General features: G+C 64.7%; 462 protein-coding genes, 5 tRNA genes and 9 pseudogenes (1 of these 476 running past the window's edge). 208 read left to right on the top strand and 268 right to left on the bottom strand.

Annotation, left to right across the window (positions count from 1 at the left end; all coding sequences use genetic code 11):
- The 4 genes from DMP03_RS02330 to DMP03_RS02315 all read left to right on the top strand — a co-directional run.
- Positions 1–118, top strand: partial view of a DUF7541 family protein gene (locus tag DMP03_RS02330; RefSeq protein WP_152119111.1) — the final stretch only. The gene continues 296 nt to the left of window position 1, outside the view; only the last 118 of its 414 coding nucleotides appear in the window; its start codon lies beyond the left edge, outside the window; it ends in the stop codon at positions 116–118.
- Positions 119–157: 39 nt separating this feature from the next.
- The gene (locus DMP03_RS14475; RefSeq protein WP_193221809.1) at positions 158–562 is read left to right on the top strand and encodes a DUF6684 family protein; all 405 of its coding nucleotides are present in this window, start codon (positions 158–160) and stop codon (positions 560–562) included.
- A gap of 61 nt (positions 563–623) precedes the next feature.
- Positions 624–2,399, top strand: a complete 1,776-nt coding sequence (locus tag DMP03_RS02320; RefSeq protein WP_152119110.1) for a cbb3-type cytochrome c oxidase subunit I — start codon at positions 624–626, stop codon at positions 2,397–2,399.
- Positions 2,400–2,564: 165 nt separating this feature from the next.
- Positions 2,565–2,843, top strand: coding sequence for a DUF7520 family protein (locus DMP03_RS02315; protein ID WP_075936919.1), 279 nt, complete (start codon positions 2,565–2,567; stop codon positions 2,841–2,843).
- On the opposite strand, the gene DMP03_RS02310 is transcribed toward DMP03_RS02315, so the two are convergent.
- From DMP03_RS02310 to DMP03_RS02225, 18 genes are all read right to left on the bottom strand, one after another.
- Complete coding sequence (locus DMP03_RS02310; RefSeq protein ID WP_152119109.1) at positions 2,840–4,537, bottom strand: acyl-CoA mutase large subunit family protein; 1,698 nt, start codon at positions 4,535–4,537, stop codon at positions 2,840–2,842. The genes DMP03_RS02315 and DMP03_RS02310 overlap by 4 nt on opposite strands.
- Positions 4,538–4,598: 61 nt before the next feature.
- Positions 4,599–5,228, bottom strand: a complete 630-nt coding sequence (locus tag DMP03_RS02305) for an O-antigen ligase family protein (protein ID WP_152119108.1) — start codon at positions 5,226–5,228, stop codon at positions 4,599–4,601.
- A 70-nt stretch (positions 5,229–5,298) separates the two neighbouring features.
- The gene (locus tag DMP03_RS02300) at positions 5,299–6,108 is read right to left on the bottom strand and encodes a CBS pair associated ParBc domain-containing protein (RefSeq protein ID WP_152119107.1); all 810 of its coding nucleotides are present in this window, start codon (positions 6,106–6,108) and stop codon (positions 5,299–5,301) included.
- 39 nt (positions 6,109–6,147) lie between these two features.
- Complete coding sequence (locus tag DMP03_RS02295) at positions 6,148–7,626, bottom strand: DHH family phosphoesterase (RefSeq protein WP_152119106.1); 1,479 nt, start codon at positions 7,624–7,626, stop codon at positions 6,148–6,150.
- Positions 7,627–7,668: 42 nt separating this feature from the next.
- Positions 7,669–9,156, bottom strand: coding sequence for an NADH-quinone oxidoreductase subunit N (locus DMP03_RS02290; protein WP_152119105.1), 1,488 nt, complete (start codon positions 9,154–9,156; stop codon positions 7,669–7,671).
- Entirely contained in the window at positions 9,156–10,703 is a 1,548-nt protein-coding gene (locus DMP03_RS02285; protein ID WP_152119104.1) for a complex I subunit 4 family protein, read from the bottom strand. Before DMP03_RS02285 ends, DMP03_RS02290 begins: the two co-directional genes overlap by 1 nt.
- On the bottom strand, positions 10,700–12,757 hold the full coding sequence (nuoL, locus tag DMP03_RS02280; protein ID WP_152119103.1) for an NADH-quinone oxidoreductase subunit L: 2,058 nt from the start codon (positions 12,755–12,757) through the stop codon (positions 10,700–10,702). The genes DMP03_RS02285 and nuoL overlap by 4 nt, the downstream gene beginning before the upstream one ends.
- Before the next feature lie 4 nt (positions 12,758–12,761).
- Positions 12,762–13,067 carry an NADH-quinone oxidoreductase subunit NuoK gene (nuoK, locus tag DMP03_RS02275; RefSeq protein ID WP_075936927.1) on the bottom strand — a complete coding sequence of 102 codons (306 nt, stop codon included), beginning with the start codon at positions 13,065–13,067 and terminating at the stop codon, positions 12,762–12,764.
- Positions 13,067–13,372: a hypothetical protein gene (locus tag DMP03_RS02270; RefSeq protein WP_152119102.1), complete on the bottom strand. Its 306-nt coding sequence runs from the start codon at positions 13,370–13,372 to the stop codon at positions 13,067–13,069. Before DMP03_RS02270 ends, nuoK begins: the two co-directional genes overlap by 1 nt.
- Entirely contained in the window at positions 13,369–13,644 is a 276-nt protein-coding gene (locus DMP03_RS02265; protein ID WP_075936929.1) for an NADH-quinone oxidoreductase subunit J, read from the bottom strand. Before DMP03_RS02265 ends, DMP03_RS02270 begins: the two co-directional genes overlap by 4 nt.
- 109 nt (positions 13,645–13,753) lie before the next feature.
- The gene (locus DMP03_RS02260) at positions 13,754–14,215 is read right to left on the bottom strand and encodes a NuoI/complex I 23 kDa subunit family protein (RefSeq protein WP_075936930.1); all 462 of its coding nucleotides are present in this window, start codon (positions 14,213–14,215) and stop codon (positions 13,754–13,756) included.
- A gap of 4 nt (positions 14,216–14,219) precedes the next feature.
- Entirely contained in the window at positions 14,220–15,266 is a 1,047-nt protein-coding gene (locus DMP03_RS02255; protein WP_152119101.1) for a complex I subunit 1/NuoH family protein, read from the bottom strand.
- The gene (locus DMP03_RS02250) at positions 15,263–16,942 is read right to left on the bottom strand and encodes an NADH-quinone oxidoreductase subunit D (RefSeq protein WP_152119100.1); all 1,680 of its coding nucleotides are present in this window, start codon (positions 16,940–16,942) and stop codon (positions 15,263–15,265) included. Before DMP03_RS02250 ends, DMP03_RS02255 begins: the two co-directional genes overlap by 4 nt.
- Positions 16,939–17,628 (bottom strand): NADH-quinone oxidoreductase subunit B, encoded by a 690-nt coding sequence (locus DMP03_RS02245; protein ID WP_075936933.1) that lies wholly within the window; start codon positions 17,626–17,628, stop codon positions 16,939–16,941. The genes DMP03_RS02250 and DMP03_RS02245 overlap by 4 nt, the downstream gene beginning before the upstream one ends.
- A 5-nt stretch (positions 17,629–17,633) precedes the next feature.
- Positions 17,634–18,041 (bottom strand): NADH-quinone oxidoreductase subunit A, encoded by a 408-nt coding sequence (locus DMP03_RS02240; RefSeq protein ID WP_075936934.1) that lies wholly within the window; start codon positions 18,039–18,041, stop codon positions 17,634–17,636.
- Positions 18,042–18,113: 72 nt separating this feature from the next.
- Entirely contained in the window at positions 18,114–18,731 is a 618-nt protein-coding gene (gene purE / locus DMP03_RS02235) for a 5-(carboxyamino)imidazole ribonucleotide mutase (RefSeq protein WP_152119099.1), read from the bottom strand.
- A gap of 39 nt (positions 18,732–18,770) precedes the next feature.
- Positions 18,771–19,934 (bottom strand): 5-(carboxyamino)imidazole ribonucleotide synthase, encoded by a 1,164-nt coding sequence (locus DMP03_RS02230; protein WP_152119098.1) that lies wholly within the window; start codon positions 19,932–19,934, stop codon positions 18,771–18,773.
- A gap of 25 nt (positions 19,935–19,959) precedes the next feature.
- Complete coding sequence (locus DMP03_RS02225) at positions 19,960–21,774, bottom strand: flippase activity-associated protein Agl23 (RefSeq protein WP_152119097.1); 1,815 nt, start codon at positions 21,772–21,774, stop codon at positions 19,960–19,962.
- A gap of 84 nt (positions 21,775–21,858) precedes the next feature.
- Here DMP03_RS02225 and DMP03_RS02220 point away from each other — a divergent pair, with 84 nt between their 5' ends.
- Complete coding sequence (locus DMP03_RS02220) at positions 21,859–22,929, top strand: ATP-NAD kinase family protein (RefSeq protein WP_152119096.1); 1,071 nt, start codon at positions 21,859–21,861, stop codon at positions 22,927–22,929.
- A gap of 68 nt (positions 22,930–22,997) precedes the next feature.
- Positions 22,998–24,032 carry a phosphate signaling complex PhoU family protein gene (locus tag DMP03_RS02215; protein ID WP_152119095.1) on the top strand — a complete coding sequence of 345 codons (1,035 nt, stop codon included), beginning with the start codon at positions 22,998–23,000 and terminating at the stop codon, positions 24,030–24,032.
- Here DMP03_RS02215 and DMP03_RS14545 read toward each other — a convergent pair whose 3' ends face one another.
- On the bottom strand, positions 24,033–24,716 hold the full coding sequence (locus tag DMP03_RS14545) for an LEA type 2 family protein (RefSeq protein ID WP_235908455.1): 684 nt from the start codon (positions 24,714–24,716) through the stop codon (positions 24,033–24,035).
- Between the two features lie 69 nt (positions 24,717–24,785).
- Positions 24,786–25,145 carry a hypothetical protein gene (locus tag DMP03_RS14540; RefSeq protein WP_225870742.1) on the bottom strand — a complete coding sequence of 120 codons (360 nt, stop codon included), beginning with the start codon at positions 25,143–25,145 and terminating at the stop codon, positions 24,786–24,788.
- Between the two features lie 85 nt (positions 25,146–25,230).
- On the opposite strand from DMP03_RS14540, the gene DMP03_RS02205 reads away from it, so the two are divergent.
- The 4 genes from DMP03_RS02205 to DMP03_RS02190 are packed head-to-tail and all read left to right on the top strand — an operon-like array spanning position 25,231 to position 26,951.
- A complete protein-coding gene (locus DMP03_RS02205; protein WP_152119094.1) occupies positions 25,231–25,419 on the top strand; it encodes a DUF7525 family protein in 189 nt (62 codons plus the stop codon).
- A gap of 44 nt (positions 25,420–25,463) precedes the next feature.
- On the top strand, positions 25,464–25,703 hold the full coding sequence (locus DMP03_RS02200; RefSeq protein ID WP_075936942.1) for a DUF7123 family protein: 240 nt from the start codon (positions 25,464–25,466) through the stop codon (positions 25,701–25,703).
- A gap of 34 nt (positions 25,704–25,737) precedes the next feature.
- Positions 25,738–26,160: an SRPBCC family protein gene (locus DMP03_RS02195; RefSeq protein ID WP_152119093.1), complete on the top strand. Its 423-nt coding sequence runs from the start codon at positions 25,738–25,740 to the stop codon at positions 26,158–26,160.
- Entirely contained in the window at positions 26,157–26,951 is a 795-nt protein-coding gene (locus tag DMP03_RS02190; protein WP_152119092.1) for a carbon-nitrogen family hydrolase, read from the top strand. Before DMP03_RS02195 ends, DMP03_RS02190 begins: the two co-directional genes overlap by 4 nt.
- Positions 26,952–27,103: 152 nt before the next feature.
- Here DMP03_RS02190 and DMP03_RS02185 read toward each other — a convergent pair whose 3' ends face one another.
- Positions 27,104–28,129 carry a Gfo/Idh/MocA family protein gene (locus DMP03_RS02185; RefSeq protein WP_152119091.1) on the bottom strand — a complete coding sequence of 342 codons (1,026 nt, stop codon included), beginning with the start codon at positions 28,127–28,129 and terminating at the stop codon, positions 27,104–27,106.
- A gap of 83 nt (positions 28,130–28,212) precedes the next feature.
- Between DMP03_RS02185 and DMP03_RS02180 the strand changes: the two genes are divergently transcribed.
- Positions 28,213–28,995, top strand: a complete 783-nt coding sequence (locus DMP03_RS02180; RefSeq protein ID WP_152119090.1) for a creatininase family protein — start codon at positions 28,213–28,215, stop codon at positions 28,993–28,995.
- A gap of 5 nt (positions 28,996–29,000) precedes the next feature.
- Here DMP03_RS02180 and DMP03_RS02175 read toward each other — a convergent pair whose 3' ends face one another.
- The 3 genes from DMP03_RS02175 to DMP03_RS02165 are packed head-to-tail and all read right to left on the bottom strand — an operon-like array spanning position 29,001 to position 30,650.
- Complete coding sequence (locus DMP03_RS02175) at positions 29,001–29,225, bottom strand: H/ACA ribonucleoprotein complex subunit GAR1 (protein WP_152119089.1); 225 nt, start codon at positions 29,223–29,225, stop codon at positions 29,001–29,003.
- Positions 29,222–29,500 carry a signal recognition particle subunit SRP19 gene (gene srp19 / locus DMP03_RS02170; RefSeq protein ID WP_152119088.1) on the bottom strand — a complete coding sequence of 93 codons (279 nt, stop codon included), beginning with the start codon at positions 29,498–29,500 and terminating at the stop codon, positions 29,222–29,224. Before srp19 ends, DMP03_RS02175 begins: the two co-directional genes overlap by 4 nt.
- Before the next feature lie 43 nt (positions 29,501–29,543).
- Entirely contained in the window at positions 29,544–30,650 is a 1,107-nt protein-coding gene (locus DMP03_RS02165; protein ID WP_152119087.1) for a PGF-CTERM-anchored ABC transporter substrate-binding protein, read from the bottom strand.
- 59 nt (positions 30,651–30,709) lie between these two features.
- On the opposite strand from DMP03_RS02165, the gene btuC reads away from it, so the two are divergent.
- Both btuC and DMP03_RS02155 read left to right on the top strand, forming a co-directional pair.
- Positions 30,710–31,795 (top strand): vitamin B12 ABC transporter permease BtuC, encoded by a 1,086-nt coding sequence (btuC, locus tag DMP03_RS02160; RefSeq protein ID WP_152119086.1) that lies wholly within the window; start codon positions 30,710–30,712, stop codon positions 31,793–31,795.
- Positions 31,792–32,541, top strand: a pseudogene (locus DMP03_RS02155) (heme ABC transporter ATP-binding protein); the annotation flags it as partial. The gene btuC and the pseudogene DMP03_RS02155, both read left to right, overlap by 4 nt.
- Before the next feature lie 32 nt (positions 32,542–32,573).
- Here the strand turns inward: DMP03_RS02155 and DMP03_RS14145 are convergent.
- From DMP03_RS14145 to DMP03_RS02135, 5 genes are all read right to left on the bottom strand, one after another.
- A complete protein-coding gene (locus tag DMP03_RS14145; RefSeq protein ID WP_172967047.1) occupies positions 32,574–32,729 on the bottom strand; it encodes a DUF7563 family protein in 156 nt (51 codons plus the stop codon).
- Between the two features lie 40 nt (positions 32,730–32,769).
- On the bottom strand, positions 32,770–33,255 hold the full coding sequence (locus tag DMP03_RS02150) for a cupin domain-containing protein (RefSeq protein ID WP_152119084.1): 486 nt from the start codon (positions 33,253–33,255) through the stop codon (positions 32,770–32,772).
- Between the two features lie 39 nt (positions 33,256–33,294).
- On the bottom strand, positions 33,295–34,632 hold the full coding sequence (locus DMP03_RS02145) for an FAD-dependent oxidoreductase (protein WP_152119083.1): 1,338 nt from the start codon (positions 34,630–34,632) through the stop codon (positions 33,295–33,297).
- A 195-nt stretch (positions 34,633–34,827) separates the two neighbouring features.
- Positions 34,828–34,900: transfer RNA gene (locus tag DMP03_RS02140), tRNA-Thr, on the bottom strand.
- Positions 34,901–34,949: 49 nt separating this feature from the next.
- On the bottom strand, positions 34,950–35,930 hold the full coding sequence (locus tag DMP03_RS02135) for a class I SAM-dependent methyltransferase (RefSeq protein ID WP_152119082.1): 981 nt from the start codon (positions 35,928–35,930) through the stop codon (positions 34,950–34,952).
- Between the two features lie 88 nt (positions 35,931–36,018).
- Here DMP03_RS02135 and dph5 point away from each other — a divergent pair, with 88 nt between their 5' ends.
- Entirely contained in the window at positions 36,019–36,792 is a 774-nt protein-coding gene (gene dph5, locus DMP03_RS02130; protein ID WP_152119081.1) for a diphthine synthase, read from the top strand.
- On the opposite strand, the gene artA is transcribed toward dph5, so the two are convergent.
- From artA to DMP03_RS02095, 7 genes are all read right to left on the bottom strand, one after another.
- Complete coding sequence (gene artA / locus DMP03_RS02125; RefSeq protein WP_152119080.1) at positions 36,793–37,716, bottom strand: archaeosortase A; 924 nt, start codon at positions 37,714–37,716, stop codon at positions 36,793–36,795. It lies immediately after the preceding gene.
- 79 nt (positions 37,717–37,795) lie between these two features.
- Positions 37,796–38,059 (bottom strand): type II toxin-antitoxin system RelE family toxin, encoded by a 264-nt coding sequence (locus DMP03_RS02120; RefSeq protein WP_152119079.1) that lies wholly within the window; start codon positions 38,057–38,059, stop codon positions 37,796–37,798.
- Positions 38,052–38,327, bottom strand: a complete 276-nt coding sequence (locus tag DMP03_RS02115; RefSeq protein WP_152119078.1) for a ribbon-helix-helix domain-containing protein — start codon at positions 38,325–38,327, stop codon at positions 38,052–38,054. Before DMP03_RS02115 ends, DMP03_RS02120 begins: the two co-directional genes overlap by 8 nt.
- A 234-nt stretch (positions 38,328–38,561) precedes the next feature.
- Positions 38,562–41,204 (bottom strand): DUF7827 domain-containing protein, encoded by a 2,643-nt coding sequence (locus DMP03_RS02110; protein WP_152119510.1) that lies wholly within the window; start codon positions 41,202–41,204, stop codon positions 38,562–38,564.
- Between the two features lie 248 nt (positions 41,205–41,452).
- Positions 41,453–42,226, bottom strand: coding sequence for a VOC family protein (locus DMP03_RS02105; protein WP_152119077.1), 774 nt, complete (start codon positions 42,224–42,226; stop codon positions 41,453–41,455).
- A 113-nt stretch (positions 42,227–42,339) separates the two neighbouring features.
- Positions 42,340–42,801, bottom strand: a complete 462-nt coding sequence (locus DMP03_RS02100; protein WP_152119076.1) for a TIGR04206 family protein — start codon at positions 42,799–42,801, stop codon at positions 42,340–42,342.
- Complete coding sequence (locus DMP03_RS02095) at positions 42,801–43,913, bottom strand: OBG GTPase family GTP-binding protein (protein WP_152119075.1); 1,113 nt, start codon at positions 43,911–43,913, stop codon at positions 42,801–42,803. The genes DMP03_RS02100 and DMP03_RS02095 overlap by 1 nt, the downstream gene beginning before the upstream one ends.
- Positions 43,914–44,025: 112 nt before the next feature.
- Between DMP03_RS02095 and DMP03_RS14140 the strand changes: the two genes are divergently transcribed.
- From DMP03_RS14140 to DMP03_RS02060, 8 genes are all read left to right on the top strand, one after another.
- Positions 44,026–44,190, top strand: a complete 165-nt coding sequence (locus DMP03_RS14140) for a hypothetical protein (protein ID WP_153952611.1) — start codon at positions 44,026–44,028, stop codon at positions 44,188–44,190.
- Between the two features lie 47 nt (positions 44,191–44,237).
- The gene (locus DMP03_RS02090; RefSeq protein WP_152119074.1) at positions 44,238–44,438 is read left to right on the top strand and encodes a VNG_1110C family protein; all 201 of its coding nucleotides are present in this window, start codon (positions 44,238–44,240) and stop codon (positions 44,436–44,438) included.
- A 46-nt stretch (positions 44,439–44,484) separates the two neighbouring features.
- Complete coding sequence (locus DMP03_RS02085) at positions 44,485–44,961, top strand: 50S ribosomal protein L11 (protein ID WP_152119073.1); 477 nt, start codon at positions 44,485–44,487, stop codon at positions 44,959–44,961.
- A 43-nt stretch (positions 44,962–45,004) separates the two neighbouring features.
- Positions 45,005–46,225 carry a glycosyltransferase family 87 protein gene (locus DMP03_RS02080; protein WP_172967046.1) on the top strand — a complete coding sequence of 407 codons (1,221 nt, stop codon included), beginning with the start codon at positions 45,005–45,007 and terminating at the stop codon, positions 46,223–46,225.
- A gap of 111 nt (positions 46,226–46,336) precedes the next feature.
- Entirely contained in the window at positions 46,337–46,975 is a 639-nt protein-coding gene (locus DMP03_RS02075) for a 50S ribosomal protein L1 (RefSeq protein ID WP_152119071.1), read from the top strand.
- Position 46,976: 1 nt separating this feature from the next.
- On the top strand, positions 46,977–48,014 hold the full coding sequence (locus DMP03_RS02070; protein ID WP_152119070.1) for a 50S ribosomal protein L10: 1,038 nt from the start codon (positions 46,977–46,979) through the stop codon (positions 48,012–48,014).
- Between the two features lie 7 nt (positions 48,015–48,021).
- A complete protein-coding gene (gene rpl12p, locus DMP03_RS02065) occupies positions 48,022–48,354 on the top strand; it encodes a 50S ribosomal protein P1 (protein ID WP_152119069.1) in 333 nt (110 codons plus the stop codon).
- A gap of 75 nt (positions 48,355–48,429) precedes the next feature.
- The gene (locus DMP03_RS02060) at positions 48,430–49,665 is read left to right on the top strand and encodes a tripartite tricarboxylate transporter permease (protein ID WP_152119068.1); all 1,236 of its coding nucleotides are present in this window, start codon (positions 48,430–48,432) and stop codon (positions 49,663–49,665) included.
- A 12-nt stretch (positions 49,666–49,677) separates the two neighbouring features.
- Here the strand turns inward: DMP03_RS02060 and DMP03_RS02055 are convergent, their stop codons facing one another.
- Genes DMP03_RS02055 through DMP03_RS02045 form a run of 3 tightly spaced genes read right to left on the bottom strand, consistent with a single transcriptional unit; the run spans position 49,678 to position 52,378 of the window.
- Entirely contained in the window at positions 49,678–50,331 is a 654-nt protein-coding gene (locus tag DMP03_RS02055) for a DUF6517 family protein (protein ID WP_152119067.1), read from the bottom strand.
- A 41-nt stretch (positions 50,332–50,372) separates the two neighbouring features.
- On the bottom strand, positions 50,373–51,854 hold the full coding sequence (gene cysS, locus DMP03_RS02050) for a cysteine--tRNA ligase (RefSeq protein ID WP_152119066.1): 1,482 nt from the start codon (positions 51,852–51,854) through the stop codon (positions 50,373–50,375).
- A gap of 44 nt (positions 51,855–51,898) precedes the next feature.
- Positions 51,899–52,378, bottom strand: coding sequence for a DUF7523 family protein (locus DMP03_RS02045; protein ID WP_152119065.1), 480 nt, complete (start codon positions 52,376–52,378; stop codon positions 51,899–51,901).
- Positions 52,379–52,462: 84 nt separating this feature from the next.
- On the opposite strand from DMP03_RS02045, the gene DMP03_RS02040 reads away from it, so the two are divergent.
- Both DMP03_RS02040 and DMP03_RS02035 read left to right on the top strand, forming a co-directional pair.
- Complete coding sequence (locus DMP03_RS02040; protein ID WP_152119064.1) at positions 52,463–53,329, top strand: CbiX/SirB N-terminal domain-containing protein; 867 nt, start codon at positions 52,463–52,465, stop codon at positions 53,327–53,329.
- A 35-nt stretch (positions 53,330–53,364) separates the two neighbouring features.
- Complete coding sequence (locus tag DMP03_RS02035) at positions 53,365–54,444, top strand: DR2241 family protein (protein ID WP_152119063.1); 1,080 nt, start codon at positions 53,365–53,367, stop codon at positions 54,442–54,444.
- On the opposite strand, the gene DMP03_RS02030 is transcribed toward DMP03_RS02035, so the two are convergent.
- The 3 genes from DMP03_RS02030 to DMP03_RS02020 are packed head-to-tail and all read right to left on the bottom strand — an operon-like array spanning position 54,434 to position 56,616.
- On the bottom strand, positions 54,434–54,979 hold the full coding sequence (locus tag DMP03_RS02030; RefSeq protein ID WP_152119062.1) for a DUF7524 family protein: 546 nt from the start codon (positions 54,977–54,979) through the stop codon (positions 54,434–54,436). The genes DMP03_RS02035 and DMP03_RS02030 overlap by 11 nt on opposite strands.
- Positions 54,980–55,020: 41 nt before the next feature.
- Complete coding sequence (locus tag DMP03_RS02025) at positions 55,021–55,206, bottom strand: methytransferase partner Trm112 (protein WP_152119061.1); 186 nt, start codon at positions 55,204–55,206, stop codon at positions 55,021–55,023.
- A gap of 39 nt (positions 55,207–55,245) precedes the next feature.
- Positions 55,246–56,616 carry an adenylosuccinate synthase gene (locus DMP03_RS02020; protein WP_152119060.1) on the bottom strand — a complete coding sequence of 457 codons (1,371 nt, stop codon included), beginning with the start codon at positions 56,614–56,616 and terminating at the stop codon, positions 55,246–55,248.
- A 171-nt stretch (positions 56,617–56,787) separates the two neighbouring features.
- Here DMP03_RS02020 and DMP03_RS02015 point away from each other — a divergent pair, with 171 nt between their 5' ends.
- The gene (locus DMP03_RS02015; protein WP_075936976.1) at positions 56,788–57,093 is read left to right on the top strand and encodes a hypothetical protein; all 306 of its coding nucleotides are present in this window, start codon (positions 56,788–56,790) and stop codon (positions 57,091–57,093) included.
- Here DMP03_RS02015 and DMP03_RS02010 read toward each other — a convergent pair.
- Positions 57,090–59,315, bottom strand: a complete 2,226-nt coding sequence (locus tag DMP03_RS02010) for a DUF7527 domain-containing protein (RefSeq protein WP_152119059.1) — start codon at positions 59,313–59,315, stop codon at positions 57,090–57,092. The two genes, DMP03_RS02015 and DMP03_RS02010, sit on opposite strands and share 4 nt — an antisense overlap.
- Before the next feature lie 96 nt (positions 59,316–59,411).
- On the opposite strand from DMP03_RS02010, the gene DMP03_RS02005 reads away from it, so the two are divergent.
- Positions 59,412–60,920: a uracil-xanthine permease family protein gene (locus tag DMP03_RS02005; protein ID WP_152119058.1), complete on the top strand. Its 1,509-nt coding sequence runs from the start codon at positions 59,412–59,414 to the stop codon at positions 60,918–60,920.
- Positions 60,921–60,983: 63 nt separating this feature from the next.
- Entirely contained in the window at positions 60,984–61,166 is a 183-nt protein-coding gene (locus DMP03_RS02000; protein ID WP_152119057.1) for a hypothetical protein, read from the top strand.
- Here the strand turns inward: DMP03_RS02000 and DMP03_RS01995 are convergent, their stop codons facing one another.
- Positions 61,167–61,739, bottom strand: coding sequence for a thioredoxin family protein (locus DMP03_RS01995; protein WP_152119056.1), 573 nt, complete (start codon positions 61,737–61,739; stop codon positions 61,167–61,169).
- Between the two features lie 78 nt (positions 61,740–61,817).
- Here DMP03_RS01995 and DMP03_RS01990 point away from each other — a divergent pair, with 78 nt between their 5' ends.
- The gene (locus DMP03_RS01990) at positions 61,818–63,656 is read left to right on the top strand and encodes an LEA type 2 family protein (protein ID WP_152119055.1); all 1,839 of its coding nucleotides are present in this window, start codon (positions 61,818–61,820) and stop codon (positions 63,654–63,656) included.
- An 86-nt stretch (positions 63,657–63,742) separates the two neighbouring features.
- On the opposite strand, the gene DMP03_RS01985 is transcribed toward DMP03_RS01990, so the two are convergent.
- Positions 63,743–63,931: a hypothetical protein gene (locus DMP03_RS01985; protein ID WP_152119054.1), complete on the bottom strand. Its 189-nt coding sequence runs from the start codon at positions 63,929–63,931 to the stop codon at positions 63,743–63,745.
- Between the two features lie 159 nt (positions 63,932–64,090).
- Here DMP03_RS01985 and DMP03_RS01980 point away from each other — a divergent pair, with 159 nt between their 5' ends.
- The 5 genes from DMP03_RS01980 (at position 64,091) to DMP03_RS01960 (ending at position 68,407) form a co-directional block, all read left to right on the top strand.
- Positions 64,091–64,579 (top strand): Lrp/AsnC family transcriptional regulator, encoded by a 489-nt coding sequence (locus DMP03_RS01980; protein ID WP_152119053.1) that lies wholly within the window; start codon positions 64,091–64,093, stop codon positions 64,577–64,579.
- A complete protein-coding gene (locus DMP03_RS01975; protein WP_152119052.1) occupies positions 64,576–65,727 on the top strand; it encodes a pyridoxal phosphate-dependent aminotransferase in 1,152 nt (383 codons plus the stop codon). The genes DMP03_RS01980 and DMP03_RS01975 overlap by 4 nt, the downstream gene beginning before the upstream one ends.
- A 233-nt stretch (positions 65,728–65,960) precedes the next feature.
- Positions 65,961–66,203 carry a DUF7120 family protein gene (locus tag DMP03_RS01970; protein ID WP_152119051.1) on the top strand — a complete coding sequence of 81 codons (243 nt, stop codon included), beginning with the start codon at positions 65,961–65,963 and terminating at the stop codon, positions 66,201–66,203.
- A gap of 2 nt (positions 66,204–66,205) precedes the next feature.
- On the top strand, positions 66,206–67,009 hold the full coding sequence (locus tag DMP03_RS01965; protein ID WP_152119050.1) for an alpha/beta fold hydrolase: 804 nt from the start codon (positions 66,206–66,208) through the stop codon (positions 67,007–67,009).
- Positions 67,010–67,078: 69 nt separating this feature from the next.
- Positions 67,079–68,407, top strand: coding sequence for an aminotransferase family protein (locus DMP03_RS01960; protein ID WP_152119049.1), 1,329 nt, complete (start codon positions 67,079–67,081; stop codon positions 68,405–68,407).
- 40 nt (positions 68,408–68,447) lie between these two features.
- Here DMP03_RS01960 and DMP03_RS01955 read toward each other — a convergent pair.
- A tRNA-Ala gene (locus DMP03_RS01955) sits at positions 68,448–68,519 on the bottom strand.
- 204 nt (positions 68,520–68,723) lie between these two features.
- On the opposite strand from DMP03_RS01955, the gene DMP03_RS01950 reads away from it, so the two are divergent.
- The 4 genes from DMP03_RS01950 to DMP03_RS01935 are packed head-to-tail and all read left to right on the top strand — an operon-like array spanning position 68,724 to position 71,171.
- Positions 68,724–69,188, top strand: a complete 465-nt coding sequence (locus DMP03_RS01950; protein WP_152119048.1) for a 30S ribosomal protein S15 — start codon at positions 68,724–68,726, stop codon at positions 69,186–69,188.
- Positions 69,189–70,316, top strand: coding sequence for a hypothetical protein (locus DMP03_RS01945; RefSeq protein WP_152119047.1), 1,128 nt, complete (start codon positions 69,189–69,191; stop codon positions 70,314–70,316). It abuts the gene before it with no gap.
- Positions 70,313–70,540 (top strand): KEOPS complex subunit Pcc1, encoded by a 228-nt coding sequence (locus DMP03_RS01940; RefSeq protein WP_152119046.1) that lies wholly within the window; start codon positions 70,313–70,315, stop codon positions 70,538–70,540. Before DMP03_RS01945 ends, DMP03_RS01940 begins: the two co-directional genes overlap by 4 nt.
- Complete coding sequence (locus tag DMP03_RS01935; protein WP_152119045.1) at positions 70,533–71,171, top strand: 30S ribosomal protein S3ae; 639 nt, start codon at positions 70,533–70,535, stop codon at positions 71,169–71,171. The genes DMP03_RS01940 and DMP03_RS01935 overlap by 8 nt, the downstream gene beginning before the upstream one ends.
- 17 nt (positions 71,172–71,188) lie before the next feature.
- On the opposite strand, the gene DMP03_RS01930 is transcribed toward DMP03_RS01935, so the two are convergent.
- The gene (locus DMP03_RS01930; protein ID WP_152119044.1) at positions 71,189–71,599 is read right to left on the bottom strand and encodes a plastocyanin/azurin family copper-binding protein; all 411 of its coding nucleotides are present in this window, start codon (positions 71,597–71,599) and stop codon (positions 71,189–71,191) included.
- A gap of 89 nt (positions 71,600–71,688) precedes the next feature.
- Here DMP03_RS01930 and DMP03_RS01925 point away from each other — a divergent pair, with 89 nt between their 5' ends.
- The 3 genes from DMP03_RS01925 to DMP03_RS01915 are packed head-to-tail and all read left to right on the top strand — an operon-like array spanning position 71,689 to position 75,354.
- Positions 71,689–72,396 (top strand): protein sorting system archaetidylserine synthase, encoded by a 708-nt coding sequence (locus DMP03_RS01925; protein ID WP_152119043.1) that lies wholly within the window; start codon positions 71,689–71,691, stop codon positions 72,394–72,396.
- Positions 72,397–72,435: 39 nt separating this feature from the next.
- Positions 72,436–73,725 carry a HEAT repeat domain-containing protein gene (locus DMP03_RS01920; RefSeq protein ID WP_152119042.1) on the top strand — a complete coding sequence of 430 codons (1,290 nt, stop codon included), beginning with the start codon at positions 72,436–72,438 and terminating at the stop codon, positions 73,723–73,725.
- Positions 73,726–73,755: 30 nt separating this feature from the next.
- Positions 73,756–75,354: a phospholipase D-like domain-containing protein gene (locus DMP03_RS01915; RefSeq protein ID WP_152119041.1), complete on the top strand. Its 1,599-nt coding sequence runs from the start codon at positions 73,756–73,758 to the stop codon at positions 75,352–75,354.
- Between the two features lies 1 nt (position 75,355).
- On the opposite strand, the gene DMP03_RS01910 is transcribed toward DMP03_RS01915, so the two are convergent.
- Complete coding sequence (locus DMP03_RS01910; protein ID WP_152119040.1) at positions 75,356–75,781, bottom strand: adenylyltransferase/cytidyltransferase family protein; 426 nt, start codon at positions 75,779–75,781, stop codon at positions 75,356–75,358.
- Entirely contained in the window at positions 75,778–76,263 is a 486-nt protein-coding gene (locus DMP03_RS01905) for a Mov34/MPN/PAD-1 family protein (RefSeq protein ID WP_152119039.1), read from the bottom strand. The genes DMP03_RS01910 and DMP03_RS01905 overlap by 4 nt, the downstream gene beginning before the upstream one ends.
- Before the next feature lie 108 nt (positions 76,264–76,371).
- Here DMP03_RS01905 and DMP03_RS01900 point away from each other — a divergent pair, with 108 nt between their 5' ends.
- Together DMP03_RS01900 and DMP03_RS01895 are read left to right on the top strand one after the other, a co-directional pair.
- Positions 76,372–78,270 carry a DHH family phosphoesterase gene (locus DMP03_RS01900; RefSeq protein WP_152119038.1) on the top strand — a complete coding sequence of 633 codons (1,899 nt, stop codon included), beginning with the start codon at positions 76,372–76,374 and terminating at the stop codon, positions 78,268–78,270.
- Between the two features lie 51 nt (positions 78,271–78,321).
- On the top strand, positions 78,322–79,860 hold the full coding sequence (locus DMP03_RS01895) for a bacterio-opsin activator domain-containing protein (RefSeq protein ID WP_152119037.1): 1,539 nt from the start codon (positions 78,322–78,324) through the stop codon (positions 79,858–79,860).
- Here DMP03_RS01895 and DMP03_RS01890 read toward each other — a convergent pair.
- Entirely contained in the window at positions 79,857–81,005 is a 1,149-nt protein-coding gene (locus tag DMP03_RS01890) for a pyridoxal phosphate-dependent aminotransferase (protein ID WP_152119036.1), read from the bottom strand. The two genes, DMP03_RS01895 and DMP03_RS01890, sit on opposite strands and share 4 nt — an antisense overlap.
- Positions 81,002–81,418 (bottom strand): 6,7-dimethyl-8-ribityllumazine synthase, encoded by a 417-nt coding sequence (gene ribH, locus DMP03_RS01885; RefSeq protein ID WP_152119035.1) that lies wholly within the window; start codon positions 81,416–81,418, stop codon positions 81,002–81,004. Before ribH ends, DMP03_RS01890 begins: the two co-directional genes overlap by 4 nt.
- A 104-nt stretch (positions 81,419–81,522) precedes the next feature.
- Between ribH and DMP03_RS01880 the strand changes: the two genes are divergently transcribed.
- Complete coding sequence (locus DMP03_RS01880; RefSeq protein ID WP_152119034.1) at positions 81,523–82,038, top strand: DUF5797 family protein; 516 nt, start codon at positions 81,523–81,525, stop codon at positions 82,036–82,038.
- On the opposite strand, the gene DMP03_RS01875 is transcribed toward DMP03_RS01880, so the two are convergent.
- Together DMP03_RS01875 and DMP03_RS01870 are read right to left on the bottom strand one after the other, a co-directional pair.
- The gene (locus DMP03_RS01875; RefSeq protein ID WP_172967045.1) at positions 82,035–83,051 is read right to left on the bottom strand and encodes a DUF5787 family protein; all 1,017 of its coding nucleotides are present in this window, start codon (positions 83,049–83,051) and stop codon (positions 82,035–82,037) included. The two genes, DMP03_RS01880 and DMP03_RS01875, sit on opposite strands and share 4 nt — an antisense overlap.
- Before the next feature lie 125 nt (positions 83,052–83,176).
- Positions 83,177–83,608 (bottom strand): annotated as a pseudogene (locus DMP03_RS01870) (bis(5'-nucleosyl)-tetraphosphatase); the annotation flags it as partial.
- Positions 83,609–83,698: 90 nt separating this feature from the next.
- Between DMP03_RS01870 and DMP03_RS01865 the strand changes: the two are divergent.
- Complete coding sequence (locus DMP03_RS01865; RefSeq protein WP_152119032.1) at positions 83,699–84,157, top strand: MGMT family protein; 459 nt, start codon at positions 83,699–83,701, stop codon at positions 84,155–84,157.
- 62 nt (positions 84,158–84,219) lie between these two features.
- Here the strand turns inward: DMP03_RS01865 and DMP03_RS01860 are convergent, their stop codons facing one another.
- Positions 84,220–85,014 (bottom strand): CPBP family intramembrane glutamic endopeptidase, encoded by a 795-nt coding sequence (locus tag DMP03_RS01860; protein ID WP_152119031.1) that lies wholly within the window; start codon positions 85,012–85,014, stop codon positions 84,220–84,222.
- Between the two features lies 1 nt (position 85,015).
- Positions 85,016–87,100, bottom strand: coding sequence for an ATP-dependent protease LonB (gene lonB / locus DMP03_RS01855; RefSeq protein WP_152119030.1), 2,085 nt, complete (start codon positions 87,098–87,100; stop codon positions 85,016–85,018).
- Positions 87,101–87,266: 166 nt separating this feature from the next.
- Here lonB and DMP03_RS01850 point away from each other — a divergent pair, with 166 nt between their 5' ends.
- Positions 87,267–87,776: a nicotinamide-nucleotide adenylyltransferase gene (locus DMP03_RS01850; protein WP_152119029.1), complete on the top strand. Its 510-nt coding sequence runs from the start codon at positions 87,267–87,269 to the stop codon at positions 87,774–87,776.
- Complete coding sequence (locus DMP03_RS01845) at positions 87,773–88,531, top strand: SAM hydrolase/SAM-dependent halogenase family protein (RefSeq protein WP_152119028.1); 759 nt, start codon at positions 87,773–87,775, stop codon at positions 88,529–88,531. Before DMP03_RS01850 ends, DMP03_RS01845 begins: the two co-directional genes overlap by 4 nt.
- A gap of 11 nt (positions 88,532–88,542) precedes the next feature.
- Here the strand turns inward: DMP03_RS01845 and DMP03_RS01840 are convergent, their stop codons facing one another.
- The gene (locus DMP03_RS01840) at positions 88,543–89,580 is read right to left on the bottom strand and encodes an amino acid transporter (RefSeq protein ID WP_235908443.1); all 1,038 of its coding nucleotides are present in this window, start codon (positions 89,578–89,580) and stop codon (positions 88,543–88,545) included.
- 107 nt (positions 89,581–89,687) lie between these two features.
- Positions 89,688–90,464 carry a 5'/3'-nucleotidase SurE gene (gene surE / locus DMP03_RS01835; RefSeq protein WP_152119027.1) on the bottom strand — a complete coding sequence of 259 codons (777 nt, stop codon included), beginning with the start codon at positions 90,462–90,464 and terminating at the stop codon, positions 89,688–89,690.
- An 84-nt stretch (positions 90,465–90,548) separates the two neighbouring features.
- Between surE and DMP03_RS01830 the strand changes: the two genes are divergently transcribed.
- Together DMP03_RS01830 and mtnP are read left to right on the top strand one after the other, a co-directional pair.
- Complete coding sequence (locus DMP03_RS01830; RefSeq protein ID WP_152119026.1) at positions 90,549–91,241, top strand: phosphoribosyltransferase; 693 nt, start codon at positions 90,549–90,551, stop codon at positions 91,239–91,241.
- A 39-nt stretch (positions 91,242–91,280) separates the two neighbouring features.
- Complete coding sequence (mtnP, locus tag DMP03_RS01825) at positions 91,281–92,147, top strand: S-methyl-5'-thioadenosine phosphorylase (RefSeq protein WP_152119025.1); 867 nt, start codon at positions 91,281–91,283, stop codon at positions 92,145–92,147.
- Here the strand turns inward: mtnP and DMP03_RS01820 are convergent.
- The 10 genes from DMP03_RS01820 to DMP03_RS01775 all read right to left on the bottom strand — a co-directional run bounded on the left by DMP03_RS01820 (position 92,144) and on the right by DMP03_RS01775 (position 104,322).
- On the bottom strand, positions 92,144–92,359 hold the full coding sequence (locus DMP03_RS01820; protein WP_152119024.1) for a hypothetical protein: 216 nt from the start codon (positions 92,357–92,359) through the stop codon (positions 92,144–92,146). The two genes, mtnP and DMP03_RS01820, sit on opposite strands and share 4 nt — an antisense overlap.
- Before the next feature lie 6 nt (positions 92,360–92,365).
- Complete coding sequence (locus tag DMP03_RS01815; protein WP_152119023.1) at positions 92,366–93,244, bottom strand: segregation/condensation protein A; 879 nt, start codon at positions 93,242–93,244, stop codon at positions 92,366–92,368.
- Positions 93,244–96,819, bottom strand: a complete 3,576-nt coding sequence (gene smc, locus DMP03_RS01810; RefSeq protein ID WP_152119022.1) for a chromosome segregation protein SMC — start codon at positions 96,817–96,819, stop codon at positions 93,244–93,246. The genes DMP03_RS01815 and smc overlap by 1 nt, the downstream gene beginning before the upstream one ends.
- 18 nt (positions 96,820–96,837) lie before the next feature.
- Entirely contained in the window at positions 96,838–97,098 is a 261-nt protein-coding gene (locus tag DMP03_RS01805; RefSeq protein WP_152119021.1) for a DUF7518 family protein, read from the bottom strand.
- A gap of 48 nt (positions 97,099–97,146) precedes the next feature.
- Positions 97,147–99,423: a phosphoenolpyruvate synthase gene (gene ppsA, locus DMP03_RS01800; protein WP_152119020.1), complete on the bottom strand. Its 2,277-nt coding sequence runs from the start codon at positions 99,421–99,423 to the stop codon at positions 97,147–97,149.
- 52 nt (positions 99,424–99,475) lie between these two features.
- Positions 99,476–100,378: a PhzF family phenazine biosynthesis protein gene (locus DMP03_RS01795; RefSeq protein WP_152119019.1), complete on the bottom strand. Its 903-nt coding sequence runs from the start codon at positions 100,376–100,378 to the stop codon at positions 99,476–99,478.
- A 40-nt stretch (positions 100,379–100,418) separates the two neighbouring features.
- On the bottom strand, positions 100,419–100,880 hold the full coding sequence (locus tag DMP03_RS01790) for a nucleoside deaminase (protein WP_152119018.1): 462 nt from the start codon (positions 100,878–100,880) through the stop codon (positions 100,419–100,421).
- Positions 100,881–100,970: 90 nt separating this feature from the next.
- On the bottom strand, positions 100,971–102,530 hold the full coding sequence (thsA, locus tag DMP03_RS01785) for a thermosome subunit alpha (RefSeq protein WP_152119509.1): 1,560 nt from the start codon (positions 102,528–102,530) through the stop codon (positions 100,971–100,973).
- Positions 102,531–102,647: 117 nt separating this feature from the next.
- Complete coding sequence (locus DMP03_RS01780; RefSeq protein ID WP_152119017.1) at positions 102,648–103,565, bottom strand: glycosyltransferase family 2 protein; 918 nt, start codon at positions 103,563–103,565, stop codon at positions 102,648–102,650.
- Between the two features lie 46 nt (positions 103,566–103,611).
- On the bottom strand, positions 103,612–104,322 hold the full coding sequence (locus DMP03_RS01775) for a class I SAM-dependent methyltransferase (RefSeq protein WP_152119016.1): 711 nt from the start codon (positions 104,320–104,322) through the stop codon (positions 103,612–103,614).
- An 84-nt stretch (positions 104,323–104,406) separates the two neighbouring features.
- Between DMP03_RS01775 and DMP03_RS01770 the strand changes: the two genes are divergently transcribed.
- From DMP03_RS01770 to DMP03_RS01765, 3 genes are all read left to right on the top strand, one after another.
- Entirely contained in the window at positions 104,407–105,141 is a 735-nt protein-coding gene (locus DMP03_RS01770; RefSeq protein WP_152119015.1) for a proteasome assembly chaperone family protein, read from the top strand.
- Positions 105,141–105,284 carry a hypothetical protein gene (locus tag DMP03_RS14135; protein WP_172967044.1) on the top strand — a complete coding sequence of 48 codons (144 nt, stop codon included), beginning with the start codon at positions 105,141–105,143 and terminating at the stop codon, positions 105,282–105,284. Before DMP03_RS01770 ends, DMP03_RS14135 begins: the two co-directional genes overlap by 1 nt.
- A gap of 341 nt (positions 105,285–105,625) precedes the next feature.
- Positions 105,626–106,741 carry a pyridoxal phosphate-dependent aminotransferase gene (locus tag DMP03_RS01765; protein WP_152119014.1) on the top strand — a complete coding sequence of 372 codons (1,116 nt, stop codon included), beginning with the start codon at positions 105,626–105,628 and terminating at the stop codon, positions 106,739–106,741.
- Here DMP03_RS01765 and DMP03_RS01760 read toward each other — a convergent pair.
- Together DMP03_RS01760 and DMP03_RS01755 are read right to left on the bottom strand one after the other, a co-directional pair.
- A complete protein-coding gene (locus DMP03_RS01760; RefSeq protein ID WP_152119013.1) occupies positions 106,738–107,922 on the bottom strand; it encodes a redox-regulated ATPase YchF in 1,185 nt (394 codons plus the stop codon). The genes DMP03_RS01765 and DMP03_RS01760 overlap by 4 nt on opposite strands.
- Positions 107,923–107,952: 30 nt before the next feature.
- Positions 107,953–109,077 (bottom strand): polymer-forming cytoskeletal protein, encoded by a 1,125-nt coding sequence (locus DMP03_RS01755; RefSeq protein WP_152119012.1) that lies wholly within the window; start codon positions 109,075–109,077, stop codon positions 107,953–107,955.
- A gap of 103 nt (positions 109,078–109,180) precedes the next feature.
- On the opposite strand from DMP03_RS01755, the gene DMP03_RS01750 reads away from it, so the two are divergent.
- Both DMP03_RS01750 and DMP03_RS14130 read left to right on the top strand, forming a co-directional pair.
- Positions 109,181–109,378, top strand: a complete 198-nt coding sequence (locus DMP03_RS01750; RefSeq protein ID WP_152119011.1) for a DUF5800 family protein — start codon at positions 109,181–109,183, stop codon at positions 109,376–109,378.
- Positions 109,379–109,415: 37 nt separating this feature from the next.
- Positions 109,416–109,553, top strand: a complete 138-nt coding sequence (locus DMP03_RS14130; protein WP_172967043.1) for a hypothetical protein — start codon at positions 109,416–109,418, stop codon at positions 109,551–109,553.
- Between the two features lie 507 nt (positions 109,554–110,060).
- Here DMP03_RS14130 and pan1 read toward each other — a convergent pair.
- Positions 110,061–111,278, bottom strand: a complete 1,218-nt coding sequence (pan1, locus tag DMP03_RS01745; protein WP_152119010.1) for a proteasome-activating nucleotidase Pan1 — start codon at positions 111,276–111,278, stop codon at positions 110,061–110,063.
- Positions 111,279–111,443: 165 nt separating this feature from the next.
- Here pan1 and DMP03_RS01740 point away from each other — a divergent pair, with 165 nt between their 5' ends.
- Entirely contained in the window at positions 111,444–111,704 is a 261-nt protein-coding gene (locus DMP03_RS01740; RefSeq protein ID WP_152119009.1) for a helix-turn-helix transcriptional regulator, read from the top strand.
- On the opposite strand, the gene DMP03_RS01735 is transcribed toward DMP03_RS01740, so the two are convergent.
- The gene (locus tag DMP03_RS01735; RefSeq protein ID WP_152119008.1) at positions 111,694–112,146 is read right to left on the bottom strand and encodes a DUF7109 family protein; all 453 of its coding nucleotides are present in this window, start codon (positions 112,144–112,146) and stop codon (positions 111,694–111,696) included. The two genes, DMP03_RS01740 and DMP03_RS01735, sit on opposite strands and share 11 nt — an antisense overlap.
- Complete coding sequence (locus tag DMP03_RS01730; RefSeq protein ID WP_152119007.1) at positions 112,143–113,234, bottom strand: glycosyl transferase family 2; 1,092 nt, start codon at positions 113,232–113,234, stop codon at positions 112,143–112,145. Before DMP03_RS01730 ends, DMP03_RS01735 begins: the two co-directional genes overlap by 4 nt.
- Before the next feature lie 808 nt (positions 113,235–114,042).
- Between DMP03_RS01730 and DMP03_RS01720 the strand changes: the two genes are divergently transcribed.
- Positions 114,043–114,756: a GNAT family N-acetyltransferase gene (locus DMP03_RS01720; RefSeq protein ID WP_197739287.1), complete on the top strand. Its 714-nt coding sequence runs from the start codon at positions 114,043–114,045 to the stop codon at positions 114,754–114,756.
- A 96-nt stretch (positions 114,757–114,852) separates the two neighbouring features.
- On the opposite strand, the gene DMP03_RS01715 is transcribed toward DMP03_RS01720, so the two are convergent.
- Both DMP03_RS01715 and DMP03_RS01710 read right to left on the bottom strand, forming a co-directional pair.
- Entirely contained in the window at positions 114,853–115,446 is a 594-nt protein-coding gene (locus tag DMP03_RS01715) for a beta-class carbonic anhydrase (RefSeq protein WP_152119006.1), read from the bottom strand.
- Positions 115,447–115,809: 363 nt separating this feature from the next.
- Positions 115,810–117,000, bottom strand: coding sequence for an MFS transporter (locus DMP03_RS01710; RefSeq protein WP_394349304.1), 1,191 nt, complete (start codon positions 116,998–117,000; stop codon positions 115,810–115,812).
- A gap of 79 nt (positions 117,001–117,079) precedes the next feature.
- Between DMP03_RS01710 and DMP03_RS14125 the strand changes: the two genes are divergently transcribed.
- Together DMP03_RS14125 and DMP03_RS01705 are read left to right on the top strand one after the other, a co-directional pair.
- Positions 117,080–117,247: an HVO_0758 family zinc finger protein gene (locus DMP03_RS14125; RefSeq protein ID WP_172967042.1), complete on the top strand. Its 168-nt coding sequence runs from the start codon at positions 117,080–117,082 to the stop codon at positions 117,245–117,247.
- A gap of 84 nt (positions 117,248–117,331) precedes the next feature.
- Positions 117,332–118,234 (top strand): DMT family transporter, encoded by a 903-nt coding sequence (locus DMP03_RS01705; RefSeq protein ID WP_152119005.1) that lies wholly within the window; start codon positions 117,332–117,334, stop codon positions 118,232–118,234.
- Here the strand turns inward: DMP03_RS01705 and DMP03_RS01700 are convergent, their stop codons facing one another.
- From DMP03_RS01700 to DMP03_RS01645, 13 genes are all read right to left on the bottom strand, one after another.
- Positions 118,235–119,305, bottom strand: a complete 1,071-nt coding sequence (locus DMP03_RS01700; protein ID WP_152119004.1) for an aldo/keto reductase — start codon at positions 119,303–119,305, stop codon at positions 118,235–118,237.
- 415 nt (positions 119,306–119,720) lie between these two features.
- The gene (locus DMP03_RS01695) at positions 119,721–120,602 is read right to left on the bottom strand and encodes an SDR family oxidoreductase (protein WP_152119003.1); all 882 of its coding nucleotides are present in this window, start codon (positions 120,600–120,602) and stop codon (positions 119,721–119,723) included.
- A gap of 142 nt (positions 120,603–120,744) precedes the next feature.
- Positions 120,745–120,879, bottom strand: a complete 135-nt coding sequence (locus DMP03_RS14750) for a hypothetical protein (RefSeq protein ID WP_263969974.1) — start codon at positions 120,877–120,879, stop codon at positions 120,745–120,747.
- Positions 120,880–120,968: 89 nt separating this feature from the next.
- A complete protein-coding gene (locus tag DMP03_RS01690) occupies positions 120,969–121,394 on the bottom strand; it encodes a DUF5791 family protein (RefSeq protein ID WP_152119002.1) in 426 nt (141 codons plus the stop codon).
- A gap of 42 nt (positions 121,395–121,436) precedes the next feature.
- Positions 121,437–121,640: a hypothetical protein gene (locus DMP03_RS01685; protein WP_152119001.1), complete on the bottom strand. Its 204-nt coding sequence runs from the start codon at positions 121,638–121,640 to the stop codon at positions 121,437–121,439.
- Positions 121,641–121,670: 30 nt separating this feature from the next.
- Positions 121,671–124,631: a DUF7286 family protein gene (locus DMP03_RS01680; protein ID WP_152119000.1), complete on the bottom strand. Its 2,961-nt coding sequence runs from the start codon at positions 124,629–124,631 to the stop codon at positions 121,671–121,673.
- Positions 124,619–125,458: a DUF7284 family protein gene (locus DMP03_RS01675; RefSeq protein ID WP_152118999.1), complete on the bottom strand. Its 840-nt coding sequence runs from the start codon at positions 125,456–125,458 to the stop codon at positions 124,619–124,621. Before DMP03_RS01675 ends, DMP03_RS01680 begins: the two co-directional genes overlap by 13 nt.
- Complete coding sequence (locus DMP03_RS01670; RefSeq protein ID WP_152118998.1) at positions 125,455–125,826, bottom strand: DUF7285 family protein; 372 nt, start codon at positions 125,824–125,826, stop codon at positions 125,455–125,457. Before DMP03_RS01670 ends, DMP03_RS01675 begins: the two co-directional genes overlap by 4 nt.
- Positions 125,807–126,268, bottom strand: coding sequence for a DUF7283 family protein (locus DMP03_RS01665; protein WP_152118997.1), 462 nt, complete (start codon positions 126,266–126,268; stop codon positions 125,807–125,809). Before DMP03_RS01665 ends, DMP03_RS01670 begins: the two co-directional genes overlap by 20 nt.
- A 44-nt stretch (positions 126,269–126,312) precedes the next feature.
- The gene (locus tag DMP03_RS01660; RefSeq protein WP_152118996.1) at positions 126,313–128,010 is read right to left on the bottom strand and encodes a type II secretion system F family protein; all 1,698 of its coding nucleotides are present in this window, start codon (positions 128,008–128,010) and stop codon (positions 126,313–126,315) included.
- The gene (locus DMP03_RS01655; protein ID WP_152118995.1) at positions 128,007–129,767 is read right to left on the bottom strand and encodes an ATPase, T2SS/T4P/T4SS family; all 1,761 of its coding nucleotides are present in this window, start codon (positions 129,765–129,767) and stop codon (positions 128,007–128,009) included. The genes DMP03_RS01660 and DMP03_RS01655 overlap by 4 nt, the downstream gene beginning before the upstream one ends.
- 1 nt (position 129,768) lies before the next feature.
- On the bottom strand, positions 129,769–130,203 hold the full coding sequence (locus tag DMP03_RS01650) for a DUF7311 family protein (protein ID WP_152118994.1): 435 nt from the start codon (positions 130,201–130,203) through the stop codon (positions 129,769–129,771).
- A complete protein-coding gene (locus DMP03_RS01645; protein WP_152118993.1) occupies positions 130,200–130,553 on the bottom strand; it encodes a DUF7310 family coiled-coil domain-containing protein in 354 nt (117 codons plus the stop codon). Before DMP03_RS01645 ends, DMP03_RS01650 begins: the two co-directional genes overlap by 4 nt.
- 285 nt (positions 130,554–130,838) lie before the next feature.
- On the opposite strand from DMP03_RS01645, the pseudogene DMP03_RS01640 reads away from it, so the two are divergent.
- Positions 130,839–131,183 (top strand): annotated as a pseudogene (locus tag DMP03_RS01640) (RNA-guided endonuclease TnpB family protein); the annotation flags it as partial.
- Positions 131,184–131,457: 274 nt separating this feature from the next.
- On the opposite strand, the gene DMP03_RS01630 reads toward DMP03_RS01640, so the two are convergent.
- The 4 genes from DMP03_RS01630 to DMP03_RS01615 all read right to left on the bottom strand — a co-directional run bounded on the left by DMP03_RS01630 (position 131,458) and on the right by DMP03_RS01615 (position 135,874).
- The gene (locus tag DMP03_RS01630) at positions 131,458–132,315 is read right to left on the bottom strand and encodes a carbohydrate ABC transporter permease (protein WP_225870746.1); all 858 of its coding nucleotides are present in this window, start codon (positions 132,313–132,315) and stop codon (positions 131,458–131,460) included.
- 1 nt (position 132,316) lies between these two features.
- Positions 132,317–133,219 (bottom strand): carbohydrate ABC transporter permease, encoded by a 903-nt coding sequence (locus tag DMP03_RS01625; protein WP_152118992.1) that lies wholly within the window; start codon positions 133,217–133,219, stop codon positions 132,317–132,319.
- Positions 133,220–134,647 (bottom strand): extracellular solute-binding protein, encoded by a 1,428-nt coding sequence (locus DMP03_RS01620; RefSeq protein ID WP_207105362.1) that lies wholly within the window; start codon positions 134,645–134,647, stop codon positions 133,220–133,222.
- 99 nt (positions 134,648–134,746) lie between these two features.
- Complete coding sequence (locus tag DMP03_RS01615) at positions 134,747–135,874, bottom strand: ABC transporter ATP-binding protein (protein WP_152118990.1); 1,128 nt, start codon at positions 135,872–135,874, stop codon at positions 134,747–134,749.
- Positions 135,875–136,137: 263 nt separating this feature from the next.
- On the opposite strand from DMP03_RS01615, the gene DMP03_RS01610 reads away from it, so the two are divergent.
- Both DMP03_RS01610 and DMP03_RS01605 read left to right on the top strand, forming a co-directional pair.
- Complete coding sequence (locus DMP03_RS01610) at positions 136,138–136,818, top strand: glycerophosphodiester phosphodiesterase (RefSeq protein ID WP_152118989.1); 681 nt, start codon at positions 136,138–136,140, stop codon at positions 136,816–136,818.
- Positions 136,819–136,967: 149 nt separating this feature from the next.
- On the top strand, positions 136,968–138,041 hold the full coding sequence (locus tag DMP03_RS01605; RefSeq protein ID WP_152118988.1) for a tubulin/FtsZ family protein: 1,074 nt from the start codon (positions 136,968–136,970) through the stop codon (positions 138,039–138,041).
- Positions 138,042–138,203: 162 nt separating this feature from the next.
- Here the strand turns inward: DMP03_RS01605 and DMP03_RS01600 are convergent, their stop codons facing one another.
- Both DMP03_RS01600 and DMP03_RS14745 read right to left on the bottom strand, forming a co-directional pair.
- Positions 138,204–139,547: an alkaline phosphatase family protein gene (locus DMP03_RS01600; RefSeq protein ID WP_152118987.1), complete on the bottom strand. Its 1,344-nt coding sequence runs from the start codon at positions 139,545–139,547 to the stop codon at positions 138,204–138,206.
- Between the two features lie 114 nt (positions 139,548–139,661).
- Complete coding sequence (locus DMP03_RS14745; RefSeq protein WP_263969975.1) at positions 139,662–139,787, bottom strand: hypothetical protein; 126 nt, start codon at positions 139,785–139,787, stop codon at positions 139,662–139,664.
- A gap of 191 nt (positions 139,788–139,978) precedes the next feature.
- Between DMP03_RS14745 and DMP03_RS01595 the strand changes: the two genes are divergently transcribed.
- Entirely contained in the window at positions 139,979–140,569 is a 591-nt protein-coding gene (locus DMP03_RS01595) for a hypothetical protein (RefSeq protein WP_152118986.1), read from the top strand.
- Here DMP03_RS01595 and gatB read toward each other — a convergent pair whose 3' ends face one another.
- Together gatB and DMP03_RS01585 are read right to left on the bottom strand one after the other, a co-directional pair.
- Entirely contained in the window at positions 140,570–142,054 is a 1,485-nt protein-coding gene (gene gatB / locus DMP03_RS01590; RefSeq protein WP_152118985.1) for an Asp-tRNA(Asn)/Glu-tRNA(Gln) amidotransferase subunit GatB, read from the bottom strand.
- A gap of 150 nt (positions 142,055–142,204) precedes the next feature.
- The gene (locus tag DMP03_RS01585; protein ID WP_152118984.1) at positions 142,205–143,479 is read right to left on the bottom strand and encodes an RNA-guided endonuclease InsQ/TnpB family protein; all 1,275 of its coding nucleotides are present in this window, start codon (positions 143,477–143,479) and stop codon (positions 142,205–142,207) included.
- A gap of 174 nt (positions 143,480–143,653) precedes the next feature.
- Between DMP03_RS01585 and DMP03_RS01580 the strand changes: the two genes are divergently transcribed.
- On the top strand, positions 143,654–145,711 hold the full coding sequence (locus DMP03_RS01580; RefSeq protein ID WP_152118983.1) for an AMP-binding protein: 2,058 nt from the start codon (positions 143,654–143,656) through the stop codon (positions 145,709–145,711).
- Here the strand turns inward: DMP03_RS01580 and DMP03_RS01575 are convergent.
- From DMP03_RS01575 to dnaJ, 3 genes are all read right to left on the bottom strand, one after another.
- Positions 145,708–146,934: an MFS transporter gene (locus DMP03_RS01575; RefSeq protein ID WP_152118982.1), complete on the bottom strand. Its 1,227-nt coding sequence runs from the start codon at positions 146,932–146,934 to the stop codon at positions 145,708–145,710. The genes DMP03_RS01580 and DMP03_RS01575 overlap by 4 nt on opposite strands.
- A 39-nt stretch (positions 146,935–146,973) precedes the next feature.
- Positions 146,974–147,687, bottom strand: coding sequence for an acetyl-CoA synthetase (locus tag DMP03_RS01570; protein ID WP_152118981.1), 714 nt, complete (start codon positions 147,685–147,687; stop codon positions 146,974–146,976).
- Positions 147,688–147,919: 232 nt separating this feature from the next.
- Positions 147,920–149,077, bottom strand: a complete 1,158-nt coding sequence (gene dnaJ, locus DMP03_RS01565) for a molecular chaperone DnaJ (protein ID WP_152118980.1) — start codon at positions 149,075–149,077, stop codon at positions 147,920–147,922.
- A 91-nt stretch (positions 149,078–149,168) separates the two neighbouring features.
- On the opposite strand from dnaJ, the gene DMP03_RS14120 reads away from it, so the two are divergent.
- Positions 149,169–149,318: a DUF7557 family protein gene (locus tag DMP03_RS14120; RefSeq protein ID WP_172967041.1), complete on the top strand. Its 150-nt coding sequence runs from the start codon at positions 149,169–149,171 to the stop codon at positions 149,316–149,318.
- Positions 149,319–149,354: 36 nt separating this feature from the next.
- Here the strand turns inward: DMP03_RS14120 and DMP03_RS01560 are convergent, their stop codons facing one another.
- The 5 genes from DMP03_RS01560 to DMP03_RS01540 all read right to left on the bottom strand — a co-directional run bounded on the left by DMP03_RS01560 (position 149,355) and on the right by DMP03_RS01540 (position 153,977).
- Positions 149,355–149,672 carry a nucleoside triphosphate pyrophosphohydrolase gene (locus tag DMP03_RS01560; protein WP_152118979.1) on the bottom strand — a complete coding sequence of 106 codons (318 nt, stop codon included), beginning with the start codon at positions 149,670–149,672 and terminating at the stop codon, positions 149,355–149,357.
- A 68-nt stretch (positions 149,673–149,740) separates the two neighbouring features.
- A complete protein-coding gene (gene dnaK, locus DMP03_RS01555) occupies positions 149,741–151,633 on the bottom strand; it encodes a molecular chaperone DnaK (RefSeq protein ID WP_152118978.1) in 1,893 nt (630 codons plus the stop codon).
- Positions 151,634–151,833: 200 nt separating this feature from the next.
- Positions 151,834–152,403: a type IV pilin gene (locus DMP03_RS01550; RefSeq protein WP_152118977.1), complete on the bottom strand. Its 570-nt coding sequence runs from the start codon at positions 152,401–152,403 to the stop codon at positions 151,834–151,836.
- 88 nt (positions 152,404–152,491) lie between these two features.
- The gene (locus DMP03_RS01545) at positions 152,492–153,343 is read right to left on the bottom strand and encodes an IS5 family transposase (RefSeq protein WP_152119506.1); all 852 of its coding nucleotides are present in this window, start codon (positions 153,341–153,343) and stop codon (positions 152,492–152,494) included.
- A 73-nt stretch (positions 153,344–153,416) separates the two neighbouring features.
- Positions 153,417–153,977 (bottom strand): nucleotide exchange factor GrpE, encoded by a 561-nt coding sequence (locus tag DMP03_RS01540; RefSeq protein WP_152118976.1) that lies wholly within the window; start codon positions 153,975–153,977, stop codon positions 153,417–153,419.
- Between the two features lie 71 nt (positions 153,978–154,048).
- On the opposite strand from DMP03_RS01540, the gene DMP03_RS01535 reads away from it, so the two are divergent.
- Together DMP03_RS01535 and DMP03_RS01530 are read left to right on the top strand one after the other, a co-directional pair.
- Entirely contained in the window at positions 154,049–155,827 is a 1,779-nt protein-coding gene (locus DMP03_RS01535; protein WP_152118975.1) for a S9 family peptidase, read from the top strand.
- Positions 155,828–155,933: 106 nt separating this feature from the next.
- Entirely contained in the window at positions 155,934–156,374 is a 441-nt protein-coding gene (locus DMP03_RS01530; RefSeq protein ID WP_152118974.1) for a hypothetical protein, read from the top strand.
- Here the strand turns inward: DMP03_RS01530 and DMP03_RS01525 are convergent.
- The 11 genes from DMP03_RS01525 to DMP03_RS01480 form a co-directional block, all read right to left on the bottom strand.
- Complete coding sequence (locus DMP03_RS01525; protein WP_152118973.1) at positions 156,371–157,429, bottom strand: NAD(P)-dependent glycerol-1-phosphate dehydrogenase; 1,059 nt, start codon at positions 157,427–157,429, stop codon at positions 156,371–156,373. The two genes, DMP03_RS01530 and DMP03_RS01525, sit on opposite strands and share 4 nt — an antisense overlap.
- Before the next feature lie 47 nt (positions 157,430–157,476).
- Positions 157,477–158,469 carry an NAD-dependent epimerase/dehydratase family protein gene (locus tag DMP03_RS01520; RefSeq protein WP_152118972.1) on the bottom strand — a complete coding sequence of 331 codons (993 nt, stop codon included), beginning with the start codon at positions 158,467–158,469 and terminating at the stop codon, positions 157,477–157,479.
- Between the two features lie 35 nt (positions 158,470–158,504).
- The gene (locus DMP03_RS14115; protein ID WP_172967040.1) at positions 158,505–158,672 is read right to left on the bottom strand and encodes a hypothetical protein; all 168 of its coding nucleotides are present in this window, start codon (positions 158,670–158,672) and stop codon (positions 158,505–158,507) included.
- A 37-nt stretch (positions 158,673–158,709) separates the two neighbouring features.
- A complete protein-coding gene (gene gltB, locus DMP03_RS01515) occupies positions 158,710–163,251 on the bottom strand; it encodes a glutamate synthase large subunit (protein ID WP_152118971.1) in 4,542 nt (1,513 codons plus the stop codon).
- 105 nt (positions 163,252–163,356) lie between these two features.
- On the bottom strand, positions 163,357–163,773 hold the full coding sequence (locus DMP03_RS01510; RefSeq protein WP_152118970.1) for an NUDIX domain-containing protein: 417 nt from the start codon (positions 163,771–163,773) through the stop codon (positions 163,357–163,359).
- Positions 163,774–163,811: 38 nt separating this feature from the next.
- Entirely contained in the window at positions 163,812–164,684 is an 873-nt protein-coding gene (locus DMP03_RS01505) for a hypothetical protein (RefSeq protein ID WP_152118969.1), read from the bottom strand.
- The gene (locus DMP03_RS01500; protein ID WP_152118968.1) at positions 164,677–164,904 is read right to left on the bottom strand and encodes a hypothetical protein; all 228 of its coding nucleotides are present in this window, start codon (positions 164,902–164,904) and stop codon (positions 164,677–164,679) included. The genes DMP03_RS01505 and DMP03_RS01500 overlap by 8 nt, the downstream gene beginning before the upstream one ends.
- Before the next feature lie 333 nt (positions 164,905–165,237).
- Positions 165,238–166,710, bottom strand: a complete 1,473-nt coding sequence (proS, locus tag DMP03_RS01495; RefSeq protein WP_152118967.1) for a proline--tRNA ligase — start codon at positions 166,708–166,710, stop codon at positions 165,238–165,240.
- A 62-nt stretch (positions 166,711–166,772) separates the two neighbouring features.
- A complete protein-coding gene (locus DMP03_RS01490; RefSeq protein ID WP_152118966.1) occupies positions 166,773–167,000 on the bottom strand; it encodes a DUF2061 domain-containing protein in 228 nt (75 codons plus the stop codon).
- Positions 167,001–167,036: 36 nt separating this feature from the next.
- A complete protein-coding gene (locus DMP03_RS01485; RefSeq protein WP_152118965.1) occupies positions 167,037–167,399 on the bottom strand; it encodes an AzlD domain-containing protein in 363 nt (120 codons plus the stop codon).
- Entirely contained in the window at positions 167,396–168,085 is a 690-nt protein-coding gene (locus DMP03_RS01480) for an AzlC family ABC transporter permease (RefSeq protein ID WP_152118964.1), read from the bottom strand. Before DMP03_RS01480 ends, DMP03_RS01485 begins: the two co-directional genes overlap by 4 nt.
- A 233-nt stretch (positions 168,086–168,318) precedes the next feature.
- Here DMP03_RS01480 and DMP03_RS01475 point away from each other — a divergent pair, with 233 nt between their 5' ends.
- A complete protein-coding gene (locus DMP03_RS01475; RefSeq protein ID WP_152118963.1) occupies positions 168,319–170,235 on the top strand; it encodes a beta-CASP ribonuclease aCPSF1 in 1,917 nt (638 codons plus the stop codon).
- 201 nt (positions 170,236–170,436) lie between these two features.
- On the opposite strand, the gene DMP03_RS01470 is transcribed toward DMP03_RS01475, so the two are convergent.
- The gene (locus tag DMP03_RS01470; protein ID WP_152118962.1) at positions 170,437–170,856 is read right to left on the bottom strand and encodes a DUF371 domain-containing protein; all 420 of its coding nucleotides are present in this window, start codon (positions 170,854–170,856) and stop codon (positions 170,437–170,439) included.
- Positions 170,857–171,151: 295 nt separating this feature from the next.
- Between DMP03_RS01470 and DMP03_RS01465 the strand changes: the two genes are divergently transcribed.
- The 4 genes from DMP03_RS01465 (at position 171,152) to DMP03_RS01450 (ending at position 175,019) form a co-directional block, all read left to right on the top strand.
- Positions 171,152–172,042: a coiled-coil protein gene (locus tag DMP03_RS01465; protein ID WP_152118961.1), complete on the top strand. Its 891-nt coding sequence runs from the start codon at positions 171,152–171,154 to the stop codon at positions 172,040–172,042.
- A gap of 76 nt (positions 172,043–172,118) precedes the next feature.
- Positions 172,119–173,111 carry a signal peptide peptidase SppA gene (sppA, locus tag DMP03_RS01460; protein WP_152118960.1) on the top strand — a complete coding sequence of 331 codons (993 nt, stop codon included), beginning with the start codon at positions 172,119–172,121 and terminating at the stop codon, positions 173,109–173,111.
- A gap of 38 nt (positions 173,112–173,149) precedes the next feature.
- Positions 173,150–174,265, top strand: a complete 1,116-nt coding sequence (locus tag DMP03_RS01455) for a DUF373 family protein (RefSeq protein WP_152118959.1) — start codon at positions 173,150–173,152, stop codon at positions 174,263–174,265.
- A 31-nt stretch (positions 174,266–174,296) separates the two neighbouring features.
- Positions 174,297–175,019, top strand: coding sequence for a diphthine--ammonia ligase (locus tag DMP03_RS01450; protein WP_152118958.1), 723 nt, complete (start codon positions 174,297–174,299; stop codon positions 175,017–175,019).
- 255 nt (positions 175,020–175,274) lie between these two features.
- Here DMP03_RS01450 and DMP03_RS01445 read toward each other — a convergent pair whose 3' ends face one another.
- Positions 175,275–176,240 carry a sugar phosphate nucleotidyltransferase gene (locus tag DMP03_RS01445; RefSeq protein WP_152118957.1) on the bottom strand — a complete coding sequence of 322 codons (966 nt, stop codon included), beginning with the start codon at positions 176,238–176,240 and terminating at the stop codon, positions 175,275–175,277.
- Between the two features lie 105 nt (positions 176,241–176,345).
- On the opposite strand from DMP03_RS01445, the gene DMP03_RS01440 reads away from it, so the two are divergent.
- Positions 176,346–177,248: a DUF7139 domain-containing protein gene (locus DMP03_RS01440; RefSeq protein WP_152118956.1), complete on the top strand. Its 903-nt coding sequence runs from the start codon at positions 176,346–176,348 to the stop codon at positions 177,246–177,248.
- On the opposite strand, the gene DMP03_RS01435 is transcribed toward DMP03_RS01440, so the two are convergent.
- From DMP03_RS01435 to DMP03_RS01425, 3 genes are read right to left on the bottom strand one after another with little or no spacing between them, the layout of a single operon-like run.
- Entirely contained in the window at positions 177,245–177,703 is a 459-nt protein-coding gene (locus tag DMP03_RS01435) for a Mut7-C RNAse domain-containing protein (protein ID WP_263970159.1), read from the bottom strand. The two genes, DMP03_RS01440 and DMP03_RS01435, sit on opposite strands and share 4 nt — an antisense overlap.
- A complete protein-coding gene (locus tag DMP03_RS01430; protein WP_152118955.1) occupies positions 177,700–179,436 on the bottom strand; it encodes a helix-hairpin-helix domain-containing protein in 1,737 nt (578 codons plus the stop codon). The genes DMP03_RS01435 and DMP03_RS01430 overlap by 4 nt, the downstream gene beginning before the upstream one ends.
- Positions 179,433–179,879, bottom strand: coding sequence for a DUF5788 family protein (locus DMP03_RS01425; protein ID WP_152118954.1), 447 nt, complete (start codon positions 179,877–179,879; stop codon positions 179,433–179,435). The genes DMP03_RS01430 and DMP03_RS01425 overlap by 4 nt, the downstream gene beginning before the upstream one ends.
- A 222-nt stretch (positions 179,880–180,101) precedes the next feature.
- On the opposite strand from DMP03_RS01425, the gene DMP03_RS01420 reads away from it, so the two are divergent.
- From DMP03_RS01420 to DMP03_RS01400, 5 genes are all read left to right on the top strand, one after another.
- Positions 180,102–181,667 (top strand): hypothetical protein, encoded by a 1,566-nt coding sequence (locus DMP03_RS01420; protein ID WP_152118953.1) that lies wholly within the window; start codon positions 180,102–180,104, stop codon positions 181,665–181,667.
- A complete protein-coding gene (locus DMP03_RS01415; protein ID WP_152118952.1) occupies positions 181,664–182,347 on the top strand; it encodes an ABC transporter ATP-binding protein in 684 nt (227 codons plus the stop codon). The genes DMP03_RS01420 and DMP03_RS01415 overlap by 4 nt, the downstream gene beginning before the upstream one ends.
- Positions 182,340–183,512, top strand: coding sequence for an ABC transporter permease (locus DMP03_RS01410; protein ID WP_152118951.1), 1,173 nt, complete (start codon positions 182,340–182,342; stop codon positions 183,510–183,512). The genes DMP03_RS01415 and DMP03_RS01410 overlap by 8 nt, the downstream gene beginning before the upstream one ends.
- Before the next feature lie 100 nt (positions 183,513–183,612).
- A complete protein-coding gene (locus tag DMP03_RS01405) occupies positions 183,613–183,981 on the top strand; it encodes a hypothetical protein (protein ID WP_152118950.1) in 369 nt (122 codons plus the stop codon).
- Positions 183,982–184,086: 105 nt separating this feature from the next.
- Positions 184,087–185,409, top strand: coding sequence for a D-aminoacyl-tRNA deacylase (locus tag DMP03_RS01400; protein ID WP_152118949.1), 1,323 nt, complete (start codon positions 184,087–184,089; stop codon positions 185,407–185,409).
- Here DMP03_RS01400 and DMP03_RS01395 read toward each other — a convergent pair.
- A complete protein-coding gene (locus DMP03_RS01395) occupies positions 185,404–186,690 on the bottom strand; it encodes an MFS transporter (RefSeq protein ID WP_152118948.1) in 1,287 nt (428 codons plus the stop codon). The two genes, DMP03_RS01400 and DMP03_RS01395, sit on opposite strands and share 6 nt — an antisense overlap.
- Before the next feature lie 290 nt (positions 186,691–186,980).
- On the opposite strand from DMP03_RS01395, the gene DMP03_RS01390 reads away from it, so the two are divergent.
- The 5 genes from DMP03_RS01390 to DMP03_RS01370 all read left to right on the top strand — a co-directional run bounded on the left by DMP03_RS01390 (position 186,981) and on the right by DMP03_RS01370 (position 191,158).
- Positions 186,981–187,748 (top strand): SDR family NAD(P)-dependent oxidoreductase, encoded by a 768-nt coding sequence (locus tag DMP03_RS01390; RefSeq protein ID WP_152118947.1) that lies wholly within the window; start codon positions 186,981–186,983, stop codon positions 187,746–187,748.
- Between the two features lie 206 nt (positions 187,749–187,954).
- A complete protein-coding gene (gene ftsZ / locus DMP03_RS01385; RefSeq protein WP_152118946.1) occupies positions 187,955–189,181 on the top strand; it encodes a cell division protein FtsZ in 1,227 nt (408 codons plus the stop codon).
- Positions 189,182–189,249: 68 nt separating this feature from the next.
- Positions 189,250–189,426, top strand: a complete 177-nt coding sequence (locus tag DMP03_RS01380) for a protein translocase SEC61 complex subunit gamma (protein ID WP_075937091.1) — start codon at positions 189,250–189,252, stop codon at positions 189,424–189,426.
- Positions 189,426–189,863 carry a transcription elongation factor Spt5 gene (locus DMP03_RS01375; RefSeq protein WP_075937092.1) on the top strand — a complete coding sequence of 146 codons (438 nt, stop codon included), beginning with the start codon at positions 189,426–189,428 and terminating at the stop codon, positions 189,861–189,863. Before DMP03_RS01380 ends, DMP03_RS01375 begins: the two co-directional genes overlap by 1 nt.
- A 203-nt stretch (positions 189,864–190,066) precedes the next feature.
- Positions 190,067–191,158, top strand: coding sequence for a hypothetical protein (locus DMP03_RS01370; protein ID WP_152118945.1), 1,092 nt, complete (start codon positions 190,067–190,069; stop codon positions 191,156–191,158).
- Between the two features lie 277 nt (positions 191,159–191,435).
- On the opposite strand, the gene DMP03_RS01365 is transcribed toward DMP03_RS01370, so the two are convergent.
- Positions 191,436–191,768 carry a DUF5789 family protein gene (locus DMP03_RS01365; RefSeq protein WP_152118944.1) on the bottom strand — a complete coding sequence of 111 codons (333 nt, stop codon included), beginning with the start codon at positions 191,766–191,768 and terminating at the stop codon, positions 191,436–191,438.
- Between the two features lie 284 nt (positions 191,769–192,052).
- Between DMP03_RS01365 and DMP03_RS01360 the strand changes: the two genes are divergently transcribed.
- Positions 192,053–193,237 (top strand): MFS transporter, encoded by a 1,185-nt coding sequence (locus DMP03_RS01360; protein ID WP_235908442.1) that lies wholly within the window; start codon positions 192,053–192,055, stop codon positions 193,235–193,237.
- Positions 193,238–193,246: 9 nt separating this feature from the next.
- Here DMP03_RS01360 and DMP03_RS01355 read toward each other — a convergent pair whose 3' ends face one another.
- Positions 193,247–193,558: a DUF7565 family protein gene (locus DMP03_RS01355; RefSeq protein ID WP_152118943.1), complete on the bottom strand. Its 312-nt coding sequence runs from the start codon at positions 193,556–193,558 to the stop codon at positions 193,247–193,249.
- Positions 193,559–193,645: 87 nt separating this feature from the next.
- On the opposite strand from DMP03_RS01355, the gene DMP03_RS01350 reads away from it, so the two are divergent.
- Positions 193,646–194,395: a PHP-associated domain-containing protein gene (locus DMP03_RS01350; RefSeq protein ID WP_152118942.1), complete on the top strand. Its 750-nt coding sequence runs from the start codon at positions 193,646–193,648 to the stop codon at positions 194,393–194,395.
- Here DMP03_RS01350 and DMP03_RS01345 read toward each other — a convergent pair.
- The gene (locus tag DMP03_RS01345) at positions 194,389–194,901 is read right to left on the bottom strand and encodes a metal-dependent hydrolase (protein WP_152118941.1); all 513 of its coding nucleotides are present in this window, start codon (positions 194,899–194,901) and stop codon (positions 194,389–194,391) included. The genes DMP03_RS01350 and DMP03_RS01345 overlap by 7 nt on opposite strands.
- 461 nt (positions 194,902–195,362) lie before the next feature.
- Between DMP03_RS01345 and DMP03_RS01340 the strand changes: the two genes are divergently transcribed.
- Together DMP03_RS01340 and DMP03_RS01335 are read left to right on the top strand one after the other, a co-directional pair.
- Positions 195,363–196,421: a CNNM domain-containing protein gene (locus tag DMP03_RS01340; RefSeq protein WP_152118940.1), complete on the top strand. Its 1,059-nt coding sequence runs from the start codon at positions 195,363–195,365 to the stop codon at positions 196,419–196,421.
- Complete coding sequence (locus tag DMP03_RS01335; RefSeq protein ID WP_152118939.1) at positions 196,418–197,305, top strand: alpha/beta fold hydrolase; 888 nt, start codon at positions 196,418–196,420, stop codon at positions 197,303–197,305. The genes DMP03_RS01340 and DMP03_RS01335 overlap by 4 nt, the downstream gene beginning before the upstream one ends.
- Here the strand turns inward: DMP03_RS01335 and DMP03_RS01330 are convergent.
- Positions 197,297–198,082 (bottom strand): hypothetical protein, encoded by a 786-nt coding sequence (locus DMP03_RS01330; protein WP_152118938.1) that lies wholly within the window; start codon positions 198,080–198,082, stop codon positions 197,297–197,299. The genes DMP03_RS01335 and DMP03_RS01330 overlap by 9 nt on opposite strands.
- 73 nt (positions 198,083–198,155) lie before the next feature.
- Here DMP03_RS01330 and DMP03_RS01325 point away from each other — a divergent pair, with 73 nt between their 5' ends.
- Entirely contained in the window at positions 198,156–198,956 is an 801-nt protein-coding gene (locus DMP03_RS01325; RefSeq protein ID WP_152118937.1) for an N-acyl homoserine lactonase family protein, read from the top strand.
- A gap of 33 nt (positions 198,957–198,989) precedes the next feature.
- Here DMP03_RS01325 and DMP03_RS01320 read toward each other — a convergent pair whose 3' ends face one another.
- Complete coding sequence (locus DMP03_RS01320) at positions 198,990–199,907, bottom strand: ABC transporter permease (protein ID WP_152118936.1); 918 nt, start codon at positions 199,905–199,907, stop codon at positions 198,990–198,992.
- 91 nt (positions 199,908–199,998) lie between these two features.
- Here DMP03_RS01320 and DMP03_RS01315 point away from each other — a divergent pair, with 91 nt between their 5' ends.
- Genes DMP03_RS01315 through DMP03_RS01305 form a run of 3 tightly spaced genes read left to right on the top strand, consistent with a single transcriptional unit; the run spans position 199,999 to position 203,415 of the window.
- On the top strand, positions 199,999–201,213 hold the full coding sequence (locus DMP03_RS01315) for an ABC transporter permease (RefSeq protein ID WP_172967039.1): 1,215 nt from the start codon (positions 199,999–200,001) through the stop codon (positions 201,211–201,213).
- Positions 201,210–202,202, top strand: a complete 993-nt coding sequence (locus DMP03_RS01310; RefSeq protein ID WP_152118934.1) for an ABC transporter ATP-binding protein — start codon at positions 201,210–201,212, stop codon at positions 202,200–202,202. The genes DMP03_RS01315 and DMP03_RS01310 overlap by 4 nt, the downstream gene beginning before the upstream one ends.
- A complete protein-coding gene (locus DMP03_RS01305) occupies positions 202,195–203,415 on the top strand; it encodes an ABC transporter ATP-binding protein (protein WP_152118933.1) in 1,221 nt (406 codons plus the stop codon). The genes DMP03_RS01310 and DMP03_RS01305 overlap by 8 nt, the downstream gene beginning before the upstream one ends.
- Here DMP03_RS01305 and DMP03_RS01300 read toward each other — a convergent pair.
- From DMP03_RS01300 to DMP03_RS01280, 5 genes are all read right to left on the bottom strand, one after another.
- Positions 203,405–203,761 (bottom strand): hypothetical protein, encoded by a 357-nt coding sequence (locus DMP03_RS01300; protein WP_152118932.1) that lies wholly within the window; start codon positions 203,759–203,761, stop codon positions 203,405–203,407. The two genes, DMP03_RS01305 and DMP03_RS01300, sit on opposite strands and share 11 nt — an antisense overlap.
- 395 nt (positions 203,762–204,156) lie before the next feature.
- Positions 204,157–205,911 carry an archaeosine synthase subunit alpha gene (arcS, locus tag DMP03_RS01295; protein ID WP_152118931.1) on the bottom strand — a complete coding sequence of 585 codons (1,755 nt, stop codon included), beginning with the start codon at positions 205,909–205,911 and terminating at the stop codon, positions 204,157–204,159.
- 33 nt (positions 205,912–205,944) lie between these two features.
- Positions 205,945–207,423, bottom strand: a complete 1,479-nt coding sequence (tgtA, locus tag DMP03_RS01290) for a tRNA guanosine(15) transglycosylase TgtA (protein ID WP_152118930.1) — start codon at positions 207,421–207,423, stop codon at positions 205,945–205,947.
- A 39-nt stretch (positions 207,424–207,462) separates the two neighbouring features.
- Positions 207,463–207,795, bottom strand: coding sequence for a hypothetical protein (locus tag DMP03_RS01285; protein ID WP_152118929.1), 333 nt, complete (start codon positions 207,793–207,795; stop codon positions 207,463–207,465).
- A 38-nt stretch (positions 207,796–207,833) separates the two neighbouring features.
- A complete protein-coding gene (locus DMP03_RS01280) occupies positions 207,834–208,934 on the bottom strand; it encodes a pyridoxal phosphate-dependent aminotransferase (protein ID WP_152118928.1) in 1,101 nt (366 codons plus the stop codon).
- Between the two features lie 80 nt (positions 208,935–209,014).
- Between DMP03_RS01280 and DMP03_RS01275 the strand changes: the two genes are divergently transcribed.
- The 3 genes from DMP03_RS01275 to DMP03_RS01265 are packed head-to-tail and all read left to right on the top strand — an operon-like array spanning position 209,015 to position 210,291.
- Positions 209,015–209,371, top strand: coding sequence for a nuclear transport factor 2 family protein (locus tag DMP03_RS01275; RefSeq protein ID WP_152118927.1), 357 nt, complete (start codon positions 209,015–209,017; stop codon positions 209,369–209,371).
- A gap of 30 nt (positions 209,372–209,401) precedes the next feature.
- Positions 209,402–209,926, top strand: a complete 525-nt coding sequence (locus tag DMP03_RS01270) for a CinA family protein (RefSeq protein WP_152118926.1) — start codon at positions 209,402–209,404, stop codon at positions 209,924–209,926.
- Positions 209,923–210,291, top strand: coding sequence for a VanZ family protein (locus DMP03_RS01265; protein ID WP_152118925.1), 369 nt, complete (start codon positions 209,923–209,925; stop codon positions 210,289–210,291). Before DMP03_RS01270 ends, DMP03_RS01265 begins: the two co-directional genes overlap by 4 nt.
- On the opposite strand, the gene DMP03_RS01260 is transcribed toward DMP03_RS01265, so the two are convergent.
- Positions 210,263–210,775 (bottom strand): CoxG family protein, encoded by a 513-nt coding sequence (locus tag DMP03_RS01260; RefSeq protein WP_152118924.1) that lies wholly within the window; start codon positions 210,773–210,775, stop codon positions 210,263–210,265. The two genes, DMP03_RS01265 and DMP03_RS01260, sit on opposite strands and share 29 nt — an antisense overlap.
- A gap of 87 nt (positions 210,776–210,862) precedes the next feature.
- Between DMP03_RS01260 and DMP03_RS01255 the strand changes: the two genes are divergently transcribed.
- Complete coding sequence (locus tag DMP03_RS01255; RefSeq protein ID WP_152118923.1) at positions 210,863–211,939, top strand: archaeosine biosynthesis radical SAM protein RaSEA; 1,077 nt, start codon at positions 210,863–210,865, stop codon at positions 211,937–211,939.
- On the opposite strand, the gene DMP03_RS14110 is transcribed toward DMP03_RS01255, so the two are convergent.
- Both DMP03_RS14110 and DMP03_RS01250 read right to left on the bottom strand, forming a co-directional pair.
- Complete coding sequence (locus DMP03_RS14110) at positions 211,929–212,105, bottom strand: hypothetical protein (RefSeq protein ID WP_172967038.1); 177 nt, start codon at positions 212,103–212,105, stop codon at positions 211,929–211,931. The genes DMP03_RS01255 and DMP03_RS14110 overlap by 11 nt on opposite strands.
- Positions 212,102–213,292, bottom strand: a complete 1,191-nt coding sequence (locus DMP03_RS01250; RefSeq protein WP_152118922.1) for a threonine synthase — start codon at positions 213,290–213,292, stop codon at positions 212,102–212,104. The genes DMP03_RS14110 and DMP03_RS01250 overlap by 4 nt, the downstream gene beginning before the upstream one ends.
- Positions 213,293–213,379: 87 nt before the next feature.
- Between DMP03_RS01250 and DMP03_RS01245 the strand changes: the two genes are divergently transcribed.
- The 4 genes from DMP03_RS01245 to DMP03_RS01230 are packed head-to-tail and all read left to right on the top strand — an operon-like array spanning position 213,380 to position 217,445.
- Positions 213,380–213,838 carry a CopG family ribbon-helix-helix protein gene (locus DMP03_RS01245; protein ID WP_152118921.1) on the top strand — a complete coding sequence of 153 codons (459 nt, stop codon included), beginning with the start codon at positions 213,380–213,382 and terminating at the stop codon, positions 213,836–213,838.
- 36 nt (positions 213,839–213,874) lie between these two features.
- A complete protein-coding gene (gene aglM, locus DMP03_RS01240) occupies positions 213,875–215,158 on the top strand; it encodes a UDP-glucose 6-dehydrogenase AglM (protein ID WP_152118920.1) in 1,284 nt (427 codons plus the stop codon).
- Positions 215,155–216,246: a non-hydrolyzing UDP-N-acetylglucosamine 2-epimerase gene (gene wecB, locus DMP03_RS01235; RefSeq protein WP_197739274.1), complete on the top strand. Its 1,092-nt coding sequence runs from the start codon at positions 215,155–215,157 to the stop codon at positions 216,244–216,246. Before aglM ends, wecB begins: the two co-directional genes overlap by 4 nt.
- The gene (locus DMP03_RS01230) at positions 216,243–217,445 is read left to right on the top strand and encodes a glycosyltransferase family 4 protein (protein ID WP_152118918.1); all 1,203 of its coding nucleotides are present in this window, start codon (positions 216,243–216,245) and stop codon (positions 217,443–217,445) included. Before wecB ends, DMP03_RS01230 begins: the two co-directional genes overlap by 4 nt.
- Here the strand turns inward: DMP03_RS01230 and DMP03_RS01225 are convergent.
- Positions 217,432–219,174: a methyltransferase domain-containing protein gene (locus DMP03_RS01225; protein ID WP_152118917.1), complete on the bottom strand. Its 1,743-nt coding sequence runs from the start codon at positions 219,172–219,174 to the stop codon at positions 217,432–217,434. The genes DMP03_RS01230 and DMP03_RS01225 overlap by 14 nt on opposite strands.
- A gap of 275 nt (positions 219,175–219,449) precedes the next feature.
- Positions 219,450–221,087: an asparagine synthase C-terminal domain-containing protein gene (locus DMP03_RS01220; protein WP_172967037.1), complete on the bottom strand. Its 1,638-nt coding sequence runs from the start codon at positions 221,085–221,087 to the stop codon at positions 219,450–219,452.
- Between the two features lie 80 nt (positions 221,088–221,167).
- On the opposite strand from DMP03_RS01220, the gene DMP03_RS01215 reads away from it, so the two are divergent.
- Genes DMP03_RS01215 through DMP03_RS01210 form a run of 3 tightly spaced genes read left to right on the top strand, consistent with a single transcriptional unit; the run spans position 221,168 to position 223,275 of the window.
- Positions 221,168–221,749, top strand: a complete 582-nt coding sequence (locus tag DMP03_RS01215; RefSeq protein WP_235908434.1) for a glycosyltransferase family 2 protein — start codon at positions 221,168–221,170, stop codon at positions 221,747–221,749.
- Positions 221,749–222,060, top strand: coding sequence for a hypothetical protein (locus DMP03_RS14535; RefSeq protein WP_235908424.1), 312 nt, complete (start codon positions 221,749–221,751; stop codon positions 222,058–222,060). The genes DMP03_RS01215 and DMP03_RS14535 overlap by 1 nt, the downstream gene beginning before the upstream one ends.
- 51 nt (positions 222,061–222,111) lie before the next feature.
- Positions 222,112–223,275: a glycosyltransferase family 4 protein gene (locus tag DMP03_RS01210; RefSeq protein WP_152118915.1), complete on the top strand. Its 1,164-nt coding sequence runs from the start codon at positions 222,112–222,114 to the stop codon at positions 223,273–223,275.
- Here DMP03_RS01210 and DMP03_RS01205 read toward each other — a convergent pair.
- The 4 genes from DMP03_RS01205 to DMP03_RS01190 are packed head-to-tail and all read right to left on the bottom strand — an operon-like array spanning position 223,268 to position 227,907.
- Positions 223,268–224,713, bottom strand: a complete 1,446-nt coding sequence (locus DMP03_RS01205; protein WP_172967036.1) for a lipopolysaccharide biosynthesis protein — start codon at positions 224,711–224,713, stop codon at positions 223,268–223,270. The two genes, DMP03_RS01210 and DMP03_RS01205, sit on opposite strands and share 8 nt — an antisense overlap.
- Positions 224,706–225,716, bottom strand: a complete 1,011-nt coding sequence (locus DMP03_RS01200) for a hypothetical protein (RefSeq protein WP_152118913.1) — start codon at positions 225,714–225,716, stop codon at positions 224,706–224,708. The genes DMP03_RS01205 and DMP03_RS01200 overlap by 8 nt, the downstream gene beginning before the upstream one ends.
- A gap of 26 nt (positions 225,717–225,742) precedes the next feature.
- Entirely contained in the window at positions 225,743–226,972 is a 1,230-nt protein-coding gene (locus DMP03_RS01195; RefSeq protein WP_152118912.1) for a nucleotide sugar dehydrogenase, read from the bottom strand.
- Positions 226,969–227,907, bottom strand: coding sequence for a glycosyltransferase family 2 protein (locus tag DMP03_RS01190; protein WP_152118911.1), 939 nt, complete (start codon positions 227,905–227,907; stop codon positions 226,969–226,971). The genes DMP03_RS01195 and DMP03_RS01190 overlap by 4 nt, the downstream gene beginning before the upstream one ends.
- 82 nt (positions 227,908–227,989) lie before the next feature.
- Between DMP03_RS01190 and DMP03_RS01185 the strand changes: the two genes are divergently transcribed.
- Together DMP03_RS01185 and DMP03_RS01180 are read left to right on the top strand one after the other, a co-directional pair.
- Positions 227,990–229,102 (top strand): DegT/DnrJ/EryC1/StrS family aminotransferase, encoded by a 1,113-nt coding sequence (locus DMP03_RS01185; RefSeq protein WP_152118910.1) that lies wholly within the window; start codon positions 227,990–227,992, stop codon positions 229,100–229,102.
- Complete coding sequence (locus tag DMP03_RS01180; protein WP_152118909.1) at positions 229,099–230,100, top strand: Gfo/Idh/MocA family protein; 1,002 nt, start codon at positions 229,099–229,101, stop codon at positions 230,098–230,100. Before DMP03_RS01185 ends, DMP03_RS01180 begins: the two co-directional genes overlap by 4 nt.
- Here DMP03_RS01180 and DMP03_RS01175 read toward each other — a convergent pair.
- The 6 genes from DMP03_RS01175 to DMP03_RS01150 are packed head-to-tail and all read right to left on the bottom strand — an operon-like array spanning position 230,066 to position 235,454.
- On the bottom strand, positions 230,066–230,848 hold the full coding sequence (locus tag DMP03_RS01175) for a formyltransferase family protein (protein WP_152118908.1): 783 nt from the start codon (positions 230,846–230,848) through the stop codon (positions 230,066–230,068). The two genes, DMP03_RS01180 and DMP03_RS01175, sit on opposite strands and share 35 nt — an antisense overlap.
- Before the next feature lie 23 nt (positions 230,849–230,871).
- Positions 230,872–231,813: a glycosyltransferase family 2 protein gene (locus DMP03_RS01170; protein ID WP_172967035.1), complete on the bottom strand. Its 942-nt coding sequence runs from the start codon at positions 231,811–231,813 to the stop codon at positions 230,872–230,874.
- A 49-nt stretch (positions 231,814–231,862) separates the two neighbouring features.
- Positions 231,863–232,450 carry a tRNA (pseudouridine(54)-N(1))-methyltransferase TrmY gene (gene trmY, locus DMP03_RS01165; protein WP_152118906.1) on the bottom strand — a complete coding sequence of 196 codons (588 nt, stop codon included), beginning with the start codon at positions 232,448–232,450 and terminating at the stop codon, positions 231,863–231,865.
- A gap of 38 nt (positions 232,451–232,488) precedes the next feature.
- The gene (locus tag DMP03_RS14470) at positions 232,489–234,351 is read right to left on the bottom strand and encodes a hypothetical protein (RefSeq protein ID WP_197739273.1); all 1,863 of its coding nucleotides are present in this window, start codon (positions 234,349–234,351) and stop codon (positions 232,489–232,491) included.
- Positions 234,348–234,860, bottom strand: coding sequence for a hypothetical protein (locus DMP03_RS01155; RefSeq protein ID WP_152118905.1), 513 nt, complete (start codon positions 234,858–234,860; stop codon positions 234,348–234,350). The genes DMP03_RS14470 and DMP03_RS01155 overlap by 4 nt, the downstream gene beginning before the upstream one ends.
- A 51-nt stretch (positions 234,861–234,911) precedes the next feature.
- Positions 234,912–235,454 (bottom strand): NUDIX hydrolase, encoded by a 543-nt coding sequence (locus DMP03_RS01150; RefSeq protein ID WP_152118904.1) that lies wholly within the window; start codon positions 235,452–235,454, stop codon positions 234,912–234,914.
- 79 nt (positions 235,455–235,533) lie between these two features.
- Between DMP03_RS01150 and DMP03_RS01145 the strand changes: the two genes are divergently transcribed.
- The 5 genes from DMP03_RS01145 (at position 235,534) to DMP03_RS01130 (ending at position 237,429) form a co-directional block, all read left to right on the top strand.
- Positions 235,534–235,848, top strand: coding sequence for a hypothetical protein (locus DMP03_RS01145; protein WP_152118903.1), 315 nt, complete (start codon positions 235,534–235,536; stop codon positions 235,846–235,848).
- A gap of 3 nt (positions 235,849–235,851) precedes the next feature.
- Positions 235,852–236,331 carry a DUF3604 domain-containing protein gene (locus DMP03_RS01140; RefSeq protein ID WP_152118902.1) on the top strand — a complete coding sequence of 160 codons (480 nt, stop codon included), beginning with the start codon at positions 235,852–235,854 and terminating at the stop codon, positions 236,329–236,331.
- Positions 236,332–236,386: 55 nt separating this feature from the next.
- Positions 236,387–236,560 carry a hypothetical protein gene (locus DMP03_RS14105; RefSeq protein WP_172967034.1) on the top strand — a complete coding sequence of 58 codons (174 nt, stop codon included), beginning with the start codon at positions 236,387–236,389 and terminating at the stop codon, positions 236,558–236,560.
- A gap of 67 nt (positions 236,561–236,627) precedes the next feature.
- Entirely contained in the window at positions 236,628–236,924 is a 297-nt protein-coding gene (locus tag DMP03_RS01135; RefSeq protein ID WP_152118901.1) for a hypothetical protein, read from the top strand.
- A gap of 4 nt (positions 236,925–236,928) precedes the next feature.
- A complete protein-coding gene (locus tag DMP03_RS01130; protein ID WP_235908422.1) occupies positions 236,929–237,429 on the top strand; it encodes a DUF3368 domain-containing protein in 501 nt (166 codons plus the stop codon).
- Here the strand turns inward: DMP03_RS01130 and DMP03_RS01125 are convergent.
- The gene (locus DMP03_RS01125; RefSeq protein WP_152118899.1) at positions 237,426–238,145 is read right to left on the bottom strand and encodes a hypothetical protein; all 720 of its coding nucleotides are present in this window, start codon (positions 238,143–238,145) and stop codon (positions 237,426–237,428) included. The two genes, DMP03_RS01130 and DMP03_RS01125, sit on opposite strands and share 4 nt — an antisense overlap.
- 169 nt (positions 238,146–238,314) lie before the next feature.
- Here DMP03_RS01125 and DMP03_RS01120 point away from each other — a divergent pair, with 169 nt between their 5' ends.
- A complete protein-coding gene (locus DMP03_RS01120) occupies positions 238,315–239,679 on the top strand; it encodes an NAD(P)/FAD-dependent oxidoreductase (RefSeq protein WP_152118898.1) in 1,365 nt (454 codons plus the stop codon).
- Positions 239,680–239,703: 24 nt separating this feature from the next.
- Positions 239,704–240,228, top strand: a complete 525-nt coding sequence (locus tag DMP03_RS01115) for a carboxymuconolactone decarboxylase family protein (protein WP_152118897.1) — start codon at positions 239,704–239,706, stop codon at positions 240,226–240,228.
- A gap of 61 nt (positions 240,229–240,289) precedes the next feature.
- Here DMP03_RS01115 and DMP03_RS01110 read toward each other — a convergent pair whose 3' ends face one another.
- The 6 genes from DMP03_RS01110 to DMP03_RS01085 all read right to left on the bottom strand — a co-directional run bounded on the left by DMP03_RS01110 (position 240,290) and on the right by DMP03_RS01085 (position 244,848).
- Positions 240,290–240,649, bottom strand: a complete 360-nt coding sequence (locus DMP03_RS01110) for a type II toxin-antitoxin system PemK/MazF family toxin (RefSeq protein WP_152118896.1) — start codon at positions 240,647–240,649, stop codon at positions 240,290–240,292.
- Complete coding sequence (locus DMP03_RS01105) at positions 240,649–240,915, bottom strand: AbrB/MazE/SpoVT family DNA-binding domain-containing protein (RefSeq protein ID WP_152118895.1); 267 nt, start codon at positions 240,913–240,915, stop codon at positions 240,649–240,651. Before DMP03_RS01105 ends, DMP03_RS01110 begins: the two co-directional genes overlap by 1 nt.
- A 108-nt stretch (positions 240,916–241,023) precedes the next feature.
- On the bottom strand, positions 241,024–242,163 hold the full coding sequence (locus DMP03_RS01100; RefSeq protein ID WP_152118894.1) for a thiolase family protein: 1,140 nt from the start codon (positions 242,161–242,163) through the stop codon (positions 241,024–241,026).
- A 95-nt stretch (positions 242,164–242,258) separates the two neighbouring features.
- Positions 242,259–242,331, bottom strand: a tRNA-Pro gene (locus tag DMP03_RS01095).
- A 49-nt stretch (positions 242,332–242,380) separates the two neighbouring features.
- The gene (locus DMP03_RS01090) at positions 242,381–244,105 is read right to left on the bottom strand and encodes a hypothetical protein (protein ID WP_152118893.1); all 1,725 of its coding nucleotides are present in this window, start codon (positions 244,103–244,105) and stop codon (positions 242,381–242,383) included.
- Entirely contained in the window at positions 244,105–244,848 is a 744-nt protein-coding gene (locus DMP03_RS01085; protein WP_172967033.1) for an ABC transporter ATP-binding protein, read from the bottom strand. The genes DMP03_RS01090 and DMP03_RS01085 overlap by 1 nt, the downstream gene beginning before the upstream one ends.
- Positions 244,849–245,121: 273 nt before the next feature.
- Here DMP03_RS01085 and DMP03_RS01080 point away from each other — a divergent pair, with 273 nt between their 5' ends.
- The 3 genes from DMP03_RS01080 to DMP03_RS01070 are packed head-to-tail and all read left to right on the top strand — an operon-like array spanning position 245,122 to position 246,303.
- Positions 245,122–245,406 (top strand): AbrB/MazE/SpoVT family DNA-binding domain-containing protein, encoded by a 285-nt coding sequence (locus tag DMP03_RS01080; protein ID WP_152118891.1) that lies wholly within the window; start codon positions 245,122–245,124, stop codon positions 245,404–245,406.
- On the top strand, positions 245,399–245,866 hold the full coding sequence (locus tag DMP03_RS01075) for a hypothetical protein (RefSeq protein WP_152118890.1): 468 nt from the start codon (positions 245,399–245,401) through the stop codon (positions 245,864–245,866). Before DMP03_RS01080 ends, DMP03_RS01075 begins: the two co-directional genes overlap by 8 nt.
- A gap of 47 nt (positions 245,867–245,913) precedes the next feature.
- On the top strand, positions 245,914–246,303 hold the full coding sequence (locus DMP03_RS01070; RefSeq protein ID WP_152118889.1) for a VanZ family protein: 390 nt from the start codon (positions 245,914–245,916) through the stop codon (positions 246,301–246,303).
- On the opposite strand, the gene DMP03_RS01065 is transcribed toward DMP03_RS01070, so the two are convergent.
- Together DMP03_RS01065 and DMP03_RS01060 are read right to left on the bottom strand one after the other, a co-directional pair.
- Positions 246,300–246,860 (bottom strand): TATA-box-binding protein, encoded by a 561-nt coding sequence (locus tag DMP03_RS01065; RefSeq protein ID WP_123124372.1) that lies wholly within the window; start codon positions 246,858–246,860, stop codon positions 246,300–246,302. The genes DMP03_RS01070 and DMP03_RS01065 overlap by 4 nt on opposite strands.
- 118 nt (positions 246,861–246,978) lie before the next feature.
- Positions 246,979–247,863 (bottom strand): hypothetical protein, encoded by an 885-nt coding sequence (locus tag DMP03_RS01060; RefSeq protein WP_172967032.1) that lies wholly within the window; start codon positions 247,861–247,863, stop codon positions 246,979–246,981.
- Between the two features lie 87 nt (positions 247,864–247,950).
- Between DMP03_RS01060 and DMP03_RS01050 the strand changes: the two genes are divergently transcribed.
- Genes DMP03_RS01050 through DMP03_RS01040 form a run of 3 tightly spaced genes read left to right on the top strand, consistent with a single transcriptional unit; the run spans position 247,951 to position 251,998 of the window.
- Positions 247,951–250,206: an STT3 domain-containing protein gene (locus tag DMP03_RS01050; RefSeq protein ID WP_152118886.1), complete on the top strand. Its 2,256-nt coding sequence runs from the start codon at positions 247,951–247,953 to the stop codon at positions 250,204–250,206.
- Between the two features lie 59 nt (positions 250,207–250,265).
- Positions 250,266–251,012 carry a UTP--glucose-1-phosphate uridylyltransferase AglF gene (aglF, locus tag DMP03_RS01045; protein ID WP_152118885.1) on the top strand — a complete coding sequence of 249 codons (747 nt, stop codon included), beginning with the start codon at positions 250,266–250,268 and terminating at the stop codon, positions 251,010–251,012.
- On the top strand, positions 251,012–251,998 hold the full coding sequence (locus tag DMP03_RS01040; RefSeq protein ID WP_152118884.1) for an NAD-dependent epimerase/dehydratase family protein: 987 nt from the start codon (positions 251,012–251,014) through the stop codon (positions 251,996–251,998). Before aglF ends, DMP03_RS01040 begins: the two co-directional genes overlap by 1 nt.
- A 1,021-nt stretch (positions 251,999–253,019) precedes the next feature.
- Here the strand turns inward: DMP03_RS01040 and DMP03_RS01035 are convergent.
- Positions 253,020–254,309 carry a glycosyltransferase family 39 protein gene (locus tag DMP03_RS01035; protein WP_172967031.1) on the bottom strand — a complete coding sequence of 430 codons (1,290 nt, stop codon included), beginning with the start codon at positions 254,307–254,309 and terminating at the stop codon, positions 253,020–253,022.
- 356 nt (positions 254,310–254,665) lie between these two features.
- On the opposite strand from DMP03_RS01035, the pseudogene DMP03_RS14870 reads away from it, so the two are divergent.
- The 3 genes and pseudogenes from DMP03_RS14870 to DMP03_RS01020 all read left to right on the top strand — a co-directional run bounded on the left by DMP03_RS14870 (position 254,666) and on the right by DMP03_RS01020 (position 257,082).
- Positions 254,666–255,188, top strand: a pseudogene (locus DMP03_RS14870) (sugar transferase).
- Positions 255,189–255,291: 103 nt separating this feature from the next.
- Positions 255,292–256,425 carry a glycosyltransferase family 4 protein gene (locus tag DMP03_RS01025; RefSeq protein ID WP_152118882.1) on the top strand — a complete coding sequence of 378 codons (1,134 nt, stop codon included), beginning with the start codon at positions 255,292–255,294 and terminating at the stop codon, positions 256,423–256,425.
- A 23-nt stretch (positions 256,426–256,448) separates the two neighbouring features.
- Positions 256,449–257,082 (top strand): annotated as a pseudogene (locus tag DMP03_RS01020) (IS6 family transposase).
- Between the two features lie 191 nt (positions 257,083–257,273).
- Here the strand turns inward: DMP03_RS01020 and DMP03_RS01015 are convergent.
- The 7 genes from DMP03_RS01015 to DMP03_RS00985 form a co-directional block, all read right to left on the bottom strand.
- Entirely contained in the window at positions 257,274–258,740 is a 1,467-nt protein-coding gene (locus DMP03_RS01015) for a sulfatase (protein WP_152118881.1), read from the bottom strand.
- A gap of 2 nt (positions 258,741–258,742) precedes the next feature.
- Positions 258,743–260,353, bottom strand: a complete 1,611-nt coding sequence (locus DMP03_RS01010) for an alkaline phosphatase family protein (protein WP_152118880.1) — start codon at positions 260,351–260,353, stop codon at positions 258,743–258,745.
- 1 nt (position 260,354) lies between these two features.
- Positions 260,355–261,572, bottom strand: coding sequence for a glycosyltransferase family 4 protein (locus DMP03_RS14510; protein ID WP_152118879.1), 1,218 nt, complete (start codon positions 261,570–261,572; stop codon positions 260,355–260,357).
- Positions 261,573–261,598: 26 nt separating this feature from the next.
- A complete protein-coding gene (locus DMP03_RS01000; RefSeq protein ID WP_152118878.1) occupies positions 261,599–262,837 on the bottom strand; it encodes an O-antigen ligase family protein in 1,239 nt (412 codons plus the stop codon).
- The gene (locus DMP03_RS00995) at positions 262,838–263,830 is read right to left on the bottom strand and encodes a glycosyltransferase family 2 protein (protein WP_172967029.1); all 993 of its coding nucleotides are present in this window, start codon (positions 263,828–263,830) and stop codon (positions 262,838–262,840) included.
- Positions 263,831–263,926: 96 nt separating this feature from the next.
- Positions 263,927–265,411: a flippase gene (locus tag DMP03_RS00990; protein ID WP_152118876.1), complete on the bottom strand. Its 1,485-nt coding sequence runs from the start codon at positions 265,409–265,411 to the stop codon at positions 263,927–263,929.
- A gap of 149 nt (positions 265,412–265,560) precedes the next feature.
- Positions 265,561–267,195: an alkaline phosphatase family protein gene (locus DMP03_RS00985; RefSeq protein ID WP_152118875.1), complete on the bottom strand. Its 1,635-nt coding sequence runs from the start codon at positions 267,193–267,195 to the stop codon at positions 265,561–265,563.
- Positions 267,196–267,280: 85 nt separating this feature from the next.
- Between DMP03_RS00985 and DMP03_RS00980 the strand changes: the two genes are divergently transcribed.
- Genes DMP03_RS00980 through DMP03_RS00970 form a run of 3 tightly spaced genes read left to right on the top strand, consistent with a single transcriptional unit; the run spans position 267,281 to position 269,000 of the window.
- Positions 267,281–267,745, top strand: coding sequence for a dTDP-4-dehydrorhamnose 3,5-epimerase family protein (locus tag DMP03_RS00980; RefSeq protein ID WP_152118874.1), 465 nt, complete (start codon positions 267,281–267,283; stop codon positions 267,743–267,745).
- Positions 267,742–268,815 carry a glucose-1-phosphate thymidylyltransferase gene (locus DMP03_RS00975; protein ID WP_152118873.1) on the top strand — a complete coding sequence of 358 codons (1,074 nt, stop codon included), beginning with the start codon at positions 267,742–267,744 and terminating at the stop codon, positions 268,813–268,815. The genes DMP03_RS00980 and DMP03_RS00975 overlap by 4 nt, the downstream gene beginning before the upstream one ends.
- A gap of 2 nt (positions 268,816–268,817) precedes the next feature.
- Positions 268,818–269,000 (top strand): hypothetical protein, encoded by a 183-nt coding sequence (locus DMP03_RS00970; RefSeq protein WP_152118872.1) that lies wholly within the window; start codon positions 268,818–268,820, stop codon positions 268,998–269,000.
- Here DMP03_RS00970 and rfbD read toward each other — a convergent pair whose 3' ends face one another.
- Positions 269,001–269,879: a dTDP-4-dehydrorhamnose reductase gene (gene rfbD / locus DMP03_RS00965; RefSeq protein ID WP_152118871.1), complete on the bottom strand. Its 879-nt coding sequence runs from the start codon at positions 269,877–269,879 to the stop codon at positions 269,001–269,003.
- Between the two features lie 52 nt (positions 269,880–269,931).
- Between rfbD and rfbB the strand changes: the two genes are divergently transcribed.
- Both rfbB and DMP03_RS00955 read left to right on the top strand, forming a co-directional pair.
- Positions 269,932–270,846, top strand: coding sequence for a dTDP-glucose 4,6-dehydratase (gene rfbB / locus DMP03_RS00960; protein ID WP_152118870.1), 915 nt, complete (start codon positions 269,932–269,934; stop codon positions 270,844–270,846).
- Positions 270,839–271,297 carry a GDP-mannose mannosyl hydrolase gene (locus tag DMP03_RS00955; RefSeq protein WP_235908420.1) on the top strand — a complete coding sequence of 153 codons (459 nt, stop codon included), beginning with the start codon at positions 270,839–270,841 and terminating at the stop codon, positions 271,295–271,297. The genes rfbB and DMP03_RS00955 overlap by 8 nt, the downstream gene beginning before the upstream one ends.
- A gap of 98 nt (positions 271,298–271,395) precedes the next feature.
- Here DMP03_RS00955 and DMP03_RS00950 read toward each other — a convergent pair whose 3' ends face one another.
- The 3 genes from DMP03_RS00950 to DMP03_RS00940 all read right to left on the bottom strand — a co-directional run bounded on the left by DMP03_RS00950 (position 271,396) and on the right by DMP03_RS00940 (position 274,301).
- On the bottom strand, positions 271,396–272,817 hold the full coding sequence (locus DMP03_RS00950) for a sugar transferase (protein ID WP_152118868.1): 1,422 nt from the start codon (positions 272,815–272,817) through the stop codon (positions 271,396–271,398).
- Positions 272,818–273,396: 579 nt separating this feature from the next.
- Positions 273,397–274,005 carry a hypothetical protein gene (locus DMP03_RS00945; protein WP_152118867.1) on the bottom strand — a complete coding sequence of 203 codons (609 nt, stop codon included), beginning with the start codon at positions 274,003–274,005 and terminating at the stop codon, positions 273,397–273,399.
- Positions 274,002–274,301 carry a hypothetical protein gene (locus tag DMP03_RS00940; RefSeq protein ID WP_152118866.1) on the bottom strand — a complete coding sequence of 100 codons (300 nt, stop codon included), beginning with the start codon at positions 274,299–274,301 and terminating at the stop codon, positions 274,002–274,004. The genes DMP03_RS00945 and DMP03_RS00940 overlap by 4 nt, the downstream gene beginning before the upstream one ends.
- A 439-nt stretch (positions 274,302–274,740) precedes the next feature.
- On the opposite strand from DMP03_RS00940, the gene DMP03_RS00935 reads away from it, so the two are divergent.
- Complete coding sequence (locus tag DMP03_RS00935) at positions 274,741–274,965, top strand: helix-turn-helix domain-containing protein (RefSeq protein ID WP_152118865.1); 225 nt, start codon at positions 274,741–274,743, stop codon at positions 274,963–274,965.
- A gap of 18 nt (positions 274,966–274,983) precedes the next feature.
- Here the strand turns inward: DMP03_RS00935 and DMP03_RS00930 are convergent, their stop codons facing one another.
- Positions 274,984–276,201 carry a Cdc6/Cdc18 family protein gene (locus tag DMP03_RS00930; RefSeq protein ID WP_152118864.1) on the bottom strand — a complete coding sequence of 406 codons (1,218 nt, stop codon included), beginning with the start codon at positions 276,199–276,201 and terminating at the stop codon, positions 274,984–274,986.
- A 1,111-nt stretch (positions 276,202–277,312) separates the two neighbouring features.
- On the opposite strand from DMP03_RS00930, the pseudogene DMP03_RS14865 reads away from it, so the two are divergent.
- Both DMP03_RS14865 and DMP03_RS00925 read left to right on the top strand, forming a co-directional pair.
- Positions 277,313–277,408, top strand: a pseudogene (locus DMP03_RS14865) (surface glycoprotein); the annotation flags it as partial.
- A gap of 306 nt (positions 277,409–277,714) precedes the next feature.
- Entirely contained in the window at positions 277,715–279,994 is a 2,280-nt protein-coding gene (locus DMP03_RS00925) for a BGTF surface domain-containing protein (protein WP_207105366.1), read from the top strand.
- Positions 279,995–280,266: 272 nt separating this feature from the next.
- Here the strand turns inward: DMP03_RS00925 and DMP03_RS00920 are convergent, their stop codons facing one another.
- Positions 280,267–281,055, bottom strand: coding sequence for a hypothetical protein (locus DMP03_RS00920; RefSeq protein ID WP_152118862.1), 789 nt, complete (start codon positions 281,053–281,055; stop codon positions 280,267–280,269).
- Between the two features lie 349 nt (positions 281,056–281,404).
- On the opposite strand from DMP03_RS00920, the pseudogene DMP03_RS14530 reads away from it, so the two are divergent.
- A pseudogene (locus DMP03_RS14530) lies at positions 281,405–282,160 on the top strand (DUF955 domain-containing protein); the annotation flags it as partial.
- A 125-nt stretch (positions 282,161–282,285) separates the two neighbouring features.
- Here the strand turns inward: DMP03_RS14530 and DMP03_RS00910 are convergent.
- The 3 genes from DMP03_RS00910 to DMP03_RS00900 all read right to left on the bottom strand — a co-directional run bounded on the left by DMP03_RS00910 (position 282,286) and on the right by DMP03_RS00900 (position 285,516).
- Positions 282,286–282,981 carry a nucleotidyltransferase domain-containing protein gene (locus tag DMP03_RS00910; protein ID WP_152118861.1) on the bottom strand — a complete coding sequence of 232 codons (696 nt, stop codon included), beginning with the start codon at positions 282,979–282,981 and terminating at the stop codon, positions 282,286–282,288.
- The gene (locus DMP03_RS00905) at positions 282,978–283,649 is read right to left on the bottom strand and encodes a helix-turn-helix domain-containing protein (RefSeq protein ID WP_152118860.1); all 672 of its coding nucleotides are present in this window, start codon (positions 283,647–283,649) and stop codon (positions 282,978–282,980) included. Before DMP03_RS00905 ends, DMP03_RS00910 begins: the two co-directional genes overlap by 4 nt.
- A gap of 205 nt (positions 283,650–283,854) precedes the next feature.
- The gene (locus tag DMP03_RS00900; RefSeq protein ID WP_152118859.1) at positions 283,855–285,516 is read right to left on the bottom strand and encodes an ArsR family transcriptional regulator; all 1,662 of its coding nucleotides are present in this window, start codon (positions 285,514–285,516) and stop codon (positions 283,855–283,857) included.
- Between the two features lie 166 nt (positions 285,517–285,682).
- On the opposite strand from DMP03_RS00900, the gene DMP03_RS00895 reads away from it, so the two are divergent.
- Complete coding sequence (locus DMP03_RS00895) at positions 285,683–285,895, top strand: aldo/keto reductase (RefSeq protein WP_152118858.1); 213 nt, start codon at positions 285,683–285,685, stop codon at positions 285,893–285,895.
- A gap of 39 nt (positions 285,896–285,934) precedes the next feature.
- Positions 285,935–286,387 (top strand): hypothetical protein, encoded by a 453-nt coding sequence (locus tag DMP03_RS00890; RefSeq protein ID WP_152118857.1) that lies wholly within the window; start codon positions 285,935–285,937, stop codon positions 286,385–286,387.
- A gap of 5 nt (positions 286,388–286,392) precedes the next feature.
- Here the strand turns inward: DMP03_RS00890 and DMP03_RS00885 are convergent, their stop codons facing one another.
- A complete protein-coding gene (locus tag DMP03_RS00885; RefSeq protein WP_152118856.1) occupies positions 286,393–287,016 on the bottom strand; it encodes a hypothetical protein in 624 nt (207 codons plus the stop codon).
- 141 nt (positions 287,017–287,157) lie between these two features.
- On the opposite strand from DMP03_RS00885, the gene DMP03_RS14460 reads away from it, so the two are divergent.
- A complete protein-coding gene (locus tag DMP03_RS14460) occupies positions 287,158–287,856 on the top strand; it encodes a CAP domain-containing protein (protein WP_197739271.1) in 699 nt (232 codons plus the stop codon).
- A 40-nt stretch (positions 287,857–287,896) separates the two neighbouring features.
- Positions 287,897–288,163, top strand: coding sequence for a hypothetical protein (locus DMP03_RS00870; RefSeq protein WP_152118853.1), 267 nt, complete (start codon positions 287,897–287,899; stop codon positions 288,161–288,163).
- 9 nt (positions 288,164–288,172) lie between these two features.
- On the opposite strand, the gene DMP03_RS00865 is transcribed toward DMP03_RS00870, so the two are convergent.
- The 4 genes from DMP03_RS00865 to DMP03_RS00850 form a co-directional block, all read right to left on the bottom strand.
- Entirely contained in the window at positions 288,173–289,321 is a 1,149-nt protein-coding gene (locus DMP03_RS00865; RefSeq protein WP_152118852.1) for a DUF5305 domain-containing protein, read from the bottom strand.
- Positions 289,321–290,451 (bottom strand): S26 family signal peptidase, encoded by a 1,131-nt coding sequence (locus DMP03_RS00860; RefSeq protein WP_152118851.1) that lies wholly within the window; start codon positions 290,449–290,451, stop codon positions 289,321–289,323. The genes DMP03_RS00865 and DMP03_RS00860 overlap by 1 nt, the downstream gene beginning before the upstream one ends.
- Positions 290,452–290,780: 329 nt before the next feature.
- Positions 290,781–292,052, bottom strand: coding sequence for a PGF-pre-PGF domain-containing protein (locus DMP03_RS00855; protein WP_152118850.1), 1,272 nt, complete (start codon positions 292,050–292,052; stop codon positions 290,781–290,783).
- A 7-nt stretch (positions 292,053–292,059) separates the two neighbouring features.
- Complete coding sequence (locus tag DMP03_RS00850; RefSeq protein WP_152118849.1) at positions 292,060–294,438, bottom strand: right-handed parallel beta-helix repeat-containing protein; 2,379 nt, start codon at positions 294,436–294,438, stop codon at positions 292,060–292,062.
- Between the two features lie 245 nt (positions 294,439–294,683).
- Here DMP03_RS00850 and DMP03_RS00845 point away from each other — a divergent pair, with 245 nt between their 5' ends.
- Complete coding sequence (locus tag DMP03_RS00845; RefSeq protein ID WP_152118848.1) at positions 294,684–295,271, top strand: DUF7344 domain-containing protein; 588 nt, start codon at positions 294,684–294,686, stop codon at positions 295,269–295,271.
- A complete protein-coding gene (locus DMP03_RS00840; RefSeq protein ID WP_152118847.1) occupies positions 295,268–295,708 on the top strand; it encodes a hypothetical protein in 441 nt (146 codons plus the stop codon). The genes DMP03_RS00845 and DMP03_RS00840 overlap by 4 nt, the downstream gene beginning before the upstream one ends.
- A 64-nt stretch (positions 295,709–295,772) precedes the next feature.
- On the opposite strand, the gene DMP03_RS00835 is transcribed toward DMP03_RS00840, so the two are convergent.
- Genes DMP03_RS00835 through DMP03_RS00825 form a run of 3 tightly spaced genes read right to left on the bottom strand, consistent with a single transcriptional unit; the run spans position 295,773 to position 298,869 of the window.
- Positions 295,773–296,741 carry an NAD-dependent epimerase/dehydratase family protein gene (locus DMP03_RS00835; RefSeq protein ID WP_152118846.1) on the bottom strand — a complete coding sequence of 323 codons (969 nt, stop codon included), beginning with the start codon at positions 296,739–296,741 and terminating at the stop codon, positions 295,773–295,775.
- Positions 296,742–296,770: 29 nt separating this feature from the next.
- The gene (locus DMP03_RS00830; protein ID WP_152118845.1) at positions 296,771–297,712 is read right to left on the bottom strand and encodes an NAD-dependent epimerase/dehydratase family protein; all 942 of its coding nucleotides are present in this window, start codon (positions 297,710–297,712) and stop codon (positions 296,771–296,773) included.
- Complete coding sequence (locus DMP03_RS00825) at positions 297,709–298,869, bottom strand: NAD-dependent epimerase/dehydratase family protein (protein ID WP_152118844.1); 1,161 nt, start codon at positions 298,867–298,869, stop codon at positions 297,709–297,711. The genes DMP03_RS00830 and DMP03_RS00825 overlap by 4 nt, the downstream gene beginning before the upstream one ends.
- Before the next feature lie 88 nt (positions 298,870–298,957).
- Here DMP03_RS00825 and DMP03_RS00820 point away from each other — a divergent pair, with 88 nt between their 5' ends.
- Entirely contained in the window at positions 298,958–299,695 is a 738-nt protein-coding gene (locus DMP03_RS00820; RefSeq protein WP_152118843.1) for a DUF4330 family protein, read from the top strand.
- Positions 299,692–300,120 (top strand): hypothetical protein, encoded by a 429-nt coding sequence (locus tag DMP03_RS00815; protein ID WP_152118842.1) that lies wholly within the window; start codon positions 299,692–299,694, stop codon positions 300,118–300,120. Before DMP03_RS00820 ends, DMP03_RS00815 begins: the two co-directional genes overlap by 4 nt.
- Here the strand turns inward: DMP03_RS00815 and DMP03_RS00810 are convergent.
- Entirely contained in the window at positions 300,117–300,359 is a 243-nt protein-coding gene (locus tag DMP03_RS00810) for a hypothetical protein (protein WP_152118841.1), read from the bottom strand. The genes DMP03_RS00815 and DMP03_RS00810 overlap by 4 nt on opposite strands.
- A 289-nt stretch (positions 300,360–300,648) precedes the next feature.
- On the opposite strand from DMP03_RS00810, the gene DMP03_RS00805 reads away from it, so the two are divergent.
- Positions 300,649–300,900, top strand: coding sequence for a UPF0058 family protein (locus DMP03_RS00805; RefSeq protein ID WP_152118840.1), 252 nt, complete (start codon positions 300,649–300,651; stop codon positions 300,898–300,900).
- 44 nt (positions 300,901–300,944) lie between these two features.
- Here DMP03_RS00805 and glmS read toward each other — a convergent pair whose 3' ends face one another.
- From glmS to DMP03_RS00785, 4 genes are all read right to left on the bottom strand, one after another.
- Positions 300,945–302,729: a glutamine--fructose-6-phosphate transaminase (isomerizing) gene (glmS, locus tag DMP03_RS00800; RefSeq protein ID WP_152118839.1), complete on the bottom strand. Its 1,785-nt coding sequence runs from the start codon at positions 302,727–302,729 to the stop codon at positions 300,945–300,947.
- A complete protein-coding gene (locus DMP03_RS00795; RefSeq protein WP_152118838.1) occupies positions 302,729–303,916 on the bottom strand; it encodes a sugar phosphate nucleotidyltransferase in 1,188 nt (395 codons plus the stop codon). Before DMP03_RS00795 ends, glmS begins: the two co-directional genes overlap by 1 nt.
- Before the next feature lie 39 nt (positions 303,917–303,955).
- Positions 303,956–304,180, bottom strand: a complete 225-nt coding sequence (locus DMP03_RS00790) for a hypothetical protein (protein WP_152118837.1) — start codon at positions 304,178–304,180, stop codon at positions 303,956–303,958.
- 65 nt (positions 304,181–304,245) lie between these two features.
- Entirely contained in the window at positions 304,246–305,040 is a 795-nt protein-coding gene (locus DMP03_RS00785; protein WP_152118836.1) for an undecaprenyl-diphosphate phosphatase, read from the bottom strand.
- A gap of 88 nt (positions 305,041–305,128) precedes the next feature.
- On the opposite strand from DMP03_RS00785, the gene DMP03_RS00780 reads away from it, so the two are divergent.
- From DMP03_RS00780 to rnhB, 3 genes are all read left to right on the top strand, one after another.
- Positions 305,129–306,415 carry a tRNA pseudouridine(54/55) synthase Pus10 gene (locus DMP03_RS00780; RefSeq protein ID WP_152118835.1) on the top strand — a complete coding sequence of 429 codons (1,287 nt, stop codon included), beginning with the start codon at positions 305,129–305,131 and terminating at the stop codon, positions 306,413–306,415.
- Positions 306,416–306,473: 58 nt separating this feature from the next.
- Complete coding sequence (locus DMP03_RS00775) at positions 306,474–306,659, top strand: hypothetical protein (protein ID WP_152118834.1); 186 nt, start codon at positions 306,474–306,476, stop codon at positions 306,657–306,659.
- A gap of 172 nt (positions 306,660–306,831) precedes the next feature.
- Positions 306,832–307,461 (top strand): ribonuclease HII, encoded by a 630-nt coding sequence (gene rnhB, locus DMP03_RS00770; RefSeq protein ID WP_152118833.1) that lies wholly within the window; start codon positions 306,832–306,834, stop codon positions 307,459–307,461.
- A 74-nt stretch (positions 307,462–307,535) separates the two neighbouring features.
- Here the strand turns inward: rnhB and DMP03_RS00765 are convergent, their stop codons facing one another.
- A complete protein-coding gene (locus tag DMP03_RS00765; RefSeq protein WP_152118832.1) occupies positions 307,536–309,068 on the bottom strand; it encodes a preprotein translocase subunit SecD in 1,533 nt (510 codons plus the stop codon).
- Positions 309,065–309,925 (bottom strand): protein translocase subunit SecF, encoded by an 861-nt coding sequence (gene secF / locus DMP03_RS00760; protein ID WP_152118831.1) that lies wholly within the window; start codon positions 309,923–309,925, stop codon positions 309,065–309,067. The genes DMP03_RS00765 and secF overlap by 4 nt, the downstream gene beginning before the upstream one ends.
- A 79-nt stretch (positions 309,926–310,004) precedes the next feature.
- Between secF and DMP03_RS00755 the strand changes: the two genes are divergently transcribed.
- Positions 310,005–310,811 carry an MOSC domain-containing protein gene (locus DMP03_RS00755; protein WP_152118830.1) on the top strand — a complete coding sequence of 269 codons (807 nt, stop codon included), beginning with the start codon at positions 310,005–310,007 and terminating at the stop codon, positions 310,809–310,811.
- Here the strand turns inward: DMP03_RS00755 and DMP03_RS00750 are convergent.
- From DMP03_RS00750 to DMP03_RS00735, 4 genes are read right to left on the bottom strand one after another with little or no spacing between them, the layout of a single operon-like run.
- Entirely contained in the window at positions 310,789–311,304 is a 516-nt protein-coding gene (locus DMP03_RS00750) for a DUF5812 family protein (protein ID WP_225870753.1), read from the bottom strand. The genes DMP03_RS00755 and DMP03_RS00750 overlap by 23 nt on opposite strands.
- A 37-nt stretch (positions 311,305–311,341) precedes the next feature.
- On the bottom strand, positions 311,342–311,899 hold the full coding sequence (locus DMP03_RS00745) for a hypothetical protein (protein ID WP_152118829.1): 558 nt from the start codon (positions 311,897–311,899) through the stop codon (positions 311,342–311,344).
- Between the two features lie 38 nt (positions 311,900–311,937).
- Complete coding sequence (locus DMP03_RS00740) at positions 311,938–312,570, bottom strand: hypothetical protein (protein ID WP_152118828.1); 633 nt, start codon at positions 312,568–312,570, stop codon at positions 311,938–311,940.
- A gap of 24 nt (positions 312,571–312,594) precedes the next feature.
- Positions 312,595–313,302, bottom strand: coding sequence for an enoyl-CoA hydratase/isomerase family protein (locus tag DMP03_RS00735; RefSeq protein WP_152118827.1), 708 nt, complete (start codon positions 313,300–313,302; stop codon positions 312,595–312,597).
- Positions 313,303–313,361: 59 nt separating this feature from the next.
- On the opposite strand from DMP03_RS00735, the gene DMP03_RS00730 reads away from it, so the two are divergent.
- From DMP03_RS00730 to DMP03_RS00720, 3 genes are all read left to right on the top strand, one after another.
- Complete coding sequence (locus DMP03_RS00730) at positions 313,362–314,000, top strand: DUF7114 family protein (protein ID WP_152118826.1); 639 nt, start codon at positions 313,362–313,364, stop codon at positions 313,998–314,000.
- Between the two features lie 27 nt (positions 314,001–314,027).
- Positions 314,028–314,099: transfer RNA gene (locus DMP03_RS00725), tRNA-Thr, on the top strand.
- A gap of 154 nt (positions 314,100–314,253) precedes the next feature.
- Positions 314,254–314,646 (top strand): hypothetical protein, encoded by a 393-nt coding sequence (locus DMP03_RS00720; protein WP_197739270.1) that lies wholly within the window; start codon positions 314,254–314,256, stop codon positions 314,644–314,646.
- Between the two features lie 333 nt (positions 314,647–314,979).
- Here the strand turns inward: DMP03_RS00720 and DMP03_RS00710 are convergent, their stop codons facing one another.
- Entirely contained in the window at positions 314,980–315,858 is an 879-nt protein-coding gene (locus DMP03_RS00710; protein ID WP_152118825.1) for an NAD-dependent epimerase/dehydratase family protein, read from the bottom strand.
- A 241-nt stretch (positions 315,859–316,099) separates the two neighbouring features.
- Here DMP03_RS00710 and DMP03_RS00705 point away from each other — a divergent pair, with 241 nt between their 5' ends.
- Together DMP03_RS00705 and aceB are read left to right on the top strand one after the other, a co-directional pair.
- On the top strand, positions 316,100–317,113 hold the full coding sequence (locus DMP03_RS00705; RefSeq protein ID WP_152119502.1) for an isocitrate lyase/PEP mutase family protein: 1,014 nt from the start codon (positions 316,100–316,102) through the stop codon (positions 317,111–317,113).
- 185 nt (positions 317,114–317,298) lie between these two features.
- Positions 317,299–318,597: a malate synthase AceB gene (aceB, locus tag DMP03_RS00700; protein WP_152118824.1), complete on the top strand. Its 1,299-nt coding sequence runs from the start codon at positions 317,299–317,301 to the stop codon at positions 318,595–318,597.
- 40 nt (positions 318,598–318,637) lie between these two features.
- Here the strand turns inward: aceB and DMP03_RS00695 are convergent, their stop codons facing one another.
- Positions 318,638–318,940 carry a hypothetical protein gene (locus tag DMP03_RS00695; RefSeq protein WP_225870755.1) on the bottom strand — a complete coding sequence of 101 codons (303 nt, stop codon included), beginning with the start codon at positions 318,938–318,940 and terminating at the stop codon, positions 318,638–318,640.
- A gap of 94 nt (positions 318,941–319,034) precedes the next feature.
- Between DMP03_RS00695 and DMP03_RS00690 the strand changes: the two genes are divergently transcribed.
- Positions 319,035–319,514, top strand: a complete 480-nt coding sequence (locus DMP03_RS00690) for a pyruvoyl-dependent arginine decarboxylase (RefSeq protein WP_152118823.1) — start codon at positions 319,035–319,037, stop codon at positions 319,512–319,514.
- 55 nt (positions 319,515–319,569) lie between these two features.
- The gene (locus DMP03_RS00685) at positions 319,570–319,893 is read left to right on the top strand and encodes a DUF5811 family protein (RefSeq protein WP_152118822.1); all 324 of its coding nucleotides are present in this window, start codon (positions 319,570–319,572) and stop codon (positions 319,891–319,893) included.
- Position 319,894: 1 nt separating this feature from the next.
- On the opposite strand, the gene infB is transcribed toward DMP03_RS00685, so the two are convergent.
- Both infB and DMP03_RS00675 read right to left on the bottom strand, forming a co-directional pair.
- The gene (gene infB / locus DMP03_RS00680) at positions 319,895–321,700 is read right to left on the bottom strand and encodes a translation initiation factor IF-2 (protein WP_152118821.1); all 1,806 of its coding nucleotides are present in this window, start codon (positions 321,698–321,700) and stop codon (positions 319,895–319,897) included.
- A 54-nt stretch (positions 321,701–321,754) separates the two neighbouring features.
- Positions 321,755–322,297, bottom strand: a complete 543-nt coding sequence (locus DMP03_RS00675; RefSeq protein ID WP_152118820.1) for a plastocyanin/azurin family copper-binding protein — start codon at positions 322,295–322,297, stop codon at positions 321,755–321,757.
- 111 nt (positions 322,298–322,408) lie between these two features.
- On the opposite strand from DMP03_RS00675, the gene DMP03_RS00670 reads away from it, so the two are divergent.
- Both DMP03_RS00670 and DMP03_RS00665 read left to right on the top strand, forming a co-directional pair.
- Positions 322,409–322,645 (top strand): PRC-barrel domain-containing protein, encoded by a 237-nt coding sequence (locus DMP03_RS00670; protein ID WP_152118819.1) that lies wholly within the window; start codon positions 322,409–322,411, stop codon positions 322,643–322,645.
- Positions 322,646–323,107, top strand: coding sequence for an NOB1 family endonuclease (locus DMP03_RS00665; RefSeq protein ID WP_152118818.1), 462 nt, complete (start codon positions 322,646–322,648; stop codon positions 323,105–323,107). It begins immediately after the preceding gene.
- Here the strand turns inward: DMP03_RS00665 and DMP03_RS00660 are convergent.
- Positions 323,101–324,039 carry a lamin tail domain-containing protein gene (locus tag DMP03_RS00660; RefSeq protein WP_152118817.1) on the bottom strand — a complete coding sequence of 313 codons (939 nt, stop codon included), beginning with the start codon at positions 324,037–324,039 and terminating at the stop codon, positions 323,101–323,103. The genes DMP03_RS00665 and DMP03_RS00660 overlap by 7 nt on opposite strands.
- A gap of 118 nt (positions 324,040–324,157) precedes the next feature.
- Between DMP03_RS00660 and DMP03_RS00655 the strand changes: the two genes are divergently transcribed.
- Entirely contained in the window at positions 324,158–324,898 is a 741-nt protein-coding gene (locus tag DMP03_RS00655) for a TMEM165/GDT1 family protein (RefSeq protein ID WP_152118816.1), read from the top strand.
- 143 nt (positions 324,899–325,041) lie between these two features.
- Here DMP03_RS00655 and pan2 read toward each other — a convergent pair whose 3' ends face one another.
- From pan2 to DMP03_RS00615, 8 genes are read right to left on the bottom strand one after another with little or no spacing between them, the layout of a single operon-like run.
- Entirely contained in the window at positions 325,042–326,259 is a 1,218-nt protein-coding gene (gene pan2 / locus DMP03_RS00650) for a proteasome-activating nucleotidase Pan2 (protein ID WP_152118815.1), read from the bottom strand.
- A 59-nt stretch (positions 326,260–326,318) separates the two neighbouring features.
- Entirely contained in the window at positions 326,319–328,109 is a 1,791-nt protein-coding gene (pepF, locus tag DMP03_RS00645; protein ID WP_152118814.1) for an oligoendopeptidase F, read from the bottom strand.
- A 48-nt stretch (positions 328,110–328,157) separates the two neighbouring features.
- Positions 328,158–328,958 (bottom strand): tRNA pseudouridine(38-40) synthase TruA, encoded by an 801-nt coding sequence (gene truA, locus DMP03_RS00640; protein ID WP_152118813.1) that lies wholly within the window; start codon positions 328,956–328,958, stop codon positions 328,158–328,160.
- A complete protein-coding gene (gene hisS, locus DMP03_RS00635) occupies positions 328,959–330,233 on the bottom strand; it encodes a histidine--tRNA ligase (RefSeq protein ID WP_152118812.1) in 1,275 nt (424 codons plus the stop codon).
- A 45-nt stretch (positions 330,234–330,278) separates the two neighbouring features.
- A complete protein-coding gene (locus DMP03_RS00630) occupies positions 330,279–330,431 on the bottom strand; it encodes a CopG family transcriptional regulator (RefSeq protein ID WP_152118811.1) in 153 nt (50 codons plus the stop codon).
- Positions 330,432–330,488: 57 nt separating this feature from the next.
- Positions 330,489–331,241, bottom strand: a complete 753-nt coding sequence (locus DMP03_RS00625) for a CPBP family intramembrane glutamic endopeptidase (RefSeq protein ID WP_152156120.1) — start codon at positions 331,239–331,241, stop codon at positions 330,489–330,491.
- Positions 331,242–331,272: 31 nt separating this feature from the next.
- Positions 331,273–332,559: a glucose-6-phosphate isomerase gene (locus tag DMP03_RS00620; protein WP_152118809.1), complete on the bottom strand. Its 1,287-nt coding sequence runs from the start codon at positions 332,557–332,559 to the stop codon at positions 331,273–331,275.
- 39 nt (positions 332,560–332,598) lie between these two features.
- Entirely contained in the window at positions 332,599–333,429 is an 831-nt protein-coding gene (locus DMP03_RS00615; RefSeq protein WP_152118808.1) for an NAD+ synthase, read from the bottom strand.
- Positions 333,430–333,604: 175 nt separating this feature from the next.
- On the opposite strand from DMP03_RS00615, the gene DMP03_RS00610 reads away from it, so the two are divergent.
- Positions 333,605–333,675 (top strand) — tRNA-Gly (locus DMP03_RS00610).
- Positions 333,676–333,705: 30 nt separating this feature from the next.
- Here the strand turns inward: DMP03_RS00610 and DMP03_RS00605 are convergent.
- Genes DMP03_RS00605 through DMP03_RS00590 form a run of 4 tightly spaced genes read right to left on the bottom strand, consistent with a single transcriptional unit; the run spans position 333,706 to position 335,766 of the window.
- Entirely contained in the window at positions 333,706–334,068 is a 363-nt protein-coding gene (locus tag DMP03_RS00605) for a cupin domain-containing protein (protein ID WP_152118807.1), read from the bottom strand.
- Between the two features lie 37 nt (positions 334,069–334,105).
- A complete protein-coding gene (locus DMP03_RS00600) occupies positions 334,106–334,831 on the bottom strand; it encodes an Nmad3 family putative nucleotide modification protein (protein ID WP_152118806.1) in 726 nt (241 codons plus the stop codon).
- The gene (locus DMP03_RS00595) at positions 334,828–335,421 is read right to left on the bottom strand and encodes a DUF7411 family protein (RefSeq protein ID WP_152118805.1); all 594 of its coding nucleotides are present in this window, start codon (positions 335,419–335,421) and stop codon (positions 334,828–334,830) included. Before DMP03_RS00595 ends, DMP03_RS00600 begins: the two co-directional genes overlap by 4 nt.
- Entirely contained in the window at positions 335,422–335,766 is a 345-nt protein-coding gene (locus DMP03_RS00590; RefSeq protein WP_152118804.1) for a DNA-binding protein, read from the bottom strand.
- Positions 335,767–335,802: 36 nt separating this feature from the next.
- On the opposite strand from DMP03_RS00590, the pseudogene DMP03_RS00585 reads away from it, so the two are divergent.
- A pseudogene (locus DMP03_RS00585) lies at positions 335,803–336,708 on the top strand (RNA-guided endonuclease InsQ/TnpB family protein); the annotation flags it as partial.
- 1 nt (position 336,709) lies between these two features.
- Here DMP03_RS00585 and DMP03_RS00580 read toward each other — a convergent pair.
- Both DMP03_RS00580 and DMP03_RS00575 read right to left on the bottom strand, forming a co-directional pair.
- Complete coding sequence (locus DMP03_RS00580; protein ID WP_075937205.1) at positions 336,710–337,165, bottom strand: 30S ribosomal protein S19e; 456 nt, start codon at positions 337,163–337,165, stop codon at positions 336,710–336,712.
- Between the two features lie 88 nt (positions 337,166–337,253).
- Positions 337,254–338,279 carry a lysylphosphatidylglycerol synthase transmembrane domain-containing protein gene (locus DMP03_RS00575; RefSeq protein WP_152118803.1) on the bottom strand — a complete coding sequence of 342 codons (1,026 nt, stop codon included), beginning with the start codon at positions 338,277–338,279 and terminating at the stop codon, positions 337,254–337,256.
- A gap of 394 nt (positions 338,280–338,673) precedes the next feature.
- Between DMP03_RS00575 and DMP03_RS00570 the strand changes: the two genes are divergently transcribed.
- Together DMP03_RS00570 and thiL are read left to right on the top strand one after the other, a co-directional pair.
- On the top strand, positions 338,674–339,921 hold the full coding sequence (locus DMP03_RS00570) for an RNA-guided endonuclease InsQ/TnpB family protein (RefSeq protein ID WP_152118802.1): 1,248 nt from the start codon (positions 338,674–338,676) through the stop codon (positions 339,919–339,921).
- 59 nt (positions 339,922–339,980) lie between these two features.
- Positions 339,981–340,841 carry a thiamine-phosphate kinase gene (gene thiL / locus DMP03_RS00565; protein ID WP_152118801.1) on the top strand — a complete coding sequence of 287 codons (861 nt, stop codon included), beginning with the start codon at positions 339,981–339,983 and terminating at the stop codon, positions 340,839–340,841.
- Here the strand turns inward: thiL and DMP03_RS00560 are convergent.
- The 3 genes from DMP03_RS00560 to DMP03_RS00550 all read right to left on the bottom strand — a co-directional run bounded on the left by DMP03_RS00560 (position 340,838) and on the right by DMP03_RS00550 (position 343,378).
- On the bottom strand, positions 340,838–342,004 hold the full coding sequence (locus DMP03_RS00560; RefSeq protein ID WP_152118800.1) for a site-2 protease family protein: 1,167 nt from the start codon (positions 342,002–342,004) through the stop codon (positions 340,838–340,840). The genes thiL and DMP03_RS00560 overlap by 4 nt on opposite strands.
- Positions 342,005–342,073: 69 nt before the next feature.
- Positions 342,074–342,322 carry a DUF7123 family protein gene (locus tag DMP03_RS00555; protein ID WP_152118799.1) on the bottom strand — a complete coding sequence of 83 codons (249 nt, stop codon included), beginning with the start codon at positions 342,320–342,322 and terminating at the stop codon, positions 342,074–342,076.
- 279 nt (positions 342,323–342,601) lie between these two features.
- Positions 342,602–343,378 (bottom strand): molybdopterin synthase, encoded by a 777-nt coding sequence (locus tag DMP03_RS00550; protein ID WP_225870756.1) that lies wholly within the window; start codon positions 343,376–343,378, stop codon positions 342,602–342,604.
- Between the two features lie 91 nt (positions 343,379–343,469).
- Between DMP03_RS00550 and pyrH the strand changes: the two genes are divergently transcribed.
- Genes pyrH through DMP03_RS00535 form a run of 3 tightly spaced genes read left to right on the top strand, consistent with a single transcriptional unit; the run spans position 343,470 to position 346,889 of the window.
- A complete protein-coding gene (gene pyrH, locus DMP03_RS00545; protein WP_152118797.1) occupies positions 343,470–344,168 on the top strand; it encodes a UMP kinase in 699 nt (232 codons plus the stop codon).
- Positions 344,165–345,796: a lysine--tRNA ligase gene (gene lysS / locus DMP03_RS00540; RefSeq protein WP_152118796.1), complete on the top strand. Its 1,632-nt coding sequence runs from the start codon at positions 344,165–344,167 to the stop codon at positions 345,794–345,796. Before pyrH ends, lysS begins: the two co-directional genes overlap by 4 nt.
- A 37-nt stretch (positions 345,797–345,833) precedes the next feature.
- A complete protein-coding gene (locus DMP03_RS00535; protein WP_152118795.1) occupies positions 345,834–346,889 on the top strand; it encodes an aldo/keto reductase in 1,056 nt (351 codons plus the stop codon).
- On the opposite strand, the gene DMP03_RS00530 is transcribed toward DMP03_RS00535, so the two are convergent.
- Positions 346,886–347,098, bottom strand: a complete 213-nt coding sequence (locus DMP03_RS00530; protein WP_152118794.1) for a hypothetical protein — start codon at positions 347,096–347,098, stop codon at positions 346,886–346,888. The genes DMP03_RS00535 and DMP03_RS00530 overlap by 4 nt on opposite strands.
- Positions 347,099–347,182: 84 nt before the next feature.
- Here DMP03_RS00530 and DMP03_RS00525 point away from each other — a divergent pair, with 84 nt between their 5' ends.
- The gene (locus DMP03_RS00525) at positions 347,183–347,944 is read left to right on the top strand and encodes a glycosyltransferase family 2 protein (protein WP_172967027.1); all 762 of its coding nucleotides are present in this window, start codon (positions 347,183–347,185) and stop codon (positions 347,942–347,944) included.
- Positions 347,945–348,146: 202 nt separating this feature from the next.
- On the opposite strand, the gene DMP03_RS00520 is transcribed toward DMP03_RS00525, so the two are convergent.
- Positions 348,147–350,060, bottom strand: a complete 1,914-nt coding sequence (locus DMP03_RS00520) for a heme-binding protein (RefSeq protein WP_152118792.1) — start codon at positions 350,058–350,060, stop codon at positions 348,147–348,149.
- Between the two features lie 83 nt (positions 350,061–350,143).
- On the opposite strand from DMP03_RS00520, the gene DMP03_RS00515 reads away from it, so the two are divergent.
- The gene (locus tag DMP03_RS00515) at positions 350,144–350,671 is read left to right on the top strand and encodes a GNAT family N-acetyltransferase (RefSeq protein ID WP_152118791.1); all 528 of its coding nucleotides are present in this window, start codon (positions 350,144–350,146) and stop codon (positions 350,669–350,671) included.
- Between the two features lie 28 nt (positions 350,672–350,699).
- Here the strand turns inward: DMP03_RS00515 and DMP03_RS00510 are convergent, their stop codons facing one another.
- The gene (locus tag DMP03_RS00510) at positions 350,700–352,472 is read right to left on the bottom strand and encodes a site-2 protease family protein (RefSeq protein ID WP_152118790.1); all 1,773 of its coding nucleotides are present in this window, start codon (positions 352,470–352,472) and stop codon (positions 350,700–350,702) included.
- 151 nt (positions 352,473–352,623) lie between these two features.
- Here DMP03_RS00510 and DMP03_RS00505 point away from each other — a divergent pair, with 151 nt between their 5' ends.
- Positions 352,624–353,562: an acyltransferase gene (locus tag DMP03_RS00505; RefSeq protein ID WP_152118789.1), complete on the top strand. Its 939-nt coding sequence runs from the start codon at positions 352,624–352,626 to the stop codon at positions 353,560–353,562.
- Between the two features lie 9 nt (positions 353,563–353,571).
- Here the strand turns inward: DMP03_RS00505 and DMP03_RS00500 are convergent, their stop codons facing one another.
- Genes DMP03_RS00500 through DMP03_RS00490 form a run of 3 tightly spaced genes read right to left on the bottom strand, consistent with a single transcriptional unit; the run spans position 353,572 to position 356,542 of the window.
- Entirely contained in the window at positions 353,572–354,888 is a 1,317-nt protein-coding gene (locus tag DMP03_RS00500; protein ID WP_152118788.1) for an arylsulfotransferase family protein, read from the bottom strand.
- A 39-nt stretch (positions 354,889–354,927) separates the two neighbouring features.
- Entirely contained in the window at positions 354,928–355,605 is a 678-nt protein-coding gene (locus DMP03_RS00495; RefSeq protein ID WP_152118787.1) for a haloacid dehalogenase type II, read from the bottom strand.
- A 37-nt stretch (positions 355,606–355,642) separates the two neighbouring features.
- Entirely contained in the window at positions 355,643–356,542 is a 900-nt protein-coding gene (locus DMP03_RS00490) for a winged helix-turn-helix domain-containing protein (protein ID WP_152118786.1), read from the bottom strand.
- A 107-nt stretch (positions 356,543–356,649) separates the two neighbouring features.
- Between DMP03_RS00490 and DMP03_RS00485 the strand changes: the two genes are divergently transcribed.
- From DMP03_RS00485 to DMP03_RS00435, 11 genes are all read left to right on the top strand, one after another.
- Complete coding sequence (locus DMP03_RS00485; RefSeq protein WP_152118785.1) at positions 356,650–357,861, top strand: translation initiation factor IF-2 subunit gamma; 1,212 nt, start codon at positions 356,650–356,652, stop codon at positions 357,859–357,861.
- Positions 357,861–358,229 carry a PIN domain-containing protein gene (locus DMP03_RS00480; protein ID WP_152118784.1) on the top strand — a complete coding sequence of 123 codons (369 nt, stop codon included), beginning with the start codon at positions 357,861–357,863 and terminating at the stop codon, positions 358,227–358,229. Before DMP03_RS00485 ends, DMP03_RS00480 begins: the two co-directional genes overlap by 1 nt.
- Entirely contained in the window at positions 358,229–358,810 is a 582-nt protein-coding gene (locus tag DMP03_RS00475) for a DNA-directed RNA polymerase (RefSeq protein WP_152118783.1), read from the top strand. Before DMP03_RS00480 ends, DMP03_RS00475 begins: the two co-directional genes overlap by 1 nt.
- Positions 358,811–359,008 carry a transcription elongation factor subunit Spt4 gene (gene spt4 / locus DMP03_RS00470; RefSeq protein WP_075937225.1) on the top strand — a complete coding sequence of 66 codons (198 nt, stop codon included), beginning with the start codon at positions 358,811–358,813 and terminating at the stop codon, positions 359,006–359,008.
- On the top strand, positions 359,008–359,538 hold the full coding sequence (locus DMP03_RS00465) for a GTP-dependent dephospho-CoA kinase family protein (protein ID WP_152118782.1): 531 nt from the start codon (positions 359,008–359,010) through the stop codon (positions 359,536–359,538). Before spt4 ends, DMP03_RS00465 begins: the two co-directional genes overlap by 1 nt.
- A gap of 55 nt (positions 359,539–359,593) precedes the next feature.
- Complete coding sequence (locus tag DMP03_RS00460; protein WP_152118781.1) at positions 359,594–359,905, top strand: 30S ribosomal protein S24e; 312 nt, start codon at positions 359,594–359,596, stop codon at positions 359,903–359,905.
- Positions 359,905–360,045, top strand: coding sequence for a 30S ribosomal protein S27ae (locus DMP03_RS00455; protein ID WP_075937228.1), 141 nt, complete (start codon positions 359,905–359,907; stop codon positions 360,043–360,045). Before DMP03_RS00460 ends, DMP03_RS00455 begins: the two co-directional genes overlap by 1 nt.
- 63 nt (positions 360,046–360,108) lie before the next feature.
- Entirely contained in the window at positions 360,109–361,701 is a 1,593-nt protein-coding gene (locus tag DMP03_RS00450; protein ID WP_152118780.1) for a bifunctional N(6)-L-threonylcarbamoyladenine synthase/serine/threonine protein kinase, read from the top strand.
- A 39-nt stretch (positions 361,702–361,740) separates the two neighbouring features.
- Positions 361,741–362,007 carry a DUF5808 domain-containing protein gene (locus DMP03_RS00445; protein ID WP_152118779.1) on the top strand — a complete coding sequence of 89 codons (267 nt, stop codon included), beginning with the start codon at positions 361,741–361,743 and terminating at the stop codon, positions 362,005–362,007.
- A 43-nt stretch (positions 362,008–362,050) separates the two neighbouring features.
- A complete protein-coding gene (locus DMP03_RS00440; protein ID WP_152118778.1) occupies positions 362,051–362,698 on the top strand; it encodes a non-canonical purine NTP pyrophosphatase in 648 nt (215 codons plus the stop codon).
- Between the two features lie 56 nt (positions 362,699–362,754).
- Positions 362,755–363,210, top strand: coding sequence for a GNAT family N-acetyltransferase (locus DMP03_RS00435; protein WP_152118777.1), 456 nt, complete (start codon positions 362,755–362,757; stop codon positions 363,208–363,210).
- On the opposite strand, the gene DMP03_RS00430 is transcribed toward DMP03_RS00435, so the two are convergent.
- Positions 363,202–363,672, bottom strand: coding sequence for a DUF7384 family protein (locus DMP03_RS00430; RefSeq protein WP_152118776.1), 471 nt, complete (start codon positions 363,670–363,672; stop codon positions 363,202–363,204). The two genes, DMP03_RS00435 and DMP03_RS00430, sit on opposite strands and share 9 nt — an antisense overlap.
- A 153-nt stretch (positions 363,673–363,825) precedes the next feature.
- On the opposite strand from DMP03_RS00430, the gene DMP03_RS00425 reads away from it, so the two are divergent.
- On the top strand, positions 363,826–364,767 hold the full coding sequence (locus tag DMP03_RS00425) for a DUF5787 family protein (RefSeq protein ID WP_152118775.1): 942 nt from the start codon (positions 363,826–363,828) through the stop codon (positions 364,765–364,767).
- Here the strand turns inward: DMP03_RS00425 and DMP03_RS00420 are convergent.
- Positions 364,758–365,576: an MBL fold metallo-hydrolase gene (locus tag DMP03_RS00420; protein WP_152118774.1), complete on the bottom strand. Its 819-nt coding sequence runs from the start codon at positions 365,574–365,576 to the stop codon at positions 364,758–364,760. The two genes, DMP03_RS00425 and DMP03_RS00420, sit on opposite strands and share 10 nt — an antisense overlap.
- Complete coding sequence (locus DMP03_RS00415; RefSeq protein WP_152118773.1) at positions 365,576–366,889, bottom strand: ATP-binding protein; 1,314 nt, start codon at positions 366,887–366,889, stop codon at positions 365,576–365,578. Before DMP03_RS00415 ends, DMP03_RS00420 begins: the two co-directional genes overlap by 1 nt.
- Before the next feature lie 152 nt (positions 366,890–367,041).
- Between DMP03_RS00415 and DMP03_RS00410 the strand changes: the two genes are divergently transcribed.
- On the top strand, positions 367,042–368,181 hold the full coding sequence (locus tag DMP03_RS00410; RefSeq protein WP_152118772.1) for a thiolase family protein: 1,140 nt from the start codon (positions 367,042–367,044) through the stop codon (positions 368,179–368,181).
- A gap of 2 nt (positions 368,182–368,183) precedes the next feature.
- Here the strand turns inward: DMP03_RS00410 and DMP03_RS00405 are convergent, their stop codons facing one another.
- On the bottom strand, positions 368,184–368,543 hold the full coding sequence (locus DMP03_RS00405; protein WP_152118771.1) for a hypothetical protein: 360 nt from the start codon (positions 368,541–368,543) through the stop codon (positions 368,184–368,186).
- Positions 368,544–368,602: 59 nt separating this feature from the next.
- Positions 368,603–368,809: pseudogene (locus tag DMP03_RS00400) on the bottom strand (zinc ribbon domain-containing protein); the annotation flags it as partial.
- 35 nt (positions 368,810–368,844) lie between these two features.
- Between DMP03_RS00400 and DMP03_RS00395 the strand changes: the two are divergent.
- A complete protein-coding gene (locus DMP03_RS00395; RefSeq protein WP_152118770.1) occupies positions 368,845–369,285 on the top strand; it encodes a PaaI family thioesterase in 441 nt (146 codons plus the stop codon).
- Here the strand turns inward: DMP03_RS00395 and DMP03_RS00390 are convergent.
- Together DMP03_RS00390 and DMP03_RS00385 are read right to left on the bottom strand one after the other, a co-directional pair.
- Entirely contained in the window at positions 369,282–371,195 is a 1,914-nt protein-coding gene (locus DMP03_RS00390) for an NAD-binding protein (protein ID WP_172967068.1), read from the bottom strand. The genes DMP03_RS00395 and DMP03_RS00390 overlap by 4 nt on opposite strands.
- Positions 371,196–371,253: 58 nt before the next feature.
- Positions 371,254–372,165 (bottom strand): MBL fold metallo-hydrolase, encoded by a 912-nt coding sequence (locus DMP03_RS00385; RefSeq protein WP_152118768.1) that lies wholly within the window; start codon positions 372,163–372,165, stop codon positions 371,254–371,256.
- Positions 372,166–372,249: 84 nt separating this feature from the next.
- Between DMP03_RS00385 and serS the strand changes: the two genes are divergently transcribed.
- Positions 372,250–373,626: a serine--tRNA ligase gene (gene serS / locus DMP03_RS00380; protein ID WP_152118767.1), complete on the top strand. Its 1,377-nt coding sequence runs from the start codon at positions 372,250–372,252 to the stop codon at positions 373,624–373,626.
- 1 nt (position 373,627) lies between these two features.
- On the opposite strand, the gene DMP03_RS00375 is transcribed toward serS, so the two are convergent.
- From DMP03_RS00375 to DMP03_RS00365, 3 genes are all read right to left on the bottom strand, one after another.
- Positions 373,628–373,960 (bottom strand): nuclear transport factor 2 family protein, encoded by a 333-nt coding sequence (locus DMP03_RS00375; protein ID WP_152118766.1) that lies wholly within the window; start codon positions 373,958–373,960, stop codon positions 373,628–373,630.
- Between the two features lie 48 nt (positions 373,961–374,008).
- Positions 374,009–374,935 (bottom strand): ribonuclease Z, encoded by a 927-nt coding sequence (gene rnz / locus DMP03_RS00370; protein WP_152118765.1) that lies wholly within the window; start codon positions 374,933–374,935, stop codon positions 374,009–374,011.
- A gap of 114 nt (positions 374,936–375,049) precedes the next feature.
- Positions 375,050–376,324 (bottom strand): RNA-guided endonuclease InsQ/TnpB family protein, encoded by a 1,275-nt coding sequence (locus DMP03_RS00365; RefSeq protein WP_152118764.1) that lies wholly within the window; start codon positions 376,322–376,324, stop codon positions 375,050–375,052.
- A gap of 132 nt (positions 376,325–376,456) precedes the next feature.
- Between DMP03_RS00365 and DMP03_RS00360 the strand changes: the two genes are divergently transcribed.
- Positions 376,457–377,128, top strand: coding sequence for a DUF4382 domain-containing protein (locus tag DMP03_RS00360; RefSeq protein ID WP_152118763.1), 672 nt, complete (start codon positions 376,457–376,459; stop codon positions 377,126–377,128).
- Positions 377,129–377,149: 21 nt separating this feature from the next.
- On the opposite strand, the gene prf1 is transcribed toward DMP03_RS00360, so the two are convergent.
- A complete protein-coding gene (prf1, locus tag DMP03_RS00355) occupies positions 377,150–378,403 on the bottom strand; it encodes a peptide chain release factor aRF-1 (protein WP_152118762.1) in 1,254 nt (417 codons plus the stop codon).
- A 90-nt stretch (positions 378,404–378,493) separates the two neighbouring features.
- On the opposite strand from prf1, the gene DMP03_RS14090 reads away from it, so the two are divergent.
- Positions 378,494–378,640 carry a hypothetical protein gene (locus DMP03_RS14090; RefSeq protein ID WP_172967026.1) on the top strand — a complete coding sequence of 49 codons (147 nt, stop codon included), beginning with the start codon at positions 378,494–378,496 and terminating at the stop codon, positions 378,638–378,640.
- Here DMP03_RS14090 and argS read toward each other — a convergent pair whose 3' ends face one another.
- The gene (gene argS, locus DMP03_RS00350) at positions 378,641–380,371 is read right to left on the bottom strand and encodes an arginine--tRNA ligase (RefSeq protein WP_152118761.1); all 1,731 of its coding nucleotides are present in this window, start codon (positions 380,369–380,371) and stop codon (positions 378,641–378,643) included.
- 524 nt (positions 380,372–380,895) lie between these two features.
- On the opposite strand from argS, the gene twy1 reads away from it, so the two are divergent.
- The 5 genes from twy1 (at position 380,896) to DMP03_RS00325 (ending at position 384,662) form a co-directional block, all read left to right on the top strand.
- The gene (twy1, locus tag DMP03_RS00345) at positions 380,896–381,849 is read left to right on the top strand and encodes a 4-demethylwyosine synthase TYW1 (RefSeq protein ID WP_152118760.1); all 954 of its coding nucleotides are present in this window, start codon (positions 380,896–380,898) and stop codon (positions 381,847–381,849) included.
- A gap of 66 nt (positions 381,850–381,915) precedes the next feature.
- Entirely contained in the window at positions 381,916–382,614 is a 699-nt protein-coding gene (locus DMP03_RS00340) for a DUF120 domain-containing protein (RefSeq protein WP_152118759.1), read from the top strand.
- On the top strand, positions 382,598–383,257 hold the full coding sequence (gene ribB / locus DMP03_RS00335; RefSeq protein WP_152118758.1) for a 3,4-dihydroxy-2-butanone-4-phosphate synthase: 660 nt from the start codon (positions 382,598–382,600) through the stop codon (positions 383,255–383,257). Before DMP03_RS00340 ends, ribB begins: the two co-directional genes overlap by 17 nt.
- Positions 383,258–383,301: 44 nt before the next feature.
- Positions 383,302–384,237 (top strand): branched-chain amino acid transaminase, encoded by a 936-nt coding sequence (locus DMP03_RS00330; protein ID WP_152118757.1) that lies wholly within the window; start codon positions 383,302–383,304, stop codon positions 384,235–384,237.
- A 47-nt stretch (positions 384,238–384,284) separates the two neighbouring features.
- Positions 384,285–384,662, top strand: a complete 378-nt coding sequence (locus DMP03_RS00325; RefSeq protein WP_152118756.1) for a DUF6276 family protein — start codon at positions 384,285–384,287, stop codon at positions 384,660–384,662.
- 57 nt (positions 384,663–384,719) lie between these two features.
- Here the strand turns inward: DMP03_RS00325 and lrp are convergent, their stop codons facing one another.
- The gene (gene lrp, locus DMP03_RS00320) at positions 384,720–385,178 is read right to left on the bottom strand and encodes an HTH-type transcriptional regulator Lrp (RefSeq protein WP_152118755.1); all 459 of its coding nucleotides are present in this window, start codon (positions 385,176–385,178) and stop codon (positions 384,720–384,722) included.
- 126 nt (positions 385,179–385,304) lie between these two features.
- On the opposite strand from lrp, the gene glnA reads away from it, so the two are divergent.
- On the top strand, positions 385,305–386,666 hold the full coding sequence (glnA, locus tag DMP03_RS00315; RefSeq protein ID WP_152118754.1) for a type I glutamate--ammonia ligase: 1,362 nt from the start codon (positions 385,305–385,307) through the stop codon (positions 386,664–386,666).
- Between the two features lie 49 nt (positions 386,667–386,715).
- Here the strand turns inward: glnA and DMP03_RS00310 are convergent, their stop codons facing one another.
- Genes DMP03_RS00310 through DMP03_RS00290 form a run of 5 tightly spaced genes read right to left on the bottom strand, consistent with a single transcriptional unit; the run spans position 386,716 to position 391,469 of the window.
- Entirely contained in the window at positions 386,716–387,609 is an 894-nt protein-coding gene (locus DMP03_RS00310; RefSeq protein WP_152118753.1) for a phosphatase PAP2 family protein, read from the bottom strand.
- On the bottom strand, positions 387,606–388,880 hold the full coding sequence (locus tag DMP03_RS00305; RefSeq protein ID WP_152118752.1) for a YihY/virulence factor BrkB family protein: 1,275 nt from the start codon (positions 388,878–388,880) through the stop codon (positions 387,606–387,608). The genes DMP03_RS00310 and DMP03_RS00305 overlap by 4 nt, the downstream gene beginning before the upstream one ends.
- 23 nt (positions 388,881–388,903) lie before the next feature.
- Positions 388,904–389,671, bottom strand: coding sequence for a YihY/virulence factor BrkB family protein (locus DMP03_RS00300; RefSeq protein ID WP_152118751.1), 768 nt, complete (start codon positions 389,669–389,671; stop codon positions 388,904–388,906).
- A gap of 45 nt (positions 389,672–389,716) precedes the next feature.
- On the bottom strand, positions 389,717–390,829 hold the full coding sequence (locus DMP03_RS00295) for a tRNA (guanine(26)-N(2))-dimethyltransferase (protein WP_152118750.1): 1,113 nt from the start codon (positions 390,827–390,829) through the stop codon (positions 389,717–389,719).
- Between the two features lie 34 nt (positions 390,830–390,863).
- Positions 390,864–391,469 (bottom strand): MBL fold metallo-hydrolase, encoded by a 606-nt coding sequence (locus DMP03_RS00290; protein ID WP_152118749.1) that lies wholly within the window; start codon positions 391,467–391,469, stop codon positions 390,864–390,866.
- An 82-nt stretch (positions 391,470–391,551) separates the two neighbouring features.
- Here DMP03_RS00290 and DMP03_RS00285 point away from each other — a divergent pair, with 82 nt between their 5' ends.
- Genes DMP03_RS00285 through DMP03_RS00275 form a run of 3 tightly spaced genes read left to right on the top strand, consistent with a single transcriptional unit; the run spans position 391,552 to position 392,890 of the window.
- Complete coding sequence (locus DMP03_RS00285; protein WP_075937261.1) at positions 391,552–391,728, top strand: DUF5786 family protein; 177 nt, start codon at positions 391,552–391,554, stop codon at positions 391,726–391,728.
- Positions 391,729–392,280 (top strand): endonuclease dU, encoded by a 552-nt coding sequence (locus tag DMP03_RS00280; protein ID WP_152118748.1) that lies wholly within the window; start codon positions 391,729–391,731, stop codon positions 392,278–392,280.
- 22 nt (positions 392,281–392,302) lie between these two features.
- Positions 392,303–392,890: a uracil-DNA glycosylase gene (locus tag DMP03_RS00275; RefSeq protein WP_152118747.1), complete on the top strand. Its 588-nt coding sequence runs from the start codon at positions 392,303–392,305 to the stop codon at positions 392,888–392,890.
- Position 392,891: 1 nt separating this feature from the next.
- On the opposite strand, the gene DMP03_RS00270 is transcribed toward DMP03_RS00275, so the two are convergent.
- From DMP03_RS00270 to DMP03_RS00260, 3 genes are all read right to left on the bottom strand, one after another.
- Positions 392,892–393,902: a PhnE/PtxC family ABC transporter permease gene (locus tag DMP03_RS00270; RefSeq protein WP_152118746.1), complete on the bottom strand. Its 1,011-nt coding sequence runs from the start codon at positions 393,900–393,902 to the stop codon at positions 392,892–392,894.
- 2 nt (positions 393,903–393,904) lie between these two features.
- Positions 393,905–394,669 carry a phosphonate ABC transporter ATP-binding protein gene (locus DMP03_RS00265; RefSeq protein WP_152118745.1) on the bottom strand — a complete coding sequence of 255 codons (765 nt, stop codon included), beginning with the start codon at positions 394,667–394,669 and terminating at the stop codon, positions 393,905–393,907.
- Positions 394,670–394,741: 72 nt separating this feature from the next.
- Positions 394,742–395,680 (bottom strand): phosphate/phosphite/phosphonate ABC transporter substrate-binding protein, encoded by a 939-nt coding sequence (locus DMP03_RS00260; protein WP_152118744.1) that lies wholly within the window; start codon positions 395,678–395,680, stop codon positions 394,742–394,744.
- A 134-nt stretch (positions 395,681–395,814) separates the two neighbouring features.
- Between DMP03_RS00260 and hisH the strand changes: the two genes are divergently transcribed.
- A complete protein-coding gene (hisH, locus tag DMP03_RS00255; protein ID WP_152118743.1) occupies positions 395,815–396,456 on the top strand; it encodes an imidazole glycerol phosphate synthase subunit HisH in 642 nt (213 codons plus the stop codon).
- A gap of 157 nt (positions 396,457–396,613) precedes the next feature.
- Here the strand turns inward: hisH and DMP03_RS00250 are convergent, their stop codons facing one another.
- The gene (locus DMP03_RS00250; protein ID WP_197739269.1) at positions 396,614–396,961 is read right to left on the bottom strand and encodes a hypothetical protein; all 348 of its coding nucleotides are present in this window, start codon (positions 396,959–396,961) and stop codon (positions 396,614–396,616) included.
- An 80-nt stretch (positions 396,962–397,041) separates the two neighbouring features.
- The gene (locus DMP03_RS00245; RefSeq protein WP_075937270.1) at positions 397,042–397,191 is read right to left on the bottom strand and encodes a 50S ribosomal protein L40e; all 150 of its coding nucleotides are present in this window, start codon (positions 397,189–397,191) and stop codon (positions 397,042–397,044) included.
- A gap of 53 nt (positions 397,192–397,244) precedes the next feature.
- Between DMP03_RS00245 and DMP03_RS00240 the strand changes: the two genes are divergently transcribed.
- The gene (locus DMP03_RS00240; RefSeq protein WP_152118741.1) at positions 397,245–398,261 is read left to right on the top strand and encodes a hypothetical protein; all 1,017 of its coding nucleotides are present in this window, start codon (positions 397,245–397,247) and stop codon (positions 398,259–398,261) included.
- Here DMP03_RS00240 and DMP03_RS00235 read toward each other — a convergent pair.
- A complete protein-coding gene (locus DMP03_RS00235; RefSeq protein ID WP_152118740.1) occupies positions 398,258–398,755 on the bottom strand; it encodes a DUF367 family protein in 498 nt (165 codons plus the stop codon). The two genes, DMP03_RS00240 and DMP03_RS00235, sit on opposite strands and share 4 nt — an antisense overlap.
- Positions 398,756–398,837: 82 nt before the next feature.
- On the opposite strand from DMP03_RS00235, the gene DMP03_RS00230 reads away from it, so the two are divergent.
- Positions 398,838–400,817, top strand: a complete 1,980-nt coding sequence (locus DMP03_RS00230) for a DUF460 domain-containing protein (protein WP_152118739.1) — start codon at positions 398,838–398,840, stop codon at positions 400,815–400,817.
- Here the strand turns inward: DMP03_RS00230 and DMP03_RS00225 are convergent.
- On the bottom strand, positions 400,814–401,017 hold the full coding sequence (locus tag DMP03_RS00225; protein WP_152118738.1) for a DUF7470 family protein: 204 nt from the start codon (positions 401,015–401,017) through the stop codon (positions 400,814–400,816). The genes DMP03_RS00230 and DMP03_RS00225 overlap by 4 nt on opposite strands.
- Before the next feature lie 35 nt (positions 401,018–401,052).
- The gene (locus DMP03_RS00220; RefSeq protein ID WP_152118737.1) at positions 401,053–402,120 is read right to left on the bottom strand and encodes a zinc-dependent alcohol dehydrogenase family protein; all 1,068 of its coding nucleotides are present in this window, start codon (positions 402,118–402,120) and stop codon (positions 401,053–401,055) included.
- Positions 402,121–402,207: 87 nt separating this feature from the next.
- Between DMP03_RS00220 and eif1A the strand changes: the two genes are divergently transcribed.
- The 6 genes from eif1A to thsA (DMP03_RS00190) all read left to right on the top strand — a co-directional run bounded on the left by eif1A (position 402,208) and on the right by thsA (DMP03_RS00190) (position 407,219).
- Entirely contained in the window at positions 402,208–402,483 is a 276-nt protein-coding gene (eif1A, locus tag DMP03_RS00215) for a translation initiation factor eIF-1A (RefSeq protein WP_152118736.1), read from the top strand.
- Complete coding sequence (gene rio1, locus DMP03_RS00210; RefSeq protein ID WP_152118735.1) at positions 402,480–403,331, top strand: serine/threonine-protein kinase Rio1; 852 nt, start codon at positions 402,480–402,482, stop codon at positions 403,329–403,331. The genes eif1A and rio1 overlap by 4 nt, the downstream gene beginning before the upstream one ends.
- A gap of 34 nt (positions 403,332–403,365) precedes the next feature.
- Positions 403,366–404,208, top strand: a complete 843-nt coding sequence (locus tag DMP03_RS00205; RefSeq protein WP_152118734.1) for a DUF7351 domain-containing protein — start codon at positions 403,366–403,368, stop codon at positions 404,206–404,208.
- 26 nt (positions 404,209–404,234) lie between these two features.
- Entirely contained in the window at positions 404,235–404,732 is a 498-nt protein-coding gene (locus DMP03_RS00200; RefSeq protein WP_152118733.1) for a GNAT family N-acetyltransferase, read from the top strand.
- A 51-nt stretch (positions 404,733–404,783) separates the two neighbouring features.
- A complete protein-coding gene (locus DMP03_RS00195; RefSeq protein ID WP_152118732.1) occupies positions 404,784–405,425 on the top strand; it encodes a KH domain-containing protein in 642 nt (213 codons plus the stop codon).
- 114 nt (positions 405,426–405,539) lie between these two features.
- Complete coding sequence (gene thsA, locus DMP03_RS00190) at positions 405,540–407,219, top strand: thermosome subunit alpha (RefSeq protein ID WP_152119500.1); 1,680 nt, start codon at positions 405,540–405,542, stop codon at positions 407,217–407,219.
- Positions 407,220–407,267: 48 nt separating this feature from the next.
- Here the strand turns inward: thsA (DMP03_RS00190) and DMP03_RS00185 are convergent, their stop codons facing one another.
- The 10 genes from DMP03_RS00185 to ahaH all read right to left on the bottom strand — a co-directional run bounded on the left by DMP03_RS00185 (position 407,268) and on the right by ahaH (position 416,707).
- Positions 407,268–407,759, bottom strand: a complete 492-nt coding sequence (locus DMP03_RS00185) for a CNNM domain-containing protein (RefSeq protein ID WP_172967025.1) — start codon at positions 407,757–407,759, stop codon at positions 407,268–407,270.
- 29 nt (positions 407,760–407,788) lie between these two features.
- Entirely contained in the window at positions 407,789–408,484 is a 696-nt protein-coding gene (locus DMP03_RS00180) for a V-type ATP synthase subunit D (RefSeq protein ID WP_152118730.1), read from the bottom strand.
- Positions 408,485–408,609: 125 nt separating this feature from the next.
- On the bottom strand, positions 408,610–410,022 hold the full coding sequence (locus DMP03_RS00175; RefSeq protein WP_152118729.1) for an ATP synthase subunit B: 1,413 nt from the start codon (positions 410,020–410,022) through the stop codon (positions 408,610–408,612).
- 3 nt (positions 410,023–410,025) lie between these two features.
- Positions 410,026–411,783, bottom strand: a complete 1,758-nt coding sequence (locus DMP03_RS00170) for an ATP synthase subunit A (RefSeq protein WP_152118728.1) — start codon at positions 411,781–411,783, stop codon at positions 410,026–410,028.
- Between the two features lies 1 nt (position 411,784).
- Positions 411,785–412,114, bottom strand: a complete 330-nt coding sequence (locus tag DMP03_RS00165) for a V-type ATP synthase subunit F (RefSeq protein ID WP_152118727.1) — start codon at positions 412,112–412,114, stop codon at positions 411,785–411,787.
- Entirely contained in the window at positions 412,111–413,172 is a 1,062-nt protein-coding gene (locus DMP03_RS00160) for a V-type ATP synthase subunit C (protein WP_152118726.1), read from the bottom strand. Before DMP03_RS00160 ends, DMP03_RS00165 begins: the two co-directional genes overlap by 4 nt.
- The gene (locus DMP03_RS00155) at positions 413,169–413,753 is read right to left on the bottom strand and encodes a V-type ATP synthase subunit E (protein ID WP_152118725.1); all 585 of its coding nucleotides are present in this window, start codon (positions 413,751–413,753) and stop codon (positions 413,169–413,171) included. The genes DMP03_RS00160 and DMP03_RS00155 overlap by 4 nt, the downstream gene beginning before the upstream one ends.
- A gap of 25 nt (positions 413,754–413,778) precedes the next feature.
- Complete coding sequence (locus DMP03_RS00150; RefSeq protein ID WP_075937288.1) at positions 413,779–414,057, bottom strand: F0F1 ATP synthase subunit C; 279 nt, start codon at positions 414,055–414,057, stop codon at positions 413,779–413,781.
- Between the two features lie 126 nt (positions 414,058–414,183).
- Positions 414,184–416,370: a V-type ATP synthase subunit I gene (locus DMP03_RS00145; protein ID WP_225870828.1), complete on the bottom strand. Its 2,187-nt coding sequence runs from the start codon at positions 416,368–416,370 to the stop codon at positions 414,184–414,186.
- Positions 416,371–416,374: 4 nt separating this feature from the next.
- The gene (ahaH, locus tag DMP03_RS00140) at positions 416,375–416,707 is read right to left on the bottom strand and encodes an ATP synthase archaeal subunit H (RefSeq protein ID WP_152118723.1); all 333 of its coding nucleotides are present in this window, start codon (positions 416,705–416,707) and stop codon (positions 416,375–416,377) included.
- A gap of 111 nt (positions 416,708–416,818) precedes the next feature.
- On the opposite strand from ahaH, the gene DMP03_RS00135 reads away from it, so the two are divergent.
- Positions 416,819–417,481 carry a methyltransferase domain-containing protein gene (locus DMP03_RS00135; RefSeq protein WP_152118722.1) on the top strand — a complete coding sequence of 221 codons (663 nt, stop codon included), beginning with the start codon at positions 416,819–416,821 and terminating at the stop codon, positions 417,479–417,481.
- Between the two features lie 5 nt (positions 417,482–417,486).
- Here DMP03_RS00135 and DMP03_RS00130 read toward each other — a convergent pair whose 3' ends face one another.
- The gene (locus tag DMP03_RS00130) at positions 417,487–417,951 is read right to left on the bottom strand and encodes a type IV pilin N-terminal domain-containing protein (protein WP_152118721.1); all 465 of its coding nucleotides are present in this window, start codon (positions 417,949–417,951) and stop codon (positions 417,487–417,489) included.
- A gap of 24 nt (positions 417,952–417,975) precedes the next feature.
- Positions 417,976–419,265: a DUF7096 domain-containing protein gene (locus tag DMP03_RS00125; protein ID WP_152118720.1), complete on the bottom strand. Its 1,290-nt coding sequence runs from the start codon at positions 419,263–419,265 to the stop codon at positions 417,976–417,978.
- Between the two features lie 103 nt (positions 419,266–419,368).
- On the opposite strand from DMP03_RS00125, the gene DMP03_RS00120 reads away from it, so the two are divergent.
- The 3 genes from DMP03_RS00120 (at position 419,369) to DMP03_RS00110 (ending at position 422,407) form a co-directional block, all read left to right on the top strand.
- Positions 419,369–420,490 (top strand): helix-turn-helix transcriptional regulator, encoded by a 1,122-nt coding sequence (locus DMP03_RS00120; protein WP_152118719.1) that lies wholly within the window; start codon positions 419,369–419,371, stop codon positions 420,488–420,490.
- 101 nt (positions 420,491–420,591) lie between these two features.
- On the top strand, positions 420,592–421,386 hold the full coding sequence (locus DMP03_RS00115; RefSeq protein ID WP_152118718.1) for an electron transfer flavoprotein subunit beta/FixA family protein: 795 nt from the start codon (positions 420,592–420,594) through the stop codon (positions 421,384–421,386).
- A gap of 58 nt (positions 421,387–421,444) precedes the next feature.
- Complete coding sequence (locus DMP03_RS00110; RefSeq protein ID WP_152118717.1) at positions 421,445–422,407, top strand: electron transfer flavoprotein subunit alpha/FixB family protein; 963 nt, start codon at positions 421,445–421,447, stop codon at positions 422,405–422,407.
- 98 nt (positions 422,408–422,505) lie between these two features.
- On the opposite strand, the gene DMP03_RS00105 is transcribed toward DMP03_RS00110, so the two are convergent.
- Positions 422,506–423,063: a metallophosphoesterase family protein gene (locus DMP03_RS00105; protein ID WP_152118716.1), complete on the bottom strand. Its 558-nt coding sequence runs from the start codon at positions 423,061–423,063 to the stop codon at positions 422,506–422,508.
- A gap of 91 nt (positions 423,064–423,154) precedes the next feature.
- On the opposite strand from DMP03_RS00105, the gene DMP03_RS00100 reads away from it, so the two are divergent.
- Positions 423,155–423,997, top strand: a complete 843-nt coding sequence (locus tag DMP03_RS00100; RefSeq protein ID WP_152118715.1) for a polyprenyl synthetase family protein — start codon at positions 423,155–423,157, stop codon at positions 423,995–423,997.
- Positions 423,998–423,999: 2 nt separating this feature from the next.
- Here DMP03_RS00100 and DMP03_RS00095 read toward each other — a convergent pair whose 3' ends face one another.
- Together DMP03_RS00095 and DMP03_RS00090 are read right to left on the bottom strand one after the other, a co-directional pair.
- Complete coding sequence (locus DMP03_RS00095) at positions 424,000–424,677, bottom strand: hypothetical protein (RefSeq protein ID WP_152118714.1); 678 nt, start codon at positions 424,675–424,677, stop codon at positions 424,000–424,002.
- Between the two features lie 38 nt (positions 424,678–424,715).
- Positions 424,716–425,801, bottom strand: coding sequence for a DUF373 family protein (locus DMP03_RS00090; protein ID WP_152118713.1), 1,086 nt, complete (start codon positions 425,799–425,801; stop codon positions 424,716–424,718).
- Positions 425,802–425,893: 92 nt separating this feature from the next.
- Between DMP03_RS00090 and DMP03_RS00085 the strand changes: the two genes are divergently transcribed.
- Positions 425,894–426,886, top strand: coding sequence for a radical SAM protein (locus tag DMP03_RS00085; protein WP_152118712.1), 993 nt, complete (start codon positions 425,894–425,896; stop codon positions 426,884–426,886).
- Between the two features lie 173 nt (positions 426,887–427,059).
- Here DMP03_RS00085 and DMP03_RS00080 read toward each other — a convergent pair whose 3' ends face one another.
- Positions 427,060–427,722: a hypothetical protein gene (locus tag DMP03_RS00080; RefSeq protein WP_152118711.1), complete on the bottom strand. Its 663-nt coding sequence runs from the start codon at positions 427,720–427,722 to the stop codon at positions 427,060–427,062.
- Positions 427,723–427,809: 87 nt separating this feature from the next.
- On the opposite strand from DMP03_RS00080, the gene DMP03_RS00075 reads away from it, so the two are divergent.
- Positions 427,810–428,277, top strand: a complete 468-nt coding sequence (locus DMP03_RS00075) for a TRAM domain-containing protein (protein ID WP_152118710.1) — start codon at positions 427,810–427,812, stop codon at positions 428,275–428,277.
- Position 428,278: 1 nt separating this feature from the next.
- On the opposite strand, the gene DMP03_RS00070 is transcribed toward DMP03_RS00075, so the two are convergent.
- Entirely contained in the window at positions 428,279–428,548 is a 270-nt protein-coding gene (locus tag DMP03_RS00070; protein WP_152118709.1) for a DUF7091 family protein, read from the bottom strand.
- 96 nt (positions 428,549–428,644) lie between these two features.
- Here DMP03_RS00070 and DMP03_RS00065 point away from each other — a divergent pair, with 96 nt between their 5' ends.
- The 3 genes from DMP03_RS00065 to DMP03_RS00055 all read left to right on the top strand — a co-directional run bounded on the left by DMP03_RS00065 (position 428,645) and on the right by DMP03_RS00055 (position 430,815).
- Positions 428,645–429,193 carry a GNAT family N-acetyltransferase gene (locus DMP03_RS00065; RefSeq protein WP_152118708.1) on the top strand — a complete coding sequence of 183 codons (549 nt, stop codon included), beginning with the start codon at positions 428,645–428,647 and terminating at the stop codon, positions 429,191–429,193.
- Positions 429,194–429,285: 92 nt separating this feature from the next.
- Entirely contained in the window at positions 429,286–430,209 is a 924-nt protein-coding gene (locus DMP03_RS00060) for a replication factor A (protein ID WP_152118707.1), read from the top strand.
- On the top strand, positions 430,210–430,815 hold the full coding sequence (locus DMP03_RS00055) for an RPA family protein (RefSeq protein WP_152118706.1): 606 nt from the start codon (positions 430,210–430,212) through the stop codon (positions 430,813–430,815).
- Between the two features lie 15 nt (positions 430,816–430,830).
- On the opposite strand, the gene DMP03_RS00050 is transcribed toward DMP03_RS00055, so the two are convergent.
- The gene (locus DMP03_RS00050) at positions 430,831–431,838 is read right to left on the bottom strand and encodes an A24 family peptidase (protein ID WP_152119499.1); all 1,008 of its coding nucleotides are present in this window, start codon (positions 431,836–431,838) and stop codon (positions 430,831–430,833) included.
- 109 nt (positions 431,839–431,947) lie between these two features.
- On the opposite strand from DMP03_RS00050, the gene DMP03_RS00045 reads away from it, so the two are divergent.
- On the top strand, positions 431,948–432,931 hold the full coding sequence (locus DMP03_RS00045; protein WP_152118705.1) for a hypothetical protein: 984 nt from the start codon (positions 431,948–431,950) through the stop codon (positions 432,929–432,931).
- Positions 432,932–432,994: 63 nt separating this feature from the next.
- Here the strand turns inward: DMP03_RS00045 and DMP03_RS00040 are convergent, their stop codons facing one another.
- From DMP03_RS00040 to DMP03_RS00015, 6 genes are all read right to left on the bottom strand, one after another.
- Entirely contained in the window at positions 432,995–433,750 is a 756-nt protein-coding gene (locus DMP03_RS00040) for a TrmB family transcriptional regulator (RefSeq protein ID WP_152118704.1), read from the bottom strand.
- A 1-nt stretch (position 433,751) separates the two neighbouring features.
- On the bottom strand, positions 433,752–437,207 hold the full coding sequence (locus DMP03_RS00035; protein ID WP_152118703.1) for an MMPL family transporter: 3,456 nt from the start codon (positions 437,205–437,207) through the stop codon (positions 433,752–433,754).
- 100 nt (positions 437,208–437,307) lie between these two features.
- Positions 437,308–438,768 carry an MATE family efflux transporter gene (locus tag DMP03_RS00030; protein WP_152118702.1) on the bottom strand — a complete coding sequence of 487 codons (1,461 nt, stop codon included), beginning with the start codon at positions 438,766–438,768 and terminating at the stop codon, positions 437,308–437,310.
- Positions 438,761–439,351: a TetR/AcrR family transcriptional regulator gene (locus DMP03_RS00025; protein WP_152118701.1), complete on the bottom strand. Its 591-nt coding sequence runs from the start codon at positions 439,349–439,351 to the stop codon at positions 438,761–438,763. Before DMP03_RS00025 ends, DMP03_RS00030 begins: the two co-directional genes overlap by 8 nt.
- A gap of 116 nt (positions 439,352–439,467) precedes the next feature.
- On the bottom strand, positions 439,468–440,676 hold the full coding sequence (locus tag DMP03_RS00020) for an MFS transporter (protein ID WP_152118700.1): 1,209 nt from the start codon (positions 440,674–440,676) through the stop codon (positions 439,468–439,470).
- 253 nt (positions 440,677–440,929) lie between these two features.
- On the bottom strand, positions 440,930–442,036 hold the full coding sequence (locus DMP03_RS00015; protein ID WP_152118699.1) for a LeuA family protein: 1,107 nt from the start codon (positions 442,034–442,036) through the stop codon (positions 440,930–440,932).
- Positions 442,037–442,598: 562 nt separating this feature from the next.
- Here DMP03_RS00015 and DMP03_RS00010 point away from each other — a divergent pair.
- Together DMP03_RS00010 and DMP03_RS00005 are read left to right on the top strand one after the other, a co-directional pair.
- Positions 442,599–442,880 (top strand): DUF433 domain-containing protein, encoded by a 282-nt coding sequence (locus DMP03_RS00010; RefSeq protein WP_152118698.1) that lies wholly within the window; start codon positions 442,599–442,601, stop codon positions 442,878–442,880.
- Positions 442,880–443,221, top strand: coding sequence for a DUF5615 family PIN-like protein (locus DMP03_RS00005; protein ID WP_152118697.1), 342 nt, complete (start codon positions 442,880–442,882; stop codon positions 443,219–443,221). Before DMP03_RS00010 ends, DMP03_RS00005 begins: the two co-directional genes overlap by 1 nt.
- Positions 443,222–443,498 lie beyond the last annotated feature (277 nt).

Genomic DNA, 443,498 nt, shown 5'->3' with positions numbered 1-443,498 from the left:
ACTCGCCTCGACCGACACCATCGTCCTGCGCGGCTTCTCCATCGTCGGGGCGGGAATCGTCGCGCTCGCGGCGAGTATCGCAGGCGGCTCAGTGACTGACGCCGGTCCCGCGGCGTGAACCCGTAACCTCTTAGACGCACAGGAGCAAGCAACAGGTATGTCATCACGGACGTTCGACCGCGAGACGCTCCTCGATCTCATCGTCAACGCCATCCCGTTGGTGATGATGGCCTTCTTTATCGGTGTCTTCGTACTGTACAACCCGTTCGGAACCGACCTCGCCAACCAGGCGATTCAGCTCAGCATTGTCGTCATCACGTTCGGCGCACTGTTCGTGTTAACGTACTTCTCGGGGCGTGCCATCTCGAAGGCCGAGGCCGAACTGGAAGAGAACCCGGAGGAGTTTGCGGAGCCGCAGGCCGCCGCCGCGGACCCGAGCGAGGCGACCACGCCGGACTACGACGAGGAGGAGTTCGGCGAGGTCACGTCCGACGAGCCACCTGAAGATGCAGCCGCCATCGCGGCAGACGACGCCGACGACGAGTCAGCAGATGACGAGTAAGCCGCCCGCGTAGACGCCTGGGAACACAACCTTTCTTATCGCCCGGTCCTCAAGCTATAGCATGGCAGGAGAGCAACTCGCGTTAACCGTTCTCATGGGGGTCTTCCTGGTAGGGGTCGCCACCCTCGTCTCCCGCATGGAGAACCTCCGCGCGTACACACCGCTTGTCAGCGGCGACGCTGGCTACGGCGACAGTACGGCCACGAGTCACAAACCGTCCGGGCTGATTCGCTGGCTGACGACAGTCGATCACAAGGATATCGGGATTCTGTACGGCATCTACGCCACCATCGCGTTCGTGTGGGGCGGCCTCGCCGTCATGCTAATGCGCGTCGAGTTGACGACGCCGGCACTCAACGTGCTCGGCGGCACGGGCACGTACAACGGACTCCTCACGAGCCACGGCATCACGATGCTGTTCCTCTTCGGGACACCCATCATCGCCGCGTTCTCGAACTACTTCATCCCGCTGTTGATTGGCGCGGACGACATGGCGTTCCCGCGCATCAACGGCATCGCGTTCTGGCTGTTGCCGCCGGCCGCGCTGCTCATCTGGGCTGGCTTCTTCCTCGACCCACTGACGGGCGGGGCGGTCGGAGCCGCCGAGACCTCGTGGACGATGTACACGCCGCTGTCGGCAGAACAGGCGAACCCCGGCGTCGACCTGATGTTACTCGGGCTTCACCTCTCGGGAATTTCGGCGACGATGGGCGCGATTAACTTCATCGTCACCATCTTCACCGAGCGCTCGCCGGACGTGAACTGGGCCAACCTCGATATCTTCTCGTGGACCATCCTCACCCAGTCGGCGCTCATCCTCTTCGCGTTCCCGCTGCTGGGCAGCGCACTCATCATGCTTCTGCTCGACCGGAACTTCCAGACCGCTTTCTTCGCGGTCGACGGTGGCTCGCCGATTCTCTGGCAGCACCTGTTCTGGTTCTTCGGTCACCCCGAGGTGTACATCCTCGTGTTGCCGCCGATGGGGCTGGTGTCGTGGATTCTGCCGAAGTTCTCGGGCCGGAAGCTGTTCGGCTACAAGTTCGTCATCTACTCCACGCTCGCCATCGGTGTGCTCTCTTTCGGTGTGTGGGCCCACCACATGTTCTCCTCCGGTATCGACCCGCGTATCCGGGCGAGCTTCATGGCGGTGTCACTCGCGATTGCGATACCATCCGCGGTGAAGACGTTCAACTGGATCGCGACGATGTGGAACGGTAACATCCGGCTCACAGCGCCGATGTTGTTCTGTATCGGGTTCGTCGCGAACTTCGTCATCGGCGGAATCACCGGCGTCTTCCTCGCCGCGATTCCGGTCAACCTCGTCTTGCACGACACCTACTACGTCGTGGGCCACTTCCACTGGATCGTCATGGGGATGATTGCCTTCGCCGGCTTCGGGGCTATCTACTATTGGTTCCCCATCGTCACCGGGAAGATGTACCAGAAGCGGCTCGCGAAGATGCACTTCTGGATCTCCGAGATTGGCGTCGCGGTGACGTTCTTCGCCATGCTGCTGCTCGGCTACCTCGGCATGCCGCGCCGCTACGCAACCTACGAGTTCAACGGGCTCATCGCGCCGCTCGCACAGGTGACGACGCTCCACCAGGTCGCGACGATTGGTGCGTTCATCATCATGCTCGGACAGCTCATCTGGGTGTGGAACCTCACCCAGTCGTACCTCGAAGGGCCGGTCGTCGAGGACGAGGACCCGTGGAACCTCAAGGAGACGGGACAGTACTCCCGCGAGTTCGAGTGGTTCGGCGAGCAGCTCGACACGACCGACGAGGACACGCCCACGCTGGCCGCCGACGGCTCCGGCGAGCCGAGCGACGACTGACGTTCGTTTTTAATTCAAGCTCGTAAATACGAGCACGATTCCGGTGATAAACATCATCCCGGCGACTCCTGCGAGCACACCGAATAACGCTTCCTTCTCAGACATACGCTCCGTAGGTGGGTCGTGGACAAAAGGCTAATCTTCACCAGCCCCCGAGTACACCGTGTGTCCACGCGCGAATCACCGACGAACGGGCGGCGGCTCGTCCTCATCATCTACGTCTCCATCGTCCTGCTGACGGCCGTCGTCGGGTTCGTCATCGGCGCAATCGGTCCGCAGGGACTCGACCCAGAGCTGTACGGCGTCATCGACCTGCCCCCGACGCCGTTCGGCACTGCCTTCTACGGCGCAGCGACCATCGCCAGCATTCTCGGGGTCCTGCTGGTCGCGATTATTTACGTCTCCGACCGATACGACGACGCCGAGCCGGGCCAGCAGCCTTAGGCCAGCCCGATTTTCTCCGAGTACGTGCCGTACTGCTGTTCGAACGTCTCCATGATCTCCCCCATCGTCGCGTACACCTTCACCGCGTCGACGATGTACGGCATCACGTTCGCGTCACCGTTGATAGCCTCGGCGAGGTCATCGAGACACTGCCGGACGGCATCGTCGTTGCGCTCGCGCTTGACACGCTCTAGTCGCTCAATTTGCGTCTCTTGGACGCCCTCGTCGACGTGGAGGATGTCGATGTCGGGGTCGTCGTCGGTGACGTAGTCGTTGACGCCGACGACGGTCTCTTCGCCGGCATCGACCCGCTTTTGATACTCGTAGCTGGCCTCCTGAATCTCGCGGTGGAAGTAGCCGTTGTCGATACCCTCGAGCACGCCGTCGCGGACGGAACCGTCGCCGAGGTCGCGGATCTCCTCGAGATACTCCATAATATCGGCTTCCATCTCGTCGGTGAGCGACTCGACCGCGAAGCTCCCACCCAGCGGGTCGACCGTGTCGCCGACGCCGGACTCCTCTGCGAGGATCTGTTGGGTCCGGAGCGCAACGCGGACGGCCCGCTCGCTCGGGAGCGCGAGCGCCTCGTCGTAGCTGTTGGTGTGAAGCGATTGAGTACCGCCGAGGACGGCCGCCATCGCCTGTACCGTCGTCCGGACGATGTTGTTGAGCGGCTGTTGGGCAGTGAGCGACTGCCCGGCGGTCTGAGTGTGGAACTTCAGTCGCTTCGACTCCGGCGCGTCGGCGTCGTACCACTCGTCCATGACGCGCGCGTAGATGCGACGCGACGCGCGGAACTTCGCGACCTCCTCGAACATGGAGTTGTGCGAGTTGAAGAAGAACGAAAGCAGCGGGCCGACCTCGTCCACGTCCAGCCCGCGGTCGAGTGCGTCCTCGACGTAGGCGAAGCCGTCGGCCAAGGTAAACGCGGCCTCCTGTGTGGCTGTCGAGCCGGCCTCCCGGATGTGGTAGCCCGACACCGAGACGGGGTGGAACTTCGGCGTCTCCGTGACCGCGTACTCGACGGTGTCGGTGACCACGTCGAGTGAGGGCTCGGGCGGAATTACCCACTCTTTCTGGGCCATGAACTCCTTGAGCATGTCATTCTGGAGGGTGCCGCGAACCTGGTCGCGGGCGACGTCCTGCTGGTCTGCGAGCGCGATGTACATCGCGTAGACGACCGCGGCGCTCGGATTGATAGTAAACGAGGTGGAGACCTCGCCGATGTCGATGCCGTCGAACAGAATCTCCATGTCGGCGAGCGTGTCGACCGCGACGCCTTCCTTCCCGACCTCGCCGTCCGCCATCGGATGGTCGGAGTCGAGTCCCATCAGCGACGGCATGTCGAAGGCGACCGACAGGCCGGTCTGGCCTTCGTCGATGAGGTAGTGGAACCGCTCGTTGGTCTCCTCGGCCGTGCCGAAGCCGGCGAACTGCCGCATCGTCCACGTCCGGCCGCGGTACATCGTCGGATACGCCCCCCGCGTGTACGGCTCCTCTCCTGGAAACCCGAGGTCCTCGTCGTAGTCGATGTCAGCGACGTCTTCCGGCGTGTACAGCCGGTCGATTTCGTGGTTCGACACCGTCGCGAACCGATCGTTGCGCTCGCCGTACTCCAGGTACTCGGCGAGCGTCTCGTCTTCCCACGACTCGCGGCCGTCACGAATCTCCGCGAGGTCGTCATCGTCGAACATACCACCGGCTACGCGAACTGCAGTAAAGAATCTTTAGCAATCTTTGCCGGAATTGCCCTGATTATTTTTCCTCGTCGTCCTCGTCGTCGTGTTCCTCGATGCGGTCGTTGACCTCTTCTAGCTGTGTAATGATGGAGTCCAGTTCGGTTGTTAGCGTCGCCTGCATGTTCTCGGTCACCTTCTGTGTCACCGACTCCTCGACGCTTTCGGTCACCTCCTCGGTGACGGTTTCTTCGACGTTCTTCGACACTTCCTCGGCGACGTTTTCCGTTACCTCCTCCGTAACGGTCTCCTCGACGCTCTCGCTGACGGTTTCTTCGACGTTCTTCGAGACCTCTTCCGCAACGCTCTCTTCGACGTTCTTCGAGACCTCTTCCGCAACGCTCTCTTCGACGTTCTTCGAGACCTCTTCCGCAACGCTCTCTTCGACGTTCTTCGACACTTCCTCGGTCACACTCTCGGACACCTCCTCTGCGACGCTCTCTTCGAGGTTTTCGGTCACCTCCTTTGTCATCCAGTCGGGGTCAAATCGAGCCATCTTCCAGCCGACGTGAACGACGTACGAGACGAGGCCACCGAGTCCGAACGCGATACCCGCAGCTCTGCTCCCAGTTGCGATGAGTACGACAGCGGCGAACAGAAGCAGACCGTACGCGAGGTCAGTGAGGAAATCTATCTGGTTCGAATTCATCTGCCACCTACTGTAGACGTGTTAGACATACCGAGTGGTACAGCCTGAAGCCGAATAACTCACACGCAACTCAGTTCTCGTCCATGAGCCGGTGGGTGGTCTCGACCAGTGGATGGTGACCGTAGTCGACCTCGGTGATGTCCTCGACCGACTCTAGTCCTTCCTTGCGTGCGGTCTCTGCCATTCCCAACTCGACGCGCTCGTCGAGGACGATGACGTACGCGTCCATCTCCTCGATGCCGAGCCGGTGGGCCGCCTTCACCCGATGGTGACCGTCGGCGAGCAGCAGTTGGCCGTAGTTGTCGATGACGACGAGCGGTTCAGCGAGACCGTTCTCCAGCTCGTAGCTGCGTCCCTGTAGCTCGTCGGTGTACACCTTGCTCTGGGTTGGTGTCAGCTCGGCGAGACGGACCGTCCGGGGTTCCTCGGTGGTCTCGACGCCGTGGATGTTAGTCAACGTCGTCATTAGCTTTCGGACCTTGCTCGGCGTCGCTCGCTCGATCTGTGACCGAACGACGTCCGAGTTCGAGATGATGCCGACGAGATTCCCCGCGTCGTCGACCACCGGTAGCCGCTGGATGCCGGACCGGAGGATGACGCGTCCGGCGTCGTGAATCTTCATCTCCGGGTGAGCGACGACGAGGTCGTCCGTCATCACGGTGAATATCGGCGCGACTTCGTCGGCGAGCAGCAGGTCACGCGCCGTGATGAACCCCTCTACCTGTCTCCCGTTCGTCACCGGAAACCCGGAGTGTGTTTCGTCGCTCTCGGCGATGCGCTTTGCGACGTTCGAAACGGTGTCGTCGGGACTCACCGTGGCAACGTCGCGTGTCATATAGTCGCGGACTCTCGGCTTCTCGTCGAGCGCGCCCTCTTCCATCGTGTCATACGTCGCCAGCACCGGTCAAAAGGGTGGCTGTCACGCCGCGTCGTCGGGGTCGTCGTGCTCGGGGAGCGCCTCCGCCAGCCCGAGGTGCGTGTCCTTCGCGTAGACGGCCGCTGGGGACGCATCCGTACCGACGCCGACCGTCTCGAAGAACCGTTCTGAAATCACGTCTCGAATCGCCGTGTCGGCCTCGTCTTCCGCACCGAGTCCGCCGACCGGTATCTGTGCGCCGGCCATGTCGGCGTGTCCGCCCGCGGAGCCAATCTGGTCGAACGCCTCACGCAGCGCCTCGCCCAAGTCGAGCTCGGAGCCGCGAGCGCGAGCGGAAGCGAAGACGGTGTCGTCGATGGTGCCGAAGATGAGGGTGGTCGATACGCCGTCCATCATGAGGAGTTGGTCCGCCGCCTGTGCCAGGGCATCGCGGTCGGAGATCACACCGACGTACGAGGCTAACACGCCGTCGCGGATGTCTCGGTTCACGATAGCGCTGGCGAGAATCTCCACCGTCTCGGCGCTCACGCTCGGCGATTCGATGCGTTCGAGCTTTGCGGCATCGACGAAGGAGACGAGATACGCGGCCGCGTCGAAGTCTTCGCCCGCAACCTCACGAGAGAAGTCGTCGGTGTCGACCTGAATGCCGAACAGGAGCGCCGTCGCGAGTTCCGGCGTCGGGTCGATGCCGAGTTTGCGGAGGTAATCGGCGAACAGAGTGGAGGTGGAGCCAATGTTCGACCGAAGGTCGACGAACGACGCCTCGACCGGAGCCCGCGGTGGGTGGTGGTCGACGACGATGTCGATATCGGTCTCCGGAGGGAGCTGGTCGTTGATGCCCGGACGCGAGTGGTCGACGAGCGCAATCGAGCCGAACTCGGGGAGTTCCTGGTTGGTGGAGAACGTCTGAAGCTCCAAATCGAGGAGGTTCACGAGCGCGCGGTTCTCCTGGTGACTGATGTCGCCGAAGTAACACGCCTGTGCTTCGATGCCGGCACGCTCTGCGATGCGAACGAGCGCGAGCGCACTCGCGATGGCGTCCGGGTCGGGGTTGTCGTGTGCAAACACCGCAAGCGGCGGCTCTGCGGTGCGTAACACGCGCATGAGTCGCCGGGTCTGAAGTCCGTCGTCACCGACCCGGTCAAGCATGAACGACGACAGTGCATCCGCGGGGTCGTGTACGTCGTCGGCGAGCTGGTGGAGTCGCTCGCGTTGTGCGTCCGTCGGCTCGTTGCCGGTGAATGCGAACAGTCGGGCGTCGGGAAACGCGTCCACAGCGAAGTCGGCAATCGCGCAGTTTTTTGCTGGGTCGTCGCTCCCGACGACGACCGTATCCGGGTCGAAGGAAACCGTCGCAACGGTCGCCGGGTCCGCCGGGTCACCGAGCGTCGCAGCGATACCGTCCGACCGGAGGGTCTCGACCCGGTGTTCGTCCTCGGTCACAACGTGTGTGCGGCTACTCTCGGCGACGGCGAGCTGTCTACCGACCGACCCGCAGCCCAAGACGAGTCGGGATGCCATACTACGAGGTGGAGAGCGAGTGGGTAAAATCCACTGTTCGGACTAGCCGAACAGCACTGCGGCCGCATCAAATGCCACGTTGTCAAACAGGACGAGCCCGGGGAGCAGTCCCACGGTCACGACCGCGGCGACGATGACAGCACCGTACAGCGCCGACGGATACGACTCGATGACGTGCGGCTCGTCCGGCTCGTCGATCCACAGCGCCTTCACGACGCGGCTGTAGTAGAACAGCGACAGTGCGCTGTTGACGGCACCGACGAGCGCGAGCCACCACAGTCCACCGTTGACAGCGCCGGCAAAGAGGTAGTACTTCGAGAGGAAGCCTGCCCCGACCGGAAGCCCGGCCAACGAGAACATGAACACGGTCATGGCGACGCTGACGAGCGGTGCCTGCTTCGCCAGCCCGCGGTAATCCTGGAAGGTACGGCCCACGTCCCAGTACTCCGCGAGCGCGACGAACAGGAACGCACCGGTGTTCATGAAGCCGTAAACGAGCAGGTGAATCATCCCTGCACCGAGGATGAGACTCTGTTCGCCCGTTCCGGTAAGCGCCGCGAGCGCGATGAGCACGTAACCGGCGTGGCCGATGGAAGAGTACGCCAACATCCGCTTGACGTTCTCCTGTGTCGCAGCGGCGAAGTTACCGAGCGTCATCGTGGCGACAGCGAGCACCGTCACGACAACCGTCCAGTCGAGCGCGTTCTGCACGCCGGAACTGGCAATCGGAAAGGCCACGACGAGCACGCGGAAGGCGAGCGCGAAGCCGGCCGCCTTCGACGCCGACGAGATGAACGCCGACACCGGTGCGGGTGCACCCTCGTACGCCTCGGGGGCCCAGAAGTGGAAGGGGACGCTCGCGGTCTTGTACGCGAATCCGCCGATAATCATCAACAGCCCGACACCGAGTACGCCCGGTAGCTCGGTTCCCTCGACGAGCTGTTCCGCGATGCCGTCAAGCAGCAGCGTCCCGGTGGCCGCGTACACCAGCGAGATGCCGAACGCGAACACGGCAGACGAGAGCGCGCCGATGAGGAAGTACTTGAGTCCCGCCTCGACGCTTCCCTTGTTCTGTTTCATGAACGCGACGAGCGCGTACGACGGGAGCGACGCGAGTTCGAGTGCGACGAACGCGACGGCGAGCGAGCCCGCAGCAGCCATCACTGTCATCCCGGTCACGGCGAGCATGATGAGCGTGTAGTACTCCGCCTGATACCGATGGCTGTTGAGGTAATCGTGGCTGCCGAGCACGACGACGGCCGTCACGCTGGTGACGATAACCTGGAAGAACAGCGACATCTGGTCGACGACGAGTTGGTCACCGTACAGCGAAATCGGTTCCGTGCCGACGCCGGTGAGGAGATAGACGAGCGAGACGCCCATCGCGGCGAGCGCACCGACGAAGGCCACGCCCGAAAGCAGTCGCGGGCGGTTCGACTCGGGGTCGATACTGTCCACGAGGAACAAAGCGAGCGCCGTCGACGCGAGGACGAGGACGGGCGCGGTCGCCGCCCATGCTGGCTCGACCATCAGAGCCCACCTCCGAAGTTCGCGGCAGTGGTTTCGAGAATCGGTTCAGTTGCGTCGAGCACGCGCTCGAACGCGAGGTCGTACGGGAACGTCCCGAGGGCGATGATGAACACGATGAGCACGAGGAGCGGAACCACATCGTGAAGCGATGCGGTCGTGACTTCGTAGTCGGTCTCGGAGCGGAACGGACCGAACAACGTCCGCTGCATCGACCACAGCAGGTAGCCGGCCACAATGACGATACCGAACATCGCGAGCGCAGTAAGCAGGGTGGAGTAGGCGAAGTGGGCATCGAAGCTCCCGACGAAGACGAAGAACTCCGCCGCGAAGCCGGCCATCAGTGGTAGCCCCATGTACGCGAACGCGCCGGCGACGAACGCGCCGGCTGTCACGGGCATCTTGTCCGCGAGCCCGGACATGTCACCGACCATGCGCGTGTGCGTGGTGTTGTAGATTACACCGACGCACGCGAACAGGAGCCCGGAGATGAGTCCGTGGCTCACCATCTGGAAGGTCGCGCCGCCGGTCCCGTACATCGTGTAGGCGACGAGTCCCAGCGTGACGTAGCCCATCGACGACACGGACGAGTAGGCGACGATGCGCTTCAGGTCCGACTGAGCCAGCGCCAACATCGCGCCGTACAGGATGGACACGACACCAAGCACCGCAATCGGGACCGCGAGGTCACGGGCGATGCTCGGAAGCATCGTGAAGTTGAATCGCAACAGTGCGTACGTCCCCATCTTCAGGAGGACGCCGGCCAGCATCACCGACGCAGGCGTCGGCGCCTCGACGTGGGCGTCCGGGAGCCACGTGTGGAACGGCACGACCGGCACCTTCACCGCGAACCCGATGAACATCGCCACGAAGGCAAGCAGCGCGAGTTGGTCGGCACCGAACGCGCCCAGCGAGCCGAGTGCTCCGTCCGTGCGCAGCGCCTGCGCGATTTCGGGCAGCGCGAGCGAGGAGATGGAGTCACCCAGCCCGAACACCAGCCCGAAGAAGCCGACGAACATCACGATCGAAGCGATGTTCGTGTAGACGAAGAACTTAATCGCGGCGTACTTCCGGCGTGCGCCGCCCCAGATGCCGATGAGGAAGTACATCGGGACGAGGACGGCCTCCCAGAAGACGAACCAGATGAGGAAATCGAGCGCGCCAAAGACACCGACGAGCGACGCCTCCATGAACAGCATGAGCCCGTAGAACTGGCTCTGACGCATATCGATTGGCGTCCACGACGCGAGAATCGCGAGCGTCGTGAGCAGCGTCGCGAGCACGACCAGCGGCATCGAGATGCCGTCGAGTCCCATGAACCACGACACGTCGTAGCTCCCGAGGGTGAGCCACTGATACTGGCTCTCGAAGGCGATATCGCCGCCCAGCAGTGCGTTGCCCGTCCCGTCGAACGTGAGGTACATGTACAACGAGAGGGCAAGCGGCACGAGCGAGATGCCGAAGGCCGCCTTCGGTGCGTACTCGTCCGGGAGGACGAACACCGCGAACGCGCCGAGCAGACACAGCGCGATGAGCAGTTCGATCATCATGCGAACCACCCCTGCATGACGCCGAAGGCGACAAGCAGTAGCGTCAGCCCCAGCGTCAACAGCGCCGCGTAGTTCGTAACGATACCCGTCTGGAGCCGGCGGAGCCGGTCACCGCTGAAGAGGCTCAGATCGGAGACGAAGTTGACCGCGCCGTCGATGACGCCCTGGTCGAACCGGTCGGCGACGCGTGCGGCGCGCACCGTCAACCCCTCCGCGAGCCAGACCTGATACTCGTCCTGGTAGTAGTTGTTGAATAACACTGTCTTGAGAGAGCCGAGTTTGTCCGTGTGTTCGACCGGGTCGGGACCACGGTACAGCACGAGGGCCACGGCAGAGCCGGCGAGTGCAACGGTCAGCGAGATGCCGGCAGAGGCGAACAGCGTTCCGACCTCACCGAGACCGAACAGCTCACCGGCGCTGTAGCCGGCGAACTCTGCGTTCGTGATGAGCTCGTGGTAATGCTCGCCGTTCAGCCCCTCCGGCCCGTAGTAGAGCCAGTCGTGGAGGATCTCCGGTACTGCGCTGACGACGGCGTGGACCGGTACGAGGTTGATGACGCCGACGACGGCCGCGAGCACGCCGAGAATGCCGAGTGGCACCTTGACGTTCCAGCGGACCGGTTCGGGGTCTTCTGCTGTCTCGGAACGTGGCTCACCGTGGAAGGTGAGAAGCACCATCCGGAAGGTGTAGAAGCCGGTGAAGAACACCGCGATTATACCCATCGCGTACGCGGCCAGCAGAATCGGCGAGCCGCCGAGCCCGTGGACCAGCGTCTCGTACAGCACCTCGTCTTTCGACCAGAAGCCGGAGAACGGAACGATGCCCGCGAGCGCGAGCGATCCGGAGAGGAACGCGTAGTAGGTGACGGGCATCTTCTCTTTCAGCCCGCCCATGTCCCACATGTTCTCGTTGTGGTGCATGGCGATGATGACCGAACCCGCACCGAGGAATAGCAGCGCCTTGAAGAAGGCGTGCGTGGTGAGATGGAAGACGCCGGCCACGTAGCCACCACCACCCAGCGCGAGCATGATGTAGCCGTACTGGGAGATGGTCGAGTACGCGAGCACCTGCTTGATTTCCTTCTTGACGACGCCCATCGTCGCGGCGAACAGCGCCGTGAAGCCGCCGACCAGCGCGATAATCGCGAGGGCGGTCGGGGACAGCGCGTAGAAGCCGTACATTCGGGCGACGAGATACACACCGGCGGCGACCATCGTCGCTGCGTGGATCAGCGCGGAGACGGGCGTCGGACCTTCCATCGCGTCCGGCAGCCACGTGTGGAAGGGGAACTGCGCCGACTTCCCCATCACGCCGCCGAGGACGAGTAGGCCGAGAATCGTGAACCACGTCTGCGGCGCGAAGCCGAACGTGTTGACGCTCGCCTCGCCGTTGAGCACCTGCTCTGCGATGTGCGCGAAGGAGTTCTCCACGCCGGGACCGCCGAACATGCTCGTGCCGAACGTCGCGAAGATGGCGACGACGCCGATGAGGAAGAAGTAGTCACCAAAGCGGGTGACGAGGAACGCCTTCTTCGCCGCCGACGGCGGACCGGCCTCACGGAACCAGAAGCCGATGAGGAGATACGAGCAGAGACCGACCAGTTCGAAGAACATGAACGCCATCAGGAGATTGTCCGCGAAGACGAACCCGAGCATGCTCGCCGTGAACAAGCCGAGTTCGGCGTAGTACCGTGGCAGCCCCGTCTGGCCGTCGTCGTTCATGTATCCAAGCGAGAACATGTGGACGAGGAAGGCGATGGTCGAGACGATGACCAGCATCAGCGTCGAGAGCTGGTCGAGCAGGATGCCGAAGGTCAGCTCGAAGCCGACCATCTCGCCGCCGACCCACGTGTACAGCGTGTGCTGGTAGGCTCCGCCGGTGTGGACGGCGAAGAGCGCCCACAGCGAGAACAGCAGTGAGCCACCCGTCGCGACCATCCCGGCGACCGCTCCCTTCTTCGGGAGGTACTTGCCGGCAAAGAGTGCGACGAGGAACGATACGAACGGGAGCACCGCGATAGCGGGTGCAAACTCGAATGCGAGTGATTCTGCCATACTGTTACCACCTCAGAGTTGTCGCGCGGGTCACGTCCACGTCCGCGAAGTTGCGGTAGAGGACGAGGATGATGCCGATGCCGATGGCGACCTCGGCTGCGGCCAGCGCCATCGTGAACAAACTGAACACCTGTCCGGTGAGGTTCCCGTGATAGAAGGAGAACGCGACGAGGTTGATGTTCGCCGCGTTCAACATCAGCTCGACGGACATCAGGAAGAACAGCGCGTTCCGCCGGGTCAGGATACCGAACAGGCCGATACAGAAGATGAGCGTCGAGAAAACGAGATAATACTCGACGGGGACAGCCATCAGCTGTCACCTCCGTCGTCGTCACGTGTCCCGAGCATCACTGCACCGACGAGGGCAGCGAGGAGTGCCATCCCGAGCAGTTCGAAGGTGATGAGGAACCCGTCCGTGGTCTCCGCGAACGGTCCGGCATCGAGGTTGAGCATCGCGTAGCCGATCCCCTCGATGACGCTGTCGGCGTTACCGGAGAAGGTCGCCGCGTCGGCGAAATCAGCAGTCAGAAACACCGCCGCGAGCACGCCGAACAGCACGAACGCGACGAGCCCGACCGCCTGACTGGAACTCGTGTGGAGTCGCGGGCGCGTCATGTCGTTACCTCGATTGTGCCGTCTTCGGTTCTGCGGACGAGCATTACGGCGAACACGATCAGGACGAGGACCCCGCCGATGTAGACGAGTATCTGCATCGTTGCGAGGAACTCGGCGCGTAACATCACGTAGTGGATCGCGACCGACGTGAGTGCCACCCCCAACAGGAGCGCACTGTGCCAGACGTCACGAACCAGCACGACGCCGAGGCTGCTCGCTGCTGTCAACAGCGCGAACAACAGAAACGCCACTAGTTCGAGTGTTACAGCCATTAGGTGAGTCTCAATCGCTTCGGGTTTGAACCTTTCTTTGTACGCCTACGCGCGCGGGCGCAGTCGCACGGCTCTCGGTGGGCGAAACCGCGAGAAGAAGTCGCCGGGGTTACTGGTAGTCGACTTCGCCTTCGCCTTCGCCGACCCAACCGCTGCGGTCGGGTTCACGAGACGCGAGCGGGTCGATGTCCTTGTACCACGGCACGTTCTTCAGCTGTTCCATGTTGTACGCGAGGTCGTCTTTCGTGTCGCCGGTGAACTCAAAGTTCTGCGTGAGCAGGATGGCGTCGACGGGACAGACCTCCTCGCACAGCCGACAGTAGATGCACTGTCCGATGTGGAGGTTATACTGTTCACCGTTGCGCTGGTCGTCCGTAACGATCTGAATCGTGTCGTTCGGGCAGACGTTCTCACACTGGCGACACCAGATGCACCGCTCCTGTGAGAACTTGTGGACGCCGCGGAACCGCGGTGACACCTCCGGCGTCTCCTCGGGGTACTCGACGGTGAACGTCTCGCCGCCGAGGGCGTGTTTCATCGTCGTTCCCATCGATTTGAGTAGTCCGATCATAGTGTTAGAGCAGCCCCACGATTACGGCCGTGAGCACGAGGTTGGCGAACGATAGCTCCAGCAGTCCCTTCCAGCCGATCTCGATGAGCTGGTCGATCCGAACGCGCGGAATCGCAGACCGGCACCACTGCGTGAACAGGTAGACGCCGAGAATCTTGATGACCATCCAGACGAAGCCCGGCAGGAACGGTCCCGCGGGTCCGCCGAGGAAGATGGTCGCGATGATGGCACCGCCCAGGAAGATATGGATGAACTCCGAGAGGTAACACAGCACGAAGTACACCGACGAGTACTCCGTCTGCCACCCGGCCACAATTTCGGTCGGTGCCTCGGGCACGTCGAACGGATTCCGACCGACCTCCGCGAGGTTCGCGATCATGAACAGGATGAACGCGAACGGGTTCACGAAGGCGTACCACGACGGAATCGCAACGCCGCCAAGCGAGACGAGCGTCTCGCCCTGGGCGGCGACGATCTCGCTCAACTGGAGCGAGCCGGCAAACAGCACGACGGAGACGCCGGTCACGACGAGCGGAATCTCGTAGGCGAGATTCTGTGCGACCGCACGCAGTCCGCCGAGCATCGAGTACTTGTTGTTCGACGAGTAGCCGGCCATCACCAGCCCGACCGACGCGATGGAGGCCGTCGCGAACACGTACGCAAGTCCGGCCTGCGGGTCGGCAATCTGGAGATTCAGCCCGAACAAGTCACCCATCGGGATGACGGCGAAGCCGAGCAGCGCCGACGAGGTCATCACGAGCGGGCCGAGGTCCCACGCCGGTCGGTCAACGCCGTCCGGAACGATGAGCTCCTTCGAGAGCAGCCGGACGGCGTCGGCCACGATGATGAGCAGTCCGAACGGACCGTGTCGGTTCACCGCGATACGGTCGGTGAAGGCGGCCGTGATCTTTCGTTTCCCCCAGATGCCCGAAACGGCGACGAGCGACATGAGAAACGAAATGATGAGCAGCGACGCGACTGCACCGCCGATGAAATCGGCAATCGGACCCGAAATCGGAAGTAAACTGCTGATCGTCTCCGTGAACGTCATCGGTCGACCTCTCCAAGCACGATGTCGAGACTACCCAGCGAGGCGATTAGGTCAGGGATGTACTCACCCTGTGACATTTCGGGGAGCGTCTGGAGGTTCGAGAAGCACGGCGAGCGGATCTTGAACCGCGCCGGCTTGTCTGTGCCGTCCGCGCGCATGTAGATACCGAGTTCGCCCTTCGCGCCCTCGACCGAGCGGTAGATCTCGGTGTCCGCGTCCGGCTTCAGGGTGCGCGGCACGTTCGACTGAATGTTCCGCTCGTCTTCCGGCCACTCCTCGAGTAAGTCGACACACTGCTCGATGATTTTGGCCGACTCCTCGACCTCGCGCATGCGGACGAGCACGCGCGAGTAGTTGTCACAGCCGTCTTCGGTGACGACGTCCCAGTCGAGTTCGTCGTAGTAGCCGTACGGGTCGTCGCGGCGGATGTCGTAGTCGACGCCCGAGCCGCGGGCGACCGGGCCGGTCGCGCCGTAGCTCTTTGCCGTCTCGGGGTCAAGCACGCCCGTGTTGACACACCGGAGCTGGAAGATCTCGTTCGAGGTGATCATATCGTGGAACTCCTCCAGCTTCCCCGGCAGCTCGTCGAGGAAGTCCCGCGTCTGTTCGAAGAACTCCTCGCGTGGCTCCGGCAGGTCCCACGCGACGCCGCCCAAACGGAGATAGTTGAACATCAGCCGCTGGCCGGTGAGGTCTTCGAGCAGGTTCTGCATGACCTCGCGGTCACGCATCGCGTACATGAAGATGGCCGTGAAGTCACCGTAGATGTCGAGCGCGAACGTGGCGACCGCGAGCATGTGGCTCGCGATACGACACATCTCCGCGGACATCGTCCGGATGACCTGTGCGTACTCCGGCACGTCGATGTCGGCCATGTCTTCCGCCGCGCGCGCGTACGCCCACTCGTTGAGGATGCCTGCCGAGATGTAGTCCCAGCGGTCGGGGTACGGCATGATCTGGTGGCGGTAGGTACCGTTCTGACAGATCTGCTCCTCACAGCGGTGGAGGTAGCCGATGTCGCTTTCCACGTCGGCGACCGTCTCGCCGTCGAGTGTCGTCTTCAGGTGGAGCACACCGTGGGTCGCCGGGTGGTGCGGTCCGATGTTGAGGAACATCGTGTCCGACTGAGCGTCGGCGGCGTGGTCCTCCCGCAGCGGGTTCGCGTGCTCCGCGAACTCGACGACCTGCGGCTGTTCCTGGTCGTAATCGAGCGAGAGCGGGTGTCCCTGCCACGTCTCCGGGAGGAGGATGCGACGCAGGTCCGGGTGGTCGTCGTACTCGATGCCGACGAGGTCGTACGCCTCACGCTCGTGCCAGTCCGCGGTCCGGTACACCTCGTTTGCCGACTCGGAGACGGGGTCGTCCTTCGTCGTCGGGACGACGACGCCGACCTCCTGTGTCGGGTCGTCGTACTTGCGGAGGTGATAGATTGACTCGTAGCGGTCCTCGTACTCTTGGGCCGTGACGCACGAACAGTGGTCGAAGCCGGCCTCGTCGCGGAGCAGTTCGAGCGCCGCCTGCACCTCGTCGGGCCGGACGACGAACGCCTCGGCGTTGACGTGGGACTCGCGGCCGATGGCGTATTCGCCCAAGAGCGATTCGAGCGCGTCGTAGTCGACGCCCTCGAGCGTTTCGCCGGTGTCGAGTTCCGGGGTGGATGGTTCTTCGAGACTCATTGTGATGGAGACTCCGCCCAGTCGTACCGCATCACGAGTTCGTCCTCGTCGATCTGGTCTGCGAGATGCTGGACCAGCTCGTCGTCGTCAAGGTCGCCGAACTGTTCGAGCTCGTACGGTGAGACCGTCACGGGCGCGGACTCGCCGTTCGCAATTCGCTCTTGCAGCTTGGCGACGCCGTAGACGAGTGCCTCCGGGCGCGGCGGACAGCCGGGCACGTGGATGTCGACCGGAATGACCTCCTCTGCGCCCTTGATGACGTTGTACCCCTCCTGGAACGGCCCGCCGGAGATGGTACACGAGCCCATGCCGACGACAAACTTCGGCTCCGGCATCTGGTCGTAGACGCGCTTCATCCGCGGGGCGAACTTCGAGACAATCGTTCCCGGAACGATAATCACGTCCGCCTGTCGCGGCGAGGCGCGTGGCACACCGGCACCGAAGCGGTCGAGGTCGTGTTTGACCCCGTAGGTGTGCATCATCTCGATGCTGCAGCAGGCGATCCCGAACTGCAGCATGAACATCGAGGAGCCGCGGACCCAGTTCATGAACTTATCGAACTTCGTGAGGATGAACGGCGACGAGCCGAACGCCTCGCGAAGCGTAGAGTTGAACCGGGAGTCGACGCCCTCGCCCATCCGCGCTTCCTGTGTCGTCTGTGGTGTGTTGGTGTTGTCGCTGCTCATGATTGTTATGCGCCTCCAGTCGTCTCACGCGCGCGGTCGGAGCCGATCCACCGGACCGCGCCGTTGCGCCATGCCCACACGAGTCCGATACCGAGCACACCGATGAAGATCAACATCGGCAGGAGGGCGCTCCCCATGCCGAACTGACTGACCGCATCGCTGTAGATGACCGTCCACGGGAAGATGAGGACGGTCTCGATGTCGAAGATGACGAACAACAGCGCAATCATGTAGTACTGGATGTTGAACCTGATGCGCGTGTCGCCAGTCGGAATTTCACCGGACTCGTAGACGGCGGTTTTTCCTTGCTCTGGCACACTCGGTCGGATAAGCGACGAGACGACTATCATCGAGACGGGGATGACGATAGCCACCACGGCGAGCGCGCCAATAGCGATCCACGGATTACTCATCTGTCTGTATCATATTCTCCTTAGGCAAGGGCGTACATAAGGATTCATTCTCACGTGTTCGCCGGATTCGTGTCACTCCCGCCTCCGACCGAACAGGTCGTGTCCGCTCTCGTGGAGGTCGCGTGACACGTCACCGACCGACTGCTGGAGTTGCTCGTGATACTCGCGCAGTCGGTGGGCCAGTTCGTCGTGTTCGCGCGCGAGTATCTGGACCGCAGAGAGCGCGGCGTTGAACGATTTGCCAGCGTCGACAGCCACCAGCGGCGCACCGGTCGGCATCCCGATGACCGAGTCGACCGACTTCTCCTGCACTGGTACGCCGATGACGGGAAGCGGGTAGGCGATGCTCGCAGTCATGTTCGGGAGGTCGGCCGACTTCCCGCCCGCGCCGGCGATGAGCACGTCAAGCCCGCGGGCCTCAGCGGTCTCGGCGTAGGCGTACATCAGGTCCGGCGTCCGGTGGGCAGAGACCACGTACGTCTCGAAGGAGAACTGCGATTCGGGCGGCTCGGCCGGGTCGGTCTGTTCCTCGAAGCCGAGTTCGGTGAGCGCGTCGAAGGCCCCCGACATCACGTCGAAGTCGGAGTCCGACCCCATCACGACACCCACGTCCGGGGTCGCCTCGGGCGAGCGGTCGGCGTCGGCTTCCGCGCGAAGGTCACGAATCAGGGAGTCGACTGCGTCTACCATACGCGTACCCCCATCGGCGACCACCTTCGCCGTTGTGGTCTACCCGAACTGCAGCGTCTCGACCACGTCGCGAACAGGAGACAGAGGTGGCTCTGACTCCCCGACGATTGTGACGTGGCCCATCTTCCGGAGCGGTCTGACCTCCCGTTTTCCGTACCAGTGGAGGTGGGTGTCAGCCAGCGCGAGCGCCTCTTCGACACCCGCGAGTCGGGCGCGTGCCGGCTCCGAGACGGTTCCGAGAATATTTGCACTCGCGGTCGGCCCGTGGCGTCGCGTCGGTCCGAGCGGAAGTCCGACGACCCCGCGGACGTGCTGTTCAAACTGCGAGGTGACACACCCTTCGATGGTCCAGTGACCCGAGTTGTGTGGCCGAGGCGCGACTTCGTTCAGCAGTATCTCGTTTTCCCCGTCGGCTCGCTCCCGTTCGAACAGTTCGATACCGAAGACGCCGCGACCGTCAAGTTCCGCGAGCACCGAGCGAGCGACCTCGTGGGCGCGTTCGCGGGTCGCCTCATCGGTGCGTGCCGGCGACAGCGACTCGCGGAGAATCTCCTCGCGCTGGACGGTCTCGGTGACGGGGAACGTTGCGGTCTCGTCCACGCCCCGTGCGCCGATGACGGCGAGTTCACGCTCGAAATCGACCAGCTCTTCGGCGACCGCGCCGCCCTCGCCAGCGCCGACCTCCGCGAGCGCGTCGGCCGCGTCGTCGGGCGATTCGACGGGGACGTTCCCTCGGCCGTCGTAGCCCCCGGTCCGGGCCTTCACCATCACCGGCCAGCCGAGTTCGTCGCCCGCGGCCCGGAGGTCGTCGGCGTCGTCCACGCGTCGGAAATCCGGGAGGGGAACGCCGGCCTCGGCGAAGGTCTCGTTCTGGACGAGTTTGTCCTGTATCGTGCGGAGCGTCTCAGGGGCAGGGTGGACCGGCGTGCCGGTCTCCTCGCTCACCGCGTCGAGCGTGTCGGGGTCTGCAAGCTCGATTTCGTAGGTGAGCACGTCGACCTGCTCGGCGAGCGAGCGGAGCGTGTCGTAGTCGTCGAACTCGCCGACCAGCTGCTCGCGGGCGACGTGGTTCGCAGGGCAGTTCGGCATCGGGTCGGAGACGACGAGTTGGACGCCGAGCGGGCTGGCTGCCTCAGCGAGCATCCGTCCGAGTTGGCCGCCGCCGACGACGCCGACAGTCGGTGAATCCGCGGAGAGGTGCATACGCGAGTCAACCGACGGCGCTCGCTCAAGCGTTACGGTTGTCGACGTAGACGATCATGCCGTCGAAGTCGTTCCCCCCCGTTGACCGGTGGAGGAAGGGGTAGCGCTCGTACCCGTCGAGTCGTGACTCGATACTTTCGGGAGGCACCATCGCCGAGTCGTCCTCGCGGCAGTCGACCGTCCGGTCGAGCGTGCAGTCGCCAGGGACGACGACCACGGACGGCAGCTCGTCGGGGAGGTCCCCGGGCTGGCTGGCGCAGTTGGTCGCTACGTCGTGGGCGGAGAGATACCACCCCAGCGGGAGCGTGCTGAACCAGCCGAGACAGGCGGGCTCGCGCGGTGCGCTCTCGGCCCCGTCGACGAAGTTGCTGTTCCCGCCGCTGTACGCGAGCAGGTCCGTCTCCTCCGTCTGGGCGGCCGATTCGAGCGCGGCGCTCACGGCGGGACGCATGTCTTGGCTCGGCTGTGCGAACTGGACGAGGCTGTTGTCCGGCTCGGTCGCGCCGGTGTAGACGCCGGTCGCGACCCCGGTCCCGACGGACGCGAGCAGGACAAGGATGACGACTCCGACGATAGCGAGGCTGGTGTCGTCACCGCGGTCGAGGGCTTCGACCCCGGCGTCGATGAACACGCCTACACCTACGGCGGCCGGAATCGCGAGCGGAACGAGCGCGTTCACGACGATCCACGCGTTGTTGATGTCGGTGCCAATTGCGTAGCCGGGGATCGAGACCAGCCCCCAGTAGAGACACGCGAGCACGAGCAGTCGCGGCCGCCCGCTGCCGTAGCGCTCGCGCGCAAAGCCCGCCAGCGCCAGCACGAACAAGGGCCCGGCGTACCCGACGACGACCTGCATTGACAGTTCCAGTTGGCCGCCGACAGCGACCAGCGACCGAGGGTCCGAGCCGCCGCTCTTCGAGAGCCACGAGCCGAATCCCTCTTGTACGGTGAGCCACGTGCACCGGAGCGTCGTCCCCGGGCTGCTGCTGTAGAGTCCCGCCGTGCGACACTGCTCGACGACGGCGTCGTAGTTCGGATTCGCGGGCGTAATCGCGAGGTCGCTGGCCGCAGTTACGCCCTCACGCGGAGCGAAGAAGAAGACCATCACGGCGACGAACGCGAGCGTCGCGCCGACGAGGTGGCCGACGTGGCCGGCGAGACGCGGCCCCCACGTCCGCTGGAGCCACGAGCGGAGACCGAACAGTCGGTCGGCGACCCACGCGGTCCCGGAGTCGCGGCCGCGGTGGGCGGCGAGTTTGTGGTGGACGACGAGCGCGCCGGCACCGAGCCAACAGAGCACGTAGACGAGGGCGTTCTCCTTCGAGGCGAAGCCGAGCGCGAGCGCGACCGACCCGAGGTACAGATACTCGACGCCGAAGTCGTCGTACCACCGGACGAACGCGACGAACGCGAGCAGACAGAAGCCGGCAACCAGCAGCGTCGAGCGCATGAATCGCCCGTAGTAGAGGAGGACGGGATTGGCTGCGAGGAAGAAGGCGAGCGCGACGGTCTCGCTGCCGGTGAGTCGGTGGCGGAGCCACAGCGCACACAGCGGAAGGAGTCCGCTGACGACGGCGACGGGGAGGCGGGCGGTGAAATCGGAGTATCCGAGCAGGCCGAACAGCGCCGCGTCGATGTGCTGGATGAAGGGACCGTGGATGATCGAGCGGTAGTGGAACTGGCCGGTCTCGGCGTAGTTGTACACCCAGTAGGCGACCCGCGCCTCGTCGAAGTGCATGATGCGGTGACCCAGGAGGGCAAACCGGGCGACGAGCGCGAGCGCCGTGAGCGCGAGGACGGCCACGACGACGCGGCCGTCGGAGAGCGAACGGTCGGGCATATCCGTGCCTCAAGCGAGGCGATAAGAAACTTTCTGGTCGCCCGTGACCAGCGGGCTTTAGCCGCCGACACCAGTGTATCCGGTATGCGACGTATCGGCTTCGTGGTGAATCCAATCGCCGGCATGGGCGGCCGTGTGGGGCTGAAGGGGACGGACGGCAAGCTCGCCGAGGCCCGCGAACGCGGCGCGGAGCCGCGTGCACCGGACCGCGCGCGCGAATCGCTCGCCACACTCGCGGAGTACGACGACATCGAACTGGTGACCTACGGCGGACAGATGGGCGAGACGGAGGCCCGCGAGACCGGCTTCGACCCGACGGTCGTCGGTGCGCCCGAGGGCGACGAGACGACGAGCGCCGACACCCGCGCGGCCGTCGAAGCGTTCGTCGCCGAAGGTGTCGACCTCGTCTTCTTCGTCGGCGGCGACGGCACCGCGGTGGACGTGGCGGAGACGCTCGCCGGCGTCGATATCGATGTGCCGATGCTCGGCGTTCCGGCCGGGGTGAAGGTGTACTCGTCGGTGTTCGGCGTCTCTCCCAGTGCGGCCGCCCGGCTCGCCGCTACCTTCGACCGGACGGAGACGCGCGAGGTGAACGACATCGACGAGGACGCCTACCGCGGCGGCGAGGTGGAGACGGAACTCCGGGCGCTCGCGACCGTCCCGGTGGGCGACGACCTCCAGTCCTCGAAACAGATCGGCGGGGGCACCGTCGAGGGAGTGGCCGAGGGGATTGCACAGGACGCCCGCGGCGAGTCCGGCGTGACCTACGTCCTCGGCCCGGGGTCGACGCTTGCGGCCGTCAAGCGCGAGTTCGGCTTCGACGGCTCGCCGCTGGGCGTGGACGTGTGGCGCGACGGCGAAGTGCTCGTCCGCGACGGCACCGAATCCGAGATACTGGCCGCGCTGGGCGACGAGAATCGTATCGTCGTCTCCCCCATCGGCGGACAGGGGTTCGTCTTCGGGCGCGGAAACCTCCAGATATCCCCCGCGGTCATTCGTCGGTCCGAGACGACGGTCGTCGCCTCGAAACGGAAGCTGGAGGAGACGGGCGTGCTCCGGGTCGATACCGGCGACAGCGATCTCGACGAGGAGCTTCGCGGCTGGACTCGGGTCCGCGTCGGTCGCTACGAACACCGGCTCGTGAAGATGGTCTGAGACGACGCAGGGGTAGTATATAACCTCCATTAGTCAACATTAAGGCGACTGGAACCCGGAGAGAATATATGGAGACACGCAAGGTGCAACGGCTCGGCCCGTCGACGCTGGCGATGACACTGCCGGCGGAGTGGGCGAAGGCACAGAACGTCGAGAAGGGTGATGAGGTCTCGCTCCGGACAGGCGGGAAGGGGACGCTGACGGTCCTCCCGGAGTCGGTCCAACAGGAGGAGTCGGAGGCGATCATCCACGCCGACGAACTAGAGGCCGACGCTATCGAGCGAGCGATTCTCGCACAGTACGTGCTCGGCCGCCGGGTCATTCAGGTCGAGGTCAAGGACGGCGGCACCCTCAATTCGGGCGTCATCAACGCGGTGTACAACGCCGAGACGCAGCTGATGGGACTGGGCGTCATCGAGGAGACGCCGGAACGTATCGCCATCCGCTGTAGCGTCGATCCCGAGGACTTCACCCTCGACAATCTGCTCGAACGGCTGGAGTCGACCGGCTCGACGATGCGAAACGAGGCGGTGAAGGCGCTCGCACACGGAAATCCGGACCTGGCACAGCGCGCACTCAACCGTGAGCGGCAGGCGAACAAGATTTTCGTGCTGCTGCTCCGGCTCATCTTCACGGCCTACCAGAACCCGAACCTCGCACGCGCCGTTGGACTCGATTCCGGCTTCCCGCTCATCGGCTACCGGACCGTCGCGAAGAACCTCGAGCTCACCGCCGACAACGCCGAGGACATCGCCGAAATCGTCATCGACGCCGGCGAGAACACCCTCGACGTGGACGACGCGACGCTGCGTGAGATCCGTGAGTTCACGGACACGGTCAACGAGATGACCGAACTCGGCGTCCGGTCCGTCGTCGAGCGCGACTACGACCTCGCCTTGCAGACGAAGAAGCTGTTTCGCGACGTGGAGGACAGCCAGACTGAGATTCTGACCTCTCTCCCGGAGATGGACAACGACAAGCTCCTGCAGGTGCGTGAGGTGCTGGTCGCGCTCCAGCAGACCGCACAGTACGCGGTCAGAAACGCGGAAATCGCGACGAACCTCGCGCTCGACACCAACTCCGAGTACGTCACGATTACGTGATCAGAGCAGTCCGCCGTCGTCGGTCGATGTGGCAGTCGGGGTCGGCGTCGGCGTGTCGGTGTCACCCGACGAATCGGTCGGCGTTGGGGTCGAATTGCCTCCGTTCGTCGGAGTTGGCGTCGGTGTTCCCTCGCCCGTAGTCGTCTCGTTCGTGGACTCTTTCGTTCCGAAGATGTCCGTCTCTATCGTGCGTTCGTACGTCAGTTCATCGAGCGGGACGCGAATCGTGTTCCCCGTTGGGAGTTCGACGCGGGCGTAGAAGTCGATGCGGAGGTCGGTCACCTGCTCGTTTTCGAGGTGCGACACCCACCAGTCGTCGAGGCGACTGTTGTCGATTGTCGGCGTCGTCGCGATGGTCTCCGTCGTCTCGCCCTCGATGACGTACGGACGCTCGGTGACGCCGTCACCGACCGGAATCCCGTTCATGGTGACGTTGTAGCCGACGCTGGTGATCGTGTACGGCTGTATCTGTGGGTTGTACGCGTCGGACTCCATGGCAATCGGCGTCTCGGCGTCCGTAACGGTGCCCCACTCGGCACGGGTAGCGTTCACGTAGAGGAGGGGATTCTCGATAACGGGATTTGCAGGTCCGGAGACGGGCCGCGTCTCGTCGGAGTTGAACTGCCCGATGAGGTCGGTCTGAATCTCACGCTCCTGTGTAATCTGTGTCGAGCGCTGGCCCAACAGTGAGGCGGAGACGTTCGCGTCGATGGTGACGACGGTCGTCTCGTTGTTCCGGACGTGGCTCGCCCACTAGGGCGGAATCTGGCTGTTGTCCATCCGAGTCGAGAAGGCGAGGGTCGTGTTGCCCGACCCGATTTGGAGGCCGGATTTGTTGCCGCTCGCCATCGGCACGTCGTTCATCCGGACGGTGTAGTCGATGCGGCTGTCGCCGAGTCTGAGACCGATTGGATTCGGGTTCACCACGACGAGGTCGGTGTCGATGACGGTCGTCTCGTCGTCGACGGGACCGAAGCTGTTGTCGACGGTGCCGACGCTGGGCACGCCGATGACACCGAGGGCGAACGCGCCGCCGACGCTTCCGGCCACGAGCGCGAGGGCCGTCACCACGACCTTCAGCTTGCTCCCGAGAAGCAGCGTCTTCGGGTCCATACCCGTGACGGACGCCGGTGGAACACAAAACGCTTCGTCCCGCCGCGAACGTCGGGATTAAGTCACCCACCTCGTATTGTGTGGTATGGATACCGCAGACGCCTCGGACCGTCGGCTCGGCTTCAGCCTCCTGTTCGTCATCGTCGCACTCGTCGGCGCGGCCGTGATGCTCGTCGCCTCGATGAACGACCAGCTCGCCCTCTCGGGGTGGGGCTTTGCCGCTGCGATGCTCGGTGGCGCACTTTCGATTGCCGCGCTCCAGTTGTACGAGTAGCCGAGAGCGACGATATGTTAAGGCTGCGTACCGTATAGGCCGGTATGTCAGGGACGAGCGAGGACGAATCGGTGGACGAGAACGAGCGCATCCTCTCGTATCTCCGCGAGCGCGCCGCAGACGGTGAGCGCTACTTCCGCGCGAAACACGTCGCGGACGCCATCGGACTGACCGCAAAACAGGTCGGTGCCCGGCTTCCCCGACTCGCTGAACGCTCCGAGGACGTGGACATCGAGAAGTGGGGACGCGCCCGGTCGACCACGTGGCGAGTGACACCGGAGTAGCGACGTTTTTCAGCCTACCGCGTTGAGTGGTGGCATGACCGTTCGTGTCGAGGAGAGCTTCGAGTTCGACGCACCGCCGGCCACCATTTGGGGGTTCATCGCAGACCCGGAGTGGCGCGCCGAGCCTATAAGCGTCGTGGACGAGTACGAGTCCACCGGCGAACGGACCGCGACATGGCACCTGAAGCTCCCGATTCCGCTCATCCGCCGCACCATCGCCGTCGAGACCGAAGACGTGGAGCGTCGCGAGAACGAGTACGTCAGGTTCATCGGCGAGTCACGCGTGATGCGCGTCCAGGGCGAACACGAAATCGAAGAGACCGAGACGGGCTGTCGGCTCCACAACCGATTCGTCGTCGACGGGAAGGTGCCCGGCGTTGAGCGCTTCTTCAAGAAGAACTTCACCGATGAACTCGACAACATCGAGCGAGCGATTCGAGACAGCATTCAGGAATGAGAGTTACCTGCGCCCAACTCCACATCGAGAACGCCGACGTGGTCGGCAACACCGAACGCGCCGTGGCCGCCATCGAGCGCGCCGCGAGCGAGGGGAGCGACCTCGTCGTCTTGCCGGAGATTTTCAACGTCGGCTACTTCGCGTTCGACTCCTACGCGCGGGCGGCCGAACCCCTCGACGGCGAGACCCTCACCACCATTCGAGAGACGGCACGCGACTGCGGGGTCGGGGTACTCGCCGGCTCTATCGTCGAGGACCTGACTGCAAGCGAGGACGCCCCCCAAGGCGAGTTTGCGAACACCTCCGTCCTGTTCGACCGCGACGGCGAGCGACTCGCCGTCTACCGGAAACACCACCTGTTCGGCTACGAGTCCGCGGAGACGGAGCTACTCACGCCCGGCGACGAGCTGTCGGTCGCGGAGTTCGAGGACCACACGGTCGGGATGAGCACCTGCTATGACCTCCGCTTTCCCGAACTGTACCGCGAGCTCGCGGAGTTGGGTGCGACGCTCGTCTGCGTCCCGAGCGCGTGGCCGTATCCCCGCGTCGAACACTGGCAGTTGCTGCCGCGCGCCCGGGCCGTCGAGAATCAACTGTACGTCGCAACGGCAAACGGGAGCGGGCAGTTCGAGGAGGCCGAGCTACTGGGTCGGTCTGCCGTCTATGACCCGTGGGGGACGACGCTCGCCGCCTCCGACGACGACCCGACGCTCGTCCATACGACCGTCGACCCCGACACCGTAGCCGCGACCCGCGAGGAGTTTCCCGCGTGGCGCGACCGCCGCCGGTGAGACGTGAATACGAGGCTTTATCAGTGAGAACACAGTAGATAAAACTGCCAGACGCGACGCTTTTCTCGTCGCCAACGGCAACCAAATCGCCGCATCCGCGCCCACACGGCGGGTCTGCTCGGCACCCGTCGTATCCCGCCTCCCCCTCCCGTTCACGCCGACTCGTACACTTGCTCCAGTAGCCGCACGTCCGCCAGTCCGTCTCTTCCGTCCGGCTCGATGTCCCGTCCGGTGAGCACGGCATGTGCAAAGTAGTCGAACTCCTCGCGGAGTTCACCGCCGCCTGCACCCTCGATTTCGTAGCGTTTGTCGCCCGTCTCGACGACGAGCCGTCGGCCGCGGTTCGGCTGGAAGGCGTCGTACACGCGGACGGTTCCCTCGGTGCCGTAGACGGTGTAATCAGCGGTCGGGTGGCCCGAAAAGGAGGCGCTGAAGTTCCCGACCGCGTCAGGGAAGACAACCCGGAAGTCGACGTGTTCGTCCACGTCGCTGAACGGGCCGCTCGTCCGGGTGTGTCCCGACACTGATTCGGGTTCCTCACCGAGCAGGAACCGCGTCGTGTTGAGGAGGTAGACGCCCACGTCGACGAGGGCCCCGCCGCCAGCGAGTTCCTGGTCGAGTCGCCACTGCTCTGGACCCCGCGAACCGGCGAGCACGGGGAAGGTGAAATCACCGCCGAACCGCGTCACGTCGCCGATGCCGCCGTCGTCGAGGAACTCGCGAAGTCGCCGGAACAGCGGGTCCGTCTGCATCCGGTAGGCGGTCATCAGCGGGACGCCCGCCTGCTCGCAGGTCTCGACTGCCTGCTCGGCGCGCTCGCTCGTCGCGTCGAGCGGTTTCTCCGAGATGACCGCCTTCCCCTGGGCTGTGGCCGTCTCGATATGCGGGAGGTGGAGTCGGTTCGGCGTGGCGACGTAGACGGCGTCGTAGCTGTCGGCCAGGTCGCCGTCGGCGTAGCCGTCGTAGTCCGTCGTTTCGAGCCCGTACTCCGCGGCGGCCTCGCGGTTCGACTCGCTGCCGCTCACGCCGACCGTCGGCGTCAGATACTCGCAGTCCTCGACACTCGGAAGGACGACACCTCGAGCGAAGCCGCCACAGCCGACGACCGCGAGTCGAACCTCGCCGTCGGCGTCGGTGTCCCAGTCGCGCTCACGGATGTCGGTGAATCTCTCGTGCATGCCGGAGCGTCGTCGGGCGGTCACAAAAGGGTGGGGTCGAGACCGGGCGTAGCTATTTGACGCCCGCCCCGCTGGAGTCAAGTATGTATCTCGCAGACGAGGCGTGGCCGGACCTCCAGCGCTACTTCCGACAGGAGTCGCTGGCGCTGATACCGCTCGGCTCGACAGAACAGCACGGCCCACATCTCCCCGAATCGACCGACCACGTCATCGCGGAGTCGCTCGCGCGCGAGGCGGCCGCCCGCACCGGCTATCTGTGTACCCCGACGGTCAACGTCGGCGTCTCCAGACACCACCGGCAGTTTCCCGGGACGATGTGGGTGAGTCCCGACGCCTTCCGGACGTACGTGCGCGAGCTGACGGAGAACCTCACCTACCACGGCATCGACCGCGTCGTCTACGTGAACGCCCACGGCGGGAACGTCGACGCGCTCCGGGAGGTGGCGAAGGACCTCCACGCCGACGGCACCTGTTACGCGCTGGAGTGGATGTGGGACGAGTCGATTCCCGGGCTCGTGGACGAGCTGTTCGAGCACAACGGTCCCCACGGCGGCCCGAAGGAGACGGCGATGCTCCAGCATCTCACCGACCGCGTCCACGAGGACCGACTGGCCGAGGCGCGCGACGGCGGGACCCGCGACATATGGAACGCATCGGGAACGTCACAAAACGGCGCGGCGACCTACTTCGACGCGCGAGACAACAGCGAGAACGGCGTCTTCGGCGACCAGACGGACGCGACCGCCGAGAAGGGCGAACAGCTGTTCGAGGCGGCGACCGAACAGCTGGTTGAACTGTCGGAGTGGCTGGCGGCGCGTGAGGAGACTGCGTTGACCCCGGCCGACCGCGTCGGCTCGGCGCGCTAACTCGACTACTTGGCGTAGAGTTTCGTGCCGAGCAGCACGTCCGAGTTACCACCGTCGGGGGTGACGGCGACGTAGGGGTGGTCGACGGGACCGAACACGTCGACCACGCGCCCGACCGTGTCGAGCGACTCGTCGAGGGCCGTCGTGCCGATATCCACCTCGGTGCCGACCGGCGGCCGGAGGACGAGCAGTCCCTGTGCCGTGGAGACGACCTCACCGAGTCGGTTCACGCGCGGATGGCTCCGAGATACGCCGCGACAGCGCCGAGCAAGTCGCCCTTGCTGGCATCGTCCGCGTCCTTGACGAGCACGCGACCACGGGCCTCGTACTCGCGTGGATACTGTACGTCGCGCTCGATGACGGCGTCGTACCCCACCTGTTGGACTGCCTTGGCGATCTCGTCGACGGTGGGGGAAGCAACCGCGAGGTCCTGTGGCACGCGCCGGCCCTCGGAGCGCGTCAGGTCGGCGTCGAACTGCGCTGGCCACAACACGTTCTCAACCATACCGATTCGAGTCGTGTCTCCCTTATACGTCTTGTCGAATTGCTCACTCCCGTCGCGCGAGGACGAGCGCGCCGACGGCAAGGAGTGCGGCGACGACACCGAATCCGGGCTGTTCACCCGTCGTCGTCGCGGTCGTCTCACTCGACGTGGTCGGCTCCGACACATCGGTCGCGGTCGCCGTCGGCGTCGGAGTGGCCGTCGCGACGGTCACCTCGCTGCGGGCGACGAAGGAGGTCTCAACGTCGGGGTGGAACCCTTCGGTCATGTTCCGGACCGCGAAGACCACGGAGCGGGGGGCCGGCTGATTCAGGTAGTCGGTGTTGATCACGACGGTCGCGTTGTTCTGTCCCGCGGTCGTCGAGGCGTACGGCTCCTGGGTCTGGAGACCGCTGCCACGGGAGTTCACGAGCAACACCTCCGGATTCGCCTGCAGGATGATTTCGTCGCTCACCTGCGGGTAGCCGATCTCGTAGTCGAACTCGCCCAGGACGTTCGTTCCGCCGCTGGCTTCGATCATGGCGGAGATGAACGTGTTCGTGTTGGCGACGTAGCCGCTGCCGATCGGGTAGAGGACGCTCGGGCGCTCAACGTCGGCAGTCGCGGTGCGGGCGGCCTCGACGTTGGCCTCCATCCACGCGTTCACCTCGACGGCGGCCTCGCAGTGGCCGGTGAGCCGGGCAATCTGTGTCGTCTTCTCGGTCACGTCCTCGAGCGTCTCGGCGGCGGCGAGCTGATACACCGTGATGCCGGCATCACGGAGCGCACGCACCGTCTCGGTCCGGGAAGCGTTCGGCGCGAGCACGAGGTCGGGTTCGGTGCCGACGACGCGCTCGACGGAGATTCCGAAGCCGTCGCTCGCGGTGACGCTCGTCTTCGCGTCGAAGCCGTCGAGGTAGTCGGCGTTGACAGTCACGCCGACCACCTGTTCGCTGCCGCCGAGTTCCCATACGGTCTGTGCGGCCGAGGGATTCAGCGTCGTGATCCGGTCGGGCCGCTCGTCGAGGGTAATCTCTGTCCCGCTGGCGTCAGTCACCGTGTACGGGAACGAACAGTCCTCCTGTTGTGTCTGTGCCGTCGCACCGGCCACGCCAGTCGGTATCGCGGCCGCGAGGACGAGCATCGCGACCAGTAGCGTGAGTCGTTGTTGCATCATCTCTACGAGCGGGCTAACCCAATAAGTATTTGTCTAACCAAACTGGAGTTGTCCACGTGCGACACCGTAGCCGAACAGCGAGTGCAGTCTCCGCGCTGTCGGTGCTACTCGTGGGCGTCGTCGTGGTGTCGGCCGGCATCGGCCCGGTCCACGTCGGACCGATAGCCGTCGCGAAAGTGTTCGCGAACGCAATCGCGGTGCCGGCGGGCGTCAGGATGGAGGCGACTGCACTGGCCGCGCCGTGGCACGCGGTCGAGTGGTACGCCCCGTTCGGCTACGACGTGGACCCGCTGTACTCGACCATCGTCCTGCAGGTACGACTGCCACGCATCGCTGCGGGGGCGAGCGTCGGCTTCGCGCTCGCGGCCGCCGGCACCGTGATGCAGGGGCTGTTTCGGAATCCGATGGCGGACCCCTCCATCATCGGCGTCTCATCCGGAGCGTCCGTCGGTGCTGTCGCAGCCATCGTCGCGCCGGTCGCGCTCCCCTTCGGACTCGGTCTCCGGGCGTCGGCGTTCGTCGGCGCGCTGGTCGCGGCGGTCGTCGTGTACGCCATCGCGACAGAGGGCGGTCGGACGCCGGTAGCCACCCTGTTGTTGGCCGGCGTGGCCGTCCAGACGTTTCTCGGCTCGGTCACATCGTATCTCATCCTCCGGAGCGGCGACTCCATCGAGGAAGTCACCTACTGGCTGATGGGCCATCTCGACGCATCACGCATCGAGGAGGCACTCATCACCGGCGGCATCAGCTTCGCGCTCGTCGTCGTCTTGTATCTGTACGCCGAGGACCTGAACGCGCTCCTGTTGGGGGAAACCGATGCCCGGTCTGTCGGCGTCGAAGTCGAGTGGACGAAACGCATCCTGCTTGCCGCCTCGAGTATCATCACGGGCGCGGCAGTCGCTATTTCGGGAGTCATCGGCTTCGTCGGGCTCATCGTTCCGCACGCGCTCCGGCTCATCGTCGGTCCCGACCACCGGATACTGCTGCCGACGAGTGCGCTCGCGGGAGCCTCGTTTCTCGTCGCGGCCGACACGCTGGCGCGGTCTGGCCCCGCAGAGCTTCCGGTCGGTATCGTGACTGCCGCCGTCGGTGCCCCCTTCTTCCTGTACCTGCTCCGCAAGCGCGAGGTGAGCGAACTGTGATTGACATCGACGGACTGTGTGTCGACCGCAGCGGCGTGCGCGTGCTTGCGGACGTGTCGCTGTCCGTGGCGGACGGCGAGTTCGTCGCGCTCGTCGGCCCGAACGGTGCGGGGAAGTCGACGCTGCTCGGTGCCGTCGGCGGGCATCTCTCGCGAGCAGCGGGGTCGGTTGCGGTCGACGGGGACGAAGTCGGGTCACTGTCGGCGCGAGCGCTCGCCCGCCGGGTCGCGACCGTGCCACAGGAGACGAACTTCGGCTTCGACTTCTCGGTGCGTGACGTGGTGGAGATGGGTCGCCACCCCTACCGGTCGCGATTCAGCGGCGACGACCCGGACGGAGCCGCTGCCGTGGAACGCGCACTCGACCGGACACGGACCACGCAGTTTGCCGACCGGTCGGTGGCGTCGCTGTCGGGCGGAGAGAAACAGCGCGTCCTACTGGCGCGTGCGCTCGCGCAGTCTGTCCCCACGCTCCTGCTGGATGAGCCGACCGCGAGTCTCGACATCAACCATCAGGTCCGGACGCTCGATCTCGTGGCCGGATTAGAAGAGACGGTCGTCGCGGCCATCCACGACCTCGACTTGGCGGCACGCTACTGCGACCGCGTCGTGTTGCTCGCGGACGGGTCGGTACAGGCGGTCGGCACGCCGCGAGCAGTGTTCACGGCCGACCGGCTGGAGCGCGTCTTTGGCGTCGACGTGACCGTCGGTGAGAATCCCGCGACGGGGACGGTGACGGTGACACCGACTGCGGGCGTCTCGCTCGGGAGCGAGTCGGATTAGCCGCGCGTCGAACGCGCCTCGCGTATCTCGGCTCCGTCGCGGAGTTTGTCCTCGCAGTTCGGACACACCCGAACGGATTCCAGTTCGTCGGGCGCGAACACCCGGACGTACGCCTCGGTGACGAAAGACTCGCAGTTGGCACAGTTTGGCATACGGACGGGGACGGCGGGACGGACTTGTAGGTTTCCCCGCCTACGAGGTGAAACTGTTGTCACACTCCATGCAGGTGAGTTCGAACCGCCCCGCGTCGGTCAGCGAGAGTCCGTGGCCCGTTTCCTCCTCGCACTCCTGACAGTAGACGATTGACTCGATTTCGTCCCAGTCGTGTTTCGACTTCGGTGCGCCCAACGCCCAGCCGACGAGTTCGTCGTCGCCCGTGTTGGTTCCCTGCTGGAACTCTCCCGGCTCGAACCGGATGAGTTCGCCGCCACTGACGACGGCTTCGGTGTCGCCGTCACGGCCGACGGTGAACGTCGCCTCGCCCTCCTCGACGTAGAACACCTCTTCCTGGTCGTGGTGAGTGTGGAGACCACCGGAGAAGGACTCGCCGGGCTGGAGTCGAAAGAAGTTCATCGCGAAGTCACTAGTGTCGAGCGCATCGGAGACGGGACGACGCTCGCTGTGGACGCCGAGCGGGTTGTTCTGTATCCCGACGTCGTCGATGGAAGTGTGGTCCATACCCGACCGTGTTGGGCCGGTCGCTTGAATCTTGCCGGCTTACGCGCGCGGGAACTGGTCGATAGTGTCGGCCTCGAAGGCCTCCTCGTCGAACTCGTACTCGTCGCCGAGGAAGGAGAGCACCTCCTTCACGTCGCGCTGGGCGTTCTTCAGACAGGTCGATGCACCCGGCGAGGGCGTGATGTTGAAGATAATGTCCTCACCGACGATCTTGGCCTCGCCCATGTCGAGGGATTTCTCCGAGGTGTCGACGATCTGTGGGCGAACGCCCCCGTACCCCTTCGCGCGCTCGATGTCGCCCTCCTCGACGCTCGGGACGACCTTCTGGACGTGCGGCAGGAACTGGTCGGTGCCGACCTTCGGCACGTCGTAGATGAGGTTCCGGACGACGTACGGCAGGAGGATGCGGTCAGAGAGCACGTTCGCGTAGCTGAGGAACGCCGACGGCGAGAAGCCGAACACGTCGAGGAAATCACTCACCGTCGAGAGCCGACCGCGTTCGAGCGCGGGAACGAGCTTCGCCGTCGGCCCGAATCGCGTGATGGAGTCGTCGTGCACGTCGGCGTCCCCGTGGACGGCTGCGAACGGGAGTTTCTTCATCTGGAGCGTGTACACCTTCCCGTTCAGCAGGTCGTCGGCGAGGAAGAAGCTCCCCGCAATCGGGAGCAGGACCTTGTCCTCACCGTAGCCGAGGTCCTTCGCCATCTGGAGGCTGTGCGAGCCGGCGGCGACGACGGCCGCGTCGGCGTCGAACCGGCCGTTGTCCGTCCCGATGGTGTAGCCGGTGGTCGTCGGCGTCACATCCTCGACGCGCGTGTCGGTGAACACGTCGACGCTCGTCTCCTCGTCTGCCGCCTCAACGAAGGACTGGGCGACGGCACCGTAGTCGACGACGTAGCCATCTGGCGTCTGGAGCGGCATCAGCTCGGTGTCGGGGTCCCGCCCCTCCACGACCTTCGGCTCGCGGTCTGCGATCTCCTCGCGACCGATAGGCTCGAGCTTGGGGAACAGGTCGCCGAAGCCCTCGTCGTCGTAGCGGGCCTCGAGTTCCGCGACCTCCTCGTCGCCGACCGCGAGCACCATCTTGCTCCGCTTGTCGTGCATCTCGCGGTCCTCGTCGTGGTGCTCGAGGTAGCCGGCGAGGGTCTCGGCGGCCGTCTTGACATTCGACGCCTTCTCCAGCGTGTAGTTCGTCTCGATGTCGCCGAAGTGGAGCGTCTGTGAGTTGTTCGTGTGGTTGGAGTTGATGGCCGCGATTGACGGCTCCTTCTCGATGAGCGCGATCGAGTCGATGTTGGTGAACTTTGCACTCGTGTACAGGAGCGATGCGCCACTGATACCGCCGCCGACGATGACGAGGTCGTACTGTCCAGACATAGTGAGCGTTATCCGCGGTTTACACCGAACAGGAAAACCCGTTTTGTTCGCGTTACACTGACTCCGAAGAGCACCGCCGCTCACGCCGAAGCAGTCGACACAAGAGCCGGAGGTGGGGGGTTCGAACCACGGTCTGTCGCCGTGTCCCGGTTCAGACCCCTCTATTGATGTCAGCCTCGGTTCGCTCGGGCAGAAAGCCGGAGGAGGGATTTGAACCCTCGGCCTATTCCTTACGAAGGAATCGCTCTGCCAGCTGAGCTACTCCGGCGCGCAACCGTTCATGGTACGACGGCGAGTAAAAGGGTTGCGAACCAAACTCACCGACGGCGGAGGCGAGCGTCCAGACAGACGTTCTCCTCGTGGGGGGCGTACGACCGGACGACGCGTCGCGTCTCGATATCGATGGCGTACGCCTCGCCCGCCGCCTCGCGAATCGCGCGCTCGCCCGGCCCGAACGGGTCGGAGTCGTGCTGGATGTTGTACAGGTGGAGCACACACTCGTCGCCGGCCAGTGCGACCGCGGTATCGAGAAATTCACTCGCCGTATGCGGGAGATTCATGACGACGCGGTCGGCCCACCCGTCCCAGTCGGCGGCGACCTCGCGCACGTCACCCTCGACGGCGGTGAGGTCGGCTTCGACACCGTTCCGGGCCGCGTTCTCGCGCAGGTACTCGACGGCCCGAGGGTTCAGGTCGCAGGCGACGACGGCCGCGCCCCGGGCAGCCATCGGGACGGCGAAGGGACCCACGCCGGCGAACATGTCGAACACCTGCTCGTCGGGGGTGACCTGCTCGATTACGCGGTGGCGTTCCGTCGCGAGCCGGGGCGAGAAGTACACCTCCGCGATGTCGAGCAGCAGTTCGGTGCCGTACTCCGTGTGAACGGTCTCGGTGCCGTCGCCGGCGAGCACGTCCCACTCGCGCACGCGGAGTTCCCCCCGAATCTCGGAGGCGCGGTTGACGACAGTGTCGACGGGCAGCGACGAGTCCATCACCGCGTCGGCGACACGTCGTGCGCGCTCGTCGTCGTCCTCGTCGAGGATGACGATGCGACCGAGCCGTTCCAGCGACGGCTCGAACCCGAGAATGTCCTCGGGGAGCGTCTGGGTCTCGCGGCGCGGCGCGTCGAACGAGACGACCTCGTGGTGAGCAATCGCGTCGGCGTCGGTGACGGGGATGTAGAGCCAGCCGTCGGCGACGGTGATGTCGTAGTCGTCGCGGACGAGGTTCCGGTCGGCGAGCATCGCCCGCGTCGTCTCGCCCTCCTCGGGCGGGACGCGGACGCACGGGACACTCATTGCCGGAGAGAGTGGGCCGGCGGCGGTAAGCGTGACGGACGCCGGGCGTGAACGGGGCGCTTATTCTTGTGCCACCGATGGACTGTGTATGCTCACGTTCGTCGGACTCGGCTTGTGGGACGAAGACTCGATCACCGTCGACGGCCAGCGCGCGCTCCGGGCGGCAGACGAGGTGTTCGCCGAGTTCTACACGTCGCGGCTGATGGGTACGGACCCCGAGTCGCTCGCCACACACCACGGCGTCGATATCGACGTGCGCGACCGCGCCGGCACCGAACAGGAGCCGGAGCCGATTCTCGACGCTGCCGAGTCGGGAGACGCCGTCTTCCTCACCGCCGGCGACACCATGATTTCGACGACGCACGTCGACCTCCGGCTGCGCGCCCACGACCGCGGCATCGAGACGCGCGTAATTCACGGAACGACCGCCTCGGCAGCGGCCGCGTCGCTGACTGGCCTGCAGAACTACCGCTTCGGGAAGGCGACGACGCTTCCGTTCCCGTACGCACACGGCGGCGACGGCGTCCCAAACTCCGTGTGTGACACGCTGGACGCGAACCGAGAGCGCGGCCTCCACACGCTCGTCTATCTCGATATCAAGCAGGAGCGCGGCGAGTACATGACCGGTGACGTGGCCGCCGACCTGCTCGCCGACGGCTACGAGGACGTGCTCGGTGTCGTGGTCTGTCGGGCGGGGTCGCCCGAGCCGCGCGTCGAGGCCGGACGGCTGAGCGACCTCGCGAACCGTGACTTCGGCGACCCGCTCCATCTACTCATCATCCCAGGAGAACTCCACTACATCGAGTCGGACGCGCTCCGCGAGTTGGCTGGTGCACCCGAAGAACTGTCCGAACCGGTCTGATTACTCCTCGCGGCCGCCGTCGGCGCGGACGCCGCCGCGTCCCGGCGGGTCGCCGAAGTCGAACTCGTGTTCGTCGCCGGTGACGAGATACAGCAGGTCGGCGACGACGGTCTTGAGCTCCGGAAGATAGCGCAGCGTCGCGAACATGATGGCGACGAGCGCGACGACCGACGCCGACTGGCTCAGAATCTTATCGGCCACGAGGAACGAGACGTAGTAGGGGTCGCTCTGGCCGAACAGCGCGAGCACCTGCGGAACGAACACCCGGAACCACTGTTCGCCGAACGCGACGGCGATGAACACGTTCCGGACGAGGTTCAGCCCCCAGATGACGGGAATCGAGACGAGGAACGCCTTCGCCTTCCGGTCGAGTGGCGCATCGACCGCGGTGATGAGACCGGCGAAGATGGCCATGCTTCCCAGTCCGGTACACGCGAGTTCGATCTCCGTGAGGATGCGGTGGCCGTTGGGCCGGACGAACAGGAAGACGCTCTGGAGTCCGTTGTCGTTGGCGACCAGCTCGGGGTGGTAGCCGAGCGCGTTCATCGCCCACTGGGTCTGGAGCGTTACCGTCCGAATCATCGGCTCGTAGATGGCGTCGATGGTCGTCGCCGGGAGGTAGATGACGCCCATCACGGCGACGGCCCGCGAGATGACGAACAGGGAGTCGCGGCCGTCGAGCAGCAGATAGCCGGTGTAGAAACACAGCGGGACGGCGACGAGCGCAAGCGCCGCCTCGATGAAGCTCGACCCGACGAACCAGAACTGCGGGACGAGCGTGCCCCAGAAGATACCGAAGACGCCCCACGTCGTCGCCGTCAGCAGTCGGCCCGCCCGCTCGTGGTAGTACATCGCGAGCGCGCCGGCGACGAAGCCGCCGACGGAGAGCCACGCGAGGGTCGCGGTCAGCAGTGAACTCGCCATTGTCTGCTTGTCGGCTTTCAGCGGTAAATCCTTGCTGGTCGGAGAGTTAGTGTTGAGACCGTCACCCTCCGACGAGACGCTACGGCGGGAGGTGCCGGTCGTACACGTTTCGCCGGTGGCCGACGGCCTCGACGCGGAGGAGGTTAGTCTCGCGGTCCCAGGTGATAATAACGCGGTAATCGCCGGCTCGTAGCTTGTAATACGGAAACCCGGAGAGTGGCTCCAAGCGGTGTTCGGTCCATTCGGTCGCCTCGTCGACTTTGTTCATCACGCGGTCGGCGGCCTGCGGGTCGAGACCGTCCAGATGGTCGAGGGCCTGTTCTGTGTACTCGACGTCAGTCATCCAGCCCCAGCCGCTCACGCGCCTCTTCGGCGGACACTGTCTCGTCTCGGTCCGCCTGCTCCCGGCTTTCCTCCAGATCGGCGAGCGTCTCTTCGGACAGCGTCACCGGCGGGTTCACCCAGTCACGCAGCGCGTCGCGGATAGCCTCGGACTTGCTGGAGTACCCGCGGCGCTCCCACTCCTCGTCGATACGCTGCAGCAGGCTCTCGGGGACGCGAACGTTGATTTTCTCCATCCGGTCGTCGCCGGTGTCCGTATCGGTGCTCATAGCTGTGATACAACGGTACTACAGATAAGCGTTCGGCATACTTCCAGAGCCGGGCCTACTCTGGAATGGGTTCAAAGTAGCAGCTTGGTCGTCGCTTGTGGCGCTACCATTCGAGCGCCCCGGTTTACGAACAGTAAACACTGCATCCGTACCACGGCGCTGTCGCTGTCCGGGTAGCGCGCGAAAGAAAAATCCAGTTTGGTAAACCGGGGAGGTCCGGTTAGTCAGCTATCGTTAGTTGCCGCGGCGGAGCGCGATGAGCGCTGCGCCAGCGAGGGCAACAATCGCGACTGCGCCACCGAAGCCAGGCTGGCTTCCGGAGGTCTCAGTCGGGGTTGCACCGCCCTCGGTCGGCGTTTCAGTTGCCGGCTCCGGCGTCGGGGTCGGCGTTTCAGTTGCCGGCTCCGGCGTCGGGGTCGGCGTCGGCGTCTCCGTTGCCGGCTCCGGCGTCGGAGTCGGCGTCGGCGTCTCCGTGTCAGTCTCGTTAGTCACAACGCCGTCCGTCTCAGCGTTGTTCACGAGACCCTGCGATGGAACAGTCACGGTGAACGTCGTGTTCTCGGAGACACCCGAGAAGTCGAACGCGCTCGAGAAGTCACCTTCGCTGCCAACAACGGCGTCGCCCGTCTTGAGGAACGGACTCGAGCCGGAGGCACGGGCGCGAACGGTGAATTCTGTTCCGGGCGCCATCGTCGTCTCGCCCGAGATTGTTGCGTCGCTGGTTGCAGCAACCGAGATCTCATCGTCTGCGTTCGTGTCGAAGGACACTGTACGCTCCTCGATCATGTACGAGGACGAGACGGTCTCGGTCTCACCGGTTGCGACGTACGGGTTGTTGTCGCCGTCGATGACGAATTCAGCGGTGTACTCCTCGCCTGCCGAGAAGTCAACCGACTGGCTGTTTCGCATGGCACCGTCGTTCGTGTCGTAGACAACCAAGAAGGTGTCATTCGTCGAGTCGAAGTACACTTCCGTGTTCCCAACTGGCACGGTCTTCGGTGCCTGGTTGGTGAGGTCACCGGTCTGTTCAACGGACAGGGAGACACCGTTACCAGATCCAGCCTGCAGGTCACTGGCACTGTCAACGTATCCGTAAAGACCGTTGGCGTTCACTTGGAAGATCATCTGGTCGCCCATGGCGACCGTGCTACGCTGGGTTGCGGCGTCAACGACGCCGGCAGCATCTTCGTAGTCAGCGGCGGTGCTTGCCGTTGCGTCACCAGGGGCGGTGTGCGAGACAGCGCCGGTGGTGGAGCGCGGCTGAAGCGAGAACACTGCGACGTCCTCTTCGTTGCCGCTGATGGAGACCGTCAGGTCGTAATCAGCAGCAGCGAGTGGCGAGTCGAGCTCCGAGGTGGAGCGTCGGACCTTCGTGACGCTGTCACCGCTGTCAGCGGCGGAGAAGGCCTGTGCCTCGTTATTGGTCGTTCCTGCGAGGAACGTGTTCATCTGAACGGTAACGGAACCGTCGTCGTTGCCGTCAGTGATCGTCGCGGTTCCGACGTAGTTGACAGTTTCCGAACCGACGGTGATGTCGGCGGTCTGGGTGTTCGACATGTCGACAGTGAACTCGACCACGTCACCGCGCTCCTGCGAGAATGCCGAGGAGGCGAAGGACGCGCTCGTGTCAGATGGCGACTGAATCATGATGGAGCCACTCGCGCTGTTCGTGGTGTCTGCGACCTCGAAGGTGAACGAGTAGTTTCCAGTCGTGAAGTCAGATGGGACGCTGTACGTCTGCGTCTGGTCGTTACCAGTGACCGTGATCTGGACACCGTCCGAAAGGTCGGAGTCACTTGCACCGAACAGCGTCTTAATCTCCTCGTTGGAGAGGTCGTCGGAGTCAACCGTGACGTCGTAGCCTGCACGGTTACTCGTGTAGGTCACATCGAAGTCGCCGCCCTGGGTCGCACTGCTAGCTTCGAACACCGCGTCGAAGTTCTGCGTGATGACAGTGACTTCTTCGCCGTCATCGTAGTCACCGTTCATCTGGGCAGTATTACCACCGGTAATCTCCACACCACTGTTATCGGTGGCAATGACGTCGCCGTTCTCGTCAACCATCACGTACGGGCCCTGAAGGTTCGACGTGTCGATGAGGGCTGCACCGTTGCTGTTCAGAGCAACTTCAGTGACGAGAGTACCGACCTTATCTGTGCTACCCGAGGTGTCTACCTCGTGAAGTTCGTAGGTGTCAGGGCCGTCAGATCCACTGTCAGCAACATCTGCCTGGAAGTAGAGGCTCTGGCCGATCCAGGCGTTGGATCCGGAGTCAAACTTGGCGTCACCGGTGAGAGTGGTCGAGCCACCGCCACCGCTGGTGCTGGTCTCCGTGACGTCGTAGTTGGTCGGGCCGAAGCTCTCGTCAACGACGTTGGAGCTATCGACACCAGCCGTGTCGTAGTACGTAGTCTCGACGGAGTATTCCTTCGTGCCACTGACACTCGGTGTCAGGACATCGTTGACGGTGATATCGAGCGTGTCACCACCGACGACGTTGATGGAGTTAGCCATCTTGATCGTGATGGTGCCAGGGTCCTGGGAGTTCTTCTGGAATTCACTGAATCCATCCGTGTACTCCACACCGTTCTTCGTAATCTGAACGTCAGATGCGGTAACCGCACTGAGGTCCGGTTCGTTCAAACCGGAGTCAGCGGCGGTTAGGTCGATTACGACATACTGTACTGTATCATCAACACTCTGGAACGTACCAGTGTGAGACGGAGCAACGACCGTATCCTCGTCAAAGGGGCCGTTGACGCTCACTTCGTTGGCCGCAGCGGCGGATCCGGCGAACGCGATGGTGCCTCCGAAAACGGAGACGACCATCAGCGCCGTCAGGATCAGGCTGCGAACCTTTGTATTTGTATCTGTCATGTTTAGTCTAGTACCGAACGGCAACGAGACGTTTCACGACCGCCGGGGAAGCCCCGTGACCGATACTTCGTGCTGTTACCATAGGTAGGGGTACACCCGAACAGAACACTCATTAATATAAATACTTTGTGTCCAAAACGGCCGTGTGTTATAGCGTAACAAGGCCGTCTGCGGGCGGTACGGGCCGTCTCGTGGAGGTGAGCGTCTGACGGACGTGCGACGAAAAAGCAGGCCGTTCGCAGGGGAATTCAGTTCGTGACATGCTCTTCGAGCAGTTCGATTTGGTGGCCTTCGTCGTCGGCGGTGAACGCGTAGAGGTTGTCACACTCCTCGGGCGAGCGGTCGGCGGCCGACTCCCGGGTTGTGAGTTCGTCCCACGCGTTCGCGAGGTCGTCCACCTGCACGGCGAGGTGGCCCCACGCGTCGCCGAGCGTGTACGTGCGGCCGTCGTAGTTGTAGGTCAACTCGACGCTCATCGCCTCCTGTGGTGCGTCCGACGGTCGCAGGAAGTAGTTCGCGAACGTGTCGGCCTCCCAGCGGCCCGACAGCTCGTACTCGAAGACTCGGCTCCAGTAGCCGATGGCGCGGGTCACGTCCTCGACGCGAATCATCGTGTGGTCCAGCGAGTACAGCGGGCCGAAGTCGCGTTTCACGATCTCGATTTCGTGGCCGTCGGGGTCCGTCACGAACGCGTAGCGGTTGCCACAGGACTCGGGGTCGCGGTAGTCCTCGACGCCCTCGTCCATGAGTTCGTCGTAGCGCTGCTGGAGTTCGTCTTCCGGGACGCGGACGGCGATGTGCCCCCACCCGTCGCCCATCTCGTCGGGTTCGGAGTCGTGGTTCGAGGTGAGTTCGAGCACGGCACCGGTCTCGTGAGCGTTCTCAGGCCCGAGATAGACGTTGGTGAAGGTGTCCGCCTCCCAGCGACCCTTCTCCTCGTAGTTGAGGTGCGTCTGGTACCAGTCGAGGGACGTTTCGAGGTCGGCGACGCGCATCATCACGTGGTCGAGTGGTGCGTCCATACCCGGCGTTCGGTCGGTGTGATTGAAAAGCTACGTGTGGCGGAATCCGACCCGCCAACCACTGCGAGTCAGTGGGAATCCGACCCGCCAACGACTGCGGTCGGTCGAACAGACTACTCTCGTTTGGCCTGGAAGGCGGGCCAGTAGTACCACCACGCGAGCGCGCACGCGAGGAGCGACCCGACGGGAAGCGGCGTATATCGGAGCCGGTGGGCGAAGCTGAACGCGACACCGATGCCGGCGAGACCGGCAAGCAGGAGCGTTCCGCCGGTGAACCGCGGGTCCCCGCGGTCGAACGCCGCGCGGACGCTCGCACTCGCGAGCGCGAGTAGGTACAGGAGGATACTCGCGGGCCACAGCTCGGGGTTGCGCGGGATGCCGCCACCGGAGAGGAAGAATCGCCACGTCGGAATCGCCCGAACCGCCTGCGTTAACCCGGGATTGTAATCGAGAACGAAGAGCGGGAACAGCCCGTTGAGCACCGTCACGCCGCGGTCGATAACGAGGACGGTCCACGGGACGAACGCGAGCAAGAGGAGAGCGAGAAATCTGCGGCGGGGCGTGCCGGGCAGCATCACTTGCGGGCGACGATGCGGAGCACGTCCTCGTCGGCGAGTTCGTGGGTCCGACCCACCTGTTGTTCGTCGTGTTTCGCGCTCTCGCCGCTGACGCGGCCGAACCGGAACCGCTCGTCGAAGTCGCCGCCGAGCTTGTCGAGTACGTCCTCGACGGTGTTCTCGTCCTCGGTGATGACGAGCGGCTCGTCGTAGTCGACGCCGCGGCCCGGCTTGTCCATGTAGATGCGGATCAGGCCCAGCGAGTCGAATATCTTCTCCTTGAGCGCATCGAGTCCCTTCTCCTCTTCGGCGGAGATGAAGACGGCGTCGTCGGGGTCGATACCGCGGTCGCGGAGGTCGGCGTTGACCGTATCGAGGTAGTCGGGTTCGATGAGATCGGCCTTGTTAACCGCGACGGCAGAGGGGAGATAGACGCGATTGTCCATCAGCGCGTCCACCAGCTCGTCGATGTCGAGATTCTGCTGGATGGTGATGTCGGCGTTGACGTAGCCGTACTCGCGACACACCTCCTTGATGGTCGCCTCGTCGAGGTCGACGCCCTTGGCGGTCGTCACTTTCAGCCCGCCGGTGTGGCGTTTCGTCACCGAGATGCTCGGCGGCTCCGTGTCGAGTCGAATCTTGTTGTTGTACAGCTCCTCGGCGAGCCGGTCGTACTGGTCGATTTCGAACACCGAGAGCACGAACAGGACGAGGTCTGCCGTCCGGACGACAGACAGAACTTCCTGACCGCCACCGCGGCCGTGGGCTGCTCCTTCGATGAGCCCGGGCACGTCCATCAGTTGGATGTTCGCGCCGCGATATTGCAACATCCCGGGGTTCACGTCGAGGGTCGTGAACTCGTAGGAGCCGACTTCGCTTTCGGCGTTGGTGAGCGCGTTCAACAGCGTCGACTTCCCCACGGAGGGAAACCCGACGAGCGCGACCGTGGCGTCGCCCGTCTTCTCGACGGCGTAGCCACCGCCGCCACCGGAGCCGGACTGCTGTTCGAGCTTCTCCTTCTTCTCCGCGAGTTTGGCCTTCAGCCGGCCGATGTGTGCCTCGGTCGATTTGTTGTAGGGCGTCTCCGCGATTTCGTCTTCAATCGCCTCGATTTCTTCTTCGAGCCCCATCTATCCGTAGTCGGCTGGTGGCGGGCAAAAGCCTGTTCGTTGTGGTCGTGGCGAACGGTTTGCTCGCGGGTGTGGCGAACGGTTTACGCCACTCGCGCGCGTCCGTCGGTGTATGGAACAGCGTCGGCTGGTCGGGAATCTACTCGTCGGTGCGTTGTTGTTCGTCGCGGTGGCACACACGCTGCTCGCGACGTTCGCCTTCGAGACGGGACTGCGCGACGTGGGACTGTTCGCCATCGGTATCCTCGCACTCCTGCTCGTCGTCGTGAATCTATAGCGACGTTTTCGGTGGCTTAATACATCCGAATCAACTAATAAAACATAATGGCAGACCCGCAGACCCTTCGGGACAGCACGCAGATCTGTCTCCCGTGGGAGCAGTTCGACCCGGTACACGAGGACGTGGAGTCGAACTTCACCGTCACCGTCGTTGATGCCGGCGACGACGCCCGGATTATCGGCAGCCCGGTCGAGATCAAAGACGTGAACGCGTTCCTCACGCGACACGGTATCAGCGTGGCGTAGCCGCTGAAAAACAATCCTTAAACGCGCGGGCCTGATTCTGTTCGGTATGGCTGGAAACATCGAAGTACTCGTTCCCGGTGGCCAGGCCAACCCAGGCCCGCCGCTCGGTCCCGAGCTTGGTCCGACCCCCGTCGACGTGCAGGCTGTTGTGCAGGAGATCAACGACCAGACTGCCGCCTTCGACGGCACCGAAGTGCCCGTCACCGTCTCCTACGAGGACGACGGCTCCTTCGACATCGAAGTCGGCGTCCCGCCGACGGCCGCACTCATCAAGGACGAGCTCGGCTTCGAAACCGGCTCCGGCGAGCCACAGGAGGACTTCGTCGCCGACATGTCCGTCGAACAACTGAAGACCATCGCCGAGCAGAAGCTCCCGGACCTGCTCGCGTACGATGCCAAGAACGCCTCGAAGGAGGTCGCCGGCACCTGTGTCTCGCTCGGCGTCACCATCGAGGGCGAGGATGCCCGCACCTACGACGAGCGAGTCGACAGCGGCGAGTACGACGACACCTTCGACGCGTAACGCTCACAGAAGATATTTGTCGCGAAACGGCCCCCACCGCATGATGGCCCTCCGCGACCGCCTCCGTTCTTACTACGACCAGCATCCGCTGTTCGCCGCTCTCGCGGCGCTGCTCGTCGGTTTCCACCTCGCGTACCCGTTCATCAACTGGTGGCTCCGCAGCGCCGGAATCGCACCCCCGTTCAGCTTCTGGGACTTCGGCGTCTACGACCAGGCGGTCGACGCGTGGCAGACGAACGACCACATCTACACCCGCAACGAGGACGGCGGCTACCACGGGAGCTACCTCTATCCGCCCATCGTGCTGGTCCTCTTTCGACCGTTCGCGGCGCTCGGCCGTGGCACCGGCGACCCGCTGTGGGTCGCCTGCAGTCTTCTCTTGTTGTGGGGCGGGATGGTGCTCGTCGTTGAGCGACTCGCCGGGCGGCGCTCGTGGGCGGAGCGGCTGCTCCTGTTGTGGCTGCTCGTCGGCTACCAGCCGCTTCTGCTCGCGATGAAGATGGGCCAGACCGCGGCGTTCACGGCTGGGCTGCTCTGTTTCGCGTTCGTCGGACTCGACCGCGGGATGGAGTCGCGACCAGCCCGCGTCGCCAGCGGTGCGCTGACCGGCGTCGTCGGGGTCGTCAAGTTCGCCTACGCACCGGTCGGAACACATCTGCTCGCGAACCGCAACCGGTTCGTCGGGGCGGTGGCGGCCGGACTGGGACTGGTCGCCCTCTCGCTGCTCCTGTTCGGTGTTGAGGTACACCGGACGTATCTCGAGGTGTTAGCGTGGGGGTTCAATCGGAGCGGCCCCTCGCGGTCGCCGGCGCTGTGGCTCGCACCGTACTTCAAGCCGCTCGGCTGGCTGGCGAGTTCGCTGTGGGTTCGACTGCCGGCCGTCCTCGTCGTCGTCGCGGCCGCACTGCTCGCGCGCGACCGCGACCGCGAGACGTTCGCGCTCGGACTCGCGGTGTTCCCGCTGCTCACGACGCTCGCGTACACGTACTACCTGGTCGCCCTGCTGCCGGCGGCGGCGATACTGATTCACGGCGAAATCGACCGCGGCGGACGACCGGTGGTCCCCACGCTCGGGGTCGGACTCGCGGCCGTTCACGCCTACGGACTGCTCGCGGTTACGACGGTCGTCCCCGTCGTCGCTCCCGCGCTCGACCACGCACTCGTCTACTTCCTCGCACAGCCGGGGACGTGGGGGTGTCTCCTGCTCGCCGGGACGGCCCTCGCCCGCGTCGTCGACGGCATCGAGCGGCCGCTGTCGTGGTGAGCTACGGCGCTTCGACGGACTTATGAGTCTCATGGGCCTCTCACGACGTGAGACAGGCACCGCCTGTTTCACACCGTAGTAGCCGAACGGCTACGACTACGGAGGTGAAAGATGGCAGAATCAATACAAGACGCAGTCTCTCGCGCACTTGAGGAGGCACCTGAGCGGAACTTCCGCGAAACGGTCGACCTCGCTATCAATCTGCGCGACCTAGACCTAAACGACCCTAACAACCGTGTGGACGAATCGATCGTTCTCCCACGGGGCACGGGACAGGAGACTCGTATCGTTGTGTTCGCAGAGGGTGAAACAGCCCTCCGCGCGGAAGACGTCGCTGACGACGTGCTCGACGGGGACGCCCTCGAAGAGCTCGGTGGCGACGACGACGACGCGAAAGACCTCGCCGATGAGACGGACTTCTTCATCGCCGAGGCGAACATGATGCAAGACATCGGTCGATATCTCGGGACCGTTCTCGGTCCACGCGGGAAGATGCCGACCCCACTCCAGCCGGACGACGACGTCGTCGAAACCATCGAACGGATGAAAAACACCGTTCAGGTGCGGAGTGGCGACCGGCGGACCTTCCACACGCGCGTGGGCGCAGAGAACATGGACATCGACGATATCGTCGACAACATCGACGTCATCATCCGTCGACTGGAGGCAGACCTCGAGAAGGGCCCCCAGAACATCGACGGCGTCTACGTGAAGACGACGATGGGACCGGCATCGGAGGTGCCAACGTAACATGAGCGCCGAGCGAAAGACCAAGACAATTCCGGACTGGAAGCGCGAGGAGGTCGACGACATCGTCGAGATGCTCGACTCCTACGAGTCCGTCGGCATCGTCAACATCGCCGGGATTCCGTCCCGCCAGCTACAGGACATGCGCCGCGAGCTTCACGGCTCCGCGGAGCTGCGTGTCTCCCGGAACACGCTCTTAGAGCGTGCGCTGGCGGAGGCTGACCTCGACGTGCTCTCCGAGCACATCCACGGACAGGTCGGCATCATCGGGACGAACGACAACCCGTTCGGCCTGTTCAAGACGCTGGAGGCGTCGAAGACGCCCGCGCCGATTGGCGCAGGCGAAGTCGCGCCGAACGACATCGTCATCCCCGAGGGTGACACCGGGGTCGACCCCGGTCCGTTCGTGGGCGATCTCCAGCAGGCCGGCGCGGCCGCCCGAATCATGGATGGCTCCATCCAGGTGACCGAGGACTCCACCGTCCTCGAAGCCGGAGAGGAAGTCAGCCAGGTTCTGGCGAACGTGTTGACCGAGCTCGGCATCGAGCCGAAGGAGGTCGGTCTCGACCTGCGCGGCGTCTACTCGGACGGCGTCGTGTTCTCGCCCGAGGAGCTGGAGATCGACGTGGACGAGTACCGCGCGGACATCGAGTCCGCCGTCGCTGGTGCACGCAATCTCTCGGTCAACGCCGTCTACCCGACGGACCAGACCGCCGGCATCATGCTGGGCAAGGCGAGCGGCGAGGCGAAGGCGCTGGGTATCCACGCGGCTATCGAGTCGCCGGACCTCGCGGACGATCTCGTCGCGAAGGCCGACGCACAGCTTCGTGCGCTGGCCGTCGCCATCGACGACGAGGAGGCCTTACCCGAGGAGCTTCGTGACATCGAGGTTCCCGAGGAGACGGACGAGACGGAGACGGACGACGCGGACGAACAGAGTGGTGACCAAGACGCGGACGCGGATGCCGACGCCGACGACGCCGAGGATGACGACGACGACGATTCCGACGGCGGCGAGGGCCTCGGCGCGATGTTCGGGTGATTAATCCATGGAATACGTTTACGCAGCACTCATCCTGCACGAGACTGGCGAAGAGCTCAACGAAGACAACCTGACGGCCGTGCTCGAATCGGCCGGCGCAGACGTCGAGGAGTCGCGAGTGAAGGCACTCGTCGCGGCCCTCGAGGACGTCGACATCGAGGAGGCAGTCGAAGAAGCGGCTGCCGTCCCGGCTGGCGGCGCATCCGGCGGTAGCGCCGGCGGCGACGAGACCGAGGACGACTCCGAGGAGGAGACCGAGGAGACCGAGGCCGAGGAAGAAGAGGAAGACGAGGACGACGGCGACGACGGCGGTGAGGGTCTCGGCGAACTCTTCGGCTAGGATTCCGATTCACTTCCCTTTGTTTTCAGCCGGCGAGTGGCGACGCTCAAGTAGGAAGCCGCGGCCACCCTCGCTGTGCTCACCGACGCGTTCGCGTGGAGTCCGACGGTCACGGCCACAGCACTCGGCTTCACGCTCGCCGGAATCGCGCTCGGCACGGTCTCAGGGCTGGTTCCCGGTCTCCACGCGAACACGATGGCACTCGTCCTCGCCGGGGTCGCGCCGTCGCTTCCGGGACCGCCGCGGTACGTCGTCTGTGCGATGCTCGCGGCCGGCGTCGTCCACACTTTTCTGGACGTGGTCCCGACGCTGGCTCTCGGAGTGCCGGACCCGGCGATGGCCGTCGGTGCGCTCCCCGGCCATCGGCTCGTGATACAGGGTCGCGGCCACGAGACGCTCCGCCTGTCGGCACTCGGCTCGGGGCTGGCTATCGTGTTCGCCGTCCCGCTCGCGGTTCCGGTGACGCGCGTGATGGTCGCTGCGTACCCGATTATCGAGCGACACCTCGGCGTATTGCTGCTCGCGACCGCAACACTGCTCGTCGTGACCGAGTCGAGCTATCAGGCCGCTGTCGCCGGGGTTGGCTGTTTCTGTGCGGCCACCGCACTCGGCGCGGTGACGCTCGATATCCAGCCGCAGGCACCGCTCGCGAGTGGAAGTATCCTGATGCCGCTGTTCACCGGGCTGTTCGGCTCTCCTGTCCTCCTCGATGCACTTGCCGGCGACGGCGTTCCCGAGCAGGGGGACGCCACGCTCGCGGTCGCACCCCGGGTGACGGGAGCCGTCGCCGGCGTCGGGACGCTCGCGGGAGCGGCCGTCGGCTACGTGCCGGGTGTCTCCTCGGCGGTTGCGGCGACCGTTGCCCTACTTGGCGTACCAGCGCGACTCGGTGCGCGAGGCTTCGTCATCGCCGTCTCGGCCGTCAACACGGCGAATACGATTTTCGCTCTATTTGCACTCGTCGCCCTCGGCTCGCCCCGAACGGGCGTGCTCGTCGCCGCCGATTCGCTGAACGCGCCGGTGTCGCTCGGACTGTGGCTGCCGGCCGTCGCCATCGCGGCCGGCGTCGGCGCGCTCGCCGTCCCGGTGCTCGGTGACCGGTATCTCACCGTCGTCGGCCGGCTCGACTACGCCCGGCTGTCGGTCGCGACGCTCGCGGGTTTGGTCGTGTTGACGGCACTGCTGACGGGGCTCGTCGGCGTCGGTGTCTTCCTCGTCGCAACGCTGCTCGGTCTCGTGCCGCCGCGGTACGGTGCGCGCCGCGTTCACCTGATGGGCGTGCTCACCGGACCGCTGACGCTCGGGATGTGAAAACGGAGAACGCTACTCGGACGGCTCCGCTGCCGGGTGGACGATACCCCCGAACATCGTGTCGACGTTCGACTCCTCGTCGATCTGCTGTGGGTGGACCGCGACGGCGACGATGAAGTCGTCACCGTCCTCGAACTTCGAGATGTGGACGTTCACGTCCACGGACGTGCCGCCGTTCATCTGTGCCTGTGCGGTGAACTTCGAGACGGTTCGCTCGCTGCCGAGGATGCTCGCCGTCCGGTTGGACTGGAACTGGAGGTCGTCGAGCGAGCCGTACTGCTCCTGGAATCGCTGTGCGAGCTGTCGGTCGCTGAGGTCGCCCAACGGGTTGAACGACTCGCCGAGCACCTGCACTTTCGGCGAAGAGAGCACAGTCACGCGGGCGACCTGCTGGTCGGAAAACAGCGTCTCAGCCGTGCGACCGTACTCCGCGAGGTAGTTCGTCACCGAGACGTTTCGGGTCTGTCCCGCGACCTGGAAAGAGCGTTCGACCGCTTGGGAACTGCGGCGCGTCTCCTCGTACCCGGTGTCGCTCTGTGCGGTGTCGTCCACGGCGACGGGGCTGGCGTTGAACTCCAGCGCCTCGTTGCCCAGCAGGAAGCCACAGCCACTCATCGTGACGAGTGCGGCCACCGCGACAACTGCGATAATGCGTCGTGTATCCATCGGGGGATGCATACTCGCGAAGAGGGTATAAATACGGGGAGCTACAGCCGGTACTCCGTTCCGTCGTCGGTGTCCTGAATCTCGATGCCGAGCGCGCCGAGTTCATCGCGGAGCTGGTCGGCGCGCTCGTAGTTGCCGGCGCTCCGCTCGTCTTCCCGCACGTCGAGCACCAGCGAGACGAGTTCGTCTGCGAGCGTCGCCGTCCCCTCGCTCGTCCCGGTGAAGTCGAGACCGAACACGTCCTCACCGAACGTCTCGAACGTCTCGATGGCTCGACGCAGCCCGCGGTAATCGTACTCGTCGTAGCCGTCGAGGTGAGTGTTGACGGCTGACGCCAGGGAAGAGAGCGCAGTCAGTGCCTCTCGAGTGTTGAAGTCCTCGTTCATCGCTGCGGTGAACGACTCGTCGGCGTCGTCGACGGCCGCGTGGAAGTCCTCGTCAGTGACAGTGGTGTGAGCGGCCGCCGAGTCGGCGGCCTCGCTCGCCCGTCGGTAGGCGCTGTGGAGTCGCTCCCAGCGCTCTTCCGCCTCGTGGATGGCCGCCTCCGAGTACGTCTGCGTTGAGTTGTACGACGCGGAGAGGAAGAACACGCGGAGGGGATTGACCCCGAACTGCGGGACCGCATCCTTGACCGGAACGAAGTTCCCCAGCGAGGAGGACATCTTCTCGTCGCCCATCTGGAACAGGTCGGCGTGGAGCCAGTAGCGGGCGAACTGTTCGCCCGTCGCCGCTTCTGACTGGGCGATCTCGTTTTCGTGGTGTGGGAAGACGAGGTCGCGACCGCCCATGTGGATGTCGATGGAGCTGTCGAGGTGGGTCATGCTCATCGCCGAGCACTCGATGTGCCAGCCGGGACGGCCCTCACCCCACGGTGAGTCCCACGTTTCGCCGTCAGGGGTGGTCACGTCGTACTCGCGGTCGGGGTGGCGGTGGTCGGTGACGGCATCCGTATCGACGCCGCCGGCCTTCCAGAGCGCGAAGTCGGCCGGATTGCGCTTCTCGCTCCGGTCGCCGTCCTCCTGTGGCTCGACGGCGTCGAGCGTCTGATTCGAGAGCTTGCCGTAGTCCTCGAAGCTGTGCACGTCGAAGTAGACGGAGCCGTCGGTCTCGTAGGCGTAGCCCGCCTCGATGAGCGTCTCCACGAGGTCGATGATTTCCGTGACGTGCTCGGTGACGCGGGGGTACACCTCGGCGCGCTTGAGGTTGAGCGCGCGCATGTCCGCGAGCAGCTGGTCGGTGAACGTCGTCGCGACGGCGCGCTCGCTGTCGCCGAGGTCACCCTCGCCGACTCTGGCGACGATCTTCTCGTTCACGTCGGTGATGTTCTCGACGTGGCGCACGTCGTATCCCGCGTGGTCGAGCCACCGGTGGACCACGTCGACGTGGACCCACGTCCGCGCGTGCCCGAGGTGAGCGAAGTCCGAGACGGTCAGCCCACAGTAGTAGAGAAGCACGTCGTCGGGGTCGGCTGGCTCGAACGGTTCTAGCTCACCGGAGAGCGTGTTCAGCACGCGCAGCGTCATACCGGCGGCTACCGGGGGTAGCGGTTTGAGTGCGTCGCTTCGGGTCAGATGTCGAGCGTCTCCTCGATGGCCCGCAACGCATCGACGCCGTCGGACTCGTCGATGAGACAGACGAGGTGCCCGTCGCTGCCGCCGGTCGCCTCAACGTCGATCCGCTCGACGCCGAGTCGCGCGAGCACCGGCCCGAGGTCGGTCGCCGACACGTCACCGGAGATCGTGATCGCGGTGAGCGACCCGTCGACGGGTCCGAACGCGACGTCGCCGACGGTGAGGAGCGCGTCGGCCACATCCACCGGTCCGAGTCCGCTCTGCATATCGACGCGAGGCGGCGAGCGTTCGGGGGGAGCAGGCGGAGAGAGGTCGGCGGCGTACCGGCGGAGCGCGGCGGCGACGGTTTCCTCGTCCTCGTCGCCGATGTCGAGATACCGGGCGGCGGCGGTGTAGTTGACGACTCCGGCGGCTAGTGCAGCATGGAGGAACGGTTCGCGCCGAACCGCGGCGCGCGTCTCGCTGGCGAGCGTCATGCGATGCTGTTCTCGCAAGGGCAAATAAAACGTATCGGCACGCCGCGGCGACACGCTGAAGCGCGTGCCGCCCGTAGGATAAGTATGCAGGCTCTCGTCGTTGTTGCACACGGGTCGCATCTGAATCCCGACTCATCGACACCGACGTATCGCCACGCGGATACCGTCAGAGAGACGGGCGTCTTCGACGAGGTCGCGACCGCCTTCTGGAAGGAGGAGCCGTCGTTCCGCGAGGTGCTTCGCACCCTCAACTCCGAGGAGGTGTACGTCGTCCCGCTGTTCATCTCCGAGGGGTACTTCACCGAGCAGGTGATTCCCCGCGAGCTCAGATTAGCGGAGTTCGACGTAGACCAGTGGGACTCCGACGGGACGAGCGCCTCCTCCACGACACTGCGCGCCACTGACGTAGACAAGACCGTTCACTACTGCGGGCCGGCCGGCACGCACGACGCCATGACCGACGTTATCGTTCGTCGCGCGGAGTCGGTCACCGGTGACGACGAGGTGGGTGAGGGGTTCGGACTCGCCGTCGTCGGCCACGGCACCGAGCGCAACGAGAACTCTGCGAAGGCGATCCGGTATCACGCCGACCGCATCCGCGAGTCGGGCCGGTTCGACGAGGTACACGACCTCTACATGGACGAAGAGCCGGAGGTGGACGACGTGAGCGACCACTTCGACACCGACGACGTGGTCGTGGTCCCCCTCTTTATCGCCGACGGCTATCACACGCAAGAGGACATCCCCGAGGACATGGGACTGACCGACGACTACCGGACGGGGTGGGACACTCCGACCGAGGTCGACGGCGTGAACATCTGGTATGCCGGTGCAGTCGGGACGGAGCCGCTGATGGCGGACGTACTCCTCGAACGTGCTCGCGACGCCGGCGCGGCTGTCGGAACCGCGGTGGAGGAGGTCAGAGAGCAGACCCGCGCGGGTGCCGACTAGAGAGGATTCTTGACCGCCCCGGTACAACGACACCTATGACCGCGCCAGCAGTCGCACGGCTGTCCAGTGCCGTCCGAGAGGAACCGGTCGCGTGTGACGGGCTTCACGCCGAGTACGACGACAACTACCAGTTCTCGATTCCCGACGCCGACATCGAGGAGTCGGGCCTGAGCGAGGACGAATTCGAGACGCTCGCCGCCGACCACGAGCCGTACGTCACGAACTGGGCCTACTGGAACGAGGACCGCGCCGACGCCGACGACGCCTTCCTGCGTTGGCTCGAAGCCGCCGACGAGACCACCGTCCCCGAGCGTTACGAGTCGCTACGAGCGGGGATGAGCCGTTCGTGGGGCGAACTCCGAATCGAGGTGCGACTCGACGACGGAGCGCGCCGCTACGAGATTCGCCACTCAGACGACGTCGGAGAGGACGGTCTCGAGCCACACGACGAGCCGCTGGACGCCCGCTCGCTCGTCACCTACGACGACGACGGCCGTTACCGCCCGCTGAAGACCGCGCCGTCGCTGCCCCACGGCTGGGTCTTTGCCGACCAGACCGGCCGCGAGTGCGTCGAGACCGTCGAGTACATCTACCCCGCGACGGTCGCGAACTGGTATCTCGAGCGACAGGGCGAACTCGACATCGACCACTGGGAGCCGACTATCGGCCGCCAGAGCGGAATATACGGCGTCGTCCAGACGTGGAACCGCGGCGACAGCCACGAGCACGTCAACTGGGTCGCGGAGGCGTGTTGTGACGACTCCCAGTGTGTCAAGCGCCGCGAGTGGCAGTACGACGAGGAAACCGACCTCGACGTGCCGGGCGGCGACGGCGAGTTCCCGTGTCGTGAGCCGTGTTCGCTCGTCATCGCGGCCGCGCGGAAGTGGACCCGCCTAGAGGGCGAGCAGGAACAGGCCTACGAGTTCACACTCACGCCGAGCGAGAAGGAGCAGGTCGAGGAGATCATCGACGCCGTCGCCGACGGGCGGGCCGACGAGATTCGCGAGGCGGACACCTCGGACCCGGCCAACCGCTACCGGGCGCGGTATCTCCGGGCGAAGCGGTTCGACGAAGACGGGAACCTGAGCGGAACAGCGACCGAGTCTAGCGAATAGCGAACAGCCCGGCCCCGAGTAGTCCCGCGAGAACCGCGAAGACCGCGAAGACGACGTTTGCCGACGGGGCGGCGAGCGCAGCGAGGAGCAGGAGGAGACACAGCGTTCCGGACGCGACTGCGCCGACGGCGAGCGGGTCGAGCCCGCCGAAGACGGTGTCCGGTTGGGACCGCGAGGGCGTCGAGAGGTCCGGGTCGACACGGACCGTGTTGTCCGCGGCGTCGACGACGACGGAGACGAACCGGGTTTCTGCGCCGTGGCCGACGACGACTTTGAGCCGACCGCGGTGTCTGGTTCCCGGCTCCGCGTCGATGTCGACGCTCACCTGTCTCGTTGTTCCGCCGTCGAGATAGTGGTTCGTGGCGTCGAGTCGACCGACTCCCGAAAGCTGGTCGCCGAGGTGGAGATGTGCGTGTGTCGACTCGCCGTGGTTGCGGAGCACGACGACGAAGGAGCCGTCCGTCTCGAACGTCTCGGGCACGTCGAGCGAGTGGACGCCAGTTCGGTTGATCTGAACGACGAGTCGGTCGGTCACGGTCGCGGAATGACGCGCTCGTTACAAAAGTGTCTCGCCGCTCAGGCCTCGCGCATGTCCGGCGGCAGGAGGTTCGGAATGCCGTCCTCGATGGGATACTCCTCGCTGCACTCGGTACAGACGAGTCGTCCTTCCAACACCTCGTCGTCGTCGCGGCGAATCGCCTCCAGGTCGAGTTCGGACTTATCCAGCGGGCAGCAGACGATGTCCAGCAGGGACTCTTGCATACGTGAACCGAGTGGTGTCGACACAAAAAGCGTGCCGGGTTACCAGACGTCCTCGGCGACGACCGTCTCCTCGCGACCGGGACCGACGCCGACGCAGTAGATCGGCGTGTCGAGTTCCTCGCTCACGTACTCGAGATACGCGCGGGCGTTGTCAGGGATCGCCTCGTATCCGTCTTCGGCGACGGCGGCGGAGTCGAACGCCGCCCAGCCGTCGAAGCTACGGAGGTTCGCCTCACACCGACTCCACTCCTCGGTCGTGGCGGGCATCGTCATCGTCTCCTCGCCGTCGAGGGTGTAGCTGTGGCCGACCTTCACCTCGTCAAGCCCGGCGAGCACGTCGATGTGATTGATTGCGAGCCCGGTGAAGCCATTGACGCGGGCGGAGTGGCGAAGCATCGGCATATCGAGCCACGCGACGCGGCGCGGCCGGCCGGTGACGGTGCCGTACTCGCCACCCTCCTCGCGGATGTAGGTCGCAATCTCCTCGTTCTCGCCGCTGCCCTGCTCGCCGTAGCCGGGGGTGTCCCCCTCGACGCCGCCGAGTTCAGTCGGCATCGGGCCGGAGCCGACGCGAGTCAGATACCCCTTTATGATGCCGAGCACCTCACCCTGTCCGACGACGCCGGGACTGGTACCGGAGCCGACGGCCGCACCGCCCGCGGTGGGGTTCGAGGAGGTGACGAACGGGTAGTTCCCGTGGTCGATGTCGATGATGGTGCCTTGTGCCCCCTCGAACATCACCCGCTTGCCCTCGCTGCGGGCGTCGGCGATGAACTGGCCGGCGTTGACCGTCTGGCCGGCCAACCGCTCGCCGTACGTTCGGGCGTGGTCGTACATCGCGTCCACGTCGAGCGCGTCGGGGTTGTCGAGGTCCTCGACGGGGACGCCGAACACGTCCTCGACGATGGCGCGCTTTTCGGGGACGACGCGTTCGAGGCGGTCACGGAGCACGTCGGGCGCGAGCAGGTCGCCGACGCGGATGCCGCGGCGGCCGGCTTTGTCCTCGTAGGTCGGGCCGATACCGCGGCCCGTCGTGCCAATTTCGTCGTCGCTCTCGCTCTTCGCCTTCTCCTCGATACCGTCGAGGGCGCGGTGGTACGGCATGATGACGTGGGCGCGGCGGGCGACGCGCACGTCGGGGTCGAGCCCGCGCTCGCGCAGGCCGGACAGTTCATTGAACAACGTCTCGGGGTTGACGACACAGCCGTTCCCGAGGATGCCGACCTTGCCGCGGACCGCGCCGGAGGGGACGAGCGAGAGCTTGTACTCGTCGCCCTCGTGGACGACCGTGTGACCAGCGTTGTCGCCGCCCTGGTACCGGACGACGATATCGGCCGCATCGCCGTACACGTCCACGATGCCGCCTTTCCCTTCGTCGCCGAGCTGAGCGCCGACGATTGTGACAGTCATTACGGTCACAACTCTGAATCGCCGACTAAACCGGTTTCGGTACGCCCCGTGACCGTTGGCACGCCACAGATTCACAAGCGATATAACCACGACGGGCAAAGAAGTCGTGTCGAGTCGGTTGCGGTTGGTAGGGTAATGTTTAAAAGCCGTAAACACAAGTTAACAAATGCCATGATAGACCGACTTGAGAAGGAAGTCGATATGTTGGAGCGCCATTTGCAGGTGCTCAAGATGGTCATCGAGAACGAGCCCATCGGCATCGTGAAGATGTCGAACGAGACCGGCTACCCACACCACAAGGTTCGATACTCCCTGCGCGTGCTCGAAGAGGAGAACCTCATCGAGCCGTCGAGCCAGGGCGCGATTACCACCGAGACCACCTACGAGTTCGTCGACGACCTCGACGGCAAGGTCGACGAAATCGTCGACAAGCTCGAAGGAATGAAGATCGACGACACGCCGGAAATCGAATCCTAGAGGTCCGGTACCGAGAGATGGAACCCGTCGTCGCGTGATTCGACGAGCGCGAGGTGGTAGCCGCGTTTTCGCGACTGCTTCACGTAGCTGAGCCGCGAGTCGCGACTGAGCAGACTCCCGCTCGTCGCGTCGCGTGCCGTCTCCAGTGCACCCGGCTCGAAGAAGGCCGCCGAGACGAAGAATGCGCCCGCGAACGTCGATTCCGATTCACACACCAGCCCGGAATCCTGCACGAGCGACGCCATCTGTCCGTCGGAGACCGGTTGCCGGGAGGCGTCGAGGTCCGCGACGAACAGCGGGTCGCCCATCCGGTCGCGACAGACGATATCGAAGCCGATATCCATCTCCTCGTCTCCCTCCGGAACGGCGACCGACCCCGAGAGTTCGATTCGGTCGATACCCGGGAGCGCGTCGTACAGCTCCGAGAGCTCGCTCGTCGCGTCGGTTTCCCGAATCTCGAAGACGAGCTGGCCGACGAGCCACTCGGCAAACCGGTACTGTTGGGTGCCGTAGAGCCACTGCCCGAACGGCTCGCCTTCGACCGTTGCTCCCTCGGTCTCGAACTGCGTGTGGTGGACGATTCGGAGGTTCTCCGCGAGTTCCGCGGGCGAGCCGTCGCCGTCGTGAGCGGTTTCGACGGTCGTCTTCCCCTTCGACTCGTAGCGGACGAAGAGGTTCGTCCCGTCGAACGCTTCGGGGGCTGACAGCGATGCCCCGTCGGTCGCCACGTCGCCGAGTTGTGATTCGAGCTCCTCGACTCGCGTGCGGAGCGACTCGACCTCTCGCTTGAGGTCGTCGCGCTCGGCTTCGAGTTCCTCGCGGGCCGTCTCTGCCGTCTCCAGCTCCTCGCGAGCCGTCTCAAGTTGTGCGTGCGCCTCGTCGCGCTCGGTCTCTACTGTCTCCAGTGACTCCTGGACGGTCTCCAACTCCGCACGCACGGCATCGAGCTCCTCGGAGTCGGGCTGAGACGGCTCCTGTTGGCGCGTCGGCTGCTGTGTGGGCGGCTGGTCGCGCTGAGTCCGCTGTCGGGGCATACGCGAACTACGGGGGGACTGGGTCGAGGAGCCGCCACCGGTTCGCTCGGGGTCGACGGACGGAATCGACCGGGCGGCCAGCTGTTCGGTCGCCGACGCACGTTCTGTCGGTGACCCGCGCTCCGTTGTCGAGACAGACGACGACGGTGCGTTCGGAACCTCCACGTCCTCACTCGGCGGCGCGGCGTCGTCACCGCCCGGCTCCTCGTCAGATTCGGTGACGCGGGAGGTTGCGCTCGTCGGGGGCGTCTCCTCTCCGGGCGTCTCGTCCGTCGGTGATTCGTCCGTCGGCGATTCGTCGGCCGGGTCGACCGGGTCGGCAGGCTCCGGCTCGGTGACGGCGTCCGCCTCGACACCGGTCGTCTGCTCGGTGTCGTCGTCCGTACTCGCCTCGCTTGGATCGGGAGTGGTCGACGTCGCGTCGTGGTCTGCGTCCGCGGTGGCAGAGCCGGCATCCGGGTCGGTGTACACTTCGGTCCTGGTGTCGCCCGTGACAGACGCCTCCATCGGAGAGTCGTCTGAACGGTCGGGCGACGGCTCTGATTCGGTAAAGTTCTCTCCGACCGACTCGACGTCGTCCCTCTTGTCGGAGGAAGGCGTCCCGGCCGTCGTCGGCTCCGGTCCTGGCTCCGCATCGGGAATCTCGACCACGTCGATGGATGCGGCGACGACCTCGTAGAGACCGACCTCGCCGTGGGCAGCCTCGCGGGCGTCGTCGTCGGTGCGCAGCGACTCGCTGCTGCCGACGAAGGCGGCGTGCATCGACCGACCGGCCTGGTACACGGTGTAGTAGTCGCCCGAGAGCACGTTCTCCGAGAGTTCGACGTAGCCGATGAAACCGCCGTCTTCGAGTGTGTTCTCCACCTCCGAGAGGGGAGTCTCTTCCGTGTAGTACGTCCCTCGCTCCTCGGTGTCTCCGAACTGCATCGCAGCCAACAGCGGGAGCGAGGGATGGGGAGACTCGTAGGCCGTGAGCGCCGCGTCGTCGAAGCGCTCGATATCGGCCGGCGTCGGGCTACCGTCGCCGTGGTCGGTGACGGAGACGGCGGTGCCGTTGACGAAGAGGAGCCACGAGTCGCCCGTCGAGACACCACCGGAGAAACCGGCGTCGGCGAGGTCGTGGAGGCCGGCGTAGCCGTCGTCGACACGGCTGGTCTGCCAGTCAGTGATCGTATCGACCCAGTTCATACCCGAACCAGCGCAACCACGCGCAAATACGTTCCGGCTACCGCTCTGGGGTCGACCGGGAATTTTAACACCGCCGTCTGGCACACCCCGGACGAGATGGGCACCACCGGTGACGAGACGGACGACCGCGACGCGCTCGTCGAGTACGGTATCGACGACAAGCCGCCACTCGACAGGGCGCTGCTGTTGGGCGCACAACACTACCTGACGATGATCGGGGCCAACATCGCTGTTCCCCTCCTGCTCGCGAACGCGATGGGGATGCCACAGCAGTTTCGCGCGAAGTTCATCGGGACCTTCTTCGTCGTCTCCGGCATCGCGACGCTGGCACAGACGACCATCGGAAACCGGTACCCCATCGTGCAGGGTGCACCGTTCTCGATGCTCGGGCCGGGACTCGCCATCGTCTCCTCGAACGCCTTCGTCTCCGGCGTCGGCTGGGAGACCAAGCTCCTGTTCTTGCAAGGAGCGATTGTCGCCGCAGGGGTCGCCGAGGTGTTCATCGGCTATCTCGGACTCGTCGGCCGACTCCGGGAGTATCTCTCCCCGGTCGTCGTCACGCCGGTCGTCACCCTCATCGGTCTCTCGCTGTTCGACGCCCCGCAGGTGACGGCGGCGGCGAACAACTGGTATCTCCTCGTTTTGACGCTGGGGCTTATCGTGTTGTTCTCCCAGTATCTCGACAAGGAGTCGCGCGTCTTCGGGCTGTTCCCGATTCTACTCGGTATCGTCGGCGCGTGGGTCGTGGCCGCGGTCGGCTCCGTGACCGGCGTCATCCCCTCGGGTGACCCCGGGTACATCGATCTCGGTCTCACCGCGAGCGCAGACCCCGTCCACGTCGTCTACCCGCTCCAGTGGGGCGTTCCCGAGTTCGGCGTCTCCTTCGCCATCGGCATGTTCGCCGGGGTGCTCGCGTCGATCATCGAGTCGTTCGCCGATTACCACGCCGTCGCCCGGATGTCGGGCGTCGGTGCGCCCTCGGCCAAGCGAATCAATCACGGCATCGGGATGGAGGGACTGGCCAACATCTTCTCGGGGCTGATGGGGACCGGCGGGTCGACCTCCTACTCCGAGAACGTGGGCGCGATCGGGCTGACGGGCGTTGCCTCCCGGTACGTCGTCCAGATCGGCGCAGTGTTGATGCTCGTGGCCGGCTTCGTGGGCTACTTCGGCCAGTTGGTGGCGACGATTCCCGACCCCATCGTCGGGGGGCTTTACATCGCCATGTTCGGCCAAATCGTCGCGGTCGGTCTCTCGAATCTGAAGTACGTCGATTTGGACTCCTCGCGCAACCTCTTCATCATCGGGATGGCCATCTTCGCCGGGATGGCGGTCCCACAGTACATGGGCGGATTGTCCGGATACGCGGCGCTCCAGTCGGGATTCGCGTCGGTCCCCGTGCTCGGCTCCGTGCTCGGGACGGAAGTCGTCGCCCGGACCGTCTACATCGTCGGGGGCGTCCAGATGGCCGTCGGCGGTGCAATCGCGTTCGTCCTCGACAACACCGTGGCGGGGACGCGGGAGGAACGCGGGCTACTCGACTGGGAACGCATCGCCGAGGGCGACGACGAGTTCCAGACGTTCCTCGAACGGCTCCGACCATGATAGCCGCTCACACGGCGTGTTCGAGACGTATTATTTACGTACAACAACGCGACAGTACCAGTAGTGACGACGCTCGCCCCCCTGTTCGGTGTCTCCGCGGCCGGTGCGACACTCGCCGCGGTCGGTGGAACCATGAACAGCCCGCTGATTACCGGTATCGGCGTGCTCTCGGTCACACTGCTCGCCGGGGCGATACTGCTTGCCGCACGGACGAACGAACTACCGGCCGACGCGTCGCTGAAGTAGCTACGCCGACGGCCACTTTATCGAACAGCCCCGCGAGGGGTTATCCTCGAGCCGCACATCCTCGCCCGAAAGCGCTGCGTCGATGGCTCGTCGCATCTCGAACCCCGGCTCGCCCGACGGCTCGTCGTCGGGATTGAGTGCGTCGTCAAGCCGGCCGTGGTAGGCGAGTCGCCACTCCTCGTCGTCTCGTCGGAACAGGAACGGGTCGGGGGTACAGACGGCTCCGTACGCGTCAGCGACGGTCCCGTCGTCGTCACGGAGGTAGGCGTCGTAGTCGATACTCCCGTCGTCGACGAGTTCACACATCCGCTCGTAGGAGTCGTCGGGATACTCGTCGGCGTCGTTCGGATTGATACCGACGACGGCACAGTCGTCGTACTCCTCGGCAATCGCGTTGAGCGGAGCGAACTTCGCCTTCGCGTACGGGCAGTGGTTACAGGTGAAGACGACGAGCATGGCGTCGTTGTCGCCGAACGAGTCGGGCGTGTAGTGTGCGCCCTCGGTGTCGACGAGCCGGAAGTCGGAAGCGAGGTCACCACGCTGTAGCTGCGAGTCGGAGTCGGTCTGAACCATACCCGCCCGTTGTAGCGGCGCGGGCAAAACTGCTGGTGTGGCCGGCGGCTTTACCATCGATGCCGGCGTAGCACGCGCATGGTAAATCGCCGGAAAGTGCTTCTCGTGGGAGGCGTCGCCCTGCTCGTGGTGGCGGCCGGGCTGGGAGTGTACGTCTTTCAGTTCGCCCAGAACTTCGAGAGCCCGACCGTCGAATCGGTCGACTCCTCGTTCGGTGACGTAACGAACGAGACCACGACGATTCGCAACGACATTACGATACAGAACCCGAACGACCGGTCGATTCCCGGAGCCGCGACGCTGGGATTCACCGTCCGGATGAACGACGTGACCGTCGCCGAAGGCTCGCAGGGCGGGGTGGGCTTACCCACGGGAGAGAGTACACTCTCCGTCAACGTGCCGCTCCGGAACGACAAGATTCCCGAGTGGTGGGTCACCCACATCAACAACGGCGAGACGACGACGCAGGTGACGGAGCCGCGTGTCTCGCTGCCGGCCATTCCACAAAGTGTGGAGCTGTCGGCGACCGAACAACAGCTCACGACGGACCTGCTCTCGTCGGTGACGAGCGACGAGTCGCGTGAGGTCGGCGTCGGCAACGACACCTTGCTTCGCGTCTCGAACCAGCGCGCGAGTTGGGGTGAAGCAACCGCCGAGTCGACCCCGCTGCAGGTCCAGACGGACATCGAGAACATCCACGACTACCCCATCCAACTCGACGGGACGGCGTACACCGTCGAGATGAACGGCGTCACCGTCGGCGAGGGGACGACGGAAGACTCCTTCAGTCTCGTTCCCGGCGAGTCGGGGACGTTCACGGCGAATCCGGCTATAGACACGCCGAAGATGGCCGAGTGGTGGCAAAGCCACATCCGCGCGAACCAGACGACCGACCTCTCGGTCCGCGTCTACGGGCTCGTCGAACGTGACGGCGAACTAGAGCGCGTCCCGCTGACCATCTTCGAGCGCAACGCTCGACTCCAGACCGACCTGCTGGGTGCCGGCACCACCGAGGTGTCGACGATTCCGGGCGCGGGCGAGGAGACGAGCTTCGACCGGCCGGAACTCGTCGACCGGTCGAGCGAGTGGGGTGACGTGACGGACGCGACGACCGACATCGAGACCGAACTCCTCGTCTCGAACCCGAACGACGGCGCAGTCGGGGATATCGTCGCGCTGAACGTCGGCGAACGGACGAGCATCAACGGTATCGACGCGGCCAGCGGACAGGCGACGTTCGACGGACTGGAGCCGGGCAACAACACGTTCACGATGACGAGCGAATTCCGCCACGACAGCGTGCCCGCGTGGTGGGCGCGCCATCTCAACCGCGGCGAGCAGTCGACGGTCGTCACGCGGGCGAACACGACCGCAGACATCGGCGTGACCCGAATCGACGCGCCAGAACCGGAAGAGGAGCGCACGATCGGGACGGACCTGCTGTCGAGCTTCGAGAGCAGCGAGCCGCGGACCATCGAACAGCAGGGCCAGACCGTCGCGACCATCGAGCGGACGAGCGCGCAGTGGGGAACGGCGACGGAAGCCGTCGCCCCCCTGCAGGCGGAAGCCGAGATTCGCAACGAGCAGTCACAGCCGATTACCATCACGGACGTGACCTACACCGTCCGGTTGAACGACGTGGTGTTGGCAGACGAGAAGGTGGTGCGCGACGAGAACGGCAATCCAGAGGAGTATCTCGTCGGAACGGTCGGCACGACGACCATCGACCCGACGATGGAGTTGGACAACGCGAAGATGGCCGAGTGGTGGCCGACCCACGTACGGAACGGCGAGACCTCCACCCTGACGACGGACGTGTACGTCACCGTGGAGACGGCCTTCGGGTCGAAGCGCGTCCGGCTCGACTCGTTCAGCCAGGACCAGACGGTCGAGACGGACTTCTTCGGCGAGAACTGAGCGGCACAGACGGCGGTGTTTTTCGACAGAGAGGGCTGGACCGGCGAGCGGGAGCTGGCGGCGGAGGGGCCGGAGCGTCAGCGGCGTCAGTCTGCGGCTGCGCGGCCGGCGGCCTTGACGTCCTCGGGGACAGCGCCGGTGGTGTCGATGCCACGGCGGGCGAGACAGTCCACGAGCCGGGACTCCTCGACGCCGGCCTGTTGTGCAGCCATTGACAGCGTGTACGTGTCACTCTCGTAGAGCGTCACCGCGGTCTCCAGCGCATGCGTGTGCATACCTGCTGGGATACGGGGGACCATAATAAGAATATCGTGAGATAATATAACACTGTATGGTATTTATTGACATAAGCCCAACAGCGGGGATGTGGAAAGACGCGGGGTAACGCCTGTCGGCGACGCAAGGGTTAACCGGACGCTGGTCCGCGTCGGCGTATGGACGAGCGTGCCGCAGTACTCGATCTCTTGCGGGAGAACGCCCGCTACACGACCGCCGACCTCGCGCGGATGACTGGTCTCGATGAGTCCGTCGTCGAGGAGACGATTGCCGCGCTGGAAGCCGACGGCGTCGTCGCCGGCTACACGGCCGTCGTCGACCCGGCGAAGCTCGACGACGAGCCGGTACGCGCACACGTGGAGTGTAACGTCACCCTCGACCGCGAGACCTCCTACGGCGACATCGCCAAGCGGCTCGCGGGCTTTCCCGAGGTCGCCTCGCTCCGGCTCATGTCCGGCGACTACGACTTCGCGCTCGACGTCGAGGCCGACTCCATGGGCGAGGTGTCGCGGTTCGTCTCGGAAAAAGTCGCCCCGCTACCCGAGATCACACAGACGGTTACCCACTACGTGATGGAGACGTACAAGGAGTCGAACCACCGGTTCGACGCCGAGGAGGGTGATGAGCGCATCAGCTACTCCCCATGAGCGAGACACCCCTCCAACCGTCAGACCGGGTCGCGTCGGTTCCCGAGTCGGGGATTCGTCGCTTCTTCGAGGTGGCCGCCGAGATGGACGACGTCGTCTCGCTGGGCGTCGGCGAGCCGGACTTCGCGACGCCGTACCGGGCGCGCGAGGCCGCTATCGACTCGCTCCAGCGCGGGCAGACCTCGTACACCGCCAACAAGGGGATGGTCGAACTCCGCGAGCGCATCGCCGACCACGTCACCCGGTACGGCCTCGAGTACGACCCCGGCGAGGAGATTATCGTCACGGCGGGGGCGAGTGAGGCAATCGACGCCACCTTCCGTGCGCTCGTGAATCCGGGCGATAGCGTCGCCATCGCACAGCCGGCGTACGTCTCCTACGAGCCGGGCGTCCGGTTTGCCGGCGGCGAACCGCTCCCGGTGGAGACCCGTGCCGAAGACGAGTTCGTCCTCACGCGCGAGCGGCTGGAGGCCGCGGGCGCACAGGACGCCGAACTCTTAATCTACTGTTATCCGAACAACCCGACCGGCGCGACCATGACGGAAGACGAGCTCCGAGAGGTGGCGGCGTTCTGTCGCGAGCACGACATCGCCGTCATGGCTGACGAGATATACGCCGCGCTCACCTACGAGGGGGACCACACCTCCATCGCGACCCTGCCGGGGATGCGCGAGCGGACCGTCGTCTTCAACGGCTTCTCGAAGGCGTACGCGATGACGGGGCTGCGGCTCGGCTACGCGCTCGCGCCGCCACACGTCATCGACTCTATCAACCGCATCCACCAGTACTCGATGCTGTCGGCTCCGACGACCGCCCAGCACGCGGCCATCGAGGCGCTCGACAACTGCGGCTCCGACGTGGAGGAGATGTGCACGCAGTACGACCGCCGGCGCAACTTCGTGCTCGCCCGCCTCGACGAGATGGGCATCGACTGCTTCGAGGCGACGGGCGCGTTCTACGTCTTCCCCGAGTCGCCGTGGCCCGACGCCGGCGAGTTCGCCGAGACGCTCCTGCAAGAAGAGCAGGTCGCCGTCGTGCCGGGCGACGCCTTCGGCACCGGCGGGGAGGGCCACCTCCGGATGTCGTACGCGTCCTCGATGGACGACCTTCGCACGGCCATGGACCGCATCGAGCGATTTCTCGAGTGACCTTATATTCTTAGAATGGTATAAATAGTAATACCAGAATTGTACGAACGTTCAAGTAGATACGGCGGGTCACAGTGTAACACGATGAACGACCAGGAACGGAAGAGCCTGAAGGAGATCAGCCACACAGCACCGAATGGAGACAGCGTCGAGAGCGTCTGGGAGCGCGGCAACGAACGCGACGAGTAGAGTCCTCGCGGTAGATTCAAAAGGTCGACACACCGAGTAGAGATATGTCCGAAGTCCGTATCGACCTCCCCGACCGCATCGACTCGGAAATCGACCGATTCGTCAATCAAGGCGAGTTCATCAACCGCGACGAGGCAATCGAGGAACTGCTCACCCTCGGGCTGACGGCCTTCGACGTGGACGAAGACACCGGTCGCGAACCGGGCGAAGACCTGTTCACACAGGCGACCGACGACCAACACGACCCCGCCGCCGACACCGACCCGGAAGACGAGTACACCCTCTGAGGGTGCGCCGTCCGCTCCGACTCCCCGACGGCTGGACCACCGACACCGTCCGGGCGAACGGTATCACCGTCCGCACCTACCGGACGGGCACCGGCCTGCCGCTGCTTTTCGCTCACGGCTTCTACGAGAGCGCCCGCTGTCGGCGACCTGTCGTCGACGCACTCGCCGAGCAGTTCACTGTTCACGCGTACGACGCCCGCGGGCACGGCCACACCGACGCCCCCGCGACGGGCTATGGGATGACCGACCGCGTCGCCGACATGCGCGGTGTCATCGCCGCGCTCGGACTCGACTCTCCGGCCGTCTACGGCCACTCGATGGGAGCCGCGACCGCCGCGTGGCTCGCGACCGGGACCGACCTCGACGCGCTCGTACTGGAGGACCCTGCGCGCTTTGCTGACTCGGAGCCGCCGATGGCCGCCGACGAGCGACGGCGGTTTGTCCGCGAGCGCGTCTACGAGTGGCGCGGACAGTCGCTCGCTGAACGGAGTGGCGCGCTTGACGGCGAGGGCGAACAGGCCCGCCGCTGTGCGGTCGCACAGGGGGAGTGTGACCCGCGCATCGAACACCTCGCACGCGCCGGCTACCCCGTCACCTCGGAGGCGTTTTCCGATATCGACTGTCCGACGCTCGTCCTGAAGGCAGACGCGGACGACAGCGTGCGTCAGACGGAGCGCCGCCGTGCCGAGCCGCTGGACGGCAGTCTCGTCCACGTCGACGGTGCGGGCCACACCGTCGTCCGTGACAAGTTCGACGCCGCCGTCGGCGAGATTCGCGCGTTCATCGAGCAACGGGGAGTAGCGTAGACCGCTCCACCGACCGACGAATACGTCCCGTGCCAGCACTTATCACACGAGACTGCATAGCTCGTGTACATGTCCCAACCGAACCGAACCCCCGTCTCGCCCGGCCCCAAGGACCGAACGATACCACACTGGCACTCGCCGGACGCCGAGACGTTGGACGTGACCGGCGGCGACGGCGCGTACATCGAGACGGCAGACGGCGAGGAGTATCTCGACTTCATCTCCCAGCTCTACTGCGTGAACGCCGGCCACGGCAACGAGCGAATCAACGCCGCCATCCGCGACCAGCTCGACCGCATAGCGTACGTCTCCTCCTCGAAACACAACGACGCGCGCTCGGAGTTGGCCGGGCGACTCGCCTCGGTCGCACCAGTCGATGACGCCAGCGTCTTCTTTTCCGTCTCCGGCAGCGAGGCGAATGAGGCGGCGATGCAGCTCGCGCGCTCGTATCAGGACGCCCCGAAGGTGCTCACCCGGTGGCGCTCGTACCACGGCGGCACCTACGGCGCGGCGAGTCTCACGGGCGACCCCTCGACGCGGGCGACCGTCGAACGGTACGCCGCGACTTCCGGGACGGCCCGGTTCATGCCACCGCTCGCCGACTGCTTCGACGCCGACTCTCCGGAGGCGTTGGCCGAACAGGCGGCCGACCATCTGGAGTGGGTCATCCGGAACGAGGGACCAGACAGCATCGCTGCGCTCCTTACCGAGCCAATCGGTGGGACAAGCGGTGCGTACCCGGCCCCGCCGGGCTACTTCGAGCGCGTCCGCGAGCTCTGTGACGAGTACGACATCCTGCTCGTGGCCGACGAAGTCATCACGGGGTTCGGGCGGTGTGGCGACTGGTTCGGCATCGGCACCGAGGGCGTCCGCCCGGACATGATTACCTTCGCAAAGGGCATCACGAGCGCGTACGTCCCGCTGGCCGGCGTCGTGGCCACCGGCGCGCTGGGCGACCACTTCCGCGAGGAGGGCATTGCCGTCGGGCAGACGTTCGCCGGCCACCCGCTCGGCTGTGCGGCGGGACTCGCTGCGATGGACGAGTACGAGAACGGACTCCTCGACAACGTCCGAGAGCTGGCTCCCGTGCTCGAAGACCAGCTCCGTGGCCTCGAATCGAAGTACGACGTCGTCGCCGACGTACACGGGCGCGGCTTCCACTGGGGCGTCGAGTTTCGTGATCCCGACACCGGCAAGCCGTTCGTCGACCCGCTGGTCGAGGAGGGAGACAACCCCGTCACCGAGACCCGCGAGTACGCCCGCGAACACGGGGTCCTGTTCGGTGGCGGTCGGCCGGACATCCAGAACATCATCTCGCCGCCGCTGTGTATCGACGAGTCCGATATCGACCGGGCGGTATCCGTGCTCGGTGACGCTATCGTGGCGACGTTCGAGTGAGGAAGCTACGGCTACGCGGACGAAGACGGAGCGAAGGAAGTGGACTTGCAGGGATTTGAACCCTGGGCCTTTCCCCTGCCAAGGGAACGATCTACCACTGATCTACAAGCCCGCGTGCACTCCACCGTATCCCGCTTTCGAGTATAAACCCATCGAACCGGAGAGACGGGAGTGACAACCCATAAGTACGCGAGCGGGAGAATACGTAGTAGGAACGGCACAGCCGCAAATCCGACCTGCCACCGATTGTGTGGCTTGGGATTGCGGACGTGCGAGTAGACCTCGCTGTAGCGGCTCGTGTTCGTTCAATCAATCTATGGCACGAATGCATACCCGCCGTCGTGGCTCATCCGGCTCGGACAAGCCCACGGCAGACGAGAACCCGGAGTGGAGTGACGTAGACGCAGACGCCGTCGAGGAGCGTGTCGTCGAACTCGCCCAGCAGGGCGACGACCCCTCCCAGATTGGCATGAAGCTGCGCGACGAGGGTGTCCAGGGCGTTCCCGTCCCGGACGTGAAGCTCGTCACCGGCAAGAAGGTCGGCGAGATTCTCGACGAGCACGACGCCGCTCCCGAGGTCCCCGAGGACCTCCGGAATCTGCTGGCGCGTGCGGTCCGGCTGCGCGACCACATGGACGAGAACCAGACCGACTACCAGAACAAGCGCGCGCTCCAGAACACGGAGTCGAAGATCCGACGCCTCATCGACTACTACCGCGGCGACGAAATCGACGAGGAGTTCACGTACTCGTATGAAGCCGCCGTCGAAATCATCGAATAGATGACAGCATCCGGTCGTCCAGCACAGTCCGCCCCGGCCGAGAGCCTCGCGGCCGCCTGTCGCGACGCCGACTTCGTTCGGCTGCAGGCGACCGCCGACGGCGACGCCCTCGCGGCGCTCGGTCAGCTGGCGGCTGCGCTCCGCGCGACCGACACCCCGTTTCACGCCTCTGTCAGGACGGTTCCGGACATCACGGTCACGGAGGGTGACCTCACTGTGTGTCTGGGAGCCGACGCCGACGCCGACATCACGCTCACCGACGAGCCGCTGTCGGCGACGGCCTACACTGCCGCGGGCGACATCGGGACCGACGCCGACGCCATCCTCGCGCTCGCAGGAGCCGTCGCGGCCGGCTACACGCCCGGCGAGAACACGCCGCTGTACGAGCCGGCGACGGCAAAGCTCGACCGCAGGCCCGGTCTCGCGGTGCCGGTCGACGGCGACACGGAGACGCTCGTCGATGGGCTCGTCCACTCGACGCTCGTCCACGCCGACTTCTCGGCCGCACGTGACACCGCGGCGGCACTGGTCGGTAGTCTCGACGCCGAGACGCTCGACTCGGAGACCCACCGGCGAATCGCCTCGGCGGTCGCGCTCCGCGCAATCGAGGACGCACCCGCCCACGCCGCAGAGCGTGTCGAACGCGTCCTGCGTCCACACGTCGGTGGCCCGTTCACAACGGTGGGCGGCTACGCCGACGTGCTCGACGCCTGCGCTCGACGCCGGCCCGGACTCGGCGTGGCGCTGGCTATCGACGCCGCGCGCACCGACGAGGAACCGAGCCACGCCGACGAGGCGCTCGCCACCTGGCGCGACCACGCGACGGCGGCTCACACCGGCCTGCGAGCCGGCGAGACCGCCCGCCACAGTGGCCTGTTCGTGGTTCGCGTCGAGGGCACGGCCCCGCTGGGGACCGTCGCCAGACTCGCACAGGCGTTTCAATCACCGGAGTCGCTCGCGCTCGCCGTCGATGGCGAGCGGGCGGCGCTGTCGGGTGAGCACGCAGGCGAGCACGCACGGCGCGTGGGCGAGCAGGTGGAGGCGACCGCGACGGGACGGACGACGACCGGCTACATCGAGGGAATCGACGCCGCCACCGCCGAGACGGAGGTGCGTCGCGCAGTATGAAACGCGCGACAATCCGGACGACACACGAGCGTGCGGCCGCGGTGGCCGCGGCGCTGGACCCGGACAACACCACCGAGATGGAGACGACGGTCGACGGCGAGGTAGTCGAGACGACTATCGCTCGCGAGACGACCGGCGGCCTTCGCACGTCGGCGGACGACTACGTGCGGAATCTGATAGTAGCAGACCAGACGATTACAGACACAATATCCAACAATGAGTGACCGAAGCGTATCCAAGCAGAGTCAGGAAAAGAAGTGGTACACCGTCATCGCCCCCGAGCAGTTCGACCGGGCGGAACTCGGTGAGACCACCGCAGACGAACCAGAACAGCTCTACAACCGAACCATCGAGACGACCCTCGGCGAACTGCAGGACAACGCCAGCGAGAACAACACGAAGCTGACGTTCCGCATCACCGACGTCGGCTCGGACGCCGTCTACACGGAGTTCGTCGAACACGAGCTTACGCGGGATTACCTGCGCTCGCTCGTCCGTCACGGCTCCTCGAAGATCGAGTCGTTCGAGACGATTCTCACGAGCGACGACTACCGCATCCAGATCCAGCCCGTCGCCTTCACTACCAAGAAGGCGGACCACAGCCAGGAGCGTGCCATCCGCCGCACGATGACCGACATCGTCCGCGAAACGGCACAGGAACACACGTTCAACGAGGTTATCGACAGCATCGTCGAGGGGCGACTCTCCTCGGCCATCTATGCGGAGGCCAAGACCATCTACCCGCTTCGCCGCGTCGAGATTCAGAAGCTCACGCTCGAAGCACGCCCGGACGAGGTCGCAGAGGAGGAAGACACCTCGGTCGACGTGGCCGAAGACGACGTCGACGTCGAGTAACCCCGAACTCTCCCCGTTTATTCGACGACGACAGTGGCAACCATGCCGCCGTCCTCGTGAGGAACACAGAAGTACGGGTACTCGCCGGCGACCTCGAAGGTGTGTTCATAGAGGTCGCCGGAGGCGAGCCGTCCCTGACTGCTCCCCCAGAAGCCGTCTCTGGCGGCCGACTCGGTGTCGGCCCCGCCGGAGGCGAAGAAGTCGGCACCCTCAGGGAGTCCGTCCTCGTAGGCAGTGACCGAGTGGCCGCGTGAACTCGGATTTCCCCACACGACCGTCTCGCCGACGCTTGCCGTGTAGCTGGCCGGGCGGAACTGATTTGCCGTCATCCCGATGTCGTAGTCGTCTTCCGAAAGGCCGCTAGAACAGCCCGCGAGAGTCGCGGTCGCGACCGTTCCCACCGTGGCGAGAAGAGTCCGGCGCTTCATTACCGTTCGGTTGGGGACACGGGGATAAACGTTCCGTGGTTCGACCGTCGAAGCGAACCGCATAAGGGAGCGACCGGCGACCCAGAGGTATGAAGCCACGGTTCGTCGGCAGGGTGTCAGCGGCCGACATCGTGACCGTCACCAACGCGGCAATCGGCTTCGTCGCCGCCGCCGTCGCAACCGTGGAGCCGACGCTCGCGGCACGGCTCATCCTGTTGGGCGCGATTGCCGACGGGCTGGACGGCGTGGTCGCCCGCCGCTACGGCTCCTCGGACGCGGGTGCGTTCCTCGATGCACTCGCCGACGTGTCGACGTTCGTCGTCGCGCCGGCGGTGCTCGTGTTCAGTCTCGCCGGCGTGGAGTCCGGCTTCGGTCTCACGGTTGCGACGGCGACGACGCTCACCGCAGGCGGGCTGTTCGTCGCGGCCGGCGTCCTCAGGCTCGGGATGTACGCTGCCTACGACGAGGACGACACCACGACGGAGGGCGTCCAGACGACGCTCGCCGCGACGCTACTCGCTGCGCTACAGGTGGCCGGCGTCACCGCGACCGGGAGCGTCATCTACGGCGTCGCCGGTCCAGCGCTTGCCGTCGGCGCGGCGGTCATCCTCGCGGTCGCGATGCTCGCGCCCATCACGTATCCGGACCTGTTGGCCGGTGACGCGCTGATTCTCGGCGCGGTACAGGCGTGTACTGTGCTGTTTCCATCCGCGCTCCGGCGTGCGTTCCCCATCGCGCTGCTCATCTGTGCGCTGGCGTACGTCACGCTGTCGCCGCGGTTTTACTGGCGTGAGTGAAGGGAAACGCTCTTTTCTGCAACTCACGGAGACAACGGTATGAGCGACGGGAGCGACGAGACCGACGAGACCGACGCGCCGGCCGACGAGGAGACGGCCGTCGACGTCACGCCCGAGACAGTGGACGAACGACTCGACGAGGCCGAGACGGCACTGGAGGCCGCCGAGACCGAGACCGACCTCGACGACGTCGAGGCGACGCTCGACGCGGCCGAGACGCAAATCGAGAACGCGTCGTTTCCCGAGCCGGACGACGAGGACGAAGAGCCGCCCGCAGAGCGACTCACCGGCCGACTGGAGGAGCTTCGCGACCAGCTCGAACAACAGCGTGGACCCTACGGGAGCGACGTAATCGACGCTATCGAGGCGGGTAGTGGGACGGTCACCGACACACGCTGGACCGAGGACGGTGAACCCGAGGTGGTCACGGCGACTGAGACACTCACCGAGAGCGTTGGCGACACGCTCGACACGAGCTTCGAGTACGGCTCCGACTTCCCGGAGGATTACACCGACGCCCTCGATAGCGTGGCTACGGCCGTCACCGACGCCGGTCTCGATGCTGACGACGACACGGACACCATCGCCGCGCTGCTCGCGGCCACGGACGCGTTCGCGGACGCGCTGGAGGCCGCAGAGGAGTGGGACGATCTCACCGTCGTCGAACAGCTCACCGTCGAGGGATTTTACGACCGGCTCGACTCGGACAACCGCAAGGACTTCCCCCCGGAGTTGGGCGTCGTCCGCATCGCCGAACACGAGAACGACCCCGAGCGCATCCTGACCGCCTTCGAGACGTTCGACTCGGAGTTCATGCAGGACAACTGCGTCGAGGCGTTCCGCCGGCTCGGCGCGCCGGAGGCGTACGACGCGATGGAAGGGCTCGCACAGCGGCGCGACCGACCCGCAATCGAGGTGCTCGGAAAGATTGGCGACGACGCTGCCTGCGAGATGCTCCACGACTACATCAGCGACGAGTCGAATCCGCCGCTCCAGAAGACCGTGTTGAAGACGCTCGGCGAAATCGGCTCGCCGGAGTCGACACAGCCGGTCGCGAACCGCCTCGTCGCCGAGGATTACGAGGTTCGGTCACAGGCCGCTCGCGCGCTCGGCCGCATCGGCGACACCCGCGCGGTGGAGCCGCTGGCCGACGTGCTCGCCGAGGAGGAACGAGACGGCGTCCGCGCCGCGGCCGCGTGGGCCCTCGTCCAAATCGGGACGGAGCGTGCCCTCGAAGAGGCCGCCCAATACGTCGACGACCGCTCGTTCCTCGTGCAGTCGGAAGCCGAGAAGGCCGAAGATCACCTCGGCGCGACCGCCGCCGCGTAGCTTTATTACCGGGGACGCGCCACCCGTCGCGTGGCTCACCTTCGCGTGCTCCTCGCGTGTCTGCTCCTTCTCGCCTCGGGCGCCGGAGCTGTGCCGGTCGGTGCCAGTGAGTCGGGTTCGGCGAACGGCCCACATCCGGCGTTCGCGTCGGTCGTCGCGAACCCGCTGGCGGAGAACGACCGCGGCGAGTACGTCGCGCTGTCGGTCACCAGCGACGCGAACCTCTCGACGTACACGCTCGACGACGGGGAGGAACGGCTTCAGCTCCCGGCGGTGAACGCGACTGGGACCGTCGTCCTGACCAGACGGCCAGCGGCGGTTCGGCGATCGTGTAATAGAACCGTCGTCGCCGTCTCGCTGCCGCGGCTCTCGAACAGCGGCGAACGACTCCGGCTGCGGCGCGACGGCGAGACGGTCGCGTCGCTGGCGTACGAGAACGCGCCGGAAGCCGAGGTGTACGTCGACGGGAAGTGGCGACCGGTCGGTGCGACCGACTACCCGGTCGCCGGCGGCGGTAGCGGCGAGGCGCGCGGCTTCCTCTTGCCCGACGCACCCGCGGCCGCGGTCGCGCCAATCGAACAGGCCGACGAGCGCGTCCTGCTGGCCGGCTACACGCTCACCTCACGGCGCGTGACCGAGACACTCCTTCAAGCACACGACCGCGGCGTGCGGGTCAGGGTCTTAGTTGAGGGCGGCCCGGTTGGCGGCACCACGAGTGAACAGGCAGCGCGACTGGATCAACTCACGGCGGCGGGTATCGACGTTCGGGTCGTCGACGGACCGGCGACGCGTTACCGCTACCACCACGCGAAGTACGTCGTCGCCGACGATCGGGCGACCGTCCTGACTGAAAACTGGAAGCCGTCCGGAGTCGGAGGGGCCTCGTCTCGCGGGTGGGGCGCGACCGTCGCCGACGAGACGGTCGTCAGCCGACTCGCGGCGACGTTCATCGGAGATTTCACGTACCGGGCAGCGACCCCGTGGAGACAGTTCCGCGAGGGGGAGACGTTCACGAGTGAGCCGCCGGCCTCGGGGTCGTTCCGGAGTCGGACGGAGCCAGCGAGCCTCAACTACGAGTCCGTCTCGCTGCTCACCGCGCCTGACAACGCCGAGACAGCGGTGGTTCGCCGTATCGAGCGGGCGGAGTCGTCGGTCCGCGTCCTCCAAGTGAGCGTCGGTGGCGTCGACCAGTCGCTCGTCGCGGCGACTGTCGAGGCGGCTCGCCGTGGCGTCGAGGTCCGGATACTGCTGTCGAGTGCGTGGTACGTCGAAGAGGAGAATCAGCGCGTCGTGGACCGGCTGAACCGCATTGCCGAGCGCGAGGAGCTCTCGCTTACGGCGCGGCTCGCCCGCCCCCGAGGGTACGAGAAGGTGCACGCGAAGGGAGTGGTCGTCGACGAGACGGTCGTGCTCGGGAGCATGAACTGGAACGATAACGCCGCACGCGAGAACCGCGAGGTGCTGCTCGCGCTGTCGGGGGGTGAGGTACCAGGCTACTACCGAGACGCCTTCGACCGCGACTGGCAGGCCAGCGGCGACGGTGGCGAGCGCCCCATGGGGTTAGTCGCGGTGCTCGGCGCGCTCGCGGTCGGCTGTCTGCTCGCGGCGCGTCGCCTCCAGTTCGAGTGAGCTATCCGCACCGCTGTTTGCAGATGCGGTCGATGATACGACCGGTCGAGAGCACTTCGTCGTCGGTCTCGTGGGGCGTGGCGCGGACGACCTCACAATCGATGCCGCGGTCGGCGAGCGCGCGGCGGATAGCGTCGTCGTCGTGGTGTTGGTCGTGACCGAGTACGATGACATCTGGGTCGATGCGCTCGATTGGAACGAAGATGTCCGACTCGTGGCCGAGGTGCGCCTCGGTGACGGGGTCGAGCGCGTCGACCATCTCGCGGCGCTGCGTGTCGGGGAGAATCGGTGGCTCCTTGTGGGTGACGTTGGACCGGCGCGCGAGGATGACGTGGAGCTCGTTGCCCATCGAGCGAGCCTCACGCAGGTAATGGAGGTGTCCGGGATGGAGAAGGTCGAAGGTCCCCTGTGCGACGACCGTCGTCATCGTCCCTCCAGCTCGGCGTCGATATCGGCCTGCGTGAAATCGAAGAAGTCGTCGTCGGGAAGCTCAACGTCAACTACGTCCAACTCGCGGGGATCGCCGGTACGGTCGAACGCGCGCCAGTCGTCGGGACCGTAGGGCGCACCGAGGATGATGTGGACGGAACCGTTGCCGAACGTCTGGATGTCCTGCTCAGAGGGGTGAAGCACGCCGTTCGGGTGCGAGTGGAGCGAGCCGACGGAGCGTGCGCCGGTCGGAATCATGTCCGAGCGAACGGTGGCGCTGACGGGCGAGAAAGTCGTTCCGGGGATGATGAGCACGTCGGTGACGACGGTGCCGTCACGGTCGAGTCCGAGGTCGCGGGCGTCCTCGCCGCGGAGCAGCCCCATGTACTCGTCGGGGTGAGTGTCCTCCGCGGCGGAGCGGGCAAACGAGAGGGCGCCCTCGGCGATACCGAGCACCGTACTCGACCGGAACAGACGCATACCCAGACTCGGGTCGGCGCGAAACTAAGGGTTCCGATAGGGGGGCGTCTCGGTCGGCGCTGGCGGGAAGTGAAACGCTTAACGGGAGAAAGACCGCAATACTCACTAATGGATTCATCTGTTGATGCTGGAGAAAGTCCCAGCACGGGGGCTGCCGGCCCCACCGTCTACGCGCTCGCCGACAGCTGTACCTTCGCCGACGTGGAGGAGGGCGCACTGTACCACGCGACCGTCAACGGCGTCGTCGAGTACGGCGTCTTCGTCGACGTCTCCGAGCACGTCTCCGGGCTCGTCCACGACTCCGTCCTCGACGGCGAGTACGATGTCGGCGACGAGTTCGTCGTCGAACTCGCCGAGATTCGCGAGGACGGCGACCTCTCGTTCCACGAGACCGACCCGGCCGACCCGGTCACCGTCGAGGTGCGCCACGGGGAGAACGTCGGCGTCTCGGATCTCGCCGACTCGGTCGGACAGACGGTCCACGTTGAGGGCGAAGTCGTCGGCATCAAACAGACCGGCGGGCCGACGCTGTTTCAACTGCGCGACGGCTCCGGGGTCGTCCCGGCCGCAGCCTTCGAGGAGGCCGGCGTCCGTGCGTACCCGGACGTCGAAATCGGCGACGTCGTCCGCGTGACCGGCGACGTAGAGACGCGTGAGGGGGCGGTTCAGGTCGAGGTCGACGAACTCGCGCGACTCGACGACGAGGAGAGCGCCGAGGTCCGCGAGCGACTCGAAGCGCAACTGGACGAGACGGCCGCGCCAGCCGAGGTCGAGCCGCTCATCGAGTGGGAGGCATTCGAGCCGATCCGCGAGGAGCTTCGCGGCGTCGCGAAACGGCTCCGCCGAGCGGTGCTCGACGGCCGACCGATTCGGATGCGCCATCACGCCGACGGCGACGGCATGTGCGCGTCCGTCCCGGTCCAACTCGCGCTCCAGAACTTCATCGGTGAGGTCCACGAGGACAGTCAGGCCCCGCAACACCTGTTCCGCCGGCTCCCCTCGAAGGCTCCGTACTACGAGATGGAGGATATGACGCGGGACCTGAACTACGCGCTCGAAGACCAGGAGCGACACGGCCAGAAGCTCCCGCTCCTGTTGATGCTCGACAACGGCTCGACGGAGGAAGATACCCCTGCCTACCGCGCGCTCGCACAGTACGACATCCCAATCGTCGTCGTCGACCACCACCATCCCGACCCGGAGGCCGTCGAGCCGCTGCTCGACGCCCACGTCAATCCGTACCTCCACGACGAGGACTACCGCATCACGACCGGGATGATGAGCGTCGAGCTCGCGCGGATGATCGACCCGTCGCTCTCGAGTGACCTCGAACACATCCCGGCGGTGGCCGGACTCGCGGACCGCTCGCAGGCCGACGCGATGGACGACTACCTCGCGCTCGCGAACGAGGCCGGCTACGAGGAACCGGACCTCCACGACATCAGCGAGGCGCTCGATTACGCCGCCCACTGGCTCCGCTACAACTCCGGTGACGCCGTCATCGAGGACGTGTTGAACCTCGGCGGCGACACGGAGCGCCACCACGACCTCGTGGAGTTCCTTGCCGGACGCGCCGAGCGCGACGTGGAAAAGCAGATCGAGGACGCGCTCCCGCACATCGACCACGAGATGCTGTCGAACGACGCACATCTCTACCGGGTCGACGTTGACGAGTTCGCCCACCGCTTCATCTACCCTGCGCCGGGGAAGACGACCGGCGAGATCCACGACCGCAAGGTGCAGGAGACCGGTGACCCGGTCATCACCATCGGCTTCGGTCCGGACTTCGCCGTCCTCCGGTCCGACGGCGTTCGCCTCGACATCCCGCAGATGGTGTCTGAGCTGACCGAGGAGCTTCCGGGTGCAGGCGTCAGCGGCGGCGGCCACCTCGTCGTCGGCTCTATCAAGTTCGTGCCCGGCGCACGCGAGGAGGTCCTCGCCGCGTTGGTCGAGAAGATGAGCGATGCGGAACTCGACGACGACCTTCGCTCGACGCTCGTCGAGTAGCTGACGCGCCGGGTGGGCTTTTACGCCTCGGCCACGTTATGTTCACATAGAATGAAGCCTGAGCACGTCGTATCGGCCGAGTCGGGGGGCGATTCGGTTGCTGCCGTGCTCGGCGAGACCACACAGCCGGCGTATCAGCTTTCTGCCGACGGTGACATCGCGTGGTGGAACGAGCAGTTCGCCTCGGTCGTCGGCTACACCGACGAGGAGCTCTCGCAGTTGGACGCGCCGGACCTGTTTTCGACCGACGCCTGGGACCGGTTCGAAGCGCGACTCACCGGGTCGGACGAGACGACCTACTGGACCGACAAGATCGACATGGTCCGCAAGGACGGCGAGCAGTGCACCCACCACCACACCACGAGCCTCTCGCGGAACGGCGACGGTGAGACTCTCACCGGAATCGTCTCCGTCGCCGACGAGGATCTGCCACGCGCGGAGCTGCTCAAGACAGTACAGCTTGCGACCGACCGGGTCATCGCCGCAAAGACGCGCGAGGAAATCGAGCACGCGCTGTGTGAGACACTCGGCAACGCCGGTCTCTACCGGGCCGTCTGGGTCGGCGAGGAGCGCGACGGACGGCTCGAAGCGGTTGCAGCGGCGGGCCCGGAGACGGTGTCGGTCGATGCGTTCGCCGGTGAGTGGACGAGCGCCGACGAGGCGCGACCGGCGCTGGTGACGGCACAGACCGGACGGATATCGACTATCAGAGATATTCCCAACTCCGAGCATCCCGACGGCCCTCGCGAGTTCACTGCCGACCACGGGTTTCACGCCGGCTGTTCCGTCCCGTTGGTCGCCGACGGAACGATATACGGGGTCCTCACCAGCTACACCGATACACCCGACCGGTACGGGCAACTCGAGGAGACGCTGTTGACACAGCTTGGGCGGGTCGCCGGGCTGGCCATCGGTTCGGTCCAGACGGAGCGGCTCATGCTGTCACAGCCTCGCATCGAACTCGAGCTTCGGATCAAGAGCGACACCGTCCCGGTAGTGAGGTTCGCGAAGGAGACGGGCGCGACCGGCGAGCGCGAGTGGATGACACAGGAGGAAGACGGCACCACCGTGCAGTACTACACCATCGAGGGAGCCGCCCCCGAGCGCATCGTGACCGAGATGGAGAACACGGACAACGTTCGGTCGGCGCGTGTCGTCGACGCCGACGCGAACCTGTATGAGGTGCGCTTCGCCGAGTCGGCCGCCGGCATGTTGCTCGCGGCAGGCGCCGAGACGCGTCGCATCGAACTCGACCCCGACAGCGTGACCATCGTCGCAACCGCGCCAGAGGGAACTGACGTGCGGGAGATACTCGACCGGATACGCGAGATCTATCCCGAGACGGAGCTGCGCGCGAAACGGACGCTTTCCGAGCGGGGACGCCGCGACCAGCCGGCGTGGCCCGATTCGACGGAGCTCACGGACAAACAAACAGAGATGGTCGAAGCCGCGTTCGAGGCGGGCTACTTCGAGTGGCCACGGGACGTGACCGCGGAGGACCTCGCCGAGCGTCTCGACATCTCGGCGGCGACGCTCCACTACCATCTCCGGCGGGCACAGCGGCAACTGGTCGAGGCGTATCTCGACTAGATGTAGTCGTTGTCGGCGAGTCGCTCGACCGCCTCGCGGAGTCGACCTTCGCTCGCGGCGTAGGACAATCGCGCGTAGCCGGGCGTCCCGAACGCGCTGCCGGGCACCGTGGCGACGTGGGCGTCCTCGATCGCACCCTCACACCAGGCTTGGTCGTCGTCATCGACCGGGAGCATCATGTAGAATGCACCCTCGGGCGTGGCCACGTCCTTGTCGTGTTCTTCGAACAGCTCGAGCAGCATGTCGCGGCGCTCGTGGAACGCATCGCGCATCTCCGCGACGGCCTCGTCGGTGTTGGTCAGGGCTTCGAGTCCGGCGTACTGGACGAAGTGGGTCGCACAGGTGACCGAGTGGCTCTGTATCTTCGCGGCTTGCTCGTGGAGGTCGACCGGAAGGCCGACGTAGCCGAGCCGCCACCCCGTCATCGAGTAGGCCTTCGAGAAGCCGTTGAGCGTAATCGTCCGCCCCTCCATCCCGTCGAGACTGCCGAGCGAGGTCATATCCGTCCCGTAGGTGATTTCCTGATAGATTTCGTCCGACAGCGCCATCACGTCGTGTTCGACGGCGAGGTCGCGGACGCCCTCAAGCGCGGCATCGGAGAAGACAGCACCCGTCGGGTTCGACGGACTGTTGACGACGATGAGCGAGGTGTCGTCGGTGACGACCTCGGCCAGCTCATCGAGCGCGGGTTCAAGCTGGAAGTCGTACGGCGAGAGGTCGACGCGCTCGATGGACGCGCCGGCCATCTTCGCCATCGCCTCGTAGCTCACCCACGCCGGGTCGAAGAGGACGACCTCGTCGTCCTCGTCGAGCAGGGCCATGAACACCTCGAAGAGGGCCTGTTTCCCGCCCGGGGTGACGATGAGTTCGTCGGTGCCGTAGGAGAGTCCGTCGGCCTCGAACTTCTCGACGATGGCCTCCCGGAGCTGTGGAATCCCGTTTGAGGGCGCGTAGCCGGTGTGGCCGTCGTCGATGGCCTGTTTGCCCGCCTCGACGACGTTCTGGGGCGTCGGGAAGTCGGGTTCGCCGACGGACAAGTCGACGACATCGACGCCGTCGGCCTCGAGTTCGCTGGCGAGGTTAGAGATAGCGATGGTGGCGCTCGGTTCGACACGGGTGACGCGGTCTGCGAATGTCTGGGTCATAGGTCTTGGAGTTCTACTGCAAGGTCGATCGCGCTGTCGACGACATCGCCGCCTTTCGGGATACGCGCCTCGGCGTCGGCAACACTCATCCCCGGGCCGGTGACACCGTAGGTGACCGGCGTGTCGCGGTCGAGTGACACCTCGGTGAGTCCCTGTGCGGCAGCGTCGGCGATGACGCGGTCGTGGTCGGTGTCGCCGGTGATGATAGCACCGATGACGGCGACGGCGTCGATGTCGTCGCGGCGTGCGAGCCGGTCGGCGGCAAGCGGCGCGTCGTAGGCACCTGGTACCGGAATCGTCTCGGCGATAGTGGCGTCGCGCTCGGCGGCGGCGTCGCGCGCGGCGGCTTCCATCTCGTGGGTGATGGGCCGTTCCTTGTTGAACTGCGCCACCACGAGTCCGAGCGTGACCATACGCTCGCTTCCGCCGGGGAGATGAAAGGCCTGCCGCTCGACGCAGAGCGCTCGGCGGACAGGAACCGCTAGTGCGAAATACACCCCACCCATAGCCGCCGGGTATGAGCGAGAGCGAGCAGGAACTGGACGAGACAGCCAGCGGGCGGCTCGCGGACATCGTCGCGCTCCAGCCGACCAAGAACGGCGAGCTACAGGACCGGTGGGGGATGGAGTCGGGCAGCGAGGTCCACCAGTATCTCGAAGGCGAATTAAAACGGTTCTACTACCGCGACGACAACAGCCTCATCCGCGCGACCGACGAGGCGGCCGAACTCGTCGACGTGGAGCCGGGAATCGAGGGCGACGGCGACACGGGGGGTCCCCGAATCGTCCGCGTACCCGCCCTGCAGGTCGGTATCATCGAGGTGCTCGCCGGGCGAGACGAGGAGCCACAGAGCGTCGTCAGCGTGCTCCACGGCCTGCGTGGTGCCGGCTATGACCCGGAGGTTGGCGAGGTGCGCTCGGGGCTCCGCTCGCTTGAGAGTAAGGGCGTCGTCACCTCCATCAAGAAGACGGTGCCCACGTTCCGGCTCGCCGTCGATCGCGACGAACTCGAAGTCGAAGAGCGCGACGACTAACGACGGCGGTCGCGCTGGCGGGCCAACAGTCGTTTGTACCCCTTTCCAGGTCCGCCCTCGATTGGCCACCCCTTCGACCGCCACGCCGGCGGTTCCGGCGTGAACGACCCGCACGCGTGGCGACACTCCGCACTCGTCACGTAGCGACCTTTTGCCCGACAGTACGGGAGCGGGAGGTCGGGGTCGCGAAGCTCGAACTCGCGACAGTCGGGCCGCATCGTATCGACGTACGACCGCCAGCCGCGCTCGTAAGCGCGCTCGGCGATTTGACGCCGTTTCTCTCGTTTCCACGCGACACTGGCGTACTCGAATCGGGCCGCGCTCAGGTCGTGTTCGCCACCGTCGGGGCGGTCGAGGATGCGCGTTCCCGGCTCGTCGGTCGCGAGCGCGGTCGCGTTCCACGCCACGTCGACCGTCTCACCGACAGCGAGGATACCGGCCTCGACGGGGAGCCGCTCGTACAGCGCCGGAGTGACGTCGTCGTCGGTCGCCTCGGTCGCGACCCACACCTCGTCTGCCAGCCCGAGCGCCACGTCACGCTCGATTTGGTCGGCAAGCGCCGCGGCGGCACTCGCCGAGAGGTCCGGCTTGTTCTCGATTGCGACGACGCGATTCACCCAGTCGGGATAGCGGTAACGGCGGCGAATCTCGATGCGGTTGCTGTCACGGCGCGTGTCGATGAGACCCCGGTCGTCCGCGGCATGAATCGTCTCGCGGACGTGGTTCCAACTATAGCCGGGGTCCGGGAGCACGTCGCGGTAGTAGCCGTAGCTCGTCGGTGCGTTCGTGAGCACGTGGAGCATGTCCGACTCGAGTCGGTCGTCGCCGAAGACACCGCGTGCATCCAGCGCCGCCGGGTCACACTCGAAAACGAGCGTGTCGTACCGGCGCGAGCGAATCCCGAGCTGGCGGGCGACGAGGACTGCGAGGTCGCGCCCCTCACCGGTCGGTGGCCACTGCCGTTCGGCCCACCGACAGACGCGAAGTTCGAAGATGAACTCCGGGTCGTCCACTACTCGTCGTCCGATTCACCGACGCGCTGTCCGACCGACTCGATGTCGTCGCTGGTTCGTGACTCGTCATCGGGTGCGGTCGGCTCGTCGCTCAAGCTCTCAGTGTCGCCGTCCGCCGTCTCACCGTCCTCGCCCTCGTCGAAGTGCTCGTCGAGGAACTCGTGGGCGTCGCGGAGAATCTCGCGGGGACCGTCCTGCGTGATGGTGTTGATGGCCTGTTCGTAGTCGCGCCACTGCATGTCGCGGTGTTCCTTCGAGAGTTCCGCAGAGGCCTCGAAGGATTTCGCGACGAACAGGTGGACCGTCTTGTGGATGGTGTTGCCGTTCGCTTCGAACACGTAGTCGTAGTCCTGGCGGAAGCCGTCTAAGAGCCGGAAGTCTTCGATACCGGCCTCTTCCGTCACCTCGCGGATGGCAGTCTGCTGTAGCTCTTCTTCCCCCTCGATACCGCCCTTGGGGAACTCCCAGTCACCGGGTCGCGACTTCAACAGCAGATACTCGCGCCGGCCACGGGTATCCCGAAAGAGGATGGCTCCCGCACTCGTGGCCTCTATCATTACCAACGATACTCCACCGTACGTTAAAGGGGTGTCGGACGGCCGAACAGTAGGGCCGAGGCTTATCACCGGGCGCGCCGACGAGGGAGTATGGACACCGCCGGAATCTACGCCCACGAGAGCGACCGATTAGGTCGCTATGTGCAGTTCGGCTATGCATCCGAGCGACTGCTTTCGGTCTCATTTCCCGAGACGCCCGACGGCGACGCGAGCGACGAGCATCCGCTCTTGGACCGCATCGGACGATATCTCGAAGGGGAGCCGGACGACTTCGAGGACGTAGCCGTCGCACTCACGCTCCCGACGGACCAGCGGTCGGTTCTCGAATCACTCCGGGGCGTCGGCTACGGCGAGAACACCAACGTCGCGGCGCTCGCACGGCTGACGCCGGACCTGAACGACGACGATGACGACGATCTGCGTGCCGTTCGAGAGGCCCTCGCCGCGAACCCCGCACCCCTCGTCGTCGGCGACCACCGGGTTCGCGACGGCCCGAGCGCTGCCCCGCCGGAGGTCGTCCAGCAGCTCCGGGCGCTCGAAGGCTTATAACGGAAGCCGCACCACCGGCCACGTGTGGTGAGTTGCCCACACCGGGGTCGCGGTTGCGGGGGTCACCGGTGTGGCGTCGCCCGACCCCCCTGTTTGCCCCCCACACCGAACCCCTCGAAGACGACGAGTTCGACGGCGTTGACCAGGTAGTGCGCGACGACCACGACGACGAGACTCTCGGTGAGGACGTAGCCGATCGCGAGTAACAGCCCAAGTACCCCCGTCACGACGACTCCGACCCGGCCTTGTGACTCGTGTGCGAGTGCGAAGGCAATCGAGGAGACTACCGCGAGTGCCCACGGTGACGCGTCGAAGCCGGCCGCGAACACCCCGACGAGGACGCCACGGAACAGGAACTCTTCGAAGCCGGCGACGAGTGGGAGCGTTCCACCGAGCAACAGCAGCCATCCGCGGAGCGTCTCCGGCGTGAGCATCCCACGAAGCTGTTCGCTGGGCGCGTAGCCGTATCGCTCGGCGAGTAGCCCGGCCACGGTGTTCACCGCCGAGAGCACCAGTCCGAAGCCGACGCCGATTGCGACCGGCTCAACCGAGATAGCCAGTCCGAACGCCGACACCGGAATCGCCGCAGAGAACGCGGCGACGACGAGCAGACACGAGAGCAGCCCGTGAGTGACAAGCACGTTCACGAACAGCGCTGTGGCCGACAGCGACGGTCCCGGGCCGGGCTGCGCGTTGCGGTCGGGAGCGAGGTGGTCGCTCCCGTCGGGGAGCGAGTCGAGCCACTCCACCTCGGCGCGGGTCGGAAAGTTCGCGCTCACGCTCGTCGCGTGAGTGAGCGTTAACAGAAGCAGCGTGACCGCGGTCGCGACGCCGGCGAACGCGGCCCAGTTCGGCACGCTACTGCGGGCTGGGCGAGCCGCTCGGCTGCGTCTCGCCAGACTCTAAGGCCTTGCCGGTAATCGAGCGGAGCCGGTCGACGAGCGAATCCTTCTCGGGTTCGCCGGCGAGTGCGACCTCAAGAACCTCGGAGATGTGCGAGACGGGCACGATCTCTACTTGTTCTTTGAACTCGTCTTCGATCATCACGTCCTGCTCGTTCGCCTTCGGGATGATGACCGTGTCGACCCCGGTTTTCGCGGCGGCCTCAATCTTGTGCGTGACACCGCCGACCGGCAGCACGTCGCCGCGAACCGACAGCGAGCCGGTCATGGCGACGTTCTGCTCGATGGGGATGTTCTCCAGCGCGGAGATGACGGCCGTCGCGACCGTCACCGACGCGGAATCACCCTCGACTCCCTCGTGGGCCTGCACGAACTGGATGTGGATGTCCTTGTTCGAGATGTCCTCGTCGGAGAACTTCTTGATGATGGCCGAGACGTTCTGGACCGACTCCTGGGCAATCTCCTGCAGCTTCCCGGTGGCGATAACCTCGCCCGGACCCTGCGACGGCGCGACCTCTGCCATGACGGGCATGACGATACCGGAGTCGTCGCCCATGACGGCGAGCCCGTTGACGCGGCCGACCACGTCGCCCTGGTTCACCGTCATGTCGTAGTCGTTGCGGCGCTCGATGTAGTTGTCCGCGAGCTGCTGTTCGATGGACCGCGAGCGGTCCTTCGCCTCCAGCACTTCCGCGCGGTCGGTGAACTCCTTGTCTTCGGCGCGGGCGATGTCGCCCGCGACGCGGACCAAGCCACCGAGGTTACGCAGCTCAAGCGTGAGGTGGTCCTTCCGGCCGGCACGGCGCTGTGCCTCGAGGATGACCTCCTGCATCGCCTCGCGGGTGAACGCCGGCAGCCGACCGTCCTTCTGGACCTCCTGGGCGATAAAGCGCGCGAGCTTGCGGCGCATCTCCGGAGTGTCTTCGATGGTGTCGTCCATGTACACCTCGTACCCGTACCCCTTAATTCGCGAGCGGAGCGCCGGATGCATGTTCTCCATCGCGTCGAGGTTCCCGGCCGCGACCATCACGAAGTCACACGGCACGGGTTCCGTCTGGACCATCGCGCCCGAGGAGCGCTCGGACTGGCCCGTGATGGAGAACTTCCCCTCTTGAATGGCCGTCATCAGCTTCTGCTGTGAGCGGATATCGAGGGTGTTGATCTCGTCCACGAACAGGACGCCCTTGTTGGCCTTGTGAATCGCGCCGGCTTCGACGCGGTCGTGGCTGGGCGTCTCCATCCCGCCCGACTGGAACGGGTCGTGGCGAACGTCACCGAGCAGCGCACCGGCGTGGGCACCGGTCGCGTCCTCGAAGGGCGCGGTCTGCTGGTCGGCGTTGTTGATGAGGAGGTTCGGAATCATCGCGTCGCTGCCGCGTGAGGTGTACTTGAACGCGATGTACACCAGCGCGGCCGCGATGATACCCATCACCGGGTTCTGGAGGATCAACAGCGTGTAGCCGAAGATGACCGCGATGATGATCCACATGAGGAACGAGCGCATCTGGTTGCGCTTTTGTGCCTCCTCCTTGTGGGCGTCGACGATCTGCTCGCCCTTCCCCGCCGGTACCGTCCGGACCTTCGGCTCGTTGCCGTCGTCCGGATTGTGGTAGACGAGGATGTCCTGTAGCTCCTCCCGGGGGAGCAGTTGGCTCATCGCCTTCGCGAGCATCGACTTCCCCGTCCCGGGAGAGCCGATCATCATGACGTGGCGGCGCTGTTTGGCCGCCTTCAGGATGATGTCGCGGGCGTGGTCCTGTCCGATGACCTGATCGACGAGCCGGTCGGGGACGCTGATATCGGCCGACGTGTCGAGTTGAAGCCCGCCGAGGAGGTTGTCCTCCTCGTCGTCGGCGATTTCGACGCCGGCGTCGGCACCGACGTCGCTCCCGAGTTCGTCTCGATCCTCGACCGGGGCAACGTTCCCGTTCGGGTCGTTCGTGTTGTCTCGGCCCGTCGGCGTGCTGTCGTCCTCCCCGAACGAGTCCTCGTCGATATCGAGGTCGTCGAACGGGTCGTCCGTGTCGGTATCGTCGCTCATACAATTATTTCGTTACTATATGACACGGCCCGTCGACTGATATACTTTCTCCCGGCGGGGACACCCTCAGCGGCGAAAACCGCGACACTGAACAGGGATACGTCCGTCCAAGTAGGAGCGGCGCGCGACACGCCGTACTTATACTGGTGCCGTTCGACCCCCGGGTATGAACCGCGGGTTCTACATCGGCCGATTCCAGCCCTACCACGAGGGCCACCACGCGATGGTGGAGCGCATCGCCGGCGAAGTTGACGAACTCGTCTTGGGTATCGGGAGCGCGGACCAGTCACACACCGCTCGAAACCCCTTCACCGCCGGCGAGCGCATCATGATGCTCACGAAGGCGACGGCCGACCTCGATTTATTCACCTACGCCGTTCCGATCGAAGATCTCAACCGGAACGCCGTCTGGGTGAGCCACGTCCAGTCGATGTCGCCGAACTTCGACGTGGCCTACTCCAACAATCCGCTCGTCGTCCGCCTGTTCGAGGAGGCCGGCGTGGAAGTGCGCTCCTCGCCGATGTTTCGCCGCGAGGAGTTCGAGGGGACCGAGGTCCGCGACCGCATCGCCAACGGCGGCGAGTGGGAGGAACTCGTCCCCGAGTCGGTCGTCGAGACCATCCACGAGATTGACGGCGTCAACCGCCTCCACGAGATTCTGGATTCCGACACGTGATCACCCTCGCAACCGACTTCGGCGAGCCGTATCCCGCTGCGATGAAGGGCGTCATTGCGCGCCGCAGTGACGCCGACACGGTCGACATCGGCCACGACTTCTCCCGGCAGGCACCCCGCGAGGCGGCCTTCTGGCTCCGGTTCGTCCTGCCGGAGTTTCCCCCCGCGGTCCACTGTGCGGTCATCGACCCCGGCGTTGGCACCGACAGACAGGCGCTCGTCGTCCGTGCGGGCGGCCACGCGCTCGTCGGCCCGGACAACGGTCTCCTCCTTCCGCCGGCACGGTCCCTCGCCGACGGCGACGACGTCGAGGTGTTCTCCGTCCGCGTCGAGGACCCGGCGAGCGACACCTTTCACGGCCGGGACGTGTTCGCTCCCGTCGCTGCCGACTGCCACGAGGTCGGCGTCGCTGACCTCGACCGCCTCCCCGCGCTCGTCCGCACCCGGGAGTACGAGGACCTGCGACTGCCGGAGCCAACGGTTCGGGACGGCGGCGCGACGGGCGAGGTGCTCGCGGTCGACGGCTTCGGCAACGCCGTGACGAATCTGTCCAGCGACCTCCTCGACGGACACGACCGGGTCCGGGTCGACGGTCAAGAGTACCCCGTGGTCCCCGCCTACGCCCACACGGAGGTCGGGACCGCCCTCGTTACGGTCGGCAGCCACGAGCGGGTAGAGCTGGCAGTGAATCAGGGACGAGGCGACGAGCAGTTCGGCGTCACGACTGGCGAGAAAGTCACGCTCGCGTGGGATTAAGACTCGAGTCGCTACTCGACGGCGTGGAATCCGTCACGGATAGTGTCACGCTCGAAGTAGAGTAGCTCTATCGACACCACAGCGACGGCGACGACCGTCGTGAACGTCTCCGGCTCGTTCGTCGCGAGGTGATACAGGAGCACGGGAAAGAGGATGCTCGTCCCGACGACACCGAATGCCGGCACGACCGTCGAGACGACCCCGTCGCGCTCGCGGAAGGCGAGATAGCTCATCGCACCGAAGACGGCGATGAACGCCAGCGAGCCGAACGAAGTGATACCCTGAAGCGAGCCGACGGCAGCAAAGCCCGCAGCGACGGTGCCCAACACGAGGACAGTGCGCGTTGGCACGCCGTCGGTCCCGGCCCGGCCGACCGCGTCCGGAAACAGCCCGTCGCCAACCATCCCCTTCGTGAAGTAGGCCGCCGAGAACAGCGTCCCGTTGACGGCAGAGCCGGTCGAGAAGATGGCCGCCGCGGAGACGAGCGTAAACCCGACCTGTCCCATGAACGGCTCCGCGGCGAGTGCGCTCTCCGGATTCTGGAAGATTACCTCCGTCGGGGCGAGCGACGTAACGACGATGGCGATGAGTCCGTCCACCACGACCGTGACCCCGATGGAGAGGTAGAACTCCCAGCAGCCGAAGACGGGCAACACGAGCAGTTTCACGGCGACGAGTGCCGTCTCCGAGATACCGGAGGCGCGCGTCCCGAGGACGTTCAGCCCGACGAACAGGCCGATGCCCGCGACGGAGGCGACGGGGCGCGCGAGCGGGTGTGTCGTGCCCAGCAGTTCGACGGCGAAGCTCCCGAAGGCGAAGGCATACATGGCAATCGCGCCCAGATAGCCAAAGAGGAGCGTCCAGCCGACCACCCCCGCGACGGCCGCGTTGCCGGTAAACGCTTGAATCTGCGTGACGGAGCCGCCGCGGCGGTCGCTCAGGTCGTTGAGCCGGAGATACGAGTACGCCGCCGCCGCAGAGACGAGACAGGCACCCGAAAAGGAGAGCCAGGCGGCCGCGCCGGCAATCTGTGCCACGACGCCGAGCACAGCAAAGGCACCACCTCAAATCATCCCGCCGAGGGCAATCGAGGCGGCACCCACCAGGCCGAGTCGTCCGTCGTCGCTCATATCTCCGCCGTCGAAAGCAATCTACATTATGCTGGGTGGTGGTCGAACCCGGAGAAATCCGCGTCGGTCTCAACGGCCCGCGGGAGCCGCATCGGCGTCACGCTCACGTTGCCGTTGAGGACGGCGTGGCGGTCGGTCTCGGGCGCGTCGATGGACTCGCCAGTGAGGAACTGCTGCCAGCCGGGGTCGCGAAGCGCGACCCCGTCCTCGTCGGTCGGGTCGTGTTCGACGGCATACTCGCGGGTGGGCCGGGTTCGGTGAATCTCGGGGTCGTCGGGGAACGCCGGGACGTTCACGTTCAGGTACTCCGCCTCGCCGAGGCCGTCAGCGAGGACCCGCTCGGTGACGAACGCCGCGACCTCGGCCGGCGTCTCGAAGGCGTCGGGATCGGGATGTGGTGGCTCCGGACTGGTGTGGTCGGCCGTCGAGACGGCGATAGCGGGCAGCCCGAAGTGGACGGCCTCGATTGCCGCGCCGACCGTCCCCGAGCGTTCGAGGATGTGCGCAGAGAGGTTCATCCCGTCGTTGACCCCCGAGACGACGATGTCGGGGTCGACATCGAGCACGGAGACGGCGACTGCGACGGCGTCGGAGGGAGTCCCCTCGACGGCGTAGCCGCGGTCGGTCTCTTCGATACCCGTGGGACCGGCGTGCCACGTCATGTCGCGGCCGGCCCAGGATTGGTTGTCGGCTGGCGCGACGACCGTCACGTCGCCGACCGATTCGAGCGCGTCGGTCAGCGCACGGATGCCGTGTGCGTCGATACCGTCGTCGTTAGTCACGAGAATCGAGGGGTCACGCATGGAGGAATCGACGCCGCGGACGGAGATGTGGGTTTCGACCCCCGAACGTCCACATTTAACCACGGGCGCGTCTCACCTGCGGGCATGAGCGACCTTCCCGAGGACTTCGACTGTACGGTCACCAACTGGGAGTACATCTACGACCTCTGTCGGACGGTTTCGAACGAGGTGAAGCGCGCGGAGTTCGAACCGGACGTGGTGGTCGCGCTCGCGCGGGGCGGCTGGTTCGCCGGCCGCTGTCTGTGTGACTTCCTCGGGCTGGACGACCTGACGAGCCTGAAGATGGAACACTACGTCGGCACGGCACAGAAGTCCGACGGCGCGAGCGTCCGCTATCCGATGCCCGAGGGGAGCGTCGAGGGGAAGGACGTGCTCATCATCGACGACATCGCTGACACCGGGGGCAGCATCGAGCGCGCCTACGAGTACGTCACCGACCGCGACGCGGGCGAGGTCCGAACCGCCACGCTCCAGCTGCTCGACACCAGCGAGTTCCAGCCGGACTTCGTCGGCGAGAAGCTCGCCGAGTGGACGTGGGTCGTCTACCCGTGGAACTTCATCGAGGATATGGTCGACCTCGTCTCCGGCGCGCTGGAGGCGACGGAGGGAGCGACGTTCACCAAAGACGAGATTCGCGACGCGCTCGCGGAGGCCCACGACATCAAGCGCATCGAGATGGAGATTGCCCAGCCGAACCGGATGGGCGAGGTGCTCACAGAGATGGAACGCCGCGGGGAACTCGAGCGCACCGCGAGCGACGAGTGGCGACTCGCCTGAGGACAGCGCGCTTTTGTCGGTGACTGCCGAATCGCGGATATGATCGGCTTCATCGGAGGCTCTGGCATCTACGACTCGCTGCCGCTCGAAGACACCCACGAGGAGGACGTGACGACGCCGTACGGCGACCCCGCCGCACCCATCACGGTCGGGTCGATGCCCGACGGCACCGAAGTCGCCTTCCTCCCGCGTCACGGTCGCGACCACGAGTACTCGCCGACGAGCGCGCCGTACCGCGCGAACATCTACGCGCTCAAGTCACTCGGCGTGGAGCGCGTGCTCGCCTCGAACGCGGTCGGCTCGCTGCGCGAGGACCTGGAACCCCAGACCCTCGTCGTCCCGGACCAGATATTCGACCGGACGCGCAACCGCCACTACTCCTTCTTCGAGGAGGGGTGTGTCGTCCACATGGAGTTCGCACAGCCGTACTGCCCACACATGAAGTCGCATCTCGCGGAGAGTGCCCGCGACGCCTCCGACGGGTCGGCCACGGGGTTCGATGTTGTCGAGGACGGCACCTACGTCTGCATCGAGGGACCGCAGTACTCAACGAAGGCCGAGTCCGAGCACTTCCGCGCGTCCGGCTTCGAGATTATCGGGATGACGGCGATTCCGGAGGCGAAGCTGGCTCGGGAGGCCGAGCTCTGTTACGCGACCGTCGCCGGCATCACCGACTACGACGTGTGGAAAGACGACGCCGAGGTCACCCTCGAAGAGGTGCTCGACAACGCCGCCGCCAACGAGGAGTTCATCAAATCGACCATCCGGAAGGCGGTCGAGTCGATGCCCGAGGAACGCGAGTGCGACTGCGGCCGCGCCGTCGAGGGAGCCGTCAACACGCCGACGGAGGCAATCGACGCCGAGACGCGCGAGCGGGTCGACCTGCTCGTCGGCGACTACCTCTAGCACCAGTCGCCGTTCAGATACGGCAGTATCAGGTGTCGCGTGACGAGCAGCCCGGCGACCGTCCCGGCGAGAATCGACCCGACGTAGAAGAGACCACCAGCGGGGACAACAGCAATGAGGAGGTTGGCGAGGATGGTCGCGAGGACGGCCGCGATGGCGATGTCACGTCCGTTCATGACTCGCGACTCCGGGCGCTCTGCGTCTAAATCCATCGCCCGTCAGTCGTCGGCGACGGCCTCGGTACCGTCCGAGACGGCCGCAGGGTCCCGAATCCACAGGTCACCGAACAGGTCGTCCTGCTGGAGCGAGACCTGCCCGCGGTGTGCTAAAAAGAGCAGTCCGAGGAACGTGTCGACGCGACTCCCGCCCGCGTCGTCGATTTCGGCAAACAGGAGTTCGTCGCGGCCCTTGTCGTACTGTTGCTGGCAGGCGAGATACACGTCGGAGACGGTATCTTCCATGTGCTCGTCGTGGGCCGTCCCGAGGGCGTCGGCCTCCCGCGGCTCGTCGTCCATCCGGAAGTCGTCGCCGCCGTGATACGAGAGCGTCTGTGTGCCCCGCGCGTACCCGCCCGCAGAGTCTGAGGTGTCGTAGCTGCGCGACTCCTTCAGCGCCGTCTCGCGTTCGCGCTCGCGGAGTTCACGCACCAACTCGTCGAGCGTCTGTGGCGTGCCACGAGCGTGTTTGCGGTCGAGCCGGCGGTCGATTTCGCTTTCCAACGCGGCGAACGGGTCGTGGTCGTCGCCCATCGACGCGTCCCACGGTTCCTGTTCGGGTTCCGGGTCCGGGTCGTCGTCGGCCACCATCGCGTCGGACTTCATGCGCAAGAGCACCGAGGCGTAAAACAGCGCGCGACCGCCGGCGCGGAGGTCGGCATCGTCCAGCCGGTCGAGGAACTCCTCGGTGACGCGCACGATGTCGATATCCCACGGCTCGATCTCTCCGTCTTTCGCGAGCTGGACGAGCAGCTCGACCGGCTCCACCTCGTCGTCGTCCGACTCCGTTACGTCGAACTCCGAGAGGACGCCGTCGTTTTCGCGCTCTCGCTTCTCCTCGTCGTGGCCGGCGATGGTGAGCGGAATCTCGTCGTCGCCCATCAGTCGTCTGCCGGCACCCCCTGTTCGCTCAGGTCGATACCCGTGACGGCCGAGACGTTCTCGTCGAGCATCGTCACGCCGATGGCGCGCTCGGAGCGTTCGAGCAGCGCCGACCGGTGAGAGACGACGATGAACTGGGCGTCGCCCGCGAGGTCGTCCACCATCTCGCCGACCATCTCGGCGTTGGCCGCATCGAGGAACGCGTCCACCTCATCGAGCGCGTAGAAGGGCGCGGGGTTGTACCGCTGGATGGCGAAGATGAACGCCAGCGCAGTCAGTGACTTCTCGCCGCCGGACATGGCGTCGAGCCGCTGGACCGGCTTGTCGCGCGGCTGGGCCTTCATCGTCATCCCGCCGTCGAACGGGTCCTCGGGATTCTCCAGCGTGAGTTTTCCCGACCCGTCCGAGAGGCGCGCGAAGATGTCCTGAAACTCCTCGTTGATACCCTCGAAGGCGTCCATGAACGTCGCCTTCTTGCGCGTCTCGAACTCCTCGATGCGCTCGCGGATGCCGTCGGCCTCCTCCTGTAACGTGGCGCGTTGCTCTTCGAGCGTGTCGAGGTCGGCCTCGACCTCGTCGTACTCGTCGATGGCGAGCATGTTCACCGGCTCCAGCTCCTCCATCTTGTTTTCCAATTTCGTAATCTGGCCTCTCACGCTGGAGAGGTCGGGAATCTCTTCGGCGTCGTAGTCGCCGACCTCGCTTTCCAGCTCTTCGAGCTCCCATTCGAGTCGTTCGCGAGTCTCGCGCAGGTCGGCGATATCGCTCTCGATGCTCGCGACAGTCGTCTGCTGTTCGTCGCGGGCCTCTTTCGCCTCGCGAACCGTCTCGCGCAGCTGTTCGCGTTCCTCTTTCAGGTCGGCAAGTTCCTCCTCCAGTTCGGCGACGGCCTCGCGTTTCTCCGCCAGCGTCTCCTCGCGCGACTCGATTTCGGCCTCGAACTCCTCGACCTTGCCCTCGGCGTCGGCCTTCTTGTTCTGTGCCGACTCGATGGTGTCGTGGAGGTCCTCGATGGCGTCCTCGGCGTACTGTTTTTCCAGCGAGAGCTCGTTCAGGTCGCCGTCGATGGCGTCCATCCGGTCGGTGAGGTCGTCGATTTCCTCGCGAATCGCCTCGGCATGCTCGTTGAGTTCACGCACCTCGGAGTCCTCGAGTTCTGTCTGGCGCTCCTCGATTTCGGCTTCGAGCGACTCGATTTCGTCGGCCTTCTCGTCTAGCTGCGATTCGATGTCCTCCATCTCGGCCTGCGTCTCCTCGCGCGCCGACTCGATGTCCTCGAGGTCGGCTTCGAACGACTCGATTTCCGACTCGACGGACGCGAGTTCCTCGTCTTTGCGCTCGATGGACGACTCGATGTCGCGCACCTTGTCGGCGGCGTCGCTCTTGCGGTCGCGGGCGTCGTCGAGTCGGTCGTCCACGTCACGGATGTCATCGCGAATCGAACTGCGCTCGTCTTCGAGCGACTGGATCTGCTCTGCGACGCGCTGGAGTTGGCCCTCGCCGCCCTTCTCGAAGGAGTAGCGCGACCCCGAGGTGGAGCCGCCGGTCATCGCGCCGGACTTCTCCACGAGATCACCCGAGAGCGTGACGAGCCGGTACTCGCCCATCAGGTCGCGGGCCGTCTCCATGTCTTCGACGACGAGCGTGTCCCCGAGCACGTAGGAGAACACCTCGGCGTACTGCGGGTCGAAGTCGACGAGGTTGTACGCGAAGTCGACGACGCCGGGCGCGGAGGGCGTCGACCCCAAGCCGCGCGAGTGCATCTCCGTCATCGGGAGGAAGGTCGCGCGGCCGGCGTTGCGGGATTTGAGATACTCGATACACCGCTGACCGACGGAGTCATCGTCGACGACGACGTTCGCCATCCGCCCGCCTGCGGCCGTCTCACACGCCTCGGCGTACTCGGGGGAGACGGAGCCGAGTTGCGCTACCGCACCGTGGACGCCGCCGAGGTTGCCGTTGAGCACCGTCGAGACCGCACGGCCGAACGAGGAGTCGCCCGACTCTCCTGCTCGCGCCTCGATTTCGGCGTACTCCTGTTGTTTGCTCGCGATCTCGTCTTCGATTTCGTCGAGGTCATCTTGGAGGCTCGCCTTCTCGGCTTTCAGGTCGTCGACGACCTCTGAGATGGTGTCGAGATTCGCCTCGGCCTTTTCCAGTTCAGACGCTAAGTCGGACCGCTCGGCTTCGATATCGGGGATCTGTTCGCGGGCCGTCTCGATATTCGATTCGGTCTCGCGCTTCTCGCTGGAGCGACGGCGCGCGTCGTCGAGTAGGCGGTCCTGCTCGCGCTGGAGTTCGTTCTTCTCGTCGCGCAGGGCGTCGAGTCGCTCGCGTCGCTCGTCGATGGCCGCACGCAGTTCCTCGTACTCGGTGTCGAGCTCTGCAATCTCGGCTTCCACCTCATCGAGGGCAGCCTGCTTCTCCTCGCGGTCGGCCTTCAGCGACGCCTTCTGCACCTTCTTGTCGCGGATGTCGCTTTCGAGGTCCTCGACCGTCTCCTGTTTGCGGTCGATCTGGATGAACGCCTGCGAGCGACTGTTTTCCGCCTCCTCGATGCGCTCGCGTTGGGTCTCGATCTTGTCCTCGAACCGGCTGATGTCGCCTTTCAGCTCCTCGATATCGCGTTTGATTTCGAGCTGTTCATCCTCGCCCTTCTGCTCGATGTCGCGGTTCAGGTCGGCGAGGTCCTCTTCGAGACGGGTGACTTTCCCCTGTCGCTCATCGAGCTCGCGCTTCTTGGTGTCGAGGTCGTCCTCGCGAGCGTCGAGGTCGGCTTCCGTCTCGGCGAGCGCCTCGCGCTTCTCCTCGAGTTCTGCGGCCTTCAGATACCCCTCGTACTCCTGTTTCTGCTCGCGAAGCTCCTTGTACTGGAGGGCGGTTTCGCGCTCGTCGGAGAGTTGCTCGAGCCGCTCGCGTTTCTCCTCGATGCGGAGGTCGGCCTCGTCGATGCGCTCTTGGACGGTCTCGAGCTCGTCGAAGGCATCGGCCTTCTTCGCGTCGAACTCGGCGACGCCGGCGATTTCGTCGATGATGCCGCGGCGTGCGTACGGTGACATGGTGATAATCTCGGTCACGTCACCCTGCATCACGACGTTGTACCCCTCGGGCGTGACGCCGGCCTGCGCGAGCAGGTCCTGGATGTCGGAGAGGTTGACCGAGCGGTCGTTCAGATAGTAGTAGGAGTAGTAGTTGTCCGGTTCGGTCTGTTTGACACGCCGGCGAACGCGAATCTCGTCGGTGTCGCCGATATCCTCGCTGCCGGCGGCAGAGACCACCTGCTCGCGGGTGAGGGTGTCGTCCTCGTTGTCGAGGATGACCTCGACGGTCGCCTCGCGCTCGCCGGCGAAGGTGTCGTCGTCGCTGTCGCCGGGGTCGAAGATGAGGTCAGTCAGTTTCTCCGCACGGATGCCGGAGGTGCGGGCGAGACCGAGCGCGAACAGGATGGAGTCGATGATGTTCGACTTTCCGGAGCCGTTCGGCCCGCTGATGGTAGTGAAATCCTCGTAGAAGGGGATTCGGGTCTTGCGCCCGAAGCTCTTGAAATCGTCTAAGACCAGCTCTTTGATGTACATGCGGGGAGGGTGGCCGGCTTACGCGACGATGATTTCGTCGCTGCCGGCGCTTTCCTCATCATTCGACTCCGACTCCTTAGCTTCCGCGTCCGTCGACGTGCCGGTGTCGCCGTCGACGATATCGGAGCTGCCGACCACGTCGTCGAGGTCCGAGCCGAGGTGGTCCTCGACGGCGTGGAGCCGTTCTTTCGTCTCCACGAGTTCGTCGGTGAGGCCGGCGACAGTCGCCTGCAGTTCGGTGACGGTCTCTTCGAGTTCCTCCACGCGATTTCCACTCATAGCTCTATTCGCACACTACAGACGTATAAATCCGCGTCAGACAACGGGTCAGCGAACGGAGTCGAGCAGCAGTTTCTGCTCGACTCGCTTGACCTCGTGTTGGACATCGCGCACGGCGTCGATGTTCGCCGAGATAGATGAGATTCCCTCGTTGACCAGGAAGCGGACCATCTCCGGCTTGGAGCCGGCCTGTCCACAGATGCTCGTCGCCACGTCGTGTTCGCGACACGTCTGAATAACCTCACCGATAAGCGAGAGGACGGCCGGGTGGAGTTCATCGAACCGGTCGGCGACGTTCTCGTTGTTGCGGTCCACGGCCAGCGTGTACTGGGTGAGGTCGTTCGTCCCGAACGAGGCGAAGTCGATGCCGGCCTCACACATCGACTCGACGGTGAGCGCCGCCGCGGGCGTCTCGACCATCACGCCCCACTTCCGCTTGTCGAGGTCGATGCCGCTCTCTTCGAGCAGCTTGCGCGCTTTGAGCACGTCCTCGGCGTCGTTGACGAGCGGGAACATGATCTCGACGTTGTCGTACCCCATGTCGAACAGCCGGCGGAACGCCTCGAGTTCGTGCGCGAACGTGTCAGGGCGGTCGAGCGAGCGTCGAATCCCGCGGTAGCCGAGCATCGGATTGTGCTCGTGTGGCTCGTCGTCGCCGCCCTCCAACTGCCGGAACTCGTCGGTCGGCGCATCGAGCGTGCGAACGCGGACGGGCCGGGGATAAAACTCGTCCGCGACGCCGCGGACCCCCTCGACTATCTCCTCGATGTACGCTTCCTCGCCGTGGTCGGCGATGTAGCGTTCGGGCGTCTTGTTCGTCGAGAGAATCATGTGTTCCATGCGGAGCAGGCCGACGCCGTCGGCTCCGGTCTGTGCGGCGCGGTGGGCGGCCTCGGGAATCGAGACGTTCACTTTCACCTCCGTAGCCGTCATGGGCTTTACGGGATTCTGGGGGCGCACGTCGGCGTGCTCTTCAGTCTCCTCCTCGGGTTCGGCCTCGCCGGCCATCACTGTTCCTTTGTCCCCGTCCATCGTGACCGGCTGGTCGTCCGAGAGGGTCTCGGTCGCGTTGCCGGCCCCGACCACGGCCGGAACGCCGAGTTCGCGAGAGACGATGGCCGCGTGTGAGGTCATCCCGCCCTCGTCTGTGACGATGCCGGAGGCGCGTTTCATCGCCGGGACCATGTCGGGAGTGGTCATCTCGGTGACGATGATGTCACCCTCGCCGACCTTATCGAGTTGGTCGAGCTTGCGGACGATGCGGACGGGACCGGCGACGATACCCGGCGAGGCACCGAGTCCGCGGACGAGCACGTCGCCGTCGTTCTCGTCGACGGCCGGCTCCGTCGACTCGTCTGCGTCGTCGGGAATCGTCGTGATCGGTCGCGACTGGAGCATGTACACCTCGCCGTCGACGAGCGCCCATTCGACGTCCTGCGGGCTGTCGTAGTGGGCCTCGGCGCGGTTGCCGAGCTCGACCAGTCGCTCAATCTCCTCGGGTTCGAGCACCGGCGCGGTGCGTTTCTCCTCGCTCACCTCGCGCTCGACCGTCTCCCCGGTCTCGGAATCCTTCTCCATCAGGAGCTTCTTGTCGGCGACGGTGTGTTCGAGCACCTCGCCGGTGTCGCGGTCGACGACGTAGTTGTCCGGCGAGACGGAACCGGAGACGACGGCCTCGCCGAGTCCCCACGCGGCCTCGATGATGAGTTTCGGCTCGCCCGTCGACGGGTGAGACGTAAAGAGGACACCAGACTTCTCGGCGTCGACCATCCGCTGGACGACGACGGCGATGTCGACGGCCTCGTGGTCAAAGCCCTGTTCGTTTCGGTAGTAGATGGCGCGTTGGGTGAACAGCGACGCCCAACACTCCTTGACGCGCTGGATGAGTTTCTCCCCCTGTATGTTGAGGAACGTCTCCTGTTGGCCTGCGAAGGAAGCGTCGGGCAGGTCCTCCGCGGTCGCCGACGACCGAACGGCCACGAAGGCGTCACCGTCATCGAGGTCGGCGTAGGCGTCAAGCATCGCCTCGCGGATCGGTTCTGGCATCTCCGTCCCGAGAATAAGCTGTTCGGCACGCGATTCGGCCTCAGCGAGTGCCCCCGAATCATCAGAGTCGACGTCGACCGCCTCGAACAGTTCCTCGGCGATACCCGTCTCCTCGATGAACGAGCGGTAGCTCCCTGCGGTGACGACGAAGCCCGGCGGCACCGGCAGTCCGGCACTCGTCATCTCACCGAGCGACGCCCCTTTCCCACCGACGACGGCGAGGTCATCTGAGCCGAGTGCGTCGAGCCAGCGGACCACGTCCTCCGCGCCCTGTGTCATTACCCGAGCGTTCCTATCCCGCTACCTTAGGTCGTTCGAATACTGTCAACCGCTACGCCTCCAGAATCTCGTCGTCGTCGTCCACAGGGAGTCGTATCTCGCCGTCGAGGGCCGTAACAGCAGTTCCACCGACCCGAACCCGGCCCTCGGTCGTCGCCGCGCTCGCGTCCACGCGGACGAGTCCGTCGCGGTCGAGGAAGTGCCCTTGCTCGAACAGCATCTCCTCGGGCGTCGGGTCGAACGCGCCGAATCGGTCGAGATACGCTCCACACGCACCGGAGGCAGTCCCGGTCACGGGGTCCTCGGGGACGCCGGCACCCGGGACGAAACACCGGCCGTGGAGCGTCGACTCTGCTTCGAGCGTGTCGAAGGTGAACGCGTAGACGCCCCGGCAGTCGTGGTCCGCGGCAAGCGTCTCGATAGCCGCCATGTCGGGCGACATCTTGCTCAAATCAGAGAGGTATTCGACGGGCACCATCAGGAACGGGAGACCGGTCGATGCCCGCGCAAGCGGCAGGTCGGCGCCGAGCCCAGACAGCCCGGTCTCGCGAATGCCGAGCGTCTCGGCCACCTCGGCGTGGGTCGCGTCCACTTTCGCAACCTCGGGAGCGTTCTGTCGCATCCACACGGTCTCGCCGTCGAGTTCGATATCGAGGACGCCGACGTTCGTTTCGAGGGTGTGGGTACCTTCGCCGATGTCGTCGGCGAGGAAGGCGTGAGTCGCGATGGTCGCGTGGCCACAGAGGTCGACCTCTTCGGTCGGCGTGAAGTAGCGGAGCCGGCGGTCGGCCGCGTCGCTCGCGCGCACGAACGCCGTCTCGGATGCGCCCAGTTCACTCGCGATGGCCTGCATCTGTGAGTCGGAGAGGTCGTCGGCGTCCGGGACGACCCCGGCGGCGTTGCCGGCGAACGGTTCCTGCGTGAAGGCGTCGACGAGCAGGGCGCGACGGGTCATGCTCGAGTTGTCGCTCCGGCGCGGCAGAAAGCTTGCGTCTCTACCACCACTCGGTGTGAATCTGTTCGCCCGCGTCCGGGAGGACGGGACCCACGACCGGAACCGCGGCGCTGCCGCGCTCGAAGATGTCGGCCGACGGCACCACGAGGTCGTTGTTCGCCACCTCGCCGGCCCGCTCTGCAGACACGGAGTAGACAACGCCGCCGAGCTTCGCGATGTAGATTCCGCCCGAACACATCGCACACGGCTCCGTGCTCGTGTACATGACCGTCTCACGGCACTGCTCGCAGGTGAACTCACTCGCGGCCCGCCGCGCCAGGGTCAACTCCGGATGCCGACAGATGTCGTCGGCGGAGTTGACGGCGTTGCGTTCCTCCATGACGATTTCCCCGTCGCGGACGAGCACGGAGCCGAACGGCTCGTCGCCGCGCTCGCCGGCTTCCCGCGCCAGTTCGAGTGCCCGCTTCATGTGCTGTTCGTGCTCGAGGGCGTCGATGTCCATACGCGACCCTCGCGGGGGACGAACTTGAGTGTGGGCGAGCGCCGTGGCTATCGGCGATAATAGAAAAGCGAGGAGCCGGGAACTGCGTCGTTAGCTCGACGAGATGACGTCGTCGATGCGGGCGATCATCGTCGCGGCCTCGGTGGCGGACTCCGCGGCCTCGCGCTTGACGGCCGCGGGGTCGAGGACGCCGGCGTCGACGGGGTCGCCGACGTTGCCGGACTGACCCTCGGAGATGAGGCCCGCGACGCCCTCGCTGTCGTGGCGGTTGCGCAGGTCCACAAGCGCGTCGATGGGGTCGAGTCCCGTGTTCTCGGCGAGCGTGCGCGGGAGCACGTCGACCGCATCGGCGAAGGCCTCGACGGCCAGCTGCTTGCGCCCCTCGACGGAGGTCGCGCCGGAGCGGACGGCGTCGGCGATGGCGATTTCGGTCGCGCCGGCACCGGGAACGACGCCGCCCTCGGTGAGCGCCGCGATGACGACGTCGAGCGCGTCGTTGAGCGCGCGTTCGAGTTCGTCGGCGACGTGCTCGGTTCCGCCGCGCACGAACAGCGTGACGGTCTCGGCGTTCTCGCCGCCCTCGACGAACGTGAGGTCGTCGCCGCCGTAGCTCTCGACGTGGATGGAGTCGGCGTGGCCGAGGTCAGCCGATTCGAGGTCCTGCAGCGAGCCGACCGTGGTCGACCCCGTCGCGCGGGCGATAGCAGAGGCGTCGTCGTCGGAGACGCTCTCGACGGCGAGCACGTCCTCTTTGCCAAGGACGGAGGCGACGCGGTCGGCGATGTCGCCCGTGACGAACGCCACGTCGACGCCGGCGTCGACGAGCGTGTCCGCGTAGCCAGCGAGTTCCTCCTCTTCGGCGTCGAGCGCCTGCTCGAGCTGGCTCACGTCGGTGACGTTGTACTCGGCGTCGATGTTGGCCTCCTGTAAGTCGAGGTCCAGGTCGAGGACGGCGACGTTGGCGGCTTCGACAGAACGAGGCATCGCGGCGTGTGCCGGCTCCTCCTCGGTGATGACGCCCTCGACGAGTTCGGTCGCGGACGCGCCGGCACCCGTCTGGGTGCGGAGCGCGATGTCGTTGCGCGCGATGCCGTCGCCGGTCTCGGCGTGGCGGACGGCGGCGACGACGGTCTCGGCCAGCGCGCCGGCGTTGATGTCACCCGTTCCCTTGCCGGTCATGGAAGAGGCGGCGACCGACTGGAGCAGGTCGTCGTCGAGTTCCTCGTCGAGGACGAGGTCGTCGATGGCGTCGAGCGCGAGCTGGCTCGCGGCGTGGTACCCCTCGACGATTGTCGTCGGGTGTACGTCGTCGTCGAGCAGGTCTTCGGCCTGTGCGAGCAGTTGGCCGGCGAGCACGGACGCAGTCGTCGTGCCGTCGCCGACCTCTTCCTCCTGTGTAGAGGCGACCTCGACGATCATCTGAGCCGCGGGGTGCTCGATATCCATCTTCTCGAGGATGGTCGCCCCGTCGTTCGTGATGACGACGTCCCCGGAGTCGGAGACGAGCATCTTGTCCATCCCGCGGGGACCGAGCGTCGTGCGGACCGTCTCGGCGACGGCTTTTCCGGCCTGAATGTTCGACGACTGCGCGTCCTCGCCGCGGGTTCGCTCTGCGTCCTCGGAGAGAATGAACATGGGCTGTCCGCCCATCGCGCGCTGTTGCTGTTGAGCCATAATCATCTGATATGTGGTCTGCAGTTCTATATAAATACTTCGCTCCGGCGCGGAGTGAACCGCCAGACGGGAGGCGTGTGAACACGCCCCACGTCAGTCGCGTCTGTCGTGGACGGCGACGGCGCGGTCGGCACGCGCGGAGAGTCCGTTCGGGTTTCGGCGAGGCGTCCGGTCGCCCAGTCGGGCGCGAACGCCCTTCGTTAACCCGCCGAGCGTCCCGGTGAACACATCACGGCCGTTGCCGGCCCACCGCGAGGGCGTCCCTTCGCCGCCGAGCACGTCGCGTGCGGCACCGGCACCGTCTGCGACCGCGTGGCGAGCGACTCGATAGGCGACCGTCGGCCGGAGACCGTAGTTTTTGACGAGGCGGTAGGTGAGCGACCGGTAGCGCCACTGCCAGTTCGGGCCGTCGCCGCCGTCGGCGAGGACGGACGGCTGTATCGCGGTGTCGCTGCGCCTGGTCGCGGTCATCGACGGCTCCCAGTGGACGGACTCCTCGATGGCGGCGAGCCGGTGTGCGATATCGCGTGCCCCGCCTACGTCGAGCGACTCGTCGAAGCCGTCGAGTTCGGTGAGCACGTCCCGGGAGAAGGCCGCGTTCCCGCCGTCGAGGTAGGTGACCTGTCGGCCGCCGATGGTCCGAGACTCGGGACCGTCCGAAGCCGGCTCGTCGGGCGCGTGGACCGGACCGGTCGTGGCTACGGCGTCGGCGAGACCGCGCTCAACGGCGTCGGTCCAGCCGGCATCGACGGTGAGGTCGTGTGAGACGAAGGCGACGGCGTCTCCCCGGGCGAGCTGGATGCCGGCGTTGCGGGCGACGTTGACGTTCCGGGCGTCGATTTCGACGAGCACGTCTACGTCGTCGCGTTCACGACACATTCCGGAGGTGCCGTCAGCAGAGGGACCGTTGACGACGAGACACTCGGTCGGGTCGGCGGCAGAAAGCGCGCCGAGACAGGCCGCGAGCTGGTCGCGGCTGTTGAGCGTCGGCACGACGACCGAGAGCTTCATACCCGGCTTGCGAGACGAACCGACAAAAGCGCGCCGGTGTCGCCTCTCACTCCGAGACGGTGGCGTTCCAGTACGAGACGGAGGCGAGGGGACGACCGAGCGGCGTCTCGCCGACGGCCTTGTCGAGCCTGCGGACGGGCTTTGCGAGCGCGTTCGGCACCTGACGATAGAAGCCGTACGGCGCGACGAAGTCGTGTTCCGAGCCGGCGAGGCTGAGTCCCGCACCGGAGAGCAGTCGGGACACCTCCTCGTCGCTGTAGAGTCGCGACCCCATCGGGAGCAGCCAGTTGTAGATGGAGCGCGTGGAGCCGCGTTTGAACGTGTCGAAAAACACCTGCGAGTTCGAGACGCGGGCCATCTCGCCGAGGAACGACGCCGGCGTGTCCGCGAGATGGAAAAACCGCATCCCGAAGACGGCGTCGAAGTGGTCGTCGGGGAACGGGAGGCGAGCGGCGTCGCCGCGCATGAACTGGAGGTGATCTTCGACGCCGAGTTCGCGAGCGCGCTGGCGGCCCTGCTGGAGCATCGCCGCGGAAATGTCCACGCCGATGATGTCGGCTCCGGCCTCCGCGAGCATCGCAGTGAACCGACCCGTCCCGCAGGCGACTTCGAGCACCTTCTTCCCCTCAAGCGGGGCGAGCGCGCGGAGCACGGCCTCCCGCTCCCGCTCGTCGATGAGCTGTCCGCCCCGGGAGAATCGCTTGTCGTCGTACTCCTCGGCAACGTCGTCGGCCTGGTACCACTCGGCTCCCTTCACTATGCCAGACTGCTCGCGCCTGACTTATGAACGTATTGAACCGCGGTGTGGAGTATTTATACACGACCGCGCCGAACGCCGGCCATGGCAGAAGTCGAGATACACGCCGACGCGACGTTCGACGAGCCGACGCTCATCGAGGGACTTCCCGGCGCGGGGCTGGTCGGTAAGATCACCGCCGACCACCTCGTCGAGGAGCTCGACATGGAGTGGCTCGGCTCCTGTTACTGTGACGGGCTGCCGCAGGTGTCGGTCTACCGGGGCGAGTCGATGGAGACGATGCCGCCGGTACGCATCTACGGGGACGACGACCGCGACCTGCTCGTGCTCCAATCTGACGTGCCCGTCTCTCCCTCGCAGGCGTCTGCGTTCACCGGCTGTCTCGTCGGCTGGCTCGAATCCGAATCCGTCTTTCCGGTGTTCCTCTCCGGACTTCCCGAGGAGAAAGGCGAGGTGCCGGGCGTCTACGGCATCGCGACCGGCGACGGCACCGACCGGCTGGCCGACACGGACGTGACGCCGCCGGAGCAGGGTGGTCTCATCTCCGGGCCGACGGGCGCGCTCGTCCACGCCGCAAACAAGCGCGACCTCGACGGCGTCGCGCTCATCGCCCAAAGCGAGGTGCAGTTCCCCGACCCCGAGGCGGCACGCACGGTCATCACCCGCGCCATCGAGCCGCTCGTCGACATCGAAATCGAGACGGAAACGCTCGTCGAGCGGGCAGAAGAGATTCGCGCCGCCCGCGAACGGCTCGCCCAGCAGGTCCACGAGGGCGACGACGAGTCGACTAAGGCGACGGCCATCCGGGGGTTCCAGTAATGAGCGACGACGCTATCGACCAGTTCGTCCGGAAAGCCGACCGCGCCTTCGAAGAGTACGACGAGGGGTACGCCAATCCCGACGCCACACTCCGCAAACTCCGCAGCTACGTCGACGAGCTCAAGCGCGAACGCGACGACTGACGGCGACCTTACGTCCCGCACGACGCCCGAGCGGGGACACGTCGCAACGCCGCGAATCTGCCCGCCGACGAGATCCACGACGACACCGCACGGACCGCCTCCGAGAACGGTGTTCGACTGGCGCTGTGTTCGAACAGGCTCACTCGCGGATGAGCTCGCGAACTCGTCCCTGATACTCGGTGAACGCCTGGCTGGTGCGCGAGCGCGGCCGGTCGAGGTCCACCTCCACTAACTGCTTTACGGTCCTGGCGTCCTCACGACGATGCGGTCGGCGAGTTGCTTGTAGACGCCACTCGCAGGCTAACGGGAACCGTTAATCCGGTCCGGTCGCTTGCTCCGGTATGTCACGCTTTTCCGACCGGGTGGAGGCGATTTCCATCTCGGGGATTCGCGAGGTGTTCGAGGCTGCGAGCGACGACGCAATCAACCTCGGCTTGGGCCAGCCTGATTTCCCGACGCCGGCACACGCCCGCCGCGGCGCAATCGAGGCCATCGAGGCCGGGGAGGTGGACGCCTATACCTCAAACAAGGGGACCATCGGGCTGCGTGAGGCTGTCGCGCAGAAACACGCTCGCGATAACGACCTCGACGTGGACCCGAACGACGTTATCGCGACCGCCGGCGGGAGCGAGGCGCTCCACCTCGCGATGGAGGCCCACGTGAACGAGGGCGAGGAGGTCATCTTCCCGGACCCCGGCTTCGTCGCCTACGACGCTCTGGCGAAGCTCGCGGGCGGCACCCCAAAGCCCGTCGCCTTACGCGACGACCTCACCCTCGACCCCGCAGCCGTCGAGGAGGCGATTACCGACGACACGGCCGTGTTCGTCGTCAACTCACCGGCGAATCCGACGGGGACGGTCCAGTCGCCCGAAGATATGCGCGAATTCGCCCGCATCGCCGACGAACACGACGTGCTCTGTCTCTCCGACGAGGTGTACGAACGGATTATCTTCGAGGGCGAACACCGCTCGCCGATGGAGTTCGGCGAGAACGTCGCCGTCGTGAACGCCTGCTCGAAGACCTACTCGATGACCGGCTGGCGGCTCGGGTGGGTCACCTCGACCACCGATCGCATCGAGCGCATGCTCCGGGTCCACCAGTACGTGCAGGCTTGCGCGTCGGCCCCGGCACAGTACGCCGCCGAAGCCGCGCTCTCTGGCCCACAGGACGTGGTGACCGAGATGCGCGACGCCTTCCACGAGCGCCGTGACGTGTTGCTCGACGGGCTCGCCGACATGGGATTGGAGACACCGACGCCACAGGGTGCGTTCTACGCGATGCCACGCGTCCCCGAGGGGTGGGTCGACGCCGTCATCGACGAGGGCGTCGTGGTCGTCCCCGGTGAGGCGTTCGGCGACCACGGCGCTGGCCATGCGCGTATCTCGTATGCTGTCGACGTGGAGACGCTGAAAGAAGCGCTCGACGCGATGCGGGCGGCGACCGAACGCGTCAGCTAGCTCGCGGTCGAGACGATTTTCACCACGTCACCCTCGGTGAGTTCGTGGTCCTCGCCGACGCGGCGGTCCGCGCGGGCGTCGACCGCGTGGAGGTAACCGTCGCCGATATCCGAGTGAACGGCGTACGCGAGATCCTTCGGCGTCGCACCGGTATCGAGGAGGAAGGCGTCCGGGAGCGTGTTGCCCTGTCCGTCGGTCCAGCGCGTTTCGTTTTGGACGGGGTAGGCAGTAATCTGGTCGAGATGGTCATAGACTGCGGTGTCCAGGGCAGCCTGCACGCCCGTCCCACCGAACTGAGTCATCACCTCGCGAATCTGATCGAGTCCGTCGGCTTGCGCCTCGGACACGTCGCCGCGAATCTCGAAGTCGGCGTCGCCGGGGTCGTAGTCGATGACGCCAGCTTCCCCAGCGGTCCGGAGCGCGAGTTCACCCTCCGCAGTGCAGGGGACGACGGGACCGCTCGCCGCCTCGCGAAGCGCTTCGATGTTCTCCGCCGGCGCGATATCGGCCTTGTTAGCGACGACGACGATCGGCTTTGTCTCGCGGCGAAACGCCTCGGCCAACCGCTCGCGGTCATCGTCTTCCCACGCCTGCGGCGCGGCGGGGTACTCGACACTTCGGAGGACGCGGGCGACGCTCGCGGCCGTCCCGCCGACACCGGTAAGCACCTCGGTCAACGCGTCGTCGATATCGAAGTCGGGCGAACGAGATTGCCGGGTGACCGTCTCCCAGTTGTCCGTGAGGATGCCCGCAATCCAGAGGTCCATTTCGCGTTCGATGAACTCGACGTCGTTCGTGGGGTCGTAACTGCCCGTCTCGACCGGTTCACCCTCGGCGTTCGTCCCGCCCGACGCGTCCACGACGTTCAGTATCACGTCGGCGTTCGAGAGCGCGTCGAGGAACTGATTGCCGAGACCCTTCCCCTCGTGGGCCCCGGGGACGAGACCGGCCACGTCGAGCAGTTCGACCGGGACGTAGCGTTTCCCGTCGTGGCAGTTCTCGTTGCCACACCGCTTCTCGCGGTCGAGACACGGACACTCCGTCCGGACGTGCGTGACGCCGCGATTCGGGTCGATGGTCGTGAACGGGTAGTTTCCGATGTCCACGTCGGCCATCGTCGCGGCCTTGTAAAACGTCGATTTACCGGCGTTGGGCTTGCCGGCGAGCGCGACCGAGAGCATACGCCCGGTATCGGGGGGCGATAGAAGGGCCTACCGCTTTTCTGCTTCGGCGAGCGCCCCGGCGAGACCGTCGTCGCTGTGGCCCTCCTCCGAGTCCGCCGTCTCCTCGGCGTCGGGGATTGCGACCGTCTCGGTCGTCTCCCGCTCGCCAGTGTTGTCCGTCTCATCCTCCGCGACCCGTCGAACCGCCTGTTCGACCTCGACGACAGCCGACTCGACGCTGGGCTCGGCGTCGGACTCCCCGCCAGCATCGCCGTGCGTCTCCTCGTCCGTAACGCGGACGATGGCCGACTCTACGTCGGCATCGGTGTCGGTGACCGGAACGTCGCTACTGACGACCTGAATCTCGCCGCGGGCACGGAGGGTCCCGTCGATAGTGGCACGGTCGTCGAGTTCGAGGTGCTCACAGGCCACGTCGCCGCGGATGTGGACGCCGGGGCTGATGGTGACCGTGCCACCGCGAGTCGTCACGTCGCCGTGGACGGCGGTGTTCGCGCCGATAGTGATGTCGGATTTCGCGCGGAGGCTCCCGAACAGCTCGGTGTCGGCACCGATATCGAGCTCGGTCGCGCGGATATTGCCGTGGAGCCGGCAGTTCGAGCCGACGCTCGCGGGCGTGGAGACGCGCCACGCGTCGTCGGAGACGTGCGACGAGCGCGGAATGAGGACGGGGTCAGCCTCCCGTTCGGCGTCAAGCGTCTCGAACACCTCCTCGGCGGCCGCCTCTTCGCCGAGTCGCAGGAGTTGGGCGAGATAGATGAACAGGAAGACGACGGTCGGTACGGGGTTGCGGATGACGATCCAACCATTGGCTTCGAACCCCTCCTCGATATCCACGTCGTCGCCAATGTCGATATCGCCAGAGACCATCAACTGGCCGGCGATGTGGACACGCTCACCGAGGTAGGCGTCCTCGCCGACGAGAACGTTGCCGTCAACGTCACACCACATGTCGAGTCGACAGTCGCCGTCGGCCTCGATGTCGCCGCCGAACTTGACGCGCTCGCCGGCGACGACGTTCTGGCCGCGGACGCCGAACTCGACGGTCGACTGCCCGCCGACGATGATGTCGCCGTCGGCGACGAGATCGTGTTCTTCGACGTGGGTGCCGTCGGGAATCGCGAGTCGGTCCAGCGGGTCGGACCGGAGTGACATATCTGTGTCTGGATATGCCGACACATAATCCCTCCGGGGCGTCAGACGGGCGTACGACACCCCAGAGCGTGCGGCTTTTGCTCGCGCACGGAGTACGGGAGATATGACGATTCTCTCCTTCGACGAACAGGGTGTCGACGTGGTGTACGAGGGGACGGAGTTCCGATTGGAGAAGACGCTCATCGAGGACGCGACCCAGAAGGAGTATCCGGAGGTGACCGACCACGAGGTGTTGAAGCTGGTGGAGTCGGACCCGTCGCTGTCGGGTGAGCCACGCCGCGTCAGCGATATCCTCGCCTGACCGGAACCACTAAGCGAGTCGCTCCGAACACGAACGTATGGCACCCGATATCAGCGCGTACGACCACCCGTCGTGGCGAGTCATCCTGAGCACCGCCGCGAGCTACGGCATCGTGCTCGCCGTGATGACCGTCCTGCTGTTCGGTATCCCGTACGCGCTGTTCACGTTCCTGTAACGCCGGCTTGGCGAGCAGACAGCCCACGCACCGCCCGGTAGCAGGTGGGCTGTGCTCCCGCCGTGGCCCACTACCGCCCGTCTCAGGTGGTGGGTCGTCTGGTTGCGGCTTCCTACTTGAACTGTGAGCTGAGGGGCTGCGGTGGCGGTCTGCTGTAGGTAGTGTTGATATACGGTGGCGTGCGGCTTGGCGCACCTCATGTGCGCCGGCGCTCGTACGAGGGACGACGAAGCGAACGCAGTGAGCGACGGAGTCGGCTGGGGAGGCTCGTGGACGCCGAAAGCATCCGCTCGCGGAGCGAGCGGTTCACCGGCGCGAACAACTTGAGCGCCGGCTGTGGTCTTTTCATGTCCTCGTGAGCGAAGCGAACGAGGGCTGGCGAGACGCGTCGCGTCTCGCGGTGAACGTTTTGCCGCCGAGCGGATTGCCGGCTACGCCGGCAATCTATTCCGTGGCGGCGAAGCCGCCACGCGCTGCGCTACGCGCACCCGAGGCTGGAAAAGGTTCTCATGCGAAGGTCTTCGAGACCTCGCCGTCCTCCGCGTCGTCCTCGTGGTCAATCTTCTCCCACGCCTGCTCGAAGTCCTCCGTGCGGACCTCGGTCCGGTCGTCACGGATCGCGAACATGCCGGCCTCAGTACAGACGGCCTTGATTTCTGCCCCCGAGGCGGTGGTCGCGATGTCGGCGAGTTCGGCGAAGTCGACCTCGTCGGCGACGTTCATGTCGCGGGTGTGAATCTCGAAGATGAGCTCGCGACCCTCGGCGTCGGGTTTCGGCACCTCGATGAGGCGGTCGAAGCGGCCCGGTCGGAGGATGGCGCGGTCGAGCATATCGAAGCGGTTGGTCGCGGCGATGATCGAGATGTCACCGCGCTCCTCGAAGCCGTCCATCTCCGAGAGGAGCTGCATCATCGTGCGCTGGACCTCGGCGTCCCCCGACGTCTTCGAGTCGGTGCGCTTTGCCGCGATGGCGTCGATCTCGTCGATGAAGATGACCGCCGGCTGGTATTGGCGGGCGAGTTCGAACAGGTCACGGACGAGCTTCGCACCCTCACCGATGAACTTGTGGACCAACTCCGAGCCGGCCATCCGGATGAACGTGGCGTCCGTCTGGTTCGCGACGGCCTTCGCGAGCATCGTCTTGCCCGTCCCCGGCGGGCCGTGGAGCAGCACGCCGCTCGGCGCGTCGATGCCGACATCGTCGAACATCTCCGGGCTTTCAAGCGGGAGTTCGACGGTTTCCCGGACCTCCTCCATCTGGGCGTCGATGCCGCCGATGTCCTCGTACCCCACGTCCGGCTTCTGTTCGACCTCCATCACGCGGGCACGAACGTCCGTCTCGTCGTCGAGCTGCTTGACGACTGACAGGGAGTTGTTGACGGCGACGCGGTCGTCCGGCGCGAGGTCCTCGCGGAGTTCGTCGGTCACGTCCGTCAGTGCCTCCTGGTTGTTGCCGTGCTGTTTGATGACGACGCCCTCGTCGGTCAGCTCTTGGACCGTCGCGACGAACAGCGGCGACTGCTTGAGCTTCTTGTTCTCGTGGGTGAGCCGTTCGAGCTTCTGTTGATACTTGTTGTTCTCCGCGTTCGCGTCCAACAGCTTGTCGCGCATCTCCTCGTTTTGCGCCTCAATCGTCTCCAACTGCTCGCGCAGTGAGTCGAGTTTCTCCTGCTTCGAGTCCCCCTCGTCGTACGGGAGCTCAACGTTCTCGACAGTGTCAGTCATTACTCTATGTAGCGCGTGTACTTATAAGAGACTTCGGGTGACGCGAAATCCGACCGTTTCGCTCCGCCATCTCCGACTCTCATCGGAGGACGGCGTGATTGTTATATGTCCTTTGGTAATTTTTATTTGGAAAGTATTATTTTACTGCATCCGCTCGTGTGGGTAATGAGCACCACCGAGACGGAGCCGACGAACGATCCGGACGGCTGGGAGGCCGTCCGCGAACTCCCGCCGAGCGCGAAGCTCGTCGCGAAGACGTTAGAACACGACGGTCGACTCACGCAGTCGCAGCTGGCCGACGAGACGCTGTTGCCGACCCGGACGGTCCGATACGCCCTCTCCAGGCTGGAGGAGTGTGGTGCAGTCGAGTCGCGATTCTCTTTTAACGACGCCAGAAAGCGCGTCTACACGCTCGCTATCGAGTAGCCCCGTCGAGTCGGTCGCGGAGCGGTGTGAGCGACACGTCCGCCCACGCCTCGATGTCGTAGCTCACGTCTACCAGCCGCTCACACTCCACCGGGTTCCCGACACGGAGAGCGAGCAGACTCTCCTCGTTAAAGCGGTCGAGTGTGGCAGCGACGAGCGCGTCCTTCGCGGGGGCACACGACTCGATATCGAGGATGTGCGGCAGGTCCTCGCCGCCGTCGGGAACCACCGGAAACGCCGTCGGTCCGACCGCAATTCGGCGCGTTCCATCGCGGTCGTACGGGACGAGCGTGTACGCGCCGACGGCCGCCCGCACGTCGGTCTCGGGAATTTCCTCGCTCAGTCGGTAGCCGAGTTCCTCGCGGGCGCGGGCCAGCTCGGCGGGCGATAGCTCGCCGAACAGATCGACGACGCCGGCCACCTCGTCGGGCGAGAGCGTCACCGGAGCGCCTCCACGTCCCGCCGAGCGGCCTCCCGCACCTCGTCGGGCGAGACGGGTGCGTCGGTCCACGCCGGCAACCGCGTATCCTCGCCGGGCAGCTGGATCGAGTCGGCGTACTGGCCCACCTGCCGGCGCTCGTCTTCGCGGTCGTAGGACAGCCCGTTGAACGCCGCGTCCGTCGCGTACGCGCGGGTGAGTCGGGTAGCCGCCGTCTCGTAGCGGTCGGGGAGCGTCTCGTAGTCGGGGGCGACGCCGTGTTGCTCGACCACGCGCAACAGCGCGGCAGCCACCTGGTCCGCCATTGTGGTCAGGCCGGCCGGCCCGGAGACGGCGCGGTGGTCATGTTCGTGTCGGCCCAGGTCGACCTGTGTGCTCCCGTCGAAACCGGCGGTCGCGTAGGCATCCCCGAGCGTCCCCACTTCGAGCCCCCAGCCGCGCTGGACGCGCAGCGACCGCACCATCTCGCTCGTAGCGGCGAACTCACCCGCCAGCGCGTACCGGAACGACTCCAGGTAGCCGAGCACGTCGGCGTCGTTGTCGGCCGCAAGCGCCCGAACGAGGGGGCGATACAGCAGGCGGAACAAGCGCCCGTACAGTTGGCTGTTCTCGACGCGGGCGTAGTATCCCTTCGAGAACGAGTAGCCGTGGTCGAGCGGGAACAACAGTCGAGGGACGTGATTCGCCGAGTAGCTCGTCGCGTCAGCGTCGTGGACCGCGACGTACGGCGACTCGGCGGCCACCCCGAGCGCGAGCCACACGTCACGGCCCTTCCCGCGGGTGCCGTTGAGGTCCTCGTCGGCGAGCAGATCGCCGAGGCGCGGACCGTCACACCACAGCAGCTCGATATCCAGCCCGAAGTCGTCGAGCCAGTCGATGACGGCAGGCGCGGCCGCCGCGTCCGCACGCAGCGGAACGACCACCCGGTCGGGCGCGACCGATTCCAAGGCCGTGAACACCTGTTCTGCCGCCAGCGAGCCGTGTTCGCGTTCGGTCATCGGGACGACGACGGCCGCGCGGTTCGTCGGTGCGGCCGGGCGCGTGTCACCAAAGTCGTGGAGCGTCGTCACTTGCTCCTGCACGTACTCCATTACCGAACACGACGGCCGGGAGACGTTTAGAGTTTGATAGACACCAAACCCGTACTATCAACAACATCGGCTTGCGGTATCCCCGTCACGACCAAACTGGGAGCGATGGAGGCGCACCCGTAGCGTGCACATGAACAGCAGGACGGTGAACGTGAACAGAGGCTACTCTCCTGCCACTGCTCGTGGCCGGAACGGGATTTCACGCTGAATCCCACGAGTTCAGTCGTGGGGAGCTCAAGACTGATTGGGCGGGTCGCCGAACCAGCGTTACACATTGGTTTCCTGATAGTTATAGAGGTGTTACATCAGACAAGGAGCCAGTATACTGGCGAATCCTACCGACCGCGGTCTGTGACTGTCTCCACTCCGGCGTTCGGACTCGTTGCGTCATCGAGCGACAGTTGCGACGCTGCCATCGTGATGGACGGCGATGCCGCGGCTCACTCGCTCCCGACTTTTGTGGTCACACGGAACGTTTCGGGAGGGCTGAGAATGCCAGCGATAGCCCCCATCGAATGGACGATAGTGACGACTGGTGCCAGTGGGAGGGCGAGTAGCCACTGTCTGTGGTCGCCGCCGTAGTAGACGACGCCGAGTAGATCGAACCATCTCGAACGTCCGTCATCACTTCACCCACATGATTAGCGACCTCGAACCCCTCTGGGACGGCTACTCAGTTTCAGGAGGATAACTAAGTAAAGGAACTGTGTCACCATCTACTGATAAGGACCAACCGACGACTTATATCTGTTCGACGATAACTCATCGCATGTAAGCTCTTCCTGCGGACTCGGATGACTGGGGACGAATCAGAGCGATCGCACGCGACTCGCTGCAGTCGTCGTACTCGCTCAGCCCACAGCAGATCAAGACGATCCTCGAAGAGGAGTTCGACGACACGTCACTAAAGGACCTGCTCGAAGATACGGACACGATGGTGTTCGTCGTCGACGAGACGGTCGACGGCACGGAGACTGTTTATGCGTTCATCACCGTCGAAGTCGGAACACGAGCGACGATTCGGTGGCTCCACGTGGATCCGGAGGCGCGGGGCAAGGGTATTGCCACAGGACTGCTCAATCGCGTTCGCAAAGAGTTTGTTGAGACGCCAATTTCGGCGTGTGTCCTTGACGAAGCCGTCGAGGGGGGGGGGAATTTTCTCAAAGGGTTCGGCCTCAAAGAGAGCGGGCACGACCAGATACTACTCGGCGGGGAGGAGTTCGATGTCACCATGTTCTCGGAGGGACAAAAAACAGAGACCCCAAACGAACCCGCCGTTCCGATCCCCGAATCCGTTACGGTCGATGGAGCTTCCCGGTCCGTCAATCGCGATGAAAGCCTTCCCGGCAGGGAGGCCCCATTCTTCACGGTGTCTCGTGTGGATGACGAGGAGGATGCGTACGGCTACTTCTGTTCACAGTGCGGCAGTACTGACGTCTCCGCCGACGGACAAGGCAGACTCGAGTGCGGGGACTGTGGCAACTCTCACCTGGCGGATGAGTGGGGCAATGCGTATCTCTGAGAACGCCTGTTGACATCCTCCCCGCGCTGAAGCGGGAGGCTTCCTCTTCGAGGTCAAGCCTCGGGGCATCTGCCTTGCTCATCTGTGAATCTGTGTTCAGACGCGCCGTTCGCTGATTTCCTCGGCAACCCGGTCGCCTGGGTGGCGAAGTTCTCCCGATTCTACCTCGTACACGTATCCTGACACAGCCACCTCATCCGGAATAAATTCCGACCCTCTGAGATATTCAACCTGTGCAGCACAGGCTTCGTCGATATCGTCCGTCATCTTCACCCACTCCATCGCGTCTCCGTCACCAATATTCAACTCGGGCAGCGACGGGTCAATATCGGCGTTCTCAAGCCCGCCGGTCTGGTCATCTAACCCCTCTCGAATAGCCTCGTCTGGCGCACTCATCATCCCGCAGTCTGTGTGGTTGATGACGATGATTTCGTCTGTGTCGAAGAAGTTCGTCGTCAACGCTGCCGAACGAATCACGTCGTCAGTTACCTTTCCGCCGGCGTTGCGGAAAATCTGGGCATCACCTAGTTCGATACCAAGGACCTCCTCAACAGGGATGCGCTCGTCCATACAAGCAACGACGAGCAAGCTCTTGTTCGTCGGGATTCCCTTTCGCCGACGCCGCGCCCAGTCGGTTCGGTCAGTAACGGTCGCGTCGACGTACTCGTGGTGGTGCTCGTGTTCGGACATCACCGATTTCTGGGGTGGTATCCACGGAACTGTTTCGCTCAGGGCAGAACGGCACTGCTATCTATGACGGTCGTCCACGGACGTTCCCGTTCCTTGATACGTTGTTGGCGCACTTCCTATTTTTAAATACGAGAAGTGGCGTGAAGCTCGCCGGCGAAACGAACCTGTTTACATCGTCCGAGAGGATTTGATCGGTCGACGCGTGTACGTGCTTACCGAACGCCAGGCGCTTGAGTCAAGCGGAATCTCTGGATACGGGTCACCCAGTGACGTATCGGCGTTACTATTTCGCACACAACTGGAACAACGGTTGCAACAGCATCCACCCTCGCTTGAGCTCTGAGTGTAAATCAGAATGCGCGTTTAGCCGTTGGTCTCCGGCGTGAACCGTCGCGCCGGGAGCCGCCCCGCCCGATAGAGCACGAAGACGCCCGCAAAGAGGACGACCAACGCACCAGCCAGGCCGGTGAACAGCGTATCGAATGCGTATCCAGCGTCCGTCAGTCGCCCGACAACGCCGCCACCGAGGGCTTGTGGAATCATCATCGTCGCCGAGTAGGCCGTGTACGCCGACGCCCGGTGTTGGTCGGGCAGCGACCCGAGCAGATACGTGTCGACTGTCGGGAACAGCAGGTGGATGATGAAGCCGGTGACGATGGTGATCGCGACCAGCGGCCACAGCCCCGCGACGTACGGGAGCACGAACAGACAGGTGATGAAGCCAGCCGCGATGCTCAACAGGAGCGGCACGTTCGAGACGCGGTCGGCCAGTCGGCCGCCGACGAAGAACGACGGCACGCCCGCGCCGAACAACACCGACAACAGCAGACTCGCCGTCGCGGGGTCCAACTGCTTGGTCTGCATGTACGTCGGATAGAAATTGAACAGCCCGTTCCAGACGAAGCCGAGCGAGCCGGTGATGAGGATACCCGTCAACACGATGGGGAGTTGAGCGCGGGTGGCAGCGAGCAGGTCGCGGTCCTCACTGCCCGCGTCCGGCAGGTCGGTCCGGCGAGCGATGACGAACAGAATCGCCGTCACGAGCGCGGCAACGACGGCGATGGCGGCGAAGGTCGCCCGCCAGTCGCCGGTCACGGCGATAACTGCGAGCACGATGACCGACGCGAGGGCGGCGGCCATCTGTGACGCCATCCCGTGGATGCCGAGCGCGTTCCCGACTCCCTCGGGGAACAGTTCGGCCACGAGGGGATTCGCGGCGATGAAGTAGACACCCGAGGCCAACCCCATCAGGAAGGCCGCACCGGCGAGCAGCGGGACGTTCGGCGCGGAGCCGGCGACCGCCGCCGCCAGCGTCAACACGACGCCGGCACCGACGACGACCCGATGGCGGGCGACCCGAGTGAGCAGCCAGCCGGTCGGGATTCGGGGGAGCGCGCTCCCGAGCCATGCGGCGCTCGTGACGACGCCGAGAGTTCCAGGGGTGACGTTGAAATCCGCCGCTACCGGCTCGATCAGCGGCGCGAAGACGACACGCGCCAGATTGACGAGGAACACCATCGAACACAGCGAGGCGAAGAGCCGACGACGAGACACACACGGACTCAGTCGGGCCACCGTTAGAGGCTGTCGAAGCCGACCCAGCGGTTTTGACCCCTCGTCCCGAACGCCGTGTATGGATACCGTTCGACAGGGACTACGCGCCGGGGACATCGAGAAGGACACCTACGAGCGGCTGACCTGTGCCCACTGTGGGGAATCGCTCGCGACGCGCGACACCGACGACGGCGTCGGGAAGATTCGCTCGTGTCCGGACTGCGACCGCGAGTACAAGGAGCTGTAACCGGGACCGAACGGCCTTTCGCATCTGTGGACGTTGTACGGGTATGCAACTGCTGACAGTTTGCTCCCCGGCCGGTGACCGTGCGTGACCGGTCGCTACCGGAACGCCGGCTTGTTTCTCACGCTCGCGGTGCTGTTCGGTCTCTCCTTCATCGGTATCAAGACCGGACTCGACGCGCTCCCGCCGCTGTTTTTTGCCGGGCTTCGCTTCGACATCGCCGCGCCGCTGCTGCTCGTATTTGCCGCCCTCCGGTATGACGCCTGGTATCCGACCGACCCGCGTGACTTCCTCGCCGTCGGGGTCGCCGGTGTCGCGCTCATCGCCGCTAACAACGGCCTGCTATTTCTGGGCCAGCAGTCGATTACGCCCGCGACCGCCTCGGTGATGTACGCGCTCAATCCGATTCTCGCGCCCGTCTTCGCCATCAGCATCCTCGGTGAGCGACTCGATGCCCGCGACGCGGCCGGCGTGCTCATCGGTCTCGCCGGCGTCGTCGTCATCGTTCAGCCGACGCCGGAGACCCTCACCGCCGGCTCGACGGTCGCCAAGCTGTACGTGCTCGGCGCGGCGGCGGGGATTGCCGTCGGCAGCGTCCTCCTCCGACGCATCGAGCCGCCGCTCCCGAGTCTCCCGATGGCCGCGTGGTCGATGGCGCTCGGAGCCGTTATCCTCCACGCGAGCAGCCTCGCTGTGGGGGAAGTCGTCGTGACGGGCGGTTCCCGTGGCGTCGCCTTCGCCGTCTTACTGGTCGCGATTCCCTCCACCGCGTTCGCTTACCCCATCTACTACCACCTGCTCGGCGCTATCGGCCCGGTACGGACGAACCTCGTCGGCTACGTCGTCCCCATCGTCGCCGCGCTGGTCGGGCTGGTCGTGCTCCAACAACCGATCAACCTCGCCACCGTCGTCGGCTTCTTCGTCGTGCTCGCGGGCGTCTGTCTGTTAGAGCGACAGATCGTCGCCGACGAACTCGCCCGTCTCCGCTGACTACTCGAAGACGGCGTCGAAACCGTCCGCACCGAGCGGGGAGTACTCCCCGGCTGCGACGTTCTCCGCGACGTGTTCGACGGTTCCCATCCCGACGAGTGCGCTCGTCACGCCAGGGGCAGACCGAGCGAAGTTGATTGCCTTCTGGGCGGTCGTCTCGCCGTCGAGCCGTTCGGCCACCCCGTCCGGCAGTCCACCCTCGGTCGCGAGTTCACCCTGCAAAAGCGGGGCGCTCGCGAACACGTCCAGGCCGGCCTCGTGAGCGAACCAGAGGGCGCTCTGTTGGCCCTCCGGGCCGGCGTGGCTCTCGACGGTGAACGCGTCGGCCATCCGGGCGTTGAACGGGAGCTGAAGCGCTCGGAGATGCGTCGAGGTCGTCCCCGCCGCGTTCGATGCCGCCCGCGCTCTACGGACGATCTCCGGCAGCGAGAGATACGACTCGTGGGGCGCGGGGACGCGCAGTCCCTCCCACGTCGCCACGCCGTAGTGGTCGATATCGCCCGCAGCGGCCCGCTCTTCGAGTCGGGTGAACGCCGCTTCGATCATGTCGTACACCGTCTCGGAGTCGTGTTCCTCCAACTGCACCTCGGGATTGTGAAGGTAGTAGAGATCGACGGAGTCGACGCCGAGGTTCTCGAGCGAGCGGTCGAGCGACTCTCCCACGAAGCCGGGGTCGAGGCAGTTTCCTCGGACGAACTCGTAGTCCGGAAACTCTTCGCGGACGTACGCGCCGGGGTCGTCCGGATGCTCGCCGTCGAACGGGACGAATCCCCCCTTCGTCGCCAGCAGTATCGCCTCGCGGGCTACGTCGCTGTCGGCGACGGCGCGGCTGACGACGCGCTCGGAGCGCTGGTGGCGGTAGTTGATGGCCGTGTCGATGACGTTGACACCCGTCGCCAGCGCCTCGCGGATGGCGGTGTAGTAGGCGTCGTCGCGCTCGTCAGTCGCGTCGCCGAGGTAGGTACCGACGCCGACCGACGAGACGAGCCCGTCACCGAACCGGCGGAAGTAGGTGCGGGCGAATGACTCGTGGAACTCGTTGCGGTATGCCCACGACGCGTCGCGGTTCATACCCCGCGTTCGAGACGACGGAGGCTAACGGTTCCGCTCTCGCAACCGTTCGGCCGTTCGAACTGAGGCTCGTTCGATGGTCGGTCGACGGCAGATTTCATCGACATCGGGGATTCTGGGGGTATTGAGGGTCGACGGAAACACTAAGTCCCGAACACCAGTACAGCGGCGTGAGTGCCACGAATTGGGCACGGGTACAGACGAACCCTTGTGGGATTGAAGCTAACATGAGTGACTATGGCGCTGACTTTCTGACGGGGTACAGACGAACCCTTGTGGGATTGAAGCCTCGAAGGCGCGCCGATCGACGACGGCGAAGGGGCGGGTACAGACGAACCCTTGTGGGATTGAAGCGGGCCACTCATGACAATTTTGTCGACGCTGCACTTGTTACAGAAAGGAGGGCCGATAGCGACTACGTCGATTCCTGCCGGTACGCCTCTACCGCTGTGGCGTACCCCTCCCGATACGTCGGATACGTCAGTTCGTACCCCACTTCGTGGAGCAGGTCGTTGCTGACGCGCTTACTCGTGAGAATCCGGCGTTGGGCCGGCTCCGAGAGGTCGCCCGCGTCGAGTCGCTCCTGTTTCGTCCGTTTCTCGGGGCGCGATACGTCACACGCGTCGGCGAGCCAGTCGGCGAACGCGTGTTTCGAGGCCGGTTCGTCGTCGACGACGTTGACGACCGACGGTTCGACGCCGGCGAGCAGATGCGCGACCGCACCGGCTGCGTCGTCGCGGTGAACCATATTCAGATAGCCGGCTGTCACCGGCCCCTCCAGATAGCGGTCGAGGCGGTAGCGGTCCGGGCCGTACAGTCCGGCGAATCTGGCTACGGTTCCGTCGATACCGCGCTCGGCGGCGTACTCGGTCGCGATGCGTTCGGCTTCCGCGAGCACGGCCGTCTTTTCGGTCGTCGGCTCGATTGGCGTGGATTCGTCCACCCAGTCGCCGTCGTGGTCGCCGTACACGCCCGTCGAGGAGGTGTAGACGAGCTGGTCGGGGGGCGATTCGCGGTCGGCGAAGGCGTCGATAGCGGTCTCTAACCCTTCGACGTACACCTCGCGGGCGGCCTCGGCTCCCCGCCCGCCGGAGGAGGCGGCGAAGACGAGCGCGTCCACGTCCGGTAGCTCTGCGAGTGCGTCGGCGTCGGTCACGTCGGCTTCGACGGCCCGTGCGCCGGTCTCGCGCACCGCATCGAGCGTCGACCGCCGGACGCCGATGACCTCGTGGTCGGGCGTGAGTTGGCGAGCCAGTTCTAAGCCGACGTAGCCACAGCCCAAGATTGCGACTCTCATTTGCCACGTGTTCGAGCGGGCGGCCCTTAGCCGATTCGTCGCCGGCCCACGTCCCGAGTCGTGGTTCTTTTTTTCACCGGCGCGCAGGACGTGGCGTATGGACGAGCTACTGGACGTGATGGATCTCGCCGCTGACGCCGGGTTAGAGGGCGCAATCACGTGACTGTTCCGGCTCCTCGGCCTGCTCGCGGTCCTCGCGGGAATCGGGCTGTTCGCCTTCACCGACGTGACGATTCTCGTTCCGGTCGTGCTCGTAGTCGTGGGGCTTTTCCTGCACATCGTGCCGGGGACACTGGTGCAGGTGGCCGAGGTCGCCGGTTGAGCCGTCGCTCGTCGTCGAGAGGAACGAACCACAAAAATAGAGTCTCAGACCGTCTGGGCCTGAATTGTCGCGTGTAGCAGTGCGAACTCCCGGAGAGTCATCGGGAACCGACCCTCGATTTTCGACTGCACCTCGCGCGGTTCGAGTTCGCCGCCGGCGTTGGCCGCCAGCGCCTCCACGTCGAGGACGGCCTGTGACATCCCCATCATGATGGCGTCCCGCGAGAGCGCGACGATGTCGCCGGCGTGGTCGTCCTCGACGACGGCAAGGATAGCTGCCGCTTCCTCGACGGTGAGTTCGGGTTGGTCGCCAGCAACGAGGTCACGGAGCGTAGCTTCCGGCACGTCGGTCTCAGCGGCGATGGCGTCGACGCCGACCGATTCGACGCCGGCAGCGAGTTCGGCTACCATCGCGTCGTACAGTTCCGGTCCGGAGTGGTCGCCCGGGTTGGCGACGAGGTCGTGAAGCATACCCCGGCTTCGCGACCGACGGCTAAATGCCTTCGAGTTCCGTCACGACAGCAGGTACGCGGCCCAGCCGGCGAGCGAGAACGCGCCGACGCCGGCGAGCGCGTAGCTGTACACCGGGTGGCGGTCGCCGTGAATCCGATAACCACAGTAGACGGCTCCCAGTCCGGCGATTGGGATGAGCAGCAGCGAAAGCAGCGCACACACCACGCCGGCGAGTAGATACCAATCGGCAGTCTCGTCGAGCACACGCCGACTAGCCAGCCGACGGATTTGACGCTATCGCTCCCCCCACCCCGCAGAGCGTTCGTCGGCGTTACCGTCTACGTCCCCGACGCCCTGTCCACCGGGCGGAACGACGACCACGACGGCCGTTCGGTATGCGAACGTGACTGCGGTCGCGGTCCCCGCGCGTTCTAGCTCACCGTCGCCGTTCCAGTCGATGACGACGGTGCTACCGTCCCTGACGTAGGTAAGTCGCCGTCCCGGCCCGCCGTTACGGACGCTGACGGCGAAGCGATCGTAACCACCGCGCGCCTCGATATCCCAGATATTGGCCGTTGCGTACCACTGTGACGGAACTGGAGTAACGGGGATTCCGCTCGGAACAGCGGCCAGCTTACCCGTTTTCGACTCGAGTCGCTCACGGACAGCGGTCGTCGTCTGGTTGGCCGCACGACCGACGCTCTGTTTCACCAGTTTCCCGACCATCTGGCGTGCGCGTTCGACGTGTGGCGTCACGGATGACTCGGGCACGCCGCGCCCATCGGTCGCCACAGCACGGAGCGACCGTCGGAGGTCGTCGCGGTCGGCCGGCCCGTCGAACGAACCGGGCGAGCGTCGGAGCGCCACGGCGGCGACGGCGTCGGGTCCACGATTCTCGGTGACAGCGATGGCACGCTCGGCGACCGTCTCCCACGCCCCGAGCCCGGCCGCGACGATTCGGCGACGGTCGCTGCGGGAGTCACCCACGCCGGCCCGCCGGAGGACGCGACGCATCCCGCGCCGGCGTCTGCTCACAGCGGTCTCGACATCGGCTTCGAGCGTTTCGTGGGTCGCGAGTTCCTCACCGGCCGCGAGCGCGCGCGCCGCAGACCGAAGCCTGACTCGGTCGCCGCCGAACAGTTTTCCGACGATTCCGTCGGCAGCGTCGCCGTACGGCACGGTGAATATGTTCGTGTTGCGTGCGGCGAGCGGACGGACGCTTCCCTCGCGCAGCGAGTCGGTCTGCGTCCGATTCACCGACGCGAGCGTGAGATACGCCGGGACTCCCTCTACGTCGAGCGAGTAGGAGCCACCGACGCCCGAAATCGAATGGCTCGTCGGCGTCGTGACCTGCGAGCGTGCGGCCATAATCGAGCGCAGGCGGCCGAGACTCAGCCCGCGCGCTGCGAGCAGGCCGGCAAGCCGCTCTTTCACGCCGTCGCGGTCGTCGGCTCGGCGTTCTAGTTCCGTGATAACCGCATCGAGATACGCACCGCGTGCAGCGACCCGTGCCCGGTCCGCGACGCCGTCGTACTCGTCGGGACGGTCGACGAGTCGTGCGCGTCGCGCTCGGAGGGCCCCTGCGAGTTCGTCGCTCGGATTCACCTGGTACGTGCCGACTGCGCCCCGTTCGACCGCCACCGAGACGTTCGCCACTCGTTCACGCAGTCGGACAAGGTCGCGGTACACCCAGTCTCGTAGCTCGAGCGGCTGCTCGCCGCGAATCGTCGTCTGGGTGGTTCCGTCGCTCGTCGTGCGAGCCGCCAGCGCGTCGAGGTCCTGCTCGTCGCCGAGGAGCCGTGTCTTCGCTCGACGCTCGACGGCCGCGAGGTTCGGGCCGTCGATCGCGCCACCGCGCTCGTGGATGGGCGATGTCCCGACCGGCGGTGCGGCTCCACCGTCGTGGCGGCCGACGAGTCGTATCGAGACGCGCCGCGTCTGGGTAGTCGTCTCGACCGTCGTGTGCGTCGTGTGATTACGTCGCCACCGGCGCTCCGTCCGGGTCGTCTCGGCGACCCGACGGCCGGTCGTAGCGAGCGTGTGCCACGGATTCACGGGAGAGCCGACTGTCGCGTCTCCGTCTGTCACGGTCGTCTCGTCGGTCTGTTCGGTCCCGACGAGCGTCCAGTTGTCCCCGGTAGGCCGTTCGCGTCCGGCGGTCGTCGTCGCGCTGTCGGTGACGGCACGTCGGCGTTCGACCGTCACGCGGTACGGCGCAGCGAGCACGGCGTCGAGGTCGGTCGTGACGAACCGGTCGAACGCCGTCGTCGCCTGCTCGCCGACGGAGACGTTCAGCGCTGATTCCGGCGTTATCGGTGGATTTGCCGCCGCTACCGGGTCGAGGGTCGACCCCGGTGTCGCGGCGTCGACACCGGCGAGAAGTTCTTGAATCTGCTTACCAGATTGCCCGGTCGCGGCCAACAGGTCAGTTCCCGCGGCGCGGGCGGCGGCGACCCGGACCGCGCGGCGACCCGTGTCGTCTGTCGCGCCGAACGTCGCCCGCTGTTGAGCGAGGAGCGCGTGGTTCGTCGCCACGGCGACGTGTTGGTTCGAGACGACGTTGGCGATCGGGCCGCCGCCGTACTGGGTGAGTCCCCGTGCCCACGCCACCCCGTACAGGCGTGCGGTCGCCCGGCGCGCCAGTCCCGGCTCGGTCGCGCCGCTGTCGAGTCGCTGCTGGTAGGTCCTCGTTCGTTCGTGGAGCGCAAACACCGGTGTCTGGACGGTCATCGTCGGCGAAACCGCGTACCTGTCGATGACGCGCCCGTCGCGCATCGCCGTGAGCGTGACGTTCGCGACGGTGGTTCTGACGGCCGTCGCGTTCGCCCCGACCGGTTCGACTGTCGTCCGTGAGAGCGCGGCGTCGATATCCGCCGAGTCTCGCAGCGCCGGCAGTGACGGGTCGACGGTGACGCCGCGTTCGGTCGTCGCCGAGAGCCGGTCGCGAACCGCGAGATACGTCCGAAGCTCGAGCGCGGCTCGGAACGGGTCGCCGGTCGCCGCGAGCACTCGTCCGAGCGTCGTGTTCGCCGGTGCGACGACCGGGGATGCTGCCACATTCCTCGCCGCCGTCCGGGTCGCATCGTGAACGGTCCCGCCGAGCGATGTGCGCCCCTGCTCGATAGCCGCCTCGGTCGCCGGCTCGCGCGTGGGAGAGGTCCCACCGAGTCCGGCGGCGATACTCGCGCTCCCGACGAGAAGCACCACTCCGAGCAGTGCGAACGGCACGCGGGCGCGCTCGTTCACGCCGACCATCGCCGGACGACAACCGTCACTCCGGGTTGTATCGCCCGCGCTGCCTCCTCGGGAGAGTCGAACCGCTCGCGGAGCCGCAGCTCGTAGCGTCGTTGCAGTGTCTCGCGGAGCCGGCTGTGTACGCCGGTCACGTTCCGCGTCGCGAGCGCATCCTCGACTGACACGCCGAGGTGGCGACCGGCGGCTTCATACCGTGCGACTGCGAGTCGGTCGGTCGGATAGTCGGCCGCGAGCGCGTTCCGCATCCCCGTGGCAGGCCACAGTCGTTCTGTCGTCCGTGTCGCCGCGACGGCTGCGACGCCGGCGTAGCCGAAGTCCTCGGCCGCGCGAGTCGCCTGTCGTCGCGGCTCACCGGCTGTCGTAACGAGTCGGGTCTGAGTTGCGACGGCCGCGTCCGCAGGCGGGGCCGGACCAGCCACCGCCGTCCCACCGATAGCTGCGCCGGGAAACGGCTGCCAGCGGGCCACTACCTGTGTCTGCGGGCCGGTTGCGTTCACGACTGCCGCGGCGACCCGGCGCTCGAACTCGTCGCTCGCGTGCGTCAGTTGGTTGCCGTCGATCGTCGCGTTCCGGACGGCGCTGCGGGCGAGAAGCTCAGAGAGTCGACCGGTCGTCCGACGCCAAAGCATCGACGCCGGAATGTGCTCGTCGTCGGGAGCGACGAGGCGGTACTCGATATCGGTCGTCGTGCGCTCGACGACCGTCACAGCGGCGTCGGCATCCGGCGACGGCGTCGGGGCAGTCGGGAGCGCGAGCGTCGTCGCGGCCGCGGAGACGAGCACGAGACAGACGAGCACGTCGGCAACCGTAGAGAGCCCGCGACTCACCAGACCGTCACCCGGATTCGCCCCGCGTCGACGGTGCCGTTCGCCCGCCGAATCGGGAGCCGCTGGCGCGCGTGGCGGGTCCCGCCCTCCGGTGGCGTCGGCCCGACGCTCCACGAGCGACCGCGAACTGCGAGCGAGACGTGCGTCGCCTCGCCGACCGAGAGCGTGGGGAGGTGTTCCGGGTCGGCGACACCGGCTGGAGCGATATCGTCCGTCACCGAATCGAGGGTCGGCGCAGGCGAGGGAGTCGTCGGAGCGAGTGCGTCGCCGAGCAGCCCGCCGTACGCCGAGAGCGAGAGTCCGACCGCCGCGACGGCGACGAGTGCGACAAGCGGGTCGGTCTGTCCTCTATCCGACGAGCGTGACACGCGTCTCACCCCACGTTAGCTGTCTGGCCGAAAGCGAGTCCGGAGCTGGCTGCCATCTCGTCGTTCGGGAACGCGCCTGCTCGACCGCGAGGGCGAATCTCGTGGGACCCTCGAACACGCGCCGTGGGTCGGCCCCGTCGAGGACAGCCCGCAGCGGCCCGTCAGAAACGGGAACGATTGGCCCGGCGTCGAACGTCGCGTGTGCGCGTCCGTTGTCAGTGATGACCGACAGCCCGAGGGGCGTGAGCCGGAACTGCGTCGCGTAGATATCGATGGTCGCCCTGCCGGCGTAGTCGCTGTCAGCGACGCCGTCGACGGCTGTGGCCGTAGCCCGTACGTCCGGTGGCGGCGCGGTCGGAAGCCCGAACGTGACGGCCAGTAGTCCCGCCGCAGCGAGGGAGACGCCGGCCCAACTGTACCATCCCGTCGTCGCATCGAACATGCGCCGGGTGGGCCCGGCTTCGGATATAAACATCAGTGGCGGTATCAGACGAGGAGTCCGCCGGCGACGGCCGAAACGAGATACGTCGTCGTCGCGGCCACGAGGGCGAGACCGACGCGGTAGCCGACGACGGAGCGGTCGAAGCCGCGCTCCAGTCCGGTCGCGAGGGCGGTCAAGACGACCGCGAGCAGGAGGACGTAGACGCCGACGGCGAGTGCGAGACCGGCTTGAGGAATCGCCTCGCCGAGCTGTGAGCCGCTGACGCGGCCGGCGAGCGCGACCGTCACGCCGCCGACGAGGGGACCGAACAGCGCCGCCGTGTTGCCCATCGTTCCCGTGGCGTGGCGAATCGACTGTCGGGTCTCTTCTTCGACGCGGGCGAGCGTGGCGAGGTGCTCACCGGCCGCGGCGAGCGACGGACCGGCCGGCTGGCCGGCACGAGCCGCGGCGACGAACAGCCGAGCGACATCCGTGACGCGCCGACTCGGTACCGTCGCGAGGGGCGTTCGCTCGCCACACAGCGCCGTCTCGATGCCGACACCGAGGGTTGCCCCCTGTCGGTTCGCCCGCGCGAAGGTCGCACTCGCCGGCGAGTCGAGCGTCTCGTGGGTCGCGTCGATAGCCCGCTCGACTGGGTCGCCGTCCCGCACCCGGCGACCGACGCCGTAGAGCACGTCCGCAAGTCCGGCGTCGACAGCGGCAGTCTCGGCTCGAAGCTGCCGGTAGGGCCGATAGTGGACGATGAGTCCCGTCCCGAGACCGAAGCCGACGGCTGCCAGTGGCGGTGCCCACGCCGGAAGCAGAAGCGGGGCGACGACAGCAGCGGTACCAGCGACAGCGGCCCCGGTCGCGAGTGCGCACCACGGCCCACCGGGGACAGCAGGATGGGTGGCCGGTATCCGCGTCGGCGGGAAGGTGACCGGCCGCTTCGTCGTGAGCCACATTCCGGCAGCGAGCAGTCCGACTGGGAGCACGAGGTCGTAGACGACTACCACGGCGGGAAGCGAGATGGGGAGACCGGCGACGCTGGCGGCCGGAAGGGCGGCAACGAACGCCAACGGGAGGAGAACGCCGAAGGCGTAGACGGCAGTGACCGGCCCGCGGAGACCGGCAGCGTCCTCGGCAGCCTGTTCGCGCACCCCATCGAGGACGGCATCGAGCGCCCGCTCGATTGCCTGTGGTCGGTCGGCGGCGCTCGTTCGGCTCGCGTCGGCGAGCAGGCGAATCCCGCGCTGGAGTGGCAGAAATGACCCCCATCGTTCGAGAAAGTCGTCGACGCCGGCGGTACCGGTCGCGCGGCCGCGCCGGACTGAGGCCGCGAGCGCCCGGTCGAGGGTCGTCGCCGGATTCGCAGCGGCGACCGCAGTAGCTGCCTCCAGCGTCGGCTCCACGCGAAGCCGCATCGCGGCACGACACACCAGCCACGGCGCACCGCCGAAGGCTCGCCGCCTGACCACGGTCGCAACGACGGGTGGGAGCCGAGTGGCCGCCACGATGACGGTTGTGGCGAGCGCGAGAGTCACGACCAACGCGGGCGGGCGCATTCGCGACGGCACGAGCAGCGTCGCGGCGAGACCGGCGGCGAGCAGAACGAGCGCCGCACCGTCGCCGGCTCGACGCCACATCTCCGCGTCAGAATCGATGGCGAGCAGGTCGAGCGCGACCGACAGGTCGGAGTCCGAATCCGGAGTGAACGTTCGGGGTGAGAGCCTCGCCAACTGCGGGAGCACGGAAAGAGTCATCGAAACGCCGCCGCGCGGGTGTCGACCGCCTCGCGCACATCGCCGTAGGTCTCGCCCGGACGGGCGAGGGACGCGACGACGGCGCTGTTTCCGCGGTCGACACGCCCCGTTTTCGTCGGGTCGAACAGCCGGGCGAAGGCGGGCGAATCACGACCCACCACCTCGGACACGTCCGCGACGCGTCGCCCGTCGCTCCGGTCGAGTGTCACCACGAGGTCGGTGTCCGCGAAGGCGGTCGGCGCGACGCCGAGGTCAGTGGTGACGCGCTCGCGCACCGTCTCCGGACTCTCCCCGTGAATCGTTCCGAGGGTCGTCCCGTCCGCGCCGACACGCATCGCCTCATAGAGCGCGACCGCCTCTTCGCCGCGCACCTCACCGACGGCGATTGCGCCCTCGCCGAGTCGGAGCGCGGTTCGGAGTGCCTCCGTCGGTCCCACTCCCGTACCGTCGCGCTCGACGTGGAGACGCTGACAGTCACGCCCGGACGCGCGCAGCGACCCGACCGGGAGCTCGGGGGTATCCTCGACGACGACGGTCCGGGTGCCGGGGGCGAGTTCACCGAGGAGCGCGCCGAGCAGGGTCGTCTTCCCGACACCGCGCCCGCCGGCGACGAGGATGGACGCACTTCGTTCGACGGCGACGGAGAGCAGGCCGGCGACCGACGGCGTGAGGGTGTCGTTCGCGACGAGGTCGGCGAGCCGAAATCGGTCGCAGCTGTCGGCGCGGAAGGTAAAACCCGTCCCGTCGCTCACGGGGTCGGTGACGCCCGCCACCCGGACGGAACGACCGGCGACGGTGACGGAGGCATCGAGCGTCGGACTCGCGCGAGAGAACGCCCGCCCGCTCTCGCGACGGAACTGCGAGGCGAGCGCGTCGGCGGTCTGTGGCGTGAGCACGACGTTCGACCGGACGGTCCGTCCGTCGCGTTCGAGTCTCACGGGCGATTTTTCCACCGGCGCGGAGGCGAACACGTCGGAGACCGCGGCGTCGGCAAAGATGTCCGAAAGGACGCCCAGCCCTCGAGTGTGTTTGTCCAAGACGCCGGTGAGCGTCTCGACCGGCTGATCTTCGCTCGCCACGGCCCTGACGGCGCGGCCGGCGGCCCGCTGGCCGGCGAGCGCATCGCTCACGAGTCGTTCGGCGGCCGCGTCGAGGGCCGTCGTGGCGGCCTCCTCGAGCGTGAGTTCGACCGGCGTGAGATGATACGTCAGCAGGTCCGCGTCCGGGGCGTCGTACAGTCGGACGGTCGCCCCGGTGTCGAGTTCGTATCGCTCGCGGAGTCGTGCGTCGGGCGGCGGACGCGCGACGACTCGCTCGGTCGCGATTGCCGGTGCGACCTGTGGTCGGAACAGCGTCTCGTACCCCTCGGCGGCGCTCGCACACTCGGTGAAGCCGGTCTCGGCGGCGATGGTGGCGACGGGACCGGCGCGGCCGGCGGCGAGGCGCGCGGCGTCGAGTGGGTCCACGAGCGCACGGTCCGCGAGCGCCTCGTCGTGAAACCCGGCGCGGGCGACGAACCGCCCGGCAGCGACGAGCAGCGGCATCGCCGTCTCGTACCGGCGTTCGAGCCCGGCCGTACGGACGACCACGAGGTCGGCGTCGCGGTCACGGAGCGCGCCGACGGCAGTGGCCCGACAGTCGGATTCGGTAGCCAGTTCGCCGTCGCCGGGACAGTCACTCGCGTCGAGTCGGAGCGTGTCGTCCACGAACCGGCACACGCAGCCACAGCCGTCCTCGTCGTCGCCGAAGTCGAGCATATCAGCCGGTGGCCCCGGCATCCGACTTGAATCTCCGGAGCCGAATCCTGACCGCACTGTCGGCGCGAACGAGTCGCAGTCGGACGCAGTGGCGTCCTTCGGTGAGTCGGAGCGAGCCGTCGAAGGAGAGGTCGGTCTCGACGCGGCCCGCGCCGGTCCCGTGTTTCCACCGGAGCGACTCGTTTCTCGGGCCGACCCCGAGCCGGATAGTAGTCCCCGCCGGCACCCGGAACGTGTGGAGTCGCACCGCACCCGGTTGCCCGGGTCGGGTGGCGTCGTTGTGCCTCCGGAATCGGCCCGTGGCGTCTCGAAAGTCGGTGAGTTCGTCCTGTGCGAGCGTGGCTGCTCGCTCGGAGCGCGCGGTCTCGGCGGCCGGCAGCCCGACACCAAGGAGCGCAGCGGTGAGCAGGACAGCCACGACGAGTCGAACAATCACGGAGTGAGCGCCCGAAGCCGAGCGAACAGCCGCGACACTGCGGACGTAGTTCGGGTCGGCGTCGATGACGCAGGCTCGCGGGTCTGTTCGCGAGCAAGCGCAAGCGCGCGTTCGGCCACGCGTTCGGTCTCTCGGCCCACACGCTGGGCGTCGTCGACGTGTGCCCGGACGGCTGTCACTTCGCCTTCGGTGTCGGCAAGTCGCGTTTCGAGCGCGTCGAGTCGGGACTCGACGATGGTGAGTCGCTGCTGGATGTCAGCTTCCTCGGCGAGTGCGCCGGGAGCAGTCTCGGAGTCGGTGAGCGTGCGTTCAACGGCGGCGAGTCGGTCAGAGAGCATGTCGGTGGTCACGCCGTCGGTGGTCGCGCGCTGGTATTTGAATCTTGAGCAGACGAAGCGTTCCGTCCGGACGGACGGTCACACGATTGGCCGCGTTCTTCCGGCGAGGAGCGAGAACGAAGGCGAATTCCGGCTTCAGCGTAATTCAAGGTGGAGCCTCCGGCCTCAAGCAGCGACCGAAGCGTAGCGAAGGGAGCGAGTAGGCCGGAGAGGAAACCGACATGGTACGACACAAACGGCGCACTCCGACCGGCTGACTCCCGGACATTCAAGTACCGTAAAGCACTCTCTGAAGTCATGGAGGTGCGTCGAACTGCCGTCGTGAAACTCAACCTTTCCGACGAGCAACGTGATGCACTCCACCGAACCACCGACCAATACCTGTACTGCGCGAACCGAACCGCCGACTACTCTTGGTCCGACACCTCCTACACCGAGTGCAAGACCAACAAGCGAGAGGTTCGTGACGCGCTCTACTCCGAACTTCGAGAGGAGACGGACCTACAGGCACAGCTCGTCCAAGCCGCCATCAAACGCGCCGTCGAAGCCGTCAAAGGCGTTATCGAACGGTGGAAGAAGGGACAGCGAATCTCTTGCCCTACGTTCACCGCCGAGACGATGGACTACGACGCGCGGAGCGCCGAGGAAGTAGGGTGGGGTAGTTTACATATCGGGTAGCAACCGGAGATCGGTGCGTCGTCTCTCCGGGTCAGGTCACCCCAGCACGGCTCAAGCGGTTCGGGAGATACTCGCTGGAGACGGCGTTGCGGGCGGTGACGAGCGGGTCGACCACCTGACTGCTTTCGAACCCGCTGACGAGACTCGCAAAGAGCCACGAAAGGGCCGCGTAATCAGGTACACGACGAATCAGCCCAGTTGCGTCGCGGAGAAATGAAAACAGAGCGTTTCCTCGCCGTTACTCGCCACCACCCAGCGTCGAGAGGAGATATCGGCGGGCGACGAGTAACACGATGAGGGGCGGAATCAACACGAGAATGCCGGCAGCCATGACGAGGTTCCACTGGACGAAGCCCTCTGCACCGGTCCCCTGGATGTACCGCAGGCCGACCTGAGCGACCTGGTTCGTGCGGTCAATAATCGCGACAAGCGGCCACAGATACGCGTTCCACGTCGAGATGAACATGATTGCCGTGACGCCAGCAATCATCCCCTTCGACATCGGGATGAGGACGTTTATCAAGAATTGGATCGGACCGATTCCGTCCAGCTTGGCTGTCTCAACGACCGATGCAGGGATTGAGCGGAACTGCTGTCGGAATAAGAAGACGGCTGTCGCACTGGCGATGAACGGCGAGGTAAGTCCCGCAAAGGAATTGAGCCAGCCGATATCGGCCATTAGTTGATACAGCGGGACAATTCGGACGGGGAGCGGCATCAGGAGCGTAAACAGAATTGCATAGAAGATGAGCGACTGAAACCGGAAGTCGTAGTACACCAGTGCTGTCGCAGCGAGCAGCGAAAAAACAAGTTTCCCGACGATAACGACGGTCGCCATCACAAACGAGTTCCACATATACTGTCCGAAGTTGTACTCAAACAGTACCGTGGTGTAGTTCTCGACGAGTGCAGACCCCGGGAAGACGTTCGTGATTTGGTACACAGCGTTCGTTGTTTGTGTACTGTACACTGCAGCCAGTGCAATTGGCAAAATCAGTACCGAGATGATGAGCCAGAGTGCTGCGTGAGTCGCCAGTTGGCTGTCACCGGTCGTCGTCAACAGCCGCTCGTTGACGGTGTCTGGGACGATCGACACGTCAGGCACCCCCGTAGTACGCGTAGCGGTCAGTGACACGTAACTGAACGTACATCAACACGGCAACGAATCCAAACAGGACGATAGACTGTGCGGAGGCGTAGCCGAATCGCTGGTTCAGGAAGGCGTCCTGGTACAGATTGAACATCAACACGTTTGTGGCATTGCTCGGACCACCGCTTGTCATCAGGTCGATAAGGGCAAAGCCACCGAAGAACGCTCCAATCGTCTGGATAACGATCAGAAACACGAGCACAGGCGAAATGAGGGGGACGTAGATGCGAAACAGCCGCTGGAACCGTCCAATCCCATCTAGCTTGGCTGCATCCGTAATTGAGTCGGGGACTTGGTTGAATGCGGCTGTCATGAAGATGATACTGTAGCCCAACCCCTGCCAGACGGCAGCAATAATGACAGCCACTAGGGCGAGGGCCCCGTTTGTTTGCCACGCAAATTGGAAGCCGGTCAGCACTTCAATCGCCCACGTGACGACCCCAATACGAGGATTGATAAGAAAATCAAGCACGATGCCGGCGACAGCGATTGGCATCGCATATGGCCAGATTGCGGCCACTAAGTAGAGATTAGTGAACCGGTTGGCCTCGTGGATGAGAAACGAGATGATGAGAGAGAGAAACAGCGAGGCAGTTACCGTGGCTGCAGTGAACAGTACGGTGACGACCAAGCTGTTTCGGTACGCTCCGGACTCGAACAACTGTACGTAGTTTTGTAGCCCGACCCACTCACCACTACCGAGCACTCGCAGCTGATAGAAGCTCAGTTGCACCGTTTCGAGAAACGGATAATAGAGGAAGACGGCGATGAGCGCGAGGGTGGGCAGTAGCAGTGCCGCTGCCTGCCAGTTACTCGTGAACACCTGTAGTCGAGAGTGTTGCTCGGTCATCTACTCAGAACGTGGATCAGCGTCGCTTGCCCGCGCCAACACGTCGTCGACGTTCGATTTCGTCGACGACACGACATCTTCGACGCTGTTTCCGCCGTAGAGCCGATCTAATCCGTTGACAATCTCGGTCCGCACCTCACCGTGGTCGTAGGTGAATGCGCCGGCTGTTGCAGGCGTCTCCGGTCGACTCGCGAACTGCTCGAAGGCACGACGGAACTGTGGGGATTCCTCGTAGAACCCCTGCTCTTCTGCAATCGTGATCGCCTCTCGGCTCAGCGGATAGTAGCCAGTCGACATGTGCCACTCTGCTTGCTGTTCAGGCTGTGACAACCAGAGCATGAGTTCCGCGGCCGCTTTCAGCTTTGCCCCGTCGATTCCGGTTGGCACGAACAGTGCGCCGCCACCGATAATAGGCCCCTCCCGTCCATCGGTCGTCGCTGACGGCACGGTTCCGACACCGTGCTCAAAGCCGGCCTCTCGTGCGCCACCCGAGAGGGCAGCCAGTGCGGCTGATGAGTCCATCTGCACTGCCACCTGTCCGCTGAGGAATGCCTGTCTAGCCTCGCTCCAGTCAGCCGACAGCTGATACCGGTTCGACTCGTACATGCTGCTGTTCCACTCGTACATACGTCGGGCCGCGTCAGAATCGAAGTACGACGCCGTCGCAGGACTCGCTCGGCCGTTCTCATTGTTGACGACGTTCTGTCCCTGCGTCGCGAAGAACGTCTCGTAAAACCAGCCGATCTGTGGCCACGTGACACCGCTGCTCATCTCGGTCTCGGCCATCACGGCATCAGCAGCGGTCTGCCAGTCGTCAAACGTGGTTAGTTCGACATCGTCTGGGTGTGAAGCCAGCCCGGCTTGCTCAAATGCAGAGCGATTGTAACTGCACGCGACCGTCGAGACACCGAACGGAAGCCCCAACAGCGTGTCGTCGATGACGTAGTAGTTGCTAACTGCGCTGACGAAGTTGCTCCGGTCAATCTCTGGCCCGATAAGGTCCTCAGCCGGAATCACGACGTCTTCCGCCCATGCCGGGAGGGTACTCACTGCATTGAGATGGACGATTCCCGGTGGACTCCCGGCAGTCTGTGCTTGTTGCGTCTGGTTCCAGACCTCATTGTAGTTCCCCTGATTCGATACTGACACCGTAATCGAATCGCTCTGTTCGTTGAATCGGTCAACGATACCTTGGACGAGATCTTCAGCGCCGATCGAAATCCAAAACTCCAGTTCAACGTTTTCGCTCGCCTCGCGGTTGCCGAGGTTCTCGAAGTTGATTTGCTGGGCAGCGTTGCCACCGCCAGTTCCACCACCGAGGCTGGAACAACCTGCCATCCCGGCGAGACCGACTGTTGCCGCCAGTCCAGTGGTTTTCAGTACGGAGCGCCGTGACTGTTGTGCATCCATCACACTGGTGAAGAGCAATCTATCATTTAGACCGTTTATATTTTATATACTTCGTCAGAGATAGGCGTCTGATCAGTATGACGTCTCAGGACGGATATATACTACTCAATCCGTCTGTCAGACCGTCTGTACCATCTTCTCGGCCGCGTGAGCAAGTGTATCGCCGTCGCTATCAAACAGGTGCAGTCGGGTCGGGTCAACCACGACGCGGATAGTGTCGCCTGCAGTGACATTGGGCCGCTGGCTGGTGCGAATGCGAATCCGTTCGTTCGCCACGGTTCCATGCAGTACCACTGAATCACCAAGCGTCTCGTGGAGCGTCACGGTCATCTCGACTGGACCAGCGAAGGAGTCGTCTTCCGTTTCCTGTGCAAGATAGAGGTCCTCTGGGCGAACCCCGAGCACTGCGTTGTCGGTTGCTGGTAACGATGTCTCGTTCGGGGTCGGGAACGGACTGGTGAGGTGTCGTTGAAGCGTAGTCACTGTTGGGCGGCTCCGACCCTCAACGTCCACCGGTAAGAAGTTCATCTGTGGTGAGCCGATGAACTCAGCAACGAACCGGCTTGCTGGCTCGTCGTACAGTACTTGTGGTGACTCCACCTGCTCAATCTCACCGTCGTTCATCACTGCAACGCGGTCGCCGAGCGTCATCGCCTCCGTCTGGTCGTGGGTGACGTAGATGGTTGTCGTACCGATCCGCTCGTGTAACTGCGTCAGCTCTGCACGCATCTGATCGCGGAGCTTCGCGTCAAGATTCGACAATGGCTCGTCAAGCAGGAACACGTCTGGTTCACGGAGTAACGCTCGCCCCATTGCAACGCGCTGTTTCTCACCTCCGGACAGTGCATCTGGTGTCCGATCCAACAGATCGCCAATGCCCAGCGTCTCACCAACATCCTGCACGGCCTGCTCAATTTCGTCGTCACTCATTGAGACGTGTGAGTCCAGTCCGAACGTCATGTTTCGCCGTGCCGTCATATGGGGATACAGCGCGTAATCTTGGAACACCATCGCGACGCCGCGGTCTTTCGGTTCAACGTTCGTAACGCGGTTATCTCCGATACTGATGTCCCCTGACGTCTGTGATTCAAGTCCGGAAATCGTTCGCAAGAGCGTACTCTTTCCACAGCCGCTCGGTCCAACAAGGACGAGGAACTCTCCATCCGGCACCGACAGTGAAATGTCGTTTACCGCAACGGTCTCGCCGAACTCTTTCTGGAGCGACTCCAGTTCTATGCGTGCCATCACTCACCCACCCGCGCTAATTGACCCACGGTCATGTTCGAATCATAAATCGGACGTGGCATTCAGCGAATTATTTCACTGCAACTTCTAATCTGCTTATAATAGTTCTCAGTTACTCACAATACCACTCTGAGAGCTGTATATTGACGCTTACTTCCCGTCGTTAACGAACTACCACGGAACGATTCGACAGAGGGCACGGCTATATGCAATATATATCAGCTAACCGACTAATTCATATATCTGCCGCGATATTGGCTGCTATGGAGATTGTTGCCCACCGAGGCTACGGGGATGTGTATCCAGAGAACACGTTGGCGGCGTTTGAACAGGCCGCAGAGACAGCCGACTGGATTGAGTTGGACGTTCGACCGTGTCGTACCGGTGAGCTCGTCGTGTTTCACGACGAGTGGTTGGGTCGGCTAACCGATGCCACCGGTCGCGTGGTGAACGCAAGCTGGGATGAGTTGCAGACACTGGAGGTTTTAGACTCTGGAGAACGGATTCCGCGGTTAGACGAGGCACTCCAGACGATTCCAGCGGACACTGGCGTCGAAATCGAACTGAAAGAGTGGGGACTCGTCGAGGATGTGCTGGATGCTGTCGATACGATTGACAACCCAGTAACGATTATCTCGTTTAGCCCACTTGCACTCCACGCCGTCGCGGAGGCGACAACGGAGATACCGCTTGGCCATGTCCTCTATCATGGACTGTACGAAGATGCGCCAGTGCTTGGATTAGACACCGCAGCACATCTTGGCTGTAATACTGTTCACCTGTTCCACTCGATGGGAGCCGATGCAGACGTAGTCGAGACAGCGCACGACCGCGGGCTCGTTGTCCAGACAGCAACACCCGAAGAAGGGCCGACACCAGAGGTACTTGAAGAGTATCGCGATATCGGCATCGACCGAATCAGCACTGACCGACCAATCGAGTAGGAAACGACTCATCTACTCTGTATGCTTCAGTCACTCCGTTAATCATGGACTGTCGTTGGGCCAAGGAAGTGCGTCCGCTCCAAAGAAATGAGGGCAGCGTATCGGGTGACCGGGACAACACTAATTGTGCGACACGTTGAGTATATCACATGAAAGTCGCCCTTATCGGCGTGGGTCAAGCCGGCGGCAAGCTGGCCGAAGCCCTCTCGCGTGACCCGCTGGCGGCCGATTCGGTCGTCAGTTCGCTCGCGATCAACAGCGCGCGAGCGGACCTCTCCTCCATCGGTCTCGACACCCTCCTCGTCGGCGCGGAGCGCGTCAACGGCCACGGCGTCGGCGGCGACAACGACCTCGGTGCGACGGTGATGCGAGACGACACCAACGAGGTCATCGACGCCGTATCGGGCCGCGTCGGCTCCGACTGCGAGGCCATCATCATCACTGCCGGCCTCGGTGGCGGTACCGGGTCGGGCGGTGCGCCCGTGCTCGCCCACGAACTCAAGCGCGTCTACGACGTGCCCGTCTACGTGCTCGGCGTGCTCCCCGGCCGCGACGAGGGGGCGCTGTATCAGCGTAACGCCGGGCGGTCGCTGAAGACGCTAGCGCGGGAGGCCGACGCGACCATCCTCGTCGACAACGACGCGTGGCGACAGGCCGGTGAGTCGATGGACGAGGGGTACGCGGCCGTCAACGAGAAGATCGCCCAGCGCGTCGGCCTGCTGCTCGCGGCCGGCGAGTTCGACCCAGCGAACGTCGCCGCCGAGTCCGTCGTCGACAGCTCCGAAATTATCAACACGCTCCGGGAGGGGTCGCTCGCGGCCATCGGCTACGCATCTGCCGAGAGTAGCCCCGACGCCGACGCGAACCTCAACACCATCACCTCCGTCGTACGGAACGCCTTACTCACGGGAACGAGTCTCCCGGATGCGACCACGGCCGAAAGCGGGCTGCTCATCGTCGCCGGACGGGCAGACCGCATCAACCGCAAGGGCGTCGAGTCGGCCCAGACGTGGCTGGAGGACGAACTCGGGTCGATGCAGGTGCGCGGGGGTGATTATCCGCTCGACTCCGAGCGGCTGGCCGGGCTCGTCCTGCTGGGTGGCGTCGAACGGTCCGAGCGCGTGCAGGCGTTCCTCGACCAAGCCAGCGAGGCGAGCGTTGCGGAGGAGACGCCCGACGCCACGGAGTCGCTGGTGAACGATGACCTCGACGACCTGTTTTGAGCAGGCGCTGGCGGGTCGTTGACGAGCGAGTTCGACGCCCACAGGTCACCGGAGCCGACGGGGATGAAACCCATCCCCGTTCGACTCACGTCGAGGGCACCACGTCGGGAAAACCCCGACACGTCGGAGTTAGAGTAGTGTGAGTAATACTTTTCGACCGCGTTAGACGAGCGACGCGCCGTCCAGTTCCGTGCGGTCGGTCTCCATCTCCAGCAGGTCCAGGATAGTCGGCGTGATGTCGAACAGGTCCACGTCGTCGATGCGGGCGCGGTCGTCGTCGACGAACAGACAGGCGTTCTCGAAGGAGTGCATCCCGTTGCGCGGTCCGGTCGTGAACACCTCGTCGTTGCCCGCGAAGCCGGCCTTCAGGTCGTAACCGTGGGTCGGAATCACGGTCAGGTCGGGGGCGATATCGTCGTGTGGGCCACGGTAGGCGTCTTCCTTCGTGACGACACGCTGGGCGACCGGCTCGCCGGTCGGCCCCTCCAGCTCCTCGATGGCCTTTCTTAATTCCGCGCGAACGTCTTCGTACTCCGACTCGGGGACGGAGCCGCGCGGCTCGCGGCCCTCCAGGTTCAGATACAACCGCCCGGGGATGAACGAGTAGGCACGCGCCTCCTCGCTGATGTCGGCCAGCGAGTCGTGGTCGTCGGTCTGATACGAGAGCCACCCCTCGTCCTCGAGCCACGTGTTGAGGTTCACCTCGTAGCGTTCGGTGGTGAAGCCGTGGTCGCTGGCGACGAGCATCGTCACGTCCTCGGGAAGCTGCGAGCGCAGCTTGCCGAGATACTCGTCCACCTGCTCGTAGAACTCTAGGAACTCTTCTTTGTACTCGCCGTCCTGCTCGTAGTCGCCAAACAGGAAGTGGTTGACCCGGTCGGTCGTCATGAAGACGCCGAAAAAGAGGTCCCAGTCGTCCTTCTTGACGTACTTCGAGAACGCCTCGTAGCGGGCGTCGAGCGTGGCGTAGGCGTTCTCGATGAACTCCGTCTTGTCGGCTTGGTGGCCGAGCTTCGCGTTCGTGTCGATGCGGTAGTTGGAGTTCTGGAGGTCGTCCCGCAGCTCGTCGGGGTAGGCGGCCTTCTCGACACCCGGCGAGAGGAATCCCGAGACCATCCGCTGGACGTTGCGCTGTGGCGGAAACGTCACGGGGACATTCATCACGGTCGCGTCGCGGCCGGCGTCGGTCACGCGGTCCCAGACGCGGGTCGCCTGCACGTCACGCCCCATCGGGACGTAAGTGTCGTAGCTTCCCACTTCGCGGTCCTGGAAGCCGTAGACGCCCGTCGTTCCCGGATTGACGCCGGTCGTGAGCGACGGCCAGCAGGCCGACGACTCCGGCGGGACGATGGAGTCGATTGCACCGCCGGCACCGTCGTTGGCGAGGTCGGTCAGATTCGGAAACCGGCTGGGGTTATCGGCGATGAGACTGTACGGCACACCGTCGATACCGAAGAAAGCGACACGCGGACCACCGTCGCCGCGTAGTCGGTCGAACAAGCCCATACGCCCGGTGGACGCTCTACTCACAAGAAGTTTCGTTTCACGCGAAGACCGACTGGGTCTCCGCGGTCGTGGCAGACACTGCACGTACCGACAGCAGCCACCCACCCCGACCCGTCAGTCGTCGTAACAGGTCGGTCCCTGTGTGACGGACGCGTCCGGCTGTTCGTCCGGCTCTCTCGTGTCGTGTGGAACGACCGTCGGATGACGGATTCCGAACGTCGCGCCCTTCTTTGCTGCCATAGCTACCTGTGACTAGGAGCACTCACACCGATAAACCCACCCATAATCATGACAAATCCGGCGAGAGCAGGTGATTATCACGGCGCATGTCCAATACTGCCGTGCATGCTGAGCCGCCAGCAATACCTGCCGGGAATACTGACGACGCGGCCAATCGCGCCGTTCTTGGTCGTTTGCCCCGACTAGTCGGTATGAACGCGCGAACAGTCCGCGGCCTCCAGTTCGCGACGATACAACTCGTGGGAATCGTCGCGGTCATCCACATCGTCGTGGGGGTAGAGGTGCTCGTCTCGCTCGTCGCGAACGGGCTTGTCGGCCAGTATCTCGGCGAGTACGCCGTCCAGCGACCCCGGCCACTGCTGTTCGTGCCGTCGGGCCTCGCGATTCTCGCCGGCCTCGTGCTCGCCGGTCGGGGCACCGTCGACCGCCGGACGGCCTACCAGCTCGGCATCCTCGCGATGGGTGCGTACCTGCTCGGTTGGCTCGGCTGGCACACCGTGTTAAACCACGGGTTCGCGCTCACCGGCGAGGCTCCGCCGACGAGCAGCCACGACGCCGGCGGCATCGTCGCCGTCGTGCTCGCACACATCATCGACCCGGTTGCCGAGACGTTCCGGAGTGCGGCCAGCGGGCAGGGGTCGGTCCGGACGCTGTTCGGTATCGTTGCCGTCGCGCTCGAGCTGCTCGTTGTCGGGCTGCTCGCCGTGTTACTCAGATACGACCCCGGCGCACAGGAGGGTGGAATCAACTTCGGGCTGACCCTCAGCCCGCCCGACCGGTAACTACGGCAGCTCGTCTCGCAGAATCTCGTTGACTGTTCCCGGGTCCGCGGAGCCGCCCGTCTTCCCCATCACCTGGCCGACGAGGAAGTTGATTGCGCCGTCGTCGCCGGCTTCGTAGTCGGCCACGGCCTCGGGGTTCTCCTCGATTGCCGCACGGACGGCCTCGACAACGGCGTCGTCGTCGGTCTTCCCGAGGTCCTCCTCCTCGACGATTGTATCGGGGTCGAGCCCGTCATCGAGCATCCGTCGGAGCACCGTCTCCTCGGCGTTTTTCGTCGTGATTGCCTCGTCCGCGACGAGGGCGATAAGGTGTTCGAACTCGTCGATGCGGTCGCTCACGTCGGCAATCGCCATGTCGCGGTAGTTGAGTTCGCCGAGCAGATTGTCGGCCACCCACGTCGCCGCGAGGTCGGCGTCAAAGCGGTCGGCCACGTCCTCGAACAGGTCGGCGACGGCCTTCCGTGAGGTGAGCTTCGAGGCGGCCTCCGCCGAGAGGTCATACTCGCGCTGGAAGCGGTCGCGTCTCGCGTCCGGGAGTTCGGGAATCGAAATCTCGTCTTTCCAGCCGGAGACGCGCAGCGGCGGCAGGTCGGCCTCGCGGAAGTAGCGGTAATCCTTCTCTTCTTCCTTCGAGCGCATCGAGACCGTAATTCCCCGCGACTCGTCCCAGTGGCGGGTCTCCTGTTCGACCTCGCGACCGCGGCGAATCGCGTTCTTCTGGCGCGTCTCCTCGTAGGCGAGCGCCTTCTGGGCACCCTTGTGTGAGGAGATGTTCTTCACCTCGGTGCGGTTGGCGGCCTCCAGTGTCTCCTGTGGAATCGAGCCGTCGTCGTCGATTTCCTCGCGCTCGACAATCGAGAGATTCGCGTCGATACGCAGCGAGCCGTCACGCGTGGAGTCGAAGACGCCGAGATACTCGAGTACCTCCTCCAGTTTCGCGAGGAACGAGCGCACCTCCTCGGCACCGCGGAACTCCGGGGCGGTGACAATCTCCATCAGGGGCGTACCCGCGCGGTTGTAGTTGACGAGCGTGTAGTCGGCCGTGTCGATGGAGCCGCCGGCGTGTTGGAGGCTGCCGGGGTCCTCTTCGAGGTGGGCGCGGTCGATGGTGACGGCTCGCTCGTCGCCGTCGACGCGGAAGGGGAGGGTGCCGTCTGCACAGATTGGCGCGTCGTACTGCGTAATCTGGAAGTTCTTCGGCAGGTCGGGGTAGTAGTAGTTCTTCCGGTGGAAGCGGGTCTCCTCGGGGATGTCGGCGTCGATGGCCTTCCCGATTTTGACGGCGGCCTCGACGGCTCCCTCGTTGAGCACGGGCAGCGCACCGGGGAGCCCGAGACAGGTCGGGCAGGTCCGTGTGTTCGGCTCCTCGCCCTCGGCGGCGTCGGTCGAACAGCTACAGAAAATCTTCGTCGCCGTCTCCAACTGGACGTGGACCTCCAGCCCGATGACGGCCGAAAGCTCCTGCTGGGCGGTCTGTGCGGTCATTACGGTATGGTTCGGGGCCGGCGAGTAAAGCATAACGGAGCACCGTTCACGACGAGTCGCCGACTCATCGTTACCGCCCACCCGAACGCGGTTGACATCCTCCCCGCTCTGAAGCGCGAGGATTCCCGACCGCCGTTGGGATATTGTGGTTTACGACGAATCCTGTTCTCGCGATGCAAAGCATCCGCTCTCTGAATCGAACAGGTACGTCGATGGCTGTGCCAACCAGCCGTTACTCCTATCCTCTCCATCAGGACTCGGAGATACTTTCTGCCGAATGTTCTCAGCACCGTTCACGTCCGCGTTCGCTACCGTCCCGCACTCATCGCAGACGTACAGTCCACGCTCAACACGGTTTGCGTCATGCTTCCGACCACAGCACGAACACGACTTCGACGTATCCCGCTCAGATACCTGTTCGACCGTGATACCGTCCATCTCGGCCTTGTACGTGAGGAGGTCTGTGAAGCGGTCGAATGCCCACGAATGCAGGTCAAGGTTGCCGTGCTTGCCCCAGTTCTTCGACTCGTCGTTCTCCTCGTCCTCGCGGATACCGGCGAGGTCGCCAACCACAATCGTTCCAACACCCTCATTAACACACTGCTGGACGATGTGTTTGGAGAGCGTGTGGAAGTAGTGGGTGCGGCGAGCAGACTTCTTCTGATTCAGCCGCGTGGCCTGCTTGGAGTCCGGATCGTCACAGTGAGCGATTTGTTTGCTGAAGTAGTAGTCGTCCTGCTTCAAGCAATTGAGCGGGTACAACTCGCTGTGGCCGTCTTCGTAGGCGAGTGCGGCGAAGTTGTTGATGCCGAGGTCAACGCCCACGGTCTTCTCACCGGGTGCTTCAGCGACTTCTATCTCGACTTTGCAGACGAAGTGTAGTTCCCACTCGCCACCAGTCCAGACGGTTCTGACTTGTTGAACGCTCTCTACGGTGGAGAGGTCAACGTCGGGACGAGTCTGATATTCGCAGAGTACGAAATCAGACCAATACTCCTTGAGGTTCGATCCTTTCGAGAGTCGGACTCGCTCGTACTCGGTGTCGAGTTTGAAGCCTTTCTGCTTGAACGTGACCGTGCTTCGCGGGTGGTTGTCGCCGTGTTTGCGGTACGTTGGCGGGTTGGCTCGCGTGTCTCCGTTGCGTCGTTTGCCGTACCAGCCGTTGAACGCTTCAGCGAGTTCTTGCAGGACTCGCTGACTTGACTGCGAATGCAGGTCATCATACCGTTCGTGGCTCTTGAGATACGAGGTGAGTTCGTTGTGACTGGGAATGTGGCCGATTTCAGACCATACACGGTCGCAAACCCACCGTCCGACGTTCCAGAGTTTCGAGGCTGAGAACCCAAGCGAATCGAGGTCGTCAGACACCCGTTGCTGGTTCTGTATGGACGCAGTGTAGGTGCGAGTAACGACCTGTTTCGCCATACATAACCTATATCAATAATATTATTTAATGGTTCAGATTAACGTGGAATATCCTGCCGAGCGTTTGAACGGTGAGGTGTGAAGCATAGGGACGGATTCATCTCCGCCCTGAAGAGCGGAGCTTCCTCCTCAATTCTCAGTAACCATTATTCCGGGGCGGACAGATACCCGGGTATGAGCAACGACGAGACAACACTTGCAGACCTCGACACCATCGTCCACGAACCCGACGACGAATTCGTCGAGTCGACCAACGTCTACGACTTCATGCAGACGTACGGCATCGACGACTACGACGAACTCGTCGAGCGCACGACGACCGAGGTGGCGGGGGAGCCCGACAGCGGCATCGAGTGGTTCTGGGAGGAACTCCCCGACTATCTCGACATCGATTGGCAGCGCGAGCCCGACGCCACCCGCGACAACAGCGACGGCCCGCAGTTCACCGACTGGTACCCCGGCGGCAAACTCAACATCGCCCACAACACCGTCGACCGCCACGCCGCCCGCGACAGCGAGCGGCGCAACAAGGTCGCCTGCATCTGGGAGGGCGAGGACGGCGAGACGCGCGAGCTGACCTACCACGAGCTGTACCGGCGGTCGAATCAGGTGGCGAACTACCTCGACAGCGTCGGCATCGAGGGAGGCGATACTGTCGCGCTGTACATGCCGATGACGCCGGAAATCATCGCCATCCTCTACGGCTGTTTCAAGATCGGCGCGATTGCCGTCCCGATCTTCTCGGGCTTTGGCGTCGACGCGACCGCAACTCGCATCGAGGATCCCGAGGTAGACGTGCTGTTCACCGCCGACGGCTTCTCGCGGCGCGGCTCCCGCATCGGGCTGAAGGACAGCGCCGACGACGCGCTCGCACAGGCCGACACCAGCGTATCGAACGTCGTCGTCTACCGCCGGTTCGAGGACAGCGAGCCGTCGATGACCGGCGAGCGCGACCGCTTCTGGACCGAGGCCGTCGAGACGCAGGATGACGAGTTCGACACCCGGACGCTCGATGCGAGCGCGGAGTCCATGCTCCTGTATTCGTCGGGGACGACCGGCCAGCCGAAAGGCATCGTCCACACGCAGGCGGGCGCACAGCTCCAGTGTGCCAAGGAGGTGTACTTCGGCTTCGATCTGAAGCCGAGCGACCGCTTCTTCTGGGTGAGCGACATCGGCTGGATGATGGGCCCGTGGACGCTCATCGGCACCCACACCTTCGGCGGGACGATGTTCATGTACGAGGGTGCACCGGACCACCCCCAGCCGGACCGCTTCTGGGAGATGATCGACCGCCACAACCTCACGCAGTTCGGCATCTCGCCGACCGCCATTCGGGCGCTCCGCAAGCAGGGCGACGAGTGGCTCGACGGTCACGACCTCTCGTCGCTGCGCATCCTCGGCTCGACGGGCGAGCCGTGGGACCCCGAGTCGTGGCAGTGGTTCTACGAGCACGTCGGCGACGAAGAGGCCCCGATCGTCAACATCTCCGGCGGGACCGAGATCTGTGGGTCGTTCCTGATGCCGCTCCCGATTTCGGACCTCAAGCCGTGTACGCTCGGGAAACCCGGACTGGGGATGGCAATCGACATCGTGGACGCGACCGGCGCGTCGGTGGCCAACGACCACGAGCGCGGCTATCTCGTCGCGACCGACTCCTGTCCCTCGATGACCAAGTCGCTGTGGTCGGGAGACGAGCGGTATCTCGACGAGTACTGGTCCCGGTTCGGAGACATGTGGGACCACGGCGACTGGGCACAACAGGATACGGACGGCTTCTGGTTCCTCCACGGGCGGGCCGACGACGTGCTCAACGTCTCGGGCCGGAAGGTCGGGCCCGCAGAGGTCGAGGGGGCGGCTATCGATCACGAGTCCGTGAATCAGGCCGCCGCGGTCGGCGTGCCCGACGACACCACCGGGACAGCGGTCGTGCTCTACGTCATCGTCGACGGCGGGCAGGACCCGCCGTCTGCAAGCGGGACTTCGTCCCGTCCTGTCGAGGACAGCGTCGACGAGACGGACGCGCTGCGCGAGGAGATTCGGGCGCTCATCGGCGAGGAGTTGGGCAAGCCGTTCCGCCCGCGCGAGGTGTTGTTCGTCGACGAGTTCCCGAAGACGCAGTCGGGGAAGATCATCCGTCGGGCGGTGCAGGCGACCTGCACCGGCGAGGATTTGGGCGATATGTCATCTATCGAGAATCCGGAGGCGCTCGAGGGGCTGGAGAACGCGCGTTAGGCGGTCGGCCGCGGCGCGGTTCGCCCGGCAAACACGAGACAGCCCGCCCCGAGCAGGCCAGCGACACCGGTCGCAAGGAAGACGATTGGGTAGCCGTCCGACGCGGCGACGGTCGTCGCGAGCGGTGGCGCGGTGAGCCCGGCCAGCGCGAAGGCGGTCGAAGCGACGCCGTGGAGCGTCCCGATGTTCGCGACCCCGAACAGGTCGGCGACGAGCGGCGACAGGAGTGCGCCGTTGCCGCCGTAGCCGACACCGAAGACGACGGCGACCGCAATGATACCGGCCGGGCCGCGGGCCAACGGGAGCGCGAGCAGACACGCCCCCATCAGCGTCGAGCAGGCGACGAAGACCCGGACGCGGCCGAGAGTGTCGGAGCTGTAGCCGATAGCGAGCCGGGCCAGCGCCGTCGCGAACCCGAGGGCACTGATACCCGTCACGCCAGCCCACCGAATCCCGAGCCCGTCGGCGTAGGGGACGAGATGGTTGATGAGCACGAACAGCGTGGCGTAGACCCCCGCCCACCCGAGCACGACGAGGACGAAGGGGAGCGAGAGGATGGTCTCGCTGGCCGGCGGTCCGGTGTCGGTTCCACTGCTCGGCACCCCGTCGGGAAACTCGCCCGAGCGATCGGCGTCCACGTCGCTCGGCCGGGCGAGGACGAGTGTCGCAAGCAGCAAGGCCCCGCCGAGTCCGAGCGCGAGCAGGGTGAAGGCCCGTCGCCATCCAACGGTCTGAGTGAGCCGCGAAGCGGCCGGAACGACGGCAATCAGGCCGGCTCCGAGGCCGGCGGCGGCGATTCCGTTGGCGAAGCCGCGGCGTCGTCCGAACCACGAGGGGACGCTCGCGTACGCGACCACGTAACAACAGCTCATCCCGGCCCCGGTCACGACGCCGTACGCGAGCGTGAACGCGAGGATGCTGTCGACGCGGGCCGCGAGCAAGAGCCCACCGGGCAACAGGAGCGTGCCAACGCCGAGCATGGTACGCGGCCCGAATCGGTCAAGCAGTCGTCCGAGTACCGCACCCCCGAGATACAGGGTCGCCGTCTGGACACCGAAGACGAGCGAGATTCGGGCCGGCGTGACTGGAAACGTCGCCGCGAGCGCGTCGAAGAAGACGCTGAATGAGTAGGTCAGCCCGAACAGCGCGCCCGCCGCGAGGAAACACGCGCCAGTGATGACCCACCCGTAGTAGAACTCCATCGCCGCGAGTCGTGAGCGCACGAGAGCCAGTCACACACCGCGGACAAAAAGGTTGGCTCGCTACCAGATGTCGGCGGGAAGCATCGTCGCGTCGTCCGGGCCGTCACCGATACCGAGCGTGCCGGTCGTCTCGCCGTCGGGCACGACGAGCGTCGCTCCCGCGACCAGCGGGACGAGCAGGCCGACGACGGTGCCGGCGTCGGTGAGCGGCGTCCGAATCACGACCTCGTCGTCGGCGTCGAGACCGTACTCCGTCGCGACCGCAGTCGCTGCCTCAAGCAGGTCGGCGTGACCGTAGGTCACCCCGTCAGTACGGAGCAGTGGGTCCTCGGGGGCAACCCGGTCGGGGGGGAGCGTGGGGTTCTCACTCCACACGTCACGTTCCCAGTAGGAGACGGAGGGGTCGTCTGGTTCCGCGCCGTAGCCGACGAGTCGCGTGCCGGGGCCGGTGTCAAACTCCCTGATGCGGCCGGTGGGCGCGACGAGCGCCTTCGTCCCCTCGGAGAGCGTATCGGGTTCGAACTCGACGGTTGCACCCAGGAGGCCAGCACCGAGGAAAGAGAGCACGGTCTCCGGGATGGGGTCGCCGGCAATCGCGACGGCCATCCCGCCGCGGACGCCCTCGTTGCGGAAGAACAGGCCAGACTTCCACGCGGTCGTGAGAAAGCGCCGGTAGTCGTAGCTGCGCCCGGACGGCGCGTGCAGGTGTGCGAGGCGGTCGCTCCGGCGGTCACGGGCGAGCACGTCCGCGAGCGTCTGGAACTGCTCGGACATGTGCGAAGATTGGACCGGGAGCGCGAAAAGGGGTGCGTTGGCGGGCAGCGTGGCGGGCGGCGGGCCGGTAGACGGAAAACGAAAGCAAGCCAGCAGCATACGCCGAGCGAAGCGAGGCGTTTCACCGCGCCGAAGGCGCGGCTGCGGTTTTTGGTGCAGATTTTTCGACCGAGCGGTGCCCGCAGGCGCGGCGAAGCCGCGCCGAGGACACCCGAGTGTCGAAAAAGGTGCGCTAGAAGGAATTCTTGATCTTCTCGAAGAAGCCCTCGTCCACGTCGACCTCCTCGCCGCCGGCCTCGGCGAACTGTTCGAGCGCCTCCTTCTGCTCGCTGCTGAGGTCCGTCGGCGTGACGACCTGCACGGTCACATACATGTCGCCGTGGCCGCGCCCGCGAAGTCGGGGCATCCCCTTCCCCTTCAGCCGGAACCGCTCGCCCGACTGTGTGCCGGGGTCGATATCCATCTCGACCGGGCCGTCGAGGGTTGGCACCTCGACAGTCGCGCCGAAGACGGCCTTCGGGAACGAGACCGCGGCGTCGTGGTGGAGGTCGTCGCCGTCGCGCTCGAAGTCCGGATGCGGGTCGATGGCCACCTCGATGAGGAGGTCGCCTTTCCGCCCGCCGTTCTCGCCGGGTGCACCCTCGCCACTCATGCGGAGGGTCTGGCCGTCACGGATGCCGGCCGGCACGTCGACCTGGAGGGTGACCTCGCGCTGGACGCGGCCGTCTCCGCCACAGGTGGAGCAGGTCTCGGAGTAGAGCGTCCCGTCGCCATCACACTGGGGACAGGTCTGGCGCTGCTGGACGCGGCCGAGCGGCGTCTGCTGGACGCGCGTGGTCTGGCCCTGCCCGTTACACTCGGGACAGGTCTGGGCGTCGGCGTCGGGCGGGTGCCCCTCGCCGTCGCAGTCGGGACACGCCTCCGGGCGCGTGACGGTGAACTCGCGCGTGATACCCTCGTAGGCCGCCTCCATCGAGATATTCATCCGGGTGCGGAGGTCACGGCCCTGTCGTGGACCGTTCTGCTGGCCACCGCTGCCACCGCCGAAGAACTGATCGAAGATGTCGCCCATACCGCCACCGCCGCCGCCGAACGGGTTGCCCTGACCGCCCATTCCCCCCATCCCGCCCATGCCGCCACCGCCGCCTGCGCCGCCGCGCTTTTCGGCCTGCTCGAACTGTTCGTGGCCCATCTGGTCGTACATCCGGCGCTGTTCGTCGTCCGTGAGGACCTCCTTGGCCTTCTTCGCTTTCTTGAACTTCTCTTCGGCGTTTGGGTCGTCGGACACGTCGGGGTGGTACTCGCGAGCCTTCTCGCGGTACGCCTCCTTGATTTCGTCCTCGTCGGCGTCCCGTGACACCCCGAGCACGTCGTAGAAGTCCTGACTCATTACCTGCCGTAACTCGCCGAGACGTTTGAAAGGAACGGGTCCCGACGGTCGGCCCCCGACTCTTTTCTCTGATTATCGAGTAGCTTCGTGTATGTCCGAGACAGAACTCTCCGAGGAGACGCTCGAACGACTCGATGCCATCCGCGTCGAGGGGCAGAGCTACGACGACGTGGTGTCGGAACTCATCGACATCTACCACGCCGAGGAGCTAACGCTCCAGCACGGCGGCGACGCGCTCTGAATCGCGAACGTTTCTCGCCGGCGGTAGCGACAGTCGCTACTCTTCGCCGACCGACTCCAACACGGTGCGGTCGATGAATCGCCCGTTGCGTTCGGCCTTCTCCGCCCGGAGTTCCTCCAGTTCGCTCCGGGTCGCCCCTTCCGCAGCCGCGAGCGCGTAGACGAGTTCGAGCACGTCGGCCAGCTCTTCGAGCGAGCCGTCCTCGCGATACTCGGCAATCTCCTCGTCCAGCTTCGCGTCCAGTCGCTCGACGTACTCGTCGGCGGCGGCCGTGTGAGTCTCGACGCGCTTCCCGTCGCGACGCAGTAGCTCGGGAATGTCGTCGCGAACGAGCTTGTCGTACGCTCGGCTCATGTCCGGAGATGCGAGCCGCGGCAGTTCACGGTTGTGATAGCCTCAAAAATCAGCAGTCGAGCGAGGCGTTACGCCTCGTCGTCGCTCTCTTCGCCGTCGACGTCCTCGAAGTCGGCGTCGACGTACTCTCCGTCTTCACCCTCGCCCTCGGGACCCATCCCGCCGGGACCAGCACCGCCCATGCCACCGGCACCGCCGGCGGCCTGCTGGCCGGCCTGCTGCTGGTACATCTGCTTGCCAATCTCCTGGAGTTCGCTGCTGAGTTCCTCGGTCGCTTCCTCCAGTTCGTCGGTGGTGGCGTCCTCGTCGTCGAGCACGGCCTCCACGTCCTCGATGGCGTCGTGGATGTTGTCGATGACGTCGCCGTCGAGTTCCTCCTCGTTTTCTTCGAGCAGGCTCTCGGCGCGCTGGACCGCGCTCTCGGCGTCGTTGCGCGCCTCGATGCGCTCGCGACGCTGCTTGTCCTCCTCGGCGTGGGCCTCGGCCTCCTCCTGCATCTCCTCGATTTCCTCGTCCGAGAGACCGACGCCGCCCTCGATGGTGATGTCCTCCTTGTTGCCGGAGCCTTTGTCCTCGGCTTCGACGTTGACGAGCCCATTCTCGTCGATGTTGAACGTCACCTCGATCTGCGGGGTGCCGGCCGGAGCCGGCGGGATACCCGTCAGCTGGAACGCACCGAGCAGTTCGTTCTCCTCGGCGATTTCACGCTCGCCCTGGAAGACGCGAATCTGCACCTGCGTCTGGTTGTCCGCGGCCGTCGTGAAGATCTTCGACTCCTCGGTCGGGATGGTGGTGTTCTTCTCGATGAGTCGCTCGAACAGCCCACCCTTCACCTCGATACCGAGCGAGAGCGGTGTCACGTCCAGCAGGACGATGTCGTCCACGTCGCCCGAGAGCACGCCACCCTGAATGGCTGCGCCGAGCGCGACGGCCTCGTCGGGGTTGACGTTCTTCTTGGGTTCCTGACCGGTGATTTCCTCGACTTTGTCCTGAACCTGCGGCATCCGCGTGGAGCCGCCGACGAGGATGACCTCGTCGATGTCGGCCGCGTCGTAGCCGGCGTCCGAGAGTGCCTGCCGGGTCGGCTCGACGGTGCGGTCGACGAGGTCCGTCGTGAGCGACTCGAACTTTGCACGCGAAATCTTCTGTTCGAGGTCCTTCGGGCCGGAGTCGTCGGCCGCGATGAACGGCAGCGTGACGGTGGTCTCCTTCCGGCTGGAGAGTTCTACCTTCGCCTCCTCGGCTGCCTCGGTGAGCCGCTGGAGCGCCTGGCGGTCCTCGCGGAGGTCGATGCCGTGTTCGGCCTCGAACTCGTCGGCCAGATACTCGATGATGGCCTCGTCCCAGTCGTCGCCGCCGAGGTCGTTGTCGCCGTTCGTGGCGACGACCTCGTAGACCCCGCCGCCCAAATCGAGGACGGACACGTCGAACGTCCCGCCACCGAGGTCGTACACGAGGACGGACTGGTCGGTCTCGTCGTCGAGGCCGTACGCCATCGCGGCGGCGGTCGGCTCGTTGACGATGCGTTCGACCTCGAAGCCGGCGATCTCGCCGGCGTCTTTCGTCGCCTGTCGCTGGCGGTCGTTGAAGTACGCCGGCACCGTGATGACCGCCTTCTCCACGTCGTCGCCGAGATACTCCTCGGCGTCGCGCTTGATCTTCTGGAGAATCATCGCCGAAATCTGCTCGGGCGTGTACTCTTCGCCGTCGATGTCGACGGTGTAGTCCTCTTCGCCCATGTGGCGCTTGATCGAGGAGATAGTGCGCTCTGGGTTCTGGACGCCCTGATTCTTTGCCGGCTTCCCGACGAGTCGCTCCTCGTCGTCGGTGAACGCCACCACGGACGGCGTCGTCCGGTCGCCTTCCGCGTTGACGATAATCTCGGGGTCGTTACCCTCCATCACCGCGAACGCAGAGTTCGTGGTCCCGAGGTCGATACCGAGAATCTTGTTGCTCGTCATTACCCCTCGTTACCGGGCTAAACTGATTAAAAGTTGCGTGATGGGGAGACACACGGATGGACACGACGGGGCGTCTCCGTGCGATTTTCACGCATTCGGGCGCGAACGACCGATACGTATAAACGGCCTTGTTGAAACCCTCATTCGATGATAGGTTTCAGCAGTCCTGCTGAATAGAGGGCGCGAATATCGCACTGCTGCTACGGCGCGAATGTGTGTTCTGAGATAATCGCATTCGATGGAGTGTGGACGATAAGAACTTCAAGTTCGTCAGCTTCAGGAGACTCTCCTTCGCGGAAGTCAGCCTCGCCTGTGTTTATTCGAAATTCAATTGTCGTTCCAGCGGTCCACGTATTTGAGTCATCAACAACGATGATTCGAGCAGACTCGAAGCCTTGATCTATGAGATCATCGTTTCCGTCAATATTGCTGTCGGCAAGAGATCTGGTGAAAAATCCATCGCCAGGAAGATCGACCAACCGTGCCTCGGTATCTACATCAGGGCCGGATGCACGAACGATGATTTCTATATTTTCAACATCAACGCTGTCGCCAGCAATATGTGTAATTCGGACGATCTGATTGTCCTCAGCGTCCTCCTCGTCAATGACAAACTCACCAGTTGTATCCGCGACATTCGGCGCAGGTTCATTAACATCTTCTACCACACCGAGAAAAAACACAGAGACTGTCGCAGCTAAAATAACGACAATTGCGACCATAAGAATAGTCGAAATAACAGGTGTGACAGCACGATCCTGCTGATTCATTGCTATGTCTATCCGCTACCGAGTAATATAATCACCGGACTTGCTGCTGTATTCACGCTCTGTATTCAGCAGCCCCCTCCTCTCGAAATTATGGACAGTCGGACTCCTTGTGTGAAATAGCGGGGCTTCGCTCCAGATTGTGAACGATGCACTTGATAACGAGTTCGCGGAACTGCTTCCACCAGAGACGCGACCGCACGAAGGCCCCGAATTTCTGTTTGATCGCCGCGTTGACTGTCTCGTTCATGTTCCGTCTGTGGTAGAGATCGCTGTCCAACCGTGTATTCCACGCCTTGTGGAGTGAGGTGAACTCACGATGCTTGATTAGTGGTCGAATATCATGCTCACGGGCGAGCCGCCGAAGTTTCTGGTCGTCGTATCCCTTGTCACCGGTCAACACCGCGATGGACTGTCTGTTCCGTTTCACTACCTGTGGCGCGATTTGCGTATCGTGCTTCCGCGTTGTGGTCACGTGAATATCGAGAACGGCGTTGGTCTTTGTATCGACCAACAGCGTCGTTTTCAACTGCTGGATGGTGAGGTTCGTTCGCTTCGTGTAGTGAGTAGAGGCATGAGCCCGCTCGAACCCGGACGCATCGATGCCAGTGACACCGTTCAGCGGCAAGTCCGCAAGTGAAACGTTCAGCAGCACTCGCCAGACGGCCATCTCCAAGCGGTCAAACGCCTTGCAGAGTGTCGAGGGTGCAGGGATCGAATCGAGATCAAGGGCGTCACGAATGCGAGGCATCTCGATAAGTTCGTCAACAAGATCGCGGTACGTTGTTGTCTTCTTCACCTTGAGACAGAGCAGGACAACATGTTGCCGGAGCGTGAACCGCTTCCGTGAATAGCGTGTCGAGAACCGTGCCACAGCACGGCGAGCCAGCACCATAGCCCGTTCAACGAATCGAAGAAGTCGTGACTTTGGGAGAGCATCCATCTTCCTCCAGCTACTCACCAGTCATGTTTGTCAGCAAGGGTTTCAACAAGGCCGTATAAACAGAACCGCTAGCTCACTCGGCGACCGTGACCTGTGCCGCCCGGAGCACCTTGCCGGCCATCTCGTAGCCGGGCCGGTGGAGGTCGGCGACGGTGCCCTCGGGCACGTCGCTCTCGACGCGCATCAACACCTCGTGGCGCTGTGGGTCGAGTTCCGTCCCCGCGTCGGGTTCGATGGGGTCGACGTTCTCGGCGTCGAGCACCTCGTCGAACTGCCGGAGCGTCGTCTCGACGCCGTCGCGAATCTCTCCCTCCTGGTCGAGGGCGCGGACGAGATTGTCGCGCACGTCGACCAGCCGCTCCACGAGGTCCTCGGTGGCGCGCTCGCGAGCCTGCTCGGTCTTCTTCTGTTGGCGTTTCTTGAAGTTCTGGAAGTCGGCCTGCTTGCGCGTGAGCTTCGATTCGAGCTCCTCGCGCTCGTCTTCGCTGGTCTCGAGGTCGGCTTCCAGTTCCTCGACGCGCTCGCGCAGGGTCGCGATTTCCCGGGCGGTCTGTTCGGGCGACGTCTCCTCGACGCGTGCCACGAGGTCGGCGTCGGGCTCTGGAATCTCGTGTGTCGCCTGCTCGTCGCTCATGCCACCAGAGAGGAGTGGGACGCGTATAAGCGTGTAGAAACAGTGATACCCGACCGCTCACACCCGGACGTATGCGCGACATCGAACGGTATCTCAACGTCAGGAGCGCGACCGCCGCCTCCGTCTCGGCCGACGGCACGCTCGCGTTCCTGCTCGACGCGACGGGCACGAGTCAGCTCTGGACGATGGACGCCCCCGGCGAGTGGCCGGTCCAGCGCACGTTCTTCGAGGACCGCATCACCTTCGCCGACTTCGAACCCGACGGCAAGAGTATCGCCTTCGGCATGGACGAGGGCGGCAACGAACGCGCCCAACTCTACCGGCTCGACCCCGACGGCACCGTCACCGAGTGGACCGACATGCCCGAGGCGAAACACCGGTGGGGCGGCTGGAACAGCGACGGCTCGCAGTTCGCCTTCGCCTCCAACCGCCGCGACGAGGCCGTCTTCGACGTGTACGTCCAGGACCGCGACGCGACCGGCGACGCCGCCGACCGCATCTTCGAGGGCGACGGCTGGCTCTCGCTCGCCGGCTGGTCGCCCGACGACGAGACGCTCCTGTTGCACGAGGCCCACTCCTCGTTCGACCACGACGTGTACGCCCTCGACGTGGAAACGGGCGAACGCACCCACCTCACCCCACACGAGGGGTCGGTCCGCTACAGCGGTCTCGAATGGGGTCCAAACGACGACATCTACCTCGTCACCGACGAGGGGCGTGATCTGCTCGCGCTCGCGCGACTCTCGACTGCCGGGGACCTGACGTACGTGCAGACCGACGACGACTGGAACATCGACGGCGTCGCCGTCGACGAGGACAGCGGCCGAGCGGTCTACTCCCGCAACGTCGACGGCTACACGGAGTTCACCGTCGGCGATATCGAAAACGGCGGCGTCACGGAACTCGACACGATTGCCTTCGACGGGGTCGCCGGCGGCGTCTGTTTCTTCGAGGACGGGAACCGGTTTGCCGTCACGGCGACGAGCGACACCGACAACGCGAACGTCCGGGTCGCGACCGTCGGCGGCGACACCGTCCGGTGGACGAACGCCTCCACCGCGGGGCTTCCCCGCGAGGAGTTCCAGTTGTCGGAGCTGGTGCGCTACGAGACCTTCGACGACCGCGAGATTCCGGCCTACGTCACCCTCCCCGAGGGGGCCAGCGAGGAATCCCCCGCGCCCGTCATCGTAGATATCCACGGCGGGCCGGAGAGCCAGCGGCGACCCTCCTTCTCGGCCGTGAAACAGTACTTCCTCTCGCAGGGGTACGGCTACTTCGAGCCGAACGTGCGCGGCTCGACCGGCTACGGGAAGGCGTACACCCACCTCGACGACGTGGAGAAACGGATGGACTCGGTGCGCGACATCCGAGCCGGCGTCGATTGGCTCGATGCCCACGACGCCGTGGACGAGGACCGCCTCGTCGTGATGGGTGGCTCATACGGCGGCTTCATGTGTCTCGCCTGTCTCACCGAATACCCCGACCTGTGGGCCGCCGGCGTCGATATCGTCGGTATCGCCTCTTTCGTCACCTTCCTCGAAAACACGGGTGAGTGGCGGCGCAAGCTCCGCGAGGCCGAGTACGGCTCGCTGGCCGAGGACAGGGAGTTCCTCGAATCCATCTCACCGCTGAACCACGCCGACGAGATTCGCGCCCCGCTGATGGTGCTCCACGGCGCGAACGACCCGCGCGTCCCGGTCGGGGAGGCCGAACAGATCGTCGAGAAGGCCAGCGAGCACGTCCCCGTCGAGAAGCTCATCTTCGAGGATGAGGGCCACGGCTTCGCCAAGCGGGAAAATCGCGTCGAGGCGTACGCCGGCATCGCCGAATTCCTCGCCGAACACGTCTGAGTCGGCTGTTTCTCAGCACGCGAGAGTGCGGGTAGTTGGCCACTACGCGCCGGGTCGCTCGTGAAGAGTCAGCGGGATTTATCCGGCTTGCGCGACTGGCTGAGGTATGGCAGGGGCGACCGCGCGCGAGCGAGTGACTGCTCGGCTCGTGCAACTTCGTGGGAGCTACGAGAACTTCGACATCCAGCAGACCACGGTCAGCGTCTCGCCCGAGACGTTCGCCGACATCACCGGCGACGAGGAGACCGTCCTCGCAGAGGTGCATGTCGAGAACGGCGACGGCGACCGGCTCCTCATCGACGGGCCGACCGGCTGGCACGCGCCGAGCACAACCGTCTCGACGGGCCAGTCGCTCGGCGAGACCGTCCGTGACACCGTCGCCAGACAGACCGGCGTCGTCCCCGACATTCAGGCGTTAGAACGGGCAGCCATCGTCGCACTCGGCTGTGAGGCCAGCGACGACGAGGCCTACCAACTCCAACTGCAGTTCTCGGCGATTCCCGAACGCGGCGAGCCGCGCTCGCCGGCCGCGTGGCGGTCGCCCTAGAGGACGCCCGTCACCGTCGCGGCCTCGATTGCTGCGCCTTCGCTCATTCCGTCGCCCAATATCGTGTAACGGTCGCGAATCTCGTGGGCAGTCGTGACCGCCTCGATGAACGTCTCGCCGTCGATATCGAGTTCGCCCGTCGTCACGGGTGCGTCGATACTGGCGAGGGCATCCCGCACCTGCGTCCACTCCCCGTCGTTGCCCGAGTGGAGATACTCCGTGACGATGCTCGCGACGCCGACCTGGTGGCCGTGGAGCGCGGCGTCGGGCGCGAGTCGGTCGAGCTGGTGGCTGATGAGGTGCTCTGCACCCGAGGCGGGACGCGAGGAGTCAGCAATCGACATCGCCACGCCCGAGGAGACGAGTGCCTTGGTGACGAGCCACGCCGACTCCTCCAGTTCTCGCTTGACCGAGTCCGCCCGCGAGACGAGCATCTCGGCGGTCAGCTGTGAGAGCTCGCCCGCGTACTCGCTGTACTCGACGTTTTTCAGGCGGTTCGCGAGCTGCCAGTCCTTCACGGCGGTGTAGTTGGAGATGATGTCCGCACAGCCGGCCGTCGTCAGCCGCCACGGCGCATTCGCGATGAGTTCCGTGTCGGCGATGACGGCGAGTGGCGGGTCGGCGGCGACGGAGTGGCGAGTGTCGCCCTCTGGGACGGAGCCGCGTCCGGAGACGATGCCGTCGTGGCTGGCCGTCGTCGGCACGGAGACGAAGCCCACGTCGAGTTCGTCGGCGGCCATCTTCGCGATGTCGATGGGTTTCCCGCCACCCAGCCCGACGAGGTAGCCGGCCTCCTCGGCGCGGGCCGTCTCGATGACGCGCTCGACGGTCTCGAATCTGGCCTCCTTTGCGACGACCGTCTCGGCGGCGGGACCGACCCCGGCGAGCCCGTCGCGGAGCCGCTCGCCCGCGATGTCGTTGGGCGTCGGCGAGGTGACGACCAGCGGTCGCCCCGCGAGGTGGAGGTCGGCGACGGCCTCGGGCACGCGGTCGATGGTGCCGTGGCCGACGACGACGCTCCGCGGCAGTTTTATCCACGTCGATTTCTCGAACATACTCCCGACTCGCGGCCCCCGGACAAAACGGTTGTCCGAACGCGCGGCTAAAACGTCTCCAGCACGGAGAGCACGCGTTCTTCGGCCTCGCGGTCGGGACCGTTCTCGCGGCCGGTGCGGTCGGAGTCGCGGTGGGCCTTGACCGTCGCGGCGACCGTCTCCTCCAACGGCGTCGGCTCCCAGCCGAGGTCGCGGATCTTCGCCGTTTCGAGCAGGTGCGGATACTCAATGTAGAGGGGGAAATCCGTCAGTTCGAGGTCGGCCGCGCCGAGTTCCCGCGGGCCGGCGAAGACGGTCTCGACCTCGGTGTCGCAGGCGTCGGCGATGCGGTCGACCCACTCCCCGAGGATGGGCGCGTGGCCGTCGCCGACGTTGTACGCCTCGCCCGCCTCACCCTCCTCGGCGACGATACGGAGGGCGCTAGCCACGTCCTCGACGTAGACGAGATGCCAGAGGTTCGTCCCGTCCCCGGGGACGACGATTTCCTCGTGGTTGTCGACGCGGTCGATCCAGTAGTCGAACCGCTCCGTGTAGTCGTGGGGACCGTAGACGACCGGCGGCCGGACGGCCATCGCGTTGACGCCCTCGTCGGCAGCCGCGAAGATAGCGCGGTCGCCCTCGGCCTTGCGCGGACCGTACGTCGCGTCGCTGTCGTCGGTCGCCTGCTCGGTCGTGCAGTCGCGGAGTCGGGTCTCGTCTTCGCGTTTCGGGACGCGCTTTGCCCCGTAGCTCGCGCCCGAAGAGATGTAGACGTACGCGTCCACGTCGGCGAAGATGTCAGTCGCGACCCGCACGTCGCGTGGGTAGTAGGCAACGCAATCGATGACGATATCCGGATCGACCCGCTCGCCCGCGAGTCGGAGTTCGCCCTCCTCGGTCCGGTCGCCCTCGACGTGGGCCACGTCCGGGTGGTCGGCGAAGGGGTTCTCGTGGTTGCCGCGATTGAATACGGTCACGTCGTAGCCGTTGTCGAGCAGTTCGCTCACGGTGTGGCGGCCGATAAAGCGCGTCCCGCCGATGACGAGTGCCGTCGCTGTCATGGCCACCACTCCGGAGGGAGGCGGGAAAACAGTTCTCAGTCGTCGCGTTCCCGCTCTGCGAGGATGGTCGGCAGAATCACGCCGACCCCGACGAGCAACCCCCACCGGAGCAGGGCACTGTCGGTTAGCCGGCCGGTGACGACCCACAGCCCCGTCGCGACGAGGGCGAACAGAATCGACCGCTGTGTGTTCTCTGAAACCACGAGCGAAAGAGTAGCGAGGGCCGGATAACCGTTCTGCTCAGTCGTCGCTGGTGACGAAGCCGGACTCCTCGTCGCCCGCACGCGCGGAGGCGTCCGGACGGACGGGCAGTTCCTCGCGCACGTCGTCGGCTCCCTCTTCGAGCACGCCGGCGTAGGCGTCGGGCATCACCTTCAGGATATTCTCCAGTTCCGACTCCCAGTTGTCAAGGATGTACTGGCCGCGGTCGGAGTCGGTGTAGGCGACGTGGTTCTCGACCAATCGGCGGAGCATCGCGCGGTCGGATTCGTCCAGTTCCGCTGTGACCGACACCATCTCCTTGTTGACCGACTGCTCGAAGTCCCTCTCCCGGTCGAGCACGTAGGCGACGCCGCCGGACATCCCGGCCGCGAAGTTCTTGCCCGTCTCGCCGAGGACGGCGACGACGCCGCCGGTCATGTACTCACAGCCGTGGTCGCCGACCGACTCAACGACCGCCTTCACGCCGGAGTTGCGGACGGCAAAGCGCTCGCCGGCCATCCCGTTGATGTACGCCTCGCCGCGGGTGCCACCGTAGAGGGCGACGTTGCCGACGAGGATGTTCTTCTCCGGCTCGTACGTCGCCACGTCGGGCGTGTTGACGATGATGCGACCGCCCGAAAGCCCCTTGCCGACGTAGTCGTTGCCGGAGCCGGTGAGCTGCATCGTCACGCCGGGCGCGAGGAACGCGCCGAAGCTCTGGCCCGCGGTGCCGGTGAAGTCGAGCCGAACCGTGCCGTCGGGTAAGCCGTCGCCGCCGTGTTTCGTCGAGATGCGGTTCGAGAGCGTCGCGCCGACCGCGCGGTGGTGATTCGAGATGTCGCGGTCGATGTGGACCGGGTCGCCGTGTTCGATGGCGGCTTCGGCCTCGTCGATTAGCTCCCAGTCGAGCGCCTCCGCGATTTCGTGGGTCTGTGGCTCCGTTTTGGTGCGCGCCTCGCCCGGCTGTTCGGCGATCATCGCCGAGAGGTCGAGCTTGCGCGCCTTCTCCTGTGTCACGTCGTCGCGTTGGCTCAGGTGCTCGGCGTGGCCGACCATCTCTTCGACCGTCTCGAAGCCCAACTCGGCCATCTGCTCGCGCAGCTCCTGTGCGATAAACGTCATGTAGTTGATGACGTGGTCGGGCTGGCCGGGGAACCGCTCGCGGAGCACGCCCCGCTGGGTGGCGACGCCGACCGGGCAGGTGTTCTCGTGACACTGGCGGGCCATCACACAGCCGGAGGTGACGAGCGGTGCGGTGCCGAAGACGTACTCTTCTGCCCCGAGCAGCGCCGCGACGGCCACGTCGCGCCCGGTCTTGAGACCGCCGTCGGTGCTGACGCGGATGCGCGAGCGCAGGTCCGTCGCCCGGAGCATCTGGTTCGCCTCCGACAGCCCGAGTTCCCACGGCAGCCCGGCGTTCTTGATTGATGTGCGCGGGGACGCGCCCGTTCCGCCCGAGTGGCCGGAGATGTGGACCGCGTCGGCGTTGGCCTTCGCGACACCGGCGGCGATGGTGCCGATGCCGGCCTCGGCGACGAGCTTCACGTTGATGTCGGCGTCGGGGTTCGCCGCCTTCAGGTCGTGAATCAGCTGTTTGAGGTCCTCGATGGAGTAGATGTCGTGCAGCGGCGGCGGCGAGATGAGACCGACACCCGGCGTCGAGAAGCGAACGTGAGCGATCATCTCGTTCACCTTCTCGCCGGGCAGATGGCCCCCTTCGCCGGGCTTTGACCCTTGTGCCATCTTGATTTGAATCTCTTCTGCGTTGGCGAGATACTCGGAGGTGACGCCGAAGCGGCCGGAGGCGACCTGCTTGACGGCACACTCCTTTTGTGTGTCGAACCGTTCCGGCGGCTCACCCCCCTCGCCGGTGCCGGATTTCGCGCCGAGTCGGTTCATCGCCATCGCGTTGTTCTCGTGGGCCTCCGGCGAGAGCGAGCCGAGCGACATCGGCGCGGTGGCGAACCGCTCGACGATGGATTCGACCGGCTCCACGTCCTCGATAGCGACCGGTGCGCGGTCGGAGTCGAGTTCGAGCAGGCCGCGCAGCGACTGGAGTTGGTCCTGCTGGTCGTTCATCTGCTCGGCGAACTTCAGATACTGCTCGTAGTCGCCCGAGCGGACGGCCTGCTGGAGGGTGCCGACGGTGGAGGGGTTCCACTCGTGGAACATCCCCGACGAGCGGTGGTCGTACTCGCCTTGGTGTTCGAGCTCCGGCTCCTCGTCGCCGAAGGCGACGGCGTGGCGCTTGCGGAGGTCGCTCTCGATGTCGTCGATGTCGATGCCCTCGGTCCGGGCGGGCGTCCCCTCGAAGTACTCGGCGACAAAATCGGAATCGAGGCCGACCGCCTCGAAAATCTGTGCCCCTTGGTAGCTCTCGACCGTCGAAATCCCCATCTTCGCCATCGTCTTGAGCACGCCGTCTTCGAGCGCGTGGACGTACGCGCCGAGGGCGGTCTCCTCGTCGGCTCCGTCCGGGCCGGCGACGATGTCGGTGACGGACTCGTAGGCGAGATACGGATTGACGGCACCGGCACCGTAGCCGATGCAGGCGGCGACGTGGTGGACCTCGCGGGGGTCGCCGGACTCGGCCACGAGTTCGACGCGGTTGCGAAGGCCGTTGCGGACGAGGTGGTGGTGGACGCCACCGACCGCAAGCAGTGCGGGAATCGGGAGGCGGTCCCTCCCGGCATCGCGGTCAGAGAGCACGAGCACGTCGTGGTGCTTCGCGGCAGCGGTCGCCTCCATCCGGAGTTCGCGGACGGCAGCTTCGAGGTCGCCGTCGGTGTCGTAGGTCGCGTCCAGCGTCACGGTCGAGAGCCCGTTCACGTCGTCGCCCCCGTCGAGTGACTGGAGCGCGTCCAGTTCTCCGTTCGTCAGGACGGGCGACTCGGCGACGACCTGTTTGGCGTGTTCCGGCGTCTCGTCGAGGAGGTTCCGTTGGTTGCCGAGCCGCGTCTCCATCGAGGTGACCATCTCCTCGCGGATGTAATCGAGCGGCGGGTTCGACACCTGCGCGAACAGCTGTTTGAAGTAGGTGAACAGCGGGCGATTGAACTCCGAGAGCACCGACAGCGGCGTGTCGTCACCCATCGAACCGACGGGGTCTTTTCCGTCGTTGGCCATGGGTTCGAGCATCTCGTCGAGCTGGTCGCGGGTGTAGCCGAACAGCGCCTGCCGCGCCCGAAGGTCGTCACCGGCGTTCGGCTCGTGGCTGTCGTGGTCGGCGAGCGAATCGAGCGAGAGCTGCTGGTCGCGGACCCATTCGCCGTACTTCTGGTCGGTGAGGGAGTCGAACACTTCGTCGTCGGGGACGACGCGACCCTCCTCTGGGTCGACGAGGAACAGCTGGCCGGGCGAGAGTCGGCCGCGCTCGCGGATGTCGGCGGGGTCGGTGTCGAGCGCGCCGGCCTCGCTGGCCATCACGAGGGTGTTGTCCTCGCGGACGTCGTAGCGACACGGGCGCAGGCCGTTGCGGTCGAGCACGGCACCGATGCGGTCGCCGTCGGTGGCACAGACGAGCGCCGGGCCGTCCCACGGCTCGACGAGCGAGGCGTGGTAGTCGTAGAACTCGCGGCGCTCCTCGGAGACCTGATTCGCCTCGCCGCGCCACGCCTCGGGGATGAGCATTCGGAGCGCGTGCGGGAGATTTCGGCCGCCCTGCATCAGCAGTTCGAGCGCGTTGTCGACGCTCGCGGTGTCTGACTGGTCGGGGTCGTCGATGATAGGCTTGACCGTGTCCACGTCGAGGTCGTCGTGTGTGATGTCGGTCTCGCGGGCCCGCATCCAGTTGACGTTCCCCTTGATGGTGTTGAACTCGCCGTTGTGGATGATGTTCCGGTACGGATGTGCGAGGTGCCACGCGCCGAGCGTGTTGGTCGAGAACCGGGCGTGGACCATCGCGAACGTGGACGCGACCCGCTCGTCGGAAAGCTCCGGGAAGTAATCGACCAGCTGTTCGGCGGTGAGCAGTCCCTTGTAGACGACGGTCTTGCGGTCGAGCGAACAGACGTAGAAGCGGCCACCGCCCGGCGGGCGGGTGTCCTCGATGCGTGTCTCGACGGCCCGGCGGGCCTCGTAGAGCAGTCGGTCGAACGACTCGCCGTCGAGGTCGGCGTCGGGCGCGACGAACACCTGTTCGATGCGTGGTTCCGATTCGAGGGCGGTCGGCCCGAGCTCGTCGTTGTTCGTCTCGACGCCGCGCCACGTCAACACGTCGAGTCCGTGTTCTGTGAACTCGTCGGCGACGATATCGCGTAGGTCGCTGGCGGCGGTCTCGTCTGGCGGGAGAAAGACGGTGCCGACGGCGTACTCGCGAGCGGGCGGCAGCGACACGTCGAGTTCCTCGCGGTAGAACCGGTCCGGAATCTGGAGAAGAATCCCCGCGCCGTCGCCGGTATTCGGGTCCGCGCCGGTGGTACCGCGGTGTTCGAGGTTACCGAGCAGTTCGATTCCCTCGGCGATGGGCTGGTGGCTCGCGTCGCCGTCGAGGTCGAATACGACTCCGACCCCGCAGTTCGCGCGCGTCTCGTCGGGGTCGGCGAGTAGCTCAGTGGCCCCCCCGTGTGCGTTGTCAGACATTACCATTGCTAGCCGACTGGACCTTATTTTTGTTCCGCTCCAAATGTAAGGGGTCATTAGACCCATATTATGTACCTTTAATAAATTCGGCTGTCTGACGGGACGTTATTCGGCCGCGAGACCGTCGTCGAGCCACCGCTGCATGTAGCCGAGATACGGGTGATTCGCGATGGGAAACAGTTCGGCGTCGGGATATGCATCGAGCGAGGCCGGCGCGTCAACCGGCAGACACCGGTAGCACGTCGTCACGTAGTGGACGAGTTCGCCCAATTCGTACTGGACGGCCTGCACGTTCGGGTTGGAGTAGACGCCGGTGAGTTCGACCGGGTCGGCCGTGAGTCCAGAGGCCGTTTCGACCTCGTGCTGGAGTGCAGTCTCCAGTGACTCACCAGGCTCGACGGCCGCCATCGGGAGCGTCCACGCGTCGAACACCTCGTTGTGGACGAAGAGCAGTCGATCGTCCGTCGTCGGGACGATACCGGCGACAGCAGGGAGAATCTCGTCGAATGCAGGCTCGGTCATCAGGGTCGGTACGGTCGGTGGTGAGGAAACGGTTCGGGTCAGGTCCCCGTTTCGACCTGCCGTGCGTTCAGAATCGAGAACTGGATATCCGTCGCCGCCGCCGGGACCAGAAGGTCCGTGTTGAGTTCGATACGCTCCTCGGTCGAGAGCCGACCGGTCGGGAGTGTCGTCTCCATAATCTTCGCTCCCGTTGGGTCGGTGAACCGAATCGACAGCTCGGCTTCGACCGCCTCGCCCTCGTTGTGGAGGGCGGCCGTGAGGTGTGCCGTCTGTCCCTGGGTCTCCATGACGGACTGTTCGGTCCCGTCGTGGGTCAGGGCCACCTCGGTGACGATGATGTTCTCCGCGGGGTTGGATTTGATGTACGCGAACAGGTCCTCGCCCATCTGTTCGAGCGAGGCTTCAAGCTCCTCGTCGTCGACCAACGCGAGGACGGGATTGAGCGCCGACCGGACGCTGCTCGCCTGTGTCTTCCGGCGCGAGCTGCTGGATCTGAGCTTCTCGTACTCGATGAAAAACGACTGTGCGGCCCGGGGCACGTCGCCGTCGAAGTACTCTTTCAGCGCCGTCACTTCCTCGTTGAAGTTGATTTGACGGGGCAGCGGCTCGTTCGACTGTGAGCGGACGCGCTGATACCGATCCGTCTCCTCGAAGGGCGTCGACTCCGTTTCGCGGGTGAGCGACGACTCGTTGCCGAAAAAGCCCAGTAGATCGAGCGTCAGCCCGACGACGAAGGTGATGAGCAACACCGCGATGGCGATACCACCGAAGTACCGGCCGATACGGCCCGGGAACGCCGTGAGGAACGCTGCGACGAAGATGGCAGACACCATCCCCGAGACGAGCGCAAAGCTGGCGAAGTTGCCGAACTCTTCACCGATTGCCTGTCCCGGTGGTGTGTCCTCAGCCATTGATTCGGGCGTCGTTTTGCACGACCGCAGTGTGTAACATCGTCAGCAGGTGTGACACCCACAGACCAATCGTAATCCCGAGAAACACCGCCGCAAAGAGGACGCTCTCTTCACGCCCCACCGGTGCGAATCCGGCCCCAATCGCGAGCAGGGCTGTCATAACCATCAACCCGTACTCGATTTTGGTGACCCGGTTCATCGTCTTGAGTCGATTCAACATACTCGTGATAAGACGCGTCAGCGGTATAAGTATTACATCGGTGTGACCTCCGTCGGAGGCCAGAAGTAGCGTGTTTCGAGGAACCAAGGAGAAAACACCACACCGATGACAGTACCGCGAATTGCTCCACCCCACGAGTATACGGCGAGCGAAGCGAGGCGTTTCACCGCGCCGACCGACGGGAGGCGCGGCTGCGTCTTTTTAGTGCAGGTTTTTGCCGCGAGCGGATTGCCGGCTCCGCCGGCAATCTATTTCGTGGCGGCTACGCCGCCACATTGCTCCCACAGGCGCGGCCTTGCCGCGCCGAGGAAGCCCGAGTCGGCAAAAAAGTGCTTAGTAGTTCTTCGCGAAGAACGCCGTCTCCGTCGCTGCCTCGCCACAGACGCCACACGTCTCGTGGACCGGTTCGGTGTCCTCCTCCAGCGGGAGCATCACGATTTCGGCCGCGATCTGGTCTTTGATCTCCGTCTCGCAGCTCTTGTCGCCACACCAGCCGGTCTTGACATAGCCACCGTGCTGGCCGAGCGTGCCGAGAATCTCGCCGCGGCCGTGCGCCTCGCGCACGTTCTCCTCCAGGTTCGCCTCGGCGTCGGCGTACAGTTTCGCGTACACCGTATCGAGGGCGTCCTCGGTCGCGTCGGTAAGGTCCGCGCGGTCCGCCGTCTCGGTCTCGCCGTCCGGGCGGTGGACGAGGGTGATTTCCTCGTCGTCGACCTCGTTCGGCCCGACCTCGATGCGGACGGGTGTCCCCTTCAGCTCCCACTCGTTGAACTTGAAGCCGGGGTTGCGCTCGTCGCGGTCGTCAAGGACGACGCGGACCCCGTCGGCGTCGAGGTCGGCGTGCAGCTGTTCGCAGTAGTCGAGCACCTCCTCGCGGGTGTCCTCCTGCCAGATGGGGACGATGACGACCTGTTCGGGCGCGACCGTCGGGGGCAAAACGAGTCCCTGGTCGTCCGAGTGAGTCATGATGAGTCCGCCGAGGGCACGCCACGACAGCCCCCACGATGTGGTGTGACACACCTGCTCGTTCTCGTCCTCGTCGCGGTACGTGAGATCGTACGCCTCGGCGAAGCCGGTGCCGAGATAGTGGCTCGTCCCCGCCTGCAGCGACTTCCCGTCGGGCATCAGCGCCTCGACGGTCGTCGTCGTCTCGCCCCCGGGGAACTTGTCGTGGTCGGGCTTGCGACCGAGCGTCGTCGGCATCGCGAGCACGTCCTCGTAGAGGCGGTTGTACTGTTCGAGTCGGGTCATCGTCTCCTCCCACGCCTCCCCTTCGCTCTCGTGGGCAGTGTGGCCCTCCTGCCAGAGGAACTCCTTGGTGCGGAAGAACGGCTTGGTGTCCGTCGCCTCCCAGCGCACGACCGAACACCACTGGTTCAATCGCAGCGGGAGGTCGCGGTGTGAACGCGTCCACTCGGCCATGTACGGCGTGATGATTGACTCGGACGTTGGACGGACGGCGAGGCGCTCTTCGAGCTCCTCGTGGCCGCCGTGGGTGACCCACGCGACTTCGGGGTCAAAGCCCTCCACGATGTCCGATTCGCGTTCGAGATACGACTCCGGAATCATCATCGGGAAGTAGGCGTTCTCGACGCCCGTGGTCTTGAACCACGAGTCGAGGTTTTCCTGGACCTGTTCCCACAGCGCGTAGCCGCGTGGTTTCACAACGATGAACCCGCCCATCGGAGCGTAGTCGGCGAGGTCGGCCTTCTGGACGACCTCCGCGTACCACTCGCCGGTCTCGTACTCCTTGCGTTTCGTGATGCCGAGAGACTGCGCGTCGGATTCGTCGCCGTCGTCGCTCATACGCTAGCCTGTCCGGGCGGTCGCTTAAACACGGTCGTTTCCGTCGGCCACCACGCCGCGTGTCAGGTTCCCCACGCGATACGGTCCCAGAGCCGCTCGTACCCGTAGTAGGTGAGCGTCTTCACGACGTTCGTGATGAGTCCGATAGAGAGCGCGTCAGTCACGTCTCCGACGACGAGGTACGCGACGACGATGGAGACGAGTATCATCACGAGTCGATAGCAGGCGGTCTTGACGACGACGCGCCGGCGCGCCTGCAGCGGAGTGCGGAGCCGCGACCGAAGTCCCATATCGGGGACGAGGCACCCGGAGTGAAGGCTGTTCTGCTACAGTGCCCCGAGAGCGAGCAGCGCGCCCATCCCGACGACGATGGTGGCGAGTACGTCCTCGGTCACGTAGGCAGCGACGGCCGCGAGCAGGCCCGCGAGCAGACGGTCGCTCGCGAGGAGTCGTACAATCGCGTCGCCCGGGGGGAGTCCCGACTGGGCGATGGGCGTCCCGTCCACCTGTGCGAGTTCGGGAACGACGAGCGCGGCGAGCACGGCCGCGGGCACGAATCGGAGCGCGTTCTCGACGCCCGCCGGGAGTTCGAGTCGGCCGTACACCGCGATGAACGAGCCACGAATCGCGTACGTACCGACCCCGCCGACGAGGATGGCGAGCCAGATGGTAGTGGTAGAGGCGGTCACGCCGGCTCACCCCCGAGGGCGGCGTCGGTCACGACGCCGGCGAGCACGCCGACCACGGCTCCGACCGGGAGCGCGAGTTCGTACGGTAGTCCGACGGCGACCGTGGTGAGCGTGCCGCCGAGGAGTGCCGCCATCCCGGTCGCCCAATCGTCGACGGCGGGGACGAGCAGCGCGAGAAAGACGAGGGGCAACGCGAAATCGAGCGGCAGCCAGGGCGGGACGCGTGCCCCGACGACGACACCGAGGACGGTACACAGCTGCCAGCACACCCACAGCGGGACGGCGGTGCCGAGATAGTAGCCGATGCCGGCGGTCTCGGCGCTGCGAAACTTCGCGAGCGAGAGGGCGTACGCCTGGTCGGTGAGGAGATACGCGCCCAGCGCCTTCCACCGGCGGCGCGCCCGGGCGACGTGTGGCGCAATCGACGCGGAGTACATCACCATCCGGAGATTGATGACGAGAATCGTGCCGACGACGACGGCCACGGGCGCACCGTCACCGAGCAGATCGATCGCGGCCAGCTGTGACGCGCCCGCGAAGACGATGACGGAGAGACCGAGGGCCTGTCCGCCGGTGAGCCCGGCCTCGACGGCTGCCGCGCCGGCGACCAGTCCGAACGGAATGATGCCGAGCACGACGGGGGCGGTGTCGCGTGTGCCCGAACGGAAGTCTGCGAGAAACGACATACCGAAGTGTGTAAGCGGTCGGTTAGAAGTGTTCCCGTCGACCGGCGTTCCCGCTTTGGGAAGCCTTTTATGCGAATAGGATCCTACACCGAGGTAAGCGGGTTTTCCGGTACAGTGTCCCGCAGTCACTGTGCGTGACTGAGAAACCGTATGACGATTACGTACACAAGCGCCGTGTCGCAGTCTGCAGCCCAGACAGCGCCGCAGCGCGTTCCGGACCCCACCTACTACCTATGAGCTCAGTAGAGCGGCAACTCGACGACCTACAAGCAGAGATCGAAGACGAGGTTCCTTCAGATATCAGTATCTCGGACGTGACCTACGAGGGACCGGAGTTGGTCGTGTACACGCGCGACCCGAAGGGGTTCGCCAGCGACGGCGACCTCGTTCGCCGGCTCGCCTCCAAACTCCGGAAACGCATCACCGTCCGACCCGACCCGGACGTGCTCTCGCACCCGCGTGAGGCCGAAGACACGGTGCGTGACATCATCCCCGAGGAGGCCGGCGTCACCGACCTCGATTTCCACACCGACACCGGCGAGATCTTCATCGAGGCGGAAAAGCCCGGGATGGTCATCGGCCGCCACGGCTCCACCCTCCGTGAAATCACCCAAGAGGTCGGCTGGACGCCCGAGGTCGTCCGGACGCCGCCGATCGAGTCCTCGACGGTCTCGAACGTCCGGAACTTCCTCAAGCAGGAACGGGAAGAGCGGCGCGACATCCTCGAACGCGTCGGCCGTCAGATCCACCGCGAGGAGATGTCCGACGACGAGTGGGTCCGGATTACGACGCTCGGCTGCTGTCGTGAGGTCGGTCGCGCGAGCTTCATCATCTCGACGCCGGAGACGCGCATCCTCGTCGACTGCGGCGACAAGCCCGGCGCGGAGGGCGAGGTGCCGTATCTGCAGGTGCCCGAGGCGCTCGGTGCCGGCGCGAACACCATTGACGCGGTCGTGTTGACCCACGCCCACCTCGACCACTCGGCGCTCATCCCGCTCCTGTTCAAGTACGGCTACGACGGCCCGATCTACTGTACGGAGCCGACGCGCGACCTGATGGGGCTGCTCACCCTCGACTACCTCGACGTGGCGGCCAAGGAGGGGCGCACGCCCCCCTACGAGTCCTCGCAGGTCCGTGAGGCAATCAAACACACCGTCCCAATCGAGTACGGCGACGTGACCGACATCGCGCCGGACGTGAAGCTCACGATGCACAACGCCGGGCACATCCTCGGCTCCGCCGTGAGCCACTTCCACATCGGCGACGGCCTGTACAACGTCGCCTTCTCCGGTGACATCCACTACGACGACACTCGGCTGTTCAACGGTGCCGTCAACGAGTTCCCGCGCGTCGAGACGCTCGTCATGGAGTCGACCTACGGCGGCCGCAACGACTACCAGACCGACCAGGCGGACTCCGAGCGCAGACTCAAGAAGGTCATCAACGAGGCGTACGAGCGCGACGGCAAGGTGGTGATTCCCGCCTTCGCGGTCGGCCGCTCACAGGAGATCATGCTCGTCTTGGAGGAGGCGATGCGGAGCGGCGACATCCCCGAGATGCCGGTCCACCTGGACGGGATGATCTGGGAGGCGACGGCGATTCACACGACGTATCCGGAGTATCTGCGCGACGACCTCCGTGACCGCATCTTCCACGAGGACGAGAATCCGTTCCTCGCCGACCAGTTCAACCACATCGACGGCGGCGAGGAGGAGCGACAGGAGGTGGCCGACGGCGACCCGTGTATCGTGCTTTCCACCTCGGGGATGGTCACCGGCGGGCCGATCATGTCGTGGCTCCACCACTTCGGTGCCGACCCGGACAACCGGCTCGTCTTCGTCGGCTATCAGGCACAGGGGACGCTCGGGCGGAGAATTCAAAACGGCTGGGACGAGATTCCGATGAACGACGGCCGTCGCTCGGGCAACCTGACCCTGAAGATGGACGTTGAGACCGTCGACGGCTTCTCCGGCCACGCCGACAGACAGGGACTGGAGAACTTCGTGAAGACGATGAATCCGCGTCCGGAGAAGGTGTTGTGTGTCCACGGCGACGAATCCTCCGTACAGGACTTCTCCAGCGCGCTGTACCACGAGTACAACATGCGCACCTTCGCCCCGAAGAATCTGGAGACGTTCCGGTTCAAGTAGTCGCTCCGTTCGGTTTGGGTTCGGTTCTGACGGCGTCACTCTGTTTGGTGTGAATTTGACAGCGACAGCACCGATCTCGTTGCTTGGCCTCGGGAAACCGCACCGCGACACGCCCGGGGCTTTCTGGCTGTTGTCCTCATCGATGTAGCCAGAGCAAGCAGAGCCAACGAACCCAAAGCCACCAATCAAGCCGTCCCCAGACTACTCGACACGGAACACACACTCGAGTGAGCCGCCCTCGGCGAGCGCATCGACCAACGCTTGGTCGACTCCCTCGGCAGCGGTGTCGGCGTTCACCATCACGGTCCGGTCGTCGACGTAGCCGCTGGTACGAGCGACGAGACTGCGGTCGCTCTCGAAAGAGAGTTCGGGGTGGCCGGCACCGACAACCGTCTGCTCGCGGTCGCCGACGCGGAGCGTCGCCTCGACGGTGGCGTCGTGGGACTGACACGCCGCGACGAACGCGGCGTCGAAGTCGGCAGGCGTGGTGTCGGCCTCGATACCCAGAATGCAGTCGCCGGCGGGGGTGAGCCAGTCGTCGCTCGTGAGCTCCCACGTGCTCGCGTGCTCGGCGGAGACGTGCTCGTGGCCGCGTGCGCGAACGGTCTCGGTTTCGGGCATACGCGGAGGTGGCGACGCGACGACTTCAGCCCGCTGACTCGCGTCGCGTTTATATATCACTCCGGAGCGTGTGGTAATGCTTCACGCAGTCGCTGTGGGGTGTGTGAGGCCGTTTCAGCCGTCGCGGGGTGGGAAATCTTTATGTACCCGTGCAAGCAACATGAAACTACCAGAACGCATCCGGCGTTCAAGCACCGCCAGCCAACCAGAATGACAGGGAATGCACTTGTCCGTGGTTGCTCGTTTTTCAGTAGCTGGCGCTGTACCCGGAGCGGTAATGGAATCGAGTACAACTATGAGTGACAGTATCGAAAGCAGCGACAACGTAGAACTCACAGACGACGAACTAGAGACGAACAACAAGGGACAGCTCATCAAGAAGGCTGGTCAACTGCGGGACCGGCGCAACGAGCTGAACCAGCTCGCGTCCGAGCGCGCGTCCAAGCGCGACGAGCTCAACGCCAAGACCCGCGAGAAGGTCGACGAGGCACAAGAGCACCGCGAGAAGCGCGACGAGCTCAACGAGCAGGTCCAAGAGCACAAGCAAAAGCGCAACGAGCTCAACGCCAAGGCCAACGAGCTGTTCGACAAGGTCGACGACCGCAAGGACGACCTCGAACTCTCGGAGGGCAAGTCCGTCGACGACCTCGAGAGCGAAATCGAGGATCTGGAGTTCAAACAGCAGACCGAGGTGCTCTCCACCGAGGACGAGCGCGAGCTCATCGAGGAGATCGAAGAAAAGCGCGAGCAGCTGGCCGAGCGAAAGGAGAAGCTCGACCAGTCCGGCGACCTCGAAGAGGTCAAGGAGAAGGCCCAGGAGGTCCGCGCCGAGGCGTCCGAACACCACCAGAAGGTGACGGAGCTCGCCGACAAGGCCCAAGAGCACCACAACCAGATGATCGAGGCCTATCGGGAGGCCGACGAGATTCGCGACGACGCCGACGAGTGGCACGAGAAGTTCGTCGAGGCACAGGAGGCCGCCGACCAGCACCACGACGACTTCGTCCGCGTCCAGAAGCGGCTCCGCGAGCTCGACAAGGAAGAAGAAAGCGAGAAGCAGGAGGCCCGCGAGGCCAAAGAGGAAGAGGCCCGCGAGGAGGCCGAGGAGATCTACGAGGCATTCCAGAACGGCGAGACCCTCGACACCGAGGACCTCATGAAGCTGCAGAAGACCGGTCTCCTGTAATCGCGATTTTTCCCTCTGTTTTTCCCCACCCGACAGCGGCGTCGGGATTTATCGCCGTGGCTCCACCACAGTCGGTATGAGTCAGGGACGAACGCTCGGTCGGCTCGTCGCGCTCACGGTGAGCGTGGCCGCGGCGGCCGTCGTGAGCTGGTATCTGTTCGTAGAGCGAGTGACCGATATCGCCGACATACTGGGGATTCTGCTCGTGCTCGTGAGTGTGCTCGCCACGCTCCAGGTTGCGAGCCGACTGCTCGACGGGAAGTATCCGGCGTACAACGTCGCGGAGGTCGCAGTCGAGGGACCAATCGTGCGCGACGGCGGGGGCGGCTCGCTCCCGAGTTCGCCGACGACGCCGGGAGCAGACGAGATCACCGAGCAGATCGACCGCGCCGACGAGGACCCCGTCGTGGAGGCGCTGCTCGTGAAGCTGAACACGCCGGGCGGGGCAGTCGTCCCGAGCGACGACATCCGGCTCGCAATCGAGCGGTTCGACGGGCCGGTGATTGCGTACACGACCGACACCTGCGCGTCGGGCGGCTACTGGATTGCGAGCGCCTGTGACGAACTGTGGGCGCGTACCGGAAGCGTCGTCGGCTCTATCGGAGTCCGCGGCTCGCGGTTCACGGCGACGGAGCTACTCGACACTGCGGGCGTCGAGTACGAGCAGTTCACCGCCGGCGAGTACAAGGAAGCCGGCGTCCCCTTCACGGAACTAGAGAAAGACGAACGCGAGTACCTCCAGGGACTCATCGACGGCTACTACGACGAGTTCGTCGACGTGGTCGCAGACGGCCGCGACCTCGACCCCGAGTTCGTCCGGTCGACGGAGGCGAAGGTGTATCTCGGGAGCGAGGCCGCCGAGCTGGGACTGGTCGACGAGTTGGGGACGCGCCGCGACGTGAAAGAGCAGCTCGAAGCCGACCTCGGCGAGGTGACGGTCCGCGAGTTCGAGCCGTCGCGGGGACCGCTGTCGGCGGTCCGAGGCGGGGCGGCGTCGATGGCGTACGCGTTCGGTCGCGGAGTAACCGACAGCGTGGACGGCGACGCGGCGTTCCGGCTCCGGCGGTAGGCTGAAGACTTTTCACCTGACGTGACATCCAACAAAACGTGACGACTCTCGTCGTGTGTGTCGATCGCGCTGGCCTGACCGACGAGCCGGTCGTCGGCTGGGAGGCCGTGCGCGCGCTCGTCACCGACATCGGCATCGAGGACCCCGGCGACTCCCGGGTGAACTCGACGCTCGAGGCGCTGAAGGTGACTCGCGACCTGCGCGACGAGAACGAAGACGCAGAGGTGGCGGTCGTGTCGGGCGGCGGTGACGCGGTGAGTGCCGACCGCGCCGTCGCGGCCGGGCTCGACACCATCATCGAGCGCGTGAATCCGGATTCGGCGGTCGTGGTCGTCGCGAGCGCCGAGGCCGAACGACTAGTCCACATCGTGGAGTCGCGGCTCCGCGTCGACGCCGTCGACCGGGTCGTCGTGCGCCAGAGCCACGACATCGAATCGACCTACTACGTCCTCAAACAGTTCCTCGCCGACGAGGAGCTTCGCTCGACCGTGCTCGTACCGCTGGGTGCGACGCTGTTGGCGTTCCCGATACTCCTCCTGCTCGCCGAGTCGGTGACGCTCGCCATTGCCATCGTCGTCGCCGCATTAGGCGTGTTCCTGCTGTACAAGGGACTGGGCGTGGACGAGCTGGCGAACGAGCTTCCCGGTCAGGTCCGCGAGGCGTTCTACTCCGGGCAGGTGTCGCTCGTCACCTACGTGGTGGCGGCGGGACTGACACTCATCGGGGCGTTCGTCGGTGCGATCCCCGCGACCGGGATGGACGACCCGTTCCTCGCGGTGATGGAGTTCGTCTACACCGCGGTGCCGTGGCTGGCGACGGCCGCACTGGCGGCCTCGGCCGGTCGGTTGGCCGACGAACTCCTCGAGGACGAGTCGGTCCGGTCTGCTTTCCTGAATCTCCCCTTCGGCGTGGTCGCGGTCGGGCTCGTCGTCCGCGGCTTCGCGGGCTACTTCCTCGAGCGCGGTGGCGTGCTCGGACCGGCACAGGTGCCGGCGCTCTCCTTCGGTCCGATTTCTGTCGCCCCCTTCGCGCTCGCGACGCTGGAGCGGCTGGCGCTGTTCGTCGCCGCCAGCCTCGCCGTCTCCGTCTGTGGTATCCTCGTCGTCAGCTATATCACCGACCGCGAGGCGGTCGGGGAGCTGTCCAGTCCGTGAGTGCTAAACCCCGAGCGCGCCGTCTCCGAGTATGAGCGACACACCGTGGGTGAGTCTGTTTTCAGGCGGAAAAGACTCCTCGTGGGCGCTGTACCGTGCACTCGAAGCCGGCCACCCGGTCGAGCGACTCGTCACCGTCCACCCGGAAGGGGATTCGTACATGTACCACACGCCGGCGACGCATCTCGCCCGCCTCGCAGCCGAGTCGGTCGGTATCGAACTGTTGGAGGTAGAGCCGTCGGATTTCGAGGCCGACAGCGCCGTCGACTCCGGTGAGCAGGGGGACGCCGAACTCGAGCCGTTGGAGCGTGCCCTCGAAACGCTGCACGGGGAGTGGGGTGGTATCGGTGGTATCACCGCCGGCGCAGTCGAGAGCGAGTACCAGACCTCACGCATTCAGGCGATGTGTGACCGCCTCGACGCCGAACTGTTCGCGCCGCTGTGGCAGAAAGACCCCCGCGACCTCGCGGACGCGATGCTCGATGCCGGCTTCGAGATTCTCATCATCCAAGTCGCGGCCTACGGGTTGGACGAGTCGTGGCTCGGTCGCGCTCTCGACCACGACGCCATCGCCGAACTCGAATCGCTCAACGAGGAGTACGGCGTCCACATCCTTGGGGAGGGCGGCGAGTTCGAGACGTTCGTTGTGGACGGGCCACACATGGACCGGCGTATCGATCTGGAGTACGAGACGGTGTGGGAAGCCGATAGAGGCCACATCAAGATTACGGACGCGTGGCTTGCTGAACAGTAACAGCTGAGAGTGTCCGTGAGCGGAGCGAACGGTTCTCCGAGCCGACCGACTGGAGGCTCGGCTGCGGCTTTTTGATGTCCTCGTGAGCGAAGCGAACGAGGTCTGCGGAAATCTCTGATTTCCGCGATGCGAGAAACGCACCGCGTTTCTCAGCAGCAGGCGAGACGCTCCGCGTCTCGCGGTGCAGATTTTTGCTGTGAGTGGCTCCCACAGCGCGCCTCCGGCGCGCGAGGAAGCCCGAACAGCAAAAAGGTGCTACTCCGTGTTGCCGAGCTGTGAGTGTGCGCCGATGAGCGCGCCAGCGAGGTCGATATCCTCGACGTTGGTCTCCTCGTCGATGATGGAGTCGTGAATCTCACAGTTGAGGACGGTGGCGTTCTCGAAGACGACGGCGTTCGAGAGCGTGGAGTCGACGATGCGGGCCCCGTCCATGACGTGGACGTTCTCGCCGATGTCAGAGTCGATGACGACGGCGTCGTCGCTGACGAGCGAGTCACCGTCGAGTGCCCACGCGACGGCCGCGAGGTACGACTCGGGCGTCCCGATGTCGAACCACGCCTCGTCGAACGGGAACGCGTACACCTCGTCGTGTTCGACGAGCCACTGGATGAACCACCCCGGCTCGTCGGGGTTGTTGCCGTCGGCGAGATACTCCTCGAATCGGAGGCTCTCTTCGGGGAACGCGTAACACGCAATCGAGACGAGCGAACTCGGCGGGTCGTCCGGCTTCTCCTCGAAGTCGACGACGCGGTCGTCCTCCACGTCGATGACGCCGTAGGAGGTCGCCTTGTCGCGGGAACCGACATCGTAGGCGGCGAGCGTGGGGGCGTCGTGTGACTCGAACGCGTCGATGAACTCGGACAAGTCGAAGCCGATGAGGTTGTCGCCGGCGATGACGACGAGGTCGTCTTCGATACCCTCGCGCTCGACGAGCTGACCGAGCGCGCCGACGACGCCGAACTTCTCCGACTCGCCGGTGGTGTCCTCGACGGAGAGGACGGGCTTCTCGAAGTCGCCCTCCGCGAGATACGTCTCGAACTCGTCGGCGAAGGCCTCGTTGGTGGAGACGAACACCTCCTCGATGCGGTCGTCGCGTTCGAGTTCGGCGAACACGCGGTCGATGACCGTCGTGTTGCCGATTGGGAGGAGCATCTTCGGGCGGTGTCTGGTGATAGGCCAGAGGCGGGTGGCGTATCCGCCGGCGAGGACGACTGCTTTCATATCCAGTAGGCTCCGAGGCCGATTATAAAGGGCTTTTTCATACGCAGTCGGTCGCATGCCACGCGTCTGACACAGTTTTTTAGTAGTCGCTGCAAAACTGACGGTATGACAAGCCTCGCTGACGTGTACGACGGTGGGGCGAGCGGACCGGGCCGACAGCGGCTCTACGCCGGACTCGGACTGTTCGCCGCCGGCGCGGTGGCCACGGTGGTCGGCATCGTGTTCGGGACCTCCTCCGGTGGCGGCGGCGTCGCAGGCTTCGACGTGACGACGACGCGGACGCTCTCGGGCGTATTCGCCGGGCTCGGCCTTCCGGCGATTTTCCTCGGTGCGATGACCGTGCTCCCGAAGGCCTCACGCGGGCTTCGCATCGCCAGTTGGGCCGGTGCAGCGGTGGCCGTCGGCGGCGTCGCCGCGTTCGTCAGCGTCTACCCGAGCAACTGGTTCGGGATGACCCCCGACTACACCCTGCCGGTGACGGCCGTCTACTTCGTCGGCGTCATCACGACGTTCTGGAGCCTCTTCGTCGCGGTCGCGAACTTCAAGGCGCGCAACGACCCCGGTGGAACCGTCAAGCTGGAGGTGACCCGCGAGGGGAAGACGCGCGTCGTGGAAGTGTCGAACGACCGCCTTCGACAAGGGCTGGGCGGTATCGGCCTGCTCGGTGAAACCCCCGACGGCGACGCCGAGACACAGACCAACGCTCCCGAGACGAGGACGCAGTCGCGCCGACGGTCGACCCCCGACACCAACGGCGCACAGGTGCTCGGCTCCGACGGCGGCGCGACGACCGAGTCGATTCAGGAGGTAGACGGCCCCTCGCAGGATTCGGGTGTCGACCAGTTCTCCACCACGCCGGACCGCGAGTCGACCGTCGGCGACCGGTACTGTGGCAACTGCAGCGAGTTCAAATACGTCCGCACCGACGACGGTCTCCAGCCGTACTGTGGTCTCCACGAGGAGGTCATGGACGACATGGACGCCTGCACGGAGTGGACGGCCGACTAGATCGCCGCGAGTCGCTGTTTCATCGACTCCCAGTGTGATCCCTTCCAGAAGTACTGCCCGCAGTCGCGACACCGCCAGATGTCGAACTCCTCGGTCGACGGCGCGTACTCCGGCGTCGGGTCGTCGTCGGGAACGGTCTCGACCGGCCCGTTACAGTCGCCACAGTAGTGCGGCTCGGAGTCGAGTGAGATGTCGAGTCCGTACGCGGCGAGTTCACGCAACTGGTCGTCGGTGTCGCGCTCGGTGAGACACCGACCCCGGTCGCCGGCTCGCTGTGCGAGTTCGACGTCGCGCGTGAGGAGCGTTCGGTCCTCCCTCCGTGCGATGTCGAGCAGTCGGTCGTCGTCCCGTGTCCCACGGTCGAGGGCGTAGGCTGCATCGTAGCCACAAAATCGGAGCATCGTCGCCAGCTTCCCACACATCACGTCGAGCAGGAACGGGCCGTGGTCGCTCACAGTCCGAGGAAGTCGGCGACGCCGTCAGCATCGCGCGTGTTGAGCACGTCGTCGGTCTCGGCCCAGCCGCGGCGGGCGGTGTGAACGCCGAAGCGGGCGAGCTCCAGACTCGACGGCTGGTGGGCATCGGTGTTGACGACGATGGTCGCGCCGGCCTCGATTGCCTGTTTCACGTAGCCGCCCCGGAGGTCAAGTCGGCTCGGATTCGCGTTGATTTCGAGGGCGGTATCGCTCACAACTGCCGCCTCGGCGATCCGTTCCATGTCGAAATCGAGTCCTTCACGACGGTTCAACAGCCGACCGGTCGGATGGCCGAGGATGTTCACTTCCGGGTGTTCGACGGCGGCGACAAGGCGGTCGGTCCCATCACCGTCGAGCGCGGCGTGGGGCGAGGCGACCACGCAGTCAAGTTCGGCGAGCACGTCGTCGGCCACGCTGACGGAGCCGTCCTCGCCGATGTTCGCCTCGACGCCCGTGAACACGCGGAGGTCGGCGTCGCTCGCGGCTTCCCGGACTGTCTCCGCGAGGTCGAGCAGGGCGTCGTCGTCGACGCCGACGCCGCCGACCATCCCCGGCCCGGTCGCGTGGTCGGTAATCGCGAGATAGTCGTAGCCGCGGTCGGCTGCTCCCTGAATCATCCCGGCGACGGAGGCCTGCCCGTCGGAGGCGTCGGTGTGGAGGTGGAGGTCGCCCCGGAGGTCACCCTCCTCGACGAGCGTCGGGAGTTCGCCGTTGGCTGCGGCGTCGATTTCGCCTCTGTCCTCGCGGAGTTCGGGTGGGATGTGGGGTAACTCGAGCGCCTCGTACATCGAGACCTCGGTGTCGCCGGCGACGCGTTCGCCGACCCGCTGGCCGGCGTCGGGATCGTCGACCTCCGATACGTCGAAGACGCCGTACTCGTTCACTTTCAGGCCCCTATCGAGCGCACGGTTTCGAACGACGATATTGTGGTCGCGGCTGCCGGTGAAATACTGGAGCGCGCTGCCCCACTCTTCGGTGACGACGACCCGGAGGTCGACGCGCAGGCCGTCGACGCGGAGACTCGCTTTCGAGGTGCCGGCTTCGATGACCTCCCCGTCGAAGTCGGTGAACGCCTCGATTACCTGCGTCCCGTCGTCGCTGGCCGCCAGCACGTCTACATCACCGACGGTCGGCCGCCAGCGGCGAAGCGACCCAGCGGTGTCGGCCGCCTCGACCGCGTCGAGTTCGCGAAGGGACGCGAGCAGCCGGTCGGCGAGCGGTCGGGCATCGCCCAGCAGTTCACGCTGGTGGCTTTCGCGGGCGAAGGGGATGCCGTCAAGGATGTTCTGCTCGGTCGTCGCGCCGAAGCCGGACACCGCCTGAATCTCGCCGGCCTCTGCGGCGGCTTCGAGGTCGTCTAAGTCCTCGACGCCGAGTGCCTCGTAGAGGTCGGCGGCTGTCTTCGGTCCGACGCCCTCGACGCGGGTGATGGCCTCGATATCAATCGGTAGCTCCTCGCGCAGTTCCGTTAGCTCCTCGATGTCTCCGGTGTCGATATACTCGATGACCTTCTGGGCGATGGCGTCGCCGATCCGGTCGATCTGTTTGACGCTCTCGACACCCTCTTGTGCGAGAGTCTCGATGGCGACGGTGTGGCCGCGGATGTTGTCGGCCGCCTGTCGGTAGGCTCGAGGCTTGTACTCGACGCCCGTCGCCTCGAGCCGGTCTGCCATCTCGTCGAGCCGGTCGGCGACGGCGGCGTTTCGGCTCACCGTCCACCCAACTGGGAGCTGTCTTCGTGGCCCAGCGCCTGCTTCAGGAAATTCAGCCAGCGTTTGGTGTCTGCCGTCTCCTGCCGTTCGCGCTCGCCCTCGATATCTGTCGGCCGGAGCGATTCGAGCGCCGCGAGCGCGCGGTCAATACCGATGATGTCCTCAGCCAACTGCTCGCCCTCGATGAACGCGAGTTCCTCGTCCGTCTCGCCCTCGATGCGCTGTTTGCGCTGGAGTCGCTCCCGCCGGAGGTTCTTTTTTGCGCGCTCGACGCGCTCGCGCTCGCCGTCCGGAATCGTGTCCCTGCGCTTGATTTCGAAGACGAACTCCTGAAGATCGACCTCCTCGCCCTGCACGTCGATCCGGTCGGGGATGGACGCGCCGACGGTGGCGCTCTCGCGCCCGATTCGTTCGAGCAGTATCTCGCGCTCGTACTCCTGCATTGTCCGATCGGACGGTCTCCGCGACCAAAATACGCCCGGCGCGGAGAGGTATAAACTACATACCGCAATAGCAAATTGAGTAGTCCGCGAGTAGCCGCGACTCTCTGTAAGCCCGACAACGTCTATCGAAGCCGCTCTGCTGTCGAATATAACTCTAGAACATCCGAATCGGAGTGTACGGGAAGGACTAATACTCGTCCAGCCCTCAATTGGGACCACTCAATGGCCCGTATTCGCGGCGCAGCCCTCATCATCGCCGTTCTTCTCGTGACCGCAACTGTTCCCGGCTTTGCCGTCGGCGCGATTCCAGACGCGCGCGTGACGATTACCGACGCGAGCGTCTCGCCGACGAACCCGACGGCCGGCGCACCGACCACCGTCTCGGCGACCGTCAGGCTCTCCGCCGGAAGCGACTCGGCCGGGACGCTCGAACGCGTCGCCGTCGTCAACGAGACGGGAGCGACGCTCGCGAGCGCGACCGGGCTTGGGTCGCTCTCGCCGGGAGAGACGCTCACGGTGCCCGTTACGGTCAGCTTCTCCGACCCGGGGGCACGCGACCTCACGGTCGTCGCGACGGTCGCTGATGCAGACGACGACCAGGCGACCGTTCGCCGACCCCTGTCTGTCGCCGTCGAGGCCGGCACACCACAGCTAACGACCAACGCGGCGGGACTCACCGCGGGAGCCGACTCGGACGCCACGGTGACTGTCTCGAACCCAACGGGCGCACCGTTGCGTGATATCACCGTCGCGTTCACCGACGTTGCGGGCGACCGGACCCGACAGACGGTAGCGACGCTTCCGGCGGGCGTGAGCCAGCCGCTGAACTTCAGTCTCGCGCCGGCGACCGCCGGTGAGCGAGACCTCACGGTCGAAGCTTCGTACACGACTGCCGCAGGCACGCGGGCGACGACCACGCAGACCCGAGCCGTATCGGTCGCGCCGCTGCGAGACGACGTGGGGCTGCGCGTCGAACGAGTGACGGCAGACCAGCAGTCGGCAGCCGCAGACGCCGGCGGAGTGGGCGGGATTGCCGGTGCACTCGGCGGCGGAAACACCCTCCAGTCCGACGACGAAGACGCCGCTAGTGGGCAGATGGGAGCCGTCAGAGTGACGGTGACGAACTTCGGGAACGCGGCCATCGAAGAGCCGGTGCTCGTCCCGCGGCTCTCGAACGGGACGACGGCGCTGAGCGTGGGGAGGACTGCCGTCGCCGGCACCATCGCGCCCGGCGCGACCGAGAGCGTGACCGTCGACCTCTCGGGGGCTGAAGCCGCGACACTCCGACTCGCGGTCGAGTACACCGTCGGCGGCGACGCGAGCACCGTCGTGCGCCCGTACGACCTCGACCGCGCGAGCGGCGCGGTGTCGGTGACCGGACTGAGTCTCAGCGCCGACGACGAGCGGCTCGAGCTGTCGGGAAACCTCGGGAACGTCGGCGACGGTGAGGTGCGCGGCGTCGTCGTCGGTGTCGGCGAGGGCGAGCACGCAGGACCGACGTATCCGAACAGAGATCAGTTCCTCGGCACCGTCGGCCCGAGCGAGTTCGCCCCGTTCGATCTGACCGCCCAAATCGACCCGGAGAATGTGACGAGCGTGCCGATAACCGTGGCCTACACGACCGCCGGTGAACGCCAGACGACGACCGTCGACGTGCCCGTCGCGACCGACGACGACGGCGACGGCGGACGGTTCCTGAGCGGTGTCGAGGGGACCGTCGTCGGGCTCGGCGTCGGCCTGTTGGTCACCCTCCCGCTGGTCGTCTTCGGCGCGCGCCGCTACCAATGAACGACGGGGACGGACACGGCTCGCCGCCGCTCCGGCTCGACGGCATCACGAAGCAGTACGACGGCGGCGGCGGGACCGTCACCGCACTCGACGACGTCGACTTCACCGTCGAGCGCGGCGAGGTGACTGCCATCATGGGACCGTCCGGCTCTGGCAAGTCGACGATGTTGAACATGCTTGGACTGCTCGATGACCCGACGACCGGCAGCGTCGAGCTACTGGGCGAGCGGGTCGCTGCGCTGTCGGCTCGCGAGCGAACGGACGTGCGCCGCAAGCGCGTCGGCTTCGTGTTCCAGGACTTCCATCTCATTCCGACGCTGTCGGCCGTCGAGAACGTCCGGCTGCCGACGCGGTTTCTCGACGCCGACTACACCGACCGCGCGGTCGATTTACTCGGTCGTGTCGGACTCGCCGACCGGCTCCGACACACGCCCGACGAGCTATCAGGGGGGCAGAAACAGCGGGTCGCCATCGCGCGCTCGCTCATCAACGAACCGGACGTACTGCTCGCCGACGAGCCGACCGGCAACCTCGACCGCGACACCGGCGAAGCGGTGTTGGGCGAGATACAGACCATCGCCGACGCGGGCGTCGGGGTCGTCGCCGTCACCCACGACAGCCTCGTGGGCGAGTACGCCGACCGGACGGTCGAGCTAGTCGACGGGGTGCTCGATGGCTGACGAACGCGCGTCGGACCAGTCTGTGGAGTCGTCGCTGGCGACGCGGCTGGCCCGACGGTTTCCCGCAGGCTCGCTCGCCGTCCGGAACCTCTCGCGCCAGCGGCTCCGGGCCGGGCTCGCGATGCTCGGTATCGTCATCGGAGTCTTCGCCGTCATCACGCTCGGGATGCTCGGGACGGCGCTCCAGACCGCCGCACTGGCCGAACTCGGTGGGCTCGGCAATCAGGTCATCATCAGTCCCGACGACGGCGAGGAGAACCTCGGGCCTCGCGAGGTGCAGGCCATCCGGCAGGCCGCCGCCGGCGGCGGAACCGTCATCCCGCTAAACTCGGGGGGTGCAAGCGTCTCGGGCCCGAACGGTCAGTCCTTTGCCCAGCTGTACGGGACGACACAGCCGGCGGCGCTGTTCGGCGTCGACAACGTGCCCGACACGCTCAGACAGGGCGTCGCCGTCGGTGATGAACTCGCCGCGGGACTCGGCGCACGCGTCGGGTCTGCCGTCGAAATCGAGGGGAACCGCTATCGCGTGCTCGCGATTATCGACTCCGAGGGCACCTTCTCCCCGATCAGGCCGGGGTCTGCGGTCGTGCTTCCACCCGACGAGTTCGTCGCCGACGACTACGCACAGGTCGTGGTACAGGCCGACTCCGCGGACGACGCACGGGCGATTGCTGACGGAGTCCGCGAGCGGCTGAACACCCGCCAGGAGCGCGTCTCGGTGCTCTCGTTGACGAGCGTGCTCTCCCGGATTACCGAGTTCTTCGCGCTGTTGAACGGGTTCTTACTCGCCGTGGCCGGCATCTCGCTCGTCGTCGCCGGCGTCTCCATCTTCAACGTGATGTTGATGACGGTCTCGGAGCGTCGGGGTGAAATCGGCGTGCTCCGGGCCGTCGGCGTCCACCGCGACGAGGTGCTCCGGACGCTGCTCGTGGAATCGACGCTGCTCGGGGTCGTTGGCGGGGCGCTCGGAGCCATTCTCGGGACGGCCGTCGTCGTGGGGGTCGCACTCGGCACCCGACTCCCGCTGTCTGCCGTGCTCGTCCCGACGAACGGGCTCGTCGTCCTCGGCGCGTTCGGGTTTGGAATGTTGATCGCGCTCGGGGGCGGACTCTATCCGGCCTACCGAGCGGCGTGGGAGCCGCCGGTCGAATCCCTGCGCGGATAGCGGTCGACGCTCCGTATGACGGGAGTGAATCGACGGTCCGGCTCCAGCTATATTGTATGTTGACTGAGGGGTTTAACCATTCAGCGAGCGTACGTGGAGCATGAATCGAGAGACGTTCGCAGGGCGGGCGACGATACACTTCGAGCTACTGGTGACCGTCGCGGCACTAGCCGGGCTAGTCGCAGTCGCAATCAGTGCGGGGACGACGAGTTCGTTCGTGCTGCCGACGGCCATCGGCATCGGGTTGATGCTCGGTGTCGCCACGGGCCGGTCGCGGACGAAAGCGGCCTCGACCCGCTCGCTGGACGCCGGAGCAGCGCTCTTCGTGGTCGCGTTCGGCTGGTGGGTCGTCGGGACGACGCCGTGGCTGGTGGCGACGATAGCGTGGGTCCTCATCGGTCGGCTAGCCGTCGCCGGACTCGGGATAGGTCGCCGGCGAAATCGCGCCGGGCATGTCGAACGGGCATGATCGACCGAACGCAGACGGAACAGGAACTCGGATAGGTGAGCTGCCCCGGACGTTATCAGCGTCCGAGAGCGGAACACAGTTACTCGGCGGCGACGGAGAGTTAGTATGCTTGCTGTCGTCGTCTCGCGTGCGGACAGGGCCTCACAACACATTGGCGAGCAGCTGCTCGCGCTCGGCTCGTGGACGGAACGCGAGGATGGGAGTCGGCCGGACGCCGAGGGAGGCGGGACGGTGTACCGGACCGACGGCATCGAACTCCGGACGTTCGACGAACTTCACATCCACGCGGAGGGACTCGCGTCGGCGTTCGACGACCCCGACCGGCTGTTCGTCGCCAGCCGACACGCCGGCGACACCGGCCCACTGCTGACGACGCACCCGACCGGGAATTCCGGCCCGGCCGAACACGGCGGCGACGACGCCAGCTTCGCCCGGGCTGACCCGGATTCGCTCGCGGCGCTTCTCGACGCCTTCGACGGGTACGCGCCCGACGGCTACGGAACGGCAATCGAGTGCACCCACCACGGACCGACCGACATCGACGTGCCCTCGCTGTTCGTGGAACTCGGGAGCGACGACCAACAGTGGGACGACCCCGCCGGCGCGCGGGCGGTCGCGCGGGCAATCTTCGACGCCCGCGAGCGTCTCGCGACACAGCGACCGTTCGTCGGCGTCGGGGGCGGCCACTACGTCCCGCGGTTCGAGCGCATCGCTCGCGAGACAGACTGGTCGCCGGGACACATGCTCGCCGACTGGTCGCTCGACGGGATGGCACACCCGCGCGAGGCCGAGGCGACGATTCGGGCGGCCTTCGAGCGGTCTGGCGCGCGCCACGCCGTCGTCGAAGGCGACCATCCCGTGTTGTGTGAGGTCATCGAATCGCTGGGCTACCGCGTCGTGAGCGAGACGTTCACGCAGACGACGAACGGGGTCCCCCTCTCGACGGTCGAGGCTGTCGAGGCGGCCGTCACGACGGTCGGTGACGGACTCCGATTCGGGGGGCCGGCGACCGGCTACGAAGGCGATGTCGTGGTCCGGTCGCTACCTGCGTCGCTGGCGAGCGAGGCGGCGAACATCGACACCGACGGCGCGCGCGAGGCCGTGGCGAACGCGGCCGTGGCGTTCGAGACCGAGGAGGGCGGGACCCGGCCGGTCGGACGGGTAGCGCTCGCCGACGAATCTTCGTTCGGGGGAATCGTCGCGGCGTTGGCAGACGTGTTGCACGAGAGCTACGAGACCGTCGAGGTGGGCGAAGGGGCCGTCGTCGCGCGCGACCAGCAGTTCAAGCCGGAGAAGGCCGCGACACTCGGAGTGGGCGAGGGACCGGCGTTCGGTGCGCTGGCCGCGGGCGAGTCGGTGGAGGTCGACGGCCGGACCATCGACCCCGAGGTCGTCCACGAGACGCGGGAAGAACGGTTCCCGCTATAGGCCGAAGTCGGCCGGCTCTGCCTCCGAGACGGACGGAAGTCCTCGGAGAGGTTTTCGCACAGCGAGATACGGCGCAGCGAGTCCAAAGCCAAGGGCCGCCAGCGCGAGCGTCACCTCGATACCGAGAAGGGTACCGACGACGCCGCCGACGAGCGAGCCGAGCGGGAGCGTCGCCCCCGAGGCGGTTCCTTTCACCGCAGAGACGCGCCCGAGTACCTCGGTCGGAAACAGTTGCTGGCGGAGCGTCGAGGAGAGCACGCCGCTGATACCGACCGGAACCCACGCGAGTCCGAACAGCCCGACCGTGAGCGCCGGTCCGGGTGCGAGAACGGACGCGAGCCACGCAACGCCGCTGACCGCGTTGCCGGCGATGGAGAAGCGTCCGTAGGGAACCGTCTCGAAGCGCGGGCCGAGCACGGAGCCGACGAGTCGGCCGATGCCGAGCGCGCCCAGCATCGCGCCGTAAATCACCGCTCCGTCGAGCGGGACGCCGAGCAGTATCGCCCCGTCGAGACTCGCGCCGAAGGCCGGGAGGATGGCCAGCGTCACGCCGGTCGTGAAGTTGGCGAACGCAGTCAGGGCGGTGAGTTCGACGAACGCCGTGCCCCGGAGCGTGTCAACGCCGACCCGAAGGTCGGCCAGATACTCGCGCAGGCGGGGAGTGTCCGCGTCGGCCGTGTCGTCCTCGTCGGCTTCCTCGGGAAGCGGGGCGACCGTGACCGTCGCGAACAGGACGGCAGCGAGGGCGAACGTACCGGCGTCGACGAGGAACAGCGTCGTCGCACCGAAGACGGCGATGAACGCCCCGCCGACCGCGTCGAACACCATGTCGAGTCCGAGCGTCACGGTCGCGAGCGCGGAGTTCGCCCGCGAGAGCTGGCTGTCGGCGACGATACGGGGAAGCAGCGCCGACTCCATCGGTGCCATCACGAGTGAGGCGACCATCAGGGTCGTCGCGACGCCGAGGATGACACCGACCGTCAGTCGGCCGGTCGCGTATGCGAGCGGGAGCGCGAGCACGACCGCCCCCTGCGTGAGTTGTGAGCCGACGAGCAGCGGACGGAGGGAGAGTCGGTCCACGAACGGGCCGGCGAGCGCCTGCAACAGCCACGGAAGCAGGAGGATGGCGTTGACCGCCCCGACGACGGCAGACGACCCCGTGAGCTGGAGGGTGAGCCACAGCAGGGCGACGGTGTAGAGGCTGTCGCCGGCGTTCGTCGCGAACTGGCCGGCGAGGAAGGCGACGAAGCTCCGATTCCGCCAGACGGAGCCGTCGCTCATCGGTCCCCCCGTAGGCGTGTGGTTATCGAGCGATGCGAGTGGTCGAGTGGCCGCGGCTGCGGCCGGTGGTGTGGCGTCATTCGCGTGCGGATAGCTGGTAACCGAAAACGAGACGAGTGCTGCAGCTATCCGGCCAGTCGGCTGGCGGGCGGCGCGAGCGGGTCGAACACGATTGCGCGCCGGCTCATGGTCGAATATTCTGAGCCGGACACTTAGCCCTAACGCGCTCGTGTCAGCCGATGGCACGCCAAACAGCAATCAGTTATATGCCAGCCCACACACGAGACGGTATGCGATTCAATGACACGACGGTGTTCGTCACCGGCGGCGGGAGCGGAATCGGGCGAGAGAGTGCACGGCGGTTCGCCCGCGAGGGAGCGACGGTCGTCGCAGCCGACATCGACGCCGACGGGGCCGCAGAGACGGTCGAGCAGATTGCCGAGTCGGACGTGGCCGGCACGGCCGAGTCGGTCGAACTCGACGTGACCGACGCCGAGGCGGTCCAAGACGCAGTCGACGCGACCGTCGAAGCCCACGGGCTCGACGTGATGGTGAACAACGCCGGCATCTCGCACACGAGCGGGCCGATGGAGGAGGTGTCGCTGACGGACCGCGACCGCGTCTTCGGCGTGAACGCGATGGGCGTCTGGAACGGCTGTCGCGCCGCGATTCCGCATCTGAAGGAACAGGGGTCGGGCAATATCGTCAACACGGCGTCGCTGGCCGGCGTCATCGGCCAGCCGTGGTCGAGCGCGTACGCGTTCACGAAAGGCGGCGTCGCGAAGTTTACGCGCTCCATCGCGGGCGAACTCGGACGCTACGGCGTCAGGGCCAACGCCGTCTGCCCCGGCTTCACCGACACCCCGATGGTGCAGGGTGGACTGGAAGACCACGAAGATCCCGAGGCGGCCCGCGACTCGCTTGAGTCGCAGTACGCGCTCAAGCGCATCGGCGAGCCTGAAGAGATCGCCGGCGCAATCGCCTTCCTCGCCAGCGACGACGCCTCGTTCGTGACGGGCCACGAGCTGGTGGTCGACGGCGGCTACTCCGCGCTGTAGGGTCTACTCGGCGATAATCGGAGTTCCTTTTTCTCCCACGACCGTCATCGGCAAGTCGCCACTGTGAGGCGGGATAACGAGTTTTATATCGCGTCATTTGATTTATCACTGCGATTCGGCTGACTTGCGTCCTCACGGCAAAATCCCGGTCTCTGTTGCCGAAACAGGGAAAGATACAATACCTGCATGGCGCAAACGGGAGCATAATGGATTCCATCATCGACGACGCCATCGACGAAGCCGAGGAGACGGCCGACGAGGAGTCGGCCCCACCTACGGAGTCGACACCGGTCGAGACAGACGAGTCCCCGAGCGCTTCGGGGACCATGACGGACGACGAACTCGCGAGCGTCGTCAAGGACTTGGAGACGAAGATTACCGTCGTCGGCTGTGGCGGCGCGGGCGGCAACACCGTCACCCGGATGTCACATGAGGGAATCCATGGCGCGAAGCTGGTCGCCGCCAACACGGACGCACAGCATCTGGCCACGGAGGTCGAAGCGGACACGAAGATTCTGATGGGCCGCCAGCGCACGGGCGGGCGCGGTGCCGGCTCAGTTCCCCGCATCGGTGAGGAAGCAGCCCAAGAGAACATCGAGGACATCCAGGCGTCCATCGACGGTTCGGATATGGTGTTCATCACGGCCGGACTCGGCGGCGGCACCGGCACCGGGAGCGCACCGGTCGTCGCACAGGCCGCACAGGAACAGGACGCCCTCACCATCTCCATCGTGACGGTCCCGTTCACGGCAGAGGGTGAACGGCGACGCGCGAACGCCGACGCCGGGCTGGAGCGTCTGCGTGCGGTCTCGGATACGGTCATCGTCATCCCGAACGACCGACTGCTGGATTACGCGCCGAACCTCCCGCTACAGGACGCATTCAAAATCTGTGACCGCGTGCTGATGCGCTCGGTCAAGGGGATGACCGAACTGATCACGAAGCCCGGGCTGGTCAACGTGGACTTCGCTGACGTGAAGACCATCATGGAAAACGGCGGCGTCGCGATGATCGGGCTCGGTGAGTCCGACTCCGAGAACAAAGCGCAGGACTCGATTCGGTCGGCGCTCCGGTCGCCACTGCTCGACGTTGAGTTCGACGGCGCGAACTCCGCGCTCGTCAACGTCGTCGGCGGTCCGGACATGTCCATCGACGAGGCGGAGGGCGTCGTCGAGGAGATCTACGACCGCATCGACCCTGACGCCCGCATCATCTGGGGTGCCTCGGTCAACAACGAGTTCGACGGGAAGATGGAGACGATGATCGTCGTCACCGGCGTCGAGTCGCCACAGATCTACGGCAAGAGCGAGGCCGAACGCGAGCAGGCCAGCCAGCGTGACGTTGGCGCGGGCGGTCGCCACGCGGGTGACCGCTCGCCGAGCGAGTCGACGGAGCGCACCACCGACAACGACGAGACGGAGTTCATCAACTAAGTATTCGTCTCGATTCGGGTGACGACGGATACCAACAGGTATAGAAAGCCAGCCGCGGAACGACCTCTATGGACGTACCTTTCGACCTGAACAGCTACGTGCGGGTGCTGAAGCTGGCGAGCACCCCGTCGTGGGAAGAGTTCTCCCGCGTCGCACTCATCGCCGGTGCCGGCGTCGCGCTCGTCGGCCTGCTCGGGTTCGTCATCTTCCTCCTGATGTCGTTCGTGCCGGGGGCTGGTCTCTGATGGGGATTTTCGCCGTCAAGACCACGGCCTCACAGGAGCGGACCGTCGCGGACATGATCATGAGCAAGGAAGAGGAGTCGATTCACGCCGCGCTCGCGCCCGACTCGCTCACTTCCTACGTCATGGTCGAGGCCGACGACAGTTCCGTCTTCGAGCGCATCCTCGACGAGATTCCCCACTCCCGCGGCGTCGTCCCCGGCGAGTCCGGCATCGCGGAGGTCGAGCACTTCCTCTCTCCGAAGCCGGACGTGGAGGGAATCGCAGAAAGCGACATCGTCGAACTCGTCGCCGGCCCGTTCAAGGGCGAGAAGGCGCAGGTCCAGCGCATCGACGAGGGAAAAGACCAGGTCACCGTCGAGCTGTACGAGGCGACCGTCCCAATTCCGGTGACGGTTCGTGGCGACCAGATTCGCGTCCTCGACTCCGAAGAGCGATAGAGGTTCTCTGACTCGTTCGCTGTGTTCTGTCTCTTCGTCTCGCCAGCGTGGCGTAGATCGCTCGGTGAACGCTGTTGAACTCTGCGGACACCCAGAGTGAGGAGCCAGTTCGACAGAGACAGCCAGTCACTCCATAAGCACAGTGTGAGATCTCTTCGATAGTTCCCTCAAGGATTTTCCATCGTGAACGGAATACGGCTGGTATGAGCGACAGTGATAAAAGTCGCCCGAGCGACACGATGCGGGAGCGCGTGCCGGAGAACAGTCGGAAGTTCTGGCTACTATTGAACGCGAACCGGTGGCTGGTCGCTGCCGGGATCTCGGGGGGCGTGTTCCTCGCGCTCGCCATCATCGGGCACCTCCACCCGACCGAGACGCCGGCGCTGTTCAGCCAGGGAGACCCGATCGAGACGCTGTTTCAGGGGCTGCTGACGTCTATTATCACGGGCGTCACGCTCGTGCTCGCGCTCAGTCAACTTGTACTCTCTCAGGAACTGGGGCCGGTCGGAGATCAGCGCGAACGCATGGAGGGCGCGATGGCGTTCCGGAAGGACGTTGAGGACGTTATCGAGGAACCCGTCAGCCCCGCCCAGCCCTCGGTGTTCCTCCGGTCGCTCGTGAAACTCACGAAGCGACGCGCCAAAGCCGTCTCGGACGCCATTCAGGATATTGACGACGAGGCCCTTAACGACCAAGTGGCCGCGTTCACAGAGAACGTGAAGGGGAACGCGGACGCCGTCGAGAACGGCCTCAAGGACGCCCAGTTCGGGGAGTTCGACGTGGTATTCTCCGCGCTGAACTACAACTACTCGTGGAAGTTGTACGCGGCGCGCCGAATCCGCGCGGAGAACGAGGACGTTCTCACCGAGGACGCCCGCGCGGCGTTCGACGAACTCATCGACGCGCTCGAGCTGTTCGGACCGGCGCGCGAGCACTTCAAGACGCTGTACTTCCAGTGGGCGCTCATCGACCTTTCCCGGACGATGCTGTACGCGTCCGTACCCGCACTCCTCACGGCGGTCGCAGGCGTCGTCTACCTCGAACCGGCGCTGTTCCCAGGGACCGTGTTCGGCGTGCGCCCGCTCGTCGTGGTGGTGAGCGCGGGCGTTGCCGTCTCCCTGCTGCCGTTCGCGTTCTTGTTGTCCTACATTCTTCGCATCGTCACCGTGACGAAGCGCACGCTCTCCATCGGGCCGTTCATCCTCCGGGAGACCGACCGATCCCGTGACCTCAACTGGGGGGAAACCGAAGCGAAGAGCGGGGAGAACGCGGGCGTCGGCAACAAGGGTGAGTAAAGCGAACGTCGGCCATTCGCTCAGCCTATCGGACGTTCTCGTAGCCGGGATAGCGTCCATCACACTGCAAACTTATCGTCAGAGATTATACAGAATCAAGGAGAATACTGGTGGCTTTAGCCACCAGATGAATCCGACATTTTAACTGACAATTGGCTGGGCTACGCATTGTGCGTGGAGAGCTGGCGGTTGACTCGGTGTTCGCCACGGTTCATAGCCGAAATCAAAAGGTAAGCCGACCACGTCGACAGTCGGTAACCAATCAGGTAACTCGAAGCTATCGGCCTATGAGTTCCAGTATCTGTCTGCGAACGTCCTCAGCTGAATTATAGGTTTGATCATCTGTTGAAGAGAGTACGTCCTCCAGGGGTTTCTTATCGTCCTGAGTTTCAAGTTCATACTCACCATAGGCCGCAACCAACTCATTTGTCGTGGTTGGATAGTCGTGCGACTTGAGCGCTTCATCAAGCTCACCAAGACGCACGCTTTCGTCATCAAACAGCGGTCTCTTTTCATCACCTCGGGCTTTAGCCTCCTCTAATTCTCGCTCACGCTGGCGATTCTCTTCACGATCCGCGTGCTCCTCTCGGCCCTGTCTATCATCTGCCATATACAGCAGTAGAATATCCAGACGGATATAATCCTCGGCGGTTGGTTCGCACGTTTATCGAACGGGTATTTCAATCACCTCAAACATCCCGCCCGACACCGGCAGCACCGCCCAGGAGCCTCCCCAGCCGATGCCACCGCTCACTCCGTTCGCGTTCGTCTCTCGTACGATACGTGGCGCGCACGACACGCACCAAGCCGCACACCACCGCACGACGGAAGAACGAATCGGGCTGAAATTCGGGCGACCACGACGTTCATATCGCCGGCGGGCGACCACCGACCGTGACCACTCGCCGCGCGTACGGGCTGACGCTGCTCGCTGCCCTGACGTACACGTCGCTGATGTTCTGTTGGTTCACGCTCCCGGCGTATCTTCCGACGATTCGACAGGAGCTCGCGCTGACCGGAACGCAGGCCGGGCTGGTCGCCGGCGCGGTCCCGCTCGTCTACATTCCCCTCGCACTCGTCTCCGGGCTGGTCGTGGACAGAGTCGGCGCGGGGCGGAGTCTCTCCGTCGGGCTGGCTATCGTCGCCGTCGCACAGATGGCCCGGAGCGTGGCGGGCGGGTTCCCGTCGCTGTTGGCCGCGACGCTTCTGCTCGGTGTCGGGGCGACGGCCATCACCTTCGGCCTCCCGAAGCTCGTTTCGACGCTGTTCCCGGCCGGCGAGACGGGCGCGGCCTCGTCGCTGTATCTGCTGTGCGCCTCGGCCGGGACCGCGGGCGCGTTCTCCGTCGGGCGACCGATACTCGGGCCCGCACTCGGTGGGTGGCGACCGCTGTTCCTCGCGAGCGGGGCCGTCGCGCTCGGATACGCCTTCGTGTGGGTGCTCGTCGCGCGGACGGCCGTTCCCGAAGCCGAGACGGACAGCGGTTTCGAGCTAGCGTCGCTCACCGCCGACCTCCGGGCGATTCTCTCGAATCCGGCGCTCCAGCTCGTCGTCGTGCTCGGCGTCGTCTATCTCTCCGTGCTCCACGGGCTACAGGGGTGGCTGCCGACGATACTCGAGTCCCGCGGGATGGCGAGCGGGACGGCCGGCCAGACCGCCACGCTGCTCGTCGTCGCGAACGCCGCCGGCATCCTGACGATACCGGTGCTCGCGGACCGCTACGACGCGCGCCGGGTAGCTGTTGTCTGTTGTGGCGCTGCCGTGGCGGTCGGCGTGGCGACCATCGCACGGACCGGCGTGGGCGTGGCGCTGCTCGCCGGTATCGTCTGTACGGGACTCGGCGTCGGTGGACTCTCGCCGTTGGTGCGGGCGATTCCACCCGAACTCGACGGCATCGGGCCGCGGCTGACGGGGGTGGCGGTCGGGTTCGTCTTCGCCGGCGGCGAGGTCGGGGGTTTCGGCGGTCCGGTCGTCATCGGCGCGCTCTACGACGCGACGGGTACCTACGCGACCGGATTGGGACTGTTGTGTCTCGGCGGGCTCGCGGCTGTCGCGGCGGGGACTCGACTTGACGTGTGACGGTGAAAATCAGGTGTGTGACTCTGCCGGTGGGCTGTCGGTGTCGAGTCGCGACAACACCTCGTCCATGTCGGCGCGAGATTCGACGGCCTCGATGACGGACTCGCGTTGACGGATGTCCTTCGGCTCGGCGTCGTAGGCTCGCATGAAGTCCGTCCGGGTGTGTTCCTCGAAGGTGTGTTTGATCGCGAAGTAGCCGTCCGGGAGCACCGTAGCACACACCGGACACTGGACGCGCTCGTGGTCTCTCGCCTGGTGGACGATGAGGTCCTCGACGCGCTCGGTTTCCGTGTCACAGCCGGCGATTGCACACGACCACATACCACAACGTGTCCACGCATCGGGTATATACGTTCGGGATGCGTCGCCGACGGAAACCGCTAAGCCGTCCTCGCCACAGTATCGGATGTGTTCCGGGTCGACCCCCACGTGAAGATTCTCGACGAACACGTCGTTCGCCGGGCGAAACAGCGCGGACTGGACGCCATCGTCTACGCCCCCCACTTCGTCCGCCTCGACGAGATTCGCGCCCGCGCTCGCCGCTTTGCCGACGATGACCTCGCCGTTGTTCCCGGTCGCGAGGTGTTCACCGGCAACTGGCGCACGCGCAAACACGTCCTCATGCTCGGGCTTTCGGACCCGGTGCCCGACTTCATAACCCTCGAGGGTGCGATGGCCGAACTCGACCGACAGGACGGCGTCGGGCTCGTCCCCCACCCGGAGTTTGCGACCGTCAGTCTCGGTCCCGAGGAGATTCGCCAGTACCGCGACACCCTCCACGCGGCCGAGGTGTACAACCCCAAACACCGGGAGTACCAGAACGAGCGCGCCCAGCACATTGCTCGCGAGACCGAGCTTCCCGGCTTCGGCTCCTCGTACGCCCACCTCCACGGCACCGTGGGCGAGGTGTGGACGGAGTTCGAAGGAGGTCTCGACGGCCCCGAATCGGTCGTCGAAGCGTTCCGCAACGAGGAGCCGCGCCGCGTCTTCCACCGCGACGGCTACGGTCACGCGCTCCGTCGCCACCTCGAATACGCCCACCTCGGCTACGAGAACACGTGGAAGAAAATCGACCGCCTATTCTTGTCGGGGACGGAGCCGACCCACCCGAAGAACGTCGCCTACGGCGGCCGGTTCGACGACGTGAGCGTCTACTGAAGCACGTTCGTCGCGTTCTCGACGGTGTACGGCAGCGACTCGATTGCCGTGTCGAGGACTCCCGGCACGACGTGGACGAAGACGGCGATAATCGCGAGTTCGATAATCGTCACGACGACCGTCGCCGCGTCGGCGTACTTCGAGGAGGTCGTCACGCCGGTCGGGAAGCCGTACTCCGTGCTCGACAGCGGGTAAAAGAGCGCGATGCCCCGGCGCGACCCCACGATGTCGAGGACGTAGTGGGTAACGACACCAATCCAGACGTACTGGAGGTTTCCGAAGTAGATTGGATACGCCGCGACCACGAGGAGCAGCGGGATGTTGTGCAGCGTCTTCCGGTGTTTCCCGAACGCGGTGTCCACGTCGGGGAGGAGTGCACCCAGCGTCACCGGAACGAGCGTCGCGGCGATGGTCCGGAACGTCTCCACGTCGCCCGCGGGTTCGAGGATGTAGCCGAGCCCGATGGCGAGGAGGATGCCGTTCAGGACGTGGCCCTTCTTGTTCATATCCGGTCGTCGGCGGGAGGGGTAACAAGCCTACTTGTCTGAATTTGGCTCTCTTGTTGTGACCAGCTTGAAATCCCCGGGCGTGTCGCGGTCTCCCCGTGACATATCGGTCGCTCACTGCGTTCGCTCCCGATAGTGGTCACGGAGCCGACCGAACACGCGCGACACGCCCGTCTCTGCAAGACGCTGCGCGTCTTGCTGACCCTGAAGTCTGCCATGGCAGACTTCAGGACCCCTTTCAGTCCCACCCAAACCGCCCACACGCCTCCCCAGCCGATTCGCTCCTTTCAGTCGCTCATCCACTGTCAGAGCACGCGCTGACAAGCCGTCGCTCGGTGCCCTCGCGACGACCTCGCGCTGACTCGCGCGCACGAGGCGCGCTCGGACCACGCCACCGCATCTGTTTGTTTTCGGGGGGCCATCGCCCGGCTTTAGTCCACCCCCGGATGTAGGTGACACAAATGGTCTCGCTCGAAACAGGGTTGCGACTACTGGGCGGTATCACCCTGATTCTCGGAAACGGTTTCTTCGTCGCCATCGAGTTCGGGCTGACCCGGACCCGCCAGTACTCGAAAGCCGAGTTCGACAAGCCGGGGCTTCGGCGCGCGTGGGAGATGACCGACGACCTCGAAATCTACCTGACGAGCTGTCAGGTCGGCATTACGGCCACGAGTATCGCGCTCGGTATCGTCGCAGAGCCGGCCGTCGCCGCGCTCGTCGAGCCGGCAATTCAGGGGACGACACTCGCCACCTACGGGCTGGGAACCGCCTTCGCCTTCCTGGTCATCAACCTCGTCCACCTCACGCACGGCGAGCAGACCCCGACGTATCTGGGCGTCGAGCGCACGAAGTTCGTCTGTCGCTACGGCGCGACCCCGCTGTACTACTTCACGAAACTGGTCAGCCCGTTCATCGCGGTCGGCGACACGGTCGCGAAGTGGACCCTCGGACTGTTCGGCATCGAGATGACGGGCGCGTGGCGCGAGACCGAAGAAGACGCAATCGAGTCGCGCGCCGACCTCCGGAACCGGCTCTCCACCACCCTCGACGAGGGCGACCTCTCGCAGGAGCGCAGAGCCGAGGTGTTGAGCGCGCTTACCGCCGGCGAGACGCCCGTCTCTTCGGTGATGGTGCCCCGGGAGGACATCGTCGCGCTCTGCGTCGGCGAGCGCAACCGGAACCTCGACACGCTCTCGACGGGCCGATTCACCCGCTACCCGCTCGTCGACGGCGACCTCGAAGCGTTCGAAGGCGTCGTCTACGTGCCTTCGGTCGTGGACCACCTCGACGCCCTCGAGTCGGGCGAGACCGACTTCACGGCCATCGCGACAGAGCCGCTCGTCTTCTCGCCCGACACCTCCGTCACTGACGCATACGACCAGTTCCAGACTCAACACCAGGAGCTCGCGCTCGTGATGGGCGACGGCGAGGTGGTGGGGCTACTTACGGCGACGGACGCACTCGAAACTGTGATGGGGGAAATCGAGGACCCGTACGATATCGAGGCGAGCGACCGATGACACGGCCGGACCCCGGTCCAGCAGAGCAGTGGGCCGCCGATGAAGGATTCGAGGTGGACTTCGCGGACTGTTCGGTCGGTCCCATCCACTACGTCGCCGCGGGTCCTGAAACCGCGCCGCTCGTGCTCTTGCTCCACGGCTTCCCCGACTTCTGGTACACGTGGCGCGACCACATCGCCCCGCTCGCCGCGGAGTACCGCGTCGTCGCGCCCGACCTCCGGGGGTACAATCGGTCGGCGCGCCCGCGCGGCGTTTCCTCGTACCGACTCGACCGCCTCCGGACCGACGTGTACGAACTCATCCAGCAGCTCGGCTACGGGACGGCGAGCGTCGTCGGTCACGACTGGGGTGGCTCGCTCGCGCTCTCGTTTGCCCGCCACCACCCCGCACACGTCGACAGATTGGTCGTCGCGAACACGCTCGACCCCGAACGGCTCGCCGCACAGCTTCGCGGTCGGCAGCTCCTCCGATCGTGGTACTCCGGGTTCTTCCAACTGCCGTGGCTCCCCGAGCGCGTCCTCGGCGCGCGCGACTACCGCGCACTGTGTGACCTGTTCCGTGACCTCTCCGGCCACGACGAGACGGACATCGAGCGGTATCTCGGCGCGTGGCGGCGCAAAGGGAGACTCACGGCGAGCGTCAACTACTACCGCGCGCTCGGTCGCCAGACGCTCAAACATCCTCTCGGCTCTCCGGCCCGCGTCGTCGTCCCGACGAAGCTGCTGTGGGGCACCGACGACGTTGCTCTGCGACCGTCGGTGCTCGACCGCCTCGCGCGCGGCATCGACGACCCGACCGTCGAGCGCTACGAGGGCGCGAGCCACTGGGTCCACGCCGACGAACCGGACCGATTCCGCGAGGATGTGCGGGCGTTCCTACCGTAGCGCGTCCGCGATACCCTCGGGGTCGTCGATGCCCCCCGTATCGCAGGTGAGCGCCGGTCGCCAGCCACGACGCTCGATGCGGAGACTGTCGCCCGTGTGGCGCACGCGCGTAATCTCACTCCGGTCGAGGATGCGGTAGGCGGTCGTGTTCCCGAAGACGAGTCCCTCGTCGGTGAGCCAGTAGTCGCGTTCGTTCTCGGCTTGGGCCCACGCGACGACGGGATAGCCGAGCAGCGAGATGTGGAAGAAGTCCCCCGTTACCGCGGCGAGCGCGACTAGCGCGACGGCCATCGCGACGGTCACACCGTACCACGCCCGCCGTCGCCGGCGGTCGGGGCGTGCACGCCACTCGGTCGGCTCAACGCCGTCAAGTCGGGCGCGCGCCTCGGCGTTCGTCGCCAACAGCGCGACGACGCCACCCGCGGCCGCGAGCAGTAATCCACCGAACAAGAGCGCGAGGAGTGACGCCGGCGGAATGGGTCCGATTTCGGTGAGCAACAGTCCGAGACTCGCGAGCACGACGCCGACTGCCATCGGCAGCAGTCGAATCCGGCCCGCGTACAGCGGACGCGGGGTCAGCGGGCGCGCAACGCCACGGAGTCCGAGCGCGGTGCCGGCGAGCGCGAGCAGCCCGGAACCGCCGAAGATAACTGCCATCGCGACCGCGTCGCCAGTTGGATTTCGCGTGAGGAACGTGGCGAGTGCGACCGCTCCGACGAGGACAGTCAGATACACCGCCCACGCGAGTCGATACGTCGGGCCGTCGCCGGTGTCCATACGGCGTGGGAGGAGGGCGGAGAGAAAACGCTACCGCCCCGACACTTTTGCTCGCGCCCCCCGCCGGAACGGTATGGCTCCGACAGTCCACCTCATCGACCGCGGCACGATGGAGATCGACGTGAACTATCCGCTCGAGGGCGCGGTGACGGCGACGGCCTCGAACCCGAACCCCGACGCCGTCCGCGCCGACGGTCCCGTGTTCAACCTCGTCATCGAAACCGACGAGCAGACCCTGCTGTGGGACACCGGCTCACACCCCGAGGCGGGCGACGGCCACTGGCCGCCCGCGCTCTACGACGAGTTCACACACCACGACGCGGACGAACACCCCCTGCCCGACGCGCTCGCCGAGGCTGGCTTCGAGCTCGCGGATATCGACGCCGTCGTCCAGTCGCACCTGCATCTCGACCACGCGGGCGGGCTCCACAACTTCGCCGGCACGGACGTGCCCGTCTACGTCCACGACGCGGAGCTGAAACACGCCTACTTCGAGGCAGTGACCAGCGACACGTCCGCGTACGTGCGCGGCGACTTCGACCACGACCTCGCGTGGGAGCCGCTGTACGGCGACGGCGGCTACCTCGCCGACGGCGTCGACTGGGTGCACCTCCCGGGCCACACGCCCGGACTCGTCGGCCTGGTCGTGGAGGGTGGTGCGGCCGACGGGCGCGACCTAATCATTGCGGGGGACTTGGCGTACTCGGCGGCCAACTACGAGGACGGCCATCCGATGGGGCGTGACTTGCTCCACTCGCGGCCCGACTGGGAGGCGAGCTGTCGGCGGGTGCGAGATATCGAAGCACGGCGGGGTGCACTCGTCGTCTACGGCCACGACCCGGGGCAGGTGGCAGCGCTTCCGGACCTGTTGTGAGCAGTCCGGACGACGGTCGTCCGCGGCTCCCGACTACTGAGTGGTGACGCGGGGGTCGAGGAGACCGTAGAGTGCGTCCTTCAGGAAGTTGCCGGTGATGCCGACGACCACGACGACCATCGTCGTCCAGATGACGAGCGCCACGTCGGATTCACGAATCGCCGTCAGACTCACCTGCGCGATTCCGTCGATGCCGAGCACCAGCTCGAGGACGTAAATCTGTAACACGAGGACGCCGACGAGTTCGGTGACCGACAGCGAGATGATGGGGAGCGCGGCGTTGCGCAACACGTGGCGCGCCAGTCGCACCCCGCCGGTCCCTTTCGCTTTGAGGAAGGTGACGAACGGCTCGCCGCTGCGTTCGAGCGCGGCGGTGCGGGCAAAGCGGAGCTGTCCGGCGACGACAGACAGCGCGACGGCCCCGACCGCGATGTACTGTGGCGTGAGCAGACCGGGGTAGATGCGAATCGCGACGAGGGCGACCGCGAACGACGGCACGCCGAAGGCGACGTACGCGCCGAACCGCGAGAGCCAGTCGGGAAGCCGGTCGTGGGTGAGCGCAGCGAGGACGCCGAGCAGGACGCCGGCGAGGACGCCGACGGCCACGCCGGGCAGGACGTACGCGAGGGTGGTCTGGACCCGGCCGTCGAGCACGGCGATGACGCTCGCGTCGTAGGAGACCGACTGGCCCCACTGGAGTGTCGTCACGTCGACGAGCCACGAGACGTAGCGTTCGTGGAGGGGCACGTCCAGCCCGCGTTCGGCCCGGAACGCCGCGCGGATTTCGGCAATCCGTTCGGGGCTCGCGCCGTTGTATCTGGCCGACGCGAGGATGCCAGAGAGGTTCTTCTGTATCATCGCCGAGCCCAGCAGGAAGGCCAGTGACACCACGGCGTAGAGGGAAAACACCGCGAACCCGAACCGACGGGCGAGATAGCGGAGATAGCTCATGGGGGACACGCCACTGGAAGCTACCAGCGAGTATAACTGTCGGGGATTCGGTGTCTTTATCCGGGCGTGCCGGTACAGAACGTTCGTTCAGATGCCCTCCAAACGGCTGGACGACGCCGCGTTCGCGAACATCGACTGGGACGAAGAAGCCGGCGGTCACAGCGTTCACTGGCCGACCGTCGGCCTGCTCGCCGGACTCGTCGGACTCGCCGCGGCCGCCGTCCACAAGCTCCGTGTCGGCGGTACCCCCTTCGGCTTCATCGGCTGGGAACCGCCGCGTATCGCGTGGCTGTTACTGCTGGCCGGGCTGTTGGGACTCCGATACGGACTGTACCCGATGGTCCGCGACCGCGACCGGACCCTCCCCGCACTCAAGCGGCTGTTCTCTCGGCCCGTCGGCGCGCTGTCTGCCGGCTTCGTCGTCCTGTCGCTGCTGTTCGCGCTCGTGGGGCCCGAGTTCATCAGCTGGGACTACGCCAAACTCGCACACGCTCACCAGCCCCCGGTGTTCACGCGGCTCCGCGTCGAGGACGTGTACGCCTACAACTGCGTCGGCGAACTCGCGAACGGCTACTGTCACGGAACGTGGCAGTACCCCCTGGGGACCAACCGCTACGGCGGGAGCGTCGTTCAGCGGCTGTTCGAGGGGAACATCGTCGCCGTGAAGCTCGCCGTCTCAACGGCCATCGTGATGGGCGTCGTCGCGATGGTGGTCGGCACGGTCGCGGGCTACGCCGGCGGCCTCACGGACACGGTCCTGATGAGCTACGTCGACATCCAGCAGACGATTCCGGCACTCGTCATCTATCTCGTCGTCGCGACCCTGTTTTTAGGAAACATCGGCGGCGTCGAGGACGGGAAGCTGTTCTCGCTCGCGCTCGTCTTCGGGCTGCTCGACTGGGGGGGAATCGCGCGTGTCGTCCGGAGTGACGTGCTGACGCGCCGGTCGGCCGGCTACATCCGCGCGGCGAAGGCCGTCGGCGCGACCGACCGCCACGTGCTCCGTCGCCACGTCGTCCCGAACGCGATGCCGACGCTGGTGACGGCGCTCACCCGTCGAATTCCCCTACTCGTGCTCATCCAAATCGCGCTGGCGTATCTCGCGTTAAACTCCGCGACCGGCGGCGGCTCGCTCGGCGAGACGCTCCGCTCGTCGTTCACCGACCCGTCGGGCGCGCTCGCGTGGACCGACCTCTGGTGGCTGACCGCGATTCCAATCCTGTTCACGGTCGTGTTCGTCCTCGCGTACAGTCTGCTCGGCGACGAACTGCGTGACGTGCTCGACCCGAAGGGGGTGAGCCGGTGACGCTACTCTCGGTCGAGGACCTGTCGGTCACCTTCGACGCCGAGACCGGCACCGTCCACGCGGTCAGCGGCATCGACTTCACCATCGAGCGGGGCGAGACGGTCTGTTTAGTTGGCGAGTCCGGCTCCGGCAAGACCGTCGCCTGCGAGTCGGTCACCCAACTGCTCCCGACCCCGCCGGGGAGCATCGACGGGACAGTCACCTTCGACGGCGAGGAGCTAACGAGCAAGTCCGAGCGCGCGCTCCGGGAGTACCGCGGCGGTCGCGTCGGCCACATCTTCCAGAACCCACAGGACGCACTCGACCCCGTTTACACCGTCGGCAGTCAGGTGGTAGAGGCGATTCGGCTCCACCGCGACGACTCGAAGGCCGAAGCGAAGTCCCGGGCAATCGACCTGCTGGACCGCGTCGGCATCGGCAACGCCGACGAGCGGTTCCACGACTACCCACACCAGTTCTCCGGCGGGATGACCCAGCGGGTCGTCATCGCGATCGCGCTGGCGTGTGATCCCGACTTACTCATCGCCGACGAGCCGACGACGGCCCTCGACGTGACCATCCAAGCGCAGGTGCTCGACCTGCTCGTGGACCTGCAGGCCGAACGCGGGATGGGGATCTTGTTCGTCACTCACGACCTCGGGGTCGTCGCCGAGATTGCAGACCGCGTCGTCGTGCTGTACGCCGGGCAGGTGATGGAAAGGGGGAGTGTCGAGCAGGTGTTCACACGCCCCTCACACCCGTACACGAAGGCGTTGCTCGACTGTCTCCCCGGCCGTGGCGCGTCGGCGACCATCGACGGGTCGCTTCCCGACCCGAAGGCACCGCCGACGGGCTGTCGGTTCCACCCGCGGTGTCCACACGCCGTGCCGGCCTGCGAGCGGGGTGACTCCCCGCCGTTCGCGACCGTCGACGGCGACCACGAGGCCGCCTGCATCCTCCACGAGGACCCCTACGAACTGCCAGCGACGTTGGGTGAGACGGATGAGTGACGACCCGCTGCTCGCGGTCGAGAACCTCGAGAAGTACTACCCGATTCGGGAGGGCTTGCTCCGGCGAACGACGGGCCAAGTGAAGGCGGTCGACGGCATCAGCTTCGAGGTCGGGGAAGGCGAGACGGTCGGACTCGTGGGCGAATCCGGCTGTGGGAAGTCGACGGCCGCCGAGGCGATTCTCCGACTGGACGAGCCGACCGGCGGCACCGTCCGGTTCGACGGCGAGCCGGTAGCCGACCACGACAGCGAGGCGCGCGAGCGGTTCCGTCGGCGGACGGGCGTCGTCTTCCAGGACCCGAACACCGCTTTCGACCCCCGGATGACGGTCGCCGAGTCGGTTGCCGAGCCGCTGGAAATCCACGGCATCGACGACGCGAGCCGGCGGCGCAACATCGTCGCCGAACTGCTGGAGGGCGTCGGGCTCGGCGCGGGCGCGCTCGACCGCTACCCCGACTCCTTTTCCGGCGGGCAGAAACAGCGCATCGCGTTGGCGCGGGCGCTCGTGTTGAATCCGGACCTGCTGGTGGCCGACGAGCCGGTGTCGGCCCTCGACGTGAGCGTGCAGGCGGACATCCTCCAGCTGCTAGGGGAGCTCTCGGCGGGGTTGGGGCTCTCCGTGCTTTTCATCAGCCACGACCTCGGCGTCGTGCGCGAGGTGTGTGACCGCGTCGTCGTCATGTATCTGGGCGAGGTGGTGGAGAACGCGCCCGTCGAAGAGCTGTTCGAGAACCCACAGCACCCGTACACGAAGGCGCTGCTCGGGTCGATTCCCGACCCCGACCCGACGGCAGCAAGCGAGCGCGCCGACCTCACCGGCGACGTGCCCGACCCCGCTGACCCGCCGTCCGGCTGTTCGTTCCACCCGCGGTGTCCGGCGGTCGTCTCGACCGAGGGGTACGAGTTCGAAGAGGGCGTGTTCCGGTCGGTGCTCGACCTCCGGCTCGCCGTTGAAGAGGGTTCTGTCGACCCCGAGGCGTTCGACGGGAAGCCGGCGGTGCGGGACGCGTACGACGTGCCCGCGACCCTGACCGACGACGAGGCGGAAGCGGAACTCGACGCGGCGCTCGAGGAACTGCTCGACGGGCACGCGGCGTCGGCCGCCGACCGGCTGGCCGAGACGTTCACCACGGTGTGTGAACGCGAGAATCCGGAGCCGACGGCCGACGACGATGGACGGGTCGCGGCCTGTCACCTACACGCTACTCGGTGAAGTGGGTACGACAGCGGTCGACGATAGCACGGACCTGAACGTCGGTGTCGGCGTCGACGCTCAGGAGGACGCCCTCGGTGTCGGCGACGAGCACGTTGATGACGATCATCTCCTCGAACTCGTGGATAGTGGCACGCAGCGTGCCGGCCTCGGGGTAGATTGATTCGAGCCCCCGCGAGCCGATTGACTCGAAAATCGTGTTCTGTTGGATTGCATCGATGTCCTCCTCAGAGAGGAGTTCTTCGAGGTCGTCGTGAACGTAGTAGTTGCCGATTTCTTCCCCATCATAGGCCGCGAAGGCGTGGAGGTCGTCGCCGAGGAACGTCTGTAGGGTGGTGATTGACATCCTCCCCGCGCTGAAGCGCGAGGATTCCCACGGCACTGTACCGCTGGGTTGGGATATTTACGGTTTGTAGTCGCCATGATGGCGGCTACTGGCTGTGCCAACCAGCCGTTACTCCTATCCCGTCGTGGGATTCGGAGGTACTTCTTACTGACTGCACCCCGAGTTCCACAGCAAAAAGGGGTGCTTTCTGTGTGGAATTGGGGAATCCCGATATTGTCCGATTAGCAGGGCGGCAGGCCGCCTCGGCTACCTGGTAGTACGAATATAAATTACTTAAAATATCCGACCGGGCCGGTGGTCGTGGTTGATGTACAAGACTGTCGGATTCATCCCCGCGCTCAAGCGCGAGGCTTTCTCCTTGCTTCTTCGTAATCAGTCGGCTTGTGGATGTGGGGTTATCGCTCCTCGCAGTGACGAACCTCGACGGCCAGCCCGCGCGTCGAATCCGTCATCTCCGGGCCGGACATCTCGGCGCGGCCGACGGCGAAGGCCTTCGGTCCCTCGATAACGACCTCGTCGCCGACGCGAATCTCGTCGCGCGCGTCCACGATGCCCGGCGCAAGCACGCTCCCCTGCGGGACGAACGCGTCGATTTCGACCGTCTTCGTCGGTACGTCCGACGCGACCCACTCGCGTGCGCCGGCGAGGGTAAACGAGAGGGTACCGTACTGCGCGACGAGAGTCGCCAGCTGCTCGCCCTCCTTGTGGACCCGGAGTTTCGGGTAGCGACCGCCCGTCTCGATGTCGTTGAACAGTTCGTCGCCGGCCCCGTGGCCGATGAGGTAGTCGGCGATTGCGCGGACGGTCGCGTGTTCTCGTTCCTGCATCCGGAAGCTGTCGTAGCCGTCGAGCGCGTCCGAAAGCGCGGCCAGCGATTCGTCGGTCGTCGGGTGGTCGGTGACGGTGTACTCGAAGGAGACGCCGAGCGACGCCTCGACGCGCTCGCAGATGGGTCGGTACTCCTCAGGCACGTGCGCGATGAGGTCGGTGTAGGCGTCGCGGTTCCGCTCGAGGTACCGTTCGAGGACGGCCGCGACGAATGCGTACTCGCCTTCGGTCCAGTCCCCGGTGACGACCGAGTCGTAGTGTTGGGCGGGGTAGGTGAGTTCGAGTTCGTTCGGCACGACGCCGATTGGCGAGGTCATCGAGACGACGTGGCCCCGATACGAGATGGCGCGGGCGAACTGCTCGTGGCTCTGTGAGTCGCTGTAGGGTTTCCGGGCCGAACACGGGACGATGACGAGCGGCCGGTCGTCGAGTCGGGGGACGTATCGAGAGGTGACGCGGTCGGCGTACCGCTGGATTTCGACGCGGTTCAGGGTGTCTTCGCTGGCCGCGAGGATGTCCTGTCTGCGCAAGAGCGGGGTTCGCTCTTCCAGATAGGCGTACTCCCCGTCGAGTCGCCGAAAGAGGGCCGTCGTCCACGCTTCGTGGCGCGCCTGCCCCTCGATGTAGTCGCGGAGTCGCCCCCGGCGGATGCGCTGACGGACGCGGGACAGTTCAGCGCGCAGGGCGTACACGTTGTGCTCGGCGCAGTCGCGGTGGTCGAACTCGCCGCGCGGCTGTTGGCAGGCCGGACAGGCACACGGGAGTTCATCGAGGTCCTCGAGGAACGACTCGCCGTCGGTGTGGAGATAAAATCCCTCCGTACCGCGGGTGTAGGCGTAGTCGCTGTCGAAGAGGTCGACGCCCGCGTACGCGAGCGTGGCGACGTTTGCAGGGGTTGCGACGCCCGAGACGTACAGCCCGGTGTCGGCCGGAATCTGCGTCTTCGTCTCGAGCAGCGCGTCGACGAACCCCTCGGCGTAGCCCGAAAGGCCCGGGCCACCCGAGAGCACGTAGGCGTCGGCTCCGAAGTCGCGGGCCGTTTCCGGTGAGACGACCGCCGCGCTCGGGAAGTCTACATCGTCGTAGGCGACCTGAAACGCCTCTTTCACGCCCTCGTCCGTCCCCGCCGGGAACGCGCGGTGGGGGAGGACAGTCAGTTCGCTCTCGTCGCCCTCGGGCGTCGGCTGCTCCTCGCGCCAGAGGCTCCCGGCGTCGTGGAGCACCTCGTCCACGAGCGTGGGCGTCCGAACCGGGTCGGTGAGTCTGAGTTCACCGAGCCGGGCCGGGCCGTCCCGGTCGTGAACCTCGAAGTAGTCGGTCATACACGCGAGAGGAGACGCGTCTTTAATTCGCTTTCAGTTCGCGTCCTCCTCGGTCAGGTCGACGAGCGGAAGCTCCGGCAGCCGGGCGAGCGCGCTCTCGGGCCAGTCGAAGTGCGCGACCGTGAACGCCGTCCCGGGGTTCGCGTCGACCAGCCGTGCGATGCCGTCGGCGGCGGCCTCGTACGCCTCCCGGGAGAGCCGGTCGGGGACCTGCGCGGTGAGCGGATACGTCTTCGAGAGGTGTCGCGGGAACGGTCCGAAGGGCGGCTTGAGCCGCCAGGTCGCGTCGAAGCCGCGGTTCTTCGCTCCTTCCGAGAGCAGAATCTCCTCGCCGTCGACGGGAAGACGGTCGAGCCGTTCGTGGTGGCGCAACACCTCGGGGCGGCGCGCACTCTCGGCGGACGTGTGGAAGAAGCTGTCCTTGCGGACGGGGTCCGTCTCCTCTAGCTGGTCGACGTACTCCAGCATGGCGCGGTAGCCGTCGAGCATCGTCGGGTGCGAGCGAGCGCGCTCGTCCACCAGATCCAGCAGCGTCCCCTCACGAATCGCCTGCTTGACGCGGCGAAGTTCCGCGTAGGTGACGTGGAGATTGTGGCGCGCGAGCAGGGTCTCGCGCTCGTCGTCGGCACGCTCGCGCACGTCGCTCGGCTCGTGGCTCGTGCAGACGGGACACGAGCAGGGGAAGTAGTCCATGTCTGGCAACTGCTTCGTGCCGCGGACGGTGAGATAGCGGTCGTCGCGCGCGTACAGCGCGTAGGCTGCCGAATCGAACAGGTCACACCCCACGGCGACGGCGAGCGCGAACATCATCGGGTGGCCCGCACCGAACAGGTGGACGGGCGCATCGGCACCGAGTCCGCGCTTGGCCGCGGCGACGACATCGACCATGTCGTCGTAGCGGTAATCGTTCAACAGGGGGACGACCGCACCCACGGGGAACACGTCGAGGTCGGTCGTGTAGGCGTGAGCCGCCGCCGCTTCCCGGAGGTCGAGATGCGTCGACCCCTGAATCGGGGCGTTGACGAGCATCTCGCCCACGTCGACCCCTTCCGCGATTTCGAGAGCGGTCTCGGTTTCGGCGAGTTCCTCGGTCGCCTGTTCGCGGCTCGCGTCCGGCGGCGTCGGGATGTCGACGGGCGTCCCGATGTCGCTCCCGATGTCGTGTTGGAACTGGAGAATCTCGGGAGTGTCCACGTCGATGTCGCCGTACTCGGCGAGCTGGAAGGAGCCGGAGTCGGTCATGATGGCTCCCGAGAAATCCAGCAGGTCGTGCAGCCCCTCGTCAAGGGCGCGCTCGCGGTAGTCGTCGGAGCCGTAGAAGATGTAGCCGTTCGTGATGAGCATCTCCGCGCCGAACTCGCGTTCGAGTTCACTCGGCGCGATGGTCTGGAGATGCGGATTGATGACGGGGAGGAGTGCGGGCGTCTCGACGGTGACTCCCGCCCGCGGGACGGTGAGTTCGCCGATGCGGCCGGCGGCGTCGTAGTCCCGGACCTCGAAGCAGTCGCGCATACCGTCGTTCGGCCGGAGCCGCCGGTAAGCGTGTCGTTTCTACTTGTCCGCGACGTTGATGTGGGTCGGCTCCTCCCCCTCGTGGGACTCGTGGGTCTCTCCCTCGCCGAGCAGGCGGTCGCGGAGGTCGTCGGCCAGCGTCTGGGCGCGATTTTTCAGCGTCGACACCTCGTCGCCGAACTCGCCGACCGACCGCTCGACGTACTGGACGCGCTCGCGGGGAATCCGCCGGACGCGGACGCCGTCGTCGTCTTCGCCGGCGTGGAGCACCCAGTGGTCCTGGAAGTAGACGAGGTGTTTGTTCGGGACGGTCTCTTCTACCACTTCCGCACCGCGTTCGTACACGATGGTCGCGTCTTGGTCTTCACTCATAGCCGGTGGAAGGAGGTCGAGACGGAAGAGTTCGCTGCTCAGGCGAAATACTCGGCGAGCCGGTCGGCGGCCTCGGTGGCGCGCGGGGAGACGAGCGCGAACCGGAGCCACTCCTCGCGGGCGCTGCCGAAGGCGTCGCCGGGCATCCCCGCGACGCCCGCCTCGTCGATGAGCCGTTTGGTGTTGTCGAGCGTTCCCGGGAAGCCGTCGAACCGCGCGAGCACGTAGAAGGCACCCTGTGGCTGGATGTACTCCGCGCCGGCCGCATCGAGCGCACCACAGAAGTGCTCGATGCGGGATTCGAGCATGGCCCGCGTCTCGGCGTAGTACTCGTCGGGCGTCTCCCGGAGCGCCTTCAGCGCGGCGTGTTGGCCGGGTGCAGTGACGGCGACGTTGGTGAGCATATGCCGGGTGCGAACCGGGTCGACGAGGTGGTCGGGGAGGATGGCGTAGCCGACCCGGAGTCCCGTCGTCGCCATCGCCTTCGAGACGGAGTTGGTGACGGCGACGTTATCGGAGTCGAACGCGAGCGCGGAGTGGAATCGGCCGGAGAAGTCGAACTCCTCGTACACCTCGTCGCTGACGTACAGTGCGTCGTTCGACTCGGCGATGTCGGTCAGCTCGCGCTTGACCGACTCGCCGTACACCGCGCCGGTCGGGTTGTTCGGCGAGCAGGCGACGATGAGGGCGGTCTCCTCGCTCGCGACCGCTCGCACGTCAGCCGGGTCGAGGGTTCCGTCGGCGGCGACTGGGACGTAAGTCACGTCGGCACCCAGTAGCTCGGCGCGGTCGGCGTAGTAGGGGTACACCGGGTCCGTGAGGATGACCTCGTTGCCCGAGTGGGCCGCCAGTCCGCAGGCCATCGCGAGGTGGTTCGCCTCGCCCCCGCCGTTCGTGACGACGAGGCGCTCGACAGGTACGTCGTGGCGGTCGGCCAGCAGGTCACGGAGGTCACCGCGTCCCTCGCTGGGCGGGTACTGGTAGTCGGCGACCGGCGCGTCGGCGAACTCGCGAATCCCCTCGCGGAGTGCGGTCGGCGGCTCCCAGTCGGGATCGCCACTCACCATGTCGATGACGTCGCGGTCGGCGTCGTCGGCGTAGGCCATGACGTGGAAGAACAGTGGCCTGTCATCGTCCATGGCCGGCGTTGGCCCCCGTCGGCTTTGGCGCTTTTGTCTGCGAGCCGAACGCTTTTGCTCGCGACCGCACACCCTCGCGTATGACCGACGTTGACGCACAACGCATCCGAAACTACTACGAGCACATCGACGCCGGCGACCTCGAGTCGGTGTTCGAGCTGTTCGCCGACGACGTGACCTACCACCGACCCGGCCAACCTTCGCTCGACGGGATGGCAGAGTTCGAGCGGTTCTACCGCGAGGACCGTCCGCTCTCGGAGGGTGAACACACCGTCGAGTCGCTCACCGTCGGCGACGACACCGTCGCCGTGCGCGGGCGCTTCGAGGGGAAACAGGGCGGCGAGACGGTCGCGTTCGGCTTCGCCGACCACCACCGGTTCGACGACGACGGACTGGTGACCGAGCGGTGGACCTACACGGACACCGGCGCGGTGTAGTTTGAAGCGTCCGGCAGACGAACCCCGGGTATGCGCGAGTTCGCCGCCGAGCCACCAATCGAGGAACGCATCGCCGAGCCGCTGTGCGCGACGGACGCCACCGTCGCCACCGCCGAATCCTGTACGGGGGGACTCATCGGCTCGTATCTGACCGACGTGCCCGGCTCCTCCGACTACTTCGACCGGACGCTCGCTACCTACAGCTACGACTCGAAGATGGACCTCGTCGGGGTGTCTCGCGAGACGCTCGATGAACACGGCGCGGTCTCGGAGCCGGTCGCTCGCCAGATGGCCCGCGGTGTGCGCGACACGGCCGGCACGACGTGGGGACTTTCGACGACCGGTATCGCCGGCCCCGACGGCGGAAGCGAGGAGACGCCCGTCGGGACGGTGTTTGTCGGCGTCGCCTACCGCGGGGAGTGGGGCACGCAGGACTCCTTCGCGCGGGTTCGCCGCTACGAGTTCGACGGCACGCGGGCGGAGGTGAAAGAGCAGATCGCCCGGCAGGCGCTCGAGGACCTGCTGACCGCGGTGCAAGGGAAACGCGGCCAGTGACCCCGCGGCGTCGCTGGCTCCTCGTCGCGCTCGTCGCCGGGGTGATTCTGGTCGCGAGTCTCCTGCCTGCCGGCGGTGGACCGACACCGACGCTGCTGGGTGTCGGTCTCGACAAGTGGCAACATCTGGGCGGGTACGCCGTGCTCGCGGTCGCGCTCGGCTACGCGCTACGTGCTGGCGACCGGCCGCGAGTCGAGGGGCTGGTCCTGGCATTCACGGTGACGGTCGGCTACGGCGTCCTCATCGAGTGTCTGCAGTTACCGCTCGCGACACGTGCGTTCTCGGTCGGAGACATGCTCGCCGACGCTCTCGGTGCGGCAGTCGGCACAGCCGTCGTCAGTCGCTTTGCTCGGTTCGGCCGGTGACGTGGTCGTCGAGCTGCTCGAAGAAGCGCTGTGCGACCTCGGCGACGACGGGCTTGAGCGCGCCCGAGAAGGTCTCGACGCGGCCGGTGACGGCGGCGGTCGCGTCCCACGTCACGTCGGTCTGCTCGCCGCCGTCGGTCGCGGCGAGGCTGAGGTCGGCCGTCGTGTCGAAGGTGGAGCCGGCGGCGCTCCCGCTGGCGGTGATGGCCATCTCCGGGTAGTCGCGCCGGAGCACCTCGACATCGGTCTCGAACGACGGTGAGATGGGACCGATACCGATAGCGATGGTCGCGGTGCCCTCGTCACCAGCCTCGACGTAATCGCGGTCGACACCGAAGTCGAGTTTCTCACACCCCGGGAGCATCGCCCGGGTCACGCTGATGTCGCCGATGGAGTCCCACACGACCTCGGGGGGAGCGTCCAGCCGTCGCTCGACGGTCACGGAGACGGTCGTGGCGTCCTGGTTCGCATCCTCACTCGCCATACGTGGTCGTACGGAGCCATCGAATGTAGAGTGACAGGGCGACCGGCACCCGACACGGCTTTCAGCGACCGCCCGCTATCCGGGATAATGAGTAAGCCGAGCCCCGAGGTCTACGAGTCGAACCGGGGAATGGACGCCCACAACGCGGCGATGCGGGAGATTCGGGCGCGAAACGACCAGACGTACGACCCGACCGAGCCGACCCGCGTCTGGCTCGACGAGGACAACACTCCGAACGGCGTGAAACAGTCGCTCACCATCATTCTCAACACCGGCGGCTGTCGGTGGGCACGCGCCGGCGGCTGTACGATGTGTGGCTACGTCGCCGAGTCCGTCGACGGCGGCAGCGTCGGCCACGAGAACCTGATGACCCAGATCGACCACTGTCTCGACCACGAGAGCGAGAATGCAGACGACCCCGCGGAACTCATCAAAATCTACACCTCCGGTTCCTTCCTCGACGAGCGCGAGGTACCGGCCGAGACGCGTGCTGCCATCGGCGAAACGTTCAGCAACCGCGAGCGCATCGTCGTCGAGTCGCTGCCCGACTTCGTGGAGCGCGAGAAGCTGACCGACTTCACCGACCGAGGGCTGGAGACGGACGTCGCGGTCGGGCTCGAAACCGCGACTGACCGGGTGCGCCACGACTGCGTGAACAAGTACTTCGACTTCGCCGACTTCGAGACAGCCTGCGCCGAGGCGCGGGCCGTCGACGCCGGCATCAAGGCGTATCTCCTCCTGAAGCCGCCGTTCCTCACGGAGCGCGAGGCGGTCGCGGACATGAAGTCCTCGGTGCGTCGGTGTGCCGACGTGGAGGGGTGTCACACCGTCTCGATGAACCCGACCAACGTTCAGCGGTACACGATGGTCGAGGAGCTGTATCACGACGGCGGCTACCGACCGCCGTGGCTGTGGTCGATTTGCGAGGTGCTCGAAGCGACCGCCGACGCCGACGCCATCGTCGTCTCCGACCCCGTCGGCCACGGCTCCGACCGCGGCCCCCACAACTGCGGGGAGTGTGACGACCGGGTCCAGACGGCCATCAAAGATTTCGACCTGCGACAGGACCCCTCGGTGTTCGAGCAGGTGTCCTGTGAGTGTGAGTTGACCCACGAGACGGTGCTCGCCCGCGAGAAGAGCTTCGGCGCGCCGCTCACGAACTGAGCCGGACGGCGAGGGCAGCGACGACCCCAGCGACGATTCCTGCCGGGATTCCGACCACGAGCGACGGCCACACGTACGGGTCGAGCAGTGCCGTCGTCGCGATACCGACGACGAGAAATCCGACGACGAACGCGCCCCCGGTTGCGACGGTCCGACGACGGCTCACCGCTCGACTCCGACCCCGCCGAGCACAGTATCGAGGCTGTCGACGGTGGCGCGGGCGGTGTCGGCCGAACCGCTCGCCTCCTTCAGTCCTGTACCGGTCATGATTGCTGCGACCTCAGCGTCGGAGTCGAGTCGCCCCGATTGGACCAACTCACGCGTGCCGGCGAGCGCGACGGCACACGAGGCTTCGACGCTGATACCGGCCCGTGCGAGAGTGTCGAGGGCCGCGCGGGTCGCGTCGTCGTCGACGCTGGTGACTGTTCCGCCGGTGTCGCGAGCCGCGGTGAGCACGCGATCTCCACTCGGTGGGTCGGCGTTGGCAATCGAGTAGGCGATTGTCTCCCCGCCATCAACGGACGCGACGGTATCATCCCCGCGGGCGAACGCCTCGTCGATTGGTGCACAGGCGCTCGCCTGCACGAAGTGGAGGTCAGGAATCTGGTCGATGCGGCCGGCGGCGTGGAGTTTACGGACTGCCTTCCACGCGCCGCTGGCGTGACCCCCGCTTGAGACCGGCATGACGATGGCGTCGGGGGCCGCGTCGAGACACACCTCGACGGCCGTGGTCTTTTGACCCTCGACGCGCAGCGGTACGTCGGAGTTGAGGAAGGCGATGTCGTGTTCGCGGCCGAGTTCGAGCGAGCGCTCATACAGCCGCCCGTAATCGCCGTCCACGCGGACGACTGTCGGGTCGTACTGCGCGATGACGCCGAGTCGCGATTCGGGAATGTCGTCGGGAACGAGCACGACACACGGGAGGTCCGCGCTCGCGGCGAAGGCGGCGGTGCTCATCGCCATGTTGCCGTGTGAGACGGTGCCGACCGCGCGAACGTCGCCCGCGTAGCCGGCCTCAACGGCAGCGACGGCGAGCGCGCTCCCCCGGTCTTTGAACGACCCGGTCGGCGCGTGGCCTTCCAGCTTGAGCGACACGTCGACGCCGGCGAAGTCGGCCACGGCGTCGGAGGCGACGAGAGGTGTGTCACCGACGGCGTCGGCCACGCCGCCGGGTGAATCGACCGGCAGTAGGCCGGCATGTCGCCACATGCCCGGCGCGTCGGTTTCGGTTGGGTCGGTGACCTCGGGGAGCCACAGCGGTTCGCCACAGTCACAGCGGACGGCGGGGGCGGTTGTTGCCGCGCCACAGGCGTAACACACCCGCGTCGCGGCGCGCACGCGTTCGGCGGACATACCGGTGGAACGCGAGCCGGGAGGAAATTCTTGTCCCTGCGTTGAGAGTAGCAATCATTAACAGCTGACCGTCCGTAAGTTCACAACATGACAGTCGTCAGCGTGTCGATGCCGGAGTCGCTGTTGAACCGCTTGGACGAGTTCGCCGACGAGCACGGCTACACGGGCCGGAGCGAGGTCGTCCGGGAGGCCTCGCGGAATCTGCTCGGCGAGTTCGAGGACAAACGGCTGGAGGACCGCCGGCTCATCGGCGTCATCACCGTGCTGTTCAACTACGAAACCTCGGCGGCCGAACAGCGCATGATGCAGTTGCGCCACGAACACGAGGGGCTGGTCACCTCGAACGTCCACAACCACGTCGGCGACCACTACTGCATGGAGCTGTTCATCGTCGAGGGGCGGCTGGACGAGATCTCCACGTTCGTCGGGAAGATTCGCGCGACGAAAGACACCCTCTCGGTCGATTACTCCGTCATCCCGGTCGACGACTTCGACGGAGCCTTGGACGGACACAGTCACGGGCACAGTCACGGCGAGGACGAGTAGCGAACCGCTGAAGTCCGGGGGTAGCAAAGCGCACGTATGCACGTCAGCGTCATCGGCTCCGGCTACGTCGGCGCGACTCTCACCGGCTGTCTGGCCGCGCTCGGCCACGAAGTGACGGCCATCGATATCGACGAATCGGTCGTCGCGAGCATCGAAGCCGGCGAGCCACCGATGGCCGAACCCAGGCTCGGTGAGCTGTACGATGAGAACGCCGACCGGATTTCCGCGACCACCGACTACGCCGCCGTCCGCGAGACGGACTGCTCGTTCATCACCGTCCAGACCCCCGCCCGCGAGGACGGCAGCATCGACCCGTCGGTCGTCCTCGCCGCTGCCGAATCGCTCGGCGAGGCACTCGCACAGAAGGAGACGTTCCACACCGTCGCCGTCAAATCCACCGCCATCCCTGGGATGGTCGAAGAGGAGGTCGTCCCGCGCATCGAGCAGGCCGCGGGTCCGGAAGGCGAGACCTTCGCGACGGCGGTCAACCCCGAGTTTCAGGCACAGGGCAGCGCCGTGGACGACTTCATGCACCCCGACAAGGTCGTCATCGGCACCGACGACGACCGCGCGCTCGACGCCCTCCGGGCGGTGTATGCACCCCTCCCGGACGAGCCGCCGGTCGTGGAGACGGGTCGCCGAGAGGCCGCGATGATGAAGTACGCCAACAACGTCTTTCTCGCCGCGAAAGTCTCGCTCATCAACGAACTCGGCAACATCTGCAAGGAGTACGGCGTCGACTCCTACGAGGTGGCCGAGGCGATGGGACTGGACGACCGCATCGGGGCGCAGTTCCTCCGGTCGGGGGTGGGATGGGGGGGTAGCTGCTTTCCCAAGGACACCGACGCGCTCCGGGCCGCCGCCCGGGACCGCGACTACGAACCCGAACTGCTCGACGCGGTCGTCGGAGTCAACGAGACGCAACCGCGTCGCCTGCTCGAACTCCTCGACCGGCACGTCGACGTGGCCGGCGAACGCGTCGCCGTGCTCGGACTCGCGTTCAAGCCCGACACCGACGACATCCGCGGCTCGCGCGCGAAGCCGGTCATCGCCGGGCTACAGGAACGAGGGGCCGAGGTGGCGGCGTACGACCCCTCGGACGCGAGCGAGACGATGGCGCGTGCGTACCCAGACGTTGAGTACACCGACAGCGCGAGCGACGCACTTTCGGGAGCCGTCGGCGCGCTCGTCGTCACCGACTGGCCCGCGTTCGGTGCCCTCGATGGCGAGTTCGACGCGATGGCGCGACAGGTCGTCGTGGACGGTCGGCGCATCATCGAGGCCCGCGAGGGGATGACCTACGAGGGATTGACGTGGTGACGGTGCTCGCCGTCGTCGGGACGCGACCCGAACTCGTGAAGATGGCTCCCGTGCTCCGCGCGCTCGATTCACAGCCGGCGACGGAGCCGCGACTGCTCCACACCGGCCAACACTACGACGCGGAGCTCAGCGGCGAGTTCTTCGACGTGCTCGGGCTGCCCGAACCGGCGGTGAATCTCGACGTTGGCAGCACCGGCGGCGCACAACAGACCGCCGACGGGCTCGTCGGTATCGACGCCGATATCGCCCAACGGGAGCCGGCAGCCGTGCTCACGCTCGGGGACACGAACGCCGTCCTCGCGGCGACGCTGGCCGGGGCGAAACGCGACACGCTCGTCGGCCACATCGAGGCCGGCCTGCGAAGCTACGACCGAACCATGCCCGAAGAAGTGAACCGCGTCGTCGCCGACCACCTCTCGGAGCTGCTGTTTGCCCCGACCGAGAGCGCCGTCGCCAACCTCGCCGGCGAGGGCATCGAGGTGGGCGTCACGCAGACCGGAAACACGGTCGTGGACGCGTGTCTCGACCACGCGCCCGTCGCGCGCGAGCAGTCCGACGCGCGCTCGCGGTTCGGCGTCGAGTCGGACGGGTACGCGCTCGCGACGATACATCGGCCGCACAACACCGAGGCTCCCGACCGGCTGCGGGCGATTCTCGGCGCACTCGACGGCGCGCCGATACCGGTCGTCCTCCCCGCCCACCCGCGCACGGAGACCACAATCGAGGCGCTCGGAGTCGAGCCGGACGGCTCGCTCCGGCTCGCGGAGCCGCAGGGGTATCTCGACTTCCTCGCCTTACTCGACGGGGCACATGTCGTCGTCACCGACTCCGGCGGGGTACAGGAGGAGGCGTCCGTCCTCGAAACCCCGTGTCTCACGGTACGGCCGAACACCGAGCGCCCGGAGACGGTCGAGGCCGGCGTGAACGAACTGGTCGAGCCGTCGAATCTCGCAACGCGACTCCGGGCGCTGGCGACCGACGCCGACGCGCGGGCCGCGATGACCGGCCATCCGGACCTCTACGGCGACGGACAGGCGGGCGAGCGTATCGTCGACGCGTTGGTCGAGACGCTGGAGGTGGACGGATGAAGGTCGGGATGCTCCTGCGAGGGAGCTACCCGGAGGATATCCGCGTCCGGAAGGAGGCGGCAGCACTCCGGGAAGCCGGCCACGAGGTGTATCTGCTCTGTCTCGCAGGCGAGGGGACCGAGCCGGCGGCCGTCGACGGCGTCGCAATCGAGCGCATCGACTGGGACGGCTACAGCGTGGCGACCCGCGCGGTGAACCGCGCGAGCTACCTGTTCGGCTCGTTCGACGCCATCTGGTTCCGGCGCGCGCGACGGTTTGCGTCGGTCCACGATATCGACGTGCTCCACGTCCACGACCTCCCGCTGGTCCGGACAGGGCTGCGGGTCGCCCGCTCGCTCGGTGACGTGTCCGTCGTCGCCGACCTCCACGAGAACTATCCGGCGGCGATGGCACAGTACCGCTCCGAGCGGTCGCTGCTCGAGCGACTGCAGGGTCGACTCCTCCGGCCGATTTCGCGCATCGAGCGCGCCGAGCGCGAGGCCGTCGGGCAGGCGGACGCGCTCGTGACGGTCGTCGAGGAGGCGCGCGACCACTACATCACAGACTGCGACGGCGACCCCGACCGCGTCCACGTCGTCTCGAACACGGTCGACCTCGACCGCATCGATACGATGGACCACACGCCGGGTCCCGATGACGTTCCCGACGGCTTCGTCGTCTCCTACGTCGGCGCGTTCGGGCCACACCGCGGGCTGGAGACGCTGATTCGGGCGCTCTCGGATACGCCGCCGGAGGTGTCGCTCCTGCTCGTCGGTTCCGGAAGCGCGGAGTCGGACCGTCGCCTTCGGGAGTTGGCCGAGTCGGAGGGTGTGGCTGACCGGGTCACGTTCACCGGGTGGGTCGACTTCGCAGACGTGCCCCGCTACATCGCGGCGAGCGACCTCGCGACGGTGCCACACCGCGAGACCGGCCACACCGCGACGACGGTGCCGCACAAGCTGTTTCAGTACATGGCGCTCGAAACGCCGGTGCTCGTCACGGACGTCGGCCCGCTCGGGCGTATCGTCCGCGAGACGGAGTCGGGGGTCGTGGTTCCGCCGGAGAATCCGACCGCGACCGCCGCGCGAATCTCGGAGTTGGTCGGAGAAGACCTCACCCACTACGGCGAGTCGGGTCGCCGCGCCGTCGAGGGGGAGTACGGTTGGGCGCGCGACGCCGAGCGACTGCGCCGGGTGTACGACGACCTCACCACGCGGTGAGTTCGGTGAGCGCGAACAGATACGCGCCGATTTCGTAGGCCCCCTTGAACTGCTCGCGGGGGGCATCGAGCCGGCCGTCGGTGGTGAGATGGCGGGCCGGCACGCCGAGTCCCGTCAGGTCGGTCAGGTCCCGCCCAAGGTCGTTGGTCCCGTGGAGCCACGCCATCGCGCGCTCGACCGGTCGGTCGAGGTTACGGTCACCGCCAGCCCGTCGGTAGTGGGCCGCCGCGATGGCGAAGAAGGACTGATGACAGGCGAACAGCAGCTTCCACTGGGGGTACTCACCGCGCCCGAGGGCGACGCTCAGCTCTTCGATGCGCCCGGGTTCGAGCCACAGGAGCGCGCCGTCATCACGGAGCCGCGTGTCGAGCGTGTAGTCGAGAACGGCCGTGGCGTTCTCCAGATAGCCGTCGCCGGCGGCTACCTCGATAGCGCGACACAGCCCCCAGAGCACGTACATCTGGTTCTGGTGGCGGTCGGTCGTCGGGTTGTCGAACGCGAACAGTCCCGTCTCGGGGTCCTGTCGGGCGGCGACGGCCTGTGCGCCCTCGCGGAGGGCGGTGGTCACCTCGATTGGGTCCTCGGTCGCGTCGTGAAGATAGCTCCAGCCGTGAAGCAGGAGACCGTCCTCGCTGTGGTCGAACGCGAAGCGGTCGCGCGACCGGGCGAACGCGTCCTCTGCGATCGAGAGCGTGTCGAAACCGGCCATCGAGAGGAGCGCAAACGCCCCGGTCAGGGGACCGAGCGCGTAGCTCGGAAGCTCGTCCCCCTCGGTCTCGACGAGCGTCTCGTAGCCGTCGGCGAGCCGGGAGATTCGGTCGTCGTAGCGGTCGTCGCCGAGCGGCGACTGTCGCCAGCGCGCCACCCCGAGCAGGGCGAGCGGGCCGTAGCGGCGCCGCGACCCCTCGCCGGCGCGCCAGCGCATCGCGCTCGTGTCCGTCAGCGAGTAGTCGAGTCGGCCGTGAAAGCGGTCGGTCTCGGGGTCGAAGAAGCCGTGGTCGTCGACCGGGCGGAGCAGGCAGTCGAGCGCGTCATCCAGTCGTGCGCGGTAGCCGGGGGCGGTCGCCCCGGTGACGACGTAGCTGGCGCGGTCACGGGAGCAGGTCTCCGTGCGGCGTTGCGCGTAGTCGGCGACCCGCTGTTCGAGGCCAGTCGGGAGGTTGCCCGCGAGCCACTGCACCTTCTCGGGCGGCTGGTAGATGTACGTCTGGTCGTCAGGGTGGAAATGCGGGGCCAACACGCTCTCGAACTCGTCGGGGGTCCGGTAGGTGAGTTCGTAGCGACCGCCGGCGTGATATGGAGATTCGGGCGTCGGAGCGGTGACGGCGAAGGTCCCCGCGCGCGTGAGGACGCGGCTCACCTCGCGGGCGAGAGCGTCGGCGTCGAGGAACCGCCAATCGAGCGGGCCGACACAAACCGCGGCGTCGAACCGCGCCCGCCCGAACGGGAGCGTCGGTGACTCGGGCGTCGTCGACGCGAAGTTCTCGATCCCATTGAGGGCGTCTCGCGCGCGGGCGCTGGCTTCGGGCGAGAAATCGAGGCGGGTGACGGTCGCGTCGTCGGGGAGCGCGCGAGTGACCCCGGTCTCGGAGGCGATGTCGAGGACGTGGGTCGGCGAACCGAGGGCATCGAGGGCGGCGCGTCGCTCGGCGTCGCGGAGATACTGCACGAGCGGGCCGGCGGGGGGTTGGGCCACCCACTCGGAGAGCAGGCGCGTCCGGTCGTCCATACCCGTTTCACCGGGAGTCGCACAATCAGCCTTCCGGCTGGCGGTCGAAAGCCATTCGCCGACGGAGGGTGAACCCCGAGTATGGCTCCGCTCGTCTCCGTCGTCATCCCGACACACTACCGCAACGGGCGACTCGCCGACGCCATCGAGAGCGTTCGGGCACTTCGAGACGATAATATGGAGAGATAGAACAGATAGCCATCGGAGCTGATCGTTTTGTTTCCAGCGCAAGAGTACTGCAATGTCGTGTATTCGATACTTTTCACGCACGCCGTTCACTCAGGGAAAATCGACAGTGACGGAGGAACGCGGTCAGCTTCGATTCGGTCCAACAACAGGAGTGCGTGAAAATACACTGATGGCGGCACGCTACGGTCTGAGAGGCGGTCAACGACATCGTCGAACGTTTTGCTATCGACCATTCCGAGCGTCGGGTCCGAGTAGTAGGACCGACCCGGTGACGCGAGTCGGTCACGAATCGCACGCGCAAGTTGACCGACGACCGGCGTCGTTCCAATCACCTGTTCGAGATGTGTCCGCATTCGACTCTTTCCTGACGAGAACGTCTCCTCGGGGGCAGACAGCGAGGACGTTCTCGTGTAGTATCGTTCGGTGTATCGGTCGTGGAAACGCTTGTTCCGTCGATGTTCGAGCGGGACCGACTGCCAGAATTCCATGATACTGGTATCCCACAACGGAAACCACCAGTCGAATCCAGCGTGCTCATACGCCGGGGTCGAACGGATGCGCTTTGCCTGTCGCTCCCGCCAGTCCCACCGTTCGTACGCACTCGCAGCTACTTCTACTGGGACACGCTCCGTGCCGTCCTCGAACGGCGCGTCTGGAACGGTCGCCAGCACGCGCTCACCGAGCGAGGCTTGATATCGGTCACGATTCCACACCCACGTGCCGTAGTTGTGGGCAAGGAGTTCATCAACGAACTGCGACCGCGAGACGCTTCCACGAAACGACGTTGGGAGGTGTTCGCCAGTCGTCTGTGGGCCGTCTCCAGTGACGACAACCGTCTCCCGTGGGATATCTCCGCGTCTTCGAAGCAGTTCCATCGCGAACGCCAACGATGGGTTGGGTACCGAAGCAATCCACCCCGAAGCACAGTCAAACGCCGGTCTGGCGAGAGAGCGATACCACGCCCGGAACGTCTCGTGATCGAAATCGACGAACGACCAGGGCAGTTCGAGATCGGCGGCGACACGTTCGGCTACCTCGCGCTCGGTGTGTGCCCCACCGTAAGTGAATGCGACGACGGGGTCGTATTCGCGGCGAGCGAGCTCAGTTGCGACGAGCCGTGAGTCGTGTCCACCGGATAACGACACTGCGATTGGTCGTCCATCGGCGTATTCGATGAGTCGGTTGAATGCAGTCTCTATCGCCTGTTCGTACCGGGCTGTGAGGTTGTCGCTGCTGGTGTTCTCGTGTGTGTACTTGACGTGTTCAACGTAGCGCGTATCGTCACCTTCGATGACAAGTTGTGTTCCCGGAGGGATAGCGACGATGTCGGGAACAAGAGTTTCGTCTCTAGAGACCCGCCCAGTCAGCAGGTACTCACCGGCCGCGAGAGGGTCATCTCCGGGGTCGCCGGCGACCGAATGGCAAGCGGTATCCACGTCGTCGGTCACGAGGGGACCCTCTGCAGACGTAGGGTTAGCAACGTAGTAGAGCGGGTGGCTCCGTAGTCGGTCAACGGTGACGACGGTCGGTTCTCCCTCGTGGATGACAGCCCAGAACCCGCCAACGTCCGCTAGTGTCTCGGATAGTTCTCCCCCATCATCGGGGAGACAACTGGCGAGTGCCGCGTCGGCGTACCCCTCGCCGTCAACGAAACCGTACCCTGCAGCGAGCGTCTCCCCGTCGCGCGCGAACGGGCCGTGAAGTTCGACTGTTGGGATAGACATACCAGACTGAGCCGCTGACACCACCTCAGTGTACTGGTCCCACCCGAAAGACATTCACGCTCAGAGCGACCAAAGCGACCGTGTCGCCGCTCGTCTCTGTCGTCGTTCCGACACACTACCGGAACGACAGATTGGAAACCGCTATCGACAGCGTACTCGACCAGACACACGAGGAGGTCGAATTGATCGTCGTCGATGACTCCGGTGAGTCACACGCACGCCCAGTCGTTGACAGCTACGCTACAAACGAGCTGACGTACATTTCATTGTCGGAGAATCGAGGAGGTAATATGGCACGGAACGCTGGAATCGAACGAGCGAACGGAGCGTTCGTTGCCCTGCTTGACGACGACGATTGGTTTCACGAGACTCGACTGGAGAGAGGTGTCGCACAACTCCAAGAGGCGGACGTAGGGGTGAGCTACTGTGGCCGAGTGTTCGAGAACGGTAGAACGCTGTGTCCGCGACCGGGTCGGACGGGGGTGGTCCTTGATAGAGCGTTAGCGTTCGATATAGCACCGTGCGTCACCTCAACGATGCTGATGAGTTCGACGGTGTTAGATAACGTCACTCCACTCGCTGATCGACCAGGGGGAGATGATCTTGGATTAATGATAGAACTTGCGTGTCGGACTCGTTTTACTGCGTCAATGAACCGTTAGTGGAGCGGGCCGTTGAGACAGATGCTCGGAGCCGGTCACCTGGTGTCATTCGGGGCCGGCGCGACATCATCGACGAGTACGCCGCCCTCTACGAGGAGTATCCGGCGGCGCGCAAACGGGCGGTCGCGGACACAGCGCGCAAGGCCGGTGAGCAGTTTCTTCAAGCGGGCGAACGCCGTGCCGCCATCGGTGAGTTCTGGCGCGCCTTTCGAACCCGGCCGACGCCCGCGCGGGCCGTCCCGCTCGCGTCGGCGCTCGGCGGGTGGCGGAGCTATCGCGCGAGTAAGCACCTGTCCGTTCGCCTGCCGTAGCCGAACGGCACCGAGCACAACTGACTTTTCCTGTCGCCGCGTTCGCCGGATATGCACGTCTGCGTCGTCTTCGGTCTCACGCTCGTACCCCCCGGCGGCGCGGAACGGCTCTGTATCGAGGAAGCGACCCACTTCGCCGGCGACCACGATGTGACGGTGTTCGCCCCGGAGTACGACGCCGGCTACGTGGCGGAGACGCTGCCCGACTCGGTTGAGACGGTCGAATACGGCCGCCCGCACAAGGGATGGCGCGGCGTTCGCCGGCTTCGTCCCCTGCTTTCCGAGCGCGACCCCGACCTCGTTCTCTCCCACTACGCCACCGAGGAAGTGAGCGTCTGTTGTGGTCTCGACGGGACGCCGTATGCACCTCACGTCCACGGCTCCGTGCTGTGGTTTGCCGACGACCCGCGGCTCGTCCCACACGTCGACACGCCGGTCTACGAACGGCTCGTTTCGGAGGTGCCGGGCCACCGGACGTTCCACGACCCGCCGGACCTCTCGGCGCGACAACGACTGTGGGCGACGATTGGCGAGCGCGTTCGCGGGCGCGGGCTCCGGAAGGCGGCGGCCGTCTTCACCGGTTCACAGCGTGTCGCCCGCGAACTCGACGGGCTGTACGACGCCGACAGCACCGTCGTCCGGCCGGGTATCGACGCGGCGTGGCTGGATGGTCACGACCCCCGAGCGCTCTCCAATCACGAGCACGACCTGCTGTCGGTGAGCAGACTCGACCCGCGCAAGCGCATCGAGACCCAGATTCGCGCCGTCGCTCAGCTCACGGAGCGTGGCTACGACGCGGGACTCACCGTCTGTGGCACCGGCCCGGACGAGGAACGCCTGCGCGAGGCGGTCGCCGACGCCGGCATCGAGCGTCGGGTGACGTTCGCCGGCTACGTCGACGACGCCGACCTGCCGGGCTACTACGCCGGCGCGGACGTGTTTGGCTGCTCGGCGTGGATGTCCTACGGGCTGTCGCCGCTGGAGGCGTACGGCGTCGGGACGCCCGTCGTGCTCGCGACGGACACCTACGCGAAGGAACTACTCGCCGCGGAGCCGGCCGTCTCGGTCGCTGACCCCGACCCCGGATCGTGGGCCGACGCTGTCGCCGCGCGACTCGACAGCGACGAGACGCCGAACCGGGATGTTGTCCCGACGTGGACCGATTTCTGTCAGGAGAAGGAGCGCCGGCTCACGGAGCAGGGGCTGCTCAGGTGAGCGCGTCGAGCAGTTCCCGAACCGGGTCGAGGGTGTCGAGCCGGGTCACGTCGAGTACGAGGATGGCCACGCCGTAGACGACGACGCCGACCCCGATACTCCCGAGCAGTCCGAGCAGCGTCGTCGGGAGGGCTGTGACCGTCGGCGCGACAGCGGCAGCCATCAACAGCGTCGCGAGTGCCGGTCCGGCGACCGGCGTTAGGAGCGAGACAATCGAGGTATCGAGCAGCCGCGCGACGAGCAGGATGCGGACCGGCGCGACGACGAAGGCGGTGACGGTGACGGCGGCCGCGGTGCCGACGACGCCGTATTCGAGGGTGGCGGGTACGGCGGTCACGGCGAGGACGACCATCGAGAGCGTCTGTGTCTTCGTCGAGAGGTCCGGGCGGTCGAGCGCCTGCCAGAGCGAGCCAGCGGTGGCCGCGACGGCGTGGCCGACGGCCGCGAGCGCGATAATCTGGAGCGGGCGAATCGTCGGCTCCCACCCCGGCCCGAGCACGACCGGGACGAACACCGGCGCGACAAGTGCGGTGCCGGCGGCGGCAGGGAAGACGGCTGTCACGGCGACCCCGAGGGTCCGCCGGTAGCCGACCAGCAGGGCGTGGGCGTCGTCCTTCACCTGTGCGTAGGTCGGGAACGCCACCTCGCTGACGACGCCCGTGAGTTCCGACTGGGGAGCCTGTCCGAACTGGAACGCGCTCCGGTAGTAGGCGAGCCCGGCGCTCCCGACGACGGCCCCGACGAGTGCGTCGTCTCCCTCGCGGTAAATCCACGAGACGATGGAACTGCCGGTGAGCCACTTGCCGTAGTCGAACAGCGTGCGCATCTGTTCGATATCGAACGAGGGAAACGGGCTGTGGTCGGTGAGGAGATGCGAGACGACGGTATGAACCGCCGCGCCGGCGATGACTCCGGCCACGAGTGCGTCGACGGACCGGAATCGGTAGGCAAGTCCAATCGAGACGGCCGCGTTCGCGAGCACGCCGGAGACTCGAAACAGCGAGCGCCGCCGGAAGTTCAGCTCCTTCTCGAAGACGACGGTCGCGGGGTTCTCCACCGTGTCGATGAGCGGGATGATGGCGATGAGCCGGACGAGTCGGACGACCGACTCGTCACCGAAGACGGCGGCCGGGATCGGCGCGGCAACGTAGAGGAGGCTGGCAAGGACGAGCGAGCGAACGATTTGGAGGCTGAAGGCGGCGTCGAGTTGGCGGTCGATGTCGCCGTCCTGTGCGATGATGGCGGCGTCGATACCCAGATTTGAGAACTGCTTGACGACCGAGAGGGTGATGATACCGAACGTGAACAGCCCGATTTGGCTCGGGACGAGCAGGCGGGCGATGGCGACGTACCGGACCAGTTCGAGCCCGCGGACGAGCGCGGTCTCGCCGGCCGCCCACAGCCCGCCGCGGGCGGCCCGCCCTTCGAGGTCAGGCATACCCGAGCGCGGAGAGTCGGTCGGAGAGTTCATTATTGTCGCGGGCGGTGCGGTCGATTGGTGGGTCGGCCGTCGTCTCCCGTCTCGGCGCGTCGGGATTGGTGACCAGCCACGGCACGTCGACCAGTTCGGGCGTCTGGTACTCCTGCGGGTGGCCCCAGACGGTTTCGGCGAACGGGGTCGCGCGCTCACCGAGCATGTTGCCGTGGTCACTGGTCACGACGGTTCGGCCGTCAAGCGCATCAAGCAGGCCGTGGACAGCAGGGAGCGCGAGTTTGAGGTTCTCGCGGTAGGCCCGCCACAGCGTCTCGACGGGAAGTTCCCCCTCCTCAACCTGCCGGCCCCACGCGCGCCACGCCCGGACCTCCGTCTTGGTCTCGCCGTCGGTGACGAACTGTCGGAGGCGCATCTCGGGGTCAAGCAGCCCGCGTTCGCGGGCGAATCGGCTAACAAACGGGTGGTGTGGCTGCATGAAGTGGACGAGCAGCCGCTTGTCGGGATATTCGTCTGCGGCCCACGCGGCTGCGGCGGCGACAGTGTACGGCATCGTGGTGCCGTCCTCGACGAACGCACCCTCGGTCAGGTCGATAACGTCGTGGAACGTCTCCGAGAGGTCCGCGCCGACCCACTCGGTCGCGCGATACATCGGATTCGCCGTCACGTAGACGGTGTCGTGGGCGTCGCGGTTGGCGAAGTGACGGCTGAGCCACTCGGCGGTCGCAGATCCCTTGGAGTGGCGCTGTTCGAGTTCGCCCGGTAGGTCATGCGTGGACGCAAAGAGGTCATACCGGCAGGCGTCGAGGATGACGAGATTGTCCCACTCGGCCTCGTAGTGGTCGAAGGCGTCGCGACGCCGGATATCCATCAGCCCGCGGAACGCAGCGTCACGGAGTCGACGGCGGAGCCACGGATATGCGTTCGTCACCCACCAGCGTGGATTTAGCCCGTTGGCACGCACCTTGCGGGCGATGATCCGGTGGAGTGGGTCGGCGTCGTCGCTCATACCCCCGTCTGCGACCCCGACCCTAACTAGCCTTGCGTCCCGTCGCCGAGCACGGACACCGAGATACCTGCCTCCCGAAGCGTATCGTGTGCGAGGATGTTCCGCGAGTCGACGACGGTCCGGGTTCGCATCCCGTCGAAGTCGGCGGGCGCGAGCTCACGGAAGGCGTCGTGGTCGGTGATGACGACCGCACAGTCTGCGCCCTCGAGTGCGGTCTCGCGGTCGACCAGCGGTTCGTCGTAGGCCTCGACGTGTGGGTCGTGGACGCGCACGTCGTAGCCGTCGTTCTCGGCCCGGCGGATGAACCGGCCGGCCGGCGTCTCGCGCGTGTCGCTGACGTTCCGCTTGTAGGCGACGCCGAGCACGGCGACCCGCGGCCGGCGAACGTGTGCCACCTGCTCGCGCACGAGTCCGAGCACGTGGTCCGGCATCCCGTCGTTGATATCGCGAGCGAGGGGGACGAGTCGGGCCTGCGCGTCGGCCCCGGTGAGGAACCACGGGTCCGTCGTGATACAGTGGCCGCCGACGCCCGGGCCGGGATTCAGGATGTCGACGCGGGGGTGTTCGTTCGCGATGTCGATTGCCTCGTGGGCGTCGACGCCGATACCCTCGGCGAGCGTCGCGAACTCGTTTGCGAGCGCGATACCCACGTCGCGAGAGGTGTTCTCGGCCAGCTTGACGAACTCGGCCGTAGTCGGGTCCGTCAGATGGAGTTCGCCGTCGGTGAACGCGTAGAGGTCCCGAATCGTCTCGGTCGCGCGCTCGTCGGTGCCGACGACGCGGTCGTTTGCTGTCATCTCTTCGAGCGTGCGCTCAGGGATAGCCCGTTCGGGACAGTGGGCGTACCGCACGTCGTCGGCGGCGTCGGCGAGAATCGGCTGAACGAGTCGCTCGGAGGTGCCGGGCGGGACGGTCGATTCGAGCACCACGAGTTCGCCCGCGGAGACCACCTCGGCGACGGATTCGACGGCCGCGCGGACGAAGCCGAGGTCGGCGACGTTCTCGCGCTGGTCGAGCGGCGTGGGCACGGTGATGACGTAGGCGTCTGCCGGCTCCGGCTCCGTCGCCGCGGTGAACCGCTCTGCTACCTCGTCGTGGAGCGAATCGAGTCCCGGTTCGTCGAGGGGTAGCTCCCCGTCGTTGAGGGTGGCGACCAGCGACTCGTCCACGTCGACGCCGACCACCTCGTGTCGCCGGGCCAGCAGGAGCGCGGTCGGCAGCCCGATGTGACCGAGTCCGACGACGGCGACCTTCATCCGAGCACCTCCGCCGGCGACGTTTCGCGGCCGGCGAGCGCGTCGTATAGCCGGGGGTGAATCGTCGCGGCCGCGAGCGAGCCGAGATGTTCGACGGAGGGGTCGAGCCACGAGGCGGCGAGGAAGTGAGCCGTCGCGCGCCGGCGGTCGCGGTCTCCGACGGCGACCCGGCCGCGGTGTTTCTCGTGGGTCGCGGCGAACCGGCGTTCCGTCTCGGGGTGGGCGCGCAGTTCCTCGCGGAACTTCCGCCAGATGCGGTCGCGGGCGGCGACCTGATACGCGGGATCGCCGGTGAGGGCACCGCCGGAGACGTTGCCGCCGTGGAACTGGCGCTCGACCAGAATCTCGTCCACGTATGCGACGCGGAACTCCCGGGCGAGCCGGATGTTCACCTCCCAGTCGACGGCCTCGGGAAAGTTGGTGTCGAAGCCGCCGACGGCCTCAAGACACGAGGCTCGGAGGAGATGACTGGAGTGGGGCGCAAGGGGGAATTCGGTGAGAATCTCGGGGTAGCAGTTCCCGTGGACGGTCGGGTGCACTTCGGTGAGCGTTTGCCCGTCGTCGTCGACGCGGACGCCACCGGCGTAGACGATGCCGTAGTCGTCGTTGAGTTGGGCAAAGCGGTCGAGCTGGCGGGCCGTCTTCTCGGGTCGCCAGCGGTCGTCGTCGCCTAAGATACCGAGATACTCGCCGTTCGCGACCTCGGCGGCGCGGTCGAAGGTGGCCGCGATGCCGCGGTTTTCCTCGTTGTGGCGGACGCGGACGCGGTCGTCGTCGGCGTACTCCGCGAGCACCGCGCGGGTGTCGTCGGTGGAGCCGTCGTTCACCACGACGACCTCCAGCTCGTCGTGGGTCTGTGCGAGGGCGCTGTCTATCGCGCCGCCGACGCGGTCCGCGCGGTTGTACGTCGGTATCAGGGCGGAGACGAGCGGCATGCCACGCAGTGGGATGGCCCGGGGCGAAAGCCTTCCGGAGCGGGGTCGGTAGAGCTACGGTCGTGGCTGCGTGAGCGAAGATATGTCAGAGTCGGTGCCGTTCACGGATATCGCGATGGACGACGCGATGGTGGAACGAGTCGAGGCGGTGTTGCGGTCCGGTCGCCACGTCAAGGGACCGGAGTGTGAGACGTTCGAAGCGAACTTCGCTGCGGCCTGTGAGACCGACCACGCAGTCGGCGTCTCGAACGGGACGGCCGCGCTCTTGCTCGCGATGAAGGTGCTCGACATCGGCCCGGGCGACGAGGTGTTCGTCCCCGCCCACACCTACTTCGCGACCGTGTCGCCGATACTCGAACTCGGCGCGACGCCGAGATTCGTCGACATCGACCCCGAGCGGTACACGATGGACCCGGACGCGCTTCGGGACGCGGCCGCAGCCAGCGAGTCGCCGGCCGCGATCGCCGTGACCCACATGCACGGCCAGCCGGCGGCGATGGACGAACTCCTCGCTATCGCCGACCGACACGACTTGCGCGTCATCGAGGACGCCGCACAGGCGCACCTCGCGACGGTCGACGGCCGACCGGTCGGGAGCCTCGGCGACATCGGCTGTTTCTCTTTTTACCCGACCAAGAACATGACCGTCGGCGGCGACGGCGGGATGGTGACGACCGACGACGAGACGCTCGCAGACCACATCCGCGCGCTCCGGAATCACGGGCGCGACGAATCGGGCGAGCACGTCTCGCTCGGGCTGAACTACCGGCTCGACGAGACGAACGCCGCGGTCGGCGACGAGCAGCTGGCCCGGCTTCCCTCGTGGATTGATGGCCGCCGCGAGGCCGCCGCGGCGTACGACGACCGGCTCAACGCCTGTTCGGCGGTCGTGACGCCGGCGACCGTCGAGGGGGCGACGCACGTCTATCACCACTATCCGGTGCAGGTGCCAGCGGGCGAGCGCGAGGCGTTCAGAGCGTTCCTCGACGAGCGGGGCGTCTCGACGGGCGTCCACTACGACCGCACCGTGCAGGCACAGCCGGCGGTGCGCGAGCGCGTCGACGCGAGCGAGACCCCGGTGGCGGCGGAGTACTGCGCTCGAACCGTGTCGCTCCCGATGCATCCGCGACTGAGCGACGACGACATCGCGACGGTGTGTGACGCCGTCGAGGCGTTCGCCGAGGGGGAGCGATGAGTACCCACGCCGTCGTCGGCACCGGTTACTGGGGGAGCAACCACGTCCGCGTCGGCGCTGAGCTGGCGGAAGCGGGCGTCATCGACGAACTCGTCGTCTGTGACGCCGACCGCGACCGGGCGGCGTCGGCAGCCAACGACTACGGGGTCGAGTACGTTACCGACCACGCCGACCTTGATGTCGACACTGCGGTCGTGGCGACACCCTCACCGACCCACCGCGAAATCGCGACGGACCTGCTCGCGTCGGGGACGGACTGTCTGGTCGAGAAGCCGCTCGCGCTGACGGCGGCCGACGCGTGGGCTATCGTCGACGCTGCCGAGGCTGCCGACGCGACGCTCGGCGTCGGGCACATCTTCCGATATCATCCGGCGTTGCGCGAACTCAAGCGCCGCGTCGACCGCGGGGAACTCGGCCGGCTGAAGTATCTCTCGACGGACCGGTACGCCTTCCGCGCGCCGCGAGCGACGGCCGGCACGCTCCACTCGCTCGCCGTCCACGACGTTGATATCTACGGGTGGCTCGTGGGCGAGCGCCCCGAGACGGTGTACTGTCAACTCGACCGCCATCTCCGCCCGGACACCGACGAGACCGCGACGGTCGTGCTCGAGTACGCGGACGCGACGGGCGTCATCAACAGTTCGTGGCAGGTGCCGACGTTCGGGAAGCGCCGGGAACTGGTCGCCGTCGGGACGGAGCGTGCGGCGTCCATCGATTATCTGGCCGATACGGAGCTGGCGCTGTTCGACGCGACGGTCGTCGAGGAGGGTGGCCAGCTCCGGGCACGCGACGAGGGGAAGACCACCTACGAGGTGGACGGCTACGAGCCGCTCCGGATGGAGGTGGAGTCGTTCATCGCGGCCGCACGCGGGGACGGGTCGTTCGACGCCTCGGGGCGAGTCGGTGCGCGCGCGGTCGAACTGCTTTCGTACGCCGAGCAGGCCGACGAGCGGGGCGAGACGGTTACCGTTGGTAGCGTCGGTAGCCGTCGCGAGTGAGGTAGATACGCTCGCCGGCGACGGTGGTCCACGCCGGCTCGTGGGGCGGGAAATCCAGCGCCCGGATGCGGTCGTAGAGTTCCGTGTCTGGGTCGGCGAGTCGCTCGGGCGGGATGGATTTCAGGTCGTCGAGGCTGTCCTTCGCGTAGAAGTAGCGCGGGCCGTCGAACTCGGACTGTGGGGTCTGGTGGTCGACGACGGTGCGGTCGGCGATGGCCGGCAGCCACGCCTCGAATAACTCGACCGACTGCTCCCTGACGCGTTCGTACAGCGACCGCGCCGTGTCCGACTGGCGGATCTCGGCGAAGCGACGGTCGATGACGGCGCCCGAATCGACCGACGGCTCCATGACGTGCAGCGTGGTGCCGTGTTGCCAGTAGTCGTCGTCGCGGGCGTTGAGGATGGAGTGGGAGAAGACGTTACTGCCACGGTAGCGGGGGAGTTCGGCCTGATGGAGATTCAGGGGGAGTTCGTTCGGGTGGTCCAGTAGCGTCTCCCCAAGGATGTCGGGGAAGTAGACGGAAAGCAGGTAGTCGACGGGCGTGTCGGTGAGTCGGTCGACATCTTCGCGTGCGAGCACGTCGTATCCGAGTTCCGTCGCGCGGTCGCGCACCGACCCCTCCCACCACGTTTCGGCGTCGGGGGCGTAGGTAACGACGGTCGTCACCTCGATGTCGGGGTGGTCGTGGAGGCGGTCGAGACAGCGAACGCCCAGCGGGTGGCTGGCGAGGAGTGCGAGCGTCGGCATACCCCTCCATCGGAAGCCGGTCCCTAAACTGGTGTGTTCCGGTCGACCAGCCGTGACGCACGACGATACGCCGACCACCCACCGACCGACAGCGGAACGAGCAGCGCGTGTCCGAGCGTCGGTTCGAGTCGGGTCGCACGGGCGAACTCCCGGAGCGCACGCCAGCGGTCGCTCGCTTCGAGCGCCGCCAGCCCGCGGTGGCGGGCGAGGCGGGCGTCGAACTGCCGACCGGTTCGGGGATTGGCGGCGAGCGCGTCGGCGTACTTCTCCCGGAGGTATTCGCGGATAGTGACCTGATACGTCGGATTGCCGGCGGTCGGGTCGCCGGAGACGTTGTCGTCGGCGAAGCGGCGCTCGACGAGGATTTCGTCGATGAAGCCGACACGGAACCGGCGCGCGAGCCGGATAGCGATATCCCAGTCGACGCCGCGCGCGAGGTCGGTGTCGTAGCCGCCGACTGCGTCGAGACACGACCGCCGAACCATGTGCGAGGAGTGTGGCCGGAAGTCGTGGCGGACGAGCACCTCGGGCCAGAGATCACCCGACGCACCTGTCCGGATGGTTTCGATACGTCGCCCGGCGGCGTCGTAGCTGACGCCCGCGGTGTAACAGCCACAGTAGTCCTCGGGAAGCGAGCGGACGTAGGAGAGCTGGCGGGCGAGCTTCTCCGGCCGGAAGCGGTCGTCGCTGTCGAGCGGGCAGACGAACTCGCCCGTCGCGGCGTCGATGCCGGTGTTGCGGGCCGCGCTGATTCCGCGGTTCTCGTCGTGATGGCGGGTGTGAATCCGCGGGTCTGTGGCGGCGTACTCGTCGATGACCTCGCCCGAGCCGTCGGTCGAGCCGTCGTTCACGAGGACGAGTTCCCAGTCGTCGAGCGTCTGGTCGCGGACACTCTCGATTGCGTCGCCGACCCTGTCGGCGCGGTCGTAGACGGGAATCACGACGCTGACGGCGGGGTCGCTCACGTCGGAAGTCGCACAGCGACGGAAAAAGGCGGTTCGGTCGGGCGGCGATTCAATACTCCGTGTACCCGTCGGTGTCGAGCCAGTTGTGCGCGACGGTGATGGTGTGGTCGGCGTGGAGCCGTTCGGGACCGACCCGGACCCTGCTGTCGGCACGCGCCGCGAGCAGGTCGCGCTCGGCGGCGGTGAAGTCGTTGTGGTCAGAGAGTACGAACGTCGGGTCCGCGGGCGGTTCCGACTCGGGAAGTGGGTCGCCGTCCTCGTGGAGGGAGACGAGTGTGCCGCCGACGCGGTCGAGGGTCTCTTCGAACCCCAGCCGCCGGAGTTCGACGCCCGGCGACGGCTCTGCGGGCATGTGACCGATGGCGTCCTCGCGTGAGTCGAGCGCGGTGCGGATGCGGGCGGCCGTGGTGCGCTCGTCCGGATGGAGGTGGCGGGCGGTCGCCCCGTCGAAGGTGACGGTGTACTCGTCGGCGAGGACGAGATGGACGCGGGAATCACGAATTCCGTGTGAAAGAAAGAGGGCGCTGTTGACACACCGACAGAGCACGTCGAGTCTGCCGGCGGCCGACGGGAGGTCATCGAGCGGGAAATCAGGTGTCGTGGGTGCGTCGTGGCCGACGACGACGAACTGGCGCATAGCCGTCGCTCGCACCGAGCGAGCAAAGCGGCGTCGAACTACAGCGGCACGAACGGGAGGAGGAACGATTCGGCGAAGAACTGAAACAGGAAGACGCCGACGACGTTACTCGCGCACGCGCCGGCCAGTCCGAACAGAACGGCCCCGGTGCGGGTGGCGCGGCGACCGAGCGCGGCGGCGACCGACCAGCCGGCGAGTAGCGCGGCGAGTCCGAGCGCGAGCAGGGCGTACGCCTGTAGCGTCTCGCTCGCGCCGTAGTCGGCGAGCACGACGACGATGACAGTGAGTTGGCCACCGATAGCGACGCCGCCGGCGTAGGTGAACGCGAGCAGGAACGACCGTTCGTTGACAACCGCCCGCGCCGCCGGGAGCCGAGCGACGGCGTACAGCGCGAGCGGGAACAGCGGGTAGACGTACCGGACGGTCAACATCGCGTGGAGGGGCAGCCGCGGGATGTAGACGAGCGTGATGAGGATGGCATAGCCGAGCGCGAAGGCGTCGGCTGTCCGGGCCGGCGTCGCGAGCGAGGCACGAAATTCGGCCAGTTCAACCGTTCGAGCGCGGCGAACCGCGAGCACCGGGAGCGCGATGAGCGTACCAGCGATGGGAAGCGCCTCGAGGAAGGCGAGGTTGATGGCGAGTCCGGTCGCACCGGTGGCCTGGGTGGCGACGTAGCCGCTCCGGAGGAAGGCGTGATACAGCTTCGCCGGCGTCGCGACGACTGCGCGGACCCCGTCGGTGAGGAAGCCGGTGAAGACGCTGAGCCGTGAGAGCGATTCGGCGAACAGACCGAAGAGAGGGGCAAGCGAGACTCCGCCGCCACCGCCTGCGCCACCGGCACCACTTCCACCGCCTCCACCAGCACCGCCACCTGCACCACTCCCACCACCCCCACCAACACTACCGCCACCGAACCGGATATCGCCGCCACCGCCCGGACCGTACGGCGGGAGCATCCGGGGCGTGGTGAGTAGGTCGCCGGCGACGAGCAAATTCGTCACGACGAGCGGGAGAAGCGAGCAGATGAACGCGCCGGCAACGACGGCGAGCCGGCGAGCATCAACTCGCGGAAGCGTCGCGAGGTCCACGACGACGAGCGCGGCGAGTAAGACCAACCCTTCGGAGGCGTTGAGCCACGCGGCCAGGCCGACGGGAACGTACGCGAGGGCGTGAAACCGGCGGGCGGACCGACCGGTCGCGCGACTCCGTACGAGCCAGTAACAGGTCGCCAGCGCGAACGCCGCGGTCAGGACGTGGCGTTTCGGTATCGTCGCCCACAGCACCCCCGGCGAGGCGATTGCGAGGGCGACACCGGCCGCAAAGCCCGTCCGGTCGTCGTGCAAGAGCGCGACGAGTCGGTAGAGGAGGGTTGCGGAGAGACCAGCGACGGCGACCGTCGTGGTTTGCATCGCGAGCAGGGCGAGATGTGGCTGGTCGATTGGGGTCGCGAGCGCGACACCGACGACGAAGGCGACGAGCGCGAGACCGGAGCCGGCGAGGCGGGCGAGACGGCCGTGCTCGAGGATGTCGCCGGCGACGACGACCGTCGCGAGCAGGAGGAGCGACCAGATACCGGCGAGAGCGACGGTGAGGTCGGCGACGGTGGCGACGGCTTGTAACAGCCACAGCGCCGGCAGCGAGAGCACGATGTGGGCGTAGTTGCGGGCGACGGGACCACCCCGTCCGCTGACCATCCCCGGCGTCTGGAGCGAGGGGCCGAACACCGCCTCGCGGACGACGACGTGGCCCTCAGAGAGCGCGACGAGACCGTTGAGCACGGTGTAGTTGTCCGTAATCGTGACGACGGTGCGCCAGCCGACGGTCGCGGCGAGAGCGGCGAGCAGGCAGACGAACAGCCCGCGGCGGTCGCCGAAGACGACCCGCCAGCGCGCGCGGCTCACGACTCCTCGACGACGACGGTGATGGTTCGCTCAGCGAGCGTGCGTTCGACCTGCCCGCCGGCGTCGGTGCCGCGATAGACGACGGAGACAGTTGCGTTGTACGCGCCCGGCCGCACCGCGTCGGGGTCGAAGGTGGAGCCGCCGACGGCGAGCGAGAGTTGGCCGGTAGTACACCGGCTCACGACGGTGCGGCTGCCGACCTGCCGACCGAGGTCGGGGATGAAGATGCGGTAGGAGAGCGCGGGCCGACCGTCCACGTCGGAGACGTTGAGCACGGCCTGTGGGACGGACAGCGACCAGACGCGTGCGCCGTAGCCGGCCTGCGTGAGCGTTGCACGCTCGGGCAGTGAGCGAACCTCGACGGTCGCGTTCCCGACCTGGGTGCGCACGTCGCTGTCACACGGATTCGTATCGGGCGTCAAATCGAGCGGGGTCGCCGGCCCGGAGACGAGCGCCGTCAGGGCGATAACGGCGACGACGGCGAGCGGGGCGGCGCGTGCGATATCCACGCCGAACCGTCCCCAGCGAGGGTGAAGTAGCTGACGGTCACACGGGTGGACTTACTCAGCGGCCGCGTACCGCAACACACCGACAGCCGCGCGTCCGTCGCGCAACTCGCCGGCGACGGCCCGGTCGTGCAGCGTCTCGAAGTCGCGTTCGGTGACGCGGATGGACTCGTTCTCGTCGAGCGACTGGTCGGCCGTCGGCTCGCAGTCGTAGGCGACGAAGTGGTGGTGGGTCGCATCGAGCAGGCCGTTCGCCGGTTCGACCGTCGCGACCGATTCGAGGCGGCCGGCCTCGTAGCCGGTCTCCTCGCGGAGTTCGCGGCGGGCGCCAGCAACGATATCGTCGTCGTCCGCTTCGAGACCACCGGCCGGCAGTCCGAGGTTCACCCGGCCGACGGCCTGCCGCCACTCCTCGATAGCGACCACGTCGCCGTCGGGCGTGAAGGGCAGGATTACGACGGCGTCGGGTTTGGTGACGCTGTGATACTCTCCGGTCGTGCCGTCGGGAAAGGTGACTGCATCTTCCCGGACCGCGAAGCCGGGGCAGTCATAGTCGATACGGGAGTCGGTCGTCTCCCACGCGAGGTCGTCGTCCATACATGGAGGTGGGCCGGTGGGACAAAGACTCCCCCGGGACGTGACCGGCGTTTATATCTCTGCCCGCGCGAGCGGTCGTATGGCTGGCCCACACGAATCGATTCGCGTCTTCGCCGCCTCCCGCCCGTCGCTGGTGGAGGTGTATTCGCAGTGGAGGTCGAGTGAACGCCCCGGCCGGGAGGGGAATCGACGACCGATTCAGATGGGCCACGGCGAGACCGACAGCCCCGGAACGTACGTGCAGGACGCGCTCGCACTCGACCACCGGGTCGGGATGCTCGGCAGTTCGGATTACCACGGCCCGTACCCGGGCCACTCGCTGATGCACGCGAAGCCGCATCTCCCGTCGCTGGCGGAGTGGCGGCGCGACGGCGTCGGCTGGGGCCACATCTAGCGGGTGTGGAACGAGCAATCCTACCCCGACGGACTGACCGCCTTTCGCGCCACGGAGCGGTCGCGCGAGGCCGTCTTCGATGCGCTCCGGTCGCGGTCGGTGTACGCGACGACCCAACCGGACCGCATCCTCGCGGAGCTATCGGTTGACGGAACCCGTGTCGGAGAGGCAGACAGCACCGTCACCGCGGACGGCGAGCGAACGATTCGCTTCGAAGTGCACGGGACCGCACCCGTGGAGTCGGTCACCGTCGTTAAGAACGGCGACCCGTTCCACGTCGCGACGGGGACAACCGACTACGACGCGCCGCTGTCGACGTTTTCACAGTCGGGGACCCTGACGGACGACGCCCCGGTGACCGGGCCGACCTACGCGGACGGTCGCGGCGGCGACGCCGACTACTACTATCTGCGTGCACAGCAGGCGACGCGGCGGGATGCAGCCTACGTCCCCGGCGGAGCCGCGTGGCTCGGTCCCGTCTAGGTCGAGCCGTAGGGCCGGCGCAAGGCTTGTACCGCCAACGAGCCACGAGACCGGTATGGTCACCGTGCGAACGCCCTTCCGGCTGGCGAGCGGCCTCCTGAACGTCGTCGCCGTCGTTTTGCTGTTGGGCGACGGGATGCCCGAGTCGACGTTCGTGGTGCGTGTCGCCGTCGGCGTGCTCGTCGCCGCTGTGTTGCAGGTGGGGTACGAAGCGACCGCAACGCGGTGAGACCGAACGTGCCGTCGGAGTCGTCGGTCGCCACAACGCTTGTATACACAGCAAACGATGTATACGCATGGGAACGGTATCAACACGATTGTCTGAGGATATGGAGGCAGAACTCGAATCGTATCTGGACGCTGAAGGCGTCGATCGGAGCACTGCAGTTCGGCAGCTACTGGCCGAACAACTGTCTACATGGCGGGAGGAGCGGGCAGTAGAGCAGGTAATCCGCGGGGAGATAACGCTGTCTGCGGCTGCCGAGATGGCTGGCGTGGACGTGTGGACGCTCGCGGCACTCGTGCGAGACCGAGAGCAGTCGTGGGTCGACAGTGAGGGTATCGAGGCGGATATCGGGTCGTTCGATGCGTGAGTGGGTGTTCGACGCGACGCCGCTGATTTACTTGGCGACAGTCGACCGGCTGGATGTCGTTGCGTCCAGCCCGCAGCCAGTGACGACGGAGCGCGTGTACGAGGAAGTGGTCACTGATGGACTCGCTGCTGGCCACGTGGATGCCCGACGGCTCGAACGGTTCGCCGAGGCATCCCTACACGTCGAATCAGTAGCGAAGACACCGCTGTTTGAGCGGCTTCAATCAATGTCTGCACTGAGCGATGCCGACGTGTCCGTTCTCATCCATGCCGCTGAGACTGACGGTATCGCTGTGATGGATGAGCGGGCAGGACGGTCGGTGGCCGACGTAGAGGACATCGAGGTACACGGGACAGCATATCTACTGCTGTCGTGTGTCGAGCGTGGCGAGCTGTCAGCCGATGAAGCAACCACGCTGCTGGATGCGTTGCTCGATGCAGGCTGGTACTGTGCACCGAATTTGTACGCGAAGCTCACGACGGCGCTTGCGCGGCTCGACGATTAGAGGTCAATCTGTTCGAGGTCGAGTTCCAACTCGGCGACGTGGTCGTTGTACGCCGCGACGAAGTCGGGAGCATCGGGAGCGAACTCGCGGACCGCTTCGGCCGACGGCGGGCCGTACTGCGAGAGGAGATACGTCCCCCCGGAGCCGCCGGCGCGGAGATACGACGTGCTCGACTCCTCGCGCTTGAGTTCCCACCGCGTCCCGTTCACGCGGGCGGTGAAGGTGCCGTAGTCGTCCATTTCATACCGATACAGCTCACCGGCCATCTGATTGCACACCTCCCGAAGTCGGGCGACAATACGGTCGCGCTCCGCGACGACATCGGCCGCGGAGGCGGGCGTCGGGAACTCCGTCGGCACGTCATCGAGCAGCCCGTCAAGTGACCGGACGTAGTCGTCGAAGGCTGCGACGAAGGCGTCGTAGTCGGCGAGTGCCTCGGCGAGCGCCGCGGGTTCCGGGGGCTGTTGGGTGGAGACGACATACGTTTCTTGTCCGCTTCGGGGTTCGAACAATAGGAACTCGATGTCCCCCTGTTCATGTTTGACGGTCCACTCGCCGTCGTCCGTCTTGAAGCTGCGGCGGCCGTAGTCACCCCCCTCAATGCGGGCGATGGCGTAGGCGATTTCGCCGGCGTGGTCGCGGATACGGGAAACGACCGCGTCGCGTTCCGCGGCGACGGCGTCGGGGTCGGCGGCGATATCGAGTCGGTCGGACATAGCCGTCCTCGGGTGTGTGGTCGTATATCGGCGTCGGTAGGAGTCCGACCTGCCAACCACTGCAGGTCGATGATACGCTGCTCCGCCAATCACGGGCCGACGACCCAACGTAAGAAAAATTTGACAACCCAGCGAGAAACATAAATTCGTGGAGTCCGAGAGGTGACACATGACGCTCGGGTCGCTTCCGTCGTACGATGCGACGGCCGTCGACACCGTTGGCGACCACGCCGTCGTCGTCGGAGCGAGCATGGCCGGACTCCTTGCAGGGCGGGTGCTTGCGGACGGCTACGACCGCGTGACGATTCTCGACCGCGACCCGCTGCCGGACGAGCCGGTGGCGCGGCGCGGCGTTCCGCAGGCGACCCACGCCCACGTGATGCTCGAACCGGCGCGGGCGATGCTGGAGACGCTGTTTCCGGGGTATCTGGACGACCTGACCGACGCCGGTGGCATCACCATCGACACCGCCCGGGAGCTGGAGTACCACCACGACGGCGGCTTCGTGGCTGATGGCTTGGACTCCGTGCCGATGTACTGTGCGAGCCGCCCGCTGTTCGAACAGCTGACCCGACGACACGCGAGCGAGACGGCGAACGTGACGCTCCGGCCCGAGACGCACGTGACGGGGCTGGTGAGCGACGAGGGCGCGGAGCGTGTGACGGGCGTCCAGTATCGTGAGGATGGTTCCGAGGCGACGCTGTCGGCCGATCTCGTGGTGGATGCACGGGGCCGAAACTCACCCGTGCCGGCGTGGCTAGAGAACCACGGCTACGCCAAACCCGAGACTGACACCGTCTCCGTCGACGTGGGCTACGCGACGACGCGCATCGAACGCCCGCCCGCGGAGACGACGACGATGCTCGTCGGCACGTCGCCGCCGACCACGCAGGGCGGGGCCGTCATCCCAATCGAGGACGACCAGTGGATGGTGACGCTGTCGGGGCTACACGGCGAGTACCCGCCGACTGACCCCGACGGGTTCATGACGTGTGCCGAATTGCTTCCCGTTTCCCACGTCGCGGACATCCTCGCCGCGAACGACCGCGTGGCGGAGATTCATCCCTTCCGGTTCCCGTCGAGCACGCGCCGGCGATACGACCAGCTCGATGCGTTCCCCGACGGCCTGCTCGTGACCGGGGACGCGCTCGCGAGCTTCAATCCCGTCTACGGACAGGGGATGTCCGTGTCGGCGCTGGACGCGCTCCAGCTCCACGCCGCGCTCGCCGCGGGGACCGACGACCTCGCTGCGCGCTTCTTCGACCGGACGGCCGATGTTATCGAGCCGGTGTGGCAACTCACCGTCGGGTCGGATTTTGCTCACGACGCGACGACCGGGCCGAAGCCCCCGGGGACGGACCTGTTCAATCGGTACATGGACCGGCTGATTCCAACGGCCCACGACAACGACTACGTCGCCGAGGAGCTGAAACGCGTCATCCGGCTCCAGCAGGACCCGACGAAGCTGCTCGCCCCGGGCGTGCTCGCGCGGGTGCTCGCGCCGAACTGGCTCACCGCACAGGGGGAAACCTAACCTCCCGCCGCCCAACGTGTGGGTATGGCACGCGTACCCTTACTCGACGCCGAGGACCTGCCAGAGGAGTATCGCTATCTGTTCGACCAGAACGACGTGGGGACCGCAGACATCTTCCGCGGGATGGCGAACGCGCCGACGCAGTTCCAGTGGTACATGCGTTACTCCAGTCGGCTGTGGGAGATTCTGCCCGCCCGCGAGCGCGAACTCGTGATTCTGGCCGCGGCGCGTGCCCTCGAACACCCGTACGAGTGGCACCAACACGTCCGACTCGGGCGGGAAGCGGGGGTATCCGACGAGGAAATCACGGCCATCAGCGAGGGACGAGGCGAGCCGTTCGACGCGCAGGATGCCGCGCTACTCACGTATGCGCGGGCGGTCGCGCTTGGCGACGTGCGGGACGGCGACCACGACCAGCTGCGCGAAGAGTACGACGACGAGATCGTCGTCGGGGTGGCGATGTTGGCGGCCCACTACGTCGCGACGGCGCGCGTGCTGGACGCGATGGGTATCGAACCCGAAGAGGAGTTCGTCGGGTGGCAGGTCTGACGCACTTCGCCAGAGAGCAGTCGTCGGCGTACACCTGTGTGTGAGCCGGGAGCCGTCTCGGTTACGTCTCGGTGAGCCCGAGACTATATTCGAGTGCACTGTCGACGTCATCCATCCGTTCATTAGGAATCGAGCCCAGATTCTCGGTGATACGGTGCTCAACCGAAACTGTCCGAATCTGGCTACAGAGGGCAACCGAGTCGTCTCGAAGCGCACATTCCTCAGCTGGAACGAACACTTCGAACGGGTAACGTTGTTCACCGAAGGACGTAGTGAATGGAACAACAACCGTCGTTGGAGCGTTCGCGTTCCCAACGTCGTTCTGTACAACGAGACATGGGCGAGTTCCTCGCTGTTCGGAGCCTTGCGTTGGGTTGAGTTCGACGATAACGATATCTCCGCGACGGACAGAGACCGCCATTACCACTCTGGGGCGTCGCCGAGGTGTTCATCAGCCTCAGTCGAAACACCCTCCAGCTCGGAAGCAAGTTCGCGAGTCTGTTCGCCACGCTGGCGGTACCCCTCGGCAACTTCCTCGCGGTTCATCGGTCGCTCAATGACGAGCCTTCCCGCTTCTTCACGAATTACGACATCATCCCCACCCTCGATTCCGAACTGCTCTCGGAGTGCCTTGGGAATCGTTACCTGACCTCGCTGTCCGACCGTCCGGCGTTCACTCTCGGCCATGCATATTCATATTGTATTCATACTTCTAAACACTTCGGGCGGAGAGCAGTCGGTGAGCGTTCGGTCGAGACCGAGTGTACTCGGTAAAATCGAGGCCGACGAGGTGGCTCAGTTCGGCAGCGAGAACTCGATAGCTGCGCCCTGTCCGAAGCCGACACACTCGGTGGCGATACCGTGCTCGACACCCTGCTTGTTCATCTCGTGGACGAGCGTGACCGGGAGCCGTGCGCCCGATGCGCCAAGCGGGTGACCCAGCGAGATTGCGCCGCCGTTCACGTTGAGCCGGTCCATATCGATACCGAGCTGCTCGGCCGAGTAGAGGCACTGGGAGGCGAACGCTTCGTTGATCTCGACGAGCCCGTACTCGTCGATGTCGCGGTCGGAGCGTTCGAGCAGGCCCTCGGTCGCGGGAATCGGCCCGACGCCCATCTCGGTGGGGTCGACGCCGGCGACGAAGTTCGTGCCGACCTCGGCCAGCACGTCGAGGTCGTGTTCGTCGGCGTAGTCGCGGCTCGTGAGCAGGACGCCGGCCGCGCCGTCGGCGATGCCGGAGGCGTTGCCCGGCGTGACCGACCCGTCTTCTTTGAATACGGTCGGCAGCGAGCCGAGCGTCTCCATGTCCGTATTACGGATGCTCTCGTCCGTGTCGAAGGTGCCCTCTTCGGTTTCGAGCGGGACGATCTCGTCGTCGAAGCGACCCGACTCGGTTGCCTTGCGGGCGCGCTCCTGACTGCGAAGCCCGTACTCGTCCTGTTCCTGGCGGGAGACGCCGTACTCCTCGGCGACCTTCTCTGCGGTCATCCCCATCGAGAGGTTCTCCATCCCGTAGCGCTCGTCGAGGTCGGGATACATCGTCCCGCTGCCACCGCCCATCTTGACGCGGGACATCGACTCAACGCCGCCGGCGAACATCACGTCACGCCGGCCGGCCGCGATGGCGTCGGAGGCGCTGATGATGGCCTGTGCAGAGGAGGCACACTGGCGGTCGATCGTGGTGCCGGGCACCGACTCGCCCAGCTCCGAGAAGATGGCAATCTGGCGGGCGATGTTGCCCGACTGCTCGTCGCGCTGTTGGGCACAGCCCCACATCACGTCGTCCACGTCGTCGGGGTTGACGCCCGACTCCGAGAGCATGGTGTTCACGAGCGGAATCGAAAGGTCCTCGCTCCGGATGTCGGCGAGCGCGCCGTCTTCTTTGCCTTGGGCGGTCCGTTTCGCACTCACCACGACCGGTGTGTTGTCCGTCATGATTGAAAATGTGCGAGCATCTATCATGAATCCTCCTGTTCGCGGCGAAAATGAGCGAGGTCGTGGCTCACCGTTGGGCGACGAGAGAACGAACATGGGCCGGCCCGGATTTGAACCGAGGTACCGAGGACCCGATCCTCGAAGGATACCAAGCTACCCCACCGGCCCGCACTCTGACGTGTGGGCAGTCGCGCTTAACGGTTGCGACTCGGTGCGATTAGAGGGTGTAGCGCTCGACGTAGCGGGCCGCAAATCGGACCGAGACGAGCGCGAACACGACGCCGAGTGCGACCGGCACGAGGAGTCCGCCCCACTGGACGACGGCGGTGTCGAGTCCGGCGATAGACTGCCCGAGCGAGCCGAGCGCCTCCGCGACGCCCGTCAGCGGACCGCCGACGTAGGCGAACGGGAAGGCGAGCAGGCCACCGACGAGCGCGGCCGCGACCGCACGTACGGCGGCGGGCGCGAGTCCGGCAGCGACGGGGAGTCCGACAGCCAGCCCGACACACGCCGAGTAAAGTACCATGGCGGTGAGCGTCGGCGGCGTGGCCTCCCGACCACGGGCGACACGCACTGCGTCCGTGCGCGGGAACAGCATGCCGATGCCGGCGGCGACAGCCGTGACGGCGGGAATCCCGAAGGCCGCAACGCCGAGCATAAGCGCCGCGTCGGCAGGCGCGTAGTCGGTCGCGAGCGCGAGTATCGGGACGGCCGGCAGCGCGAGCCACCCGATGACGACGCCGGGGCGAACGAGTCCACGGAAATACGTCCGGCCGGCGATTGGCGAGGTGAGCGTCAGCGGGAGGACACTCCCCTCGTCGCCGAGAGGGTTGAGCGTGAAGGCCGCCCCGGCGACCCAAGGAATCGCGACCGCGAGTCCGGGGGCGAACGCGGCCGTCGGAATCGTGAGGTCGCCGAACGCCGCCTGGAGCAGAAAGGAGCCGGCGACGATGAACGGGAGGATGAGATACGAGAGCTTCGCGGGGGCGCGTCGCGCGAGCAGAACCGTCCGGCGGGCGACGTGGCCCGACTGACCCGAGCCGAGGGGAAGTCGACCGAGCAGTCCGAGCCCACTCGCGAGCGGGTCGGTGCCGACACGGTCGACGGTCGCCTCCTCCGTTTCGATTTCGGGCGTGACGGAGTCGCCGAACCAGAAGGCCGTGGCGACGCGACTCGCCAGCGGGACGCCGACAGCGGCGACGGCTCCGGTCGCGGCCAGGCCGCCGAGCGCGTGTGCGGGCGAGGTGCCGACGGGAAGCGCGAGCGCCGCGAGGTCGGCAATCCAGCCGACGGGGACGACGCCGAACCCGTTCGTCCCGCCACCGGTCGACTGGATGACGGTGTAGCCGCCAAAGAGGAGGACGGCGGCGAGCGTGCCGAGCACGGTACGGTGGCGGGCGAGCACTGGAATCCGAGCGACTGCGAGCTTGATACCCAGTCCGAGCACGTGTGCAAGGACGACCCCGCTTGTGAACAGAAGGGCGACCGCGAGCGCGACGAGCGGGACGGTCGCGACGGAGCCGGTCGTGTACGCGAGCGCGAGCGTCACGACGAGCACCGGGAGCCCGACGTACGCGGCGATGCGGCCGAGTTCCGCGAGAATCAGCCCGACGACAGCCGTCGTCGGCCGGACCGTCGTGAGGAGGTGGTCGCCGGCGTCGGGGCGCGGGTTCACCGTCACGACCCGCTGGGCGATGATGGCGACGACGAACAGCCACTGGAAGGTGATGGCGCTCCGGACGCCTGCACCGATGGTGAATCCGGAGAGATCGGGCGACTGCGTGACGAGCAGATACGAGACGGCGAGTGCGCCGGCGCTGAAGATGAACAGCCCGACCCCGAGTCCGAGGATCTGCGAGAGCCGGCTGGTGGCCTTCCGGACGCTGCGGCGAAGCTCCGTCCTGGCGATTGTGAGCCCGCCCGTGAGGTGGCCGACGACCATCAGATCTCCTCGTCGGGGGCGGTCTCGGTCACGTCGAGGAACACGTCTTCGAGCGTCTTGTCGCCGGTGTCGGCGTCGACGCGGCGTTTCAGGTCGCCGGGACTTCCCTCGGCGACCAGCTGCCCGTCCGAGAGCACGCCCACCGTGTCGGCGTGTTCGTCCACGACCGGGAGGATATGCGTCGAGAGGAAGATGGTCGTCCCACCGTCAGAGAGTTCGTCGATGAACTCCCGGATGGTGCGGGCCGCCCGCGGGTCGAGTCCGGCGGTCGGTTCGTCCAAGAACAACACGTCCGGCTCGTGGAGGACGGCCTGGAGGAACGCGGTCTTCTGGCGCATTCCCGTCGAGTAGGTGTCGATGCGGGTGTCGGCGTCCTCGGCCAGCGCCACGCGTTCGAGCAGGCGTTGGATGCGCGACTGCGACTCCGACAGCTCGCGTAGCCCCGCGGCGTAGGTGAGCTGTTCGCGGGCGGTGAGCTCGTCGTGGATGGGCGGCTCCTCGGGGAGCAGCCCGATATGGTCGATGAGCTGTCCGCGGTCGGTCGTCGGGACGCCCGCGACGGTCGCCTCGCCGGAAGTCGGCATCGTGAGCCCGGTGAGCAGTCGCATCGTCGTGGATTTGCCCGCGCCGTTGGGACCTAAGAATCCGTAGACGCTCCCGTCTGGAATCGAGAGGTCGAGCGTATCGAGCGCGAGCGTCTCGTCGTAGCGTTTCGTGAGCTGCTGTGCGGTAATTGAATCCATGTTCAGGGCGTCGTCGTGATTCATGGATTGCTGGTGACAAGAATTTGGTGCACGGCAGGTGTCGACGCCGAATACACCCGGACGCTTGACTCGTACTGACGGCGATTTGGTGACGACACTGGTCGATCCCGCGTTCGGGCGTGGCTCGGAGTCCGGCCCAGTCGCGGCGACGTGTCTCGCGAGTGGCCGATGCGGTGGAATTCTTTCCCCAGAAAGCGCTGGAACCGATATCCTGAGCAGAACGATTATCAACTTCCCACACAAAGTGGGAATATGGCCAAGGTAGATTCAAAAGGACGAATCGTCCTTCCGAAAGAGGTGCGGGAGCGTCTCAGTATCACCCCTGGAACAGAGGTCGACGTCCACGAAGAAGACGGCAAAGCAGTGGTCGAGCCAGAAGACAATCCCGAACAGATTATCGAACGTATGGAGCGAATCATTACGGAAACATCACCTGAGCGAGGAGACACAATGTCGCTTGAGGAAGAACCTGACCCCGTTGCGCAAAAGCACAGGGACGCGATTCGGCGAGGGGCAGAAGATTCCAACAATGAGTGACGCGGCAGAACCGTATCTGTTCGATGTTGGCGTCATAGCCCTCGCACACACAGACGCCCCGGTTCGTGAGTCTGCACTCTCGTACGTTCGGGAGGCCATCGCTGGCGATATCGATGCAGTTGTCCCGTATCCTGCAGTGTTCGGCGCCCACACCATTCTGACGACGTACTATGGGCGTTCGAATGCAGACGCATCTCGGCTGCTCGAGAATTTCATGGACGCAAATCGAATCCATTGGTACGATGAAATGCCTGAAGCTGTGGTGCGGGGCGGGTTGTCTCAGGCGAGGGATGCAAACGTTGGTGGGTGGGACGGATACTATGCCCAGGTAGCGATAGACGAGGGAGTGAATACTGTGCTAACGATTGACGATGATTTCGACCGATTTGATGCATTCGACACCGAGATTATCCTTTCACCCACGGAGTTTCGCGAACTGAACAGCTTCCTTGGAAGCTGAGTCCATTCCCCAAGCTAAATGCAGGAACCGTACTACCGGCTACTGAGATGCATCGACTCCCAGTGCCTGCGCTCTCGCGGCGAGTCCGGTACGCCGGCGTCCTCGCCGTGGCTGTGTTCATCGCGTACTACTCGCTGACCGGCACGCCGCCGGGAGCGCGGTCTGGTGGCCCGCTGTGGGACAAGTATCTCCACTTCGTCGCCTACGCCGGCTTGGGAGCGACCATCGCGTACGCGACGCTCAACCGTCCGCTTGCGGAGCGTGTGGTGCTCGTGCTTGCAATGGCGGGACTGTACGGCGTCGCCATCGAACTGACACAGGGCGTGCTCCCGTCTCGCTACTTCAGCATCGGCGATATGACCGCGAACGTGTTGGGCGCGGCGCTGTCGCTGACGTGGCTGCTCATCGAACGGAGAATTCGGTACGTCTCCGTTTAGCCTAAGAGTCCGAGCGATTCGAGCTCTTCGGTGACGGCCGCGGCGGCCTCGGAGGCGTCGTCCGTCGTTTTCCCGCCCGTGATGACGAGCTTGCCCGACCCGAACAGCAGAACGACCACGTCCGGGTCGTCCATGCGGTAGACGAGGCCCGGGAACTGCTCCGGCTCATACTCGATGTTCTCGAGCCCGAAGCCGATGGCGATGGCGTTGAGGTTCAACGTCGCGCCGAGGTCGGCCGTGGAGACGATGTTCTGGACCGTAATCTCCGGGTCCTCGTCCACGGGGATATTCAGTTCGCGCAGGCGGTCGAAGGCGATGGACAGCGCCTCGTGCACGGCGTCGATGCTGTTCGCGCCGGTACAGACCATCTTCCCCGAGCGGAAGATGAGCATCGCTGCCTTCGGCTCCTGGAGTCGGTAGACGACGCCGGGGAAGTTCTCCGGGTCGTAGCTCGACCCAGTCAGGTCGGCAGCGAGCGTGTCCAGGTCAAGTTCCTGTCCGATGCCTGTCGAGGCGACCACGTTCTGTATCTCGATGGTGTCGGCTGGATTAGTCACTATAAGTAAAAGGACCGCCCGGGTATATAAAAGAACCGTCGAACGTCGACAAGGTGGCTAAAAGCCGTTTATGATAGCCCGGTGTGGTTCTTTTTACGCCGCTTAGGTGCTGAGACCGTCAGCCAGTCGTGTTGGTGTCACTCTTGAGTTCGGAAGGCAGCCGAAGTGTCGCCGGCAGGTCGACAGATTCGGCGGTGAACTGGTAGGCTCGCTGGCGGGTTTCTAGTGGGACTGCGTCGGTCACCACGAGGTGTTCGCGTGCCGAGTGGACAAGCCCGTCCGACCCGACGAGAAGGCGGGCCTCGTATGACTCGACGGTGTCGGGGTCGTACTGGCTCCCGGCGTACGTCTCGGTCGTCAGGCGAACCATCGACTCGCCGTCGACGGTGACCGATTCAGCGGTGAAGTCCCCGGTGGTGAGCAGTCGTTCGATAACCCGAGAGTCGGTAGCGAGTGAGCGGATCACCCTGTCGAAGGTCTCCGTGCGATTTTGATAGCTGTCGAGTTGGACCGTCTCGTTCGCCACGACGTAGTTGCGGACGGTGGTCGCGTTCGCGCTCACGAACTCCGTCGTGTCGGTCCCCTCGATGGTGGTGTAGCTGGCCACAAAGTTGACACGCGAGAGATTCGCAGTTGCGACGGCTCGCTCGCGGGTCGTGACTTGCTCACCGTCAAGCGACATGTTGGTCGCGAGCACACTCACGCCGGGTGTCGCGGCGACGCGGGCCTCGTGGGCGGCCGCGGCCGCGGAGGCGTTCACCACTCCGGCGGTCGTGATTCCCGGGGCAAGTTGTTCAGCGTCGGCCGGGTCAGGCGTGGCTGTCGGTGTCGCGGTTGGGGTCGACGTCGGCGTGGCTGTTGGTGTACCTGTCGCCGTCGGGGTCGGTGACGGGCTTGGTGTGGCCGTCGCGGACGAGCCTGTGAGCCCGCTACAGCCGGCGAGCACGAGGAGGGCGACGACGGCGAGGGTCGCGACGAGACGACGCGGGGTAGTGGCGGACACATCGGTCATGGCAGACGAAGACACAAAACCGCGTTGGGACCGGCGGAGAGTGGTTGGATTTATTCGCCCGTCTGCGTTGGAGACGGTATGGTAACGGCTCGCCGCGTCGCCGACCTCGTCGCCGACCGCCCGGCGCTCGAATCGGCGATTCAGACGACGCTCGACGCGGAGGAACCGTTCACGTTCGACGACCTCGCCATTGACTCGGGAGCGTTCGGCGAAATCGTCGGGGCGGGCATCGTCGAGGAAGTCGACGACGGCTATCGCGTCGCCGACCGCGAGGCGGTGCAGGCCGGATTGGCCGGTGAAGTTGAGCAGGAAACAGAGAGCGACCGCGAGTGGTCGCTGCCGCGCCCAAATCGACGCGTCGCGGGTGCACTCGCTGGGGCGCTCGCGCTCGTCGCGCTCTTTCGTATCGTCTTCGCGTTCGGTCCGGTGTTTCAGGAGGGCGCGGTCGTGTTGTCTGCGAACGACCCCTACTACTACCGCTACTGGGTCGAGCAGCTGCTCGCGACGCCCGACCTGACGCTGTCGACGCTCCCGCGGACGGTCTCGCTGGGTGAGCCACTCTACGTCGCGACGATGTGGCTGCTCGCCTCGCTGATGGGTGGTGGTGCAGGGGCGACCGGACAGATACTCGCGTGGTATCCGATTGTCTCGGCGGTGCTGTCGGGCCTGCTCGTGTATCTGCTCACGAAGCGTGTGACCGACGACACCCGGGTTGCGCTCGCGGCCGTCGTCTTTCTTGCCGTCCTGCCAGGCCACGCGATGCGGACGAGTCTCGGCTTCGCCGACCACCACGCCTTCGATTATCCGTGGCTCGGCGTGACGGCCCTCTCGTTGGTCACGCTCGTCACGAATGACGTGCGCTCGCGGGCGACCGCGCTCGGCGTCGTGGGGCTGGCTCTTGGCGTTGGCGGCCAGGTGCTCGCGTGGAGCGCTGGCCCACTCCTGATTGTCCCCATCGGGGGCATCGCCGTGGGACTTGCCGTCGTCTGGGTCCGCGAGGGGACCTCGCCGCTCGTCGCTGGTGGACCGATTCTCGCAGGGCTGCTCGGTGGGGCGGGGCTGGTCTGGCTCGGCCACACGACGCTCGGCTGGCATACGACCGTCGTGGCGACGGCACCCGCGCTGCTGTTTGCAGGTGTCGCGGGCGTGTTCGTCGTAACCGAGGCCGTCGCTCGTGTTCGACCGGACCCGCGGCTCGCCGTCGGAGCCGTACTCGCGAGTGGTATCACGGGGCTCGTCGGCGCAGTGGTCCTGTTCCCGGATATCTGGCAGACGCTTCGGGCGCGGGCGAGCGGGTCGCTGTTCCGGAGTGATTCGATTGCCGAGACTGCGGGGCTGTTTTCGGACGCACAGGGGTGGCTCCTGCTGCTCGGCTTCGCGCTCTTTCTCGCGCTGCCGGCGCTGGTGTGGGCGACAGTGCGAGCGCGCGAGGAGGAACGCTGGCTCGTTCCCGTCGTCTACGGGTGGAGCTTCCTCATCCTCGCGCTGATTCAGGTGCGGTTCGTCGGCGAGTTCGCCACCTTCGCCGCAATCTTCGCCGGACTGGCGTTCGTCTTCATCGTCGAGCGCGTGGACGCCGTTCGCCCGCCTGTGCCGGACATTCGCGACTCCATCGCACTCCCGAACCGCCAGCAGGCCGGTGCAATCGTTGCTGTGTTTCTGCTGGTGGGCGGGCTCGGCATGCTGCAGGTGCCGATAAAGACAAATCAACTGACGACGCCGCCCGAACGCTATGAGACCGCCGACTGGATGGCCGAGCAGGCCGCCCAGCCCGAGTGGGAGGAGCGACCGGAGTACGTGTTCAGCGCGTGGAGCTACAACCGCGTCTACAACTACTTCGTGAACGGGGATTCGCTGTCGTACGGCTACGCGCGGTCGAACTACGGCCCGTTCCTCGCGAGCAACAGTAGTGGGGATTGGTACGACCGCCTCTCCGAGCGGGCCGGCTTCGTCGTCTTCTCGCCCAGCGACGCGGCGGGGGCACCGTCGGAGTCGATTGGCGCACGCCTCGGTTCCTACGGAAGCCAGACTGACGGCGGTGACGGACTCGCGCATTTCCGCGCGGTGTATGAATCCTCGGGCGACAGATATCGCGTCTTCACGCTCGTTTCCGGGGCGACGCTGACCGGGAGCGCCGGCGCGAACGAGACGATTGAGCTCTCGGTTCCCATCTCCGGGGAAGGGTTCGAGGCGACGTACGAACGGACAGTTCAGACGAACGCGACGGGCGCATACAGCGTGACGGTCCCGTATCCGGGCACGTACACCATCGGCGGTGAGACCGTGGACGTGTCCGAGGCTGCGGTGCAGGCCGGCGAGACGATTCGGGCGTAGCGTCTGGCGACGGACGGTGAGTCGGCAAACCCTTTACTGGTGGCTCGGTGAGCACGAGTATGCAAGCAGTCGTCATCGCAGCCGGGAAGGGAACGCGGTTGCGGCCCCTCACCGACGACAAACCGAAGCCCCTCGTCGAGGTGAACGGGCAGCCGATTTTGGAGTACTGTCTCGACGAGTTGGTGGAGCTGGGTGCATCTGAGCTCTACATCGTCGTCGGCTACAAGAAAGAGCAGATTATTACTCGCTATGGGGATGCGTACGAGGGCATCCCAATTACGTACTGTCACCAGCGGGAAGCACTAGGGATTGCACACGCACTGCTGACAGTCGAGGAGCACATCGACGACGACTTCATGCTCATGCTCGGGGACAACATCTTCCAGGCGAATCTGCAGGACGTCGTCGACCGCCAGCAGGAGGACCGCGCCGATGCGGCGTTTCTGGTCGAGGAGGTGCCGTGGGAGGAAGCCTCGCGGTACGGGGTGTGTGACACGAACGACTACGGCGAGATTACGGCGGTCGTGGAGAAGCCCGACGACCCGCCGTCGAATCTCGTGATGACCGGCTTCTACACCTTCTCGCCGGCAATTTTTCATGCGTGTCATCTGGTGCAGCCGTCCGACCGCGGGGAGTACGAGATTTCGGACGCGATCGATCTGCTGATTCACTCCGGGCGGACGATCGACGCGGTTCAGCTGGACGGCTGGCGGATGGATATCGGGTATCCGGAAGACCGCGACCGAGCCGAGGAACGATTACAAGATGCAGATGGTGCAGCCGAATCGACAGAGGCCGAGAGCTGATGCAGATACTCGTCACCGGCGGCGCGGGGTTCATCGGTGGAAACATCAGCCAGCAACTTGTGGCACAGGGACACGACGTGACTGTCGTTGACATGATGCATCCCTACTACGACCTCTCGATTAAACGGCACACCATCGAGGCCTGTCGTGAGACAGCCACTGGCTCCGACGGTAGCTATGAGTTCGTCGAGGGAGACGTTCGCGACGAGGCGACCGTCGAGACACTCGTCGGGGAGGCGGAGTTCATTTATCATCAGGCCGGGCGGGCTGGCGTTCGCGACAGCGTCGCTGAGCCACGTGTCTACGACGAGGTGAACGTCGAAGGAACGTTGAATATCCTTGATACAGCCCGTGAGAATGACGTGAAGCGTATTGTCTATGCCTCGTCGTCGTCGGTGTACGGGAAGCCGGAGTATCTTCCCTACGACGAACAGCACCCGACGACGCCAGTCTCACCGTACGGTGCCTCAAAGCTTGCCGCTGAGCGATACGGTTGTTCGTACTCCGAGGTGTACGACCTCTCGTTCGTCGCACTTCGCTATTTCACCGTGTACGGCCCACGAATGCGGCCGAACATGGCTATCACGAACTTCGTCTCTCGATGTATGAACGGAGAATCGCCGGTTATCTACGGCGACGGAACACAGACTCGCGACTTCACCTACATTGATGATGTGGTCTCAGCGAACCTCGCACTGTTGGAGACGGATGTCGCAGACGGTGAAGCCGTGAACATCGGCTCTACCGACAACATCGAGATTCGCGAGTTGGCAGGAGCAATTCGTGACGAGGTTGACCCCGAACTAGAGTTCGAGTTCGACGACCGCCACGCGGCGGATGCAGAACACACCCACGCATCCGTCGACCGAGCGCGTGACCGGCTGGACTACGAACCGACGTACGACATCCGCGAGGGCGTCGCACAGTTCATCGACTGGTACCGTGCCAACCGCGAGTGGTACGAGCCGCTTGTTCGGGCGTCGTAGGGGTTGCACTTATTGGGGATAGTAACCGAGGGTCAACAATGACCGGAGGATGGCGGTATCGAATAGCTACTTGATTAGTGCGACATTCATGCTATCAGAGCGCGGCGCCCGGAAAGAGCTACAGAAATGCAAAAGGACCTGACTAAGTACGGCGTCACAGTCTCAAACTACATCTATCCCAATGGTCAGGACGGGCCCAATCAGCGGGGCCGTCATTGGGTGAGTCAGTGGTATAATGCTGCTCGGGTTGGTGGTTCTGACAATTTGAATACGACGCCAATCACAGAACTTGGGCTTTCCGGACAGAATTTCGAGAGTGACCAGGTTTTCCGAACGAATCTTCAGTCGTGGCTTGATACGATTGCCAGCAATACGGGGTTGGGAATCGTGTTCAGCCACGAGCCAGGCGATACGACCCGCGTTCGGTACTTGATTCAGGATATCAAAAGCCGTGGTATTCGGATTACAGCACTTCGAGACTCGCTCAGATCGTTCGGGAATTATATCAGAGCTGGCGACTTTGAGGTACTTCGAGATCGGACAGTCAACAGCTAGCGGTGGTGGGAGGACATCCATCTCTGCTGTTTCAGATGTCACTGCCTCAAGAAATTACAATACGTTCTATCAGAACACATCAGGCGGTCCAAAGAAAGTCCAGTTCGGATTGGAGCGACTGGCTCGGCGATAAATTCGCATATCTATATCTCTGAAACAGCCTCTAGGGAGACCACAGTAGACCAAACCAAGGATCTGTCCACTAATGACAAGGTGTCCACACTAAAGACAACCGTGCCCGATCAGCATTACTACAAGATGAGGGATTTTGAATCAGCGTCGATTGTCGCCTGGCTCGAACAGGACTTCGTGTAATGCCAAAATACACGCAGCCGCTACTCTACTTCACGCTGTCGAGACAATGGAAACTCCATCTTACTCGGATCAGAGTGCCACGGTCTTCGTACCCCCTTGTGTCATATCGGATTATATCGATATAATAACACATAAGCCCCCCAGTATGCTTCTATAACCCGACTGTTTTATAAACAACTATCTCTGAGGTTGTATACCTCTGGTTGAATTGCTCACTTTCTGACAACGACTCTCGTAAACTTTCTTCACTGACTACGATATAATCTGGTTGTAGGTTATTAGATTGCATCAGTTCTTGCAGGCAATCTGCTGTCTGGCAGGAATTTACTCTTGACCACATCTGATTTTGATTTCGGTATTCGTCAGGGCCGTCCCACTCCGCGCCCCATCTTGAGATCAGAATGGTACGTCCAGTGAATAGCGGGAACCATTCACCGGTACCTCCAGTAACTATGAATGTCGCGTCGGACTCTGTATTTTCACTTACCCACTCCATAGCCTCCATTGAGTCATCGGAGAGAGTCTCACGCATATCGACTGCTGTATTCATACTGAAAGCCGCCGTCGGAACAATAATCGAACATACGAATAGTACCAGAATGATTGACTCATATGATACCTTTCTGGATTGGAGAAATTCAGGGATACTACTGAATGCGTCAAGGAAGAATACTGCAGCAATCATCGTCTGTGCATAGAGCGCCAGATTCACTGCAGCTCCGACCACGCCGGTTAACAGGAACCAAAGTGGGAGAAATAATCGGCGCTTGGCGACAAGATGAACGCTTCCAAGTATTGTTACGTACCAAATTATCTGGCCAGTGGGTGCGCTGGTAGTTGGTTGCCCGAACGCACCCTGATAGGCTGCTACGTTATTGATGAAGGCACCTAACCCTGCTTGGCTGCTGAACTCTTGGAATGTGCCAAAGGCAGCAATAAACGGACTCCAACCATGCATTGAGATGACCGCAACTAGCCAAGGGGCGGCAATTCCAAAGCCGATTACAGCGGTGCTTATCCCCTCAACAAAACCATCAATTGACTGTTCAAAAACGGCAAACAGTAGTACATATGTTAGACCAAGACGGACCGCGTGGCTCGGATGTGTAAGTAACGTCGCTCCGAATATAATACCTGCCGGAACAAGCCATCGCCGGTCATCATTCATGAACACTTGGATTGCAGCGTAGGTTCCACATAAGAAAAATAACACAGCTGGACCACGAACGATTCCGCCCGAGCCAAGATACGTGACAAAAGTATGTGATGCTAGCGCGTAAAGTGATGCGGCAAAACCAGCATGAATTTTTGACTGCAGTAGTTCGCTAGCGATTAGATAAAATGGCACAACACAAAGTACCATGACCAGACCTGGTACAAATTGCATCAAAAAGATTTGACTAAGTCCGATATCCGTTAGCAAGGCTATAACGTAGAACATTAACGGCGGATACGCAAACGGGACGCCATCGGCGGTGTAATACGGAATCGTCTCTGGGAGCAAGTATCCGTTATTTGATATTTCTTCCGCGATAGTGAAGTATAGTCCAGCGTGCGTAGTCGGGTAACTATGTGTGATTGTATATATGGTAAAAACCAACACTGCAAAGACGAGCCCTGGAACGATTGGCAGATAGTCCGAAGGATCTCTTAACAAACTCATTCTCTTAGTCCGAACACATTCACCGAACTACTCATATCGCTATCTTATGTTATCCCTACTTCAGTATACCGAGTCTGTCAACCACAGTAAGTCCGACTTGTGTGTAAATCCGGTGCCATTCGGCTCTGGGCGTCATGCCGTGTGCTGTGTTCGCTGGGGGCGGACTACTCGTCTTGTCGCCGGTTATGCTCGTGATTACTGTCGCAATGAAACTGGAGGATTACGGAAGTATGTTCCATACACAGGAGCGGACGGCAGCGTTGGGGGACACCTTCGACGTGTACAAGTTCCGGTCAATGCGACCGACGACGAGTGACGACAGCAGGCCAAGAGTGATAACTCGAACGACCGGATCAATCGCGGGGGAGAATTCATCCGACAGACGCACCTGGACGAACTCCCACAGCTGTTGGCATCTTCCGAGGCGAGGTGAGCGTCGTCGGACCGCGGGCGGTCTGGACCGACGAGGAGTCGCACATCGAGTCGGACACCACCGACTGGCGAAAGCGGTGGTTCGTCAAGCCGGGATTGACAGGCCTCGCACAAGTGAATGGTACATCGAGTCTTGACACCGACGTGAAGCTTCGGTACGGTGTGGAGCATATCCGACGACAGTCGTTCTGGTTCGACCTGAAGCTCGTTGTGCGACAGCTGTGAGATGTTGCGGGCGATGTTGTCAAAATAGTCTGGTAGTCTGACCTGTGTGTCGTGTAAGGAAAACCGGGGCGTTGATACCGTCGGCGACGCCATACCTCTGTGAATGCGTATTCTTCGCGTCGCACAGAAGCTCTACCCTGACGTGACTGGTGGCGGTCCTTATCATGTTCACGCGATGAGCCGCGACCAAGCGGCGATGGGACATGACGTGACGGTGTTGACTGTGGGACCCCACAGCGAGGAAACTCGCGATGGGTACCGTGTCGTTCGGCGGCCGGCATCAGCGTCGCCACTCGGAAACGAGCTTTCGACCGGTGTCGGGCGCTTCCTAGTTGATGCCGTCAGCTCGGGGCAGTACGATGTTGTCCACGCCCACTCACACCTATACTTCTCGACGAATCTCGCGGCACTAGCCACCCGATTTTCCGACGTACCACTGGCCGTGACCAACCACGGACTCTACTCACAAACCGCTCCAAAGGTGGTCTTCGACGCCTACCTTCGGACGCTTGGACGCTGGACGTTTAATCGAGCGTCGGTAGCGTTTTGCTATACCGAAGCCGACCGAGACCGCCTGCGGGGGATTGGCGTCACAGCCCCAATCGAGGTTGTCCACAATGGTATCGATACAACACGATTTACCCCAGATGGTCCGGTGAGCGAGCGTCTACCAACCGGCGACGGACCGGTGATACTGTTTGTCGGACGGCTCGTTGAAGGGAAACGTCCACGCGACGCTGTTGCCGCAGTTGACCAACTCCGAGCGGATATGCCGGATGCCCATCTCGTGGTATGTGGCGATGGCCCACTGCAGGAGGGACTGGAAGATCTGGTAGCGGCCCGTGGGATGGGAGAAGCAGTTACCTTCCTCGGTCATGTCGCGTACGACGAGATGCCGGCAGTGTATCGTGGCGCAGACGCGCTTATACTACCATCCAGAGCGGAGGGTCTTCCACGAACGGTGTTGGAAGCCCTCGCTTCAGGGGTCCCGGCCGTCGTGAGCGACCTTGAACACGTCGCACCGCTCGTTGATGATGTGGGAGAGACAGTGACAGTAGGGAATATCAGCGGCTATAGTACTTCGATTAAACAAGTACTTGTCGAGACACCATCCTCTCCACGATCAGCAATTGAGGGGCATTATAATTGGGACTCTACAGTTGAACTGACGACATCGCATTTATATAGAGTTGTGGAAGAAGCTGAAGGGCGGTGTTCAGATAAGGATCAAGGATGAGGCGGTACGATTGTTGAGTGGCTATGCTCGAAACCGCCCGCCTCAACGGCGATAGCGACCGCTTCGAGTTAGAATTTGTGGAGCGAGAGGCGACACCCGAACCAGCGATGAAGTTCGTATTCGACTCCATTTGGCTGGACTATCACTTTCGAATATCATCTCGATTCTTGATAGTTTGGGTGTCGAGCGTTGTCGATCCACCGTCCACAACTGGGTACAGAAAGCCGATCTACAGCCAACAGATGGTGCCGACCCGGATCACGTTGCAGTCGACGAAACCATGATCCAGCTCAACGATGAACGATTCTGGCTGTACGCTGCAGTCGATTCCGAGACAAACCGCTTGCTACATGTGAAGCTCTCTCCGACGAGAAATCAAGCGATAACCGAGATGTTCCTTGCGGAACTCCGCGAGAAACATCTCGTCGATGATGCGCTCTTCCTCGTCGATTCTGCACCGTGGCTGCAAGCAGCACTCCATCGACACGGTCTCGATTACAGATATGAAAAACACGGTAATCGGAATGCCTCGAACGTGTCTTTCAGGAACTAAAACGCCGAACAAACCAGTTCTCAAACTGTTTCAGTCACGCCGAAGCAGACACCGTCGAAAATTGGCTTCAAGCGTTCGCCTTCGCATGGAATCAGCGTATCTGAACACTACCAGCTGAAGAAGATACACATTATTAAGTAGAAGTTTATTATTCTAGATGTAAGATGTGAGAATGTCGTATGGCCAACACAATAGCTGTGGAAACAACACACTTGGGTTTTCTGATTTCAGCTTTCGCACAATCTGATAAAATTTTTCTGGGATTCAATTGGGAGCGGCACTGACTATTTTATATTTACTGTAGATAGCCAAGTTCCTCAAGTCGGTTTCTTGTGTCCTTACTTATTCGAACAGCATCATCAGTCACATCAGCGTGTTCAAACGAGTTAAGCCACTCATCAAGTTGGTTTTCAAGATGCTCAGCTATATCTGGATATAGTTCTGATTTGTCATCAGTTTCTTCACCTTCTGTTCGGTATAGTCGGCGGGTTCCGTCTGAGCCTCGAATGAGTTTCCACTCATCAGTGCGAATTGTCCGAAGGGATCGATCGTATGTCCGGACCCCAGCGGGGAGTTTGCCAACTCGCTGCTCCAGTGCCTCCATAGATGGTTGTGGCGCGAGGTACTCGGCAAATACCCTACTTCGACGCATATCGGAATCCGGGTGGAATGATTGACCTTGTATGGATTTGTTAAATATAGACTGATCAATGCCAGCACATTCCAATAGGGTGGCAGGAATATCAACGAGTTGTACTGGGGAGTCAATCTGACCATAATTATTGAACGGTCCACCATGAATCACAAGCGGGACATGCAACAAGGTGTCTGCTAATGAATACTGATGATCCATAAGCCCAAATTCACCAATATTTTCACCATGATCACCAAGGACTACAAAGATGGTATTCTTCCACTCATTGGATTTTTGTAAAATGCTGCGTAGCTCTCTTAGGCGCTCATCTAAATAGGCGATTTCAGCGCGGTACAGTGCGCGTAGAGAGTCCAATTCATCATCTGAAAGTACAGTCTTTTTAGCAATATACCTCCATGCGTCCTGTGGGATTTCCATCGCCTCATCATAGCTTATTCCGTCAGGGAGGAACTGTTTAGCGTGTTCAGAGGGAGGACGGTACTCCAAATGGGGTTCAAGATAGTTAACGAATAAGAAGAAGGGGTCGTCATTTCGATCACTAAGCCATGATTCAATCCAGTCATTGGTCTGGATAGCGCCCTTGTCATGTTGCTTACGTAAGAACTTTCCATAAAATGCATTTAGGAGGTTCGTAAGCGGATTTCCGTCAATTAGCGCCTTGACAACGGCGCGGTATTTCGTAACTCCCTCGTTTGTACGTGCTGCTCGTCCAAGATCAGTATCGGACTGGACATACTGCCACGTTCGATGGAATGTTTCAAATCCACGCTCAAATCCGAATTCGCCACTAATCCATGTATTGTTTGAAACACCAACTGTTTCGTAATCATTAGCAGCGAAGGCCTCAGTAAGGGTTGGAATGGAGTGGTTAAGTTGTTTATGACCTGCGTGGGCACCGTGTCGTGATGGATAAGTGCCGGTGAACAGAGAGGCATGCGAGGGGAGTGTCCATGGTGCCGGACTGAATGCAGTTGTATATGTAGCTCCCTCGTTGGCGAGAGTCTGGAGGAATGGTGTCGTCTGAATATCGTTAACACAGGTCATTACCTCATCAAATCTAGCAGTGTCAAGTACGACAAGTACAATATTTGGTCTGTTAGCACTCATATTTACAGATATCCAAGATCCTCAAGTCGCTCTTGGGCCGCTTCGGAGTCTTTGCGTTGATGAGATTCAGACGTGTTAACCATAGAGGAGAGTGGCTCATATCGTTCAGACTGGTTAGACCTGAATGAGTCATGGAATGTAGACTTCAGCACGTTACCATCCATCTCCTGGGGAATGGGTTCTCCTAAAGCCCATAGAACGGTCGGAGCAATATCAATTAGCTTTGCATTATCTCCATCACCTTTTGTACTCTGAGGCCCATTAAATAGGTAAATGCCATTTCGACGGTGGCCACCACTTCTCGCGGCCATCGGTGGTCCCTCAGAGAATGTTCTACTATCGCTCACAGCTCGGGGGTCAACAGCACATCCAAACTCATTAATTGTAAACAGGATGTCAGGTGCCAATTCAATCTTAGGTCCATGATATAGTTCATCAGGCCGATATACGTCAATAGATTCGACAGTTGGTTCTGATTCTTCAAGCGATTTGAGTGAGTTAAGAACCGAATTAATATCATTCTCGTCCTCTGACAACATATATAACATTCCACATGTAAGATTTTGCTGAGGGGCGAAGGCGACGCTACGGTCCCAATCGATTGCATCGCCGGGACATCCACGAATTTTCTTCCCAAGAGAAGTAGCAATATTGTTTAATTCAGGAATCGCACTAACAATGGGTTCACCAATTCGCCGGAGGTGGGGGAAGTATTTTGTCATTATGCGCTGAAAGAAAGAATTATCAGACTCGAAAGTAAAACCCGCATCTTTTAGCCAGGTATTTGAATGGAATGTGTCATTGACTGGACCAAAGCCATGGTCCGAAATAATTAGAAGTTGTGCATCTTCATCTTTAGCAATCTCAGCAACCCGACCAACCGTCTGGTCAACTCTCTCCCAAACCTGGCCAATAGCGTCTATATCATTTCGAGGATCTGTTGGGTCATGCAGTATGTGTTCCTCATCATGATATCGCCAAAAATAGTGTTGAACCCAATCAGTAGCACTGATTACACCTGTAAACACATCAGGGTTTTTTGAGTCGAGGAGGTATTCGATGGCAGCTTCTCGTTTTTCAACTATCTCCAAGAGGTCTTCGAGTAAGGCCTCGGGACGATTACTATACTTTGGGTCCGCATATGGAACTTTAACCACATACTCATCAGAAACTTCGTCAAGTTCACTCTTTAAACTAGAAGGGTATGTAATTGTGTCGTCTTCAGGAGATCCCAAACCACTTACTGCAAAGCCATCAATATCGTACGGAGGATAGAACATTGGGTAATTAAATATACCAACGGAGTGACCACGGCTATTTAGAATGTCCCAGATAGCTTTTCCCTGGAAAGCATCTGATCCGAGAGTTTTAAACTCAAACGAGTCGGGGTCGGTGCGATTCTGAAAGTAGAAGACTCCTGTTTTGCCGGGATTCATTCCTGTAGCCATGGAAAGCCATGCAGGACCAGTGATTGGAGGAAATGTGCTCTCTAGTGTTCCATCCACTCCTTGTTTACGTAGCGACTCAATATTCGGAAGTCTGCCTGCTTCAATCAGCTCATCAACTAAATCCCACGTTGCACCATCAAGCCCAAGAATTATCAAATCAGTCATATTAGTTGTTGGTAACCGCTTGTATTTCATCGCCGCGTAAACGACCTACGATACGGTCTGCCAAAGCATCCCAGGTCCTATGATTTACGATGTATTCTCGTCCGTTAGCGCCCATATCTAGTCGTTTCTCTTTGCTGTGGTTAATTATTTTTTCCGTCGCCTGAACGACATTGTTTACCGACATTTCTGAAACAAGTGAACCCATATCTTGGGTTTCTATGAATTTCAATTCGTCAGAATTGAACGCGATAACAGGTCGCCCACAGGCTAAGTACTCATATACTTTCATAGGGCTACCCCAATGGTCGGGGTCAACCACACCGTAGAGCGCATTGCAGGCACATATGTATTGGTTTATTAATTCATGTTCGACAAATCCAGTAAATGTAACAGAATCTTTGATACCACGGTCGGCACAGCGCTTATTGATAGCATCGAGCTGCGGCCCCGTGCCTATAAACAGGAGGTGAACGGGACAACCTTTCGAACGAAGCGATGCAGCAGCATCAACGAGTAAGTCCAGACGATGGTATGATTTGAAACTCCCAACAAATCCGAGTATAAAGTGATTGGGCTGTAGGTTAACATCAATCTGATTTCTCGCATCTGATATTGACATCGAATCCATCTCATCAGTGTTAACTCCGTGGTGAAATATAGACACTTTATCCTTGGTTACAAACGGCAGAGATTGAACCCATTCCTGTGCCTCAGTATAAGCCGTGTATATGTGGTAACTTGTGCTTGCGTTAACAGTCGTTATGACGTTGGCAAGTGTGCTAGATCCCGGAAAAGGATTCATCTCTCGGATATTACGAGACATCATTCCCTCAACAAGTAATATTTGTTTGATTGAATTCTTTCGAGAAAATATTGGAGGAGTTATAAGTGAAGGTTTTAGTGTTGTGACTATGCCATCGATTTTACATTTCTGGTGTATAGCTGTGAGAGCATCATATAGTGGTTTCTGGCTTGCTGCGTGCCACCGAATTGAACGTGGTTGTTTCGTTGGTAGGAACTTAGTTGTCAGTTTTGAACTTCGCAGGGGAGGTGGCAGTTCATTCGCAGGCTTAGGGCATATCAAGCTAAGTGAAATATCATTTCGCTTTGAGAGGGCAACTGCTATTTCCCGAGAATAAATATTCTGGCCAGAAGCCCCAGTTGGATCGACAAGAGTGACAAAAACGACGTGACAAGAGTCATTTTCAGTTTGCGGCATATATGGATTTTATTTGGGAGTAATATTCAATTGGTCGCTTTGCCAATCGTATCACCAGCTACACATACAAGTAAGAGTATAGTTATAAACATAAGATGAGGGGTACGTGGGAAGTTACCTCCAATACTCTGGGTAAGAAGCCCGCAATACCAAGCAGTGGCCCCAAATGCAACAGTAGATCCTCCGGCCACGAGAGCTCGTATCCAAACCCGGAGGAAGGTACTATACATCCACACGAACAAACATAGTCCTATAAATCCAATCTCAGCTAACAGTGTCGTGTAGTGCACGTCTAGTGGACCAACTCTAGTAGGGGAAGCGTACCACCCGTGACCAAAGATGGGATACTCTCGAAAGAGCCGAATTGCTTTTTGTATCAATTCCAGTCGAATCTGAAAACTTCGTGCTGCTACAGTGTTTGTGAGTGAGAGGGTTCCGGATTCATATTCAACCCACCCCGTTAACCTCTGAACAGTGGTTTTATCAGCAATTATAAATCCTGCAAAAATTGCACCTACTGACGTTGTAGCTATCCCCATCCAATCCCGAAAGCCCAATTTATTACGGTTTAAGAATATAGAAACCAGCACAACAACAAATAAGCCAAGCAATCCAGATCGAGAGCCAGTGACCGCAATTGCGATACTGAGAGCTGCTGCAAGTGTGACAGAACCAGCCGCACGGAAGGCCCCAACATTAGCCGCTTTTGAAATCCAGATACCTGTTGGAAATAATAAAAACGCAGAGAGAGTATTTGGATTTCCAAAAAAGATCCGTGGCCGGTATGCTCCAGAGACACCGAGCACAAGTACGATTAGTCCGAGCAGCGTGCCAGCGAAGATTAGTGAATGGAGTGCAATTTTTGCACGATTTTTTGTAATAGTCTTTGATAATACAAAAAACAACATGATATCTTCTATCCACTTTAGCATCCACAGTGTGCTGCCGAGTATGGATCCTTGTGTCCGAAGAGCTGCCACAGTCACAGAGGTGATAATCCATAACGTACTGGCGAGCAAGGCGCACGCAACCTGTGGAGTCAGGATATCAATCTTATACGATCTTTCCAAGAGAGTGTAACCAGCTGTTATAGCTACTAATACCGCAATAGCAAGATCCTCTGAGTTAATCGAAACATAGGACAGGCCAGAGACGGGGATTGGAACTTCGACTGAAAAGACAAGAATAATTGGGAGCAATAAATAAATAAAATCTAGTATTTTCAGGCCCTTTATTTGATTGCTACGCGGTGTATCTATCTTCATTTATCTGAGAGACCCAAACTGTTCAACATCTTCTTTTTTCACACTTGGTGACGTGGGATTATCATCTTTAATTGCGGTATTAACTGCATTCATTACCTCCGATACGTCTGCAGATTCGTCAGATTGCTTGATGCGTTGTTTAAGCTTACGTCGGAGGAGTGTCAAACTGTATACCCGAAATATGAGATACCAAATGGCCCAATAGTACTTCGGGAGATTTCTACGTTGGAATAACAATTTGTTTCGATAGGTATTGTATATAAAACGCTGGTCAAACGTTTTGTGACTTGCTCCAACCTCGTGATCAACAACAAATCCTGGACAGCGGTAGAGATTATACTCACTCCGATTTACCTGTACTGAGTAGTCCCACTCTTCTGCGCCAAAGAAGTATTCTTCAGGTAGTAGACCAACGTCATCAACGACATCGGAAGATATGAGCATTAGAGCCCCAGAGACAAATCCCACTTGCTCAATGTTGTCGTATCTACCGGTGTCAAGTTCATCATGTCCATAGTGTATACCACGTCCACGTGTCCAATCAATTTCGCCACACGCAGACCAAATTTTCTTTGTTCTATCGTAGTAAATTTTCCCCCCTACGATTCCAGCATCTGAGCGATTTTCAGCTAAGTCAACAGCTTGTTGGAGACAATTGGCATATCTAAAATCGCAATCGTTGTTCATCAATAAAATATAATCAGATTTATCCTTAGCTGCTATTATACCCTTGTTCACACCTGCTGAGAATCCCAAGTTACTGCTATTGTGGATGAATTCACAGTCTGGATATTCCCTGGCCAGGCGGCTACCAGATCCGTCTTGTGACCCATTATCAACGATGTAAATAGTATGATTTGAGTACGACTGTTTAAAACTTGATTCTATGCAACTCTTAGTATCCTCATAGTTATTCCAATTGAGGATGATAACAGCTACCTCTGGCTGGTCAGACTGTTTTTCGTTCGAAATTGTACCCGCGTTGTTACTCACTATTGCACTTGATTTCCAGATTCGCTTATATGTTGTTTCAAAGCCCCATGCCAGACAGGACACATATAGTAGGTGAAAAGAACTCCCACCCATAGATTACTCGTCGCCTCCGCGGAGATTGCTTAGTAGAACTTTGTCTTCGTGAGTAAAGCCGGTCGTGAGGATAGTTGACAGCAAGTGTACAATCGATATCCCAACACCTAGCAAGACCAACTCGATTAGAGATGAACCACTTGTTTGGACGAGTTGAGTGAATATAATTGTGAGTATTGTAGTAGGAATCAAAGGCATCAGTAGCGAGGTATCGAGAGGGAAAATATTCGCATATTTATACACGATATATAAATCGATGCAGTTGTAAACCAAGTAACTCATTGCAGTAGCGAGTGCTGCTCCAGCGATCCCGTATCTTGGTATTAACATGAAGTTTAGGCTAATATTTGTGACAAGAGCACTGACGGAGGCTAGAAGGTCCTCACGCGTTCGGTTAATCGCCTTGATTGTCATGCCGTTCGGGCCGGTGATAACTCGAGAATACATCCCTACGGACAGAATAGCAAGTGATAGCCAAGCGACAATATATTCTGAGGAGAAAAGAACCTGTAGAAGTTCTTTCCCAAAGAATACAAAGAAAACAAGAAGTGGAAAAGTAGCAACAGTAATCCATCTTGTTGACGCTTTATATATCGTACCTATTTCTTCCAATTTCCCCTGTTCAAAATAGCGTGTTGCAATCGGTAAGTAAATAAAGGTAAGCGCCTGGAGGAAAAATATTAATATCTTTGAGATTGGCTGAATAGACCTGTAGTAACCGACCTCCGCTGAGTCAAGAAACCATCCCAGCATCAGGATATCTATACTGCCCATAAAGACAACTACAATCGTCTCAAATGCTAGTGGCCAAGCAAACGAGAAGACCTCTGAATATTTTTTTCGGGTGGGAACAGCCAGTCGAAATTGCCAGTCTCCCGAACGCTGCAGATTCAAGCTGAGTAATCCGATTCGTACTATGGGTTGTACGGTGTAGAAGACAACCGCTCCGAGCAACACATCACCGCGTTCAATCAAATAGACTATTAGAGGAAATGAGATTAGAAATGGAAGTATATCACTGCTAATTATTTTCCACTTGGTCTTCTCAAAACCTCTCACAACACCTAGGAGCACGTTAGAGAGCGGGCGGAGAGCAATCAAAGCGATAAACAGCCCAAGGAGATTTTTTACTTCTGGAGTTGAAAACAAAAGTCCAATCTCTTCGCGAAGACCCCATATTAGAAATGCGACGAGTGTGCTACTACCGAAAACCACCGAAAGTGCAATGATAATATAGTCGCTTGCCGCCTCACTCTCTGACCCGCTAATAAAACGAGCTACAGCCTGGTTCATCCCAACCACAGCAAAACTGCTCGCAATAGACACGACAGTCAGAGCCAGCGTGAGTATTCCAAATACCGAAGGAGTCAGGTTCCTAATCAGAAGCGTGTGTATCAAGAATCCTCCCCCAACCGTGACAACCTGCCCGAAGAGAACGAGCAATGAATCCCCCGCAAGCTGTTTGATGTCATCAGCATAGGTCGCCATCAGGTAATCATCTGCTGTTACTCAACATCAAATGTTGAACCCAGCGGTTTGGTATTCAGTCGTAACCCTCCCAGTCAACCGGCAAAACGCATCATTTCTTCATCGTTGATTCATCCAGAACAGACAACAACGACGACCGATTTGTGTTATCAGAGATATCCCATATCGTTCAACCGATTTTCCAGTTCCTGTTCTTCATCTGCGTTCCACTGCCGCCCCTCAGTATCCGTCCGGCCGTATTCGTCAGTGTAGTCCAAGCTCCGCTGTGAATGGGCCTCATCGGTAAATATACTGTTGATAACCTCTCCGTCAACACTACTGGGTACCGGACATTCTTGCAGATAGAGAAGCGTTGGCGCGATATCAAGCACGCTAGCCTGTTCGTAATGACCCTCCGAGAAACTCGGACCGCTGGCGACGAATATACCATCAGTCCGATGGTCGCCAGATCGGTCGTGTCCGTTCTGTGCTGAGGACCGCAGCAGCGAGTTAGATCGACCGCCACTCATCGTGTATTCTGGCTTGGAGCGAATGATGAGGTCTGGGCTGTCGTCAAGTGCCCACCCCTCAAACACCTCGTCACTCCGAATAACTTCTTCCACCAACTTCTCATTCGTCTGAGGGTGACGCATTGAGAGGAGCGAGTCCTGAAGTTCACTGACGATTTTCTCGTACTCCTCCTGAGGAACGGTACCATCAACAAACCGTTCTTCCAAATTGACAAAGATCGCTTGGCCCGATAGAGTGGTAAAAAACGCCTCAGTTTGGTCCCACTCGATATCACGGTGGGCATCATCTTGCAGTTGTTGGCCGAACTCAAACCACGCGGAGGGAAGGATGGATTTCACCTGGTTTGCGATATTCGCTTTCTCGATCGCGTCCCAGCTAGCCCTGAGGGTGAGAGCTACGATATCAGTAGCTTGCTTCTGTGGATTATCATCTGACTTTCTCGTCAAGAATCCCTCTTTTTCTAACCACTGATCAATATTAATATCATACGATAACGGCCCAAATCCGTGATCAGAGAGGACGACAACGTCACAGGGGGGATTAGCTGTCTCCAAGATTCGGCCTAACCCCTCGTCTACAGTTTGGTAGTACTCCTCTATAGCTCCTGAGAATTGTGAATTCGGTTCGTATCTTGGATGAGATTCGTCGAAGTATTTCCAGAAGAAGTGCTGGATTCGGTCCGAACCATCGTAGACGGTCATCGCCAAGTCTGTGTCGTATTCATTTAGCAGGTCAAGGAAGACCTCTGTCTGGTGGTTCGCCACCTGTATGAGGTCTTTTTTGAACGCTTCGTAGTCCCCCGCTTGTTGATAACTCCAGTCTTCAAGCAGGTCCTGCACTGGCCCCACGCGTTCGACAATTGATTCAGGCTTGGCAAAGTCATTTGCCCGACTTGGAGTGGGAAAGCCTGTTACTATAAATCCGGAAATTTGACCGGGGGGATACGTGAACGGTGTTTTGAATAGACCAGTAGAGACATCATAGTCGTTCATTACTCGCCAGAATGGTGTCGACTGGCGGTCAGACGTGTTAATTGACCGTCTCACATACTCATCATCAAATGTACTAAAGTCAAAGACGCCGTGTTTCCCAGGGTTGGTTCCTGTCTGAATTGAATTCCATGCTGGTGGGGATACAGGCGGAGTAATCGATTTAAGTGGGCCTGAGACGCCGGTGCTTATTAGTGATTCAAGATTTGGTAGCTTCCCGTCTTCAATCATAGGATTGATTACATCCCATTCTCCACCATCAAGACCGAAGACGAGCGTATCCATCTGTTCGGTGTGTCGGTTAGCCGATACAAGAGTCTTCAGATAGTCATCGAAAAGACGAATAGCACGCTTTCTGTTGAATCAAGTAATGATTGAAGATGTCGAAACACGCGACCTCCAAGTCAACGCCGACGAGCGCGGCCACCTCGTCGAGACGTTCCGTGAAGACTGGGATATCTATGACCCTGACCCGGCGATGTCGTACTACTCCCTATCGTATCCGGGCGTCGTCCGAGCGTGGCACCGACACGTCGAAGGTCAAATCGACCACTTCGTCTGTCCGAAGGGTCGCGTCAAGATCGGCATCTACGACGAACGAGAAGACTCCCCGACCGAGGGCGAACTGAACACGTTCGTCATCGGCGAGCACAAGCAGCAAGCGATTCGAATTCCGGGTGACTGCTGGCATGGCTTCAAAGTGCTCGGCGACGAGCAGGCGATGTTGTTGAACTTCCCGACGAAGCTGTACGACTACGAGGATCCTGACGAGGAGCGCATCCCATACGATACCGACCGGATTCCCCTCGATTGGGACGCTGAACCACACAAATGAAGGGACTCATACTTGCCGGCGGAACCGGCTCACGACTCCGACCGATTACCCACACCGGCCCGAAACAGCTCGTTCCAGTAGCGAATAAGCCGGTCATTCAGTACGGCATCGAGGATCTCCGCGAGGCCGGTATCACGGAAATCGGAATCGTTCTCGGCGACAAGGGTCGCGAGGAGATTCAGTCGTTCCTCGGCGACGGCTCAGAATTCGGCGTGAATATCACCTACATCATCCAAGGTGAGCCCTTGGGTCTTGCCCATGCTGCCGCCTGTGCGCGTGATTTCGTCGGCGACGACGACTTTGTGATGTATCTTGGGGACAATATCTTCAAGCGCGGACTGACGGAGATGGTCGAACGGTATGAGACGGGCGAATACGCCGCGAGTATCGCGCTCCAGCATGTCGACACGCCCCGACAGTTCGGTATCGCAAATGTGGACGGCGAGAGAACCGTCACGGAACTTATCGAGAAGCCCGACGAGCCACCAACGGACCTCGCGCTTGTCGGCGTGTATCTGTTCTCATCGGCCATCTTCGACGCAATCGACGAACTGGAGCCGTCGTGGCGCGGCGAGCTGGAAATCACCGACGCCATCCAGTCGCTCATTGAGGACGGCCACGCCATTGACTCACACGTCGTCGACGGCTGGTGGAAGGATACCGGCAAACCGGAGGACATCATCGGTGCGAATCGGCTCGTACTTGAAGATATCGAGGCGACGAACGATGGTGAGGTCCATCCGGAGGCCGACCTGACCGGTCGAGTGGATATCGGCACTGGCACGACTATCAAAGCTGGAGCCGTGATTCGCGGCCCAGTTCGACTTGGTGAGAACGTGACTGTCGGTCCAGATTCGTATATTGGGCCGTACACCGCCATCGGTGACGATTCGACCGTCGGCGGACCACACATCGAGAATAGCGTCGTCGTTGGGAAGAGCGAACTGACCGCCGACACACGACTTGTCGACTGTCTCCTCGGCCGTGGCGCGAACATCGCGAGCGCCGACGGACTCCTTCCGGAGGGGAACCGACTCGTCGTCGGCGAGAACTCCAATCTCAAACTGTAGCCATGCGCGTCGAAACACACACCTGTCCGAACTGTGGAACCGTCGTCGCGGCGAACGTACTGGAACGAGACCGTCGGCTTCGCTGTCCCGGGCTCGACTGTGGAGAGATTCTCGACTTCACTGATCTCTCCGAGGAGGTTCGCGAACACTACGAAACGAACCGCGACCGCTACCGACTGGAGTAATCAGAACAGCTTCTTCAAATCCTCGCGGAACGTCGGCTGCGGTCGACCGAGTGCTGTCTCGATTTTGGACACATCGAGACAGGTGTAGGAGGGACGTTCGGCCGTCCGGTCGATATCCTCAGCCGAGCCTTGTTTCAGCAGCGACGCGTCTGCACCCAGTTCTCGTGCGAGTCGCTCACCGAACTCGAACGGCGTTACACACGAGCGTGCAGCTACGTGGGCACGCCCGCTGAGCTTCGCGCCGAGTGCATCGAGAATCGTCGTCGCTGCCTCCCCTGCACGGGTCGGAGTCACCCACTGGTCGATGAACAGCGGCACAGACTCACCCGCCTGCAGCCGATCGCGTACCCATGCAGGAAACCCAGTTAGCTCGTCCGTTGTCCCGTGGCAACCGTAGACGAAGGACAGCCGTGGGACGAATGCCCCGGGATGAGTGTTCAGTACAGCTCGCTCTCCGGCCAACTTGGTCCGGCCGTACACCTGCACGGGCGCGGGCTCAGCGTCGGTCGTGTAGGGTGTGTCGGCCTCACCGTCAAACACGTAATCGGTCGACACGTGAACGAACTGCGCGTTCTGCTCGGAGGCGTGTTCGGCCAGCCGCTCGGGAGCGACCGCGTTCACAGCCTCCGCCTCGTCCGGTGCTGTTTCACAGCCGTCCACGTCGGTCATCGCGGCGCAGTTCACGACTGCGTCCACATCCGACTGGCCGACGATTCGTTCGACTGCTTTCTCGTTGGTAATATCCAACTGCACTTGCTCGGTCCCGATACCGGGCACGGTGGAGTGGTACGCGGCAATAGTGGAGTGGCCAGCTGTAGTTGCCTGTCGGACAAGCGTACTCCCGAGCAGGCCGTTTGCCCCGGTGACGAGCAGTCGCATACCCGCACACCGTGACCGGTAGGCATTTGCGTTGTGCTCGATAGCCGAACGTATGAACATCCTCGTCACCGGTGGCGCTGGCTTCATCGGCTCCAACTACGTCCGCCACGTGCTGGAGGCGACCGATGCACACGTCACGACGGTCGACGCGCTCACGTACGCCGGCAATCGCTCGAACTTCCCCGACCACGACCGCCACGAGTTCGTTGAGGGCGATATCACGAACCGCGAGCTCGTAAACGACCTCGTCGTCGACGCCGATCAAATCGTGAACTTCGCGGCCGAATCCCACGTCGACCGCTCTATCGACGGTGCAGCGACGTTCGTCCAGAGCAATGTCGAAGGCGTCGCCACGCTCCTCGATGCCTGTGTCGAGCACGGTATCGACCGCTTCGTCCAGATCTCGACGGACGAAGTGTACGGTGAAATCGCCGAGGGCGAATTCGTGGAGGGAGACAAACTCACGCCACGGAACCCCTACGCCGCGACGAAAGCGGGCGCTGACCTGCTCTCCCGAAGCTACCACGTCACCCACGACGTGCCGGTCGTCATTACCCGGTCCTCGAACAACTACGGACCGCGCCAACACACGGAGAAACTCATTCCGAAGCTCATTCGCCGGGCATCGAACGGCGACACACTCCCAATCTACGGCGACGGCTCAAACGTTCGCGAGTGGACGTACGTCACGGACAACTGCCGAGCCGTCGAGACCGTCCGACAGAACGGCGAGACAGGAGAAGTGTACAACATCGGCTCCGGCGATGAGCAGACGAACTTAGAGATTGCCCGGACGGTGTGTGCCGCGGTCGACGCCTCCGAGGACCTCATCGAGTTCGTCGAGGACCGTCCCGGCCACGACCAGCGCTATGCGCTCGATACGCAGCGGGTTCGCACGCTCGGCTGGGAGCCAACTGTCTCCTTCGAGGAGGGACTCGCCAAGACGGTCGCGTACTACCGTGAGTGACCCCAGCGACGACCAGCCGATTCCCGACGCCGAGTGGCGCACTATCATCGAGAACATCCCGCTCGTCTCGGTCGATCTCGTGGTCAGATACGATGGTGGTATCCTGCTGGGCAAACGCGAGAACGAACCGGCGAAAGGCGAGTGGTTCGTCCCCGGTGGAACCGTCCTGAAGAACGAGCGACTGACCGAGGCCGTCCACCGCGTTGCAGACGAAGAGTTGGGATGTACGGTTGAGATTGTCGAGTCACTCGGTGTCTTCGAGCATTTCTACGACACCTCCGAACTCTCAGGCATCGACAGCAAGCACTACGTGGCAAACGGCTTCGTCGTCAGGCCTACATCCGAGCCAACAGTGAGCGACGACCAACACGACGGACTGCGTGTCGTCTCCGAACCGTATCCTGAATTGCATCGGTATGTGGAGCGATATCTACAGATGATCGATGGGTAGTAGCTCAGCGCCTGTTGAATCCGAAATGGGTTATTGTAGTGTGACTATACTGTAGAACCACTACTACCACACATTGGCCAGTGAGTGCAATTACACAGTTAGTTGTTCACACGCTGAGCAACCGCAGAAGCAATATCGGTTGCAACCATCCACAGCTGCCGAATGACAATCTTCAGATCAAACCAGAGTGATTGACATCGAATGTACTCAGTATCGTAGCGGAGTTTTGCCTCGGGATTAGTGCTACTTGCATCATTAACCTGCGCTAACCCAGTCAACCCTGGCTTGACAAACCACCGACGCCGCCACTGGTCCGTCTCAGCTTCCAAGAGTTCTTCTTCGGTTGTCCATGCTGCTCGCGGCCCAACAACACTCATCTCACCACGGAGAATCGGCCACAACTGGGGAATCTCATCAAGATGTGTCCGCCGGAGCACCCGTCCCACCCGCGTAATGCGGTCGTTCTCGTCGTCGTCCACTGGCGCAGCGTCTTCACTTTCTGGATACATACTCCGAAACTTCGCAATCGTAAACGTATCACCAAAGGCAGCAGTCCGGGTCTGGCGATACAGCACAGGCCCAGCGCTGTCGAGTTTAATCGCAACAGCGATAGCAGCAATGAGCGGACTCAACACGAGTAACGCGGTCCCCGCGAAAACCACATCAAAGAGTCGCTTCGTGACGTGATCAAGCCAGTCCCACGGCTCAAGATCAATGTCGACCAAGGCACCATCCATCGGGCCACGGGTCAACACCACATCTGCGTGTGTTCGGTGTACCTTCGCGGCCACGCCGTGCTCGTAACACGTATCAAGCGCTCCAAAGAACTCCGCGCGGTCTGGGCGTGCAAACGCAAGGACGGCGGTTCCAACGTCGTACTCGACGAGCACATCATCAAGCCGTGAGAGTCCACCGAGATTCGGCAGGTCATCCGTCCCAATTGGCTCGCCACCATCAGTTAGTTGCGACGTCAGTGACACGGGCCAAGAGTCATCGTACGATGATGGGGGCGAAACGTACCCAAGCACGGGCCCGTCAATCGCTGTCAGCACGTCAGCGATTTTCGTAGGATCATCGCCGATAATGATCGTCCGCTCACCGTCGGTACGGGGGCGGCGGCGAATCACCACGAACCACACCGGCAGTGTAACGACGAGCAACAGGCCAGTCACGATGAGCGTCGCGCGGGGCAGTGCATACGTCGCGTCGGCATAGCCAATTGCCGCCATTGCAAGCAGGGCAACTACCACCCGCTTGAGCGCGTAAAACCACGTATCGAGAATCCGACGTGGCCGCGGCTTGTACAGGGAAAATACCGCTCCAAGCACGACAACAGTTGCAATTGCTGCCTCCCAAGCGAACTCCACGCCTACTGCACTGTCAAAAGGGAGCGGTCCAACAACTGGCAAGAGCGAGAACACCTGTTGAACTGGCTCAAGATTTGCAACGCCGACAGCACCGACGGTTAGTGCAGCGACACCGACGACACTCAGGAGTCGGTATCGCCACCCCCCATTCATTGTATAATTTCAATTCAACCAACGGCTTAACTGTGGCGTCCGCTGACCGTATTTACAACTCTAGACAGGTTGAAGACGAGTGGCAACATTTTGTGCTACGATATCGATAGATCTCTGACGGGAACGCGATAGGAGCAAAACCTAGAGCGAAATGACAGCGTGTGAGATGCCCAACCGAGTCGATGACAACCCTCCAAACTGCGTTCTCGGACTATACGCCCTGCGATAGAACGCACGCCGGTAGTACAGCTGGCGTGATAGAAGCGCTCGCAGCGAGACGACACAGACACCCCACCGTTGCATGTGAAGCGTCGATAACTGTGACAGTCCTTTAGCCGAACCGTACCTGTGGCAGACTGATCACATGATTACTCGGGTCGAATCGAATTAGCTAACCAGCGCTGCAGCACATACTGGGAGCCAACCCATCTGTGAGCTAGCTCACCACACGAAATTTGTGCGAGTGGTTACGACAGCCGACGGTGTGAAGCGTCGCCGAGCGTCGTTCCAAACAGACCCGCTAGTAACCAAGCTTTGCGTTCACACCCAATCCCCGTAATCCAAACTTCTCGACTCTGATTACTCCCGCCCTGTCGTCGTCACCTCCGCTCGTTCCCCCTCTCGACCGATTTCCCCTGTGGTGAACTGGTTCACACCACCCGTCTCCACGTGAACCTGCTCACAATCGACCAGCAGCGCCTTCTTTTTCGATGCCCCACTCGACTCCCCGCTCGTCGCGTTCCGAACACGGGCACCTGCAAGCTCTGCTGCCGCATCATCGATGAGCTCGTATGCGTACCGTCGAGAGACACCGACACAGCCACGAATCTCCGCTGCTGTCACCGCCACCGTCGAGGATTGACTGTTGTGTTTGTTCTGTGCAAAGGCACAAATCGCCGCCAACTTCTGCGCCTTCGTCGTCTTCGTGGCATCCACATCGCCGAACGCCGCCACTTGCTCTTCGACCGTCGCCAGTCGCTCTGTCTGTGTCACAACAGTCCGGTGGAACGAGCGCCCTGCGTCGGGCAACTCCCCAATCTCATCAATATCAGCATCCACTATCGCGCGAACGGTCCCTTTCAACAGCGGAATATCGCGATTCATCGCCGTGTCAAGCCGCTGTGCAAGCGCGTCCACGGTGGCTTCCAACGCATCGACGCGTTCACGAAGCGCATCTTCGTCAGTCATGGGTCGCTCCCCGCCGTCGGTGGACTGGCGTCAACAACCTCGACTTCCGTGAGACACAGCTCATGGGTTCGCGTCCGTGGCAGCGCAATGCTTCCGAGCCATGCCTGCACCAATAGTTCCGACACACCGAGCGTCGGCTCACCGATTGCCGTCGGCGCACAGTCTGTACAGTAGCACCGACGCAGATTCCACGTCTCACTGTCGGCCCCACGATAGCCGTACACCGTCACAGCCCGTCCCTCACCCAGATTAGCACCACAGCCGAGACAGACGACACGGGTACGCGAGATCCCCACTGACGCTCCTCTCAAGAGTTCGCGTGGTGCCGCCTGAACCGTCGTCGATGGTTGAGCTTGATTGTCGCCGGGTCGCTCGCGATCCCGTACCAGTTCGTCGGTCATTTACTCGCCCCCACATTGTACGTCTGGTCCGAATCGAAACACGCGAAGCACGGCAGCGTGTCACCAGTCGGGCCGTCACACCAGTCATTCTCACAGTTCTTCTGCTCAGTAGCCTTTTCAGGCAGTACGTTCGTAGTTACCATTGCTTCTCATTCCCGAGAAGCGCGGTCGGGTGCACCACCACCTGGCCACTTCTGGCCGCACGCTTCTCAAACACAGCTATGCACTCGTTTCTAATAGCTTTTACGTTGTAAATCTGTATTGAGATGCGGTCGAAAAGGCCAATATAAAAGAGGACAAATATAACGCCAGTAGACACATGACATTAGCAAAGATGGCAGACGCCGAAGATTTGGACGATCTCCACTGGTCGATTATCGAGGAGTTACGTGACGGCCGCTGCACCCCCAGTTACCTTGCGGAACAGACCGGGGAAAGCCGACAGTTAGTCTCACAGCGGTTGCGCGATCTCGTCATGGCTGGAATCGTTCAAAAGGTCCACACTGGTCTTTACGAACTCGCTGAGGATCCCCGCGACCAGACGGACTCACCAGCATAACGGCCCTCATCGCATCAGTCAGGGCTCTGTGCTTAGTCCAGGTGTTTCCTCAATGAATTGCTCGCGCACGTCTGAAACCCATTCGGGGTCAAACGTTGTTTCAATCTGTTTGACTCGCCCCTCACTACCCCGAGAGTCTATCCAGGTGTTGATGAGCCCCATCGTCTCCAAGTCAGTCAGAATCTCCCGACGTGCACGCTCGCCGACTTGCGTATCAGTGGAGGCAATTTGTGTATAGGTATCATGAAGCTGGCCACTCGTCACTGGCTGGACGAGTTCTCCTGTTCGCTGATCTCGGAGACTCGCAGCGGCGAGCAGGACTAAGAAGTGCTGTGTGGGGAGGCTGAGTAACTTCTCGCTCGTAGTGTCTTTCTCGGTGGCCTCCATACTCTCGGTAAGACATTCGATCGTCACTGCGTCAAGCCCCCGTTCGTTGGCCAACTCGCCAGCATGGCGAAACAGGGTCAGTGTCTTGCGGATATCTCCCCAGTGGTGTGCCGCTCTGCTGACACCGTTCTTGACGACATCTTCGGGACACGCGCCCTCAACGAACGCTCGCTCAAGCCGCGGGCTCAAAATCGTCAAGAGCTCAGTGTGCCCATACGGCCCGAAGAACACCGCTTCATCACTCATTGCACTCTCAACACGACTGTCCAGCCGCAGATCAACCTCCACTAACTCATTACTGATAAGCCAGGCCGACAACTGAATATCGCGTTTCAACTTCCCTTCACCACGCAACAACCGATAGAGGAAATCAGAGGGGTCGTAGTTCGCATCCTGTTTGATCTGGTCGATCTCGTCCAGAATCAGAACGGTCCACGCTGGATAGTCAGCCAACGCCTCCCAGATTCCGGTGAAGGCTCCATCCACGCCTTCGTACGCGCCGACAGACTCACCCGTCAACTCAAGATTAATCTCACGAGCGGCACTGAAAATCGACCGACACTCCTTGAGATTCACGTACTCAACGGCCACACTGTCGTGGCGAGCCGCAAACTCCTGACACACTCGGCGTGTCGTCACCGTCTTCCCGGTACCCGGTGGGCCATGAATCGTGACCGTCGGCGGGAGATACCCCTCGGTCACCCCGTTGAGCATACCCGCAATCTGGCGCTGGTGCTCGTCGCGGCCACGGATTGTATCGGGCGGTTGCAACGGGTCTAACGCCTGCTTATCCGCGAAAACACTCTCGTCAGGAGCAGTCTCCGCAAAGAGGTCGTCGTAGTCGGTCATCGGAATTTTTGTCTTGGTTCCAGCGGAACTACGAGTGTGTATGTGTACGCTGGAGGCATAAGCGGTCGGATGCCAAGGGGTACGGTCGGGAAGCCGTGTCGTCTACGTACATCCACCATCGCCGGCAGTACGACGAGAGGCGTGGCTGGCGATACCGACAGCGTAGGTGACCCACTACTGCCAAAGCACGCCCGAGACGCATGCACCGCCATGTTCATACTACCGTGGACACCCTCGATTTTCAGACCACCATCTCCTACCGGTCAGCGCAGGACAAGTGAGGCCCACATACAGCCCCACAGCCATCCTGAATCGTGACGAGAAGCCGAGAGATCAGGCCCGTCGCACAATCATCGCAAATCGACTCGTCTACTGTGAGGTGACGAGACTGAATTCATTTACTCAACAGGGGGATAAACATGACCGTAGCCGCTCGCAGCGATCACCACCGTTGGCCCACATTACCACGATACAGTGGGTTGCGGACAGCATCTCAGGTCGAGTATGCATAGGGACGTTCTAAGCCAAATCTCTTCGTAACTCACCTTCCTCCACCTCTACGCGCGTTCGCGCGTGGGAGAATGTGGATTCCAAGCGTAAGCGCCCCTATTCTCCGCATCGGGAACGCCATGCATCGTTGCACACTCAGATGATTCCGCTACGACTGGTGCCGGCAAGAGACCAGCCCGCTGGCTAGAACGCATGTTGCTGTCCAATCCGGTCGCAGCTTCGAGCTTCCAAGCTACGGAGTGTCGATATCACGGTTTGGAAGGATTAATCAACAAGAATCAGTCCTCACGCGCAAACTGGACAACGTGCGTGTGCGCGATGGATGGCCTATGCCGACACATGTGTGCCACGAAAGAACCCAGGCGAGTCGCATTGCAACCAGATCAAACACCGAGTTCGAGACAGACGACCGAATCAGAGCATGTGGAGAATTCCCGAACAACAGGCCCGCATAGCCCAATCCATGTGAACTCGTGTCAACACAAGGTATTTATCTAATACGTACCCATCTCCTCGTACCCCTACCCATGGTGGACGCTGTGTGGCGAGCGACGAACCGCGGCTCGCCGATTCAGTCTCCGCCGATTGGAATACAACAACAATGACAGACACAAACACAAAGGTTCGCAGCCTGATCCTGACGGCGCTGATGGTCGTCTCCGTCTTCGGAGGCTCCATCGCGTTTGCCGGGTCCGCTGCTGCGGCCGCCAACGGCTCCGCTTCTGTATCCGTTAACACAGAGGCAGGTGCCACTGGCACATACGAGGTATCGCTTGATGTCGGCCCCAACGAGGCCGGCTCGCTCAATGGATTTGAAGTAGACTTCAGCGCAGACGGCAACTTTGATGGCTCCGTCGCTGACGTCGGAACTAGCGACATCGAAACGTTCACTGTGGGTGGTACCACTGTCAATGACGTTTCCGGCGTTTCCAGCAGCAACAACGGTCAAACGCTGACCCTTACGGCTGGTGGAAGCTCCGCACTGAACGCTGGTGACACGATTGTGCTGAAGTTCAATGATGTGACGAACCCATCTGATGTAGAGACCTACGATGTATCCTTCGTCCAGAACCCACAGAGCTCAACGAATGCAGTAACCGGCAGCTACACAATCAGCACTTCCACGTCGCCCGTCTCTTCGGGCGACGCTGACACGACCTTCGACAGCGCTTCCATCCGCTGGCAGGGCCAGACGATGTTCGTGAAGGATAACTCCAACGCTGACCAGACGCTCGCGCTGCGACGCGTCACGGGCGACACGACGACGACCCTCGTTCGCGAGGTTACCCTTGACGGTAACGGCGAGGCTATCATCGATTCAAGTACCCTCCAGCAGGGTACCTACGTGTTCTCGGACCCGGACAGTTCGGATTTCCTCCTCTTCGGCTCCAACGGTGTCGAGACAGGTACTAACTCTGACGACGGCGTTGCTGGTGTCGAGATTGCAGAACAGAGCCTGACGATTGACCCGTCCAGTGACACGGTCACGAGCGACGGTTCCTCGGTCGACTTCGATGTTGACTCGAACCGTGGTGGTTCATACAACATCATTGTCGACTCGTCCGACTACACTGACGCTGAACTCGCATCGGTCATCACCGATGCCACGGACTACGAGTCCGATGAGAGCGGTGTCCGTGTCAGCTCGGGTCAGGGCGACACGATTACGGCAACGTTCCCATCTGACGCCAAGAACGGCGAGTTTACCCTCGACTTCAGTGTCGAAGACACGACCGCAGCTGACTCTGCAACGTTCACGGTCAGCGACCCCGCAGAGGGTCAGGTTTCCCTCGAAGAGGGTATCGTGTCCGAGGAGCGCGGTGACGTCGGTCAGATCACTGTGAACCTCGAGAACACCGACGAGGCGACGATTATCCTTGGCGGTGATAGCGTCAATTACGAAGCACAAATTGAGCTGGAAGACGGTGGCAACGGCGGTGACGCCGACGGTACAGTCACGGTCAACCTCAACACGTTCCGTGCGGACGAAGGCAGTGCAGCATTCACTCCTGCAGACACTGACGATTCGGTTACAGCATCTGCGACCAAAGATGGTCCGGGCATCATGCCTGACGGCCCGCTCGCAACCGCAGACTACGAAATCGTCCTGCAGGACTCGGCTGGTGATGACGTCGGCGTCGGCACCTTCGTGGTGACCGAACGCTCGACCGACTCGATGCAGCTCTGGACGGCAGCCGACCTGCCGACGGACGCTGATCAAGAAGCAGTCTACGATGCGCTCGAAGCGGGCGCAATCACGCAGGACTCCACCATCGCATTCCAGGACGAGCTTGTCCACCAGATCGAGGTCTCCGGCATCTACGGTGCCCTCGTTGATGAGATGGACGCCAACAACTCTGATGCCGAAGCAGCTCTTCTCGAGCTGGCTAACGGCGACGCAAGTGACCCGCTCACGCTCTCTGCAACGCAGGCAGGGAACTTCCCGAACAGTGAGCCGCTGACGGTCGACTTCAGCGAACTTGACGAGAACGGGGGCCTGAACGTTGTTGCAGACGACGCGAACAACACCGTGTTCGTTGCAGTGGACACGACGAACCTGTTCGATGACTCTGACCCGGCAGACCCAGCCCTCACCCGTGGCGGCACGGAACTGGGTGCTGGCGATGTCGAACCGGCTGACCTCCTCGGTCAGACCTTCGACGTTGAGTTCGGTGTGCTCGCACAGAGCGCGCTTGTCTCCGGTGACGAGGACGAACTCGTGACCGCTTCCTTCAGCGTGGAGGAGCGCACGGCAGAACTGAACGGTGGCGACGACATCACTGTCGAAGCCGCATCCGGTCAGGAAATCACCGGTACGACGAACGTCGCACCGGGCACGGAGATCAACATCCGCGCACGCGCGTCGGGTAGCAACCCGTTCCTGAAGACCGCCAACGGTGTCACCGTTGGTGCTGATGGAACGTTCTCCGGTACGTTCGACTTCTCGGACGTGGCCTCGGACACGACGTTCACCGTGACGGCTTCCACGAGCCAGTCCTTCGCTGAGACTGTCACTATCGACGGCACGGTTGGCGAGGCAGCGGCCACGCCGACGCCGGAGCCGGCAACGGACACGCCGACGCCGGAGCCGGCAACGGACACGCCGACTCCGACGCCGGAGCCGGCAACGGACACGCCGACGCCGGAGCCCGCGACGGACACGCCGACCGAGGGCGGTCCAACCGAGACTGAGACCTCCGGAAGCCAGCCTGGCTTCGGTGGCGCAGTCGCGATTGTTGCCCTCGCTGGCGCAGCGCTCATCGCGCTCCGCCGCGGCAACTAACGAGAGCTAACTAACCGGACCTCACCGGTTTACCAAACTGGATTTTTCTTTCGTACGCTACATCCGACAGCGATAGCACCCGCCTGTGCCCCCGATGCAGCTACTATCAGTGCTGAGTCTGCAGCGGGCGATGGTAACAACTGATACTCAGCAAACGGAGGTGGTCCTACGGCGAACCAGCAAACTGAATCTAAAGGACAGAAAGCAGCCCAACTGGCCACCGAGCTAATATCCAGCAGTGTCTAGACGAGAATTGCACATCCCGAAACCACTCACGCCAGCGTAAGTGATCGCTGAGGCAGTGGAAACGTCGCAACACTCACGTCGAGATACGACTGGTCACGCAACGACTGGAACTTCTTGCCAACCTGCCACGTGTTCTTGCGAACAGCCTCACGACTACGATTTCGAAGCGCTCCCCATTCAGTATGCGAAAACTCGTGAAACTCAGTGAAGTAGTAATCACACAGCTCAACAGGCGTCGGCTTATCGGTCGCTGGCTCATCGAAGAATTGCCGTTGGCGAGGCGTCCAACAGTCCATAATCTCGTCTTGGGCGTCGGCCGACAGCGCATCAAACTCCGCCCGTGTGTACTCCGTTGCGCGCAACGGATTCAGTGTCTCACGCGGGGGGAATGTGTTCAGCACGTGGACAATCCACTGTGCCATATGCGTGGCCGTGAGCGCCGTGAGTGTGGTCGGCGCGGCCGGATACACAGTATGTTGGAACCCAGCCACGCCATGACCACGCTCTTCGGCGAGAGTTGCTTCGGCCTGTCGACGATTCTTCCGGACGGCAGTCTTGCTTCGATCACGTAGCTGACTCCACACACGAGTTGGGACCTGTCCAAAGTTGAGCGCATAGTAATCCAGCGCTTCTGCTGGCGAGACAACGACCTCCGACGGTGCGGTGTCGGTGGCTGGTGACCCATCGGGAGTATCCACATCGGGCTGGGTCGAAAACTCGCCTGTAATCGGGCGGGGAGTCGCTACAGCCCCAGTGCGGTCAGTGTGACTGGTCGCAAAGAGTTCGAGTACCCAGCGGGCCATATGCAGTTCCATCGTGCGTAGACCGTTTTCTCACGCACACAAGAAGATGGCTACAGATGACCCAGGCGAAACGTCGCAAGCGATCGAAGCATAAGCGCGGCTAAACGAGGCCAGTCGCTTGGACTGTACAATCACATCGGTTGATCCATCAGCCGTCCCGACGTAGGACACGTCTCACACCCTACAACAACGACCGAGAGACCCGTAGAGAAACACACCTGCACCACTACAGAACAGGCAGGGAACGACGGCTCACCGGTGGAGACACCAGCAAAGAAGACTCACAGAGCAATTAGAGATGTACAATCAGTACTACGGACGATTACCCACGAGCCCGCATTTTTCGGGCTCCCTCCCAAACCACCACTCCTCTTACCGCAACACGCTCATCATCAAGCGGCAGTGTCCCGAGGCGACGCGCGTCGCGGGCTACCGAACGTGGCAGGAGGAGTTCGACCGCCACGCACAGAAGGGGAATCGGCCATTTGGATCTGTGCGCCGATCATCACGAAGCAGTGCCCGGAGTGCGAGAGCTCGCCGAGCTACCACGAAGGCAGAACGGTGAGTACGACGAGACGTCGCCCGGGGAGTGGTCCGAGGGCCTGGTCGGGTTCAAACCCGCGCCGGTGTTCGATGTCCCCCAGACTGAGGGCGAGCCGCTTCCCGAACTCGAAACCGAGGCCACTGGGGACGGCGAAGGGTTGGTGCCCGCACTCAGGGATACTGCTGATGACCTCGGCGTGATTGTGGAGACCGTCGACGCTGCCGAATGGGAGCATAGCGACGCGAAAAGATCTGTAAACATCGGAGTGGAGACAACGACCGCCCTGTCGTTGAGGCGAAAGCCGCTCGAATCAGGCCGACCTCGCAGTGACACTGATTCACGAGTACGCCCACGTGCTGTTGCATTTCGACGTCGGCGACGAACCAGAGCACGCGAAACGCGAGGTCGAAGCCGTCGCGTACATCGTCGGGCGGTATTTTCGACCTGGATACGAGCGGGTCAGCGTTCTACCTCGCCGCGTGGCAGGACGGCGATGCGGCAGGCATCCAGGAGCGTCTCGGCCGGATCAGCTCGACCGCGCAGAAGATCATCGGGACAGTCGCCGAGGGGTGAACACGCCTTCCCTGGCTGTTAACCAACGCCTGGAGGTACTTTGTCCACACTGTTCGTTAATTCGTTCGGCGTCCGACCCTGCGTGTTTCGATCGACCCCAAGACATAGTCCACCGACACTCGAGGTTATGATTCAGAATCGATTCGGCGCTGCTGGTCACGAAGGAACTTGACGACGGCATCAATATCCTGTTCGGGAACCGTTTGCTGTTCGAAGACACCTTTGAATGCGTCCGCGAAATCCTCCGACGTGAGTCGGTCGAGGACAGTCTCGATGCGACCAGCGAGCTTCTCGGACTCCCCGCGATGCAGATGAGTCGCGATCCGGTTGAAATCCGCGCCAGCAGCAAGCACCACCAGATCCCGGGAGTCTGCCTTGCGGCCACTGTGAAGTTTCACGGCAAACAGCAGCTCCCGTTCCGGAATCCTGGCTGTTACCGGGCGGCCGGTTCGTAGTTCCTCAGTGACAGAGTGCTGGGCCAGATAACGATACGACCATTCAGCTTCCGTCTGGCGACAGCCCAGCGCGTCCACCATCGCGTCGAACTGAACCGGATTCCCGATATCTTTCGTAAACCGGATAGTCCGGCCCTTGTAGAGTTCGTTTCGCTCGACATCGGCCGTTTTCTCGTAGCCGTGGTCGGTGAGAAAATCGGTGTAGTCGTCGACCGCTTGTGCCAGGATGACGACGTCGACGTCCGTGGTGAAGCGTTGATTGAACGCCGCGATTGCCCACCCACCGACGAGCACGTACGGCAGGTCAGCGTCAATGACTGCCTCCAGCGTATCCAGCAATTCATCTTCGCGTTCACCGAGGCTCATGCATTGAGACGCGGATCCTCGTGGGACGCGTCAATATCACGGTCGTACTCGTCGGCGATCATCTCCAACGCCGGCTCGTAGTTCACCCGGTACTCCAACATGTGCTCGATTGCCTCATCCAACGGAATAACCGGATTGCCGTCAACCCACTCGCGAGTGATTTCCCCACTCGTCGGGAACAACACGTACGAGACGGCCGCGTCGGAGTCGGTCGCGTCCGGCCGCTCTTCGATCCGGCTCGGAATCCCGAACTCATCGAAGAACGCCGTCCACCGTTCGACGTCCTGGTCGGCGACCTGGATAAAGATCGGATAATCGTCGTGGCCGCGGGCAATCTGATAGCCGCCGTGGGTCCAGACGTAGACGGCGTCGATTTTCGTGTACGCAAAGGGCATCCCGGCGAAGTGCGGAATGACGTAGGCGTCGTCGATCGAGGGGGGAACAGCGCGAGAGATGGCCGCGACGAGATCGTAGTAGCGATCCCTGACAGCGTACTTCTCGATGTAGATGCCGTCCTCACGCCGGATGAAGCCTGCGTCCTCCAACCGCTCGATCCAGTCGTAGACCCACGAGTAGGAGCCGTCGATCTTCTGGGCGATTCGCCGGATCGAGTCACCCGGCCGGGCCGCGACCATGATCTTCGCCGCGGTCTCGTCGACGTACTCCATCATCGTTAGTTATCGGTATCGTATCTAACAGTATTAGTCTTGTCCCCCGTATTTCCCATGACGTTATCGCTATACAGATATACTATCCTTAGCTCCGGTAGTCCGATCCGGCGCAGCATTCGAGCAGAGAGGAATTAACCAACAGAGGAGACGATTGATCGGTATTTGTTGGTTAAGTTTATCAGCGCCCGCCGAGGGGAGGGTGTCAACGGTCAGTTGAGTCAGCTCGCTGGTACGTATTGAGCCGACCGCTACGATCGACGGTGATCTGTCCTTCCTCTTCGAGCTTTCGGAGTTTGTTGTAGATCTGGTGATCGGGAAAATCCAGCTCTTCTCGGAGGTCTTCGATTGTTTTCGGGGCATCCAGCGAGACGAGGAGCGCGTTCTCGAGACAGTACGAGACGAGCCGGTCCGTGATTGGGGAGACGATATTATGCCGCTCGTCGAGGACATCGAGCGTATCGAGCACAGCAAACGAGAAGAATTGGCCAGTGCGATCTTCTTGGGTCTTGATCTCTTGGAAGATGCTCTCCCAGTCGAGGTCGGCTTGTCTGGCGATCAGTGCGGCATCTTCAAGATCGCCTTCGCGTTCCGTAATCGATTTGAACACGAAGATATCGGTCAGCGAGAGCAGATGTACGTGAAGATTGCCGTACTCGAATGACTGGTCACACCGCTCGATCATCGCCGGCGTCAGCTGGAGCTGGCCGGCGACCGCCTCCAGGAAAATATCCCAGCGCGGAAACCCTTCTTTCTCCAGCACAATACTGGGATCAAGCTGGTTGTATGCCGCTTCCAAGTCACTACGCTCCTCGTATCCCAGGTCCTGAAGCGATTCGGCGAGTGCAAAGAACGTCTGTCCGTCCTCAACGACGATGTCGACGTCTTTCGTCGAATCTTTCAACCCACGTAGAATGAGGTTGCCGCCTCCGAGAAGATACACGTCGACAGGCGTCTCCAGGTGGTCGCCAAGCTCTTCGAGCCCCCGTCGAAGGCTATCTTCTGGATGTTGGCCGCGCGGATAGACCCCATAGTCGTTCGCGAGATCGATGAATTCCTCCCACGGGAGAAAGAGCTCATCGCGGTGGACCTCCCGCTGGTCGATGTATGCAAAGAGATCTGCCCATTTTTCGACGCACTCCCACCTGTTTGCGAGCCGCCACAGGTCGCTGGCGTTGAGGGTCGCGCTGTGGGTCAGATAGAATACGCCAGCCATCGCCATCTGTTTCTTGTTCTCAGCGACGGTCACCGCATGGATCAGAACCGCCTCGAGTCCCAGCGACCGATCACCCTGATAGACGTAGGTCTTCGCTGGGTGATACTCAACACCGTAGCGAGTGAACGCCGAGAACGCAGTCGGTGTCCCATCGATGTTGGCCTTGCTCGTTGCGACCAGTCGGTCGCCGTTCGCGCGGTATTCGGTTTCGAACGGTGTCGTTCGGGTTCTCGCTTCGAGGAACGACCGAAGCGTGTCATCGGTGATAGCATACCCGTCGTCCGTGTGTGCGATCGCACCCGTCTCCTGGATCTCGTTCAAATGCTTGTAGAGCGTGGACTTGGCGAACCCCTGTGTTTGTAACTCCGAAATCGTCTTCGGACCGTCGAGCAGCGCACCCAAAATGTCCTCTTTCGTCCCGATCAGCACGTTCTCGAGTGCGTAGCGGTCGAGGAGTTCGGCAAGCAGTGATGCTTCGTATGTGGGGGCCAGTTGGACGCCGTCAGTTCGGTCTACAAGATGGGCGTTTTCGAGGTCGCCAACGACCTCCGACGTCCAGCTCTGACTCTTATCGATTGCATCGGCTAATTCGCCAACAGAGTAGGACAGATCCCGCAAACAGTCGATAACCCGTAGCTCCGCTTCTCTCATATATTCCAATTCAACCGATGTAGTTATAAATATATCGGTGAACCTGGAATACAGACACTGGACGCTCAGTGTGGGTCGTCAGGTGACATCCTCCCCGCCGTGAACGGCGGGGCTTCCCACACGGTGGGAATGCCAGTCAGTCGTCGCTGGCAGTGGGTTTCGACTCTTGGAACGTTGTGAGTGTCATCTGCGAGGGTGTCTCGCGTGGCTGGCGAGCCACGACGTGGCCGCAATTCCGAAGGCGACGAGCCGTGCCCATATCGCAGAGAACGCCCGAGCCGCTGCGCTCGATCTCGACGACGACGCCATCGAGACGTTAGATTCCATCGACCGCCGCTACCGACGCTTCGACCCCGAGGGGTCGCCGTGGACTGCGTGAGGGAGGAAGGTTTACCAGCCAGCCAGCGAATATCACGGCGTGTACCAGTCTGTCAACGAGCTGCCGGGGCGAGTCAAAAAGCGCGTGGGCTCGCTGTTGATGCCCGACGAGCAGTTCGTTACGGCAGCGACGACCACCGACGGCCTGCTCGACCGCTGGGCGACACACGTCGTCGTGACCGACCAGCGACTCCTCCTCGTGAAGGTCATCGGCCTCGAGTCGACGATTTCCGGCGTGCGATTGGACCGGCTCGACACCTACCGTGCGGCCGAGGGCGTGCTCCACCTCGAGTTCAAATACGACACCGACAGCTACGGCTTCGACGACCCCGACACGACCGAGACGCTCGTCGACGCAATCGAACAACACCGAGCCGACGGGCAGCCGGAAGAGGAAGACCCGAAACTGACGCTCCAGCCTGAGACGCAGTTGGACTCACTCGACGCAGAAACGGCCGACACCGGCATCTCGCCGGACGAGCGAACGGAGTAGCGCGGCTACGTCTCCGACCCGTTCGAGTCATCGGATGTGGACTGATTGAACTCGGTCGCCTGAAAGTTGAAATCGATACCGAGCACGTCGGAGCCGTCGGAGGCAGAGCCACCGGGGACGTTCGGCGTCTCGTTGATGTCGCGGGGGTCGCCGTTGAGCGGCTCACCGAAGCCGTCGGTCCAGTCGGTGTTGTCGACGGCGAGGTGATAGCGTCCGGCGTCGACATCTTGAAACACGTAGTCGTTGACGTTGGCGACGCCGAACAGCGAGCCGGGATTCGTGTAGCGGGCACGCCGACCCGCGAGGTAGGCTTCGAACTCTTCGTCGGACTGGAAAAACAGGAAGTCGACGCCGGGCTGGGCGTTCCCCCACCGGACGATGGCGTCATAGCGAATGGTCACCGACGTGTCGAACTCGAAATCGTACGTCTGGCGGTCGTCCCGTCGGAGTCGAAACTCGTCCTCGAAGGTTCTGACCAAACCGTCGTTGTCGTCTTGGTCCTCCTGTGACGCCGTGTGACGGAGAGCCTCCGCGAGCATCCCGGTCGCCGGGGCGACGCGGTCGGCGAGCGTGCTCCCGCCCGCGGCAACGCCAGCACTCGCGAGAAACGCGCGGCGACTGAGTGGCATACCCGAATGTCTACCCCATCGGCAATAGACGTACTGGCTACAGGAGCCGGGAGTGACGGACCCTTTAACTCGTGTGCGGGCGACCTGCGACTGTATGGCAGCGTCGCACGACCGGTCCGATCACCGCCGCGGGGGCCGCCGGTGAACAAGAATCTCCTCGCGGTCGCAGTGGTCGTGCTCGCGGTCGTCGTCGGTCTCGGCGCGACACAGCTCGGGGGTCAAGGCCCAGCTCCGTCGACGCCGGAGTCGCCGACGCCGACGGCCACACCGACTACCAACGGGACCACAACACCGACAGCGACACCGACGGACGACGGAACGGCGACACCGACGCCGACCGCGACGCCAACATCGACCCCGACGCCAGTGCCGACGCTCGATACGGTCCGTGTCGAACGAGCCGTCGAGCGGGACATCGCGGCCTTCCAGGACGACCCGACGACGGTCGGCAACGAGGCGATGAGCACCGAGGGACAGCTTCCGGCCGCGCTCTCGGCGATGGCTGAACGCCACAGCGAGCAGATGGCGACCGCCGAGCGACTCGCCCACACCATCGACGGCTCCACGACGGCCGACCGCTACGCACAGAATTCGACTATCGCGAACTGCCGGGTCGTCAACAACCAAGAGCAGTACGTCGTCGCAAAAGAGACGATGGAGGGCTTTGCCCGCGTGCCGCGTTCGGGTGCCGACCCCGCGACAGTCGGCCAGCGCCTCGTCGACCGCCTGCTCTCTGACGACCAAGCGCGTCGCACGCTGGAGTTAGAAAACGCCGAGCACATCGGCGTCGGCGTCGCCGCGAGCGGCGAGTACGTCTACGTGACGGTCGCCGTCTGTTGACCGGCACAATGCTCATTGTGAGCCACGACAACAGAGTGTCATGAGCGACGCCGACGAGCTCACCGACGCCGACGTTCGGCGAATCGTCCGCGAGGAGTTACCGAAGGCAGGCTGGTCGCTCCTCTCGACGGTGTTCTGGACGATTACAGCGCTGTTTGCTGTCCTGGTCGGGGTCCAGTTGGTCCAGATTGCACTCGCCGGTGCGGGTGTGGCAACGCTCGCGTACGGGGCCGGTGGCGTATTGGTGGTCGGGGCGAGTGTGTATCTGCTGTATCTGCTTCACTGGAAGCGGCGAGCGAGCGTCTAACGGCGCGGGTCAGGTGTCGTCGTCTGTGTCTGGCGTCTCCGTGTCGTCGGTCCCGTCGGCTCGACCCGGAACTGAAATTAGCGAACCGAGCGCCGGCGGCTGTGTCCGGGCCGGTGGCTCGTAGACGTAGTGCCGGTCGCCGTCGACGACGTGATAGCGCGTCGGTTCGGCGTCGTGGTCGGCCAACACGCCGCAGTCGCTGTCGATGGCATAATCCACCAGCGCGGCGAGCGACGACGCCGTGGATGGGGCAGACAGGTCGGCCGGCGGCGCAATCTCCGAGAGGTACTCGCGGTACTCCGCGCGGTCGCGCAGATAGGTGAGCCGGGCCGCCTCGGTCGCGGACAGCGCGAGGCGGTCGGTGTCGATCACCGAGAGCGCGACCACGCCGACCAGCCCGAACAGCAACGCTAGCGGACCGCCGACCGTCCACAGTGGCTCGTAGCTCCGCGTCACGGTTCGGGACTCGGTAATCGTCCGCTGTTGGCGACCAGTCTCCCCCTCGGAGACGGTGTACGTCGCGGTCGCGAGTCGGATGGGGAGTTCGGTCGTCCGACTCCGGCGGACCGACTGGCCCTCGATTGTTCCCTCGTAGGTCGCCGTGGTCCGAATCGCGACCGTCGTCTCGCCGGGCGTTTGCCCCACTGCGGCTTGAATCTCCTCGACGTCCTGATTGACCGCCGAGATGTTCACGCTGAACGGGAGTCGAAGGGTCTCGCCGGGAGCGACGTTCGACCGCTCGAACGAGTCGAGCGGTCGCGTTCGCTGCCAGTACGTCGTCTCGCCGTCGTCGTCAACGGCTTCGATGACGAGCGTCGAGTCGAGACTGACGGTCATCGAACCGGCCGGTGCGCCGTAGCTAAACCGGTGGCTCCCGTCGAGGACGGGCGTGATGCGCAGGAAGTACGCGTCTCGGTTCGCGAGGACGACGCCCTGCTCGAAGAGCGGGTTCTCGCGCGTGACGCTCGCCGAGTGGTCGTAGGCGGTGGTCGTCTCCCACGTGGCGACGGTGTCTTCGACCGACTCGGTCCCGGGATCGAAGTGGGCGGTGTAGGCCACGCCACCCCCGACGAGTGCGAGCACGACGACCGCCGCGAGCAGGACGGTGCTGTTGTTCACAACGGTTCGCCGGAGCGTGAGTAGAGTCTGTTCGTCCATCAGAGATACCTCCGCAGTCGACGCGCGACCGCCCCCGGTCGGTCCGCGCGTCGTCGTCGTGTTCGTCCCGTCCCCAACGTGACCCGGAAGAGACCGTAGACGACAGCCCCAATCCAGAGGTCGATAGCGATGACCGGGGCGAGGGGATGTACGACGTGCAGCCGGTCGATGACGCCGACCGGGAGTACGGCCAGATACCGCTGTTCCGACACCGTCGCTCGGTACAGCCCCGTCTCGGCCGGCGCGGACAGCGTCACGGTCGTCTGCTGTTGGCTTCGCGCCGCGGTGACGACACGCTCCGTGGCGACGCTCGCTCGCTCGCTGCCGGAGAGATAACTCACCACGGGGACGACGCCGCCGTTCGCGACCGTGTAGTTCGCCTGCTCCGAGTCCCCCTGTTCGATGACACGCGGCCCGGGGGCGTCCTGTTCGGCGCTGACGATTTCGAAGGCCGCCGCCCCGGCGGGCAGAACCATCGCGGCCGTCACGGCGACCACGACCGCGGCGGTGACGACCTGCGTAATGCGGTGGCGGTTGACGCCGACATCGCGGGCGAGGTCGCGTGCCGGAGGGCCGGTTCCCTCGGACGTGAGCGCGAGCGCTAAGCCGACGGTCAAGCCGACGGTGACGAAGCCACGGGCTGTGGCGACCGGAAGTCCGGTGGCCTGCGAGACGGGTCGGGCAGCGGTGTTGAGGACCTGCTGGGACCCGACGGCGACCGTCCCGAGTTCCGGGAGGACGAGAATCGAGCCGCCGACCTGCGGAGCGACGGCGACGATTCGCGCTCGCGTCACCGGCGGCTCGCCGCTTGCCTGGTCGGTGAACGGATTCGCGTCGCCTTTCGTCGTGAACTGCCCGCCCTGCGTCTCAACGACGCGGTGGGTCGTCAGACCGCCACCCCCGACGGTCGTCGCGCGGAACGTGACCACGTCACCCTCCTCGATTGGCCCGGCGACAGCGGCGGGTAGCGCGATGAACCCGTCACCGGGCTGGAGCGTCGGTTCCATGCTTCCGGTCTCGACGAAGCCCAAGAGCACGGGCTGGCCGAGCACCTGCCCGACGAACAGCGATGCCACCACGAGTGCGGCGAGTCCCAGACAGAGAACGCGAACGCGGTGGCCCCACGACACGGCGAACTGTTACTTGGTGTGATATTAAGCGCTGCGGAGCCACGCAGTTCGAACCCCCGGCTGCGCCACGTGGCCGGCGACGAACGAGACCGCCGCCACACCACGGCGGCGACGGCGGCCGGTTCCAGAGGCCCCGGCTCGGTCGGGGAAGCCGGGAGTGACGCGGGCGCTCGAGCACACCGATCGCGGTGTTGGCGACGTACCCAGCCGTGGCGAACCCGGCAGCGAAACGCCGCCTGACAGCGACGGACGGCGACGTGACTCGGGCGGTCAGCGGCGTCGAAAGAAGGGGTTCGGCGATTCGAGCGTTGGCTCGAATCTCGAGGTCGTCAGCTCTGTCGGCGGCGGTACGCCGCGAGCGTCCCGGCCACGACGACCAGGGCAGCGAGCACACCGAAGCCGGGCTGGCTCCCGCTCGTCTCCGTCGCGGGTGCGGTCTCGGTCGGTGCTGGCGTCGCGGACGGGGTCGCCGTTTCGGTTGGCGTCGTCGTCGGCTCCGGCGTGTCCGTCGCCGTCGGCGTCGCGGTGCCGTCGTCGGTCTCGGTCGCCGTCGCCGTCGGTGTCGCCGTCGGTGTCGCCGTCGGTGTCGGTGTCGCTGTCGGGGTGTCCGTCTCCGTCGGCGGCTCCGGCGTCGGGTCGGCGTTGACCGTGCGTTCACCGATAGCGAACTCCGAGAGTCCGGGCGAGTCGGCCCGGAACAGGAACGCGTCCGGCGACTCGCCGACTTCCGAGGTCGGCACCTCGTTCCACGTGCCGGCGTTGAACCGGTAGAGCGTCACGTCCGCCGGGTCGAGTCCCGCGTCGTCGAGTGTCGCCTTCGGCACGGAGAACTCGAAGCTCGCACCGCCGATGTCCGCGTCGACAGTGTCCGGGTGTGCGACGTCGAGATAGCCGAACGTCTCTCCGTCGATTTCGGATTCGAGCTCCGGTGCAGCCTCCGGCTCGTCGTTGGTCGACACCTCGACCGTGAGGTCGGTCTCCTCGGTCGTCGTCACCGACAGCGAGTCGAGCGTCGGGTCAGACGCCTCGGCGTCGGCGTTGACTGCCGTCGTGTCGATGACGACCGGGTCGTCGGGCGCGGCGTCGGTCGTCTCCGCCTCGACGACACCGGGTTCGGGCTGTGAGACCTCGACGACGGTCTCGCCGTTCTCGTCGACGAGCGTGCGGAGCGTCACGCGCTCGGCCGAGAGACTCCCAGCGGCGGTCGAATCGACCGTCACGCCGACGCTGAGTGACTCGCCGGGACCGAGTTCGATGGCGTTCGATTCGCCCTCGATGGAGTTCGATAACGCGGTGAACGTCACCGCGTCCGAATCGTCCGTGAGCCACACCGTCGCGGATTCTTCCCCGGTGTACGAGAGCTCGAACACGCCCGCGAACCGCGTCACACCGCGGCGATTGATTCGTTCACCGAGATCGACTGCGAGCTGGCCGTCCTCGCTGACGGTCGCGTACGCGCCGTTCGGCCCGTCGGCCGGGGTCGCGTCCAGTTCGGCCGCGACCGCGTCGGGCGACCCCGAGAACGCACCTGTGGCTGTTGCTCCCGCAGCGGCGAGCAACAGGAGCGCGGTGAGTGCGGCCAGCGTGCGTGTCTGGTTCATTTGGCGTCTACAGTTCCTCTATTGTTGAGTTGCTGGGGGTTAAATCCTCAGCTGATTCGACAAATGCCTGTGCATCTGCCTCAGACGCGAAGTAGCGGACAAACGCATCGTCGTCGGTCGAGAGCTTGTGGCTCAGCGTGCTGCCAATGGTGACGTTCGTCACGGCGGTGGCCGGATCTTGGTAGACTGGGAGCGACTCGGCGTAGCTGTTATCACCAGAGAACGTCACACCGTCCGTGTCACGCTGGTAGTTCGAATCGCCTTCACCGTATGAGTAAAGCCCGACACCGCCCCAGGTGTTACCGCTGGTCGCGATGTTCGAGATACTCACATTGGTACACTCGGTGAGGGCTAGGCCGACGCCACCCGTTCCGTTTCCGTTCAGCGTGACGTTGTCGATTGTCACATCGGAGACGTAGTTGAGGTCAAGTTCAGACCGAGCAGATCCTTCGACAGTTACGTTCTCCACAGTGACGTTGCTGAGGGCACGAGTGGGAGAGTCCGATATCTTGACACCATAGCCCGATGATTCGGGACCGTCTGGGCCGATGACGGTGAGGTTGCTAAGTGTGAAATTAGTGCCGCTGACAGAGACACCATAGTCTCGATCAGCGCTGGTGTCGATGATGGTTTCACCTTCGCCTGCCCCCTTGATACTTAGGTCGTCAACGGGAACGTCGATCGACCCATTAAATTCTTGAGGAGCCAGTTCAATCGTATCGGTCGGCTGTGCGGCGTCAACCGCTGCCTGTACACTCTGGAAGTCCGCCGAGGAGTCGGCTGCAACTGTGTGCGTCTCCGAGTAGAACGGTTCGGTAGCGAAGTTGTCGAAGTTGACTTCCGCCGTCCCGTCGTTATTCCAGTCGAGAACACGAACGCCGTCCCCGTTTGCAGTCGCGCTTCCAGCAGAGTCGACTGCCGTTGCAGTCTCGTTTTCTTGGAAGCCCGATGGCCCGGTAGGTGCGCCCCACCAGTTGTTCGTCGCATCAACCACTCCGTAGCTGGTCTTGTTAACAATCCCACCGAGTGCTTCGATGTCATTACGGTTGACATCGATGGAACGCGCCTCCGCTTCCCCTTCAACAACGACGGAGGTTCCGGGGTATGGGTCGTCAGCTGTCGCCGAGACAGCATCAAGATAGTTATCAACGATTGAGATATCACGCGGGCCGGCGGCTTGTGATCCCTTGCTCAGGTTCACGGCTGCCGCCCAATCACTACGGTCGTTGACATCATTATCCGGGTCTCCAGCGACGCCCTCAATGATGTTTCCATCAATCTCAACGTTAGAGATATCAGACTGAAGTTGGATGCCGTATGCTGCCACCTCGCTCGTCACGTCTGTGATACTGTTTCCGCGAATCGTGACATCTTGAATGGGGTTGACATTGCTGTTCGGATTGGCAGAGAGCCAAATTGCCTTGGCAGTGTATCCGTTCTCGCCAATTGATGAACTGATGCTGGTGAACTCATTTCCGACGATGCTGATTCCTTCTTGACCACCATCGCCAGCAAGTCCCTGCTGATTACCCGAAGCGCCGTCGCCGGTGCCGACGTTCTGGATAGTATTCTCAACGATAGAGACCCCGCTCACATCGTCAGCGAGGAAGATACCATGGTCACCAACTTCATTCTCAATAGTCAGACCTTCGGTAGTGATATCGTCGCCGGCAATCTCAACCGTCTGGGTTGCGCTATCCGGAGAAGAAACTACTGGGGAACCGTTCTGTGCTGCTCGAACAGTCAGACCATCATAATCAACCGTGACTTGTTCTTCGTAGGTCCCGGTTTCGACGAGCACAGCGCTTGCAGCCTGTTGAGCAGCCGCATCAACCCCTGCCTGGATCGTGTTGTGGTCCACGCCCGAGCCGCTCGGTCCGACAGTCACGACGCCGTCGTCGCCCGCAGCGAACACCTGTGATTTCGCCATGACGGTGACGGAGTCGAGCAGCGAACCGGACGCGTCTGTCGTGTCGACCTCGACATCGACAGTGACTGACTCACCGACGCCGAGTCGCACAGCGCCGTCGACTCCCTCAACGGAGCTTCCGTCGGCTTCGAACGTCACCGCATCAGACGAGTCCGTGAGATACACCGAGATGGCCTGCGTTCCCTCGTTTTGCAGGAGGAAGAGATCGTCGACAGTCGTGACAGCATTCTCGTTCAGCGAGTCAAGCGTTACTGAAAGCGTGTCAGACTGTTCGTCAACGTACTGTGCGTTCGGGCTATCAGCGGCCGTCATGCGGAGATACGCTTCCGCGTCTCCGGCGGTCGCGACCGAGAACGACCGCTCGGCTTCGACGGAGGTGAACGCTCCCGTGCCGATGGCCGTACTGATTCCAGCTCCCAATGCCCCTGCGCCGATGATGAACTTCCGTCGTTCCATGATGTGTCCCGCACGCTCACAGGGCGTGCTTACCAGACGCGTGCACCCATACACACTCTGTATTGGGGCTGTTGAAACAGTTCAACGAGCGTTTGAGTCGGCGATTTAACCTTCAACAACAGCCTGAAACGGCGAAAATCGATATTTTTAATCGGCGAGTACAATCAAACCTATCGCACCAATTTACTCACACGAAAGCCGTGATTTTATTACTCATGAACTACGATCTATATATGTGTTATCATATGGGGACGACCGAAGCTCAGCAGGTGGGGGTCCAGCATGGGGAGACAGACAAACACGTTCCCGAAGGTGAGCTGTTCGATGCGCTGTCGAACCGGCGACGGCGCTACGCGCTGGAGGCGCTGATGGGAACAGAGGGTATCGAGCTCGGTGATCTGGCAGAGCAGGTCGCGGCGTGGGAACTCGAAAAGGAGATTGCGGCCGTGGATTCGACGGAGCGCAAGCGCGTGTACACGTCACTGCAGCAGTCACATCTGCCGCGGTTGGACGACGCGGGGCTGGTGCGGTTCGACAAGCGGGCCGGATTCGTCGAGCCAACACCGGGATTAGCGGAGTGTGAAGTGTATCTGGACGTGGTCCGCGGTAACGACATCCCGTGGAGCGAATACTATCTCGGACTGGCGGCGCTCGGCGCAGCGTTGACCGCGGCCGTCGCCGTCGACGCGTACCCGTTCGTCCTGCTGCCCGATATCGCGTGGCTGGTGGCCGCAAGCGCAGTCACGCTGCTGGTCTCGGCCGTCTATCACAACTACTACGCCACCCAGTCACAACTGGGTCGCGGCGACACGCCTGTGGAGATGAATTCATGAAACGCACACACGCTGCCGTCTTCGCACTCGTCATCGCTGCGACACTCACCCTGTCAGTCGGAACGGGGAGCTTCACTGCGCTGAACGCAGATCGAAACGTCGACATCGGGACGACCGACGATGACAGCGCGTATGTCGGTATCGCATACGACGCCGCAACTGGTGATCTCCAATTGACCAACAACTTCGGGACGCTGCTGACAGTGACCGAAGTCGAGACGCCGGCGTCAATCGTGACAGACAGTGTTCCAAACGAGTTAGCAGCCGGCGCGTCGGAGACAGTCGCGCTGTCGTGTGCAGACAGCACCCAGTCCCCGGCCGGAACAGTGACTGTCACGGCCGACGGGGAGGACGTGTCGGTCGAAGTTACACGGGACGTTACGATCGACTGTGAGACGGCCACCGCGACACCAACCGAGACGGCGACGGCGAACTAATCCGATTCAATTCTACGGCGTTCTCGTCCGTTGGCCGGCTCTTGTTCTCGTCGACATCCAGAAATTACGCCTCACGAAGTTGCTCGCGAATCGTCGCCTCGACTGTGTGGTGTGGCTCCCACCCGAGCGTCTCGCGAACCGCAGTCGTCTCGACACCGAACTCGTCCACGAGCGTCTCGGCCGCACGCGGGTTCTCCACGAGTTCGACCGTCGGGTCCAGCCCCCGTTCCTCGCGAGCAATCGCGGCGACCAGCTCAGCCATCTCCATCACGCTCGGCGCTTCCTCGGTTCCGAGTTCGAAGGCCGTACTGCCGGTCTCCCCGCGCGCGTGGGCGTCGAGCAGGTGTTCCGCACTCAGACAGAACGCGTTTGCGACATCGTTCACGTGGACGAAGTTCCGCGCCTGCGTCCCCGGTTCGTACACGGTCAGCGGCTCGTCCGCCAGCGCTCGCTCGACGAAGAAGTCGATGACGACATCCTTCGAGACGGTCCGGTCACCGACCGTGTGTTGGCCGTAGAGATTCGCCACGAGAAACTGGTGGGCCGGAAAGGAGCCGTCGGCCAGCGTCTCGATGGCCTGCTCGCCCAGCACCTTCGTCTCGCCGTACCAGTTCAGCGGCTCGCGCTCCATTGCCGTCGTAATCGGGAACTCGGTTGGGTCGCCGAGCACGGCCGCCGAGAACGGAAAGACGAGGGCGATCTCCTCGCGCTTGCACGTGTACGCGACGTTCGTCGTCCCGACAACGTTCGTCTCGTACGCCAGATCTGGGTCGGCGTCACAGCTCTCGACGCCCGACAGCGCCGCCAGATGGACCACCACGTCCGCGCCCGCGAGCGCGTCGGTGAGTTGGTCGCGGTGGCGAATGTCGACGTGCTCGACCGGCACGCCTTCGACCTCCCGGATGTCGCCACGGTAGAAGTTGTCCAGCGCGGTGAGCTCCCAGTCGGGGTGGTCGCGTCGGAGTTGCCCGAGTACGCGGCTCCCGATGAACCCCGCGGCTCCGGTGACGGCGACGTGTGGCGGCTCGCTCATACCCGAACGCGGACGGCCGCGAGCAAAAGTCAGGTGGATTCCACGTCGCCACGGAACGCATCCCGGAGGTCACGCACACCCTCGCGAAGCGTCCACTCGGTCTCGTAGCCCGTCGCCCCGAGGCGATCGAAGTTCACGTGATACGACGGCCCGGGGTGCTCGTCGTCGAGATAGGAAATATCCACGGGAGCGACTTCCTCGCTTACGATATCCGCAATCGTCGCAATCCGGTAGTTCTCGTCGTTGCTCCCGACGTTGTACACGTCGTGGACCCAGTCGTCGGGCGCGAGTGCCGCGTGCTTGTAGGCCCGTGCCGCGTCACGCACGTGAATGAACGGTCGCCAGTTCGATCCGTCGCCGTACACCGTCAGCGGCCGGTCCGTGAGCGCCCGGAACACGAAGTGGTTCACGACGAGGTTGAACCGGACGCCCGGCGCGTTCCCGTAGTTCGTCGCCAGCCGCAACGCCGTCCCCTCGAAGCCGAACGCTGCCTTCGCCTCCCGGAGCAGCGACTCAGATTCAGCTTTCGTCTCCGCGTACGGATTCAGCGGCTCCGGCTCGACCGACTCGTCGATATCACGAGCCGGCGCTCGCCCATAGATGTTACACGACGAGGCGAGCACGACGTTGTCGACACCCGTCTTCCCGGCAGCGTTGAGGATATTTCGTGTGCCCTCCAGATTCGTCGCGAACGTCTCCTCCCGTCGCTCGTGGGTACTGCCAGCCCCGGTAATTGCCGCCAGATGGACGACCGTGTCGACCCCGCGACACGCCGTCTCCACGTCGCCGTACTCGCGCACGTCGCCGTTGTGAAAGGTCAGATCCGAACCGATACTGCCGAACAGCGACCGCGGCGAACTCGCCGAGAAATCATCGAGTACCGTGACCTGCTCCACACGGTCGTCACGCTGGAGCAGTGGTATCAGGACGCTCCCGATGTAGCCACACCCCCCGGTGACGAGAACGTTCATTCCTGTAGGGCATCCGGGAGGAAGCGGTCCTCGTGGCTCACGATGGTCTCTCGGTGCGCGAGCAGCGTCTCCAACACGTCGTCAATCCCGTCGGCGAACGTGGCTCGCTGCTCGTCAATTACGTCCATGTACCGGTCGTTGTCGATCTCCATCTGGTGGGTCTCGTCCTCGTCGCGAGGGTTCTCGACGTGCGTGACCTCAACATTGAGGTCGTGCTCGGCAGCAACCTCGCGAATCGTCTCGGCCATCTCGACGATGGCAATCGGCCGCGTCACCTGATTGTACACGGTATGTCCGTCGGGCGTCTCCCCAAGCGCAAGCCGTGCAAGTCCCTCGACTGCATCCTCAAGCGAGACGAACGGCTTCCGCTGCTCGCCTTTGCCGTACACCGTCAGCGGGTAGCCGGCGACGGCCTGTGCCGCGAATCGGTGGGCGACAACGCCGAAGTAGTAGTCGAAGTCGAACCGCGTCGCAAGTCGGTCGTCCGGCCGCGTCTCCTCCGTCTCCGCCCCGTAGGTAATCGCCGTCCGCACGTCCGAAATCGGCATATCGAACTGGTCGTGGGCGAGTCGGAGATTCGCCGCGTCATGTGATTTCGAAAGGTGATACCACGACCCCGCCATCGCCGGGAACGGCACCTCGTCCTGTTCGCCCGCGTGTTCCATCGTCGCCCCGCCCTCGGGAATCGGGAATTCGGGCGCACCGTAGACGCCGGTCGTCGTCGTCTCGATGAAATGCGTGTCCGTCAGCCCCTGTTCGGACAGCCCGAACAGGAGATTCCGCGTCGCTTGCATGTTGTTGTGCTGCGTGAAGTTCGCCCGCTCGCCGTTAATCTGCGAATACGGCGCAGACGGCTGGGCCGCCGTATGCACGACGACCGACGGCTCGTGCGTGTCGAGCAGGCGGAGCACGAACTCGCGGTCCGTGAGGTCGCCCTCGACGAAGGAGAGATTCGCCGCGCCGTGGACCTCACGCGCGGCCTCGATGCGGGTCTCGGGGTCGGCGACAGACGTCGCACTGGTCGCGCCGACTTCCGCGACCCACTCACGGCGGGCGCAGTTGTCCACGGCGATGACGCGCTCGTCCGTGCGGGTAGCGATGCGGAGGGCGGTCGGCCACCCGATGTAGCCGTCGCCGCCGGTGACGAGAATCGACATAATCCGACGTTGCGCCACCGGCCACAAGTAGCTTCGTATCCCGCTGGAAGACGGAAGCCGTTATGTGACCGACACCCGACCTCCGGGTATGGAACTGCTGGACGAGCACGGTCGTGTGTTCGGTATCGTCAACATCATCGATCTGCTCGTCGTGCTGTTCGTGCTCGCAGTCGCCGTCGCCGGCATCGCGCTCGTCGTCGGTTCGGACGAATCGGGCGAGCCAAGCGAACAACAAGTGACCCGGACAGTAACAGTCGAGTTAGGGACACATCCGCCGGATGGAGCAGCGCTCATCGAATCCGGTACGGTCACGTTTGCCGGGCAGAACCACACGCTGACCGGCGTGTACCGGACGCCGACAGACGATGGAATTCGCATCGTGGCCGCAGTTCGAGTCGACGGTATCGTCGAAGACGACGTGTTCACGACAGAGGGAGCGGAACTCCGGTACGGGACGGTCCGGCGGCTGACCACACCAGCTTACACTGTCGAGGCGACCGTCATCAATATTGGACAGACAGAGGGAATCGTGACGACCTCGGTCACTGCGACGTTGACGGCAAACGTTTCGACGGCGGTTGCTGATGCGGTCGGGACGGGCGACGAATACCAGCTTGCTGGACAGACGGTCGTGACAGTACAGGACGTGACTCGTGGCCAAACGATGGGAGACCGCGAACGACTCACCATCGAGATGCAGTTCGTGGCGAGAGACACGGTTGCAGGACCGATGTACGGAGGCGAACCAATTCGAATCGGCCGACAACTCACTGTCGCAACCGATGAGTACGAATTCGTGGGTGAGGTCGACAGCGTCGAACAGTGAGTCGAGACCAGCGTATCGGGACGGCCCTGAGCGAATCGGTAGTTGGACGAGTCGCAAGGACCGCTCGTGACCGACTCGCAGCAACGCTTCCCGTGACGACGGCTCAACGGCTCGAACGGGCAGTGGGTCGGCAACTCCATACCTCGCGACTCTACCAGTGGCTCACCGCGGAACCGGACCCGACGGTCGTGACCATCAACCTCCGAGAGACGTACACCATCGGACCGGTACTCGGACTCCTGGAGCGATTGGTCACACCGATGGTAACACGATGGGAGCAGTCGCGACTCAACGAGGTGGCAACAGCACTCAGCGACCGCGGCCGGCGACTCGCCGAGTCGTCGCGGGTCGTACGGTGGCTCGCCCGACTGTTCGTGCCGCCGGAACCCGAGGACCGCAGTGAGGACGCTCGCGACGACCGTTAAGCGCGGTAGTCGCTGCCGAGTGCGAACGCCGCGAGGTTGGCGACGAGGAGCGCGACCAACAGCGTCGGGTCGGTGCTCGTCACCCCGACGGCGAAGAGGGGGACCTGTGCGAACGCGAGCGTGATGCCGGTCCAGAAGGCGAGTCCGCGGGTGACGGTGCCGGCAGCTCGCGTGACCTGTGCGAGTCGCGACGGCGTCGCGTCAGGGAGGGCGTCGATGGGAGAGGACTCGGTGGACATTATCTCTCTGCTCAGGCGTTGAATGGCTACCCACATATACCGGGTCGACGCTGAGTTCGTTTTCGCGTCGATTCACCGGACAGCTGCGTCGATAGGGAGTGTATAAAACGTTTTATCCCGGGTTTTGCGGCGGCTAAACGTTTTATAGAGCCGTAAGAAGCGCTCAATTCGAATGCGGCGATGACAGTCACAGCCGAACGACCAGAGGGCAATATAGCAGAACGAGGCAGTTGGAACGAAGATGTTCGGTCCGTAATTGGTTGTCGTGTGGGACACAGTGTGGTATGCAATGCGCAAACAGGAGCTACTCCACGTTCACGCGCTGTTGGCCGCTGTCGAACAGTTCTGTGAGACGACGCTCGACACGGAGGTCGACACCGAGACCTACGAGAGGCTACGGGTACGGCCGAACTCCATTCACGCGTCGAAACGCAGCCACGAGGACGCCGTGTTCGCGTTGGCGCGAGCGCTCGACGAGTCGGTCACGGAGCCGTCGGCGAGTGAGAGTGTAGAGTCGACGACCGAACTCACGGCCGACTGAGCCGCGTTATCCGCCAGCGACCCGTGCGCCGGCGCACCCGCCCGCTACTCGACCGTGACGGATTTCGCGAGGTTGCGCGGCTTGTCGATGGAACGGCCGAGTTCGTTCGCGACGTGGTAGGCGACGAGCTGGAGCTGGACGTTCGCGAGCACGGCCGCGGTCCGGGCGTGAGTCGACGGAATCTCGAGCACGGCGTCGGCGTACCGCTCCACGTCACTCTCGCCGTCGGTGACGGCAATCACGGGGGCACCGCGTGCTTCGACTTCTTTCACGTTCCCGATGGTCTTGCGGGCAGCCTCGCCGTCGCCAGTGACGACTGCGAAGACGGGCGTGTCGGGCGTCACGAGCGCGAGCGTCCCGTGTTTGAGTTCGCCGGCAGCAAACCCCTCGGCGTGGGTGTAGGAGATCTCCTTCAGCTTGAGTGCCCCCTCCAGCGCGACGGGGTGGTGGTACCCCCGCCCGATGAAAAAGAAGCTCTCGCTGTCCACGTACTCGCGGGCCACCTCGCGGGCACCAGACGCATCGAGAATCGTCTGGATGTCCGCCGGGAGGTCGCGCAACGCGCCGATGAGGTCGCGTACGTCTTCGTCGCCGGCACCGACGGTCGCCAGCGCGAGGAGGTTTACGGCCGTCAGCTGCGCGGAGAAGGTCTTCGAGGCCGCGACGCCGATTTCCGGCCCCGAGCGGATGAACAGCGCGTCCGTACACTCACGCGCCATCGTGGAGCCGACGACGTTGGTGAGCGCGAGGGTATCGGCCCCACGACGGTCGGCTTCACGAATTGCCGCGAGCGTGTCGGCCGTCTCGCCCGACTGGGAGACGGCGACCACGAGGTCGTCCTCGACGGGCGGGGTCTGAATCGCGTACTCGTGGGCGAGGAACGCCTGTGCCGGGACGCCGGCCGCCCGGAACAGCGCGGCCCCGTAGAGGGCGGCGTGATAGGAGGTCCCGCAGGCGACGAACTGGACCCGGTCGATGTCGGGGTCGATGTCGAGCGTGACATCGCCGGCGAGTTCGTCGACCCGGCCCTGGAGACACTGTCTGAGGGCACGTGGCTGTTCGTGAATCTCTTTCAGCATGAAGTGGTCGTAGCCGGCCTTGCCGGTCGCCTCGGGGTCCCAGTCGACGGTCTCGACCGAGGGGGAGCGCGGCGTCCCGTCGAAGTCGGTGACGGTGTAGCCGTCGGCATCGAGCCGGACGAACTGTCCGTCGTCGAGATAGACGACGCGGTCGGTGTGGACGCGAAACGCGGGCACGTCGCTGGCGAGGTACGTGGCGTTGTCGTCGATACCGAGCACGAGCGGGGAATCCTGCCGGGCGGCGAAGATGGCGTCCGTGCCGGCGATGACGACGGCGATGGCGAAGCTCCCTTCGAGGCGGTCGAGGGTCGCTCGGACCGCAGCCTCGGGACCGTGGTCGGCGAGCGCGTCCTCGATGAGGTGGGGAATCACCTCGGTGTCGGTGTCGGAGACGAACTCGTGGTCGGTCGCGAGTTCGTCGCGAAGCGTCTGGTAGTTCTCGATGATGCCGTTGTGGACGACGGCAACCTCACCGGTGCAGTCGCAGTGCGGGTGGGCGTTGGCGTCCGTCGGCGGTCCGTGGGTCGACCAGCGGGTGTGGCCGATGCCGACCGTCCCCGACGGCGACCAGTCGGCGAGGTGTTCACGCAGGGCGTCGAGTTCGCCGGCCTTCTTTGCCGTCTGAACGGAGCCGTTGGCGAGGGCGACGCCCGCGGAGTCGTAGCCACGGTATTCGAGCGTGTCGAGTCCGTCGAGCAGCGTGTCGAGCGTGTCGTCGCCGCGGCCGACACAGCCGATAATCCCACACATCAGCGGACCACCTCCGCGCCGGCGGCGACGTGGTCGCGGGCGATGGCACCGACCCCGACGGTCGCGCCGACGCCGAGAAGCGTTCCGGGCCCAAGCGTCGACCCGCCGGCGAGTGTCACCCGGTCACCGACGACCGCGCCGAGCCGTTCGCGCTCGTGGATGTCGGTGCCGATTCGTACGTCGGTCTCGCCGCCGGGGACGACCACGCCGGGACCGATTTCGCCGGCCATTCCGGTGACACAGTCACAGAGCGTCGCGCCGGAGCCGACGCGTGTGTCCGCGCCGACGAGCGAGCGTTCGATCGTCGCGTTCGCCTCGACCGTGATGTTGCGCCCGACGGCGGTGTCGGGACCGACGACGACGCCCGCCGCGATTTCAGCGTCCGGACCGACCACGACGGGGCCCTGGAGGGTCGCGTCCTCGTGGACGCGGGCCGTCTCGTGGACGTAGACACCGGATTCGTGCGCCTGCTCGTCAACGAGACCCGCTCCGAGGAGTTGACGGGTCGCTTCGAGCAGGTCCCACGGGTAGGTGATATCGACCCACAACCCCTCGGTACGGACGCCGACGACGCCGCGTTCGGCGGCGAGTTCGACGATGGCGTCGGGGAGATACAGGTCGCCGCCGCGCCGCTTCGTCGCCGCGAGCCGGTCGAACCAGCCGGCCGGGAAGGCGTAGACGCCGGCGTTGATGAGCCGATAGGGACCGTCGGGCTGTTCGACGAGCTCTGTGACGCGGTCACCGTCAAGTCGAACCGCGCCGTTTGGGTATTCGTTCGCGTTCGGGTGGTCCCGGACGGCCATCGTCGGGGTGCCGTCGAAGGCATCGAGCGCGTCTCCGACTGTCTGGGGGTCGATGACGCGGTCGCCGTTGACGGTGAGGAACGGACCGTCGACCGCCTCGCGAGCCTGGAGGAGGGCGTGTCCGCTGCCCAACTGCTTTGCCTGATGGACGTAGGTGACGGGTACGCCGCGGTAGGTCGAGCCGACGTGGTTCTGGACGCGGTCGCGCTTGTAGCCGACGACGAGGACGAGATCGGAGATTCCGGCGTCGACGAGCGCGTCGAGCACGTATTCGAGAATCGGACGATTGGCGACCGGCAACATCGGCTTCGGGCGTGTGCTGGTGAGCGGGCGGAGCCGAGTCCCCTCGCCGGCCGCCAAGACGACTCCCGTCGAAACTGTCATACCGACAGTTACCGGGACGGGTGGTAAACGCTTTGTCCGTCAATCGAACATGCGCTCGTCGGCTTCGGGGAACTCGATAGAATCGTCACCGAGTCGCGCCTGGAGTCGACACCGGTAGAGCATCATCGCCATCTGGGGAATCGCACTCGCCTGCACCGCGAGCGGCTCGTCGAACGCCTCCGCAGCCCACCGATTGTAGTCGTCGGCGAGGTCCATCGCGTCTTTGAAGGAGCGGAACATCAGCTCCTTGAACGGGTCCTGCATACCACGCCGTTCGGGGGTAGGTGCCTTACGCCCGACGGTCCGTCACAACGAGGAGAGCCAGTCAGCTACAGCACCGTCGCAACTCCACCGACGATGGCCAGTCCGCCCAGCCCGAGACACACCGCCCAGAAGGCGACCCGCGAGACCACGCGCAAGAGCGCGTCGATGGTGAGATAGCCGACGACGGCCGCGACGGCCGTTGCGACCACGCCGGCCACCAGCGACAGTTCTGGCACGCCGTCGGCGAGCGTGAGCACGCCGGCACCGAGGGCGGCCGGAATCGAGAGCAGGAAGGAGAGTCGGAACGAGGCTTCCGGGTCGTAACCGCGGAACAGCAGCGCCGACACGGTCGATCCCGACCGCGAGACGCCCGGCAGGATGGCGAGTCCCTGCAGGACACCGACGAGCAGGCCGTCGAACAGCGTCGGCTCCGTGCGCGAGCCGAGGCGAGCGTTCGCGACCCGCTGGAACAGGCCCGTCGCGACGAGCAGGAGACCGACGAGGACGATGAACGCCCCGCCGGTGAGCGCCGAAAAGAGCTCTTCGATGGTTGCGTAGGCGGCGAGTCCGACAACCGCCGAGGCGACGGTCGCCACCGCGAGGAAGGAGAGTTCGCGGTCCCGCGTCGCCCGCCACTCGGGGAGCCGACGCGCGAGCGTGGCGAGCTCGCCACGGTAGTAGACGGCCGCCGAGACAGCCGTCCCGGCGTGGAGAAAGAGGGCGAAATCCGTCGCCGCCGCCGGCGTGAGACCCTCGACGGCGGTGAGATACAGCGCGATGTTCCCCTCAGAGGAGATGGGCAGCCACTCGAAGATACCCTGGAGGATACCCACGATGACGGCGATACGGAACTCCGACATACGCGAACGCGGAAAGCGGGAGGCTTCAACCCGGCGATTGGACGGGCGAGCCGACACACACTTCCCGCGAGCCATCCGAACGACGGTAATGACGATTCTCGACGACGCCGAAGGACTGGCGGCCACAGGTCCCGTGTGTGATGCCTGTCTCGGTCGCCCCTTCGCCGACCGGAGCTTCGGGCTCGGCAACGACGAGCGCGGCCGGGCGCTGCGAACGACGCTCGCGCTCGATGCCGACGAACCGTACGAATCGCCCGACATCGAGGCGTGTTGGGTCTGTGAGGGACTGTGTGGCCGGTTCGAGGAGTGCGCCGACCGCGTCGTCGAGGCGCTCGAGGGAATCGACTTCTTCACGTATCAGGTGGGGACACGCGTCCCCCCGCTGGTGGAGGAGAACGGCGAACTGCTGCGCGTGGACGCTGGGCTCGACCCCGAGGCGGGCGAACTGCTGAAATCGGAGTTCAATCGGGAGGTAGGGAAGCGCGTCGGCCAGCGGACGGGCAAGGAGGTCGGTTTCGAGCGGCCGGACGTGCAACTGCTCATCGACCTCGACACCGACGAGATCGACGTGACAATCAACTCCGTCGCCGTCTACGGGCGCTACCGGAAGGTCGAACGGGACGTGCCCCAGACGGAGTGGCCCTGCTCGAACTGCGGGGAGTCCGGACAGCTCCACGGCGGACGCGCCTGTCCGGAGTGTAACGGCACGGGCTACCGGTATCACACGAGCGTCGAACAGGAGGTCGCCCCGCCGCTCGTCACGGCGCTGCGCGGCGACGAAGGCGTCTTTCACGGTGCCGGACGCGAGGACGTGGACGCGCTGATGCTCGGTGACGGTCGCCCGTTCGTGCTGGAGGTGAAACACCCCCACCGGCGCGACGTGGACCTCGCGACTATCGAGGACGAAATCAACAAAGCCAGCGACGCGGTGAAAGTCGACGACCTCCGGTTCGCGACCCACGAGATGACCGCTCGCGTGAAAGAGCACGACGCCTCGAAGACCTACCGCGCGGAGGTCGAGTTCGATGCGTCCGTTGACGAGGCCGCGCTGGCAGACGCACTCGAAACCCTAGAGGGTGCGACCGTCGAACAGCGAACGCCCCACCGGGTCGACCACCGGCGAGCCGACCTCGTGCGCGAGCGCGAGGTGTACGAAATCGACGGCGAACTCGTCGACGACACCCACGCGACCATCGACGTACACGGTGCCGGCGGGCTGTACATCAAGGAACTCATCTCCAGTGACGAGGGGCGGACGGAGCCGTCGCTGGCGGGCTTGCTCGACACCGCAGCGACCGTCACGGCACTCGACGTGCTCTCAGTCGAGGGCGAGGACGAACCGTTCGAACACCCTGACTACTTCCGCGACGAGTAGCCGTTCGGGACGGAATTTATGTGACTCACTCACATACTAGATTCTGGTGTCGCAAGCTATGTGCCACCGACAACCAATCGGCGACCTGGAGCGGATGCGCGAACTGACCGGCGAGCACGAAGAAGAGGGCGAGGAGCCACCCGAGGAACGCCCTGCGGCCGAGCCGGTCGGGGATGGAGCCGAGCACGAACCGGAGCCTGACGCCGAGACGGAACCGGTCGCACCGACCCCAAGCGGAGACTGACAGGTCTCGCCGACCAGCGAACGCACGGCGGAGACTGACAGTTCCGCCGACTGCGAACGCACGGCGGAGACTAACAGGTCTCGCCGGCCAGCGAACGCACGGCGAGCCAGAACAGTCACCGCGAGTCGTAGCCCACCGCGAGCCTTTTTTCACCTGCACGCAACGACCAGCCATGCACTTCGGCGTCGACGAGGCAGGGAAGGGACCGGTGCTCGGGTCGATGTTCGCGGCCTGTGTGCGCGGCAATCGAGAGGACCTGCCCGACGGCGTGGCCGACTCGAAGCGGCTGTCACCCACGCGTCGTGAGGCGCTCGACACCGCGATTCGTGACGCCTGCGACGTGGGAGTCGCCGAGATTCCGGTGGCTAGCATCGACGGCGAGGAGGATATGAACACGCTGACCGTCCGCGCCCACGCCGAGGCCATCAACGCCGGCGCGAGGGACGGGGACACGGGCCTGTGTGACGCGGGCGACACCTCCGAATCGCGGTTTGCACGCCGGGTCGCCGACAGCTGTGAGCGCGCTGTCGAGGTAGACGCGCGCCACCGTGCCGATGAGGATAATTCGCTTGTCGCCGCCGGCTCAATCATCGCGAAAGTGGCCCGTGACGACCACGTCGCGTCGTTAGCCGAGACGTACGGTGCGGTGGGGAGCGGCTATCCCTCGGATTCAGCGACACGCGAGTTTCTCCGTGAGTACGTGTCCGAGCACGGCGAGCTGCCGGACTGTGCGAGAGCGTCGTGGAAAACGAGCGAGGACGTGTTGGCGGCGGCAGAACAGTCAGCGCTCGACTATTTCTGAAGGTCCGCCGACCGCGAACGCACGGCGGGGCCGGAGGGGTCCGTCGACCGCGAACGCACGGCGGAGCCTAATCCCTAATCGAGGACGACGTTCCGGAGGATGTTCCCGTACGCCGGCCGGGTGACGAGCACGCCGAGCAGGACACCGACGATGGTGACGATGGCGAACCCTTGGAGGTCACCCAACGAGAGCACGGCGAGGGGACTCATCGCGATGATGGTGGTCGCGGCTGCGGCACCGATGACCCAAAACGCCTTCCGGAACCGGGACTCGAACACCCGGCCGGTGGAGACGCGCTCGCCCTGGAGAATCTCGTCGGCGATGATGATGAGGTCGTCCACCCCCGTTCCGATGACGGCGATGAAGCCCGCGATGTGGGATAAGTCAAGCGCGAGTCCGATGAGCGACGCGAAGCCGAGGAGCAGATACACCTCGGCACCGGCGGTCAGGATCATCGGGAGGGCGACGCCCGGCTCGCGGTAGCGGATGAACACGGTGAGCGACACCGCGAGCACGGCGATGACACCGGTCACCAGCGAGAGGAACTTGAAGTCCTGTGCGAGCGACGGCTGGAGGAAGTAGTTCGTCCCGCTCTCCACGTCGAGGGCACTCGGGAGCGCGCCGGCACGGAGATTGATTTCGAGTTCGCGGGCGTCTTCCTGTGAGTTCGAGCTGATGAAGTAGCGCGGATCCTCGACGAAGTCACCGCTCTCGATAGTAGTGGCGAGGTCGCCCATACTGACTGCGTCCACGACCTCTCCGTTGCGGACGGTCAATAGACAGTAGGCGTTGTCACCGTCCGGGCCGGAGCCGATCTCGTAGTTACACTGGCCCTGATTGTCCGTGTACCCTTCTTCCTGCATGATGGTCGAGAACCGCTGGGCTGCCTCACGGGTCGCGACGGACACGTCGACGCCCCACTGACCGGTCCGTTGGTTCTGGCTGACGCCGTTGACGTTGAGCGTCTCCTGATCGAACAGCGGGACACGCTCGTAACCTCCCTCTGCGGGGTGAAGCCCGACGATCTGGACGCGCCCGGGGTCACCGACGAGTTCGAGCACCTGCGAGCGGTTTGCGTTCGGCACCTCGACGGTCAGATACGTCTGGTTCGCGCCGGTGGTGACGCTGGCGTCGCCGCCGGTCAGCCCGCCGGCGTTAATCTTGCTGTCGAGGACGCGCTCTGCCGTGTCGTACGTCGCCCGGGTGAGTCCGGCTTCGATGACCGACTCGTCGGCGTCGAGTCCGACCGCTTGGAGCGCGGCCGCGAACTCGGCTTGCGTGACCGACTCGTTGTACACCTCGACGGTGCCCTCGGTGGTCGCCTCATCCGAATCGGGATGCCGCACTTCGATAGTCGGCGGCGAAAGCCCGAGCTCTTCGGCGATGTTGCGTTCGAGGTCCTGCCCGGAGGTCCCCTCTAGGTCGACCGGGTCGGCGGTCATCCCGACGAGGGGGGCGCGGACGCTGGCTCCGCCGGAGAGTTCGAGCCCGTACTGGAGATTCGTCGGTCCTTCGCCGCCACCGGCTCCGAGGGGACCGAACAGGGCAAGCGAGCCACCGAGCACGAGCACGACCAGCAGGATGAGCCGCCAGTTTTTCCGAATCATTGTGCGACCGCCTCGTACTTGTAGTAACGGAGGAGACTCACGTTGAGCAGATAGGTGTTCATCAGGTCGGCGACGAGCCCGAACACGAGGATGATACCCACCGAGGGTAGCAGGTCGATCGCGAGGAGACTCGCCGCAATCGTCATCGCGGTCATCGCAGCGATGGAGGTGAGCGTCATCGTGACACCGGTCCGCATCGCCCGGTAGGTCGACTCGTAGAAGTCACCGCGCCGCCGGAGGATGTGGTTGTTCAACAGGAGATCCGAGTCCACGGAGTACCCGATGAGCATCAGGAGAGCGGCGACGGTCCCGAGCGTGAGCGGGATGTCGAAGATGCTCATCAGCGCGACCGGGATGACGATATCGGAGAAGGCTGACGCGACGACGGCAATCGAGGGGATGAACGTGCGGAACAGTCCGAAGACCAGCAGCGCCATCCCGAGGAAGGCGGCGCCGATTCCGAGGAACGCCTGCCGTTGGGTATCAGCGCCGAAGGAGGCGGCCCGTTCCTGACTCGATATCACTTCGTAGCCGGCGGCTTGCGCCTGCTGTTGGGGGTCCGCGTCGCTCGGCGGGAAGGTGACGATGTACTCGTTTTCCTCCGAGCGGATCGGCGCAATCGACTCGACGTCGGCGTCGAAGGTGCGCTCGATCTGTGGTTGGGTGTCGGCTGTCTGGATGCGAAGCTCTGTCCCGCCGGTGAAGGCCATGCCGAGCGAGACCGGTGACGTTCCCGTGATGAGGAAGTTGCCGAGCAGGATGACGAGCGCCAGCCCGAGTATCGCGAGGGGGATCGCGACGAGCTGACGGTTTGAGTACCGGGTGTAATCAACATCCGGTATCTCGAACTCTACCATACGGGCACTCGTGTGAGACACCCGATAAGCCTTCTCAAACAGCAGAGGGTACAAGCCGGTGGGTGCCACAGAGCAGCCAATGACAGCGACACTCGAATCGATCCACGTCTACCCGGTCAAGTCGCTTGACGGTATCGAGCCAGACCAGACGACCGTCCGCGAGGCGGGCGGCTTGGAGTTCGACCGCGAGTACGCCATCCGCGACGGGGACGGCGAATACGTCAACGGGAAGCGCGAACGGGCGGTCCACCGGCTCGCGAGCAGCTTCGACCCCGACACCGGCGCATGGACCGTCGGTCCCCGCGAAGGAGAGCGTGAAGCGTTCCAGCTTCCCGAGGAGCGCGCGGCCGCGAGCAACTATCTTAGCGACCACTTCGGCTACGCGGTGACCATCGACCGCGACCCGTCCGGTGGGTTTCCGGACGACACCCACGCGGCCGGGCCGACGCTCATCTCCCGTGGAACGCTGGAGACCGTGGCGAGCTGGTACGACGACATCGACGCCACGGAACTCCGGCGACGGCTCCGGCCGAATCTCATCGTCGGCGGCGTCGAGCCGTTCTGGGAGGACAGATTGTACGCCGACCGCGAGTCGGCGGTCGCGTTTACCATCGGCGGGACGAGCTTCGAGGGACGCAATCCCTGCCAGCGGTGCGTCGTGCCGACGCGTGACCCCGACACCGGCGCGGAGACGTCCGGGTTTCGCGAGCGATTCGTCAGCGAGCGAAAGGCGACCCTCCCCGAGTGGGCAAACGAGGACTGGTACGACCACTACTTCCGGCTGATGGTGAACACGCGCGTCCCACGCGAAACCGTGGGGGCGACGCTATCGGTAGGTGAAAAACTCGAAATCGGCGAGACGGTCAGGGCAGATACCGGACGCTGATGGTGCCGGTCTCCTCGTCGGAGCGAACCTCGACGCGGACGACGTTTTCCATTCTCCCGGCGCGTTCGAGCGTGCCCTCGTCCTCGAGCACGTCTTGGACGGCTTCGCTCGTGTCCTCGGCGGGGACGGTGATGACGTGAATTTCACCCATGCCAGCGCGTTCGTGCCGGGTGAGTTCACCGACCGCCTGGTCCGTAGCGAGGTCCCGTTCGTGGGCGGTCGGCGGCTCCTCGCTCTCGTGGCGGCGGACGTGGCGGCGCGAATCGACCTCGACGATGCGGTCGGCGATTTCGAGCGGCGGCTCGGGGGCGAGCGTCGCGTCGAGTACGTCGCCGGCCTCGACACCGGGATTGTCGGCGAGCGTGTGGACCTGACCGGAGTCGATATCGCGGAGCACGGCGGAGTCGTCCTCGGCGTGGGTGACGACGTACCGCGTCGACTCGCCGTCCACCTCCACGTCTGCGGTCTCGATGTCTGTGGTGTCGTCGCTCATACCAGCGGGACGACCGCGAGCCGTTTCACCCCGTCGGTCACCGGTAGCGCCGGTGGACGAGCCAGCCGGCGGCCGCAGCCACGACGGGAATCACGGGCGAGGCGATCGGCGGAACCGCGTACAGGCCGGAGAGGACAGGCCCGAACAGCCCAGTCGCGGGCGGACGCGGAACCGTCTCGCCGTCGAGCGTGAACGTCTCCGGGATGGAAGCGACGAGCATCAGGTACAGCGAGAGGAGATAGACGAGTCCGGCGACGGCGAGCGCGCGGTCGTACGCCGGCGTCGATTGCTCGCGGCGGTGGCGACGCGCGACCAGCAGGACGGGCGCGACCACGGGCACGACGACGATGAACCCGACGATGACGACGAACGTGCGGACGAACGCGTCGGTACCGCCGACGGCCAGGCCGGCCGACTGCGAGATGGAGATGATAGCTGCGAGCGCGAAGGCGATACCCAGGAGTAGCGCGAACAGGCCACCGACGACGGTGTACAGTCTGAACAGCCGCGAGTCGCTGTGTCGGAACGCGTACGGGAACGCGGTGAGCAGTCCGCCGTAGTCGTCGGTCGTCCCCGCCGCTGTCTCTGCACTCATTGCACGACGTTGGGTGGAGACGCCCAAAAGAGCCGCGTTCAGCTCTCGGTGACCGTGATGCTGACCTCGTCGCCGTCGCGAATCACGTAGCTGGTCGGGTCCACCGATTCGCCGTTGACCGTGATGGAGACGCTGGCGCTCTCGCCGCCGACGTAGCGGGTGCCGTCGTACCACACCCCGCCGTTCTGAACACCGATGTCGAGCGTGGACATGGCGTACTCCAGCGTGACGCCGGGCGTGTGTTTGTGCCACCGGCCGTCACCTTCGAAGTGGAAGTGGCGGTTGCGCGTCTCGCCGACCTGGTACTGGTCTTGCGTGAAATCGACCGTCGACCCCATGACCGTCATGGAGAGTTGGCCGTGCTCGTGGGTGTCACCGGCCGCGTTGTACTGTGGTTCCTGTGCGACTTGCGTGACACTCTGGGGGAGGTCACCGGAGCCGCCACCGTCGCCGCCGGCGAGGAACAGGTAGCCACCGACGACCGCCGCCAGCAGAATCGCGCCGGCGAGCGCCAGCGGGACGACGCCGACACCGGAGTCGTCCTCGTCGGTCGCGTTGGCGACCTGGCGCTGTTCGATTGCGCCGAGTTCGTCGGCGTGTTCGGCCCCGAGATGCGAGAGATACGCAGCCTCGGCGTCGAACGACTCCCCGCAGTAGTCGCAGTCGGGCATACACTCTGTCGCCACCCGAGCGCCCTACCTGTTTCGGTGCTCGGCGAGCGCGTCGGCGTGCGCTCGGAGTTGCGAGACGAACGCCTCGCGTTCGGCCCGTTCGCGGTCGGCCGTCGACCCGCGGTGGGAGCCGAGTCGGCCGAGCGCCCGGAGCGCACCCGAATCGTTGGCTGCGAGTTCGTCGGCGACCGTCCGCGGGTCGGCCACGACACGCGAGACGAGCCCCATCGACCGCGCCTCGTCGGCGTCGACGACCCGCCCGGACAGCGAGAGGTCGTTCGCGTGGGTCGTCCCGACCGCCTCGGGGAGTCGGACGGTCCCGCCCCACGCCCCGAACAGTCCGAAGGTGACCCCCGGCTCTGCGAGGGTGGCGTCAGGCGTGGCGACCCGCACGTCACAGGCGAGCGCGAGTTCGACCCCGCCGCCGCGGGCGGGGCCGTCGATACCCGCGACGACCACGGGGGCGGCCTGTTCGATGCGCGTCATCGTCTCCTGTCCCCGGTCGATGAAGGCACGAGCGCGGTCCGCGTCGGTCGCGACCTCGGCGACGGTCGCGAGGTCCGCACCGGCACAGAAGGCCTCGCCCGCACCCCGGACGAGCACGACCGATTCAGGGGACGCCTCGACAGCGGTCGCGAGGGCATCCAGTCCGTCGAGCGTGAGTGCGTTGCGCGCGTCCGGCCGCGAGAGCGTGACGACCCGGACGCCGTCGTCGTCGCGTGTGTGTATCATACGCTGCGGTGACCCCGGCTTCCAAAGGTCTTTGCCACTCGCAAGCCAATATTCACGCAATGGAAGAAATCGCCGCGGTCCGTGACGGAGCAGTATCGACCGTCGGCGATGTCGTCCCGGAGACCTTTCACGACGATATCGTGGCGTTTCTCGACGAGGGCTCGTTTGTTCCGGGCGTCTTGACCCTGCTCGCCGCCGACAGCGTCGGCCGCGACACCCCGGACGTGCTCGACCGTGCCGTCGGCGTCGAACTCATCTACGACGGCCTCCGGCTCACCCGCCGGCTCGCGGCCGACCCGCCGTGGACCGATACCGACGACCCCACGCAGGCCAACATCGACATCCTCGCGGCGGACGTACTCGTCGCCCGGGGTTTCTATCTGCTCGCCGAGACGGAAGCCGCGACGGACGCCGTCGCCGTCGTCCAGTCGTTCGGCCACGACCAGACGGTCAGCCACAAAACGGGCGTGCAGAACAACGAACTCGAAGTCGATATCCTCGAACTCGCGCTCGTAGCCGGGGCATCGACCGGCGGCGGAATGCCGCTTGAAACGGATGCCCTCGCCCGTAAGTTCGCCGAGCACTACGACGACACGGGCGGCTTTCCCGACCCCGGTATCCTGTTCGACACCGCCGCCCGCGAGCGAATCGAGGCCGTGACAGGCGGTAGCGGACGGCCCCTGAATCGAAACGACTAACAACGCAACCGCGATACGTGAAAGTGCGCCTGGGTAGCTTAGCGGTAAAGCGCGTCCTTGGTAAGGACGAGACCCCGGATTCAAATTCCGGCCTAGGCTTCCGTTGCCTTAGCGTCTCTCTCGCCTGATTTCATCCTTCTCAGGAGAGACCAACGATGTCTAAGGACACCCGAAAAAACTACAACCCGATAGCCGCGCCGTCTTGCGATTCCGGAAAGTGTCATGGCACACAAATAAAACGAGGTGTACAGGGATGACCAACCAGCCCGATCCGCTCGACAACCTCCCCGCGGGGGATGGTACTCCGCGCGAGGGCCTTCCGCCGGCTCCGGAAACGGTCGAGTTTGATTTCCCGCTCGTCAGTGGACGCTCACGCGAAGACCTCGAAGCATACGGGCTCAACATGGTCGACGATTACCGCGACTTCAAACAGGAGGTACTCTCGTGGCTCGGCTCGTACGGGAAACACCCAGAGAAAGGCCAGGGCCTCGCACAGAGTACGCTTCAGTCGACACACTACAAGCTCGAAATTGTCTTCCGGTGGCTCCGGTCGTCCTCAGTCGTACGCCACGCCATCGAGGGGACTGTTCCTCTGTCCTTTGCTGCGGGGAGTATAGTGTCTGAGATGGGTAATGGAACTCTTTGAGTCTACCTCGCTGTTATACTCCAACAGTAGAATCAGTGGGTGATGGCTGCCACACTCAAACGGCGAAGGCTTCTGGGCGGCGTTCTACTTATCCTCGGGGTGAGTATTGGCCTCGCGCAGCTTGGGACATTCCCCGGGATGCTGTTCGGTGGCTGTACGGATGTCGGGGTCCCAGCGGGATAGGGGCAAGGAGTCAGCATCCTCGGGGTTCAGGATGCAAGCCTACTGTACACACCCGATGGAGCGAATGAGTGTAGTATCCCGCTTCCGGCAGTCCTCACCCCAATCGGACTCACCGCTGTAGGGGGTAGATTGGTTCTGTCCACGAGGTAACTACGCGTTCGGCGGCTCCACCTCCTCGTCGCTCGCCTCCCGCCACGAGCGAGTCGGCTCCCAGCCGAACAGTCGCTCGGCCTTCGCGAGCGAGTAGGCCGCAGCGTCACCCTCGACAGCGCAGTCGTCGGGGAAACGACCGTACTGCTCGCGCATCAGCTCTCGGAGCGGGCGACCGAGGGCGTTGTCCGGGCCGACGCAGTTGACCGCCTCGTGGCCCGAGTGCGGGGACTCAAGCGCGGCGGCGACCAGTTCGGCTACGTCGCGGGCATCGACGTACGACCAGAAGTTGCCCGCGCCGGCGTCGAGGTTCTCGACGTACTCGGGGTCGCGACAGGGGTACGCGCCCGGCTCCTGAATCCACGAGGGGCGAATCGAAGTGACCGACACGCCGTCGCGGCGGGCGACCGTCCGTCCGATTTCTTCGGTGACGACCTTCGAAAGCCCGTACGGGTCCTCCGGGCGGAGCGGGTGAGATTCTGGAATCGGGAGCCGGTCGGGGACGGGCGTCTCCTCGGCGAAGAAGAAACCGTAGGCTCCGTCGGAGGAGGCCTGGACGACGCGAGCGCCGACGCGGCCCGCCGCGGTGAGGACGTTGTGCGCGGCGAGGGTGTTGTTCTGGTACACGTCGACGCCCGGGCGCGTGCCGGCGACGGGGATAGCCGCCCAGTGGACGACGCCGTCGGGGTCGAGGTCGGTGACGACATCGAAGACGCTGCCGGCGTCCGTCAGGTCGAGGGCGCGATACGCCACGTCTGGGTGGCCCGCGCCGGGGTCGGGGTTCGTCCGGTCGAGACAGGTCACGTCGTGGTCGGCGGCGAGTCGGTCGAGGACCCAACGGCCCGACTGTCCACGACCGCCGGTGACGAGTAGCTCCATACCGACGGGAGACGCGGGGTGGGCTAAGTCCCACCGTCCGAACCCGTTCGTCGACGACCGATTTCGTGATAACTACCCACATATTAGGTATGTGCATGCCTCGTGGTGAACAGAGGTGATTAAGAAATATTATCATTATTGTTCACAACGTTCTTATACCGCCACCCGAGACAGGGAGGTACAGATGGCACACGAGAAAGATTCGGACCCCGTTGCAGAGAACGTCCGCGACACGGACTCCATGATTCGAGACGTCGACAACCACGCGGCCCGCGAGCTGCGACAGAAGTTCGAAGAGCAGGACTACGTGTTCGCGCCGGGCCTGTACCACGCGCTGGACGCGCGGCTGGCCGAGATGGCCGGGCTCGACGCTGCGTACATGTCGGGCTACTCGACGGTGCTGGGCCAGTTCGGCTTCCCGGATCTGGAGATGGTCACGATGACCGAGATGGTCGAGAACGCAAAGCGCATCGTCGAAGCGACGAACCTCCCGGTCGTCGCCGACGCTGACACCGGCTACGGTGGCGTCCACAACGTCCGCCGCGCCGTCCGCGAGTACGAGAAGGCCGGCGTCGCCGCCATCCACATCGAGGACCAGACCTCGCCGAAGCGGTGTGGCCACATCGCGGGCAAGCAGATCGTCTCGCGAGACAAAGCGCGCTCGCGATTCGAGGCAGCCGTCGACGCCAAGCAGTCGGAAGACACCATCATCATCGCCCGCACGGACGCGTACGGCTCCGCCAACGGCGACTGGGAGGAACACCTCGAGCGCGGTCGCATCTACGCCGACGCCGGCGTCGACCTCGTGTGGCCCGAGATGCCGGACCCGTCGCGTGAGGACGCCGTCAACTACGCCGAGACCATCCACGAGACCCACCCAGACCTCGATCTCGCCTTCAACTACTCCTCGTCGTTCGCGTGGTCCGAAGAGGAGGACCCGCTCACGTTCCAGGAGCTGGGCGACCTGGGCTACGTCTACCAGTTCATCACGCTGTACGCGCTCCACTCCGGTGCGCACTCGGTGTACGAGGACATGAAGAACATCTCGGAAAACGACGAGCAGGCCCAGTGGGACCTCGAAGACCGCTACCTCGGCCACGAAACGGAGAGCCACCACCAACTCTCCTTCGTTCCGCGGTTCCAGGACGTCGAGGCGCAGTTCGACCCCGAGGCCCAGTCCCGAATGGAGGACTCCGCGGGCTTCACCGAGGAGGGCGAAGCCGTGCTGTCGAGCGAACAGGACGACGACGACTGAAGCGTCCGTCGACCGCGGACGCACGACGGAGGCTGAAGTGCTCGCCGACCGCGAACACGCGGGCGCGCTGACGCGCCCGCCGACCACGCGGACGCGGGGCGAGGGCTGACGTGTTGTGGCCGACCCGCGTTGGCCGCATCCGTCGATTATTTGTGACGAGCGGGTACCAACTGAGACACCAACATATGCAACGACGACACACACGCAAGTTCGTTCGGACGTTCTTCACGACGCCGACGGCACTGGAAGGAGAAGAGGACTCGGCGAAGATGCTCAACCGTGCGGCAGACCTCCGCGGGATGGAGGCGCCGGACGTGTGGGTCCCAGACAACGAGGACGCCACGGCCCCGTCAATGCGCGACGAGGGCGCACAGAACATCATCGACGTGCTCGCCGAGAAGGGCGACGGGTTCCCGGGTGAGGTCCACCCGCGCGTCGTCTGGCACCGCGACAGCCCGACGACCCGCCATCAGGGATTCAAACACATGCTCGAAATCGCCGACCCGGACAACGGCGCTATCGACAATCTCGACGGCTTCGTCATTCCCGAAGTCGGCGGTATCGACGACTGGAAGAAGGCAGACGAGTTCTTCACCATCGTCGAACACGAGCACGACCTCGAAGAGGGGTCGCTCGCGATGTCCGTCATCATCGAGTCGGGCGCGGCCGAGCTGGCGATGCGCAAACTTCGCGACGAGATGGGCAAGCCGGACAACAACCTCGAACGCATGTTCCTGCTCGTGGACGGTGAGGTCGACTACACGAAGGATATGCGCGCGATTACCCCGACGGGCGGGCTGCCGGAGTGGCCGGAGCTCCGTCACAACACCTCCCGCGGCGCGAGCGCGGCCGGCTGTATCGCCGTGGACGGTCCCTACGACGACATTCGCGACGTGGACGGCTACAACGAGCGCATGACCGACAATCAGGCGAAGGGGATGCTCGGCATCTGGTCGCTCACGCCGGGACAGGTCGTGGAAGCGAACACGAATCCGCTCCCGCCGGCGACCGGGAGCTGGCTCCTCGACGCCGACGGCCGCGAGGTCGAACTCACCGAGGAGGACGGCGTCTTCGTCTACAACGGCGACCGCATCAGCCTCACCGAGGAGGGCGACGAGTACACCCTCGCGGTCGGGGGCGACGAGCAGACGCTCGATGAGGACGAACTCGTCGACGAACTGCTCGGTCTCACCTCCTACGTCCCGAGCATGGACGACATCGTCGACTCGATGGAGGAGTTCGAAGCGGCCCGCGACGCCGGCACCGGCGCAATCGCCATCACCCGCTCGGCGACGCTCGACATCGACGGCGTCGAGATGGACATCGCCACCGACCGAATGTGGGACGAGGCGACGTATCAGGCCGCGAAAACGCCGATTACGCTGTTCCAGGACGTGTACGAGCACCGTCCGGACCAGCACGACGACCTCGCGGAGCTGTACAGCGAGGACGTGGTCGAGCGAGCAGCGAGCGTCGGCAACTAAGGGCTACCCGACCCTTTCTCGTTTTATCGAAGTTTCGAGGTCAATCCGCGCCGATAGACTCGTCTGCGGCGAAAGAATCGAAGCCGCCGAGTCGGAACGGCCGCGAGTCGGTGCAGTCCTCGTGGGCGGCGGCGAGTTCACCGATGGCGAGGTCGAACCGGTGGGGGAACTCGTCATACGCGTCGGCCGATTCGAGCGCGTCGAGGAACTGCTCGGTCGTGAGGTCCTCGGCGTGCGTCTCGTGGAACTCGGTGACGTTGGCGGCCGCCGTCTCGGCGGTCGCTCGGTCAGCGCCGTACTGTTCGGTGAACACCGGCGTCAGGTCGGCTTCGAAGTCGCTCATACTTGCCGGTGGACGGCGAGGATGTAGGGGATTTCGGTCGCGGGAGGCTTCGCCGAATCGTAATCGGGATACCGACGACTCCCCCACGCTCGGTATGGAGCCGATTCGCGTCGTCTGGGGGACCGGACGTGCGGCGACGGAGATGGCTGCCTACGACGCGGCGCTTGCAGCGGCCGGCATCGAGAACTACAATCTCGTCGCCGTCTCGTCGGTGATTCCCGACGGCGCGACCGTCGAGGAAACCGACACCGCACCGGACCTCGGCCCGGTCGGGAACCGACTCACGGTCGTTCAAGCACACGAAACCGTCCCCGTCGGCGACCGCGACCCTGCCTGTGCCGGGCTGGCCTGGGCGACGACCGACTCGGGGAGGGGCCTGTTCTACGAGGCGTCGGGTCGCGACGAGAGCACGGTCCGGGGCGCGGTCACAGAAGGAATCACCAGCGGGCGCTCGCTGCGTGACTGGCCGTTCACCGGCCAAACACATCAGCTCGTCGTCGCCGACCCCGACGCCGAGGCGTACACCTCGGCTGTCGTCGTCGCCGTCTACGGCGAGAGCGAGCAAATCTTGTGAAACTATATCACGGAAAGCGGTGGGTTTTTGCGAGCAAGCCGGCTAGGGGAGTCGAATGCACAGTAACCACGACGAAACGACGGAACTGACGACGGACGAGCGCCGGCAGCTTCGCGCCGGTGGGACCGCCGTCGCCGCCCGGACGCGCGAACTCCTCTCGCGGGAGTTCGTCGTCGGCACGGAGTTGGTGGACAGCCACGACGGTGTCCAGGCCGCGGTCGCGGTCCAGCCGCCGAACGGCACCGTCGTCTCGGCCGGGTTCCAACTGTCTGAACTCGCCGAAGACGGCGGAACCGACGATATCGCACAACAGATTGCAGCGGGCGCGGCACTGGAGGCGATGTCGAATCCCTCGCGCCACCAGCCGACCGGTCAGTAGCCTACTTCCCCCAGAAGGGGTCGCGGTTGCGCTTCTTCTCCAGGTACATCTGGAGGGCCTCACGCTCGTCTGTCGGCAGTTCCTCGGTCACTTCCTGTTCGAGAATCTTCGCGTGCTTTTCCGGCAGTTGTGACCACAGCGTGTCGCCCTCGTTGATTTGCCGGCCGACGGTCGGACCGTCGATGGAGGCGGCGACGCGGTCGCCGGCGCGGGCCTCGTCTACGTCCTCGCCGTCGTCCTGTAAGGATTTGAGCTGACCGACGCGGACGGCCTCGCCGTCTTCCCACTTCTCGACGCGGGAGTTGCGCTTGAGCGTGCCGGCGAGCACCTCGACGCCGACGACGGCGGGGTTCGACTGCCGGAACGTGTGGTCTTGTAAAATCTGGAAGCGACACGGCCGGGCGATTTTGTCGAGCACCTGCTCTTGTTGGGCCTCCTCGATGTCGGTGACGAACGCCTCGTACTCCTCGATGAGCTGGTAGATGACGTCGTCCTCGAAGATGCGGACGCCGTCCTGTGTGGCCTGCGCTTCGGCGTCGGGCAACACGTCGAGGTTGAACGCGAGGATCACCTCGTTGGTCTCCTCATCGGCGGTAGAGGCGACGGCCACGTCACGCGGGGCCACGTCGCCGACCTCGGCGCGGACGATAGGAATCTCCTCTTCGGCCAGCGTGTTGGCGATCGCTTCGAGCGAGCCGAGCGTGTCGGCCTTCACGACGATGCCGTTCTCCTCGGTTTCGACGCTCAAATCCGAGAGTTCGGCCTCGACCTCGGCAATCACGTCGTCAACGTCGCGGTCGCGGACGACCCGGACCGGCGCGCCGGCCATCGCGTCGTCGAGGTCGGGCGCGGCGATCTTGATGCCGGTCGCGGCTGACACCGAGTCGACCTTCTCGAAGTGTTTCTCGGTGCGAATCTCCGCGAGCGGGCGCGGGTGGAGCAGCGCCCGCACGTCGGTCACGATGGGACTGTTCTTCCCTCCGACGACGATGGTGTCCTCGCCGGTGACGGTGCCGTCATACAGCACGATATCGATAGTCGTCCCGAACCCCTGTTCGTCCTTCACTTCGAGGACGGTCCCCGCCCCGGGACCGGTCACGTCGATAGACATGTCCTCTTTCAGATACCGCTGGGACAGCCCCATCATCACGGTGAGTAGGTCGGGAATCCCCTCGCCGGTCATCGCGGAGAGGGGCACGACGCCGATGTTCGACCGGAAGTCCTGGACCCGCCAGTACATATCAGCCGAGAAGCCGTTGTCAGACATCTGACCGATGACCTCGTACAGCTTCTCGTTGAGACGGTCCTCGGCGCGGTCCGACTGGTGGTCGAGCGACTGCTGAATCGGGAGACCTTCCTGTGGTTTCCACCCCGGAATCGTGTCGACCTTGTTGGCGGCGACGACGAACGGCGTCTGGGTCCGCTTGAGGATATCGAGCGCTTCGAGCGTCTGCGGCTGGAAGCCGTCGTTCACGTCCACGACGAGGATGGCGATATCGGCGAGTGCACCGCCCCGCGAGCGCAGCGTCGAGAAGGAGTGGTGGCCGGGCGTGTCGATAAAGAGGAGTCCCGGAAGGTCGAAGTCGTCGGGGTCGACGAGTTCACCCGCCATCTCCCCGATAGTGTCGAGCGGGACGGCCGTCGCGCCGATGTGCTGGGTGATTGCACCGGCTTCCCCCTCCTGCACTGCGGACCCACGCACCTTATCCAAGAGCGTGGTCTTCCCGTGGTCGACGTGGCCGAGGACGGCGACGATGGGCGTTCGCAGCCCCGTCGCGTTGGCCACTGTGGCGTCAGAATCAGACATGAGACGTTCTTAGGTACGCTCGCCGCCGCCGACAGATAACTCTTTCAGAACGCGCTACTCGACGGTGAACGAGCCGACCATATCCGCGGTCTCGTGTGGGTCACAGTGGTATTCGTACGTTCCGGTCGTCTCGAAGGTGTGCGTGTAAGTCGTCCCCGACGGGTACACGTCGCCGTCGCGACCGTCCCACTCAGCGCCGGATGGGACCGACCCCGGCGAGACGTTGTGGCCCGACTCGTCCCACACCCAGCGGACGGTGTCGCCGGCCGCAATCGTGAACGATGCCGGGCTGAACTGGAGATTCCCGTCAGGTGCAACGGTCACGGTCTGTGGAACGTCTGTCGCTGTCGCGGTCTGGGTTGCGGTCGACGTGTCTTCGTCCCCGTAGCCGCCGTAGCCACCGCCACTGCCGTCACCGGTCGTGTCGGTGGCCGTTGGCGTCGCCGTTTGGGTCGGCGTCTCGGTCGCTGTTGCGGTCTCTGTTGCCGTCTCGGTCGCTGTCTCGGTCGCCGTATCGGCAGGCTCGTCGCTGCTACAGCCGGCGAGTGCGAGGAGTCCAACCGGTGCGATTCGTGTGAGAAACCTGCGGCGCTGCATACGTGCTATTGGTGCTCCTGCGTCATACATCTACTGCAGGGTGGATCTCTGTGGCTGACGCGCGTCCGACGCCCCCCTGTCGTTTATGTACTGGCGTGCATACGGAGAGATATGACGGAGATACTCGCGGAGAACCTCTCGGACAAGCGCGTCGTCGGAAGCGACGGCTCCGAAATCGGCACGCTGTACAACGTCACGATGAGCTTCAAGAACGGCTCGCTCCAGCATCTCCTCGTCGACCCCCTAGAGGGCGTCGGCTCCGGCCACCGCGTCAACGACCGCGGGCGCATCGAGATTCCCGTCTCCAACGTGCAGGCAGTCAAAGACCACATCGTCGTCGCCCGCTAGATGCGCGTACTCGACGCTTCAGCGTTCATCGACGACTACACCACCGACGACGAGATGGTGACGGTCCCGGCCGTGCGCGAGGAGCTCACCGACGACGCCTCCGGATATCGGTTCGACGCCCTCGAAGGCGCTGGAATGCGGCTCCACGTCCCCGGCGAGGGACCACAGACACAGGTGGAGCGGGCCGCCCGCACCACCGGCGATTTCACCGAGATATCGGACGTGGACCGCCGGCTGCTCGCGGCCGCGTTCGAACTGGACGCCGTCCTCGTCACCGACGACTACGCGATGCAAAACGTCGCCAACGAACTCGACGTGACGACGGAAAGCGTCTCGAAGGAGGGCATCGAAGAGCGACGCGACTGGGACTACCAGTGTCAGGGCTGTGGCCGCGTGTACGGCACGCACCGCGAACGGTGTGAGATCTGCGGAAGCGACCTCGAACGGAAGAACCCTCAGTAGTTCGCCTCGGCAACGACGGTGCCGTTTTCGGCGGTGACGGTCACCGTGTCGCCGCCGTTGTTCCAGATTGCACCCGATGCCTCCCAGTAGCGGTGCCCTCCGCGGTCGTCACCGCTCCCTGTGTGGAGTCGCACCGACGCACCGGGCGCGAGCGTCAGGCTCTCGAAGGTGTGCTCGTGGTCGGCCGCGTCGGCGACCGTCCAGCCGTCGAGCACGAGCGGGTCGCCGCCGGTGTTCGTGAAATCGACGTACTCGTCGTTCAGGTTCTCGTTGTCGTTGCCGGCCGCGTCGGCGTGCACCTCGATAGCGAGTGGTCCGTCGTTCGCCGCGTCAGTCTCTCCCCCCTCGCTTGCACAGGTCCACAGTCCGGTCGCTCGCGTCATCGCCTGTGACTCGGCGGCGTAGAACTCACCGCCCCGCGAGAAGTCGGAGTCGTAGACCCGGGCGTAGCCGTTGGCGACCAGCCCGTAGTTGACGTTCCGCCCGTCGTGGACTACGTAGACGAGCAGCCGGTCGTAGTAGCCCCGCGTCTCGAGGGACTCATCGAACGCGAGCCGGACGGTTTCGCCGTCGAGGCGACTCATCCGGTCGCTCGCGCGTTCACCCCACCGACGGAGACAGTCGCGGCCGACCTGCGTCTCGGGGATTCCCTCGAACTCCGCCGGGTCGTTCTCGCTGTACACCTCGGGCGTGTCGACACCGACGAGTCTGAGCGTATCTTCCGTCCCGTTGTCGTACACGATATCGAGCGTATCGCCGTCCACGACCCGGGTGACGGTGACCGTCAGAGAGGTGTCCGGCAGCGTGGGCGTCGCTGTCGTCGTCGCGTCGGGCGGCGGCGTCGACCCGACAGACTCCGTCGGTGCGTCACTCACCGGCGTCCCGACGCAGCCGGCCAGCAGGACGAGACAGACCACGGCGAACCGTCGCATACACGACGCCACGGCGACGATGGGTATAACATCTCCCGGTATCCCAGCGGTTTAGTAATTAGACGTATCTAACCTTTCGTAGTGGAATGGTGAACTCGCTTCGGGAGGTGTGGGTATCGTGACGCCGTGGGTAGAGGTCGCTATCGTCGCGTTCATCGCCCAGTTGACGGTGTTGCCCGGGGAGAAGGTGCAGTTCATTATCGCGGGGCTGTCGACGCGGTTCCACCCGCTGATGGTGGTCGCCGCCGCGGGAGCAGCCTTCGCAGGCTGGACTGCACTCGAAGTCCACCTCGGCAGCGCGTTACAGACGGCAGTTCCGGGCTACTATCTCGACGCGGCGACGGGGCTGTTGTTCCTCGGCTTCGCGCTGGCGCTATTCCGGAGCGCACCCTCCCCCGGAAGCGACCCCGACGCGATGAGCCGCGGGACGGACACGACCACAGCGGTAGACAGCGACCGGGCGAACCTCACTGACGGCGGCGACCTCGACGTGCGCGTCCCGGTCGTCGGCTGGCGCGTGCCGAACCTGTTTGGCGGCTTTCTCCCCATCTTCGCGCTGATGGCGGTCGGCGAGTTCGGCGACAAGACGCAGCTCGTCACCATCGGACTCGCGACCCAGTACGCCCACGGCACGGCCATCTGGGTCGGCGAGATGGCGGCCATCATCCCGGTGAGTCTGGTCAACGCGTTCGTCTTCTACCGATTCAGCCACCGGTTCAACGCCAGAAAGGCCCACTTCGCCGGCGCGATTCTGTTCGCCTTCTTCGGCGTCGACACGCTGCAGTCGCTCGTGACTGACGTCTCCGTCTGGGAGACCGTCGTGAACACGGTCTCGACTGCTGTCACCACCGCCCTGTAGCATCCGCTCGCGGAGCGAGCGGTTCACCGTCGCGAACGGAGTGAGCGACGGCTGTGTGTTTTTGATGCAGATTTTTGAACTGAGTGGCTCCCCGCAGGCGCGGCTCCGCCGCGCCGAGGAAGCCCGAAGTTCAAAAAGGTGCGTTAGTGGAAGGCGATCGGCGTGCCGGGGGAGTCGTCGCGGTCGATCTTCTCCAGCGCCTCCTCGAAGTCTTCCGTGTGGACCTCGGTTCGCTCGTCGCGAATCGCGAACATGCCGGCCTCGGTACACAGCGACTCCAGCTCCGCGCCGGAGAAGCCCTCGGTCTTGCCCGCGAGGTCGGCGAAGTCGACCTCGTCGGCGAGGTTCATGTCGCGAGTGTGGATGGCGAGAATCTTCTCGCGCCCCTCGACGGTCGGCTCCGGCACCTCGATGAGGCGGTCGAAGCGGCCCGGTCGGAGGATGGCGCGGTCGAGCATGTCGAAACGGTTGGTCGCGGCGATGATCGAGATGTCACCGCGAGCCTCGAAGCCGTCCATCTCCGATAGGAGCTGCATCATCGTGCGCTGGACCTCCGCATCGCCCGACGTCTTCGACTCCGTGCGCTTGGAGGCGATGGCGTCGATCTCGTCGATGAAGATGATGGCGGGTTCGTTCTCGGCGGCGAGTTCGAACAGGTCGCGCACGAGCCGTGCGCCCTCGCCGATGAACTTCTGGACCAGCTCGGAGCCGGCCATCTTGATGAACGTGGCGTCGGTCTCGTTGGCGACGGCCTTCGCGAGCATCGTCTTGCCCGTTCCCGGTGGCCCGTGGAGCAGGACGCCAGTGGGCGGCTCGATGCCGACCTCGACGAACTGTTCGGGGTTAGTGAGCGGGTCCTCGACGGCCTCGCGCACCTCCTGGACCTGCTCGTCGATGCCGCCGATATCGCCGTACTCGGCGGTCGGCTGCTCGGTGACCTGCATCGCCTGTGCGCGGGCGTCGGTCTCGTCGTCGAGCACGCGCTGGATGGTGAACGAGTCGTTGATTGCGACGCGGTCGCCGGCCTCCAGCGTCTCGGAGAGCCGCGGCGAGAGATTGGTCAAGACCTCCTGGTTGTTGCCGTGCTGCTTGAGGACGACCTCGTCGTCGTTGACCTCCTCGACGGTCGCGATGTACAGCGAGGACGTCTTCAGCGTCTCGTTCTCGCGCTGTAGCTGTTCGACCTCACCGCGGAGGTCGTCCTGTTGGCTCCGGGCGTCTTCGAGTTGGGTGGCGAGCTGGTCGTGAACGCCCATGATGTCGGCGAAGTGCTCGCGCAAGGCGGCGAGCCGCTCCTCTCGCGACATCTCGGGGTCTAAGTCCAGCGTTGGTCGTTCGGGAAGCGATGGACTGCGAGACATTTCCTGAAGATAGGTGCGAGACGTAAATGTGTCTTTGGGTCTCCGAGCTGGCGGCGGCGTCAGGACAGCTGTTCGAACTCGGCGACGTAGCCGTCGTACGCCTCGATTGCCGACTCGACGACCTCGGGCGAGCGCATATCGACGCCCGCACCGGCAAGCAACTCAAGCGGGTACTCCCGCGAGCCGAGCCGCAGGAAGTCGAGGTAATCTCGTGCCGCCGGCTCGCCTTCCTCGAGGATGCGGTCGACGATGGCGTTGGCCGCCGAGATACCGGTCGCGTACTGGTAGACGTAGTAGTTGTAGTAGAAGTGCGGGATGCGCATCCACTCGCGCTCGATGTGGTCGTCTACGTTGGCGTTCGCGTAGAACTCCCGCTTGAGGTCGCCGTACATCTCGTCCATCGCGTCGGGCGTGAGCGCGCCGCCCTCCTCCACGACGTTGTGAATCTGGTGTTCGAAGTCCGCAAACAGAGTCTGGCGGAACAGCGTCGACCGGAACCGTTCGAGATACTCATCGAGGACGTGTCGCCGGAGCGTCTCGTCCTCGACGGTGTCGAGCAGGTAGTGGGTGAGCAGTGCCTCGTTGACGGTGCTTGCGACCTCGGCCACGAAGATCTCGTAGTTGGAGTAGACGTACGGCTGTTCCTCGCTCGTCAGCTCGGAGTGCATCGAGTGGCCGAGTTCGTGTGCGAGCGTGAACATCGAGGTGGCGTCGTCCTGATAGTTCATCAGGATGTACGGCTGGCTGTCGTAGGTGCCACCGGAGTAGGCCCCCGACCGCTTCCCCTTGTTCTCGTACACGTCGACCCACCGCGAGTCGAGTCCCTCGGCCAGTCGCGACTGGTACTCCTCGCCGAGTGGAGCGACGGCCTCGATGATCCACTCCTTCGCCTGTTCGTACGGGACTTCGGGCGGCTCCTCGTCGGTCAGCGGCGTGTAGAGGTCGTACATCTCCAGCGTGTCGACGCCCAAGCGGTCGCGCTTCAGGTCGACGTGGCGCTGGAGCACGTCGACGTTGTCCCGGACCGTCTCGACGAGGTTATCGTAGACGGCCGGCGGAACGTTCGTCCCATCGAGGGCGGCCTCGCGGGCCGTCTCGTAGTTGCGGGCGCGGGCGGTCTTCACGTCGGCCGTGACGCTGTTCTTCAGCGAGGAGCCGACCGTGTTTCGGAACGCTCCCCACTCGCCCATATACCCCTCGTAGACGCGCTGTCGGAACGCGCGGTCCTCGTCCTTGAGGTGGGTGGTGAAGTTGGACTGGGTGATCTCGATCTCGTCGCCGTCGGGTCCCTCGACGACCGGGAACGACATATCCGCGTTCGCCAGCATGCCGTAGATGTCAGAAGGTGCGCCAGTCACCTCCGAGAGGTCGGCGAGCACCTCCTCGACCTCCGGCGAGCGCGTGTGCGGCTTCATCCGGAGCACGTCGTCGAGATAATGGTCGTACTGGTCGAGTGCCGGCTCGCTCTCCACGAACGCGTCCAGCTCCTTGCGGGAGGCGCGTTGCAGTTCCGGCTCGATGAACGACGCCGCGCTGGAGGCGTCACTCGCAAGCGACTGTGCGCGGGCCTTCAGGGCCTGATGCTCCTGATTCCGGGTGTCCTCGTCCGACCGCATCCGGGCGTAGGACGTGACGTTCGCGACGGTTCGCATCAGCTCCTCGCGCAGTTCCAGCACGTCGAGCAAGGTCTCGGCGTCCTCGGTGACCCGCCCCTCGTAGGCGCTCAGCTCGTCGAGCCGAGACTCGACCGTCTCGTAGGCCTCCTCCCACTCCGCGTCCGAGACGAACATCTCCTCTAGTGCCCACGTGAACTCCTCGTCGATATCGCCGCGTTCTGGGACTGAACTCATCGGCAGAAATTGCGCCCGCGAGTCGCCTAAACCCACCGGTACGCGAACTCAGTCGGTGCGGGTGAGCCGGTCCGCGACGCGGGCACCGGTCTGTCGTTCGACCCGTCGACGCCCGAACACCGACGCCAGCGACGCGACCGCCTGCTCGTCGCGCTCGAACCGAACCGGGTGGGCGACCGAATCGAGCACGAGCGGTTCGGGCGGGGCCGCGCCGAAGCTGTCGGCTCCGGTCACCGGCTCGGAGCCGAGCACGCGGCCGACGAATTCGGGGTCGCGCTCACCGCTCGCGACCCACTCGACCAGCCGGACCGCCCGCCGGACGAACGACCGTGGGAACCCGCCCGCCTCGAAGGTACACACCAGGAACTCGCCGTCGCGCTCGAACCCGGTCCGGAGGTCGCGTTCCGTGCCGGTCTCGTCGGGCGTGAGGTTGTGGAAGTCGTGACTGCCGGCAAGGCGGTCGAGCGCATCTTGGACACGGCTATCGGCAGCGTCGGGCGCGTGGAGGAAGTAGCGGTACCGGCGCGACCGGGCGTCGTACTGGGCGTGGAACGTCTCGGCCACGTCGGCGCTGGCCCACGCCCGCACGTCGGCCGGGAGTTCGCTGTTGAGCGCGACGGGCGAGAGCCACTCCGGGCAGTCGAGTGAGACGGTCTGTGCGCGGGCGGAGACGCCGGCGTCGGTCCGGCCCGCCGCCGCGTAGCCGTCCGGCGGGACCTGCGGGTCGGGGGTCACACCGAGTGCGGCAAGCGCCCGAAACAGGTCGTTCTCGACGGTTTCCGCGTGAGGCTGGCGCTGGAAGCCCCGGTAGGCGGTCCCGTCGTACGCTACCCGGAACGCGCGGCGCATCTACTCGGGAAACTCGGAGACAGGGACCGTCTCCTGGTCGCCCGTCTCCATGTCGCGCAACGTGTAGTTGCCGTCCGCGAGGTCGTTCTCGCCGACGATGACGACCGTCTCTGCGTTGATGGAGTCGGCGTAGCCGAGCTGGGCACCGAAGCTCCGGTCGGAGATGTCGGTCTCGACGACGTACCCCTGTGCTCGAAGCTCGCGGGTAACACTCGCCGCCTTGGATTCGGTGTCGCCCACCTGCAGGACGTAGTAGTCGGTCGAGAGCGACTCGTCGGGGGCGACGCCGGCGCGTTCGAGCAAGAGTGGAAGCGTCGCGTAGCCGGGCGCGAACCCGACCGCCGGCGTCGGCTCGCCGCCGAAGGACTCGATGAGGTCGTCGTAGCGCCCGCCGCCGAAGACGGAGCGTGACACCTCACCGGTCGCGTCGAAACACTCGAAGACGACGCCCGTGTAGTAGTCGAAGCCGCGGGCGGTTTCGAGCGACAGCTCACAGTACTCGCTCGCGCCGAACTCCGCGACCGCATCGAGGACGGCGACGAGATTGTCGATGGCCTCGTGTGCCTCCTCGGTGCCGGCGAAGTCGGCGAGGGCATCGAGCGTGTCGACGGTCGTCGCGGAGAGCCGCTCGTCGAAGGTCGCGGCCTGCTCGTAGCTCAGGCCCGCGTTCACGAGGAGGTCGTGATACTCGTTCTCGTCGAGCTTGTCGCTCTTGTCGACGGCGCGGACGGCCTCGGGCACGTCCACGTCGGCGTCGAAGCTCCGGAGCACGGCCCCGAGGATGTCGCGGTGTGAGACGCGGAACTCGAAGTCGTCGGCGTCGAGACCCAAGTCAACGAGGAGCTGTGCACCGAGCGCGATGACCTCGGCGTCGGCACGGGGGTCGTCCGTCCCGAAGATGTCGATGTTGGTCTGGTAGAACTCGCGGAATCGGCCCTGCTGGACCTGCTCGTACCGCCAGAACGGGCGCGTCGAGAACCACTTGATCGGCTTCGACAGCTCCTGCTGTTTGGCCGCGACCATGCGGGCGACGGTCGGGGTCAGCTCCGGCGTGAGGGTGACGTGGCGGTCACCTTTGTCCTCGAAGGCGTACAGCTCCTCGACGATGTCCTCGCCGGACTTGTCGGTCCACATCTCGGCGCGTTCGAGGTGGGGACTCGCCGTCTCGCGGAAGCCGTAGCGGCGACACGCCGCCTCGACGGTATCGATGATCTCGCGGCGAGCGGCCATCTCCTCGGGGTAGAAGTCGCGAAAGCCCTTCAGCCGGTCGTACATACGCGTCGGTTCCGCGGGCGGGCGTAAACGTCCTACGGTCGGGTGTCAGGGTTCGACGCGCCGGCCGTCCTCCAGCTCTTCGAGACCGAGCTCGACGAGCTGGTCGAGTACCTCACTCTCCGTCAGTCCGTACTCGCGAGCGAGGGCTCGTATCTCACGCGCGGTCGACTGGGAGGCCAGATACTCGAATCGCTCCATACCATGACAGTAATACACACGGTAATAAGTGTCAGTCAGACAGCCGTCAGCCGCCCGTCAGGGAGCGGTGGCGGCGGCGTACTGTGAGAGGAACGTGATGCAGTTGTACACCGCGTGGACGAAGACGACGACGAGGAGGTTCTCGCTGCGCTCGTAGAGCCACCCGAGCACGAGGCTCAACACGAACAGCTGAGCGAAGTACGGGAGCGCACGTCCGAGCGGCGTTGCGACGAGGTTGCCGACGTGGCCGAGGGTGAACACGACCGACGCGAGCACAATCGCCGCGATCGGCGGGTACGCGTCCTTCAACCGGCCTTGGATAACTCCCCGGGCGAGCAGCTCCTCGCCGGGCGCGACAAACAGGATGGTGAAGGGAATCAGATACAGGGCGGTGTCGGGTTGCCGCTCAATGACGCCCGGCAGCGTCGTCTCCGGCAGCTGCACGTCGAACTGGGTGTACAGCGCGCTGAGCACTAACACGACGGCGAGCAGTCCGAACACGCCAAACACGGCCAGTTTCACGTCGTTGCGCGTCGGGAGACGAACGTTGATGATGTCGAATCTGTCCTGTAGCTTCAAGAAGAGCAGCGAGGTGAGTCCGAAGCCGACCCCCTGGAGACCGACGGTCTGGAGCGCGTAGAGTCGCCAGTCGTCCTGAGTGAGGACGACGCCCACGCCCTGTAGCAGTCCCAGCGCGAGCACGGACGCGACGATGCCGACGAGGAAGGCGACAATCGCGAGCAACAGCCCGGTCCCGACCGCGCGGAGCCGCTGTATGGGTGACTCCGTCCCTGACGTATCGTGTGACACACCCGCGATAGCAGCCGCGGGAGGTTACCTCTTACTCAATCAGGTAGTTGTGTTTATTTCGCACGGCTGCGGCCTCGGCCGTCTCCTCGCCGCCGAGTAGCCCGCGTGCGGCGTTCTTCCCCCACTCGACTGCCGGCTGGGTGAACGTCTCGACGCCCATCAGCTCGCCGGCCATGATACAGGCGGCCTCGAACGAGACGAGCAGGTCACCGATGCCGCGTTCGTCCACGCGGTCGAGTTCGACGCGGATCGAGGGTTTGTCGGCGGCCGCGAGACTCGCCTCCGTCGCCTCGAACTCCGCATCAAGAAGGTCGCCGAGCGTCGCGTCGCCAAGGTAGGCGAGTCCCTCCACGTCGACGGCCGGAATTTCCCTGTCGTCGCGGGCGGTCGGGTGGACGAGCGTGACCATCGTGTCGTGGCGACCCGCGCGGTACAGTTGGAGTTGGGAGTGTTGGTCCGTCGCGCCGAGCGCGCGAGCGGGCGTCTGGCCCTGTCCGTCCTTTCCGAGCGACTCGGCCCACAACTGGGCGAACCACTCGGCGAAGGGTTCCAGCGCCTCGGCGTAGGGCATGAATGCGTTGGTGTGGACGCCGCGGCGCTCGAGCGCGACCGCGAGCGCGCCATACGCGTAGGCGGGACAGTCGTCGATGCTCCCGGTGAGGGAATCGCGCGCCTCGCGTCCACCGTCGAGGACGGCCTCGATGTCGTAGCCGAGGATGGCCGGCGCGACGAGACCGACAGCAGAGAGCGCAGAGAAGCGACCCGGCACGCCGTCCGGGACGGCGAGCTTCGGAAGCTCTTCTTCGGCAGCGAGGTCGGCGAGCGGGCCGGACTCGCCCGTCGTGACGACCGTGCGCTCGGTCCAGTCGACGCCGGCGGCCTCGTAGGCGTCCCGGACGACGAGGAAGTTCGCCAGCGTCTCGGCGGTCGTACCGGACTTCGAGACGACGTTGATAGCCGTCGAGTCGAAATCGAGGGCGTCGAGCAGGCGATTCGTCGCCTCGGGGTCGACGTTGTCGAGGAGGCAGTGATTTGCCTCGCCGAGCGCGGCGGTGATGGTCTTCGCGCCGAGGGCGGAGCCGCCGATGCCGACCGTGAGCACGGCGTCGGCGTCGATGGGGTCGACGGCGCGCTCGATGCCGGTAGCGCTCGTCGTCTCGGGGAGGTTCAGACTCGCGTAGCCGAAACGGGCGTTGGACATGCCCGCCGCGATAGTTTCGTGAGCGTCGGCCACCGCGTCGTCGAGGCGGTCGAGCGCGTCGGTCGAGACGCCGGGCGTGGCGGCGCTATCGAGGGCGTTCCCGATATCCAGTTGCATACGCGAACGCCCGACGGCCGGAGAGATAGGCGTTCGGTCTCAGCGGTGGAGCGTGGCCGGCGCGGGCGGCATCGACCGCTTGTGCGCGCTCTGTTCCACGAGGTCGACGACGCGGTCTATCGCGGATTCGGGGACACCGAGCGACTCGGTGGTCGCCGATTTGGAGAAGGGACCGTCGACGTGGAGCGCGAGAACCGCGTCGAGCGTGTCGTAGTCGAGACCCATCTCCTCCTCGTCGGTCTGGCCCTCCCACATCTCGGCACTCGGAGCCTTCTCCACGAGGTCGTCGGCGACGCCCATGTGGGAGGCGAGCTGGCGCACCTGTCGCTTGTAGAGGTTGCCGATTGGATTGCAGTCGACGGCCTGGTCGCCGTACTTCGTGAAGTAGCCGGTCATCGCCTCCGAACGGTTTCCGGTGCCGAGGACGACGCCCGACTCGGCGTTGGCGACGAAGTAGTTGAGGACCGCCCGGGTGCGAACGCGGACGTTACCCGCGGCCATTTGGTCGTCGACGCCCTCGGGATACGCCTCGAAGAAGGCGTCCACGATGGGGTTGATGTCGAGCACGTCGTACTCGATTTCGAGCCACTGGGCGACGCGTTCGGCGTCGCTCATGTTCTGGTCGGTGTTCACGTCCGAGGGCATCACCAGCCCGTGGACGGAGTCGGCACCGAGCGCTTCGACGGCGAGCGTGGCCGTGAGCGTCGAGTCGATGCCCCCCGACAGGCCGATGACCGCGCCGTCAGCGCCGGCGTCGTCGACGACCGCTTGGATGAAGCTCGTGATGTGGTCGCGCTGTGCGTCGAGTTCCTCGGCCGAAAGGTCGAGCGTAATCGCGTTCCCCTCCACCAACGGCACTGACTGTGACATGAAAGTGTATACGGGAGCGAGCGACAAATAGGTGCTGTGGGCGGCCCATTCGTGGACACGCGTGGAGTTCTGTGGAAACGCTACGTTCAAGTAGAGCGGTCGGGTACTCGTGAGTGATTCGGGAGTGCCGCTGGTGAGCGGGCGACGCTCGCGAGTCCCGGTGTGACCGAAGAGAGTGCCGTTGGTCCAGTGGTAGGACATTAGCTTCCCAAGCTAATAGCCCGGGTTCAATTCCCGGACGGCACATGGTCTCGAACGCTCGCAAGCGGTGACTCTCTATTCGATCCGCTTCTCTTCTCGAACGGTCTTTTCGCTCTCGACGTTCCCCGTGTTGAGCGTGTCTGCCGGCTCGAACAGCACGATTCGACACTCTTCGTCTGCGACCGGCTGGTGGTCGATTCCGGCGGGGACGACGTGGAACTGGCCGGGCGTGAGCGTCACGTCCTCGCGTTCGCGGAACCGAATCGTTAGCTCGCCCTCGTGGACGAAAAACAGCTCGTCGGCCTCCTCGTGGTGGTGCCAGTCGAACGCCCCCTCGATGCGGGCGAGCTTGACGTGTTGGTCGTTCAGTTCGCCGGCGACGTGTGGGTCCCAGTAGGAGTCGATTTGCTCGTAGGCTTCGTTCAGGTCGACGACCATACCGGAGGTAGCGCGCGGACGGGTACGGATGTGTCGGTCACAGCCACGGGGCGAACTCGCGGGAGTCGATGACCGACAGCAGGCGGTCGGTCGCGTCAGCGTCGTACCGGAGCGGGCGTCGCCACCACGGTCCCTTCCCGGAGTCTGCTGATAGTTCCGTGACGAGGGCATTCGCGTCGACACCGCCGGAGGGAGCCGACAGCGGGACCGCGCGGTCGAACAGCCCCGACGCCTCGTCACCGGCGAGGAGAACGGCCGCGTCCATCTCCGCGCGCTTGACGTGGGCGTTGTTGGCGAAGACGGCCCGCTCCGACTCGGGAATCGTCTCCCAGTCGGTGACGGGATCGCGAGCGAGTCGAAGCCCGCCGACGAGATACGCACCCCACGACGAGGGGTGCCAGTCGGGGCGGTCGTCAGCCGTGTCACTCGCGGTGTCGAGCGTGGCGTAGAAGAGCGCCCAGTCGCCCGCGGCGAGGTCAGAGAGCGGGCGCGCCTTCACGCCGTGCGGGTCGCCGTAGGTGTGGTGGTCACACTCGGGGTAGCCGGCGAACTCGGGGTCGAGATGGACGGACATGTCCCGGATCTCGTCGGGGATCGTCATCCGAAGGTCGGAGGCGAGATCGCCGTACGTCGGGACGGGCTCGCGTGTCGGTTCTGTCTCGGGAATCGGCAGGAAGTCGAACGTGCCGTCGGCATAGACGGGTGCGCGGATGCCCGGTTGGTTCGTGTTTGCGCCGACGTTGACTGCGACGGCGCGCGTCACGCCCGCCGCCCGGTGACGCGAGTCTGCATGTGTTCGGGAAAGACCTCCTCGACGGCCTCGTCGCCGCCGGCCTCGCGGACGAGTTCGCGGAGCTCACCCTCGTAATCGCCCTTTTCGAGGTCGGCGGCGGGGGCCTCCTCGACTTCGAGCGTCTCCTCGGCAAGTCGGTCGACGGCGCGGCGACCGAAGCCGGCGAGCGGCGAGAGGTAGTCGATGTCGTGGCGTTCTTCCAGCGACTGTGCCCACGCGCGGGAGACGCTCGGAACGCGGTCGTCGCGCCGAGTGCCGTCGGCGACGGCGTCGTACCCGTCCCCGGCGACGGCATCGAGCGCGCGTTCGTGGAGCATCTGGATGCCGTTGCGCTGAAAGCCGTCCTCGCGGAGTTGGGCGACCACCTCGTCGCCGACCTCGGCGTCGAGTTCGCGCTCGGCGAACGGAAATCCGAGCGCGTCGGCAGTCGCCTCGGCATGGGTGGCCGCATCGCCGACGCCGAAGCCGACGTGGACGAGTGTCACGTCGTAGAACTCACCGAGTAAGAGCGCGGCGAGCGACGAGTCCTTGCCTCCCGAGAACAGCACGCCGGCGTCCATCTACCGGCGTTTGATGTTGAACTCCTGCTTGTCGGGCTGGAGCTCCGAGAGCAGCGACTTCATCTGCTCGTCGTCGATTTTGCCGTTCACGCGACCGGACCGCGACAGCGCGACGACCTGCTGTTCGACCTGCTCTGCGAACTCGGGTTTCGACATCTTCACCGAGTTGAGTCGCTGGCGGGCGCTGTCGGTGAGCGTCTTCCGCAGTGCGGCCTTCTTCTGGGCTTCGGCCTGCTGGCGCTGTTGTTCGCGCGCCTCGCTTGCACCCTCGCCCTGCTTTTGCTCTTTCAGCTGTTCGAGCCGTTCCTGTCGAAGTTCATCAATCTCGTCGTCGTCCTGACTCATACCAGCGTGTACTTGCGCGCGATGAAAAACGGTTTCGCCGCGTTAGAGTTCGACAAGAAGAACGGTCAGACTGTACTCTCGCTGTCGAAACTTACGGATATACCGATTGAGTGCCACCGAGACATCCCAGATGAGGAGACTGTCAAGGAAGTCACGATCAAGAAAGAGCCGACTGGAGAGCGGTACGCCTCCTTCGCCGTTGACGACAAGGATGAACCTTCCAAACCGTCGCTTGAAGATGTTGACGCCGACGACATGGTTGGCATCGACGTGGGGATTCTGAAGTATGCCCACGACACTGACGGCACAGCAGTTGGTTCACTTGATCTCTCGGACGAACGCGACAGACTTGAACGAGAGCAACGGAAGCTCTCACGCAAAGAGCATGGGTCGAACAACTGGGAGAAGCAACGTCAGCATGTCGCTGAGTGCCACCAGCAAATCAAGCGCAAGCGGCGTGATTTCCTACACAAACTCTCGAACTACTACGCTCAGGAGTACGAGCTAGTCGCGGTCGAAGACCTCAACGTGAAAGGGATGATAGAATCGCCGCGTAACAGCCGCAACACGGCATCAGCGGCGTGGAATACGTTCACCGACCTACTCGAATACAAGTGCAAACGCGAGGGCGCGCACTTCGTGGAGATTGACCCTGACGGCACTACCAAAGAGTGCGCTCAGTGTGGCGTCAAAACCGAGAAACCGCTGTGGGTACGTGAACACTCCTGTCCTGCCTGTGGTTTTGAGGCTGACAGGGACGCAAACGCGGCGTGGAACGTTCTTTCTCGCGGACTCACCGACCTAGGAGTGGGTCACTCCGAATTAACGCCTGTGGAGACTGCGCTCCCTGTGGACACTGCGGTTGTGTCTGCAAAGCGCGTCGTGGAAACAGGAAGCCCCTGCCTCAAGGAGCCGCCAACGGCGGCGAGTAGGCAGGGGTAGTTCACACGTAGCGTTCGAGCTCCGGGCGGTCGAGGTCTTCGATGACCTCGGTGGCGGTCTCATCGAGCAGTTGCTTGCCGTCGCCGGTGACCTCGCGGCCGCGCTTCTCGTTCGTGTTGATGTAGCCAGCGTCGTCGAGCTGCTGGAGCAGCGTCCGGATGACGTTCTTCGAGCCGTCAGTCTTGCGGTTCGGGCGGACGCGGTAGCGGGTCGACCCCTGCTTTTTGTCGCCGTAGGCGGTGGAGAGTCGCTCGACGCCGACGGGTCCGTCGACGGCAACCTTCCGGAGGAGCGATGCGCCACGCAGCGCCCAGAAGTTCTCCTGCTGTGGGGGGAGTTCCTTCGCCACGCCGGTCTTGGTGAACTCGGCCCAGTCGGGCCGGTCGAGTTCGTCTTCGAGCTTGGCGGCGGTCGCCTCGATGAGCTCCTCGGTCGGAGCGTCGTAGAGTGTTGCCATTAGGTTCTGTTCCCGTCGGGATTGTTTAACTCTGACGTTAGACGGGAGTCAGAGCCGAGCGAAGCGAGGCTGTGACTCCGACACGGGGTCACGAGCCGGCGGCGAAGGTGTCGGAGCCGAGGACGCCGGCGATACCCCCGCCGACGACGGTCGGGAGGACGTAGGTGGCGGTGCGGTGGATGATGACGGCGGCGGCGGCGGCCCCGTTCGGGACACCAAGCGCGACGAGCAGCGTGATAAGCACGGCCTCGACGCCGCCGAGTCCACCCGGAAGCGGGGTTGCACCAGCGATTGCACCGACGGGGACGACGACGAGTGCGACGGGGTACGCGACTGTCTGGCCCAGCGCGAACAGCGAGAGCCACAGCGAGGTGGCCAAACAGAGCCAGCCGAGGAGCGCGAACCCGAAGGTGAGCGCCAGCCCGCGGCGGTTCCCGCTCACGCGCTCGATGGCGTGGAAGAACCCCTCGACGCGGGAGCGGATCGCGTCGGCGGTCGGGGGCGACCGTCGCGGAACCACGCGACCGACGAGGCTCGCGACCGGAGTGGCGACTCGCACGGCAGCCGCCTCGACGCGGTAGCGGTAGTTCCACCCAACGACGGCGAGGACGGGGACGGCGATAGCGAGGGCCGCGACGGCGTAGGAGGCAAACTGGAGCCGCGACCCGAACGAGACTTGCGTGGAGAAGTACACGATACCGACGGACGCGAGCCCGATGGAGGGAACGAAGTTGATCGAGTCGACGGAGGCGATGGCCGCCAGTCCGGTCTCGTACTCGGTGCCGGCGCTTCGGGAGATGAACAGCGCGGCGACGGGTTCACCGCCCGCCTGTCCGAACGGCGTGACGTTGTTGGCGAACGTCGCGGCGGCGAAGACGAGGATGGCGACGTGTGCGCGGATGGAGCTTCCCAGCCCCGAGAGGACGGTCCACAGCGCGAGTCCCCACGCGGAGAGCCAGCAGACGGCGACGGCGAAGACGGCAGCGAGCACCGTCGGGTCGGCACGGCGGATGGCGTCTGCCACGTCCATCGGCCCGACGGCCCACAGCAGGCCCGCGAGGACGACACCCGCCAGCGCGAAGCCGACGACCGACGCCCGCAGGTCGATATCCATGGCCGTCGGTTCACGGGCCGGCCGTTTAGCTGTTTGCAGACGCTAAGCCCCCACCCTCAACGAGCACCGCAGTCCGCGCCAGCGGACAAGGAGCGCAGTAGGGTGGAGATACAGCGTCCCCAGAAATCTTTGATTTCTGGTGTGCGAACGAGACGCGTCTCGTCTCGTCAACGCCGTCATCGTTGTTCGTACACTGTACGACTGCAAGCCTACAGGCCCACCGCAATCCCCCAATGCATTTATTACGTCCTACGTGTGTAGCGTGCATACGGTGAAACGGAAGACAATCACCATCCGCGAAGACCAAGACGAGTGGATTGAGGAAAACCATCTCAACCTTTCGTCGTTCATCCGCGACCAACTCGACCAACTCATCGAGGAGCGAGAGTAACAGATGTACTACGCCTACAAGTATCGTCTCAATCCGTCCGACGCCCACCGTGAGGAGTTGGACCGCCACCGCGATATTTGTCGGCAACTGTACAACCACACGCGCTACCGCCTCAGCGAGTACCAAGACGAACACGGCGAACTGCCGTCCATGACAACGCTTCGGTCGAACCTCCCCGACCTCAAGACGTGGTGGGATGACCTCTCGGACGTGTACTCGAAGGTTCTCCAAACCGTCGTGGAGCGCCTGTTCGACAACCTGAAAGGTCTCTCCGCGCTCAAGCAGAACGGCTACGGTGTCGGTCAACTCAAGTGGAAGCCACCACGGGAGTTCCGCAGTTTCACGTACAGTCAATCTGGCTTCAAGCTCGACAAGAAGGGCGGTCAGACTGTGCTGTCACTCTCGAAACTCGGAGACATCCCGATTCGGCTCCACCGCGCCATCCCCGACGACGCCACCGTGAAGCAGGTCACAGTTAAGAAGGAACCGACGGGCGAGTGGTTCGCCACCTTCGGCGTCGAAATGGACCGCGAACCGCCCGAACCGCCCGAGAATCCCGAGCGGTGCGTCGGCATCGATGTGGGTATTCTCAAGTACGCCCACGATACAGACGGGTTCGCCGTGGGGTCGCTTGACCTTTCAGGCGAACGCGAGCGGCTGGAATGCGAACAGCGGTCACTCTCGCAGAAGCAACGCGGGTCGAACAACTACGAGAAGCAACGCCGACGAGTCGCGGAGTGTCACGCTGACTTGAAGCGCAAACGCCGTGACTTTCTCCACCGACTCTCAGCGTACTACGCTCGGGAGTACGACCTCGTGGCCGTGGAGGACTTAGACGTGAAGGGGATGATGGAATCGCCGTCGAACAGCCGCAACACCGCATCGTCGGCGTGGCGAACGTTCATCTCGATGCTCGAATACAAGTGTGGGCGCGAAGGAACGCACTTCGTCGCAGTGAATCCGAGAGGGACGACGAAAGAATGCGCGTCATGCGGCGTCGGGACGGTGAAACCGCTGTGGGTCCGTGAACATTCCTGTCCCGCCTGCGGGTTCGAGGCAGACAGGGATGCAAACGCGGCGTGGAACGTTCTTTCTCGGGGCCTCGAAGATGTAGGAGTGGGTCACTCCGAACAAACGCCTGTGGAGACTGCACTCCCTACGGGAACCGATTCGGTTCCTGCACAGCGCGTCGTGGAAGCAGGAAGCCCCGCCCTCAAGGAGCGCCCGAAGGGCGCGAATAGGGTGGGGTAGTTCACCGCGTTCGGTCTCGCCACCGACACGGCTTTACGCCAGCCAGTTCGGGGGCGAATATGGACGAACGGGCCGCCCTCGGACTCATCGGCGACGCGCTGCCGGACGCGGGCGACGACTGTGCCGTCGTCGGGTCGACCGTCATCACGACGGATATGCTCCACGAGACGACCGATTTCCCGCCGGGGACGACCCGCTACACCGCCGGCTGGCGTAGCGTCGGCGCGTCACTATCCGACGTTGCCGCGATGGGAGCAGCGGCGACCGCCGCGGTCGCCGTCTACGGCGCACCGAGCTTCGAGGAACGGGAGCTACGTGACTTCCTCCGGGGCGCACGCGAGGTGTGTGAGACGACGGGCGCACGCTACGTCGGCGGCGACCTCGACGGCCACGAGGAGTTCACCGTCGCGACGACGGCGATGGGCGAGACCGACACCCCCGTCATGCGCGACGGCGCGACCCCCGGCGAGTCGGTCTGTGTCACCGGGCGAATCGGCCGGTCTGCTGGCGGCTTCCGGCTGTTCGAGACCGACCCCGAGCGCGCGAACGAGCTGTTTCGGTTCGAGCCGCGTGTCGCTGCCGGCCGGGCGGTCGCGCCACACGCGAGCGCGATGATGGATTCCAGCGATGGGGTGGCGCGCTCGCTCCACCAACTCGGCGAGGCATCGGACTGCGGCTTCGCCGTCGAGTACGACCGATTTCCGGTACACGAGAGCGTCGAGACGGTCGCAACGGACGGGACCGACGCACGCGAGTTAGCTGTGCACTTCGGCGAGGACTTCGAGTTAGTGTTCACGACCGACGACCCCGAACACGTTCGCGAGGTGAGTCCGGTTCCCGTGAGCGTAATTGGCGAGGTAATCGAGGCTGGTGTCGAGATGGACGGCGAACCGCTTCCGGACCGCGGCTACACACATTAACTCATCAGCTGGAACGGAACCGGAACGAAACAGAGCGCCCCGAGCAGGAAGGTGAACGCCCCGATCGCGAACCGGCCGCGGTCGAGTGGTTCATCGTAGATTGGTTCGGCGAAGCCGGCCGCGCCGGCGAGCACCGCCATCCCGCCCCAAATCCCCCAGAGGAACGCCGCACGGCCGCTGTTCGTGAAGAAGAACAGGTACGCAGCCAACCCGAACAGGAGCCCGGGGACGACGTTCGAGATGGACTCCGCGCGCTCGCCGGCCATCGCACGCAGGATGTGGCCCCCGTCGAGTTGGCCCACCGGAATCAGGTTCAGAAAGGTGATGAACATTCCCGTCCACCCGCCGAAGACGATGGGACTAACAGCGAGCGTCGGGTCGTCCGGATACTCCAGTGGTTGGCCCACCAACTCGGCGAGCAGTTGGATGAGCGGCGGGTAGCCGAACTGCACCTGGACGGTATCTGAACTCTCGATGATTCGCTGTGGCACCGTAATCGGGTCGGCCGTCAGTCCGATAATCGTCACGACGACGGTCGCGACCAGTCCGGCGAGCGGACCGGCGACGCCGATGTCGAACAGCGCCTTCCGACTCGGGAGTCGCCCCTTCATCCGGATAACCGCGCCCATCGTCCCGATGAGCGTCGGGAACGGGATGAAGTACGGGAGCGAGGCGTTCACGTCGTGATACCGGGCGAAGACGTAGTGGCCGAGTTCGTGGGTGGCGAGCACGGATAACACCGCGGCGCTGAACTTCCAGTTCTCGCCGGTGACCAACTCGACCGGTCCCCACGCGGGTTCGTGATACCAGATAGAGCCGACGAACAGCGTCGTCACGACCGTGAGCGCGAACATGATGACGTTCGTCCACGGGATACCGTCGAGACTGTTGCCCGCAGGCGTGGCGACGAGCGCGTGTCGTCGGGACCGAAGTTGGACTCCCGAGATGGGGTCTTCCTCGCTGTCGGTAATCGTCTGGAGGCGTACGTCGTAGCCAGCCTCGCGGAACAGCGGCCACAACTGCCGTTCGAGCGTCTCGGTCGGCAACAGCGGTTCGCCGACGTAGACGACGCGGTCCTCCTCGGCGCGTCGCTCCTCGACGTGGAACACGTCCGCGAGCGCTGCGGGCGTCGGGAGGGAGTCGTATCCCTCGTCGTCACTCATCACCGAATGAAGGGAGGACAGGGGGATAAACCCCCGTGTGGAGGAAGGGGACCGAAGTGCCGGTCGTCGTTACGCTGGGGTGATACGCCACGTGGTCGCGCTCGTGTACGACCACTTCTCTACGTCGATTTCGGTGGCGGTGTCTCGGAGTTTCACCATCAGCGCGCCGATCTCCTTGGAGGAGAGGCCGACCTCGTCCGCGATGAACTTCGATTTGAAGTACAGCTCGCCGTCCTCGGCCTTCTGCGCGAGGTAGTTCTTCAGTCGGCTTTCCTTGCTCTCGGCGTCGGACTCGGTTGCGGGGGTTGTTGCGCTCATAGGGTATCTCGCCTCACTTCCACAAGGAAGCCACATCGGTATATAAATACGAGACGCTTCGACTCACTTCGGCTCCGTTCGGAGAAAACCAGCACAAATCGGGGTGAAACGAACCGTTCACAAACGCCTCAAAATTGCTTAGACATTTTACGAACTGTTCTAAGACATTCAATTCGAACCCAGAAATCCGGCGAACAGACACCGGTGTTCCCGCAAAGATGCGGCGAAAACAGCCGATAGTTAGCCAGACCTCACCCGCATCTCGGTGGTGCGCGGCGGTTAGCCGTCGGCGTCCACCCAGAACTCCCCCTCGTCGGTGACTTCCTGCTTGAAGATCGGCACTTCGTCTTTTAGCCGGTCGATGCCGTCGGAGACCGCCGCGAACGCCTCCTCGCGGTGGCCCGCGAGCACGACGACGAAGACGATGTCCTCGCCGGCCTCGATGACGCCCTGCCGGTGGTGGAGGCGCACGTCGAAGACACCGTCGCGGGCTTCGAGGTCAGTCTCGATGCTCGCCATCCGGGTCTCGGCCACCTCGTCGTACATCTCGAAATCGAGGTGTGTGGTCGCCACGTCGTCGGGGGAATCGAACCGCCGGACTCTGCCGGTAAAGGTCGCGATTGCGCCCGCGCGGTCACCGTCTTGTGACCCCTTGACGGACGCGATCAGCGACCCCAGACTCTCGTACTCGGGACATTCGTGGAGAGCATCGACCACGCGGTCGGGGTGAACCGGGGGGACAGAGTCCGGTTCCGTCTCGAACAGCGGGGTCGAGACGGCGGTGTCATCGAGGACGAGATGGGGAATGTCGGCGGCTGGCATGTCGAGGACGAGCGCGTAGTCGTGACTGCACGCGAGTCGGTCCAGCGTCTCGTCGAGGGTGCAGTCGCCGTCGCTAGTTGCCTGCCATCCGTCTCCGAGGGTGGTCGTCGTCGCGACGTTCCCGGGGAGAGCGACCTCGCCGGTCCCGACGAGCGCGATTCGACCCGAGAGCGTGGCGGCGATTTCGGTCGCGGTTGCGCGGGCCGACGGGCCGACGACGCCCAGCGTGTACACGTTAGGCGGTTGTACGCGAGGGGCTTGTAGCTGTCGCGCTCGCCTACGCGCTTGATAAGTCTTAAGCGGCGAACGCGGAACATCTGGAACAATGAGAGTCGTCGTTTCTGTCGGCGGGAGCGTCCTCGTCCCCGACCCGGCCACCAACCGGGTCGACGAGTACGCGACCGTCATCGAGGGGTTGGTCGAGTCGGGCCACGAGGTCGCCGTCGTCGTCGGCGGTGGCGGCGTCGCCCGCGAGTACATCGGCGCGGCCCGCGAGGTCGGAGCCAACGAGAGCGAACTCGACCAGCTCGGTATCGCCGTCACTCGGCTGAACGCGAAGCTCCTGCTCGCCGCGATCGACGAGTCGATTACCGCGTCCGTCGTCCCCGAGAACTACGAACAGGCGCGCACCGACGTGCAGCGCGGCGACGTAACCGTCATGGGCGGTGTCGTCCCGGCACAGACAACCGACGCGGTCTCGGCCGTGCTCGCCGAGTACGTCGACGCCAACCGACTCGTCTTCGCCACCTCCGTCCCGGGCGTCTTCACCGCCGACCCGAACGAGGTCGACGACGCCGAGCGCCACGACGAACTCACGGCAAGTGAGCTGGTCGACACCGTCGCGTCGATGGAGATGACGGCCGGCGCGTCCGCACCCGTCGACCTGCTCGCGACGAAGGTCATCCAGCGCGCCGGGTTGGAGACGGTCGTGCTCGACGGCGCTGACCCGACTCGGGTGACCGACGCCGTCGAGCACGACTCCTTCGACGGGACGCGCATCGTACCCGACGAGGAGACGGCATGACCTCGCCGCACACGCTCGCCGACCGCCAGTACGACTTCTGGGCCGACGCCGCCGCCGATGCCGTCGAGGAGCGCGTCGAAGCGGGTGAAGAAATCGTCATCAAGGGCGGTATCTCGCCGTCCGGCGTCCCGCACTTCGGAAACATGAACGAACTGATGCGGGGCCACTTCGTCGCCGAGGTGCTCCGCGAGCGCGGTCACGATGTTCGACAGGTGTTCACCACCGACGACCGCGACCCGCTGCGCAAGCTCCCCCGGAAGCTCGCCGACCTCGACGGTAACATCGTCGGACTGGGCGAGGTGGACGCCTCGGCGCTCGGGACGAACCTCGGGAGACCGTACACCGACATCCCGGACCCGTTCGGCTGCTGTGACTCCTACGGCGACCACTTCTCCGAGATTATCCGCCAGTCGGCCGACCTGCTCGGTATCGACCTCGACATCCGCTCGAACACCGACCTCTACGAGTCGGGCGCGTTCGAGGACGTGACCCGCCACATCCTCGCACACGCGGACGAGGCCCGCGAGATACTGGGCGAGTATCAGGACAAGGTCGACGCGTCGTACGTTCCGTTCAACCCGATCTGTGCGGAGTGCGGGACGGTGACCGAGACCGTCACGAGCATCGACGCCGTGGCCGGCACCGTCGAGTACCGGTGTACGGACATCGAGGCCGGGGGCCAGACCATCGAGGGGTGTGGTCACGAAGGCACCGCGACGCTCCGAGAGGGGAAGCTACCGTGGCGGTTCGAGTGGCCCGCCCAGTGGCAGACCCTCGACGTGGACTTCGAGCCGTTCGGCAAGGACCACGCCGAGGGGTCCTGGCCCTCCGGCGAGCACATCGCCCGTAGCCTGCTGGGCAACGAGCCGCCCGTTCCGATGGTGTACGAGTGGTTCACCCTCGACGGAGAGGCGTTCTCCTCGTCTGCTGGTAACGTCGTCATGGTCTCGGAGGTGCTGGAACTGCTCGAACCCGAGGTGGTCCGGTACTTCTTCACGAAAGACCCCAAGCGTGCTCGTGACTTCTCCATCGAGCGGCTCGACCAGCTGGTCGACGAGTTCGACCGCTTCGAGCGGCTCTACTTCGGCGAGGAAGACGGCGGCGAGACCGAGACCGCACGCGCCGAGCGCGCGTATCCGTTCGTCACCGACCCCGACGCAGCGCGCATCCGCATCCCGTACACCTTCGCGGCCGTGCTCGGGATGACCGACGACGACGAGCTTCGGGCGACGATGGCGCGCCGGTCCGGACATCTCCCCGAGGACGCGAGCGACGAACAGGTCGAGCGTGCCCTCGGCCGCGTCGAGAAGGCCCGCGCGTGGGCCGTGCGCACGGACAACGAGTACAACTACCGGCTGGCCGAGGAGCTGCCCGAGGTCGCCTTCGACGACGCGACGACGAACGCGCTCGCGGACCTCGCCGACTACGTCGAGACCGAACGGCCCGACGGCGAGACGCTCCACGAGGAGATCTTCGAGACCGCCCGCGACCACGGCGTCGAGGTGGGCGACTTCTTCACCGCAGGCTACCGGCTCTTCCTCGATGAACAGCAGGGACCGCGTCTCGGGCCATTCCTCGCGGCGCTGGACCGGACGTTCGTCACCGAACGGCTACGGCTGCGCGAGTAACCGTTTCCGCTAAGTAGCCGAATCACCAAGCCCGAGTATGCAACATCGGGAACTTGGCGACTCTGGCATCGACGTGAGTGAGGTCGGCTTCGGTGCGTGGGTCATCGGCACCGACTGGTGGGGTGACCGCGACGAGTCCGACGCCCTGGAGATGGTCGAATACGCGCTCGACGCCGGCATTAACTACTTCGACACCAGCGACGTGTACGGCCACGGTCGCTCGGAGGAGCTACTCGGCGAGGTGCTCGACGAGCGGGGCGACGAGATGGTCGTCGCCACGAAGGTCGGCTACGACTTCTACAACAACCCACAGGCCGGCCACGGCGAGCTCCCGAAGGAGTACGACGCCGAGTATCTGCGCGATGCAGTCGAGAAGTCGCTCGACCGGCTCGGGACGGACCACGTCGAGTATCTCCAGCTCCACAACCCGGACGTGGCGGAGATGAACACGGAGGTGCTGGAGCTGCTGGATGAGCTCCGCGAGGAGGACGTGGCCGACGCCATCGGCGTCGCGCTCGGTCCCTCCATTGGCTGGCTCGCCGAGGGCGACTTCGCCATCGAACAGGAGTTCGACGGCGTCCAGTACGTCGGCAACATGCTCGAACAGGACGTCCACCGCCACTTCGTCGAGACGGTCGACCGCGAGGGCGCGAACACGTCGCTCATCCCCCGGGTCCCGCACTCCTCGGGGCTGTTGAACGAGCAGGTCACGCCCGACACCGAACTGGAAGCGGGCGACCACCGCGGCTTCCGGCCTGACGAGTGGTACGACACCGGCTTCGAGAAAGTGGAGACCCTCCGCTTCCTCGAGCGCGACGGCGAGCGCACGATGGGACAGGCGGCCATCCAGTGGCTGCTCTCGTACGATTCGGTCGCGAGCGTGACCCCGACGTTCCGGTCGAAGGCCGACATCGACGAGTGGGCGAGCGCCCCCGAGACGCCGGCGCTGTCCGACGAGGAGCGAACCAAGGTCGAAGAGCTGTACGCCAACGACTTCGGCATCGACCGCTTCGACGGGATGGAAAAAGAGGAGTACCGCACCAGCGTCGACGGCGACGACCTCCGCGCGGCCGGCATCCTCAACGCCGACTAATCGCCGATTCGCACGTCACAGCCGGTCGGAGGTAGCTCTCCGGAAGTAATCGTCTCGTTTTCGGCTCTTTCGTATCCGACGACCGTGATACCGACGAACGAGCGTGTGAACCGTTGCTCGTGGCGCTCGTCGGCCAGCCGTTCGAGGCGTCGCTCCTCTCTGTCCGCGACGTGTGAGAAGATGAGCCACACCTCCTCGTGGGCCGCCATTCGGGATTCGAGCGCCGCGACCGAAGTCCGGTCGTGTGGCGTCCCCGATTCGGGACCGACGGAGCCGACGAGGACACGTGGTGTGTGAAGGGGCGCTGTTACGGCTCGAACCCGACCGATTCGCTGCTCGCGTTACACGCCACCGTCGAACGCCACATCGCCGAACTCGCGGACCTGTTCGGCCGCGAGGTGCTCGGCGGCTTCACCATCTTCGGCGGCGGCCAGACCTTCTTCCGTCGGGAGCTGTTCGACGAACTCGGCGCGTTCGACGAGGAGATTCTCGTCGAGGACATCGACATGTCCGCACGGATTCACGCGGCGGGCAAACGCCTCCGCGTCGACCCCGATGTCGTCACTTACGAGGAGAATCCCGCGACGCTGTCTGCCTGGTGGAGCCAGCGCACTCGGTGGGCCCGCGGCTGGATGCAGGTCGCCGTCCGGTATCTGCCGCGGCTCCCGTTCGACTCGACGCTCTCGCGGCGCGCGCGCTTCGACGCCGCCTACACTTTCGTCTACGCGCTCGTCCCCGTCATCACCATCGTCGCCGCGCCGATGTTGCTGCTCGACCGGACGGTCCTCACGGGCGGGACCTTCCTTCCGTACGACTGGCTGTTGTGGAGTGCGGTCGGTGTCGCGCCCTTCATCACCTCGCTGCTCATATTCGTACGCGACCACCGCCACGGCTACGGCCACCACCCGACGGAACTGCTCGCCGCCATCACGCTGTGGGGCTACCTGTTCTGTCAGGGCGTCGTCTACGTGACGGCGTTCCTCGACGAGTTCGTCTTCGGCCGCGAGAGCGTCTACGTGACGACGACGCGCGCCGACGCGCCGGCAGACGACTGAGAGGAAATCTGATGTTCGCCCGCTCGCAGTTTACGCGAGGAACACGTGTCGCGGCCGGTCCGCGAGAATGTCGCGACCTCACATAACCCACCCTTTTCTTCTCGGGCTTCCTCGCGCTGTCGGCTCGCGATGCTCGCCGGGCGCTGTGGAGAGCCGCTCGTCGAAAAGTCTGGACCGAAAAGCTGCTCGCTGCGCTCGCAGTCTACGCGAGGAACACGTGCCGCGGCCGGTCCGCGAGAATGTCGCGACCCCATTGGACCGTGTCGCGGAACGCGTCAGAGCGGAAGAAGTCCATCGCGTCCTCTCGGTCCTCCCACTGGCTGGCGATGAACATGTCGTTCTCGTCGTCGACGTTCACCATCAGGTCCGTCTCGATGTGGCCGTCCATGTCGCCGAGCATCTCGCCGACGGTGCCGAAGTGGTCGACGAAGTCCTCGCGGTGTTCCGGCTTCACGGTGTAGAACATCCCCATCGTCCCGAACGTGGACTCCTCGCCGGCGCGCCCGACGATGTCTGGCAGGTCGGAGAGGTAATCGCCGGCCGTGTCGGCGGCGTCGCGCGTCTCCCACAGCGAGACGACGGCCGCGCGGTCGGTCGCGGTCCCCTTGTACAGCGACGTGCCGACGTGGGTGTCGTAGCGGTCGAAGCCGCCCGAGAGCGACTCGACCTCCTCGCGGAGGTCGTCGGTATCGGCCTCGGAGTAGAGCACCATCGCGTACACGTCCTCGCCGTGGGGTTTGCCGGCATAGATGTCGAGGTCAGAAAGCTCACCGCGGATGTCGTCGTCCGCTTCGTCGCCGGTCCCTTCGACCTCGGGCGGCGCGGTGTCGCCGCCGTCGTCTGCGGCCGTCGTGTCAGCACGCTCGGCGGCGTCGCGGTCTGCCAGCGGCCCGCCGATGCCGTCGCCGTCGACGCCGGCGAGGTCACCGAGGAAGCCGGAGGCCGTGTTGGCTGCGCGCTCGTTTTTCCACAGCGAGACAACCGCGGTTCGACCTGCGTGGGCGCGCACGGACGTGAGCAGGTGCGTGTCGTAGTGCTCGAAGTTGCCCCGCAGCCCGTCCACCTCGTCGACGAGCGCCTCGGCGTTCTCGTCGCTGTAGAAGACGAGACCGAAGCCGGCGTCGGGATACTCGCTCGCGTCGATGCCGAGACGGCGGAGCTCCTCCTCTAACTCCTCGGTCGTCGCGGCGTCGTGTGGCGGTGTTCCGGGGTCGGGTCGGTCGCCGGAGTCGTCCGAGTCGCCACCTTCGTCGTCCGTCTCAGCACCGCCGTCGTCGGGTTCAGATTCCTCGGCGTCGGTAGTCGCGGCCTCCACGTCGGTGGAGCCGTACGCCGGCAGCGGCTCGCCGGCGAACAGCTCGGGGAGATGTTCGGGCGCGAACCGGCGGCCGAACCGGAAGCGACCGAACTCCGCGTACCGCGAGGAGGAGGGGTCGAATCGCATGTCTGCAAGCAGATGCTTGATTTCGGTCGGGTCGTCGGCGAAGAGGGTGACCCCCCACTCGTGGTCGTCGAAGCCCATCGAGCCGGTGATAATTTGTGTCACCTTCCCGGCGTACTCGCGGCCGATGTCGCCGTGGCCGGAGATGAGGTCCGCCCGCTCGTCGAACGGGAGGTCATACCAGTTGTACTCGGGATCGCGGCGCTTGTCCATCGGGTAGAAACAGACGTGCTCGGCGTCCGGAATCGACGGGTAGAGCCGCTGGAGCATGTAGTTGCGCGTTCCGTCGTCCTCGATGTTCTCGATGCCGGCTTCGAGTTCCTCGGTGACGTAGCCCGAAATCTCGGTGACGGAGACGTACGAGTCGGTGCGCTCGGTGAAGCCGGCGAGTGCGGTGTGTTCGAAGGCGCGCTCGATGCGGTCGAGCTGTTCGGTCTGCGGGCGGAGATGCAACACCATGATGTCGGCCTCGTGGCCGGCGACGGTGAACACCGCAGAGCCGCCCTGCTCGGCGTCCGAGAGGTTCTCGCGGTCGCGCAGGAACTCGACGCCCTCGGCGAGCGCGCGGTCGCGTTCGTTGTCGGGGGCCTCGCGCCACGCATCCCAGTCGATACGGCGGAAGTCGTGGAGCGCGTACCACCCTTCCTCTGTCGCGGGAGCATCACGTCGGGTCATACCTCCAATTTGGTCTGGGGTTTCATGGGCTGTTCGGTTGGTCGTCGCGAAATCGTTTTCCACGGACCACTCCCACGAGAGATATGCCCGGTCCCGTATTCATCGACAGCGAGGACGTGACGCTCCGGACGCTCGAACGCGACGACCTCAATCTGCTCCACCGGTCGCGCAACGACCCCGCGATTCGCTCGTGGCTCACCTTCGAGACGCCGTCGACGATGGACGACATCGAGTCCTTCTACGAGTCGACGGTGCTCGGTGACGGGAACGTGAACCTCGTCGTCTGTATCGACGGCGAACCGGCGGGGACGGTCGTCCTGTTCGATATCTCCCGTCACAGCGCCGAGTTGGCGGCGTGGCTGTTCCCGGAGTACCACGGCGAGGAGTACGGCCGCGAGGCGTCGGAACTGCTCGTCGACCACGGCTTTTCGGACCTCGGACTTCACCGGATTCGCGCGAAGGCGCTGGCCGACAACGAACCGTCGCGCGGGCTGGTTCGCTCGCTGGGCTTCTCGAAGGTGGGCGTTGCGCGCGATGCGGTCTTCCAGCGGGGCGCGTATCGGGACATGGTCCGGTACGACCTGTTGAGCGACGAGTGGCGCACGTCGTAGCCGCGCCCAGACAACGGAGGAACGCTGGCTACCCAAGCAGCTGCGGGGCGAAGATGGTTGCGAGCAGCGACGCGAGCATCGCCAACCCGATGGTGATGGTGACAGCGCGGGTCGCGGCGTGTTTATCAGACAGCGGGAATCGAGAGACGACGGCCTGCGTCGAGGTTCGGAGGATGTGGCCGCCGTCGAGTGGGAACGCCGGCACGCAGTTGAACTGCCCGAGGATGACGTTGATCCACGCGACCCAGAACAACAGCGTCCCGAACAGCAGGATCGGACCGGTACCGAGGAACGCGAGCGGACCGTCACCGACGACGTAGAAGTTCTCGTAGATGCCGACGAAGCCGGGGAACGGCTGGTCGATGCTCGGGAGCGTCACGGCCGCGAAGGGGAGGCTGATGGTGAACGCCGCCCGCTGGATACCGTTGAGACCGTCGCCGCTCCCGCCACCAATCGCGGTCAAGAAGAACTCCGCCGGATACCCCTCGATACCGAAGTCGTCCACGCTCATCCCGGTGGTGCCGGGCTGGATTGTGACGCCGATGAAGCCGGTGTCCTCGCGCGGGTGGTCGGCGAGCTCTACGTCGAACGTTCGCCGCTCGCCGTCGTGATACCCGGCGACGGTGACCGACTGGCCGGCGGTCGTCTCGTCGAGAATCGCTCCGAGGGTCGCGCTGTCGAGGACGCGCTCACCGTCGATGGCGGTGACGATGAACGCCTCACCGCCGAGCCCGGACACGTCAGCAAGCGGTGACGGACCGGGGTCGCTCGGGTCGGAGACGTTCGTGTACGCGCCGATCGGCGTGGTGACGGTCTCGCCGGTCGAACTCTCCAACGTCGCGACCTCGCGGTCCCGAAGCGCCGCGTTCAGCCCCGGCTCGGTGTAGACGGCCGTCCCGTTCACCTCGGTGATGGTCGTGTTGATATCGAACGGTGCCGTGGGTGCTGCCCCGACGACGGTGAGCGAGCGGTCGACGGTCGCCGTCTCACCCGACTCGAGCGCGACGGAGACGGTGCGGCGGTCGGTCTCGTCAAGGAGGTCGTCGAACTCAGAGGAGTTTGTCACCTCTATGCCGTCGACGCCCGTAATCACGTCACCGCGGTCGACACCGCCCTGTGCGGCGGCACCACCGGGGAGTGCGCCGGCGATTGGTGCGCCCGAGACGACGGCGATGGAGCCGGCGACCGGACCGAACAGGAGTGCGAAGGCGACGATGGCGACGGCAAAGTTGTTGGTGACGCCGGCCGCGAACATCCGGGTCTGTGCGCCGCGGCTCGACTGCCGGCGCTGTTCGTCGTCCGGTTCCACGAACGCGCCGACGGGGATGAATGTGAACAGCGCCAGCCCCATCGAGTCCACCTCGATATCCTCCACACGCGAGAGCAGGCCGTGGCCGCCCTCGTGCACGACAAGCCCGACGAGGAGCGCGGCGACGATTTCGGGCGCGGCCGACAGCGGGAGGAAGTCGTTCACGCCCGGAATCGCGAGGACGTTGCGTGGCTGGGTCAGCTGTGTCGGCTGTGGGTTGTTGAGGGCCTGAATCCCGCCGAGCAAGACGAGCACGAAGGAGCCGGCCATCACGACGAGGGCGATGCCGACACCGAGATTCCCCCACGCGCGCCAGAACCGCTTCGGGCGGGCGAGCCAGTCGAGGAAGGCCTTCCCGCGCTCGGTGTGGAGCGTCACAATCGGCCCGGAGAGGCGAATCCAGTCCGGAAGCAGACCGCGTGATTTCGCGCCGAGTCCGGCCAGCATGAAGCCGACAACGGCGGCGAGCACGAGCGTCAGCGTATCCACCATTATCTGAAAAACGACCGCCCGGCGCAAGAGGGTTCCGGCTCTCCCGCCTGCGGCCCCGCGATAGCCCGGAGCAGCCCCCTGCGGGCGGTTACCGCGAGGTAACGGTTCGCCGACGGAAACGCTGATACGCACCGCGGAGATACGAGCAGGTATGACAAAGCGACACGTCCGACTCCCGCCCGACGCGGAGGCCGGACTCGAAGCGCTCGTCACAGAGGTCGACGAGCGGCTGACCGCCGCGCGCACCGAGGGCGGCGAGAGCACCTGCGAGGTCGTCCAAGACGTGCTCGTGGACCTCCACGGGGACCGCGAGGCGTACGAGCGCTGGCAGTCGGGCAAGTCGGTGTCGGCAGCAGAGCGCGTCCGCCTGCAGGGGTACGACCCGTGCAACTCCACGCTGGAGAGCGAGTACTACGCCGAGAAGGACGAAGAGCGGTTCGAGCGGTCGAAACATCTCCAGTGGCTCTGGCGGCAGTTCGACGCCACACCGATGGCCGACAACATCGCCTTCGCGCTCCGGTTCCGGGAGATGCTCGCGAACCACCTGTTCGACGAGGTGGGGGAGAACGTCCGCATCTTCAAGGGGGTCACCTTCTCGTACGGCCACAACATCACGATAGGCGACAACGTGGTCGTCCACGACGACGTCCACCTCGACGACCGCGGAAAGCTCACCGTCGGCGACCGCGTCTCCATCTCCGACCGGGCGCACGTGTACAGCCACGACCACGACATCGTCGACCAGACCGAGGTCCGAAACTACCACACCGTCATCGAGAACGACGCCCGCGTCACCTACGACGTGATGGTGACCGCCGGGGTCAGGGTTGGCGAAAACAGCGTCGCCGGCGCGCGCTCAACCGTCACGGGCGACATTCCGGCCCACCACGTCGCGGTCGGTCAGCCGGCGAAGGCCGTGCGCGTGAAGCCGGGCTTCGAGGACGACGTGACCTTCGAGGAGGGGTCGCTCACCGACAACAGCGAGGAGCGCGAACTCGATTACACCTTACCGGAGGGGTTCGTCTCCTTCGACGAGTTCGAGCGCCCGCCCGAACTGTCGAAGCCAACGCGCCGTCACCGCGAACGCTGAGTACCTCGATTATCGCCGGATTTCTCGCACGAGCAGCAGTCCTGCACCGAGATCACCGATAGCGACCAACAGCGGCAGCGGGCCGAGCCACGTCGGCAAGAAGGGGACGAAGGCGAGATACGAGTCGAGCGTCGCGTAGAGGTCGGTCAGCGGGCTGTTCGTTCGCGTGACGAGCGTCCCGTCGGTATCCGCGACGGACGGCTCCTCGGGGAGATACTCGTCGTCGAGTCGGATGCGGTCGGCCTCGTAGACGAGCGAGCGCTCCTCCTGCCGGAGGTGTGACCAGACGACCGTGCCGTTGGGCGCGACCTCGAGGATGCGGAACCGCCGCGAGTCGGTGATGAGCGTGTTCCCGTTGGGGAGGCGGTCGGCGTCGCGGGGCCACCGGAGCGACGGGTCACCGACGTTGGAGTCTGTGGGGACGGAGCCGTACTCGGAGATGACCTCTTCGGTCGTCGCGTTGATCTCGACGATGCGGTCGTTGCCCGAATCAGCGACCACGAGCGTCCCCGTGTTCTCCAGCAGGTTCGGGTTGTGCTGTTCGTTCATGATCGAGTGGTTCCCCGGTTCGCCGTACGTCTCGACGATGGTCTCGTTGCGCGCGACCTCCAGCGTCACGTCGTAGTTGCGCACCGAGAGCAGGAAGTTCCCGTTCTCCAAGTGGTCGATGTCGTTGAGGTGGGTCCAGTCGGACTCGGGACCGCTGCGGGCGAACTCCTCTTCGCTCCCTTCGGGGACGTGTTCGTCGAACCACTCCGTCCCGCGGCTGATGTGGTCGCTGGCGTTCCACTCCCAGGTGATGGTGCCGGACTGGTCGACGGTGAACGCGCGGTGGTTCCCCATGTCGGCGATGGCGGTCTCGCCGCTCTCCAGTCGGTCGGCGTCGTGCACCTCGTGGTGGTTCGGGAAGGCGTCGAACCACGAGTACTCCCAGACAACGTCTTTCGTTTCGTAATCGACCTCGACGACGCGGTTCTCGACGCACGGGCGGTCGTACTGGTCTTCCTGGTAGTGCGTGGGACACTCCGACTGCGGAACGGAGACTGCCACGCTGGTGAGGATGTTCCCGTTCTCCAACTGCTCGGTGTCGAACACTCGAGAGTTGGGAACCGACCAGTTCCAGACGGTGTTGCCGGACTCGTCCACGACGGCCGCGTAGCCGTTGTTGTAGCCGAACCAGCCGTCTGCCTGTACGCCGAAGAGGGTGTACCGTTCATCGGTCGTCGTCGTCTCTTGGACCGACCCGCTGCTGTAGGCGACGCCGGCGAGCAAGGACGTGGAGAGCAGTACCACCAACACGAGCACGGTGGCGCGTCCTGTATCCATGCCGCGATATTCGCAGAATAACGTATAGTCGTGGTGGTTCTACAGTCCGAGTTCCTCGGCCAGCGCGGTGAAGGAGTCGACCTCCAGTGACGGGTCCGGACCGACGTTCGGGTAGGGACCGTCGTCGCGGTTCACCCAGACGCCCTGCATTCCGGCCGCCTCAGCGCCCGCCACGTCGAACCAGCCGGCGGTGACGTGGGCGACCTCCTCGATTGGCGTGTCGATGCGGCCGGCGGCGTGGCGGTACAGTTCGCCGTCCGGCTTGAACGTCTCCACCTCGTCGGCGCTGACGTACCCCTCGACGCGGTCGTGGAGGTCCGCCACCTCGAACATCCGGTCGAGCATCTCGGGGTTGCCGTTCGAGACGACCCAGCAGTCGTACGCGTCGGTGAGCCGGTCGAGGCCGGCGCGCACGTCCGAGAAGACGTGGAGATCCATGTACACCGACAGAATCTCCTCGCGCTCGTCGTCGGTCACGTCCGCGCCGGCGGTCTCGAGCGCGTAGGTGAGCGCGCGGCGGTTCAGCTCGTAAAACGACTCGTAGCTGTCCACATCGTTGACGACGACCGAGTACATGAGCGACTGCGAGCGCCACCGCTCTGCCACCTGCTCGGGGTTCGGGACGTAGTCGGCGAGCGCGTCGACGGCGGAGCCGACGTCGACGATAGTGCTGTAGGAGTCGAAGGTGAGCGTCGTGATACGGTCAGTGGCGAGCATACCCCAAGGATGTCCGGCGGCGGTTTAGCCGTGGGGGTCAGACGGGGCGGCGCTCGGCGGCGAGCACGGAGAGGTCACCGTCGAGGTCTAAGACGAGCTGTTCGTCGTCGAGGGGGATCGAGAGAGTGAGCCGCCACGGGTCACTGCTCCGCTCGACGGTCGTGTGGCGGTCGGAGACGCACCAGTCGAGCGTCCAGAAGGGGACGCTGTTCAGGTCGATATCGTGGTCCTGATAGAAGGAGACGATACGGGCGTCGTCTAAGAGCACGAGTCCGACCGACGACCGGATGGAGTGGTGACACCGCTGGCACTCGTGTTCGACGCGCACGCGCTCGGGGTCGTCCGTATCGCGTACGTCGGCCAGATGCGTCTCCATGCGCCCGGAGCAGTCGGGACAGACGCCGTCGGCGGAGAGACACGAGAGATGGCGGGCGCGCTGATTGAACGCTGCCATCAGCTCCTCGCGGGTGCGGTCCTCGATACCGCCGGGCGGGAAGGCGTAGCCGCCGTGGCTGCGCTCGCAGTCACGACACCGAATCTCGATGCGTTCGTCCTCGTAGACGGCTTCGAGCGGGCCATCACACGAGAGACAGGAGCCGGCGACGGTGAACGGCTCCAGCGAGGGGTCCTGATTCAGCGTGCCCGAGAGCACGGCGGCGATGACCGACCGACCGGCGGCGCGGAACTCGTAGCCGTCGTCGGTCTTGTGGATGAACTGGCCGCGGAGCTTCGAGAGATGGTAGTTGAACTGTGCGGAGTCTGACATCCCGACCTCGCGGCGAATGTCGGAGAAGGCGGCGGGGCGGTCGAGCGTCCAGAGGGCTTCGAGGATGGAGAGGCGCGTCTCGTTGCCGACGACGGCAAAGGCCTCGGAGGGGGCGAGACACTCCTCGCAGGCGAGTAGCGACTCGGTGTCGCTCGGTGGGGCGTCACTCATACGTCTGCTTCGGGAGAGAGCCACTAAACCGTTCGCTGCGTCACGGGTGCTTTCTGCGACACGGTAGCTTTATCAGTCGCACGGAGCCAAATCTACACAATTACGCAATGACTGCAAATCATCAACAACCGGAGGTGAACATCGGACTGGTGGGTCACGTCGACCACGGGAAGACGACGCTCGTGCAGGCGCTTTCGGGCGAGTGGACCGACCAGCACTCCGAGGAGATGAAGCGCGGAATCTCCATCCGGCTCGGCTACGCGGACTCGACGTTCCGGCGACGGCCGGACGTCGACGCCCCCGACTGCTACACCGTCGCGAACGAGGTGGACGGCGTCGAGACCGAGCACGTCCGCACTGTCTCCTTCGTGGACGCGCCCGGCCACGAGACGCTGATGGCGACGATGCTCTCTGGGGCCTCGATCATGGACGGGGCCGTCCTCGTCGTGGGGGCAAACGAGGACGTGCCACAGGCACAGACGGAAGAGCACCTGATGGCACTCGATATCATCGGTATCGAGAACGTCGTCATCGCACAGAACAAGATTGACCTCGTGGACAGCGGGCAGGCCCGCGAGAACTACGAGCAGATCCAGGAGTTCGTCGAGGGCACCGTCGCCGAGGACGCGCCGGTCGTCCCGATTTCCGCAGAACAGGAGATCAATATCGACGTGCTCATCGACGCCATCGAGGAGACGATTCCGACGCCGGAACGCGACCCCGAGGCGGACCCGCGGCTGCTCGTCGCTCGCTCCTTCGACATCAACCGTCCGGGGACGACATTCGACACGCTCACCGGTGGCGTCATCGGTGGCTCGCTCACGCAGGGGACCCTCGACGTGGACACGGACATCGAGATTCGCCCCGGCCGCGAGGACGACGGCGACTACGACCCGGTCGCGACGACGGTCCGCTCGCTGCAGGCGGGTGGGTCGACCGTCGACTCCGCCACGCCCGGTGGACTCATCGGCGTCGGCACGGGACTCGACCCGTCGCTGACGAAGGGCGACGGGTTGGCCGGGCAGGTGGCCGGGCCGGGCGACTCGCTGCCGCCGGTCCACGATAGCTTCACGATGGACGTGGAGCTGTTGGACCGCGTGGTGAGCGACGACGACGAGATCGAGCCGATCTCGACGAACGAGCCGCTGATGTTGACGGTCGGGACGGCCACGACGGTCGGTTCGGTCACCTCCGCGCGCGACGAGGAGGCCGAGGTCACGCTCCAGCGACCCGTCTGTGCCGAGGCGGGCGCGAAGATTGCGATCAGTCGCCGAGTCGGCGCGCGCTGGCGACTCATCGGCGTCGGGACGCTCGAATAATGCGGGTCGCGGTAGACACGAACGCGCTGATGATGCCCGTCGAGTGTGACGTGCGACTGTTCGACGAGCTGGACCGGCTGCTCGACGACTACGAGCTGGTCGTCCCGGAGACGGTCGTCGCGGAACTCGACAAGCTGGCCGAGGGGAACGGACAGGAGGGGGTCGCCGCCTCCGTCGGCCGTGACCTCGTCGACCGGTGTACCGTCGTGGCTACCGACGAGTCGTACGCTGACGATGCGGTGCTGGCACTCGGAGAAGAGTGTGCATACGCCGTAACGAACGACAAACCACTGCGACAGCGGCTCGCGGACGCTGGCGTTCCCGTAATCTGTTTACGCGGGGAGCATAAACTCGCGATAACGAACTAATGTACAAGAAGGTCACACTCAAGGATACGGTGGAGGTGCCCCCGGAGTTTCTACCGGACCGCACCTCCCCGGACGTACCGTCGGAACTAATCAAACAGCTGCTCCAGCAGAAGCTGGAGGGGAAGATGGACGAGCAGGTCGGCTCCGTCGTCACCGTCACGAACGTGACGAACATCGGGACCGGCGCGGTCGTCCCAAACCAGCCAAGCGTCTACTACGAGGCCACCTTCGAGGCCATCACCTACGACCCGCAGATGCAGGAGGTCGTCGACGGTGAGGTCGTCGAGGCGGTCAACTTCGGCGCGTTCGTCGGCATCGGTCCGGTCGACGGACTGCTCCACGTCTCACAGATCTCCGACGAGTATCTCGCCTTCGACGGCGAGAACGAACAGCTCGCCTCCCGCGACTCCGGGCGGCTTCTCGGCGTCGGCGACGCGGTTCGGACGCGCATCGTCACGAAGAGTATCGACGAGCGCAATCCCCGCGACTCGAAGATCGGCCTGACCGCAAAGCAGGTCGGGCTCGGCAAACACGGGTGGCTCGAGGAGAACCGCAAAGAGCGGGCGAGTGGAGGCAACTAGATGGCCCAACGACTCGTCTGTCGTGACTGCCACCGCGTGCTCGATGTCGAGGACGGCGAGCAGTGTCCGGCCTGTGGCTCGAACTCCTTGACGGAAGACTGGGCGGGCTACGTCGTCATCACCCACCCGGAGGAGTCACAGATTGCGACCGAGATGGAGATTACCGAGCCGGGCAAGTACGCACTGAAAGTCCGGTAATGGGCGTCCTCCTCGAACTGCCGGCCGACCTTCGCAGCGAACTCAAAGACCCGCTGGGTCCAATCTATCAGGACGCCGACGAACTGCTTGCGGCGGCCGGCGAACCGGTCGTCGCGGTCGGCGATATCGTCACCTACCACCTGCTGGAGGCGGGCTACTACCCGGCGCTCGCGCTCGTTGACGGGAAGACGAAGCGCGAACGCGTCCGGGAGTCGGTACGAGAGGCGACGACCGGCTTCGGCGAGCGCATCGAACTCGAATCGCCCGCCGGCGCGCTGTCGGCGGCGATACTGGAGGCGCTCGTCGCGGAGCGTGGCGGCTCAACGCTGGTGGAGGTGCTCGGCGAGGAGGACCTCGCTGCCCTGCCAGCGGTGCTCGTTTTGCCCGACGGGGCGAGCGTCGTCTACGGCCAGCCAGACCAGGGGATGGTGCTGGCGACGGTGACACCGGAGCTACGCGAGCAGGTACGGGAGCTTCTCGACTCGTTCGTCGGAAACCACGAGCGAGCGTACGAGATTCTGGGCGTCTGAGTCGGCGACTCGAAATCCTTTTACGCATTTCGGCGGGATATACGGGCAACGAACCATGGAAATCGACGTTATCTCCGAAGACGAGAACCCCATGTTGCACCGGACGGACGTGCGGTTCGAGGTGACTCACGAGGAGGCAAGCCCGTCGCGGCTCTCCGTGCGTGACTCGCTCGCCGCCACGCTCAACAAGGACGCCGACGAGGTCGTCATCCACAATCTCGACACCAAATATGGGATGCGGACGACCGTCGGCTACGCGAAGGTGTACGACAACGCGGAGGTCGCCACCGAGGTTGAACAGGAGTACATGCTCGACCGCAACAAAATCGAAGACGAGGAGGAAGAGACGGAGGAGGCTGAGGCATAATGGCCCGCCACGAGTACTATAACGACGACGGCACCACGGACAAACAGCAGTGTCCGCGGTGTGGTGACACCTTCCTTGGTGACCACGGCGACCGGCTCCACTGTGGGAAGTGCGGCTACACCGAGTACACCGACGAGTAACGCCCGTCCGGGCATGACCGACGTTTCGTTTTCCTCTCGTTTGCGTCCGCGGGCGGGGAGAGCGTGAGCCGCGTCCTCGGTATCGAAGGAACCGCGTGGTGTGCAAGCGCCGCCGTCCACGACACCGCGACCGACGAGACCGTCATCGAGTCCGACGCCTACGAACCCGATAGCGGCGGTATCCACCCGCGCGAGGCCGCCGAACACATGCGCGAGACAATTCCTCGCGTCGTCCGGGCGGCACGCCAGCGGGCCGAGCGGATGGCGGGCGACGGTGAGCCTGCAATCGATGCCGTCGCCTTCTCGCGGGGACCGGGACTCGGTCCGTGTCTCCGTATCGTCGCGACCGCGGCGCGGGCGCTCTCGCTCGCGCTCGACGTGCCGCTCGTCGGCGTGAACCACATGGTCGCACATCTCGAAATCGGCCGCCATGGGTCCGGCTTCCGGTCGCCCGTCTGTCTGAACGCCAGCGGCGCGAACGCCCACCTGCTCGGCTACCGGGGCGGCCGCTACCGCATCCTCGGGGAGACGATGGACACCGGCGTCGGCAACGCAATCGACAAGTTCACGCGCCATCTCGGCTGGTCGCATCCGGGCGGGCCGAAGGTGGAACAGAGAGCCGCGTCGGGCGAGTACGTCCCGCTCCCGTACGTCGTAAAGGGGATGGACTTCTCGTTTTCCGGAATCATGAGCGCGGCAAAGCAGGCCGTCGACGACGGCGTGCCGGTCGAAGACGTGTGTTTCTCGCTCCAAGAGACGATGTTCGCGATGTTGACGGAGGTCTCCGAGCGGGCGCTGTCGCTGACCGGCGCAGAGGAACTCGTCTTGGGCGGGGGAGTCGGCCAGAACGCCCGGCTGCGTGAGATGCTCGCGACGATGTGTGAGACGCGGGGTGCAAAGTTCCACGCGCCGGAACCTCGATTCCTGCGTGACAACGCCGGGATGATTGCCGTCCTCGGCGCGCGGATGTACGAGGCCGGCGACACGATTCCCGTCTCGGCGTCGGCCATCGACTCCGACTTCCGCCCGAACCAGGTGGACGTGACGTGGGACGCCGGCGGCGACGTGTCCGTCACGCGCCCGCAGGCGAACGAGATTCGCGGCGCAGAGGCGGTCGTCACGATGGGCGAGCGCGTCAGGAAAGAACGCGTCGGCAAGGCGTACCGCCACCCGACGCTGGACGAGCGGCTCCGGAGCGAGCGAACCCGACAGGAGGCCCGGCTGACGAGTCTCGCGCGCCGGGAGGGCGTCCCGACGCCCGTCGTCTTCGACGTGGACGACACCGATTGCGTGCTCCGATTCGAGCGCGTCGGCGACCGGGATTTGCGCGAGGCGCTGACCGAGTCAAACGTGCGGGCCGTAGGTCGACACCTCGCCGCGTGTCACGGTGCGGGCTTCGTCCACGGCGACCCGACGCCGCGGAACGCGCGGGTCGGCGACGACCGCGTGTTCCTCATCGACTTCGGTCTCGGCTACCACACCGAACACGTCGAGGACTACGCGATGGACCTCCACGTCTTCGAGGGGTCACTCGCCGGGACGAGCGACGACGCCGACCGGCTGACCGAGGCCTTCGAGGCCGGATACGAGTCGCGCGGCGACGCCGAGGTCATCGCGCAGCTCCGCGAGGTGGAAGGACGCGGCCGCTACCAGTGAGACCGGTAACTCCTTTTGTCGGCGCGTCGAACTCCGCATATGAGCGACACACCTGAGTCGGGCGAACTGCTTGGAATCCCGTACAACTTCGAGCGACCGTCGCTCGGCCGGATGCTGTCGGCCTACTGGCAGCCGGGCGAGGGAATACTCGTCGAGAAGCCGTTCGGCGTCGGCTACACGCTGAATCTGGCCAACTGGCGGTCATGGCTCGTCGTCGGTCTCATCGGCGCGCTGTTTTACCAACAGGAGCGCGGCGGGAGCGACGAGACCGACGACGAGCCGGTCGAAGTGCTGGTCGACGAGTAACGGAGTTCGACGCGACTTTACTGACTTCGGCCGCAGTACGCTCGTGAGCCTCCGCTACGTCACGACGAACGAGGGGAAGACCCGGGAAGCGCTGTCGTATCTCGACGACGACGTGACCCAACTCGATTACGACTACGCCGAGCCGCAGGCCGACGAACTCGAACCCATCGCCGCGGCCGGTGCACGAGAGGCGTATCGCGTGGCCGGCGAGCCGGTCATCGTGGACGACGCCGGATTGTTCATCGAGGGACTCGACGGCTTCCCGGGACCGTACTCGGCGTACGTCGAGCACACGCTCGGCGTCGAGCGTGTCGGCGAAATCGCCCGCGACGCGGGCGCGACGCGGGCGGCGTTCCGGTGCGTGCTCGCCTACTGCGACGGCGAGCCGTTCGCCGCGACGCCGGAGCCAGTCGACCGGGGCGAGCGCCGCGGACAGGACCTCTCCGCCGACGACCGCGACCGCGCCGCGACCGACGACACCGTCGCGGAGGGTGAGCTTCCGGTCAAGCTGTTCGTCGGTTCGGTTCCGGGGCGTATCGTCGAGCCGCGGGGCGACGACGGCTTCGGCTACGACCCCATCTTCGAACACGACGGCCAGACGTTCGCGGAGATGGCCGCCGACCAGAAGAACGCCATCTCACACCGCGGGCGCGCGCTCGCGACGTTCGCCGACTGGTACGCCGACCGGTAACGCAGTCGTATCTGCGCGTTCGGGGTATCTTTGCGCTCGGCAGCCAAACACCGGGTATGCAGGTGCGTCCACCGACCCCGACAGAGCTGTCGGCGGTCGCCGAACTCCACACCGCCGCGGCCGAAGCCGGTGGCCGGCGCGCGTACGACGAGTCGACGACCGCGGCGTGGGCGAAACGCGGCGAACGAGGTCCCGACGACTACCCGGTCGACGACCCGGCGAGTCACTTCGTCGTCGCCGTCACCGACCGCGTCTGCGGCTTCAGCGAGGTCGTTCCCGACGCCGGCGAGGTTCGAGCGGTGTACGTTCACCCCGACTGTGAACGCCGCGGCGTCGGGACCGCACTGCTCGCACACGTAGAGGGATACGCACGCGGCCGGGGAGTCGAGTCACTATCTCTGCAGTCGTCGTTAAACGCTGTCGGCTTCTACGAGACCGCCTGCTACGAGGCGGACGCGGCCGAGGCGAGTCCCGGCGGCATCGAGGTCGTCAGGATGGAGAAATCACTGTAGCTCGCGGTCCGGGCCGGGGTACTCTCCCTCGCCGACTTCCGGCCACAGGACTTCGGGGTCGAACAGCCGGGCGAACGCGCTCGGCGGGCGGATGCTCACGGTGACGTGTTGTTTCAACACCGCCCCGGCCTCGACGCTCGTCAGATTGTCGTCGAAGGTGACGAGGTGCGCCGCGTTGCCGCGGTAGGCTGCCGCCAGTCCGGGGTGGTCGCCCTCGGGATGGTCGACCACCTCGGCGAGCGATTCGAGTTTCGACCGGTGGTCGGCCGCGAGGTCGGCGTCCGCGAGGCCGGCGACGAGCCGCTCGGTGTCATCGAGCAGCGGTTCGGAGACGACGAGCGTGAGCCACGAGTGGCTTCGAATCCTGTCGAGGACCAGCCGAGCGTGGCCGCCGACGAGCAGGTCGGCCGCGAGCACGTCAGCGTCGACGACGATGCGCGTCAGGTCCGGTTCGTCACTCATCGTCGCGAAGCTCGGCAAGACGCGTCTCGATGTCAGGCGCTGTCACGTCGTACTGTTCGCCGCGGGCGAACAACTCACTCCAGTCCATACCGGGGTGAGGAGCGCGGGGGGCTTAGCCGTCGGGCTTTTGCTCGCGAGCGGCCAACCTCGACCGTGCGCGAGTTCGACTTCGAGGTGGCCGTCTGTGCCGGGCTGGAGCGCGACGGCAAGCTCGTTTCTCGCCAGCTCGCCGGCAGTATCCACGGCTCGCGCGTGATAGATACGGTCGTCGTGGAGCCGGGAGCCGAGTTCGACGACCGCCGCCGGCTGACGAGCGAGACGATTCCGCCCCGGCTCCTCGAGACCGACATCGGTCCCGGGACGGCGAGACGACCCCAGAACACGGTCGGCGGGTCGGGCTACGCGCGCGGCGCAATCGAGGCGGGTATCGACTGCGGTTACCTCACCCGGGAGCGACGCGGCGGCCAGGAGTACGTTCGGGCGACGACACGCTACCCCGACCGGTGGTTCGACGGGCTCGTCGGCATCGAGAACAAGCCCGACCTCGACCGACCGGGCGAGTTGGAACTCCAACTGCGCAAAGATGTGTCGCTGTCCCTGTTTGATGAGGTGTGGCTCGCGACCGCCAGCCACGTCACGGGCGCACACCTGAACCGCATCCCCGAGGGAGTCGGCGTCTGGCGCGTCGACCCCGAGACGGGCGACCGGACGACGGTTCGGGAGGCGACGCCGCTCGACCCGAAGCGCGGGGGGATCGAGATTCTGGAGACGCATCCGGGCCACACCGAGATACGGACGGTGACCGACGAGGAGAAACGGAAGTATCGACGGCGCGTCGCAGAGCGCGCCTACGGGAAGGGGTGGCGCGTCGCCTTCCCCGACTGCCCGCACGTCGAGGAGCGAGCGGTTGCCGGCGTCGACGGGCTGGCCTACTGCACCCGCCAAGAGCAGTTCGTCCGGCCGGCGGACGCCTGCGAGAGCGAGGACGAGGGTCCCGAGGTCGATGTCGACGCGCGCCGGGCGGAACACTCCCCGTGGGTTCGCGACCCGGCAGGCGCGAGAGACAAGCAGGTCGGCTTGGACCGCTACAGCTGATACTGCTCGCCGTCGACGGCGAGCGGGTCCTCGAAGGCGCGGTCGGCCGGGGTGAAGTGTGAGACGTGGAGCACGCGGTAGCGGTCGGCGTCGAGTTCCGCTGCGAGGTCGCGTGCCCCCTCGATTGTCATGTGTTTCGTCCCGAACGTGCGAGGAACCCCATCGTCGTCGTGGTGGTCGCCGCCGAGCGGGTGGTACTGACACCGCGAGGCGGGCGTGATACCGTCCGCGAGCAGCAGGTCGGCCCCGCTGAGCGCCTCCCGTGAGGCGTCCGCGATTCCGAAGTTCGTGTCGCCGGTGATAGCCAGCGAGGCGTCGCCGTGGTCGATGCGGACGCCGTAACACACCAGTGGCGGGTGGACGACGGGGACGAACGTCACCTCGAAGCCACACACCTCGAAGGACTCGTGCGCGTCGTGACCAGTGACGGTCACCGCATCGAGGTAGTCGTAGTCGCCGGCGACGGTCTCAGCGACCGACTTCCCCGTCTCGGGGTCGGTCTCGTCCGCGGCGTGGACGGGGAGACTCGACAGGAGTCGGTAGGCGTTGCCCATCCCGTGGAGATGGTCGAAGTGGATGTGGGTGACGAGGGCAGCATCCGGCAGCGACACCTCGTGGTCGAGCATCTGGTGGCGGAAGTCGGGCGAGATATCGACCAACAGCGACTCGTCGGTCACCTCGTTGTGGATGTGTACGGAAAATCGCGTGCGCTCGACCCCCAGCTCGCGGGCGCGCTCGCAGGTGTCACAGTCACAGCCCGGGGTCGGCGTTCCCGTCGTGTCGCCCGTCCCGAGCAAGGTCACCTGCATCAGTGGTCGTGATCGTGGTCGTGGTCACCGCCGTCGCCCGCGACGGGCGCGGTCTCGTCGGACATCATGTCCATGTTCTTGAGATTGTCACGCTCCTCGAACCCTTCGACAGCCCGTTCAAGATCGTCTTGTGTGAGTGTCATGCGTTCCTCGGTAAGCGCATCGAGGACGGCCTCGCGCATCACGAGCCGGAGGTCGCTTCCCGTGAGCCCCTGTGTGATGTCGGCGATTGCCTGCGGGTCGAACTCGTCGATGTCCATGCTCCGGGTGATGAGCATGAGGATGTCCCGTCGCATCCCGGAGTCCGGCTTCGGGAAGTTGACGATTTCGTCGAAGCGTCGCCACGCCGCCGAGTCGAGTTGGTCGGGGTGGTTCGTCGCACCGATGAGCAGCACCTCGTCCTGAATCAGCGAGATCTCGTCGATGGATTTCAGCAGGGTGTTGACCGCCCGCTTGATGGCCGCGTGCTCGTCCGACGAGCGCGTCTTCGCGACGAAGTCGAACTCGTCCATGAAGAGGATACACGGCGAGAGCCGCTTTGCGACCTCGAACGTCTTGTCGACGTTTTTCGCCGTCTCGCCGAGATACTGGCTGGTAATCATCGACAGCTTCACCTCGACGAACGGGAGGTCGAGTTGGTGAGCGAGCGCGCGCGCGACGCTCGTCTTCCCGGTGCCCGGCGGGCCGACGAACAGCAGCTTCCCGATCTCGCGCAGGCCGATGCGGGCGAGGTAGTCGCGGTGTTCGATGGCCTTGACGACCTTCTCTATCTCGCCCTCCTGGTCTTCGGTGAGCACGAGGTCGTCGAGTTGCATCTCGATTTCCTCGGGCGCGCGGATGTCGACGAGGTCGAGCATCTCCTCTTCGTCCTCGTCAAACATCTCATCGAGCAGGGAGTCGATCCAGACGCGGTCGGCGTGAATCGGGCGGTTCGACTGGCGGCTCTCCTCGTACTCCACGTCGAACTGGTCGCCGAAGACGTACGCGAGCGTCGGGTTCGCGGCCACGTCCTCGGGTTCGAGGCGGTCGAGCAGCCACGTCTCGGCCATCCCCTCGTCGGTGAAGCTGATGGAGCCGGAGAAGTCGTCGCGGTCGGTGAACATCAGCCCGGAGACGACCTCCCACGGGCGGTCGACGTTGGTCGCGGCCGCGGCGTTGTTGCTCGTCGCCGACAGCGGGCGTTCGAGTTCGCCCTCCGACCAGAAGACGCGCCGGTAGCTGGGAGGAAGGTCGCGTTCGTCCAGTTCGCTGTGCTCGTTGTACAGTCGGGTCGTGAGGAGAAACTCGACGATGTCGACCTCGGGGCTGGTCATCTCACGGAACTAACGACGGGCTGGCAGTTAAGCGCATCGTCCTCGCGGCGGTGATTTGTTTCCGTTGGAAACAACAGCCGACGGCGCGCTTACAGTTGTTGTCACACGGTCGGGATAGCTTTACCACGCCAGCGACACACGGTTAGCGTACAATGAGCGACAGCGACCCGGTAATCGTGCAGGCGGTTCGAACCCCGTTCGGCAAGGAGGACGGCGTCTTCGCCGACACGCGCCCGGAGGACCTCTCCGTGGCGCTCATCGACGACATCCTCGACGAGACCGGTCTCGACGGCGAGACAATCGACGACCTGATGTGGGGCTGTGCACAGCAGCGCTCCGAGCAGGGCAACAACATGGCGCGTATCATCGCGCTGCTGTCCGAGCTGGGCGAATCGGTCCCAGCGACGACCGTCAACCGCTGGTGTGCCTCTTCGGCCCAGACGATTATCTCCGCGTCGGACGCGATTCGCGCCGGTCAACGCGACGCCATCATCGCTGGCGGCGTCGAGTCCATGTCCCGCGTCAAGATGGGCGCGAACAACGAGATGCACCCCGGTCTCAACGACGACTACAACGTCGCCGCCCTCTCGATGGGGATGACCGCCGAGGCCGTCGCCGAGCGCTACGACGTGTCCCGCGAGACGCAGGACGACTACGCGTATCGCAGCCACGTCCGCGCCAGCGAGGCGACCGAGGAAGGGCGTTTTGACGACGAAATCGTCCCCATCGAAACCGACGACGGCGTCGTCGACACCGACGAGGGGATTCGCCACGACATCAGCCGCGACAAGCTCTCAGAGCTACCGACCGTGTTCAAGTCCGAGGGGACCGTCACGCCGGGCAACGCCTCCCAGATCACGGACGGCGCGGCCGCGACGCTCGTCACCTCGCGCGCGTTCGCCGAGGAGCACGACCTCGAGATTCTCGCGGAGGTCGGCAACAACGCCGTCGCCGGCGTCGACCCCGAGGTCATGGGCATCGGCCCGATTCCGGCCTGCCAGCAACTGTTCGAGCGGTCTGGAACCTCCGCGGAGGATTACGACCTCGTCGAACTGAACGAGGCGTTCGCCTCCCAGTGTGAGTACTGCCGTCAACAGCTCGGCTTCGACGAGGACATCTACAACGTGAACGGCGGCGCAATCGCGCTCGGTCACCCGCTGGGTGCCTCGGGCGCACGGCTCCCGGTCACGCTCATCCACGAGATGCACAAGCGCAACGCGGACAACGGCATCGCGACCGAGTGTGTGGGCTTCGGGCAGGGCGCGGCCATCGAGTTCTCACTGCCGAACTAAGATTACTGTCGACCGAGGAATGTCGCCCGGCCGGAGGTTCCGTCCGGGCCGTGGTCGGTGATTTTGATGTCGATGGTGTCGTTCACCGAGACGCCGCTCGGAATATCCTCGACGAACACGTACAGCCCCTGAATCGAGACGCGCGCGGTGTCGCCGCCGTCGACGAGCTCCTGTACGACAGTCGTGTGTTCGCTGCCGACCGGGGCAACGTCGCTCGGGTCGCGTTGCTGTGCGGCTTCGTGGGCGGCCTGTGCCTCGGGGTCGTCGTACTTGTCGTCGCCGTTGCCTCGCAGCAGGGCGGCGAGACCGGCGAGCACGACCAGTCCGCCGACGGCCGCCGCAATCGTCGTGGGTTCGACCATACCGGGGCGACGAAGAGCACTGGCTTCAACACACGGGACGACACGTGAACTGCCCCACCCTACCGCTCGCCTGACGGCTCGCGCTTGAGGGTGGGGCTTCCTGTTTCGACGACGCGCTTTGCAGATACAGGTGTATCCACAGGGAGCGCAGTCTCCACAGGCGTTAATTCGGAGCGTCCCGCTCCTAACCGCTTTGTGATACCGCGAGAACGAATGTTCCACGCCGCGTTCGCGTCTCTATCTGCCTCGAACCCACACGAGGGACAGTAATCTTTCTCACACGGTGGGCCGTTCGCCGAGTATGGACGTTGCGACGCTGTTCGAGCAGATGCCCTTCGCACAACACGTCGGTATCGAGATGACGGCCGCCGAGGACGGACACGCCGCCGGCCACATCGAACTGGGGGATGAACACACCTCCTCGCCGGACAACGGTGTCGCCCACGGGGGCGTGGCCTACACGCTGGCTGACACGGTCGGTGGGGCCGCGGTCATCTCTCGGGCCGGCAAGCCGACCCCGACCATCGACATGCGAATCGACTATCTCGCGCCCGGCGATGGTGACCGGATAGAAGCGACGGCAGACCTCGTCCGGTCCGGCAGCAGCGTCGCCGTCGCCGACGTGACCGTCACGGACGGCGACGGCCGACAGATAGCCGAGGCTCGGGGGGTCTACAAAACCGGCGGCGGCGAGGGTGGAAACGCGTGGCGGGACGGCAAGGAGATTCCGTACGACGATTAACGACTACAGTACTCCATCGCCTCGCGAACGCCCTCTTTCTGCCCGATGAGCGTGATTCGGTCGCCGGCTTCGAGCACGGAGTCGGCACTCGGCACCCGCGTCTCGCCGTCGCGCGCGACGAGCGTGATGAGCGTCCCCGACGGGAGGTCCGGACCGATCTCACGTATCGGGCGTCCGATGAGCTCCTCGTTAGTCACTTCGACCTCCTGTACGTCGCCCGAACGGCCGATTTCGCCCATCCAGTCGGCCAGCGCCGGGCGCTCGATGGCGTTGTCGAGCGCCTGTGCGGTGGCGAGCGTCGAGGAGATGGTCCGGACGCCGAGGTCCTCGAACGCGTCGACGTTGTCGGGGTCGTTGGCGCGGGCGATGACCGTCTCCACGCCGAACTTCGAGGAGGCGAGCTGTGCGACAAGCAGGTTCGCGTCGTCGTCGCCGGTGGCGGCGGCGACGATTCGTGCGTTGTCCACGCCGGCGGTCTTGAGCACCTCCGTGTCGGTGCCGTCACCGATGTGGACCGTGTGGCCCTCGTTGCGAGCGGCCTCGACCTGTGTTTCGTCGTTCTCGACGATGACGACGTTCTCTCCTCTCTCTTCGAGGCGACCGGCGAGCGTCCGGCCCACCCGTCCACCTCCGATAACGAGTACACGCATTGGAATCACGTCGAGGTAGTCCGCGAGATACCGCGCGAGGCCGCCCTCGAATACGACCGTCGCGAGGATGACGAGGAAGACGACACTGACCAACAGCGTCGCGCCCTGTGCCAGTTGGTCTGCCTGAGCAATCATGCCGGCCTCTCGGAGTTCCGTCGCCCGCGTCTGCATCTCGACGGCGAACAGCGTCGCGACCGACGCCGGGATGATACCGCGGGGACCGACCAGGCTCATGAACACTTTCTCTTCAGTTGTGAACCGGTCGCCGATGGTGGAGACGAAGACGAGCACCGGTCGGATGACGAGCGCGACCGCGACGACGACGACGATACCCCGGTAGCCGAGGCTGACGAGCTGGCCGAAGTCGAGCAGCGCCGCGAGCGCGATGAAGACGAACGACAGGACGACGAGCGTCACGTCGCCTTTGAACTCGGCGATATTCTCCTCGTAGGGAATGTCCATGTTACCGAGGACGACCCCGGCGGTCGCGACCGCGGCGACGCCCGCCTCGGCGGCGAAGTAGTTCGCGACCGCGTACGCGACGAGCGCGCCCGCGAGCACGAGCAGTCGGGCGTTCTGTGGGGCGTTCCCCGGCGAGAGGTCGATGTAGCGAAGCAGATACCACAACACCGCCGCGACGGTGATGCCGACGACCACGCCGATGCCGAGCCGCTCGACGAACAGCGTGGGGAAGTTCCCCTGGTTGGGGTTCATGATGAGTTTGAACACGGCGACAGCCGCGATGGCGGCGGTCACGTCGTTGACGATACCCTCGGTTTCGAGCGCCGCTTCGACGCGGTCTCGGACGGCCACCACCTCGACGATGGGCGCGATGACGGTCGGTCCGGTCGCGACGAGCAGCGCCCCGATGAGAAAGGAGATGTCCCACGCCACGCCGAAGGTGAACTTCGTCACGGCGGCCGTCGCCAGCAGCGCGATGAGTGCACCGACGGTGACGAGTCGAACGTTCTCCGCGGGAGCCTCTCTGAGATTGTCGAGACGGAGGTGGAAGGCCCCCTCGAAGACGATAATCGCGACCGAGAGTCCGACGATGGCGGGGAGCGAACTCCCGAACGAGCCACGCGTCACGAGCGCCGACTCGAGCACGAGTCCGGAACCGGGCCCTAACGCGAGTCCGGCGGCGATGAGGAAGATGATACTCGGCAGCTGGAACCGGTCTGCGAGTATCTGTGCGCCGACTCCCAGCCCGATAATGGCTGCGACGGTCGCGATGAGCACGCTCGAACCACCAGCCATCAGAGACCCTCCATCGTCTCTTGGTTCAGGAGGCTACCTATTAATCCCCGAGATGATGCGGTCACTCCTCGCGGGCGTCGAGATACCCCAAGACGCCGCGGACGTTCATCGCCGCCTCGTTGTACACCTTCTCGTCGGGCCACGGCTCCGTCCCCTCGACGCGTGTGGCGACCGCCTCAACGACCGCCGCGTCGGTCTCGTGTTCCGTGCGCGCCTGTTCGACCCGTTCCACCCACTCCGTGAGGACGCGCTCGTAGGTATCGAGTTTCTCACCCGTGTCGGCCGGGCCGAAGTGCGGGTACAGCAGGACGGCGGGGTCGATGTCGCGGATCGTGTCGATATCGGCGAGACACTGCTCGAAGTCGAAGTTCGACGGCGGCGACGTGGGGCGAATCTCGCCCGTCTGGCGGACGTACAAGCCGGCCGCGTCGGCCGTGAAGACGGCGTCGTCGTCGGGGCTGTAGAAGAGACACTGATGGGGAGCGTGACCCGGTGCGTCGTGGACGTGGAGCGTCCGGTCGCCGATGTCGAGTTCGTCCCCGTCGTGAAGCTCCTCGATGCGCGATTCCGGAATCGGCTTCGGCTCGCGGTAGTACTGGAACTGGTCGCCGACGGCGCGGCGGGTCCCCTCCCAGAGGCGTTCGGGGTCGGCGAGGTGGTGCGCGCCGACGGCCGGACAGTGGACGGTCGCGTTCTCGCAGGCGTCAGCGAGATAGCCGGCCCCGCCCGCGTGGTCGAGATGGACGTGCGTGGGGACGATGTTCGCCACGTCGTCGTGGTCGATACCGACCTCGCCGAGGGCGGCGAGGGTCTTCTCCACGTCCGGTCCCATCCCGGTATCGACGACTGTGGGTTCGGGCGCGTCGATGATGTAGACCGCTCCGTACTCCGGGGTGTCGTACATCCCGGTGTCGAAGTAGTAGATGTCCGAAACCGACTCCTGTGTGATCTCGTGTACGTCGACGGTGACCATAGCCCGTCTCCGTCGCCGCGATAGTAAAGTGGCGGTGTCACACGCCACCGACATTCCTTTGCCGGCGAGTCGTGAATTCCGACTATGTTATCACGGCAGTTTGTCCGCGAAAACCCCGACGAGGTGCGGCGTGCCCTCGACACGAAAGGCGTCGACGTGGACCTCGCCCACGTGCTCGAAATCGACGAGGAGTGGCGCGAGCTCAAATCGAAGGGCGACGACCTCCGGAAGGAGCGCAACGAGATCTCATCGCGTATCGGCCAGCTCAAACAGGAGGGCAAAGCGGAGGAAGCACAGGACGCAATCGACCGGTCGGGCGAGCTAAAAGCCGAAATCGAGACCGTCGAGGAGCGCGCCGACGAGCTGGAGTCGGAACTCGAACACGCGCTGCTCACGCTGCCGAACGTCCCGGTCGAGGAGGCCCCCGTGGGCGACGACGAGTCGGACAACGTGGAACTCCGACGCGAGGGATTCGAGGAGCTGCGTACCCTCCCCGATGAGGTCGCTCCCCACTACGACATCGGCGAGCAGTTGGACATCCTCGATTTCGAGCGCGGCGCGAAGGTGTCGGGCGGCGGCTTCTACTTCACGAAGGGCGAGGGCGCAATGCTGGAGCACGCGCTCATCCAGTTCTTCCTCGAGACCCACCGCGAGCAGTCGTACGAGGACGTGTTCCCACCGATTCCGGTCAACTCGGCCTCGATGCGGGGGACCGGTCAGTTTCCGAAGTTCGTGGAAGACGCCTACCGGCTGGGCGGTGACAACGATGAACCGTACGACGACGACGACCTCTGGCTGCTCCCGACCGCGGAGGTGCCGGTCACGAACATGTACCGCGGCGAGATTCTGCTTGACGACGACCTCCCGTTGAAAAAGCAGGCGTACTCGCCGAACTTCCGGCGCGAGGCCGGCGAACACGGCACCGAGACGCGGGGGATGGTCCGGTCACACCAGTTCAACAAGGTCGAACTCGTCAACTTCGTCCGTCCAGAAGAGAGCGAAGACCGGTTCGAGGAGCTCGTCGCGGAGGCGTGTTCGGTGCTCGACGCGCTGGAACTCCCCTACCGCGTGCTCGAGATGTGTACCGGCGACATGGGGTTCACGCAGGCGAAGAAGTACGACATCGAGGTGTGGGCACCGGGCAACGACGACGAGGACGGCCCGGAAGAGGGGGGTCGCTGGCTCGAAGTCTCGTCGGTGTCGAACTTCCACGACTTCCAGGCACGGCGGGCGGACATCCAGTACCGACCGGAGCGCCACGAGTCGGCGGAGTATCTTCACACGCTGAACGGGTCGGGGGTCGCCGTCCCGCGGGTCGTCGTCGCGATTCTCGAATACTACCAGAACGCCGACGACACCGTCGACGTGCCCGAGGTGCTCCAGTCGTATATGGGGACCGACACCATCGAGGGGTCGGAGCCGGTCGGCGAGTCGGCGGTCGGCGCAGGCAAAAAAGAGTAGCTCACGCCGGGTGCGTGTAGGTCGTCAGCGCGTACAGCTTCTCGTTTTCGAAGCGAAACGTGTCCACGAAGGAGAACATCGGCTCACCCGAAGCGCGTCTGAGCGTCCCTTCGGCGGCGACACCGGCGTCGCTCTCGTAGATGGCCGTGAGTTCGTGGCTCGTCTCGGTGTCGGGGCGGTCGTCGCGCATGAACGCGACGAAGGCATCGGCCCCGTCGAGTCGCATGTCGCCGCGGTCGTGGACGAAATCGTCGGCCAACAGCGCGCGCAACTCCTCGTACTCGTCGGCGTCGATGGCGTGGTAGTAGCGCTCGACTGCGTCGTAGCGGTCCATACCCGAGCAACGGCGGGCAGGGAGAAAGGGGTGGCGCGGCCGAGTCGATTAGTCGTCGGGGTACGGAACCTCGATTTCGTCGCCGTCGTCGGGGAGGAAGGCCTCGCCGTCGAAGAACGCCTGGCCCTCGTCCTCGATGTCGTACTCGTGGCCGGCATACCGGGAGGAGACGTGCGTGAGTGCGAGTCGCTTCGCGTTCGCGCGGTTGGCGATTTCGGCGGCCTGAACGGCCGTCGAGTGGCCCGTCTCGCCGGCGCGCTCGCGTCGGTCGTCGAGGAAGGTCGCGTCGTGGATGAGCAGGTCGGCGTCGGCGGCCGCCTCGACGGTCGCACCGATTGGGCGGGTGTCGCCGGTGTACGCGACCGTCCGGCCGGGACGCGGGTCACCGACGACCTCGTCGGGGTGGACGACGGTGCCGTCGTCGAGTTCGACCGCGTCACCGGCGTGGAGCGTCGAGAACCTCGGCCCGACGGGAACGCCGAGTTCCTCGGCGCGCTCGCGGTCGAATCGGCCCTTGCGGTCGTCTTCGATGAGCGCGTAGCCGACGGACTTCGCGCGGTGGTCCGTCTCGAAGGCGCGAACCTCGTACTCCTCTGCGTCGAGGACGGTGTCGCCGGGACCGACCTCGTGGACGCGAACGGGGTAGGAGGGGCGCGCGCCGGTCGCGCTGGTGAGATTCCGGACGAGCTGGCGAGTGCCGTTGGGCGTGTGGATGGCGATGGCGCGGTCGCGCTCGTTGAAGTCCCACGTCTGGAGCAGGCCCGGCAGTCCGAGCACGTGGTCGCCGTGCGTGTGGCTGAGAAAGATGTGGTCGATACCGAAGCCGGTTCCAAACCGCATCATCTGTCGTTGTGTCCCCTCGCCACAGTCGAAGAGGAAACAATCCCCCTCGCGGCGGAGGAACACCGAACTCGTGTTCCGCTGGCCCGTCGGAACGGCCCCACTCGTCCCGAGGAAGGTGACGGCAAGTGTCATACGGACACCAGTGGCGGGGGCGGTAAACGGGTGTCGAAGCGCGGCGTCGACAAGTGAGTGACACGACCGTCCCGCTGTCCGGCGATTCGACTTCAGAGCGTAAACTACCCCACCCTACTCGCTCACGGCGTCGCCGTTCGCTTCGTTGAGGGTGGGGCTTTCGCGTGGACTCCCGTTCTGGCCTTCATAGGCAGGCTCGTACTCGCCGTTCACGTTCAACATCCCGCGATTCAAGCGCACGTCTACGGGTGCGCCTCCGTCCGACGACGTTTGCGCCGCGCGGAGATACTTCAGACCGATGTTCTTCGCCGCGTTATAGTCGGCGTTCACTTCGTAGCCACACTTCTGGCAACAGAACCGCTCTTGCGTCTGGCGGTTCTCGCGGAGCGTCGTCCCGCACTTGGAACACCGTTGGGAGGTGTACTCGGGATTTACCTGTCCAATCGAGATACCAACTATCTCGGCTTTGTACTCGACGTACTCGAACAGGCGTCGGAACGCCCAGGCGTGGAACTTCTTAGCGCGAGGCATCCGCTCACGAATCCCAGTCAGGTTCTCAAACGCGATCACGTCGCAATCATTCGCGATAGCTTCCGCGACGAGTTCTTTCGAGACGGTGTGTAAGAAGTGGTCGTAGCGTCCCGTCTCGGTGCGCCCGACCGACTGGATAGTTTCGTGAGCAGCTCGCGTTTCACGCTGTTGAAGCGACCCCCGTCGCTTCTCGAACTCACGATGCCAGTGGTTCACCTCCGACCCGTTCCAGAACGTTCCTGTGGACGTGACGGCGACGTTTTCGATGCCGAGGTCAACGCCGAGGACTGTGCTGTGCTCGTCGTTGCCGTCGTCGGCAGTCTCGGACTCCACGTCCGCCTTTGTTCGGACGTGAAGATAGAACTCGCCGTCTCGGTAGTGGAGTTCTGCGCCCGTCACTTCGTAGTCGTCGTTGAATAGATACTCCGAGTGGGGTGTCTCGCGGCTCTCGTCAGGAAGAACGTACTCGGCAGTGATGCGTCCTTCAACGGTTGAGAGTGTGGCGTGGTCGTCGTTGAACGTCGCACACCGCTTGTCGTAGACAAGCGTCGGCGCGGAGAAGTTCGGCTTTCCCGCATAGTCACCGTGCTTCCAACGCGCGACGACGCCTTTCACCGCTTCGGCGGCCTTGTTGCGGGCGTTCTGGACGAGGTTCGCTTGGAGCCTCGTTTCGGCCCGCACGTCGTCGTAGGTTTCGCGTTGAAGTTCGGCTTTGCTCGTCGTCTTGTACTCGCCTTGCCACGCGTGGTCTACGACGTAGTTAGCGGCCCACAGGAACTCGGAGATGGTTTCGTGGAGAAGGTCGGCGTCGCTGTCGGCCACGTCGAGTTTGACGGGGACAGTGCGACGTACCTCCATCCGTACGTCAGACGTAGGCTGCAGTCTTTATACTACTAACGGCTTGTGAGGGAGTCGGCCAGCCATCGAGCTTGGGGAGCGTAGTACCGGGTCGGTTTCCTCTCCGACCTACTCGCTCGCTACGCTCGCTCCCTGAGGTCGGAGGCTCCACCTTGCATTACGCTGAAGGGAGCGAACTCGTCGCTCGTCGATGAGTACGACGTTGCGAGCGGCGACTACACGAAGGTGTTCTTGAACGTGAGCGAGGTAGACGGGAGGCTCACATCCGGCGAATCGGCGGACGTGAAGCTTCCGTCCGGCAAGCTCCAACTGAACCAGAACTTCACCGTCGAGAGCGGCTCGTCGGTCGACTTCGTCTACGACATCAACGTCGTGGAGCGAGGGAACGGCGGCTACAATATCCGTCCGGTCGCGAGCGAGTCGGGGACCGACGTACCAATCAAGCGCGTCGACGACCCCGAGGCGTCAGAGAGCGAGGACGCGACGGGCGACGACGCGGAGACGACGACGCCGACCGCGAGCGGTGAGCTTTCGGCCACCTTCGAGGGAATCGTCATCGCCGGTGAGAACACGACCGTCCACGTCGCACGGGACGGCGAGGTCGTCGAGGGCGCGACCGTCACGTACGACGGCACCGAGTACACGACCGACGCGAACGGTGAGGTGACGTTTGCGGTGCCGAGCGACGCCGAGGAGATCGAGGTCACCGTCGACTATGAGGGAGCCGAAACCGAGCTGACGGCGACGGTGCAGTCGGGCAACGGCCCGACACCGGTACCAGAAGGAACAGCGACGAGTAACTAACGCGGCGAGCGTTTTTGACGTTTACACGCCAGTCGAGTAGCGTAAAATGCCGGCAATCCCACCGAAGGCAGTCAGCAGCTGCTCGCCCTTCTCGAAGTCCGTCGAGATGAACTTCGTCTCCGTGCCGCGCTGTTCGGCGATGTCGATGAGGTGTTCGATGACGTCCTCGCGGTTCTCGTCGTCACCCTCAACGACCTCGCCACACTCGCTGCACTCATGGTCGGAGGTGTTCTTCCGGCGGTCGATGACCTCCCGCTCCTCGTGACCGTTCGAACACTCGTAGGTGACCACGTCGTCGCGGAGGTCCTCGGAGATGAGCAGGCGGTCGACCGAGCCCATGATGAGGTTGCGACGGGTCTGCTCGAAGCCGTAGGTGGCTTTCTCCCCGTCGTGTAGCTCTTTGAAGAACTCGTTCATCTGCTCTTTGTCCTTCATCACCTCTGTCTCGGCGAGTACGTCCTCTGCGGCGTCGACGAGGTCATACAGCCCGGACTCGTCGGTGTATGACACGTCGAACTTCCCGAGGACGCTGTCCTGAAGCTCGTGGTGGAGGTAGTCGCCGTCGAGGAACTCGTCTTTCGTCGGCGAGGGACCGCCGACGATGATGCCGTCGATTTCGTGGCGTTTGGCGACGAACAGATCGTTTGCCATCTCCGCGACCTCCTGATAGAAGTTGTCGATGGCTTCCAGTCGGAGACGGGCGAATCGCTGGGCGGACTGGCCACCCTTACGCTGCTTGCCGGGGACGAGCGACGACGCCGACTTGACCGGCTCGACGCGTTTCCCCTTCAGCCAGCCGACGTTCGCCTCGCGTCGGTCCAAGACGATGAGCCCGAACAGCCCCTTGTCCGCGAGCATGTGTTCGAGCGGGTCGGTGAGGAACGCCGAGTCACAGTGATAGCGGAACGACTCGACGGGGTCGGGTGGCGATTCGAGGACGCGCGTAATCATGTCCGTCTGGCCGCCGCCGCTGTTGATCGCCCCGGAGAACATGACCATCCCGTTTTCCGGCGGGCGCACGTCGTAGTACTTGAGTCGGTCCTTCAGCGACGTGAGCGCGTCTTGGACGGCGGTGCGGGTCTGTTTCGACTTGATGTTGGACGCCTCGGAGTGTTCCTGGGTGATGTGGGCGGCCACGTCGGAGATGAGCCGGTCTTCGGGGATGTAGATGCTCACCAACTGCGTGCCGGAGCCTTCGTACTCCTGTAGCTCCTCGATGACCTTTCGGAAGTCGTACTTCTGTTTGTCCGACTTCTCCTGTTCCTGCTGGCTCATTACACGCGCTACGGTAATGCGTCGTAAGTACCTGTTGACCGCTTGCGCCGAGTCGTGAGGATTTAAGCCTCGCGTCCCCCCACCAGAGGTATGCCCGACCCAGACAACGTCGATACGAACATCCCGCTGTCGTGGATTGTCATCTTCCTGTTGCTCGCGCTCGGTCTCGGCGCGGCCGCCGTCCAGTTCGCCGGCGGGACGCTCATCAACTCCGGCGGCTTCGTTCTTCCCCTCTGATTACATCGACACCGGCGCTTCCACGCCGATGATGTCGAGTGCGTTCGCCATCGTGTGGCGAGCCGCGGCCACGAGCGCGACGCGAGCGTCGCGCACCTCCCCCTCGGCCGACAGCACCGGACACTCGCGGTAGAAGGCGTTGAACGCCTCGGCGAGGTCACGCGTGTACGTCGCAATCTGGTGTGGCTGGAGATCTGTGGCTGCCTCGTCGATGACGCCCTCGAAGCGCGCGATCTCACGCAGCAGGTCGCGGGCTTCCGGTTCGGTGAGCGCATCCACGTCGCCGTCGGGTACCTCGCCGGCGTCGTCGAGGATACCACAACAACGCGCGTGGACGTACTGGACGTACGGCGCGGACTGCGCCTCGAAGTCGAGCGCGCGCTCCCACTCGAAGGTGATGGCCTTCGTCGGCTGTTTGCTCACGATGTCGTACCGAACCGCACCGATACCGACCTGACGGGCGATGCGCTCGATGTCCGCCTCCTCGAGATCGTCGTCGCGGTCGCGCGTGTCGAGTCGCGACTCCACCTCGTCGCGGGCGCGAACGATCGCCTCATCGAGCAGGTCATCGAGGTCGATACCCGTGCCCGCACGCGTCGACATCTTCCCCTCCGGGAGGTTCACGTACGAGTAGATGACCGATTCCAGTTGGTCGGTGTCGTTGCCGAGCAGCCCGAGCGTCTCCTTCAGCTGGCCGGCCTGGAGCTTGTGGTCTTCGCCCAACACGGTCACGGCACGGTCGTAGTTGTCGAACTTCCACTCGTGGTGGGCCAAATCGCGGGTCGTGTACAGCGACGTACCGTCAGAGCGCAAGAAGACGAGGTTCTTCTCGAAGCCGTCCAAGTCGAGTTGCCACGCATCCTCCTCGTAGACGGCCTCGTCGAGGCTCTTCAGCCGGGCGACCACGTCGTCGGTGTCGCCGTTCTTCATGAATCGCGTCTCCTTGACGAACTCGTCGAACGCCGCCGGCAGGCGCGCGAGACACTCCTTCATCCCACCGAGCACCGCGTCGACAACCTCGCCCACGCGCTCGTAGGTGTCGTCGTCGCCCGCCTCCAGCCCCTGCAGAATCGATTCGATTTCGGCTTCGGCGGCCTCGACGGCGGTCTCGTCGGCGGACTCGAGAAACTCGTTGCCCGTGCGGTAGTAGCGGACCATGTCGTACTCGATGCGGTCGCGCTCCGGCTCCGGGAGGTCGGACTCGTCGAACGTCTCGTACGCCCACGTGAAGACGGCCATCTGGCGGCCGGCGTCGTTGACGTAGTAGTGGCGGTCCACGTCGTTGCCGGCGTATTCGAGCAGGTTCGCGACGGCGTCCCCGACGATGGGGTTGCGCGCACGGCCGACGTGGACCGGGCCGGTCGGGTTCGCGCTCGTGTGTTCGACGACGACGGAGTCGCCGATCGAGTCGAGGCGGCCGCTCTCCTCGCGGACGGCGAGCGCGTCGGCGAAGTAGGTCTTGCTGGGCGTGAAATTGACGTACGGACCCTGTGTCGCGACCGAGTCGACGTAGATGGTCTCGGAGAGGTCGACCGCGTCGGCGAGCTCGCCGGCGACCTGCGGTGGTGGTGCGCCGGCTTCGCTGGCGAGTCGGAAGGCGACCGAAGACGCGAGGACGGCGTCGAACTCCTCGGGCGGAACCTCGATACCGAGGTCGTCGCTCGGATAGCCGCAGTCGTCGAGCGCGTCGGCGAGGACGGCCGAGACCTCCTCGCGGAAGGCGATGAACATGGCTCCCGTTTCCTGTGAGTGATAAAGGGGCTTGCGGAGATGATCGGTGAGCGCAGCGAGCCAATCTCAACCGACGCGGGAGCGAGCAGAGCGAGCGACACGCAGAGATGAGTGGCGGACAACGCGAGCAGTAGTAACGTAGGTAGGAACGTCGAATCACCCGTGGGAGCACGGAGTGGTAATCTATTTTGTCGCAAACAACAGTGAAATTCAACATTCAGCGCCGCTAAAACTGCGTCACTCGCGAGGACGACAAGAAGCTCGTGGTGGGCAACTCCGGGTGTATCTTCGAGAAGACGCCCAGTGGACGCAACTCGACTCTCCGGTGGAAGGCAATCTGCTCGAAGCCCGATACGGTCGGCCGGCTCCCGACAGCGAGAACGTCTACCCCGACGTGGCCGTCGGCTCCTCGGGACTCGCCGTGTTCCGACTGCCGCCGGAAGTGACCCAGAATTACCCCTCTGTTCTCATCTGTTTCGCCCCGACAGCGACGGCTTTAGGCCCGCGGCCCGCGACCGTCGGGTATGAGCGACACCGGGCCGAAACAGGTGGACGACCCGGAGTACCACAGCCGGAACCACACCGCCGCACAGACCTGCGGGTGGACGGCGAACGCCCTCCGCGGCGAAGGACGCTGTTACAAGAACACCTTCTACGGCATTCAGTCACACCGCTGTATCCAGATGACGCCCGTCGTGAAGTGCAACGAGCGGTGTGTCTTCTGCTGGCGCGACCACGCGGGCCACGCGTACGAACTCGACGAGGTCGAGTGGGACGACCCCGAAGCGGTCGTCGACGCCTCCATCGAGCTGCAGCGCAAACTGCTGTCCGGCTTCGGGGGCAACGACGAGGTTCCGCGCCGCGTCTTCGACGAGGCGATGGAGCCGCGCCACGTCGCCATCTCGCTGGACGGCGAGCCGACGCTGTACCCGTATCTGCCGGAGCTCATCGAGGCGTTTCACGACCGCGACATCACGACCTTCCTCGTCTCCAACGGCACCCGGCCCGAGGTGCTCGACGCGTGTGACCCGACCCAGCTGTACGTCTCCGTCGACGCCGCGGACCGCCACACCTTCGACGAAACGGTCGCCGCGATAGAAGACGACGCCTGGGAGCGACTGCTCGACACGCTCGACGTGCTGGCAGAGAAAGACGAGACGCGGACGGTCATCCGGACGACGCTCGTCGACGGCTTCAACATGCACACCCCGGAGTGGTACGCCGTCATGTGCGAGCGCGCCGACATCGACTTCCTGGAGATGAAAGCGTACATGTACGTCGGCCACTCCCGGAGCCGACTCGGCCACGAGAACATGCCGAGCCACGAGGAGGTGAAGGCGTTCACCGAACGCGTCGGGGAGTTCCTCCCGGACCACGACACCTTCCGCGAGGTTCCCGACTCCCGTGTCACCCTGCTCTCGCGCGACGAGGACACGTGGGTGCCGAAGCTGAAGGGCGGCAGCGAGTTCTGGTCGTAGCGTTCCACTTCTGCGATGCGTGCCAGTAACGATATGCTTAACCACGCGAAGGTCCCACTTTGAGGTATGCAAGAGCAGGTCGCGTCCGTCGGTCCGGACGAACTCACGACGCTCAAGGAACTCGCGCTCGCGGGCAGCATCGACGGGCCAACCACGGTGACGTGTGCGGTCGTCGCCGAACGGCTCGACGTCTCGAACCAGACCGCCTCCCGCCGGCTCCAGCGGCTCGAATCCGCCGGACTCATCGAGCGGGAGATGCTCGGTGACGGCCAGCGCGTCACCCTCACCGACGACGGCGAACGCGTGCTCCGCAGCGAATACGAGCAGTACCGCCACATCTTCGAGCGTGACCCGTCGGTCGCCTTCGACGGCCACGTCACCAGCGGGATGGGCGAGGGCCGCCACTACATCTCCCTGCCCGGCTACATGGAGCAGTTCGAGGAGAAACTGGGCTACGAGCCGTTCCTCGGCACACTCAACGTCGAACTCAACGACGAGTCCGTCGCCGCCCGCAGCCGGATGGACAGCTTCGAGCCTGTTCAAATCGACGGCTGGGAGGGGGAAGACCGCACCTACGGCCCGGCGTTCTGCTGGCCGGCGACCGTCGAGGCCGACGAGGCGTCGTTCGAGACGGCCCACGTCATCGCGCCCGAGCGCACCCACCACGACGCCGACAAGCTGGAGATCATCGCCCCGGTCAAGCTCCGGGACGAACTCGACCTCACGGACGACCAGGAGGTGACGGTGCGTGTCACAGCAGAGTAACGCAGCTGTCGACGCGGCAATCGCAGCCTACCGCCGCGGCGAGCCGATCTTAGTCCACGACGCCGCCGACCGGGAGGGGGAGACCGACCTCATCTACCCGGCACACGCAGTCGACGCCGACGCAGTCGCGCGGCTCCGCAACGACGCGGGCGGACTCATCTGCGTCGCGCTCTCGGACGAGGTGGCAGCGGCGTGGTCGCTCCCGTTCATGCAGGAGCAACTCGACCATCCCGCGGCGGCCGACCACGAACTCGCGTACGACGAGCGCTCGTCGTTCTCGCTGACGGTGAACCACCGCGACACGTTCACGGGCATCACCGACGCCGACCGCGCGCTCACCATCTCGCGGCTGGGCGAATCGGCCCGCGCACCCGACACGCTGGAGTTCGCGGCCGACTTCCGCGCGCCGGGGCACGTCCACCTACTCCGGGCCGCCCCCGAGCTACTGGGCGACCGACAGGGCCACACCGAACTCGCGGTTGCGCTCGCCATCGCGGCCGACCGGCCGCCGGCGGCCGTGGTGTGTGAGATGTTAGACGACGAGACGGGCGAGGCGCTCTCGCCGGCTGACGCCCGGACGTACGCCGACCGCAACGGGCTCGCTTACGTAGAGGGCGCGGACCTCATCGCGCGGCTGGCGTAGGCAGTTTCTGCGACATTTAAGTTACGAGCGACCGACGAGTTCGTATGTCCGCGTTCGAAGCGATGGAAGACGACGGTGTCATCTGGCAGAACGGCGAGTTCGTCGATTGGCGTGACGCGACGACGCACGTCCTCTCACACGGGCTCCACTACGGCTCGGGCGTCTTCGAGGGCGTCCGTGCGTACGACACACAGAAGGGGACGGCGCTGTTCCGCTGGGAGGAACACCTCGACCGACTGTACGAGAGCACCAAGCCGTACGACATGGACATCGAGCACGATCGCGAGGAGCTCACCGAGGCGACCTTGGAGCTGCTCGACCGCAACGAGCTCGAGTCGGCGTACATCCGCCCGATTGCCTTCTACGGCTACGACAGTCTCGGCGTCTCGCCGAAGGACTGCCCGACCGACGTGGCCATCGCCGCGTGGGAGTGGGGCGCATATCTCGGCGAGGAGGCCCTCAAGAACGGTATCGACGTGATGGTCTCCTCGTGGCGAAAACACGCCTCCAGTCAGATTCCGACCAACGCCAAGACGACCGGGCTGTACGTCAACAGCATGCTGGCCGGCGAGGAGGCTCGACGCAACGGTTTCGTCGAGGCCATCGTCCTCAACAAGGAGGGGAACGTCGCCGAGGGACCGGGCGAGAACATCTTCCTCGTGCGCGACGACGAAATATTCACGCCCGGACTCTCGGAGTCCATCCTCGACGGCATCACCCGCGAAACCGTCATCACGCTGGCCGAGGAGCGCGGCTACACCGTCCACGACAACGTCTCCATCTCGCGTGGCGAACTCCACACCGCCGACGAGCTGTTCTTTACTGGCTCCGCCGCCGAGGTCACCCCCATCAAGCAGGTGGACAACGTCACCATCGGCTCGGGAACCCGTGGCCCGGTCACCGAGGAACTCCAGACCGCCTTCTTCGACCTCGTCGAGCGCAAGACGGACGACCACGACGAGTGGTTCACCTACGTCTGAGCCGGTCGAATAGTCACACCCTTTTCGCTCGCCGCCGTGGCCGCGGTATGGAGTGCAACCACTGTGGCGGCCCGACGACGATGTACGAGGTCCCGCTGAATCTGCGCGAGTACGTGGACAGCGAGTACGTCGCGACCTGTACGCGGTGTCTCGCCAGCCAGCCGGCGGAGTTCGGCGACGAGCCGGACTTCTCGCGCGTCTCTGACGAGTTTCCGGAAGGCACGGCCGGCGCGGCGATGGCACTGGCGCTCGGGATGATGGACTCGCTCGCGCTCAACCGCAGCGACATCGAGGGGCTGCTCGAAGCCGTCGAGAGCGAGGGTGTCGACCCGCTGCTCGTGCTCGACCGGCTGTCGAGTCAGGGGAACGTTCGACTCCACTTCGACGTGAGCCGCCGTCGCCACCAACTCGAACAGCTGTTGTAGAGCGAGCCATCGCTGACGTTGACATGTCCGCGAGAGCGGGAACTGAGTCGGCGGAGCTTACTCCTTGATATCGAGGGTGAACTGCTCGTTTTCGAGCACGGAGTTCAGAACGACGCTGGTGTTCGACTCCTTGATGTCGGGGTCGATGAGCAGTTCCTTGATCTGGGAGTTCATGTGGTCGGTGTCGGTGAACTTCCCGATGGCGATCACGTCGTGGTCGCCCGTCACCTCGTACACCGAAATCATCTGGCTGTGTTCGCGCAGTCGCTCGGTGATGTCGGGGAGCGCAGAGCCTTCGCACTTGAGCTGGATGATAGCGGTCACGTCGTAGCCGAGTTCATCGTAGCCGACGACGGGTGTGTACCCGGAGATGATCCCCGACTCTTCGAGGTCGGAGATGTGGTTGGAGACGGTGGTGACGCTCACGCCGAGTTCCTCCGCGAGCGAGCGGAGGGAGGCGCGGCCGTCTTCGAGAAGTGCGTTCACCAACCGTCGGTCGAGGTTTTCGTACGTCATTACACCTGGTAACGCATCCCCACCATTATAAGTTTACGAATATCCAGTTCCTGAGCGAGCTCGGTATGTTTTGCGAAGATAGATACTGCTTTAATACCGGGGACGTTCAGTACGTCTGTCTCGAACATGACGGAGGACACTGCACCGGACGGCGGCCTTTCGGCGGAAGCACAGCGCGTACTGGACGAAATCGACGAGAAGGACGTCGACTTCCTCAGACTCCAGTTCACGGATATCCTCGGCACAGTCAAGAACGTCGCCGTTCCCGCCGACCAGGCGGAGAAGGCGTTCACCGAGGGAATCTACTTCGACGGCTCCTCTATCGAGGGGTTCGTCCGTATTCAGGAGTCGGACATGCGGCTCAAGCCCGACGCGAGCACGTTCGCTATTTTGCCGTGGCGCGACGGCCACTCCGCGCGGCTCATCTGTGATGTCATCAACACGTCGACGGGCGAGCCGTTCGAGGGTGACCCGCGACACGTACTGAAGGGCGCACTCGACCGCGCAGCGGAGATGGGCTACGAGGTCAACGCCGCTCCCGAACCGGAGTTCTTCCTCTTCGAGGAAGACGAGGACGGGCGCGCAACGACGAAGACGAACGACGCCGGCGGCTACTTCGACCTCGCGCCGAAGGACCTCGCCTCGGACGTGCGTCGTGACATCATCTTCGGGCTCGAGGAGATGGGCTTCGACATCGAGGCCTCCCACCACGAGGTCGCACAGGGCCAACACGAGATCAACTTCGAGTACGACGACGCCCTGACGACGGCCGACAACGTCGGGACCTTCCGGACGGTCGTCCGCGCGATTGCCGCACAACACGACCTCCACGCCACGTTCATGCCGAAGCCGATTCCGCGGATCAACGGCTCGGGCATGCACACCCACATCTCGCTGTTCACCGAGGACGGCGAGAACGCCTTCCACGACGGCGACGACGAGTTCGACCTGAGCGAGACGGCAAAGCAGTTCACCGCCGGCATCCTCGAACACGCCGAGGCGCTGGCGGCCGTGACGAACCCGACCGTCAACAGCTACAAGCGACTCGTCCCCGGCTACGAGGCCCCGGTGTACGTCGCGTGGTCCGACCGCAACCGCTCCGCGCTCATCCGCAAGCCGGCCGCTCGCGTCCCGGCCGCTTCACGTATCGAGGCGCGCTTCCCGGACCCGTCGTGTAACGCGTATCTCGCCTTCGCGGCGCTCATCCACGCCGGACTCGACGGCATCGAGAACGACCTCGACTGCCCGGACCCGGTTCGCGAGAACATCTACGAGTTCGACGAGCAGAAGCGCGAGGAGCACGGCATCACCACGCTGCCGTCGAACCTCGGCGAGGCGCTCGACGCGCTCGAAGACGACGAACTCGTGATGGACGCGCTCGGCGACCACGTCGCCGAGAAGTTCCTCGAGGCCAAGAACGCCGAGTACGACGACTACCGCGTCGACGTCTCCGACTGGGAGCTCGACCGCTACCTCGAAACGTTCTAACGCGTTTCTCCTTCTCCTTCTTTCGCGCGTCGACAGCGACGGCCCACGACTACCCGAGGAGTCGCTCCGTCGCCAGCGGCGACGTGAGAATCAGCGTGATACCACCGGCGGCGGCGACGAACAGCGCGACGACGCTCGCGTCACCGACGAAGGCAGTCCCGCCCGCAAGTACCGCACCGGCGAGCGCGGCGACTGCCGTCACTACCCCCTCAGTGCGCGTCGAGAACGCCGGAAGCCGTCCACCGACGATGGTCCACGTGATGCGACCGGCGAGCGTGGCTCCGGCGATCGCGGCCGTCTCCGGGGTCAGTGTCGCGAACATCCCGACGAGCGCGACGGCGAGTGCAATCGAGAACGCGCGCTTGACTCTCCGGCCGCGAGTGGCGAACCAGACGACGGCTAGATAGCCGCCACCGACGGCGAGACCGGCGAGTACGTCACCGAGATAGTGGACGCCGATGACGACCCGCGAGAGCGCGATTAGCGCGACCAGCGCGGCTGCACCGCCGTATCGGAGCCGACGGCTCCCCCACCGGCTCACGAGCGCGATGGCCCCGTATATCGCCGCGCTCCCGGTGGCGTGTCCGGAGGGGAGACTGTAGCTGTCGCTCGTCGCGAGGGAGCGCCAGACGGGGTCGAGCGAGGGGGGAAGCCACGCGAGGTCGCGGGCGGTCTCGGCACCGGGTGGGCGCGAGTGCGTGACCGCCAGCTTCAGCAGGTAGGTAACGGCGAGCGCACCGAGCGCGACGGCGATGACAAAGGCAACGCGTTCACGGACGCGCTCGCCGCGCAGTCGCGGGTGGACACCCGCGAAGGCGTACGCGAGCGTCAGGACGGACAGATACCACCAGAAGTCACCCAGTTGGGTGAGCAGCGTGAAGACGACGATGACGACATCGGGGGCGTCACGAAGCGCGGCGACGACACCGAAGTTGTGGCTCATTTCCGCCGGTCGGCGACGGTGTCACGCAGCTTGAACGGTAGCTGTGCCGCGGAGAGTCCCCCGCTGACGATGAGCATTAGCGCGTACAGCCCGAGCGTCGACAGCCAGATGACGAGCATCGCGAGGACGGCCCACCCGCCCGAGAGCTGGGTGAACGCGCCCAGCGTCATGACCGTTCCGTACAGCAAGACGAGATACGGACCCCAGCCGCGGGCCTTCCCGGAGCGAACCTTCCGACGGACGTACCGCTTGAGGTCACGCTCCAGGTCGTCGCGTTTGACCGTTCGCTCCTCCACCTCGTCTTCGAACTCGGCGAGTCGTTCACGGAGTTCACGAATCTCCTCGTCGCGGCTGTCTCGTTCACCACGTTCGTCGGCGTCCTCGCTCACATCGAGAGTGGTCGTACCGGTGGCTGATAAGCCCCTCCCTCCTGTCCCGTGGGCGTCGGGGTCGAGGAGGTCACTCTCGTCGTCGATACGCCCGGCGAGGACGGCGTTCACGACGACACCGACGAGGAGGATGATACCGCCGATGTAGAGGAAGGTCACGAGCAGGAGCACGCCGCCGAGGACACCGTATGCCTGGTACGTCGCGGCCTGTTCGGCGTAGATTCGGAAGCCGACCTGTAGACCGGCCCAGCCGACGGCGGCGACGAGCGCCCCCGGAACCGCCTCACGGACCGTCACAACGCCACGGTCGGGAAGCACGTAGTAGAGCGGTAAGAAGACGAACAACAGTCCGAGCACGAGCAGTCCCGTCCCGGCCACGTTAGCCATGTCGACGCCGACGATGGAGCGGTCGACGCGAGCGACGACGAAGCCGACGATGACCGTCGCCGCGACGCCGAGACCGACGCCGACGAGCGCGACGAAACCGTCGCGGAGCTGGTCGAACATCGACTGCTCGTCGACGGTGCCGTAGATCGTGGTGAACGCGACCTTCAGCCCGCGGAATAGCTTCAGCGCCGACCAGACGAGAAGCGCGGTGCCGATGACGGTCGCTCCGCCCCTGCCGGCGGCGTTGACGAGCGCGCTCTCGACGAGCGCGCCGGCCTGCTGGCCGAAGGAGTTCGCGGCCGCGGTGCCGAGGGTCGCGGCCAACTCCGGCCCGCCGACGACGCTGACGGCGACGACGGTGAGCAACAACAGCGGGAGCAGCGAGATGAACGCGTAGTAGGCGAGACTCGCGGCGATGAACGTGATTTGGTCGCTCCGGACCACGGTGACGACCGTCCTCACGGTGTCGAGCGGGCCGGACTGACGGCGGTTCATACCCGGAGGTGGGCGACTCCCTACTAATAATCGCCGGGATGCCACGTCTCGTCCGGGTCGACGTGGCCCCCGAGGACAGCGTTGAGCGTCGCGCCGACGAGTACGACCAGACCGCCGACGTAGAGCCAGCCGAGCGAGAGCACGACGACCCCGAGCGCGCCGTACTGCCACGGTCCGCCGGTGGTGGCGTACCAGCGGACGACGACCGTCGCGAGAGTCCAACTCCCGGCGGACAGCGCCGCGCCCGGAAGTGCGTCACGCACCCGGACGGTCGCCGACGGGAAGACGACGAACGTCGGGACGACGGCACAGACGAGTCCGACGAACAACAGGACGGTCCCGCCGGGAGCGAGCCAACCGTCAGAGACACCGTGGACGAGGTGGGTTCCGAGCACACCGAGGACGGCGAGCGCGAAGGTGTCGGCGAGCGCGACCGTGCTCACGTCCCGGAGCGCAGTCGACCGCTCGCGGCGTTCGCCGTAGATGCTTGCGAACCCCCGTTCGAGCGTCTGGAACAGCCGGGACCCACCGAACGCGAGCGTCGCCGTCGCGAGCAGCGTCGCCTCGAACCGGCCGCGTGCGTCCCGGACGTTCGACTCGATGAGCGAGCCGACGCCGGGGTCGAGCGTCTCCGTGAGGAGAGCGAGCACCCGCGAGCCGGTCGGCTCGCCGACGAGCGCGGCGACCGCGGCGACGAACAACACGCCGAGGGGGACGAGCGCGAGGAACGCGAAGTACGCGAGTGCGCCCGCGAGCGTCGACACGTCGGCGCGGCGACCGGTGGCGTACACGTCGCGGGCGAGTCAGCGCATACCCGACGGTCGCCGCGCAGGCAGTTATAAGACGGCGTCGCGAATCTCGCCGACCGAGGCCGGCGTCTTGAACGTCGTTCCGCCGTAGTGGCTGCGGGAGGCCGGGTGGCCGGCGTCCCGGAGCGCGTCGAGAAAGTCGGCCATCCCGATGGCCGATTCACCCCAGTTGCCGTACAGTTCGTGTTGGTCGTAGTGGGTCGGGTCGTGGCGCTCGGCTTCGAGGCGGTTACAGAGCCGCCGCGCCTTCGTCGCCTCCCCCATCGCGTCGGTGACTCGGTCGCGGACTTCAGCGGCAAACGACTGGTCGTGGGTCGGGCCGAGCCACAGCGGGCCGGCGGTCTGGGTGGCGTGGTCGCAGTGTGGACACTCGTCGGTCGGGTCGGCGATGAGTCCGTACTCGTGGTCGCGCCAGTAGCAGTGGTTACACCAGTCGACGTAGCCCAGCTGGTCGATGCGGTCGTTCGCCTTGCTCGCGCCCGAATCGAGCGCGAGGTACGTCCGGACGTAGTGGCTGGTCGCGTGGGTGAAGACGGGGGTCGCGGCCACGTCGTACCGGGCCGCAGTCCGGACGGATGCCGACAGCAGGGTCCGGGTCCCCATCTCGGGGTGGAACTCCGTGTTGCGCGGGACAGCGCCGTACTTGCGGACGCCGCTCTTGAAGTGGGCACCACACAGCGGGGCGGTGTCCGTAGCCGTGATACACAGCAGTTCGCTCGCGCCGTTGAACGCCGCATCAAGGAACGGGACGACCGTTCCGAACGGATCGAGGTCCACCACGTCGTAGTGGTGTTCGTACAGGTGGGCGTTGACGTTCGTTCGCTCGGTGTCGCCCGCGAGGTCGTTGCGGTCGAGGTTCCGGGCCGCGAGGTCCGTCGCGTCGCCGTCGATGTCGGTACAGGTCACGTCCCAGCCGGCGTTTGCCGCGCGGACGCCACGGACGCCGGAGGCGCACATCGCGTCGAGATACGTGCCGGGACCGTCGCGTTCCGTCTCGGCCCACGTGTCGAGGACGGCGACGGTGAGGTCGCGGTTCAGTTCCTGTGTGGGGTTGAAGAAGACGCCCTCGCCGGTCCCCTCGCTCGCGCCGTCGCGCGTCTCGGACACCTCGATGGTGACGCCGCCTTCTGATACGTTCATACGGCGAGTCGCCGCTCGCGGGCGAAAAGGGGTTTCATTCCGGGTACTTCGGTTCTCGGCGCTGTGCGCGTTCGAGTGCCCGCTCGACGACGTCGGTTACGTCACCGGTGAACGGGTCGCCGTGGCCGGCGTACATCGCGCCGACCTCATGAAGATGGGGGAGCAGGTCCTGCAGCGATTCGATGAGTCGCTCGCGCGACTGGCCGGCCATGTCCGTGCGCCCGAAGCTGCCGTCGTCGAAGGCTCCGTCGTTGTAGACGACGACATCGCCCGAGAAGAGCGTCCCGTCGGAGACGAAAGAGACGTGGTCGTCGGCGTGGCCGGGCGTGTACACCGCGTCGAACTGCTCGTCGCCGATTGGGACGGTGTCGCCGTCGTCGATGGCGTGGGTCCGGTAGTCGTGGTCGGCGTAGGCGTACACGTCGGGGTCGAATCGGTCGACGACGGCGTCTAACTGGGCGACGTGGTCGCCGTGTTGGTGGGTGAGGACGACCGCATCGACGGTGTCGACGTGCGATTCGATGACCTCGACGACGCCGTCCATCGCGCCGGCGTCGACGAGGGTGGTCGTCTCACCGGGGACGAGATACGCGTTGCAGGTGAACACCTCTGCGTCTGCAGTGACCGGAATCGGGTCCATAGCCGGGGTACGTGAGGCGGACGCTTGAGCCTGTGGACGACCCGTGAACTTTTCCGTCCAGATTAGTAATTTACGTACACATATGGGATTTGGGAGCTACGATGAGTCCGAACAGGAGAATCAGGAGTACGACACCGACTTCGAGGACGAAGACGGCATCAACGCCGCGGAACACGACCACGACGGCGAGGTCTCCTTCGATCTGGACTCCAGTGACGAACTGCTCGACCAGTTCCAGGAGATGCAGGACGACGACTGAGTGAAGCAGGCCACCCGCGCGGTCGGTATCGCCGAGTCGGCCGGCGACGGCGAGTCCACCCTCGCCGCGGCGGTCGTCCGCGCCGACCGAACCGTCGACGGACTGGAGTACGGCCGCTGTACCGTCGGCGGACTCGACGCGACCGACACCGCCTGTTCGCTTCTCTCGCGACTCGACCGGCCCGACGCCCAGTACGTACTGCTTGCGGGCATCGCGCCCGCGTGGTTCAATCTCTTCGACCTCGACCGAATCCACGAGCGGGTCGACCGTCCCGTCGTCTCCGTCTCCTTCGAGGCGAGCGCTGGACTCGACGCCGCGCTCGCCCGCGAGTTCGACGGCGACGCACTCGTGACACGGCGTGACATCTACGAGCGCCAGCCCCCGCGGACGAACGTCACGGTCAACGACGACGAGCTGTGGGTGCGAGCCGTCGGCACCGACGATCCCGAACCAATCGTGCGAGGGTTCACGCCCGAGGGTGGCCGACCCGAACCGCTCCGCGTCGCACGCCTTGTGGCCCGCGCCGGGCGGCGGTTCCGGGCGGATTCTTAACTGCGGGTCGCGTGCAGTCGGTATGGACGGACTGGACGTGACGGCGTGTGAACGCTGTCCGGAGCTGTGTGTCTCGCGCTCGCGCATCGTCAACGGCGTCGGTCCGGCGGACGCGGACCTGCTGTTCGTCGGCGAGGGCCCGGGCGCGAACGAGGACGAGCAGGGCGAGCCGTTCGTCGGCCGCTCGGGGACGGTGCTCGACGACGCGCTCCGGGATGCGGGGCTCGCCCGCGGCGACGTGCGCATCACCAACTGCGTGCGCTGTCGCCCGCCCGAGAATCGAGACCCGACGACGGGCGAACTCAATAACTGCCGCGAGTATCTGGAGACGGAAATCGAGCGGCTCGACCCCGAACTCATCGTCACGATGGGGAAGGTGCCTTCCGAACACCTGCTCGAGCGGTCCGTCGGCGTGACCACGGAGGCCGGCGACCTGTTCGACGTGCGAGTGGGCGAGTCGTCGTACCGACTGCTCGTATCGGTACATCCGGCGGCGACGCTGTACGACCGGAGTCAACGAGAGACGTTCGAGACGGCAATCGCCCGCGCGGCCGAGGTGGCGGGCGTTGGCGACAGCGAGTCGGGACAGTCCCGACTCGGCGACTACTGAGCTAGTTCGCGTCGGTGCGGCCGAGCCACTTGTTCCCGTCGAACAGCCCGCGGACGGTCTCGACGAGGCCCTTGCCGGTGTCCTCGCCGGGTCGCAACCGGGCGCGGATGCGCGAGGAGATGAGTTCGACGCTGACGACGATGAGCATCACCATGATGAGACCCGCGGCGGCGGCAGCGTACGCCTGGTCGCTGCCGAACTGGAGTTTCAGCTTGATGTACTGACCCAGCCCGCCGGCCCCGACGACGCCGAGCGAGATGGCGATGCGGGTGTTGATCTCGAGCACGTACAGCGTCCACGCGATGAAGGAGGTGGACACCTGCGAGAGCATGCCGAAGATGACGGTCTGTGCGCGGCCGGCACCCGTCGAGGAGATGGCTTCGATCGGGCCGTCGTCGATCTCCTCGAGTTCGTCCGTGAAGAGGCGACCGAGGTTGCCGATGGTGTCGGTCGCAATCGCGATGATGGCGGACTTCTCGGAGATGCCAAACAGCGCGATGTAGATGAACACCCACACCAGCGCCGGCACCGAGCGGATGGCCGACATCGTGCCACGGAAGATGAAGTTGAACGGGAACGGCGTCACGCGCTCGGAGCCGAGCACGCCAAACAGGAGCGCGAGCGGGAAGCCGAGGACCGTTCCGGTGAAGCCGACGATAATCGTCGTGATGGCGGCCGGGACGAGCAGGCTCCCGCTGAGTTGGGTCTGACCGGCGGCCTCGACGATCGTCCACGGGTTGGTGAGCGTGTACCAGATCGCGCCGAGTCCACCAATCTCCTCTTGACGGGTCGCGAGCGTCAGGTCGATGAAGTCCGGCTGGAGGAACCGGGAGACGCTGTCGAGCCAGATGGGGAACTGCTGGATGAACTGCGCGAGCGTGAACTCGACGTACACCATCCCCAACGCGGTCAAGCCGAGAATGACGAAGAGACCGAAGAAGCCCAGAATACGACGGACGAGTTGTTGACTCTCGATTCGCTCCTTGACGTTTTGAATGTCGCTTGTTGCCATGATTACGTTTCGGCCAGGTGTTCGACGCCGGTCTCGCTCTCCGCGTCGCCGTCGCCGTAGTAGATGCGGTCGACCACGTCCATCGTCAGGTCCTCCTTCCCGCCGTCGAAGACGACCTCCCCGTCGCGGAGTCCGAGGAACCGCTCGCCGAACTCGCGGGCGATGTTGACCTGGTGGAGCGAGACGACAGAGGTCAGGTCCCGGTCGTCCGCGGCCAGCTTCAGATACCGCATGACCTCCTGTGCGGCCTTGGGGTCGAGACTCGCGACCGGTTCGTCAGCGAGCAGGAGCTCGGGGTTCTGTGTGAGCGCGCGGGCGATGCCGACGCGCTGTTGTTGGCCGCCGGACATGGAACCGGCACGCTGGTCGGCCTCGTCGAGCAGCCCGACCGTGTCGAGCGCCTCCAGCGCGAGGTCTTTGTCCTTCTCCTCGTAGTTCGAGATGACGCTGTCGACCGTCTCGGTCCGGTTCAACGCGCCCGTCAGCGAGTTGCGGTAGGCGCTCATCGACTCGACCAAATAATGCATCTGGAACACCATCGCCACGTCCGAGCGCGTGCCGGTCACCTCCGCGCCGCCGATTTCGAGCGTCCCCTCCGTCGGCTGTGTCAGTCCGTTCAAAATTCGAAGCAACGTCGACTTTCCCGCACCGGAGGGGCCCAGTAGGACGACGAACTCACCGTCCTTGAGTTCGAAGGACACGTCGTCCAACGCGACCGTGTCCTCGCCGTAGACCTTGGTGAGCCCTGATGCTGTAACTGTCGCCATTCTTGTCTCTATCGTAACGTGGTAACCTCAGTAGTCAAAATGCTGTGCTTTTTCTCCGCGCGTTTTGACGGCTCAGGACTCGAAGACGTCCTGACCGTAGCCGAGCGAGTCAGCGAGGTCGATAACAGGCTGGTAGTCGTCGACCGTCGCGGCGCGGACGCCGTCGAACCAGATGTCGTCTTCCGTCCCCTCTTCGCCGTCCTCGCCGTAGTACATCGTGTCCGGTGCGCTCGTGAACGCCTCGGTGACCGCGGTCTGCTCCTCGTCGGTAAGCTGTGGACTCACGACGATGGGGGCACGCGGAATGCCCTGTCGGTCGTCGACAAGCTGTAGCCCGTCGGCGAGACCGTCGTCGTTGTCGCCGGAGGCGATGAAGTAGCCGACACCGGCCGCGTCGGCCTGCTCGGTCTGGAGCGCTTCGAGCGCGCTCGCGTGACTCGACCACGTCGGGTTGAAGTCGGCACCCGACGGGCTACCCGGCGAGTCCGGCACAGAGAAGCCGGCCTCCTGCAGCATGAACAGCGGGTAGAGCGACCCGGACGCCGACAGCGGGTCGGCGAAGGCCACGTCACGGCCTTCGAGGTCCTCGAGCGAGGAGATGTCCGTGCCGTCGCGCGTGATGATGATGGAACGGTAGGTCCAGCCGCCGTAGGCGCGGCGCTGGAGGATGATTTCGGCCTGGTCGTTGTTCACGCCGAGGGCGGCCGCGAACGGGCCGGTCTCTGCGATATCTGCGGTCTGGGAGTCCAGCGCGTTCAGCGTCGCGGAGTAGTCAGCCGCGTAGTCGATGGTTACCTCGTCGGCCATGTCGATCGACTCGCTGAGCTGTTCTCGGACCGGCGTGTACTGTGCACGCATCTGCTCTTGCGGTTCGGTCGGCGACATGAGGAACTGGATCGCCCCGTCGTTGAACGGGTCGGAGCCGAACGACCCGATACAGCCACTGAGGCCGGTGAGTCCAACTGTGCCAGCGATGCCCGCGGATTTGAGGAAGGTGCGCCGGTTCGTCATCGGAATTCAGCTAACGGTTGGACACCACTATGTTAAATGTTGCTATTAGTCCCACATAGATACACACAATTGTGTATGATCGTCGCCGACAGGTGGAGGAAAACCGACTTCTCCCCCCGCCACCAACGGGAAGTATGAGCGTCCAAACGACGGCCGACATCGTCCTCGTCGACTACGGGCTGGGGAACCTCCGCTCTGCGACCCGCGGACTCGAACGCGCGGGCGCGAGCGTCACTATCAGCGACGACCCCGGACGGTTCCACGCCGCCGACGGCGTCGTCCTCCCGGGGGTCGGTGCCTTCGCCGAAGGGATGGAAAACGCCGCCTCAATTCGCGACGGACTCGTCGAGTACGCAAAAGAGGGGCGACCGCTCTTTGGCATCTGTCTCGGCATGCAGATGCTGCTCACGTCGAGTGAAGAGGCCGACACGGAAGGGCAGGGCGACGTGCAAGGGCTCGATTTGATTCCGGGCCGAAACCGCCGTTTTGCCGAGGGACAGAAGATTCCGCAAATGGGCTGGAACGAACTGTCGGTCGGGCGCGACCACCCTATCACGGAGGGCATCGACGGGGAGTACGCCTACTTCGTCCACTCCTACTACGCTGACCCCGACGACGAACGGGCCGTCGTCGCTGAGACCGACTACGGCATCGACTTCCCGGCCATCGTCGCCAACGAGGCAGGCAACGTCTTCGGGACGCAGTTCCACCCCGAGAAGTCCGGCGAGACCGGCCTCCGGATTCTCCGCAACTTCGTCGACTACTGCGTCGAGTAACGCAATCCAAAACTGTACATCCGGCTCGTCGGTGATGGTGTCTGCCCGGTGAGCAATCCCGCCTCCGCGAGTTCGTCGACGAGCGCGTCTCGCACCGTCTGCAGGACCTCTATAGCTCGCGGTACACGCGTGGCCGGCGAAAGTCCACGTTCCCGCGTTACAGGAACTCGCGCACGTCGGAGTACCACATGTCGTGGCGGTCGACCTCGTCCACGCGCTGGGCGATGGCGACCGCAAGCGCGTGCCAGCAGCGTTCGGTCGGGTCGTCGGGGTCGAGGTTGTACTGGGCGTCGCGACACTGACAGCCGCCGTCCTCGACGACGTGCTCCTCGGAGTGGCCGACGACGACGGTGAAGTCGTTGTACTCCTTGACGCGCGCCTCGGCGACGGCCTCGATGGCCTTCGCGCCGCGCTCGCCGTGCGTCGAGAGGATGGCATCGACTATTCCGGGAGTGAGTTCCCCCGCCGCGTCAAGCTCCGTCTGCCACTCCTCGACGGCGTTCACGCCCTGCGGTTCTCGGGGATGGCGCAAAAGGGGTTCGGTGGCGTCGCTGTCGGCCGGAAAAACGCGGAGAAGAACGCGGATTATGCGGCGCGGCGTTCCTTCGCCTTCGGGCGGAGCTTCTTGTAGCCACACTTTCGGCAGCGGTCGGCGCGCTGTGCGTTGCGCGCGTTACACCGCATACAGATCATCTTCTCCAGCGTGCGTGCTTCCGCTTCCTCGAAACTGGCCATGTCAGATATATCGGAACCGCGCGGTTAAACCTTTCCGAGTCTCCCATCCGGATATGCGCCGCTACGCGATGGTCGATTCCTTGCCCGTCACCGTTGACTCGCTCACGCTCTCGCGTCGCGAACGCGATGTATCGAGCGGCTTCACCCGCGTCACGACCACGGTCGAACTCTCCGGCGACGGCTGTGTCGGCCGCGGCGAGGACGTGTGTTATGGGGCTGAGGACCACGCCGACTACCCCCGCCCGGACCTCACCGGCGAGTGGGAGTTCGACGGTCTCTCGGACGCCATCTCGGATGCCGACCTCTGGCCGAGCGACCCGTCACAGCACCACGCCCCAGCCTTCCGACAGTGGGCGTTCGAGTCTGCGGCGCTCGATTTGGGGCTGTCGCAGGCCGAGATGACGCTCGCCGAGGCGCTCGACACCGAACCAGAGCCGGTCCGGTTCGTCGTCTCGACGCGACTCGACGGCTTCGGCCGCATCGAATCGCTGCTCGACGCGAACCCTGACGCCGAGTTCAAGCTCGACCCCACGCCCGAGTGGGACGACGCGCTGCTCGGACGGTTGACGGACCTCGACCGCGTGCGCGTGCTCGACCTGAAGGGGCTGTACGAGGGGACTGAAGTCGACACCGAACCCTCCGCCGCCTTCTACGAGCGTATCGTCGAGACGTTCCCCGACGCGATTATTGAGGACCCCGCCGTCACGGGCGAGACGATGGACGTCGTGGAGCGAGAACGCGACCGCGTCGCGTGGGATTACCCGATTACGGGCGTTCCGTCGGTGCAGGCGCTTCCCTTCGAGCCGTCGGTGTTGAACATCAAGCCATCCCGGTTCGGCACCGTCGAGTCGCTGTTCGACACCCTCGATTTGGCCGACCGACTCGACCTGCAACTGTACGGCGGCGGGCAGTTCGAGCTCGGCGTGGGCCGCGACCACATCCAGACGCTGGCCTCGGTCGCCTACCCCGACGGCCCGAACGACGTGGCCCCGAGCGCGTACAACGACCCCGAGGCGAGCAGGTCGCTGCCGCGCAGTCCACTCGACCCGCCGGAAGGGTTCGGGCATTAGTCGTCCGCGAGGTCGAGATACTCCTGTTGGACGGCGACGACCTCACCGGAATCAGCGCAGTTCGCGTACCGACGGAGCGGCTCCTCGTTCAGTTCGAGGAAGGTGTGGCCCCACCGGAACTTGCTCATGATAGCCTCTGCCTGGTTCCGCTCGCCGAGGATGTAACAGCCGGCGGCGAACGCCTCGGCGGTGTTGAGTCGGAACGGGCGGCCGTGACTGACGGGGTTGCCGGCGACGAGAAACGGGAGCGCACGGTGTGGCCCGTCGAGTTGAAACGCCTCGGCGTCGGCCGTCTCCCACGAGCAGTCGAGCGCGACGAGCACGTCCGTCTCGTCGGCGGGCGAGAGCGCCCGCTCAGCGTGCGGGTCGAGCACGACGCCCCGAGGGACGCTCTGCGGGGAGTCGTGAAGCGTCGTCATCTCGAATCGGGCGAGCTTCCGAGCCGTACACTTCTCGGGGTCGTCGTCGCCCTCGTACCGGACGTGTAACTCCACGAGCGTTCTGGGTCGCGCGCCGGCAAAAGTCGCTCGTGTGACCGGCCAAGAGATTTATTCACTCGACAGACCTACCTCGGCTGTGAGCACACGCACCACCGCGCTCGACAGCGTCATCTTCGGGGTGGACATCCAGAGTGGCGACATCCGCGGTGATGCACCCTCCTACGCGGTCGTGGCATTCGACGGCGAGCACGTCGACCGCGACGTGGTGTCGTACCGGAAGCTCCGGCGGCTCATCGACCGCGAACAGCCTGACATCGTCGCGACCGACAACGTGTACGAACTCGCGGAGGACACCGACGCGCTTGTCCGCTTCCTGCGCGACATCCCCGAGGTGACGACGCTGGTGCAGGTGACCGGCGCACAACAGCCGGAGCCGCTCTCGCGGGTAGCAAAGCGCCACGGCGTCCCCTACGGGAAACAGCCGATCAAGGAGGCCGAGGCGGCCGCACGCCTTGCGGCCGCCAACGTCGGACAGGAGGTGACCGCCTTCGCCGACCGCACCGAACTGAAGATCGCACGCGGGCGGTCGACCGGCAAGGGCGGGTGGAGTCAGGACCGCTACACCAGACGCATCCACGGCAACGTCCGCAAGCGGAGCCGCGAGGTCGAGTCCCAACTGACGGAGGCGAATCTCGACTTCGAGCAGGACGTGACCGAGAAGTACGGCGGTTACTCGCAGGCCGTCTTCACCGTCGAGGCGAAGCCGAGCGACATTCCCGTCTCCTCGTCGCGGAGCGGCGACGTGCGCGTCGAAATCGAGCGCGAACGCCGCGACGGCATCGAGTTCGAACCGCTCGTCAAGCGGCGCGACCACGTCATCGTCGGTATCGACCCCGGGACCACGACGGCCGTCGCGCTCGTCGACTTGGACGGGAACCCGCTCGACGTGCACTCGACGCGGACGGCAGACCGCGCGGCCATCACCGAGTGGCTCATCGAGCGCGGGCGGCCGCTGCTCGTCGCCGCGGACGTGGAGCCGATGCCCGAGACCGTCGAGAAGTTCCGCCGCTCGTTCGACGCGGCGGGGTGGAAGCCGGAGCGCGATTTGCCCGTCGACGAGAAGAAACACCGGACTCGGGAGGCGTCGTGGGACAACGACCACGAGCGGGACGCGCTCGCGGCGGCGCTGTTCGCCTTCGACGCCCACGCCGACCAGTTCGAGCGCATCGCGCGCAAGATTCCCCCGCAGTTCGACCGCGGCGAGGTGACCGCGACAGTCCTCCGCGAGGAGGCGTCGGTCGAGGCCGTTGTCGACCGGATGGTCATCGACGAGGAGGACGACGACGACGGCGTCGAACACCGCGCCCGCGAACTCACCGCAGAGGAACGAGAGATTCACGACCTGCGCGACCGCATCGACCGGCTCGAATCCCACGTCGAGAGCCTGAAGGAGACGGTCGAACAGAAGGACGCCGAGCTACGACAGTACGAAGAGGAGCTATCGGCCGCCCGAAGAGAGGAACGACGGGAGGCGCGTGAACGCCGCGAAGTGACGCGGCTCCGCCGCGAGAACGAGCGACTGGAGGAGGAACTCGAAGCCGAGCGCGAACAGACCGAGCAGGTCGAGACGAAGCTCGAACGGCTGAAGCGGCTCTGGAAGCTGGACCACTCCAACTTCGCCAGCGTCGCCGGCGAGGAGACCGACCTCGTACCCGTCAAGCCGATCGAACAGTTCACCGTCGGCGACATCGAGGCCGCAGACGAGTCGTTCGGACTCGCCGAAGACGACGTACTCCTCCTGCGTGACGCCTCCGGGGCGGGGCGGTCGTCGGCCGAGTTGCTGGCCGATATCGACCCGCGTATTGTCCTCAAAAACGGGACGCTCTCCGAGCAGGCGAGGGAGGTGTTACACACCGAGTCGGTCCCCTACGGCCCGGCCGAGGGCGTGACGATTCGCGAAATCGACGAACTCGCCGTCGCCGACGAGTCCGAGGTGGAGACGGTGCTCGACGGGTGGCGCGAGGACGAAGCCGAGCGGCAACAGGAACAGACCGAGTCGATGGTGGAGGAGCTCATCAGCGAACACCGGGCCGACCGACAGACCGAGCAGAGCTAGAGCGCCCCCTTCATCCCCATCTTTTCGAGGGCAGTGTCGACCAGTCCGCCGGCGATGAGACCGAGTCCGACGACGACCGTCGCGACGCCGGCGGCGATGCGTTTGTCACGCGTTGCGACGACGAGTACGCCGGCGAGGAGCGCGAGCGCGCCGTACTCGCCGCACGACCCGAGCCACTCGCGAACTGCGTCGATATCCATACGCCGACTCTCGGCGGCGTCTCGGATAAAGGTAGTTAGAACTCGTTACAGACGGGGATACCGACCGTGTCGTACTCGCCCATCGAGGCGATGGTCTCGGGAACCTCTTCGAGCGAGACGGTCTCGGAGACGATAGCGCCGGGGTCGATGGTGCCGGCGTCCATCATCCGGAAGATGTCCTCGTACTCGTGGGCGGGCATGCCGTAGGAGCCGAGAAACTCGCGCTCGTCGAAGACGACCTCATCGACCGGAAGCGACACCTCGCCTTCCTCCTCGCTGGTAGTAAGCCCAATCTGGAGGTGCTGGCCCAGCGTGGAGAGACTGCGGACGGAGTTGCGACACGTCTGGGCGATACCGAGGGCGTCGACGCTCACGTCGGCACCGCGGTTGCGTGGCGTGAATCCCTTCACCTCGCGGGGAACGTCCTCGACCTCGTCGACTTTGACCGTGTGGGTCGCGCCGAGTTCCACGGCCTTGTCGAGGGCGTCCTGTTTCAGGTCGACGGCGACGACGTTCGCACCGAGCGCATCGGCGACGTGGACGGCCGAAAGTCCGACACCGCCACAGCCGTGGACGGCGACCCAGTCGCCCGCGCCGAGGTCGGCCCGCTGGGTGATACCGTGGAACGCGGTGGCAAAGCGGCAGCCGAGTCCGGCGACCGCGACCGGGTCCACGTCGTCGGGCAGGGTGACGACGTTGGTGTCGGCCGCGTGAACGGCGTACTCCTCGGCGAAAGCGCCCTTCGAGAAGTCGACGAAGCCCATCGGGACGGACTGCTCACAGACGTTCTGGTGGCCCTGCTGGCACATCGGACAGGAGCCGTCAGCGAGGTTGAACGGGTTCGTCACGCGGTCGCCCACCTCGATGGACTCGACGTTCGGGCCGACCTCCTGGACGATGCCGACCGGTTCGTGCCCGAAGATGAGTCCGGGTTTGGATTCGACGCCGACCCACGACCAGTCGCCCTGCCAGGCGTGCCAGTCGGAGCGGCAGACCCCACAGGCTTCCGTCTCGACCACGACGCCGTCAGGTGGACACTCGGGCGTCGGTACTTCCTCGATAGACATCTCTTCGCCGGGTTCATCGAAGACAACTGCGCGCATACACGGACGGGGAGGCCCATCATGATAAATTCGCACGTTCGGGCGAGCAGTTCGAACCGTTTTACGTCTCGGTGTCCACGTTCGGGTATGGACAACGAGGAGTTGCGCCTCCCCGGCGACGACGAAGTGTTCGCCCGCGTCGAACAGATGCAAGGGGCGAACCGCGTCGCGGTGCAGTGTGCAGACGGGAAACACCGGACCGCACGCATCCCCGGTCGGATGCAAAAACGCGTCTGGATTCGCGACGACGATATCGTGCTCGTCGAGCCGTGGGACTGGCAAGACGAGAAGGCCGACGTGACGTGGCGCTACGACAACCGTGCGGCCGAGCGACTGCGAGAGGAGGGCCACGTCTCGCTGTGAGCGACTACGACCTCATCGACGCGGACGACGTCGACACGCCCGGCGACGAGTGGGAGGAACTCGACGTGTCCGACGACGAGAGCGACCGAATCGCCCGCGTGCAGGACCGCGAGTTCCAGGAGTTTCGGAAGCGCATCAAGGACGCAGACCAGTTCAAGGTCGAAGCCTCCGTGTTCGACGACGCGACGCTCGGGGCACTCTACAAGCTCGTCCAAGACGGTCACATCCGAGCTTTCGGCGGCCCGCTCTCGACCGGAAAAGAGGCGAACGTGTATCTCGCCGCCAGCGACGGCGACGACGTGGCCGTCAAAATCTACCGTATCAACGCCTCCGACTTCCGCGCGATGCGGGATTATCTCGACGGCGACCCGCGGTTTGAAGGTATCGGCTCGGACAAAAAGAAGGTCGTCGTCGCGTGGACGCGCAAGGAGTTCGCGAACCTCCGGCGCGCGCAGGCGGCGGGCGTGCGCGTTCCGAACCCGATCGCCGTCCAGCGTAACGTCCTCGTGATGGAGTTTCTCGGGAGCGACGGCGAGCGGGCCAAGCGACTCAACGAGGTGTCGGTCGAGAACCCCGAGACGGCCTTCGAGGTCGTCCGCGAGTACATGCGCCGGCTCTACCGGGCGGGACTCATCCACGGTGACCTCTCGGAGTACAACATCGTCGTCCACGACGACGAAATATACGTGCTCGATTTGGGACAGGCGGTCACCGTCCACCATCCGAACAGCCGGGAGTTTCTGGAACGCGACTGTGAGAACATTGCCGCCTTCTTCACCAGGCAGGGCCACGACGCGACGGGCGAGGATCTGCTATCGTACGTGGTAGAACCGGAGCCAGAACCATAGCCGAGGTTTTTGTACGCAGGTGCGAATGGGAGGTATGAGCGACCCCGCCATCGAACACGAGCCACCCGAGGAGGTGTTCGGCCTGCTCGGCAACCGGCTCCGGGTGGATATTCTGCGTGCGCTCGCCGACGGCGACCCGCCGGTGGTGTTCTCGACGCTTCGCGACAAGGTGGAGGAACGCGACTCCGGCCGCTTCAACTACCACCTCCGGAAGCTGGTCGGCACCTTCGTCCGAGAGACGGACGCCGGCTACGAACTCACGCTCGCCGGTCGCCGGGTCGTCGGTGCGCTCGTGGCCGGCACCTACACCGCCGACGCAACGCTCGCCGCGACCGACATCAACGACCCCTGCCCGGAGTGTGAGACCGCACCGATTACGGCCAGCTACGCCGACGACGTGGCCCGGCTCGCCTGTCCCCACTGCGAGGAGTGGCAGATTGCGTTCACCTTCCCGCCGGGGACCCTCGCTCAGTACGCAACCGACGAGCTCCCGAGCGCGCTCGACCGGTGGCTCCGAACGCTGTTCGAACAGCTGACCGCCGGCTTCTGTGACAACTGCGCCGGCCGTCTCGACAGCGAGTTCGTCGTCGAGGACACCCCGCAGCTGGTGTGGCGGTGTGACCGGTGTGGCAGCCAGTCGCGCACCGCGGCGGCGACGCCGTTCGTCTTCCACCCCGCCGTACAGGGGTTCCTGTACGACAACGGGGTCGACCCGACGACCACCTCGTCGTGGCGGCTCCTCGCGGCCGGGGACATCGACTACGACATCAGAGACGAGTGCGTGAGCGTCACCTACCGCGCCGGTGGGGCGTCGATACACGGGTACGTCAGGGCCGACGGCTCCGTCCGCGGTATCGAGCGGTCGGACCGCAAGTAGTACCCGTCGGGGTGCAAATAGCCGGTATGCCCGAGATTCGCCCGGCGACGCCCGAGGACGTGGACGCCATTCGCGATGTCGCGGACGCGGCGTGGTGGGACACCTACCCCGGCACGCTGACGCGCGACCAGATCGAGACGGCCGTCGACCGGCTGTATGACCCCGAGTTCCTGCGTGAGGTGCTGGGCGAGCGCGATGATCTGCTGTTTCTCGTCGCCGAACACGAGGGGGAGGTCGTCGGCTTCGGCTCCGCCCAGCAGACGTTCGCCGACGAGGTGGAGCTGTTCACCCTCTACGTCCACCCTGACCACCAGCGGGCGGGCGTCGGGACGGCACTGCTCGAGGAGGTTCTCGATGCGGCGCGTGCCCAGTCGGTCGACCGACTGCGCGCCGGCGTGTTATCGGGGAACAGACAGGCGCGGAGCTTCCTCGAAGGCCACGGCTTCGAACGGACCGAGACGGTGACGACCGAGGTCGGCGACGAATCACAGCCCGAAGACCTCTTCGAGCGACCGGTGGAGTGACCCGAGCGCGTCGGAACGAACGCTTATCATTCTCGGTCGGCAACGTCGGGTATGCAACACGTTCGTATTCCCGACGACCGCATCGGTGTGCTCATCGGTGCCGGTGGGGAGACGATGCGCGAAATCGAAGAGAAGGCAGAGGTCCGACTCAACATCGACTCCGAGACCGGCAGCGTCGAAATCGAGGCGGTCGGCGACCCGATTGCCGCGCTCAACGGTCCGGATATCGTGCGCGCTATCGGCCGCGGCTTCCACCCCGACGAAGCGCTCACCCTCCTCGACAACGAGATGCGGATGTTCGATTTGGTTGATATCGACGCGGTCACCCGCAACCAGAACGACCTCGAGCGAAAGAAGGGTCGACTCATCGGCGAGAACGGCCGCACCCGCGAGCTGATGGAGGAACTCTCGGGGGCGTCGGTCGTCATCTATGGGAAGACCCTCGGCATCATCGGCAGCCCGAAGGAGGTCGACGTGGTTCGCTCCGCGGTCGATATGATCATCGACGGCGCACCCCACGGCGCGGTGTACTCGTATCTCGAACGCCAGCACAACGAGATGCAACAGGAGGGAATGGGGTATCACGAGTTCAACGACGGCGGTCCCGCAACTCCGGAGGACGCGGACATCGAGTTCACCGTCGACTCCGACCCGGACAACGACGGCGTGGAGTTCGAGGAGCCGGAAACGTAATCGGCGGGTGGGTCGTGTGAACGAGTAGCGCGCTGTCGTGCGGTTTTGGGTGGCCACGTTCGAAGCACTTATATAGAATCGCGAACATTCATTCGATTGTCTATGGCTCAGCAGATGGGTAATCAGCCGCTTATCGTACTTTCCGACGACAGCCAGCGCACGTCTGGAAAGGACGCACAGTCGATGAACATCACCGCGGGGCAGGCCGTCGCCGAATCCGTTCGGACGACGCTCGGCCCGAAGGGGATGGACAAGATGCTCGTGGACGACACGGGGAACGTCGTCGTCACGAACGACGGCGTCACCATCCTCCAAGAGATGGACATCGAACATCCCGCGGCCAACATGATCGTCGAGGTCGCCGAAACACAGGAAGACGAGGTCGGCGACGGCACGACGACCTCCGTCGTCATCGCGGGCGAACTGCTCGCGAAGGCCGAGGACCTCCTCGACCAGGACATCCACGCCACCATTCTCGCACAGGGGTACCGGGAGGCCGCCTCGAAGGCGAAGGAGGTTCTCGAAGACATCGCCATCGATGTCGACGCCGACGACACCGAAGTGCTCGAACAGATCGCCGGCACCGCGATGACCGGCAAGGGCGCAGAGAACGCGAAGGACACGCTCGCGGCGCTCGTCGTCGACGCGCTGCGCGCGGTCGCAGACGGCGACGGCATCGACACAGACAATATCAACGTCCAGACGGTCGTCGGCGGCTCCGTCGGCGAGTCCAACCTCGTCGAGGGCGTCATCGTCGGCAAGGAGCGCGTCCACGAGAACATGCCGTACTTCGTCGAGGACGCGAACGTCGCCCTGCTCGACACGCCGATCGAGGTCAAGGAGACCGAGATCGACGCCGAAGTGAACGTCACGGACCCGGACCAGCTCCAGCAGTTCCTCGACCAGGAGGAACAGCAGCTGCGCGAGATGGTCGACCAGCTGAAGGCCGTCGGTGCCGACGTGGTGTTCTGTCAGAAGGGCATCGACGACATGGCCCAACACTACCTCGCCGAGGAGGGCATCCTCGCCGTGCGCCGCGCCAAGAAGTCCGACATCAAGGCGCTCTCCCGGTCGACGGGCGCACGCATCGTCTCGAATCTCGACGACATCACCGAGGACGACCTCGGCTTCGCCGGCTCCGTCGCGGAGAAGGAAATCGGCGGCGACACCAAGGTCTTCGTCGAGGACGTCGAGGAGGCCAAGTCCGTCACGCTCGTGCTCCGCGGGGGCACCGAGCACGTCGTCGACGAGATCGAGCGCGCAATCGACGACTCGCTGGGCGTCGTCCGCACGACCCTCGAAGAGGGGAAGGTGCTGCCGGGCGGTGGCGCACCCGAGACCGAGCTTGCGCTCGGTCTCCGTGAGTACGCCGACTCCGTCGGGGGCCGCGAGCAGCTGGCCGTCGAGGCCTTCGCCGACGCAATCGACGTGATTCCGCGCACGCTCGCGGAGAACGCCGGACTCGACCCCATCGACTCGCTCGTGGACCTGCGTGCCCAGCACGCCGACGGCTCCACGACCGCCGGGCTGGACGCGTACACCGGCGACGTGGTCGACATGGAGGAGGACGGCGTCGTCGAGCCGCTCCGAGTCAAGACCCAGGCGGTCGAGTCCGCCACCGAGGCGGCCGTCATGATTCTGCGCATCGACGACGTCATTGCGGCCGGTGACCTCGTCGGAGGGAAGACCGGTGAGGACGACGACGACGGACCCGCTGGCGGTCCCGGCGCAGGCGGCATGGGCGGTATGGGCGGCGGCATGGGCGGCATGGGTGGCATGGGCGGCGCGATGTGAAGTAGGCCCAACCCACACTCCCATCTCGCACCGCACGCCGACCGATTTTCACTTTGTTTCGCTGCGCTCGACCAGCCCCTGCTGTACCCGACCGTCGTCCGACAGCGACCGCACCGTCAGCCGGGCGTCCCCGATGGCGACAGAATCGCCCGCATCGAGCGATTCGCCGAGTTCACGGGCGAGCAGGTCGGCGACGGAGGCGTCGCCGTCGTCGGGAAGTCTAAGATCGAGCGCGTCGTTGACGGTCGCGACCAGCGGTCCGCGTTCCGGGCCGAACTGGCCGACCAAGGCCGCGGTCGTCACCGACGCGATGGCGACGTTGACGACGTTGTTGCCGACGAGCACCGTGATGAGCAGTCGATTTGGGCCTTCCCGCAGTCGGGCGAGGGTCCCGCCCGACCCGGTGCCGTCGCTGCCCATCGCGGCGACGCGGTGTGACTCGAGCGAGAAGATGGAGGTCTCACTCGCGGAGAAGAAGGCGCTCACGACGAGTAAGCCAGCGACGACGAGGGGGTGGTAGCAACCATACGGACCGCTCACCGCCCGAACATAAGAGAAATCTGGTCGCGTCAGTCGTCGGCGAGCGCGGCTTCCTCGGCGTCTGCCTCCTCGGCTTCGGCTTCCGCCTCCTCGCGTTCTTGTTCTTCCTTCTTGGCTTTGATCTTCTTCATGCGGAAGATCTCCTCGCGCTCCTGTTCTTCGAGCTTCTGCTCGATGTACTCCTGTGCCTCGTACAGGTCCGGCAGCAGCGTAAACTCCAGCGCGTTGACGCGGCGTTTGGTCTTCTCGATCTCTTCGAGCATCTCCTTCATCGCGGTTTCGACCTCCGCGGCGAGGATGATGGTCTCGATGAGCTCCTCGTAGGCGTCGGCGGCCTCGTCGATGCGCGCGGAGGTGCCGAGCACGCCGTAGCCACGCTCGCCGAGGCTCTTTTTCACCTTCGAGGACTCGATCTGCGGGACGACGACGCCCATGATGTTCATCGACTCCGTCGTGATCTCCGGGTGTTCGGTGAGCGCCGAGGCGGCACCGCGGACGGCCACGTCACCCTCCATCGCGCGCGCCATGTTGATGGCGCGCTGGGCGCGCTCGTACTGGTTGTCGACGTTCTCACGGACATCCTTCGCCTGGTCGAGGATATCCATGAACTCCATGATGAGTCCGTCACGCTTCTTCTCGAGCGTGTCGTGGCCCTGCTCGGAGAGTTCGATGCGATCTTCGATCGCCATCAGATTCTTCCGAGTGGGTTTGACGTCTGTCGCCATTACCGACTCATTCCGACGCGAGGGAGTTAGTCGTTTCCTTCGCCAGCGACCACCTCACGCGGGCGAGCGGTACGTTCGTCGAGCCGGCGGCTCGCGAGTGGGGGGAGACAGAAAGGAGAACGGCGTCAGTCGGCCGTGACTTCTTCGGCTTCGGTCTCGGCGCCCTCGTGGTAGTACTGCTCGATGGCCTCTTCGTCGATACGGTTGAGTTCCGTCTTCGGGAACATCGAGAGCAGCTTCCACGCGAGGTCGAGCGTCTCGTCGATGTCGCGGTTCGTCTCGAAGCCCTGGTCGATGAACTCCGTCTCGAAGCGGTCCGCAAAGTCGAGATAGCGGTTGTCACGCTCCGAGAGCGCTTCGCGACCGACGATGTTCACGAGGTCGCGCAGGTCTTCACCCTCCGCGTACGCCGCGAACATCTGGTCTTTCACGTCGGCGTGGTCGCCGCGGGTCAGCCCTTCGCCGATACCGTCGTCCATCAGCCGCGACAGGCTCGGGAGCACGTTCACCGGCGGCTCGTACCCCTGACTGTGGAGGTCGCGGTCCATCATGACCTGTCCCTCCGTGATGTAGCCCGTCAGGTCTGGAATCGGGTGCGTCTCGTCGTCGCCCGGCATCGTGAGAATCGGGATCTGCGTGACGGAGCCGTCGCGACCCTCGATTCGGCCGGCGCGCTCGTACAGCTGTGCGAGGTCGGTGTACATGTAGCCGGGATAGCCACGGCGGCCCGGCACCTCCTCGCGTGCAGCACCGATTTCGCGGAGTGCCTCACAGTAGTTGGTCATGTCTGTCAGGATGACGAGGACGTGGTAATCCTCCTCGAAGGCGAGATACTCCGCCGTCGTGAGCGCCATCCGCGGGGTGACCGTCCGCTCGACTGCGGGGTCGTCCGCGAGATTCATGAAGACGATAGAGCGTTCGAGTGCACCGGTGCGCTCGAAGTCGTCCATGAACTCGTTTGCCTCCTCCTGGGTGATACCCATCGCACCGAAGATGACTGCGAACTCCGATGCGTCCTCGCCCTCTTCCGGAACGGTCGCCTGTCGTGCAATCTGGAGTGCCAGATCGTTGTGTGGCAGTCCGGACCCCGAGAAGATGGGGAGCTTCTGACCGCGAACGAGCGTGTTCATCCCGTCGATGGAACTCACGCCCGTCTGGATGAACTCCTCCGGATACTCGCGGGCCGTCGGATTGATCGCCGCGCCGACGATCGGTCGCTCCTCGTCCGGTTCGATTTCGGGACCGCCGTCGATCGGCTCGCCCGACCCCGAGAGGACGCGCCCGAGCAGGTCCTCGGTCAACGGCATCTGGAGCGTCTCACCGAGGAACCGCACCGACGACTGCTTGTCGATACCGGAGGTCCCCTCGAACACCTGAATCGCGACGAACGTACTCGTCGATTCGAGCACCTGTCCACGGCGGGTCTCGCCGTTCGGCGTCTCGATTTCGACCATCTCGTCGTAGCCGACCGGCTCGTCCACTTCCGCGAACACGAGCGGTCCACTGATTTCCGTGATTGTCTTGTACTCTTTTTGCATGGTTCAGTACTTCTCCTGTAGCTGTGATTTGATGTCGGCTTCCAGTTCGTCGATGAACTCCTCGTAGTTCTCGGTGGTGTCCATCCGGTTCAGGCGGGGCGCGGCGTCGATCTCGGTTATTTCGTCGACCGGGACACCGGCTTCGAGCGCCTCGAATGCCGCGTCGTTGAACGCCTTGATCGCACCGAGCATCTGGTAGGTCTTCTCCGGTTCGGAGAACGTCGCCACGTCGTGGAAGGCGTTCTGCTGGAGATACGCCTCGCGCAGATAGCGGGCGACCTCGAGCGTGAGCTGCTGGTCGTCCGGCAGCGCGTCCTTGCCGACGAGTTGGACGATTTCTTCGAGTTCGCTCTCCTCGTCGAGCGTGTCGACGGCCCACTGGCGCTGTTCCGGCCAGTCTTCCGCGACGTTGTCGCGGAACCACGGGTCAAGCTGGTCTTGATACAGCGAGTAGGACTCGTTCCAGTTGATCGAAGGGAAGTGCCGACGTTCGGCGAGGTCGGCGTCCAGCGCCCAGAACGTCTTCACGATACGGAGGGTGTTCTGTGTCACCGGTTCGGAGAAGTCACCGCCCGGCGGCGACACCGCTCCGATGACCGAAATCGAGCCTTCCGTGCCGTTGATGTTGGTGAACTTCCCGGCGCGCTCGTAGAACTCCGAGAGCCGAGCGGCGAGGTACGCGGGGTACCCCTCCTCGCCCGGCATCTCCTCCAGTCGGGAGGAGATCTCACGCATTGCCTCCGCCCACCGCGAGGTGGAGTCGGCCATCAGCGCCACGTCGTACCCCATGTCGCGGTAGTACTCCGCGATGGTGATACCCGTGTACACGCAGGACTCGCGCGCGGCGACCGGCATGTTCGACGTGTTCGCGATGAGACACGTTCGGGACATGAGCGGGTTCCCCGTGACCGGATCCTCCAGTTCCGGGAAGTCCTCGATGACTTCCGTCATCTCGTTGCCGCGCTCGCCACAGCCGACGTAGACGACGATGTCCGCGTCGGCCCACTTGGCGAGCTGGTGTTGGGTGACGGTCTTCCCGGAGCCGAACGGACCCGGAATCGCCGCCGTCCCGCCCTTGGCAATCGGGAACATCCCGTCGAGGATGCGCTGGCCCGAGATGAGCGGCGTCTTCGGCGTCTCCTTTTCCTGAGTCGGGCGTGGTTCGCGGACAGGCCACTCCTGTCGCATCGCGATTTCCTCGCCGTTTTCGAGGACGACGACCGGCTCGTCGACGGTGAACTCACCCTCGTGGACCTCGGCGACGACGCCGCCGTCATACTGTGGCGGGACGAGCACCTTGTGGTCGATCTGGACCGTCTCCTCGACGACACCGACCTGGTCGCCAAAGGCGACGGAGTCGCCCTTCGAGACGGTCGGCTCGAACTCCCACTCCTTCTCCAGGTCGATACCCGGTGCGTCGACACCGCGGTCGAGGAACGCCCCCATCTGCTCTTCGAGCACGTCGAGCGGGCGCTGGACGCCGTCGTAGATGGAGTCCAGCATCCCCGGTCCCAGGTCCACGGAGAGCGGTTCGCCGGTGCTCTCAACCGGTTCGCCCGGCGCGACGTCCGAGGTTTCCTCGTACACCTGGATAGTAGTGATTTTCCCTTCGATTTCGATGACCTCGCCCATCAGACCCTCGTCGCCCACGTAGACGACATCGTTCATTCGGGCGGCGAGGTCCGTGGCGGTCACGACCGGACCGCTCACGCTCTCGATGACACCGTTTTCTGTAGTGTCGGTTTCCTGTGCTTGGCTCATGTTAGTCTTCCTCCTCGTCCATCAGGTCGATACCGATTGCTCGCTTGATCTGCTCGCGGAGACCGCCGGAGGCGGCTCCACCGCCGAGCGTGACGAGCACGGGTTCGACGCTCGTTTCGACGTCCTGTCGTACGGTTCGTGAGAGATACTCCATGTCGTCGTCGTGCATGACGACGATACCGATGTCGTCGTCGTCGAGCATCTCCTCGACTGCGCTGTCGAGCTGTTCTGCCTTCTCGTCGGCGGGGACGCTCGCGAAGCGGCGCACCCCGGCCAGTCGGAACCCGGTCGTGAACTCCGGGCTCCCGATGACTCCGATCTCTTGGCTCATACGGTGACCAGCTCCGTTTCGATCTCTTCGGGACTGAGCCCGGCTTCGCGACCGCGTGCGATGGCGCGGATATTGTCGACCTCGCGCTCCTTCGCGAGGACGTACGCGAGCACCGGACACACCGACAGCGGGTAACGGTTCGACAGCGTGTGTGAGTACTCGAGCAGCGCCGCGTCGAGCGCGTGTTCGAACCCGATGAGGTTCTGTGCGCCGTCGAGTTCGGTGAGCGCCTCGTCCAGTTCGTCACCGTACGTTGAGTCACGGACGCGAGCGACTAATTCCTCCGGGTTGTTCGCCAGCTGGCGAAGCTCGTCCTCGTCGAACAGCCGACCGCCCTCGATGTAGAACTCGACGGGGTCGATATCCGCACCCGACCGGGCGATACGCAGGGCGTTCCGGAGGTTCCGGAAGTCGACTTCCGCCTGCACGAACTCGATGTACAGCTTCTCCGCACGATTTGGGTTGCGCGGGAGATTCGACTGGAGGTTCGCGTAGTAGGCGCGGTCGACCGCGTTCTCGAGCGGAACGAGAATCCCCTCCGCCTCGTACAGCTCGTAGGCGTCTTCGAGCGCGTCGCCGAACAGCGTGCCCGAGAGCAGTTCGATGACGTTCTCGATGGAGTTAGACTCGACGAGCCGGCCGAGCAGCTCGTCGGATAGTTCGCCGGCCTCGATGAGATCGTCGTCGATCTCCGTCGAGGTCGCTCCCGAGTAGATACCGCGGATGACCGTCTTCACGTTCCACGCGTCGAACTTGCGGAGATACCGGGCGATGTAGTCGTACAGCTCCCCCTCCGCCCAGTCGAGCACGTCGTCGAAGTGCTTGACGAGGTTCTCGTTGAGGGCGTACTCGATCAAGTCGACGCCGGAAAAGCGGGTTCCGAGCGCGTTCATCTCGCGTTCGTACTCCGACTCCTCCATGAAGCGTGCGATCTCGCTTGGCCCCATCCGGACGAGCTTCCGGTAGTCGCTCTCGTCGAAGAGGCTCGAGCGGCGCGAACGAACACGTGCGGTGACGTACTCGTAGTTCGCGGTCCCGTCCTCCTGTCCGAGCTTCATCGTTCCTCGAACAGCTCCTCGGAGATCGTTTTGAGATTATCCTCCCACACGTCCTCGAGCACGGAGTCGAAGGTGTTGTTCACGCGGACTCGCGACCCCTCTGCTTCCACGACGACGCCGCCGAGACACTCCGTCTCGCCGGCCAACTCGAAGTCGTCGTAGTCCTCGAGAATCGATTCGAGCAGGTCGGCGTCTCCGTCGCGACCGTACACATCGACCGTCGCGGCGTCCTCGAACTCCGTCGCGGCAGCATCGAGCAGCGTGCGCGTCAGTTCCTCGCGCTCGTCCCCGTCGATTGCGGCGACCGCGTCCTCGGCCTGCTCGCGAACCTCCTGGAGCGCCTCTCGGCGCGCCTCCAGTCGGGCCTGTTTCGCTTCCAGTTTCGCCGACGAGAGCCGCTGTTCGCGCTCGCGTTCGATCTCCTGTTGTGCGTCCTGTTCTGCTTTCTCGATGATTTCCTCGGCGTCTGCCTCCGCCTCCGAGACGATCTCGTCGGCGCGGCGTTCACCCTCTGCGCGTATGTCGTCCGCACGCGCGCGGGCATCATCTCGAATGTCCTCTACGACCGTATCAAGGCTCATTGATTGGAAAAGTTGGCTGCGCTGTTTAGACGACGAAGACGACGACGAGTGCGAAGATGACGAGCGTCTCCGGCAGGACCGTCAGAATCAGGCCACGGCCGAACAGGCTGTCATCCTCGGCCATCGCGCCGACGGCCGCCGACCCGATACCTCGCTCCGCGTACCCCGCTGCCAGCGCCGCAAGCCCGACGGACAGCGCTGCGGCACCGGATGCCGTGAGCGCCGGGGAGGAAGAAGCCGCGTCGGAACCGCTCTGTAGTAGAGGTGCAATACTGCTGAACAGCGTGGTGGCAATCTCGAACATTGTGTTTCCGAACACGCCAAGGTCGTTGCGGCCATCAAATAAACCTTCCCAAACGCGTCGTGGAGCACCTCACGCGCCCGAATACGAAGCGCCGTGATTAAGTCAGTGGAAAGAGAAAACGCTGGGTTACTCCTCGGCCGTGTACCGTCGCTCCTGACCGAACGGGGTGTAGTTGCGGCCACCACCCTCGTAGAACTTTCCGAAGAACTCGACGTACTCCAGACGCACGGCCTGCAGCCCGGCAGAGGTCACACCGAGCACGAGTACGAGCATGTGGCCGAGCACGAGCACGAGAATCCCGGCGAGCAGGCCGAGCACCATCGCGAGTCCGCCCTCGACGTTCACCAGCCCGGAGAAGACGACGTTCTCCGCGGCGGGGGCGTGGTCGGAGAAGAAGATGAGGTGGAACTCACCGCCCTCCAGATACGCGCCGAAGACGAGCAGGTTCACCGCAAGCGCCATCCCGGCCTTCGCCAGCAGCACGGCGGCGATTCGGGCGTAGGAGATGACGTGACCGAAGCCCTGCGTGACGGACTCGACGAGCCCGATACCGCCTTCGGCCTTGACGACGAGCGCGAGTGACGCCACGACGACGAGCAGCACGGCGTCGATGGCGAAGCCGGCAACGCTGAACACGTCGATCGCCGGGAAGCCGTTGAAGCCGAGCGAGTAGACGACCTCGCCGGCCTCGATGGTCCCGCCTGTCACCGGGTTCGTCTGGCCGGCCTGCGCGAAGGAGGTGAACAGGAAGTCGGGCTTGGCGCTGAGTGCCGTGTGTGAGAGAATCCACACCCAGAGGCTGACGGTGAAGAGAATCCACGAGCCGCTCTCCATGAATGCCTCGCCGACGCCGTGTTTGAGATTGTTCACGAAGTCGAGCACGCGCCCGGTGACGAGATGGAGCACGCCGACGACGACGCTGAGCAGCATCCACGCGAGCGCGTACTCCTGGTAGTATGGTTGGAGTCCTTTGTGCATCGGCGCGCTTCCGCTCGGGTAAATCGCGTACCCGAGCTGGTGGAGTCCGAAGAACTCCCCGTACAACACACCGAAGACGGCCGTGAAGAAGCCGGAGAGCAGCCCGACAGCACCGAGTGCTCGCAGGATATCCGAGTCCAGCGAGCGCATCATCAGATAGCCGATTCCCATGTAGATGAGCCCGTAGCCGAGGTCGCCGATCATGAATCCGAAGAACACCGGGAATGTGAGGAAGAAGACGATCGTCGGGTCGAGCTCCGAGTACTTCGGCTTGTTCAACACGGCGACGAGCGACTCGAACGGCTTGACCGGGCCGGGGTTGTCCTGGACGACCGGCGGCGTCCCGTCGCTCATCGGCTGCTCTGCGTGGCCGCCGTCCGCGGCGACCTCCTCGTCTGTGTGGCTCTCTTCGGCGTGACCGTCCTCGTCGTACTCGGCCTGTTCGAGTTCCTCGACGTCTACGTGGTCGCCCACGCGGTCCTTGAGTCGCTCAGCGAGGTCGAGATACTGCTCGGAGGGGAGCCACCCTTCGGCGACGAAGGCGTTGCGCGTCGTCGCAAACGAGAGGGGGGCCTCGCGCTTCTGTACGTCGATGGTGAGCCGCTCTTCTGCGGCCAGCAGGAACTCGGCGTGCTCGTCGGCGAGGTCGGCGAGGTCGCCCTCGATGTCTTCGAGTTCGGCCTCGATCGCTGTCTTCTGCTCGCGGAGGTCCGCGACGTACCCTTCGGGGTCGGCGTCGGTTTCGGGAATCTCCAGTTGCGTGAACTCCGCGCTGACGAGCGCGTCCGAGACGGCCGCGTCGGCGGGCGTGACGAAGGCGGCCAGCGTCTCGCCGTCACCGAATATTTGGTACTGGTCGACGCCGTCGGCCTCGACGAGCGTGCGCCGGACTTCGTCGCGGTCGCCCTGGCCGACGACGACGGTGAGGGTGTCGTACCCCTGCAGCAGGTCGAGGTCGATGCCGAGTTCGACGAACGGTTCGACGCTGTTGAGCGACTCCTCGACCTCCCGGAGTTCGCTTTCGAGCTCGTCCTGTCGGTCGTCGAGGGAGTTGACCTCGGTGCGGATGGTCGCGAGTCGGTCATCGAGGTCGGCGTCGTCGAGTCGGAGCGGGTCGCCCTCGAAGTCGTCCCCCTCGATACCGAGGAGCGATTCGAGCGAACGAACGGTGACCAGCTTCTCGGAGGCGTCGTCGGCTCCCTCGACCGGGTCACCGGGCTGGAATCCGTCCCACTCGCCGTCGTAGTCGGTCATGTCGAACAGTCGGAGGTCGTGGATGGTCTCGATGACCTCGTCCATAACGCGTTTGGATCCCGTCACCGAGACCCGGCTCATCTGCTCAGGTCTGAGCATCGACCGCCTCCGTGAATCGTCCGAGGATGTCCTCGACCACCTCCTCCTCGCGGGTGGCCGCTCGGTTCTTGAGCTTCTCGCGTTCGGCCTCGCCTTTCTCGCGAATCTCGTCGGCCTCGGCCGTGATTTCCTCGCGGGCCTCGGCGAGTCGGTCCTCCTTCAGCTCTGTCGCCTCGGTTTCGGCGTGCTCGCGAATCTCCTCGGCCTCGCGGCGCGCGTCGGTGATTGTCTCTTCGCGCTCCTGTTCGGCTTGCGCGATGATTTCCTCGGCCTCCTGCTCGGCCGTCTTGACCTCTTCGAGAACATCTGGCCTCGCCATATTCGTATCGTGCGGGGATTGTACCACAGTGTATATGGGAGTTGCGGAACGCGCGCCGGCGTAACCGGGTGAATCCGCACACATTTGGTCGTCGGGACCGATACACAGATAATGGGATTCCTGGAGAACAAAGCGCGTGCCCGGGTGTTCTACCGGTACTTCTCGAACCTGTACGACACCGTCAACCCGTTCATCTGGAACGAGCAGATGCGCGACCAAGCGCTGGAGTGGTTCGACATCGAGACCGGCGACCGCGTGCTCGACGTGGGCTGTGGCACCGGCTTCGCGACCGAGGGCATCCTCCAGTACACCGACGACGTACACGGACTCGACCAGTCCGGCGGCCAGCTCTCGAAGGCGTTCGCCAAGTTCGGCCGCGACGGCGACGTGCGATTTTATCGTGGCGACGCAGAGCGGCTCCCCTTCGCCGACGACACCTTCGATAAACTGTGGTCGTCCGGCTCCATCGAGTACTGGCCCAACCCGGTCGCCGCACTCGAGGAGTTCCGCCGCGTGACCAAGCCCGGCGGCACGGTCCTCGTGGTCGGTCCCGACTACCCGGACTCGGTCGTCTTCCAGAAGCTCGCGGACGCAATCATGCTCTTTTACGACGAGGACGAGGGGGACCGCATGTTCACCGAAGCCGGCTACGAGGAGTTCGAACACCATATCCAGCAGCGCAAACCCGGAACTCCCCGCGCCATCACGACCGTCGCGACCGTCCCCGAGACGGAACCCGACGCCGAGACCGAATCGCCCGTCCCGTCGCCGTAACCTTATCACTGCGCCGTCGTCGACAGTCGCGCGACCACACCGCGCTCAGTTCGGAGGACTACCGTCACGGTCGATCCAGCGGACAGTGCGGGCGCGTTACTCGTTGCGAGCCGAAGGCTCGCCCGTTCACCGGCAGTCCAGTTGCCGTCGCCCGCGGAGTTGAACACCCCCGACGGCGAACCGACGTAGCCGCGGCTCCCGACGAACGGTATCGCGGGCTGGTGTCTCACCGGCTCCCCGTCGACGGCGATGTGAACCGAGAGCTCGTCGGTCCGGAGCCGGTCTCCGCCCGCGTGCGTCAGCGTGACGCTACCGTCGGCGGCGGCAGCGAGGTCGACCGTCGCCTGTGGCGTCGGCTCCGCCGGCGAGAACGCTATCGCGGTCGCACCGACGCCGAGGCTCGTGAGGAGAGTAACCGCGAGCAGACAGATGGCCCCGAGTGCGGGCGCGACGGCTCGTGTCCGTGACATGCGCCGTCTGGCGCGGCTCCGTATTTACGTGTCCGGCCCGACGGTCGCGGTGACGTTTCCGGTCGGCGTCATCGCGGTGACCGTGAACTGCCCGCGGGGCGTGACCGTCCAGTGGGTCGCGCCGTCGGTGACGCCCAGCGCCTCTCCGTCGAGGTAGACGCCGGATTCGACCGGCTCACCGGTCGTGGTGTTCTCGACGCGGATGCCGAGTGGACCGTCGGCGTGGGTCGTCTCGACCACGAGTCGGTACGCGTCGTTTGTCGCGGTGACCGACTCGGTCGGGACGGTGCTCACGTCCTTGCGCTGTATCTCGCGGAAGATGGCGTCGGTGTCGGCGTCGTAGTAGACGACGAGGTCGTCGGCACCGGAGCCGCCGTGGGGGTGATTGACGGCCATCCCGTAGATGCCGGCCTGCACGTAGTACGGCTCGTTCGTCAAGGCAGTGTTCGACCGGCGGTCGGAGCCGAACACCCACGGGTACAGCTCCTCCAGCCGGGGGACGAAGTCCTCAGTGATGCTGATCGGTTTGTCGGTGAACTGGTCGTCGAAGGCGGAGCCGACGAGCGACTCCCGGAGATACCGGGTCGAGAACTCGCCTTCGATTATCGTCGAGAGGACCAGCCCGTCCGCGGCCGTCGTGAGGTGGACGCGTCGGGGCGTCCCGTCTGCCATGTGCGCGGCGAGTCGGTCGCGGACCGGTCCCTGAAGGGGGATGAGTCGCCCTTTCATCCGAGCGATGTCGCGCTCGGGGACCGGCGTGCCGACCGCGCTGCCGTAGGTGTACAGTTGGTCGATGGTCTCGCCGAGCTCACTCGCCATCGTGTCGACGGCGACGAGTTCACGCACGAACGCCGAGGCCGGAATCTCGCCGCTATTGTACGCGTCGAGCGCGGCCCGCTGGCGAGTTTCGAGCGCGTCAATGTCCGCTTCGATGCGAGCGGTCGTGTTCACGATGACGCGCCGGCGGGTCTCCTCGGTTGCGGCGTTGGCGAACTGCTCTCTGAGCCGCTCGGATTCGAACTCACCGCGGAGTCGAGCCGTCGTGACGGCGCTTGCACCCGCGGGGTCGAGCCCGACAGTCACTGTCCGACTCCTCTCGATTGCTTCCGGGTCGAGGGCGAGATAGCCAGAGGTGTTCGTCTGCGGGACGACCGGCTGTGTGGCGTCGGCTGCCGCCTCGGTCGCTTGGACCGTCTCGGTCGGGGACGGTGCCCCGAAGACGGGGAGCGCGAGTCCCGAGGAGACGACGAGCGACACCGCGAGGAGGGCGACGAGGAGGCCACGACCGGACGAGACACGGCGGGGACCAGCCATACGGCTACCGTGGCTGGCCATGATAAAAATCCCGTCGCTCTCGCGAGGTGGCAGTGTCAGTAGGATGGAAAGCGTTTTGCTGGCGGCCGGCACATCCGAAGATATGCGGTCCGAGCGCCGCCCCCTCCTGTGGTTGCTTCTCGCCGTGCTCGCTCTCTCGCTGGGAGCGGGCGGCGGCGTAGCGACGGGCCACACCACACAACAGGAGCTACAGCCGGCGGCGACGACCTTCGACGTGCAGTTGACACCCAGCGGCGACGCAGACTGGACGGTGTCGACGCAGTTCCGACTGGCGACCGAAAACGAAACCGAGGCGTTCGAGCGGCTCGCGGCGCGGTTCGAGGCCGGCGAGGCTGATCTCGCGTACGACGCGGAGACGTTCAGGGAGGCGGCAGCACGCGGTGCCCCCGGTCGGGAGATGGCGATTCGTGCCGTCGAGTACGACTCGAACACGACGACGAGAGACGGCGAGCGCGTCGGGCGGCTCTCCTTGCAGTTCGAGTGGACGGACTTCGCTCAGACGACCGGAGAGAGCTACCGCCTCGGCGATGCGTTCAACACGACCGACGGGACGTGGCTGCCCGGACTCGCGAGCGACCAAGCGCTCGTGATTCGCCCGCCAGACGGGTACAGCGTCGAGACGGCTCCGGTCCCAGTCGACAACGGCGTGTTGCGCTGGGACGGGCGACAGAGCTTCACGCCCGGATATCTCGGACAGATAACGTACACGGGCGAAACGTCGACGCCGGTACCGAACGGCCCATCCCCGGCGGTACTGGGTGGCGTCGGCGCCCTCATCGTCCTCATCCTCGCTGGGGGGTATCTCTGGTGGCAGCGACAGCCCACCGCGGGCGGACCGGGGACGACCGACAGCGGGTCCGACGACGGCACGGACGGCGCGGCTGCGGGAGCTGTTGCCGGCGGGAGCACCGCATCTGACGACACCAACGAGACCACGGCCGGAGCGACAGCGGCCGGCGGCGACGGCGACGAGCCGGACCCCGAGCTGCTCTCGGACGAGGAGCGCGTCCTCCGGCTGTTGGAGGCGAACGACGGCCGGATGAAACAGGGGACCATCGTCGAGGAGACGGGCTGGTCGAACGCGAAGGTGTCACAGCTACTGTCGGCGATGGACGAGGCCGGCGAGATTGAGAAGCTCCGTATCGGTCGCGAGAATCTCATCTCGCTGCCGGGGGAAGGCGTCGGTGACATCGACGACAATTGACATCCTCCCCGCCCTGAAGGGCGGGGCTTTCTCCTCGGTTCTCCGTAAGCACGGTTCGGAAACGCTTAACCCCGAACCGACGTCAATTGTAACCGAGAACGATGAAGGTACTTGTCACTGTAAAGGAGGTGGCCGAAGTGGACGACGAGTTCGCCATCGACGGACTGGACGTCGACGAGAGCTACCTCGAGTACGACCTCAACGAGTGGGACGACTACGCGGTCGAGGAAGCCGTTCAGCTGTCGGAGGCGAACGACGACGTGGAAGTCGTCACCGTCACCGTCGGCCCGGAGCGCGCCGACGAGACCATCCGCATGGCGCTGGCGAAGGGCGCAGACCGCGCGCTGCGCGTGTGGGACGACGCCATCGCAGGCGCGGAGTTCCTCGACCCCGGCACCAAGGCCCAGCTGCTCGAGGCCGTCGTCGAGGAGGAAGAGCCCGACCTCGTCCTGACGGGCGTCCAGTCGGGCGACGACGCCTTCGGCGCGACCGGCGTCGCACTCGCCGAGCGGGTCGGCTTCGAGTGGGCCGCGGTCGTCAACGACCTCGAGCACGACGTGGAGGCAAACGACTCCTCGGTGCGCCGCGAACTCGAAGGCGGCGTCGAGGAGCTGACCGACGTGGAGGGACCGGCCGTGCTCACCATTCAGACGGGCATCAACGAGCCGCGCTACGCCTCGCTGCGCGGGATTCGACAGGCACAGCGCAAGCCGCTCGACGTGCAGACGCTCGACGACCTCGGACTGGAGGAGTCCGTGCTCGAGACGCAGGTCGAGCTGACCTCGATGTACGAACCGGAAAGCGAGAGCGACGCCGTCATCTGGGAGGGCGCTGCCGACGAGACCGCCGGGGAGCTTGCCAGCTTCCTGCGTGACTCGGGGGTGGTCGAGGGATGACTCCAGTCAGACACGTCGTGTCTGACAACGTCATGCTCTCCACCGGAGGTGTCCGAGCATGACCGTCCTCGCCGTCACCGAACAACGTCGCGGAGAGCTTCGCGACCCCTCCTTCGAGCTGATTACCGCCGGCCGCCAGCTCGCCGACGACCTCGACAGCGAACTCCACCTCGCCGTCATCGGCGGCGACGTGGACGGGTACGCCGACCAGCTGAATCGCGAGGGCGTGGACGCCATCCACACCGTCGCGGACGGGGAGGAGTTCAACCACGACATCTACACGCAGGCCGTCACCGCGATGGCCGATGCCCACGAGCCGGACGCCGTGCTCATGGCCAACACCGTGAACGGGCTGGACTTCGCGCCGGCCGTCGCCGGCCAGCTCGACGTGCCGCTCGTCACCGACGCCGTCGACTTCGACGCCTCGGGGACGCCCGAAATCACTCGCGAGCAGTACGGCGGAAAGGTCGAGACGACCGTCGACATCGAGGCCGACCAGTTCGCGCTCACCATCCGCCCGGCCGAGTGGGCGAAAGCAGAGGGCACGGGCGACGCCGATATCGCCGCCTTCGACTTCGACCTCGACGAGTCGGCCGTCCGCTCGACGGTCACCGGCTTCGAGGAAGTCGGCTCCGGCGACGTTGACATCTCCGAAGCAGACATCCTCGTGTCCGTCGGCCGCGGTATCGAGGAGGAGGACAACCTCCCGCTCGTGGAGGAACTCGCCGACGCGCTCGGCGCGACCCTCTCCTCGTCGCGGCCCATCGTCGACAACGGCTGGCTCCCGAAGAACCGACAGGTCGGCCAGTCCGGCAAGGTCGTCACGCCCGACGTGTACATCGCCATCGGTATCTCCGGTGCCGTTCAGCACGTCGCCGGCATGAAAGGCTCGGACACCATCGTCGCCATCAACACGGACCCGAACGCGCCCATCATGGACATCGCCGACTACGCCATCGTCGACGACCTCTTCGACGTAGTTCCCGAACTCATCGAGGAGTTCGGCGGCGAAGCGTCGTAAGCTCGATTCTGTCTCTTTCCTGTTTTTTCCCGTCGCGACACGCTCGAGGCTTTCGAGTTGGCCTCAGCTACGACGCAAATCAGACGGAGACACCGGGGTCAGAGTTCGTGGAGAGTTACGTCCACGTCTCCACTATCGAGTGTGAGCGTCAGCATCGTCGGCCGCTCGGCGGGGTCTGCACCCGTCACGGAACCGGGGTTCAGCACGCGAATCCCCTCGAACTCCTCGTCGACGACCTCGTGGATGTGGCCACCGATGCCGACGACGGTGTCTTCACTCGTCCACGCGCGGGCACGGACGCGGGCGGTGTCGGCAATGGCCGCACGGTACACCTCCGAGCCGCTCCCGATAGTGGTGGCGTCGGTCTGGTGGACGGCCGCTTCGACCGGATTCAGCGTACCGTGGCTGACGACGAGATGGACGCCCTCGGCGCGGAAGTCGGCAACGGCGGGCAACCCGATGTCAGCCGGGTCGATGTTGCCGTAGACGGCCGTGAGGTCCGTCGCGAGGTCACGGAGGTCATCGAGCACTGCGCGGGTCTCAAAATCGCCGGCGTGAACTGTGTGGTCGGCGGCAGCGATTCGCTCGCGGAACGGGCCGGGAATCTCGGTCTCGCGGGTCGGAATGTGCGTGTCAGAGACGACGGCGATTTCCATGGTGGAGGGTCACATGGCTGCGGTGAAAAGCTACCGTCGCTATCGTGCGGTTCCGTCACCTACTTGCACGAGACGCCCCTACAGAGACGCAATGGAGTATCTGGAGCAGCGTCGCGAGTGCGTCGAAAAACGACTCGAAGGGGTGCTCGATACGGTCGAGCCGGCGGCGCTGCGCGAACAGGTCGAACACGTCTCGCTGTCGGGGGGCAAACGCGTCCGCCCCACGCTCGCGATGCTGGTATGTGAGGCCGCGGGCGGCGACGGCAGCGAGGCGGTCAATTTTGGGGTCGGTATCGAACTCGTCCACAACGCCTCGCTCGTCGTCGACGATATCATCGACGAATCGCCCGTCCGGCGGGGCGTGACGGCTGCCCACACCGAGTACGGCCACGGCTCTGCCATCATCGCCTCGGACGGACTGCTTGGAGAGGCGTTCAGTCTCTTCTCGGAGGACGAGCGGGCGATGCGCGTCGTCTCGGAGGCGATGGTCGAACTCGGCGAAGGGGAGGCGACGGAGCTCGTCGCCCAGCCGACGACCCAAGCGGAGTACATGAACCTCGCGCGCCGGAAGACGGGGGCGCTGTTCCGTGCGGCCGCGGAGGTCGGTGCCATCGCCGCCGACGCGGACCCGGAGACGGTCACGGCCTTCGGCGACTACGCCGAGCGGGTCGGCGTCGCCTTCCAGATTCGCGACGACGTGCTCGACGCGACGGCCGACCCCGAGGAGCTGGGGAAGCCGACCGGTCAAGACGAGGAGATGGAGCGGCCGTCGCTCGTACAGGTGACCGACGTGGACCCGGAGACGGCAAACGACCTCTCGCGCGACCGGGCGGACGCGGCCCTGGAGGCGCTCGATGCGACCGGGGCAGACGAGTCACAGGCGCTCGGCTATCTGCGCGACCTCGCCGAGTTTGTCGTCGTGCGCGAGCGCTGACACTAGAAGGAGAGGGAGACGGGGCCTGTGATCGGTGCTGCGCCGCGGCGGCGCGGAACGGCGAGTTGGGCCTCGTCGTCGCGGTTGCGTTCGACCCAGCAGACGGCGTCGGCGGCCGTGATGACGGCCTCGGCGTGTGGGTGGTCCTGTGTCGGGTGGACGACGTGGAGCCACGTGAGCGACTCCGTCACCGAGCGAATCGTGTCCAACAGCGAGAGACACCGGCGCGTCCCGTCGGTGTAGTCGGTGAAGTCGTCGACGACGAGCGTCCCGGTGTCGTCACCGTCGTGGGCGAGCAGCCGAGCAGAGAGCTTCTCGAATCGGTCGTCTTCGGCCTCGCTGGCCTCCGGTGGGGTAGTGTCGGGTTCGTCGTACTGTGGCGGGTCGCCGTACTCGCGGCGGAGTCGCACGGGACCGACGCGGGGAGCGTGACAGACCCCTTCGACTCGCACGTCGAGCGGGTACTCGGTCGAGGCAGCGACTGTCTCTGCCGTCCACTTGGGGGCGCGTTTCGTCGTGTAGTAGGTGGTCGAGCGTGCGGCGGCCGCCTGCGCGAGGACGGAACCGGTCGGCGATTCGGGCGGGCCGACGAGCGCGATGACACTCCCTTTCGGAAAGGTGAGCGACCGGCTGCCGATGAGTGGGGCCAACCCGCTGTCGACGCGGGTGCTCGGTTCCATGCGTGACATGAGGGCGGTCTGTCACCTAAATCAGGGGGCTAGCTTGTGGTAGGCCGGAGCCGCGACTCCGCGACTGCGAAGGCGAGCGTGCTCGATACCGCAAGCAGCGTCCCGCCGGTGAGTGCGGCAGCCAGATACGGGAGCGTCGCGAACCCGAGCCCGAGCAGATACGCCGACAGCGCCCGGACGATGACGGCGATTGCGATGACGTAGAACGGGGCGTTCAGATATCGCCAGTGGAAGCTGTCGGCAAGATACTCGTCGGTAATCCGACCGAACGCAGCCACGAGACCCGCGGCTGCAATCCACGCGACCGCGCCGTACGCGACTGCGGCGACCGTCTCCAGTGGCGCACCGGGACCGTCCGCCGAATGGAGCGCGAGCGACGCGTCACCCCGGACGGCGGCGACGGCGACGAGCGCGAGCGCGACCACGCTCGTCACGAGCGTCACTCGACCCGTGTAGAGGGCGGTGCGGAGTCGCTCGGCGACGGCGTCGACCGACTGCTCCAGGCCGAGTCCCCGAAAGAGCACGTAGAGGCCCAACAACGCAGAGCCGAGTCCGAGCGCCGACCCCGGTAGATCGAGCACGTTCGCGATGACCGCGGCCGGATACACGAGCAGGAGGATACCGAGCGGGACGAGAATCGTCCCCCGCGTCTCGGGGTCATCCAGCACCTGCTTGAACGTGTAGTACATCGATTCGAGGTCCTGTGCCTGGCGGACGACGACTCGGCGCACGGAGTCGATGGGGACCCGCGACCGGATGACGGGGATGACGGACTCGTCTTGTGCGCCGTCGGTGACGACGACCGCGCGCACGTCCTCGCCGGTCTGGAGCGAGGCGAGGGTGCGGTCGATCTCGTTGCCGACCTTGCGGTTGGCGGCCACGTCACCAGCAGCCTCCCCGGTGACGACGGCCACCTCGACGGATTCCCCCTCGGCGACGAGTTCGTCGTAGAGGTGGACGCCCTCGAAGATGACGTTCACGTCTGAGTCCTCGGGGTCGGCGGTGGCGAGCGCGACGGCGCTCTCCTCGACGGCGTCGCGGCCGGTGACCGGCGTCTCGAAGCCGGTCTTGCGACCGAGGTCGTCGTCGAGGTCCACACACAGCACCAGCAGCATTGTCGGTGGGTACAGTCTCCCGCGTTAACTCTTTTCGGGGTAGTTCGTGAACGCACGACTTTTGCGTTTGCACGGGTAAGACGGTACAACAGATGATTTCGAAGGGCTGTGAGCAGTGTGCGAAAGGCGGCAAGATGGTGCTGTTTGTCTACGGCTACTGTGACCAGCGCGACTGCTTCTACTGCCCGCTCGGTGAGAACCGCAAGAACGTCACCCAGACGTACGCGAACGAACGCCCCGTCGAGTCCGAGGAGGACATCATCGCCGAGGCGAACCTGATGGACGCGCTCGGCACTTCCATCACGGGCGGGGAACCACAGGAAGCGATGGAGAAGACCTGCCGGTATCTCCGCCTGCTGAAAGACGAGTTCGGCGAGGACCACCATACCCACCTCTACACTGGCATTACGGGCGGCCGCGAGAACATGCGCCGACTCTCCGAGGCAGGGCTGGACGAGATTCGCTTCCACCCGCCGTACGAGCAGTGGGGTGACCTCCACGGCACCGAGTGGGAGGAGATCCTCTACGTCGCCCGCGAGGAGGGGCTTACACCGGCGTTCGAGATTCCGGGCATCCGCGCGGAACCGGAGTTTCTCGACTTTCTCGATGAGGGAGCCGCCGACTTCTGTAACATCAACGAGTTCGAGATGTCCGACGGCAACTACCGCCGGATGCAGGAGGAGGGCTTCGAGCTGAAAGACGGTCACATGAGCGCGGTGGAGGGGAGCCACGACATCCTCGAAACGATGGGCGACCACGAGAAGGTGTACTTCTGTACGAGCGTGTTCAAAGACGCCGCCCAACACCGCTCGCGGCTGAAACGGATGGCCCGCAACCTCCGGCGCGAGTTCGACGAGGTGACCGACGACGGCACGCTCGTCTACGGCAAGACGTGGGAGACCGAAGAGCGACTGGCCGATCTGGGCGTCCCCGATGAGTTCTACACCGTCAAGTCCGACCACGTCGAACTCGCGTGGTGGCTCCTCGAAGAGATGGTCGAAGAGGGCGACGTGGAGGAGGGCGAAATCGTGGAGCAGTATCCGACCTACGACGGGACGGTCGTCGAACGAACCCCGGTCGCGTAACGAGCATACGCCGAACGGAGGAACGTTTCACCGAGCCGACCGACGGGAGGCTCGGCTGCTGTTTTGTGCAGATTTTACCGGAGAGTGGTGCGCGGAGCGCACCCGAACCGGTAAAAGGTGCGATGGCACGGTCGTCGAGCGAACCCCGGTCGCGTAGCAAGTCTCTCCGCTGGCTATCGCCCGACCGCGAAGAACGCGCCCAACAGGAGACAGACGCTGCCGGCGACGAGTCCGAGCGTCGGCTCGCCGGCTCCGATACCACTGAAAATCGCCAGCATCGAGCCACCGAGCAGTCCGACGACGACGCGCGTCCGGGCCGTATCCGAGAGCGGGCCGCCCCGCTGGCGACGGTAGTCGAGGCCGGCGAGCACGAGCGCGACGGCCGTCGCCAGTCCGATTGGTCCCTCACCGGTGAACAGGCCGAGACCGGTGACGCTCGCAGCGAGTCCACCGACCGCAAGGAGCGTGAGTTCCGGGTCGAGCGGGTTCACCGGCTCACCGTAGCGGGCGTGATAGAGACCAGTCGGGACGGCAGCGACGGCCGCGACGGCGAGCGCGAGCGACGGCGACGAGGTGGCGAGTCCGTAGCCCGCGAGCGCGACAGCGAGGACGCCACCGGCGACGAGTGCGGGGGTCGGCTGGATGGCGTCGGCCGGGTCACCGGAGCGAACGATACCGACGGCGGTGAAGCCGTAGAGGACGACCAGCGCAGCGGCGACCGCGACGAGCCGCGTCTCGGCGGCTCCGAAGAGAACGCCGAAGCCGGCGATACCAAAAGCGAGGACGAGTCCGACCAACGGCGCGGCCTCGGGAACCGGCTCACCACGGCGTGACATACCGTGTGTTGGGGGGTGGCGTGCGAAAGCGTTGCGTCCCGGAGGCGACCCACAAACGTTTACTCGCACCCTGCGTAGGCACGTGGTATGTCCGGATGCCCACTCGCCGACCAGTGTCCCCAGTTTCAGGAGCGAATCGAAGGGATGGGGTGTACACACTACGGTGACCGCGGCGGGGCCGAGTGGTGCAACCACTACAATCAGCCGATCAACGAACTGAAACAACAGCCCGTCGAGCCGGGCGAGGAGGTCGTCATCACGGTCGACGACATCCACGAATCCGGGGCGGGCGTGGGCCGCACCGAGGACGGATTCATCGTCATGGTCGACGGCATTCTGCCGGAGGCACGCTCACGCGTCAAGATTACGAAAGTGCTCGACAACTTCGCGCGCGGCGAGGAACTCGAACGACTGGAACTGGAGGAAGACGACGAGGAGGACGGCGACGACGGCGAGGACGCCGACGCGAGCGACGAGGACAAAGAAAAAGACGAGACCGGAGGACGGACACAGCGCGAGCGGCTGGGCAGCCGCGAGGACTTCTGGGGCTCATAGCTCACCACGTCTCGACACAGCCCTCGCGGATGTCCGCGAGACACCCCTTGCAGTCGGGGTGGTCGGCGTCGAAACACCGCGGCACGTCGCCCTCGAGTGGGACAGCGCGTTTCTCTGCGTAGCGGCGACAGACGAGCCGTGCGTTTCCCTGCTCGTCAGTCGGCAGACTCGCCTTCCCGGCGGCGTACTCGCCTTTCGCGCGTTCGTACTGGCTCCCCGCAGCGCGGAGCTTCGACCGGAGCAGCCGCGCGAATCGCCGTCTGTTGCTCATACCGATCCATCGGACGCTGGCCAGTAGAATCCGTCGGCGCGTAACCGAGTCTCACGCTCGGTGAACGCTTTTTACTCGTCCGGCGGCAGACGACCCATGGCAGGCCCAGTGTACCTCTCCGGCGACCGCATCGACCTCCGAACCGTCGAGGACGACGACCTCGAGTTTTTCCACGAGGCGACGAACCATCCCGAGGTACGCCGCTACATCGCCGGCTTCGACGGTCCGGTCTCGAGAGCCGAGTACGAGCGCGAGGAGTTCGAGAAACACCGCACCGAAGGCGTGAGTCTCGTCGTCTGTGACGGAGAAACGCGCGTCGGAAACGTCTCGCTCGGTCCGGTCAACGACGAACACGGCTGGGCGAATCTCGGCGCGTGGCTCCACCCCGAATACCACGGCGAGGGGTACGCGATTGAGGCGTGTGCGCTGCTGCTGGACTACGCCTTCGGCGAACACGGACTCCGGCGGGTCCGCGCGCAACATCTCGGGCCGAACGACGACTCGCGGCGACTCCTCGACCGACTCGGCTTCACGCAGGAGGGTGTCGCCCGCGACCACAACCGGTTCGAGGGCGGCGTCGTCGACGACGTTCGCTACGGACTGTTGGCCGACGAGTGGCCCGGCAGCGAGCGGATCGTGGAGTAGTTTCACTTTCATCCTGGTAGGCACAATTTAAATACCATCGGGCACCAACCGTCGTACGTCTCCCACTGAAAACACGCGGAGACAGAACGCCCATGAGTGTTACACAACACGCCAAGGAGATACACGAGCAGTTTTCAGACCAACTCGACGTGAGCGTCGAGGAAATTGAGGAGCGACTCGACACCCTCGTCAACGAGTACCGCATCCCGGCCGACGAGGCGCGCCGCTCCGTCGTCTCGAACTATCTGGACGAGACGGACATGGACCGAGACGACCTCGGTGGCGGCGGCAACGAGACGGTCGAGGTCGCAACCATCGCCGAGGACGAACAGTGGGTCGACCTGCGGGTGACGGTCGCGGACCTGTGGGAGCCACGTTCAGAGAGCATCTCGCAGGTGGGCCTGCTCGGCGATGAGTCGGGCACCATCAAGTTCGTCGCCTTCGAGACGAGCGAGCTTCCCGAGCTGACGGAAGGGGAATCGTACGCGCTCGGCAACGTCGTCACCGACGAGTACAACGGGAACTACTCGGTGAAGCTGAATCGCACGACCTCCATCACTGAGCTCGACGAGGAGATAGAGGTCGGCAACGACGACGTGAGCGTCGAAGGTGCGCTCGTGGACATGCAGTCCGGCAGCGGGCTAATCAAGCGATGCCCAGAGGAAGACTGCACCCGCGTGCTCCAGAACGGCCGCTGTAGTGAACACGGCGAGGTCGAAGGCGAGTTCGACCTCCGAATCAAGGGCGTTCTCGACGACGGTGAGGAGGTCCACGAGGTCATCTTCGACAAGGAGGCGACCGAACGGCTCACCGGCACCGGCCTGGAGGAGGCCAAGCAGATGGCGATGGACGCGCTGGACACGACGGTCGTGGCCGACGAGATGGCCGCAGAGATCGTCGGGCGCTACTACCGCGTGACCGGCCCGACCTTCGGCCGGTACGTGCTAGCAAACGAGATGGAACAGCTCGGTGGCGCGGATGCCGAGGCAACACTCATCCGCGCGAGGTCGATGTAGATGTCTTCGATACCAACCCGCGAGGTCGCGCGCCGCGCGTTCGCACACGAGTACAACGACGCCAGTTACACGTTCAAAGAATCTGACGACGAGCGCGCACCGGTCTATGCGCTCCTCCCGACCGGCGAGCGCGCAAACCGCGTGTTCATCGTCGGCACCCTCACTGAGACCGAAGATATCGGCGAGGACTCCGAGTACTGGCGCGGCCGCATCGTCGACCCGACGGGGACGTTCTTCACCTACGCCGGGCAGTACCAGCCCGAGGCGGCGAGCGCCCTGCGCGACATCGAGCCGCCGGCGTACGTCGCTGTCGTCGGCAAGCCGCGGACGTTCGAGACGGACGACGGCGACGTGAACGTCTCCGTCCGCCCCGAATCGATCAACGTCGTGGACGCCGAGACGCGCGACCGCTGGGTCGTCGAGACGGCAGACCGGACGCTCGACCGCATCGAGCGGTTCGACGCCGAGGGGAACGAGTACGGCAGTATGGCCGACGAGCAGTACGACCTGCCGCTGGCGGAGTACAAGCAGGCCGCAGTCGAAGCGCTCCAGTCGCTCGAAGCCGAAGACGGAGAGAGCGACGAGCCGGCGAAAGTCGAGACCTAACGCCACGTCTCCGTTTTACGGTGCCAAGCCGACGATTGCGAGCAGTGCGTACAGCAGGTCACCGTAGAGCAGTCCGACCACCAGCCCGACCGCCATCGGGACGATGAACGGGAGACCGGGCGTGAGCCACACGGTCTCCCGTTCGGCGAGCACGTCGAGTCCGGCGCGCAACTGCTCTGGCGTCGTGCCGTAGGCGCTGGAGTCGATAGCCGCGAGGAACGCGGCAGCGCCCCACGGGTCGTCGGCGTCGATCGGTCGCACAGCCGGGGCAGGGGCGTCAGAGCCGGGAAGCGAGCCGCCGGTCACGTCCGGCCCGGCGGCGAGTGCGCCGTCCGTCGGCTCACCGGTCTCGTTCGCGAGCGAGACCGGACTCCGGTAGCGGCCGGGGTCCCGTCGAACGTCGGCGAGCGTCAGCTGCCGCCAACGGAGATACATCCGGAGGGCGTCGAGGTCGAGTCCGCGCCGCGTCAGCCCGTCCGGCGTTTCGAGCAGGCTCCCGTAGGCGCTCGCCACGTCGGGCACGTCGGCGGGCCGGCCGACGAACATCGTGAGCGAGATGCGGCCGGCGAGCAGATTTCGCGCGGCGAGCAACAGCGGCGAGACCAGTCCCACGAGCACCGTGTTCGAGAGGACGGTCATCGAGAAGACGCCGAGGGGCGTCTCCGTGAGCGGGAGACTCCCGTTCGCGAGCAGATACACCGGGAACTCGGGGAAGACGAGCGCGAGCACGATAATCGCCTTCGCGTCGGCCCCACCGAAGCCGCCGAGTCGCCAGAACACGTAGCCGAGGGGAGCGACGATACCGAGGGAGACGGCCAGGTGAATCCCGAACAGTTGGAGCCGTGGACCGCCGACGGCCACGGCCGCGAGTCCGTCGACGGCGAGCGCGACCACGCCGAGTAAGAGCAGCGGTGCCCAGAGTTCGTCCCGGACGCGACGGGTCTGGATGTCCCGGTAGGCGGCCCACAGGAAGACGGGGACGACGGAGAGCCGAAGCAGGTCCGTCGGCGGGCTGGACAGCAGCGTCTCGGCGGCGGGCACGAGCGTCACGCCGCTACTGTCTTCGGGACGGTATAAGATGCTGTGGGTCCGGAGTCACAACGGTCATACTCGCCGACTGCGAACGACCGGCGTGCGTCCGACGACGCAGGCGACGGGGACCGCGATGCTCGCGGTCGCGGCGGCCGGACTCGTCCTCGCCAGCGGTGCGACCGCCGGCCTGCTCCTCATCGGGCACGCCGGCGTCGGGTTCCTGTTCAGTCTCGTCGCCGGTGTCGCTGTTCCGTACGCGTTCGGTCGCGAACTCGCCACGCACGTCGTCGGTGAACCGCCCCTCGTGGTGACGCGGACGGACGCCGGCTTTCTCGCCTCGATACTCGTGGCCGCACCGGCGACCCGACTGGTCGCTCAGACGGGCGCGGGGGTCGTCGTCGGCTCCGGCGTCGTCGGCCTGTTCGCACACTTGTTCGTCCAGAAGTACGAGGCACCGGCCTACTGTGGCACGTTCGTTGGGATGGCGACCGCGAGCGTGCTCTCGTGGGGTGGGCTGCTGGCCGCGAGTTTCGTCGCCGGCGGCGTCTTCATCGCGGCCCAGCGCGCGTTCAACGGCTTCGGCGGGAAGCTCGGGACGACCGCGTTCGTCGGCTGTGGCGTGGTCGTCCTCGCCGGCGGTTCCGGGCCGGACGTGGGGACGGCACCGAGTACCGCCGTCGTTCTCGGCGGTATCGCGACGGCGACCGCCGGCGCGGTGGCGGCGTATCTGCTCGCGCGCCTGCGCGGACTCGGTCCCGTCTTCGGGTCGAGCGTCGTCGGTATCCTCGCGGGTGGGGTCTCGCTAGTCGTCCCCGGGACGACGCTACTCGCCGCGGCAGCCTTCTGTGGCTCGTTTACCGGGATGAGCCACTCCGGCCGGCTCCCGAGCGTGGCGAGCGTCGGGCTTGCGGGCGTCGTTACGGGGCTGCTGTTTGCCGCCGCGGTGCCCGTCGTCGCCGGCTTCGGCGGGAAGCTGGGGACGATTGCGTTTGTCGCCTGCCTAGTGACACACACCCTGCTGGCCGTCGCAGGCGGGCGACTCGGCGTGGACGAGGCGTTCGGCTTCCAGCCGCTTGAGGGGTAGCCGCCCGACTTCACGACCGAAGCACGAGACGAACGCACAGTTGGGCGCGACGGCGACCGACGGCTAGGCGTCGGCGAACTGCTCGCGCACCAGTCCGGCGATAATCATCGCGAAGCCGGTGTCGACACTCCAGAAGGCGGCCTCTCGCTCGACGTGCGGGATTTCGGCGGTCGGCAACACGCTCAACAGCACCGTCGAACCGTCGGCGACGAAGACGCGCCCGATGCTGATTTCGAGTTCGTCGTCGCGGTCGACCGCCTCGACTGAGATCCCGGTCTCGGCCACGAGCGCCCGTACCTCGTCGTCGGCACTCACGACGATGACATCGACGCCGCGGGCGTCGGCGGCGACGAGCGCGTCGAGCACGTTCCCCTCGACGAGTCGCGGCTGGCTCGTCGCGAAGAAGATGCGTCCGCCGGCGTCGTCCGCGAGCGCGGCGACGCGAGCGGCGATGCTATCGGTCCCCTCGGTCGTCCAGATTGCCTCCTGTCCGTCCGACGGCTCCTGTTCGTCCTGAATCGACTCCAGATACGAGAAGGCGCGGTCGGTCGTCGCTTCGAGCCGCGACCGGAGTATCTCGTGGGCGCGGTCGAGGTCGACCGACCGGTAGCGCTGTGGCGAGCCGGCCTGCACGTCTACGAGCCCGAGCGATTCGAGCTCGTCCGTCGCGCCGTACACCTGCGAGCGCGGCACGTCGGTGACGGCGGCGATGTCGCTCGCCGACGCCACGCCGAGCTGTTGCAGCCCGATGAAGGTGCGGGCGGCGTACGTCGACAGGCCGAGGTCGGTGAGCGCCTCGACCGCGCCGTCGGCGTTCATCTCACTGCTCCTCGGCGAGTTCGCCCCGGACCCACGCGCGGTGGATGCGATCCATCTGCGTCTCCGAGAGCTCGCCGGTCTCGTACTGGTCTGTTGCCAGCCGCAGGTCCGCGTCCGAGACCTCGCCCGCGACGGTGATGCGCTCGAAGAGGTCCGGAATCACCTGGATGGTCGCTTCGCCCTCGATTTTCGTCGCCTCATCGCCGGCGAGTACGTCGCCCTCGATGTCGAAGCTCGCGCCGTCGGTCGCGTCGGCGGGAATATCGACCGTGTACTCGACGGTCGCGGCGTCGGTCTCGAAGGCAGCGTACAGCGAGCCGTCGGCCGTCGCCGTGTCGACCGGAACCGGCGCGGCGTCGCGGAAGCTGACCGGTGCGTCGCTCGTCTCGTGGACGACGCTACGGCCGTTGAGTCCGGCCACGGAGACCGTGACGACTACGCTGTCGCCGGGGGCGGCGACGGTGCGTTCGATGTCGCGCGTCGCGACTCGCTCGCCGGTCGCGACCGCGTCGTCTACGTCGCGGTCAACGTCGGCCGGGCCGACGAACCGCGTCCAGATGGCGAGCAGGCTCGGGAGCACCAACACGCTCGCGAGGAACGCATAGAGGATGGTCATCCCGGTGATGAGACCGAACTGCTGGAGCGGCGGCAGGATGGCGAACACGAGCACGCCGAAGCCGCCGATGGTCGTCGCCGCGGAGCCGAGCAGCGCACCGCCGGTTCCGGTGACGGCCCGCTCCATCGACTCCCACACGTCACCCGTCCGGGCCAGTTCCTGATTGTACCGCTCGGAGAGGTGGATGCTGTAGGCGACCCCCAGTCCCACCGTGAGACTCGTAATCATCCCCGTGAGGACGTTGAATGAGATGTCGAGCAGATACATCGTCCCCAGAATCCACGTGACGGTGAACGCGACGGGCAACAGCGTCACCGCGCCGAGCGTCGCGCTTCCTTCCGTGATTCTGTATGCGGCCATCAGGAAGATGAACGTCGCCGCGAGCGTGATAATGAGGCTGTTGATGACCGTATCGAGCAGTTCGTCCTGGACGATTTTGTTCAGGATGGCGCTGCCGGTAGCGGTCGACTCCAGCCCGTCGCCGTCGAGTTCGGTGGCGACCTCGCCGATCTGCGTCTGGATGGCGTCACCGCCCGCGCCACCCTGCACCGATATGACGAGCCGCAGCGCCTCGTACTCGCCGTCGTCGGTCTGGTAGATGACGCTCTCCGCCTCGTCGGGGGCGGCCTCGTACAGCGCGTCGTAGACGCCCGCGACGTTGCGGTCGGGGACCTCGTCGCCGTCGGTGTCGGCACTCTCGAAGGTTTCGGCGAACGCCTCGTCGGTGGCGGCCACGTCACGCATCACGGACAGCGGCGTCGTGGCGTCGGGGTCGCCGTTCGAGAGGGTCTGTGTCACCCCCTTGTTGGCCGCAGACCGTTCGGCGGTGTCGACGCGTTCGAGAACGGTGTCCGCTGTCACGTCACCCTCGACGAGGATCTGTGCCTGCGAGTCCTCGCGGATGAAGTTCTCGTTGACATACTCCAGGTTCGACTTCGCGGTGTACTCACCGGGCGCGAACGGCTCCGGCAGGTCTTTCATCCAGTCTGCCGGCTCCTCGGCGAGGAAGTCCTCCTGTGAGAAGGAGGTGTCCACCTGCGTCGCCCCGTAGGCCCCGCCGGCGCTGACGAGTAACACGACCACGAGCACGAGATACGGCGCGCGGCGTGCGGCGGTCGCGCCGACGGAGAGGACGGAGGAGAACCGACCGCCGCCGGTTCCGAAGGCGCGTTTCCGGCGGTCGATACCGCGGGCTTCGAGCGCCTCGTCGAGTTCGGCCTTCACCGCCGGCATCAGGATGCCGAAGATAGCCAGCGCCGCCGTGATACCGAACGCGCTCACGACACCGAAGTCGCGAATCGGCGGAATTGGGCTCGTCAAGTTCGACAGGAAGCCGATGACAGTCGTCGCGGTTACGTAGACGAGCGCGATACCGACGCCGGCGAGTGCGACTCGCATCGAGCCGCGCGGCGTGTCGTCGTCACCACGCTCCTCACGGTGGCGCATGAAGATGTGGATAGCGTAGTCGATACTCAGCCCGATGAGCAACACCGGCACCGCAATCATCAGCTGGTTAAACGAGATGTCGGCCCAGCCCATGAAGCCGAACGTCCACGCCAACACCCCGCCGATGCCGAGCAGGCCGAGCAGGATGTCGAGCACGTCGCGGTAGGCAATCACGAGCGCGATGATGACGAAGATGAGCGCGAGCGGCCCGACGATGAGGAGACTGTCTGTCATCGAGCTGTTGATTTCGTCGCTGATGATGCCGGCCCCGAAGATGAGATACTCGCCGCCCTCGGCGGATTCGCCGAGGTCCTGCATCGCGAGCTGTGCGTCGATGACGGCGTCGGAAGCCGCCGCGTTGTTGCCGGCTGGCGCGTTGCTGGATTGCGTGACGAGCAGCATCGTCGCCTCCGCGCTCGTCGAGCCGGTGTCGAAGTCGGTCGGCATGAAGCCGAGCGCACGCGTGTTCGCGCCGCCCGAGCCGTCACCGTCACCGAGGACGGTCGCGACGGTTGATTCGACTTCGCTGCCGTTCATCGACTCGAGCTGCTGATACTGCTCCGCGAGCGTGGCGTTTTGTGCGTCCTGAAGCTGTTCGCGCTCGGTCTGGAGCTGCTCGCCGACGGACTCCAGCTCGGCGGCGGTCGCTTCAAGCTCCTCGCCGCGCGCGGAGAGTCGCTCGTACTGGTCGCTCAAGACGCCCTGCGTGCCGAGCGTGTACGCCTGTTGGGCTTCTTCCTGCGTCTCGGCCTGTCGAAGCTGCTGGGCGGCCTGCTCGAATGTCTGGCTGTCCTCCTCGGTGAACTCGACCGGCGTGTTCGCGCGGACCTCCTCAAAGGCCGCCGCCGGGTCGGCGTTCGGATTCTCGCGCAGGAAGGTGAGCTGTTCGCGGAGCAGCCCGGTGGTCTCGGTCAGCGTCTCGTTGCGCGCTTCGATGGCGGCGCGCTCCTCGGTGACCGTCTGATTCAGCTGTCGGAACTCGGTCGCGAGCTGCTGTACGTCCCGCCCCTCCTCCTGGCTGATTGCCGTGATGGCGACGATGTTCGAGATGCCGACCGTCGGTGTCGAGTCGGTGAGCGTCTCGTTTATCATCGCGTTGGCCCGGAGCGTCTGTTGGTACGCGATGCTCCCGAGCAGCGACTCGCGGTCCAAGACGTTGTCGTCGCGGATGATTATCTGTGCGGAGGTGGTGTTCTCGTCGCCAGTCTGGAAGTTCTCTTCCAAGTACTCCAGCTTCTCGCCCGCCTCGGAGTCCGTCTGGAACTGGTCGAGCGAGGATGTCTGTTCGACCATCGGCGCACCGGCACCGATGACCACCGTCAACAGAAGCATCACCGCGATGACCGCCCGGCTGTGATCTAAGATTCCATCGACGATACGGTCTACGGCGCTCACGCAATCTCCCCCGTGAGCTGTCCGCGCTCGGCGCTACTCATGTCTGTACTATTCTACTAACAGGACGCGTATAACGGTTCCGAAAAGTCTGAACGGTCGTTCAGTCGTCGGCGGCCGCGGCCGACGGCTCGCGGTCGAGCACGTCGTCGGCCCACGTTCCCCGGAGGTACCACGCGCCGGCGACGACGAGCGAGAGCACGTTCGAGACGGCGATGCCGTACCAGATACCGACCGCACCCATCGAGAATGCCGTCACGAGTACGTACGCGACCGGGAGCCGGAACACCCACAGCGAGAGGATGGAGAAGATCATCGCCGCGCGGGTCGACCCGCTCCCGCGGAAGGCACCCTGACACACCTGGTACACGCCGAGGAAGATGAACGTCGGGCCGATGACCTGGAGATACGAGACGCCGATATCGACGACGCTGTCGGCGTTTTCGCCGCTGATGAACACGGAGACGATTGGCTCGGCGAAGACCACCGCGACGACGGTTACCCCGGCGAGGACGGCGGCAATCATCCCGACCGCGTATCGGACGGCCTGTTTCGCCCGGTCGGGCCGGTCGTTGCCGAGGTTCTGGCCGACGACCGTCTCGATGCCCTGTGAGAGCCCGATAGCCGGGAGGAAGATCAAGGAGTTGAGCCGGTTGCCGATGCCGAACGCGGCGACGGCGTCGTCGCCGGCAATCGCGACCAGCGCCGTCAGCGCCGTGATGCCGAGTGCACGCATCGACTGCTCGATGCTTGCGGGCGCGCCGATGGAGACGATATCGCGCAGCGTGTCGGGGTCGAGCCGGAGGTCGGACAGCGAGAGGCTGATACCGACCCGCCCGGAGAAGAGCCACGCCATGCCGATGACAGCGCCGACGCCGCGGGAGAACACCGTCGCGATGGCGGCCCCCTGCACGCCGTAGCCGGTGAAGCCGGTCGCCTCGTAGGCCGTCGTTTCAAGCCCGGACAGCCCGACCATCGACAGCGGGCCGGCTTCGAAGCCGAGGATGAGGAACGGGTCGAGGACGACGTTGAGCGCGACGCCGAGAATCATCAACGCGAGTGGCGTCTTCGTGTCGCCCCACCCGCGCAAGAGCGCCTGAAAGATGAAGAAGCCGAACATGAAGACGACGCCGAGGAAGACGGTTCGGGTGTACTCGACGGCGAGCGCGTACTCGGTCGAGCCGGGTGCCGCGCCGACGAGGCCGACGAGCCACGGCGTGAGCAGATACCCGAGCGCGGCGAACGCGACCGCGAGCACGCCGACGAACGCGATGGTCTGGCCGGCGACGAAGTCGACGCGGTCTTGATTGCCCGCTCCCTTGTTCTGGGCGACGAGGACCGTCCCGGCGACGGTGAAGCCACCGGCGACCGAGATCATCAGGAAGACCAGCGGCCACGAGTACGACAGCGCCGACACCGCCTCCTGGCCGAGCTGGCCGACCCAGAAAGTGTCCGCAAGGTTATATCCCACCTGCAACAGCTGCGAGAGGACGATCGGTGCGGCGAGAACAGTGAGGGGTTTCAGGATGTCACCCTCGGTGACGTTCACGTCGCGGTTACTCATTTGGCCCCTCCGCGAGCGCGTCGATGCGGGCGTGGAGGGTCGCACGCGCCTGCTCTGTGATGTCGTGGTCGGTCGTCGCACTCTCCAACAGCGCGCCGTTCAACAGCATCGTCAGTTCGGTCGCGGCGGTCTCGGGGTCCGCGACGGCGAACTGGCCGCGCTCGACGCCGGCTTCGATCTCCGCGATGACGCGGTCGCGGAGTCGGTCGTCCATCGCCGTGAACGTCGCCCGGAAGTCCGGGTTGCCGACCGCCTCCCCTCGGAGTTCAAGGATAACCCGGCGACCGGTGAGTACGTCCTCGCCCGGGCACTCGGGGAGCAGTTGGTCGACGAACTCGCGGAGATTCGCGGCGGGGTCGTCGGTCGACTCGGCGTCGAGCGTCGCGAGAAACTGGTCGGTCGCGTAATCGAGCAGCGACCGCAGGATGTCGTCTTTTGCGTCGTAGTGGTAGTACAACAGCGACTTGCTCTTCGCGAACTCGTCGGCGATTCGCGCGACGGTCAGGTCGGCGTAGCCGTGGGTCGCGAGCGCCGCGAAGGCCGCCCGCATAATCTGTTCGCGGCTGTCGGGGCCGCCGCTCACGCGTGCACCACCCCCACAGCCCTCACCGCGGCGAGTTGGCTCGAATCGGACACGGATATACTGAACGTTCAGTCAGTAATGAGCGTTGCGGGTGCGGGCGTAGCGCACGGCGAGTGTCACCGATAGCTGGCGGCGAGCCAGCAGAGTCCGACCACGCCCGCGAGGACGCCGCCGGCGAGGAGGGTGTGTCGGTAGCCGACCCGGAGCGCGGCGACGGTACACACCGGCGGGCCGATTGTCGTCCCGAGTCGGAGCACGCTGGTCCGGACGCTCATGATGCTCCCGCGGAACTCGTCGGGGGCGAGTTCGTTGAGCGCGGTGTCGGTGATCGGTTCGGCAAAGCCCTGGCCGAAGCCGAACAGGAGAAGTCCGAAGCCGGAGACGGCGACCGACTGCGTCGTCGCGACGATACCCATCCCGACGCCGTACACCACGAAGCCGAGCGCGATGGACTGGAAGCTGGTGACTCGCGCGAGGATGCGGTCGGTCTGGGTGGCGGTCGTCCCCATCGCGACCGCCGGGATGCCGAGTAAGAGACCGATTTCCAACGACGACAGCCGGTAGGTGTTATCGAGCAAGAACGGGACCGCCGTCAGCTGTGCGCCGTAGAGGATGACGAAGATGCCGAGGATGGCGGCGTAGAGCACGGCGTACGGTCGCAGCGAGGTTGGGCCGGTGAGGAAGGCGCGGAGTCCCTCTCCGTCCTCGACTTGCTTTCGCTCCGGCTCCGAGAGCACGAACAGCCCGGGGACCGCGACGACGAGCCCGAGCCCGAAACAGAGGAACGGGACGGTCCACGCGATAGTGGCGAGGGCACCGCCGAGCAGCGGATACGCCGCCGCGCCGAACGCGAGGATGGCGGCGTTGGTCCCGATGAGCTTCCGGCGCGTGTCGCCGTCGAAGCTGTCCCCGATGAGCGTGACCGTGACCATCGCGATGGCGCTGCTCGCGGCTCCCTGGACTGCCCGGAGCGCGAGGATGACGGGGAACGCCTCGGCGAGAACGACGGGACCAAGCGAGATGGGAATCGCCGACTCCATGAAGACGATACCGCTACCACAGAGTCCAAACAGGACGAGCGACGGGACGAGAATCGGCTTGCGGCCGATGCGGTCGGCCAACATCCCGAGGGGAATCGTGAGCACGACGCCCGGGAGCGTGAACGCCGACAGGAGGAGACTCGCCTGCGACTCGGTAATGTTGAGCGCGTCTTGGACGGCGGGAAGCGCGGGGCTGATGAGCGAGACGCCCATCACAGCGATGAGCGTGCTCGCGAAAATGACGAGGACCGCGGGCGACTGCCGGACGTTTCGGGCGACAGACATCGGCGTGGCTAGCGCAGTGGGGGTAGTAAGCCGTCCGTTCTCCGGACGCGTCTCGGTCGCGCGACCTTTTTGCCCCCGTCGTGCGCCTCGTGTGTATGTCGACCCGCGCTGTCGATTATTGTACTTCCATTGATTGCGGCCGGAGAGGTGGTGTCGCGCATCATTCCGATGGTACCACGTCGACCACGTGCCACGCGATCTCGACACGGTCTTCGACTGGACGGACGGCGAGTAGCCACGACCCCTTAGGCCGTCACTCGACGTGTTCGTGGACGATTTCGCGTGCTTCCTGCTCGGCGAGCGGTTCCCCTCGGTCGGTCGCTGCCTCCTGAATCGCGTCGAGTGCGCGAGCAATGGTGTCGTCGGTCGGCTCAATGCCGGCATCTGCGAGCATTGCTCGGACGGCACCGCTCCCGGTTCCGTGGCCAAAGAGGAGGTGTCGGTCGGCCCCGTAGCGAGTCGGGTCGAACCCCTCGTACGCAGTCGGGTCGCGGAGCATCGCCGCAGTGTGGAGACCGCTCTCGTGGCGGTGGACCGCCTCCCCGATGACGGGGGTGGTGGGGTCGAGTGGAACGTCGAGTAGCTCGTGGACCCGGCGACAGACGGGCGTCAGCTGCTCGTGGTCGATGTCGAACGGGTCGCCGTGTTCCGCCAACAGGACAGCGACGGCCTCCAGAGGAGCGTTTCCCGCCCGCTCGCCGAGACCACCGACGGTGGCGTCGACGCTGTCCGCGCCGGCCTCGACGCCCGCCTTGGCGTTCGCCGCACCGACGTCCATGTCGTCGTGTGGGTGAATCGTCACGTCTACTCCGTGGCCGACGGTCTCGACCACGCCCCGAACCGTCTCGGCGACGCTGCTCGGGTCGCCCGCCCCGGTCGTGTCTGCGACAGTAACGTGGCTCGCCCCCGCCACAGCGGCGGTCTCGGCGTAGCTATCGAGAACGTCTCGGTCGGCGCGAATCGCATCCATCAGCGTAACTCCGACCCGGACGCCACCGTCGGCCGCCAGTTCGACGGCTTCGCGCATCATCGTCTCTGCCGCCTCCCGCGATTCTCCGAGCGCGTGCTCCAGTTGGACCGCGGAGGTAGTGATGATGATCTCGATTTCGTCCGGCTCGACCGCGAGGGCAGCCTCGACGTCGGCCGGAATCGACCGCGCGAGTGCCGCGGTCTCTAGCCCGTGGTGTTCGGCCGCTCGATGCCACGACTCGCGCGGCGTTGCTCTGGGAAAAGAGAGTTCGACCCGCTCGACTCCGAGGGAGGCGAGCGCCTCGATGACGGCGCGGCCCTGCTCGTCGCTGATGTCCAGCCCCGGCATCTGTGCGCCCTCACGGAGCGTTACGTCCTTGAGACCGGTCATCGCAGCCTCCGAAGTCGTCGAGTCGGACGGTTACCGGACCGTGGAGTCACGAACCAAGGTTGCATACGAGCCACCGTACACGGCATCTGCCCATAGCTCTGGCCGTCACCGCTACCTCGCCCGAGACGGACGCGGCTCACGGAAAAGCGACGGAGAAGGCGAGAAGAGACCAGATCAGCCTTCGGCTTCGGCCGGGCGGAGACTGGCCTGCCCGGTGGCGACCTGTGACCCGTACAGAATTGCGAGGACGCCGATTGCGGCGGCCTGAATCAGAAACACAGATCATCATGATGATCCCGCCGACGAAGAAGACGACGCGGAACAACCTCACCTCGTATTCCTCGCCGCGGGGTTGGTAAAACAGTCCCTATCGGGTCAGATGTTCTCACTGTGGAAGTCGCTGTTGCAGGTGCTCGAGGGAGAAAGAAAGAAGCGAGCAGAACGAAGCGTCAACTGTGCAGATCAGATGACGCGGGACTGATCGCAGTCGTGTCTCCACCCCGAGCACTAGATGATCCTTCCCGAACCGGGTGTTCAAGTACGATGGTGGCATAGAAATCGTATGAGCCAAGTGACGAGGCGAATCGTGCGGGAGCTACATGACGAGCCACATCTCGAAGGCCGACGAATCAGCGTTCAGTTCATCAAGACGCAGGTCGAGGACCGTGGCCTCGAACCGCGGACCGTCGCTGATCGTCACGACATCGACGTGGCCGATGTCTATCGAGCGCTCACGTACTACCACGATCACCCGGAAGAGATGCGCACCGTCGAACGCCAGCGCGAGTCGGTAGTCGAGGATCACAAGCACCTGACCACCGACCCTGATGACGTCCGCGACTGATGGCGTACCGAATCCTCGCCGACGAGAACGTCAAGCGAGCGACAGTTAACTACCTGCGAAAACTCGGCCACGATGTCGAGCGTCTCGACGATGTCACAGAGCTCGGACTCGGGAGTGAAGACGAGTCGATCGCCCGGTACGCCCGCGAATACGGTCGTCTGATTCTCACGCAGGACGACGATTTCTTCACCGAACTAGACGTCAAGGACACCGCCGGCGTTCTCTTTCAACGGGACCAGACCCTGTCTACGCGCGAGGTTGGAGACGCAGTTCACGAAATGGCACAGTATCTCGACCAGTCCGACATCGTCCTCGAATACGTCAGCAGGAACTGGCTGTGATTCTGTTCGCAGTCCCAATTCGGACACAGAATCGTCACTACAGCGCCTTATCGTGGAGAATATCCGGGAGACCTTGTACGACAGTACCCCGGAAGACGGTGCGTCTGTGAAACGCACGTTTCACGCCGTGAATTAGATGACGCGGTTCTCTTTACCAGAATGAGGCGAGAATGCCCCTTCCTCAAGGAGCGAGTATTGCGAGTGAGTAGGGAGGGGATGAATCGCCGCACAAGATACGAACCATTAAGTAAACATATCAACAATCAATAAACAGCGA

Source organism: Halosegnis rubeus, assembly GCF_009184545.1.
Lineage (GTDB): Archaea > Halobacteriota > Halobacteria > Halobacteriales > Haloarculaceae > Halosegnis > Halosegnis rubeus.
The sequence above is the reverse complement of the archived record's forward strand: the minus strand, read 5'-3'. Positions and strand labels throughout refer to the sequence as shown.

Bases quoted from the DNA above. Each gene is read 5' to 3' on its own strand.
- DMP03_RS00040 (WP_152118704.1), bottom strand. From the start codon at position 433,750: ATGAACGCCGACGGCGCGGTCGAGGCGCTCACCGACCTCGGCCTGTCG.
- DMP03_RS00305 (WP_152118752.1), bottom strand. From the start codon at position 388,880: ATGAACCGCCGTCAGTCCGGCCCGCTCGACACCGTGAGGACGGTCGTC.
- DMP03_RS01925 (WP_152119043.1), top strand. From the start codon at position 71,689: ATGAAGCCACGGTTCGTCGGCAGGGTGTCAGCGGCCGACATCGTGACC.
- cysS (WP_152119066.1), bottom strand. From the start codon at position 51,854: ATGACGCTGCGCGTGCTGAACACGCTCTCCGGTGAGCTAGAACCGTTC.
- DMP03_RS01715 (WP_152119006.1), bottom strand. From the start codon at position 115,446: ATGTCCGAACACGAGCACCACCACGAGTACGTCGACGCGACCGTTACT.
- DMP03_RS01655 (WP_152118995.1), bottom strand. From the start codon at position 129,767: ATGCTCGACTTCGGCGACGACGAGGACGGCTGTGGCTGCGTGTGCCGG.
- DMP03_RS02265 (WP_075936929.1), bottom strand. From the start codon at position 13,644: ATGGCTGTAACACTCGAACTAGTGGCGTTTCTGTTGTTCGCGCTGTTG.
- DMP03_RS01345 (WP_152118941.1), bottom strand. From the start codon at position 194,901: ATGAACAAGAAGGGCCACGTCCTGAACGGCATCCTCCTCGCCATCGGG.
- DMP03_RS00665 (WP_152118818.1), top strand. From the start codon at position 322,646: ATGCGCGTACTCGACGCTTCAGCGTTCATCGACGACTACACCACCGAC.
- DMP03_RS00930 (WP_152118864.1), bottom strand. From the start codon at position 276,201: ATGACCGACTACGACGACCTCTTTGCGGAGACTGCTCCTGACGAGAGT.
- smc (WP_152119022.1), bottom strand. From the start codon at position 96,819: ATGTACATCAAAGAGCTGGTCTTAGACGATTTCAAGAGCTTCGGGCGC.
- DMP03_RS01525 (WP_152118973.1), bottom strand. From the start codon at position 157,429: ATGTTCGAGAAATCGACGTGGATAAAACTGCCGCGGAGCGTCGTCGTC.
- DMP03_RS01570 (WP_152118981.1), bottom strand. From the start codon at position 147,687: ATGTCCGAGCAGTTCCAGACGCTCGCGGACGTGCTCGCCCGTGACCGC.
- DMP03_RS00495 (WP_152118787.1), bottom strand. From the start codon at position 355,605: ATGCTCGCCACTGACCGTATCACGACGCTCACCTTCGACTCCTACAGC.
- DMP03_RS02295 (WP_152119106.1), bottom strand. From the start codon at position 7,626: ATGGCATCCCGACTCGTCTTGGGCTGCGGGTCGGTCGGTAGACAGCTC.
- DMP03_RS01305 (WP_152118933.1), top strand. From the start codon at position 202,195: ATGAGTGACGACCCGCTGCTCGCGGTCGAGAACCTCGAGAAGTACTAC.
- DMP03_RS00870 (WP_152118853.1), top strand. From the start codon at position 287,897: ATGAGCGACGCCGACGAGCTCACCGACGCCGACGTTCGGCGAATCGTC.
- DMP03_RS00180 (WP_152118730.1), bottom strand. From the start codon at position 408,484: ATGGCGACAGACGTCAAACCCACTCGGAAGAATCTGATGGCGATCGAA.
- DMP03_RS00090 (WP_152118713.1), bottom strand. From the start codon at position 425,801: ATGCTGCTGGTGCTGTGTGTGGACCTCGACGACGACCTCGGTCGCAAG.
- DMP03_RS02100 (WP_152119076.1), bottom strand. From the start codon at position 42,801: ATGCTGCCCGGCACGCCCCGCCGCAGATTTCTCGCTCTCCTCTTGCTC.
- DMP03_RS01260 (WP_152118924.1), bottom strand. From the start codon at position 210,775: ATGGCGAGTGAGGATGCGAACCAGGACGCCACGACCGTCTCCGTGACC.
- hisH (WP_152118743.1), top strand. From the start codon at position 395,815: ATGAGCGTCCAAACGACGGCCGACATCGTCCTCGTCGACTACGGGCTG.
- DMP03_RS00780 (WP_152118835.1), top strand. From the start codon at position 305,129: ATGACGATTCTCGACGACGCCGAAGGACTGGCGGCCACAGGTCCCGTG.
- aglF (WP_152118885.1), top strand. From the start codon at position 250,266: ATGCAAGCAGTCGTCATCGCAGCCGGGAAGGGAACGCGGTTGCGGCCC.
- DMP03_RS02165 (WP_152119087.1), bottom strand. From the start codon at position 30,650: ATGCAACAACGACTCACGCTACTGGTCGCGATGCTCGTCCTCGCGGCC.
- DMP03_RS02270 (WP_152119102.1), bottom strand. From the start codon at position 13,372: ATGACGCGCCCGCGACTCCACACGAGTTCCAGTCAGGCGGTCGGGCTC.
- tgtA (WP_152118930.1), bottom strand. From the start codon at position 207,423: ATGCGCGACTGCTTCGAGGTCCGGGACTACGACGCCGCCGGCCGCATC.
- DMP03_RS01450 (WP_152118958.1), top strand. From the start codon at position 174,297: ATGAGCGACACACCGTGGGTGAGTCTGTTTTCAGGCGGAAAAGACTCC.
- DMP03_RS00735 (WP_152118827.1), bottom strand. From the start codon at position 313,302: ATGATACACACACGCGACGACGACGGCGTCCGGGTCGTCACGCTCTCG.
- DMP03_RS01420 (WP_152118953.1), top strand. From the start codon at position 180,102: ATGGCCCGTATTCGCGGCGCAGCCCTCATCATCGCCGTTCTTCTCGTG.
- DMP03_RS00410 (WP_152118772.1), top strand. From the start codon at position 367,042: ATGAGCGACAGCGACCCGGTAATCGTGCAGGCGGTTCGAACCCCGTTC.
- DMP03_RS00110 (WP_152118717.1), top strand. From the start codon at position 421,445: ATGACCGTCCTCGCCGTCACCGAACAACGTCGCGGAGAGCTTCGCGAC.
- DMP03_RS00620 (WP_152118809.1), bottom strand. From the start codon at position 332,559: ATGCAACTGGATATCGGGAACGCCCTCGATAGCGCCGCCACGCCCGGC.
- DMP03_RS01940 (WP_152119046.1), top strand. From the start codon at position 70,313: ATGAAACGCGCGACAATCCGGACGACACACGAGCGTGCGGCCGCGGTG.
- DMP03_RS00590 (WP_152118804.1), bottom strand. From the start codon at position 335,766: ATGAGTCAGGACGACGACGAGATTGATGAACTTCGACAGGAACGGCTC.
- DMP03_RS00765 (WP_152118832.1), bottom strand. From the start codon at position 309,068: ATGATTCGGAAAAACTGGCGGCTCATCCTGCTGGTCGTGCTCGTGCTC.
- DMP03_RS00950 (WP_152118868.1), bottom strand. From the start codon at position 272,817: ATGAATGGGGGGTGGCGATACCGACTCCTGAGTGTCGTCGGTGTCGCT.
- DMP03_RS01110 (WP_152118896.1), bottom strand. From the start codon at position 240,649: ATGGCGGTCTCTGTCCGTCGCGGAGATATCGTTATCGTCGAACTCAAC.
- DMP03_RS01070 (WP_152118889.1), top strand. From the start codon at position 245,914: ATGCATCGACTCCCAGTGCCTGCGCTCTCGCGGCGAGTCCGGTACGCC.
- DMP03_RS00270 (WP_152118746.1), bottom strand. From the start codon at position 393,902: ATGGCAACAAGCGACATTCAAAACGTCAAGGAGCGAATCGAGAGTCAA.
- DMP03_RS01080 (WP_152118891.1), top strand. From the start codon at position 245,122: ATGGCCAAGGTAGATTCAAAAGGACGAATCGTCCTTCCGAAAGAGGTG.
- DMP03_RS00695 (WP_225870755.1), bottom strand. From the start codon at position 318,940: ATGAGCGACTTCGAAGCCGACCTGACGCCGGTGTTCACCGAACAGTAC.
- pepF (WP_152118814.1), bottom strand. From the start codon at position 328,109: ATGAGTTCAGTCCCAGAACGCGGCGATATCGACGAGGAGTTCACGTGG.
- ppsA (WP_152119020.1), bottom strand. From the start codon at position 99,423: ATGACACAGGGCGCGGAGGACGTGGTCCGCTGGCTCGACGCACTCGGC.
- DMP03_RS02085 (WP_152119073.1), top strand. From the start codon at position 44,485: ATGGCTGGAAACATCGAAGTACTCGTTCCCGGTGGCCAGGCCAACCCA.
- DMP03_RS01520 (WP_152118972.1), bottom strand. From the start codon at position 158,469: ATGACAGCGACGGCACTCGTCATCGGCGGGACGCGCTTTATCGGCCGC.
- DMP03_RS00295 (WP_152118750.1), bottom strand. From the start codon at position 390,829: ATGAACGTATCAGAAGGCGGCGTCACCATCGAGGTGTCCGAGACGCGC.
- DMP03_RS00615 (WP_152118808.1), bottom strand. From the start codon at position 333,429: ATGTCACAGTCAGTGCCGTTGGTGGAGGGGAACGCGATTACGCTCGAC.
- DMP03_RS02230 (WP_152119098.1), bottom strand. From the start codon at position 19,934: ATGCACCTCTCCGCGGATTCACCGACTGTCGGCGTCGTCGGCGGCGGC.
- lrp (WP_152118755.1), bottom strand. From the start codon at position 385,178: ATGACGTACGAAAACCTCGACCGACGGTTGGTGAACGCACTTCTCGAA.
- DMP03_RS01200 (WP_152118913.1), bottom strand. From the start codon at position 225,716: ATGAGCGACGACGCCGACCCACTCCACCGGATCATCGCCCGCAAGGTG.
- aceB (WP_152118824.1), top strand. From the start codon at position 317,299: ATGCAACGACGACACACACGCAAGTTCGTTCGGACGTTCTTCACGACG.
- DMP03_RS01180 (WP_152118909.1), top strand. From the start codon at position 229,099: ATGAGTACCCACGCCGTCGTCGGCACCGGTTACTGGGGGAGCAACCAC.
- DMP03_RS01695 (WP_152119003.1), bottom strand. From the start codon at position 120,602: ATGAGAGTCGCAATCTTGGGCTGTGGCTACGTCGGCTTAGAACTGGCT.
- DMP03_RS01595 (WP_152118986.1), top strand. From the start codon at position 139,979: ATGAACGCGCGAACAGTCCGCGGCCTCCAGTTCGCGACGATACAACTC.
- DMP03_RS01850 (WP_152119029.1), top strand. From the start codon at position 87,267: ATGAACCGCGGGTTCTACATCGGCCGATTCCAGCCCTACCACGAGGGC.
- DMP03_RS02220 (WP_152119096.1), top strand. From the start codon at position 21,859: ATGCGACGTATCGGCTTCGTGGTGAATCCAATCGCCGGCATGGGCGGC.
- sppA (WP_152118960.1), top strand. From the start codon at position 172,119: ATGAGTCAGGGACGAACGCTCGGTCGGCTCGTCGCGCTCACGGTGAGC.
- DMP03_RS01545 (WP_152119506.1), bottom strand. From the start codon at position 153,343: ATGGATGCTCTCCCAAAGTCACGACTTCTTCGATTCGTTGAACGGGCT.
- DMP03_RS02080 (WP_172967046.1), top strand. From the start codon at position 45,005: ATGGCCCTCCGCGACCGCCTCCGTTCTTACTACGACCAGCATCCGCTG.
- DMP03_RS01250 (WP_152118922.1), bottom strand. From the start codon at position 213,292: ATGTCCGCCGAACGCGTGCGCGCCGCGACGCGGGTGTGTTACGCCTGT.
- DMP03_RS01600 (WP_152118987.1), bottom strand. From the start codon at position 139,547: ATGGGCTTGTTCGACCGACTACGCGGCGACGGTGGTCCGCGTGTCGCT.
- DMP03_RS02285 (WP_152119104.1), bottom strand. From the start codon at position 10,703: ATGATGATCGAACTGCTCATCGCGCTGTGTCTGCTCGGCGCGTTCGCG.
- DMP03_RS00435 (WP_152118777.1), top strand. From the start codon at position 362,755: ATGCAGGTGCGTCCACCGACCCCGACAGAGCTGTCGGCGGTCGCCGAA.
- DMP03_RS02145 (WP_152119083.1), bottom strand. From the start codon at position 34,632: ATGTCTGGACAGTACGACCTCGTCATCGTCGGCGGCGGTATCAGTGGC.
- DMP03_RS00135 (WP_152118722.1), top strand. From the start codon at position 416,819: ATGGGATTCCTGGAGAACAAAGCGCGTGCCCGGGTGTTCTACCGGTAC.
- DMP03_RS00970 (WP_152118872.1), top strand. From the start codon at position 268,818: ATGCGCGTCGAAACACACACCTGTCCGAACTGTGGAACCGTCGTCGCG.
- DMP03_RS02035 (WP_152119063.1), top strand. From the start codon at position 53,365: ATGACCGCGCCAGCAGTCGCACGGCTGTCCAGTGCCGTCCGAGAGGAA.
- hisS (WP_152118812.1), bottom strand. From the start codon at position 330,233: ATGTACGACCGGCTGAAGGGCTTTCGCGACTTCTACCCCGAGGAGATG.
- DMP03_RS00220 (WP_152118737.1), bottom strand. From the start codon at position 402,120: ATGCGCGCAGTTGTCTTCGATGAACCCGGCGAAGAGATGTCTATCGAG.
- DMP03_RS00560 (WP_152118800.1), bottom strand. From the start codon at position 342,004: ATGAGTGACGACGAGGGATACGACTCCCTCCCGACGCCCGCAGCGCTC.
- DMP03_RS02120 (WP_152119079.1), bottom strand. From the start codon at position 38,059: ATGACTGACGTCGAGTACACAGAACAGGCCCTCGACCATCTGGACGGT.
- glmS (WP_152118839.1), bottom strand. From the start codon at position 302,729: ATGTGTGGGATTATCGGCTGTGTCGGCCGCGGCGACGACACGCTCGAC.
- DMP03_RS00530 (WP_152118794.1), bottom strand. From the start codon at position 347,098: ATGGCGGCCCACGAGGAGGTGTGGCTCATCTTCTCACACGTCGCGGAC.
- DMP03_RS01890 (WP_152119036.1), bottom strand. From the start codon at position 81,005: ATGACCCAGACATTCGCAGACCGCGTCACCCGTGTCGAACCGAGCGCC.
- DMP03_RS01990 (WP_152119055.1), top strand. From the start codon at position 61,818: ATGGTAAATCGCCGGAAAGTGCTTCTCGTGGGAGGCGTCGCCCTGCTC.
- DMP03_RS01795 (WP_152119019.1), bottom strand. From the start codon at position 100,378: ATGACCCGTCGCGCCCTGCTCGTCGACGCCTTCACGCAGGAACCGTTC.
- DMP03_RS00240 (WP_152118741.1), top strand. From the start codon at position 397,245: ATGCGCCGCTACGCGATGGTCGATTCCTTGCCCGTCACCGTTGACTCG.
- DMP03_RS00575 (WP_152118803.1), bottom strand. From the start codon at position 338,279: ATGGATATCGACCTGCGGGCGTCGGTCGTCGGCTTCGCGCTGGCGGGT.
- DMP03_RS00195 (WP_152118732.1), top strand. From the start codon at position 404,784: ATGCAACACGTTCGTATTCCCGACGACCGCATCGGTGTGCTCATCGGT.
- DMP03_RS01000 (WP_152118878.1), bottom strand. From the start codon at position 262,837: ATGAAGATAGATACACCGCGTAGCAATCAAATAAAGGGCCTGAAAATA.
- DMP03_RS01255 (WP_152118923.1), top strand. From the start codon at position 210,863: ATGAGTAAGCCGAGCCCCGAGGTCTACGAGTCGAACCGGGGAATGGAC.
- DMP03_RS01510 (WP_152118970.1), bottom strand. From the start codon at position 163,773: ATGACCGAGCCTGCATTCGACGAGATTCTCCCTGCTGTCGCCGGTATC.
- DMP03_RS00905 (WP_152118860.1), bottom strand. From the start codon at position 283,649: ATGGAGTACGTCGACGAGACCGCGGCGAAGATCATGGTCGCGGCCCGG.
- DMP03_RS02245 (WP_075936933.1), bottom strand. From the start codon at position 17,628: ATGAGCAGCGACAACACCAACACACCACAGACGACACAGGAAGCGCGG.
- DMP03_RS00365 (WP_152118764.1), bottom strand. From the start codon at position 376,324: ATGGAGGTACGTCGCACTGTCCCCGTCAAACTCGACGTGGCCGACAGC.
- DMP03_RS00130 (WP_152118721.1), bottom strand. From the start codon at position 417,951: ATGTCACGGACACGAGCCGTCGCGCCCGCACTCGGGGCCATCTGTCTG.
- DMP03_RS00750 (WP_225870753.1), bottom strand. From the start codon at position 311,304: ATGAGCGACGACACCACAGACATCGAGACCGCAGACGTGGAGGTGGAC.
- DMP03_RS01975 (WP_152119052.1), top strand. From the start codon at position 64,576: ATGAGCGAGACACCCCTCCAACCGTCAGACCGGGTCGCGTCGGTTCCC.
- DMP03_RS01490 (WP_152118966.1), bottom strand. From the start codon at position 167,000: ATGGGACTTCGGTCGCGGCTCCGCACTCCGCTGCAGGCGCGCCGGCGC.
- DMP03_RS01440 (WP_152118956.1), top strand. From the start codon at position 176,346: ATGACAAGCCTCGCTGACGTGTACGACGGTGGGGCGAGCGGACCGGGC.
- DMP03_RS01480 (WP_152118964.1), bottom strand. From the start codon at position 168,085: ATGTCGTTTCTCGCAGACTTCCGTTCGGGCACACGCGACACCGCCCCC.
- DMP03_RS01145 (WP_152118903.1), top strand. From the start codon at position 235,534: ATGGCTGGCCCACACGAATCGATTCGCGTCTTCGCCGCCTCCCGCCCG.
- DMP03_RS02320 (WP_152119110.1), top strand. From the start codon at position 624: ATGGCAGGAGAGCAACTCGCGTTAACCGTTCTCATGGGGGTCTTCCTG.
- DMP03_RS02010 (WP_152119059.1), bottom strand. From the start codon at position 59,315: ATGAACTGGGTCGATACGATCACTGACTGGCAGACCAGCCGTGTCGAC.
- DMP03_RS01365 (WP_152118944.1), bottom strand. From the start codon at position 191,768: ATGGCAGATGATAGACAGGGCCGAGAGGAGCACGCGGATCGTGAAGAG.
- DMP03_RS01760 (WP_152119013.1), bottom strand. From the start codon at position 107,922: ATGCTCTCGGTCGCGCTCGCCGGCAAGCCCAACGCCGGTAAATCGACG.
- DMP03_RS00945 (WP_152118867.1), bottom strand. From the start codon at position 274,005: ATGACTGACGAAGATGCGCTTCGTGAACGCGTCGATGCGTTGGAAGCC.
- DMP03_RS01625 (WP_152118992.1), bottom strand. From the start codon at position 133,219: ATGACCGAGCAACACTCTCGACTACAGGTGTTCACGAGTAACTGGCAG.
- DMP03_RS01400 (WP_152118949.1), top strand. From the start codon at position 184,087: ATGCTTGCTGTCGTCGTCTCGCGTGCGGACAGGGCCTCACAACACATT.
- DMP03_RS00015 (WP_152118699.1), bottom strand. From the start codon at position 442,036: ATGACCGGTCTCAAGGACGTAACGCTCCGTGAGGGCGCACAGATGCCG.
- DMP03_RS01995 (WP_152119056.1), bottom strand. From the start codon at position 61,739: ATGGTTCAGACCGACTCCGACTCGCAGCTACAGCGTGGTGACCTCGCT.
- DMP03_RS00730 (WP_152118826.1), top strand. From the start codon at position 313,362: ATGGAAGAAATCGCCGCGGTCCGTGACGGAGCAGTATCGACCGTCGGC.
- DMP03_RS00555 (WP_152118799.1), bottom strand. From the start codon at position 342,322: ATGAGCGCAACAACCCCCGCAACCGAGTCCGACGCCGAGAGCAAGGAA.
- DMP03_RS01615 (WP_152118990.1), bottom strand. From the start codon at position 135,874: ATGGCACGCATAGAACTGGAGTCGCTCCAGAAAGAGTTCGGCGAGACC.
- ftsZ (WP_152118946.1), top strand. From the start codon at position 187,955: ATGGATTCCATCATCGACGACGCCATCGACGAAGCCGAGGAGACGGCC.
- DMP03_RS01325 (WP_152118937.1), top strand. From the start codon at position 198,156: ATGGCTCCGACAGTCCACCTCATCGACCGCGGCACGATGGAGATCGAC.
- DMP03_RS00055 (WP_152118706.1), top strand. From the start codon at position 430,210: ATGTCTTCGATACCAACCCGCGAGGTCGCGCGCCGCGCGTTCGCACAC.
- DMP03_RS01500 (WP_152118968.1), bottom strand. From the start codon at position 164,904: ATGTTGAATCGACTCAAGACGATGAACCGGGTCACCAAAATCGAGTAC.
- DMP03_RS01950 (WP_152119048.1), top strand. From the start codon at position 68,724: ATGGCACGAATGCATACCCGCCGTCGTGGCTCATCCGGCTCGGACAAG.
- DMP03_RS02190 (WP_152119092.1), top strand. From the start codon at position 26,157: ATGAGAGTTACCTGCGCCCAACTCCACATCGAGAACGCCGACGTGGTC.
- DMP03_RS01105 (WP_152118895.1), bottom strand. From the start codon at position 240,915: ATGGCCGAGAGTGAACGCCGGACGGTCGGACAGCGAGGTCAGGTAACG.
- pan2 (WP_152118815.1), bottom strand. From the start codon at position 326,259: ATGTCTCGCAGTCCATCGCTTCCCGAACGACCAACGCTGGACTTAGAC.
- srp19 (WP_152119088.1), bottom strand. From the start codon at position 29,500: ATGGTTGAGAACGTGTTGTGGCCAGCGCAGTTCGACGCCGACCTGACG.
- DMP03_RS00785 (WP_152118836.1), bottom strand. From the start codon at position 305,040: ATGTCGGAGTTCCGTATCGCCGTCATCGTGGGTATCCTCCAGGGTATC.
- DMP03_RS14090 (WP_172967026.1), top strand. From the start codon at position 378,494: ATGCCCGACCCAGACAACGTCGATACGAACATCCCGCTGTCGTGGATT.
- DMP03_RS01780 (WP_152119017.1), bottom strand. From the start codon at position 103,565: ATGAAGCTCTCGGTCGTCGTGCCGACGCTCAACAGCCGCGACCAGCTC.
- DMP03_RS00740 (WP_152118828.1), bottom strand. From the start codon at position 312,570: ATGCCCGACTGCGACTACTGCGGGGAGTCGTTCGACGCCGAGGCTGCG.
- rfbB (WP_152118870.1), top strand. From the start codon at position 269,932: ATGAACATCCTCGTCACCGGTGGCGCTGGCTTCATCGGCTCCAACTAC.
- DMP03_RS00120 (WP_152118719.1), top strand. From the start codon at position 419,369: ATGCGGTCCGAGCGCCGCCCCCTCCTGTGGTTGCTTCTCGCCGTGCTC.
- DMP03_RS00455 (WP_075937228.1), top strand. From the start codon at position 359,905: ATGGCCCGCCACGAGTACTATAACGACGACGGCACCACGGACAAACAG.
- DMP03_RS01605 (WP_152118988.1), top strand. From the start codon at position 136,968: ATGAAAGTCGCCCTTATCGGCGTGGGTCAAGCCGGCGGCAAGCTGGCC.
- DMP03_RS00990 (WP_152118876.1), bottom strand. From the start codon at position 265,411: ATGGCGACCTATGCTGATGACATCAAACAGCTTGCGGGGGATTCATTG.
- dph5 (WP_152119081.1), top strand. From the start codon at position 36,019: ATGCTCACGTTCGTCGGACTCGGCTTGTGGGACGAAGACTCGATCACC.
- DMP03_RS14130 (WP_172967043.1), top strand. From the start codon at position 109,416: ATGGCACCCGATATCAGCGCGTACGACCACCCGTCGTGGCGAGTCATC.
- DMP03_RS14475 (WP_193221809.1), top strand. From the start codon at position 158: ATGTCATCACGGACGTTCGACCGCGAGACGCTCCTCGATCTCATCGTC.
- DMP03_RS01700 (WP_152119004.1), bottom strand. From the start codon at position 119,305: ATGAACCGCGACGCGTCGTGGGCATACCGCAACGAGTTCCACGAGTCA.
- DMP03_RS00605 (WP_152118807.1), bottom strand. From the start codon at position 334,068: ATGGTCGTCGACCTGAACGAAGCCTACGAGCAAATCGACTCCTACTGG.
- arcS (WP_152118931.1), bottom strand. From the start codon at position 205,911: ATGACCGACTACTTCGAGGTTCACGACCGGGACGGCCCGGCCCGGCTC.
- DMP03_RS01405 (WP_152118950.1), top strand. From the start codon at position 183,613: ATGAATCGAGAGACGTTCGCAGGGCGGGCGACGATACACTTCGAGCTA.
- DMP03_RS01505 (WP_152118969.1), bottom strand. From the start codon at position 164,684: ATGGCTGAGGACACACCACCGGGACAGGCAATCGGTGAAGAGTTCGGC.
- DMP03_RS01680 (WP_152119000.1), bottom strand. From the start codon at position 124,631: ATGGTCGGCGTGAACGAGCGCGCCCGCGTGCCGTTCGCACTGCTCGGA.
- DMP03_RS02045 (WP_152119065.1), bottom strand. From the start codon at position 52,378: ATGACGCTCGCCAGCGAGACGCGCGCCGCGGTTCGGCGCGAACCGTTC.
- ahaH (WP_152118723.1), bottom strand. From the start codon at position 416,707: ATGGCGAGGCCAGATGTTCTCGAAGAGGTCAAGACGGCCGAGCAGGAG.
- DMP03_RS02255 (WP_152119101.1), bottom strand. From the start codon at position 15,266: ATGACGTTCACGGAGACGATCAGCAGTTTACTTCCGATTTCGGGTCCG.
- DMP03_RS00690 (WP_152118823.1), top strand. From the start codon at position 319,035: ATGGAGCCGATTCGCGTCGTCTGGGGGACCGGACGTGCGGCGACGGAG.
- DMP03_RS01025 (WP_152118882.1), top strand. From the start codon at position 255,292: ATGCGTATTCTTCGCGTCGCACAGAAGCTCTACCCTGACGTGACTGGT.
- DMP03_RS02095 (WP_152119075.1), bottom strand. From the start codon at position 43,913: ATGGGGCTCGAAGAAGAAATCGAGGCGATTGAAGACGAAATCGCGGAG.
- DMP03_RS02215 (WP_152119095.1), top strand. From the start codon at position 22,998: ATGGAGACACGCAAGGTGCAACGGCTCGGCCCGTCGACGCTGGCGATG.
- DMP03_RS00705 (WP_152119502.1), top strand. From the start codon at position 316,100: ATGATTCGAGACGTCGACAACCACGCGGCCCGCGAGCTGCGACAGAAG.
- DMP03_RS00480 (WP_152118784.1), top strand. From the start codon at position 357,861: ATGCGGGTCGCGGTAGACACGAACGCGCTGATGATGCCCGTCGAGTGT.
- prf1 (WP_152118762.1), bottom strand. From the start codon at position 378,403: ATGAGCCAGCAGGAACAGGAGAAGTCGGACAAACAGAAGTACGACTTC.
- DMP03_RS00840 (WP_152118847.1), top strand. From the start codon at position 295,268: ATGAAACGCACACACGCTGCCGTCTTCGCACTCGTCATCGCTGCGACA.
- DMP03_RS01115 (WP_152118897.1), top strand. From the start codon at position 239,704: ATGGCACGCGTACCCTTACTCGACGCCGAGGACCTGCCAGAGGAGTAT.
- DMP03_RS02105 (WP_152119077.1), bottom strand. From the start codon at position 42,226: ATGGACGCACCACTCGACCACGTGATGATGCGCGTCGCCGACCTCGAA.
- dnaK (WP_152118978.1), bottom strand. From the start codon at position 151,633: ATGACGAGCAACAAGATTCTCGGTATCGACCTCGGGACCACGAACTCT.
- DMP03_RS01300 (WP_152118932.1), bottom strand. From the start codon at position 203,761: ATGTCAATCACCACCCTACAGACGTTCCTCGGCGACGACCTCCACGCC.
- DMP03_RS02075 (WP_152119071.1), top strand. From the start codon at position 46,337: ATGGCAGAATCAATACAAGACGCAGTCTCTCGCGCACTTGAGGAGGCA.
- DMP03_RS02185 (WP_152119091.1), bottom strand. From the start codon at position 28,129: ATGCACGAGAGATTCACCGACATCCGTGAGCGCGACTGGGACACCGAC.
- DMP03_RS01935 (WP_152119045.1), top strand. From the start codon at position 70,533: ATGAGTGACCGAAGCGTATCCAAGCAGAGTCAGGAAAAGAAGTGGTAC.
- trmY (WP_152118906.1), bottom strand. From the start codon at position 232,450: ATGCGCCAGTTCGTCGTCGTCGGCCACGACGCACCCACGACACCTGAT.
- DMP03_RS01120 (WP_152118898.1), top strand. From the start codon at position 238,315: ATGACGCTCGGGTCGCTTCCGTCGTACGATGCGACGGCCGTCGACACC.
- DMP03_RS00005 (WP_152118697.1), top strand. From the start codon at position 442,880: ATGGCGTACCGAATCCTCGCCGACGAGAACGTCAAGCGAGCGACAGTT.
- DMP03_RS02200 (WP_075936942.1), top strand. From the start codon at position 25,464: ATGTCAGGGACGAGCGAGGACGAATCGGTGGACGAGAACGAGCGCATC.
- DMP03_RS02020 (WP_152119060.1), bottom strand. From the start codon at position 56,616: ATGACTGTCACAATCGTCGGCGCTCAGCTCGGCGACGAAGGGAAAGGC.
- DMP03_RS00060 (WP_152118707.1), top strand. From the start codon at position 429,286: ATGAGTGTTACACAACACGCCAAGGAGATACACGAGCAGTTTTCAGAC.
- DMP03_RS00325 (WP_152118756.1), top strand. From the start codon at position 384,285: ATGGAGTGCAACCACTGTGGCGGCCCGACGACGATGTACGAGGTCCCG.
- serS (WP_152118767.1), top strand. From the start codon at position 372,250: ATGTTATCACGGCAGTTTGTCCGCGAAAACCCCGACGAGGTGCGGCGT.
- DMP03_RS02250 (WP_152119100.1), bottom strand. From the start codon at position 16,942: ATGAGTCTCGAAGAACCATCCACCCCGGAACTCGACACCGGCGAAACG.
- DMP03_RS01050 (WP_152118886.1), top strand. From the start codon at position 247,951: ATGGTAACGGCTCGCCGCGTCGCCGACCTCGTCGCCGACCGCCCGGCG.
- DMP03_RS00755 (WP_152118830.1), top strand. From the start codon at position 310,005: ATGACAGCGACACTCGAATCGATCCACGTCTACCCGGTCAAGTCGCTT.
- DMP03_RS00420 (WP_152118774.1), bottom strand. From the start codon at position 365,576: ATGCAGGTGACCTTGCTCGGGACGGGCGACACGACGGGAACGCCGACC.
- DMP03_RS14745 (WP_263969975.1), bottom strand. From the start codon at position 139,787: ATGGCAGCAAAGAAGGGCGCGACGTTCGGAATCCGTCATCCGACGGTC.
- DMP03_RS01410 (WP_152118951.1), top strand. From the start codon at position 182,340: ATGGCTGACGAACGCGCGTCGGACCAGTCTGTGGAGTCGTCGCTGGCG.
- DMP03_RS01535 (WP_152118975.1), top strand. From the start codon at position 154,049: ATGCGCGACATCGAACGGTATCTCAACGTCAGGAGCGCGACCGCCGCC.
- DMP03_RS01085 (WP_172967033.1), bottom strand. From the start codon at position 244,848: ATGGATTCAATTACCGCACAGCAGCTCACGAAACGCTACGACGAGACG.
- DMP03_RS00115 (WP_152118718.1), top strand. From the start codon at position 420,592: ATGAAGGTACTTGTCACTGTAAAGGAGGTGGCCGAAGTGGACGACGAG.
- DMP03_RS00580 (WP_075937205.1), bottom strand. From the start codon at position 337,165: ATGGCAACACTCTACGACGCTCCGACCGAGGAGCTCATCGAGGCGACC.
- lysS (WP_152118796.1), top strand. From the start codon at position 344,165: ATGACCTCGCCGCACACGCTCGCCGACCGCCAGTACGACTTCTGGGCC.
- DMP03_RS14125 (WP_172967042.1), top strand. From the start codon at position 117,080: ATGGATACCGTTCGACAGGGACTACGCGCCGGGGACATCGAGAAGGAC.
- DMP03_RS01690 (WP_152119002.1), bottom strand. From the start codon at position 121,394: ATGCTTCACGACCTCGTCGCCAACCCGGGCGACCACTCCGGACCGGAA.
- DMP03_RS00265 (WP_152118745.1), bottom strand. From the start codon at position 394,669: ATGGCGACAGTTACAGCATCAGGGCTCACCAAGGTCTACGGCGAGGAC.
- DMP03_RS01090 (WP_152118893.1), bottom strand. From the start codon at position 244,105: ATGGTCGTCGGCCACCTCACGGGCGGGCTCACAATCGCCAGGACGGAG.
- DMP03_RS00980 (WP_152118874.1), top strand. From the start codon at position 267,281: ATGATTGAAGATGTCGAAACACGCGACCTCCAAGTCAACGCCGACGAG.
- DMP03_RS00900 (WP_152118859.1), bottom strand. From the start codon at position 285,516: ATGAGAGAAGCGGAGCTACGGGTTATCGACTGTTTGCGGGATCTGTCC.
- DMP03_RS14120 (WP_172967041.1), top strand. From the start codon at position 149,169: ATGTCCGAGACAGAACTCTCCGAGGAGACGCTCGAACGACTCGATGCC.
- DMP03_RS01960 (WP_152119049.1), top strand. From the start codon at position 67,079: ATGTCCCAACCGAACCGAACCCCCGTCTCGCCCGGCCCCAAGGACCGA.
- DMP03_RS00830 (WP_152118845.1), bottom strand. From the start codon at position 297,712: ATGAACGTTCTCGTCACCGGGGGGTGTGGCTACATCGGGAGCGTCCTG.
- DMP03_RS00465 (WP_152118782.1), top strand. From the start codon at position 359,008: ATGGGCGTCCTCCTCGAACTGCCGGCCGACCTTCGCAGCGAACTCAAA.
- DMP03_RS01275 (WP_152118927.1), top strand. From the start codon at position 209,015: ATGACCGACGTTGACGCACAACGCATCCGAAACTACTACGAGCACATC.
- DMP03_RS02290 (WP_152119105.1), bottom strand. From the start codon at position 9,156: ATGGTCGAGCCAGCATGGGCGGCGACCGCGCCCGTCCTCGTCCTCGCG.
- nuoK (WP_075936927.1), bottom strand. From the start codon at position 13,067: ATGGCTGTCCCCGTCGAGTATTATCTCGTTTTCTCGACGCTCATCTTC.
- DMP03_RS00795 (WP_152118838.1), bottom strand. From the start codon at position 303,916: ATGACAGTTTCGACGGGAGTCGTCTTGGCGGCCGGCGAGGGGACTCGG.
- DMP03_RS01230 (WP_152118918.1), top strand. From the start codon at position 216,243: ATGAAGGTCGGGATGCTCCTGCGAGGGAGCTACCCGGAGGATATCCGC.
- DMP03_RS14540 (WP_225870742.1), bottom strand. From the start codon at position 25,145: ATGGACCCGAAGACGCTGCTTCTCGGGAGCAAGCTGAAGGTCGTGGTG.
- DMP03_RS00160 (WP_152118726.1), bottom strand. From the start codon at position 413,172: ATGAAGCTCGGACAGGAGGACGGGACCGCGAACTACGAGTACGTCACC.
- DMP03_RS00720 (WP_197739270.1), top strand. From the start codon at position 314,254: ATGACCAACCAGCCCGATCCGCTCGACAACCTCCCCGCGGGGGATGGT.
- DMP03_RS02090 (WP_152119074.1), top strand. From the start codon at position 44,238: ATGGCAGACCCGCAGACCCTTCGGGACAGCACGCAGATCTGTCTCCCG.
- DMP03_RS00340 (WP_152118759.1), top strand. From the start codon at position 381,916: ATGCAAGAGCAGGTCGCGTCCGTCGGTCCGGACGAACTCACGACGCTC.
- DMP03_RS01205 (WP_172967036.1), bottom strand. From the start codon at position 224,713: ATGCCTGACCTCGAAGGGCGGGCCGCCCGCGGCGGGCTGTGGGCGGCC.
- DMP03_RS00275 (WP_152118747.1), top strand. From the start codon at position 392,303: ATGGACGGACTGGACGTGACGGCGTGTGAACGCTGTCCGGAGCTGTGT.
- DMP03_RS00510 (WP_152118790.1), bottom strand. From the start codon at position 352,472: ATGGTGGATACGCTGACGCTCGTGCTCGCCGCCGTTGTCGGCTTCATG.
- DMP03_RS00285 (WP_075937261.1), top strand. From the start codon at position 391,552: ATGGGATTTGGGAGCTACGATGAGTCCGAACAGGAGAATCAGGAGTAC.
- DMP03_RS01415 (WP_152118952.1), top strand. From the start codon at position 181,664: ATGAACGACGGGGACGGACACGGCTCGCCGCCGCTCCGGCTCGACGGC.
- spt4 (WP_075937225.1), top strand. From the start codon at position 358,811: ATGGCCCAACGACTCGTCTGTCGTGACTGCCACCGCGTGCTCGATGTC.
- DMP03_RS01540 (WP_152118976.1), bottom strand. From the start codon at position 153,977: ATGAGCGACGAGCAGGCGACACACGAGATTCCAGAGCCCGACGCCGAC.
- DMP03_RS00850 (WP_152118849.1), bottom strand. From the start codon at position 294,438: ATGGAACGACGGAAGTTCATCATCGGCGCAGGGGCATTGGGAGCTGGA.
- DMP03_RS01905 (WP_152119039.1), bottom strand. From the start codon at position 76,263: ATGCGTCTGTTCCGGTCGAGTACGGTGCTCGGTATCGCCGAGGGCGCC.
- DMP03_RS01815 (WP_152119023.1), bottom strand. From the start codon at position 93,244: ATGGGCGACGACGAGATTCCGCTCACCATCGCCGGCCACGACGAGGAG.
- DMP03_RS01985 (WP_152119054.1), bottom strand. From the start codon at position 63,931: ATGCACACGCATGCGCTGGAGACCGCGGTGACGCTCTACGAGAGTGAC.
- thiL (WP_152118801.1), top strand. From the start codon at position 339,981: ATGGACGAACGGGCCGCCCTCGGACTCATCGGCGACGCGCTGCCGGAC.
- DMP03_RS00385 (WP_152118768.1), bottom strand. From the start codon at position 372,165: ATGGTCACCGTCGACGTACACGAGATCACACAGGAGTCGGTTTCGGAC.
- pan1 (WP_152119010.1), bottom strand. From the start codon at position 111,278: ATGACTGACACTGTCGAGAACGTTGAGCTCCCGTACGACGAGGGGGAC.
- surE (WP_152119027.1), bottom strand. From the start codon at position 90,464: ATGCGTGACCCCTCGATTCTCGTGACTAACGACGACGGTATCGACGCA.
- DMP03_RS01245 (WP_152118921.1), top strand. From the start codon at position 213,380: ATGACAGTCGTCAGCGTGTCGATGCCGGAGTCGCTGTTGAACCGCTTG.
- DMP03_RS00745 (WP_152118829.1), bottom strand. From the start codon at position 311,899: ATGAGTGCAGAGACAGCGGCGGGGACGACCGACGACTACGGCGGACTG.
- DMP03_RS01270 (WP_152118926.1), top strand. From the start codon at position 209,402: ATGCGCGAGTTCGCCGCCGAGCCACCAATCGAGGAACGCATCGCCGAG.
- DMP03_RS01195 (WP_152118912.1), bottom strand. From the start codon at position 226,972: ATGAAGGTCGCCGTCGTCGGACTCGGTCACATCGGGCTGCCGACCGCG.
- argS (WP_152118761.1), bottom strand. From the start codon at position 380,371: ATGTTCATCGCCTTCCGCGAGGAGGTCTCGGCCGTCCTCGCCGACGCG.
- DMP03_RS01395 (WP_152118948.1), bottom strand. From the start codon at position 186,690: ATGAGCGACGGCTCCGTCTGGCGGAATCGGAGCTTCGTCGCCTTCCTC.
- DMP03_RS00790 (WP_152118837.1), bottom strand. From the start codon at position 304,180: ATGCAGGACCCGTTCAAGGAGCTGATGTTCCGCTCCTTCAAAGACGCG.
- DMP03_RS00245 (WP_075937270.1), bottom strand. From the start codon at position 397,191: ATGGCCAGTTTCGAGGAAGCGGAAGCACGCACGCTGGAGAAGATGATC.
- DMP03_RS01225 (WP_152118917.1), bottom strand. From the start codon at position 219,174: ATGGACGACCGGACGCGCCTGCTCTCCGAGTGGGTGGCCCAACCCCCC.
- DMP03_RS01190 (WP_152118911.1), bottom strand. From the start codon at position 227,907: ATGCCGCTCGTCTCCGCCCTGATACCGACGTACAACCGCGCGGACCGC.
- DMP03_RS00685 (WP_152118822.1), top strand. From the start codon at position 319,570: ATGCACAGTAACCACGACGAAACGACGGAACTGACGACGGACGAGCGC.
- DMP03_RS00095 (WP_152118714.1), bottom strand. From the start codon at position 424,677: ATGGAACCGAGCACCCGCGTCGACAGCGGGTTGGCCCCACTCATCGGC.
- DMP03_RS02025 (WP_152119061.1), bottom strand. From the start codon at position 55,206: ATGCAAGAGTCCCTGCTGGACATCGTCTGCTGCCCGCTGGATAAGTCC.
- DMP03_RS00675 (WP_152118820.1), bottom strand. From the start codon at position 322,297: ATGCAGCGCCGCAGGTTTCTCACACGAATCGCACCGGTTGGACTCCTC.
- DMP03_RS00430 (WP_152118776.1), bottom strand. From the start codon at position 363,672: ATGAGTGACGAACCGGACCTGACGCGCATCGTCGTCGACGCTGACGTG.
- DMP03_RS00855 (WP_152118850.1), bottom strand. From the start codon at position 292,052: ATGAACCAGACACGCACGCTGGCCGCACTCACCGCGCTCCTGTTGCTC.
- DMP03_RS01355 (WP_152118943.1), bottom strand. From the start codon at position 193,558: ATGTGGTCGTGTGCAATCGCCGGCTGTGACACGGAAACCGAGCGCGTC.
- dnaJ (WP_152118980.1), bottom strand. From the start codon at position 149,077: ATGAGTCAGGACTTCTACGACGTGCTCGGGGTGTCACGGGACGCCGAC.
- DMP03_RS01320 (WP_152118936.1), bottom strand. From the start codon at position 199,907: ATGAGCTATCTCCGCTATCTCGCCCGTCGGTTCGGGTTCGCGGTGTTT.
- DMP03_RS00205 (WP_152118734.1), top strand. From the start codon at position 403,366: ATGAGCGACCCCGCCATCGAACACGAGCCACCCGAGGAGGTGTTCGGC.
- DMP03_RS01370 (WP_152118945.1), top strand. From the start codon at position 190,067: ATGAGCGACAGTGATAAAAGTCGCCCGAGCGACACGATGCGGGAGCGC.
- DMP03_RS00075 (WP_152118710.1), top strand. From the start codon at position 427,810: ATGTCCGGATGCCCACTCGCCGACCAGTGTCCCCAGTTTCAGGAGCGA.
- DMP03_RS00165 (WP_152118727.1), bottom strand. From the start codon at position 412,114: ATGAGCCAAGAGATCGGAGTCATCGGGAGCCCGGAGTTCACGACCGGG.
- DMP03_RS01185 (WP_152118910.1), top strand. From the start codon at position 227,990: ATGTCAGAGTCGGTGCCGTTCACGGATATCGCGATGGACGACGCGATG.
- DMP03_RS01335 (WP_152118939.1), top strand. From the start codon at position 196,418: ATGACACGGCCGGACCCCGGTCCAGCAGAGCAGTGGGCCGCCGATGAA.
- DMP03_RS02110 (WP_152119510.1), bottom strand. From the start codon at position 41,204: ATGACAGATACAAATACAAAGGTTCGCAGCCTGATCCTGACGGCGCTG.
- DMP03_RS00630 (WP_152118811.1), bottom strand. From the start codon at position 330,431: ATGGAGCGATTCGAGTATCTGGCCTCCCAGTCGACCGCGCGTGAGATA.
- mtnP (WP_152119025.1), top strand. From the start codon at position 91,281: ATGATCGGCTTCATCGGAGGCTCTGGCATCTACGACTCGCTGCCGCTC.
- lonB (WP_152119030.1), bottom strand. From the start codon at position 87,100: ATGAGCGACGATACCGACACGGACGACCCGTTCGACGACCTCGATATC.
- rnhB (WP_152118833.1), top strand. From the start codon at position 306,832: ATGCACTTCGGCGTCGACGAGGCAGGGAAGGGACCGGTGCTCGGGTCG.
- DMP03_RS01220 (WP_172967037.1), bottom strand. From the start codon at position 221,087: ATGTCTATCCCAACAGTCGAACTTCACGGCCCGTTCGCGCGCGACGGG.
- DMP03_RS00775 (WP_152118834.1), top strand. From the start codon at position 306,474: ATGTGCCACCGACAACCAATCGGCGACCTGGAGCGGATGCGCGAACTG.
- DMP03_RS01380 (WP_075937091.1), top strand. From the start codon at position 189,250: ATGGACGTACCTTTCGACCTGAACAGCTACGTGCGGGTGCTGAAGCTG.
- DMP03_RS01125 (WP_152118899.1), bottom strand. From the start codon at position 238,145: ATGTCCGACCGACTCGATATCGCCGCCGACCCCGACGCCGTCGCCGCG.
- DMP03_RS01665 (WP_152118997.1), bottom strand. From the start codon at position 126,268: ATGTTCGATGCGACGACGGGATGGTACAGTTGGGCCGGCGTCTCCCTC.
- DMP03_RS00030 (WP_152118702.1), bottom strand. From the start codon at position 438,768: ATGAGTAACCGCGACGTGAACGTCACCGAGGGTGACATCCTGAAACCC.
- DMP03_RS00100 (WP_152118715.1), top strand. From the start codon at position 423,155: ATGGAGTATCTGGAGCAGCGTCGCGAGTGCGTCGAAAAACGACTCGAA.
- DMP03_RS01610 (WP_152118989.1), top strand. From the start codon at position 136,138: ATGGAGATTGTTGCCCACCGAGGCTACGGGGATGTGTATCCAGAGAAC.
- DMP03_RS00710 (WP_152118825.1), bottom strand. From the start codon at position 315,858: ATGGAGCTACTCGTCACCGGCGGTCGTGGACAGTCGGGCCGTTGGGTC.
- DMP03_RS01560 (WP_152118979.1), bottom strand. From the start codon at position 149,672: ATGAGCCGAGCGTACGACAAGCTCGTTCGCGACGACATTCCCGAGCTA.
- DMP03_RS00415 (WP_152118773.1), bottom strand. From the start codon at position 366,889: ATGACCAGCCCCGAGGTCGACATCGTCGAGTTTCTCCTCACGACCCGA.
- nuoL (WP_152119103.1), bottom strand. From the start codon at position 12,757: ATGGCAGAATCACTCGCATTCGAGTTTGCACCCGCTATCGCGGTGCTC.
- glnA (WP_152118754.1), top strand. From the start codon at position 385,305: ATGACGGAGGACACTGCACCGGACGGCGGCCTTTCGGCGGAAGCACAG.
- DMP03_RS01100 (WP_152118894.1), bottom strand. From the start codon at position 242,163: ATGACGGACAACACACCGGTCGTGGTGAGTGCGAAACGGACCGCCCAA.
- DMP03_RS01135 (WP_152118901.1), top strand. From the start codon at position 236,628: ATGGGAACGGTATCAACACGATTGTCTGAGGATATGGAGGCAGAACTC.
- DMP03_RS02260 (WP_075936930.1), bottom strand. From the start codon at position 14,215: ATGATCGGACTACTCAAATCGATGGGAACGACGATGAAACACGCCCTC.
- DMP03_RS00835 (WP_152118846.1), bottom strand. From the start codon at position 296,741: ATGAGCGAGCCGCCACACGTCGCCGTCACCGGAGCCGCGGGGTTCATC.
- DMP03_RS01470 (WP_152118962.1), bottom strand. From the start codon at position 170,856: ATGCCCGAAACCGAGACCGTTCGCGCACGCGGCCACGAGCACGTCTCC.
- DMP03_RS00920 (WP_152118862.1), bottom strand. From the start codon at position 281,055: ATGGAACTGCATATGGCCCGCTGGGTACTCGAACTCTTTGCGACCAGT.
- DMP03_RS00660 (WP_152118817.1), bottom strand. From the start codon at position 324,039: ATGCGACGGTTCGCCGTGGTCTGTCTCGTCCTGCTGGCCGGCTGCGTC.
- DMP03_RS01895 (WP_152119037.1), top strand. From the start codon at position 78,322: ATGAAGCCTGAGCACGTCGTATCGGCCGAGTCGGGGGGCGATTCGGTT.
- DMP03_RS01285 (WP_152118929.1), bottom strand. From the start codon at position 207,795: ATGAGTGAAGACCAAGACGCGACCATCGTGTACGAACGCGGTGCGGAA.
- DMP03_RS01390 (WP_152118947.1), top strand. From the start codon at position 186,981: ATGCGATTCAATGACACGACGGTGTTCGTCACCGGCGGCGGGAGCGGA.
- DMP03_RS01175 (WP_152118908.1), bottom strand. From the start codon at position 230,848: ATGCCGACGCTCGCACTCCTCGCCAGCCACCCGCTGGGCGTTCGCTGT.
- DMP03_RS02135 (WP_152119082.1), bottom strand. From the start codon at position 35,930: ATGAGTGTCCCGTGCGTCCGCGTCCCGCCCGAGGAGGGCGAGACGACG.
- DMP03_RS01375 (WP_075937092.1), top strand. From the start codon at position 189,426: ATGGGGATTTTCGCCGTCAAGACCACGGCCTCACAGGAGCGGACCGTC.
- DMP03_RS00885 (WP_152118856.1), bottom strand. From the start codon at position 287,016: ATGCCACTCAGTCGCCGCGCGTTTCTCGCGAGTGCTGGCGTTGCCGCG.
- DMP03_RS01740 (WP_152119009.1), top strand. From the start codon at position 111,444: ATGAGCACCACCGAGACGGAGCCGACGAACGATCCGGACGGCTGGGAG.
- DMP03_RS01280 (WP_152118928.1), bottom strand. From the start codon at position 208,934: ATGGACGATGACAGGCCACTGTTCTTCCACGTCATGGCCTACGCCGAC.
- truA (WP_152118813.1), bottom strand. From the start codon at position 328,958: ATGCGCCGCGCGTTCCGGGTAGCGTACGACGGGACCGCCTACCGGGGC.
- DMP03_RS01765 (WP_152119014.1), top strand. From the start codon at position 105,626: ATGTCACGCTTTTCCGACCGGGTGGAGGCGATTTCCATCTCGGGGATT.
- DMP03_RS00810 (WP_152118841.1), bottom strand. From the start codon at position 300,359: ATGTCCACCGAGTCCTCTCCCATCGACGCCCTCCCTGACGCGACGCCG.
- DMP03_RS00125 (WP_152118720.1), bottom strand. From the start codon at position 419,265: ATGGCTGGTCCCCGCCGTGTCTCGTCCGGTCGTGGCCTCCTCGTCGCC.
- DMP03_RS00820 (WP_152118843.1), top strand. From the start codon at position 298,958: ATGGAACTGCTGGACGAGCACGGTCGTGTGTTCGGTATCGTCAACATC.
- DMP03_RS01550 (WP_152118977.1), bottom strand. From the start codon at position 152,403: ATGAATCAGCAGGATCGTGCTGTCACACCTGTTATTTCGACTATTCTT.
- DMP03_RS01150 (WP_152118904.1), bottom strand. From the start codon at position 235,454: ATGGACGACGACCTCGCGTGGGAGACGACCGACTCCCGTATCGACTAT.
- DMP03_RS02180 (WP_152119090.1), top strand. From the start codon at position 28,213: ATGTATCTCGCAGACGAGGCGTGGCCGGACCTCCAGCGCTACTTCCGA.
- DMP03_RS01445 (WP_152118957.1), bottom strand. From the start codon at position 176,240: ATGAAAGCAGTCGTCCTCGCCGGCGGATACGCCACCCGCCTCTGGCCT.
- rfbD (WP_152118871.1), bottom strand. From the start codon at position 269,879: ATGCGACTGCTCGTCACCGGGGCAAACGGCCTGCTCGGGAGTACGCTT.
- DMP03_RS01530 (WP_152118974.1), top strand. From the start codon at position 155,934: ATGGCAGGGGCGACCGCGCGCGAGCGAGTGACTGCTCGGCTCGTGCAA.
- DMP03_RS01770 (WP_152119015.1), top strand. From the start codon at position 104,407: ATGGCAGAAGTCGAGATACACGCCGACGCGACGTTCGACGAGCCGACG.
- rnz (WP_152118765.1), bottom strand. From the start codon at position 374,935: ATGACACTTGCCGTCACCTTCCTCGGGACGAGTGGGGCCGTTCCGACG.
- infB (WP_152118821.1), bottom strand. From the start codon at position 321,700: ATGTCTGATTCTGACGCCACAGTGGCCAACGCGACGGGGCTGCGAACG.
- purE (WP_152119099.1), bottom strand. From the start codon at position 18,731: ATGGTAGACGCAGTCGACTCCCTGATTCGTGACCTTCGCGCGGAAGCC.
- DMP03_RS02195 (WP_152119093.1), top strand. From the start codon at position 25,738: ATGACCGTTCGTGTCGAGGAGAGCTTCGAGTTCGACGCACCGCCGGCC.
- DMP03_RS01040 (WP_152118884.1), top strand. From the start codon at position 251,012: ATGCAGATACTCGTCACCGGCGGCGCGGGGTTCATCGGTGGAAACATC.
- DMP03_RS01750 (WP_152119011.1), top strand. From the start codon at position 109,181: ATGACGATTCTCTCCTTCGACGAACAGGGTGTCGACGTGGTGTACGAG.
- DMP03_RS00500 (WP_152118788.1), bottom strand. From the start codon at position 354,888: ATGGATACAGGACGCGCCACCGTGCTCGTGTTGGTGGTACTGCTCTCC.
- DMP03_RS00570 (WP_152118802.1), top strand. From the start codon at position 338,674: ATGTACTACGCCTACAAGTATCGTCTCAATCCGTCCGACGCCCACCGT.
- DMP03_RS01425 (WP_152118954.1), bottom strand. From the start codon at position 179,879: ATGCAGGAGTACGAGCGCGAGATACTGCTCGAACGAATCGGGCGCGAG.
- DMP03_RS00490 (WP_152118786.1), bottom strand. From the start codon at position 356,542: ATGAGTGACGCCCCACCGAGCGACACCGAGTCGCTACTCGCCTGCGAG.
- DMP03_RS14135 (WP_172967044.1), top strand. From the start codon at position 105,141: ATGAGCGACGACGCTATCGACCAGTTCGTCCGGAAAGCCGACCGCGCC.
- DMP03_RS00310 (WP_152118753.1), bottom strand. From the start codon at position 387,609: ATGAGCCACAACTTCGGTGTCGTCGCCGCGCTTCGTGACGCCCCCGAT.
- DMP03_RS01015 (WP_152118881.1), bottom strand. From the start codon at position 258,740: ATGAGTGCTAACAGACCAAATATTGTACTTGTCGTACTTGACACTGCT.
- DMP03_RS00020 (WP_152118700.1), bottom strand. From the start codon at position 440,676: ATGTCTGTCGCCCGAAACGTCCGGCAGTCGCCCGCGGTCCTCGTCATT.
- DMP03_RS01035 (WP_172967031.1), bottom strand. From the start codon at position 254,309: ATGTTCTACGTTATAGCCTTGCTAACGGATATCGGACTTAGTCAAATC.
- gatB (WP_152118985.1), bottom strand. From the start codon at position 142,054: ATGACCGCACAGACCGCCCAGCAGGAGCTTTCGGCCGTCATCGGGCTG.
- DMP03_RS00935 (WP_152118865.1), top strand. From the start codon at position 274,741: ATGGCAGACGCCGAAGATTTGGACGATCTCCACTGGTCGATTATCGAG.
- DMP03_RS00290 (WP_152118749.1), bottom strand. From the start codon at position 391,469: ATGGACCCGATTCCGGTCACTGCAGACGCAGAGGTGTTCACCTGCAAC.
- DMP03_RS00535 (WP_152118795.1), top strand. From the start codon at position 345,834: ATGCAACATCGGGAACTTGGCGACTCTGGCATCGACGTGAGTGAGGTC.
- DMP03_RS02015 (WP_075936976.1), top strand. From the start codon at position 56,788: ATGATAGACCGACTTGAGAAGGAAGTCGATATGTTGGAGCGCCATTTG.
- DMP03_RS00085 (WP_152118712.1), top strand. From the start codon at position 425,894: ATGATTTCGAAGGGCTGTGAGCAGTGTGCGAAAGGCGGCAAGATGGTG.
- DMP03_RS01805 (WP_152119021.1), bottom strand. From the start codon at position 97,098: ATGAGTGGAAATCGCGTGGAGGAACTCGAAGAGACCGTCACCGAACTG.
- DMP03_RS00975 (WP_152118873.1), top strand. From the start codon at position 267,742: ATGAAGGGACTCATACTTGCCGGCGGAACCGGCTCACGACTCCGACCG.
- DMP03_RS00330 (WP_152118757.1), top strand. From the start codon at position 383,302: ATGTCCGCGTTCGAAGCGATGGAAGACGACGGTGTCATCTGGCAGAAC.
- pyrH (WP_152118797.1), top strand. From the start codon at position 343,470: ATGAGAGTCGTCGTTTCTGTCGGCGGGAGCGTCCTCGTCCCCGACCCG.
- DMP03_RS01910 (WP_152119040.1), bottom strand. From the start codon at position 75,781: ATGACGACGGTCGTCGCACAGGGGACCTTCGACCTTCTCCATCCCGGA.
- DMP03_RS01585 (WP_152118984.1), bottom strand. From the start codon at position 143,479: ATGGCGAAACAGGTCGTTACTCGCACCTACACTGCGTCCATACAGAAC.
- DMP03_RS01465 (WP_152118961.1), top strand. From the start codon at position 171,152: ATGAGTGACAGTATCGAAAGCAGCGACAACGTAGAACTCACAGACGAC.
- DMP03_RS00475 (WP_152118783.1), top strand. From the start codon at position 358,229: ATGTACAAGAAGGTCACACTCAAGGATACGGTGGAGGTGCCCCCGGAG.
- DMP03_RS01010 (WP_152118880.1), bottom strand. From the start codon at position 260,353: ATGACTGATTTGATAATTCTTGGGCTTGATGGTGCAACGTGGGATTTA.
- DMP03_RS00375 (WP_152118766.1), bottom strand. From the start codon at position 373,960: ATGGACCGCTACGACGCAGTCGAGCGCTACTACCACGCCATCGACGCC.
- DMP03_RS01880 (WP_152119034.1), top strand. From the start codon at position 81,523: ATGAGCGAGAGCGAGCAGGAACTGGACGAGACAGCCAGCGGGCGGCTC.
- DMP03_RS01790 (WP_152119018.1), bottom strand. From the start codon at position 100,880: ATGGACATCGACGCCCTCGAGCACGAACAGCACATGAAGCGGGCACTC.
- DMP03_RS01945 (WP_152119047.1), top strand. From the start codon at position 69,189: ATGACAGCATCCGGTCGTCCAGCACAGTCCGCCCCGGCCGAGAGCCTC.
- DMP03_RS00825 (WP_152118844.1), bottom strand. From the start codon at position 298,869: ATGTCGATTCTCGTCACCGGCGGCGACGGCTACATCGGGTGGCCGACC.
- DMP03_RS14145 (WP_172967047.1), bottom strand. From the start codon at position 32,729: ATGCCAAACTGTGCCAACTGCGAGTCTTTCGTCACCGAGGCGTACGTC.
- rpl12p (WP_152119069.1), top strand. From the start codon at position 48,022: ATGGAATACGTTTACGCAGCACTCATCCTGCACGAGACTGGCGAAGAG.
- DMP03_RS02150 (WP_152119084.1), bottom strand. From the start codon at position 33,255: ATGGACCACACTTCCATCGACGACGTCGGGATACAGAACAACCCGCTC.
- DMP03_RS00105 (WP_152118716.1), bottom strand. From the start codon at position 423,063: ATGGAAATCGCCGTCGTCTCTGACACGCACATTCCGACCCGCGAGACC.
- DMP03_RS00395 (WP_152118770.1), top strand. From the start codon at position 368,845: ATGGACGTTGCGACGCTGTTCGAGCAGATGCCCTTCGCACAACACGTC.
- DMP03_RS01970 (WP_152119051.1), top strand. From the start codon at position 65,961: ATGTCCGAAGTCCGTATCGACCTCCCCGACCGCATCGACTCGGAAATC.
- DMP03_RS00460 (WP_152118781.1), top strand. From the start codon at position 359,594: ATGGAAATCGACGTTATCTCCGAAGACGAGAACCCCATGTTGCACCGG.
- DMP03_RS02205 (WP_152119094.1), top strand. From the start codon at position 25,231: ATGGATACCGCAGACGCCTCGGACCGTCGGCTCGGCTTCAGCCTCCTG.
- eif1A (WP_152118736.1), top strand. From the start codon at position 402,208: ATGGACAACGAGGAGTTGCGCCTCCCCGGCGACGACGAAGTGTTCGCC.
- DMP03_RS01930 (WP_152119044.1), bottom strand. From the start codon at position 71,599: ATGAAGCGCCGGACTCTTCTCGCCACGGTGGGAACGGTCGCGACCGCG.
- DMP03_RS01330 (WP_152118938.1), bottom strand. From the start codon at position 198,082: ATGGACACCGGCGACGGCCCGACGTATCGACTCGCGTGGGCGGTGTAT.
- DMP03_RS00670 (WP_152118819.1), top strand. From the start codon at position 322,409: ATGACGGAGATACTCGCGGAGAACCTCTCGGACAAGCGCGTCGTCGGA.
- DMP03_RS02005 (WP_152119058.1), top strand. From the start codon at position 59,412: ATGGGCACCACCGGTGACGAGACGGACGACCGCGACGCGCTCGTCGAG.
- DMP03_RS01315 (WP_172967039.1), top strand. From the start codon at position 199,999: ATGCCCTCCAAACGGCTGGACGACGCCGCGTTCGCGAACATCGACTGG.
- DMP03_RS01580 (WP_152118983.1), top strand. From the start codon at position 143,654: ATGAGCAACGACGAGACAACACTTGCAGACCTCGACACCATCGTCCAC.
- DMP03_RS01920 (WP_152119042.1), top strand. From the start codon at position 72,436: ATGAGCGACGGGAGCGACGAGACCGACGAGACCGACGCGCCGGCCGAC.
- DMP03_RS02040 (WP_152119064.1), top strand. From the start codon at position 52,463: ATGCAGGCTCTCGTCGTTGTTGCACACGGGTCGCATCTGAATCCCGAC.
- DMP03_RS01475 (WP_152118963.1), top strand. From the start codon at position 168,319: ATGAGCTCAGTAGAGCGGCAACTCGACGACCTACAAGCAGAGATCGAA.
- DMP03_RS00070 (WP_152118709.1), bottom strand. From the start codon at position 428,548: ATGAGCAACAGACGGCGATTCGCGCGGCTGCTCCGGTCGAAGCTCCGC.
- DMP03_RS01075 (WP_152118890.1), top strand. From the start codon at position 245,399: ATGAGTGACGCGGCAGAACCGTATCTGTTCGATGTTGGCGTCATAGCC.
- DMP03_RS14105 (WP_172967034.1), top strand. From the start codon at position 236,387: ATGGTCACCGTGCGAACGCCCTTCCGGCTGGCGAGCGGCCTCCTGAAC.
- DMP03_RS02240 (WP_075936934.1), bottom strand. From the start codon at position 18,041: ATGAGTAATCCGTGGATCGCTATTGGCGCGCTCGCCGTGGTGGCTATC.
- DMP03_RS02300 (WP_152119107.1), bottom strand. From the start codon at position 6,108: ATGGAAGAGGGCGCGCTCGACGAGAAGCCGAGAGTCCGCGACTATATG.
- DMP03_RS02305 (WP_152119108.1), bottom strand. From the start codon at position 5,228: ATGAATTCGAACCAGATAGATTTCCTCACTGACCTCGCGTACGGTCTG.
- DMP03_RS01830 (WP_152119026.1), top strand. From the start codon at position 90,549: ATGAGCGACCTTCCCGAGGACTTCGACTGTACGGTCACCAACTGGGAG.
- DMP03_RS00170 (WP_152118728.1), bottom strand. From the start codon at position 411,783: ATGAGCCAAGCACAGGAAACCGACACTACAGAAAACGGTGTCATCGAG.
- DMP03_RS00155 (WP_152118725.1), bottom strand. From the start codon at position 413,753: ATGAGCCTTGATACGGTCGTAGAGGACATTCGAGATGATGCCCGCGCG.
- DMP03_RS00200 (WP_152118733.1), top strand. From the start codon at position 404,235: ATGCCCGAGATTCGCCCGGCGACGCCCGAGGACGTGGACGCCATTCGC.
- gltB (WP_152118971.1), bottom strand. From the start codon at position 163,251: ATGTCTGACAACGCACACGGGGGGGCCACTGAGCTACTCGCCGACCCC.
- DMP03_RS00505 (WP_152118789.1), top strand. From the start codon at position 352,624: ATGACAAAGCGACACGTCCGACTCCCGCCCGACGCGGAGGCCGGACTC.
- ribH (WP_152119035.1), bottom strand. From the start codon at position 81,418: ATGGTCACGCTCGGACTCGTGGTGGCGCAGTTCAACAAGGAACGGCCC.
- DMP03_RS02115 (WP_152119078.1), bottom strand. From the start codon at position 38,327: ATGAGCACCGATACGGACACCGGCGACGACCGGATGGAGAAAATCAAC.
- DMP03_RS00225 (WP_152118738.1), bottom strand. From the start codon at position 401,017: ATGGATATCGACGCAGTTCGCGAGTGGCTCGGGTCGTGCGGCGAGTAC.
- DMP03_RS01210 (WP_152118915.1), top strand. From the start codon at position 222,112: ATGCACGTCTGCGTCGTCTTCGGTCTCACGCTCGTACCCCCCGGCGGC.
- secF (WP_152118831.1), bottom strand. From the start codon at position 309,925: ATGGTAGAGTTCGAGATACCGGATGTTGATTACACCCGGTACTCAAAC.
- twy1 (WP_152118760.1), top strand. From the start codon at position 380,896: ATGAGCGACACCGGGCCGAAACAGGTGGACGACCCGGAGTACCACAGC.
- DMP03_RS00910 (WP_152118861.1), bottom strand. From the start codon at position 282,981: ATGAGCCTCGGTGAACGCGAAGATGAATTGCTGGATACGCTGGAGGCA.
- DMP03_RS01340 (WP_152118940.1), top strand. From the start codon at position 195,363: ATGGTCTCGCTCGAAACAGGGTTGCGACTACTGGGCGGTATCACCCTG.
- DMP03_RS01755 (WP_152119012.1), bottom strand. From the start codon at position 109,077: ATGTCACTCCGGTCCGACCCGCTGGACCGACTCGCGATTCCCGACGGC.
- DMP03_RS00845 (WP_152118848.1), top strand. From the start codon at position 294,684: ATGGGGACGACCGAAGCTCAGCAGGTGGGGGTCCAGCATGGGGAGACA.
- DMP03_RS14510 (WP_152118879.1), bottom strand. From the start codon at position 261,572: ATGCCGCAAACTGAAAATGACTCTTGTCACGTCGTTTTTGTCACTCTT.
- DMP03_RS01820 (WP_152119024.1), bottom strand. From the start codon at position 92,359: ATGGATTTAGACGCAGAGCGCCCGGAGTCGCGAGTCATGAACGGACGT.
- DMP03_RS00515 (WP_152118791.1), top strand. From the start codon at position 350,144: ATGCCCGGTCCCGTATTCATCGACAGCGAGGACGTGACGCTCCGGACG.
- thsA (WP_152119509.1), bottom strand. From the start codon at position 102,530: ATGGGCGGACAGCCCATGTTCATTCTCTCCGAGGACGCAGAGCGAACC.
- proS (WP_152118967.1), bottom strand. From the start codon at position 166,710: ATGAGCGACGACGGCGACGAATCCGACGCGCAGTCTCTCGGCATCACG.
- DMP03_RS00065 (WP_152118708.1), top strand. From the start codon at position 428,645: ATGGCAGGCCCAGTGTACCTCTCCGGCGACCGCATCGACCTCCGAACC.
- DMP03_RS00080 (WP_152118711.1), bottom strand. From the start codon at position 427,722: ATGTCACGCCGTGGTGAGCCGGTTCCCGAGGCCGCGCCGTTGGTCGGA.
- DMP03_RS00595 (WP_152118805.1), bottom strand. From the start codon at position 335,421: ATGGACGCCGGCGTGCTGTTCTCGGGAGGCAAGGACTCGTCGCTCGCC.
- DMP03_RS01980 (WP_152119053.1), top strand. From the start codon at position 64,091: ATGGACGAGCGTGCCGCAGTACTCGATCTCTTGCGGGAGAACGCCCGC.
- DMP03_RS00865 (WP_152118852.1), bottom strand. From the start codon at position 289,321: ATGGACGAACAGACTCTACTCACGCTCCGGCGAACCGTTGTGAACAAC.
- DMP03_RS01900 (WP_152119038.1), top strand. From the start codon at position 76,372: ATGGATTCATCTGTTGATGCTGGAGAAAGTCCCAGCACGGGGGCTGCC.
- DMP03_RS02070 (WP_152119070.1), top strand. From the start codon at position 46,977: ATGAGCGCCGAGCGAAAGACCAAGACAATTCCGGACTGGAAGCGCGAG.
- DMP03_RS01865 (WP_152119032.1), top strand. From the start codon at position 83,699: ATGGACACCGCCGGAATCTACGCCCACGAGAGCGACCGATTAGGTCGC.
- DMP03_RS00485 (WP_152118785.1), top strand. From the start codon at position 356,650: ATGACTGCAAATCATCAACAACCGGAGGTGAACATCGGACTGGTGGGT.
- DMP03_RS14140 (WP_153952611.1), top strand. From the start codon at position 44,026: ATGGAACAGCGTCGGCTGGTCGGGAATCTACTCGTCGGTGCGTTGTTG.
- DMP03_RS01660 (WP_152118996.1), bottom strand. From the start codon at position 128,010: ATGACTCTTTCCGTGCTCCCGCAGTTGGCGAGGCTCTCACCCCGAACG.
- DMP03_RS02055 (WP_152119067.1), bottom strand. From the start codon at position 50,331: ATGGATACACGACGCATTATCGCAGTTGTCGCGGTGGCCGCACTCGTC.
- DMP03_RS02310 (WP_152119109.1), bottom strand. From the start codon at position 4,537: ATGTTCGACGATGACGACCTCGCGGAGATTCGTGACGGCCGCGAGTCG.
- thsA (WP_152119500.1), top strand. From the start codon at position 405,540: ATGGGTAATCAGCCGCTTATCGTACTTTCCGACGACAGCCAGCGCACG.
- DMP03_RS00445 (WP_152118779.1), top strand. From the start codon at position 361,741: ATGAGCGACACACCTGAGTCGGGCGAACTGCTTGGAATCCCGTACAAC.
- DMP03_RS00805 (WP_152118840.1), top strand. From the start codon at position 300,649: ATGCGCAAACAGGAGCTACTCCACGTTCACGCGCTGTTGGCCGCTGTC.
- aglM (WP_152118920.1), top strand. From the start codon at position 213,875: ATGCACGTCAGCGTCATCGGCTCCGGCTACGTCGGCGCGACTCTCACC.
- DMP03_RS02225 (WP_152119097.1), bottom strand. From the start codon at position 21,774: ATGCCCGACCGTTCGCTCTCCGACGGCCGCGTCGTCGTGGCCGTCCTC.
- DMP03_RS00010 (WP_152118698.1), top strand. From the start codon at position 442,599: ATGAGCCAAGTGACGAGGCGAATCGTGCGGGAGCTACATGACGAGCCA.
- DMP03_RS00520 (WP_152118792.1), bottom strand. From the start codon at position 350,060: ATGACCCGACGTGATGCTCCCGCGACAGAGGAAGGGTGGTACGCGCTC.
- DMP03_RS00145 (WP_225870828.1), bottom strand. From the start codon at position 416,370: ATGAGCCGGGTCTCGGTGACGGGATCCAAACGCGTTATGGACGAGGTC.
- DMP03_RS00175 (WP_152118729.1), bottom strand. From the start codon at position 410,022: ATGCAAAAAGAGTACAAGACAATCACGGAAATCAGTGGACCGCTCGTG.
- DMP03_RS00985 (WP_152118875.1), bottom strand. From the start codon at position 267,195: ATGGATACGCTCGTCTTCGGTCTTGATGGTGGAGAATGGGATGTAATC.
- DMP03_RS00150 (WP_075937288.1), bottom strand. From the start codon at position 414,057: ATGTTCGAGATTGCCACCACGCTGTTCAGCAGTATTGCACCTCTACTA.
- DMP03_RS00260 (WP_152118744.1), bottom strand. From the start codon at position 395,680: ATGACGAACCGGCGCACCTTCCTCAAATCCGCGGGCATCGCTGGCACA.
- artA (WP_152119080.1), bottom strand. From the start codon at position 37,716: ATGGCGAGTTCACTGCTGACCGCGACCCTCGCGTGGCTCTCCGTCGGC.
- DMP03_RS01730 (WP_152119007.1), bottom strand. From the start codon at position 113,234: ATGGAGTACGTGCAGGAGCAAGTGACGACGCTCCACGACTTTGGTGAC.
- DMP03_RS00405 (WP_152118771.1), bottom strand. From the start codon at position 368,543: ATGGTCGAACCCACGACGATTGCGGCGGCCGTCGGCGGACTGGTCGTG.